Raw genomic sequence first — 444,132 nt, forward strand, 5'->3', positions numbered from 1 at the left:
GTCGTTTTGGTGCCAGGGCTTGGTGATGATATTCAAGCGATTAAAGCAGGTATCTTAGAAATTGGTGATATTTTTGCCATCAATAAAGCTGACCATGACGGTGTTGATCGTTTAAACACTGAACTGGAAATGATGATGGATTTAAACCAACAGAAAACGGCTTGGCGTCCTCCGGTGAAACGGGTTATCGCCAACCGTGGTGAAGGTATTTGTGAGTTAGCTGAATCAATCAGTGCTCATGTGGCTGGGGCCAAAGAATCGGGTGAGTTTGTGAATCGACGCACAGAGCGTACGCGCAGTGAATTACTCGCGATGCTTGATGAACAGATTGGACGCCATGTGCGTAAAAAATTATCCGATGACGGTAAGATGGATGAGCTTGTAATGAGTGTAGAAAGTCGAGAAAAAAATCCTTATGCTGTTGTGAAAGAAATCATGACAAGTGTTTTGCGATAATGAATAACGGAGGTTTACTATGTTTAATACATTAAAAGTCGATCACATCGGTATTGCTGTAAAAGATTTAGAGCAAGCTAAAAAGTTTTATACTGAAGTTCTTGGTATGACCGTTATGGGTGAAGAAACTGTAGAGCAACAAAAAGTAAAAGTATGCTTCATTCCTTGTGGTGATAGTGAAGTTGAATTATTAGAATCCACTTCCCCAGATGGCCCTATTGCTAAATTTATTGAAAAAAATGGCGAAGGCATTCAACATCTTGCATTACGTGTAGACAATATTGAGGCTGCTATTGCTGACCTTAAAGAAAAAGGTGTACGCATGATCGATGAAACTCCACGCTATGGTGCAGGCGGAGCTCAAATCGCATTTGTTCACCCTAAAGCAACAGGTGGCATTTTGCTTGAGTTATCTGAGCGTAAATAATTTTATTTCAATTTGTAAAAATTCAGATGCTAAGTGGATTTGACCAAGAATAAAAGCGTAAGGGAGTATATGTTTTTTAGCGAATTCTCCCTAGTAGTAGTGCGCTCAAGGAAAGGACTTATCTGCAATAAAGTAAACTGATTTTTTGCAACAAATTTATATAATAAATACAATTATAAATATTGCAAACTATATAGACTTCCTATATAGTGATATTTGAATGTTGTTGGAGGTGTAAAATGGCTACAGTTCAAGAAAAAATTGAAGATTTACAAGCGAGACAAGAGAAAATCATGCTAGGTGGCGGTCAAAAACGTATTGACAAACAGCATGCTACTGGCAAGTTAACTGCTCGCGAACGCGTAGAAAAATTGCTTGATGAAAATACCTTTGTTGAATTGGATCAATTTGTGACTCACCGTTGTGTTAATTTTGACATGGGGTCAGTTGAAGCTCCAGGTGAAGGTGTCGTTACTGGTTATGGTACGATTAACGGCCGTTTAGTGTATGTATTTGCCCAAGATTTCACAGTAGTAGGTGGATCTTTAGGAGAAATGCATGCAGCTAAAATCGTTAAAGTACAACAATTGGCCATGAAAATGGGCGCACCAATAATTGGTATCAACGATTCAGGTGGAGCACGTATTCAAGAAGCAGTTGATGCTTTATCTGGATACGGAAAAATATTCTACAATAACACATTAGCATCAGGTGTTATTCCACAAATTTCTGTTATCATGGGACCATGTGCAGGTGGTGCAGTTTATTCCCCAGCTTTAACTGATTTCATCTACATGGTGAAAAAGACAAGTCAAATGTTTATTACTGGCCCACAAGTTATCAAATCAGTAACTGGTGAAGAAGTAACAGCTGAAACACTTGGTGGGGCAATGACTCACAATACAACTTCAGGTGTAGCTCACTTTGTTGCAGAGAATGATGATGATTGCTTAGAGCAAATACGTTACCTCATGAGTTTCTTGCCAAGCAATAATCTTGAAGGGGCTCCAGTAGCTGAGTGTACCGATGATATCAACCGTATGGATGAATCTTTGAATACTCTCTTACCTGATAATCCTAACCAACCATATAATATGAAAGATGTTATTACTTCAATCGCAGATAATGGTGAATTCTATGAAGTACAACCATATTTTGCGCAAAATATGATTACTGGTTTTGCACGTTTCGACGGTCAATCAGTAGGTATTATTGCTAATCAACCATCCGTTATGGCAGGTTGTTTAGATGTTGATGCATCAGACAAATCAGCACGATTTATTCGTTTCTGTGATGCGTTTAACATTCCACTTCTTAACTTGGTTGACGTTCCTGGGTTCTTACCTGGTGTGAGCCAAGAGTATGGTGGTATCATTCGCCATGGTGCAAAAATGTTATATGCTTATTCAGAAGCCACTGTACCAAAAATTACTGTAATTACTCGTAAAGCTTATGGCGGATCTTATTTAGCAATGTGTTCACAAGACTTAGGTGCTGATCAGGTAATGGCTTGGCCAACATCTGAGATCGCAGTTATGGGTCCTGCTGGTGCTGCTAACATTATCTTCCGTGGCGATCCTGAAGTTGCAGCTAAAACTGAACAATATATAGCAGAATTTGCTACTCCATATAAAGCAGCTGAACGTGGTTTCGTTGACCAGGTTATTGAACCTAAACAAACCAGACCTCGTATCATTACTGCATTAAGCATGCTGGCTAGCAAGCGTGAACAAAGACCACAAAAGAAACATGGTAATATTCCGCTATAAGGAAGGTGTGGACTAGTATGAAAATAGATGCAAAAGGTATTAGCTCAGAAGTTGTAGCAGTAATTACTGCAGCCATTTATCAAATGATGGGTGGCACTAGCTTTCAAGCTGTAAAAATCAGACGCGATAGCGATGAATGGACTAACGCTGGTCGCAAAAACGCGTAAAGCGAATTCAATATAATTTATAAAATAATTTATAAAAATTTTGGAGGTTAATGAAATGAAAAAGTTTAATATTAACGTAAATGGTACTGCATATCAGGTTGAAATTGAAGAAGTTAAAGAAGTGAAAGCGGCTGCTCCTGTAGCGAAAGCTGCTCCAGCTGCTGCTCCTGCAGCACCTAAAGCTCCAGCAGCTCCTGCTGCTCCAGCACCTGCTGAAGTTGGCGCTGGTGATACTGCTGTAACTTCCCCAATGCCTGGTAAAATCATTAAAATTGTTGCTGCAGCAGGTCAAGCTGTTAAAAAAGGCGATGTCTTGATGATTCTTGAAGCTATGAAAATGCAAAACGAAATCACTGCTAATGCTGATGGTACTATCAAATCTATCAACGTTGCAGCTGATCAAGGCGTAAAAACAAATGATATTTTAGCAGTCATTAAATAAGCTAAAACTTAAAAAAAAAGTCGTGCAGTGTCTAGAAACTGCACGGCTTTTTTTTGCGCTATCAGAGCGTAATTTTAAACAAAATGAGTAGTGATTTTTATTGGATTGAAGAAATGGCGTAATCCAAGTGGGATAATAAAAAGTCATAATAGACACCACTTCCAGAATTTCAGACAAGAAAGCTTAAAGTTGGCATAGGCCAACTTTTCTGGGATATAAAATAGTTAGTTATCTTATCGAAATCTAAATTGATTGAAATAGTGAAAAAAATAACTGTTTAATAATAACAGTTATTAGGTTGTGACGTGTTGACAGAGTCTATTTAACTAGTGTAAAGTAGCAATGTATAATAATTATTTTACCTAAATGACGATAGAAAGGAGCTTATATGGACAAGCAACAGGAAGGAATCGTTCTTGAAGTGATTGGAGGCAATTTGGCAAAAGTTAAGACCAGTCGCCATAATGACTGCGAGAACTGTGGCGCTTGTCCGGGTAATTCAGCAATGGTTCTTGAGGCTTTAAATGATATTGGAGCTAAACCTGGCCAACGCGTAGCCATTGAAGTACGAGAAATTAATATGTTAAAAGCGGCTTTTATTGTATATATATTACCGCTGATTGCAGTCTTCTTTGGTGCTATAGCAGGGGGGGCAGTTGCTGAGCGATTGGGTAACGCAGTTTTATGGTGGCAGATCACAGGGGGTATGCTGGCTTTAATTTTATCGGTGATCTATATTAAATACTTTGATAATGCCGCCAGAACCGATGTCAAGATGCAACCTATTATTGTGCGCATTCTTTAAGAGTAGTAAGAGAGTAATAAGAGTACGAGAATATTTTGGTTAGTTTCAGAAGGGGTGAAATTATGGCAAAAAGCTTTCGTGGGGGGATACATCCCGACGACCGAAAAAGGTATACTGCAAGCAAACCGATTCAGGTAGCACCTGTGCCTGAAAAAGTCATTATTCCTGTTAGACAACATATTGGTGCTCCATGTTCACCAATCGTTAAGGTTGGGGATCTAGTTAAGAAAGGTCAAGTTATTGCTGAAGCACAAGCTTTCGTTTCCAGTCCGATTCATGCATCTACTTCAGGTAAAGTTGTAGAAGTTGCAGAATATCCACATCCAGTATTTGGTTCGTGTACCGCTGTCGTTATTGAGAGCGATGGACAAGATGAATGGGTAGATGGATTACCGTTAGAAAGAAATTGGAAGACTCTTGAAATTTCAGAAATTAAGGATATTATCCGTCAATCAGGTATGGTTGGCATGGGGGGAGCAACATTTCCAACTCATATAAAAATGGCACCACCGGCCGAAAAACCAATTCATACCTTTATTTTGAATGGTGCTGAATGTGAGCCTTTTCTAACAGCTGATCACCGTGTCATGCTTGAACAGTCAGAAAGAATTGTAACTGGCATGCAAATTGCAATGAAAGTATTAGCTGTCACTAAAGGATACATTGGTATTGAAGAAAATAAACCAGACGCAATTGCTGCCTTGACGAAGGCTTGTAATGGAGTTGATGGTCTTGAGGTTGTCACGTTACAAACTAAATACCCTCAGGGTGCTGAAAAAACATTAATTAGTGTGATCTGCGGTACAGATGTACCAAGCGGTGGTCTGCCCATGGATGTGGGTGTAGTTGTGCAGAATGTGGGTACAGTTGTTGCTATTGCTGATGCAGTAGAAAAAGGTATTCCGTTGATTGAACGTGTAACAACAGTTACTGGTGGTTCAGTGGCAAAACCTCAAAACTTACTGCTCAGAATTGGTACTACCTTTGCTCAGGCTGTTACATTATGTGGTGGTTTTGTGGAAAAACCTGTAAAAGTTATTATGGGCGGACCCATGATGGGAATGGCACAACGGACTCTTGATGTACCTATCATAAAAGGAACTTCAGGGATTCTTGCATTAAGTGAAACTGATGTGAATGTTGGTCCGGAACGTCCTTGTATCCGTTGTGGTCGTTGTGTTGAAGCCTGTCCGATGGGGCTTATTCCAAGCATGCTGAGTGTATTAGCCGAACGTCGTGCATATTCAGTTGCTAAGGAAGAATATGATTTATTGGATTGTGTTGAATGCGGTTCTTGCGTATATGTATGTCCAGCAAAACGCAACATTGTTCATTATGTTAAATTGTCCAAAGCTCAAAATGCAGCAATGGCGGCTAAGAAATAAGGAGGTGGCGGTATGAGCACAGAAGCAAAAATCGAAATAGAAAATTTAATGGTTTCGGCATCACCCCACATCCGGTGTGACGAATCAATTTCAAAAATTATGTGGAGTGTGAATGCAGCGCTTGCGCCTGCAGCACTTTTCTCAATTTATAATTTTGGAATGCCTGCACTTTTTACTATGGTTATTTGTATTGTTGCTGCGATGGCAACAGAATATTTGGTTTTAAAATGGCAAGATAAACCTATGGTTGTTAATGATGGCAGTGCTTTTTTAACAGGATTGCTGCTCGCGATGAATATTCCAGCTACATTGCCGTGGTATATGCCATTGGCGGGGTCAATCTTTGCTATTGCTATTGCAAAACATACTATGGGAGGATTGGGTTTTAATATTTTTAATCCAGCGCTCATTGGTCGTGCCTTTATTTTAGCTTCGTGGCCAATTGCTATGACAACTTGGCCAATTTCAAAAGATATGGTTGGCAAAGTCGATGGTTTAACGTCTGCTACGCCATTAGGTATTCTTAAACAACAAGGGTATCAAAAACTGCTTGAGCATTTTGGTGATCAAGGTGCAATGTATAAATCATTATTTTTAGGTATGCGCTCTGGTAGTATGGGAGAAACTTCCGCTATTCTTTTAATTTTAGGTGGTATCTATCTAATATATAAAGGATATATCAAATGGCAAGTACCTGTTATTATGATTGGTACAGTAGGAGTGTTGACGGCTGCATTTGGCGGAGACCCAATTCTTCATATGATGTCTGGTGGTCTTATCCTAGGCGCTTTTTATATGGCAACCGATATGGTAACCATTCCGATTACGATGAAAGGGCAAATTATCTTTGCTGTAGGGGCTGGTGCGCTGACTGTACTGATCCGCTTACAGGGAGGTTATCCTGAGGGCGTATGTTATGCAATTCTTTTAATGAACTGTGTTACGCCGTTAATCGATCGTTTGGTTAGACCTGTAAAATATGGTGCAAGGAGGTAAGGCATAATGTCACATGATGCACATGAACAAAACGATAGTATTTTTAAAGTCGGTATCAATCTTACCCTTGCTTGTTTACTTGCAAGCGCAGTCATTGCAGGAACCTATGCTTTAACGGCACCGGTAGCGGCGAAGTCTAAGATTGAACTCGATAATAAGGCCCGCAAAGAATTAGTCGCTGATGCTGAGGATTTCAAAGCCATCGACGGTAAAAAGGGTTGGTTTGCTGCTTTGAAAAATGGCAAAGTCATTGCTTATGTTGTACCGACAGAAAGTAAAGGCTATGGTGGAGCTATTGAAATGATAGCAGCCGTATCTACAGAGGGTAAGGTCATCGATTATGCAATTTTAAAGTTTAATGAAACCCCTGGTCTTGGGGATAAAGCTGATAAACCTGAATTTCGTAAGAGATTTGTTGGCAAAGAAGCCCATGATCTAGAAGTAGTAAAAGTTCCTAGTGATAAAAATATTCAAGCATTAACTGGGGCAACGATTACTTCCCGGGCGGTAACCAAAGGAATTAAGGAAGCTGCGGAAGAAGTTACTGCTTTTGTAGCTACCCAGAAGAAGTGAGGTGCTGAATATGAAAAATTTATGGGACATATTTTACAAAGGCTTATTTGATCAAAACCCCATATTCCGCCTTGCCTTGAGTTTGTGTCCGGCATTGGCGGTTACTTCCACTGTTACGAATGCATTGGCGATGGGTTTATCGGTTATGTTTGTTATTACTGCAAACAACGTAGTAGTTTCTATTTTCCGTAAAGTAGTGAATCCGAAAGTACGCGTTCCTGTATACATTACGTCGATTGCCACAATTGTTACAGTTGTTATCTTAACATTGCAAGCTTATTTTCCTCTTTTATATAAATCCTTATACCTTTATTTAAATCTTATCGTTGTATTTGCGATTATCTTGGCTCGGGCAGAGGTATTCGCAGCGAAGAATCCTATTATTCCTTCCTTTTTTGATGGGTTAGGAATGGGTGCTGGTTTCGCTGGAGCTATGGTCTTCATTGCCATCTTCCGTGAAATACTCGGTAACGGTACATTAATGGGCTATCAAGTTATGGGGGCATCATATGATCCAGCATTAATTGCAATTTTGCCACCAGGTGGATTTATTATGATTGGGCTAATGATTGCAAGCTTTAATTTGATTGGCGAATATCAAAAAAAAGCAAAGGCTACTAAGCAAGGGAGTGAGGCATAATGGAGGAATATTTAAAACTATTTGTTGCTTCGGCAATAACAAATAATTTTGTATTGACCCAATTTTTGGGGTTGTGTATTTTTTTCGGTGTATCGAAAAATCTCAACGCATCAATTGGTATGGGAATGGCTGTTACGTCGGTTATGACCCTAAGTTCACTACTTGCTTGGGCTGTATACACTTATATTTTGGTACCACTCGGGTTACAGTCTTTGATGTTAATCTCATTTGTACTGCTGATCGCTAGTTTTGTACAATTATTGGAGATGATTATTAAGAAACATGCCCCAGCGTTATATAATATGTGGGGGATCTATCTTGTTTTGATTGCCACTAACTGTATTGTATTAGCTGTACCAGTTACCAATGCGGAGCTTCATTCTGATTTTTTAACAAGTTTAGTGAGAGCGCTTGGCTCTGGAGCAGGATTTGCTTTGGCTATTATTTTAATGGCTAGCCTGCGTGAAAAACTACAATATGCGGATGTACCAAAATGCCTTGAGGGGCTAGGTATCTCCTTTATTTTGGCAGGAATGTTAGCATTATCGTTCTTTGGTTTTTCGGGAATGATCACACTATAAGAAATGATTGAAGGTGATGAAAAATGAGTATACCAATAGCAATATTGCTGGTATTGACATCTCTAGGGCTATTTTTCGGTTTTTTATTGGCTTATTCCAATAAAAAATTTGGTATTGAGGTCAATCCTCTCATCCATATTGTAGAAGATATCTTGCCCAAAGGGCAATGTGGCGCTTGTGGTTATGCTGGTTGTATGGCATATGCTGAGGCCGTTGTAACGAATGCTGATGTACCGCCTAATTTGTGTACACCAGGTAAAGATGCAGTTGCTAAACTCGTGGCTGAACTTACAGGTAAAGCTGCGGCTCCGATGGAACCACAAATTGCACAAGTGAAGTGTGCTGGTACTCATGCTAAAGCGTCCAAATCCTATGAATACAGCGGTGTTGAAGATTGTACGGCTGCCAATTTACTATTTGGTGGATCAAAGTCTTGTAAATATGGCTGCTTGGGTTTAGGCACATGTGTTAAAAATTGTCCTTTTGACGCTATGGTGATGAGTGTTGATGGTTTACCAATTATTGATCCTGATAAATGTACTGCTTGTAGCAAATGTATCAGTGTTTGTCCAAAACAGATTATCACTCTTATGCCAATTGAGGCAAAGGTAAGAGTAAATTGTAGTTCGAAAGACAAAGGACCTGTAGCGAAAAAAGCATGTACGATTGCTTGTATTGGTTGTTCCCTATGTATGCGTCAATGCCCACATGGAGCTATCAAAATGGAAAATAATCTGGCGATTGTCGATTCAAAAATTTGTGAGACAGTATGTTCAGATGCTTTGTGCCTAAGCAAATGCCCAACAAAAGCTATTCGTCCTTTCGTGACAGGGATTGTTCCTGGTACGGAAAGTAATGAAAGCGTTGTTGCAGCTTGTGCATCTTGTGCAAAATAAAAAAGACTTAGTTGCCTAATCCAAGGATTTAGTCCTCAGAGATTCTAATGATAGAAAATGGGAGTCTTAGAGGAATCTGGTCATTGGATAAAATCAAGATAGTTCTAAAAATGCAGAAGGAATTACCTTCTGCGTTTTTTTAACTATCTTATTTGCATGTTAGGGAATTATGCGGTAAAATAATCTAGACTAACGGACAAGATGGTGGAACCAGATTGATAAAGTCCCTGTACCTGAATTGATGGTTATTTGGAAAATACTATACCGCTAAAAAAGGGGTATTAGCAAGAGTTATGCAAAATACGAGACGCATGGTATTATTAGCATTATTGATCGCTATAGCGAGCGTATTGCATGTGGTAGAATCTTGGCTCCCGTTGCCTTTACCAGTACCTGGTATAAAGTTAGGGTTTGCTAATATTGTGTCCCTGATTGTGATTCGCATGTTTGGTTGGCGTGATGCGATTTATGTAGCGATTGTACGTGTTTTTTTAGCAGCCTTGTTTGGTGGTATATTTCTAGGACCTGCTTTTGCGATGAGTATGAGTGGTGCGATAGGGAGTACAGTTGCCATGGCTTTAGTATATCACTATTGGCATCCTGAGTTCTCTTTAGTGGGTATCAGTATTATTGGTGCACTCGCTCACAATGTAGTACAAATTGCAGTCGCAGCCCTATTAGTATCAAGTGTCAATTTATTATGGTATTTACCGTATCTTATATTATTTGCACTGCCTACAGGTTTAGCTACTGGAATTACGACTATTTATTTTATAGCAAAAGTTCCAAATCGGTAAGTAACTTTTAAAGAAGCAGGGGGTAGAAGTTTTGCGAGGTGTTAAAAGCAAAGGGTATGGTATGTTACTATTGTTTTTGATTACGGGTGCAGTTTTTGGTGGTATTTTAGGGGAATTTATTTCCCGTGCAGATGCTTTGGTTGACTGGGCTCCTTATTTAGTAAAAACCTTCCTTGTTTTAGATGTGCCACCAGTTAGTATCAATTTATATGTTGTAAGAGTGATGTTAGGTTTTGCGTTGCAGCCTAATTTAATCAGTATTTTGGGTATGATCGCAGCCCTTTTATTGTTCAGACGTGTTTGATTTAGATGCTTCGGAGGTGTTTCACTATGGGGATCATTTTGGCGTCAGCATCCCCTAGACGTCAAGAATTATTAAGGCAGGTTGGCTGCAATTTTACCGTTAGAATTAGTGATGTTGTTGAAGATAATCATCAAGACTTATTGCCACAGGAATTGGCTGTTTTTCATGCGAAAGCCAAAGCGGTGGACATATCCTTGAAATCGAGTGTTGATGATGTCATCATTGGCGCTGATACCATTGTGGTATTAGATGGCAAAGTATATGGAAAGCCAATAGATATAGATGATGCGCGATGTATTTTGACTCATTTATCAGGGAAAGAGCATCAAGTCATTACGGGTATTGCTGTTGTCAAGGCGGGTAAAGCTTGGACTGATTTTGTTGTTACGACTGTAAAATTTGGTAATCTTACGAGCGAGACAATTGAAAAATATCTCGCGACAGGTGAACCACTAGACAAAGCAGGAGCTTATGGAATTCAGGGAATTGGTGTACTCTTGGTTGAAGAGATTAAGGGATGTTATAATAATGTTGTAGGGTTACCCCTATATAAATTGTCTGATGTATTAATGAAAGCTGGTGTCCCTTTGTTATGAATGACAGTAAGCCGCTGATGATAAAAGAACTACCTCAAGAAGAGAGACCTCGGGAAAAAATGCTAAAGAAGGGTGCTCAAACCTTAAGTAATGCTGAATTGGTGGCTATTTTACTTCGGACAGGTAGTAAAAATGATTCTGTTTTACGACTGGCCGAACGACTGCTCAAAAAGTATGAAGAGCTGGGCATTGGTGCCCTTGCAAGTCTTGCCCCCCAGGAGCTAAGCAAAATCAACGGAATTGGTCCAGTAAAGGCAGTGACAATTGTTGCTGCACTTGAACTTGGTAAACGTCTTAATGGCTTATCGACAGTTAATAAGCCTGTGATTCGAGCACCCAAAGATGCAGTAGATTTAGTAATGGCAAGACTTCGATATGAAGTACGAGAACATTTTATGATTCTACTGTTATCGACTAAAAACCACGTCTTAGCAACTCCGACTATTTCCATTGGCAGTTTAAATGCGTCAATCGTGCATCCACGAGAATTGTTTCGAGAGGCCATTAATCATTCAGCAGCAGCAGTCATTCTTGTTCATAATCATCCAAGTGGTGATCCAACTCCGAGCCAGGACGATATTGTAATTACTAAAAAAATGATTGAAGCTGGAAAAATTTTAGAAATTCATGTACTCGATCATGTTATCATTGGCGATAATAAGTATGTTAGTCTTAAAGAAAAGGGAATAATATAATATGAAGTGGTATAAGCAATTTTTATTTGCTTAAAGAAAGGGGCTATATTTTATGAAGAATTTATTTGGATCATTTTCCCGAGATATGGGTATAGATCTTGGTACTGCCAATACCTTAGTGCATGTTAAAGGAAAAGGTATTGTACTGAGCGAACCATCTGTTGTGGCTATTCAACGTGACACTGGTGAAGTGTTAGCAGTAGGCGAAGAAGCTAAACAAATGATTGGACGTACACCTGGCAATATTGTAGCCATCAGACCTTTGAAAGATGGTGTTATTGCTGATTTTGATGTGACTCAGGCCATGCTTAAATATTTTATTCGTAAGTCGATTGATACTAAATCATTTATTAGACCACGGGTTATTGTAGGGGTACCTTCAGGAGTCACAGAAGTTGAAAAACGTGCTGTTATTGATGCTACCATCCAAGCTGGTGCGCGAGAAGCTTACCTTATTGAAGAACCTATGGCCGCTGCCATTGGTGCTGGATTACCTGTTCATGAACCAACAGGTAATATGGTTGTTGATATTGGTGGTGGTACGACTGAGGTTGCCGTTATTTCTTTGGGCGGTATTGTGACGAGCCGTTCCATTCGTGTTGGTGGCGATGAAATGGACGAGGCTATTATGCAGTATATTAAACGTACCTATAATTTGATGATTGGTGAACGTACGGCAGAAGAAATAAAAATGACAATTGGAGCAGCTATTGTTCCTAAAATAGAAGAGACTATGGATATTAGAGGTCGCGATTTAGTAAGTGGCTTACCAAAAACCTTAACGATCAAAGCGAGTGAAGTACAGCAAGCTCTTAGTGAACCGATTGCAAGTATTGTTGAAGCTGTAAAAGTGACTTTAGAGAGAACACCTCCAGAACTCGCTTCAGATATTATGGATAGGGGTATTGTTATGACTGGTGGTGGGTCATTGCTCACAGGACTCGACGCCTTATTAATGAAAGAAACAGGTATGCCTGTGCATATTTCTGAAGATGCTTTGTCATGTGTATGTATGGGTACTGGTCGTGCTCTTGATAGTATTGATTTGTTAAAACGTGTATTAATGACAACTAAAAAATTTGGTTAAATAGATTAATTGATTAGATTGCTAGAGAGGAGCTTGAAAAAGTGGGATTATTTCACAAAAAGGCGGTCATCTTATTGGTGGCTGTATTAACCGTCTTTTTGCTGGCCGGTTCACAAGCCCAAGGTAAATATAAAATTACCTTCATGGAAGAAGTTATTACCACCGTTTTGGCACCCATTCAATCTGTCTTTTCTAATGTAGGTTTTCATTTTCGCAAAATTGGTCTGTCTACAGGCGAATTGATGACTGCATATCGTGACAATCAAGCATTAAAGGCAGAAAATGAAGAAATTCGCCAAAATAATCTTAATGTAACTGAAATTATGGCGGAAAATGTTAGGTTGCGATCAATGCTTGATTATAAAAAGGTGGCCAACCAATTTGATTTGGTCACTGCTGCTGTTGTAGCGCGTGATTTAGGAACTTGGAACCATACCATTATTATTAATCGTGGTACGGCTGATGGCATTACCAAAGATATGCCAGTTGTTACACCACAAGGGCTTGTTGGCAGTGTTGTGAATGTATATAATAATGTAGCTAAAGTTCAGCTCATTCTTGATCCGCGCAGTGCAGTAGGAACTTTAGTACAGCGGCCTGAATCAAGAGTTGTTGCTATTGTCGAAGGTAGCAGTGCATCACCGCTGTCGCCACGGATGGTGAATATCGCTCGTGATGCAGATATTATCAAAAGTGACAAGCTCATTACATCTGGATTTGGTGGTATTTATCCTAAAGGGTTATTAATTGGTGAAGTCACTGATATTGTGAATGAAGAAGGCGGCTTATTAAAATATGCTTCGATTAAACCATCAGTAGACTTTGATCGACTTGAAGAGGTTTTTATCATTGTACATTCTCGTGAACCTATACCTGTTTTGCCATCAGCGGCACCAGGGGCAAATACTGTTCCTGGAAAAGTAACGACACCACCCCAAGGAGCCGCACGATGAAGACGATGATTTGGCTGAGTGTGATTATTGTAACGATTATTATACAGTCAACTGTGTTGCCGCTCATCGCGATTCAAGGTATCTATCCTGATATGTTACTTGTTGTTGTTGTATCGTATGCCTTATTGTCTGGTAAAGAAAAAGGTGTAGGGATGGGTTTTTTTGCAGGTCTTCTGCAAGATTTAGCATCTGGGAGTGCTTTTGGTACAAATACCTTATCAAAATTGGCGATTGGCTATTTTTTTGGTTTAGCTGAGCGTAAAGTCTTTAAAGAACATGTGCTACTGCCAGTTGCTACAACGGCAGTGGCAACGATCTTTAATTGTTTTTCTGTTTTTGCAATATTATCGATATTTGGGTATAAAATTGATATCATACCTTCTATAATGAATAATGTATTGCCGATAAGCCTTTATAATTTGATGATTGCTATTCCGGTGCATCATCTTATTTATCGATTGAAAAAATTTACAGTAGAATGAGATGAGTGGAGTTTGTGAAATGTTTGGAGAAGGGAGGTTGTTGTCATGCTGGCTAAAAGATTGAATAACAGACTTGAAGTGCTGTCAATCGTTATCCTATTAGTTTTTGTATCCTTAATTAGTCGATTGGGATATTTGCAGGTTGTACAAGGTAAGTATTATGGTCAGAAGGCGGATGGCAACCGGATTAGACTTGTTCCAACCATGGCACCTAGAGGTATTTTTTTTGATCGCAATGGCATTGCATTGGTTTCGAATTTACCTGGATTTACAGTATCATTATTGCCTGTTAGCGGGGAAATTCCAGACGAGGTTATTGTTAAATTAGCTGATATTTTAAAAATAAATGTTGAAGAAGTAAAGAGTAAGCTTAAGCAAAACAGCGGAAAGTTTGAACCCGTGCGTATCAAAGCTAATATTGGACCTGATATTGTAACCAAAATTGAAGAACGTCGTTCAGAATTACCTGGTGTTGTGATTGAAATCCAACCGATTCGTAGTTATGTTAATAATGAATTAGGTGCTCATTTATTTGGTTATGTAAGTGAAATTAATGATGCCCAATTAGAAAAATCAAAAGCTGATGGGTACAAAACTGGAGATATTGTTGGTAAATTTGGTTTGGAAGAAGTTTATGATCGAGAACTACGTGGAGTTGATGGTGGTGATCAAGTTGAGGTCGATGTCACTGGACGCCCTGTCAATGTTCTTGGCAAAAAGGATACATTACCTGGAAAAAATCTTGTATTGACCATTGATTATCGTCTGCAAAAAGCAGCTGAAGTCGCCATTGATGAACAATTGCAATATTTGCAAACTAAAACTGAATTTCGCAATGCAAAAGCAGCAGCAGCGATTGCTATGAATCCTAAAACTGGTGAAATTCTTGCTATGGTCAGTCGTCCAACTTTTAATCCAAATTTATTCGCTGGTGGAATCTCTAATAAAGATTGGAAAGCGATTAATGATAATCCAAATCACCCTATGGATAACAAGGCTATTTCCGGGGAATATCCGCCTGGTTCAACATTTAAAATTGTAACAGGTACAGCGGCTTTAGAACTTGGCAAAGTGACTGCCGAAGAAAAAATATTAGATACAGGTAAACATTGGATTATTGATAAAGGAAATGCTGAAGGTGAAGCGTTAGGTTGGATTAATTTCAAACAAGCCTTGTCAAAATCTGATAATGTGTATTTTTATGAAATGGGTAATCGCTTAGGTATTGATAATTTAGAGAAATATGCTCGTATGTTTGGCCTCGGAGCGGTGACTGGTATTAACTTGCCTGGAGAATCAGATGGATTAGTTGCTAATAAACGTTATAAAGAAAAAAATTATGGTGAAGATTGGTATTTGTCGGAAACCTTTGATGCTGCAATTGGCCAAGGTTTTCAATTAGCAACACCTCTGCAGATTGCAGTTATGTTGAGTGAAATTGCAAATGGCGGTCATCGCTATCGTCCTTATCTAGTCAGTAAGATTGCTGGGGCGAATGGTGAGGTCGTTAAAACTTTTGCGCCAGAAGAGGTCGGTCAAATTTCAATATCTCCAAGTACATTGACATTAGTGCGTGAATCCTTAAGAGATGTGGCTTTGGAAGGCGGAACTGGTGCTGAAACCTTTCGTGATTTTCCTGTATCAATTGCTGGTAAAACAGGTACAGCTGAGAATTCTCATGGTAGTGATCATGGATGGTTTATTGCTTATGGACCTTATGAAGATCCTCGTATCGTAGTGGTCGTTATCGTTGAACAAGGCGGATTTGGCGCAGGTTCGGCGGCACCTATTGCAAAGAAAATATTAGAAGCCGCGTTTAATATTAACCAAGCGCCTGTTGAAGCAACTAAAAAATATAAACCTAATACTGCATTATAAAAATCTATTTGATGACGAAGTATTCTTGATTAAAAGTAAGTGAGAGTGAAGCTTTTGTTTGCGTCTAAGGATGTGGTACAAGGGGAGTCTTTTGTAAGATATTTTAATTTTAATTAAAATATCTTATTTTTTTGCAGGAAAAACAAGAAAAAGAGCGAAAATTTAAGTTGCAGATACTATGCAATGTATGGTAAAATTTGGGAGATGGACATGCGACAATATGTAATGTTTAAGGGTAGCAGAAATGGATTGCAGTTAGTACTAGATGACTCAGTAGACTTTGCAGTGATCTTAGATCATTTAAAATCAAAGCTAGAGTCAGCCGTTGTTTTTTTTACAGAAGGTACAATCGTTGAAGTGGCAACGAAGGTACGTGTGTTGACTACAGACCAGCAGGAAGAGTTAACTAAGCTACTGGCGATGTATGGTTTAATTTTTCGTGAGACCCCTAGGCAAGATGAAATTGTTGAAAACAGCAATGTAGAAAGTGAAGAATTACAAATATTGACGGTTGCTAAAACGATACGTAGCGGTCAGGAAGTTATATATAATGGATCTGTCGTAATCATTGGCGATGTTAACCCAGGGGCGGAAGTGATCGCAGGCGGAGATATTATTATTCGAGGGACGTGTCGCGGTGTGGTACATGCTGGAGCGTATGGAAATACTGAAGCTACCATCACTGCTAATCGATTGTTAGCTTCACAAATTCGAATTGCAAGTTTGATCGCTAGAGCACCTGATCATTTGGATCAACCTGAATATACAGAAGTAGCACGAATTCAAGATGGTCATGTAATTATTGAAACTGTTGATATATAGGAGGGTGCACATGGGAGACGTCATTGTAATAACATCGGGTAAAGGTGGAGTTGGCAAAACGACAACCACTGCTAATTTAGGTACAGGTTTTGCTCTACTTGGTAAAAAAGTAGTATTAGTTGATGCTGACATTGGATTGCGTAATTTGGATGTAGTGATGGGACTCGAAAATCGCATTGTTTATGATTTAGTTGATGTGGTGGAAGGGAATTGTCGGTTAAAACAGGCTTTAATTCGTGATAAACGTTATGAATCGTTATATTTGTTACCGGCCGCCCAAACTCGAGATAAAAATGCAGTCAATCCAGAACAAATGAAAGTGTTATGTAAAGAACTAGCTCAAGATTTTGATCTTGTCATTATTGATTGTCCAGCTGGTATTGAGCAGGGGTTTAAAAATGCGATTGCTGGTGCTGACCAGGCAGTTATTGTGACAACACCTGAAGTATCAGCAGTTCGCGATGCTGATCGTATTATTGGTCTATTAGAATCCGAAGGGAAACACAATCCTAAGTTAGTGATTAATCGCATTCGACCTAATATGGTGAAAAAAGGCGATATGATGGATATTGATGACATTATTGAGATATTGGCAATTGATTTGTTAGGTATCATACCTGAAGATGAATATATTATTGTTTCAACTAATCGGGGTGAACCTGCAGTAGCAAATCCTATATCCGTTGCGAGTACTGCATATAAAAATATTGTAGGACGTTTACTTGGGGAAAATATTCCCCTCATGAAAATTGAGAATAATGATGGCTTTTTCGATCGATTGAAAAAAGTATTTAATTTCTAAGGAGGGGATGACCGTGTTTGAGTTAATTCAAAGAATGTTTGGCAAGGATTCCGCATGTTCAAAAGATGTGGCTAAAGAACGTCTACGCTTGGTATTGGTCCATGATCGTGTCAATACTTCACCACAGTTCATGGAAGGGCTGAAAGATGACATGATTAAAGTCATTTCCAACTACATGGATATTAATGAAAAAACCATGGAAGTCCATTTTGCGCAAACCGAGACGTCTGTCGCATTGATCGCTAATATTCCTGTTAATCACATGAAGAGAGGCAATATACCAAGAGAATAGAAATGACTGAGGGCATAGTAATTATTACTATGCCTTTTTATACTGGACGGGAAAAAGAAATGCTATTATAATAGATAAAGGGCTGTTTAAGACAGCCCCATTAGATTTTTGGTATGGGGAAGGTAAGTGTAAGTATGTTAAGCCGACGGTTATTGCGGAATTTAGATTTTGTAGCCATTGCGACGGTGAGCTTACTAATTGTGATAAGTTTAATAATGATTGGTAGTGCTACCCATGTTAATACGCCAAGTGATGAGCGATATTGGTATGTTGAACGCCAAGGGATTTTTGCTCTTATTAATATTGTAATTATATTTGTGATGTTAAATTTTGATTATAGAAGCTTAGGGAAAGCTGCTACCACCTTATATGGTGTTAATCTACTGATGCTACTGGCTGTTATGTTTATTGGGCAATCGGCCTTGGGGGCTCAGAGGTGGATACAGATTGGGCCCATCAGTTTGCAGCCATCTGAATTTTCTAAGCTGATTATGATTATTGCATTAGCCGATATGCTTGATAAGAAAAAAGGGCAACTTTATTCTTTTAGAGATTTAATTCCAATTTTTTTGTATGTTGGTATTCCTTTTCTCTTAGTCATGAAGCAACCTGATCTTGGAACTTCGTTGGTATTTTTAGCTATTTTGTTTGGTATGATTTTTGTTGCAGGCATTCGAACTAAACATTTGATGATCATTTTTGGATCTGGACTAGCTTTTTTGCCAATTTTTTGGCATTTTTTGAAGGATTATCAAAAAAAACGATTGACTGTATTTATTGATCCTAATGTTGACCCTCTAGGTTCTGGTTATCATATTATTCAATCTAAAATTGCCATTGGTTCAGGAATGTTATTTGGTAAAGGCTTATTTAGTGGAACTCAGAGTCAGCTGAATTTTCTACCAGAAAACCATACGGATTTTATTTTTGCCGTTATTGGTGAAGAGCTTGGTTTTATTGGTTCAGTATTGATTTTATTGTTATATTTTATTTTGTTGTATCGGGGAATTAAAATCGCTGGATCGGCGCGAGATAATTTTGGAACACTCCTTGCCACAGGAATTACTTCGATGTTAGCCTTTCATTTGTTAGTAAATGTGGGAATGACTGCTGGAATTATGCCAGTAACAGGCATTCCATTACCGTTTATGAGCTATGGTGTAAGTGCCCTAACAACAAATATGGTTAGTATTGGTATATTGCTAAATATCTATATGCGCAGGCAAAAAATAATGTTTTAAAAAAAGAGATGCAAAGAGGCATCTCTTTTCTTACGCTTGTGAGGTGAATATTTCTTCTATGGAATCATATATATTACTTAGTAGTATGTACGGCATGGGAGGGCAAGTGAATGGCAAAAATCGGAAATAATTGGAAAAGTAATAGATGGGGAGAACAGCGACGGGAGGAATACTCTTGGCAGGATACCGAATTTCGTCATGACTATAGTTGGTTAAAAAAAATAGTAGTCGCAGCTGTCATTTTTATTGGCGTATACTGTGCTCATATATCTGAAACAACATTAGGAACAACAATTGATGAAGCCATTCATTATACATTGTCTGCTCAAGTTGATTTAAATGAGGTAGTTGAGCAAGTCGTGAGTCATGTTCCTCCTTCCATCGATCGGTCAGTGCTTAAAAAAGTGCAAATGGTTGTATCCAAACCTGCTGATCCTCTACTTTATATGAGTAAGCCTGTAGCTGGTAAAATCATATCGCCTTTTGGTTGGCGTGTTCATCCGATATCTAAACAAGAAATGATGCATGAAGGAATTGATATTGAGGCTGTACTGGGAACAAATATAAGAGCCGCTGCAGCTGGAAAAGTAAAGGCAGTGACTGAAACTGCCCAGTATGGAAAAATGATCATTCTTGAACATGGTCAGGATGTGGATACTTTATATGGGCATTTAGGAGAAATCATAGTGAACCAAGGTGATACCATTAGCCAAGGTCAGGTTATTGGTAGAGTCGGCAAAAGTGGGATGGTGAGTGGACCGACTCTTTATTTTGAACTGAGGGAAAAGGGCAAAGCAATTGATCCAGAAACTAGGCTTAAAGGAGATTTTCCAACGGTCGAGGGGAAGTGATTTTTTGCAGGTTGGTAAAATTGCCGGTATACAAATCAAGTTGAATGGCTGGTTTATTGCAGTCATTCTTTTATTTACTGTGGCTGATATGTGTAGTAAAGTCTTGTTGGTATTTAGCGCAGTACTTTTGCATGAATTAGCTCATGCTGGAGTGGCATTATTTTTGGGTTGTAAGGTACGAGAGGTTGAATTGTTGCCCTTTGGCGGTGTGGCACGCATTGAAGGACTTGGAGCAGTGAGTTCAAAAACTGAAATGATGATTGCCGCCGCCGGGCCAGCAGCAAGTTTGGTTTTGGCGGTTCTTGCTTATCTAGGTATGATCTATACTGATACATGGGCAGATATATGGGAATTTTATGTTAAGACCAATACGATGTTGGCTCTATTTAATTTGTTGCCAGGATTACCCTTGGATGGCGGACGTATTTTAAGGGCTTGGCTTGCCTTGTATATGGATTATGGAAAAGCAACATTTTTTGTCGCAAGTATTAGTAATTGTTTGAGTCTTATTTTTCTTGGTGTTTTAGTCTATCAATATATGACGCAGAGTACGGTAAATGTGACTTTTTTAATGGCGGCTATATTTTTATATATAACAGCCAAGAGTGAAAGAAAAATAGCTAGCTTTCGGACTTTACGCATCCTTGGACAAAAAAAAGCTCAACTGATAGCCAAAGGGATTATGACGACTACTTATTTTACAGTGATGAACCGTGTCCTGCTTAAGGATGTGATCGGACTCTTTAAGCCTGATCAATATTATATACTATTAGTTGTTGATGCTGAATGTAAGCTATGCGGAACCCTCTCGGAAACAAAAATATGGGAAGAACTTCCTAATAAAGGGCTATATACTAAGGTAGAAGATTTTATCCAATAAGGAAGTTGCTTTAAGAATGCTATTTCTATAAGTAGAAGTCTTGCATTAGATTGGAATGGTATTTTGTCTTCAGATGAATCGAGTGTTTTTTACGTAATCAGAAAGTATAACACTTTCTGATTACAAGTAAGAACGACTAAGGCTTCTGCCGGCATCTGAGGACTTAGCACAAGCCAAGTCTTTTCTTATGTAAGTATAAATTTGATCGCTTTCTACCCTGCAAGTCTTTTATTATATAATAAAAGGCTTGCAGGATTTTTGATTATTGTGTAGAACCTAAGGTAGGATATCTGACTAAGTTTATGGTATTTTTGGGCAACATATATATACAAAATATATAGTATTTTAAAGCGAAAATTTGGAGGTTATTTTTATTTATGATTACTCTAGATCCTGCCATTTTAAACAGGGTTATTAAACCTGCACGGTATACAGGTAACGAACTCAATAGTGTAAAAAAAGATCATAGTACAGTTGCAGTGACAGTTGCTTTGGCGCTGCCAGATGTATATGAAGTAGGTATGTCAAACTTAGGACTCAAAATTCTTTATCAAATTCTTAATAACCGCATGGATACTGCGGCTGAGCGAGTCTATGCACCTTGGGTGGATATGGAAGCTGAAATGCGGGCTCATCAGATTCCCTTATACACTCTCGAAAGTTTAAAACCAGTCATCGAATTTGATATTGTTGGTTTTTCCTTGCAATATGAGATGAGCTATAGCAATGTCCTCAATATGTTAGACTTGGCTGGTATTCCTTTGTTGACAGCCGATCGTGATGAAAATCAGCCATTGATTGTCGGTGGTGGACCGTGTACTTTTAACGCTGAACCAGCTGCAGATTTTTTTGACTGTTTTATTTTAGGTGAAGGCGAAGAAATTGTTGAAGATATGGTTGAAGTTGTTGCTGCTTGGAAGAAATCAGGCAAGATCGATGGTAGAGTGGGTTTGCTTAAAAAACTAGCAAGTATTCAAGGGATGTATATACCATCTCTCTATGATGTGACATATCATACTGATGGTACAGTGGCACAAATCGTACCAAACTGTGGTGAAGCAAGTCCTGTTGTGACCAAAAGAGTAGTTCAAGATTTAAATAAAGTAGAATTTGCAACTAGACCCGTTCTACCTTATTTGGATATTGTCCATGATCGCATTATGTTAGAATTATTCCGCGGCTGTACGCGAGGATGCCGTTTTTGTCAGGCAGGGGTTCTTTATCGCCCTGTACGGGAGAGAACTCCTGAGACATTATTGAAAATTGCCAAAGAGTTGGTGGATAGTACTGGTTATCGGGAAATATCCTTGACTTCCCTCAGTTCAGCTGATTATTCTTGTTTACCTGAGGTTGTTCAAACTTTGATTGATGAGTTAAGAGGCCAAGAAGTGAGTATATCGTTGCCATCTCTACGTATTGATAGTTTTTCCATTGAACTGGCACAAAAATTACAACAGGTACGTAAAAGTGGACTGACATTTGCTCCGGAAGCTGGTACACAAAGATTACGTGATGTGATCAATAAAGGAGTGACTGAAAAGAACCTAGAGGATTCTGTAAGGGCTGCTTTTCAGGCTGGTTGGTCATCAGTTAAGTTATATTTTATGATGGGCTTGCCCACAGAAACGGATGAGGACGTACTGGGTATTGCTAAGTTAGCTTATCGAGTACTTGATATATACAAAGAAGTAAAAGGGCGTAGAGGTGCCAAAGTCACAATCAGCGTCGCATGTTTTGTTCCTAAACCCCACACCCCTTTTCAGTGGTTTGCCCAAGATCAAGATGCTGAATTTGAGCGTAAACAAAGGTTGTTAAAAGCACAACTTAAGGATCGAAATATTACTTTTAATTGGCATGATGCGCGTACTAGTTTCTTAGAAGGAGCTTTTGCTCGTGGTGATAGAAGACTTGGACAGGTACTACTGACAGCTTGGCAAAATGGTGCCCGATTTGATGGTTGGTCTGAGCATTTTAAATATAATACATGGATAGAAGCTTTTAAAACTGCGGAGCTTGATCCTCATTTCTATGCGACACGGGAACGTTCTTTTGATGAAGTCATGCCATGGGATCACTTATCATCAGGGGCAACAAAGGAATTTTTGTATCGAGAATATCAAACTGGAATCAAAGAAGAATTGACAGTTGATTGCCGACGAGATCAGTGCAGTGCTTGTGGTGTATGTCAAGAATTAGATGTTGAGGTCATCGATTGGGGGAAGAAGGCATAATGGCAAAGTTACGTTTAGAAATTACTAAAGGTGAAGAAATTCGTTATATTTCTCATCTTGATTATGCAAGTGCGATGGAGCGAGCCATTATACGTGCTAAGTTACCAGCAGCTTATTCTGAGGGCTTTAATCCTCATATGAAGATTGCTTTTGCTTCTGCATTGGCAGTGGGGGTCACAAGTCAGGCTGAATATATGGACCTTGACTTTAAGGAAGAAGTTGATTTAGTCGAAGGTGTGAAAAGGCTTGCAGCCAAATTGCCACCTGGTATCAGGGTGAAAAGTGCAAAATATATGCCTGCTAGCATTCCAGCTTTAATGGCTATTGTGAATCTAGCTACTTATGATGTGATTGTCCCTTTGAGTGGGACAGAGGATTATACGGCAGCTCAAGAAAGTGTTCGACGTTTCAATGAAACACAAGAGGTTTTATATATGCGTCATACGCCAAAAGGTAGAAAAGAAATTGAAATTAAACAATATATGGATAAACCAATTCAAATTTTCCATGAAGGCAAAGATATAAAATTAGTCATTCATATAAAAATTACACCAACGGGCAGCATTAAGCCAGGTGAAGTATTAGCAGCTTTGGCATCCATGTTCGATTTGGCGGTCAAGAAAGATAGTGCGTTGATTGATCGCACTGGATTATATGTTGCAACGGATAAGAGTTGTTTAACACCAATTGAGATATACGGGTAAGAATCAGATAAATTTTCTAAAATAATGAAGAAAGGAGGAGGTCTGATGGCTAAAACAATTGTGGTCAATAGTACACCGGAAGAAACTCGAATGGGCATTTTCGAAGGAAAAGAACTCATTGAAATATCAGTAGAGAGAACGAAAAGTGGGCATCATGTCGGTAATATTTATAAAGGTAAAACTAAAAATGTATTGCCAGGGATGCAAGCGGCATTTATTGATATCGGTAAAGAAAAAAATGCTTTTTTATATGTTGGTGATGAATTACAGGCCAATGCCACGCCTAAGAATGTTGATCAGACTTTAACTGTTGGTAAAGAAATTATGATTCAAATTGTAAAGGATGCCCTTGGCACAAAAGGACCAAGGGCGACTACCAATTTGACCCTGCCTGGACGGTATGTTGTGTTCATGCCTACAGTCGATTACATTGCCATATCCCGGCGTATTGCCAGTGAAGAAGAACGGACAAGGCTTAAGCAGTTGGTTGAAAAAGTTCGTCCAGCAGGTATGGGGATCATTGTGCGAACCATGGCTGAAGGTAAGAGTGAAGATGATTTGCATAAAGATATTGAATATCTTTATAATTTATGGAGTGCATTAAGTGCGCGGGCTAAAAGAGCTGCTGCTCCTATTTTGTTATATCGGGATGTGGATCTGATCATTCGTATTGTTCGTGATTATTTATCCGAAGATGTAGGAGAATTTGTTCTTGATAATCGGGAAGCATATGGACGAGTTCGTGATTTACTTCAATATACATCCCCGGAACTGATGAATAAGATCAGACTCTATGAAGGGAAAGAAGACATTTTTTCTCATTATGGACTTGAAGCTGAACTCGAGAAAGTCGGGCAGCGCTGTGTCTGGTTAAAGTGCGGTGGATATATTGTCATTGATAAAACAGAGGCGTTAACAGTCATCGATGTGAATACTGGAAAATTTGTCGGCTCAACGAAACTCGCTGATACCGTATTTCGCACTAACTTAGAAGCTGCAACTGAAATTGCACATCAACTACGATTGCGAGATATTGGCGGCATTATTATTGTTGATTTTATTGATATGGATGATGAAGAACATAAACAAGCTGTGATTGAAGCCTTAGAGGCAAATTTTAAGCGAGATCGAACAAAAACAAATGTATTGGGTTTTACGGAGCTAGGATTGGTTGAGATCACGCGTAAAAAGGCACGACAAAATCTAGAAGGTATGCTTTATAGTGAGTGCCCTTGCTGCGCGGGGCGTGGTCGAGTGCAGTCTTCTGAAACGGTAGTGATCAATATATGGCGTATGATGCGTAAAATCATGGGGGAACCTAGGCGACAAGGAAAAATGGTGATTCAGGTCCACCCCTTAGTTGCTGAAATGATGAAGAATCAAGGAGAACTCACTCGCATGGAACAAGAACTTGCTTGTTCTTTGCGCCTGGAAAGTGTCCCTGCTATGCATCCAGAAGTATTTTCTGTTTTGCATGAAAATGAATAGATAATAGTAAAAATGATTGACAAAAAAATATTCATATGATATCATCACATAATGTAGGTGTCATGCTTACGTCCCAAACCGCACGGAGAGGTCACAAAAATTCGCCCCTGGCGATACCGTATTCGGCGAGTACAATATGAGGGAGGTGTAATGTAATAATGTATGCAATTATCGAAACAGGTGGCAAACAATACCGCGTTTCTGAAGGTGAATTCATCTTCGTTGAAAAACTTGAAGCTCTTGAAGAAGAAGCAGTTCAATTTGATCGTGTATTGACTGTGGTAACCGATGGTGATGTCGTAGTTGGTAAACCTTTAGTTATTGGTGCAACAGTAACTGGTAAAGTTGTTTCCCATGGCAAAGGTAAAAAGATTTTTATTTTCAAATATAAAGCAAAATCAAATTACCGTAGACGTCAAGGTCATCGTCAGCCTTATACTAAAGTTCTTATTGAAAAGATCGAAGCATAAGCATGATAAAAATAGAGATTGTTCGGAATTTAGACCAGGATATAGTTGGGTTTAGTGTGAATGGACATGCCAATACCGCGCCTCATGGGCAAGATATTGTATGTGCAGGTATATCGGCTTTAACACAAACTGCAGTACTGGGGCTAGATCGACAGTTGAAAAAGAAAGTTCACCTTAAGATTGCCAGTGGTAATCTTAAGATGAACTTGTTAGATAACCCGGATGCATTAACGAATGCAATTCTGGAAACCATGTTAATTGGTTTAACAGAAATTGGGAAGATAAATCCCCAAAGTGTTCGTATTTTAGAACGCAGGAGGTGAAGTACGGATGTTTAATTTTAATTTACAATTATTTGCCCACAAAAAAGGGGTAGGTAGTACTCGTAATGGTCGTGATAGTGAATCGAAACGCCTTGGCGTTAAGCGTCACGCAGGCCAAGTGGTAACTGCTGGTAGCATTTTGGTTCGTCAGAGAGGTACTCATTTCCATACTGGTCAAAACGTTGGCATTGGTAGTGATGATACCCTATATGCGAAAATTGATGGACGTGTCGCTTTTGAACGCAAAGGCCGCAGAGATCGTCAAGTCAGCGTATATGCAATTGAAGAAGCTATCTAAGATAGACGCCTGCGGCTAAGTCAGCCGCAGGTATTATTTTTATCCGATTCAAAGTAGTTACTTATCAATACAAAGAGGGGTAACCTCTAATAAAAACATACAAAAGCAAGTGGTTTTATTGTATAATAATAGTCAAACTTATATGTGTGGGTCGATAAGGGAGAAGTGATTAAAAGATGGAAAATCATGAAATAGACTCGGAAAGTGTTAATTTGCTGAAAATACAACGGCATGATTTCATTAACCATTTACAGGTTATTCATGCATTGCTCCAGCTAGGACGCACTGAAAAGGCTCTTATATATATTGAAGAATTAGCGAAGGACTCACGATTGATTTCGGATACTCTTGCCAGATATGAAGAGCAGGGCAGAAATATAAAAAAAGCCTAATGATATGACTGGGTATGACAGTAACTGTTTTGAAGCGGACAAAAATTGGAGGTATTTTCTTTCAATACCTAGAGTTGTTTGTGTAAAAAAATAGATAATGGTATATATTACAGATAATAATTAATATTTTTATAGGTTGATAACCTAAAGGGGTTTTACAGATGTTTATTGACAGAGCAAGAATACACGTTGTATCCGGTAATGGCGGTAATGGTATGTCCAGTTGGCGCCGAGAAAAATTTGTTCCTAGAGGTGGCCCAAGTGGTGGAGATGGCGGACGTGGAGGCGATGTAATATTAATCGTTGATGCCAACACGAATACATTAATCGATTTTCGTTATAAACGCAAATTTGTAGCGCAAAATGGTGTAGGCGGACAAACAAAAAATATGCATGGTCATAACGCTGAGTCTACTTATATTAAAGTACCAGCTGGAACATTAGTAAAAGATGATGAAACCGGAGCGGTGATCGCTGATCTCACGAAGGTCGGTCAGCAAGCAGTGTTAGTTAAAGGTGGTCGTGGTGGTCGTGGTAATGCTCGTTTCGTAAACAGTGTGAACAGGGCACCAACTTTTTCTGAAAATGGTGCACCAGGCGCTGAACGTATCGTACGTTTAGAATTAAAGCTATTAGCAGACATTGGACTCGTTGGTTATCCCAGTGTTGGAAAGTCTAGTATTATTTCTTGCGTATCAGCAGCAAAGCCAGAAGTTGCTGCCTATCATTTCACAACATTAACACCTGTTCTTGGTGTAGTCAGTCTTGATGAAGGCCATAGCTTCGTCATTGCCGATATTCCAGGCCTCATTGAAGGAGCTCATGAAGGGGTAGGACTTGGACATGATTTCTTACGGCATATTGAACGTACAAAAATTATCCTTCATGTTCTTGATGTCTCAGGTTTAGAAGGTCGCGATCCAATTGATGATTATAATAAAATTAATAATGAACTGAAGCTATATAATGAACGGCTATCAACTCGTCCACAAATTATTGTTGCCAACAAAATGGATCTAATTGAGTCTCAGGAAAATTTACCACGCGTAGTTGAATATATGGAAAAACTAGGTCATAAAGTGTATCCAGTATCAGCAGCTACTGGTGAAGGTTTACCAGAACTTATGCAAGTCTCATCTCAATTATTGCTTGAATATGTAGAACCACCTGAAGAAACAGATGATACAATCGTTTATGAAGCTAAGCCAGAAGTTGAATTTACAATTGGTCGTGACATGGATGGTGCTTACTTAGTTCGTGGCAAGGGTATTGAAAAATTGGTTGCCATGACCAATTTTGATAATGAAGAAGGTCTACGCCGTTTTCAACAAGTATTCCGTAAACGGGGCATGGAAGATGCATTGAAAGAAAATGGTATCAAAGAAGGCGATACAGTACGTATCGGTGAAATGGAATTTGAATTTAGATTATAGAGGGGAAATAAACGAGTGGAAGAAATTACATTAACAGGGAAACAAAAAAGTTATTTACGTTCTTTAGGAAGTACCATGAATCCGATTGTACAGATTGGGAAAACAGGAGTATCAGAGCCATTACTTGATAGTGCTCAAGAAGCATTAGTCGCTCGCGAATTGATTAAAGTTAAAGTGTTACAAAATTGTGTTGAAGAACCTAAAGCTGTACTTGCGGATTTAGCAAATGCTGTCGATGCACAGCTCGTTCAGGTCATTGGCCGTAATGGTCTCTTATACAAACGCAATCGGGATCCAGAGAAAAAACATAAAATAGAGTTACCTTCTTAATAGAAAGAGGCTGTTTTAAACAGCCTCTCATCTTATAACTGGTGGTGGAGAAACATGTTTACTCGAGAGAACTTGGCCCAAGCAAAACGCGTGGTTGTCAAAGTAGGAACTAGTACACTAACGCACAGTACCGGCAAATTGAATTTGTGGCGCATAGAAAAATTGGTGCGTGAACTTGCTGATTTAGCTAATCAGGGAAAAGAAATGATCTTAGTGACCTCCGGTGCTGTTGGTGCTGGTATGGATTTTTTAGGACTAAAAGAAAGACCAAAAACCATTCCAGAAAAACAAGCAGCTGCTGCCGTGGGTCAAGGAAGACTGATGCATACTTATGAAAAGTTCTTTAGCGAACATGGACAGGTTGTAGCTCAGGTTCTCTTAACTCGAGAGGATTCAGTAAAACGTACTCGCTATACCAATTGCCGTAATACTTTATTAACATTGCTAAAAATGGGTGTTATCCCTATTATTAATGAAAATGATGCAGTGGCTATTGATGAATTAAAAATTGGTGATAATGATACATTATCAGCCATGGTAGCGAGCATTGTCGATGCAGATGTATTGATTATCCTATCTGATATTGAAGGTGTATATACTGATAATCCTCAGTCAAATCCAGAGGCAACCTTAATTGAGGAAATTAGCGACATTACACCGGAAATAGAAGCCTTAGCTGGTGGGGCAGGAACTCTGCGCGGCACAGGTGGTATGTATACAAAAATGCAGGCTGGAAAAATTGCAGTCAATTCAGGCGTATCCATGGTGATTGCCTCTGGACTACGAGATGGTGTATTGCGGGATGTACTGGCCGGGACTAATGTAGGGACTATTTTTTTATCCAAAGAAAATCGTTTGCAAGTCCGTAAACGTTGGCTGGCTTTTGGTGCTCGAACGCAAGGTGTGATTACAGTTGATAAAGGCTGTGAAAAAGCTGTATTATCAGGTGGATCAAGTGTATTATCTGCTGGAATTACAGCAGTAGAAGGGCATTTTGAGCACGGTAATACCATTAGTGTTATGACGATTGAAGGGCGAGAAATTGCTCGGGGAATTGCCAACTATAGTGGGGAAGAAGCGCGAAAAATTATGGGTGCTCATACCAATGAACTTGTCAAAATCTTAGGCTCAAAACCCTATGATGAAGTGATTCATCGTGATAATATGGTCTTATTAGTATAAAAGTTTATAAAAGTACTTTAAAGGCTTATCGATATTGAATTCCTTCAATGGAACTCAGTATCGATTTTTATTTTTTACCGCAATGATTAATCCATTTCTTCTGCTAGAGGTTCATCGGTTAATTCAAATAATGCAGCAGTAAATTCTGCGACATGTTCCTTTTCATCGTTCATGAGTGTGCAAAAATGTTCTTTTACGCGATGATCTTTAGCTTGATTCATATAGTGCTGATACTTATTTATCGCATGAAGCTCGTCTTGTATTGCTTTAGTAAGGCAACGTATGGCCGGTAAGTCTTTTTTATTAGGGGGGATTACCTGTACGTCTTGCTCTTGCTGAATATTTTGGGGACAAACCCATTTAGGTCGACTCACTTGTCTTTTCATTGTGAGGAAATCGAGATCTTCTTCCTCAAGCATTTCCGCCTGCACAGGATCGAATAGAGAGATAAGTCTCATGGTTTCTACATAATGCTGCATTTCATCTTTAACTACATTCAAGAAAACTTCATCTAAACAAGTCTCTGCTGCGCAGGTTAAATAATCTGCAATTGCTCCTCTCTCATCTGCAGCAGCATCTCTGAGGAGATATAAGTCAGGATGATTAGGGCACTCATCCATATCAAACGTACATGAAGGTGGACAGCCATAATTGTTTTTTGGTGGATAATAATTATTATTAGGCATTAGTATTCCTCCTTTATCTGATCAATGTATACTATGATATAGTAGATATAGAAGTGTATTCTTTATATTTAATAGTCAGATTTGAGAAAAAATCTAATGATTGATGCTACATTGCAAAAAGAATAATATGATTAGTTACAGTATTGAAATACCTTTCAAAGCTTATGAAATTAAACTCTTTTACTTGGATTCATAACAAAACCAGCAAATCATCTTAAAATTGATTTGCTGGTTTTGTTATGTTAATGAGGGACGTGTATGTTATTTGAAGAGATTGTTTGTTGGAGCTTTGAAGTAAAGGCACATCCATGGAGTCGACTGGTAAATTTATCATCATTTGAGCAATAGCATTGGGGAGAAATAGTTGGGTTCATATTCCAAACATCCATAGCATATTCGGTAAAAGTTCGATCTCCAGAGAACTTACCAGAATGAGCAATATTATGAACACACATGCTCAGCCATTGATTACGATTCCGGTATTGTTGATCCAATCTAAGTTGTGCATCTGCATAAGAGGCAAAATCTTTTAATACAAAGAATTGATCATTGTGGTAAAGGAACGATTCAAAAAGAGATTTAAACTCATCGGTACCTACGGGGAAAAAACCATTAATGAGTTGGTCAAGTACAGTTTTAATTCGTTCATCCTTATTGTAAACATCCCATGGATTATATCCGCCATGCTCATGTAATTCAAGTACTTCATTGGCGGTCAAACCGAAGAAAACAATATTATTATCTCCTACGACATTACGAATTTCGATATTGGCCCCATCTAGGGTACCAATGGTAATCGCTCCATTCATCATGAACTTCATATTACCTGTACCGCATGCTTCCTGACTCGCTGTAGGGATCTGCTCGCTTACATTCGTTGCAGGGATGATCAGTTCAGCCATTGTGACATTATAGTTTTCGATAAAGACAACCTTGATTTTATCTCGGATTGACTTATCCTTATTGATGACTGTAGCGAGAGTATTGATTAGCTTTATGGTTTGTTTGGCTAGGTGGTATCCAGGGGCAGCTTTGCCACCAAAAATGAAAGTACGAGGAATAATATCTAAATCTGGATTTTCTCGCAGTAGATTGTAAAGATGCATAATGTGGAAAACATTCATAGTTTGACGCTTATAACCGTGAATTCGTTTGATATGTGAATCAAAGATGGAATCAACATCAATTCTGATACCTTGGACATCTCTGATATGCTCAGCAAGCCTAGATTTGTTATATCTTTTAATCCGTGCTAATTTTTCTTGAAATACATGATCATCAGCATATTTTAATATCTTCAACAGATCACAGGGGTGGCTAATCCAACTAGATCCGATGCTCTCATTCAGTAAGCTACTGAGTCTTGGATTAATTTTTAAGAGCCAGCGACGATGAGCAACTCCATTGGTTTTGTTATTAAATCTAGTAGGATAAAATTGATGAAATTGATTCATGACCCGTGTTTTTAAAATCTCGGTATGGATTTGCGCTACACCATTTACGCTGTGGCTACCGACAATTGCTAAATTCGCCATATGGATAGTATGATCAGAAATAATTGCCATTGATCTAATTTTGTCCCAGTCTCCTGGATAGCGATTCCACAATTCATGACAAAACCGTTCATTCATTTCATTGATGATGAGATATAACCTTGGTAGGAGATTCTGTATCATATCAATTGGCCATTTTTCTAGTGCTTCAGGCAGTACTGTGTGATTGGTGTATGAAAAAATATTCACAGTTATCTTCCAAGCTTCATCCCAGCCCATTTCTTCTACATCGATTAATATACGCATCATTTCGGGAATTGCTAGAGCAGGATGGGTATCATTGATATGGATGGCAATATAATCAGCAAGATGGTCTAAGGGAAGAGCTCTTTGTTTATAGTTCTTAATAATACTTTGCAGGCTTGCTGATACAAGAAAATAATGCTGCTTTAACCTTAATACTTTACCTTCATAAGCACTGTCATCAGGATATAATACACTTGATAATGATTCCACTGTTTTTGTATATTCCATACTTGTTACGCAATCTAACATGTCGGCGGTTGAGCAAATAAAATTTTCCTCAGAAGCCTCAGCGCTCCATATCCGTAAGGTATTGATCGTGTCATTTTTATAGCCCAAAATTGGCACATCATAGGGTACAGCAAATACCGTATCATAGTTTTCATGAAGATAGCGCAATTTGTCATTTGATACAACTCGTATATTACCACCAAAATTCACGGATACGGTTTGATCCGATCTTTTAAACTCCCAAGGAAAACCTTGGTCTAACCAATTATCTGGAACTTCAACTTGATAGCCATTGACAATTTTTTGCTCAAAAAAACCATAACGATAGCGTAGAGAGCAGCCGTGCCCGGGTAAACTTTCAGCAGCCATAGAATCAAGATAACAAGCGGCCAGACGTCCAAGACCACCATTGCCAAGACCGGGATCTTCTTCTGCTTTTTCCAAAACATCGAGGCTGATGCCAAGTTCTGCGAGGGCCTCTTTGCATAGATCATAGATTCCTAAATTGAGCAAATTCATGCCTAACATACGACCAATTAAAAATTCAATAGATAAATAGTAGACTTGCTTTGACCCTTCTTGTTGGTAGTGCTGATCACTGGCAATCCACTTTTTACTTATATAATCACGGACTAAACTACTTAAAGTTCGATAACGCTCAGCATTTGATGTTTCTTCTAAACTTTTTACATGCATAGTCATTAATTTTTCAAGAAATTGATCCTTAAATAGTTCTTTGTTAAGTTTCATGAAACCCTCCTCAATTTGATCATTGATGTATGATAGATGATTAGTTTTCTCATTATTAGTATAGCTTTTAAGGTAGATCCTTATTCTAATTTTCCAGTAACCTAACGATTGCTGGATTAAAAGCATAGTCGTGAATGCTCATTAGAGAATTATTTTAGGACGGGATTTTATTATAATCGGTACTTAAAACAGATCAGAATATAAGAAGGTTAAATGATAAAAAATGCTAGTAAAATCAAGCGTTAAAGGTTATAATTAACACTACTTTATTATTCAAAATATCGAATGATTGCATTAATACAAGAGAGAGGGTTTGCTCTAGGATACACCTATAGACGCAGGCGTAAGACTTAGTCATTCTTACTTGAATTTGCAATGCGATACATTTTCTGATGACACAAATAAGTTGCTACGAGGGGAGATTTTTATATGGATTATCTGTCAGAATTGACTGCTAAAGGAAAAAGCGCTAAGCAGGCTGGGAGAAAACTTGCTACTTTATCGACCTCTATCAAAAATAAGGCACTTGTCAGTATGGCGGATGCTCTGGAACAAGAGTATGTAAGTATTCTGACCGCAAATGCGATTGATGTGGAAAATGGTAGGGTTAAAGGCTTGCCAGAGTCCATGCTTGATCGCCTAAGACTTACTGAGAGCCGAATTCAGGCTATGGCTGAGGGGCTTAGACAGATTGCTGCCTTACCTGATCCTATTGGTGAAGTGCTCAGTCAAGTGCGCCGTCCGAATGGACTGGAAATCAACAAAGTGCGTGTGCCACTTGGGGTGATTGGTATTATTTATGAGTCCAGACCGAATGTGACAGTCGATGCAACAGGTCTTTGCCTTAAAGCTGGTAATGCGGTACTGCTACGTGGTGGATCAGAAGCCATCCATTCTAATATTGCCATTATCAAAGTGATTGCAGAGGCTGCCTATGAGGCTGGTATCCCAGTTGGTGCCCTTCAATTGATCGAGACGACTGATCGCCAGGCTGTGAATGCGATGCTGAAACTGAATCAATATCTTGATGTCATCATTCCGCGGGGTGGTGCTGGGCTGATTAAAACCGTGGTTGAAAATAGCACGGTGCCAGTCATTGAAACGGGTACAGGGATTTGTCATACTTTTATTGATGAGTCGGCTGATCTTCATATGGCGCAGGAAGTTGCTTTAAACGCTAAAATTTCTAGACCTGGTACGTGTAATACCATGGAAACGCTGTTAGTACATCAAAGAATCGCGGAACAGTTTTTGCCCTCGATGTTGAGTCTGTATCAGAAAGCTGGTGTAGAGTTAAGAGGCTGCCTGGAGACTATGAAGTATCATGAAATAGTGAAACTTGCCAGTGATGAAGATTGGGCCACAGAATACTTGGACTTTATCTTGTCGGTTAAAGTGGTTGCTGATCTTGATGAAGCTCTTGATCATATTCACCAATACAGTACTCTCCATTCAGAAGCCATTATTACCAAGAATACTGATAATGCCACACGTTTTCAGCAAGAAGTTGATGCTGCTGCTGTTTATGTCAATGCTTCTACTCGCTTTACTGATGGCTTTGAATTTGGCTTTGGTGCCGAAATTGGCATCAGTACTCAAAAAATTCATGCACGTGGACCTATGGGGCTAGCTGAGCTTACTAGTATTAAATATTTAATTAATGGTAATGGGCAAATACGATAACAGAATATAAATGATAAGCCTCCTAATCAGTAGTATGCTGATTAGGAGGCTTATCTTATAGTAGCTGAGTATAGCGTAAAAAATATCTGTGTATTATCCAAATGGATAAGCTTATAGTTAAAAGTTTAGACTCTTGGATAATGGTAAAAAAAGAGATATAATGGTAAAATTACGTATAAATAAGTATATTATTTCTATTATTTCGACAGCAATAAACAATTTTTAAAATTTTCTTTATCCATATGGGAGAGAAAAGAGAACTAAAGCCATTCTTGCTTTCATATAAGAAAGTTCCCCTAAAAGGAGGTATAGTTTTTATGTTATATACAATTCGACAAATATTGTACTACTTTTTGCCCCAACAATTTTCCTATAATTTAAGGTACAATAATATGTCGGAATTTAAATCCGTAGATAAACCTCAACAGAGATTGATTTTTAAAGATTGTAAGAGGAAATTTTAAATATGAAGGGCTGGTAGATTTTATGATCACTGTCATCAAACGGGTTTTACGCCGGCTTTTAAGCCGGATATTTCATTGTTGTGAAAAGTGCGGAAAGAATGCAACAGGTGAAATTTATCTCAGGAGAGCAGGAACTTTGATTTTCAAGTCGGTTTATATTTGCCAATCTTGTCAAAAGAATTTTTGGAAATTTAACATGGAAAAAGAATGTTTGGAAGAAGGACGTAGGACTAATCGTGGTAATGATAAAATTTTATTGTTAAAAAGAAGAAAAGCCTAGTTTACTACTAATTTTATCCCATATTACCAAGGGTACTGATAATACCACACGTTTACAGTTGGAGCTAGCAAAGCTTACTAGTATTAAATACCTGATTACAGTTAATGGGCAAATCAGATAATAGAATATGAATTTAGAGCCTCTTCATTAGTCTCATACTGATGAAGAGGCTCTTTTTCCATTCTAAAATATCCTCTGAGTTTCACCAAAATCTATCCGATTACATATATTAGAATACATATTTGAGTGAAGTTTTCTTGACATGTAAAGAAATAAGTGAATATACATAAAAAGGAGTTGGCAAATTATGATTAACCAGGATGATAATTCTGGTAATCCCATCGACATCAATCAACTACAATGGGCACTGCGCCATGGGCAAAAAATTGATGGTCTGGGAAATGTAATTATATCAAATCAGCCCGTCGTGATACCCGACAATTATATAGATAAAAATATGGCGAAAAATAATATTTGTGAGGATGCTCTTTTACATAATGCAGTCTTAAAAGAACAAATTGATCAACTCGGGCAATCTCTTAATCGGGAAATTATATCCCTGAAAGGTGAATTTGCAATTGTAGCTGAAGGCACGGCTTTAGAAGAGCAGATTGATAAACTGAGACAATTGATGAATCAGGAATTTCTATCATTAAAGAGCGAATTTGGAATTGTAGCTCAGGGGACGGCTGTAGAAGAGCAGATTGATAAACTGGGTCAATTGATGAATCAGGAAATTCGATCATTAAAGAGTGAACTTGGAAGTATAGCTCAGGGAACAGCTGTAGAAGAGCAGATTAATAAACTGGGTCAATTGATGAATCAGGAAATTCGATCATTAAAGAGTGAATTTGGAAGTATAGCTCAAGGGACGGCTGTAGAAGAGCAGATTGATAAACTGGGTCAATCCATAAATCAAGAAATCGTATCACTGAAAAGTGAACTTGGAAGTATAGCTCAGGGGAAGGCTGTAGAAGAGCAGATTGATAAACTGGGTCAATTGATGAATCAAGAAATCGTATCACTGAAAAGTGAACTTGGAAGTATAGCTCAGGGGAAGGCTGTAGAAGAGCAGATTGATAAACTGGGTCAATCCCTGAATCAAGAAATCGTATCACTGAAAAGTGAACTTGGAAGTATAGCTCAGGGGACGGTTGTAGAAGAGCAGATTGATAAGCTGGACCAATCCATAAATCAAGAAATCGTATCACTGAAAAATGAACTTGGAAGTATAGCTCAGGGGACGGCTGTAGAAGAGCAGATTGATAAACTGGACCAATCCATAAATCAAGAAATCGTATCACTGAAAAATGAACTTGGAAGTATAGCTCAGGGGACGGCTGTAGAAGAGCAGATTGATAAACTGGGTCAATTGATGAATCAAGAAATCGTATCATTGAAAAATGAACTTGGAAGTATAGCTCAGGGGAAGGTTGTAGAAGAGCAGATTGATAAGCTGGACCAATCCATAAATCAAGAAATCGTATCACTGAAAAATGAACTTGGAAGTATAGCTCAGGGGACGGCTGTAGAAGAGCAGATTGATAAACTGGGTCAATTGATAAATCAAGAAATCGTATCACTGAAAAATGAACTTGGAAGTATAGCTCAGGGGACGGCTGTAGAAGAGCAGATTGATAAACTGGGTCAATTGATGAATCAAGAAATCGTATCACTGAAAAATGAACTTGGAAGTATAGCTCAGGGGACGGTTGTAGAAGAGCAGATTGATAAGTTGGACCAATCCATAAATCAAGAAATCGTATCACTGAAAAGTGAACTTGGAAGTATAGCTCAGGGGAAGGTTGTAGAAGAGCAGATTGATAAGCTGGGTCAATCCCTAAATCAAGAAATTGTATCACTGAAAAATGAACTTGGAAGTATAGCTCAGGGGACGGCTGTGGAAGAGCAGATTGATAAGCTGGGTCAATCCCTAAATCAAGAAATCGTATCACTGAAAAGTGAATTTGGAAGTATAGCTCAAGGGACGGCTGTAGAAGAGCAGATTGATAAGCTGGGTCAATCGATGAATCAGGAAATTTTATCACTGAAGAATGAACTTGGAAGTATAGCTCAGGGGACGGCTGTGGAAGAGCAGATTGATAAGCTGGGTCAATCCCTAAATCAAGAAATCGTATCACTGAAAAGTGAATTTGGAAGTATAGCTCAAGGGACGGCTGTAGAAGAGCAGATTGATAAGCTGGGTCAATTGATGAATCAGGAAATTCTATCATTGAAGAATGAATTTGGAAGTGTGGCTCAGGGGACGGCTGTGGAAGAGCAGATTGATAAGCTGGGTCAATCCCTAAATCAAGAAATCGTATCACTGAAAAGTGAATTTGGAAGTATAGCTCAAGGGACGGCTGTAGAAGAGCAGATTGATAAGCTGGGTCAATCCCTAAATCAAGAAATCGTATCACTGAAAAGTGAATTTGGAAGTATAGCTCAAGGGACGGCTGTAGAAGAGCAGATTGATAAGCTGGGGCAATTGATGAATCAGGAAATTCTATCATTGAAGAATGAATTTGGAAGTGTAGCTCAGGGGACGGCTGTAGAAGAGCAGATTGATAAGCTGGGGCAATCCCTGAATCAAGAAATCGTATCACTGAAAATTGAACTTGGAAGTATAGCTCAGGGGAAGGTTGTAGAAGAGCAGATTGATAAGCTGAGTCAATTGATGAATCAGGAAATTCTATCATTGAAGAATGAATTTGGAAGTGTAGCTCAGGGAACGGCTGTAGAAGAGCAGATTGATAAGCTGGGTCAATCTCTAAATGAAGAATTTGTATCATTGAAGAGGGGAATTGAAAGTGCTTCTGAAGACGCGGGTTTTGAAGAACAAATTAACAAGTTAGGACAATCATTGAATCAGGAAATTTTATCACTGAAGAGTGAATTTACAATGTTCGTTCAGTCTCAATTACATCAAGAAAAAGAATGTAAGATAGCAGGGAGTGAATGGAAAAATAGTTTGGAAGCACGTGAGACTAATCTGCAGGCAGATATACGGCAAATACAGCATAACATATTAGCGAAATTTGATGAGCATTTTAAGTATATAAATGAACAATTGAAGTATAACGATAACATGCTTAGGCAAGAAGTAGCTTTCTTAACATCTCAAGTGGCAGCGCTTCAGTCATTTCAAAACAGTGAAGGGAAAGTTATAATCACTGAGTGGCAGGAAAGAATGGAAGAACATCAAGGTCGGTTAAACGAAGATATGGCCTATATACAGTATGTCGTAGAAGAAATTGCAACTCGTCCACACGGTATCGAGGCTCAGCAGAGGTTACGGGAGAATTTTTTCATTCGTGAGATATCAGCTCTGAAACAAGAAATATCATCCATTCGCCAGAAATGTAAGTCCCAAGAAAAAGGATGTATCATGACAGAGACACAGCAATATAACAATAGCGTAGTCTCGCAAGAAGTAAATTTAAATAGTGAGGATCAGACACAGGTGTATAAAAAGAAAAGAAGAAGACGGCATTAAGTAAGAGGGGATAATGTTAAATGAATAAAGTGGTATTGATTACTGCTATAACTGGGCAGGATGGAGCCTATTTAGCTGAAGAATTCTATAAAAATGAGTGTGCCTTATGATACAAATAAAACCTAGGATTGAACACCAAGGTACATGTCCAGGCTGCGGCCAAGAAATCAATCCATTTAGAGTGTTATGGCAAGGGCAGCATACTTGTGGAGTTTTTAAGTGCCCTTCTTGTCAAACCTTGTTCCTTGAAGATTTTAGAATGATGTTTTCCATTGATGCACCATTTCAAGTGAATTTATTGACTGGTGATCTAATTCAGCTGTATGGTAAGACTGATTACGTGGGTTGGTTTGGCAGACCATTACGACAGTCACTGGCTAGCCCTCAAGACTATCCGAATCTTGCAATAAAGGTTGAAAAAATAAAGGATCATCAAGAGGTTGTTATTCTAAATTGCCTTGATTTTCTATATGGTCATTGCCTGATTAAATTATTGGATCTTGAATATTATTTAAATCAGCAGACATCTCTTGGTATCATTATCATTATACCTGATATTTTGCGATGGTTAGTACCCGATAGTGTAGCTGAAATATGGACAGTAAATATTCCTCTAGGAAAAATGCTCAATTTTTATCCTGAACTAGACCAGAGAATCAATAGGGAATGTGAACGGTTTGATTTGGTATATGTCAGTAAAGGCGTTCATCAACCGCCTTTTTGTAATATTACAAGATATACTAGAGCACCCCAATATAATTTTGAAAAGCAGGATTTTCGGATTACGTTTATTTGGCGCAGTGATCGGGTTTGGAGCCCCCAAAAAGTATATTTATATCATGGCATCAGTCCTGAGATAAGACTATATAGTCTTGAGCAACAACAAAAAAATATTTGCCAACTTTTTGAGCAGTTAAGAATTCATTTTCCCCATGCTATTTTTACCGTAGCGGGCTTAGGGCGGGAAACTGCTTTTCCATGTTGGATTGATGATTGCCGTGTTGAAAAGTATACTGAGGATTTGGAAAGATCGATGTGTCAGATTTATGGGGAAAGTCACTTAGTCATAGGTGTGCATGGTTCTAATATGCTGCTACCGTCAGCACATGCTGGATTGACTATTGATTTATTGCCAGATGATCGTTGGGGAAATTTAGCCGATGATATTATTTATCAGGATATACCAATAAATAAAATAGTGCATAAGTATATTCATTTACCATTGGCAATCGATATTCATTTATTAACTAAAATTGCTGCTGTGGTGATTGATAAATTATGTAAAAAATAACACTATGATTCTGTATAAATTACTCCTTACTGTGATGTCAAAGAAGGACAGCAAAGTAAGGGGTATATTTATTCAAACCCTAAGCACCCATTCCTTAATGGAAGGGTGCTTAGAAAAATTATAATTATCTTCTTAGACTTTCCGCCTATGCGAGTTGTGTGATTATAAGATGTGCTGAAACCGGTCTTGCTCCTCCCGCGAGGGGAGTGATGGTTAATGCCGGTGAATTGCCAGAGGGATTTCGTACAGTTAGTATTGAATTGATGGCTGTCGTTGTCACAAGAGCCATTCCTATTATCTGAGAAGTACCTGTTGCTCTCCCAACCACCGTAGAGGTTAGGTCAATGGCTCCTAATCCCGAATTAAGAGTTAAAATCAGTTGGCCCGCTTCGGTCACACTCACCTGAAACAATACTTGATAAGTGCCAATTGCAGATAAGCTAAATGTGCTGGGACCAGTACGGGCAATAGTAGTACCACTAGTAGGTCCATCTTGTGGAAAGCTTACGTCTGAACCGGCAGCAACTGTTGTTGCATTATTAGGAGGCATCAACGCAAAGAAATCTGCAAAGCCTAATACTCCTCCAGTAGTACCAGTAGTACCAGTAGTACCAGTAGTGCCAGTAGTGCCAGTAGTGCCAGTAGTGCCAGTAGTGCCAGTAGTGCCAGCAGTGCCAGTAGTGCCAGTAGTGCCAGTAGTGCCAGTAGTGCCAGCAGTGCCAGTAGTACCAGTAGTGCCAGTAGTGCCAGTAGTGCCAGTAGTACCAGTAGTTCCAGTAGTTCCACCAGTAGCGCCAGTAGCACCAGTAGTACCAGTAGTACCAGTAGTACCAGTAGTACCAGTAGCACCAGTAGTACCAGTAGTACCAGTAGTACCAGTAGTACCAGTAGTACCAGTAGTACCAGTAGTACCAGTAGTACCAGTAGTACCAGTAGTACCACCAGTAGCACCAGTGGTTCCAGTAGTACCAGTAGTACCAGTAGTACCACCAGTAGCGCCAGTAGCGCCAGTAGTGCCAGTAGTGCCAGTAGTACCAGTGGTACCAGTAGTACCAGTAGTACCAGTAGTGCCAGTAGTGCCAGTAGTACCAGTAGTGCCGGTAGCGCTACCAGTAGTGCCAGTAGTACCAGTAGTACCAGTAGCTCCAGTAGGACATATTGGACATACAGGTGTACATCCGCATTCAGTTAAGGATCCAAAACCGGCGGTAATGGTATTAGCTCGGTCATCCGTTTCTGTAGTCTCTAGGTTATTACCCCGCATGGTATCTATACCATCGTTGCCGATGTTGGTGCGTTTATTTTTAGTTGATTGCTCCTTGAAAGACATAAAAAATATTGACCTCCTTTTAGAAAAATAGTGCTTATGTAATATAATATGTAACATTACTAGTAGTGTACCAATATATTGGAAAATAGAGGGTCAGATATTCGTTTATTACAAATGATGATATGAGTAGAAAGGTAGCAATGTTCAGTGATTTCTCTTTTATAATTAAGTGTATCGACTAAAAAAGTAAGCACCTATTCCTTAGAATAAGGGTGCTTACAAAGGTTTTGCATAGTTTAACTTACTTATTAGGTTATATTTTCTACGGCACATTAGATCTATTTTTCAATTCAATTATGGACAAACTGCATTGTCGATTCTAAATATTGTCATTGCTGCAGATACTGAATTTTGGCCGTCAATGAGGTCGGAATCTATAGTCTTATTGCCTTTTACTTTTAATCTTAGTATGGAAGAAGTAATTGGAGCGCACACTTCGAGGATAATTGTCATAGTGGTCCCATCATTTTGGGAATAGAGTGTTTGTGGTGTCTGCTCAGTACCATTAAGCTCCAATACGAACGCACTTGTACCGTTATAATTGGTAAACGCTTGGATAAGGTAAATACCGTTCGGTATGATGATGATGTCAGTGCCTGATATTGTTATATCTGTGCTAGAACTAAGAATATTCTCCCATATAACATAGTCGTTAGGAGTTAAAGTTTGATCGGAATTGCGACGAACGTAGGCCCATGGGGAATTAGCTGAGCTTCCAGTAGTACCAGTAGTACCAGTAGTACCAGTAGTACCAGTAGTACCAGTAGTACCAGTAGTACCAGTAGTACCAGTAGTACCAGTAGTACCAGTAGTACCAGTAGTACCAGTAGTACCAGTAGTGCCAGTAGTGCCAGTAGTGCCAGTAGTACCAGTAGTACCAGTGCCAGTAGTGCCAGTAGTGCCAGTAGTACCAGTAGTACCAGTAGTGCCAGTAGTGCCAGTAGTGCCAGTAGTGCCAGTAGTGCCAGTAGTGCCAGTAGTACCAGTAGTACCAGTAGTGCCAGTAGGACATATTGGGCATACTGGTGTGCATCCGCATTCAGTTAGGGATCCAAAAGCGGCGGTAATAGTATTAGCTCGGTCATCAGTTTCTGTAGCCTCTAAGTTGTTTTCCTGGGTGGTATTTACTCCATCGTTGCCGATGTTGGTGCGCTTATTTTTAGTTGATTGCTCCTTGAAAGACATAAAAATATTGACCTCCTTTTAGAAAAATAGTGTTTATGTAATATAATATGTAAAATTACTAGTAGTGTACCAATATGTTGGAAAATAGAGGGGTAGATAGTCGTTTATTACAAATGGTGACATGAGTAGAAAGACAATAAAATTTAGTGATTTCTCTTTTATAATTAGGTAATAACACCAAAATAGTAAGCACCCATTCCTTCGAGGAAGGGTGCTTACTAGGTCTTTCATAGTCTAAGACAAGTGGATTTCATACTTTTGAAGGATTAGAGTGAATTGCTTCTACGATTTTTCCTTAAACAATTCTGGATTAAATGATATTAACACCTGCACTTGCGTAACCAGTGATAACGGTACCAACAAGACCCAGTCCCCCTGTAGTTGTTGCAGAAAATACCATTAATAGACGATCTTCTGGATCTACATCGATAGACAGTCCTGTAGTACTATCAAAACGAATCGTACCAGCTGGAGCTGCACCTGTGAAGGTTGGTAATACTACAGAAGCACCCGTAAGTGGACTAAAAGAGTTGTTAGGTGCGGTTGAAATAAATAATTGTGCTGTAACCGTTATAGTGATGGCTGCCAAAGGTGGTACTATTGGCAATACAGTCGTAAAATATGCAGTTATATCGGTAATTGTTCCCGCACGGGGAACGGAAAATGCGTAATTAAGAGATAAAACTGAATTAGGGATATTGATTATTGGACCTGGACTCACAGTAATACCAGGGATCGAACTTCCAAAGCCGACGAGGTCTACAGTATCAACTAATCCACTCGCAAGAGTAGCCAGTATAGCAGGGATACCTGATGCATATGCGATTATAGCGCCACCACCAGGTGCGCCAGTGGTTCCAGTAGTACCAGTGGTTCCAGTAGTACCAGTGGTTCCAGTAGTACCAGTGGTTCCAGTAGTACCAGTGGTTCCAGTAGTACCAGTGGTTCCAGTAGTACCAGTGGTTCCAGTAGTACCAGTGGTTCCAGTAGTGCCAGTGGTACCAGTAGTGCCAGTGGTACCAGTGGTACCAGTAGTACCAGTGGTTCCAGTAGTACCAGTAGCGCCGCCAGTTGATCCAGTAGTACCAGTAGTACCAGTAGTACCAGTAGTACCAGTAGTACCAGTAGTACCAGTAGTACCAGTAGTACCAGTAGTACCAGTGGTTCCAGTAGTACCAGTAGTACCAGTAGTACCAGTAGTACCAGTGGTTCCAGTAGTACCAGTGGTTCCAGTAGTGCCAGTGGTTCCAGTAGTGCCAGTGGTTCCAGTAGTGCCAGTAGTGCCAGTGGTTCCAGTAGAACCAGTAGTACCAGTGGTTCCAGTGGTTCCAGTAGTACCAGTAGTACCAGTAGTACCAGTAGTACCAGTGGTTCCAGTAGTACCAGTAGTACCAGTAGTGCCAGTAGCACTACCAGTAGTGCCAGTGGTACCAGTGGTACCAGTAGTACCAGTAGGACATATTGGGCATACTGGTGTGCATCCACATTCAGTTAGGGAGCCAAAACCAGCGGTAATGGTATTAGCTCGGTCATCAGTTTCTGTAGCGGCTAAGTTGTTTTCCTGGGTGGTATTTACTCCATCATTGCCTATATTGGTGCGCTTATTTTTAGTTGATTGATCCTTGAAAGACATAAAAAATATTGACCTCCTTTTAGAGAAATAGTGGTTATGGAATATAATATGTAGCATGACTATTAGTGTGACAATCGATTTAGTTGTATAAGTTTTCAAAATATCTTCGATTGTACAAAACAGCAGAATGGTCTGGGACAAAACTTGCTGCGATTTCGTTGTGTTTGTAAGAAAGCTCCTGGTTTCCTAGCCGGTTGTAGCATACACATAGTTGTAGATGAGGTATCCATGTCCAATAAGCATGATTGATCATACCTAAGCAATCCGCTGGTTTTTCAAGGTCTGTAGCCATTTTATACCAAAAAGTGGCTTGTTTCAGCTGATTTGCTTGTAAATAATAAGAACCGAGACGGCAACAGAATTCGGCGCGTGGTGTATCGTAAGTAAAGGATTTAAAAATATATTCCAAATGTTTTTCGAGATTATTTAAAACCAGAAAACTATCAGCCAGCTTACCACAAGCTGCAATATTATCCTCAATCCACCCCTGTTTAGTCTCTAAAAATTGTTGGTAAAATTTTATTGATTCTTCGTGTTTTCCATGGTCGTGTAATTCATTAGCATAATAATAAAGATCCCGAGGGGAAAAAGGTTCTCCCTTTGCCATACGTTCAGCGTAGATACAAAGATTGCGGTCGGAATCATGGCTAATGGCGCTGTGAGTAATGGCGATGTCGCTATTTATAATAAAACCACCTACTTCTAGGTATTCATGTACAGCTCCAATCCATTTAAAGTGATTGGAACGCTTTACTAAGCGGTTACGGCGCAGGCTTGCTATCACACGACCCTTTTCATCGTGAGCTACATGGTAATGCATGGTTACTGAGTCAACGGAAGGCTCAAGATTGTTTTTAAGCAGGATAAAACGTTCACGATCAGCTTCGAGTATTACGTCATCAGCATCGAGCCATAGAATATAATTCTGGGTTGCTAAATTAAATGCAAAATTACGAGCCGCGGCAAAATCATCGATCCAGGGGAAATCATAGAGTTTACTCGTATATTTCTTTACAATTTCTTTCGTGCCATCATTTGAACCAGTATCTACAATTATAATTTCATCAACAATGCCCTGCACGGAATCCAAGCAACGCCCAATCACGTCTTCTTCATTTTTCACAATCATACACAAACTGATCGTTGGAATTTTTTGCTCCATTTCAGTCACCTCATAAAAACTTATCTATAATACTATATTCAGCAAATTCAGAGGTGCTACGTAGAAAACTGAGAAAAGATATCTTTTCTCAGTTATATCTGGTGAGTTGATATAAAAAATGTGGTCATATGGGGGCTCAGTGAATAGGATAGGGAAAGATGACGATGCTATAAGATCAATCATAAAGATCCATAAAGACCGGAGGTAGTGAGTCATGACGGGAAAGCAACCTGTTAGTTTTTTTATTCCTGCTTATAATTGTGAAAAAAATCTAGAAGAGTCGGTCTTGTCTATTTTAAAGGGCAATTTCTGTGCAGGAGACGAGATTGTCATAGTAAACGATGGGTCTACAGATGGAACGGAAAGTATCATTGACGGTCTGGTAGCTGATCATCCCGTGATAAAAAAGATTAATCATTCCGTCAACAAGGGGGGAGGGGCTGCTCGTAATACGGCTATTGAAAATGCCCAGTATGACATTCTGTTTTGCTTAGATTCTGATAATATTCTAATCTGTAGTACCATCCAGAAACTGCAGGAATATATGCTGCAAACCAGCGCCCATGTAGCATCTTTTGGTGAAATATGCTTTTTCATCGGTCATAGAGCAAATATAACTCACAAATGGATTTATAAAAAAGAAACAACGCTAGATGATTGTTTAAGTACTCACATGGTTCCTGGGGCTAGTGGTAACTATCTGTTTACTAGGGAAAGCTGGCAGCGTGCAGGAGGATATCCTGAATTTGCTGGAGCGATGGACACTTGGGGCTTTGGCTTTCGCCAACTTGCCACTGGATCAAAAATGGTGTCAATGCCAGATTCTTATTATTTACACCGCTATGGACACGAATCCTATTGGGTTAGAGAATCTAAATTAGGTAAAATCTCTCAAATTAATCTGGAGATCCTAAGACCTTATTTAGATTTGATTATGGACGAAGATGTAGATTATATTCAGAGCACGGAAGGGAGGATCAACTGGTTTGATCACCTTTCTATGCGCCCTATACGGCTGAAATCAGGCTTTACAGATTAGGCGGTAAATGGATTTTTTTAGAGCCCTACACTGAAAAATTGAAGTGGAGGGCTTTATCTAGTTAATAAACTGCAAAAAAGAGAGGTAAGTGAGTTGGAACAAGATTATTTTTTTGAAACATTTCAAGAACTTAAAAATCAAGAAAAGGCAACTAAATCTAGATTTAATTTTGAATGGGATGAAAGATACCCTTGCCTACAGGATGATAGTAGTGGAACTCCCTTTGATGCTCATTATGTTTATCATACTGCATGGGCAGCTCGTGTATTAGCAAGACTCAGACCAGTAATACATCATGATATATCTTCCTACTTGTATTTTTCCACATTGGTATCTGCCTTTGTTCCTATTAAGTTCTACGATTATAGACCAGCATCCATTCAAATTTCAGGATTGACGGCTGAACATGCTGATTTATTAAAATTACCCTTTGGTAATGAGTCGATTGATTCATTATCATGTATGCATGTCATTGAACATATTGGCCTCGGTCGATATGGGGATAAATTGGATTATGACGGAGATTTAAAAGCGATAAAAGAGTTAAGCCGAGTATTAAAAAAAGGTGGGAGTTTATTATTTGTAGTTCCTGTTGGAGCGGCTAGAATCTGCTTTAATGCACATCGCATCTATTCTCCTTTTGCTATTGATGAGATATTTAAACATGATTTTAACGTTCAGGAATCGGCGTTAATAACCGATGATTCATGGAAAGGTATGATTACAAAGCCTTCTCTGCAATTGATGAGTGAACAAGAATATGGATGTGGCTGTTTTTGGTTTATCAAAAAATAATGATTTAGAGGAAAACAAGTAGATGCAAGGTAGATCAATGCCTAATTAACCTTATTTACGCACGAATGAGGTCCGATTTTCATAATATATAGGGTGATAGTAGCGGTTTATGTCAAGATAATGAAATAAGAAAAGAAAAGTCCCAAGCGTAACAAGCATAGGATAAACTCATTAAAGGACTGGGTCTACGATTAATCGAGTGGTTACTCTGATTGACGCTATATAAGCGAAAGGAGATAAATGTATGCAACATGTGGTCGGATTACTATTTAGTAAAGACCGAGCCATGCAATTAGATGCAACAATAAGATCACTTTATGTGCATTGTCAGGATGTGCAAAATATCGACTTAAAAGTGATTTGGGCACACTCTAACGCACGGAATGAACAGCAATATCAAGAATTGGTAAGTATGTATCCAGATGTTGAATTTATCAGTGAAGTGGATTTTGAGTCCCAAGTTCTAGCAAGCATAGCTAGTTATGAATATGTATTATTTTTAGTTGATGATAATTTATTTGTAAGAGATTTCTCAATAGGAAATATTATCGAAAGTCTAATCATAAATCTTGATGCTTTAGGATTTTCACTGAGACTAGGTACCAATACAAATTATTGTTATATGTTAAGAAGTGATCAAGAATTGCCAAGTTTTACGAATGTTGATCATGAATTTCTAAAATTTGATTGGACATCAGCCCAGCATGATTTTGGCTATCCCTTGGAGGTTTCTAGTTCTGTTTTTAGAGTAGTTGATATAATGGCTGTTTTGCAGCATTCTTTCTTTAATCCCAATACCTTAGAAGCCTATCTTAATGAAAATAAAATAGCCTTTTGTCAGCAGAAAAAATTTCTCCTATGTAATGCCTATTCTTGTACCTTTTGCAATCCTATAAATAAAGTGCAAACCATTTTTAATAACCGAGCCGGGGAAACATTTCATTATCCCGCTGATAATCTTAGAGAGATGTTTACACGCGGGTATCGAATTGATGTGGAAGAATACTGTGGTTTTCTACCGAATGCCTGCCACCAAGAGGTGGAATTAAAATTTAAAAAAAATGTGCAAGATGTCACTGTAGAGAGTGTGAAAATCCAAGATGCTTTACCTAAAGTCAGTGTCATTATGCCTGTATATAATGCAGAGGCTTATCTAAGCGAAGCCATCGAGAGTATCCTTGGTCAAACTTTTGTTGACTTTGAATTCATTATTATTGATGACGGTTCTACAGATGGTAGTCTGAATATCATTAAAACCTACAGCGATCCACGTATTGTAGTGGTCTGTAATGAAACCAATCTTAAGTTAATTCCTACACTCAATAAGGGGCTTAACTTAGCGAAAGGACAGTATATTGCATGTATGCATGCTGACGATATTAGCTTACCAGAACGGCTAACTCGGCAGGTGGAATTCATGGATCAAAACCCCAATATCTGTGTATGTGGGACTTGGGTAGAACTATTTGGTGACTGTGAGCAAGTTTTTTGGCGCTTTACTGCTCCTCCAGATGAAGTAAAGTGCATGTTGCTATTTGGCTGTTGTATTGCCCATCCTTCCGTGATGCTTCGAAGAACCATTGTAGAAGCAGGTCTGGGCTATTCACCTTTGTACCCACATGCAGAGGATTATGCCTTATGGGTACAGATCGCACAAAATTATGAGATTGCCAATATCCCAGAGGTCTTGCTAAAATATCGAAGATCAGAAGGTCAAGTGAGTAGTAAATATGCTGGACAGCTCATGGAAATAGCGTTAAAGATCCAACGTGAGCAGATCAATGCTCTTGGTATTGAACCGACGGAAGAAGAGTGTCTTTTACATTGGGCAGTTGGTGCGAGCCAATTTACTCCAACTATTTCCTTTGCCAATGCAGTATCAGAATGGTTTAGCAAACTAAAAGAAGGAAATTTTCGCTATCATTATTATCCTGAACCAGCTTTTAGTAATTATTTACGGATCTATTGGAGGGGGATTTGTAACAATTTAATGGACGCTTTTTAATGTTGTTTACATTGTCATTTTGTATAATTTCAGAGAAACATATATATAAAACAAACTTTTCGGTCATTTGAACCGAAAAGTTTGTTTTTTGATTATTCCTCATTTTGCCAATCAATTAGAGTTGGCTTAGGGTCAAGAATAGACTGATATTGTTCCTTGATTCCGTAACGTGCTTCAGGATCTAGTTTTTTATAACGATAAAATTTTTCTAATCGATCAGCTGGTTGCGCCCAGCCCCAATGTTTAATTCGTAGTTTACAGCTAATCCCTCGTAAATTACTAAGATTCATAGGAAATCGACCGCAATGTTGGGGAGTTTCCTGCCATACATAAGGATAATCAGCCTGGTAGCGCACCAAGAAGGGACGTTCATATTTGTGTGCCTGCCAATGAATGTCTTCTCGATATTGTACTTCACTCCACATATCATAAAGTCGAAAATAATAGACATCTGAATTGGGGTTTCGCAGTAAATGGGGCATAAGATCAACAATGTGATCCTCGAACATTTCGTCCGCATCGAGAATCAGTATCCAGTCAGGTTTCGTTTCGATTGCCAGATTCCATAATTGCTGACGCAGTACAATTTCATTATGAAAATTTGCATTTTTGTTTACTAAAATTTGGTGAGGGATTGTAGCAAGGCAGCGTTCACAGACTTCTACAGTATTATCTGTACTGGCATCATCAAGTATAACAGCTTGATGGATATAACCTGCTGCTTGAGTTAGTACTTTCTCCAAATAGCGATTTTCTTCATTGTGTACTAACATAGCCAAGGTCAAGCGGGGAAATTTACTTCTTTGATAGTCATATTGCGCTTTGTGATGAAGGAGTCCAGGAAGTTCAGACTCGCGGTACATATGGTAGGGTGGATAATAAGTGTCAGCATAAAGGTCAAACCCCAAAGCTACAGCGCGTACACAAAAATGTCGGTCTTCACCAATTAAATCTAGATTATGGATTTTTTGAAAAGTAACCCCAGATTTTAAAGCTTTGGCACTGAGTAACGTACAAGCTCCAAGACCTCCCACTGTATAGGTTCCGGGGCATTGGAGTTTGTTTAAAAAAGCATTTTGTCGCTTTGCAATTTCTTCTGTGCTTAATTCTTTTCCTGCTTCAAGTTCATAGAGACGATATTGACCTCCCACCCATACTTGAGGTAGTGGAGGCAACTCTTGTTCCCACTTGGTCCAATATACCTCAGATACAATGTCTTTACCGAGGCTGACAAGATGGATGAGAGTACTTGGATGCAGCGCCAAATCTGAGTCAACTAAAAATAGGTAGTCGAATTTTTTATGGAGGGCTAATTGAATAAAATCATCTTTATACCGGGCTACTTTCCAAACAATGTTTTCTTGCCAGTAGTGTGTTTGTTCATTACATTGATAAATGGGTGATTTTTCTGTACCTTTTAGAATTGAAACACCTAGATTCGTTTCAGCAAATTTTTGCAAATCAATACTCGGTGTATCGTGATCATCAATGAAAACAAATTCTAGAATAAGACCTGTTCGATCCAAAGATTGCAGACAAGCGAGGAATTCAACTAGGATATTAGGTTTTTGCCTAACGGGACTGGCAATCAATATACGTTTCACCGATGAACAACTCCTCCCAGAAAGTTAATGGGTCTTTCGGAGATAAATTTTTGACAAGGAACGAAATTAGCAGTAGATTTCCCATCGCCTTATAGATAAAAGTTTGTTTGGTATTATGATCGTACTCTCCAGCCAATTTGAGAAATTGGCTTTGTAAGAGCAATTCTTCCCCAGTAAGAGATAATATGAGGTATATATGAGTACGTAAGGGGTGAGGAGTTTTGATCTTTAACATCTGCAGATAGATGCGACAGTTTTCCATGGTCCCTGTAATGTCATTTACCTTCGTACGTTCGATGATCGCCAGTAGAATGGTGGCAAGTCTCAACTCAAACATGTTTGCTTTTTGTGCCTCCTCGAATAACTCCTTAGTGAATTCCCATGTGAGTTTTTCTACTAGGGGCTCCCATGACATTCGATTTGGCTCACAGCCACATACCGCTAGTATTCGCATCAGAGGATACAAATTTTTAGGATCTTCACACAACGCATCAATATAGTACTCTATTCCTTGTTTAGAAATACCGGCTAGAAAGTATGCATCTCCTAGTAAAGCGTTAAACTGACTGAGTTCTAGCAGTTCTCTACTGTTTAATTTTCCCATTTCTAATATTTGCGCCGCTTCTGAAAATCTTTTATGCTGCATAAGCCATACCCCATATAGACATGATAGATCACCGTTGTCAGGTAGGCTTTGTATTCCTTTGCAGAATGACTCTTCGGCATGAAGATCCTCAGGTATCGTCAATTTTACGAGTAGGAGTGCCGTCAATACTTGAGATACATATCCTTCATCGCCCTGTAGCAGAGTGATAGTTTTATCGAATAATAGACTGGCTTCGGGAAAGTTTTTATTTCGTAAATATTCAATGCCAAGACAATAATTCAAAAAAGGGTCCTGGGGGTTTTTTATTAACTCCTTCTTCATGAGAGTTGTATTTCGGATAAATTTATGTTTGCCTTCTACTTCTTTTCGGAGATATCCATCGTGCTTGATCGTAAATGGAGCAATCACTAATCCACTGTTTAGGTTGCGACTTTGAATACTGCCGGCAATCTGTTCATGAATGGCTCCTGCAAATTGATAGTCAGGTGTATTTTTAAATAAACGAACCACATAATCGTCCACGCTTTTATTGCCGTGATCGAGATTACTATTAATTTTTAAATAATATCCTTCTCCTGGTGAAGTGAGAAGGAAATCTAATAGTTCATTGCGAGAGGTGGAAACAAGTATCTCATCCGCATCTAAAACTAATATCCAATGTCCCTGTGCTTTGCTTATTGCATAATTACGTGCAGCAGAAAAATCATCAACCCAAGTAAAGTAAAATATCTTAGCACCATGTTCAGCAGCAATTTTCACAGTATGATCATTTGATCCCGTATCAACAACGATCATTTCATCCACAAGGTGTTCTACGCTATTGAGACAACGAGCAATGCAATGTTCTTCATTCTTAGTGATCATGCATAATGAAATTAAAATTCGATCATTCATCGATAGAAATCTCTCAGTATTGTGAAAGTATAATCTAAACTTCGCTTTACATTGTCCTCTTTTTCTTGTAGATCGCTGATTAACCGTTCGAATGTATCTTTATCATTGAAGAGAATATCTTTTATGGCCGCGAGTAATGTAGCAAAGCATTGTTGTTCTTGAAATTTTTTTGCTCGGACACGTAGACAGCGATTCTGCAAATCGAGTAGAGTTCCAATTGACTTTGGATTGGATAATGGCAACAGAGTATTATGGCATAGTTTTTTATAAATACAAAATACAGCTCGGAAGGTGTCTCGACAATCTTTCCTTCTCCAAAGCTCCCACATTCCTTGTCGTGCTTCATTAAAACGATTGATCAGCATAAAAGCGGTGATTTCATCTACTATTGTCTCTACTGTTGTTTGTATTCCATTTTGACGGATTTGTGCGATGGATTGTAATGCAAGGGCAATTTCTCCGCTATACAGTTGACATCTGGCTAATAACTCTAAGTTGGTAGTGGGATGAGAGATCGTATTGTTCAGACATTGCATACCGATATCAGGAAAACCAGCGGTCCAAAAGAGTTCAGCCATTTTTTCAGACACTTCAGGGAGTGCTAACTCATCGCGCTCTTTCAAAAAATCCAATACCTCAGCGGCAGTTTGTTGAGTCAATTTTAATAAAACTAGTTGGTAAAGTGGGTAATAATAGGTTTTATTTGCATGTAAAGCCTGTTCATAATAATGTTTGGCCTCTTTTATTAAACCAAGTTTCTCCGCGCAATAACCTAAATGGTAATAAGCGAGGTAGCTGTCGGTTCCATCTGTGTGAAAGAAAGGGAGGGGCGGGGGGCCTGAGTTAATAGCCTCTTTGAACCACTTCATCCCAACTTCGTATTCCTTCTTTAATTCAAATAGAACTCCGCCTTCAAAGAAGAGATCGCAGTAATTGGGATAATGTTGACTTTCTTCTAAGCAAAGGCAGATGGCCTCATCGAGCTTTCCAACACTTTTGTAGCAACTAATGAGATGTCGAACAGTAGGGCTACGAAAGGCTATCTGTTCTGGAGAAAACTCCTTTAAAGCCTTCTTGAAAGCATCAATTGCAAGATCAGCGCGCCGTACACCAAACCACTCAGTGCCGATATAATACAATAAATGAGGGTCAATCGGATTTTGAGTACATATTGTTTTTTTTAACATAGCAATGTTACGACCACGCCGCCGATGTCTTTCAGCAAGAGAAACGGGCGTGTGCCAAATTATAGGATGAGATGCATAACCTACCGTACTAGGATCATCGATGGATACATGTTCATGTATCACGCCTTTGAAACGGTACTGTCGTTGAAAGAGTCGCAGTACCATAAAGCGATCATATTGATGATTATTTGTAAGGGGCTTTAGTGCGCATAATGGTAGACAAAAGGCTGAGTAGGCAGAGGTGTTCAGTAATGAACGTAAATCATCAGGTTCCATATGAAGTTGTTCGTCGGCGTCCAATGATAAAATCCATTCAGATGTTGTTTGCTGGAGCGCATAGTTGCGTGCGGCAGCAAAATCATCCTTCCATTGATAGGAGTAGACGTTTTCGGTATATTGTCTGGCAACTTCCATGGTGTCATCGGATGAACCTGTATCCACAATCACGATTTCATCCACTGCGTCTTTGACACTATCTAGACAGTGGGCAAGACGACTGCCTTCGTTGCGTACAATCATTGCCAGCGAGATCCGTTGAAGTGTCATTTACTCGTAGCCTCCCCTTGTAATAGGCTAAATATGGCTATATCAGGATATTTTTGGACAGCTTCAGCTAGTAGTTCCTGTTGCATTTTCTGGTACAGACGGATTAATTTTACATAATACTGGGGTTGTCGTGGTGCGAGAGTTAATGCGCGACGATAACAAAGGCAAGATTCTTCGTACTGATTTTTTTGCTGTAAGATTTCGGCCATTGAGCACCAAGCGTCTGGACTATTGGCATGTTCTTCTAAATATAACTCAGTATACTGTTTAGCTATATCCAAATACCCATAGTCAGTAAAAATTCGAGCAAGATCTAAAGCGTTCTCTTTTTGAGATTGTTTGGCTACCTTTGCTAACAAATTTTGGGCAAGTTGTAATTCATTTAGATCAAGTGCCCGGAAAACAATGTCTTTTATAAGTGACATTCCTTCAGCTTCGAGAAAGGCTGGGGGAGAAGAGTTGCGTTTGTATAAGGAATTTTTCAAAATTGATACAACAGAACCCGTATCGGGAGATAAGCCAATTGCCAAGAACTCTTCACATAGTACGCGTACTTTTGTACGTTTTTTATCAAACCAAAAACAGAGGATTTCATTTAGTTTTGCCAAGGGATATTGAGGATGACCTTGAGGGATAGCGCCGAATAAACGAACTGCCTCCAAGATTCTTTTTTCTTGGATAAGACAGATTGCTTTGAGCATGCTGGTGTAATCATCCATGGATTCTGGTTCTATCTTTTCGAAATAGTCAAGTGCGAGAGGATAAGCTCTTTCTGTAAAATAGACTGTACCAATCAAACGTTTGGCATCTGCTGTACAGAAATCACACAATTTTTCCACTGCTTGCTTGGTATAATCAGGTTCTTTGCGAGGGTTGAGGATGTGAACAATCGCCGACAATGAAATAATGAAATTTGGATTATCTTGTAAACTAAGAATATAATATCGCAGTGCCTCCTCTTCATTGCCAAAGGCCTCTGCCAACTGGGCTAATTGATAATGAGCGCGGAATCCCCGACTGCCACTAAAAGGTGCGTAATAGGCTGGTTGCTCTGGTGTTGATAAGGCACGCTGAAACCACTCAAAGGCTCCTGCATAATTTTTTTGTTCGACGTGAATGAGTCCGCCGTAATAATGTAAGTCTGCATAATTAGGAAAAAACTGCAGTCCTAATGAAATGGCTTCTAAGGCATTGTCATATTGTTGGGCTCCATAGTGAGCCAGTGCAATATAGCGTAGTAATTTTGGGAAATAAACTGTACTCGGATCAGTATGATTGGCCGCCTTGATTAATTCTTCTGCCGCTTCAGCAAAGAGATCGCTTCGATATAATTCGATACCGTAATGATAGTGTAGTATTTGGTTGTCAGGAGACTTGTCTAATTCCTTTCTAATTATCATGAGATTCCTAGTTTTCTTATCTTTTTCCAGTATTTGCTGATTCAAATATCCGTAATGTCGAATAACGATATTTTCGGCAATTGCAAATTTTGCCTGACTATTCTTCTCCAAAATGACATCCACAACCTGTTCATGGATAGCTCCGCGGAACCGATAATCCGGCTTGTTGCGAAACATTCGAAATACCAGATCAGGAGAGGTTTCGATACTTCCTTGTGCGCCAATCAAGTTAATAATTTTTATAAAATAACCTTCGTTTTCCTCTTCGGCAGCTTGTCGTAGGGCATGCTCAGTCCCCGGTTCTAGTGCTTCATCCGCATCAAGAAAAAGGATCCAGTCGCCACTCGCTGCTTCTAGAGAAGCATTGCGGGCAGCACTGAAATCATCTTGCCATAAATGAGAAATGACAATTGCTCCTGCGCGCAACGCGACTTGCTTTGTTTGATCCGTTGACCCTGTATCAACGATGATCACTTCATCAACAGCTCCAGCAATGCTGCTTAAACAACGTGTAAGATTAAGTTCTTCATTTTTTACAATCATACACAAACTGATTTTTTTTCTCATTACACTATACCTCATTAATTTTTATTATCATTATATGCGTGGGGGATAGCCCTCGTTCAATAAGATACATATGCCTTGATCTGTAAAAAGGACTGTCATTGTTGTCACGTTCATGGGCAATCAACATAAAATAGACTAGGTATAGGAAATGTACCAAAGATATCAAACAAAAGTGGAGAAGGAGAGATTTTTTCATGCCCAATTTTAAGATTATTCAAGACGTGCCTGATCAGGCGCGAATTAAGATTTTTGGCGCAGAAAATGCTGCGTTAATTACTACCAATGGAGGATATTTGTCTGTCACCGCACCAACGGGTGGGCTGAGTATTACAGCTCCTACGAATGGTCTTCTTGTGACAGCTTCAGATTTTGGACTTAGTGTAACAGGACCTGTTAATGGTCTTGTCGTTACAGCGCCAGCATCAGGTCTTAGTGTAACAGCTCCTACAAATGGTCTTCTTGTGACGGCTTCAGATTTTGGGCTTAGTGTAACAGGACCTGTTAATGGTCTTGTCGTTACAGCGCCAGCATCAGGTCTTAGTGTAACAGCTCCTACGAATGGTCTTCTTGTGACGGCTTCAGATTTTGGACTTAGTGTAACAGGACCTGTTAATGGTCTTGTCGTTACAGCGCCAGTATCAGGTCTTAGTGTAACACCACCTACGGGTGGCTTACTGATCACTAGTACAGGGCTTTCTGTTGTTTCAGCTTTGGCGACTACTGACGTAACAGAAGCTAAGACTGGCATTACTAATACAGTCGGTACACCATCCAACACTTATCAGGTATTAGGTTTTGCAGAATATTCTTTCGGTCTAGTAAATGAATCCACTTCTGCAACCGATGCGCAAGCAACGGCTAAGTTACAGATCAGTCCCGATGGCGTAGTCTGGTTTGATAATAGCGCAGTAACCACCTTAGACCGTGGTACCTCTAATGCATTAGTATCATCGATCTTTCTTAAATATGCGCGCGTTTATTATGCAGCCGTTGATGCAGCTAGCACTGTAGATCTCACTATTTTCTTCCAAGGTCAAACATCATAATATAAGGCATAGGTGTCTATGTAGCAATAAAGAAATTACCTCCAATATAATTATTGGAGGTAATTTCTTTATATGATTGTTCATTATAAATAGACAAGGATGAGAGTGATGATTTACTTTATGCACAGGGGTGGATGTTTTCGCCAATCTGTTTTAATCACACGATTTGTATAGAAAAACGGTTGAGTGGGTTGGGTGACTGTCGTAGTTAGGATGGTGGTCACAGGGTTTGATTGTCTGCTGGTCACAGTTGCCGTATTGGTGATGATCCCCGCATGTTTTGGTTTGATGGTGATTGTAATGGTAATGGAGAGATCAGGTTCAAGTATGCCTAGGTTACAGGTTACAATCCCTGAATTTTGGTTGCAACCTGTTGAGACTGATACAAAATCAACGTCAGGTGGTAAGGTATCGGTTACTATGACATTTGTTGCTAGGTCTGGTCCATTATTAGTGACAGTAATATGATAGATAAGGTTTTGTCCTAACAGTAAGGGGTCAGGGGAGGCAGACTGGGACATGGTGAGAGTAGAAACTGCTGTAAGTTTTAGGACAAAGACATCCCAAGGACCGTTATTGTTGGCTTGTAGTGGGTTTTTTATCGGAAAGCCAGGAGGACCAGGTGGCGGATCGGATGGTGAGGTACTCCATGATGAGAAAGTAAAGCCGGTGACATAGGTATTACCATTTGAGTCTGTCGCAATGCTATGACCTTCATCGTAACTCTTACCACCAAGATAGGTGGAATAGATGAGAGCTGAACCATCAGGCTTGATTTTTGTAATGAAGGCATCATTGAAAGGGTATACACTGCTACCACCAGCTTGTATGAAGTTTTTAATGGGAAATCCGGGGGGAGAGTGAATACCAGACGAGTAGGTAGATCCTGTCACGTAAGCGTATTTGTTTGCATCGACAGTAATTCCATAACCAATATCATCGCTCGTTCCTCCAAGGTAGGTAGAATAAACGAGGGAGCTGCCATCTGTATTGACCTTGGTCACAAAGACATCAAAATCCCCGTTACTGCTAGCTTGGAAGGGATTCTTAGTAGGAAAATTCGTAGAGGAGGTATAACCAGTGATATAGGTATTACTACTGGAATCAACAGTAACACTAAGACCTGCATCGTAAATGTTGCCACCAAGATAACTGGAATAACCTAGTGAACCGTCAACGTTAAATTTGGTGATGAAGGCATCCGTGTTGCCGCCAAAGCCAGGTTGGAAACAACCGGGTGTGATGGGAAAACCATTGGGGGGCACTGACATTGTGGATCCTGTTACATAAGCGTTACCGGCTTGGTCTACGGTGATGGAAAAGCCTATATCATTTTTTGAACCGCCAAGGTAGGTTGAGTAGCCTAGAGAACCATCAGCATTAATTTTCGTTACAAAGGCATCGTTGAGAGGATAAATACTATTGTTGTCGCTTTGTATGGAGTTTTTCGTGGGGAAGCCGGGAGGATAGGCCGATGAAGATTGTGTATAACCTGTCACATAAGCGCTGCCAGCCTGGTCTACTACGATACCATAACCACCATCATCCTGCGTACCGCCAAGATAGGTGGAATAAATGAGGGCATTACCTGTAGCATTAATCTTTGTTACGAAAGCATCCCAATTGCCATTGTTGCTGACTTGTATTGGATTTTTAGTTGGAAAATCAGTAGAGCAGGTAGAACCAGTCACATAGATGTTGCTATTTATATCTACGGCAATACTCGAAGCAGTATCGGCGTTTGATCCACCGAGATATGTGGAGTAGACGAGGAGCCCGGTAGGATCTATTTTGGTGATAAATGCATTATAGGTGCCTGCATTATCAGCTTGATAGGGATTTTTAATTGGAAAACCAAGGGGATTGGTCCAAGACGACCAAGTTAGACCAGTGACATATACATTGCCAGTAGAGTCTGTGGCAATCCCATAACCTTTGTCTTCGTTTAAGCCTCCTAGGTAGGTGCTATACTCTAGGATTGGGTCAATTACCAATAATTTAGTAGAATCATAGTTACCTAACTGAAAACCGACCTGGTGTCCATTCAATGTATAATTGCCAAGCACTGAACTTCTTTGGAGGCTACTTTCTTGGTAGATGATCGGTTTACTTATGCGAATTTGCTCCTTTCCAAGGGTTAGTAAAAGGTTGCCGTAGTCATCTAAACAAATCTTATCATTTCTGGCGAAATTAAGAATAATCAGGTCAGGGTTGGCACCCGGATGTACAATGAAATCCCATTCAAGTTGCAGTTCATTAAAAGAATAGAGGATGTCGATGCCTGGATAGATATTCTGGTATTTGACTTTGGCGTAAGTGGGAATGTTAGTAAGCCACTTATCAGGAGTGTCACCCACAAAATAGTTCACCTTGCTGGGTAATTCTTCTACTCCGAAAAGTTGAGGATGTTCATTGGCGCCGCTCATTTCTAGTTGAAGTACGGCAGTGGAAGCCTGTGTATCTGCAGAAGGCTTTAGGATTATGACTGTTGCAGAAGGGGTTAATAGTAAGTTATAACCACTTGCCTGAGCCAAAAACTTGACTTCGGGGTTATTTTGTCCGCGATTAAGCTGAAAATAAATAGGCAGTAGACAATGTTTTTTTATCCTTGGTTTCATACTTCTATCCTCCTAGTCGGCACGTTTTCAAACTGTAATATTTGCTTGAATAATAGAGTGAAAATGATTAATTAGTTGTATGACCGGCCTTGTATATAAATTTGTAGCGTTGTATTCGGTGATGCTGGTTGTGTTTGGTACGCAAGACGGGCATATTTAGCGATGACATCAGGAATAAAGCTGACGAGTGTGCCGGGACTAATCGTTTTAGTGTCTGATTGAGTTTCCCAGGTTGCGCCATCAGGACTTATCTGTAAGTAAGCCATTGCAGTGCTTTCACCAATATTAACGATAAGATAAGAATAATCATATATTAAAATATTAAAGGGCAAGGTAAATTGCATAATCGGTAAAGTTGATACTGTTACTGATTGGTCTAGCGGTACAGCCCGTAACATTCTTTCATGGCTGCGAACTGGAGAATCTATCGTCAGAGATTTAATAAATTTTTGTATCATGGTTAACTACCTCCAGTATAATCTATGCAATGAGTACTATTTATGAGTTATAAGCACTATACAAAATTATTAAAGGTCTGATGAAAAAATCAAAATCAAAGATTGCACTCCATGACAGTGATCTGAATAGGCTATTTTTAGATAGATTCGTCTTAAAAAGTACTGGCCAGGGAGTGTTGTTATGAAAATTTGTATAATTGGTACTGGATATGTTGGCTTAGTAACCGGAGCATGTTTTGCTGAAATGAGTAATCTTGTCTGGTGTATAGATCATGATCAAGAAAAAATTAATCAGTTAAAATCTGGGGTAGTGCCTATTTATGAACCAGGATTAAAAGAACTAGTCGAAAAGAACAGTCAAGAAGGCCGATTGTATTTTACGACAGACATTCAAACTGGTCTTGAGCAGGCATTATTTTGTTTTATTGCTGTAGGTACGCCCCAATCTGCTGATGGTTCAGCAGATCTTTCCTATATTTTTAATGTGGCACATGAAATTGGCCAATGTATGAATGAGTATTTAATTATTGTGGTTAAATCTACAGTTCCTGTTGGTACCATCGAAAAAGTCAAAGATATAGTGAAGAGTGAGCTACAAGCTAGGGGAAAAGAGGGATTGTCATTTGATGTTGCTTCCAATCCTGAATTCCTCAAAGAAGGGACAGCAGTTGAAGATTTTATGGCTCCTGATCGTATTGTGATTGGAACTGACAATGAAGAAACGGCGCAACTGATGAAACAGTTGTATCAGACTGTCCTACATCGTCAAGATAGGATTTTGAATATGGATATTAAGTCAGCAGAAATTACCAAATATGCTGCCAATGTCATGTTAGCAACACGCATTAGTTTTATGAACGAAATTGCTAGGCTTTGTGATAAAGTTGGCGGCGATATTGATCAGATAAGAGTGGGTATTGGTACAGATGAGCGGATTGGCAATCAGTTCTTGTATGCTGGTGCTGGCTATGGCGGTTCGTGTTTCCCGAAAGATGTTAAGGAGTTCATTCATACTGGCCAGAAGAATGGTTTGGAGATGAACATCGCCGATGCAGTGCATAAGGTCAATGAACGACAGAAATTTGTTCTGGTGGATATGATTAAGAAACGCTTTGGTGAAAATCTCTTGGGTAAAAAAATTGGTATCTGGGGTTTGGCATTTAAAGCCCAAACAGATGATATGCGGGAGGCACCTTCTCTCGTGATTCTTCCTTCTCTCATACAAATGGGGGCAAGGATTATCGCTTATGATCCTGAGGCCATGGAGCAGGCGAAATTATATTTTAGAGAATACTTTTTACAGATAGAGTATGTGGACAGTATGATGGAAGCTGTCAATCAGGTTGATGCTTTAGTGCTTATTACTGAGTGGCAACAATTCAAACAGGCGGATTTTGCTGAAATAAAGCAGAGTATGAAGCAGCCTCTTATTTTTGATGGACGTAATCAATATGACCCTATGCACATGAAAAACCTTGGTTTCGAATATTATTGTATAGGGAGAAATGGCTATGGGAAATAAACGAGTGTTGGTGACTGGCGGCGCTGGATTTATCGGCTCACATTTGTGCAAAAGATTGCTGGCAGAGGGGCAGCACGTTGTTTGCTTGGATAACTATTTTACGGGATCAGAATCAAACATTAGCAGTTTACTCAGTAATCCATGCTTTGAACTTGTAAGGCATGATGTAACAGTACCATACTATTTCGAAGTGGATGAGATTTATAATTTGGCGTGTCCTGCCAGCCCCGTACATTATCAGTACGATTCAATCCATACGATAAAAACAAGTGTACTGGGAATGATCAATGCACTTGATTTAGCCTGTCATTTAAGAGCAAAAGTACTACAAGCTTCTACTTCAGAAGTGTATGGAGACCCTTTAGTTCATCCCCAGCGGGAAGACTATTGGGGAAATGTAAATCCAATCGGCATACGCAGTTGTTATGATGAGGGCAAACGTTGTGCGGAAACCTTATGCTTTGATTATTTTCGTAGACATGATGTAGATGTTAAAGTCATCCGTATCTTTAATACCTATGGTCCTAATATGCACTCTAAAGATGGGCGAGTGGTGAGCAATTTTATTGTGCAAGCATTAAAAGGAGAAGATATTACGATTTATGGTGATGGTCGACAAACAAGGTCTTTTTGTTATGTTGATGATCTAGTTGCGGGTATGATCTCTATGATGCAAACAGAGAAGGGCTTTATCGGTCCAGTTAATCTAGGCAATCCGGGGGAATTCACTATCCTTGATTTGGCAGAAAAGGTCATAGGACTGACGAGGTCAGTATCAAAGATCGTTTTTAAAACACTACCACTAGATGATCCCAAACAACGTCAGCCCAATATTTCTCGGGCAACGAGAAGATTGGGCTGGGTACCTGAAATCTGCCTAGCAGAAGGACTTGAGCGCACTATTGACTACTTTAAGAAGGTGCTAGTATGAGTGAAAATCCATTAACAACACCGATTGTATTGATCATTTTTAATCGCCCTACTGTGACTCAGCAGGTGTTTAATGAAATACGCAGAGCCAGACCTACAAAATTATTAGTGATTGCTGATGGTCCGCGGCCAGATATGAAAGATGATGTGCAAAAATGTACAGCTGTGCGTAATATTATTGATCAAGTGGATTGGGAATGCCAAGTGCTCCGAAACTATTCTGATGTAAATCTTGGGTGTAAAAGGCGAGTTGCCAGCGGATTGGATTGGGTATTTGGCATGGTGGAAGAGGCAATCATCCTGGAGGATGATTGCTTGCCACATCCCACATTTTTTCCCTTTTGTCAGGAACTATTGAAACGTTACCGCGATGATCAGCGTATAATGACCATTTCGGGTAATAATTTTCAATATGGACAAAGGCGATCATCTTATAGTTACTATTTTTCTCGGTATGCTCATGTATGGGGCTGGGCCACATGGCGACGGGCGTGGAAATATTATCAGGTTGATATGAGCCTGTGGCCAGAGGTCCGTACAGGGCAATGGTTATTTGATATTTTAGGAAGTATGCGGGCCAATATTAAGAGTGGGCAATGCCATTTTGATGTTATGGGCAGTATGAAGGCCATTGAATATTGGTACAAAATTTTTGACTATACCTATGCGGGAAAAATTGATACATGGGACTACCAATTGATTTTTGCCAGTTGGCTGCAAAATGGTCTGCATATTTTGCCTAATATTAATCTAGTGTCAAATATTGGTTTTGGTGCAGATGCCACTCATACTAAAGTGGCGGGCAAATGTACCAATATTCCTGCAGAAGCAGTAGTATTTCCATTACAGCATCCAACCTTTATGGTTCGAGATGCTGCAGCTGATGATTATACACAGGTTACCCATTACTGAACTATGAATATAACAAGGAGATGAGAAATTTGCGCATAGTTCATGTTAATCTGTTTGATGCCCTGGGAGGTGCGGCTAGCACCGCCTGGACACTGATGAATCACATGTCTAAGCAGGGGCATGATGTACATATTTTTGCTCATCGCAAAACCACTGATGATCCTCGGGTGATTCCTTTAGCATTTCCTCAGACTGGCTGGCAGAAAAAGCTGCTAATAGAAGAGTCAAAGCGAGGTTTGTTTGATGTATATTCTGCTGCTCTCTTACAGGTACTAGAACATCCCTTGTTCGAACAGGCTGACCTACTTCATCTGCACTGTATTAATGGGGGATATTTTTCTTTTTTGCTATTGCCGTTTTTGACCGCCAAACCGACAATATGGACGCTGCATGATCCTTTGGCTTTTACAGCAGGTTGTTATAATACAGATGATTGTAGTGGTTGGCAGCATGAGTGGTGCGCTCATTGTCCACTGGATAGGAAAGGAGCTCCCATTAAACCTCAAAGAGAGCTCATGCAACTTCTCAAAGCATCTATATACAAAATGGCTGATTTTATGGCTGTATGTCCTTCTCAGTGGCTGCAAAAGCAAGTCAAGTCAAGTATCTTAAAGAATCATGATATCCGGCTTATTCCCTATGGTATTGATCTTAAGCTATATAGCCCTGGGAATAAACAGGCCATTCGCACTAAGCTAGGGTTACCTGCTGATCAGCAGATTATTATGTTTGCAGCACAAGGTGGCTTTAATGATCCACGCAAAGGCGGCAAATTTTTAATTGAAGCTCTGCAAAAACTTCATGACAAGTATCCAGAACTTTTATTGCTCAATATTGGTACGGTTGATCAGTCGGTTGCGAGGCATTTGCCTGTTCAACGTATTGATCTGCCTTTTATTAATGAGAAAGAAAGATTAGCTGAGTATTATCAGGCGACTGATCTATTTATTACACCGGCTGTGTCAGAAAATCTCGGCCTTACGGCCATTGAAGCTTGTGCATGCGGTACGCCAGTTGTTGCTTTTGATGTTGGGGGTACGCCGGAAATTATTAAGCATAAGGAAACTGGATATTTAGCGACAAAAGGCGATAGTGGAGACCTTGCCCAAGGTATTGCATATTTTCTTGATGATGCAGCCATGCGCCAATCTACTGGAGAAGCAGCACGGCGAAGGGCTGTTGAAAAATTTAGCGATCAGCGTATGGTTGATGATTATACTTATTTATATGAGGAATTAAAGCGTACTAAGGGCTGGGTTATCGGTACTGATATACTGTCGATACGCCCAAAGAATATTGCCGAATTTGTAGAAAATGCTAAAATATCTGGTGGTTGGGATCATGTATGGCATGAGTTTTGGCAAGTCTATAAGACCTATTCTCCACAAGAAGCAGTGGCTAGAAATATATTTGTTGATGAGTGTTATAGCTGTTGTCTGACAATGATTGATGTGGAAAATAACAAGGATGTTTTGTGGAAGGTTATTGAAGATTGGCCTATTTATCGTTATATGCCAGCACGCTCTGGAGATTTGCCAGCAGAAGAGGCCAAGGCACTGTTTGAGTTTTCCTGTATCTTACGAAGGAAAATTCACGAGTATCTTGTGCAGACACCTTTTTCTCAAATGACAGTTTTAGAAAGCAAAGGGGAAGCATCGATCATTAATGTATGGTGGCATGTATTTTTAAATTATTTTTCAATGTTAAATTTAGAAGGCAATCGTCAAGGTCTTCAACAGGAATATGATAAAGAATTTTTTGCTAATGACTATGAGAAAAATAAGTATATTAATTTGCTCTTGGCAAGCATGTATTATCCTTTTAATGCAGAGAAGTTTGATATTGATCTTATTACGTTGTGGAATGAATCCAATATCCCTAATTGCTATAAAGTGATTCTTAGCTTTTGGCTGACGAATATACCTTACTATAGCATCGAACAAAGTCAACGTGGACGGTTGCTTAAGACTGTGGCTGATCTATGCCAGATTACAGTACCGTCTCTTTTTGTTGATTCTATGGTTAATCACGTTTCCCATAGTTTTTGGATTGCGTCCTATGCTGGTGGAAACAATGTAGCATCATTGTCAGCTTTTGGTGACTTTATTGCGGTCCATATGTCACGTATTTACCCTCAATACTCTTCCTGCACGCCGAGGCTGGGCAAGGAAGGGGATAAGGTACGCATTGGCTATATATCAGGATGTTTTTATCACCAGTCTGTTAGTTACTATATGGTGAATAGAGTCATTCATCATGATCGAGAAAAATTCGAAGTCTATGTATTTGCTTTAGGGGAACATTACGATGACATGACCACTGTATTTTCGGAAAATGCCAAGTATTTTCAGCGATTTCCCAAAGTTGATAATCTCCAGGCAATTGCCCAAAGTATTGTAGATGCTAAACTGGATATTCTGATTTATGCGGAAATTGGCATGGATCCAGCGATCTACATGTTGGCAGGTATGCAACTTGCGCCTATTCAGTGCGCTATGGTGGGGCATGGCACAACAACTGGTTTGCCGACAATACAATACTATATCAGTGGGGATTTTGAACCCTTTAATGCTCATTTTCATTATCGTGAAAAGTTGATCAGGCTGCCCAATCTAGGCGCTGCTCAATATCCTCCTCCCCTTGGCAGTTGTATGACTTCTACGCGAAGCGACTGGAAAATACCAGAAGATGCCATTCTTTTTGTTTCTTGTGCCAATGGTATCAAACATGTTCCAGAGCGAGACCGCATTTTGGTGGAGATATTAAAGAGAGTGCCTAATGCTTGCATCGCCATAAAACCATATAACTCCTATGATACTGGCCATCAAATGGACACACGAATCATAGCGGCAGCCAAGGAGGCAGGAGTTGAGAAACGTCTATTTATCGTACCACCACTCAAACATGTCGGACCTCTTTTGTCTATTGCTGATATCCAGCTTGATACCTATCCTTATGGTGGCTGGACGACGAATATGGAGGCTTTGTATATGGGGCTGCCGATTGTTACACAAGAAGGGGATATGGCACGTAGCCGTTGGGGGGCTCATATGCTAAGAGCTCTTGGAGTATATGAGGGGATTGCTAATAATGCAGAGGAATATATTGAATGGGCAGTACGGTTTGCTCGGGATAGGAAACTCAGGCACTATGTAAGAGAGAGAATCATGCGCCAAAGCAAACCGATTCTTTTTAATGGGGCGTCAGCTCAAGCTGAGTATGAAGATGTATTGCTACAAATTTTTGCGAAAAATAAGCAGTCATAAGCACATTTTCTAAGTTGTTGAATATCTTATAGTACAAATCAGGGGGAAGAAAAGCAGGCACACGAAGCTTCAGAGACGATGTAATCACTTTGTTCGATGCGTTAGTTGAACATCCTTAGTGTAATTTGCATAATAGGAGGTTGACCTTATGGAAATAGAGAAAATTTTGGGTGTAGAACAAATTGTTTACCAAGGTGAAGACAGTGAACAGAAGATTTATGTATTGCCTGATGAAGAGGCTCTAGAGCAAGTATTAGCTAAGTTACGAGAGGGTGGGTTGAGTGACACCATTCAGCTATCTTTGTCCCAAGGCAGGGCAGGGCAAGAGAGCGAGCACCATGATACTGTTCTCGATGATATAGCCGCCCGTCTCCAAACAATCACCAATTCACCGACTACTAATCCCTTAGCTCATACTATGAGCAAAGTCGAAGAATTATTGGGTGACTATTTGGCTGTTGATGGTGAACAAAAAGTGTATGTACTACCCAATGATCTTAATATTGAACAAATTTTAGATAGTGTGGCAGGCATTAGAACAGGAGAAATCACACAGAGTCAGATGTGGCGTAAAACCGATGTTACGATTGATAATAAGGAACAAAGTAAGATATTAGAAGAAATTACTACCTGCGTTCAGACGATGGATAAGAGACTACGGCGACTGGAATATTTATTAAATCAAGTAGCAGATCAAGATAAATAAGCGAGTGATGAGAATTAAGTAAAGAGCAGACCCAAAGGTCTGCTCAGTTTCATTCTTAGAAGCCGGGTGGGCAGGGAAGAGGCACACAAGGACCGATTTTGTGGGTATTATTGAAGATGTCTGGAATCGTGAAGGAAACAAAGCCTTGAGTTCTCTGAACAGCATTTAGCTCGTAAGGACGTATGCCATCGATCCACAGATTTTCATGTTTCCAAAGTTTATCAATGATCTTGCCGGTTATAACGATTTGGGTAGTACCGTTGAAAAGTTGGAAAAAAGCTCTCAGTTGGATGACTAGGCAAGAACCATCAATCTCTGCTAACGCATTTTGCAAGGCATCAAGAGAAATTGGTGTTGTGCAGTCAGGGAAGGCGAAGAATGTGTTAAAGTTTACGCCGATGGTTAAAGGGATGAGAATATTGCCGTTGTTGATTGTTGCAGCAAGAACGAGTATTTGAATTTGTACGTTTACAGATTGGCAAGAACCATCTAAGACTTCTTGGGCGCACACAACAAAAACTCTAGGTGTTACATTTGTATTAATGATTGGCAAAGTAATTCCTGATCCCAAGCGGCATGGCCCGATCGGCGGATAGTTAAAGCATTGAGTAAACTCGCAGGTATCACCGGCTACACCAATAAGACGTACTTCTTCCACACAAACATCATGGCATGTGCATGGTAGAGTGGTAGGGATACACACTCCTAAATTAGGGGAACAGGCGGCAGTTGGGATCCCTGAGCACAGAGTACATTGTCGTGTCTCCGTTGCACAAAAATCAGGGACTTCAAAATTTTGACTGTTCATTATAATAAAATCCTCCTTTAAAATTTTGGTGCTTTTGATAATGAGCAAAGGGCTATATTCTGTTGGCATATCATATTTCTATGTTCCTAATACATAGTATGTTTTTTACAGTAAGATGTGACATTACTAATAGAAAAAACGATATTTAATTGTTATGTTAACAATTAAAATCTTGTTAATTAGTGCCATATGGTAGAAAATGTTTACATAACGAAGAAATGCTGATGATTTACATGCTAATATAAGATAAGGCTTGTTGAAGCCGGAATTCAGGAGATGCAAAGATTCATAAGAACCAATATAATAAGAAATGTGAAACTGACATTAATTTTTAAAGGAGGAGTCTATTATTATAAAATCACATAAATTCCTTTTAGCAGCAGTAACTGCAGTGCTTATAGGCACCTCGACAGCACCTGCCGCAGCAGCAAATACGATAACGATTAATCAACCTAAAATTTCAACATCTACGCCTACTCAGGTATATTTTGGTTCCAAGCCAATTACCGTAAAACCAGTGACAAAACCCACCCCAACTCCAATACCGACTCCGACTCCGGTGCAAACTCCAGCACCTACCCCAACACCCACACCAGTAAGCAGCTCTAGTAATTTGCCTACGTCCCTTACGGCTATGGAACAACAAATGGTAGACTTGGTAAACCAAGAACGTGTTAATCAAGGTTTGAAACCTTTAGAGGTTGATATGCGTTTGGTGAAAGCTGCCAGATTAAAGAGTCAGGATATGATTGACAAAAATTACACGGGTCATATTTCACCCACATATGGTTCGCCTTTTGATATGTTAAAATCAATGGGCATTACCTATAAAACTGCTGGTGAAAATATTGCAGGGGCGGGTACTGTAGAACGCGCCCATACCAATCTAATGAATTCAGCTGGACACCGTGCTAATATTCTCTATACTCAGTACACTAAAATTGGTATTGGCATTATACAAGGTGGACCTTATGGTTTGATGATCACACAAATCTTTATGGGCTAATTTTAAGCGGATAAATTCATATATGATTGAATAAAAGTAAGGCAGCATCTAGAATGCTGCCTTACTTTTATTGACGTGGCTGAGAAATCCAATTGACCCCATAGTCAAAAGACCATACAATAGAAGGAGAAACCTGTTATTTTATTCAGTACATATGGAGGTGTCTTATGTCAGTTCAGACGATCGGTGCCAAAATCTATCAATATAAAAAAATACTACTTGTTTTTATTATTCTAACTGTGGCAGCTAAATTTGGAGTGTCCATGTATAATGAAAAAAATAAACCCACAATGACTGGACAACTCATTGGTGTGGAGCGCGGGGATATTGTAGCTCTAGTTTCAGCAACAGGTACGATCAAACCTGTGACTATGATTGATGTGAGTTCTAAAGTAACTGGTCTAATTAAAGAAGTGAAAGTGAATGAAAATCAGCAAGTAAAGGCCGATCAGATACTCATTTTACTTGATGACAAACATGTGAAGGCCCAAGTCTCTCAGAATCAGGCGAAGCTATCAAATGCGATGGCTAACTATCAACGCAGCTTAAAGCTCAATAGCATTGGTGCCATATCGAATCAGCAACTTGATGCAGCGCAAATGGACTATAGTGTAGCGCAAGCGGCCTATGATGATGCCATATCACAACTTGATGATACTGTAATTAAGGCACCGATTGATGGTGTGATTATTGGTAAACCAATTCCTGCAGGACAAACGGTGGCTCCAGGTATTTCAACCCCTATGGTACTCATGAGTGTCGCTGATTTATCTAAAATGCAAATTGAAGCTCAAGTTGATGAATCGGATATTGGTAAAATTATGATTGGACAAAAAACTATTTTTACAGTTGATGCCTATATGGGTAAGAGTTTCACGGGGCATGTTTCTGATATTTCACAACGGGCTAACATTCAGCAGAACGTTGTATATTATACAGTGACGATTGATGTTGATGCGCCAGAGAACCTATTAAAGCCAACCATGACAGCGAGAGTTTCGATTACGATTGGTGAAAGTAAGAATGCCATGATAGTTCCATTATCCGCAATTAAGGATAATAAAGGAACTCAATATGTACAGATGATGGTGAATAATAAGGTTGAAAAGAGAACGGTCATAACAGGACTCAATAGTGAAGATAAAGTAGAAATTTTGAGTGGATTATCAGATGGAGAACAATTTTTGATGCCGCAATCCAAAGTAACATCACAAACACCAGATGCTACGAAGGGATCTAGTACGATGCGTAGTGTACTCGGTCGCTAAAAAATGAGTGATGAGGGGAAGGACGAGGAGGTGCTCGCATGTTTTGGGAAAGTATTATCATAGCATTTGAGGGATTACGAGCGAATAAAATGCGTTCTGTCTTGACGATGCTAGGAATTATTATTGGTGTAGGGGCTGTCATTGCCATGGTGTCCATTGGAATGGGCGTACGAGAAAAAATACAGAATTCAATTGCTGGATTGGGTAGTAATTTGATTATCGTTACGCCAGGAGCTACTTCTCCATCAGGTGTTCGCCTAGCTGCTGGTTCTAGCACCACTCTGACGAATAAAGATGCCCAAGCCATTGCACGCCAAATTGCAGGAATAAGTGCTGTAGCCCCTAGTGTAAGCCGCCAGTATCAGATTGTATCCGGTAATAAAAACTGGACAACAACTGTTCAGGGAACGACACCAGAATTTTTAGATGTTCGTAGTTTTGTCGTTGAAAGTGGCAGATTTTTTAATACTCAGGATGTTGATACTCGTACCAGAGTCGTTGTCTTAGGAAAAACAACGGCAGATAATCTATTTCCTGATTTATATCCCATCGGACAAACCATTCGCATTAATAAAGCCCCCTTTATGGTGATTGGCGTTCTAGAAGGAAAGGGGCAATCAGCCGGCGGCATGGATCAGGATGATTTTGCGGCGATTCCCCTTACGACTGCCCAAGAACGAATGATGGGTATTTCCTACATACAGACAATGAACGTTCAGGCTGATAGCGCCGAAGTGATTGATCAAGTGCAAGATGATATTACGGCCCTTTTGCGATCAAGGCATAAATTGACAGGAGATGCAGCTGATAATTTTACAGTACGTAATTTAGCATCGGTCATGGCAACTGCAGAAGAGACGACTCGCTCGATTACTCTATTATTAGGAAACGTTGCAGCCATTTCTCTTCTCGTTGGTGGTATTGGCATTATGAATATTATGCTGGTATCAGTCACAGAGCGTACCCGAGAAATAGGTATTCGAAAAGCCTTAGGGGCGACTTATGCAAATATTTTATTGCAATTTCTGATTGAAGCCATTGTCATTGGTGTGACGGGAGGACTCCTTGGTATTGGAGTCGGAATTGGTACAGCTTATGTTATTTCTGCCGTTGCTGGTTGGAACACAGCGATTTCTCTGGGATCTATTTTTTTAGCTTTTGGATTTTCTGTGGCAATTGGCTTATTTTTTGGTATCTACCCTGCCCGCAAAGCAGCATTGTTAGATCCAATTGATGCGTTGCGTTATGAATAAAAAGTAAGTAGAATGTAATACAATAAGACTATCTTGAAATAAGGGGAAGACCAATGGGATATTTTTATTCATTAGTAAACTATTTAAAAACAGATAAAGGTCGACATGATTGTCTAGATTACCTTCGTGCACTTCTCATCATGTTTGCAGTCATGGCTGCAATCAGAATGCTAGCAGAAATTTTTTCCAATCGTTGATATACTAGCTAAAGAGAACACGTTTTCTTATTGGCAAATATAGTCATGTATAAAGAGTATAGATTCGCAGATAATGTGAGTAGAATCTAGTATAAGAAAGGTGATTCTCAAATGTCAAAAACTCTTTATGTAGGAAATTTACCTTGGTCAACAACGGAGAGTATTTTAACGGATACTTTTCAAAACTATGGGCATGTGCATTCGAGTCGAATTATCACAGATAAAGAAACAGGGCGTTCAAGAGGTTTTGGTTTTGTTGAAGTTGATGATGCTGATGTAGACAAAATAGTAAGTGCCATGAATAGTACAGATTTTGGCGGACGCCAGATTGTGGTCAATGAAGCTAAACCACGGGAAGAATAAGTAGCAAAAAGCCTCTTGTGAGGCTTTTTTTTTATAGCAGGAAAAATAAATAATTTGACGAATTTAAAAAAATATGGACAAATGATTTAAAATATAAGATATTGTGGTGAACAAAATGAAGTATGCAAAAATGCTTGCTGAAGTAGCGAAACGGTTGTCATCTAAGAGGTTTAGTCATTCTATTGGTGTGAGTGAAACGGCCGAATGTTTAGCGGTACGTTTTCATTGTGATACAGAAAAAGCTAAAATAGCAGGACTTTTGCATGACTTGGCTCGTGAAGTGCCTATGAATGAACTCTTGCCAAGAGCACAAGCATTTGGTATAGTGGTGAATGATATCGAACAAGCTGAACCTATATTGCTGCACCCGCTCCTTGGAGCTAAGTTGGCTCAAGCAGAGTTCGGAATTGATGATGCGGAAATTTTACAGGCTATTATTTTACATACAACTGCTGGAGAAAGTATGACAATACTTGATAAAATTATCTATTTAGCTGATGTCATTGAACCAGGACGTGGTTTCAAAGGAGTCGACTCAATTCGAGAAATGGCGCAGGTTGACCTTGATAAAGCTTTACTTGCGGCATTGGATCAGAGCATTGATTATCTTGTAAAGCGATGTGGGCTTATACACCCTGCGACGATTGCCGCCCGGAATGAAATTTTGCTAAAAAAACGTGAATGCTAGGAGGAGGGACAAGAGTGTCGAGTGTGCGCCCGCAACGACCGAAACGTCGCAAAATACGTTGGAAAAGACTAATCGTGCTGCTTGTTTTTTTACTCATTGTTTTCACATCCTTTTCGTGGGCAGCCGTATATACTTATAAAAAAGTATTTTCTACACCTGCTCTTGCTACAAAAGTAGAAAATAGTAAGCAGCCAGAGCCTGTGAGTAAATATATTAATATATTGCTACTCGGCGTTGACGATGGTGATAATGAAAATCCTGGTGCTCCTAAACGATCGGATACGATGATTGTCGCGAGTATTAATCCTGAAGATGGAAAAGTGAATCTGTTATCGATTCCAAGGGATACAAAAGTTGCAATTCCTGGACATAGCGGAACGGAAAAAATCACTCATGCATTTTTTTATGGTGGATCAAGTCTTGCAATACGTACGGTGGAAGATTTATTACAGATACCGATTCATCATTTCGTAGCAATTGACTGGCAGGCTTTTATTAAAACCATTGATGTACTTGGCGGGGTTGACTTATATGTAGAAAATAATATGAATTATGAAGATCCTTATGCCAATTTGGCTATTCATCTAACAAAAGGATATCAACACTTAGATGGGAGTCAATCAGGTCAATATGTAAGGTTTCGTAGTGATGAACTTGGTGATATAGGGCGTGTCCAACGCCAACAACGCTTTTTAAAAGCAGTGGCGGACCAAACTTTACAATTTGGCAATATCTTCAAATTGCCATCTTTTATTCGAGTATTTGATCAATATGTAAAAACTGATATCAGCGCATTTCAGATGGTTAAACTGACTAGTAAATTAAGGAAATTTAAAACGGGCGATCTATATAGTGAAATGTTGCCTGGCAATTTTGCCACTATTAATGGATTGAGTTACTGGGTGCATGACAAAGAACAAACAAAGCAATTAGTAGAACGGATGTTAATTAATGATCATCCTCAAATGAGCGGTATTATTGTACCATAGATACTAATTGATGTAAGAATCGGGTAAACTAAATAAAAAAAGTGGAAAAATAGGAGGATTTTTATGAGTGATATAACTAAAAAAATTGCAGAGAAGATTGTGGTAGCTGCCGAGGATAAAAAAGCAACAGATGTTAGAATTCTTGATGTAGAAGGAATTTCCATGGTAACAGATTCTTTTGTCATTTGCAGTGCAAATTCTGACACGCAAGTCAAGGCAATTGCCGATCATATCGAAAAAGAATTAGATCAAGATGGTATTAAAATGTTACACAAAGAAGGCTATCGCGAAGGACGTTGGGTACTCATGGACTTCGGTACATGTATTACACATATTTTTGTTCAAGAAGAACGGGAATTTTATAATTTAGAACGTCTATGGGGTAATGAACATCCAGTACATGAGGAAGATTAATGAATGGAAACAAATAATAAGTTAATTCCTGGAAGTGTTGTCACACTCAAAGTCGTAAGGTCAAGTGAATTTGGTGTGTTTTTAGATGCTGGTACAGGTAATACTAATGATGATATTTTATTACATAAACAACAACAAACTGGAGATGAGGTAGTCATTGGTGATGAAGTGACAGTTTATCTGTACCTTGATCCTAAAGGACGCCTTACTGCAAGTACTCGTCTGCCAAAAATGAAAATTGGACAAGTGGCAAGAGTAACTGTCATTAATACGACAAAGGATGGTGCATTTGTCGATATTGGTGCTGAACGTGGTGTGTTTATGCCTTTTGCAGGTATGCGCGGTAATTTAAAGCGCGGTGATAAAGTGTGGGTTAAATTATACACGGATAAATCTGGGCGGAATGCTGTGACCATGGAAGTAGAAGACGAACTTAGACGAGCTGCCGTACCAGCAGTTGATGCCAAAGTCGGAGATGTGGTAACTGGCTCGTTGTATAACTTTAACGAAGAAGGAGCTTTTCTCTTTACGACTGAGCGTTATATCGCGTTTATGCATAATAGCGAGTTCATGGTACGTCCTATGGTTGGGCAAGAAATTACTGCACGTATTACTTATGTTCGTGACGATGGGCGAATTAATGTTTCGATGCGACCGCTCAAAGAGACGGCTATTGATAGTGATGCTGAAAAAATCCTCGCACTCTTATATTCTCGCAATGGGAAGATGCCTTATGGTGATAATACGGCACCTGAGCTCATCAAGGAAAGGTTTAATATTAGCAAATCTGCTTTTAAACGAGCCTTAGGTCAATTGATGAGAACTGGATATGTAGAGCAACGCGATGGCTGGACTTATCTTTTGGAAAATAAAGAAGAATAAGGTAATCGTTAGATAGTAAAAGACTTATTGCAGAAATAATAGCAATAAGTCTTTTTGATTGGCTACAGTAATAGAAAAAAATGTTATTCAGTAAAGAAGGAATTCTTCATTTTTTAGAGAATTTAAAAAATTAATAGTTAATTGTCGATATGAGGAAAAAATGCATATAAACAGTTATAAATTGTTGTTATTGGAAGTAAATATAAAAAGCTGGAGGCGTTTCTATGAATGAGACAGCTACAGGGAAAAAAGGAATTTTATTAGAAACAGGTACCAATGAATTTGAGATTGTCGAATTTGCTGTCGGTAATGTAAATTATGGGATTAATGTAGCAAAAGTACGAGAAGTCATTAATCTCGTTCCAATTACAAAAATGCCAAACTCCCATCATTATGTTGATGGTGTATTTACATTGCGTGGACGTTTGATGCCTTTAGTTAACTTACCTAGATGCTTGGGGTCAACTGATAGTGCAACAACTGCAAATAATATTATTGTAAGTGAACTAAATAATTATTTTGTAGGATTTTTGGTGAACGAAGTATCACGTATACATAGAGTATCATGGTCCGCTATGGAGCCACCTCCTAATATTAGTAACTCCGATATGGTGGTCGGCATTATAAAAATGGCTGAAAAATTGGTTATTCTATTGGATTTTGAAAAAATTGTTGCTGAAATTAATCCTGAGATTAATATTAAATTAACAACCATCCCTCAAAGTAGTGATGATCTAAAATCAATACGAAAAACAAAAAAAATTATGATCGCCGAAGATTCTCATATGCTACGGGATTTATTGGTTGACACTCTTCATGAAGCTGGTTATCTCAATGTTATTGCTTATAATGATGGTAAAGCCGCTTGGGATGCTTTAACCATCTTAGCAAAATCACCTTCTCCGATTGAAGAAAAAGTCAGTATGTTGATTACTGATATTGAAATGCCACAAATGGATGGACATCATTTGCTGAAACTTGTTAGAGATAACAATGTGTTACAAAAGTTACCTGTTGTAATTTTTTCTTCATTAATTAACGAAGAAATGCGCCGTAAAGGTGAGACGATTGGTGCTGATGGTCAAGTATCCAAACCTGAAATTGCACAATTAATTGATTTGATTGATGAAAAAAGTTTATAGAAAAATAATGAGATCTGAATTATTTTATTGACATTATGTAATGATGTATGATATTATAATTCATGTTGGTAGTAAAAATTGTGATACACAATCTTACTGCATAACATTTAATAGTGTGGGGGTATAGCTCAGCTGGGAGAGCGCTTGCATGGCATGCAAGAGGTCATCGGTTCGATCCCGATTATCTCCACCAAGTAAATTCAAGGGTTTGCAGAGATGCAAACCCTTTTTTGTGTTAAGTTGTCCCTTATGGTTAAAAATAGTTGAAAAAGATAAATGGTAATAGATAGGAATGGATCGTCTGAATAGTAAAGGAACAGGCTAAATAATATATATAGCAAAAAGCATACTAAAACTTTATACTAAATCTAATTTAAAGCCACATAAATTTTCATATGGCATTTTTTATTTTCCCGAAAAAAAGTAACCGCTCCTCGTCAAGGTAAGCGGGAGAGATGCAGGCCAGCTAATTAAAGTCAAGCTCAAAATACTAAGGAGAGACGCAGGGACGGTGGAACTGTCTTTTAGAATTCTGTTCGGAGGTAGGGTTTAGGCACGACACAACCACCGTTCCTTGTAAGATATAGTACAGAGGGATTATTCATTTTGGGTCAGAAAAACTCCGAACAATCAGTTTTATGTATAATAGGAATGAAGGATATGAATGCCTCCGTCCCAGGGGAGATTTTTTCTATACCCATAACGCAGACAATTCATCCATTTCCAAAGCATTTACGTTTTAGCTGGTTGGGAGTATATTCCCGCTTCACGTGCAAGGCTGTGATCTTTGACGATGGAATGGATAATTCTTCGAATCTATTTCTACAGGAGGTTCGCTATATTGAATAATCGCCCGTCTGTTGGTATTGATGTCGCCAAAAATTTTTGTTTCTACGCAGCCGTCTCACCAACTTGTACCACCTTTTTAAAACCTTTTAAGGCCTTAAATACCAAGCAAGGACTCCTTTTTGCCTTGGAGCAAATAAAAAAAGTGAAAGAAGCGTTTAGTAGTTGTCCGGTCATCGTCCTAGAATCCACGGGTCACTACTCACAGCGCATCGTCCACTTTTTCTTAAAACAGGGATTGGAAGTCTACTACATCAATCCCCTCATTTCTCATTCTATCAAAAATTCAGCCGTAAGAAAAGTAAAGACCGATCAAGTTGATGCACTTGAATTGGCAAAACTACCCTTTCTACAAACTTTTCGACCTACGACTTTGCCAAAAGAGCAGATTGCTAATTTGAAGGTGCTGACGCGAACAAGATGCAATCTCATAGAACAACGAATCACTGCCACAAATCAATTTCAGACTGCAATCGAACAGGTTGCTCCTTTGTTTCCTAATGTATTAAACCCGGGTTCACTAACCGCTTTGACACTAGTAAACAAGTTTCCGTCACCTGCAGAATGGCCGAAGAAATCAAATCGAAAATTGATTATGACGATGCTTGAAACTTTGCCTCGTCGTGGTAAGCTTTATGCTCAGCAGAAATATGAGGCTTTGTTGTCTTGCGCTCAAGATGCTGAGGTCACTGGCATTTGGATTACAGTCCATTTTAGCACAATACAGCGTTACGTAAGTATTGTGCAATTTTTAAATTCAGAAATTAAAGTGCTTGATAGGCAAATTGGAGAATTGTCTTCTCAGTTACTGGAAGTTGCGTTATTAACCAGCATACCTGGTATAGGAGATACACTTGCACCGCTCCTTTTAGGAGAAATAGGCGATATCGAGCGCTTCATCAACGCTAAACAGTTAGTAGCTTTTAGTGGCATTGATCCAGCTGTTCGTCAATCTGGTAATTACGTAGGTACCAAAAACAAGGTAACCAAACGTGGATCGCCATTTATACGGCATGCGCTTTATATTGCGGCGATTACATCTGTTCGAAAAGAATCTAATGGATCGCAGGTGAATTCTGTGATTTATGATTATTACACGCGTAAAATCGAAACTAAAACTAAGAAACAGGCTTTAGGGGCAGTGATGAACAAGTTGATTCGTATCATATTTTCCGTTTTGAAAAACAAGCAACCTTTTACTTTAATTACCCCCGATCAGCAAGTAGAACTCTATCAAAAGGCTGCTTAACTTGTGAATAAGAATTGAACATTATTTCTACTTTTCTCAAGCAATGTTCGCTTAGTAGAAAGGCTTGTTTGCTATACACTTTTTTATGTCATTCTTTTTTAGTGTTTTGAGCTTGACTTTAATTAGCTGGTCTGTGTCCTATAATGTAAATAAAACTCCAATGTGGAAATAAATAACGAAGGGATGCGGTTATATGAGATATGTTCAGTGTACTTTAGGTATAAGTGAAAAAAATATTTATACTGAAGAAAGGCGGTTATTATTTAGAAGAGTACTGGTTTTAGCAAATGTATTAATATTTTTTTTTGATTTTTAATTTTATTACATTGCTGCCAGCTTATGCGGCTGAAGTTGTATTTTAAAAAGAACAATCTTATGAATTGTATGATTTCATCCGTATGTTTATGGTTGATGAAAAAGTTGATTATGTTTACTTCTTGCAAACTATTAGTGAGAAAAATGTAAATATATATTGGGATAATACATTACAGAATCCGAATAGTAAAATCTATTCATATCATAGGGGTGGCGTAGTTGGAATCTTATTAAACAATCAAGGATGGGTTCAACATAAACAAGAATGGGTTGACGGGTTATTAAAAAATACACAAACAGAGATGGGGTTAGGATCAACAGTTCATATTTGTGGTCATATATATTGGAGACCAATAATGCTAAAAATAATGATTCCAGCACCTGCCGCAATTGCAAAGTTAACAAACGCAACATATCCAGCAACACAAACACTTTTGCAGGAGTATTTTATTGGGAAAGGGTTTAGCGTTGAACATCTTTATAAAAAAGGTGATTTTTCTAGTGGCATAAATCTTTATAAATTATCACTTCAAAAAAAACTGCCTATATGGGTTCTTATTAAAACTAACCAGGGAAACCATGTAGGCAGTTCTTCAATCTCTATATTTTATAATTATGAAGATTCTATAAAGGACTTAGAAGCAGATTCTTTTTGAGAGTATCAATGTTAGTATAAGCATAAGAAAGACAACATTCTATGTAGACTTATAAAGAGCTATTTCAAAAATTGCTTGTCATAAAAAAATTATCATAGATCAGGAAGGGCAGGTTAAGACAATTCAATCTGTCCTTTCTAAGGTTCAGTTTATGAATAAATTTATGGATAGCATAGCTTGATATTTTAATGAAAGGTTGGATATTTTTTACTTCATGAAAATTTTGCACCAGAATCGGAAAGGAAGCTACCGATAAATAATTGGCAGGTTCTTTTTCTATTTCGCACCCAGTCTCCCACGCTAGGTATTTTTTTGCAGGAATATGATGAGGTTTACAGTATTCTACAATATAACATATTATTTGTAGGAGAGTGGTTGATTTGGCAATGGTTTGTAATAAGTGTGGAAAACAAATTCAGCAAGAGTATGTTGCTTGTCCTTTCTGTGGCGATAAAAAGAGTAATATATCATCGAATAACAAGATGTTAAAAATAGTGGTATTGGTGATGGCGTTGGTTGCTGTTGGGTATTTTGCATGGGATAGACTTTCAACACAAAACAAAGCAAATTCGGTTGAAGCCAAAGTTTATTGCGAAAGAATTGAATCGTTGTATAACAACAAGGATTTTAAATTAGCTTCCGAGGTCTATCAAGAAATGTTTAAAAAATATCCTAATAATAATGAAACTAAAAAAGCACAGCAACTACTTGGTAACATCGATGAACTTATAACTAAAGAAGCCACTATCAAACAAGAAATAGCAAATAAAGCAAACAAAATCAAAAACGAAGGCAAGATTACATACAATATAACTCCAAAAGACAACTCAGCATACGCTCCCGCTCCGTCTCCATCTAACAGTAGGCCAGCCGCAAGACAACATTCCGCCGGCCCCGTTGTGGCACATGATGCTTTCGTTGCAACATCTCGCGATTCTTTTGACTTATTAACCAAGTTTTCAGCTGAAAGAAACCAAGCTGCAATTGTACGAATGATTGCAAGAGGTGAAGTGTTTATAGTCAATGGAGGGACTGGAGTAAGCATTATAGATAGGGGATTTATCGTACACAGGATAGAAATCGAAGACGGTGATAAGGTTGGTCTTCGTGGATATGTTCCTGTTGAGTTTGTTATAGATTAACTTTCATATAATCAACACGTATTAGAAGTACAATATAAGGATATGCATTCAATGGGACCTCAAGTATCCACTCAGTTATAGAAACGATTATATTATGATTATTGCGTAAAGGCTTGGTGGCATAATATAAAACGACACCCCTAATTTGGGGTGCCAACCCCAAAAATCATCCGTGTAATGGTATCAATTTACTATCACAACACAGTATGTCTGTGGGAACATATTAAGAAAAAAATCGCCGTTATATCCGATACGCAGATCCTCAGTTAATCCTAAATGATGTGATTCCAATAGAATAGGGTGGATTTGCAAGGTCACGGCTCGGTGAATCATCCATCTTAGTAATTTGGTCTGACATTTACGACCATAGCCTACGTTTATATTTCCAAAAAAACTCAAAAGTAACACAAGTATGGTTATTTACCGTTATTATGGGCACTTTGATTTATTGTGCTATACGGTTTAAATATGAGATTAACCATTATCAGTAAATTATTAAAGTAATATATCATCGTCTACTTTGAGTAGGTGGTTTTTTATTGACCAATTAAGAAAAAAATGCGAAATTATGTATAGATCTGGCAGGGGTTTTACTTTGCTAAGGAGAAATTTAGTAAGGTAGAAAGAAAATTATGTTAGATTGATTCGAAAATGACATCACTTTTGATTCCATATTGATAAATCCATGATATAGGGGGAAGTTTAATGAGAAAAATCTACATAATTATTACATGCTTAATTATGGTTTTATCTGTTTCTAGCTCGCAGGCTTTTGCGAAAATAAAAAATGTCAAAGATAGTTTTACTGGAGAAAATATATATCAGTCTACCTTTGTAAATGAACATGGTTTATTGGGTACTTATCAAGAAGAAATAACACTGTACAAAGTATTAAACAAGAACGGTACTTCTGACTCTTATTATCTATCTGCTGGAATCAAATTTCTAACTGGTCCCGGGTCAGCGATTATTTCCGATACTTTAGATTTGAAAATAGGGGATCAAATATACAAATTAAACCAATCAGGGCAAAAATCACAGGGATATAATATAACTCTTGTTACGTATAATTTAAATCAAGAACATATGGCAACTTTATTGTCTACAACAGAAAAAGATAAGGTTCCTCCTTTATCAGTAAGATTTAGTGTTAATTATGGACTTGTAACATTAAATGTTAAAGAGAAAATAATTAAGGAATGGATAGACATTGCTAGAATAAAAGACATAAAATAGGTTACCAATAACTAAATGTTACAGATTCAACGATTGTTCTTGTCGGATATAAAAAATATGTTCATAGAAAACTAACGATATTGAAGTGAACCACATAAGTAAAGATAAGCCATCTTGCATGATTTATTGTAATGCCGATTAAATTTGAAGAGGTGTGAAGGTGACAGAATTAGAGAAGAAGTTCTATTTTGATATGCTTAGAATTTGCGATGTGGCTAAAAAAGAATTCGATTATGATCCAAAGATATTTCGTGGAATGGTTGCTAATAGTGGAGGAGTAGAAACAGCTAAAAAACTTCTACGACATAAAGACATACAGTATGGATTTGACGTACTCTGGAGAAAAAAACGACTCGACCTTACCATGGAAGCACATGTGATAAAAACAGAATATGTTACGCTTTTTACTGAAGATGAGATAAATGAGACAAGAAATCGGCTTATTGCTCATGAATATACTTTTTAAATGTGAAGTCATGTTGAGGTTATCTTTTTTGTAATATTTTTGTAAGCTACAGCATTGCTACATTAATTTGTTGTGCAAAAAATCAAAGGCCATAATTTAAAACATTAGGAGTAGCTGGTAGCTATTATTATGCATATGTGGTAATTTATATCGCCGTCTACATTGAGTAGGCGGTTTTTTATTTATCCAGTAAAGGAGGATTTCGTCAAGAATTGGTTTAATATGGAAATTATATCAAGTGGAGAATATACTTGTGGAGAGACAACTATAAAGTGGCTCCGCCACACCGTAATATTCATAAGTTTGAGTGCTGACATTAAAACAAACCATAAAGATCGAGGCATATTAACGGAAATGGAATGGTGTAGCAAATGTAATACTTATAAAATTGAGGATGAATGTTGTTGCAATAGTACATAAATTTGCTAATGAAAACATCTAGCATTGTGAGGGAATATGAAAGAATTAGAAGAAAAAATTTACAAGATAGTTTATCAAAATTCTATTTTGTTTTTAAGAGAATCAATTTCCCATATTACTAAAACAGAAAATAATGAGCTAGATAAACCTATAGATCGAGAAACAGCAGTACTTGCTTGTGTATTTATACAGTTATCGTTAGAACTTGCAATAAAAGCGATAATAATTAAGTTGGCAGGTTTGAAGTGTATACTGGATTCTAAACATCAAAATCTCGATAAAGATAGTCTTGCTGCCAAATTGGGAAATAACCAGTTATCAATACTAAAATACGAATCCTTGAAAAATTTTATGAAATCAAAACCTGATTGCTATTAGTTGGAGAGGAATACTGACTTGAAGAGGAGCAGGGACGGTAGAACTGTCTTTTAGAATTCTGTTCGAACATAGGGTTTGGGCAAGACGCAACCGCCGTCCCTGCGTCCGCCGTAGTCAGGCGAGATTGATGGAAATGAATTTGATAGATCGGTAGATTAAATGTTTTTACTTAGAGAAGGATCGAATAAGCTGGCTAATGAGATGCCAATAGACTGAAAAAATATAAAATAAATCTCGATCAATTCCGACGCTCCTTTAAGTCAATACTTTTAGGAGGAAGTCATCAATCCATATTGAACGGCCACCATTCTGCCCTTGGCTAGGTACGAAAACCATGTACCTAGTCAAGGGCAGAAGCATGGCCTATTTTTTTGCTAATGATAGTCTGAAGGAGGAGCAGGCAAGGACATTTCTTCCTCTCCGGCCATCCGGCAAAAAAACGCCTCCCCGCCTCTGCTCCACTCACATCCCGATCTACACGGTCGCCTATTGGCGATTAAAACTTCCTCGGATGGGTAGTAGTGATCGCTATTAGTGTACTTTTCATTATTCATTATTTGTGATATGGAAATAAATAATTAAAATACATGTATTTTATTGCTAAAACAGAAATAATAGCATATACTAATAAGAAAAGGAGGCATTAGCATGGAGACAATTGGTGTAAGAATAAAGAAATTACGAGAAGAAAGTCAGTTGGCAGCTAAAGACCTATGCCAGAGATTAGATATAAATTGTTCTACGTATAGTAAATTGGAAAATGATAAGAAATCAATTGATGTGGAAGAGTTAAGGAAACTTACTGATTTTTATCATGTGTCGGCGGATCATATTTTAGGAATTGTAAAGCCACAAGGGGATGTGGTTGCCTATATGAAAACTGATAAAAATTTAGATGGCGTAGACGTTGAAGAAATACAAAAAATATTAGCCATGATGGATCAAGCCGTAGTACTCAAAAATATGAAGATGGACATTTAGGGGGCTACTATATGCTATCGGTAAATGAGTTAGAGAAACTAGAAAAGAAGGCGCTTCATCAAAGAAAAATGAATGATCTTGGTGATACAACACCCATCGGCGAAAAAATCTTTAGTATTATTGAGAGTGTATATTCAGCCTATGTATTACTATATCCATTGCAAACAAAAAGAGTCGCAGGATTTACACGCAAGCAAGGTGATTTGCTTCAGGTTTTTGTGAATACTAGCTTTAATAATAGTTTTCAGAATTTCGCTGCCGCCCATGAACTATATCACCTCATTGATTTTAAAGAAAAAGACGAAGATAAGTTTATTGTATGTGATAATAAAGATATTGATGAAAATATGGATGAAACTTCTACGATGGTAGACGAACTGAAAGCCAACTATTTTGCCGCTGCTTTTTTGATGCCACGCAGTGTTATTGTAGAGAGATTTTCAAAAATGATAACCAGTCATTTTGCCGTCGAGGACGTTATTTTAGAAATTCTTAAAATACAATATGAATATGAGATACCCTTTAAAACCATACTCAAACGTTTGCTAGAAACTAAAATGGTTAGTCAGGCGCAATACGAAAAATTAGTCTCTTACGATACAAGAGTAGTAGAATTTTGCCGGATGCTCGATGAGACGATGTGTGCAAAAGTCAAAAATTTAGAGTGCCAAAGCCGGCGGAAATATCATACTTTGAATGTCCCTAAATTAGCTATTGATGCTTATCGGAGCAGTATCATAAGTGTAGCCAAGCTAGAGAGTATTATAGGCGATTATGATAAAACCTTAGAGGATTTTCAAGTCGTAAGACCTATCATCAAACCCATTGTATTTGACTTATCTGACTTTGGAGCAGGAGAGGTTGAGGAAGGTGCAAATGAGGATTAATGGTCCTGTTCTTTTTGATGCCAATATTCTAATTAATTTTAAAAATAACTTAAGGGTTTTATTTAGTTTTTTTGATAAAATTCTCATTCATAGAAAAGTATATGAAGAAGTAATTGATCAAGCACTAATTACAGAATTAGACTCTTTGGTAAGTGACTATCATATACAGTATGTTGAGGACAACATTCCCACTGACCCCATTAGTATGATCTTATTCGAGCAATGTGATGCAGAACTCAGAAAATCATTTAATATCAGTGATTTACAGGATCTGGGAGAATATAAAACCTTGTTGTATGCGAAGTTTAATAACATTGCAATTTTATCCTCTCAGGATACAACGGTTTGGAGATTTGTAACTCAATCAACACATTTTAAAGGTTTGGATTGTTTTACTATCCAAGATATTGCTTATTTACTGCATTTGAATGCTAAGAATAAAAAGGATAGGCAACTAGCAAAATCCATATATCAACATTTCTCACCGCAGGCACATCCTTTTAATAATTATAAAAAGTATATGGAAAATAGTAATGCTCCTTTACCAAGTTTTATTAAATATGAAAATATGCGGATCGAAAATTATGCTGAACTAATAAAGAGTTATGTTGTGTGTTATGGAGAGGTTGATCATGGTGATGCTGATGAGTGTGAAGGGGAAATATGCAAGGTGGCAAAAGATAATATCGGAACTTGCATCAACTGCTTATTTTCAAGAAGTGACAGAAATAAAATTGATTATCGGATACGAATTTGCTGCTTAGGATATACACCTGATGATGCTGAATGTATGAAAGAACGGGAAGAATTTCTTATTAGGGTTAGAAATAGGGATAATAAGGATGATATATCTTAAGGTGTAATAGCTGAGTAAAATATATGCCTATCATTTTAAATGCAATTTTATTAGGATCTATTATAAAGAAAGTATCTTTGCAGAGGGCTTCTTGGCGAGGTAGTCAAAAGATCAAATGATAAAAAAATAGCTGGGATAATTTTGCAAATTATTGATTTATAAAGGTTTATAGGTTGTTTGGAATTAGTTAATTATTGTAAAAAAGATGTCAACATCAGAATGGCATGCAAGAGGTCAACGGTTTGATTCCGATTATCTCCACACGTAAACAAAGTAGGTAATACAAGGCTCCGTAAGCCCTGTACTACCTACTTTGTTTATCTATAAATTGCTGTTTTGGGGTCAAGTATGCTTATATGGTGAGACGCAGTGACGGTGGAATTATCTTTTAGAATTCTTTAGTAAGACAATTCCACCCTCCCCCAAGTACCTGCCACATCAGGTGCTCGGAGTGCCATCCCAGCGACATTTCTTCATATTGACATAGCCATCTTTGGTAAATGTAACTCCCTCCGCTTCCAGTAACTGCCTTTGTACGTCTTTGCCCCCAAAGGCAAACCCATCAGTGAGATTGCCATTTTGGAAAACTACCCTATGGCAAGGTACTGACCCGTAATAAGGATTGCCATGCATCGCATAACCTACTGCGCGGGATGCTCGATAATTTCCCGCCATGGAGGCAACTTGCCCATAAGAAACAACTTTCCCTTCTGGGATATGGCTGACGATTTCGTAAACCTTGCTATTAAAGCCTATAAAAATCACCTTTTCTTATTCTATATTGCTATTATACATCTAAGAAATAAGCTATCAAATGAACAGAAATATGTCAAGAGACAGGCGTATTTTTCCTAAAAACGCAGGGCTTATCCCCCTGTTTTTGTAATTCTGTAGGACTGATTCGGCGGAACCGCCCCTGAGAGTCGAGTGCCAAAGCCGGCGGAAAGATCATACCTTAAATGTCCCTAAGTTGGCTCTTGATGCCTACCGAAGCAGTATTATAAGTGTAACCAAGAGAGGATTATAGGCGATTTTCAAGTCGTAAGGACTATCATAAAGCCCATTACATTTGATTGATATGCCTTTAGAGGCTTATGAACAATAAATAATTACTTTTGATAAATTGGCCTATCTTTTGAGCTTAGCGCAGCAAAAACCAGAACAATACAATATCAATGATAGAGTATTGAGCCTTCCTTCAGAAGAAGTGCTAAAGATGATGGAGGACGAAAATTGACATGAATTGTTACAGTTGTAGGTCAGCTAGGATTCCCTATTGCTCTGGTGATGTGGATATCTAAAGAGATAGAGTAATCAATCAATCTAATGCGATAGGAGTAAAGATATGCTATTATTACATGTATGAGAATGGTTTTAGAGAACTCGTTTATGCATCGTTATCATTGTGATAATCGGTATTTTTGTACATGTGATCCGTCTGCCCCAGATAAGGGGATGAGGGTGTGGCTTCTAAAAAAAGTTATGCTCGTTATAGAGAATAAATAAAATATGTTCCTTTTATCTGTAAGGAGGGATTGTAGTGACGGTAAGACGTAGTGAAATCATGAAGCAGGTGTGCAGCCATTTATATGGATTAGTAGTAGTAGATAATCAGGCGCGAATCATTTTTGTTGAAGAAAATTATGCGAAAATGAAAGGTTGGAAAATGGAGGAGATTATAGGGCGATACATCAAAGATGTAGTCCCAACAAGCCGACTTCCTGCAGTTCTCGAAACCGGAAAACCCATTCTAGGCGATATATTTTACAGTGAGGGTAAACCTTTGATTTGTAATCGGGTTCCTTTGATTAAGGATGGTGCCATTATCGGTGCCATGTCTTTCTCGGTTTTTGAAGGGGTTGACAAACTTCTATATTCTCTCGAAGAATTGCGAAGCCAACTGAGCTATTACAAAGAAAAATTAAAAAAGCATTCTGGAATAAAGTATTCTTTAGAAAATATTATCGGCTCTAGCGATGCTGTTGTTGCAATGCGGTCAACAATATTAAGAGCTGCATGTGTGAATTCTACTGTCTTGATTCAAGGCGAAACGGGTACTGGCAAGGAACTAGTCGCTCACGCTTTGCATCAGGAAAGTCGGCGATCACATTATCCCTTTATTAAGCTCAATTGTGCAGCTATTCCTCATGAACTTATCGAATCCGAATTGTTTGGTTACGATGAAGGGGCTTTTACTGGAGCTCGTCGGGTGGGTAAAAAAGGTAAATTTGAGCTAGCGGAGAAAGGTACATTATTCTTGGATGAAGTCAGTCAATTATCACTGGCTGCTCAGGCTAAATTACTTCGAGCATTACAAGAAAAAGAAATCGAGCGAGTTGGCGGAACGGGCCCGATAGCTGTTAACATCAGAATTATAGCGGCTACAAATGATGATTTGGAGGACCAGATTAAGCAAGGGACTTTCCGATCAGATTTATATTATCGGCTGAATGTCATTCCTATTAAGCTTGTGCCACTTAGAGAGAGGAAAACAGACATACTCTTGCTAGTCGAAAAGTTCATCGATAAGTATGGAGACCAGGCAGGGTTAGGAAAAGTAACGATTGCTCCTGAGGCAATGGAAATTTTTATGGAGTATGAATGGCCAGGAAATATCCGGGAACTAGAACATGCTGTTGAGAGGGCGATTAATCTCTGCAATTCTAATGTACTTGAGCCAAGTCATTTTGGATGGTTACTACCAAAGATCCAGAAACAAGGAAAATTGACTGCAGGCCGAGGAATTCAGGAGGCGAAAGCATCGATAGAAAGAGAGATTATTTTGGACGCATTGTTATCGACTCAGGGAAATAAAAAGAAGGCTGCGGAACTATTGGGGATTGCGCGTCCATTGCTTTACCAAAAAATCCGTCGTCTTGGCATTAATTAAGAGAATTCTATATCATGTTATAAAGCACAGAAAAACGAGGTAAGTATGACTTTACCCCGTTTTTCTGTGCTTTATATTTTTTTGTGCCAGGAATTATTCAATAGTATATACATTACGTTGGAACATTTACAAATGTATTTCAAATGGCAACATTGATTAGATGATATGCAATCGTTAGAGGTTTTATTATATTTCGCAAAAAATAAATTGCGACAGGACGTATGAGTCATAAAAATGTAAGTACAGAATGACAGTGTAAGTTATTAATGACAAAAACATCAATCCTCTATATGACAGGATACTTATAACAATATTCAATGATTTCAGAAAAATAGTGTAATTATATACTTACATTTTGAGTATTGCAAATTAAAACTAAAATTCAGAAAAAAGCCCGATATCTGTGGTGAAAAGTATAATGCGTACGCTTTTTTCAACGTTGGCATGTTAATTGCATATATAGTGAGATAGTTCTGATGAAAGTTCACATCGTGAACGCGAAAGTGTTGCAACCATATATCGAAATCAGAAACAAAGTTCTATTATCGAGGAGGAGTTTTCATGGCCAAGCAAAGCAAAATTATTATCACAGCAGCAATTACAGGTGCAACCCATACCCCGAGTTTAAGTCCTTATTTTCCTTCGACACCGGAACAAATCATTAAGGATGCGGTAGAGGCTCATAAGGCGGGAGCTGCAGTAGTCCACATTCATGCTAGAGATCCAAAAGATTGTAGCCCGACCCCCGACATAAACATTATGAGAAAAATCGTTACGTCTATAAAAGAGCAGTGTAATGCAGTCGTTTGTATTACTACTGGTGGAGCAGTTTGGATGTCTTCAGAACAGCGCCTTGCTCCTGCAGTAGAGTTAAAACCGGAGCTCGCTTCTTGTAATGCAGGATCCGTGAACTTTGTATTTGCTGATCTTGCTGCAAAGATAAAAAATCCAAAATTTGACTGGGAAATTCCTTATCTTCAGCATACGAATGAACTGGTTTTTACAAATACTTTTACAGGACTTGAGTATTACCTCAAAACTATGAATGAACATGGAATGCGCCCAGAATTTGAGGTATATGACGTAGGCATGGTTAATAATATTGCCTATTTTAAAGAAAAAGGATTGGTTAAGGGGCCAGTATATCTGCAATTTGTGATGGGGATATTAGGCGGTATTCCAGCAACTGTCGATAATCTTGCATATTTGGTCAAAACAGCTCGTGAACAAATTGGCGACTTTGTTTGGTCTTGTGCGGCAGCGGGAAAAGCACAATTTCCTATGGTCACTACAGCCTTGGCTATGGGTGGTAACGCACGGGTTGGATTGGAAGATAACCTGTATTTAAAACCAGGCGTGTTGGCGAAATCGAGTGCTGAACAAGTAATTCAAATTAAAGAAATCGCCGAGCGACTTGGACTAGAAATTGCTAACGCTGATGAGGCTCGAGAAATTTTGGATCTTAAGGGTATAGAACAAGTTAATTATTAATTTGGAGTGGAGGAGTGTTATTATGAGAACGGCTATTTTAGGAGCAGGAGCACTAGGGATTATCATCGGTGCTTTGATGACCAAGAACGGTAAGGAAGTTGATTTAATTGATTCTTTTAAAGAAAATGTTGATGCACTAAATGCCAATGGTGCAACGGTTACCGGTAATCTCAAACTGCATCAGTCGGTAAAGGCACTTACACCTGAAGAAATGACAGGAACTTATGATCTTATCCTTTTGTTAACTAAACAAACAGCCAACGAAACAGCATTACCTAAATTGCTGCCTTATTTACACAAAGATAGTGTCGTATGCACATTGCAAAATGGAGTTCCTGAAGATTCTGTAGCTTCGTATGTTGGAAAAGAAAGAACCATTGGTGGCGCAGTGGGATTCGGTGCTACTTGGCTTAAGCCTGGTGTGTCTGAGCTCACTTCAACCATGGAAGCTGTAGAAAAATTTGCTTTTGAAATCGGCGAAATTGATGGAGTACTGCGACCGCGGTTAGAAAAAGTAAAAGAAACTCTTAGTGCAGCTGGCGGGACAACAATTTTGACTAACCTAATGGGCATTCGCTATACCAAGTTGTTGATGAATTCTACCTTTAGTGGAATGTCCGCTGCTCTGAACGGTACTTTTAGTGATGTTCTGGTCAATCCTAAGGCTATGGTCTGCGTTGCTCATATTGCGGACGAGGTTATCAAGGTTTGTCATAGTTTGGGGTATCGTATGGTGGAGATGCAGGGAGCTGATCTAGAACAACTAGAGCTGAATAGCAAAGCAGATATTCCTGGGAAAATGGAAATCTATAAAAAAGTATGGGGACGCCACAATAACAAGGCCAGTATGCTGCAAGACTTGGAAAAAGGGAAGAAGACTGAGATTGACTATATTAATGGTGTTGTATGTCAAGCGGGTCGAAAATGCGGAATACTAACTCCCTTTAATGATATGGTAGTTAGTTTAGTTAAAGAAGCAGAGGCCAGAGATGGAGTAAATAATTTTAGTTATCTTGATCGATTCAATGATATTATCGAAAACGCAAAATAAGCTTGTTGATAAAAATTAAAATATAGGGAGGCAATTCACTGTGGAAGTATTCGGGATATTGCTCAGTCTGGTTTTGCTGATGTTCTTAGCGTATAGGGGTTTTTCTGTCATTTTATTTGCACCGATTTTTGCGCTTTTAGCAGCTGCAAGTCAAGGTTTTTCGGTGATGCCCTCATATACTGAGTTGTTCATGGCAAAGGCAGTCGTTTATGTCAAATCCTTTTTCCCTATTTTTATGCTAGGTGCTATTTTTGGAAAACTTATGGAGGGAACAGGCTTTGCCAAGGCTATAGCCTATAAGATACTGCAAATCGTAGGAAAAGAACGCGCCATCTTGGCGGTGGTCATTGCGGGTGGTGTGTTGGCCTACGGTGGAGTAAGTCTCTTCGTTATTGTATTTGTTATTTATCCCTTCGCTGCGGCATTGTTCAAAGAAGCGGGTGTCCCTAAACGATTGATACCGGGAATTATTGTACTCGGTGGATGTACTTATACCATGGATGCTCTGCCGGGCACGCCACAAATACAAAATATTATCCCGGCGAATTTTTTTGGTACCAATGTTTACGCTGCACCGTTATTAGGGATTATCGGGTCAATATTGATTTTTGCTTGCGGCATGTATTATTTTGAATGGCGTTGCAAAAAAGCGAATGAAGCAGGCGAGTTTTACGGCGAAGGTCACATTCTAGAACCAGATGAAAGTGACAATAGTACAATTCCTGACTGGAAAATAGCGATAGTACCGTTGCTTGCTGTATTGTTGATAAACTTTATTATGACTAATGTTTATCAATGGAATCCAGATATTCTGGCTCCGTTCATCAGCATGAAAATACCGCTTGTAGCTACTGCGGTTAAGAATGTTTTAGCAATTTGGTCCTTGATTATCGCTGTTGTCATTGGAATTATTTTGGCAATTGGTTTAGGTTACAGAAACTTGCCCAAGGGTGGTTTGGCAACTGCTTTAAATGCAGGAGCTATCGGATCACTGCTAGCAATTATGAACACCGCTTCTGAAGTCGGTTATGGTAATGTTATTGCATCTTTGCCTGGCTTTAGATCCATAGCTGATGCACTTTTAGGCATCCATATAGGTGGAACACCTCTAATTTCAGAAGCTGTGACCATAACAACACTAGCTGGTATTACTGGTTCTGCATCAGGAGGGATGTCCATCGCTCTTGATCTGATGGCCAAAGATTGGCTGTCCTGGGCGAATTCCATAGGCATGTCTCCTGAGGTTCTTCATCGTGTTGCATCCATGGCTTCAGGCGGGATGGACAGTATGCCACATAATGGCGCAGTGATTACTATTATTGCAGTATGTGGTCTGACTCATAAACAATCCTATGGAGATATCGGTGCAATGGTTGCTATTAAAACAATAGTCGCCTTTGTTGTTATCGCGATTCATATGGCAACAGGTATTATATAGTATCGTATGTACACTAGTATAACAGCCTTATTTGCAGGAAAGGGCGCGAATAAAATGCCCTATGCCCTTCATTACAAGGTGTGACGATTACCTTGTAATAAACATCAGAGATTTTTTGTCAGAAGAAAAGCCGGAGAGATTGAGCTTTTCTTCTGACAAAATAAAATTGGAGGCAAGGTATGTCAAAAATTACGACAATTGAACAAGCACTTGAAAAGGTGCAAGATAATATGACGATTATGATCGGTGGTTTCCTCGGAGTGGGGACACCGGAATGTTTGATAGATGCACTGGTTATCAAAGGGACGAAAAATCTCATCGCCATTGCGAATGATACGGCTATGACCGATAAAGGTATTGGTAAGCTTGTGGTTAACCATCAACTCAAGAAGGCGGTTGTTTCTCATATTGGAACTAATCCAGAAACAGGGAGGCAGATGAATGGTGGGGAGCTTGAGGTAGAACTCATTCCTCAGGGCACTTTAGCTGAGCAAATTCGTGCTGGTGGAGCTGGATTAGGTGGCATACTCACACCAACTGGGCTTGGGACGATTGTAGCCGAGGGGAAGGAAATTATAAAAGTAGACGGCAGGGAATTTCTGTTAGAAAAATCCTTAAAGGCTGATGTGGCATTGATCAAGGCCCATACTGCCGATAGAGCTGGAAATTTATTATTCAATCGCTCAACTCGTAATTTTAACCCCTTGATGGCCATGGCAGCCAAAGTGGTTATCGTTGAGGCTGAGAATATTGTAGAAATAGGCCAGATTGATCCAGATCAAGTGATAACGCCTGGGATATTTATTGATTGGATTATCCAGGGATAATGGGGGATATAAAAATGGATGCGAAAACGATTATAGCCAAACGGGTAGCTCAAGAGTTTAAGGATGGATATGTTGTGAATCTCGGCATAGGGATACCTACATTGGCAGCTGATTTCTTGCCAGCTGGTGTTAGTGTGATTCTCCAATCAGAGAATGGTTTCTTAGGACTGGTTCCTTTGGATGGTTCAGCTGATGCCGATCTGGTGAATGCTGGTGGCAAGCCGGTTTCGATTATGCCTGGCGGAGCCGTGTTTGACAGTGCCATGTCATTTGCTATTATCCGGGGCGGGCACGTGGATGTGACTGTTTTGGGGGCATTAGAAGTCGATCAGGAAGGAAATCTCGCCAACTGGATGGTGCCAGGGAAATTGGTGCCGGGTATGGGGGGCGCCATGGATTTGGTATCAGGAGCCAAGAAGGTCATCGTCTCTATGGAGCATACTGGGAGAGATGGAAAATCAAAAATTTTAAAAAAATGTACTCTTCCCTTAACTGGAAAAGGCGTTGTAAATTTTATTATTACCAACTTATGTGTATTTGAAGTAACGTCGGCAGGATTAATTCTTCTAGAGACCGCACCAGGTGTTACAGTAGATGAAGTGAGGGATAATACTGGGGCCGAATTTTTAATAGGGCCTCATGTGTGCACCATGCCAATCCTTTAAATCTTCGTCCAAATTCATCACGATAAAATAGGAGTTGAGTACACTGAGTGATGAGAGTAATGCCTCCATATTTAATAATTTTTTCCAGGTACTGCCTCTTATCAAAGAGTTAATTCGGACAGATGTTACAATGGCTGTTTGTAATCGAGAAAAGTATATATTTAGCCTGATAAATCCCAAAATTGATACGGGGGTCAAGGCTGGTATGCTCTTAAGGCCTGGTACAGCGATTGTTCGGGCAATGGAAGAAAAAAAGATTATCCAGATGCGTGGTAACAAAGAAAAATTTGGAGTTCCTTATATTGGTGCTGCAGTCCCAATCGTTGATGATGAGAAGAAGGTCATTGGAGCAGTCGCTTTCGTAGAGTCAGTAGACATACAAGATGCTGTGTGTGGAATGGCTTTGAAACTATCAGATGCAATTGCCACCATAGCAAGCACAACAGAGGAAGTTTCGGCGCAGACATTAGAAGTATCTGTGATTTGTAAGACACTAGCCCAATTATCGGAAGAATCACAGGCAAGAGTCCGAGAAACTGGTCAAGTGCTCGAAATAATAAAAAGTGTTGCGGGACAGACGAATTTACTAGGACTAAATGCTGCCATTGAAGCTGCTCGTGTAGGCCAGCATGGACGAGGATTTGCAGTAGTTGCAGAAGAAATTAGAAAACTTTCTGACAGCTCAGCTTTATCTGTGCGGAGAATAACTGAAATTATTCGAGGGGTTCAAGGTGATAGTGAGTACAATCAGCAAGAGCTGAGTCGTATCGGAGAAATGACAGCTCAAGTTGCTGAAGCTGTTAACCATGTCGCAGAAACCATGCAAGTCATTGGTACAATGGCAGTCAAACTGGATCATATCGCAGAAAGACTAAATAATAAATAAGGACGATATTTTTTTGAGGATGGTGTTTTTTTTATGAGAGAGGTAGTTATTGTTAGTGCAGTGCGTACTGCAGTTGGTAGTTTCAATGGCTCGCTATCGCCTTTTTCCGCTGTAGATCTTGGAAGTATGGTCATTAAAGAGGCTATCGTGCGCGCTGGTATCGACGAAGCAAGTATTGATGAAGTTATTTTTGGTAATGTACTTCAGGCAGGTCTAGGACAGAATCCGGCCCGTCAGGCTTCGATTAAAGCTGGTATTCCAATAGAAGTGCCGTCCTTTACAGTAAATAAAGTCTGTGGCTCAGGACTCAAAACAGTCAATCTAGCAGCAGAGGCGATTATGGCTGGCAGTGCAGAGATTATTGTTGCCGGCGGTATGGAAAGCATGACAAATGCGCCATATGTAGTAAATAGCAAAGCACGTCAAGGTCTTCGCATGGGTCATTCGACATTAACAGATGTCATGATTAAGGATGGTTTGTGGGATGCATTTAACAATTATCATATGGGGATGACCGCTGAAAATGTTGCTGAAAAATTCGGGATTACCCGTGAGATGCAAGATCAGCTAGCTATTAATTCTCAAAACAAGGCTATTAAAGCCATTGAAAGTGGCGCATTTACCAAAGAAATAGTACCAATAACCATTAAAGGCAAAAACGGTGATACCATTTTTGATACCGACGAATTTGTTAAGAGTGGGACAACGATTGAAAAAGTTTCGGCTTTGCGCACAGCATTTAAAAAAGATGGTACTGTTACTGCTGCTAATGCGTCAGGTATTAATGATGGAGCAGTTGCTTTAGTGATCATGTCTGCTGATAAAGCCAAAGAACTTGGTATTAAGCCTATGGCTCGTATTCGTTCTTTCGCTTCAGGTGGTGTTGATCCAAGTCTTATGGGAATTGGGCCTGTGCCAGCATCCTGCAAAGCGCTAAGTAAAGCGGGCTTGACGATTGATGATCTTGATTTGATTGAGGCTAATGAAGCGTTTGCTGCTCAGTTCTTAGCGGTAGGCAAAGAACTTGGCTTTGATCAAGAAAAAGTGAATGTTAATGGTGGAGCTATTGCACTTGGTCATCCTATTGGTGCAAGCGGAGCACGTATTTTAGTCACCTTGCTCTATGCTATGGAGGCAAGAGATGCGAAATTAGGATTAGCTACATTGTGTATTGGTGGCGGACAAGGGATAGCAACCATTATTGAGCGTATGTAATACTTTGAAATTAGAGATAGAGAATCTATTGACGCTCCATATGTAATCAGTTTGTATGACAATATAAGATAGATCAACTTAGCCTTGGTATTTTCATAACATTATAATTACAACGTAAAAATAATCGCTTCGCGGCATTGAAAATAAGTTTTATGTGAAGAAAAGCAGAATTATAGGGGTGATTATGTGTCCGATATGAGACTGTTTAGCGATCAGAATATAGTTTCGTATGAAGAGATTTCTTCTCCGCTAGAGATGAAAAGAGTAATCAACATGTTGGAAGCTGAAAATGCAAATTTAAAAGAGAAGCTAGAAGTGCTTATGGACATAATAGCCCCTCTGCTGAAACAGAAAAGGTAATGAGCTGGACTAAAATCACTTTGATTGAGTAGTTGTGAATGGACTCGGTGAAGATGTTGGCTTCTTGCTTGTATTTATAGTTTAATTCAATATTCGAGATATTGCTAAGCGCAGGGTACGAGGTTGAAAAATATATTTAAAATATGAGGAGACTATTATTATGCAATTTACGCTTACTGAAGATCAGAAAATGGTGCAAAAATTAGCTCGTGATTTTGCCGAAAAAAGACTAGTACCAACTGTATCTGAAAGAGATCACAAGGAAGAGTTTTCGCGCCAGTTGGCAAATGAAATGGGTGAAATGGGTTTAATGGGTATATGCTTTCCAGAAAACTATGGCGGTTCTGGTGGTGATGTTCTTAGCTATATTTTAGCTGTTGAAGAATTATCCAAAGGTGATGATGGTGTTGGTATTACATTATCGGCTACGGTATCACTGTGCGCATGGCCAATTTATGCTTATGGTACGGAAGAGCAAAAACAAAAATATCTAGTTCCCTTGGCTGAAGGTGAAAAACTAGGTGCCTTTGGACTGACTGAACCAAACGCTGGTACTGATGCAGGCGGTCAACAGACTATTGCAGTACTTGATGGTGATGATTATATTCTTAACGGTAGCAAAATTTTTATTACGAATGCTGGTGAAGCTGAAATCTATGTTGTATTTGCTATGACTGATAAATCAAAAGGCATGAAGGGCATTAGCGCATTTATCGTAGAAAAAGATATGCCAGGTTTTAGTTTTGGTAAAAAAGAACACAAAATGGGTATTCATACTTCATTAACTAATGAACTGTCATTCCAAGATGTACGTGTACCAAAAGAAAACTTACTGGGGAAATTAGGAGAAGGTTTTAAAATTGCCATGTCCACCTTGGATGGCGGTCGTATCGGTGTGGCTGCTCAGGCACTTGGTATTGCACAAGCGGCTCTTGATCATGCGATTAAATATTCAAAAGAACGAGTACAATTTGGTCAGCCTATTTGTAAAAACCAGGCGATTGCATTTATGATGGCTGATATGGCTACCAAAATTGATGCAGCTCGTTTGCTAGTCTATCGTGCGGCTTATCTGAAAGATCAAGGGCTTTCATATTCCAAGGAAGCGGCAATGGCGAAGTTGTATGCATCTGATATTGCGATGGAAGTTACTACTGATGCGGTGCAAATCTTTGGCGGCTATGGCTATAGTCGGGAATATCCAGTTGAGCGTCTGATGCGTAATGCTAAGATTACACAAATTTATGAAGGAACTAACCAAGTCCAACGTATGGTTATTTCTGGAGCTATTTTACGCTAAAAGAAGACTTGGCAGGTATGAAATTTATATTCACAAAACAGGAGGGATTAAAACAATGGAAATAGTCGTATGTATCAAGCAAGTGCCTGACACTACAGAAGTAAAAATTGACCCAGTAACAAACACATTGATTCGTCAAGGTGTTCCGAGTATTGTGAATCCTTTTGATAAAAATGCCCTAGAAGCAGCATTACAGTTAAAAGCAAAGTATGGAGCTAGAGTGACTGTTCTTTCTATGGGACCACCTCAGGCTAAGGACGCTCTAAAAGAGTGTTTGGCCATGGGTGCTGATGAAGCGATATTGATGAGCGATCGAGCTTTTGGTGGATCCGATACCTTGGCAACAAGTAATACCTTGGCAGCTGGTATTAATAAAATAGATAAAGTTGATATTATTATTTGTGGAAAACAAGCAATTGATGGGGACACTGCGCAAGTCGGACCTGAAATGGCTGAGCATTTAAATCTGACTCAGGTTACTTATGTATCTAAAATTGACAGTATCGATGGTAAGATCATACGTGTTGAACGTGAACATGAGGAAGGCTATGAAGTGGTTGATGCGCAAATGCCAGTACTATTGACTGTTGTCAAATCGATTAACGAGCCGCGCACACCGACTGTCAAAGGTTTGATGAAAGCTTCTCGCAAAGAAATTACTACATGGACAGTAAATGACATAGTTGTTGATTCTAGTGCTATTGGACTTAAAGGTTCACCAACTCAGGTGCGACGTATCTTTACGCCTGAGCGACGTATACAGGGCGAATTGATTCAAGCAGATACGGCTCGGGAAGCAGCTGCTACACTCGCTCGCAGATTAATCGAGGCAAAAATTATATAGGTATATGAGGTGAGAAAAATGGCTGTAGAAGTAAATAAAGAAGAATGTATTGGCTGTAGCGCATGCGTAAGTGCTTGTCCTTTTGGCGCTATTATCATGGATGATAGTAAGGCTGTTATTACTGATGGGTGTACAGTATGTGGGGCTTGTGTTGACACATGCCCAGTGGGCGCAATTATTCATGCAGTAGAAAAAAAAGAATGTGCTATTAATAAAGATGACTATAAAGGTGTTTGGGTCTATATTGAGCAATTTGAAGGACAAGCTCGTAATGTTGGCTATGAACTATTAAATGAAGGACGCAAACTAGCAGATGCAATGAAACAAGAGTTATCAGCTGTCCTTATTGGTGATAATGTAAATCATCTTACGAAAGAAGCAATTGCTAGAGGTGCTGACAAAGTATATTTGGTAGAAGGGGCAGAATTTAATCATTTTAGTACAGATGCATATACGATTACCCTTACAGACCTTATCAATACATATAAACCGTCAGTCATTTTGATGGGTGCAACCATTGATGGACGAGATCTGGGACCACGGGTAGCCTGTCGAGTCACTACTGGATTGACTGCTGATTGTACCAATCTTGGTATCGATGAAGAGACGGGTCTAGTAGCTTGGACTCGTCCAGCATTTGGGGGCAATATTATGGCAACGATTTTGTGCCCAGATCATCGTCCGCAGATGGGTACGATACGTCCTAATGTATTTAAACGTGCAGAACCTGATTTTACCCGTAAAGGTGAGGTTATACAGGTAGCCAGTAAAGTAAAAGTAGAAGATATTCGTACAAAGTTAATTGACATTATTAAAGTATGCACTGCATCGTGCAACTTGGAAGAGGCAAACATCATTGTTTCCGGTGGACGTGGTATGTGTAAACCTGAAAACTTTGCGTTGATTGAACAGTTGGCAAGTGTACTTGGCGGAGCTGTTGGTTCTTCGCGCGCAGCAGTTGATGCTGGTTGGATGCCGGCGTTGCATCAGGTTGGGCAGACTGGCAAGACCGTAGGACCACAAGTGTATTTTGCTTGTGGTATTTCGGGAGCCATTCAACATGTAGCTGGCATGTCATCTTCTGATATTGTTATTGCCATTAACAAAGATCCAGAGGCCAATATCTTTAAACTTGCCAATTATGGAATTGTTGGTGATGTCATGGAAGTTATCCCTGCCTTAATTGAAGAATTTAAAAAAATTAAATAGGGGGTATTATTTTATGGTACAAGATATTTCATTTGCTGACATCAAGGTCAGCGATAAAGCCAGTATGACTAAAACAGTCAGCGAGTATGATGTTTATACTTTTGCAGGTCTTACCGGCGATTTTAACCCAGTTCATGTTAATGCTGAATTTGCAAAAAACACTATGTTCAAGGAGCGGATTGCCCACGGAATGTTATCGGCAGGTTTTATTTCCAGTGTCCTCGGCACGACTCTTCCAGGAGCCAATACTATTTATCTCAAACAGGAACTAAGCTTCAAAGCTCCAGTAAAAATAGGTGATACAGTTACTGCTACCGTAGAGGTGATAGAAAAGATTGAGGAAAAACACCGTTTGATTTTACGTACAACTGTGATTAATCAGGACGGCATCTTGGTGGTGGATGGAAAAGCAACTGTTATGAAAAAATGATAGTTTGATGAGTATGCCATAGGCTTAGATATCATCAAGACATCTGCAACTTCATCAATAGTTAGCATTTTAATCATCCTCATGGCTCCTTTCTCTTATAGAAATACAAAAGAGACCTATATTCTCCATAGGTCTCTTTTGTATTTGATTTTGTCTAGTAAGTCTCAATCTCTCTCGCAATTTTCAAAAAAACTTTTTCAGTGTATAATAGTGAAAAAGTTTATAATTATTGGAGGGAAAAGATGAAAATATTATCTCTTCTAGATAAACCGGTTAGGCCACGTGAGATAATGGAAGCAATCGAGGAAGATCGAAAAACAATATCAGCTCGGCAGATGGTTGCTGGCTCTAAGAATAAAGCGTTGCGCGAGTGTTGGCAGGCAGCGGCATTCGGGATAGGTTATGAGACTTTTGCTCAACCATGTAAGATTACTGTATTAAGTGGAACACGTCCTCTTGATTTTCAACTTGTAACTGGAGATAAATGTTTGCCTTTCGAAACGGTAATGATTTTGCAAGAGGATAGAAAAATGGGAGATGAATACCGAGAGATTGAAGCAATTGTTGCAAGTGGGAAGACCTATATTAAGCATATTTCGGAAGAAGATATAAGCAACAACGAGAAGAACCTTCCGAATCGTATATGTAAAGCGATAGAAAAGAAATCTTTTAAATATGACCCAAGTGTCAACCTGTGTATTTATCTCAATATCTTTGCTCCTGCTGTAAACATTGAAGAAATAAGAGAAACCTGTAAAGGGCTTGAAAATTCATTTGAATCGATCTGGTTGTTATCTGGAAATCATATTGCTACTCTTTTTATCTCTCCGAAGAGTTCTTTAATAAAAATTGATGTTTTTGGAGAGCATGATGCTAATGCTATTCCAGAGCTTGAAGAGGAAATTAATCCGATGTGATTTGTCGCACGAAAGGTATCTTCAGTTCGATAGTAAAATAAAAAATTAAATTATCTCGAAAAAAGGTTTTTTTTAGTATAAAATGAATATAAGTGTTGGTCGTATATGGTAATATAGAATCTTGAAAGAAGATTTTGCTATCATTTCGCAACAGCTAACCAAGGGGAATTTACTGATTTTTTCATTAATTATATTTGTTATGGTGAATAAATTTAAATATAATCCATCTCTCATATTTTTGTAGTACTAAAATAAAAAAGGAGAGGAAAAAATGAAAAAAGTTAGTATGCGTATTGTATTGATTTTAAGCTTATTGTTACAACTTGGTACTTGGGATTCAATTTTGGCAAAACCACTGAAGGAGATACCAGTATCTAATGTGAAAATTGAACAATGGGTAGGACGCACCTTCACCTTTATGGCTTTGCCTACTGATCAACAAGCTGATGGCTATGAGATGTTTACGGTCAAACAAGAGTCCCAGGGATTTCAGGGAGATCGTTCCTTGCGTATTCCCTACACCGAACATGTTGGGAAAAAAGTGACAGTTAATGAAATTGTAGCTTTTCCAGCAGGTGACAACCAACAAGAATATATGGTCTATATGACGGTGCAGGGTACAGGGGAAAAATTAGTTGGTCGCAGCATGCGTAACCAATTAGAAGGACTAGTATTAACAGCTGATTTGGAGCAAGCGCGGCGACAGTTTTTAGGGAAAACCATTTATCCGAAGTTTAGGGAACTGTCAGGATTAGCTGTTTCTGATGGTATGATCGTACCAGCGTCAGTACCGATTAAAATTGGTGATCCGGTTACAGTTATAGATGTATATATAGGTAATCAATTGCAGCAACCGATTTGGTTAGTTGTTTCTGTAAAAGGGGAAAAGGCAGTCTTACCGATTGCTTATAGCTGGACGAATGCTCCCATTCAGTCTTGGGGGCAGAATGCTCGATGGCAAGACTTTTTATTCATGGAAGATCCAAGAATTAGTCTCGGTGGAACCTTGGATTTATGGAATCAGATTGAAAATGGGAATATAGAAGAAGGTATGACGAAAGAACAAGTCTATCTGAGTTGGGGTAAACCAGTTCGTACTGACGACAATGATTCAATTTGGATTTATGGTACGAATAAACTTAGTTTTCATGGTGAGATATTATACTCTATTGAGGAAATTTAAAACCATACTCAATTCTCGAATGCCAGTATAGCAGTCGTTAAAAGAAGATGGTCTGCCATTCATAGTAGATGGTAGACTACTGGATATTTGATTGCTATATACTGGTTCAATCAATGTGTAGATGATATACTTTAGGTAAATACATTTTTAGAGGTAAAAGGAGTATAGTTATATGTTTGTGAACGAAGATGAACCGTCTCTTACTGCAATTCAATGGTTCAATAAAGGGTATGATTATGATATCAAAGAAGATTATGATAATGCCATTTTCGCCTATACGAAAGCAATTGAATTAAATTCACAAGATGCAGATGCTTATACCAATCGTGGAGCTGTTTATGATACCAAAGGTGAATATGATCTAGCGATTATAGATTATACGAAAGCGATTGAGTTAAATCCACAAGATGCGGATGTTTATGCCAATCGTGGAAATGCTTATCTCAATAAAAATCAATATGATTTAGCGATTAGTGATTATGATAAAACGATTGAATTAGATCCACATGCTGTAGATGTTTATATCAACAAAGTATTTGCTTGTGAAAAATCAGGAAATTACACTGGTTCTCAGATCGAAGTAATTAAACAAAAGATACAAGAACTCGGCGATCATATCTAAGTTCTAATGCAATAGCAATAGCAAGAGCAAGAGTACGAAATCTGTACTCTTTTTCTTTTTGCAAATTCCAGATAGAATAGAGATCTGTGCTATGGTAGAATAAAAATAGCACCCAATAATATGAGTGCTGGATGCCCTATTGTCGTTTTAATACTAGATTAGCATTGACGATGATCCGATTAATGTACTCCATCGAGTTTGCATGTTGTAGGTCGCTCACGATTCTTTGTAACCTCATTGCTTTTTTATGATTGCTCATTGACTCATTGGCAAGTAATGTCTTAATCGTTTGATTTAACTCATCGTGTACCTGTTTGACTCTTAATTTCACTTTTTTGTCCATAATTTGTCCCCTTGTTTATGATCTAGAATAGTCCTTTCTCACCAAGCAATTGTTGAGCTGGTGTTGAAGGTAGTATTTAAGTATGTGTATCTATTATAGCTTATATTGTATAACCTTACTATTATTAGCTTACTTTCCTGTGAAGTATAATAGCAAGGTATATTTTCTGACGATCAATGATCCAGGAATTTACGCTATGATGGTAAATATAGTTTTATGAAGTATAATGTAATCAATAGTGAATGAGATAGTAGCTAAGGAGGTAAATGATTATGATTATAGTCAGTGCATGTTTGGCTGGAGTAGAATGCAGATATAATGGTCAAGCATTTCCTATATCAACGGTGATTGAGATGGTGAAAAAAGGGCAGGCCATTCCCTTATGTCCAGAAATACTGGGGAATTTATCAATACCACGACCTAGCGCTGAACAATGTGACGGAAAAATTTTATCAAATGATGGTCATGATGTAACGAGTGAGTATGTAACAGGAGCCAAGATTGCATTAGGCATTGCACAGCTGGTAGGGTGTAAAAAAGCTATACTAAAGTCTAAATCTCCCACTTGTGGTTGTGGAATGATTTATGATGGTACGTTTTCTGGTAAAATGATTGCAGGTGAAGGCATTTTTTCTAAAATGCTAAAAGAAGAAAATATTAAAGTTTATACTGAGAATGAAATACAGCAATGTATATGATTAAGTTCATAAAAATTGCTAAAATAGCTAAAAAATTAGACGTGGAACTGTAAAAATAATAAGCTGTATATGTGGCACAATCGGGAGGAATCATTTTGAAAAAATTTGCTTTTGTATCTGATTTTGATGGGACGTTAACCAAACGAGATTTTTATCATATTATTATTGATACTTATTTACAGGAGTGGGGAAGACCCTTTTATGAGGACTGGAAAAAAACACGAAAGATTAATGTAGAGTTTTTAAATAAAATATTTGGGGCGATGGGAAAAACTGAGGAAGAGATTTTAGCTGAAATCTGTCGTATACCTTTAGATGAGCATGCAGAGACCTTTATTGAAAAAGTGAAAAAAGCTGGCGGAGAATTCTATATCGTTAGTGCTGGTACGGCTTATTATATTGATTTATTACTTGCTCATCGGCATATTGAAGGGGTTAAAGTTATTTCTATGGCTGGCGTGTATAAAGATGGTGGGATTGAAATTATTCCAGATGAAGAAAGTCCTTATTTTTCTGAAGTATTTGGCGTGAATAAAGCTAAAATAATCGAAGATCTCAAGAAGGAATTTGAGACCGTATTTTTTGCTGGCGATAGTGAACCTGACTTAGGGGCAGCTAAAGGAGCGGACGTTGCTTTTGCGAAAAATGAACTAAAGGAACTCCTTGAGAAAGAAGAAAAAGAATTTATTGCCTTTGATAACTACAGAGAAATTGAACAGTATTTACAAGATAAAGGATGGATTTAAGGAAACAACCATCTATTTAAAGGAATCAGAAAGCATGGGGTCATCATTCATCTTTGGAGAGAATGATGACCCTATGCTTTTTGTTAATTGACAAGAAGATGCAATCTTGATAAAATTAATAAAAATAATTTTAATAAGAAAAGGAGCTATTATGGCAAAGAAAAAAAATAATTACGAGACATTGATGAATCTTATTATTGGTTTATACATACTAAAAATACTTCAGCAAGAATCTGCATATGGAAATAAGCTAGCAACGGAGATTAAGCATCGTACTCAAGGAGCCTATACCCCCAATACAAATGCCCTGTATCCACTTTTGCGAATCATGGAAGAAAAAGGATATATAGTTGGTGAATGGGATAGCCTTGTGACTCGCGGAAAACGAATTTTTACCATTACTGAGGTTGGTATTGCCCGTATACCCGCATTGGAAGTCATGTTGCAAGAGAGAATCGAAGATGTAGAAAGAAGGATGGCAATTTTGCGGACGGATTTACTTGGTCAATAATGTATGTTAATGCATGTTGCGTATTGAATAGAGAAAAACGATATTTATGTAAAAAGTCGATAATAAGAGGTGAAAATTGATGAAGGAAGTAAAGTCAAAACTAAGTAATCGCAGCATGATTATCATTGTAAGTCTACTTATAGCCATTCTCGCTGTCGGTGGAATATGGTGGTGGATTCGTTCTGGAAAGGTTGTTTCTACAGATGATGCGAGAGTGAAAGGGACGATTGTTGCCGTAGGGGCAAAGGTGTCTGGCAGAGTAGAAAAAGTTTTGGTTGATGAAGGTGATCGTGTTGAAGCTGGGCAAGCCATCGTAACATTGGAGAAAGAAGAATTTGCCGCTCAAGTTGAACAAGCCAAGGCGAATTTAGAGATGACAAAGGCTAAATTAGCAGCAGTCATGGCAGGAAATAGACACCAAGAGGTCGCGACGGCAAGTGCTTCTGCTAATCAAGCAACAGCAAATTTGAATAATGCACAAAAAAATTATGAACGTGCTGAGACTCTATATAAACAGGGTGCAATATCGATTCAGCAACTTGATGCTGCTAAAACAGCTGCAGATGTTGCTCAAGCTCAGTATACCTCTGCAAAGGAACAATATAGTTTGTCGGCAGAAGGATCTAGGCCAGAAGATGTTCAAATGGCACAAGCGCAGGTTCGGCAAGCTCAGGCAGCATTAACAAATCTTGAAATTCAACTCGCGAATGCAACTGTGAAGGCACCCATCTCTGGGGTTGTGGCCTTAAAATCTATAGAAAATGGTGAAATTGTCTCTGTCGGCCAGCAGTTATTTAGTATAACCAATCTAGCAGATGTCTGGATTAATGCCAATATAGAAGAAACGTATATTGGACGAATCAAAGTCGATCAACCAGTGGAATTTACCATAGATGCCTTCCCTGATAAGAAGTTTATTGGTCATGTCATAGAAGTTGGCTCAGCAACTGGTTCTCAGTTTGCTTTGTTGTCAACAGAAAATAGTTCCAGTAATTTTACGAAAGTTACGCAACGGTTACCAATTAAAATAAAATCTGAAGAAGCTGATCAAATTCTTAAACCAGGAATGTCTGCGATTGTAAGCATCATGACAAAGTAAATAAGAATAATTTTATCTAATTAAGTTTGTGAATCAGATTGGGAGTGCGTAATTGGTTTTTCCAAAAAAGGAAGGTAGTTACCCTATGTTTAAAAAATATGCTATTTTGTGTGCTGTTTGTTTTGGCACCATATTGAGTGCTTACGTGAGTAGTTGCGTCAATATTGCACTTCCTAATATTATGGCAGCGTTGAATTTTAATATGGATTCTGTTGTATGGGTTTCATTGGCGTATATGTTGCCTTATGGTTCAACACTTCCTTTAACCGGAAAGTTAGGAGATCAATTTGGAGCCAAAAATATCTATGTGATTGGGCTTACTATCTTTACGGCCGCCTCTTTATTTTGTGGTCTTGCCACTAATTCTGCAGGGATGCTTCTTTTTCGTATTACTCAAGGGATCGGAGCAGGGATGTTATTGCCCAATGCGATGACGATTGTTGCCGAAACATTCGAATCCCATGAACGAGGAGCAGCACTTGGGATATGGAGCGCAATGGCGGCTGCTGGGAGTGCAATGGGACCAACGGTTGGTGGATATTTAATCGAAAACTTTGATTGGCGATCAATCTTCTTTTCTGTTATACCTTTTTGTATGATCAGTATCGGTTATGCCTTTGCTGTGATACCCAAATCAAAACGTAATTCAGCGACGAAAATTGATTATTTAGGTGCCGCCCTCTTAATTACCAGTATTAGTTCATTACTCGTTGCACTGAATCAAGGGCAAAAAGAAGGATGGGATTCTCTTTACATTGTGCTGCTGTTTTACCTAACATTTGCTTCTTTTGTCTTATTTATTGCTTTTGAACTAAAAGTAGATAACCCTATGATTGAGGTTGAATTATTCCGCAGTATTAATTTTACCCTTGCCAATGTAGTCGGTTTCATTTCATTTGTAGCATTTTATGGAGGCATGTTTTTAATGCCATTTTTTCTAAAATCAATTCTTAATTACAGTTCTACCACTGCAGGGTTGATGTTGCTTCCTATGACCGCGACCATGGTTGTTTTTGCTCCGCTCGGGGGACGATTAGCTGACCGTTTTGGTTCTCGGCTTCCAACCTTCGCAGGAATTCTAATGATTTCAGGAGCTTTATATTCTTTGGATACGATTAGCCCTGATTATTCGGCTCATGATTTCTTTTTTAGGCTTACCTTATTTGGGATGGGACTTGGATTTACCATGTCACCCTTAAGTAACTGCGCCATTGGATCTCTGCCTAAAGATAAGGTTGGAGTTGGATCGGGTATATTTAATTTGGCAAAAATTATTGGTGGTAGTATTGGTGTTGTCTTTGCAGAAACATTACTGACTCGGCGAGAAATCTATCATACGGCAATATTACAAGAATATTTAAATGCTGCTGGACATTCCTCGCGAGAAATATTTCAATTGTTGAGTAGCCTTTGGGGTAAGCAAGGTATGGATGGGGCAATGCTATCTGAGGCAACTCATGGCTGGTTGACAGGGCAGGGTTTGTTGCCAGCACAATATTCCATGTTAAAAGCAATTTTGAGTCAAATGGTAGCTAAGCAATCCACAATATTGTCCTTTCAGGATGTATTCCATACCATTGCATTCTTATGTTTATGCGGTGGTGTGTTGGCGCTATTCATCCAGAAGAAAACTGTAGTTTTGAATTCTAAGCCACAGGAATAGATGAACATAGCGGGATTAGCTCAGAACATATTTTATAAAAGACAAAGAAGGCTAAAAATCTTGATTCAAGATTTTTAGCCTTCTTATAACTGTTCATTTTAGAGAGGGTCTTAGTCTACCAGTGGTGCCAGGATCTGCCCCAACGTCCGTGCCATCCGCCGTGAACAATAACAACGGGACGTTCATCACTATAGTATGATGGGCGCTCTAATGTAAATTTATAATCATTGGGATGCCAGCTGCTCTGGCCAATGTAAACATCCAGTGGACTGATTTTGTGGCCATCCATGTAAAGTTCAAATGCCATATAATCGCCATCATTAACATCAAAATCGATGCCGACACTTCTGCCATCTGTGGTAAATTGAAAATCAATCGTATCTCGATCTTTTATGTGATAATAATCGTCCCCTCGAAATAAACGATCATCAACATCTTTAAAATATCCATTAGTATGTATTTTTCCGCTAAAAACATGATTTTCGCCGATTGCTGTATTGCGCAAATGGAAACCATCATTATCGTGCCAAGCAAAAACACCAAGAATATGATGGGGGCTCAGTACGTCTGGCTCTCCTTCGTAACTTGGAGACCATGCCATGAATGCCGTTGATTGAAAGCAGAAAAAAGTGGCAAAAACGAGAAGGAAACCAAACACTTTTTTCATAAATATCCCACCTTTACTAGTTAACAATAAAAGACTATTAACTAAAAGCCTTCTTTATGAAAATTTTTATGTCCATAGTGGAAAGCATCTTTAAGAGTTTTCATGTCTTGTGAAAAAGTGGTATCACTAATACCAAGTGATTGAGCGACATCATGCCACGTATTATTAATTTTCCGCATTCCTAATAGATCGGACATTGATTTACCAGTATTTTTGGCTAATTCATTAGCAATTGCAATGTCACGTGCATGATAACCTTGTTGCATAAGTTTCAAACTGGATTGTTTTGGAATATTTAATTTGGCCTCTAGTTTACTGGAAGAAATATCTTGGTAAGTAGCCCTTGCTTTTTCTCTTGTTACTCCCAATGTCGATGCCACATCTTTCCAAGTATTATCTAAGGTTTTTGTGTTAAGTACTTTTTCTAAAGATTGGTCACTTGCCTTGGCTAAAAAAGCGGCCTTATGTAAGTCTCTAAAACTGATTCCCTGTTTTTGATATTTTAAAATCTCATCTTTAGGAATGCCAAAAGTATTAGAAATTTTTTGAGCAATTTTATCGGGATCGACCTGATGATGATGGATGGCTGGGCGATTATCTCCATCTTTAGATTCGCTTGCTGCATGAACTAGAAAAGGAGCGACAGCACCTGTAAGTATAAATGTTCCTAGGGTTAATCCAATAACATTCTTCTTGCTTAATAAACTCATAATTAAAACCTCCCATATTTATCTATGGGTTAATTATACTTGTAAATTGTGACAAAAGTATGACGAAAGGGTGACAAAATGGTGGCGTTATGGGAGCAGACGAAAATTAAAGATTTTCTTTAATTTGATTGATTAACTGTTGATATTCTTCAGCACTTAAAAGTACTTTCTCCTGTGGCATCATTTCAAAAGTACCACCCCAACTTGGACCATTTTCATACTTAGGTACAATATGATAATGTAAATGCGTCATTTTATCGGCATAAGCTCCATAGTTAATTTTATTTGGTGAAAATCCCTTATCGATTGCTGCGGCTACTCTAGCCACATCTTTCATAAATAAATTTCGTTCTTCATCTGTTAGATGGAAGATTTCGCTTTTATGTTCCTTATAAGCGATTACACATCTTCCACGATAAGTTTGTTCTTTAAATAAATATAGGATAGATGCTTCCAATTCACAAATTTTAATCATAATGTCTGTAAGTTTTTCATCTTTAGTACAGTAAAAACAATTGTTCTGGTCACTCATTGTAATTCGCTCCATTCATATCATAGTTTCATTAAGGTCTTTCTTCAGTAGCACTTAAACAACGTCATTCTTAGACTACCTTTTTCAGTATAAATGAATAATTAGTTAATTAACTTATTTAAATAATTATTCATTTATACTGAAAATCCTTTATTTTATTAAAAAAATTATGAAATATAAAAAAATCAACACTCAACACGTTAAGGAGAAAATACTGGATTTTATTATTGAAGGTGATTACAGTTGATGTCCATATTAGCCAAGGATCAATTGAAGGAGTTCAGGTTGTTTTTATCGAATAATCTCATAAAATATATGTTTACGTCGCAGGATAAAATACGCTATTTTTGATATGAGGAGATGTTTGATGCTAATGAAGAAGTTGTCTATGGGTTTTCTTAGAATTAGACGCTCCCACTGCCAACGACATGCAAAAATTCAGAGCGGCCAGAATGAAGAATTTTTTCGGACAGTTGTAACAAATACGCCAATTATTATTTATGCATTAGACTGTAATGGGATATTTACCTTATCGGAGGGGCTCGGTCTTACGAAATTAGGACTTTATCCAGGAGAAGTTGTTGGACAATCGGCTTTAATCATATACCAAGATTATCCTGAGATTATAGAGGCAATTCAGCGGGCACTTTCAGGGGAAATGATTAATTTAGAACATGTCATCAAGGAGACCTATTTTGATAATCGAATGGTTCCTATCGTTGATGAAGCGGGATGTGTCTATAGGGTGATTGGTGTTGCACTTGATATTACTGAGCGCAAACGTGCAGAAGAAGAATTAGAGCAGGCATATCAAGAACTGACTGCAACGGAAGAAAAATTACGTGAACAGTTTAAAGTTCTTAAAAAAAATAGTGATATTATCGAAGAAAAAGATAAAACTTTGTGGGCATTGTTCAATAATATGCATGATGCATTTGCTTTATATGAGAATGTTTGTGATGAGCATGGCAATTCTATTGGTTTTCGCTATTTGGCAGTTAATAAATCCTTCGAACGTATGATGGGGGTTAGCGCCAGTGAATTGGTAAAGGATACGGTTTATACAGCGTCACCAAGCATAAAGGACTATTGGTTAGATATCTATGACAAGGTGGCTCAGACAGGAATACCCCAGTCCTTTGTGTACTATAGTCCCAAATGGAAGAAATATTATTCCATGACGACCTATAGCCCTCAACCAGGACAAATTGCAGTATTGTCATTAGATGTTACTGAAGAAAGACATAATGCTGAGCTTGTTCGTCATCTTGCATATCATGATTCGCTAACAGGTTTGGCAAACCGTCTATATTTTCGGGAAAAAATTACTCAAGCGATAGATTATGCCTCACAGCATAAAGAAAATTTTACGATTATGTTCCTTGATTTAAATGATTTTAAACGAATTAATGATACGTTTGGTCATTCAGCTGGTGATGAATTTTTAAAAGTCATTGCAAATCGTTTAAAAACCTGTTTACCTGAAAACTATACAATTGCACGTATGGGCGGAGACGAGTTTACTGTGATTATTCCTGCTATTGGTAACGTTTCTTTATTATCTGCTATTGCTGAAAAAATTATTGATGCAATAAAAGAACCTTGGAGTTTTGGAGTTCATGATTTTTATATTGGAATTAGCATTGGTATGGCAGTTTATCCACGAGACGGTGATGATATTGATGCTTTATTAAAATGTGCCGATATTGCAATGTATACAGCTAAGAAGATAGAGGGGAATTCATATCATTTTTATACAGAAGAATTGCACGCGGCTATTATCGAGCGTGTTTCATTGGAAAATGCTCTTCATCAAGCAATTGAACGCAATGAATTTATTCTTCACTATCAGCCCCAGGTTGATCAATTTGGTAAGTTAATTGGAGTGGAAGCGTTAATAAGGTGGCAACATCCTACGCGGGGATTGCTGTATCCAGGAGACTTTCTTGATCTTGCTGAAGAAATTGGGATCATGATTCCAGGTGGTGAATGGGTACTACGCACTGCCTGTGCTCAAAATGCCGCATGGCAGAAAGCTGGATACCTTCCAATCACTATGGCGGTGAACGTCTCGGCAACTCAATTTCAGCATCCGAATTTCCTGGAAAATCTTAAGAAGATTTTAGCAGAAACTGAGCTGTCTCCTGAATTATTAGAAGTGGAAATCACTGAAACAATCGCAATGACGAATGTTGAAGTGACGAGCTTGATCACCAACGCTTTGCAATCGATGGGAATTCGCCAGGCTCTAGATGACTTTGGTACTGGATATTCCTCTCTTAAATATCTTAAAATTTTTAATATCGATGTCTTAAAAATTGATAAATCCTTTGTTCAAGACATTGAGTGCGATTGTGATAATGATGCCATTGTAAAAGCAATTATCGCTCTCGCTCAAAATTTGAAACTTGAAGTCATTGCAGAAGGCGTTGAAACCCAGCAACAATATAATTACCTTAAGCAACTTGGTTGCCAGAAGATGCAAGGTTATTATTTCAGTCGTCCTGTTTCTGGGGAACAAATTGAGGAGATACTGCGGGAGATGCACTAAACTCGGTGAAGAACAATTTAAATTTTAAAATAGCCAAAGAAAACTCTTTCATGGATTTGAAATGAGTTTTCTTTTTTTATGATCCTTTCATAGAAGTACAGAGTTCTAAAAAAGCATGCATCGCTGGCGTCAGCCATTTTTCATAATGGTAGATTAATTGAGTTTTTACGTTTATTTTAGGTCCAGCCCAATCGAGTTCCACAAGTTTATCTCGTTCGAGGTCATCTTTAATGGCAATTTTGGGTAAAATGGCAACGCCTAAACCGCAAATAGTGCATTGGCGTATGGCGCCGATACTGGATAATTCCATCAATACTTCAGGTTTAACTTGCCTCTCTTTAAACATAGAGAGAATTAGAGGGCGATAACCACAGCCAGGTAATGTGATGATTAAACATTCGTTGGCTAAATCGTGGGGTTTAATATTTTTCTTTTGGGCTAGAGGGTGGAGAGGACTTGCGACTACCGTCAAATCCTCATCATGCAGTGTTTGAACAGTCATTTCCTGAGCTTTTATTTTGTCGGTCAATACGAGGGCAATATCAATCTTATTAGTTTTGATTAATTCGAAAAATTGTTCACATAACAGCATTGTAGTAAGACTTTATTGATGTTACCTTGATATGAGTACAAACTGCTTATATAATAGATGATAAGAAAAATAAGAATCAATGATAGAATCAGTGCCGCCTAACAAAAATAGTCTGCTTTATGTTTAATCCAACCTATAGGCTATACATGAGGTACAGGATATATTGAAATAGAGCTAGCTGTACAGGAGGTTGATTTTGAAAAGTTTTGGAAAGCTGCAAGGGACGCACTTATTTAGTCGATTACCAGAAGCTGTTGTAACTCAATATTTTAATCACTGTCATACACGTAAGTTTAGAAAAAAAGAAGAAATCTTTCGGCAAGAAGAACATGCGGACTATATTTATATGGTGCTTCAAGGAAGGATACGCGTGTATTTACGGTATCCAAATGGCAAAGAATTTACTCTCACCATCTTGGAAGCCGGTGCTGTCTATAGCGGTCATACGCGTACTTTTGGTCAAGCTCTTGATGACGGTGAAATTGTATTTATTCCTGTGCAATCATTTCGTAAACTACTCATGGAAGTCCCTTTATTTGCGATGAGTGTGATTTCGGTGTTAGGCGATTCTTTAAAGAACTCCATAAATACAATTGAAAGCTTAGTATTTAAAGAAGTAAATAAAAGATTGTATCAGTTTCTTTATAGTTTGGCCTTCGCTAGCGGTGAAGAAAAAACGGCCACTTTTCAAGTTATTTTAGGCTTAACTCATCAACAAATTGCAACGATTGTTGGTAGTACAAGGCAGACTGTGAGTGCTTTTTTTAATAATCTTCAAAAAGAAGGAGTAATCACACTCGAAAAAGATAAGATTATCATTCGAAATTTTGATGTGATTGCGCAACGAGCAAAAGACGATACTGAGTAAATGATTATCCTTTAACTGCATAATCCAACTAAAAAAAGAAAAAGATGTCGGCTGGCTGACATCTTTTTCTTTCTTTTTCTGCTAATTTATAGATAAAGAAGAGGAGGGTATCATTATGCATCAATCAAAAAATAGCCAAGTTGTCAGTTTAGATAGCGATATGGAAATTCTCTATGAAAAAGCATGTGAAGAGGGAATTGAAACGGCTTTTTCCCGGGCCAAACAGAGTGCCGCTCGTTGTCCTTTTGGTTCAGCAGGCGTTTGTTGTCGACATTGTTTGGAAGGGCCATGTCGAATTGCACCCAATGGTAAAGGCCCGCAACGGGGAATATGTGGCGCCGATGCTGATACAATTGTGGCTCGCAATCTTTTAACGACTCTTATTGAAGGAGTGGCAGGTCATGCTGAACATGGCCGAGAGATTGCTTTGGCTCTATTAGAAGCAGCAGGAGGACATTCTGATTACCCAATTAAAGGTATTGATAAATTATATAAGGTGGCGACAGGGTTAGGCCTTGATACCAATGGAAAAACTGTCGAAGAGATTGCAAAAGCAGTAGCTCTTAAGGCATTAGAAGATTATCAAAAACAAACGGGAATCATGAATTGGTTGACTCTACATGCACAACAACAATCCATTGAGAAATGGAATGAACTTGGTATTACTCCTATTAATATTCATTTAGAGATTTCAAAGGCGGTTACTCGAACGACCATGGGGTGTGATGCTGATCCAGTCAACCTTCTTTTGGGCTGTTTGACGATGGGGCTTGTAGATGGTTATGGCGGTTTACATTTATCGACAGATCTACAAGATATTCTTTTTGGTGTACCGAAGGTTGTAAAGTCTAAATTTAAACTTGGTGTAATCAAACCAGACATGGTTAATATTGCAGTGCATGGTCATGTTCCGTTGTTATCAGAGAAAGTTGTTGAGTGGTCGCGTAAATTATCAGCAGAAGCAGAAGAAGTCGGTGCAACAGGAGTTAATGTTGTTGGTGTGTGTTGCTCTGGTAATGAAATTTTAATGCGTCATGGTGTACCAGCTGCTTCGAGTTTTTCATCGCAAGAATTGGTTATTGTGACGGGTCTACTAGAAGCTATGGTGGTTGATGTACAATGCATCATGCCGGGAGTTCAAAAGGTGGCAGAGTGTTATCATACAGAAATTATCACAACCCTACCCTATATTAAAATTGCTGGCGCCACTCATATTGATTTTCATACCCATGAGGCCGATAAAGCGGCACAAGCCATCGTTCGTAAAGCCATTGCCAATTTTAAAAAGCGAGATTTTCAAAAAACTTCAAATTTTACAGGAACAGTAGAAGCCTATGCTGGATTTTCGACAGAACAAATTGTAGAGGCGCTTGGTGCACTGAATGCCAAAGAACCACTTCAACCTTTAATCGATGCGATCGCCAGTGGTGCCATTCGTGGTGTTGCGGCAATCGTTGGCTGTACAAATCCTCGAGAATTACAAGATTTTGGAAATGTTACAGTCGCCAAAGAACTGCTTAAAAATAATGTTTTAGTCGTTGCAACAGGCTGTGCAGCTCATTCCTTGGCAAAACATAATTTAATGAACATGGAGGGTCTGGAATATTGCGGAGAGTCCTTGCGAGGTGTTTTACAGGCAGTCGGACAAGCGGCCGGTCTTCCATCCTTGCCTCCAACCTTACATATGGGGAGTTGTGTTGATAATTCACGTCCTGCGGACCTTTTGACCGCAGTGGCTAATTTCTTAGGAGTCGAAATTAAGGATTTACCTGCTGTTGGAACTTGTCCAGAAACTCATAGCCCTAAAGCCTTAGCAATTGGTACTTTTTTTCTTGCAAATGGTGTAGATGTTCATATTGGTGTTGATCCACAAGTCTCTGGTTCTAAGCTTGTTACGGACGTTCTCTGTAATGGGGTAGCTGATGAGGGTTTGAATTTAGATAAGTTATTCGGTGGAAAATTAATTTATGAACAAGATCCTGTAAAAGCAGCTGCTATCTTATTGCGACGGATTGAGGAGAAAAGATTGGCTTTAGGCCTCAGTTCAAATTTTAATCCAGAGACTAGCCTATGAGACCGAGGGGATTGAAGATTGCCATCTCTGGTAAAGGTGGTGTTGGGAAAACAACACTTGCATCCCTCCTATGCCATGTATTAGCTGCAAGAGGTAGTAAGGTATTGGCAGTTGATGCTGATCCGGATGCTAATCTTGGAATGGCCCTTGGATTTAGTTCAGAAGTTCTTGCTCAAGCAACAACCATTGCTCAAGATGAAAAACTAATCGAAGAGCGTACGGGTGCAACACCTGGTGGATTTGGGGAGTGGTTTACTCTAAATCCTCTGGTCGACGATATACCTGAAAAATATGTGGTGCAAAAGGGGAATATCGGCCTTTTGCAAATGGGTGCTAAAGGAGTAGGCGGTACAGGATGTGCTTGTCCAGAAAGTATACTGCTCAAATCACTGTTAAGTCATTTAGTGCTAGACAGAAATGAGGCTGTTATTGTTGATATGGAGGCTGGTTTAGAGCATTTAGGCCGGGGTACAGCAGAAGGTGTAGATATTTTTATTATCGTTGTTGAACCTGGGCAGCGTAGCTTTGCAACAGCCCATGCTGTAGCAAAAATGGCAAAGGATTTAAAGATCCAAAATATATATGTTGTCATTAGCAAATTTCAAGGTACAGAATTAACATCTATAACGGAGCAATTTGAAGAGTTAAGGGTCATTGGTGTTCTTCCATACAAAGTAGAAGCTGTTGTTGCTGATTTGCAAGGTAAGACTTTATTTGATTTGTGTCCGGATCTTGTGGAAGAGGCTGCCTGTATTTTAGATAAAGCAATGAATGAAATCACTACTTTAACGATAGTGTAATTTACTATCTTTCATAGAGTCCGCCAACAAGAAGAGAATCTTCTGATTGGCGGACTTCTTCTATTGTAAGATATCAAAATTTATAAAGAGGATCAGTTGCAGGTGAGATTGTTATGTTATAATCGAATTGAATCATGATCGTAGTAAGCATCCTTAGTATTTCAGGAAAATTTCATTAATTTGTGATGTAATAGAGTTGTTAATTTTTTAATAGCATTGAATTGAAATGGGGTTAAAGCAATGAAAATATTAATAGCTGAAGACGATCAAAGATTTGGGAATCTTGTTTATCAAATGCTATTACGACAGAATATGCAAGTCGATTGGGTTCATTCAGGAGATGATGCGTTAGACTTTATCAAAAATGAACTCTACGATGTGATTATTTTAGATTGGATGATGCCCAAAAAAACTGGTCTGGAAGTATGTAAAGAACTAAGGGAAGAACATTATCAGGGTGGAATACTGATGCTGACAGCAAAGGATACTGTGGATGACTTAGTCGTTGGTTTAGAAGCAGGTGCCGATGATTATATTGTTAAACCTTTTGAATTTAAAGAACTATTAGCGCGAATTCAGTCTGTAGCGAGGAGAAGCAAAGTTGCATTAAAAGAAGAATGTGTAAAAGCGGCTGATCTTGAATTGAACCGAGGGACGAAATTGGCGAAGCGAGGGACAAGAATGATACAGTTGACAGGACGCGAGTTTCAGCTTTTAGATATATTGATGCAAAATTACGGGAGAGTTCTGCCGAAAGAACTCATCCTCGATCATATATGGGGATTGGAGAGTGAAATTTCGCCTAATAATTTAGAAGCTTTTGTGCGGTTGTTACGAAAAAAAATTGACTACCCAGGCGAGGAAGAATTGATTCAAAATATTCGAGGAGTTGGGTATAAGATGGAGGCGAGAAAGATTGTCCGAAGCTCGTAAAAAACTGACGATTGTATATAGTATGGTATTCGGACTGTTCTTACTGGTGTTTACAGGAATGGCATGCTTTATTCTTGTCTGGGGCACCTATGCGGAACGAACAGAAGAAATCGAAATTTTGGCAAATGAGATTGAAAATGAGCAACTAGACTTGATTGTACAGCAATACAAAAAGAAAAATCTTACAACACCAGAAGTTGCCATCGAAGATGACTATGATATCAGTGGACAAGTTTTTTACTATATATTGGGTCCTGAAAAGCAGGTGATTAAAGTCGATCCACCTGTTCCTGTTTTGCGTGCGCCAGTTTATGAGGAAATTATGAAATGGAGCCCTGGAAAAAATACTAAAGTTGCTACCGTCACCTTGCCAACTGATGAGATGGCAACTTTGGTTTTGACCGCACATAAAGTGTATCGTGGAGAATCACTGTTGGCTACAATCTATGTCGGTAGGGATGTGACAGCCTATGCGCGTAGTCTCGTTCGCAGTATAGTGACATTAAGTGGATCAGCCTTTTTATTTTTAATTCTAGCTGCAGTGATAGGCTATTTTTTAGCAGGTAAGGTCACAATTCCAATGGAGGAATCAATTAAAAGGAAAAAACAATTTATTGCTGATGCATCTCATGAACTGCGGACTCCTTTAAGTGTACTCTTAACCTCGATCGAAGCTATTGAAATGGATAAAGATAATTTTTTATCACCTTTCTCATTGCAAATCATGAGCGATGCAAAAGATGAATTTTTTCGTTTAAAACGATTAGTCAATGACTTGTTAACATTGGCACGAGCCGATACGGGAGATGTGAAACTAAAAAAAGAAGCTTTCTCCCTCAATTTACTGAGCGAACAAGTCATACATTCTTTGAAAACTACAGCTGAACAGAAAAAAATTAGAGTCCGGTTTCAGATGAATGAATCCATCGAATTAAATGCTGACCCAGAACGTATTTATCAATTGCTTTATATCTTAATTGATAATGGTTTGAAATATAGTTTACCTAAAAGTGAAATCGTAATCCATCTTGAACGAGTGAAAAATGGAAAAAATTCCTATGTTAAAATTGTTGTGGAAGATACTGGGCCAGGTATTCCTGCAAAATTTCATGAAAAAATCTTTCAACGATTTTTCCGAATTGACGAATCAAGGTCACGGGCTATTGAAGGCTCAGGCTTAGGATTATCCATTGCTCAATGGATTGTTCATGCCCATCAAGGTGAAATTTCTGTTCATAGTGAACCGAGTAAGGGGAGTCAATTTATTGTCCTCATTCCAAGTCCTTAAATTCCTTATCACCTTCAATATTCTTTCAACAAAATTTCAGTTTGTTTTGCTATACTCAATTAGCAATAGAAATCAATTGATCAATTACGTAAAAAATCAAATAAGTTCTGTACTACATGGGTGGTGCAGGGCTTATTTCTATATTTATGATCTGTCTGGAGAATACAAAGAGGTGTAATATGGAGCAAGATGTTAGTCGGCTTTCTTCTTCAAAAAGACAAATTCGCCGTTTTAGGAAAGGGCGAGTTGCGATGCTGCTCACTATGATTATTTTTTTAGTTGCAGGAGTTACATATGCATTTTTAAGTGGACCTTCTTCTACAAATACCTTAGTAAGCACATTTCTGATGAAAGAAAAAATTAATATATTGGTTCTTGGTGTTGATGCACGTGACGATGATGTAGGTCGTTCTGATACTACTTTTGTAGTTACCATTGATACAATTGGCAAAAAAATCACCATGCTTTCTATTCCCCGGGATTCTCGTGTAAAAATCGATGGGCATGGGTGGGACAAAATTAATCATGCCTACGCGTTTGGTGGGGCAAAATTGTCTAAATCATCTGTTGAAAATTTATTGACGATACCTGTAGATTATACTGTAGTCATAAATTTTCAAGGATTTGTTCACATGATTGATGCAATTGGCGGAGTGACGATTGATGTAGATAAACGAATGTATTACTCTGATCCATATGATGATGATGGAGGATTATACATTGACCTTCGTCCTGGTATTCAAAAACTCAATGGAAAAACTGCTATGGAATATGTGCGTTACAGAGATGAAGAAGGCGATATCGGCAGAGTGAGCAGACAACAAAAGTTTTTAAAAGGCTTATTAAAGGAACTCAGTGAGCCGCAGATTATTACGAGTCTGCCTAATCTTATTAAAGAATTTGCTATAGCAGTAAAAACTGATATGCCAAGTAAAGAAATGGTGAAGTTAATCCCTATTATAAGCGAGGCGGCAAAAATAGGTTTATATACGGAATGGGTAGCTGGTACTCCATATTGGATCCACGATGTTAGTTATTGGTTGCCTGATATTAAAGAGCTTCGATATAAAGTTGCTCAAATACAAGGCCTTACTGTAGACGGACTTTATACACAAGTAACGGATCGATTAGTAAGTGAATATGCAAATTCCATACCCCGGGAAATAAAAGTGGTTGAGTCTCTGCCGGATAGTAAAAAAACTTTGAAGTTAGATAAACAAAATACAGATTCCATTAAAACAATAACAGCTGCAGTTTCTTCCTCGGATCAAGTGAAAGGGAATCAAAGTTCTGTAAATGGGAAAAATAGTGCAGATCCTATCAATATTAAAAATACCAATTATCAAAATACGGAAGTGGCCGGGGCGAATAATGAAAAAATACATAATAACATGGTAACGAGTATAAAATCCAAATAGTAAAAGTAACCATATTTTTTAACTGAGTGGGACGGTTATTTTATATCATTTAAATGAACGAAACAAAGGAGATTTTATTTTGACGATACTTCAAACACTTATTTTTGCAATTGTTCAGGGGATTACAGAACTTTTTCCTATTAGCAGTGTAGCACATGGGGTTTTAACGCCTTATTTTTTTAATTGGAATTTAGATCCAGAGTTTTTAAAAGAACATTTTCTTCCATTTTTGGTGATGTTACATTTAGGTACTGCCATAACTCTTTTACTGTATTTTGGTACAGAATGGACTAAAATTGTGATTTCCATATTTAAAAAAGATGATCGATCCAGAAAGATGATGTTTCTTATAGTGGCTGGTACGATTCCCGCTGCTGTAATTGGGATTCTCCTAGAAAAACCACTTCGTCATATGTTTAGTAATGTAAGTAGTGCTGCATTTTTCTTAATCATAAATGGGTTTATACTCTATTGGGGGGAACGATTACGAGGAGAAGGACAAGGTAAAAAAAGTATTAATGATCTCAGTTATAAGCAAGCAATGACCATAGGCTTATTTCAATCCTTAGCACTGATTCCGGGATTTTCTCGTTCAGGTGCCACAATGACGGCAGGTTTTTGGATGGGTTTAAAGCATGAAGAGTCTGCTCGGTTCTCGATGCTGCTTGCCACTCCAATCATTATTGGAGCGAGTATAATCGAAGTTCCCAAACTGATGCATACTGATATTGCTGGCTTATTCCAAATTTCATTAATTGGAGGGATTGCATCTGGTGTCGCAGCATTTTTTAGTGTCTGGACTTTAATGAAATGGTTTCACAGTAATGAAATCAACGCGATGCGTCCTTTCGCCTGGTACTGCTGGTTATTAGGCGGCGGAGTTTTGATTAGTCAATTTATTTTTAGATGATCTTATTACAGAAGAAATCTAAAAGGATGAAATAGAGATTAATTTAATTTGAAAAATAAAGATGATATGATACGAAACAGAGGAGCTGTGGATAACTCATTTATGAGTTGCCACAGCTCTTTTTTTGCAAATAAATGTTTTTGCCTTTTAGACATTTCTTAATAAAAACTAAATATATGTTTGCGATACTAGAGCAAGAAAATAGATTGTTCGACATAAAGGGAGGAAATATAAATGAGTATTACATCATCCGTTACGTCTAGTTCTTCGGTAGCGTCAACGACTTCTAGTACAACTACTTCTAACAGCTTAGATGCTGATTCATTTCTTCAATTATTGGCATCAGAACTAAAATATCAAGATCCTAGCGATCCAGTTAGTGCTACCGAGTATGTATCTCAGATGGCTCAAATCAGCTCTTTATCTCAATTATCAAGCATTTATACTTCAGTTAACAATGCTGCAGCATATAACATGATTGGTCAGGAAGCTACTTATTCTGTCACTGATTCATCAGGTTCTACAACTACAGGAAGTGGAACCGTAAATTCTGTGACGATTTCTGGTAGTAATACTTATGTTGATGTTGGAGGAACTAAAGTAAACCTTAGTTCAATTACTCAAGTGGGATCCAATAGTACAACAAGTGCGTAATTGTAGTTTATGTTAATAATTGAGTACATTATAGCTTACCTCTATAGAGAGAGGATACAGGTTATTTCTAAATAAAATAGTAGGTAAAGTGAGGAATTTTATATGATGAATGCATTTTCTTCTGGGGTATCGGGGCTTAAATCACAACAGACGAGCCTAGATGTTATTGCCAATAATATTTCTAATGTAAATACTACAGGATACAAATCACAAAGAGTCAGTTTTAGCGATCTACTTAGCCAGACGATTAGTGCTGGCACTAGCTCGACGACAAATTCAGGTGGTACTAATTCAGTACAGCTTGGATTAGGTGTCAGTGTGGGCAGTATTGATAATATTATGACCGCAGGAACAGCTGAATCGACGGGCGTCAATACAGATGTATCGATTGGTGGGGAAGGTTTCTTTGTTGTACAGGGCGGAACAAAAGGTACATATCAGTATACGCGTGCTGGTAATTTAAGTACGGATGACACTGGTAATCTTACTGTAAATGGTTATAAAGTTTGTGGTTGGGAGCAATATACGATCGATGATGACGGCAATTATGTTTATAATACTAGCTCTGCGGCAGAACCGATCAATATTTATACAGATGCTTATAATGGAAATAAAAAAGTAATTCCTGCCCAAGCAACCACGACAGCTGATTTTACAGGGACCTTAGATCCAACAAAAACAGTAGCAACAACAGCAACAGCCTTGAATGATATTGGTACGACACCTACTTCTTTTGATCAAACATCAACAATTACTGCATATGATTCTCAAGGTAACAGTTACGATGTGGATATCGATTGGAAAAAATGTAAAGTTGATTCTACAAGTAATACGACGAGTTGGTATTGGCAAGCCAGTACTTCTGATGCTGGAATAACTCCTTCAAGTGGTTATGTCTTATTTAATTCCGATGGAAAAATGGTTGATGTAGCCATTGACTCAACGACTGCAAATACCACTGGTTATAGTGATACTAATGTTAGTGTTGGTAGTGATCTATCGAGTATCATTAGTGGTACTGGTACTACGAGCAGTCCTGTTACTAGTGGTACTTATACAGTCACATCAGTAGCGAATGCATCTGGTGGCTATGATCTTACATTGACAGGTACAGGGATTAGTTCTCCAGGGATTACAGTGAATTCAACGGATGGTTCAGCAACTTTTACAGATACAAATGGAAAATCGCTATTAACTTTATCGGCATTAGCGTCCAGTAATGCATTGGCAGCAGGATCAATGAGCTTTACTGCTTATACTGATACAACAAGTGTAGCAACTATTAGTGTGAAACCAACCTCTGGTAGTACAGCGGCATTTAATGTTGATCTGAATTTTGGCAATGTAAATACGTATACGAGTAGCAGTAGTAGTGTGACTGGCACTGCTGATGGTTATAAGTCAGGAGAACTAGAAAGTATTTCGATTTCTGATGATGGTACAATTGTGGGAACTTATAGTAATGATCAAACCCAATCATTGGCAAAAATTGCGTTAGCTGTTTTTAATAATCCAGCAGGACTGGAAAAAATAGGAAGTAATCTCTATGCTACCAGTGCCAATTCTGGTAGTGCGACGATTGTTTCTGCTGGAAGTGGTGGTTCAGGCTCTTTAAGTTCTGGATCTCTAGAAATGTCAAATGTAGACTTGGCCGAAGCGTTTAGTGATATGATGGTCACACAACGAGCTTATCAAGCCAATAGCAAGGTAATTTCGACAGCTGATGAGATGATGCAGTCTTTGATTAGTATGAAAGGGTAAAATAAGATAGTAACTTAGTGTAGGATTGAATTAAAGAAATTATAGTAGGGTACTCTTATTATCCGTTGTATTTTTTGAAGGGAGGTAAACATATGGGGTCAACTTTCGGTGCATATGGTATTGCTTATTCAGGTATGTATGTGAATCAGGTCGCTCTGGCAACAACAAGTACGAATCTTGCCAATGTAGATACAACTGGAGCTTCAAGGGTTCGAGCGGTTAGCACGGATAAAAATACTGTACTTTCAACTGACACGTCTGTGGGAAGCGGCGTGAGTATAGCAAGCATTACACGAGCACGAGATCAATTACTGGACAACACGTATCGTACACAAAATGCTAAAAATAGTTATTTGTCAGTGAAAAGTGGTAATTTGGAATATAGTGATGAAATATTAAGTGAGTTTACTTCGGCTTCTACTACAGATACAACGACTACAACTTCAGGTGTACAACAGGTCATAAATGATTTTTTTAATTCTTGGCAAACATTGTCTACAGATTCAAGTACAGCGACGACGCGTCAATCTGTTATCACGGCTGGCACTACATTGATCAGTACGCTAACGGATATTGATGATCAGCTCCAACAACTTCAAGAAGACGCTGTAAATGGAGTCAAGGATGGAGTGGATAGTCTAAATGATTTGGCTAAGCAAGTTGCAGACTTAAATCAGCAAATTAGCAAAGCTGAAGTTGGTGGTAGTGAGGCGAGTTATCTACGGGATCAGCGTGACACTTTGCTTGACCAAATGTCTTCTTTAGCAGAGATTAATACTAGTGAATCCAATGGAAGTTTACAAGTCACTCTAGGTGGGGTCACATTAGTAAATGGTACAAAAACTCATGCTCTTATTGTTAAAGGAAGTGGGACAAGTATTGATCCGTTAACGGTGGAGTTTGCTGATGGAACTTGTAAAGTCAATATTAGTAGTGGAAGTATAGGTGCTTATCTAGAGGATGCAGATCAAACTGGTTACGAAACAATTGACTCAAGTAATATTCCTTATAATTTAGTGACTACAGGGACTAGTTCGATTAGCACTATGCGTCAATCTTTGAATGATCTGATTACGACTCTTGCGACTGAGCTCAATTCTGTACATAGTTCAGGAGTTGACCTTAATGGCGATTCTGGTCTAGATTTTTTTACTGTGATCGATTCCAGTCAACCGCTCAGTATTAGCAACATACAGGTTAATCCTCTGATAGTAGCTGATTCAGATAAGATAGTGACAGCATCTAGTAATGCAGATGGTGATAATACCATCGCCAATAAAATTTGGAATCTATCTACTGATACTACTTCTTATCAGTGCGATGGCTTATCTCTTGATATTACTGATTTTTACAAGGCTGTAACTTCTTGGATAGGGACTGCTGGTGACACAACGGCAAGTAGCTATACAAGCCAAACAGCTTTAGTTCAGCAAGTTGACAACCAACGCCAGGCTGTTTCGAGTATTTCTCTCGATGAGGAAATGTCAAATATGATCAAGTTTCAAAATGCCTATGCTGCCAGTGCGAAAGTGATGAGTACGATTGATAGTCTGCTTGCAGGCTTGATTGAAGATTTAGGATAAAATTTAAACAGGAGGAGAATCATATGGCTTCAACTTTTATGGGGCTTAGTATTGCCAGTCGTGGTTTATCTGCCAGCCAGACTGGGTTGGCGACGACCACGACGAATATGAGTAATATGAGTACTACAGGCTATTCACGACAAGTCCTGAATCAGACATCTGTAGGTCCAGCTGCAGTATACAGTAGCAGTTTAGTTGGTGCTGGAGCAGAAGTCATTTCTGTTGATCGAGTACGTAGTGATCGTCTTGACCAAAAGTATTGGCAGGAAAATAGTGGATCGAGTAAATGGAACGCTAAATCCACCTACTTATCACAGCTTGAAACTATTTTTGGTACTACAGATAGCAGTACGATCAGTACAGCATTAAATACATTTACAACAGATTTAGGGACATTATCGACCGACCCTACTGATACGGCAGTTAGGGCTACAGTATTAGAGGATGCCAAAAATTTCTGCTCAACACTGAATGATACTTCTACCCAACTTACTCAACTACGTAGTGACATTAATAATGAGGTTAAAACGACGGTAGAACAAATCAATTCCTATACAACGCAAATTGCAGACTTAAACCAGAAAATTGGTGTAGCAAAAGCATCTGGAGCTGCGGCAAATGAACTTGAGGATCAACAAGGGGTTTTAGTTGATAAACTTTCTGGACTCATTGGTATTAGTACAACAAAAAGCGATGATGGTATTATTGCCATTACGGTCAATGGCTCCACCTTAGTAAGTGGCAATAAAGCAAAACAGCTAGAATGTTACACTGTCACTGATACGACCAGTGCGCAATACGGGATGTACGGAATTCGTGATGCAGCGACTGGTAGAGATTTTGCTTCAGGTGATTCAGGTGCACTGAACGGATATATTCAAGTTCGGGATGGTAGTACTTCTGATAACAAAGGTATACCCTACTATAGCAGTCAATTGGATCAATTTGCACAAACATTGGCGAAGGCTTTCAATGAAGGTATTACTGTCGATACCACCAGTTATAGTGGAAACGCCGATGGCGTAGGTCTTAACGATACAACTGATATCCGTTTCTTCTCCTATGATAATCTATCATCAGCAGATTTAATGGCGAGTGGTACAGATACGGATTCGATATATAAAAATATTAAGGCTGGGAATATCACAGTATCAAAGGATATTCAAGAGGATTCTAGTAAAATTGCAACATCCTCAACTGTTGGTGAAGACAGTAACAATACAAATATTACTGACCTTATTAGCATTATTACAGATACTAATATTTTCGGAAATTCGACAGCCACAGGTTTCTACAGCTCAATCATTGCAACTGTTGGTACAGCCAGTTCCTATGCCAAAACTGAATACAGTCGTAAAGATGCCATCACAAGTTATATCGATACCAGTAGATCATCTGTATCAGCAGTCTCTAGTGATGAGGAGACAGTTAATTTGACGAAATATCAACAAGCATATGCTGCCTCAGCTTCTGTTGCTACCAAATGGAGTGAAATCTATGAAACGACCATTAATATGGTAAATGTTTAGAACGGGGGGGTCTTTGTGCGAATCACTAATAATATGACAATGGAAAGCACACTGCGAAATATTAGCAAGGCAGCAAATCGACTGGCTGCAGCTAATGAGGCTGAATCTTCTCAACAAAAAATTCAATTGGCTTCAGATGATCCAGTGGTGGCGACGAGAGCCATCACATACCGTAGTTATGTTTCCCAAATTACACAGTACCAAGATACAGCAACCGCTGCTACTGGTTGGCAGAAGACGACGGATTCAGCTTTGAGTGACTTAAATGACATTATTGCAAATGTAAAAGAGTTAGCGACTGAAGCGGCGAGTGATACTGTGAGTGATACTGATAAGGCAAGTATTAAGACTAGTATTGAAACGCTAAAGACGCAGGCTATTTCCATTATGAATACTTCTTATGCAGGGCGTTATATTTTTGGCGGCTACAGTACGAGTGAAGCACCCTATAAGGCGGTAACAACGACGATTGGAGATAGTGTCACTTTCAAAGGGGATTACTTGAGTCTTGGTGGTGTTGTCTCATCTTCAATATCAGATGCAGATATTGAAAGTTTCTATACTGCAAATGGCGGTTCTCTCTACGAAAGCACCCCTACATTAAATACGACGGCTGCCGCTGCTAAAACGGCTTCTAATACATTAGCGTCTGCTGTGACTAGCTATGGTGGTACTACGACCTTAACCGATGCGGCAGCCATTGCTAAGACTGCCTCCCAAACCGCTGCGGCGGCTTCTGCTGCTTCTCCAACTGATACGACATTAACAGCCGCGGCTGCCGCAGCTAAAACTCTTTCCGATACTTTAGCCACTGCTGTTATCGTTAATGGTGGTACGACAACGTTAACAGCCGCGGCAACAGCTGCCAAAGATATTTCCGATACGTTAGCAGCCGCTGTTATAACAGATGGTGGTACTGCGACGTTAACGGCAGCTGCAACCTCGGCTAAAACTGCTTCTGATGCAGCCGCAGCAGCTTCAGCAGCCAATCCAACTGATACGACCTTAACAACTGCGGCTGCCGTAGCTAAAACTCTTTCTGATACCTTAGCGACTGCTCTTAAAACCTATGGTGGTACCACGGATCAGAGCATTAACTACAATATCGGTTTTGACACCACAGTAACAATCAACACACAAGGGCAAAATGTGATTGGTGAAGGTGCTGGCAGTAATCTCTTTGATACCTTTTCAAAATTATTACTAGCTTTAGATGGAGATACCACCTATAAGACTGCTAACATTGATTCAACAGGTAATGTGACGGTTACCACCAATTCTTTAAGCATTACCGACTTGCTCACGGATCTAACGACAGATGCCAATCGACTACAGGTAGCCCAATCTACGTTGGGTGCTCGCATGGACAAAGTGGCGACTGTGACTGATAGTTTAGGAGATGCATATACGGCATATAAATCTCTTATGAGCGATAATGAGGATGTAGATACATCTATGGCGATCACGGAGCAAGCTAGTGCTGAGTATTGTTATGAATCAGCTCTTTCTGTTGGAGCAAAGGCCATTTCTAAAAGCTTAATCGATTATTTAGGGTAATAGATATAAAAGGAGACGAGGTAAATGTCCAGCAGTAGTAGTGTATCAACCAGTACCGTCAATGGGACGACCAGGGTTACTGGCTTATCTTCGGGTCTTGATGTTGATTCTATTGTTAAACAATCGATGACTGCCGAAAAGGCAAAAAAGCTAAATAAATTGCAACAGAAGGAACAAAAAGTAGAATGGACACAAACAGCCTATCGTGATATTACTTCTGACATTCAAACATTCAGTAATAAATACTTTAATGTAACATCATCGACTAGCTTGCTCAGCAAGAGTAATTATTTAAAAAATACTGTCGCTAGTACTGATAGTGCAGTTACGGCAACAGCTAGCAGTACTGCATCAGCGGGAAATCACACCATACAAGTGGATCAACTCGCCACAGCCGCTACTCTTAAAAGCAGTTCGAGTGTGTCGAAAGATGTACAAGGTTCAACAACTCCCAGTTACTCTAGTCTCAGTGACAAAAGTTTTATTCTGACTTTGGATGGTACAAGTAAAACGGTCACTCTTGATTCTACAGTAACGGATCTATCTTCCCTGCAAACTGCGATTAACGATGCAGTTGGATCGGGGAAAGTCACCGTTAGCGCAGACTCATCGACGGGATATTTATCCCTTACAGCTGCCGATAGCGGTGTACAGGTCATTACGATAAGTGCTCCCACTACCGGTACCAGTGCATTATCTAATTTAGGTTTTGGTACCGGTGCAGTGCTTTCTAACCGCCTAAATACATCTTCCACATTATCGACGATATCTAGTCAATTGTCGACAGCATTAACGTTCAATGATGATGGACAAGCAGAGTTAACCATTAATGGTACAACCTTAACCTTTGATAAATCAGATACATTGGCTGAAATGATATCTGAGGTTAACAAAAGTAGTGCTGGAGTGACCATGAAATATGATAATCTTACGGGGAAATTGGTGATGACGGCTAGTGCTACAGGTGCGGGCAATACCCTAGTCGTGACTGAAAGCAGTGATAGCAGCAATACAAGTAATAGTAATTTCTTAACAGCTTTATTAGATAAATCCACTGCAGGTGTAGATGCTAAGGTAACGATTGATGGACAATCTTTAACTCGTAGTTCTAACACCATTACTGTCGACGGTATCACATATAAAGCCAACCAAACAACAACCTCTGCTGCTACAGTCAGTGTAACCCAAGATACAGATGGTGTTTATGATCTGATTAAAGGTTTTGTAGATGATTATAATACATTGATTGATACGATTAATACTGAATTGACTGCAAAATATGATTCTGATTACCCGCCACTCACCGATGATCAAAAAGATGATATGACGGATGACCAAATTACCAGTTGGGAAACGAAAGCAAAAGTGGGGTTATTGCATAATGACTCCATTTTAAAAAGTTTCGTAAGCGATTTACGCACGTCTTTGATTGACTCTATTTCTGGCCAGTCTAGCACTCTTTCTAGTATTGGCATTACTACTGGTACTTATGATACAAAAGGAACACTATCTGTCGATGAAACGAAGTTAAAAGCGGCGATTGCTAGTGATCCTGAAGGAATTATGAATCTTTTTACTCAGCAGGCATCTTCTACGACTTCTTCAGGTACGTCTCTCTCTGGAACTGCGGTTGTACGTTCCTTATCATCAAAAGATTTATCGACCAGGTATAAAGAAGAAGGCATTGCTTACCGTTTTTATGATACTCTCCAAAAAAATATTTCCACGATACGAGATACAGCTGGCAATAAAGGTACACTATTAGAAAAAGCAGGCACTACAAATGATGCCTCTGATACAGATAATACTCTGACGAAAATGATTGATAAGTATACAAGTGAGATCGATGATGAAGAAACAAGGCTGGATACGGTGGAAGATAATCTATATACCAAATATAGTAAATTAGAAACGTATATCAATAAAATGAATTCACAACTTTCATCTTTATCATCATCTACTTCCAGTTAGATTATCAATAAAAGCAGAGTCAAGGAGTGAGATTGTATGGGGCAATGGGAAAAAGCAAAGTGGTACTTACATAAAAAAATAAAAGTACTTGAAAAAATTGCTGCTAATACCGAAAGCCAATACCGTTTTATTCATAAACGAGAGATGAAGGGTTTGGGGCGGGTACTAGGAGAAAGAGAGGTACTACTTGAAGAATTGTTGACTCTAAATCAAGCCTTGGTTCGCGAAGGAAATTGGCAGCATGTATCAGAACTCGCCTCTGTGATTTTAGATATTACCAAAAAGCAGCAAGAACTCTTAGAGCGTAGTCGCCAAGTCTTACAAGAAGCGATGATTGAACGAACTCGTATTGCGACAGAATTGAAAAATGGTAAAATTCATCGCAGCGTGAGAAGTCAGTATGTTAATCCTTGGACAATGATGATGTGGGGTAATCATATTAATGAAAGAGGATAAGTCGTTATTGAGTAATCATTTATATGTCATGCCTAATCATAATCTTCACAAGACGAAAGTTTTGGTATCTTACATCTAATAGATGTGCGTGCATAGGTAAAAATATGGAGGGCAGGTGCGGTGATTTGAGTATTACAAGTGTTAATAGTGGGGTAGCTCCAACGACGGTAGCAGCAGTTAAAAACGATTCAAATACAAATAATGTAAAAGAAGTAACTAACAAGCAAATCAATGAGACGACTGTTAATCAAAAACAACCCAGTGAAGATGAATTAAAAAATGTTACTGATGAATTAAACAACTTTATGCAAGCAATGAATACGGATATTAAATTTGTATTGCATAGTAAGACCAGTACTTTAATGATACAGGTTGAAGATAGCAAAACACACAAAGTTCTCAAAGAATGCCCTGCACATGAAGTGCTAGATATGGTGGCTAAATTAAGAGATTATATTGGTGCTTTTTTGGATAAAAAAGCGTAGCTAATGAATGCAAATAGAAAAGAATGAGAGGAGGAAAGAACATGAATGCTACAAATACCGCCAATGCCTATAAAAGGCAGCAGATCATGACAGCATCGCCAGAAGAATTGACATTGATGCTTTATAATGGAGCCATTCGTTTTGTTACAGAAAGTATTCTGGCTGTTGAAAAAAATGAGATCGAAAAAGCACATATTGCGAATATGCGGGCTCAAAATATAGTTCGTGAGTTTATGGTAACACTGGATATGAAACAAGAAATTTCCCAAAACTGGTTATTGATTGATGAATATATATTACATTGCTTAATTCAAGGTAATATCAAAAAAGACAAAACTCAATTGGAGTCAGCAAAAAAATTATTATTAGAATTTCGAGATACATGGTTCCAGGCTATGAAACAGGTGCGTGGCAATAAAGCAGTCGGTAAATAAAATAGTACATTTCTCACAATTTAAGAAAAATGGTTACTCCTTCGCGGCCGTAGGGAGTAACCATTATTTTATTTAAATTTTTAATAGAATGAAAGACATTTAGCTTCATTAAAAGAAGGACTATGAAAACTCGCTTGTGAGTTTCCATAGTCTTTCTTTAATTAGTTAGTATTATTGTTGTAAGAGTGATAATACTTTCTGCGGCTGCTGATTGGCTTTGGCCAACATCGCAGTAGCGGCTTGGTTAATAACACTGAGTTTTGTGTAGTTTGCCATTTCTGTCGCCATATCCGTATCACGAATATTGGATTCAGCAGACGTCAAGTTTTCACTTTCAGTATCAAGGTTGTTGATATTGCTTTCTAGACTGTTCTGGACGGCACCTAGATTAGAACGTTCGGCAGAAACCTTTTTAATGGCGGCATCAATTGTAGCAATCGCTTTAGTCGCACTAGTTGAAGAACTTAAATCAATACCTGTTGTGGAAGTAGCACCTGCAACTCCTAAACTATTGGCATCCATATCGCTGATGGAAAGATTCATTGTCTGATTTGAGTTAGCACCAACCTGGAAGGTCAGGGCATTGGAAGCATCTACACTAACAGTAGCCGTAGCAACATATGCATTGGTAGCAGCTGCGGACGCTGTAGCTACTTTAGCTAAGGCAGAATCAGAAGTATTTGCAATTGCTTTAGTTAATGCAGCAGATGCTTTAGAGACATTAGTATCAGAAGTATTAGCGATAGCCTGGTTATAGGTATCTTGAGCTGCAGTTGTTGTAGTGAGAGTAGAAGTGGCAGCATTAGCGAGGCCAGCTAAACCAGTATCTGTACTATCTGCTGCAATTGCAGTGTATAAAGCATCATTAGCACTTTTGAGAGAAGTATCAGTTGTATTAGCAATGGCAAAATTTAACTGAGCTTGAGTGCCAGTCGTAGCAAGTAAAGCAGCGGCGGCGGCTTTGACAGTGCTATCAGTCGTATTTGTAATAGCAGTAGTTAAAGCGGTATTAGCAGCTGTTACCTTTGTATCGGTAGCAGTACCAATCGCAGTCGTTAAAGCAGTTGCAGCAGCATCACTAGCAGTCGTAGCAGTTGTTAATGCTGTTTGAGCATTGACGATACCGCTATCAGTACTATTAGTAGTTGCATTAGTAATCGCAGCCGTTAATGTTGCCTTAGCTGCAGTGACATTACTATCGGAAGTAGCAGTGATCGCATCTGTCAACTTATTAGCAGCAGAAACACTTGTAGACTTAGCATTATCCAGTGTTTTTTGTGCGGCAGTGACGTTCGAATCTGTAGTAACATTAATAGCACTCGTTAAAGCGGTCGTAGTCGTAGTAACGGCTGCAGTCGCATCTGTATTCGCAGTGATGGCAGAACTAAACGCTGTAAAAGCAGTCGCGGCAGTCGCATCACCATTCGTAGTAATCGCAGTACCTAAAGCCGTTAAGTTAGCAGCACTTGGAGTGGCCGTATAAGTGTCGTAAGCAGTTTTTAACGTTGTATTACCAGCAGTTGCATCAGCGGCAGTAATTGCAGTCGTTAATGCTGTAGTTGCTGTAGTTAATGTACTCTTCGCACCAGCAGCAGCAGCAGCAGCGGTAGTCGCATTTTTATTAGCAGTGACTACTTTTGAATCAGAGCTATTTGCCAGGGCAGTATCGAGGGCTTTCTGAGCATTTGCGACAGAAGTAACAGAAGTGGTACCCAATGTAGCGAGAGCCGTATCATTACCAGTAACAGTCAGATCGAAAGCTGTTAAAGCATTACCTTTCGCTGTAGCGGCTGCGCCATTAATGGTACCTGCTGCATCTGTACCGGCAGTTGTAACACTTGTTTCAGTACTTGTACTGCTGACTGCATTAAATAAGCCTTTTAGTGTAGTGTTAGCAGCAGATAACGTAATACTAGAATCACTACCATAGGTATCACTAGTCAATTTGATGTAATTATTGGAAGAGTCACTTGTATCCAAGGTAGCAGTTACGCCAGTCGTACCTGACTGGGCATTAATTTTGTCGAGAACACCACTGATCGTGTCACCAGAGGAAATGCTGATTGTTGTGCCATTAATGGAGACATCTCCTGCATAAGCACTAGCAGAAGCCGTTGATGAGGTAATACCAGAAGTAGCTGAAGTTGTAAGACCTGTGGTTGCTTGGGTCGCAACTTTAGTGTAATTTACGGTATAGGTACCCGATGCTGTATTATTTCCAGCCACAGTCGCTAAGGTATCAATGGCCGATGAATTTGTACCTGATACAGCAGTGGAAGAACCACTATTACCATTAAGTAATTTTTTTGTATTATATTCAGTGTCATTCGAAATACGGTCGACTTCCTGGCGAAGTTGGTCTGTTTCATCTTGAATGGATGTTCTGTCATCGTCAGTCAAGGTTTCAGAAGAAGCTTCTACAGCAAGTTCTCTCATACGTTTTAAGATTGTGGTGGTTTCATCAAGAGCACCATCTGCTGTCTGAGTTAGGGATGTAGCATCCTGTGAGTTGCTGCTCGCCTGATCAAGACCTTGAATTTGACTGCGCATTTTTTCAGAGATGGCAAGTCCAGCTGAATTGTCCGCTGCACTATTGATGGAATACCCAGATGATAGTTTTTGCAGGGATGAATTCATGAGTGAAGTACTTCTGTTTAATTGATTCGTAGTGTTTAACGCGGACATGTTTGTACCAATTACCATTGACATAATTATTCCTCCTTGATTTTAGAAAAAATTTAGCTTCCGTGCACCATTTTATTTTAGACATTGTCGAAAAGAGGTCTCTCAAAATAAAAGTAAGTGACCTAAAAGAGTGTATTACTTTTATCCGAAGATGTTCTTTTTAACCTTGTCTAATATTCCTTTCGAAGAGAAATATTAAAAGTTTATTTAGTAATTGACAAAAAAACTTTATTTTTGTCAATTTTTTTAGATATTAAAAAAAAGACAATTCAAATGTTAATGATTTACAATAATGGGTGGAACAGAATTCTGACAACATTCAAGAATGAAAATAGGATTTAAAATTTAACTATGTTATATTTTATAAAAATTAAAATTCAGTTAATTATTAATAATTTATTATTAAAACTAAATAAAATATAAATAAAATTATGTCAGAATAAAAATACAGAACTGTCCAAGGATGGATAATTTTTCACAAGGCTGTGGTATCGAAGGGTGCCTTTTATGAAACTACTATTGGTAGATGATGAGAGAAAATTGGTTGAAGCACTATCACATTTGTTAAAGAAGAATGGTTTCGTGGTAGATGTTGCTATGGATGGTGAAACAGGTATTGAGATGGCCTGTACTGGGATCTATGATATTATTATTCTGGATCGAATGTTGCCCTGTTTAGATGGTCTTTCCCTTTTGAAAGAATTTCGCAAATTAGGACATCGTACTCCCGTCCTTTTTCTAACCGCCAGGGATACTCCTGAAGATCGAGCGGGAGGTTTGAATACTGGTGCTGATGATTATCTAGTTAAACCATTTTTCACGGTGGAATTAGTAGCAAGATTGCACGCTCTAGCTCGTCGGAAAAACAATGATATCGTAAATAATGTCTTAATGATTGATGATATTATTTTCGATCCCCAGCGCGGTCAAGTGACTAAAAAAGATATGGTCATTCAATTAACGTTGAAAGAATCACAACTTTTAGAACTATTGATACGCAATCAAGGACAAGTTGTTACCAAACAACGGATCATCGAAAAGGTATGGGGTTACAATTCCGATGCAGAAGAAAGTACAATCAACATATATATTCATTACTTGCGTAAAAAAATTAATATATCCAATTTAAAAACTGTACGAGGTGTTGGCTATTATTTGCAAAAAAGTAATATTTCCATCGCTGCAAACTAAAATTTTTTGAAATTAAAATATGTTATTTGAAATTGATGATCGTAAAAATGCCTGTAAGAATTCTGACGAAAATTCTTACAGGCATTTTCTATGTTAAACAGGCCGATTTCCTAGGATTTGGCGTAAACTAAATTGTTCATGAGTTCTTTTTCTTCAATATACTTGAAGTGATCTTCGTATATTTCCCCACGAATAATATTTATACATTTCGGTGCATCGATTGCCAGTCTTAAGTCTCCCTCATCGCTTTTGACGACCTTAACCATAATATCTTTCCCGATCATAACGTATTCGCCAGGTTTTCTTCCTAATACTAGCATAATACTTTTCCTCCTCGTATAAATAATACTTCCTCATTCTTATCATCTCATTCTTTTCTTTAGTTTTAGTTTAGTTTTTATTGTTATAAAGTGAAATAATAAGTTTTCTAGGGAAAGGTAGGATATTGCTGTCACATGTCGAATGCATTTAAGAGTATAAGATAGAGTTAGGAGTCGTCGTATGATCATTTTTAGTACCATTGAAAGTATTCTAAGTATTGTTTTTATTATTTTAGTAGGCTATATTCTGACAGGGAAAGGTTGGTTTGATGAGAAGGTTTCTAAAACATTCTCACGTATCATCACTAATATTGCTCTTCCATCATATATGATATGGAATTTGATGAGTACTTTTAGTCATGACTTATTATTGGATTTGGCACCAGGGTTAATCGTGCCTTTTACATCAATCATCACGAGTTATGTAGTAGGCAATGTCATTGCAAAATTATTGCACATCCAAAAAAATCGGCAAGGGACTTTCTCTTCCATGTTTTCTCTTTCCAATACTATTTTTATTGGTTTACCAGTCAATTTAGCCTTATTTGGTGAAAAAAGTATGCCTTATGTATTGTTATATTACATTGCCAACACATCATTATTTTGGACAATCGGGGCGAATGGTATTCGAGCGGATGGCGCATCGGGTCAAGGTAAAGTGAAGTTTTCTGAGGTGTTGAAAAATATTTTTTCGCCGCCTTTATTAGGATTTATTGCAGCTATTATATTTATTTTACTCGGTATACGTTTACCACACTTTATTATTGATACTTGTAAATACTTTGGGAATCTGACCACCCCCTTATCCATGTTGTTTATTGGTATTGCGATCTATGCTGTAAAATTAAAAAATATTAAATTCAGTAAGGATATGGGGATGATTCTTTTGGGGCGATTCGTAATTGCTCCTCTCATTGTTATGGCAATCACATATGCAATGCCCTTGCCGATTTTGATGAAAAAAGTGTTTATCATTCAGTCGACATTGCCTGTTATGACATTAACGGCTGTAGTTGCCAAGTCTTATCAAGCTGATGCTGAGTACGCAGCTGTGATGACGACAGTAACAACCATTGCAGCCATTATTACGATTCCAGTTTACATGTTGATTTTTCAGTATTATTTTTAAAAAGAAAATGTGAAATTATATATCGAGATGGCTCTGAGGAAAGTTTACAGCAGATCTGTCAAAGTAAAGTTAGGTTTGAATGATCGATTGATTGCGATAATTCAAACCTAACTTATTAGAAAGCAAATCTTAAAAAAATATTTGACAATTAATATGACCAGTCGTATAATAAAAACAAATTATAAGGAAATACTTGGTTTTTATTATACGATTTAATGCAGGATGGAGACACAGTCCTACTTATATAAGACGCTAACATTGTGTGACTAAACTAATCATAAAAATTAATGCAAGGAGTTGTTATTGTGAAAAAATTTCAATTTGTAAACCCGACAAAAATTATTTTTGGTAAAGGGGAGATTCAAAGCCTAGCAAAAGAGATTCCTATTGACCGTAAAGTTTTAATACTTTATGGTGGCGGCAGTATTAAAAAATCTGGATTGTTAGAAGAGATTAAAACTGTATTGAAAGATTATCAATTAGGTGAATTTGGCGGTATTGAGCCTAATCCTGCTTATGAGACGTTAATGCAGGCTGTCGAATTAATTCGAAAAGAAAATTATGATTTTTTATTGGCAGTCGGAGGTGGTTCTGTTATTGATGGGACCAAATTTATTGCGGCAGCTGTACCTTTTACCCAAGATGATCCTTGGAAAATGATTGTGGAAGGATTGCCTATTGATCAGGCATTGCCTTTTGCTGCAGTATTAACGTTACCTGCTACGGGATCGGAAATGAATAATGGTGCCGTGATCACTCGGAAATCTCTGCAGGCAAAATTACCTTTCTTTAGCCCAGTTGGCTTCCCTAAATTTTCTATACTTGACCCGGTTTATACATATACGTTGCCGGAAAAGCAGATTGGCAATGGCGTTGTTGATGCTTTTGTTCATGTGATGGAGCAATATTTAACTTATCCAGTTCAAGCAAAAGTACAGGATCGATTCTCCGAAGGACTATTACTGACTCTAGTGGAAGAAGGTCCGAAAGCTTTGGAAACTCCAGAAGACTATGATGTACGGGCTAATCTAATGTGGACGGCGACTCTTGCTTTAAATGGTCTAATTGGCAGCGGTGTACCTCAAGATTGGTCTACTCATATGGTGGGACATGAAATTACCGCTTTGTACGGTTTAGATCACGCTCAGACATTGGCCATAGTACTACCTTCTATGTTAGAAGTGATGAAGGAAGAAAAAAATGTCAAGCTTCTTCAATATGGTGAACGGATTTGGAATTTAGCTAGTGATCTGCCAGCAAGGGAAAAAAGTGCCCTAGCAATTGAAAAGACTCGTGAATTCTTTGAAGCCATGGGGGTTAAAACTCGGTTTTCTGATTATGGCTTAGGCGAGGAAGTCATTGAAAAAATTATTACTAGCTTAGAAGCACATGGAATGGTCAAACTGGGTGAAAAAGGTACAGTAACGCCTCAAATCGTTCGCCAAGTATTGACACTTAGCTTATAAAAAAAGGAGAAATTGATATGGGACACGATGTAGAGAAGAAAAATAATCATCTCGATACTTTATATCAACCAGTATCCATTGGGAATTTAACATTATCCAATCGAATTGTCATGGCTCCGATGACACGAGGATTTTCTCCGAATGGCATACCGGGCGAAGAGGTGGTAGGATATTATAGACGACGTGCAGAAAATGCAGTAGGTCTTATTATAACCGAAGGTACATTAATTAATCATCCTGCGGCAGCAGAAGGTCTAGGACGACCTAATTTCCATGGTGAAGCATCACTTAGTGGTTGGTCACATGTTGTGGAAGCTGTTCATAAAGCAGGAGGAAAGATTATTCCTCAGTTGTGGCATGTGGGCATGGCTCGCCAAATTAATGGTGAAAATCCCAATCCAGAAGCCTTGCCAATTGGTCCATCAGGGATTGATGTAGCTTCTGGGGAAAAAGTAACGGTGGGAATGACATTAGCAGAGATTGATCAGATCGTCAAAGCATTTGGACAAGCTGCAAGTGACGCTAAACGTCTAGGGTTTGATGGGCTTGAGATTCATGGTGCCCATGGATATTTAATCGATCAGTTCTTTTGGCAAAAAACAAATCAGCGTCAGGATCATTATGGTGGAGATCTCCTTGCACGTTCACAGTTTGCTGTTGAAATTGTGAAAGCTTGCCGGCAAGCTGTAGGTCCAGATTTTCCTATTGTATTTCGATACTCTCAATGGAAATTAGGGAATTATAGTGCAAAACTGGCAGAAACGCCGGAAGAACTTTCTGCATTTTTAGCACCCTTAGTTAAAGCCGGCGTCGATATTTTTCATTGCTCAACCCGTCGTTATTGGGAGCCAGAATTTGAAGGTTCACCCTTAAACTTAGCAGGATGGACTAAAAAAATAACTGGAAAACCAACGATCACTGTTGGATCCGTTGGCCTTGATAATAATTTTATTGACTTTTTTACTGAAGGGAAAGGCGCTAAAACGACAAGTCTTGCACCGCTCATGGAAAGATTGCAGAAGGAAGAATTTGATCTAGTGGCAGTGGGAAGAGCACTTCTTGCTGATCCAGCTTGGGCAACAAAAACATATGAAAATAGAACAGATGAACTCATTCCTTTTGAACTTGGTGCAGAAAAGACATTGTCTTAATCATCATTACACCAATTGGTAGAGGGTAAACGAAGAGACAGACAATGTCTGTCTCTTCTCACGTAATCAGAAAGTAGAACACTTTCTAGGGTGCCAAGTAAGAACGACTAAGGCTTCTGCCTGCGTCTGCAGACTTGGTACAAGCCAAGTCTTTTCTTATGTTTGTACAATAGAATGCCAGGAAGAAAAGAAGAGACTCAGATACGAGGTGGTAATATATGGCTAGAAAGAAAAGTGTAGATTTAGAAAAAACAAAGCAAACTTTATTGGAAGTTGGTTTGTCACTCTTTGAACAAAAAGGCTTTAATGCTACAGGAATCCAAGAAATCGCTACATTAGCTACTATTCCAAAAGGATCTTTCTATAATTATTTTTCAAGTAAAGAGGAGTTTGGCGTAGCCGTTATTCGTTATTATACAGATGTTCATATTGAAAGATGGACGAGCGTTCTAAATGAGGCAACGGAAAAAGAAGATTCCTATAAAGCTTTGAGTACGGCATTTTTGGCACTAACGGAAAAATACCGATGTTCTGAGATCAAGAAGGGCTGTCTATTAGGTAATTTGGCTGCCGAAATCAGCGAAGCTAGTGAGGAATGCCGTATGGCATTACAACAATCTGTCGGTCAATACAAAGGAATTTTAGCGGAACGTTTACTCATTGGGCAACAGGCAGGGAAAGTCAGAAAGGATTTACCAGCACAGGGGTTAGCTGATTTGATTTGGGACTGTTGGCAGGGAAGCTTATTACGAATGAAAATTGAAAACTCTGTAGAACCAGTGAGTCACAATCTAGAATTGTTATTTCATCATATCTTATTGCCTGATAGATCAAAATACTGTAAAGATTCTTTCTAAAGCTTGGCAGGATTTTACTATCTATCTATGGAATTTGTAATATTAGGTCGAATAGGAAACGATATAAACAAAATGGAGTGATGCTAGAATGGATCAGCGCGAAATATTCAACATCATGAAAAATCGATTTATGTTCATGGGGACAGTCGAAGGAACAATACCTCATGTACGACCCATGAAGCCTTATATTGATGACGAAAATAATATTTGGTTGATTAGTCATGTTGATACCAAAAAAATTAGAGAAATTGAAGATAATAGTAAGGTTGAATTGTGTACCCTTGGAGATGAAAATGAAGTGCTTCGTATTGCAGGACAATTAGAGTCAGAGGATCATTTTAGTAAAAATATACTTGATGATATAAAGACTAAAATGTTTGTGAGTATACCTCAATTGCAAGGATTTTTCCAAGGACCAGAGGATAAAAGTATTGCAATTTATCATTTAAAAGTGAGTGAAATTATTTTTCGCCATTCAGAGAATGAAGTAAAGTCAGAATTAAATTTCCATAAAGGCTAAAATGTAAAGCATGATTTGTTGAAGAAGGAGCAAATCGTGCTTTTTAAGAATTTATAATCCAATTGCGCGTACATAAAGAAAATACATAAGCTATTTTTAAGTGGGAGGTTCATATGATAAAAGGATCTGCAACCCTGGAAGGGACACTCAATTACGCACAAAAATATCCTCTACTTGTTTACCAGCCATTAGTGCCTACAGGGATTCGCATTAGTGGTGCTGGTTTTGGCTGTTACCGAGTTGATGTAAGGGTTAAAGAACATCAACAAGCATTGACTAAAGCCTTATTATCTGGCATCAATTTAATTGATACAAGTGCAAATTATGCAGATGGAGGATCAGAACGGTTGGTTGGCAAAGTTCTTTGCGATTTAATAACAGCCAATAAAATAAAGCGTGAAGAATTTGTTATCGTATCGAAGGTCGGATATCTGCAAGGAGAAAATTATAGTTTGAGCCAAGAACGTAAAAGTGAAGGACAACCATTTAAGGATCTTGTGCTATATGATAAAGGACTAGAGCATTGTATTCATCCTGAATTTTTAGCAGAACAACTGACTAGAAGCTTAGATCGTCTAGGGATTGAAACCGTAGATTGTTATCTGCTACATAATCCAGAATACTATTTGAATTGGGCCAAGCAAGCACAGGTGCCAAAGATTGATGCCAGAGCTGAGTATTTACGTCGTATTCGTATTGCTTTTCTTCACCTAGAAGAAGAAGTAGCCGCGGGGCGAATCCAATATTATGGATTGAGTTCGAATACATTTCCTCGCCCAGCATCTCATTTTGACTTTACGTCTTTAGCGGATATTTGGGATATTGCCCAATCAATTTCCCCTCAGCATCATTTTCGAGTCATCCAGTTTCCTCTTAACTTGCTTGAAACAGCAGGGGTGACAGAAAAAAACCAACCAGGAGGAAAAAGTCTAGTAGAATTTGCTGTGGATAAAGGTTTAGGAATCTTGACGAATCGACCTTTAAACGCCATTCGTGAAGAACGCCTCATTCGTCTTTCGGAGAATGTCTACCAGGGAGAGGCTAACCGCCAGGCTAATGAATTCAAATCTAAAGTCGCCATGCTGGATCCAGGGTGGATCAATATACCAGCCCTGAGCCAGTTAGCTTTACGGGCGTTACGTTCGACAGCAGGCATTACCGCGGTGCTGATGGGAATGCGCCAAGAAGTATATGTTGAAGACGTTCTTCATGAATTAAGACAACCTTGCGAAGTTGTTGAACGAAAAAAAACATGGAAACATATCAGCGAGTTATAATACAAAGAATGACCCTATTTCATATTATCAAAATGAGGTGACATTTTTTTGAAAGATCTCTTTAAAATGATTGGACAACTTTTATTATTATGGATTGTTTATTACCTTAGTACATTGGTCGTTGAAACATTTCATTTGCCAATACCAGGCAGCGTTTTAGGTATGCTTAGTTTATTTGGGTTGCTATCTGCAGGAATTATTAAAGAGAAATGGATAGCAACGGCAGCTAATCCATTACTTAAACACCTAGCCTTTTTCTTTATTCCCATTGCCGTAGGACTCATGGAATGGGGAGATTTATTGACTCAAAAAGGACATCTATTGTTTTTGCCTTTAGTTATTAGTGCCTTAGTCGCATTAATCATGACAGGTAAAACCGTTCAGCTCCTTATCAAATCTCACGATGGGAAAGAGGAGTGAAGAATGTTGTTTGAAAATACAATGATTGGTTTCACGATGATTCTGACCATAGGAGTCTACTTCATCAGTCGAAAAATCTTTTTAAAAACACAAAATGCTTTATTAAACCCAGTTTTATTGAGTACAACTGTTATTATTTTGATCTTGCATTATTCAGGCATTACATTTGATCAGTATAAGCCGGGTAAAGAGATCATGACATTTTTACTTGGTCCTGCGACTGTAGCATTGGCCTTGCCTCTTTACCTAAACCGTCAAATTCTTCGCGAATCATTAGTCCCTATCCTTGTGGGTATCATCTGCGGTGCGATATCAACATTAACGACCGCTGTATTACTAGCAAAGTTTAGTGGTCTTGATTCCATTATTGTTGCGTCTATCGCTCCAAAATCCATTACCGCTCCTATTGCGATTGAAATTGCCCTTATCACAGGCGGAGATCCTGCTATTGCTGTGGCTTTTGTAGTATTTACAGGCACATTTGGTTCGATGATTGGTGCAGGCTTTCTATCCTTATGTAAAATTAATAACCCGGTAGCGCGAGGACTCGCTATGGGAGTGACTGCCCATGGGCAAGGTACAGCCATTATATTACAAGAAGGGCAAAGACAAGGAGCGATGGCGGGAGTCGCAATGGCTCTAGCTGCTATTTCTATTTCATTTATTGCTCCATTCTATATTCCATGGCTTGTGAATTTATAATTAACAGTAGATTATCAACAATCGTGATAGACATCACAGTATCTGTGAGAACCTTGGGATATAATGATGGTAGATAATTCATTTACGGAGGGCGATACCATGGATACTGATAATCTACTTCGCCAACATCAAGAAATGTTGGATTTAGCTGCTAAAATTGGTGCATACCAAAGTCAATTAGAAATTAAAAATAATGCATCTGCGATTTCCAATCTGCTAAGTCAATTAGCTGGGAAATTAAAAATGCATTTGATGGTAGAAGACAAGTTTGTTTATCCTAAACTTGCGATGCATTCTGATACACAAATTCAAAAGACTTCTCAAAAATTCTCCAATGAAATGGGTGATTTAGGACAAGCTTTTGGAGATTATAAGACAAAATATTTAGGTGCAAGTAAAATTGCTGATAATGCTGATCTATTTATGATTGATACGAAGTCTGTTTTTGCTGCATTGACGAAAAGGATGGATCAAGAGAATCATTCCTTATATCCATTGCTGAACAAGTAAGTTTGTGTGGCTGAAGAATCAGGTTTTAGATGATTTTAACTGAAGAGTAACTCAAAAGGGCACTTAACACTGAATGTCAGTGAAGTGCCCTTTTGAGTTATTTTTTAGTTTCTGCTCAAAATTTCCTTACTATTTTTCCTTGGTACTCTTTAGTAAGATCGTTAATGTATTTCCTCGCATATACAATGACCATAGGGGCTGTCTGATACAGCATCAATAAGGAATAGGATACTAAGAAAATAAATATAAAAAAAATTTTCCAATTTATTTCTTGGAATATTTTAAAGAGTGCCATACCTTTTCCTAGTTCGAGCTGTGTGCATATAAATAAGTACAGTGTCACAAAAAGGCACATGAATAAACGGCTAAAAGTATGCTCAATATGAGTAATAATTCTCGATACTTCAACAAATTCACCTTTAGCAACCTTACGGGTTTCAGATTGACTTATAGTGAATTTTGCCATTACCATTGGCAAAACAATACCACTTACAATACAAAGCATAGTGCCAATCACTGGGTAAAGTCCCTTAGTATCTTGGAAGGATATGGATTTTGGTAATAGAATCCATACAAGACCAGTTAACATCAATGAAAATAAAAAAGTCCGTTTACGAAGATTTGTGCTGAAATTTAAAAAAAAGTTCATTCTAACATCTCCTTGATGATTCAATAAAAATATGGATGAGTAGCTTCAGCTGATATCGTGGATTGCTGTTTTTACCTTGGGTTAGGAATGAGTATTAGAGTAACAGAAATTCAACGATGTTGATGTGATATCGATCACTTTTTATAGTGATAGAATAATCTAGCTATTTGGGGGCATTAGTAGTTTTTTGTATTGCTAACGATATTAAATTTATAGTGAATATCAGATGATTTGTAAAATACTAAGGATTATAGAAGGTATTTGATAATAAATAACGAAATGAACAATAGATTGAAAATTGTAACAATTTGTCTAAGGATGGTAAATGTGAAGCGAAGAGGAGGGAGAATCGATGGCAGGTAAAATTAAGGTTATGTGTGATAAAATTATCGCACAAAGAGCGAATGGTAATCCTGTAGTGGAGAAATTGACCAAGACTAAACTCGTACTTAAAGGTATTAATCCAGAACAATTCACTGCCAGCTCGCCAGATGATCCATTGATTATAGCCAAACTTGTGCAAATTGGGAAAGATTTAGGGGTTGCTTTATAGTCGAAGATTTTATTAATGAGGAGGATAAGAATATGTCTGTAGTAACTACTTTTACTCAGGAGCAAGTCATCCAAAGGGCTGTGCAAGAAATACAATCTGAGCTAGCAGCATGTCAGCCTAAGGTTGTACTCTATTTTGCCTCATCATCTTATAATCCACAGGAAATTGCACACAATATGGAGCAAGCTTTTCCAGGGGCTACTGTATTTGGGTGTACGACTTCTGGTGAATTGATTAGTGGAAAAATGAGCAAAAATTCAATTGTAGCCATGGGCTTTACGAGTGATATAATTGGTGATATAAACATCCAGATTGTACAGAAGATCAGTACAGAAGATCATGTTCAAGAAGTATTTAAAGGTTTTGAAGATTATTATCATACTCCAGCATTAGAGCTTGATCCAGAAAAATACGTTGGGATTGTTATTTGTGATGGATTAACTAAAGCTGAAGAAAAAATCATTGATTCCATAGGCAATCTTACGAACGTGACCTTTATCGGTGGCTCAGCTGGTGATGATCTTAAGTTCGCTAGTACTTATGTTTTTGCCAATGGACAGGCTTATTCTAATGCAGCCTTATTAGCACTTTTGAAGCCAATAAGCAAATTTGATTTCATAAAGACACAAAGTTTTAATCCTACGAATAAAGCCTTAGTCGCTACAAAGGTTGACGAAGCTAATCGTGTTGTCATCGAATTTGATCATAAACCAGCAGTTGAGGCTTATGCTGAAGCAATTGGACATTCCGTAGATAGCGTAGGCAATGGTTTTATGAGTCATCCCCTTGGTTTAATGATTGATGATGAGCCTTATGTTCGTAGTCCGCAACAAGTGAATGATGGGGCGATTACTTTTTATTGTAATGTAAAAGAAGGTATGGAAATGTCTGTATTAGAATCGACAGATATTATTGCTGACACCACGGCTGTGATTGAGGAAAAGCAAGCTGAAGTAGGTTCAATTAAAGCCATAGTCAATTTTAACTGTATTCTTCGTACTCTCCAATTAGACAGTCAAGGTACTTCAGAGCAGTATGGAAAGATCTTTACACATATCCCAACGATTGGTTTTAGTACTTACGGTGAAGCGTATATCGGTCATATTAACCAAACAGCGACAATGTTAATTTTTTTCTAGTTATTAGCAATTCTGTCAGTGCTATTTGAGTCAATAGGTCATCAGTGAAGAGGTGAATGTATGATAATGGGTAGCTATCTAGTAGTAGGTATAGGAATACTTATCATTTTAACCTATTTAGTATGGAGATTTATTGGCAAAAGGACTGTTGCTTCACATGTGGGGGTAACTGATAGTGTTATGACTTTACAGGAAACCAATCAATTGAAGAACAGTTGTAGCGTCGATATCCAGCAGCGGATTCAAAGACTGATGGTCACTTCCGAACGGATCGTCGATTCAAGTGAAAATGTAGCAATCAGCTTGATGTCAATTACTGACTCTACACAAAAACTAGCTCTGGATTCAGAAGATGGTGCAGAACAATTAATGAAAGCTGTTGAAAATATGGGAACTTTGACTTCTCTCATTAAATCGGCGGAGGCACAGGCTTTATCCAGCGCTGGTGATGCTGATAGAATGCTAGAAGCCACAGAAAGCGGTTTGCTAGCAATGAACCAAGCTGTTGGCCGGATGCAGAATATCCAAAATAAGACGGCTCATGTAGAGCAGTTGTTGAATACCTTGAAAACATATTCAAATGAAATTGGATCAGTCAGTGATACGATTACGGCAATTGCTCAACAAACCAACTTACTTGCTCTGAATGCGGCGATTGAAGCAGCGCGAGCAGGTGAGGCGGGAAGAGGCTTTGCGGTAGTCGCTGACGAAGTACGAAAATTAGCCGAACAATCTAATGAACGTGCTAAAAAGGTGACATCCCTCGTAAAGCAAGTTCTTGATCAGACTGGATTTGTCATTGAGGCTTCGAATGAGAGTCGCCAAGAAGCCGAGATTGGCATGAAAGAAGTCACTGCCTCAGGACGCTCTCTTGACCACATCTACGCTAATGTACAAAGTAGTGTAGGGAGTTCCTATGACATTGTTAAAATGACGACTGAGCAAACGGCGATATCTGAACAGATGGCTGTGATTATCGATCATATCGTAGACGTCATTGGGCGTTCGGCAGTCACTTCACAAGAAGTATTGTCAGCTACTGATAATACTTCTACGGCAATTATGACGATCGCTGATAGTGTTAATGAAGTGGTACAGGTCATGGGGGAGCTTGAGCAAAGTATCAATACTGAAAATAACAATGGATAATTCATATTCTTTATCTCTAAAAAGGTTTGGGGTCGCTATTATGATAGCGACCCCAAACCTTTTTTATAATTACGTATAAAATGGCATATTCTCCATCTCTCTCTTTAGTTTACATTATATACTTTTTGACAGAAACACTAAAAGTTATTAAAATTAATATTATTAAAGTTAATATATTATGTAGAGTTTGAAAGGGTGATATTGTGTCCTTTAACCAGAATAAAGAATCAAAGACGTGGATTAGAATTGTGACTGCTTTATTGATTTTAAAAATAATAAAGAAGCAATCGACTTATGGTAATCAGATTGCGGAAGAAATTAAACGGAATACCCAGCAAACAATTCAGGCAAATCCTAATTTCTTATATCCTTTATTGAGGAAAATGGAAGAAGAGGGGTATCTTGAGGGAAACTGGGAGAATCCAAGGACGCGTAATAAAAGAATTTATACAATCACTCAAAGTGGTTGTAGTTATTTACTTGTTCTTAAGGAAGCAGTACGTGCTAAATTTTTGGAAATAGAACGAAGGCAACAAGCAATTGGCAAATTTTTATTTGATGAATAATGATAGGAGTGTAGGCTATGAGTGAACAACAAGCGCCAAATAAAAAGAAGAAGTGGATGATCGCTGCAGGTGCTTTCTTTGGTATACTTGCCATTGGCGGCGGATGGTGGTGGCTGCAATCAAGCGGTATCGTCTCGACTGATGATGCAAGTGTAAAAAATAATATTGTTAAAATTAGCGCAAAGGTCGCTGGACAAGTTGAGGAGAGCACTGTAAAAGAAGGGGATATTGTACAGGTTGGTCAAGTACTCGCCAAAATTGATAATAAAGTTTTTCAAATTCAAGTTGAGCAAGCACAGGCGAACTTAGCATCTGCTCAAGCTAAGCTAGATTCTTTGAAATCTGGAAATCGTCCGCAGCAATTAGCTCAATCGGAGGCTTCAGCAGAGCAGGCCTCAGCTAATTTGGCAAATGCTCGTAAAAATTATGAACGGATTGAAGCTTTGTTTAATACAGGCGCTATTTCTGCACAACAAAAAGATGCTGCCTTTACGGCTTTACAGGTTGCCGAATCGCAACATAAGGCCGCATACCAAGGATATAGTCTTGTTTCCGAGGGAGCAACAGTACAAGATATCCAATATGCTGAAGCACAGGTTGCCCAGGCTGCTGCTGCTTTAAAAAACGCTCAGCTACAATTAGATAATACAGTGATTGTGGCACCCATTGCTGGCGTTATTGCAAAAGAACTTGTAGATCAAGGTGAGATCATTTCTGCTGGCCAGCCACTTTTTAATATTACAAATCCCAATGATTCTTGGATTGAAGCTAATATTGAAGAATCTGCTATCGGAAAGGTTGAAGTAGGACAAAGTGTAAATTTCAAAATTGATGCCTATCCCAAAAAAGAGTTTAAAGGAGAAGTCGTGGATGTGGGAGCGGCTACTGGTTCACAGTTTTCGCTGCTTCCTTCAGATAATACATCAGGTAATTTTACTAAAGTGACGCAACGTTTATCTGTCAAAATCAAAGTGACTGATACAGGGAATGTTACTTTGAAACCCGGTATGTCTGCAGTGATTGATATTCATGTAAAGTAGGGGTGTGCTATGAATAGTGAAAGTAATAAACCCAATAAATATATGGTGCTGCTCATTGTATCTTTAGGCACGGTATTGAGTGGCTATGTCAGTAGCTCACTAGATATTGCTTTGTCTAACATTATGAATACTTTTGGCTTTACCATGGATAATGTAACATGGGTGCTGCTTGCTTATATGATCCCTTATGGAGCGACATTACCGATTATGGGCAAGTTGGGAGATCAATTTGGACGTAAGAAAATGTATATTCTCGGTTGCTCCGTATTTACGGTAGCGACCATGATGGTGGGAATGGCTTGGAGCAGTACGACAGTGGTATTGTTTCGGATCATACAAGGGATCGGTGCAGGTATGTTTTTTCCCAATGCAATGGCCTTGGTTTCTGATGCCTTTCCGCCAAGTGAGCGAGGCCAAGCTCTCGGTATGTGGGGAGCTTTTGCCGCTGCCGGCGGTGTGCTTGGTCCTATTATTGGTGGTTATATTGTAGAATATGTAAGTTGGAGGATGCTCTTTAGCAGTATCGTTCCCGTTGCCGCTATTGGCATCTTTCTTGCAATTTTTGTTTTACAAGAGTCAGAGATAAATGGCTCTGGGGAAAAGATTGATTATCTTGGTGGATTACTGTTAGTGACCAGTCTGAGTAGCTTAATTATTGCTCTTAACCAAGGTGCAAAAGAAGGATGGACCTCTTTATATATTTTAGGTTTATTTGCTGTGATGATACTTAGCATGACAACATTTATTTATGTTGAAAGTCACATTGAATACCCATTAATCAATCTTGAACTATTTAGGAATCCTACATTTACGGTTGCTAATCTTGTTGGATTTTTAACATTTATGACGTTAAATGGTGGTTTATTTTTGATACCTTTTTTCTTGCGGAATATTCTTGGTTATACTCCGATTAAAGCGGGACTTTCCTTGTTTCCACTAGTCGGATCACTGATCTTATTAGCACCCTTAGGAGGTAAGCTAGCCGATAAAGTAAATGCGAAAACTCCGACTATCATCGGAATGCTCATTCTTTCTATAGCCATGTACTCCTTCCGCACAATGACTGAGCATACGAGCTATTCATTTATTGCTCTGCGGCTTATCTTGATGGGGACAGGCCTTGCTCTAACTATGTCTCCTTTATCCAATGCTGTCATGGCAACACTCCCTAAGGATAAAACTGGAGTCGGTTCTGGTGTATATAACTTATTTAAAAATGTTGGCGGCAGTGTGGGGATTGCCATGATGGGAACGATGCTCGATCAAAGACAGTTATTTCATAAGCAAATCATATCAACTCATGTGAATACTTCATCGGAAACTGCCCAGCAGATGATAACGCAAATTCAAGGAATGTTGGTTCATAATGGAATTCCCGCTGAGCAAGCTTATGCAGTTGCCCTATCGTCCTTGAAAGGTCTTGTGACTAAGCAGGCTGCTATTATGGCTTATAGCGATGTTTTTCAGATTACAGCAGGGCTTGCGGCGTTAGGTGTTATAATGGCGATGATGTTGAAGGACAATAAAAAGGTACCTGAGGCGGCAGCTAATTGTGAAACCGTAATAAAAAGTTGTTGAGCCAAGAAATAATCATTTCTTTTCACCTATCGTGAGGATTTTAAGGAGAGTTGTGATTGTATTTACAACTCTCCTTAAAAATTAGTGGGAAAATTAATTATTTTGTCGTTTTTTAGTAGCTACTCATTGACTTTGTGATAAGAATCACAGTGTATAGTTAGACTTTGTGGTACATTTAAATCGTTAGTTGCTACGAAGGCATAGACTTATAGTAAATATAAGGAGGTTTTTCACATGGTGGATACAACAAACTTAGTAAGGCAACATCAGGAACAGTCTGATCTTATAAACAAAATCGCAGTACATAAATCGGAACAGCAAGTAAAGGATAATGCGAGTCATATTTCATTATTACTCAGCCAATTAGCTGGAAAGCTCAAAATGCATGCCATAGCAGAAGATCAGTTTCTATATCCTACTTTAATGAATCACGCAGATCCAAAGGTTAAAGCTACAGCTCAGGCATTTTATACTGAAATGGGCGGCTTAGCAAAAACATTTGAGGGTTTTAAAAATAATTTTATGACAGCAAAAACAATATCTAGTGATCCGGAAAATTTTCTTGTAGAATCAAAAAAAATTCTAAGTGCTCTTAATAACCGTATTGTAAAGGAAAATAAAGAACTTTACCCACTTTTAACTATATAGTCAATTGTTGGTGAAAAAAGTAATGTAGGGAATTCCCACGATTGATATAGGGGGTTCCCTACATTACTTTTAATTAGAAAAAGATTAAAATGAATTCAATCATAGTTTTGGAAATCAAGTATCTCATTAAGTGAAAAAAATATTTTGTTTAGGAAAGTATTTTTATTACTTAATGGAATTGATGTTGATTGAGAGGAAGATGATTAAGTTGTAGGAGAGGAGAAAAACGAATGCTAACTTATAAAATGACCATAAAAAAGTTTAATCAATATTTAGCAGACTTCAAAAAGGAGTATATTCTTTTTGCGCCAGTACTTCTTCAAGGGAAAGGAGCATTTACCAATACAAACTCTGTGAGATATCAGGAAGTTCAAAGTTTTGAAGAGATTGAATATACTCAAAAATCAGATTTTTCCATAAGGGAGATACTCACGCCTATTACCCAAACACTCTTTTATTTTAGTGAGGATAACTGGACTGAACCAAAGGTTCATGATAAAAAAGTACTATTATTTATGAGAAGTTGTGATATTCACGGGCTAAAAAGATTAGATGACATTTATCTAAAAAATGGCTGTGAAGATCCTTATTATAAAGTATTTCGTGAAAAAGTAAAAGTATGTCTTATTGAATGCCAAGAAAGTTTCGAAAACTGTTTTTGTGTCAGTATGAATACCAATGTTACGGATGAATATGACCTCTTTGTACGCCAAGAAGATGATGTTGTTTATGTTGGCATGAAGAATAGTGAACTTGCTATAATTGACGAAGAAGTGGTAGAGGTTTCGCCACGTTTTATTACAGAGAATCAAACCAAGGTATCCATTCCTGACGATTTATCAGAAGGAATGGCACAAACTGACATATGGGAAGAATATTCATCTCGCTGCATTGGCTGTGGACGATGTAGTTTTGTCTGTCCGACCTGTAGTTGCTTTTCTATGCAGGACATTTTTTATAAAGAAAATCAAAATATGGGAGAGCGAAGACGGGTATGGGCTTCCTGTATGGTCGATGGCTTTAGTGATATGGCAGGCGGTCATGCTTTTCGAAAAAAACAAGGAGAGCGTATGAGATTTAGAGTCATGCATAAGTTCCATGATTATAAAAAGCGTTTTGGTTATCACATGTGTGTCGGTTGTGGAAGATGTGATGATGCTTGTCCTGAATATATATCTATTGGGAACTGTGTGAATCGACTACATCATGTCACGGAGGAAAAGAAATAATGAGTAACGTTTATATGCCTTTTAAGTCGCGAATTATGAAAATAACTCCTCATACAGAGATTGATTATACATTTTTCATGGAATATACGGGAGATGTAAAACCAGGTCAATTTTTTGAAGTATCGATTCCCAAATATGGCGAAGCACCCATTTCTGTCAGTGAAATTGGTGAAGGGTATATCGGTCTGACCATTCGAAGAGTTGGTCTAGTGACCAATACAATTCATGAGTTACAAGAAGGCGGCGTGTTATTCTTACGAGGACCTTATGGTAATGGTTTTGATATTAACTTATACAAAGGTAAGGAAATCATTGTGGCGGCTGGTGGTACTGGTTTGGCACCAGTAAAAGGTGTTGTTGATTATTTTGCTGGACATGTTGATGAAGTGACAGCCTTTTCATTGATTGCGGGGTTCAAGTCCCCTAAGGATATTCTTTATAAAGCTGATTTTAAAAAATGGTCAGAAACAATTAAGGTCATGTTAACCGTTGATCAGTCTGATGATGAATCATATCAGGGGAATGTGGGTCTCATTACAAAATATGTACATGACATTACGATTGAAAATCCTTTGAATGTCCAGGTCATTGTTGTCGGTCCTCCGATCATGATTCGCTTTACAGTGGCAGAATTCTTAAAAAGAGGGATTATGGAAGAGAATATCTGGGTGTCATACGAAAGGAAAATGTGTTGCGGTATTGGTAAATGTGGACACTGCAAAATTGATGATACCTATATTTGTTTAGAAGGACCTGTATTTAATTATGTAAAAGCGAAGAGTCTGATCGACTAACGAAGGAGGGGCAGAATGAGCATGGATATTAATACAAAAATTTTAAAAAAGAATGCTTTTCGTATCACAAAAGAAAGAAATAAAACAGCTGTTAGAATTAGAATTCCAGGGGGAGAACTAAAGGCAAAATATCTTGAGACTATTCAATATGTGGCAGAAAATTTTGGTAATGGAACTGTTCATATCACCACTCGACAAGGTTTTGAGATCCCAGGTATTGGGATTGAGAAAATGGCAGAGGTAAATACGGTTATCCAGAATCTAATTGAAGGGCTTGACATTAATCAGACGGATTCTGGGGCAGGATATTCAGCAGCAGGGACTAGAAATATTGCAGCCTGTATTGGAAATCGGGTTTGCCAGTTTGCTAATTTTGATACCAGTGCCTTTGCTCAACGGATTGAGAAAGTAGTATTCCCTAATGATTATCATGTGAAAATTGCTCTTACAGGCTGTCCTAATGACTGTATTAAGGCCAGAATGCACGATTTTGGGATCATTGGCATGAATGAGCCTCAATATGATGCTTATCGGTGCATTGGGTGCCAAGCTTGTGTGAAAACCTGTCAAAAAAAATCAGTTGGCGCATTACGGTTTGAAAATTTCAAAGTGATCAGAGATCATCAAAAATGCATTGGTTGTGGAGAATGTGTGCTCAAGTGTCCTACGGGTGCTTGGACGAGAAGTAGGACGCCATTATATCAGCTTGTTATTATGGGAAGAACAGGCAGGAAAAACCCGAGAATTGCTCAGCTTTTTATTAAGTGGGTCAATGAAGAAAGTATTATCGGAATCATTAAAAATACTTATGACTATGTTCATGAGTATATTGACAAAGATGCGCCTGGCGGCAAAGAACATGTAGGCTACATTGTTGATCGCACTGGTTATCAGGTATTCAAAACATGGGCATTAAAAGATGTGATCTTAAACCCGGAAGCTGAAGTTGCAAACTGTATATATTGGTAGGAGTTAGATGTAACCATATTTAACGATTACTAGTTGGAATACTTATATAATATAGGGAAACTCCGCTACTCATATAGGGAGTTCCCTACATTACTTTTTATTAACAAAATATTAAAATAAATCTAACAATAAGTATTCGTATAAGAGGGGGAAAAGTCATTGTACAAATTAAAAACATGGAATCCAGAAGATCCAACTTTTTGGGAAAATGAGGGTAAAAAAATTGCTAATCGAAATTTATGGATTTCTGTCCCGGCATTATTGTTATCTTTTTCCGTATGGATGTTATGGTCGGTTGTGGCCGTTAATTTAAATAGCGCAGGGTTTACTTTTACTCCTGAACAGTTATTTAATTTAGCTGCTTTGCCTGGCTTATCTGGTGCTACTTTACGTATTTTTTATGCTTTTGTAGTGCCTATTTTTGGTGGGCGAAATTGGACAGTCATCAGTACGGCTTCATTATTAATCCCAGCTATTGGTATTGGTTATGCGGTGCAGGATACAACAACAAGTTATACTACGATGGTAATATTGGCGATATTATGTGGACTCGGTGGAGGAAATTTTGCTTCTTCTATGGGGAATATTAATTTCTTTTTTCCAAAGAGTAAGAGAGGTACAGCCCTCGGGATCAATGGAGGTCTTGGTAATCTAGGTGTTAGTGTTGTACAGTTTGTGGTGCCTTTTATTGTGACTGTAGGGGTTTTCGGTAGTATAGGAGGAGATCCTCAAGTTTTAATTAAAGATGGGGTTAGTAAAAGTATTTGGATACAAAATGCTACTTTTGTGTGGGTTATCCCCATTGTATTGACGACAATAGCTGCTTTTTTTGGTATGAACAATCTAGAGACTGCGAAAGCCTCTATTAAGGAACAGTTTGTTATTTTTAAGTGTAAACATCTGTGGATTATGAGCTTTATCTATACTGTTGCTTTTGGTTCTTTTATTGGTTATTCAGCCGTATTTCCACTCCTGATTAAATTCCAATTTCCTGGTATTGACCCCTTACAATATGCATTTCTAGGACCTTTAGTCGGTGCTCTCTCGCGTTCTGTAGGCGGATGGGCTGCTGATAAGTTTGGTGGAGCACGCGTCACCTTCTGGGATATTGTTGTTATGATTGGTGCGACTTTTGGCGTTCGTTATTTTATGGATCAGCATAATTTTATAGGTTTTTTTATGATGGCTCTACTTTTATTTGTTACGACTGGTGTAGCGAGTGGTTCAACTTTTGGTATGCTTTCGAAGATTTTCAATCCTAAGGAAGCAGCACCGGCCATTGGTTTTATTTCTGCCATTGCCGCTTATGGTGCATTCTTTGTGCCGAAAGCCTTTGGCTGGTCCATGCAGGCGACTGGTTCATCAGCGATGGCTTTATATGGATGTATTGTGACTTATTTTATTAGTATTATTGTCATTCAGTATTATTACAGTCGTAAAAATGCAGAGATGACATGTTAAATAAAGGGGGGGAAATCAATGGAGAAGAAAACTCTGCCTATATGGAAAAAACTCAATTTTTTCAAAACTAAGGAAGTGCAGCAAGCTGGCTGGAGTGAGGTCGCCCACGATGAGTGTGCTGCTGAAGCCATCTATCGTCAACGGTTCAGTCATGACAAGGTCGTCCGTACAACTCACGGCGTCAATTGTACGGGGTCCTGTAGTTGGAAGGTTTTTGTGAAAGATGGCATTATTACCTCAGAAAATCAACAGACGGATTATCCCTCAACAGGTCCTGATATGCCGGAATTTGAGCCAAGAGGTTGTCCGCGAGGTGCCAGTTTTTCTTGGTATGTGTATAGTCCTTTGAGAATTAAACATCCCTATATCCGCCGTCAGTTATTATCTTTATGGCGCGAGGCGGTGAAAAATAATCATGGTGATTTAGTAAAAGCTTGGGGCTCTATTGTCGAAGATGCTGCTAAAAGCAAACAATATAAAGAAGTGCGGGGTAAAGGTGGTCTAGTGCGCGGTGAATGGCAAGAAGTGAATCAAATCATGTCAGCCATGCTGCTCTATACGATTAGAACCTATGGACCTGATCGGATTGCTGGTTTTACACCAATTCCAGCCATGTCCATGGTTAGTTATGCTGCAGGATCTCGTTTTTTATCTCTTCTAGGCGCTCCTATGCTTAGTTTTTATGACTGGTATGCTGATTTGCCACCAGCCTCACCGCAAATTTGGGGTGAGCAGACGGATGTACCAGAGAGTAGCGATTGGTATAACGCGGGTTATATTGTCATGTGGGGCTCGAATATTCCTATGACGAGAACTCCAGATGCTCATTTTATGACGGAAGTACGCTATAAAGGCACCAAGGTAGTCGCTGTGAGTCCTGACTATGCAGAGAATGTGAAATTTGCTGACAATTGGCTGCCAGTCAATCCTGGATCAGATGCTGCGCTGGCCCAAGCAATGACCCATGTGATCTTAAAAGAATTTTATGTAGATAAACAAGAAGAATATTTTGTGAACTATGCGAAAGAGTTTACGGATATGCCTTTTTTAGTACTCATTGATAGAAATGATGATGGATATACTCCCGGCCGTTTTTTAAGGGCCAGTGACCTTGGAATGGTAGCTGCCAATGGAGAGTGGAAACCAGTGTTGTGGGATAGTGGTAAACAAGGTCCAGCCATTCCCAATGGCACCATTGGTCAACGCTGGGATGGTACGGGAAAATGGAATCTCAAAATGGAGAATGAGGCTGGTGAAGCACTGACTCCACTATTGACGCTTCTTGGTGAGGAGGATGAGCAGCTTTGTATCAGCCTTCCTGAGTTTGCCGAGGATAGTACTGGTATTGTTAAACGGGGAATCCCTGTTAAAATGATTATGAAAAATGGCAAGCTACTACGCGTGACAACGGTTTTTGATCTCATGCTCGCTCAATATGGAGTTGTACGTAAGTTGCCTGGCGATTATCCCATAAGCTATGAAGATGAACAGACCTATACACCAGGTTGGCAAGAGAAACATACCAATGTAAAAGCCGAACTCGTCATTCAAATTGCCCGAGAATTTGCTCAAAACGCTGCTGATACCAAAGGACGCTCTATGATTATAATGGGAGCAGGGATTAATCATTGGTTTAATGGAGATACCATTTACCGCGCCATCTTGAACTTAGTCATCTTAACAGGTTGTCAGGGGGTTAATGGCGGTGGCTGGGCTCATTATGTGGGACAAGAAAAGTGTCGTCCTATTGAAGGGTGGGGGACAGTGGCTTTTGCTCGTGACTGGTCTATGCCACCACGTCTCCAAAATGCAACTTCTTTCTTTTATTTTGCTACCAATCAGTGGAAATATGAAACTCACGGTATGGATACCCTAAAATCTCCAACTGCTTCGAAAAGTCGGTATCGTCACCCTGCAGACTACAACGTACTCGCTGCTCGCCTTGGTTGGATGCCTTCTTATCCTCAATTTAACGAAAATTCCCTACAGTTAAGTGCAGAGGCTGCTGAGAGTGGTGCTGAAAGCTCGGAACAAGTGATTGCTCATGTGGCCAAAAAGCTGAAAGATAAGAAAATGACTTTTGCTGTAGAAGATCCTAATCACTCTAAGAATCATCCCCGCGGCTTGTTCGTGTGGCGTTCCAATCTTATTTCTAGTTCGGGTAAGGGACATGAATATTTTCTTAAATATCTATTAGGAGCATCTCATGGTCTTCTGTCAGAGCCCAATGAGGAGATGAGACCTACGGAAGTCCAGTGGAGTGACAATCCCCCAGAAGGTAAATTAGATCTACTCGTTGATTTGGATTTTCGTATGGCGGGTACGGCTTTGTATTCCGACATTGTATTACCAGCGGCGACTTGGTATGAAAAAACCGATATCAGTAGTACAGATATGCATCCTTTTGTTCATCCTTTTAATCCAGCGATTAATCCGCCATGGGAAGCACGATCAGATTGGGATATTTTTAAAGGCCTAGCAGAAACATTTTCAGATATGGCTAAGACATATTTGCCTGAAGTACAAAAAGATATTGTAGCAGTACCTCTGATGCATGATTCACCTGGCGAAATGGCTCAGCCTTTTGGTAAGGTGCTGGATTGGCGAAAAGGAGAAGTAGAGCCAATCCCAGGCAAGACAATGCCCAATATGGTCATCGTGGAACGAGATTATAAAGAAATTTATACAAAATTTACTTCCCTTGGGCCATTGTTAGAAAAGAATCCCGTGGGTGCCCATGGTATTGCTTTTTCCGTAAAAGAGCAATATGAGGAATTGAAAAAGATAAATGGGAAAATTGAAGAACCTGGTATAGCCCAAGGACGTCCCCAAATAGCAACGGCTCGTCAAGCGGCAGAAGCTATGTTGACCTTATCCAGCGCGACCAATGGAAAGTTAGCGATGAAAGCCTGGGAAGATGCAGAAAAGAAAACAGGTATGAAGCTTAAACAAATCAGTGCTGGACGGGCTGGAGAAAAATTTACTTTTAATGATATTACAGCACAACCTCGCCAGGTGATTCCAACACCAGTCTTTACTGGTTCTAATCAGGGGGATAAGCGATATTCGCCTTTTACGACAAGTATCGATCATCGGATGCCTTTCCGTACCTTGACAGGTCGCCAACATTTCTATATTGATCATGAAATCATGATTGAGTTTGGTGAGGCTATGCCAGTTTATAAACCTACATTGTCGCCTGTTTTGTTCGCTGGCAAAGAACATAATCCGCCAGCGGAAGGTAAAGAAGTGATTCTTCGCTATCTGACTCCTCATGGTAAATGGAATATACACAGTACCTATCAAGATAATCTGCATATGCTCACTTTATTCCGCGGCGGGCCTCATGTATGGGTTAACCATCAGGATGCACTGCAAGCAGATCTGAAAGATAATGATTGGGTAGAAGTTTATAATCGTAATGGTGTCGTAGCAGCTCGCATCGTAGTAAGTCATCGTATGCCACGGGGCACTCTCTATATGTATCATGCCCAAGATCGACATATTAATGTACCTGGTTCCAAAATTACGGGTAAGCGCGGTGGTACGCATAACAGCCCTACGCGGGTACATGTTAAACCCACCCAATGTATCGGCGGTTATGCCCAACTTAGCTACGGGTTTAACTATTATGGTCCGATTGGTAATCAGCGAGATATTTACGTAGCTGTTCGCAAGTTGAAGGAGGTGTCCTGGCTTGAAGATTAAAGCACAAATCGCCATGGTCATAAATTTAGATAAGTGCATTGGCTGTCATACTTGCAGTGTGACCTGTAAAAATACTTGGACCAATCGTGAAGGTGCTGAGTATATGTGGTTTAACAATGTAGAAACCAAGCCCGGTGTAGGTTATCCCATTGAGTGGGAGAATCAGGAAAAATATAAGGGTGGCTGGGAATTAAAAAATGGTAAGTTAGAATTGAAAAACGGTGGCCGCTTGGCAAAGTTGCTCGCTAAGTTATTTCACAATCCTGATATGCCTGTCATTGATGATTATTATGAACCATGGACCTATAATTATGAAACCTTACTCAATAGCCCTACCAAAAAACATCAACCTGTAGCTCGCCCGAGATCAGTGATTACTGGAAAAAATATGGACTTAAAGTGGGGGCCAAACTGGGAAGATGATTTGGCAGGAGCGCATATTACAGGGAAAAAAGATCCTAATGTTATCAGTATGCAGGATAAAGTCAAATTTGAGTTTGAAAAAACTTTTATGGCCTATTTGCCACGAATTTGTGAACACTGTCTCAATCCTGGCTGCGTCGCATCCTGTCCCTCTGGTGCTATCTATAAGCGGGAAGATGACGGCATTGTGCTGGTTGACCAAGAGGCCTGCCGCAGTTGGCGGATGTGCATGACTGGTTGTCCCTACAAAAAAATATATTTCAACTGGCAGACTCATAAAGCGGAGAAATGTATTTTCTGCTTTCCGCGGATTGAAGCTGGTCAGCCTACTGTTTGCTCGGAAACTTGTTCCGGACGAGTTCGGTATATTGGGGTCGTACTGTATGATGCTGATAAAGTGAAAGAGGCGGCATCAACAGTCAATGAGAAGGAGTTATATCAAGCTCAACTTAATGTATTTTTAGATCCGACAGATCCAGAAGTAATTGCTAAAGCACGTCAAGATGGTATTAGTGAAGATTGGCTAGATTATGCAAAAAGATCACCCATCTATGACTTAGTCGTGCGTTATGGTGTGGCGCTCCCCCTTCATCCTGAATTTCGCACCATGCCGATGGTCTGGTATATTCCCCCACTTAGCCCCATTGTCAGCGTTGCCAAAGGGCAAGGTGTTAGCCAAAATCTATTCCCGCTCCTTGAAGATATGCGTATTCCTATGGAGTATTTGGCAAATATCTTAACGGCGGGAGATACGAAAGCTGTCAAATCGGCTCTCGGCAAGTTACTAACCATGCGTTCTTATATGCGTTCCTTGCAAATTAATAAAGCGATTGACCAAAAGGAGTTAAAGGATGCGGGCCTTACAGAAACATCGGTGAAGGCGATGTATCGTCTGCTCGCCATTGCCAAATATGAGGATCGTTTTGTCATTCCTACATCCCATCAGGAACAGTATGTAAATGTGTATAAAGAGCAAGGTAACTGTGGTTATTGTCTTCCTCAGAGACCTTCGTCTTGTGGTGATGGAGGTGATGATTGTGGTACCTCTTGATAAAAAAAACTTCACATTATTATCTTCCCTATTTGCCTATCCTGCCCATCCTTGGCTTGATATTGACGAGTTACGCCAACTTGTGAATGAATCTAAGTATTTGCTTATTCGAGATCATGTACAGGTTTTTTTAGACTCTATAAAAGAGCGGTCTTTAGAACAGTTAGCAGAACAATATGTCATGACCTTTGATTTTAGCGAGAATAGTAACCTAGATCTTACTTCTCTGCTTTGCCCCGATGATCGAAAGCGGGGTCTAGTGCTCGCAAATCTGAAAAGTATTTATCACCAAGCTCAGCTTGATGTGGATTCTAATGAACTGCCAGATTATCTGCCTATGGTCCTTGAATTTTTATCCGTGGCAGATTTGGACTCAAGTAAAGAAGTCTTAAGTATAGTGGGGCCTGGTATGGAAAAGCTATGGGAACAGCTAAAAAACATTGCCAGTCCTTATGCTGGACTACTTGAAGCTTGTTTAGTATCCACGACATCTATGAGGTGTTCACAAATACCTGCTACTGGAGGTGTATCATGAATTTTGGCGAACAATTTTTATGGGTCATTTACCCTTATGTAGCGCTCACTATTTTTATCGTGGGACACATTTATCGCTACAATACAGATCAGTTAGGTTGGACAGCCAGATCCAGTGAACTTTTAGAAAAAAAGAGCTTACAATGGGGGAGCCTATTATTTCATGGGGGTATTTTGGCTGTTGTTGGTGGTCATGTATCTGGGCTTTTGATTCCAAAAGCTTGGTTTGAGGCCATTGGGGTTACGGAACATATGTATCACATGGCTGCCGTTTATGGCGGGGGACCAGCAGGATTACTCACCTTAGCAGGTATCTTGATTTTGACCCTGAGACGTTTTGGTAATGATCGGGTATATGCGGCAAGTAGTTTGGCTGATTTTGTCGTTGTGGTTTTAGTCTTGGCAGAAGTCATACTCGGGCTAGCAAGTACGGCAACTAATGTGTTTGGTTCTACTGGTTTTGATTATCGGGCGACCATTGCACCTTGGTTTAGAGGGTTATTATTCTTGCAGCCTGATGCTCATTTTATGCATAGTGTGCCGCTATTCTTCAAAATGCATGTGTTGATGGGGTTTGCTATTTTTGCAGTATGGCCTTTCACACGTCTAGTCCATGTTTGGAGTATGCCTATTGAGTATATCAATAGACCCTATATTCACTATGTTAGCCGTAAGGTAAAAGGTAAATCAATTCATTAATTAATGGAGGGACAATTTCTGATTTATTTCGAGATTGTCCTTCTTTCTATCATTCCTTTTTCTTTACTTTAGAGCAGCACCTATGCTAAATTGAAAATAAAGAAGACTAACATTCAGGTGGAATTTTCATTCCAATTGAATCTTAGTCACCCTTGTTTAGAGACTTAGCCGCTTTTAACTCTTATTAAAAAATAGGAGTCTGATAGGGACTTGGTCATCGGATAAATTTAGATCGTTAGGGAGAAATTTTATGGATAAAATGCAATCGGTAATCAATCAATGCCTAGAAGAGCTACGGCTGCAAACGGGTGCTGATTTTTCGGCTTTTGCTTGTCAAGAGCCAAATGAAGCAATCATTCGCTGGAAATATGCGGCAGGTAATCGTAATGAACGTTTTCGACGTATTGTACTACGCCCTGGTAAAGGCATTGCTGGCAAAGTATTACTGTCAGGAAGGCTCATGATATTAGAAAATTACGAACCAAAACAACATGATGATCCGCGAGAATATCCGATTTTATATGCGGAAGAATTAAAGTCAGCCTTAGGAGTCCCTGTTATTATTCAGGACCGAGTCAAAGGCGTAGTACTCATTGGTTACCGCAGTGGTTGTATCATTGAGGAAGAAGTCCTTACTTTCACTAAACAAGTAGCAGAAAAAGTAGCAATTTTGCTAAATCCTTAAAAGATGAAGTAGAGAATGAGGATAATAGGAGAATATCAGGATGAGAGAAAAGACACTGACTTCTTTATCAGAAGTGATTTTTCAAGACCTGTCAGAGGGAGAAAAACAAGAGTATCATAGCTTTCAAAAAGTAATGACAAGCTACATTCTGCAGGCGCAAGAAGAAGAACGAAAGCGAGTATCAAGAGAGCTGCATGACGGGGTAGGGCAAACGATTTACAGCATGATTGTTGGACTTAATATGATTGAACAACTTCCTTTAAGCGATGACCTTCGTGAGCACTTTATCCTTGTGAAAGAAATGGCAACTCAAGCCTTAAACGAAGTTCGTCATATTGCAGTTGAACTGAGACCTTGTTCACTTGATGATTGGGGAATATTACCGGCACTTCGTTCTTTTATCAAACAGTTTGAGCAGACTTATGGTATTGTAACAGTACTTCGCGCTACTGGCGAAGAGCGCCGCTATTCGTCCAAAATTGAAACTACTCTCTATCGCATTTGCCAAGAGGCCATGATTAATGCCGCTAAATATGCAAATATTGATCAGTTATCAGTAGAGTTTTATGAGCAGAATCAACAGTTACATTTGGTTGTAGCAGATCAAGGGCGTGGTTTTGATTTGCAAAACATTGAAATAAAAGGGACTGGACTCGGGCTGTATGGAATGAGGGAAAGAGCAACCCTCATTCGTGGTACCTTGCTTATTCATTCTGTCCCTGGTCATGGTACAAAGATCAAGGTCTGCATTCCGTTAGAGGATGAGGTGGATAACACATGATTACTATTCTCATTGCTGATGATCATGCTGTGGTTCGCTCAGGACTTGCGATGTTGATCAATTCACAACAAGATATGGAAGTCGTAGGTGTGGCCGCAGATGGGCGGGAAGCAGTAGAACTGGCTGTGAAACTGCTTCCCGAGGTCGTGGTCATGGATTTGCGGATGCCTCCTGGCGAAAATGGCTTGGTGGCAACGGCTCGTTTACAGGAACTAGCGCCACAAATTAATGTACTGATTTTAACGATGCATGATGATGAAGAATATTTGTTTCAAGCCTTAAAAGTGGGTGCCACTGGGTATATTTTAAAAAATGCCCCTGATTTTGATTTAATTAAAGCTATCCGTACTGTAAATCAGGGTGAACCCTATTTATATCCTTCCGCAACGAAGTCTTTGATCGGTGATTTTTTGCGTCGCAAAAATAAGAGTGCTGAATTTGAATCTCTTGCTTTATTAACAGAAAGAGAGCAACAAACCTTACGATTAGTAGCCATGGGTTATGGAAACAAAGAGATTGCCGAGAAACTATGCCTTTCAGTTAAGACCGTTGAGTCTTATAAATCTAAAATTATGGAAAAATTACAGCTGAAAACAAGGCCAGAACTGGTGCGATATGCAATGAAGAAAGGGCTGCTGGATTTAGAAGGATAAAATCTGTCTGCAAGAAAAAATGATATTATTCTAAGAGTATACCTATAAATTTGACGAATGAAGAGGATATGTTACAATAAAATTAGATCTATAATAAACATAATCAAGTTTTTTCTAAAATTTATAATGAGGTGATCGAATAATGGAAGTTTTAAATATCCAAGCAGTTATTGACATTCTTAATCAGTTAGCAAATAGCTCTCCACTAGATGATGAAATGATCGATGAAGCAATTGACGCACTGGAGAGTATGAAGAGTGCTATTGATGTTGAAGATGATGAATTCATCGATAAAATTGATGAAATGCAAGATTATCTTCAATATTTACTAACTGGCGAAGAATCTTCACTAGAAGAAGTGCAGGAAGAATTATCTAATATGATGAATGTGTTACGAAATTACTTAAAATAATCGTGAATTTCTTAGATGTTTCCTTGATGCTCTGTGACTTTATTTTTAGTTTCTTTACTTATATAAAGGGCTTTATCAACCAACACGAGTAGTTCATCGATGGAATCAGCATTTTCAGGATAGTTTACAATGCCAATACTAACCGTGCAACCTCGTAATCTTTTTTCGGATTTTCGGCGTATTTCTTCGGCAAAGGTTATCATATTTTCAGGAGAAACATTGCGTAAAATAATTGAAAATTCGTCTCCGCCAAATCGAAATACAGATCGACTTCCTACTACAGATATTGCAATTTGAGTAAATTCTTTTAAGACGTCATCTCCTATTAAATGCCCCTGCGTATCATTTAATTGTTTAAAATTATCAAGATCTAATAGCATTAATCCTAGAGAGTGCAATGTGTAAGTTTGGATTTCTTTATTCAGCAGTTCTAAGATGTTGTCAAAAGCTCTGCGGTTATACGCTCCAGTCAATCCATCAATGTCGGCGGCTCCTTTTAATGTAAGATGAACTTCTTCAAGTTGATGGATGGTATCATTATATACCTGAATCATTTCATGGAATTCAGCGGTATAACGATGTAAAGGAATTTTTTTGTACTTTCCATCTTTTATTGAACTGAATGCTTTAATAACGCTGTCAAGAGGTCTTGTAGAGCGTTGTACAGCCGATGCGCCAATCATAATCACTAAAATAACTGTCAAAATTGTAATGATTAAGATTTGATAAAGCATCATGCTACGAAATTCTGTGATTGCAGAAGCTGGAGTATGTATAGAAAGAAGCCAGTTCAATTCGTGAACATTTCGATAACCAACATAATATTCATGCCCTAAAAAATTTTTCATGATAAATGCGCCCATCAAATCGTCAGAAGAATCAGCGGTTTCATCTTTCTGTCCAATCTGATTTTTGTCAGGATGATAAACGATGGTTCCATGTCTATCGCTAATTTGTATGAAGCCGTCACGTCCAAAAGATTGATCACCAAACAAGGATGATAGATTATTTTCATGTAACCAGACGCTTCCAACAACCACCCCTGAAACTTCATTATTTTCTATAATGGGGGTTGCGATAGCGACAACTTGACGACCGCGGGTGCTTATAAAGACATCACTGATATAAGTTTCGCCTTGTATGGCGTGCTGAAAATATTCCCTTTGTGATAAATTCATTGAAGAATTGATCTCAGCTCCGCTACCGAGCAGAATATTTCCTTCTAAATCAAGTATGAAGATAGCGTTAATTTCAGGAATGATTGCATTTGTTTTATCAAGAATCTCTTGATTTGCTCTAAGGCTAGGATCATTTGCAATTTTTTTTACTAAATGTTCGATATTTTTAACATAGGCAGAGAGAGAGAGACCTAAATTATCTGCAGCTTTTTCATTAATCGTTAATAACAAAGAATCTGTTGTTGAACGAAAAAAACGGTCAAAGGCAACAAACTGAATTGTGCTACTAATAATAATCAATATACTAAGTAAAAGTGTAAATTTAAATAAAAAACGCATTTGAGTCACTCAACTTTCGACAATTAGTATCACTAAAGACTATTTTCTGCTTAATCATATAATCTCCTCCTATTGAAGAAGAGATATTTATACTCGATAAGAAAAAGACGAATCATAAAATAAATTTCAGAGAGTGAGGGTAATATATGCCTATAAAAGATGGGTTAGAGCAAATTGAGGGAATAATTCGTAGTCTTAAACATAGTCAGCGTGAGGAAAGGTTATCACTACATGGGACAATTCTTACAATCCTTAGTCAGATTGATAAAGTTGAGCAAGAAAACCCTGTTCCTAATTACAAAATCTATAAAAATGATTTGTTAACAAGTGTTGAATTTTTATGTGAGTTAGATGGTGGTGATCCACAAGAAGGCGAACATATTGGACGGTCATTATTAGCGGTACGTAAGATGGCATCCTATAGTTGCTTTAACGTCAATCATCATTATATTTGATCTAAAAGTATCCTTAAAGTTTGACATATTCCCGCCATCTCTGGTACTATTGATGTGTAGCATTGTAGTAGAATCCTAGGTCTTATGGTAGGATGGCAATTTGAGTAAAGTGAGCACTCCTAGATTCGGGGGTGCTTTTATTAATTTTGCCATGGAGAAAGTGTAGAAAGGTAGGAAGGAAAAATGAGTATTCAATTTTGGATTATTATTTTGTACATTTGTGTTTTATTTGGAATTAGTATTTATGTAAAACGTCGTACGGAAAGCAGTAGCGGTTTTTTATTTGCAGGACGTAAGTTGAGCACTACCTTAGTAGCAGCTAATATTGCAGGTACGGCCATTGGAGCAGCGGCTACGATTGGAGTTGCCGAAAATGCTTTTCAATCGGGTATTGCGGCAGGATGGTATAATGTGGCCTGGGCTGCTGGAGCCGTTTTAATGGCAATGGTAGCAGCTGGTAAATATCGTGAAATGAATTGCACGACGATACCAGAATTATTTGAACGTTACTACGACCGCAAAGGGCGGGCCATTGCTGTAATCGGTATGATCACCATTCAATTGGTTATTACATCTCTTCAGTATCTGGCAGGTGGAGCCATATTATCATCCTTGTTGCCAGAGATCTTCTCTTTTCAAGGGGGAATGGTGACAAGTGCGATTGTGTTTATTGGTACTACGATTCTTGGAGGCTTATGGTCTTCAGGTTTGTCAAATATTTTGAGTGTCAGTTTAATTTATATTGGAGTTTTGATTAGTACAGTTACCATTGTCAATGATCAAGGTGGTATCAGTGCTATCGCAGCTTCTTTGCCGCCTACAGTCGATTGGTTTGGACCTGTTGGTGGACTGGGGCTCGCTACGATTATCGGTTGGATTGTTGTGATGATGACTCAGGCTATTACGGCCCAAGGGCCAGTACAGGTTGCTTGTGCCGCCATTGATGCTAAAACAGCACGTAAAGGTTTCCTATGGGGTGCGCTCTTAATGCTGCCGATTGGTTTTTTGTGTGCCATTATGGGGGTTGCTGCCCGGGCTGCACATCCGACAATGAAGGCGACCATGGCTCTTCCTCAAATGATTATGGGACTCGATCCGGTTATATCGGGATTAACGTTAGCTGCACTTTGGGCAGCAGATGTTTCGACGGCTTGTCATATTTTGCTGGGGGCAGGAACTTTATTTTCCCAGGATATCTATAAAAGGTTTATTAATCCAACGATGAGTGATAAACGATATACTCTTGTCAATCGTTATGCCGTTCTAGGTCTAGGGATTGGGACTTTATGGCTTGCTTTTAATGCTGCAGGGATTGTTAAGACGATGCTAATTGGTCTAAGTCTAACGACTGCTTTTACCTTAGTATTTTTATTTACTATGTTTGCACCTACTCTTTGTCGACGTAATTCAGCTTTTTATACCACACTTGCTGGTATGGTGGCCTTGTTGGTATGGCAGGTATTCCCTGGGGTTCAGATTTTTGCTCATCCAATTTATATGGAATGGATTGTATGTTTAATCACCTTCTTTGTTGTTGCCATTGTTGATAAAGAAAAGATTACAGTTGTTGATAAACAGGAGGCTATGCAAAGTGGAGTTTACGAGTGTTGATGTAGGCAGGGCTGCCTTGTCTATGGCGATTAGTGAGGATCGACAGGAAGAGCAGGATATTCGTAAAAAATTAAGTGCTCGCGGTATTTACGCTACGGCAGTCGACTTTGGTGGTGAATATATCATTTCTGTGAAAAAAATTATTGAAAGAGCTGTTGTGGCTGCTCAGCGTCAAGGATTAGTCAGCGCTAATCATATTGGCGAAGGAGCGGTGGCAGGTGCTACTCATGCGGCATTAGAGCAAATTACACCGAAAGCCGTTGGGCTTAATGTTGGTGGAAAAATCGGGCTGGCGCGTTATGGTGAACATCTTTGTGTTGCCATTTATTTTGGGGTGGGTGTACTCAATCTCAATGAAGTTGCCATTGGTTTGGCCCATCGATCATTGCCGGCAGAATAATCGATCATGAACGATGGTCTGCAGTCTCTTGCAATAAGAGATTTCAGGCCATCTTTTTACGTAATCAGAAAATATAACACTTTATCTTCTTATCATTCATCGTGCAAAGAATGATACACTCTGTAAGGACAACTTGTTTATTGGATAAATGAAATAACGCAAATAAGTGAGTTTAACAGAGAAATCTTAAGAAATATAATTTAAAGTCGTATAAATGTACTAATTTAATGCTTTTAAATTTTAGTGTACTAAAGTATAATAGTATTTGCGAGTTTAAACTATATTTGAGTGGAGGATTTACATATGAAGAGAATCGTTTCATTAGTATTGTTACTTATGATGGTTGGTATGGTTCTAACAGGCTGTGGTAGCAGTGCTACAAAAGCACCTGTACAGAAAAAAATCGTGATAGGGCTAGATGATAGTTTCCCACCAATGGGTTTTCGTGATGAAAAGAATAACATTGTTGGTTTTGACATTGATATGGCTCGGGAAGCTAGTAAAAGATTAGGGATGGAAGTTGAGTTTAAACCGATTGATTGGGGCAGTAAAGAAGCTGAGCTTAATGGTAAACGAATTGATGCCTTATGGAACGGAATGAATATTACGGAAAAGCGCAAAGAAAATATGCTGTTTAGCGAACCTTATATGGATGGTAAACAATTAATTTTCCTTCCTAAAGGATCCACAATTAAAAGTCTTGATGATCTAAAAGGAAAAATCATTGGTCTTCAAAGTGCGAGTACGGCCGATGAAATCATTGAAGCAAATGCAGAGATGAAAGCTTCTTTTAAAGAAGTTAGAAAATATGGGGATTGTATTGCAGCATTTATGGATCTTAAAACAGGTCGTGTTGATGCAGTGATAACAGATGAAATTTTTGGCCGTTATTATATATCCAAAAATCCAGATACTTTTATCGTATTGGATAAAGTTGTTGGTGAGGTTGGTATATTAGGGATAGGTTTCCGTAAAGATGATAAAGAACTTCGTGATAAAGTGCAAAAGGCTCTTGATGAAATGAAAAAAGATGGAACATCAGGTAAAATTTCCAAACAATGGTTTGGCGCAGATATAATTAAGTAGTAGATAGAGGCTGATGGTGATTTGCCATCAGCCTCTCAATTTCCTAGATTAGTATGATAAAATTGACTTTATGCCCGAAGGCAAAAAAAGAGGTGAAAATCAATGGAGAAAATAATCCCAATGCTTGCTCCCATGTTAGAGGGGGCTAATGTAACTCTACAAATGTTTTTTATTACGTTGCTACTTTCATTACCATTAGGCTTGTTGCTGGCTTTGGCGCGTATGTCAAAATATAAACCTTTAAGTTTTTTAGTTGAAACATATATATGGCTTATGCGCGGAACGCCTCTTATGCTTCAGCTCTTATTCGTATATTATGCACTGCCCTTAATCCCTTATATTGGTATTACTTTATCAGATTCTTCAGCAGCCATTGTTGCTTTTGTTTGTAATTATGCAGCTTATTTTGCAGAAATTTTCCGTGGTGGAATTCAGTCCATTGAACGAGGACAATATGAAGCAAGTAAGGTTTTGGGTATGACCTATGTACAGACAATGCGACGAATCATCCTTCCTCAGATGATCAAGCGAGTCTTGCCGCCGATCAGTAATGAAACGATTACATTAGTAAAAGATACATCACTCATCTATGTTTTAGCAATGAATGATTTACTCAGAACGGCACGTACTATTGTACAACGAGAATTTGATATGACACCTTTTTTCATTGCTGCTGTTTTTTATTTAGGGATGACACTGGTGCTGACATGGATGTTTAACAAACTTGAACAACGTTATGCGGCATATGATGAGTAGGAGTGAATGTTTATGAATATGATACGTTTAAAAAATATCCACAAAAGCTTTAATCACCTTGAAGTACTAAAAGGTATTAGCCTTGAAGTAGCTCAAGGTGAAGTGGTAGCCATCATCGGTCCTTCAGGTTCAGGTAAAAGTACCTTGCTGCGCTGCTTAAATCGCCTTGAGACCATTGATCGAGGAACCATCTATATTGAAGATGAAGTCTTAGCGAGTGAAGGGGCAGATGGACGAAGTCAATATGTTCATGAAAACAAAGCGCGGGAAATTTGTTGTAAGATGGGGATGGTATTTCAACAATTTAATCTATTCCCTCATATGACAGTGATTGATAACATTATTGAAGCACCCATCATGGTCAAAGGGATTAAGAAGGACGTTATTATTCCTGAAGCGGAAGAGTTACTTCGCAAAGTTGGTTTATTTGAGAAAAGGAATAGTTATCCATCAAGATTATCTGGAGGACAGCAGCAACGGGTTGCTATTGCCCGTGCTCTAGCTATGAAGCCTGATATTATGTTATTTGATGAGCCCACGTCAGCTCTTGATCCTGAATTAACAGGAGAAGTGCTAAAAGCCATGCGTCAACTTGCTCAAGAACATATGACAATGATTGTCGTCACTCATGAGATGGCCTTTGCTCGTGAAGTAGCCCAGCGTGTTATTTTTATGGATAATGGCGATATCGTTGAAGAGGGGCCGCCAGAACAAATTTTTACTCAGCCAACGCAGACGCGTACTCAAGCTTTTTTGAAGAGTATGTTATAAAGAATTGCCTCTTAGGATATTTCCTAAGGGGCAATTTTCCATATTCGTAAAAGGATTTTTACAATCTGTATAGAAAATGAAAGAGATTAAAGAAAATAATGATAAAGGATTAAGGAAAGGACGTAATGATGAAAATAGTGAACCGTGAGTTTATTGAAGGGTTATGGCAGATTGCCAAAGGTTATTGGAATTCAGAAGAAAAATGGCGAGCAAGACTGCTTCTTGGTGTCATTGTAAGTTTGAATTTAAGCCATGTTTACATATTAGTTTTGCTCAATGAATGGAATAATACATTTTATAATACGTTACAAAATTATGACAAAGATGGTTTTGTAAGTGCCCTTGGGACTTTTTCCATACTCGCTACTTTTTATATTATTGTAGCTGTTTATGAGCTGTATATGCAGCAATTACTTGAAATTAAATGGCGCCGTTGGCTTACGAAGGAGTATTTGCAAAATTGGTTGCATAAACGATCTTATTATCAAATGCAACTACTAAATCATAGTGCTGATAATCCTGATCAGCGAATTAGTGAAGATTTGAAGTTATTTGTAAACTTATCCTTACGTCTTTCTCTTGGTCTTTTAAAGGCTACTGTTACTCTATGCTCTTTTGTAGTTATATTATGGAATCTTTCTGGTGCTTTGTCGCTGCCATTTGGGGATCATGAAATATCCATTCCAGGTTATATGGTTTGGGTTGCCATTTTATATTCTGCTATTGGTACGTGGTTGACTACTAAAATTGGACAACCTCTTGTTGGGCTTAATTTTACACAACAACGTTATGAAGCAGATTTTCGTTTTAGTCTTATGCGCCTACGGGAAAATAGTGAAAGTGTTGCTCTTTATGGTGGTGAACAACAAGAACAAGTTCATTTATTGACACGCTTTCATATGGTGGTTCATAATTTTAAAGAACTCATGTTAAGGCAAAAGAAGTTGACATGGTTTACATCTGGATATTCACAAATTGCCATTATTTTTCCACTTTTAGTTGCGGCACCACGTTATTTTAGCAATCAAATTCCTTTGGGTGGTTTGATTCAGACTTCATCAGCTTTTGGCCGTGTACAAGATGCATTGTCTTTTTTTGTAGATAGTTACTCTTTGTTCGCTGAATGGCAGGCTGTCATTAATCGTTTGGTCGGTTTTAGAAACAGTATGAAGGCTGCTCAGAACATTTCAAATCAAGAATCCATTAGAGTCACTTATCGTCCTGAAACATCCGTTGCTGTATTACAATTAGAAATGGCTCTGCCTAATGGTCAACAGCTACTAGACAATTTGAATTTAACAATTAATCCGGGAGATTCATTATTAATTATGGGACCATCTGGTTGTGGAAAAAGTACTCTTATGCGGACTCTAGCTGGTATTTGGCCTTTTGGACAAGGGAGTATCACTCTTCCAGAAGGAGAAAGTTTGTTGTTTTTACCACAAAAATCCTATTTGCCCCTTGGTACCTTACGGGAATCTGTACTATATCCCTATAAAGCAGATTTTACAACGGATGAGAATATTCGTAGAGTGATGAAATTGTGTAAGTTAGATGACTTTGTCAATAAATTGGATGATACCGAGGATTGGTCGCATATTCTTTCTTTGGGTGAACAACAAAAAATAGCATTTGTCAGGGCAATCCTCCAAGAACCCAATTGGTTATTTCTTGATGAGGCAACTTCAGCGATTGACGAATCTACAGAGGCTGAATTATATAAACTAGTACAAACCCATCTTAAGAAAACAGCAATGATTAGTGTTGGTCATCGACATACCTTGATTAATTATCATAAACGGAAATTGGTCATTAATAGCATAGGGAATTGGTCTCTTAATTAATAAATACCCCACTCGATTGAGTGGGGTATTCGCCATTGACTATGGGTTTTCCCATAATTCCATGTCATTTAATTTTTGTATCATAGAAAGCGCTTCATGATCAATTGCCTTATGGTTGCAATCAACGAGATTACCAGGACCTTCACTACCAACCGGTGACAAAAAAAGTTTGTTACTCGATGAATACCAAAGCCAATTCCACTCCAGTGGTTCTTCTTCGAAATGTAGTTGTGCAAGGATATTGGGTTGCACAACTTCTCTACAGTTTAGTAATGATGTGGGACTGAAAAAGTCAAGAACATGGATTGTTTTTGTTTCTGTATTGGCCTTAATTAATAAGTGTAAGCGACCGCAATCGTACTCATAAGGAGTCTGGATAAAGTTTAGTTTTTTGATCATGGTAGTACCCCTCCTCAATATATCCTTATTTTCAATTATATACTAGCATGAAGGGAAAAAGTTGTCAGATTATATAAAAATAATATGCAATCATTTTAGTGTTAGAAATGAAAAGAATTAAATGAAATCAATTATCATTGGTGATTATTGACAATGATAAGGAGCAGAGTTATACTATTAATGGCAAAAGTAGAAAAATGTAAACAGAAGACATCTTATGCCTAAAAATAGAATTTTTATATAATTCAATAATTAGCAATGACGCTACAAAATAAGAAATGAAAAATCATTTCTTATTTTGTAGCGTTTTTAATTGGTAAAAATAAATAAGTTTAAATTAATGTAAGGAGAGGATAAGATGTCATTTTGGTTAGTAACAGGAAAAGCGTATCGCAAGTTAATTCATGCCGTAGAGGAAATTTCAACAGGTAAATTAGGAAGTGCATTTAACGCCAAGGATTATCCTAATCATTTGCAGCCATTAGTCACCCATATTAACAAATTAGTTGAAATGTTACGCAAATTTACTCGAGATACTCAAGTGAGTTCTAGTAAAGTCTTTGCAGCTGTAACACAGGTAACAGGTGCAATTTGGAATGCGACACAACTAGCGCAAGAAATTCAGCATGAAGCCAATGAAGCAAGGCGTTTAGCTCTCTCATTAAATGAGTCATCACAATATGCTAATCAACAAATTCATCAAGTCATGGAATCTTCAAAAACCATAAAAGTTCTTGCTGAAGGAATTCATCAAGATGGTATTGAAAGTAAAAAAGCAGCTGAGCAAGGATGTTATTTTGTCTCACAAGTTGCTAAATCTATGGAAGATATTTGTAAATCTTCTGCAGATATTCAAGGACGTATTGATGCTCTTACACAAGTGGCAAAGGAAATTGATAGCTTTCTCTCAACGATTAGCGCAATTTCAGATCAAACAAATCTACTAGCATTGAATGCCAGTATTGAAGCAGCTAGGGCTGGAGAGCATGGTAGGGGTTTTTCCGTAGTTGCCCAAGAAATTCAAAAATTGTCGGATGCAAGTCAGCTTGCCGCAAGTTCGGCTTTTGGCCTTCTTGCCCAAATTGATACGGGCATTACAACCACTGCACAAGCAGCGGCTGATGGCGCAAAGCTGGTGCAACAAGGTTCAAAAGCGACAGCTGAGGCCGATGTTATGTTGAAAAGAATTTTATCTTCTAGTGCACATGTAGAAACTCAGTTATCAGAAGTCAGTGCTGCTAGACAGGTCCAGCTTGAAGCAACAGAACATGCAGCGGCATTTTTGGAAAAAATGGCAATCATGTGTGGAAAAACCTTAGAGCATGCAGATGGAGTTGTCAATCGATTGGATCAACAAAGTATCCATTTAACAGAGACAGAACAGATGGGGCAGATATTAAGTGGAGTTGCTGATTATTTAGTAGAGACAACGCAAAGTCTTACTATTTTTTCAGTAGATGATGTTTTAAAAGAGCAATTGGATGTAAGTGTTAGTGAGTTAAAAGTAGAATTGGCCCAGTTGGCTGAAGAACCTCAGATCAGCAGTCTATTAGCGACGGATCATCATACAATATTATCTAAGTTTTTACATTCTCATTCCCATTTAGAGGCCGTGTGGACGAATCAAGTTGATGGTAGATTTATTATTTCATTACCACCAGCTGGTATTGCCAATGCTAGTTCTCGTGAGTGGTTTCAAGAAAGTCTTGCCGGGAAAGTTTATGTGTCGTCAATCTATGTTTCAGCTATTTCAGGTCAGTCATGTTTGACGGTTTCTGTGCCAATTTATGATAAAGAAAGCGTAATAATTGGTGTTTTAGGTGTAGATTTAAAATTGGCAATATCATAATTAAATTCTAAAAACTAGGATATAAACCTACGAAAAATGTATTCCAATAAAAGGAATTTTGCGTTTTGTGGCGAAGAATAAAGAGGGGATAGGAAGTATATGGGATTCGTTATGAAGAACAGTACTTGTAATTTTTAACGAAAGGAGGCATAAGAGAGTAAAAGGCTAAGGATGGGAAAAAAAGGGAGGAAAAAAATGGACGCGTTCATTGCTTCGTTACCGTTATTAGTTTTCTTAATCGGTCTGCCAGTATTGATGCAACCAGCAGTTCGAGTTGCACCCGTTGCTTGGCTATTGACTATAATCTTAGCAATTTTCTATTATGGTTTTCCAGCTCAGGTTACTCTTTTGGCAGCTCTGCAAGGGGCTATCACTGGTATTTTCCCAATCATGTATATTCCTTTTGGTGCTATTGTTGTTTATAATGTATTAAAAACAACAGGTTGGATGAACAAAATGCAGAATGCTATGTCGTCATTAACTTGTGACCGTCGGGCGCAGGCATTACTCATTGGTTTTGGTTTTAGTGCTTTCTTGGAAGGAATTTGTGGTTTTGGTGCACCAGTGGCGATTCCTGCCAGTATTTTAGTTGGCCTCGGTTATGATCCAATTATGGCAGCTCTGGTTTGCTTAATTGCAAATACAGGTCCCGTTCCTTTTGGATCGCTGGCAATTCCTACGGATACTCTCGCCTTAACAACTCAATTAGATTTTATGAAGTTGTCACAAATGACTGGGCGGCTCATGGCACCTTTAGCATTTATTATGTCTTTTGCAACGGTTTTCATTATGTCTGGCATCAAAGGTATGACAGGTATCATGCCGGCCATTCTGATTACGGGTATTAGCTTTTCTATCGTCGAGTTTGCTGTGAGTAATATCCTTGGTGCCACTTTGGCAAGTATCTTAGGAGCACTTGTATGTTTAGGATGTCTTTCTGTATATTTATATAATTTGAAAGTCGATGAATATTGGATATTCCCCAATGAAAAAAATCCTGGTGTTTGCAACACTAAAAATATTAATTTTCAAGAATTAGCAATGTCGTGGTTACCGTATATCCTTTTGACATTACTCGTCATTGCTGTGAATCTGCCATCAACTAGACCTATTTTTGCTGGTAAAGTTCCTGGGTCTGAGTGGATGCTCATTAAGTCTTATATCTATAATCCAAATAAAATCTATGCTTTTACTTGGCTGCAAAGTCCGGGAACATTGATGCTCATTGCCGGTTTAATCTCTTTTAAATTCATGAAGATTCCGTTTAGTGAGTACACTAAACAATTTAGTATTACTTTTAAACAAATGCTACCAGCTTTTATTACAGTAGCTTGTATTTTATCCATTTCTGAAGTCATGAATATGGCATTACCCATTGTTGATGCCAAAACAAAAATGGCAGTTTGGGTAAGTGGCAGTGGAGCTGCTCAACCATCAATGATTGCGATGATGGCTAAAAGTTTGGTAGCAACTGTCGATCAACAATTTATGCCTTTCCTTAGCCCATTAATTGGTGCCTTAGGCGTATTTATTACTGGTAGTAATACATCGGCTAATGCATTATTTGGTAATTTACAAGCATTGACTGCACAAGGATTGGGATTATCTGATATTTTGATGGCTTCTGCTGGGAGTGCTGGTGCTTCCGCTGGTAAAATGATTTCACCCCAAAGTATCGTAATTGCCGCGACTGCTGTCGGTCTGCTTGGCAAAGAGGGTTTAATTATGCGCAGAACCATTAAATATGCTCTTCCCTATGTCATCTTCCTTGGTTTTATGGTCTGGCTATATAGTTTTGTATTCCCTGGATTGATTCCTTAAGTTAAGAGTAAAATATCAGTACAGCAACGATCTTTTAGATCAATGCTGTACTATTTTTTTACAGAATAAAGGTGTTTTTTTCCCCACTCTTGCTCTAAGTAAAAGAAGTAAGGCTTGTCGTAAGCCAAGTCTTTTCTGATATGGGACAGGATTTTGACTTAAGTTTATCGAAATAAAGAAAAAAATAGATAGGTGGGTGGAAAATGAATCAATATAAAGTCGTAATGACTGGTCGGCTTATGACTCCTGCTCTGGAACGTATTCAAGAAACTTGTGAAGTAAAACTGTGGGAAAAAGCGGAATCAATTCCCCATGAGACTCTAGTTGACTGGCTTAAAGATGCTGAAGGTCTTGTAGTGACTGGTGATATTCAAGTTAATGAGGAACTTTTACAATATGCTCCTAAGCTCAAGGTAATTGCTCAGTCAGCGGTTGGCTATGATAATGTGGATACTGAAGCGTGTACGCGCCATGGCATATTATTTGGTAATACGCCAGGTGTACTTGTTGAGACCACTGCCGATTTAGCTTTTTCTCTGTTGTTATGTGCAGCACGACGAATTCATGAAGGGTGGAATTTTGTACGTGAAGGATCTTGGAACCGCGGTTCAAAGATCTCACTCGGAATTGATCTTGCAGGGAAAACTCTTGGTATCGTGGGCATGGGACAAATTGGAGTTGCAGTTGCCAAGAGAGCTAAGGTTTTTGGCATGAATGTCATCTATTACAATCGTAATCGTCGCTTGGATGATCATGAGACAGGTGCAACTTACCAGTCTTTTGATGCAGTACTTGCACAGGCTGATTGTATGATTGTATTGACGCCTCTGTCCAAAGAGACGAGAGGATTATTTGGAGCGTCCCAGTTTGCGCAAATGAAACGGACAGCTTATTTTGTTAATATGTCACGTGGTCCAGTGGTAGATACAAATGCATTATTTGATGCATTACAAACTGGGAAAATCGCCTATGCAGCTCTTGATGTCACTGATCCTGAACCTTTACCTGGTGATCATCCATTATTAACACTTTCTAATATTTTAATTACGCCTCATATTGGGTCGGCGACGCAAGAAACACGTACGGCTATGTCTCAACTGACCGCTGATAATTTGCTTGCAGGGCTAAATGATAAACCACTCCCAGCTTGTGTAAATGCCAAATAAAAATAGAAAAATGTTAAAATGATCTAAAAATACACCTTGTCAATACCTGATAGGGTGTATTTTGCGTAAATATAAGTAATTTAGCAGGAGTTTAGCAATTGCTCGCGAAGTATATTCTTTTCTCGATATAAATATGATGGAACAAAGAATAGGGGTATTCATGTGAAAGTTGTAGTTGCGGGTCTATTGATGAAAGATGGACAATGTTTAATTGCTAAGCGTAGAACTGGAGATGCATTGGCTAATTTATGGGAATTTCCAGGTGGGAAAATCGAAATTGGCGAAACACCTGAAGAGTGCTTACGGCGCGAAATGCTTGAAGAACTTCAAATTGATGTAGAAGTTGGACAGTTTTTTGCTGAAAGTAGTTATGAATATGAGTTCGGCAGAATTCAACTCTTCGTATATTGGGTGTCTTGGAATGGTGATACTTTATCTTCGACTGTACATGATGAAATTGCATGGGTTGATCCACAAACAATCCTTAACTATAAATTCGTACCAGCCGATATTCCAATTGTTGAAAAACTAATCTGTTGTAAAGAAAAATTTTAATGATCATAATGAGTGGAGGAACTTTATGCCTGACCTAACTAACAAAACATTTGAAATTGCCAATTCGTATATCTCACTTGCAGATCTTTATGTGGCGGCAAAAAAATTAGAAAGTGTTATCAAAAAAACAGAACTTATCGAAAGCCCATTTTTTAGTCATGAATGTGGAAATCGTGTATTTATCAAACCTGAGAATCTTCAAGTAACAGGTGCTTTTAAAATTCGTGGTGCATTTAACAAACTCAGTAAACTCAGTGAAGAAGAAAAAAGTCGGGGCGTTATTGCCGCTTCTGCGGGAAATCATGCGCAAGGAATTGGCTATGCTGCCCAGCTTCTTGGTATAAAGGCTACACTCGTTATGCCAGCTGCTACGCCGATTATAAAAGTCGAAGCCACAAAGAATTATGGTGTCGATGTGGTTTTATATGGCGATAGTTATGATGAAGCTTATAAAAAGGCCAGAGAACTTGAAACTGAGAACCAGTATGTTTTTGTTCATCCATTTGACGATTTGGATGTCATTATGGGACAAGGCACAGTAGCCTTAGAAATTATAAATGAATTAGATGATGTTGATGAAATTTTAGTTCCTATCGGTGGCGGTGGTTTAATTAGTGGTATGGCTTTTGCTATTAAAATGCTAAAACCAGAAATAAAAATAATTGGTGTCGAACCTGAAGGAGCTTGTTGTATTAAAGAATCTCTTATTCAAGACAGGGTGATTGAACTTGAGAAAGTGGATACAATGGCAGATGGTACAGCTGTTAAAAAACCAGGTGATTTAACATTTGAACTGATTAGAGAGTTTGTAGATGAAGTGGTTACTGTATCTGAATTTGAGATCTTAGAAGCTATTTTACTCTTAATGGAGAAACATAAACTTATTGTTGAAGGGGCAGGGGCTTTATCTTTAGCAGGTCTGAAAAAATTAAAGTCAAAAGATAAAAAGGTAGTTTGTTTAGTCAGTGGCGGAAATATTGATATCTCTACCATATCGGCTATTATTAATCGTGCTTTAGTATCGAGAGGGCGACTCTTTTGCTTTACAGTGAATTTACCTGATAAACCAGGTGAATTGCTTCATGTTGCGAATATTCTCTCCGAGTTAAAGGCAAATGTGATCAAATTAGATCACAATCAATCCAAAGTGATGGATCGGTTTAAACAAGTTCAATTGGAAGTTACTGTTGAAACCAATGGTAATGATCATGTTGACGAAATTGTTGCTGAATTTCAAAAAAATGGAATTGACATTCAAAAAGTATATTAACAAAGCAAGGTTACTCAATGGTGCAAACACGACCATAATTGAAGATTTAGGTTAATGAAAGATGAGATACCCCTCGTTTACGAAATCGTAAATGGGGGGTATCTCTTTTTCGAATTTCTTTATTACGTTTTGAGGGCACGCCATTGTCTAATTGTGTCAAGAGACAATCGATCATGATTTTATTCATAAAAAAAATACGATAAGCCATACTAAAACATACAGGAGGTAACAGATGAACAGTGCAGAACTTAGTGCTATTTTACTAGCTCCCTTATCCCTTAGTTATGCCGTTATAATCATCTTACTGGGATTATACTCATTAACTTTTAATGTTAATGATGCCAAAAATAAAAATCATCCCTGCGCGGAAAAGACGGCTCGCATAGGTGGATGGTTGTATATGATAGTCGGCTTAGCAATGATGATACAACAAATACTTAGTGAGTAATGACTGGTCGGCGAATTTGAATCTTAACGTCGACATTCAATTGAGCCATTGGAAAAACCTCTTCATCCCAACGGTCTTGTACGTTTTTCCAATAGTCAGGATGCTGGCGATGGACTAAATCTCCTAGTTCAGTGACATCGGCTTTTAACTGTTGTTGTTTGCTGAAAGCGGCCTTGATACTGCGCGTTACCTCAGCAGCGATTTCTTTTTCTACAGCCTTCGTAAAGACAGGATCGACCGCATCTTGTTCATGGACCATGTTTTCGCCCAAATTGCCAATCAATATGACTTTGACAGTAAATAAAATTTGATCATCTTGTACAGAGGTATCAATATTCATTTTTTTTTCATATATTTCAAATGCGACTGTATGCTGAGGGTCAGCTGGATTAGGTGCAACAACAATGCCTTGTTTCAAGGTTTGGCGCAAAATTTTGCCGCCTAAAATTTCTAATTCATTCATCTCTCCAACCATTTTATGGTCTTTATTAAAAATAGCTCCTTTTAATAGCCGAACTTCTTTATCTTCAGTAACAATGATCGGTACAATGAAAGAATGATTTGATCGTAAGGCTTGGGCAATTTGCCCTAGTTCTGCTTTACCAGCAAAATAAGGTGCTTTATCCGTATTTGCTGTCAGTTTACCAATAAAGGTACTGTTTACTTCTTCTACTTGTAGTTTAGCTTTTAAGATATCTTCAGCTCGTCCAGGAGTAACAAAAACTCTTGTTAAGCGTCGCATTTCTGCATCACGCAAGAAAAAATCAAGTATATCACCAACACCTTCTCTTGCTACAGCTTCGCTGAAAACCAAGATTTGAATATCTTCAAAAAATGGACTAAAATAGGTTTTTGTGCTAATCATGCGAGTGATGGCAAACATAGATTCGCCTTCACCAGACCAAATGAGATGATTTTGCCCTTTATTTACTTCTTTACTTGCTTCTTGCTTGTTAAATTTGGGCATTTCAATCGTAAGTTTATATTTTCGTTGCCCTGCTGCCTGGGGCGTTTTATCGAGATCATAAAGTCCCTTAGGTCCTGACGATACAACATGGTCTATGCCTACTCCTAAGACATAACCGCGATTTTCAATTTCTTTGCGATCCCAGCAACCTGCTATAAGCAAAGTTAACGTGAACAGTATGCCAATTAATAGCGTTTTCCAGCATTTTCTTAGCATGACATTTTTCTCTTGGATTTTAACCATGCCAGGACGAGTAGCAAGGGGGTTACCCCTAATCCCCAAAATATTCCAGCGTAATTTACCCATTGGGTAATCACTTGAATTGCGTAGGCATTGGGTGGTATATAAACAAGATAGTAGATGAAAGGTAGTAACAGCACCACTATGCAACGACTACTCTCTAGTTTAAACATTTGGCCAATACCGAAAGAAATAAAATAGATCCAGTTGATGAGGGAGGTAAAGGCGATAACAACCCAAATTGTCATTAAATAGCCATCCAGTCGTTCGATAAAAGTATCAGGTATTTCAATGAAACGATAAGCCATCATTGTGGGAATAATTGTATTAGCTGTTTCATTTGATCCTAATATCCCTTGAACAATGAGTGTCATTATAACATAGATGAATGTAGCCATACCGATACCATACATCCCCCACTTTAATATGGTTTTTTTAGGAGTGATAAATGGATAGAGGAAACCGATGAACATTTCGGGTCCAGTGTAAGTAAGCCAAGTCGATATCGTTCCTTGTAAAACTGGTGTAATTCCCTCCGCCAGTATTGGTTGATAATATTTTGCTTCAATGGATAAAACACCTAATAAAACAATTGTCAAGAATATTCCATATTCTTGTACAAAGAGAAATTGCTGTAAACGTAGAAGGGGAGCAAGACCATATTGTACGGCATACATCCCTAGTCCGAGAAGGAAAATATCAATAACCTGGGGTGGTGTAAGATCAAGTAAGTAGACTTTGACAGCAATGGTGAAAGTTCGCAAATATAATGCAATAATAACCATCATTAGTATGATCATTAGGCCATTTAAGATAAAACCTGGAATACGGCCAAGTAGCAGAACATGATAGTCCATAACGGTGACATTAGGAAAATATGCAGATAATTGGAGGGCAACCCAGAATGCCAAAAATATCAAAATACTACCTAATAACATTGGCATCCACATATCTTCTTTGGCAATGCGGGCAAGGTCACTCGGAAGTGTGAGTAAGCTAGATCCAAACATACAATTAACTGCAATGATGAAAAACTGTGATGGTGAAATCATGGTATTGTGGTTCATCATAATATGTTATCATTCCTTATCAGTGTTTTGCCGTACGCTGTCTTCTGTTTCTAAATAGGCAGGGCGCCTATCCATTGTTTTAGGGGGTACTATAATTGATGTAGCCTTTAAATCGCGGAGAGCAGCAAAGTTTCGTGGCGCCATGGGTGCTAAATAAGGCTCACCTAAACTTTCTAAATTAGCAAGGTGAATAGCAATTGCGAGTAGTCCGATCATCACACCAAATAGACCAAAACTTGCGCCCATCATCATGAGCATAAAGCGTAGTAAACGCAGGGGGAGTCCCATGTTGTGATGAACGATGGTAAAAGAAGCGATGGCCGTAAAGGAAGTTACAATAACGATAGGAGGGCTGACGAGTCCTGCTCGAACTGATGCATCGCCAATGACTAGACCACCAACGATACTGACTGCAGAACCAACGGTTTTTGGGAGTCGGATCCCTGCTTCTTGCATGATTTCTAACACAATGACCATAATTAATGTTTCGATAAAAACGGGAAAGGGTAAGCTTTCCCGATTAGTACTAATGATGAGTGCTAATGGCGTAGGTAAAAATGCAGGATGAAAAGAAGTCACTGCAACATAAAATGCTGGAAAGGATAATCCTAAGAAGGCAGCAATGTATCTAGAAATTCGTGTTAGTGTGCCGATCTGCCATTTTTGAAAGAAGTCATCACCTGCTTGAAAAAAATCAGAAAAGGCGGCAGGAAGAATCAGGCAATAAGGTGTGCCGTCGATAATCACACCAACCTTTCCCATTAACAAGGCAGTCGTAAACTTATCAGGTCGCTCTGTAGTTAATATAGTAGGAAAAGGTGAATGGGGATGATCTTCAAGCAAACCTTTCAGCCCAGATATAGTCGGATCATCAACGTTTAGATTCTTAAGACGTTGTTCTACTTCATGAACTAATTTCATATTGACAATGCCACGAAAGTATACAATTGCTACATCTGTTTCACTTCGCTGGCCAACAGTGACTCGTTTCACTACAAGATTAGGATTTTTAATTCGCCTTCGGACAAGGGTAACATTGGTTCGTAATTCTTCTGTGAATCCATCGCGAGGACCGCTGATATCGCTTTCTGTTTGGGGATCAGAAACAGGACGGGAGTCAAGCTTGCGTGTGGCAATAATGAGTACAGTACTCAAACCATCTACAAATAAAGCTGTATCACCGGATAATACCCGCTTAGTCGCTGCTTTCATCTCATGCGTTGCCATGACCGAAGCCGCAGTTACTAGAGTATTTTTTAAATATTCATAGGTAGGTTCTTGTATTGGATTTGATAAACCCGTAATAGGCGGCATCGTCAATTTTGCCATAATGTGACCGTTGATAATAGCTTGATCAGTCATACTTTCTACAAATACAATGACGGCCCTGCGCTGCAGTGACATGATGAATAATTCTCTAATATGAATATCATTACTATCTGCGAAGATTTCTTCTAGATGGGCAACGTTCGTATCCAAACAGGTATCAATTTGATAAATTTCAGGATTAACAGAACGTTCTTTAAGGGAGCGTGTGATGGCTTCCATATCACTTTCTACTTGGCGAGCATGAGCAATTGTCGATGTAAGTTCGCGCAATTTAGCAGCGGTGTCATCATCGGGGCAATTTAAATTAGAATGATTATTTTTTTTCATCACGAGTCCCCCCAAATGTTTTTCTCATTATGGGTTTTCATCCATGACTTTATTTTATAAACTTGAGACTGATAGAGTTTCTTATGCCACATCAGCGCCACAGCTAAAGGATAGTAATCCGAATCAATTATTGCAGCTATATCTTTTGTTGATTGCCAAAATTTTTTCAACTAGCCATCTGAAGAAGATACCAAGTAATACGTAAATTGGAAAAGAATAGTAATACTGCCAACATAGCATTTTATACATACCTAAATAGTCGAGGGCTGGTTCAGCAATAAAAGAAAAGAGTAATGCCATTATAGTCAGCGCCTTTAGATAGGAATTCCACGAACGAAAATATTGGTAAATTAACATATAGGTTACTGGCAGTACTGCGTAGTTTATAGGAAGTAATTGAGGGTAAACGGGCAGTAATTTAAAAGGATAATGCCACAGAATTAAATCCGTTCCGAGATCATCCATCCAAGAGGCGGTCGCAAGCATAAACATACCTAGCAAGACAATCTCTGTAAGACGTTTTTTATCTATAATGCAAAACCATAAAATCCAAGGAATAATGAGCAATGCAACCAGTAGCCACCATTGCCAGGTAAACAAAGTATCCGTACGCCACTGCTGCATTCTCATGTCTGTGAAAACAGACTGTATTTGAACTAATTTGAGAGCTGATTCGGGAAAATTTAACATAAGTTATACCTACTCCTCACTTCAGAGTATTTTAGTTGTCGGCTAATTTTTTCTGCCAATACCGATAGCCAAATGGTTGAATAAAACTGTTTCCACAATCTCTACTTCATTTGGCTTACAATTTATGATAAGCACGACCTCGGTATTATAACAAAATTTCTTTTGTAAGCTTTTTTTATAAAGTACATATTTTATAACTAATCCCAAGCTCATTCCGCCAATGAAACTCAAAAGTCCCCATATAATCGGACCCCATTTCCACATAAAACCCCACATAACGCCAAGCGTCATAAAAATAGTCGCTAGAATAGTGGGTAAGTCAAACATGCTCTGGCCATCGGCTTGGTGGAGTGTGTCGAAGAGTCTTCTTTCTTTCGCTATCTTATTTAATGGTATTGCGCATATCCGATTTTCTTCGATACCTTTTTGTGCCAGATCCGTGATCGCAAGTTCGAGGAAATTCGAATGCTCAAATGATGCAACGACATGCATAACGAAGGTTACCTCCTATATAGGCATTTTAAAGTCTGAGCCTTGATATTCCCTGACCAAATAAGCAGCCTGCTCCATATCAAAGAGTCGATTGTATTCAATCGTATTAACATAAACATCATATATTGCAAAGCCCATTATTGAAGGCAAATACATAAACCATTCCAGATTTAAGACTGCTTTTGTCTGCTCAAAATCACCTAAAGCCGTGTACTGAATGCCCTGAAGAAGATGGGACATATATGTTATCCCTATCCACCCAATTAATATAAAAAAAGCTGTAGGTATCCTATGGCAGTAGAGATGACCAAGGCCTGGAGTAAGAATAGTCCACGCTACGCTAATCCAGGGAATGCGCTTGTCTAATGGGTTGATTTCAAAAAAAGACATGCTCGTAGCTTCAATCGGAGAATCATTCCGATCAGCCAAGATGGAAAGTTTATTTAGATCAACCGACAAGCGATAACTTGAGAAAATACAAAAACCCCAAACTGGAGCATAGAAGAGTAGCCAGCGATTATTTACAATCTCTTTTGCCATTTCGAAGCGACCTGTAAAGCTATATACAATAGCAGTGTTGAGACTTGACTGGGTATTAATTAATATTTCCCATGAAAACAATAAAAAACCGATTATATAATTTCCTAGACTGATATGTCCAAACCCTGGGAATGCGGCTGACCACCAGGCAATCACAAAGGGGTTTCTCAGATGCAAAAAATTAGTAGCGATTGAGGAGGCAACTGCCTTAGGTCGACGTTGTTTGGGGGATTGCAGAGTACTATTCGTCATTTTACCGACTCCGATCTGAGTGTTTTTATCCAAGTTTGTTTTAGCTTTTATAGGAATGATCATACTAAATGACCAGGTTGGATGCTTTGTATGCGATGATATTTAAAGATAGGGATTAAAGTGTTAGGGGATTGTTCTTATAGTATTGACCAATTTAGTAAAAGCATACACAAGGCTGTAGTAAAAAGCTCTCTGCTTGCAAGAAGTAGAGAGCCTTTTATTATAAAAATGGATTTAGATCTCATAATATTCTTTTAGATAATCAGTAAAAGCTTGGACTGCTGATAATTCTAAAGAAGAATTGCGATACAGCATCCATGTTCTTCGCAAAACTGATGTACCATCTCGCCAACATAATTCTTGGGTATAGAGAGAGTCGTGTTCTTTTAAACCAATTAATGGTAAAATGGCCCAACCGAGACCGTGAAGAACCATTTGGCGACAAGTGTCCATACTGTCCACTTCCATCGTAGTTTTAGGAGGGCAAGAAAATCTTTCCCGCCACCAATCTTCAAGCATTACCCGTAATGAAGAATCAGTTCCATAGCTAATTTGCGGATGATGGGGTAGATCTGAAAAGGGAATAGCACGAGGCGAGACAAGGCAGATTGGTTCTTCCAGAAGGAGATGCTTTTCTTCTGGCCAAAAATAATCTCCCCGTAGGATTGCTACAGCAACGTCTTCCTTTTGTAACATTTTATTAACTTGCGAACTTAAACCGGTTTTTAAAGAAATATCCACATTAGGATAGTGTTCAAGGAAGCCCTTTAAGATAGGGGGGAGCTGATAATGGGCGAAAATAGCTGAGGTTCCTAACCGTAAGGTTCCTTGTACTTGATTTTTCATATTTTGAACTCGCTCTTTGGCGAGTGAGAGTTGTGTTAACATACTCAGTGCATAGTCGAGCAAATGTTCACCCTGATGAGTGAAAACAATACCAGTGGTATTACGTAATACGATTTTGGCACCAAATTCTGTTTCTAAGTTTTTTAATCGATAACTAAGGGCTGGCTGAGACATGTAAAGTCGTTCAGCGGCTTTGGTAATATTTTTTTCTTCAGAGATAGTCTTTAAAATGAGCCAATCTTTATCATCCATTAGAATCTCCTTTTATACTCTGTTGATAAAATTTTTTTATTGAGTTAGATAAAAAACGAATATTATATTTATTAGTTATATTATAGTACACTATTCTTACAATTTAAATAATATTTTGAATATTATTAATAGGGGGAATTCATTATATGGGAAAAAATATATTCGAAAAAATTATTGGAAACCATTTATTGTCAGGTGTCATGGAGGTTGGCAGTGAAGTGGGGATACGCATCGACCAAACCCTGACTCAGGATGCCTTAGGTACCATGGCTTATTTGCAATTTGAAGCCATGGATGTTCCTGTAGTGAAAACCAAGTCAGTATCTTATATTGATCATAATACATTACAAGACGGGTTTGAAAATGCTGATGATCATCGATATTTACAAACTGTAGCAGATAAACATGGAATTCGGTATTCGAAAGCTGGTAACGGTATATGTCATCAGGTACATTTAGAACGTTTTAGTCGCCCAGGAGATACTCTTATCGGATCGGATAGTCATACACCTACATGTGGCGCAGTTGGTATGTCAGCGATGGGGGTTGGCGGCATGGATGTTGCCGTAGCTATGGCGGGAGGACCTTTTTACTTTACTTATCCTAAAGTAGTTCGTATCAATTTAGAAGGTAAGTTAGGGCCTTGGTGTGCAGCCAAAGATATTATTCTTGAAATATTGAAAATTCTAACAACAAAAGGGAATGTAGGTACAGTGATTGAGTATGGCGGCTCGGGACTCGCTTATTTGACAGTCCCAGAACGTGCCACGATTACAAATATGGGAGCAGAGCTTGGAGTCACAACTTCCATATTCCCTAGTGATGAAATGACACAAGCCTTCTTCAAAGCTCAAGGAAGGCTAGGAGATTGGCAAGAGTTAAAACCCGATGAAGATGCTCACTATGATAAAGTTATGGAAATTGATTTAGGGGCGATTGTACCTAATGTTGCCTGTCCCCATTCACCAGATAATGTAAAGACCATTAAAGAAATAGAAGGAATGGAAGTACAGCAAGTTTTAGTAGGAAGTTGCACCAATTCCTCTTATCGGGATTTAATGATGGTTGCAGCCATGATCAAAGGTAAAAAAGTTCACCCTAAAGTGAGTATGGGAGTGGCTCCAGGCAGTAAACAAGTATTGGCTATGATTGCTAAAAATGGTGCATTAGGAGAGCTGATTGCTGCGGGAGTGCGTATTTTAGAGTCTACATGCGGTTTTTGTGTGGGCTGCGGTCAAGCCCCTCAGACTAAAGGGGTATCCCTTAGAAGTAATAACCGGAATTTTGAAGGTCGGAGCGGTACTAAAGATGGCCTGGTATACCTAGTAAGTCCTGAAACATGTGTGGCAGCAGCTCTTACTGGAAAAGTTACCGATCCACGAGATTTAGGCTTGGAATATCCCAATATTGTATTGCCTGAATTATATGAGATTGATGATAGTATGGTTATTTTACCTTCTTGTGACGATTCTGTAGAAGTATTCCGTGGACCTAATATTGGTGCTCCGCCGAAAAATACTCCTATGCCGGAAAAATTAACAGCTAAAGTGGCGATCAAAGTCGAAGATAAAATCACCACAGATCATATTATGCCAGCAGGTCCATTTTTGAAATATCGTTCTAATGTTCCTAAATATTCGGGTTATGTATTTTATCATATTAATCCTGATTTTGCTTCTAAATGTGAGAATAACAAAGCAGAAGGTTTAGCTTCCGTAATTGTAGCTGGCCTGAGTTATGGACAAGGATCATCTCGGGAACATGCTGCTTTATGTCCTATGTACTTGGGCGTTAGGGTGCTATTAGCCAAAAGTGTAGAGCGTATTCATGGAGCTAATTTAACGAATTTTGGTATTCTGCAACTTACTTTTGCCGATGATGCTGATTATGAAAGGATTGAGGATGGGGATGAACTCACAGTTGATAACATCCATCAGGCGATAACGCAGGATATAATTATTGTGCGCAATGTAACTAAGGGATATGAGTTTCCAACAACATGTACTTTGACATCACGCCAACGAGAGATTGTATTATGTGGTGGGTTATTAAATTTCACTAGTAAGTAAGGTATGTAAAAGATAGAGTAGGGTAGTAAATGCTGATTTTGGTATATTTACTACCCTATTTATAAAAGGAGAATGGAATAATAGTATGAGAGAATATGTAAAAATTCCAGCCGTATATATGCGTGGCGGTACAAGTAAAGGCGCCTACCTAATGGTTGAAGATTTGCCTGCAGATCCAGTCAGTAGGGATAAGGTCATTCTTACTATCTATGGTAGTCCTGATGCTCGGCAAATCAACGGGATCGGTGGGGCTGATCCCCTTACTAGTAAAGTGGCCCTCATTGCACGATCTAATCGGGAAAATATCGATGTAGAATATACTTTTGGTTATGTAGGAATTAAAGATGCAGTGGTAGATTATGAAGGAAACTGTGGAAATATGTCCTCTGGCGTAGGTCCTTTTGCCATCCAGCAGGGGCTAGTGGCCATAACTGAACCGATTACTAAGGTGCGGATTTATAATACAAACACCAAAAAAGTAATTGAGGCTGAAATTCCAGTAAAAGATGGTGAAGTGATTACGGAAGGTGATTATGCCATTGACGGAGTTCCAGGCACTGGTGCAAAAATAGTGTTAAACTTCTTAAATTCTGGTGGTTCTAAAACTGGTAAGCTATTGCCTACAGGTAATGTAGTTGATGAGATTGTTCTTAGGGATGGTAAAAAAGTACGGGTAAGCCTAGTGGATGCGGCCAATCCATCGGTGTTTGTTAAAGCAACAGATATTGGTCTTAGTGGGGTGGAGCTACCGAAAGATACGGAGACTAATCCAGAAATATTAGAAATGATGGAAGATATCCGTACAACTGCGGCTGTTATGATGGGATTATCTCCTAGTAAAGATGCTGTAGGCCCTGCTGTCCCTAAAGTCGCTTTCGTATCAGCTCCCCAAGAGTATATTACCATCAATGGTATTACAGTCAATGCGATTGATATTGATTTGGTGGCTAGAACAAAGGCCCTAGGAGTTATGCACAAGGCTTATGCTGTTACGGGTGGTATCTGTGTATCGACAGCAGCCTTGATTGAAGGCACTGTTGTTAATGAACTTGTTAGTGAACAAGCTAAGGCTAGTGGTACTGTTCGATTAGGTCATCCTTCAGGTATCTTGGATTTTGAAATTAATCTTGAAAAGAACGAGGAATCTTGGCATCTTGATAAAGCAGGAGTAAGCCGTACAGCAAAACCTATTATGGATGGTCACGTATATGTTTCTCGTAAAGTTTTTGGATGAAAAATAACACATTGTATGGACGTGGTGTGTAATCTCACATTCATACAATGTGTTAAAGTGATATGTTATAAAAATTCTAGTAAATTTAGGAGGTATCAAAAATGTCAGAAAATACAAAAAAGACACCTTATAAAACAATACACGTTTTGATTGGGTTAGCATTAATGGCAGCTGTTATATTGATGCCACAGATCGCAGGTCTCTCAACAGCTGGTCAAAGAATACTCGGTGTACTTGCTTTTGCGGTATACGTCTGGGTGACAGAATCTATGCCTTATCCCGTCAGTGCCATTGCGATTTGTTTTTCGATGATTATGTGTCTAGGCTTATCGCCCGCAGTTGGTACGACAGGTAAGCTACTTGGAACAACAAAAGCGATACCCTTAGCTATGTCTGGTTTTGTTAATTCGGGTTGGATATTGGTCGCTGCAGGTATGTTTTTGGCTGAAGCAGTCCGCTTTACTGGCTTAGATCGACGGATCGCTCTTAATATATTGAAAGTTGTAGGGACTGAGCCTAAGAGAATCATCGGGGGAATTATGATTGCCGCTTATATTCTAGCTTTTATCATTCCTTCTATTGCAGCGCGAGCAGCAGCCTTGATTCCAATTTCTATGGGACTCATAACGGCTTTTAATGTTGATCTACGCAGTGTTTTTGCTCGACAACTCATGTTAGTCACTGGAATTATAGCACCGATAACTGCACTTATGGTTCTGACTGCCGGAGCGCCTAATCCCTATACAGTTGGTCTTTTGAGCAGTCAATTAAATCATACTGTTACTTGGAGCCAATGGTTGATTTATGCTGGACCTTTTTCCATTGCTCTAGGACTGATTGCATACGTTTTAGTTATCACTATGAACAAATTTGAAACACTTCCTGGGGGACCTGCTCTTATCGAAAAATATATGAAAGAGATTGGGGCCATGACTTCTAAGGAAAAACGAATTGGTATCATCTTTTTAATTACGATCATTTTTTGGGGAACAGAACATTGGCATCATATTGATGCGAATACGATTACTGTATTTGCCACCTTGCTTCTCTTCTTGACGCGGGTCGCTACTTGGAAAGAAATGAGTGACAGAGTGCAATGGGGTACGTTGGTGTTATTTGGTATTGGTATATCGATCGGTGAAGTATTATTAAAAACTGGTGCGGCGACTTGGGGTGCCCAAGCGACTTTGGGTAGTTTAGGACTTCAGAGCATGAGCGCACCGATGATGTTGGCTGTTATTGCAGTACCGCTTATTATCATTCGTTTGGCTTTCTCGAGTATTGTAGCATTAGGGGCTCTCGTTGTACCGACCATATTAGGATTGCTGGTTAGTTTTAATGATCCCAGTATATCTGTATGGAGTATCACTTTAATATCTTCATTTCTTGTATATTTTTCCTTCCTTCTTCCCGTTAATACACCTGCTACATTATTAACATATGCGACAGATACCTATGAACTCAAAGATATGCTTCGCCTAGGTATTCCACTCACAATTCTAGGTTTATTAGTGTATGTTTTATTTACTCACACGTACTGGCATTGGATTGGCTTGCTCTAAAAAATCAGCATAAAGATCGCATTCAAAACTTCGTATAATGGGGGAATTGTGAATGAATATTTTGGATCAAGTATTAAAGGCCAATCGAACATTTGTTGAACAATTGCCAAATGAGTATGTAGAGTATCATAATTGTCCCAAGAATAGCAAATATCCAAATCGGCATTTGGCGATTTTTACTTGTATGGATACTCGATTGGTCAATTTTCTAGAAGTGGCTATGGGGATCAAACGTGGTGAAGCTAAAGTCATTAAGAATGCGGGAAATACGATTACTGGTCCTTTTGAGGCTACGATTCGAAGCTTATTAGTAGGAATTTTTGAATTGGATATTAAGGAAATTCTCGTCATTGGACATTTGGATTGTGGCGTCGCCAAGACAACAGGTCAAAGTCTGATTCAAAAAATGCTAGCTAGAGGAATTTCAGCAGATGCTATCAAAATGGTGAAAAAAGATCTAGAGGAGTGGATCGACAATTTTCATAATCCAGAAGAAAATATCATAGAAACTGTATCCCAAATTCGCAATAATCCATTGATTCCTCAAGATGTACCTGTCCATGGTTTAATCTTAGATCCCCATACAGGTGAGTTAAAATTGTTAGTTGATGGGTATCAGTATTATGTTGAATCAATTTTTTCAGTAAGTTAAGCCCTTTTATATAGAGATACGTGCTTTAAGCATATGTCTCTTATAATGCTGTGATTGATAGAATATCTTAAGTTAACGGTACAGTTAAAAGGAGAAAATGTGATAAACTTTTGCTGGAGTCGATTCTATTCTTATTCTAGGCGGGTTAATTTTTAGGACTGTGGTGATTTTACAAAGTTAAATGATAAGAAGGCTAAAAAATATTATTGGTCATTAAGAAATTCTGCAAAGTAAATATATTTTGCAGGATTTTGTATTTTAATATCAAAATTAGTAATATGGTATATTCATACAGGACATCAGATCAAGGAAAATGCTATATAGGGGGGAGTCAAAATGAATTTTAGACGATCCAGTATACGCAGTCGACTATTACTGATGGTATTACCTTTGGTGATCCTTTCATTGGGAACAGTAGTTGGGCTCAGTTATTATTATTCCAGCCAATTTTTATCAAAGAGTATTGATGAGACCGCAGTTTCGATTGGTGCCGATTATTCGAACCAGATTAGAGGCGTCATTAATGAAAGAGTGATTGAATTAGAAGGTTTGGCTAGCAATCAGGTAATGCATAGCAGTCATGATCAGGCACAAGTCGTTAAAAGTTTAAATGATACGTATAAAAGAACTGGTAATTTTGATAATATAAATGCACTGTTTCCCGATGGTTCAGGTGTACGATTTAATGGAACTACAACAAATGTAGCTGATCGTGATTACGTGAAAATGGTTGTGAGTACCAAGAAATTGTATATATCAGAACCTGGCCTTACAAGAGGTACTGGAAAAATAGGTCTAATTATTGCGGTCCCAGTGTTAGAAGATAACAATCTTGTCAAAATCATCACAGGAAATATTTCTTTGCAACGGGTGAATGATTTAATTAAAGAAGTTAAATTTAAGGATAATGGGTATGCCGTTTTGATTGATGACTCGGGCATGATACTTGCAGATGCAAGAAGGCCAGAATTAAATGGAAAGTTCAATGTCGTGACAAAAAAACTTGACCCAGAGCTCCAAATGCAGAAAGTGGAATTTGATGATCATTATAACAAACTTTTTGCAGAGGCTAAAACAGGCAAACGGGTGTCTGGATCTTATGTTGATCTGGATAGGACTGAAAATATTGGAATTTTTACACCGGTTAAACTTCCTGGAGGACAACAATGGATTATGGTTGTTTCTGCGCCAAAGACAGAGGTAACGCGAGAGGTGGCAGTGCTGTCGAAAATTATGCTTTGGGTTGTTTTTCTGTGCATCATACTAACAACGATTGTAATCACATATGTTAGTCATAAATTTGCCAGTCCCATTGTTCTTATGAGGGATGAAGCGTTATTACTAGCACAGGGGGATCTTACGCAGCGACAAGTTAATATTGATTCGAATGATGAAATTGGGCAATTGGCCCATGCCTTTCGGGAAATGGCAGAAAATCTACGTCATTTAGTCGTACAAGTACAGTTGCAAGCTGATACTATCGCAGCATCTAGTGAACAATTAACTGCGAGCGCGCAGCAATCTGCTCAGGCCGAAAATCAGGTAGCAGCCTCGATCACAGAAATCGCTCAAGGGACAGAGCGACAGTCTGTTTCTATCACGAGTATGGCGGCTGTGGCTGAGGAAATAGCCGCAAGCATTGGAGAAATAGCAAATACAGGTAAGATCATTGGTGAAACCGCTAACCTATCTATGAAAGAAACAGAACGTGGATACCGTGCCATTGACCAGGCAATGGCACAAATGAAACAAATTAATCAAGGTTCAGAGTCTGTTGGGCGCGTCATTGGTGAACTGGCTAAAGGGTCACAAGAAATTAGTGAAATTGTAAGCTTAATTGCTTCGATTGCAGGGCAAACCAATCTTCTTGCGCTAAATGCAGCCATTGAGGCCGCACGGGCAGGTGAGCAAGGGAGAGGTTTTGCAGTTGTTGCAGATGAAGTGCGAAAGCTGGCAGAGGGATCTAACCAAGCTGCAAAACAAATTGCTGAATTAATCAAAAAAAATGAAATTGACATGAATGAGACTATTATGGCGACTCGTACTAACAATGAGGCTGTTAATGCTGGTATTAACGTAGTTGGCATAGCAGGTCAGGTTTTTAAAGAAATCTCAAGTTCAGTCACCAACTTGTCAGATCAAATTTCCGAGATATCAGATTCGATTGATCAAATCGCAGTAGGAAGTCAAGGATTAGCTGATACGATACATATCGTTAATATGGAAAGCAAGACCAATGCAGTGGAAGCTCTCACTATTTCCGCTGCCAGCGAAGAACAATTGGCTTCGATAGAGGAAATTGCTTCTGCCAGTCAAGTGTTGGCAAAGATATCTTGCGAATTACAACATGTAATCGTTAATTTTAAAGTATAGGGATAGATTTTTAGCTTGAGTCCTCCTTATATTCACTAATGAAATAAGGAATCGCCAGCACGGAGTTTGTTTCCCAATGCTGGCGATTTCTTATTTCAATTTTTTATTTAAAGAAATACCATATAAATAGGGAGTGCAAGAAGGGCAAAGACGGTGGTAATGCTTACGAGTACGGCTGCATATTCAGTATCGGCTTCGTAGACCTTGGCAAGGATGGTTGTTTGGGTCATAGCGGGTAAAGCCGCTTGAATGACAAACACTTTTTTCATCAGTTCTGGAATGGGAAAAAAGGATGCAACAATTAATATTGCAATGGGTGAAATAATAAAGCGTCCGATCAAGACGGCGATGACGTCTTTGTCGAATTTGATTGTATTGAGTTTTACGCCAAACATGGCGATACCAATAAAGAGCAGGGATAGGGGCGTTGTTAGATTTCCTAAATATTTGCAAGTGTTCATGATGAAAGGCGGTAAAGGAATCTCTAAAAGAATCAATATGACTGCGAAGGTAAAACCTATAAATGGTGGTGAAAATACTCTTTTGATGGTATTCATACTGATCAATTTGGAAGGGGCTGTCTTTCCGTCTAAACTAATAGAGTAGTTTCCGATTGTCCAAAATAAAAAAGCGTTGGCAAGGAAATAGACAAGTACATAAGGAATACTGCTTTCTCCAAATAGAGCGAGATTTACGGGAACCCCAACAAAGAGTGAACTAGAACAGAAAAAAGCTGATCGAAAAGTACCTTTTCGATTGGATGGGAGCGAAAGAATCGTTGATAGAATGAAAGCAATCACGAAACTGATGAGCATGGCGAGGAGAGGTACGACGATTCCAGAAAATAACGGAACAAAACTCTCTTTGTTAAAGGTGCTGAGCAAATTCCAAACCATATAAGTTGGCAAAGAGATATACGTTACTAATCTAGGAAGTAGTTTTGAATTTTCTGGTGTAAACCAGCCTTTACCAGTTAGGATATATCCTAATGAGACCATGATGATAATGCTCATTAGACCTTCAACTGCATGTAAAAATACCATAATTATCCTCCTTTATCGATTGCTCATGATAAAAAGCTAGGATGCTTTTCCTTATACTTTGTATCTTAGTATAACAAGAGATATAATATATAGAAAATACGGAATTTGTTATTGACGCATATGAAAAAAATATAGCAAAAGGATACATGGCTTGATGGACATAAAACAGCTTGGGTATTTTCTAGCGATTGCTGAAGAGGGGCAAATTACAAAAGCGGCTAAACGGTTACATATGGCTCAACCTCCACTGAGTCAACAGCTTAAATCATTAGAAGAAGAACTAAATGTGAAATTGGTAGAACGTGAGAATAGGGGGATTGTATTAACGGAAGCAGGGCATTTGCTTCATAAACGAGCAGTTCATATTTTGGAACTGATGCAAACAACTACAAAAGAATTGAAAGAATTGGATGAAGGATATGCTGGCACATTATCGATTGGTGCAGTTGCATCTGCAGGCACGACTTTTTTGCCTTTTAGAATTGTTAACTTTCACAAACAATATCCTCAGATTAATTTTCAATTTTGGGAAGGTGATACCAACAGAATTTTAGAGTTATTGAATACTAGAATTATTGAAATCGGTATTGTGAGAGCCGTTTTTGATTCGGAAATTTATCATTCCGTAAGTTTACCCAACGAACCTATGGTTGTTGCTATGGATAGAAAATGGAACTGTGGAAGTGGAAATGATCAAGAGATTCATTTAAAAAAGCTTGAAGATAAGCCTTTATTGTTACATCGGAGTAATGAAAGTATGATTATGGAGTGTTGTCAAAAAAATGGTTTTCAAGCGCGCATTTTGTGCCGAGGCGATGATGTTAGATCTCTGCTCGTATGGGCAGATGCAGGACTAGGTATAGCAATTGTACCAAAATCTGCTGTTGGTCTTGTACCGAGTAACAATTTATTGTATAAAGACATCATTGAATCTTCAATAGAAATAAGAAAATCGATTATTTGGCTGAAAAATCACTATTTGTCAGCACCGACTAGAAATTTTTTAGAAATGATACTTTCAGATTTATCTTAAAAGGGTTTACAAGAAAGAGTGATCTTAATAAAAAAGCTGCTTAGTATCGAGTTTAAAAAACGATACTAAGCAGCTTTTTCATTGTTAGTGTTTTTATATAATAAAACAAATTAACGAAATTCATTAAGTACAAAATTCTTGAATTTTTGAGCGGCGGGGGATAAATATTTTCCCTTAGTTGAGGCTAGTCCAATGATGCGTTGACATGTTGGCGTGGAGATGGGTAAAAAAGAAATATTCGTTTTATCTAGACCAAAAACATGGGGGATTAAAGCAATACCGAGTTTGGCTTCGACAAGACCTGCTACAGTCATAATTTCTTCACCTTCGAAGGTTATAAACGGGTCAAGGCCTTCCTCCTTAAAGAGTTGATCTGCCAAAATCCGTAGCCCGTAATCTTTCTTAAAGGTAACAACGGGTTCGTCTTTAATTTCATCGAGAGTAATGGAAGCTCGTTTGGCCAGACGATGACCCGTTGGGACGATGACAAATAGTTCTTCAGCAAAAAGAGGTTCCCATTCGATATTTTCGTTTGTTGTGACGGGAGCGCAAAGGCATAAATCGATTTCACCAGCATTTAATTGCTCTAAAAGGAAATTAGTTGCATTCTGAAATAATTTAAATTGTATGTTTGGGTTAGCAGCTCGAAACTTGCTGAGTAAACCGGGTACAAGGTTTGACCCTAGGGAGTGCAAAAAAGACAAGGAGACACTGCCCCAGTCTGGGTGTAGGAGATCTAGGATCATTTGTTTACCGTCGACAATTTCTTGCATAGCTCGTTCTACATGTTCTAGAAAGAGTTGACCGTACGGATTAAGAATAATATTTTTCCCGCGGCGATCAAATAAAAGAAAACCTAATTCTTCCTCGAGCTTCGCGATGGAACGGCTGAGTGCTGGTTGAGAAATTGATAGTAAATCCGCTGCATGAGTCACATGTTGCGTCTGGGCAACGATTTTAAAATATTCAAGTTGTTGCCATTCCATTGACTTAACCACCTTTTCGTAAAAAAGATATAGTAAATGAATTTTATTTCTAGGGGACTTGCTTATGGCATAAATCATAACGTTAGAAGTCTCAATTGTCAATTTTTAAAAGATAATGATTGATATTCGTTGTAAAACTTTACTTAAAAGAAAGTATCTTTTTATATAATCATAAAACATTAATTATATAAAAATGATGCATTGGACATATAAAAGGAATAGGTTTAATATGAAACGCATAAGATCTTATTTGCAAGAAGGAGTGGAGGATAGTATGGTAGACTATATACAAAAAGGGAGTGCGCGCTATTGGCGAGGTATATCTGCATTGTTTTTGGGTAGCTTTGTTACTTTTGCTTTGCTGTATTGCACTCAACCTCTGATCCCGACCTTTGTGGAGGAATTCAAATTGACTCCCTCCTATGCTAGTTTGTCCATTTCTCTTACGACTGGCTTTTTAGCAGTCTTTATGCTCATCATGTCTTGGTTTGCTGATGAACGAGGGCGGAAAGTGATCATGGCTATTTCTCTGCTCGGTTCCGCAACTCTAGTTGTGATTCAGGCTTTTACTGATCATTTTGCAGTCTTGCTTGTATTGCGAGCTTTACAAGGAATTATGTTGGCTGGCTTTCCAGCTATCGCTATGGCTTATATAAATGAAGAGTTTGATCCAGCAGTTACAGGACTTGTGATGGGAATTTACGTGAGCGGTAATTCCATTGGTGGCTTGGCTGGACGCATTATCGTGAGTACATTAACTGACTTTTTTTCTTGGCACATCGCATTGGGGGGGATTGGTCTAATTTGCGTATTGGTGAGTATCTGGTTTTGGTTTAGTTTACCTGAATCCCAGCATTTTTCACCGCAAAAACGCTTAATGAAAGACATGATTCCTGTTTTATCGAAGAATTTACATCATACCTCTTTATTGTCACTCAACATGATCGGCTTTGTGATTATGGGGGCATTTGTTACAACTTATAATTACATTGGTTATGTTTTGATGGCATCTCCTTATTATTTGAGCCAGACCGTTGTAGGATGCATTTTTATTATTTATTTGGTTGGAACATTTAGTTCTACTTATATGGGAAGACTGGCAGATCATATGGGGAGTGCAAAAACATTGTGCTTAGGAATTGGGATTATGATAGTTGGTTGTCTCATTACTTTAGAGAGTAGTCTATATGGGAAAATAATTGGTGTAGCTATTTTAACCTTTGGTTTTTTTGGCAGTCATTCAGTGACTAGCAGTTGGGTAGGGAAATGTGCAGTTTCACATAAAGCTCAAGCATCTTCCTTGTATCTTCTTTTTTATTATCTTGGGGCTAGTGTACTTGGTGCATTAGGAGGAAAGTTTCTGGCTTGGTACGCTTGGAATGGAGTGGTATTCTTACTTGCCCCTTCCCTTGCTTTAGCTTTACTCCTTGCTGTGATTCTTTTCATTAAAGAAGAACGTTATAAAGTTTGCATAGGGAATGAAAGTTGATTTTTGATTGTATTATCCTCTGATTAAGGTTTGAAATACCTTTTTATGGGAATAATTACCCTTAATTGGGGGTAATGCAATGACGAGATTTTTTATAAGTCTATGGATTATGGTTGTCCTTTTATTTTCTATCCATACGGCAGTATACGCAAACTGGGGCTGGGAAAGTACTGATGATCCCCTTCCTTATTATCATCAAGAATGGGGAAAATGGTATCAATATGAGGATTCTAAAGTCTTTATGGTTCAAATTGGTGATAAAACATATAAATATATTTTTGATTGTAATGAAAAGTTCATTAGCGGTTGGATGACGTATATGACGATGCGTTTACCATAAGTAAAAAATAAAGGCGACTAAGAAGCAGAGGAATTTTAGTCATCTTTATTCAGAGTCTTAGTCATGGATAAAATCCTGGATGGTAGCAATGCCTTGCAGGATTTTTGCATTTTAATGGTAAATATAATCATATAGTGTATTTTGTTTTTTACGATGAGAGTTAAAAGTCAAAGGAAAATCCTTTAATCGAAATTTTGGAGGTGCGTCGATGTCAATTCATCTATTAGCAGGTAAAAAAGCTCCTAAGTCCATTTTGGTTAATATTCCTCGCTTGATTAGCGCTTATTATGTAAATCGTCCTGATGTGAGTGAACCAACACAGAAAGTTGCCTTTGGTACTTCTGGTCATCGTGGTAATTCTTTGAAGTATAGCTTTAATGAAGATCATATTCATGCGATTACCCAAGGAATTTGTGATTATCGTAAAGGGCAAGGCATCACTGGACCATTGTTCATTGGATTTGATACCCATGCTCTATCTGAGCCAGCGTTTATCTCGGCCCTGGAAGTGCTAGCGGCCAATGGGGTGGAAACTATGATGGCCAAGGATATGAATTATACACCAACGCCAGCCATATCTCATGCTATTTTGAACTATAATAGGGGAAAAAAAGAGGGCTTAGCTGATGGTATTGTCATCACACCTTCACACAATCCGCCAGATAATGGTGGTATTAAGTACAACCCACCTAACGGCGGTCCAGCAGATACTGATATTACCAAGTGGGTTGCGGATAAGGCTAATGAACTATTGAAAAATGGCAATCAAGCAGTGAAACGTATTCCTTATGAAAAGGCATTGAAAGTTGCCAATGTACACGAATTTGATTTTGTCACACCTTACGTGAATGATTTGCACAACATTATTGATATGGACGTTATTAAAGCTGCTGGGCTTAAAATTGGTGCAGATGCTTTAGGTGGTGCAGGTCTTGGTTATTGGATGCCGATCGCAGAAAAATACGGTCTAACGATTGAAATGTTAAATGGGCATCCAGACCCAACTTTTAGTTTTATGAATGTAGATGGTGACGGGAAAATACGAATGGATTGTTCATCCCCATACGCCATGGCTGGACTTATTGAACTAAAAGATAAATACGATCTCGCCTTTGGCAATGACGCAGACTTTGACCGTCATGGGATTGTGACTCCCAGTGTTGGACTTATGAATCCTAATCATTATTTATCCGTTGCTATTTCTTATCTATTCCAAGATCGCACAGGTTGGCGTGCAGATGCTGCCATTGGTAAAACCTTAGTCAGTTCATCTATGATTGATCGTGTAGCGGTGAGCCTTGGAAAACGGTTAGCTGAGGTACCAGTCGGTTTTAAATGGTTTGTTGATGGGTTGGTCAACGGGTCCTTTGGATTTGGCGGTGAAGAAAGCGCTGGTGCTTCTTTCTTGAAGAAAGATGGTACTGTTTGGACGACGGATAAAGATGGTATGATCCTTTGTCTACTCGCTGCAGAAATTACGGCGAAGACGGGAAAAGATCCTGGTCAGCATTATCAAGAGTTAACAGAAAAATTTGGTGCACCTGTATATGCTCGCGTGGATGCAGTTGCCAATTTGGCGCAAAAAGCAGTCTTATCAAAACTTTCCCCAGAGCAAGTAACAGCGGATATTCTTGCTGGTGAAACCATTACAGCTAAGTTGACGAAAGCACCAAGTAATCAGGCAGAGATTGGTGGTTTAAAGGTGTGTACTGAAAATGGTTGGTTCGCTGCTCGTCCTTCCGGCACAGAAGATGTATACAAAATCTACGCAGAAAGCTTCAAAGGGATTGATCATTTAGAACAAATTCAAGAAGAGGCGAAAAAAATCGTCAATGATACTTTTAAGGTTGCTGGCGTATAAGGAAAATCATTTAGTAGGGAGGAATAAGGTTTGCTGCGAAAAAAGATAATGTTTAATGGGTTAGTCATGACCATTGTTGTGATTGCTTTATCCCTATTTTTTTCATCGACCCATCCTTCTATCTTGCCAATAGGGAGGACTGTTGCAGCTGCTGAGCATATTACATTGACTTGGTCAGGGGACCCTCAGACAACTCAAACCATTACTTGGAAAACTGGATTGTCTGATGTCGCTGAGCAGGTTCAATATGCTGAAGAGATAAAGGGGCAAGCTTTTCCTCAAAATTTAAAATCTGCTATTTCTAGGACAGAGGAGTTAGTCACAAATTGGGGGCCTATGAATATTCACTCTGTGACTCTGGCAGACCTTAAGCCGGGTACTTCCTATCTCTATCGTATACAGGAAGGAAGCGAATGGAGTGAGTTTCATCGATTTACGACTGCACCGACTCAGGTAAATCATTTCAAATTTCTGGTTTTCGGTGATTCTCAAAGTAGTCATTATAATGTTTGGCAAACAACTCTTCATAAAGCATATCAAGCTAACTCTGAAGCCGTTTTTTTTACCAATATAGGAGATTTGGTCGATGTTGGGCAAGATTATGCTCAATGGAAAGCATGGTTCGATGGCGCCCAAGGGGTTGTTGAGACGATTCCTGTTATGCCTGTGACTGGGAACCATGAAACCTATACGCCAGAGCGGCGGTTTTCTATGCCGATTTTATTTACAGCTCAGTTAAAATTGCCATTGAATGGTCCGGATGGACTTAAAGGGCAAGCTTATTCTTTTGATTATGGAGATGTCCATTTTGCGATGCTTGATAGCCAAGAGGGAGAAGAAAAAAGTTTTGTCCCTGACATGCTGGAACGGCAAAGAGAATGGTTGGAAGATGATTTAGCAAAAACTCATAAGAAATGGAAAATTGTTTGTTTTCATCGTTCTCCTTATAATAATAAGGCTAAGCAGGATAACCCTAATATTCGGGTCGCTTTTGTACCTATTCTTGATAAATATCATGCTGATGTAGTTTTTACTGGTCATGACCATGTGTATGCCCATACATATCCTCTCTATCATGATGGAGATGTTGGCAGCTTTGCTAAAGGTACAGTATATGTTGCTACTGGTCGGAGCGGGACAAAAACTTACTCCGATTCAATAGCAAAGGAATGGAATGAATTTTTTTATAATCCTTTGGATGAACCTAACTATCTTACTGTTGAAATACAGGGAGATGTTTTAACCGTGAAAGCTTTTAAACAAAGTGGTATTTTGATTGACGAGTGGGGAATTGATAAAAAGCCTGAAAGTCGATAAATAGAAAAAAGCTCCTCTGCCATAAAGGCAGGGGAGCTTTTTGTAGAATTAACGGTTGTTGCTGAAACAGTCTCTGCAATAAACAGGACGGTCGCCGCTTGGACGGAAAGGAACTTGAGTGCTTACGCCGCAAGCTGCACAAGTTGCATCATGCATTTCACGTTGTTGGTAGTTGCTGTTACCGCCACGACCGCCACCGTTTCTTTGTTTGTTAGCTGCTCTGCATTGAGGGCAACGACCTGGTTCGTTGGTGAACCCTTTTTCAGCGAAGAAATCTTGCTCTGAAGCTGAGAATACGAATTGGTCGCCACAATCGCGGCAAGTTAAAGTTTTGTCTTGGTTCATGTATATAGCCTCCTTGAATGTATATTACCCAAATAGTAAACGGAGAATACTCACTTCATCTATTTAAGAACTATTAAAGTATACGATTAATTGGTTCAGAAGTAAAGTAAAATTATGCTTTTTTAAAAATAAAAGATTTTAAGCGTGAAATTTGACTCTATTCATAAGAAAAAGCACTGTTAAAAACAGTGCTTTTTTATATCAGATTAACGGTTGTTGCTGAAACAATCTCTGCAATAAACAGGACGGTCGCCGCTTGGACGGAAAGGAACTTGAGTGCTTACGCCACAAGCTGCACACGTTGCGTCATGCATTTCGCGTTGTTGGTAGTTGTTGTTACGACCACCACCGTTATTTTGTTTGTGAATTGCTCTGCATTGAGGGCAACGGCCTGGTTCATTGGTGAACCCTTTTTCAGCGTAGAAATCTTGTTCTGAAGCTGAAAATACGAATTGATCTGCGCAATCGCGGCATGTTAAAGTTTTGTCTTGACTCATGTTAAATAGCCTCCTCGAATCTGTTACTAAAATAGTCAATGGTATACAAGTAGTAAACACAATAAATCTATTTTAGGACATTTAAAGTATATAATAAAACAATATAAATGTAAAGGGTTTTAAGATCCGAAAACAAATTAATTTTACTGAGCAACAATATAGAGTTCTTTTGCAGTTACTCGTAAAAACAATTCAGTCTTTTCTAAGATTTTTTTACTGTAAAAGAGGAAATTTATCTTGAATATTGAAGTGGTTAACATTAAATACTAAATTTAATGAAGACATTCAAACTGAAGTTTATCCGATGGCTAAGTTCTTGGATAAGGGAGACTCAGATTTAGAGGAGATTCATAATGCCAGCAAGAAAAACATATTTAATTTTTGACTCAAATATTGGAAAAAACAAGCCGGAAAATATTATTAATGCAACTGCGACATGTCCATTCTGTCATCGTGAGGAATTGACAGATATTCTGGCAAGTGACGGATCCATCTTGTTAATAAAAAATAAATATCCCGTTTTAATCAATGCCTTTCAAACTGTTCTAATTGAAACAGATGATTGTAATTCCGACTTATCTCTTTATAGTAAGGATCATCTATATAAAGTAATTGGATTTGGTGTAAAGAAATGGCAAGAAATGATACGCAGCGGTGACTTTTCTTCTGTTCTTTTTTATAAAAATTATGGTCCTTATTCAGGTGGTACAATTAGGCATCCTCATATGCAAATCGTTGGCTTAAAAGATATCGATTATACAGATAATATAACGATTGAAAGTTTGCAGGGGTTCATTATTCACGAAAAAGATGGGGTTGAGTTAAATTTAGCTCAAGAACCTAAAAATGGTTTTTTTGAATTTAATGTGCGACTCGGTAGTTTAGAGTACGTAAATCAAATGGCTGATTATATACAAATTGTAATTCATTATTTATTAAATCATTTTCATAAAAATTGCAAAAGTTATAACTTGTTTTTTTATCAAATTAATGATGAAATTTCTGTTAAAATTATGCCAAGATTTGTTACATCTCCCTTGCTTATCGGCTATTCCATACCGCAGATATCCAATCGGGCAACGGAAGTGGTAACCGAGATACAACATCTATACTTTTCTTAATTTAGATAGCAGGGAATACGCTTTTGTCGAAGAATGAAGATAATACGAGAATAAATGGAGGTGTCTTATGAATTTTTATAATTGGGATGAAAAATTTTCTGTTGGTATTCGAGATTTTGACGAACATCATAAAGAACTTATTGATTTACTCAATGAAGTGTACAAAAAAGTATTCCAATGCGAGGATATTGATGAAGAGCGAATTTTGACGCAAAAAACACTAAGTAACTTATTAGAATATACAAAATATCATTTTACAGCTGAAGAAGCATTAATGAAAGAATTGGATTATCCAGAATATGAAGAACATAAAGGGAAACATGATTATTATATAAATGAAATTGATAATATCGTTCAGGACCACAAAAAAGGCGGCGTTGCCCTGTCTTTTACAGTATTTATGATGCTAAAAGAGTGGATTATGGTACATATTTTAGTTGAAGATAAACAGTATAGTCAGTTCTTTAAGGAAAATGGAATACAATAGATAAAAGTTCCTCGTCAAGAGGAACTTTTTAGGTAGAGTCAACAAGGTATTTTCATCGTTCTTCCATAAGAATGCATATAGGAAGCTGTCGGAAGTTTATTGTGATCAAAGATAATAGTGGCATGGTGGAGAAATTGTTTATTTAGAATATAACGTAAGTCATAAATGTTTACAGAGAGGGTATTAAAATGTTCGCGCTCTTCAAAATAAATAAATGGTGTAAAACTGGTAAAAAAATCTCCTAGAGGCGTTTTTCTCGCTTCTAGTGTAATTTTAGAGAGCTTTTTTTGTTTGGGAAGATTCGCATTAATTTCTAGCACTGGGTAGAGTACGCCCAATTGTCCTACAAGGTAGCAATGTTCAGTTTCCAAGACAAAATCCCAAAAAAGGATACGTTTTAAGGAAGGCATTACAGATAGTTGTATTATTTTTTGATGATCAAACAAATTTTTCAGTTGCTTTTTTGCTTTTTTGCGTAATATAATTCTGAGAGCAAGGTAGGCAATGATGACAAAAAAAGTACTAAATGAGAGTTCGAACATGGTAATGTTGAGAGAATATAGACTTGTCATTAGTACTAATAAAATAGGATCAACTACATTTAATAAATATAAACTTTTGCGCTCTTTGCGAAATGGCCACAAAATGGCTGCGCCATGGGTATTGAAGTAATCAATCATGATATGAGATAAACCACCAGCAAAGGCCCACCCCAATAGGGATAATAGATGAGTCTGTGGCATGAAAAAATGCAGAAGTATACCGATGAGAAGGGACCATATCGCAAGTCCAGGGAGAGAATGGGAAAAGGATCGATGTTGTTTGATGTAAGAAAAATTGCCCTTGATTTGCGTAATAATATCAAAATCAGGTGCTTGTGCTCCAAGAATAGTTGCTAAATAGATAGGGTCATTTAAAGATAGTTGGTGACCCGATAAACCAGCAACGGCAATGCCGATCAGTGCATGTGACAAGGAATCCATCAGTACACCTCCCTTACTATTAAGTTTACATAAAATTATATCATAGACAGGGAGGAGGTAGTACTGGTAATTAGTGCGAGTTTGGTTTTCATAAAAAAAGAGGTGCCCTTATTACCTAAGGTCACCTCAAAATGGTTAACTTATTTCTCTTTCTTTTAGGGTTGTCGCATGTTTTTTATTTAAAAATAGTAAATAGTATAAGTAAACTCCAGCTAATGCAGGAATACCAGTATATAAGACAATACGTTGTGATTCGTCAAAATATAAACTAATAATCACACCTAAATTGAGTACGAGTGCCAATATGGGGACAAGGGGATAAAATGGAGTACGAAAGGTAAGTTGTTCTAACTTTCCACCAAGGCGAATAAATTCTTTGCGGAAGTTCAGTTGGCACCAGGCGATGATGACCCAGATTAAACAACCTGTCAGACCAGTACTCGACATAAGCCAGAGATATACAGTATCAGCGGCGTATTCACTCGTCAATAAGGACATACATGCTAAGAGCACAGTGATTAAGACACCATATACGGGTACACCGCGGGAGTTCACCTTACCCAGTATGCTAGGAGCAAGGCCTTCTTTAGACATGGACCAGAGAAGACGTGAGCAAGCATATAAAGCTGAACTGCCTGAAGATAGGGCAGAGGTCATTACAACAAAAAACATGATATCTTTTGCTAATGGCAGACCAAGCATACCAAAGACATGAGCAAAAGGACTTTCTAAAACGCTGGCTTCATTGAAGGGAATGATGGCAGCCAGTACGACCATTGCGAGGACATAAAAGAAGATAATGCGAAAAGCGATACCCTTAATGACCCTAGGAACGTTTTTACCTGGGTTTTCACATTCACCGGCAGCAATGCCGACAAGTTCAGCTCCTTGGAAGGAGTAGACGACTGCGATCATAGTGAGGAAAACTGCTTCAAAGCCATTGGGAAAAAGACCGGAGCTCGTATGGAAATTTGAAAAAGCCATAGGTACAGCATTGTCAGAAAAGCCGAAGATTAAGCCACAACCGGCCACGATAAAGGCGAGAATTGCAGTGACTTTGATACTGGCAAACCAGAATTCAGCCTCTCCATAGGCTTTTACTGAAATGATATTTAGTAAGGCAAGTATTGTAGCAAAAAAACCACACCAGATCCAAATCGCAATCTGGGGAAACCAGTTATTCATGATAATGCCTGCAGCCGTAAAGTCAGCGGCTATACAAATCGCCCAGTTAATCCAATATAACCAACCTGTCGTAAAACCAGCACCAGGGGAGATAAATCGCGAGGCATAGCTCTGGAATGAACCCGATACAGGCATCGCAGCTGTTAATTCACCAAGACACAATAATACTAAATACATAATAAAGCCACCAACGAGATAAGCAAGGACGGCACCGAGAGGACCTGCTTGACTGATGGTTTGCCCTGAGCCGACAAATAATCCAGTACCAATTGTACCCCCAATGGAAATCATCATAAGGTGACGTGATTTCATATCACGTTTCAATCCTTCTTTTTGCGGACATAATTCATCTAAATTTAATGTTGATTTTGACATAAAAGCCTCCTGATTTAATAAAATAAAAAAATGGTTGTGAACTATCTCACAACCAACAAATTTACATAAATATATAAATCCCCGCTTGTATGAGATAGCTCTTCACCTGAAAATGGGAATCTTCAGGTGACAGACTTGTACTTATTCAATACAAATCCAGCAAAAAAAACCAGGTTGGTTATTTTTACTTCGGCGAAGATTCCTTTTTGTATAGTTCATCGTAACCAGCTCACTATACATACTCATAATATCCGCACCTCTATGCATCACAGCCTATTTAATTGATCTTTAGTTTAATAGAAATACTGTTATCTGTCAATATTTCTATTGAATTAAAGGTCTTTTCTCAGGAGATTCTGAAAAGAAAAGCTTACTATAACGTTATATTTTTTATGGAGGATCTAAATGGAAAATGAATATCAAAGATTAGACGCTAAATTTGCCCAGTCCTTAGTGGACATTGTTGCTGCAGAACTAAATAAAAATGTAAATATTCTTGATGATCGTGGAGTCATTATTGCATCTTTTAGCCGAGATCGCATTGGGCAGGTACATGAAGCCGGTGCGAGGATGCTCAAGGCTGAGATGATTAAAGAATTTTATGTTAGCGAAGAAGATGAATTGCACTTACGTGGTATCCGTAATGGATTTAATGTACCGATTATGTTTGAAAATAAGTGCGTGGGTGTCATTGGCGTTACGGGTGACTTAAAAACGGCGGAACCTTATGCACGACTTGCAGCACGTTTTGTGGAGGCGAATTTACAGTCCAATGCAAGACAAGAAAAATTAGTTGGTGCATTAAAGGAAAAAGAAGAACTTCAATCTATATTTCTAAATAAAATAATTCGTGTTCAAGAAGAAGAACGTAAAAAAATCTCCCGAGAACTACATGATGAAACGAGTCAATCCTTAACATCCATTATTGTTGGTTTGCGTATCCTTGCAGAACAGGTGCAAAATAGTGGGGAACGAGAAAAAATATTACAAATGCGAGATCTTGCTTTGACGACATTAGAGGCTGTTCATGATATGGCAGTACAACTTCGTCCTGTGTTATTAGATGACTTAGGATTGGTAGCAGCAGCACAAAAATACATTGCGAACTATTCAAAGCAATATAAAATTTTAATGAATATTGAGTTTAATATTCTATCTCGTGAGCGATTTGCGACTGAAGTTGAGATTGCATTATATCGAATCTTGCAGGAGGCATTAACCAATATTGTCAAGCATGCTGGGGCGACACAAGTCTGGGTCTCTTTGTATAAAAAACAAAATAAACTGATTCTAATTATTAATGACAATGGTGTGGGATTTAATCTTGATTTATTTAAAAGTACTCATAGTCGTACTTCTTTAGGCATATATGGAATGGGTGAACGTGTATCGCTAGTGGATGGAACCTTTGAAATCAAATCAGAAATTGGTCAGGGAACGAAAATTTTTGTAGAGATTCCCTTATGAAAAGAAAAAAACTGTAGGCACAATTCATGCCTACAGTTTTTTTCTTTTTTATTTTTGGCTACCAGCTTGGTAGGATCGATCTAAGACTTGGATAACATGTAAGGTTTCTTTGTCCATGTTATTTTGTACTAAACCATCCATAATATGCATACGGCAAGTACCACAGCTTGTGGCAACAATGTCAGCTTTTGTGGAGCCAATATCTGCGACTTTACGGTCATTGACTTGGCGAGAAAGTTCATAATAAGACATACTGAAGGAGCCGCCTGATCCACAGCAACGATCAGGTTTAGACATTTCGACAAAATTTAAACCAGGAATGGATTTTAAAATTTCCCGCGGTTGTTTAGTAATTTTGATACCACGAACCATATGACATGGATCGTGCATCGTGACAGTTGCATTCACTGGACCAAGTTTTGTTTTGTCGAATTTAACAACATCGACTAAAAACTCGCTGATTTCATAAGTCTTTTTAGATATTTTTTCTGCTAATGTTTTCATTTTAGGATCATCTTTGAACATATGAAGATATTCAATTTTGAAAGCTTCTGTACAAGAACCGCAAGATGCAATAATATAGTCAAAATTATAGCGATCAAAGGTTTCAAGATTGTGTTTTGCAAATAGTTTAGCAGAATCTACATCGCCGGAATAGAATACAGGTGTACCGCAGCAATGTTGCATGCTTGGCATAACAACTTCAATATTATTAGCTTTAAGAACGTTAATTGTAGCTTGACCAACATCTGTGTACATATAGTTGATTGTACAGCCAGTGAAAAAACCGACTCTCATTTTGGGGTTATCAACTTTAATGACTTCAGGATATTGACTTCTGAGAGGGTTTGCAGACATAGGAGCTGTGACCCTTTTTACATCCATACCAGGCATTGGGAAACGGGCAATAGTCCCCATTTTACCAGGTAATTTTTTAAAGGATAATGGTGCAAAGAGACCTGCCATACGCAACGAAAAATCGAATAACTGTCTGTTTTTTAGTAACGCAAAGACTTTTTTCTTAATAGGACCGAGTCCGCGAGCTTTTACGACTGCTTGACGTCCACGTACAATCAATTCATCAGCAGGTACGCCGCATGGACAGTTTGTTGCACAGGCTTTACAGGATAAACACATGGACATGGCTTTTTCAAAGTTTGTGGAAATTGGGATTGTTCCACTGAGAACGCCTTCCATAAGGGAAAGCTTACCGCGAGCTACTGCATTTTCTCTGCCTAATTCTTTATATACTGGGCAATGGGCCATACAATTACCGCATTTCATGCAATTAGCAAGGGCATCTTGGATATCGGTTAATAGTGCTTTATCGTGGTCATTAATATCCTTTACATTAATTTCATCACTCATACTAACACTCTCCTACTAACTTACCAGGATTTAAGATCAAGTTAGGATCAAGTGTACGTTTAATTGATCTCATTACGTTCATGGAAGTAGGACCATGTTGATTTTCCATCCAAGGAAGTTTACCAAGGCCGATTCCGTGCTCACCACTTAATGTACCGCCAAGTTCAATCGCTGTTTTGAACATTTCGTCCATTGCAAGGTATACGCGTTTCATTTCGACTGCATCTCTAATATCGCAAACAATTGTAGGATGCATGTTGCCATCACCAGCATGACCAAATGTTCCGATTGTAACGTTATGTTTTTTGGAAATTTCGCTCACTGAACGTAAGAAGTTAGGTACTTTATTACGAGGAACTGTAGCATCTTCTACATAAGTTGTAGGACGAAGTTTAGCTAAAGCTGGCAATGCGGCACGACGAGCGGCCCAAAGTTTATCACGTTCTGCATCGTTTTTAGCAATTTGTACAGTTGCAGCATTATTTGATTTGAGAACTGTCATTACTTTAGCAGCTTCTTGTTCAACAACAGTAGGATTACCATCAACTTCAATAAGAAGTATTGCTTGGGCATCTAATGGAAGACCGATTTTCATGTAATCTTCTACAGTACGAATTGTAGCGTTATCCATAATTTCTAAGGTAGCAGGAATAATTTTAGCAGCAATGATCCCGGAAACTGCTTTACCAGCATCATCTAGGTCATTAAAGATTGCCATCATAGCTTTTTTTGCTTCTGGTGCAGGCACAAGTTTAGCAATGATTTTAGTAATGACACATAATGTACCTTCAGAGCCAGTAAATAATTTAGTCATATCATAACCGGAAACATCTTTTACGTTTTTACCACCCGTATTCATGATATCGCCGTTAGCTAATACAACTTCTAAACCCATAATATAATGTTTAGAAACACCATATTTTAGACCGCGTAGACCACCAGCATTTTCAGCTACTGTGCCGCCTAAAGTTGCTGTTGCGACTGTACCAGGATCTGGAGGATAGATAAGACCTGATGCAGCGACTGCTGTATTTAAATCAGCAACAATAACGCCTGGTCCTGCCACGGCTACAAGGTTTTCTAAATCGATTTCCATAATTTTATTGAAACGAGTCATTAACAGTACAATGCCGCCCTTTGTCGGAACACAGCCTGCACTCAAGTTAGTACCAGAACCCCGAGTATAAACAGGTATTTTATTGCTATTTGCAAGTTTTAAAATTTGTGAAACTTCATTGGTATCTCCAGGCAAAACTACGGCATCTGGCATGTGACCATGACCAGGGGTTGCATCATAGGAATAAGAATACAAATCTTCAGTACTCGTCATAACATTTGCCTCGCCGACAATTTTCTTTAGAGCGTCAATATGGTTCTGTTGCATTTTTATAGACTCCTTCACTTTTAAAATTGGAATTTCATGGTAAGTGCAAAAAAGAACAATCTTTTCCATAGTTCTAGCAGATATAAAAATAATTACTATCTGTATTTTCACTTAAATGAAGATAGATGTAAATCAGGTATATGCAGTAAAATAGTGTAAGACTAGATCCTACAAATTTGTAGGATCTAGTCTTACACTATTTTCATAACTATAAGGCAATTAAATTGTATTGAATCGCATAATTAACTAAATCGGATTTTTTGTGAATATTGAGTTTGTGCATAATGCGAGAACGATAGGTGTCGATGGTTTTAGGACTAAGAGATAACATGTTAGCAATCTCACTATTGGTATGACCATGAGCTAAGAAACGTAATACTTCACGCTCGCGTGTACTTAATATTTGATATGGACTTTGATGATCAAGGGCATCAGTGCTAGTATAAAGAATGCTATTGAGTAATGATTGGGAAAGAGTCTCATTCAAATATTTTTTACCCGTATGAATTTTAATAATACACTCCATAAGTTCGGTGTCAGCTGATTTTTTTAGAACATAGCTGTTAGCACCTGATCGCATGACTTCGGTGATGTATTCTTCGTCATCATACATGGTTAAGACCAAAATTGGACAAGTTAGGCCCCGAGAACGGATTTCTTTAATGCAGTCGATACCATTCATATCTGGCATAGACAAATCAAGCAATAAAACATTCGGTTTGAGAGTTTCGACCATTTCGATAGCCTGAAAACCATTTTCTGCTTCGCCAATCACTTCAAATTGGGGAGAACTGTTAAGAAGAGATTTTAGTCCAGAACGTAACACGGCATGGTCATCGGCGATAACAATACGAATTTTAGTGATAAAAAAAACCCCTTTCATATAGTAACAGAAATTTACTCTATAACTGTAACATATTTAAAATGTAGAGTAAAATAGTAATGATAAAAGAGCTAAGTTATAAATATTTTGAAATTTTTCAGACAATTACTAATTTTTAGACAGGATTAGTCAAAACTTTTATAGAATAAAAATAAATAGATTAATTTTGTGATGGCGAGTGAGGTGGTTGGATCATGATTGCAAGGGATTTGTATGATTTAATGTTGCTATTATTTAGTATGGGGGCGGTATCTGTTTTTTTTACGAGTAACCACGCTAAACTTACAAATTATATTGCACATAGTCTGGCGCTAATGGGCTCTGCCTTAGCGACACTATGTGCAATTTTTGTTTTTGTGCAAGGCCAGTTCACTGTCATTTTTCCCATAGTGTTACCATTTGGTTCTATAGGAGGAACGGTTGATTGTTTGTCGGCCTTTTTTTTGCTTATTGTTGGGGTCGTAGGTATAGGGACAAGTATTTATGCTTATGGATATAGCCAGGAATATGATCAGTGTCGTCTGCCGCTCATGGCAGGTCTGTATAATGCTTTTTTATTAGCAATGGTATTAGTGCTGACTGTAAATCACGTGGTAGCCTTTATTATGGCATGGGAAGTCATGAGTGTAGCCTCGTTCTTTCTAGTCAATCATGAATACGAGAAAAAGGTCAATACTCGGTCAGCCTATATTTATATTGTCATGACTCATATTGGGACGATTTTTATTATAACTGGATTTTTATTGTTAGCAGTTGGAGCGAATAGTATGGACTTTAGCCAACTGAAAGGAAGTTTAGTGAGTGAAACCCTACGAAATGTTATTTTTGTATGTGTGCTCATTGGTTTTGGTACTAAGGCCGGAATGGTTCCTTTACATATTTGGCTGCCAAGGGCTCATCCTGCTGCACCGAGCCACATTTCGGCTCTTATGTCTGCTGTCATGCTCAAAACAGCGATTTACGGTATGTGTCGATTTTTTTTAGATTTTTTAGGAGTGGGGCCAGTATGGTGGGGGATTATGATCTTATTATTTGCCATTATTACGGCTGTGATTGGAGTCCTATATGCTTTTATCGAACATGATAGTAAACGGTTATTAGCCTACAGCAGTGTAGAGAATATTGGTATTATATTATTAGGTATTGGTGCGGGGATGGTGTTTATGAGCACTCAACAACCTATATTAGCTGGTATAGCCTTTGCTGCCGCTTTATATCATGCTTTTAATCATGCCATCTTCAAGTCATTATTATTCATGGTTACTGGGGCTGTAATGCAAGCAACTCATACTAAGGATATTGAGAAACTTGGTGGCTTGATTAAAAAGATGCCTTACACAGCTGTATTTTGCCTGATTAGCTCTCTTGCCATTGGGGCATTGCCCCCTCTTAATGGATTTGTTAGTGAGTGGCTAACCTTTCAGTCTTTATTATTTTTGCCCCAAGGATTGATTGGTATGACTGGTAAAATAGTTAGTGCATTATTAATTGCTTTCTTAGGATTAACAGGAGCCTTAGCAGCAGCGTGTTTTGTAAATGCTTTTGGTATGACGTTCTTGGCTAAGCCACGCAGTAAGAAGGCTGAGCAGGCTTTTGAGGTCGCACCGTCGATGTTAGTTGCCATGGGATTATTCGCTGTAATTTGTGTAGTGTTAGGTCTATGGCCTAAAGGGATGTTGACAATACTAGGGCAGGTTTTCATGAAGTATCCTGAAATTTCTGCGCTGGATTTAATAAATCATGACTGGTATCAGATTACCTTTATTGCGGGAACCAATCGAGGAGAATTTTCAACCATTACCTTGCTATTGGCTTTAGTGGGTGGTTTTATATTATCTATCATTTTGTATTCGATATTTGGTAGGGGAAGAGTTGAGACTGGTGAAACATGGACATGCGGTATTGTACCAAATTATCATATGGAATATACAGCCACAGGATTTTCCAAATCGATACGCATGGTATTTAAAAAAATTATTCATTCTCATGATGAAACTTTGGTTGATGGCAATGATCATAAATATCATGGACGTAAGTTGTTTTATCATGTACATATCCGCTATCTTTTTGTTTCTGTAGTCTATCGCCCTATTAATGAACTGATTATTAAAATGGCCAGATTTATGAAAAGGATACAGACTGGTAGTGTGCAATTGTATGTGGGATATATTATGGTTGTTACAGTCCTTGTTTTGATATGGAGTACAGGGTGGTGAATGAGTGATGGAACTATTATTAAGTAGCATTCAAGCAGTAGGAATGGTATTAGTAGCGCCGTTGGTCTCAGGAGTTATAAAAACAACAAAGGCAAAGTTGCAAAATAGACAAGGCCCTAGCTTATTTCAAGTGTATTTTGATTTCATAAAGTTATTATCGAAAGATAGTGTTCTATCTCCGACGGCTTCGTGGATCTTTAACGCTGCCCCATATATTTATTTTATGAGTAATGTCGCTGTAGCTGCATTAGTACCTGTGATTTCTTTTGGGAATCCAGGGAGTGGTGATGCCTTTTTATTAATTTATTTATGGGCTCTTGGACGATTTTTTTTGGTACTGGGCTCATTAGATGCGGGCAGTGCTTTTGGTGGTATGGGCGGGGCTAGAGAAATGTTTATTGCTATCTTGGTTGAGCCAGCCATGTTATTATCCTTGCTGACTGTTGCCTTTAAAGCCAAAACGACAAGTTTGGGATTAATGGTTTTGGCTGTGGCTGATAGTCCTTTTTCCCTAGCGTATGTTTTTGCAGCCATTGCCTTTTTTATGGTATTAATTGCAGAGACAGGACGTATTCCTGTAGATAATCCAGATACTCATTTAGAATTAACCATGATTCATGAAGGAATGATCTTAGAGTATTCCGGACGTCGATTGGCTTTGATTTTTTTTGCATCAGCAACTAAACAATTAAGTATGATTTTCCTATTTGTAGTATTTTTTTTACCAGGAAATCCTCTAGAAAGTTATTATTTTGGTTGGATGCTTGTGAAAGTTTTTTTTATAGCCATACTGATTGCTTTTACTGAAATAAGTACGAATAAAATGCGGTTGTTTAAGGTGCCAAATTTTTTAGCCATATCTTGTTTGTTATCATTATTAGCACTCGTAGCTTATTAAGAATTGCCATGCTAAGGAGGAGCAAAGATGAATATTCTTACAATCTTACTCTTATTTACAGCGTTATTATTGACTCGTGTATCAAGGCTTAGTACAGCTGTTAATTTAATATTAGCACAGTCTTTTATGGTAGCTTTGGCTTGTGCTGCAGTTGGGATTGAAACAGGTGCAGTTCATATGTATATTGGAGCTGCATTAACTGCTGTTGTAAAAGTCGGATTAATTCCTTATGGCTTAATGAATATTGTTGATAATTTGCAACATGAAAGTGAAGATCATCCAATTTTAAATATGAATTATTCAGCTGCTGCAGCCTGCATTGCAATTGTGTTAGCGTACAGCCTGATTGACAAAGCTTTACCTGGGGCTGGTAGTCGTGATGCTTTGGCTACCGCTGTTGCCATGACTCTCATTGGTCTGCTTTTGATTATGACGCGTAGGCAAGCTGTGATGCAAATTGTGGGGTTGATTACTATGGAAAATGGGATTTATTTGGTCGGATTGTCAGTCACAAAGGGATTACCTTTAATTATTGAACTTGGAGTTTTCTTTGACGTTTTGGTAGCGGTAGTCGTGCTAGGTATTTTAACATATCGACTGAAATTATCAGGTATATCAACAGATACTAGTATGTTAAAAAAATTAAAGGGATGATAGTGTGGGAGAACTGCTATTAATAGTCCTGTTTTTGCCGATTGTAACGGGTTTTGTATCTTTATTTCAGAGGACAACAACTGGAATACGCTGGATTAATTTGATCGGCTGCCTAGTAACAAGTTTAGTTTTAGGTATTGTTATATATCAAATTACAGTGGCAGGAGCGTTTCAATATAAAATGCTATATGTAGATCAATTAAGTGGGATACTGCTCATGATCGTTGCAGTATTAACATTAACCTCAACGTTGTTTTCTATTCCCTACATGGAAAAAGAATTGGTCCATGGCCATATTACATTTAAAATGTTGTGTCGGTATTATGGTTTATTTAATTTATTTGTTTTTACCATGATGAGTGTACTCCTTGTGGAAAATCTGGGTTTACTGTGGGTCGCAGTGGAAGCGACGACCTTAGCATCGGCCCTATTAGTTGCATTTTATTTTAATCATTCGGCTTTAGAAGCTGCTTGGAAATATGTGATGGTGTGTACAGTTGGGATTTGCCTTGCATTACTTGGGACTATTTTATTGTATTATGCTCAGGTTAATGTGGCTGGTGGGGAGTTACAAGCTTTAAGTTGGTTGGAGCTTAAAAAAATAGGCGCTCAACTTGATCCAGCCATTGCAAAATTAGCATTTATTTTCATTTTAATTGGCTATGGGACAAAAGCTGGTTTAGCACCTATGCATACCTGGTTACCAGATGCCCATAGTCAAGCACCATCACCAGTGAGTGGTTTGTTATCTGGGGCACTACTGAGTTGTGCTGTATATGCTGTGATGCGAAATTTAATTATAGTGCAGGCTGTTGTTAATCGTGAATTCCTATACTATTTATTGATCGGTTTTGGTGTATTTTCCATTGTCATCGCGATTCCGTTTATCTTAGTACAACATGATATCAAAAGATTGTTAGCTTATTCGAGTGTCGAACATATGGGAATTATTATACTGGGAATTGGTATTGGTGTTCCTCAGGCAGTCTATGGTGCATTATTACATATGATCAATCATGCCATTGCTAAATCTGCTTTGTTTTATATGGCAGGTACGATCATTCAAGAATACCAGACTAAACATATTGCGCGAATTCGTGGGTTAGTGAAAGCCATGCCCCTCATCGGCGCTTTGTTTATTATGACCATACTTGCTATTACTGGCACACCACCTTTTGGCATATTTATTAGTAAATTAATTGTAATCAAAGGAGCTTTTGAAAGTGGGTGGGTAGTATTGGGAGTCCTGGTTCTATTCTTACTTGCAGGAATTTTCGCGGGTATGATGTATTATTGCCTATCAATGTCTTTTGGTGCTAAACCCAAATCAAGAGCAGCTACGGTCTCGATTGACAAGCTGGCCTATGTGGCAATGGTCATTTCTGTAGGACTTGTTGCCGTAACAGGAGTCTATATACCAACATGGTTAAATGAGATGCTATTGATCGCAACATCTATTCTAGTGGGAGGATAATCATGTGGAATATCAAGAAGTTGCTATCTGTGATTTAGTCAAACAAGCAAAAGAAATATACTGTGGAGGCAAATATGAGCTGACCGCCATGTTTGCCAATGATGAACGTGCTATGAATCATTGCTTTGCTATTTATTGTATTTTTGCAGGGGAACATACTTTTAAAGGGCTTAAAAGTATGATAAATCCTCAGGATGGTTTAGAATTTCCTTCTTTGACGCCGCTTTTTCAAGTTGCAGCTTGGTATGAACGGGAAATTCATGATTTATTTGGTCTCGTGCCCATTGGACATCCTGATTTACGTCGTCTCGTACTTCATGAAAATTGGCCAATAGGTTTATATCCTTTGCGTAAGGATTTCTCAGTCAATAAGGTACCAGAGGCAAATGTTCCTTATCCCATGATAAGTGTACAAGGGGAAGGAATCTTTGAAGTGCCTGTTGGTCCTATTCATGCTGGTATTATTGAACCAGGGCACTTTCGGTTTAGCCAGTCTGGTGAACAGATGATTCATTTGGATGCAAAATTGTTTTTTACTCATAGAGGTATTGAAAAAGGAGTTGAAGGTTTATCGCTGGAACTCGGATTGTATCAAGCTGAGCGTATTTGTGGTGCATGTAGCGTCTCACATACACTATCTTATGTCCAGGCTATTGAAACAATAGCGCACGTTGAAGTCCCACAGCGTGCTCAATACATAAGATGTCTGGTTGCAGAGATGGAACGTTTATACAATCATATTGGGGATATTGGTAATTTGTGTGCGGGCTTAGGATTTTCTGTAGGTATTAGTCAAGGGGCTCGTCTTAAAGAATTAGTCATGCGTTTAAATGAAACGATCACTGGTAATCGTTTTTTGCGAGGAATGGTCATTCTAGGTGGGGTTAATTTTGATATTTCTATAGATATTTCCCGGGAAATTCAAAAACAGTTAGACTTGTTAGGGAATGAGTTTGTAGAACTGATGGGACTGCTGCATAATAATAGTGTTTTTCTTGATCGAGTGAAGGGAACCGGTATACTTACAAGGCAGGCAGCCCTTGATTTAGGGGTTGTAGGTGTGGCGGCTCGCTCTTCAGGAGTTGATATTGATTTGCGTCGTGATCATCCTTATTCGATTTATCAAAAATTGAATTTTTCAGTACCAGTACATGCAAGTGGAGATGTAGCGGCTCGATTATGGGTTAGAGCTGATGAAGTAGAGTATTCAATGGAAATGATTAGACAAATTATTGAAAATATGCCAAAGGAGCGAGGAGTACTTGCAGTGGATATTCCTAAAATAAAACCTTATAGTAGCGGTTTGGGCTGGAGCGAATCGGCGCGGGGGAGCAATGTTCATTGGCTTATGGTAGGAGAGAATCATACAATTTATCGTTATTTTGTACGCTCAGCATCCTATCATAACTGGCCTGCTGTTACAGCTGCCGTTCCTGGGAATATTATTCCTGATTTTCCTTTGATTAATAAGAGTTTTGAACTGTGTTATGCATGTCTTGATCGCTAAGGGGGCAGTGTAGATCATGATCAATATCTTTAAAAAAATCATTTCCACAGGTAAGGTAACTGAAAAGTATGATGATGGGCAAGTACCGACTCGTTTTCGAGGGGAAGTCGTTATTGAAGATCAGGATTGTATAGAGTGTCAAGCTTGTACCAAAGTTTGTCCGACAAAAGCTATCTTTATTGTAAATGACTCACTACATATGAATCATAATGCCTGTATTTTTTGTGGACGATGTGTAGAGCAGTGTGAAAAGAAACAAATTAAACATACGGATCATTATAAGTTAGCTACATTATCGGGTAGTTTAGGTGATGAAGCAGGTCATTTATTAAAAAAGAAAATCTGGTCTATATTAAGGCGTTCCCTTCATATCCGGCATGTTGATGTTGGGTCATGTAATGCCTGTGATTTTGAAATGAACGCTTTAAGTAATCCGATTTATGATGTGCAACAATATGGCATTGATTTTGTAGCTTCACCACGGCATGCTGATTTGCTAATGGTTACGGGGGTGGTGACTCGAAATTTAACCCAAGCCTTGTTAATGACATATGAGGCTGTGCCGACTCCTAAGATTGTGATAGCAGTTGGTGCATGTGCTGCGAGTGGTCAAGTTTTTAGTCAGAGTTATGCTCTTCGAGGAGCAGTGGATGAGGTGGTGCCAGTTGATGTTTATGTGCCTGGTTGCCCACCTAGACCTCAAGCTTTACTCTATGGACTATTATTGGCAATGAATAAATTTTGAAGGAATTTTCTTCTTTTTAACGAAAATAATAGTAATCTATATATGAGGCATTAATGAAGGTGAAAGATTAATTTTTTACTTGTCAAAATGTTTAATGCAATGTGTATACTTAAAAAGAATTGTAGGAGGTTATTGATATGAAAACTGTTATTAGTACAAATGGGGCACCTCAAGCGATTGGACCTTATTCTCAGGCTATCAAAGCCAATGGCTTTTTATTTGTTTCTGGTCAAATTCCACTAGATCCTGTAAGTGGTCAAATTGTTTACGGTGGAGTTGAGTTACAAACCTATCAAGTTCTTAATAATTTGAAAGCCATTTTAGCCCATGAAGGTTTAACTTGTGATCATGTCGTGAAAACAAGTGTATTTTTAAAAGATCTGGAAGATTTTGAAACTGTTAATAAAGTCTATGCTCAATACTTTACAACTGAACAGCCAGCTCGTGCTTGTGTACAGGTTGCTAGATTGCCGCGGGATGTAAGTGTAGAAATTGAAGTCATTGCAGTTTATGAGAAATAGGCGTTACATCTAAAATCATTAAGCCGCAAAACCCATTGGTTTTGCGGCTTAATGACTCTAAGTAGAGCTGTGGTTGATATTGACAATTTAGGTAGATAGTATAGAATAGAAAGATGATAATGGTTATCGTTAACGGAAGTGAGTTAAAGGGGACAGATATAGATGCTTATAGCACCTTTTACAGTAGATGATTTACATGAAGTTGTTGATGCGCTGGCAGCTGCAGTGGACGCAAAGGATAGTTATACCTGTGGACATTCTGAACGAGTCGCTGAAATATCCTTGGCCATTGCAAAAGAGCTGAATTTGTCAGATGAAGAACAATATCTGATTCATATTGGTGCCCATTTGCATGATGTAGGAAAGATCGGAATACCAGATGCTGTTATCAGTAAACCAGGGCGGTTAACAAATGAAGAGTTTAAGCTGATAAAAGACCATCCTATCATTGGTTATCATATTGTTAGTAAAGTTAAAATCTTACAGAGTGTATCGCTCATTGTCCGTCACCATCATGAACGCATTGATGGGGGGGGATATCCTGACGGTTTGCGAGGAGAGGATATCCCATTAGGAGCACGTATTGTTGCTGTGGCAGATGCTTTCGATGCCATGACGACGAACCGTACGTATAAGGTGAGTATGTCGATCAGTGATGCATTGCAAGAGTTAACACGTTGTAGTGATACCCAATTTGACCGGCAAATCGTTGAAGTTTTCGTTCGAATGATGAAAAGAGATAAATTATCTTTTTTTCAGACTGCTTGATTGCTTTTTTACTGGTTCTATGGGCTTTTTGCGTAGACCACACCAAATAAATAAAATGATGCCCAAAATGATGACTGTGAGACTTGTCAATTGGGCTGATTTTAATCCTAAGAATAGAGTGCCATAGTCGCCACGTAAGTATTCTAGAAAGAAACGCGCCACGGAATATAAAACGGCGTACAAAATTAAAACCTGGCCTTTGGCATGATTTGTTGTACGAAACATGAGTAAGAGGACAAAGATAATAATATCAATTTGTCCTTCCCAAATTTCAGCAGGCCAGAGCGGTTGATTACCATACACTTGGTACGCTAAGGTTGTCGCTGGATAGATGATACCAAAAGGGCCACCAGTTGGATTGCCGAAGGCATCACCATTGAGTAGATTGGCCATACGACCAATGGATTGTCCAATAATAATGGCAGGAGCAACAATGTCAGCAAAGGCCCAAGTGTCAATATGATGACGTTTAGTATAGATACATCCTGCAATGATACCAAATAATATACCACCTTGGATGGCCATTCCTCCTTGCCAGACAAAAGGGATTTCTAATAAGTGATGTTGATAATAACCCCAGTCAAAGAAAAAAACGTCCCATAAGCGTGCGCCGACAATTCCTGCCAAACCACCAACAATTCCTATATCAGGCACATGTTGATGCCAACGACCATCTTGTTTTGCTAAAAAATAAGCTGTGCCTGTTGCTAAAATAATACTCAGGCTGAGTATTAAACCATAAGCCCTAATCGGAAAATCACCGATAAAAAAGAGATATTGGTGCATAGAGTCCTCCTCGTGATATTAGAATACTAAGTTATAGTATAACAAAATATGGCTATTTAATAAATATAAAATAGATTGCAAAGTTTTTTAATAAAAGGAATTAAGAGCGTGCTTGGCGAAGGATGAACTAGTTTTCCATGCAGTCAGAAGGGGATGATTATATCAATAGAAGAAATATAATCTTTGCAGTTTTTCTTATTATGTTAGCTTCAGGTTACTATTGGTATTCTCATTTTGATGGGAATACTAATAAGACGTCAGCGAGTCCTGGGATTGGTGTCAGGGTAGGACAAAATTTAGCTCCTTTTAATCTGGATAGTTTGACGGGTTCAGAAGTCACAGTCGGACAATCTGGAAAAATCATAGTGATCAATTTTTGGGCAACTTGGTGTCCGCCTTGTCAAGAAGAAATGCCTGATCTCGAAGTTTTCGCTCAAAGAAATCGACAAAAAATTGATTTTTATGCTGTGAATTTGCATGAATCTGAGGGAAAAATCAAAAGTTTTATGAATGCAAATCACTATACAATGCCAGTATTGCTTGATAAAGATGGAGCAGTTGCAAAAAACTTTCAAGTCACTGCCATTCCCACGACAATTATCATTAATAAACATGGTATGATCAAATATCGTAAATCAGGTGCCATGACAATCAATGAATTAGAAGGCATAATCAATAGTTTATAAAATGGTGGTGTGATGTATAAAATTTTATAGTCGGGAGGAAGGTAAGATGTCACATACGATAAGTTCTGAACGATATCAACACATGAAATATAATCGGTGTGGAAGCAGCGGTTTGAAAATCTCGGCAATTTCCCTAGGGCTTTGGCATAATTTTGGTGGTGTGAATAATTATGAAAATGGACGTGCGCTTGTTCGGCGTGCTTTTGATTTGGGAATTACTCATTTTGATTTGGCTAATAATTATGGACCACCGCCAGGATCAGCAGAAGAAACTTTTGGGAAAATATTACATGGTGATTTTCAGAAGTATCGGGATGAAATGATCATCTCAACAAAAGCAGGGTATACCATGTGGCCAGGACCTTATGGTGATCATGGATCGAAGAAATACCTTGTCGCAAGTCTTGATCAAAGCTTGAAACGGATGGGGCTGAATTATGTAGATATTTTTTATCACCATCGCCCTGATCCTAATACGCCTTTAGAAGAGACCATGATGACTCTTGATCTGTTAGTACGTCAAGGAAAAGCCCTATATGTAGGCCTTTCAAATTATCGCCCAGATCAAGCTAAACAAGCTTTTGCTATATTAAAGGCACTCGGTACGCCTTGCCTCATACATCAACCACGATATTCCATGTTAGATCGATGGGTTGAGGATGGATTGCTAGATGTTTTAAAAGAGAATGGAGTAGGTTGTATTGCTTTTTCTCCTTTGGGGAAAGGAATATTGACTGAACGATATTTGAATGGTATACCTGAAGATTCACGTGCCGCTAGTCAAAGTACTTTCTTAAAGTCTGATGATATTACTGATGAATTAATGATGAAAGTCAGAATGTTGAATGATCTTGCAAAAAAACGGGGTCAGAATCTCGCTCAGATGGCATTAGGCTGGGTGTTGCGCGATGAACGAGTTACCTCTGTCTTAATTGGGGCCAGTAAAGTTAGCCAAATTGATGACTGCGTAAGAGCGTTAGATCACCTTGATTTTGAACAGGAAGAACTGGCACTTATTGATGAAATATTAAAATAAACTTTGCATATGGCATATGCCATACGCAAAGTCAAATCAAAGTCTCAATTATCCTTACTTATGATCCAGAATGTGATACATTTTCTGATTTTTTAAAAAATAATTCAATAAATTTTAAAATTCATTGAATTCAGAAAGGTTTTTTGTAATTTATACCGAATACTTAGTTAAACACTAAATAAAGTATTCGGTTTTTTTGTAAAAATTATGCAATATGAGTTAACAGACTCTTTCGTTGATTCATTGTTAAAACATTAGATAGGAGGATAAAAATGGCTGAACTCCGATGGAATCCTTTGCTACAAACATGGACAATGGTTGCATCAAATCGGCAAGATCGACCACAATTACCTAAAGATTGGTGTCCTTTTTGCCCAGGTTCTGGAAAAGTACCTGATCAATATGATGTACATACTTATGATAATGATTTCCCGGCATTAACACCGATGCCCGAAAAATCTGATAGTCCTCAAAGTGGATTGTATAAAATTGCACCCAATTATGGTAAATGTGAGGTCGTTTTATATTCTCCTAATCACCACAGTACGTTACCGAGTTTATCTGTTGATCATATTCATAAATTAATATCTCTCTTAGCTGAGCGATATCAAATATTATCTCAAGATCCTAAAGTCAAATATATTTTTCAATTTGAAAATAGAGGAGAAGAAGTGGGGGTTACGATGCCCCATCCTCATGGTCAAATTTATGCTTATCCTTTTTTGCCACAAAAAATCCAAGTTGAACTTGATAGCTGCCGACAACATTATCAAGATCAGGGAAGGTGCTTGATTTGCGATATGAATCAAGAGGAAATGCAAAGCAAGCAACGCATCATTGCTGAAAATCAAAGCTTCCTAGCGTACATTCCATTCTTTACAGATTATCCTTATGGCGTATTTATTGTAAGTAAAAATCACAAAGGCAATATTACTGAATTTGATGAACAAGAAAGACGGGATTTAGCATTGATGCTTAAAAATATTACAGGTGCTTTTGATCAGTTGTTTGACAAACTATTTCCGTATATGATGTGTTTCCATCAAACACCAGTCAACAGTGATGATTATCAAGATGCCGATGACTATTATCATTTCCATATTGAATTTTATACACCCCTTAGAGAAGCCAATAAAATAAAGTATTATGCTTCATCAGAAATGGGAGCATGGGCGGCCTGCAATCCTCTGGCTGTGGAACAAACTGCTGAAATGCTGCGCCGGGCTTATGTAAAAGTGGTGAATATGCAGGAGGAATCTACATGATGGAGATCGATCAACTAAAAAATGCATTCGAGGAAGAATTTGGTGTTAGTGACCAACCTATGCAGTGCTTTTTTGCTCCTGGTCGTGTTAACTTGATTGGTGAACATATTGACTATAATGGTGGCGTTGTATTTCCTGCAGCTCTATCACTCGGTGTTTATGGTATCTTGCGCTTTCGTTCAGATCAAGTGGTTCACTTGAAATCTATGAATACTCCACTTAAAGTGAGTGTGGACCTAAAGACACCTATACTCTATGAGGGGAAAGATGGGTGGGGTAATTATCCGAAGGGGGTTATCAAATTTTTATTAGATTATGGTCATTCCATAAGAGGTTGTGAAATTTTATTTTCAGGCAATCTTCCCGATGGCGCTGGGCTTTCTTCTTCCGCTGCGATTTTAGTTTTGACCGCATATATGCTGCGCTATGCAAATGGTGATCATACGATTGATTGTGTAAAATTAGCTAGATTTTGTCAGAAAGTAGAAAATGAGTTTACAAAAGTGAATTGTGGTATTATGGATCAGTTTGCCGTGGCTATGGGGCGTGAAGAGTGCGCTATACTCCTTGATTGTCAAAATCTAAGCTACAAATACATTCCATTTGTTCTTGGTGAGTATCGTTTAGTGATTATGAATACGAATAAAAAACGGGAATTAGCAGACTCGAAATATAATCAGCGTCGAGGAGAATGTGAAGAGGCCTTGGAGCTTATACGAAAGCATCGCTCAGTAGACAATCTTTGCCAGGCATTGTTGACAGACGTTGAAGCATACATTGAAGATTCAGTTCTGCAGCGTAGGGCTCAGCATGTTATATCAGAGAATCATCGTGTTTTATTAGCAACTGAGTTGTTAGCACAGGGAGATCTAATAGGATTTGGTCATTTGATGACACAGTCACATTTATCTCTAAAAAATGATTATGAGGTGACAGGATTAGAGCTCGATACGATTGTTGATTGTGCTCTTGAGTCAGCGGGATGTATTGGTGCACGTATGACTGGCGCAGGATTTGGTGGTTGTGCAATTGCTCTTGTTAAAATGGAAAAGATCGAAGAATTTAAGCGCACGGTATATCAAGGATACAATGAAATTACAGGTTTAACACCAGATTTTTATGTAGCGAGCATTGCTGATGGTGTAAAACTGATAACGTGATAGTTTAGTGACATAAGGTAGGAGATGAAATGGAAAATGTGATTACACATACTTTTAAACAGGCAAACGGTAGTAATGATGAACAGATTGTGAATGTCATTCGGCGTCAAGGCTTGATATCGAGAGCCGATATTGCAAAGCTGACAGGATTGACTCCTCCTACGGTGACGAATATCACGTCAAAACTGCTTGATTTAGGGATAATTTTAGAAGATAGCATTGGAGAGTCTAGTGGGGGGCGACGTCCTTTATTACTGAAGGTTAATCCCAAAATTGCTCAGATTATTATTATCCATATTCGGTCTGAAAAGATGATTGGCTATTTGGTTGATTCTAGCTTTCAGATCCACTATAAAGAAAATAAAAAAATCAAAGGCATGACAAAAGAAGAAGTTATTGAGCTGATGTTACTAATGATTGCTCATTGTAAGGAATCAGCTACTGCCATTGTGCCAGCAATTGGGGTTGTTGTAAGAGGACCTGTTAAAATTAAAGAAGGTATTTCAGTATTTGCACCGAATATAGGATGGAAAAATATACCGATTAGAAGGATTATTGAAGAAAAAACAGGTATTCCAACTTTTGTTGAAAATGATGCCAAAGCCTTGATCAATGGTGAGTATTACTATGGATCGGTGAAAGATGCTGATAGTATGATCTTATTAAAAGTAAGCCATGGTATTGGATCAGGCATTATGTTTAATGGAAAAATGTATCGTGGTATCAACGGTAGTGCGGGGGAAGTTGGTCATACGACTATCGATATTTCAGGGCCCGTGTGCAGTTGTGGCAATTATGGCTGTATGGAAGCCTTGGCATCTGAAAATGCCCTGGTTGATATGGTAGTAAAATCAATAAAAGAAGGCCAAAAATCTTTAGTTTGCGATCTCGTTAATGGCGAACTCACTCTCGTTACTCCTAATATTATTTATCAGGCTGCAACTGAAGGTGATGAAGTTGCTATTCGTATCTTAGGTCAGGTAGCCCGTTATCTAGGCATAGGTATTGCCAATTTAGTGAATATTTTCAATCCGAAAATAGTTGTAATTGGCGGCGGAATTGTTAAAGCCCGTCAATTTATTGAAGATATAGTCAGACAGACTGTCGGCGATCGATCTTTTGAAAGCTGCAGCAGTGTCTTAGAAATCCGTTTTTCCGACTTAGCTACCGAGAATACAATGAAAGGTGTAGCTGATATGGTATTTGCTGAAATTACGCAATCTGTATGGCTTGGATCTAGGTAGCATGCACAATGGTGGCAATGTTATAAAGCAGAAGTCATTTTAGGTAAGGAGAACTGTTTTGTAGCATAAAATATTCCACAAAAATATTTTAGGAGGGTTATCTGTGAAAAAGAACTGGAAAGCGCTCATGATGTCAACCTTATTAGCTGGTGTACTACTGACTGGATGTTCGAGCAATGCACCTGCAACTGATGCAAGTAAAGGTGGAAAAGATTTAATTGGTGTAGCCATTTATAAGTTTGATGATACTTTTATGAGTGGTGTACGTAGTGCAATCTCCAAGGCTGCAGAAGGTAAAGCTCAATTAGAAATCGTTGATAGCCAAAACTCACAGCCAACTCAAAATGACAAAGTTGATTTGTTCATTAACAAAAAAGCAAAAGCTCTTGCGATTAATCCTGTTGATCGTAATGCTGCTGGTGTTATTATTGACAAAGCCAAAAAAGCTAATATTCCTGTTGTATTTTTGAATCGTGAACCTTTAACTGAAGATATGAAAAAGTGGGATAAAGTATATTATGTTGGCGCAAAAGCTGAACAATCTGGAATCATGGAAGGGCAATTGGTCGTAGATTATTTCAAAGCTCATCCAACCAAAGATGGCGTGATTCACTATGTAATGCTTAAAGGTGAACCAGGTCACCAAGATGCTGAAATGCGTACTAAATTTGCAATTAAAACAATTGAAGAAGCAGGTCTAAAAATTGAAAAAGTTGCTGAAGATACTGCTATGTGGGATCGTGTAAAAGGCCAAGAAAAAATGGCAGCCTTCTTAGCTGCTAATGAAGGTAAAATTGATGTTGTACTTGCTAATAATGATGATATGGCTCTAGGCGCTATTGAAGCATTAAAAGCTAAAGGTTATTTCAAAGATGGCAAATATATGCCTGTAGTTGGTGTTGATGCTACAGCTCCTGCATTAAAAGCATTAGAAGAAGGTACATTGTATGGTACAGTTTTAAATGATGCAAATAACCAAGGTAAAGCAACTTTCAGCCTTGCAAGCGTACTTGCTAAAGGTGAAAATCCTACTAAAGAAAATACTGGTTATGTTATCACTGATGGTAAATATGTATGGATTGACTACAAAAAGATTACGAAAGAAAACATTAACGACGCTAAATAATGTTTAGCAGAATCAGAAAATAAAAAATTTTCTTGATTCCAAACAAGGAAAATAAGGCTTACAGTAAGTTCAGTTTTCCTTGAAGTAAGTGGATTAGATTGTTCTTTAAAAATGGCAAGGGCCAATGTATTGAGCGTTGTACCCTTGCCATTATTATTCTATACAATGTAAAAAAAGCCTTGGAGAGAAAGAGAGGCGCTATTATGGTGGACACTGCATTTTTATTGGAAATGAACAATATTTCGAAAGAATTTCCTGGCGTCAAAGCCCTTGATGATGTGACATTGAAAGTACGGCCTGGCACTGTTCATGCCCTGATGGGAGAAAATGGTGCAGGCAAATCAACTCTTATGAAATGTCTTTTTGGGATTTATAAACAAGATGTTGGTGAAATATTTTTGAATGGTCAAAAACTAGAAATTCATAATTCTAAAGATGCCCTTAATTATGGGATATCCATGATCCATCAAGAACTTCATCCCATTCCTCATCGTGATGTAATGGAAAATATTTGGTTAGGACGTTTTCCGATGAAAGGGTTTGGACCTTTTCAATTCGTAGATCATAATAAAATGTATACGGAAACTGAGGCTTTGTTTAAGCAACTTGAAATTGACATCAATCCAAGCGCGCTAGTTAAAACCTTATCTGTATCCAAGATTCAAACAATTGAAATCGCAAAAGCTGTGTCTTTTAATGCAAAAATAATCGTTATGGATGAACCGACATCATCATTGACAGGAACAGAAGTAGAACAATTATTTAAAATTATCCGAGACTTAAGGCAACGAGGCGTTTCAATTATCTACATATCCCACAAAATGGAAGAAATTCTCCAAATATCAGATGATGTTACAATTATGCGTGATGGTAAGTATATTGGCACCTGGAATGCCTCAGAAATGACAACGGATCTCATTATTTCTAAAATGGTTGGACGTGATCTGACAAATCGTTTCCCTGATCGGACTCACGTACCTGGTGATGTGGTACTGAGAGTTGAAAATTTGACATCAACAAATCCGCGCTCTTTTAAAAATGTGACTTTTGACCTTAAAAAAGGGGAAGTATTAGGCATTGGTGGCCTTGTTGGTGCGCAGCGGACTGAACTCGTTGAAGCAATTTTTGGTCTGCGTGCAGTGGAAAAAGGGAAATTTATTATGAATGGTCAAGAGGTCAGCATTAAATCACCAGCTGATGCTAAAAAACATAAAATTGCCTTACTGACAGAAGAACGACGTGTTACAGGAATCTTCCCTGTGCTTCCGATTACAGAGAACACGGCAATTGCTAACCTTGATGCTTACCAAACTTCTTATTTCTTACTTGATGAAGAGAAGATGAAAAAAGATGCAACAAAAAGTGCTGAAAAACTCAGAGTCAAAATGCCTTCAGTCAATGAGTTAATCAAAAATCTATCAGGAGGAAATCAACAAAAAGTCTTGATAGGACGCTGGCTTTTGACTGACCCAGAGATCTTGCTCCTTGATGAACCAACACGAGGGATTGATGTTGGGGCAAAGTATGAAATTTATACCATTATTCTTGAACTTGCTAAACAAGGAAAAAGTATCATTATGATTTCTTCTGAAATGCCTGAAATTTTAGGAATGTCAGACCGAATTATGGTGATGTGTGAGGGTCGATTAACAGGAATTCTTAATCGAGACGAGGCTACTGAACAAGAAATCATGCGTCATGCAACCCTATATATGGACTAAACGAAGGAGGTAACATCCCATGGAATTTAATATGAAAAAAATGAATGAATTTGCTTTGCAGTATGCAATTTATGGCGTCTTGCTTGTTTTAATTGTTGCAATCGCCATATATAATTCTAACTTTTTATCGATCAATACTTTACGTGATATACTGATGCAGTCTTCCACACGGGTTATTATTGCTCTTGGTGCTGGTTTTGTACTCATTACCGCAGGGGTTGACCTTTCGGCAGGACGTGTCGTTGGTTTGGCAGCCGTATTATCGGCCTCTATGCTCCAAGTTGCTGATTATTCACGTCGGTTCTTTCCTGATTTACCTGATATGCCAATATGGATACCGATTCTGATTGCAGTAGCCGGTGGATTACTTGTTGGCTTAATCAATGGATGGATTGTTGCTAAGTTTAGTGTACCGCCTTTCATTGCGACATTAGGTACTTATGTTATGGTATATGGTGTAAATTCTATTTATTTTGATATGAAACCAAATGAATCTCAACCAATCGGTGGCTTGAGGATGGATTTTACTGAGATTGGTTCCGGATCGATCGGAACGGGCCCTTACTCAATTCCTTATATTGTTATTATTGCTTTAGTTGTATCGTTTATTGTATGGGTTATTTTTAATAAAACTAAACTAGGGAAAAATATGTATGCCATTGGTGGCAACATGAATGCTGCGACTGTTTCAGGGATTAATGTTGGCCTTAATATTATCATGATCTATGCAATTGCTGGAGCTCTTTATGGTTTCGCTGGAGTTCTAGAAGCTGCAAGAACAGGTGGTGCCACGAATAATTACGGTAATATGTATGAACTTGATGCTATCGCCGCTTGTGTTGTTGGTGGTGTATCAACAACTGGTGGTATCGGTACAGTACCTGGCATTTTAGTTGGGGTCGTAATTTTTACGGTTATCAATTATGGTCTGACTTTTGTTGGTATGAACCCATATTGGCAATTGATCATCAAAGGCTTAATTATTGTTGCGGCTGTTGCTGTCGATATTCGAAAATATATTGCGAAAAAATAAAAAATTGAATTAGTATAGAAAAAAATATATAAAACAAGCATATTTTAGATAATATATTCTTATCTAAAATATGCTTGTTTTTATATTTAAAATATCTGATTTCATTAAAGGAGTTTTTGGATTACTGTAGTGCAGAGAAATTTCAATTATTGGGATGAACTGTTATACTATAAATATGTAGGAATGTGTCAGCGTAAGAATTTCTTCGAATTTCGCCAGAGGAGGATCGTAACATGGCAGAAGATAGAGTGATAAAATTAACAGCCGATTTTTTTAAAACATTAGGCCATCCAGTGCGCATTAAAATACTTCATTGTTTGGAGCATGGTGAACTTTGTGTCTGTGACTTACTTGAAGAAATTGGTATTGAACAGTCTAATTTGTCTCAACATTTGAGTATGATGAAAAAACAGGGAATTATCGATTCGCGGAAAGAAGGACAGAAAGTCATTTACCGAATTGTATATACATCTGTGATGGACGTGATTTGTGCTGCAGAGAAAACATTGAGTCAGCAAATTGGACAGAGTCAAAGTATATTGAAGTTTTTCAAGTAGTGGAAAAACCTTCAATTTGAAAAAATAACGATTGAGAGCGAGTCTTTTTTGTTATATTATCATGAATTTTTAATTATTAACATGGCTTTAAAAGTTACAGTATAATTTTGGTAACAACTTATAGACTATGGCGTTCGCCGTTACTCCCGTGAAAGCGGTAAAGACTCCTACCATAAAGCTGGTAGGAGTCTTTTGCTATGGGAATAAACCGCCTGCGAGATGAAAATTTAGCGAGTACAGCTACTGGCGATTACTTGTTACTTTATTAATCGTCGGTGGGATTAGTTTAATTTTTTATGTAAGGAATATGTCACGAGTAAAAAATACAAGCGAACCAATGGTGGGTGTGGGCATATAATAAAATAATCGAGACTAGAGGAGTGATTATAGTGTCTGAAACATAGTATCCAATTATAAAATTGGAGAAATGTTCAGGGGCGGTAGGTCTGAGCTGCTATTGACACAAGGTAGTTATTAATATATTATCATATTATAAAAATGTAATATAATAAGGAGGTGCTGAATTTGTTTCAAACTTTTGCAGATTATATGACTTATGAAATTTTTAAGCTTGAGCCTGGAACTGGGCTTGCTGGTGCAGTAGATTTTTTTATTTATGATACTCTAAAAATATTTTTTATGTTAATCGTGATTATATTTTTTGTATCGATCATTAGGACTTATTTTTCACCTGAACGTACCAAACAACTCTTAAGTCATAAAAGAGAATTTTGGGGTAATATTATGGCGGCCTTACTAGGAGTCGTTACGCCTTTTTGTTCTTGTTCGGCAGTACCAGTGTTTATTGGCTTTGTGGAAGCAGGTGTACCACTTGGGGTAACCTTTTCCTTTTTGATTTCCTCTCCTATGGTGAATGAAGTGGCTCTAGTATTATTATGGGGAATGTTTGGTTGGAAGGTGGCAGCTATCTATATCACGACTGGGCTCGTGGTTGCGATTGCCTCAGGATATATCATTGGTAAACTTAAACTTGAACATCTTGTAGAAGAATATGTCTATCAGATGAAAGTTGGACAAAGTGAGATTGTTGAAATGAACATCTCGCAAAAAATACACTATGCCATTGATTATACTAAAGAGATCTTGAGTAAAGTCTGGCCATATGTTGTTGTTGCCATTGCGATCGGTGGCGGGATTCATGGATATGCTCCCGAAGATTTTTTGGTGGCTTATGCGGGGAAGGATAACTTTTTTGCGGTGCCAATTGCTGTACTTTTAGGGGTTCCTTTGTATTCGAATGCGGCTGGTATTATTCCTATCGTATATGTCCTAATGGAAAAAGGAATGAGTATGGGAACGGTGCTCGCATTTATGATGGCTGTTACAGCTTTAAGTTTTCCTGAAATGATTATACTGCGCAACGTACTTAAACCTAAATTAATTGCAACATTTATTGGTATTGTATCTGTTGCAATTATTGGTACCGGTTATCTATTTAATGCTATTTTGTAAATAAGATACAATAAAATTGTAGGAGCGATGATGATGAAAATTGAAATTTTAGGTATGGGTTGTAAAAAATGTAGTGATTTGATGGAAGGAGCAAAAAAGGCAGCAGCCGAGTTAAATGTTGAGGCAGAATTTGTAAAAGTAGAAGATATCAAAAAAATAATGTCTTATGGTGTAATGACGACTCCAGCATTAGTAGTGGATGGTGTGGTTAAGGTAAGTGGGAAAATACCTAGTGTAGAAGAAATTAAAGCTCTATTAAGATAAATGTATGAAAATCCCTCTACGATTGCTATACAAATCCAGTAAAGATTCACTAGAAAAGAGGCGGAATATACCTCTTTTCTATGTATATCTGACGAAAGTATAGGAAAATTCATTTAAAATTGTGAATTGAGGAAAGAAATAATGCACTTATTTCCTTGTTGAAATATATACTGGAATTATCTCTACAAAGAAGAAGAACGTGAATTCTTGATAACTTGATAAAATGGAATGAATCAGAAAAACTTAGTTTTTTTCTTATATTGACAGGTTCTAAAAAGTAAAATATGATTATAATTGAATATGGTAATGTTATAATTCTGAAAACCCAACTAAACTGATTATAGACTAATTTTTATAGTGATTGATCGCAAGGGAATAAAAATAATTAAGTCTAATACAGATACTAAAAACCCATAGGGATGAAACTAGAGTTAGCACTATAGGCGCTGAGTCAAGGGTAAGATAAAAAGTTTGTTCTAGATTATATATGCGTATATTCGAGTGCGAGCATATGCATCATAATATAATAAATATAAGGGGAGATAAAAAAATGAGTAAAATTGAAATTTTTGATCCAGCAATGTGTTGTTCAACAGGAATTTGTGGACCTGGTATTGACCCAGAACTGCTAAGGGTAGCTACGACGATCAATACTCTTACTAAAAAAGGTGTCTCGGTGATTCGCTATGGTCTTTCAGGCGAACCACAAGCTTTTGTCGATAATAAAATAGTAAATGAGTATTTGATGAAAGAAGATGTAGAAATTTTACCCCTTACACTCGTCGATGGGCAAGTCGTGAAAACCAAGGCATATCCTACAGATGATGAATTTGCTAAATGGGCAGGTTTATCAAAAGAGGAAATTGCGACAGTGCCTGCACCGAGCAAAGGTGATTGTTGTTGTGAAGGTGGATGTTGTTAATTTTTAAATCGGAGGCGTTATATGTATAAAGTCTTTAATCCTGACAATATAAATTTGACTAAGTATTTGTTTTTCACAGGGAAAGGTGGGGTTGGTAAGACTTCTACTGCTTGTGCGACAGCCATTACCTTAGCTGATCAAGGCAAAAAAGTATTTCTTGTTAGCACTGATCCAGCTTCGAACTTGCAAGATGTATTTGGTATAGAACTGACTAGTAAAGGTACTCTCATTGAGGAAGTTCCCAATCTTGTGGTGGCGAATCTCAATCCAGAAGAAGCGGCGAAAGAATATAAAGAATCGGTGATTGCGCCTTATCGGGGTAAACTTCCGCCAAGTGTTTTGCGCAATATGGAAGAACAGCTTTCAGGTTCATGTACCGTAGAAATTGCTGCCTTTAATGAGTTTTCTAACTTTATCACTGATGAAAAAATGCAAGCCGAATATGACCATATTCTATTTGATACAGCACCAACGGGTCATACCTTGCGGATGTTGCAATTACCATCCGCGTGGAGTAACTTCATTAGTGACAGTACCCATGGCGCATCTTGCTTGGGTCAATTATCAGGTCTTGAAAGTAAGAAAGAAGTATATAAAAATGCTGTTAGCACTTTAGCTGATGGTAATTTGACAACTCTCGCTTTAATATCTAGACCGGAATATTCCCCGTTACAAGAAGCTGAGCGAGCTTCCAATGAATTAAAGGAACTTGGGGTTAATAATCAGCTATTAGTGATCAATGGTGTACTCCAATTAGATATCGAAAATGATGAAATAGCAAATACATTGTATGGTAAGCAACAAAGTGCCATGCAGAATATACCTCAATCTCTGCAGGGTATTCAAACCTACATCATTCCCTTACGTGCTTATAATGTAACAGGAATTAAAAATATAAGGCTGTTATTAAAAGAAAATTATTTAGAAACTCAAGACTATAAGCTTGCGAAAGCTCAGCTACCCAAGGTGAAATCCTTAATAGAGGATCTTTATGCATCTAAGAAAAAAGTTATTTTCACTATGGGAAAAGGTGGCGTCGGAAAAACTACCTTAGCAGCGGCGATTGCGATTGGTCTTGCCGCAAAAGGTGTAAAAGTTCATTTAACAACCACTGATCCAGCAGATCATCTGAAGTTTGTCGTGGAAGAGGGCCATGGTATTACCTTAAGTAAGATCGATGAGAAGGAAGAACTTCTTAACTATTCAGAAACTGTTCTGGCAAAGGCAAGAGAAACCATGGGTGAAGAAGATATCGCCTATGTGGAAGAAGATCTTCGTTCTCCTTGTACACAGGAAATCGCTGTATTCCGTGCATTTGCTGAGATTGTAGATAAGGCGGATAATGAGATTGTCGTGATCGATACAGCGCCGACAGGCCATACTTTATTGCTACTAGATGCCACACAAAGTTATCATAAAGAAATACAACGCTCTCAGGGAGATATTCCAGAATCAGTGAAGAAGTTATTGCCAAGATTACGGGATGAAAAGGAAACAGAAGTCGTTATTGTCACACTTCCTGAAGCGACTCCTGTATATGAAGCCATGCGATTGCGTGAAGATTTAATAAGAGCAGGAATTAATAATAAATGGTGGGTTATTAATTCGAGTTTACTTATGACAAATACCCAAAGTCCATTATTAAAAGCGAAATCTTTAGGCGAAATTCAATGGATCAATAAAGTAGATGAAATTTCCGAAGGCAATTTTGCAGTGATACCATGGAAAGGTGAAGAAATAAAAGGCGAAAAATTAGTAGAATTAATTCAGTAGAGAAATATCGTGCTTTAACCATTGCTTTCAATTCATAGAAAATATATAATATAGGTAATAGCATAATTCGCATTTTGGAGGAGTCTGTCACTGACAGGCTTCTTTTTGCATTTTTGGAGGAGCCTAAGGAAAAGAAGGGGTTGAAGTTAAGTAATTAAGAAAAAAATGCAATGAATTGATAAGTTATGATTATAATAACGATAAAAAGGAGCGTTACTATGGAAAAATCACTCATTGCGGTCATTGTTTTTTTATTGGCCTATGCATTAATTATCTCAGAAAAGATCCATCGCACTGTTACGGCTTTAGCTGGCGCTGTGCTGTTAATTTTATTTCAAGTCATTAGCCAAGAAACAGCTTTTCATCATATTGATTTTAATACGATTGGTCTGTTAATTGGGATGATGATTATGGTTTCAATTGTCAGTCAAACGGGCTTATTTAATTATTTGGCAATTATGGCAGCTAAAAAAGTAAATGCTGATCCTGTTAAATTACTTGTTTCTCTTGGTGTTTTAACTGCTATCGCGTCAGCGCTGTTAGACAATGTAACAACAGTACTTCTCATGACTCCAGTTATTTTCAGTATTACAGCTCAATTAAAAGTGAATCCAATTCCTTATCTGATTACAGAAATTCTTGCGTCAAATATTGGAGGTACGGCAACTTTGATTGGCGATCCGCCCAATATTATGATTGGTAGTGCCGTCAAAGAATTAACTTTTTCAGCATTTGCCAATAATTTAGCCTTAATTTCATTTTTCATTTTGGCGAGTACCTTATCAATCTTAGTGGTCATTTATCGTAAACGTCTAAAAACTACGGATGAACTTAAGTTTAAAGTGATGGCACTGGATGAAAGAAAACAACTTCAAGACATTCCTTTATTAAAAAAATCCTTATTTGTCCTTGCGCTTACGATTGGTGCCTTTTGTTTTCATCAAGTTCTTCATTTGGAGTCAGCTACAGTTGCCCTTTCAGGAGCAGTCTTATTGCTCGTCATGACCTATGCAAAATCTGAGCATGAATTAGAGCGGATTTTTCACAAAATTGAATGGTTGACGATCTTCTTCTTTGTAGGATTATTTGTACTGGTCTCTGGATTGGTGGAGACAGGTATCATTTCTATACTTGCCCAGGATCTAATGAAATTAACAGAAGGTAATTCTGTGGCGACTGCTATGCTCATTTTGTGGTTAAGTGCGATTGCTTCGGCTTTTGTAGACAATATTCCCTTCGTAGCCACCATGATCCCTTTGATCAAAGAAATGGGTACGATGGGAGTTGCTAATCTCGAACCTCTTTGGTGGAGTTTGGCATTAGGGGCTTGTTTGGGTGGAAATGGGACATTAATTGGAGCCAGTGCGAATGTCATTGTCATTGGACTGGCCGCTCAAGAAGGTCATTCAATTTCATTTGGTAGCTATTTTAAAGTAGCATTTCCTTTAATGTTATTATCCATTGTGATTTCTAGTATATATGTTTATATCCGATATTTGATTTAACTAACGTTATTATTTTAGTGTCGTACTTTGCTGTGTTAAATTTTAAAATGGTACTATGATTAAAGATGTAGTACAATAGAAAAATGTACTGTAAGTAATAGTATTGATGCTCAATATTCTTTTTGCTAGGATGATCGTTTTATGAGTCGCAATGTGGTTTGGCATTGGTACTGTAGTGATCAGTTTATATAGACAAGGAGATATAACTATGATAACTAGACGTCAATTTCTAAAAGGGTGTGCTGGTGTTGCCGCAACGATATCGGGTATATCTCTTTTTACGGAATACAAGGAAATCAATCAATTTATAAAAAGTATACCCATATTGTTATATCATCGTGTAGGATCAGAACCTGATGACTTAACAATTAGTGTTAAACATTTTGAACAAGACATGGAACTTTTATCTTATGGAGGATATAATGCATTATCCCTTGAACAAGTGAAACAACATTTGCAAGGGAATTCTTCATCACTTCCAAGCAAACCGATTGTCATCACTTTTGATGATGGTTACTTGGACAATTATATAAATGCTTTTCCTATTCTTCAAAAGTATTCTATGGTGGCTAGCTTTTATATCATTACAGGGATGGTTGGAAATAATGATCGATTAACAATCCCCCAAATCCGTGAAATGCAGGCTGTAGGCATGGATTTTGGATCTCATACGATCACACATCGATCACTTGGAGAATTAGTCCCTAAAGATGTAGCAACAGAACTAAATCAATCAAAGTCTGACTTGGAACAAATCATAGGAAAATCAGTTGACTTTATATCATATCCTTGTGGAAGCTATAAATCTGAAACACTTCAAATTGCTCGTGAGGCTGGGTATCTTGGAGGATTTTCAGTGCAAAGTGGTTTTGCAGAGTTTTCTAACCCGCTGACAATCAGACGAATCCCGATATTTCATCATGATCGTTCTATTGCTTATGTGATGGCGAAAAAAGGATTTCTTCCCCGTATATTTGGTTAAGAACGATTAAAGTGACAATGTAAATACGACTTATTGATCGATTGCTAACGGAAAATAATAAATTTTGTACATTGAATGGACCCCTTGTATTGGACTTAAAAAAAGTTCTAATACAAGGGGTTCAATTTTATTCGAGCACTTGTTTAAATTTCTTTTTTATTATACATACTATGTAATGGTGAATGCTTTCGTACAGGGAGATCTTTTTTAGCTCTCTAGTATTTCAACTCCAGAAGGCAAAGCAAAACATAGTTTATGTTTATAATTAAATTTTAAAATAAGATTGACAATTATTTATTTTGATATTATTATTAAATAAGTTATTAAAAGATAATTATTATTAGTTAATAGAAACATTTATCTTTAAAATCTGCTTGAGATGATTAAAAGATAAAAAATAAAACGATAAGGAGGATTCTTAATATGACCACAAAAACTAGTGAGGTAAATGTTCCAGATTGTAGTACAGCAGGTAAAGGTTTCGCCCGTACAGAAAATAGTGATATTGCTTCAGAAAGTTGCGGTTTACCACCAAGAGGATTTGCCACGACTGACTTTGGTAATCGAGATGAAGTTGCAAAACAAGATGATAGTGTAGTCGATTGCAGTACTGCAGGTATGGGATTCGCTCGCACAGACAGAACTAAAATCGCCCCAGAGAATTGCGCCTTCCCAACTAGAGGATTTGCCACAACTGATTTCGGTAAAGGAAAATAAGTTTCGGAGTGATAAGTATTCATGTGAGTGTATACTCCTAGGAGTTTTATTTTTATTATGATCGTTCTTTCAAAAAAATGCTCACTGCAATATTTATAGTATTAATGATATGAAATACAATAGGCGCATCTAAAATGACTTGTCGTTATTTTAGATGCGCCTATTGTATTTATTTTACTTCACCATATTTCTAAATGTTGTTGTGCGATCAGTGATACTAAGGCCACCATGATCCAGCAACATAAGCCGAGCAGTATGGGTTTCATGCCATGGTGAATCAGTTGCTTAAGATGGGTGTTAAGACCAATGGCAGTGAGTGCCATGATGATGAAAAACTTTCCGCCTTCAGCAAGGATTTTACAAAGTGAGGGAGGTAGAATTTCTATTGTACTGAGAATAGAAGTCATTAAAAATCCTAAAATAAACCATGGGAATATTTTAAATAGGTTGTAGTCAATATGAGAAGCATTTTTTCTTGCAGTAAAAAGAGCAAGGGTTATAGTGACGGGAACGATCATAAGGGCGCGAGTTAATTTAACGATGGTGGCAAAATTTCCTGCTTCATGACTGTAAGAATACCCTGCAGCCACAACCGAGGAAGTATCATTGATGGCTGTTCCTGCCCACATGCCAAACCCCATATCGCTCATGCCAAGTAGATGTCCTGTAAAAGGGAAGATAAATACAGCAGCGATATTGAATAAAAATATAGTAGATATGGAATAAGCAACATCTTTATCACTGGCGGATATAACAGGCGCTGTAGCTGCAATTGCCGAACCACCACAGATTGCCGTGCCCACACCAATCAAAATACTTGTATGTTCAGGTAATTTTAAATAACGACCAACAAGCCAAGCTGTTAAAAATGCAGCACTGAGTGTAAAGATCATGATATAGAGAGATTGACTGCCGACCTCAAAAACCTTTACTAAATTCATTTCAAAACCAAGTAAAATAATCGAAAGTTGTAGTATTTTTTTGGCCGTGAATTGAATTCCTGCATCATAATGTATCGGCCTTTTCCACAATGCAATCATCATGCCGAAGAGAATTCCAAAGACTGGGCCTCCAATTAAAGGTAGGAATGTTCCGAGCCACCAAGCTGGAATGGCAATGAGTGTAACAATGGAAATGCCTGGTAGTCGATTCCTAAGAGTGTTATTGCCGGTCATATGTATCTCTCCTTTCTTTAATGTAATCATAACATTTGAAAAAATATATGTAAAATATTATAATGTAATCAAAAAGATAGGTAATTGCCTATAGTAGAAAGGAGAATATATGACCTTACGACATTTGATGATTTTTTTATGTGTTTGTGATGAAGGAAATATGACGGCTGCTGGGGCAAAGCTTTACATTGCTCAGCCCTCTGTCAGTCAGGCAATCAGAGAATTGGAAGAACACTATCAGATCAAACTATTTGAGAGATTAGGGCGGAAGTTGTTTATTACCCTTGCTGGTCAAAAACTAATGACTTATGCTAGACATATTGTGCATCTGAGTCAAGAAGCAGAGGATGCTATGGGAGAAATGCAGCATAATGGAGTTATTCGGGTTGGTGCAAGTGTGACTGTTGGGACTTGTATCTTACATGAGATTATTATAGCATTTAATAAGAAAAATCCTCATGTAAAAATAATTTCATCAGTTTATAATACAAAAATAATCGAAAACATGTTGTTGTTAGATGAATTAGATATTGGTTTGGTCGAAGGTAAAATTCACTCTTCGGGTATAGAAAGCCAATCTTTTATGGATGATGAACTGATGCTTGTGACTACTCCATCTCATCCTTTAGCCAAAAAGAATAAAGTAGTACATACAGACATTGATCATATGGAGTTCATTGTTAGGGAAGAAGGTAGTGGGACTCGTGAATTATTTGAGTCAGTGATGGCAAGTAGGAATTTACAGTGGCAAGTTGCTGGAGTTTATAACAATGCTGAGACCATTAAGAATTTTATTGCATCGGGGCTGGGAGTTTCAGTGATGTCAAGATTAGCAGTGGAGAAAGAGGTAAAGAGAAAGGAATTGGCGATTGTAGAAATCGAGGGCGTGTATTTTAAAAGACAATTTAGTCTGATTCATCATAAAAATAAATTTATCTTGCCTGTATTAGAGAAGTTTATCCAAGTGTGTTTAGAGCACTCGTAGCAGAGTAAAACCGCTTAAAAACTCAGTGTTTTAAGCGGCTTTACTCTGTATTTTTATTAGATAAATAGGTTGACGTTAGAATCTTCTGCTTCACTGAGATAGTAGCCGACGCCACCTACTTTGACGCCATCGAGGAGTTCTTCTTGTTTTAGACCCATGACATCTAGGGACATTTGGCAAGCGACAATCTGGATACCTGCATCCATAGCGGATTGAATCAGCTCTTCTAAAGAGGAGACGTTTTTATTCTTCATGACCATTCGCATCATTTGAGTACCCATACCTAGCATATTCATATTGGACAGCTTCAGCGCTTTGCTACCCCGCGGCATCATAAAGCCAAACATTTTATCCATAAATCCTTTATGGATGGGAATGTGTTCTGGTTTACGCAGAATATTTAGTCCCCAAAAGGTGAAGAATAAGGTAACTTTTTTACCCATAGCAGCGGCGCCATTTGCAATGATGAAGGCAGCCATGGCCTTGTCGAGATCGCCACTAAAAACAACAATGGTCTTATTGTCCTTGGCTGGAGCAAGGGTTTGCACGGGAGTTAGGTCAACCAGAGGAAGGCCGCCTTTTTTGATGAGAGCGGTAATTACACCTTTGGTCTTGCTTACCTCTAATAGGTGGTTATGAGTCCGTAAGCACCAAGCTTTCACATCTTCTGTAAAACCTGGATCAGAAGCAGTTACTTTTAGAATTTCATCCGTCTTCATTTCATCCATGGCCGATTTTAATTTCATCAGTGGCCCAGGACAAGACAATCCGCAAGCATCAAGGCTGCGAGTCACAGAAGTGGACGATGGGGTGGAGGCGGTTACTTTTTCAGTGGTGATTGTTTTTTTTCCCCTAGGCAAGAGGGGAGTAGCTGATTTAAAGCCGCCTGTCATATTTTTTACCTTAAAACCATTTTGACCTAGGATGCAAGAGGCAAGATAACCTTGTAGACCCATTTTGCAGTAAGCTAGGATGAGCTTATCCTTATCTAGTTCAGAGAGGCGTTGCCGCAATGTATCCAAAGGAATATTGATAGCTCCAGGTAGAGATGCGTTAGCAAATTCTAGGGGAGAGCGAACATCGAGCAGGATGGTCTCTTTAGGATCATAGTCTTTTAGGGATTCGTAGGTAAAGACTTCTGTGCGGTTGGCTAAAATATTTTCGGCGGCAAAACCTAGCATATTGACAGGATCTTTGGCTGAGGAATAAGGGGGAGCGTAGGCGAGTTCTAATTCAGTAAGGTCATAGACCGTTCCGCCGAGACGCATGGTTGTTGCAATGACGTCAATGCTTTTGGCAATACCTTCTACGCCGATTCCTTGGGCGCCAAGGATATGCCCTTCCTCATTGAAAAGGAGCTTTAAGGAAAATTGTAAGGCGCCAGGGTAGTAAGTGGCGTGGGAGAAGGGATGAACGTAGACGACTTGATAAGGAATACTTAGACGTTTTAAATTTCTCTCGTTATTGCCAGTAGTGGCACCCGTTAAGGAAAAGACTTTAATGATAGAGGTTCCTTGGGTTCCTTTAAAGGCGGAAGGGATACCGCAAATGTTATCAGCAACAATGCGTCCTTGCTTATTGGCGGGTCCCGCCAGAGGAATCGCGGCCCCTTGTCCGTTAACGAAATCTTTTACTTCGATGGCATCGCCTACGGCATAGATGCCGGGAATGGATGTTTCCATGTGGTCGCTGACCAGAATATGTCCGCGAGTACCGAGCTTTATGCCACTTCCTTTTATGAAACCAGTATCGGGAGCAACGCCAATGGCTAAGATGACAAGATCGGCAGTTAAGGTAGTTCCGCTTGCGAGTAGAACATCAAGAGTAGTGCCCTTTTCATGAAAAGATTTTACGCTGTCATTAAGGAGTAGGTGAATGCCGCTTTCTTCTAGTTCTGTTTCTAGCATAGCTACCATATCAGAATCGAAGGGGGCTAAGATATGAGGAGCCGCTTCGACCAAGGTGACTTCCATTCCTCGTTCTTTTAAGTTTTCTGCCATTTCGACGCCGATATAGCCGCCACCGATGACCACAGCACGTTGAATATTTTCTAGATTAACTTGTTCTTTGATGCTGTCCGTATCGGAAATGTTACGCAGGGTGAAAATTTTCTTGCTGTCAATGCCAGGAATGGGTGGTTTCAGAGGTTTGGCTCCAGGAGAAAGAATGAGTGCATCATAGGATTCTTCATAGCTCCCTTTAGTCTTACTATGGATTGTAACCTTTTTACTTTCAGGATGAAGTGCCATGACTTCACTATTGATTCGTACGTCGATATTGAAACGATCCTGCATTCCCTTAGGTGTTTGAACGATTAACTTTTCTCGTTCCTGAATCGTTTCACCGATATAATAAGGAAGACCGCAATTAGCAAAGGAAATGTGATCATCCCGTTCGAATAAGATGATTTCTGCGTGTTCATCTAGACGTCTCAGACGGGCAGCAGCAGAGGCACCGCCAGCTACACCACCCACAATGATTACTTTTTTACTCATGATAATACCTCCCTATTTTTTTAAGGAATATGATACTTTGGCCGTTGTTCTTTGTTTGGATCAGTTTTCAGTGGACTCGGCGAATAAAACCTTGACTAGCTGGACGACTCGTTGATCACAAATTTTATAATTAATTTCCAGGCCATTTCGTACGCCGATAATAATATTAGCTGATTTTAATTTTTGTAAATGTTGGGATACGGTGGATTGAGGCATCGCAAGACAATGTTGCATATGGGTGACGTTACACTCGCCTTTTTCAATCAGGCCTTTGACGATGCAAAGTCGAACTGGGTGGGCGAGAGTCTTAAGAATTTCGGCTAGTTCCGTATATTTTTGTAAATTGAGTTCCACGATTTTTTCACCTCGATAAATCTATATATTCGTATATTACGATATAATAATATAATTAAAATATAAGAATGTCAATAAAAAAATCTTCTTTGTCAAGTTGGCAAATTTTCAAGATACAATGCAAGATGGTAATATTGTTAAAATTTGTTCAGAAACATTTTAAAGGCTCGGCAATACCAGCTTGGTAATGTATAATAATCATAAAGTATTTTTAAAAAGGGAGTTTATTATGAAATTTGAAACGAAAGCCATTCATCTTGGCCATGAAGTTGATCCACTCACTGGAGCAATTGCAGCGCCATTGCACTTATCAACGACCTTTGAACGGGAAGCAGATGGAAGCTATCCCCGTGGTCATATTTATAGTCGCTTAAGTAATCCGAATCGAGATGCCTTAGAACGAAGTTTAGCGGGACTAGAAAATGGTGAGGGTGCGATTGCCTTTGCTTCAGGATTAGCAGCGATTACAAATGTATTTCAAGCATTATTGCCAGGTGATCATGTGATTGCTTCTCAAGATTTGTATCATGGAACAACACATATCCTGCAAGATATCTTTGAGCCATGGGGGCTAGAAGTTAGCTTTATTGATGTTACAGATACTTCTCAGTTAGAAGGGGCTATTCAGCCTAATACAAAGATGATATTCTTAGAAACACCTTCCAACCCACTGCTGAAAATCACAGATATTGCTGCAGTGGCAGACATTGCCCACAAAGCGGGAGCCCTTTGTGTTTGTGATAATACCTGGGCAACGCCTCTTTTACAAAGACCTCTAGACCTTGGTGCTGATATTGTTGTTCATTCAACAACCAAATATTTTGGCGGACACAGTGATGTACTGGGTGGGGCTACTATTTCTAAAGTTAAAGATGCTTTTTTTGATCGCATGCGTATGTTGCAACAGATTGGCGGAGCTGTTCCAGCCCCCTTTGATTGTTGGCTTGTATTACGAGGTATTCAGACCTTAAGTTGTCGTATGAAAAATCAATCAGAAAGTGCGTTTGCCATTGCTAAGTTTTTGCAAAAGCATCCTCATGTGGAGAAGGTATATTATCCTGGACTTGTAGATCATCCTGGACATGATATTGTGCTGAAGCAAATGAGCCAATTTGGCGGTATGTTATCATTCCAAATTAAAGGAAATAAGGAAGAAGCCTTAGCGTTTACTGGAAGACTAAAAATTATTCGTCGAGCAACTAGTTTGGGTGGTGTGGAGAGTTTAATTGAGCATCGCGCTTCGATTGAAGGACCGAATAGTAAAACACCTGATAATTTATTGCGCTTTTCCGTAGGTCTAGAAAATTTAGATGATTTATTGACTGATTTAGATACTGCCCTGACTCATAAATAAAAGAAAAGACAGAGATTGCTTTTGCGATCTCTGTCTTTTTTCTATTAATTATGTCCCATATGCTGCATATTCATAGGTGCATTGGGCATCCAGCCCATGATGGTTGGATCAACCATTCCGAAGACCATTGCTACATGAGCGACGACTAAAAAGATAATAATAAAGATGAAGTGAAGTTTCATTTTTTCATCATCAGATTTTTCTTTTCCGATTACGCCAAGTTCCAAGAGGGCGATACCAAAGAGGGGAATGACACCGCTCAGATAAGAACCAACGGCCAGTATATCTGCCATTCCGCGCCATTTGATGACTGGCACAACTGTTAACATTAAGTTCAGGAAGACCCCAAGGAAATAAAATCCTAATACGATTCCCAGTCGTTTATTCCATATTCGCCAGCTTCCGGCATGAGAACCGCGTAAATATACGGTGAAAAACTCCGTTGCTACAAGGGCTTCTGCTAAGGCAACAGGTATCACCATGTAAATAATTAAATTCCAAGGTTGATTGACCATTAATAATTCCATGTAATGAGTCATATTCACAATAAAACACCATCCTTTAAAAGATTTTCTTTAGTAAGTATACCGTTTAATTGTGAAGAAGTTGTGAAGAAGTGATGAATTTTTTATGCTTTTTAATAAAACATTCCTTGTTTTTAGGATTGTATTCGATTAAGATATTCAATAGTAACTTGATTAATATTGAATATGAAAAGGGTGACGATATGTTACATCAGTTCTCTAGAACAGAATTACTCATCGGAGAAGATGGGTTAGAAAAATTAAAACAAAGTAAAGTAGCTATTTTTGGCATTGGTGGTGTGGGATCTTATGCCGTGGAAGGTTTAGTTCGGGCTGGTGTAGGTAAGGTCGTACTCATTGACGATGATTGTGTTTGTCTTACGAATATCAATCGTCAATTAATTGCGACTCGTAAAACTGTGGGAAAACCGAAGGTCGATGTGATGAAAGAACGTATCTTGGAGATTAATCCTGAAGCTGAGGTAACGACTTTCCAGAAGTTTTATATGCCAGATACTGCTGAGGAATTAATTTTGGACGACTATGATTATATAATTGATGCCATTGATACGGTAACAGGGAAAATTGATTTGGTAGTCAAAGGTAAGGAAAGAAATATTCCAGTCATTAGTTGCATGGGGGCGGGTAATAAATTAGACCCAACTAAATTTGAAGTCGCCGATATCTCTAAGACATCAGTATGTCCTTTAGCGAAAGTGATGCGTAAAGAACTAAAAAAACGCGGTATTAAAGGATTGAAAGTGGTCTATTCGAAAGAAATTCCCCTCTCTCCAGAAGAGACCGAAGGGTCCAGTTGTGCAACATCCTGCATCTGTCCATCGGGCACCACGCGAAAATGTACGACTCGCCGTCAAATTCCAGGTAGTGTATCTTTCGTACCATCCGTTGCGGGCTTGATTATTGCGGGCGAAGTCATTAAAGATATTATTGCTGGTAAAAAGTAATTTTATAACTTGACAATAGAATGCTGATATGATAAATTCAAAATATAGTTTTTGATTACAGATTCTATTTGTAATTAAAATATTGTATATAATGTACAATATAATAAAAGAATTTATTTTAGTTGGTCAGATAAACTGAAGGCTGAAAATGTTTTATACATTTTTCGGCCTTTTTTTGTTTGCTAATAAATGGTAATGATAAATTGGAGGAATGAAAATGAGTAAGGAAAAAGAATTAAATCATTTAAGTTGTACAGATTGTAGTATTTATAATTGCAAAACTAGGAGTAAAACATTTCCTGGTTTCTGCTTAACGACAAAAGATAATGAAGGACATTCGATTGCAAATGATATTGAAGAAATCAAAGATTATTTACAAGGTGATGAACAGGATGCGATCGTAGCGAGAGCATCAGCTCAAGTCGAGGGATTGTTTTATGGGAAGCTAACTAGAGTCGAAGAAATTATTGAATTTGCGCATCGGATTGGTGCGAAAAAAATTGGTATTGCTACTTGTGCTGGTTTAATTGAAGAAGCTAAAATCTTTGCAGAGATTTTAAAAGCGAAAGGTTTACAATCCTACAGTGCAATTTGCAAAGTTGGCTCGGTGGATAAGGTGGAAATTGGAATATTAGAAGAACACAAAATTAGACCAGGTACTCATGAAGCCATGTGCAATCCCATATTACAAGCGCGGATATTGAATTACCAAAAAACAGACTTAAACGTAGTGGTTGGACTATGTGTTGGGCATGATTCTTTGTTTACAAAATACTCAGCTGCACTGGTGACTACCCTGGTTACCAAAGATCGAGTGACAGGACATAATCCAGTGGCTGCCTTGTATACTGCACATTCTTATTATAATCGTTTACGGCAACAAAAAGATTAAATGATAATGGGGGATATATTATGAAAAAAGCAAAAATAATGACCATCGGATTACTCTTATTGAGTATGATCTTGCTTTTAGCAGGTTGCCAATCATCTACAGTAGCTGATTCGTCAAAAAATGGCGGTAAAAGTGTAAAAAAAATAATTATAGGTACAGGGAGTGAATATAAACCCTATTGCTTCTTAGATGAGAAAAATAATTTAACAGGATTTGAAATTGAAGTTTTGAAGAAGGTCAATGAAAGGCTTCCTCAATATGAATTCGAATTTAAAAATTTTGATTTTAATGCAATTCTCATCAGTCTTGAGACGGGGAAAATAGATTTAGCAGCCCATCAATTTGAAGTCAATGCCGATCGAAAGAGTAAATATCTCTTTGGTGATGAAGGTGTGACTCTCTATGATCTTAAACTTGTTGTAAAAGACAGTGATAATAAGATTAATTCACTTGATGATCTTGCTGCGATTGGTGGTACTGTAGAAGTTGGTAAAGCTTCGTCCAATAAAACTGCCGTAGTCGACCGTTGGAATAAAGAACATGATAATAAATTAAAATTGATCCTTGAAGCGTCAGATACGACCATCACTCTGCAAAATATTGACTCAGGAAAGACAGATGCTTTTGTCAATATTCAAAGAAATGTCGATGCGTATAAAGCAACCTATGGTGCAAAAATTAAAACTGTAGGAGAACCCATCAGTCGTTCGAATTCCTACTATTTGTATCGTAAAAATGATGATACTGGTGCACAACTGAAAAAAGATGTAGATGCCGTATTAAAGACTCTGAAAGAAGATGGCACGCTTACCGAACTTTCGAAAAAATGGCTTGGCGGTGACTATATTCCTAAAAAATAAACAAGGGGTGGGTTTAGGGTGGAAAATATATTTCTATTGAGTTTATTTATGGATAGTTTTCCAAAACTACTATCCCGCCTGCACATAACGTTATACATTGTAGCCATTGCTCTCATATTGGGGATGTTATTAGGAACTTATATCGCGGTCGTACGTTTGTATAAAATACCTATATTATCACAATTGGCTGCCGCTTACGTCTCATTTGTAAGAGGGATTCCCATATTAGTTCTGCTATATATCGTGTATATTGGATTGCCCTTAGTCGTTGGTTTTTTTGGTCCTAATATTAATCGGTGGGATACTCTTATTTTCGTTATGCTAGCGTATGTTGTAAATACATCGGCCTTTTTATCGGAAATCATTCGATCCGCTGTTGCTGGCGTTGATATTGGCCAGACAGAAGCTGCGTATTCTGTGGGGATGACGCGTTGGCAAACCTTCAGACGAATTATTGCCCCTCAAGGGATACAGATTGCTATGCCAGCCCTAGGAAATACAATTGTATCTCTGCTTAAGGATACATCCTTAGCCTATACTTTAGGGGTCATTGATCTCGTTGGTGTTATCAAAGCCATTAGTAGCCATACCTATCGTTCTCTTGAAGCATATGCAGCAGCGGCCATTATTTTCTTTGTTTTGAGTTCTATACTAGAACAGAGTTTTAAATGGATTGAAAAGAAAATAGGTATAAGGAAACAAAATACGATGATTGGCAGGTGAGACCATGGGTTTTCAATTTGATCTTGCATTTTTGGTTTATGAACTGGGAGTGGGGATAAAATATATCCCCATTGTTCTTTTGTTGTCAATCGTACCGCTGATTATAGGGCTATTTTTTGGCACTGGGATTGGAATTATCAGGTTGTTTAAAGTGCGGGTGCTTGCACAGGTGTTGACGGTCATCGTAGTTTTTTTACGAGGAGTACCTCTATTGTTACAACTGACCATACTCTATCTAACGGTCACTTTGAGTTTTGATTCCTTTGCCCAATCTGTTGGTCTTACGATGACATCCAAGGATATTTCCTATACTTTGGTCGCTGTAATTGGTTTATCAATAAATGCCACTGTATATCTCTCTGAGGTTGTGAGGACAGCGCTGCAATCTGTTAATAGTGGTCAGTATGAAGCTGCTTATTCTGTTGGGATGACCTCTTGGCAAATGCTACAAAGAATTGTCATTCCCCAAGCTATGCCTGTAGCCATACCTTTAATCGGTAGCCAGTTTATTAGTCTTATTAAAGGATCAGCCATTGCTTCTTTGATTTCTGTCGTTGAATTGGTTAATGCCACACTCTTTGAGGCGAGTGGAAATTATAAATTTCTTGAAGCTTATCTAGCTTCGGCCATTATTTATTGGGCGCTGTGTATTTGTGTAGAATGGTTGGTCATATTTTTGCAGAATCGAATTGGAGTATATAGTAAGGGCGGGGTCGTATGATTGCAGTGAAAGGATTACAAAAAACATTTGGTACACAGCAAGTTTTAAAGGGGATTGACCTGACAGTAGAGAAAGGTGAAGTGATTGTACTTTTAGGTCCGAGTGGTTCTGGCAAAACAACTTTTTTGCGATGCCTAAATTTTTTAGAACGCCCTGATGAGGGCGAAATTACAATTGGAAATACTCATGTTGATTGTAAACATGTGACTAAAAATGAAATACTTAAAATCAGAAGAAATACAGCCATGGTTTTTCAATTGTATAATCTTTTTAAAAATAAAACAGCGCTTGAAAATGTAATGGAAGGGCTGGTCATTGCCAGGAATATGGCAAAGGCAGAGGCTGAGAAGATAAGTCGAGAACTTCTTGACAAAGTGGGACTTTTAAATAAGTATGATGCATATCCCAGCCAATTATCAGGTGGACAGCAACAACGTGTTGGCATCGCAAGAGCCCTAGCTTTGAATCCAGAAGTCATTCTTTTTGATGAACCGACTTCTGCCTTAGATCCTGAACTTGTTGGTGAAGTACTTAGTGTCATGAAAAAAGTAGCCAAGGAAGGCCTAACGATGATTGTTGTTACCCATGAAATTTCTTTTGCGCGCGATATTGCTAGTCGAGTCATCTTTATTGATGGTGGAGTCATTGTAGAACAAGGTACACCTAAAGAAGTTCTATCTCATCCTAAAGAAGAACGAACAAAGCAATTTTTAAAAAGAATTTTACCTGAATCAGATTATTCAATATAAAAATAAGTGAGGATATTGTAAGATGACAAGAAATAATGGAATTTCTGACTTTGATCAAATTATATCTCGTCAAACTACGGGGAGTGTGAAATGGGATGCCTTAGGTAAGATATTTGGCAGTGAAGACTTATTGCCTCTTTGGGTTGCTGATATGGATTTCCCGTCACCTGAAGCTGTAATTGCCAAATTAAATCAGCGTGCGAGTCACCCCATATATGGGTATAATACGCAAGAAGCATCTCTCTATCAGTCAATCATTGATTGGGTTAAACGTCGCCATGGCTGGGAGATTGAAAAAGACTGGATTTTAGTCGCTCCAGGGGTTGTACCATCAATTGTTTTGTCAATCCTAGCTCTCTCTGAGCCCGGTGATGGTGTAATCATTCAGCCTCCCGTATATCCGCCTTTTTTTGCCTCGATTAAAGATAATGATCGTCAAGTCATTGAAAATCCCCTTATTAATAAAGGGGGGCACTATGAAATTGACTTTGAAGATTTGGAAAAAAAGCTTTCAAACCCTAGTAATAAGTTATTCTTATTGTGCAGTCCTCATAATCCCGTTGGACGTGTGTGGACGAAAGAAGAACTAAAGAAAATTTATGAACTATGCCAAAAATATGAAGTTGATGTTTTATCCGATGAGATACACAATGATTTAGTATTTCAAGGACACCGCCATACTGTATTTGCTTCCCTTGGCACGCCAGTTTGCAAACAAAGTGTGACTTTTATGGCTGCTAGCAAAACTTTTAATGTTGCAGGACTCAACTTTGCCTTTATGATTGTTCCGTGCAAGCGTAGGCGCGGACTGATTCAGGGGTGGATGAATCGATTGCATTTGAATCGCAATAATCTTTTTGGCGTCCTTGCCACTGAAACTGCTTACCAAGAAGGTGAGCAGTGGCTAGATTCCTTGCTTTCCTATCTTGAAAAAAATGCAGATTTTTTAGTTGAATTTGTTCAAACAAGATTACCTCATATCAAAGTGACTAAACCGGAAGGAACTTATTTGGCATGGCTTGATTTTCGCGCATATTTTACAGATGCAAAAGAATTAGAAGATTTTCTTGTGCATACAGCTAAAGTCGGTTTGAATCCAGGCAAAAATTTTGGCAGCCAAGGTGAGGGGTTTGCTCGAATTAATCTTGGGACGCAGCGCAGTGTGTTGCTGGAGGCATTAGAACGAATCGAAAAAGCATTACGAACAAAAAGTAGTACTAATGATTGACATGGATAAAAAAGGATGATATAGTTATATAAAATTACACATTTAAAGCTGATCAGAGAACTGAAGGCTGAAGAATTTTTTCGTATTTATGCGAAAAAGATCTTCGGCCTTTTTATGTTTCTAAAAAAATGGTCATCGTGTATGTTGCTTCTGGTGGTATGATTAAATAAATTATTGGAGGAGATATTATTATGGCTTTACCTGAAAATTTACGATTTGCGACTTTATCAGTTCATGGAGGGCAAGAACCTGATCCGACGACAGGATCTCGGGCTGTACCGATTTATCAAACCACATCCTATAATTTCCGCGATAGTGAACATGGTGCTAATCTTTTTTCTCTCAAAGAATCAGGAAATATCTATACTCGTATTATGAATCCTACCACTGATGTATTTGAAAAACGGATTGCCAAATTGGAAGGTGGCGTTGGAGCCCTCGCTTTTGCTTCAGGGCATGCAGCTATTAATGCGGCGATTCTTAATATTGCTGGTGCTGGGGATGAAATTGTTAGCTCAGCTAGTTTGTATGGCGGTACATATAATATGTTTAGTTATACCTTGCCCCGTCTGGGTATAAACGTAAAACTTGTTGATCCTAGTGATCCAGAAAATTTTCGACTTGCCATTACTGAAAAAACGAAAGCAATCTATGCTGAAACAATTGGTAATCCAAAGATTGATATTCTTGATATTGAAAAAGTGGCTAACATAGCTCATGAGCATGGCATACCGTTGATCATTGATAATACTTTAGCCAGTCCATATTTGGTTCGTCCGATTGAGTTTGGTGCAGATATTGTTGTACATTCTGCCACTAAATTTATTGGCGGGCATGGCACCTCTATGGGCGGCGTGGTTATAGACGGTGGGAAATTTGATTGGGCAAATGGTAAATTCCCTTCTCTAACGGAACCAGATCCTAGCTATAATGGTTTAGTTTATACGGAAGCTTTAGGAGCATTAGCCTATATTATACGTCTTCGTATTCAAGTTTTACGAGATTTTGGAGCGACAGTCAGTCCTTTTAACAGCTTCTTATTTTTACAAGGATTAGAAACTTTGCATCTAAGAATGGCTCGTCATAGTGAAAATGGCTTGGCCGTTGCTGAATATTTATCCACTCACGAACAAGTTAGCTGGGTTAGTTATCCTGGTCTCAAAGGGAATGAAAGTTATGAACTAGGACAAAAATACTTACCGAAAGGGGCAGGCGCTATCTTGACCTTTGGTATTAAAGGTGGCTTGGAAGCCGGTAAAAAGTTCATTGATTCCTTAAAACTATTTTCAATTCTTGCTAATGTGGGAGATTCAAAATCCCTTGTGATTCATCCTGCTAGTACGACTCATTCTCAGCTCACTTCTGAGCAACGAGCAGCTGCTGGGGCTCCTGATGATATGATTCGTTTATCCGTCGGAATTGAGGACGTGGCAGATGTCATTGAAGATCTTGCGCAGGCCTTAGCAAGTGTTAAGTAAAAAGTCTGTTTTTCATGAAAGTGGTTTATTACACTGATGTAGTAAAAGGCTAAGAATAATACTCTTAGCCTTTCCCTTTTCTTCACAACGGATAGATAGGGGGAAAGAACGTGATTCAACCAAGAAAGAAGGAAATGTATGATGAGTAACTTAGAGGAAATAAAGCAGCAGATTGTTGAATACGCCAAAGGGATGGGAGCTAGTTTGGTTGGCTTTGCACCCCTAGAAAGATGGAAAGAATCGAATGAAGTACATCCGAGTTATCATCCAGATGGAATATGGTCTGAGGCTAAAACCGTCATCGTTTTAGGAGTTCCCATCTTGCTTCCGATTTTAGAGACTACACCTTCAATCAATTATGTAGAACAATATGATACATCGAATGTCATGCTTGACCAAATTGCGTATCGTTTAGCAATCTATTTAAATGATCTAGGCCATGCATCGATTTTTTTACCTCGTGATGGTTATGGAAATATTGAAATCTTAATTGATAAACCAGTAGCAGCCTTTAGCCATGTATATGCGGGAAAGTATGCAGGTTTAGGCACAATCGGCTACAATAATACCTTATTAAATGAAAAATATGGCCCTCGTGTGCGGTATGTTTCAGTTTTTACTGATCTTAGTTTACCTGGGGATTCCTTAGTGGAAAAAGAACTTTGTAATGGATGCCGTGTATGTCAAAAACTTTGTCCGTCTAGGGCTTTTACAACTCGTGATAACGAAGTTGTTGCCAAAATGGATAAAGTGGCTTGCGCTCGTTATCATGCAGATCTTAAACATGAAAATCGCTATCCCTGTGGTATTTGCATTAAAGTCTGTCATGTTGGCAAAGATCGTCAACTATATAAAAGTAACAATATCAAACTTTACTTAGAGGAAAAAGAAGCCATTCAGAAAAATCCAGACGATCCTCGATATCGAGGATGGGTTCATTGCCGAACTCATGGTTCAAAAGGCGATCGGAAATTTTAGTTTGCAAAGAAAAATCTAGGGGGTGAAAGTTGTGGGGGACTTATCTGTCGAAGGTGCTAATATTATTGTAAAAAACGTTAATAAAAATTTTAAGACAAAAAACAAAGAAGTGAATGCCTTACAAAATGTAAATTTGCATATTCAAAAGGGCGAAATTATTAGTATTATTGGTTCTAGCGGTTGTGGTAAAAGTACCTTGCTTCGTATTATTGCTGGCCTAGATGTAGAATATGATGGCGATGTGCAACTCAATGGACAAAGAATTGTCGGTCCAGGAATCGACAGAGGTATCGTATTTCAAGAACATCGATTATTTCCTTGGCTTACAGTCGAAGAAAATATAGCTTTTGGTTTGCAAAGTGTACCTGTAGCCGATGCAAAACAGACGATAAAAGAACATATTGAACTGGTAGGTTTGCAAGGTTTTGAAAAATCATACCCTCATCAATTATCTGGTGGGATGGCTCAAAGGGCATCGATCGCTAGGGCTTTAGTGAATCGTCCACAAGTATTGATCTTAGATGAACCTTTCGGTGCATTGGATGCATTAACAAAAATGCAGATGCAGCAAGAAGTTTTGCGGATTTGGGAAGTTGAAAAGATGACAATGATTTTGGTAACTCACGATATTGACGAAGCTGTATTTTTAGGTGATCGAGTTATCGTAATGTCTGGAGGGCCAGGGCGAATCAAAAAAAATATCCCTGTAGAATTACCTAGACCTAGGGATCGCAATAGTTACGAATTTAGTCAATTTCGTAAGATTGTCTATCAGGAGTTTTTTGCGGAGCAGCAACAGCAACCCTTTGCATATGTGATTTAATTGAAAAAGAGAAAGAGGTAATGGATATGTTTAAAACGATACGATCATTGGGAAAAAGAGTAATACCAGCGGCATTTTTATTAATCTTAACGGTGCTCTTGCTAACAGGTTGCGGCAGTGCAACGACTAAAGACAAAACAGCGTCAATTAAACTTGATTATGCATATTATAATCCGTTGAGTTTAGTGTTAAAAGAAAAAGGCTGGCTCGAAGAGGAATTTGCTAAAGATGGAGTTAAGGTTGAATGGGTTCAGAGTTTAGGTAGTAATAAATCATTGGAGTTACTCAATGGAAGTAGTGTAGATTTTGGCTCGACGGCTGGTGCTGCGGCTTTAATTGGTAAAGCGAATGGTAACCCCATTAAGTCTGTATATGTATATTCTAAACCAGAATGGACTGCCCTCGTGACAAGACCTGATTCTGGAATTAAAACTGTCGCCGATTTAAAAGGAAAAAAAGTAGCAGTGACGCGAGGAACTGATCCTCACATTTTTCTGCTACGGGTATTAGAACAAAATGGTTTAACGGATAAAGATATTCAACTCGTTGCCTTGCAACATCCCGATGGTAAAAATGCGCTGGAAAAAGGTGATGTGGATGCATGGTCTGGGCTCGATCCATTAATGGCCCAAGAAGAAGTAGAAAAAAATGGTCAGTTATTTTTCCGCGATGCGAATCTAAATACTTATGGAGTTTTAAATGTGCGTGAAGCCTTTGCGCAAAAAAATCCTCAATATGTGGAAAAAGTATTACGTGGTTACGAGAAAGCACGCAAGTGGGCTCTTGCAAATCCAGCAGAGTACCAAAAGATCGTAGAGAAAGAAGCAAAATTGAGTGAAGCAGTTGCTGCCAAGGTCTTAGGTCGAACAGATTTGAGTAATTCAGTCATTGGTGAAGAACAAAAAACAGCCATAATTGCAGCTGGTAATATACTGTTGAAAAACGGTATTGTCAGTCAGGGGACTGACATAGGAAAAGTAGTCAGTGATTTAATTGATTCTCAGTATATTAATAAAATCTCGAAGGAGTAGGTGAATCGAATGGTGGAAAATTCGGAGCAAGCTACCCGCCAAGGGAACATTCATTCATTAACTACTAAAGGGAAAACAACCGGATTTTTGCAACCAGTCCCAGAAATTCGCCTAGGATGGTTATTAGGATGGATTGTACCATTCATTAGTTTAATCACGTGGGAATTGTTGTCTAGAAATGGTGTAGTACCGACTAATTTATTGCCAGCGCCATCCGTTGTGCTGAAGGCAATCTATGATTTAGCAGTGCGTGGAGAACTCGTCAATCATATTACGATTACTCTTTTTCGTGTGGTCGTCGGTTTTGCGATTGGCACTGTCATTTCAACTATATTAGGGGCAGTGACTGGTTATTCTTCTCGATACCGGCGTTTATTAGATCCCACATTACAGGCGTTACGTAATATTCCTTCCATGGCGTGGGTACCCTTGTTTTTATTATGGATGGGTATTTATGAAACTTCAAAAATCACATTAATTGCTGTCGGTGTATTATTTCCAGTCTATCTCAATTTGATGAGTGGAATTCAAACTGTAGATCGTAAACTCCTTGAAGTTGGTAAAGTATTTGGACTCAGTTCTTTTCAGATGATTAAACAAATTATTATACCAGCTACCTTGCCGGCATACATTATTGGGCTGCGCAGTGGTCTGAGTTTGGGCTGGATGTTTGTTGTCGCAGCAGAAATTATGGGAGCTAGTCAAGGCATCGGTTTTTTAATGATTGATGGGCAAATGACTGGTCGGCCAGCTATTATCTTAGGTAGTGTTATTTTATTTGCGATTTTTGGTAAACTGACAGATATGGCGCTAGCTTATATAGGTAGTTATGTTATTCGGTGGCAAAAAATATAAATAGTTAACCAATGTGCTGGTCAGTAAAGACTGAAGGCTAAAGAAGGCGAATGCCATTTCTTTAGCCTTCAGTTTTTTGATTTTATAAAAAAGAGGAGATTGTTTAAGATGTTAAGTTCTAAAGAACGATTACTCACAGTGCTAAAGGGAGAAAAAGTCGATCGTCCACCAGTGATATGTACGGGCGGAATGATGAATGCGGCTACCGTTGAGATTATGGATAAGACTGGTCATACTCTGCCAGAAGCTCATAGTGACTCACAGTTAATGGCTGATCTTGCTGCTGATATCTATGAACAAACTGGGTTTGAGAATATTGGAATTCCCTTTTGTATGACAGTTGAAGCCGAAATTTTGGGGAGCGAAGTCACTTATGGAACGTTAGCGTGTGAACCCAAAATTACTAAAGAAGTTTTTGCGACAGCGAGTGACGTTACTATACGAGATATTGATGATATGTTAGGTAGTGGACGGGTTGGGACAGTGGTGGAAGCTGTAGGGATACTCGCCAAACGCTATCCTAATGTACCTATTATCGGTAATTTGACAGGGCCTATTAGTACCGCAGCGTCTTTAGTCGATCCAGTATCTTTGCTCAAAGAATTGCGCAGAAAACCCGAAGATTGCCATAAGGTATTAGAGTATGTGACGCAACTATTAATTGCTTTTGCTAAGAAAATGATTGCAAATGGTGCTACGGTTATTGCCATTAGTGATCCGACTGCTACGGGTGAGATATTAGGACCTAAGAACTTTCGAGATTTTGCTCTTCCTTATATTAATCGTATTGCTGATGCAGTACATGAAGAAAATGTTCCCATATTGCTACATATTTGCGGCAATATGAACGCTGTACGTTCTCTTATAGCGGAAATAAGAAGTGATGCGATCAGCACGGATGCCATTGTTAATTTGCGAGAACTCAAAAACCATATTCCGAAACTTACGACGATGGGGAATGTGAGCACCTATCTATTGGAATTTGGAACAAGTGCAAACGTAGGGAATCAGGTTCGACGTTTGGTGAAAGATGGAGTGAATATTATTTCTCCTGCCTGCGGATTAAGTACATCAACTTCACTAAAACTGATAAGGACTATGACGGATGCCGTTAAGGAGGGGTAAAGGCGATGGGGAAAATCACATTTCATTATGCAAAACAGACGACGAGTATTGACGTTTATGCAGATGAAACTCTTTTGTCAGCTGCAAAACGAGCGGGACTTATGATTGACTCACCTTGCAATGGCAATGGAACATGCGGTAAGTGTAAGGTAAAGGTGTCGGTTCCTGGTAAACCGCAAGAGATCGTGCTAGCTTGCAACACGGATGTTCAGAATGATGCAGTGGTAGAAATTATTGAATGCCAAGATAATGGAAATCTTCAAATCAAGCATGATGGTTTGGCATCAACTGTAGAAATCGACGCTAGAATTCATAAGGAATATAGTAGAGAGAGGGATGTAACTCGTGTTTATCGCAATGGGCAATTGATTGTTGAAGAACGCGGTAATACAGAGAGAGAAAGTTATGGTTTGGCAATTGATATTGGCACAACAACATTGGTTGTTGCTCTTGTTAACTTATTAACTGGTCAAGAACTTGCTACAGTAGGAGCACTTAATCCTCAAAGTCGGTTGGCGCAAGATGTATTATCCCGAGTTCGATATGCTTCAAAGGAAGAAGGTTTATTGGAAATGAATCAACTTTTGATTGAAGAACTCAATCAGATGATTGGGCAAATAACGACAGACGCTCAGATTTCTTCTGAGCGTATCTATGAACTAGTATTCAGCGGTAATACTTGCATGCTGCATTTAGCGACAAATACCAATCCAGTCACCCTTGGAAAGTATCCATACACTCCTATTGTCAGAGGTGGAAATTCCTTGTCAGCAAAGGAACTGGGATTTTATCTTGCAGACGGTGCACAAGTGTATTTGCCGCCGATTATTTCTGCCTATGTAGGAGGCGATATTACATCTGGGATTCTTGTTGCACGTTTGGCTGAAAGAGAGGGAACTAGCTTATTTATCGATATTGGAACGAATGGAGAAATTGTATTAGCAACCAATGGAAAATTAGTTGCTACGTCAACTGCTGCTGGACCGGCTTTTGAAGGAATGAATATTTCTTTTGGTATGCGGGCTGCTCCAGGTGCGGTCGAAGGATTTGAGCTAACTTCAGAGGGGCAAAGTATCGTCAAAACGATTGCAGATCAAGTGCCTGTTGGGATATGCGGTAGCGGTCTACTCGATATTGTAGCTGCTATGGTAAAGAAAAAGATAATTAGTAAAAATGGGAAATTTAATAAAGAGATTACTGAACCATTTAGTCCTTTCGTAACAGAGATCAATGGAAAAAAAGTTTTTAATGTTGCAGAAGGAGTATTCTTATCTCAACCTGATATAAGGCAGGTACAATTAGCCAAAGGTGCCATCCGTGGTGGAATCGAAGCTCTTCTTGCCTATCAGGGGTTAGTCGGTGCACAGGTAGATAGAGTACTCATTGCTGGATCTTTTGGTTATCACCTTAATCCGGAAAGTTTGATCGAAATTGGCTTGCTACCTGAGGCGTTTAGAGGCAAAATAGAATTTTTGGGTAATACTTCGAAGAGTGGTGGTCAAGAACTACTTATCAATAAAACCTCACGACTAGAAATTAAACAAATTGTTGAGGAGATTGCCGTATTAGAATTAGCAACGATTGATAACTTTGATCGATTGTTTGTTAAATATTTAGAGTTTACCATGGCAAGCTAATAAATCAAAAACAGGAGGAGATTTTATGAATCGACGTAATGTTGTTTTAGAAACAATTAGTGGTAAAAAAAATAGAAAATTGAATGACTATCCTTTTTCAAAAGCTTTATTATCAGGTGGAACATGGGCTTTTCATCAGGAGGGATTAACTCTGCGGGCAGGACTTGATGTGCCCGAAGAAGCAGCACGAACGATTGTAGAAATAAATGAAAAAGTAGAATCAGATATTGTCTGGCCAGGGTCAGGTTATCATAATTTACTTGTTGAAGCATTGGGAGGGAGTATAAAATTTCGTCCGCAAGGAAATATTGATGTAATAGCACCATTGCTGAGCTGCGCTAAAGATCTTGATAAGATTGAGATTGATTCTTTAGATAAAAATATATGGATTTCTGCCGTGCGACAAATGGTTGAAACGGCCAATGAACTCGTAGGTAAAGAATATTTGGTTGGGACGTCAAGTTGGGGACCCTTTACTTTAGCTGGACAATTTTTGGGTGTTGAAAAACTAATGATCGGTTTATATAAGGATAAAGCAAGTATTCATGCTTTAATGGAGTTTTCTAGTGAAGTATGCTTTCAATATTTGGCACCTGCAGTAGCAAGAGGGGCATCCATCTTATCGATTGCTGAACCCACAGCTTCAGGTGATCTTATATCATTAGGGCATTTTGAAGAATTTGTTGCTCCCTATTTGGCTAAAGTCAATGAACGTTTGAAACAATTAGGTACGGTTATGACTCTTCATATTTGTGGAAATATTACAGATCGATTGCCTGTGATTCCTCATTTGGGGGTTGATTTATTATCGGTTGATTATAAAGTGAGCCTTGAATATGCTAAAAAAATTTTGGATAATAAAGTTGCCCTTGCTGGAAATGTAAATCCTATGATACTAAGAGATGGTTCGATTGAAGAGATTGTGTCAGCAGTGAGGCATTGTCTCGCGGAAGGTGGAAACAATGGGAAATTTATATTAATGCCTGGGTGTGACATCCCTCCGAGTGTGCCACTAGAAAATATACAAAGATTTCTTAGTGTGGAATTTGAAAAAAATAATTAATGATTCATCTGAAAATAAATTGACATTTATATAATTGTATGTTATAGTTGTATAAAATAATTTAAGTCTTAATTTAGCTGATCACAAAAAAGTGAAGGCTAAAGTTTTTCATAGTAAATGAAATTCTTTAGGCCTTTTTTTATTTTTCGAAAGCTGACTGGATAACCAGAGGCTGGTTTTTTCGCACATGCGAAATACCAGCCTCTTTTTTTTACTATATTTTTTATTGCAAAGGAGGTGAGAGTATGTCAGTTATGCTTGTTGGCGCAGATCATTTGGGTGGCATTGAAAAAAACTTGCAGATGATGGGAATTAGTTCGATTGATCACATAACTGGCAGAAATGTTGGCGATCGAAAAAAATTTAAATTTCCATTATCTACAGCTTTAATTGTTGTTTTCATTGATTATATCAATCATACAACAGCTAAAAATATAAAAAACATGGCTAAATCTCAAGGCGTACCACTCATTTTTGCTAATCGCTCATGGAGTTCGTTGCAAGATAAACTAGTTGCCTTTAATTTAAGGGAATTGGGATAAGCAAAAAGAGATTGTTTGATGAATGGAAAGCACTTGAAATGAGTGCGTGGAGGGAAATGGATGAGTAATTTTGAACTAAAAGAGCCGCCACGGCGGGAACATCGTTTAAATGCTTGTATTGCTTCAGGTGGTACTTTGGCTGATATGACCAATCGAAAAATGAAATGTTGTGTTCAGGATGGGGAAAGAAGTTTTTCTCAGAATAGTATCTGCTTATTGTTACCTGCACTCGGTATGATGAATAGTATTCCCAATAGTGTTGTTTTGATGCACGGCGCTGTTGGGTGTGGTTCATCCGCTCATGGTGGTAATGCAGGAGTGCGTTCTGGTAATACTCACCGCTGGGGTGCGGTGAAAGATGGCACGTGGCTATCGACAGCTCTTGATGAGCGAGATGTGATTTGTGGCGGTGAAGAGAAACTAGAAGATGCCATTCGTGAGGTTGATCGTCGTTATAAGCCACTTATTATCTTTGTTGTCGCTGGTTGCGTTCCTGGGATTATTGGTGATGATGTTGATGGGGTAGCTGAACGTTTGCAATCTGAAGTTGCGGCAAAACTTCTTCCCGTTCATTGTGAAGGGTTTAAGACCAAGATATGGGCGACAGCTTATGATGCAGTGTATCATGCCCTAGGGCGGGTTATGCTGCAAGAACCCCCCGAAAATATTGCCCTTGAGAGATCTAAAAAACCAACAGTAAATTTAATGAATGTATCTTCTATGGGGCGTGTTGATGAAGTAGAACTAGAACGATTACTGACAGCTTTGGGGCTGGATGTTAATATTTTTCCTGTATTTACAAAACCAGAAAAAATGTATTCTATGACCCATGCTGATCTCTCAATTAGTACGTGTCCTACTCATGATGATTATATGCTTACTTATTTAAAAGAGAAATACAATATTCCTTACATTATTAAACATATGCCGATTGGGATTGAGAATACCAGTGAGTGGCTACGCGGTGTCGCTGAATTTTTTGGTTTAACAAGGGAAGTCGAAGAATTTATTAAGATTGAAGAAGCCGAATTGAAAAAAGCCTTAGAAGAATTTAAGCCCTTATTTAGTGGTAAAAAAGTATTTGTAAGTGCTGGAGAATTTAGGGCTCTTTCCACGGCGATTCTGCTTGCAGAACTTGGTTTTGAGGTCGTAGCGGTCCGTTCTTATCATCACGATGAATTTGCAGATTCAGAATACGAGAAACTTGCCAAAATCACGGAAAAAGATTTTGCACTCAATATTGCCAACTGCCAACCTTTTGAGGAAGCAAATTTGATCAAGCGAGTTAAACCGGACATCTTTCTTGGGCATATGAATGGCAATGCTACTGCTGCAAAACTTGGTGTAGCAACCACTGTTATTTATAATGTTGGTCTCCAGTTTGTTGGTTATCAAGGGGTGTATCAATTGGCTCGTCGTTTACATCGCCAATTAACGAATCCTAATTTTAACCAAAATATGAGTAAGTGGGTTAATTTGCCTTATTCTCAAGAATGGTATGAGCAAGATCCCTTTACTTACATCAAAAAAGGGGAGGACCAAGGCAATGAGTAATTTTATTGAGCGACCGCGCTTTACCTGTGCATTAGGTGGAGCGATGGCGACAGTGACTGCTTTGCCTAAAGCAGTGCCTATCTTGCATGCCCCATCAGGATGTGCAGGTAATAATGCATGGACACAAGCAGGAGGGTGCGGTCTACAGGTAGGAGGCTATTGTGGTGGACTTAGTATACCAGGCTCTAATATCCAAGAAAAAGAAGTTGTTTTTGGTGGTACGGATCGATTAGAAGAACAAATCAATAATACCCTAAAAGTCATGGGCGGGGATTTATATGTTGTTCTGACTAGTTGTGTTACGGATATTATTGGTGATGATGTGGCTTCTGTTGTTCGGCCACTACGGGATCAAGGGATCGATATCATTCATGCTGAGACTGGTGGATTTAAGGGGAATTCCTATTTGGGATATGAATTAGTATTAGAAAGTCTGTTAGGGACATATATCTCTAAGGGCGAGACCCAAAAAGGGCATGTGAATGTGTGGGGGATTCCACCTTATTTTGATGTTTTTTGGCGCGGTAATCTAGAAGGGATTAGAAGTCTACTAGAAAAGTTAGGTCTTACAGTCAACACCTTCTTTACCATTGATGATAGTCTTGAAGGCATTCGCCAAGCCGGTTCTGCCGAATTAAATATTGTTATTTCTGACGTTGTAGGGAAGAAAGCAGCTGAAATGAGTCGTGACGTACATGGAATTCCTTATTTGACGAGCATTTTGCCTGTTGGTCCTTCGGCGAGTGATGAATTTTTGCGTGCTGTTGGAACTGCGCTCAGTCTTGACCCAATATTTGTGGAAGAAGTTATTACTCGGGAAAATCAACGCTACTACCGACTTCTTGAACCCATTACAGATTGTTTTAATGACATGGATTTGCAACGTTATGCAGCCGTGATTGGTGATTCTAATTACGCAGTATCCATAGCACGTTTTCTCTCTGATGATCTAGGTTGGTTACCTGAAACGATCGCGATTACTGATGTGCTGGATGAGGAAGAACAAGCAAGTGTCTTGTCGAAGTTGACTCATTTTGCATTAGGTTCAACTGCAAGTATCATTTTCAATGGTGACAGCACAGAAATAGCAAGGCAAGTTAAAGAACATTGGGCTAGACAACAAGAGAAAGGTAACAAATACAATAATCCTTTAACTCCAGCCTTTGTCGTTGGCAGTTCATTGGATCGTCCATTGGCTGCAGATTTGGGTGCAGCTCATCTTAGCATAAGTTTCCCTGTAGCGAATCGGGCAGTGATTGATCGAGGCTATACAGGGTATCGTGGTGGTTTACGTCTGATTGAAGATTTGATTAGTACGATTATTATAAATCGATAATCATGATAATAAGGATAAGTGAGTATCGCTGATCAGGAATAAACTGAAGGCAAAGGAGTTCTGAAAGGAGCAGTCTTTGCCTTTTCATATATCTTTGCATATATAAGGAGGATTCTTATGGTGGAATTTCTTGTAAACAATCGAAATGCTGTGACAGAATTAAATCGGGGAGGGGCTAACGTGGGAAAAATGAGTCAAATAAAACCGTTGCCGTCTCAGGTATTCGACATTATAGAATGTTTCTTATATACGGTACAATATGGGCAACTGATTTTAGTCATACAAGATGGAATTGTTGTCAAAATAGAAAAAATAGAAAAATTCGTAATATCTTCAAAAAATAGAGATGCAAAATGCCTAAAAGTGGATAAATCTTTAAAGAAACATCCGCTACAAACAAAAATTTTAACTGAATTACAGAGTATACGCTATGGACAATTAGTCATTCGTCTTGATAATGGGCAAGTTGAGCAAATTGAAAAAACCGAAAAGAGACGTATTAACGAACTTGAAGGATTGTATGGGGATGGTATATAATCTATTTTATAATAAAAACAACAAGCAAAATTTTGCTTGTTGTTTTTATTATGTCTTATAGAACTGGATAATTATTTGGAACTATACAGCGACTTCGATTGGAGCGCTTACGAGTCTTCGTGCGAGCTTTACAGCATCCGCAGCGTTGATCGCATAGCCATCTGCACCTATTTTGTCAGCGAAACTCTGGGAAATCGGTCCACCGCCAATGATTACTTTATATTGGTCTTTTATATTTTCTTTCTTCAAAAGCTGTACAACTTCGCTCATTCCATCCATGGTTGTAGTCATCAGTGTTGCTAATGCAATAATATCTGCATTGACTTCTTTTGCCTTGTCGATGAATTGTTGAGGTGGAATATCTCTGCCTAGATCGAAAATTTCAAATCCTGAAGTCTCAAGCATTATTTTTACTAAGTTTTTTCCGATATCGTGGGTATCGCCTTCCACAACGCCAATTATGACTTTATGTTTTACGCCATGATCATCTACTTTGATGTGGGGTTTTAAGACATCAAGACCAGCATACATTGCATCTGAGCATAAAAGTAACTCGGGGATAAAATATTCTTCTTCCTCAAATAATTTTCCCGCTTGTTCCATACCATGAGAAAGACCTTGATCAATGGCGTTATAAGCATCAATTTCTTGTGCAACAATTTCATTTGAAAGTATGATAACCTCATCCTCATCCATTTGAACAACAGCATCGGATAGTTTCTGGAAAATTTCGTTATGATTAATTGACATATAAAGACCCCCTTATTTATTTAATGTAATGTAATCAACTCCTAAGAAGGCATTGATTATTTCCAAGCAACAAAATCTTTATTTTGTTGCTTGGAAATAAACTTGTCATTCTTAATTCCTCATATCGCAAATGCCGAATAATTCTTCCTCGATGGTTTCAAAGGGGGCAATATGAATAAAATGATCTTCGTCCCATGGACCATTGACGATTTTTTGGAGATAGGCATCATTGCCTTGTGTAGTATGATAACTTAAATTTAGTAATTCGGCGATTTCTTTAGATTGCTGTATTGTAACGTCTTCCACGGTACAAGCAGTGTGGATAAACAATACTTTTTTATAACTATCATACATTCGGTCAAGGATTCGAAAGGCTTTTTTTTCTCCATACATTTTGAAAACTCGCTGGTGTTCGGAAAGAATATTTTTTTCCGAAATCATCCATCCACAGGACAAATAAAAGGTTCCTTTTTCTTCATTAACGAAATTTTCATACCTTCTTTTTGAACCAAGGAGGATGGGAAGGCAATCGTGAACTCTAGGGATAATTACAGCGCATTCCGATGCTTTTAGATTCTTAGCTGCTCCTCCGCAAAGACCAAAGGCGAGAATAACCTTTGAATACCCTAAGCAAAGGTCTAAGACATCTTGTAATTCCTTGTGTAATTTCTGGGGATATAGGTGAAGCTTCATGGGAATGAATTCATATTCAACTTGATGATTGGGATTTATTGCGAGTAATTCTTCTTTCATTACTTCACAAGCGATGATTTTAACAGTCATGAACCTCTACCTCCATATTTTATAAAAAATAAAAAAGACTAAGTATCACTTTGCAGTGATAACTTAGTCTCCGTTTTCTTCGGCCAACTAAAGAGTATGATATGTAGTTCGCGATTAATCTTTAGATTTAGATAATCTATATACAATTAAAATACTATATTTAAGTTGTATTGTCAATTGTTTAAATCTTAAAAAGAACAATATATTTTAAACCGATATGTTCTATTGACAAAATAATAAAGTTGAATATAAAATAAAATCAAAAGGTTGAAAATGTCAATGATGACTGGCCGTAAAAGGAGGTCAAATTCTTTCTGCAACGAAAGGGTTTGTTCTCCTTTATTTTTAACTTCAGCAGTACGAAAAATAAGGAGAATTACGTTATATGCTTAAAATACCTCATCCTGATACGCAAATTTCTTCCCTTTTACACTGTAAATCTTACGTATATTTCTGGTTCGCACGTGTCTTGACAACTCTCGCGTATCAAATGCTCGCTGTTGCTGTCGGTTGGCAAGTTTATGAACTAACCGATAGTCCTTTCTATTTAGGAATGGTCGGTCTTGCTCAATTCCTACCAATGTTTTTGCTAACTCTTGTTGTAGGGCATGTAGCTGACCGCTTTGATCGTCAAAAAATTATTTGCATTTGCCAAATTACAGAGGGAATTGGCGTGGCCTTGTTAGCGATTGGAAGTTATGCTGGTTTTCTTACTAAAGAAAGTATCATTATCACTGTATTCTTGATTGGAGCTGCCAGGGCTTTTGAAGGACCGACAATGCAAGCTTTTATGCCAGGGTTGGTGTCAGCTAAGATTTTTCCCCAAGCCTTAGCATCGGTTAGTTCGGCAAATCAGACTGCAAATATTATAGGCCCAGCACTTGGTGGACTGCTTTACGCTGCAGGCTCTATCTATGTTTATTGTGCAATCAGTGTACTTTTTCTGGGTGCTAGTTTTCTTATTTCTAGGATTAGCATTGAACATGAAATCAGGAAGGTTCATCCTGTTAATCTACGAGAATTATTCGCTGGAATTATCTTTATTCGCCGCAAACCGACGATACTTGGTGCTATATCCTTAGATCTCTTTGCCGTTTTATTAGGAGGAGCAACAGCTCTATTGCCTATTTACGCTAAAGATGTACTTTTTATTGGACCAGAAGGAGTAGGAATTTTACGCTCGGCACCGGCTGTGGGAGCCTTATTAATGTCGGGATTTTTAGCTCACTATCCTCTTCAACGTAAGGTTGGTCGAACTATGTTTAAAGCTGTATTTGTATTTGGGCTGGCGACTATTGTCTTTGCTTTATCGACATCTTTTCTTTTATCTCTCGGTTCATTAGTTGTTCTTGGTGCTGCTGATGTCATCAGCGTTGTCATTCGTTCATCCCTAGTGCAGTTGCAGACGCCAGATGAAATGCGAGGGAGAGTGAGTGCGGTTAACTCCATGTTTATTGGTACTTCAAATCAATTGGGAGAATTTGAGTCTGGTTTAACGGCAGCATTTTTTGGTACAGTACCTGCCTTACTCATTGGTGGAATTGGCACTGTGATGGTTGTAATCATATGGATGAAACTGTTTCCTGAACTTGTTCAAGCTGATCGGATTGCATCATGATACATGATGATTGTTAGTTGTATTCTAGTAAGTAAAGGCCAAGAAACATTCTAAAAGAATTTTTCTTGGCCTTTTGTTTAGAACGGATCTATAAAGGGTCTTCCACAGGTTCAACAATTGTTGATACCACTGCGAGACAAAGGAAGGAGCCAAGGGCTAAGGCCATGAAGACAACGTCCCAGTTGAATTTATCCAAGATCATTCCTACAAGTAGTGGAGCACCGACTCCGCCGAGTTGACCACCAGTATTTACGACGCTAAAAGCTACTGGATAGGTTTCTTTATTTGTTCGTCCCATGGGATAAACCATGAATGCTGAGTAGCCCAAGGCGAGTAAAATACCAGTGGCGAATAGCAATAAAGCTAATAGATAAGGTTCTGCTGGTGCATTGATTAAAGAGTACATCATGATAGTTGTTGAAAAAGCCGTCACTAGCATCATTGGTTTGCGGCGTTTATTTAAAAATTTATCAGAAATCCAACCACCAATAAAATTTCCAATTACTGTGCCAGCAAAAGGTGCTGAAGAAACAAAAGCAGTATTCATAATTGCGAATTTCTTTACCGTTACTAAATAAGTGGGCAGCCAAGACATCAGTACACTCACAATCCCGACCATAAAGAAATATCCAATTGCAGCACCAAAAATGTCCCATGATTTAAATACTTGGGTAGAACTTACCAAGGGATCAATTTTTTTTGCACGGACAATTTTATCTAACCACCAAAGTTTATATTCTCGTTTTATTTCTGGATCTTTTTTTACTATTTCTAGGGCTGTTTTATCTGCAATGTATTCGGCTTCGGTTGCTGAAACAAATTTACTTGCAGAGGGTTTGTTATTGACTAAGAAAAACCAAGTCATGGATAATAATAAGCCTGGAACCATGAAAAAGTAAAAAATTTCTCGCCAACCCCAGACTGAAATAATCCAGGCGCACAATGGGGGGACAATGAGTGGGCCGACTTTCGATCCTGCAAGGAAAATACCAGAAGCCGTTCCTTGTTCCTTGGCTGGAAACCAGTTGTTAATAGTAGTTGTGCAGGCAATGGCAACAGGTGCTTCTGTCGCTCCGATTGTTAAACGAAGTACCTTTAGGCCGAATACAGAACTAACTGTTCCGAGCATTCCAGTAAATAAAGAAGTAAAAAGCATGCCGATTGTAAACATGATTCTTACACCGAATTTTTTAACGAGGAATCCTGATGGAATCTGCATTGTTGCATAGCCAGCAAAAAATAAACTGATGAGGGCTCCAGCTTCCGTATTTGTCATTGTCATTTCTTTTCGAATATATGGCAATGCAAAACCGATATTTGCTCGGTCGGCATTCGCGACAGTGTAGAGGATAAACAAAATCCCCATTACGACCCAACGATAGTTAGTCATTTTCATTAAAACTACTTATCCTCCATTTTAGAATTCATACTTTGATTAAACTAGGAAATGAAAACCTTACAATAGTTACATAATTACACCTAAAACATATAATTCCTGCAAAGGAAGTTCTTGTTTTTTTGTAGGAATTATTTAAATTTAAATTTTATAAAGAAAATATCAGTACAAAATTAAAGGAAAATACTGATTTTATACTGAATTATGGAATTTGTAATGAATCATATTTTAAATTTATATATAAAAATTTAAAATATGATTCATTACAATATTACACTAAGATTAAAGAAGTTATTGAAGTTGCATCTAATTGTTTTCTTTCTAAAGGACTTTTCAAACGGTAAAGTTTATGTAGCTGGATCTTGACAAAATCTTATAATCAAGGATATGATATACCTAATAAAAGCATTAAGCTGATCAGTAGTGTTGACTGAAGGCAAAGAAAGATTCCTGATAAGGGGATTGGTCTTTGTCTTTTTTTATTTCTAAAAAATAGTAATACAGAAAAGGAAGTGTGTAGTATGTCTAAAGTTGCTGTTGCGAGTACTGATGGAGTAGACATTAATGAACATTTTGGTAGAGCGGAAGAATTCTGGATTTATGAAAAAAATGAAGAAGGAGCTTATCAATTTCTTGAACGCAGAAAAAACAATCTGGAAGAAAGTGGTGATCATCGTGTTGCTACAGTCCAGTTGCTTACTGATGTTGAAGTTGTGCTAGTCAACAAAATTGGTCCAGGAGCTGAAAAAGAATTGCGGCGCGAAGGGATCATTGCTTTAAGCATATCTGGTTCCATTGAGAGAGCGCTCATTGCTTATGCCAAACGAGGAAAATTTATTAAAAATAATGCACTATTGGGTGGAGTAAAAGGTTGCCAACCATCTAATGGCCATGGTGGTTGTGGATGCTCTAATGGGTGTAAATGAGTAAGAAATAAAGGCCGAGTTTCTTTTAATGAAACTCGACCCTTTAATTTCGTAATCAAAGAATAGTTGTAGGATCAATTTTACTTTATGTCGAATGTTAGATTATTGTTATAGTAGTAAACAGAAAGGAAAGAAAAAAATGATTCATTATAAGCCGATTGGCATCGTTCATTCTCCGTTTAAAGAGGCAAAAGGGACACCTATCCAATCTGTTGCAGCCCAGGAAATTTTGGGTAGTATCGAAGTAACTCCAGAGTATATTGAAGGTCTAAAAGATATTGAAGGGTTTTCACATCTTATTTTACTGTATCACTTCCATTTGGTAAAAGAGTCTTCTTTAGTGGTAAAACCTTTTCTAGATAATGAACTACATGGAGTTTTTGCCACGCGGTCTCCAGGTCGGCCTAACTCCATTGGAATATCAATAGTACGTCTGATTAAGGTGGAAGGGAATACGCTGTACATTAAAGATGTAGATACAATCGATGGAACTCCCCTACTCGATATAAAACCTTATGTACCAGAATTTGATAGTAGAGAAACTGAAAAGATTGGATGGTTTCAAAAAAACATACATAAACTTTCCTCTACAAAAGATGATGGGAGATTTATAAAATGAGTGATCGGTGGTCATGGATATGAAAATCAAACAAATATTTCGTTCATACAAGGATGAAAAAAAAGAAAGTTAATGAAGTGATATTAAATAATTTTAAGAAACTGTGCGATCAATTTCCAGAAATAAATATTATTGTTAGAACACCAGTCATTCTAGATTTTAATGACTCAAATGAGGCGATTACTGCAATTGCTAATTATGTAAAAGATAAGCCCAATGTACGTTATGAAATTTTACCTTATCATCGATTAGGACAACCGAAATATGAGTACCTTGTTAGAAAGTATAGTTTAGAGGGAGTCAAGTTGGATGGGGAAAAAGACTTACGGAAAATCATAGAATACTAGGGCTCTGCTTTTGGCAGTCACCCTAGTAACGGGGAAGAACGGATCCGTAATTATAGAATGTCCACAATTTGCATAATTTATACCTTGCTACAAATTTATTCGACGAGTTAGTCATAAAATAGAGAAAAATAAGAATTAATCAGATGTAGGTGATTAAGATCATATTTTACCAGTACTAGGCTTTTATACAGGAGGAATTGCTGGGGGAACACATACGGATCAATTTAAGATTGTTGATGAAGAGGAATCGTATATCACCGCGGCTAAAATTTTTGCTCTCTCAGTTTATAAATTGTTAAAAGATAATGCCGCTCGTGCCCAAGAAATAAGTAGACAATATAAGGTGGTTTACATGAAAGAACAATATATTAATTTTATGGAAAGTTTAATATTATATGGTTTCTAAAAGAAATAGTTGCAAAATACAACTAATTAATGGTAATATACTACTAGGAGGTGTATTGTATGAACTTTCCTAATCCTAGTCAACGACTCAGAGAAACGATACGGTTGTTAATCCGAAAGCTTGGTGTGTTAGAACGGAGCGAAGCAATTTGTTGTGGTATTACTTTAACTCAATGCCATACAATTGTTGAAATAGGTAGAAAAAAGCAAATCTCCGTTAATGAACTAGCGGAATTACTCAATCTTGATAAAAGTACAATCAGTAGAACTGTAGAACAATTAGTGACTCATGACATGATCGTGCGGGAACCTGATCCGAATGATCGGCGCTATGTCACTTTGCAGCTTACAAGTAAAGGTGAGCAATTATTTGGCGATATTGAGGAACGAATGCAAGCCTATTTTACAGAAATATTAGAAATCATACCAGAAGAAAAAAGGGAACAAGTGATAGACAGTTTACAGATTTTTTCAGAAGCACTACATAATAAACGATGTTGCTAAATGAATTAAAAGGATAATCTTCGTTTAAAAATAGTAAGGGAGATATGATGATGACATCAGATATTCGGGAAGATGTGAGAAAAAAATATGCCCAGGCTATTACTAATAAATTAAATTGCTGCGGTAATGAGGCATCTGATAATCCAGTAACAGGAAATTTATATGAAAAAAATAAGAGCGAAGGGTTGCCTGATTGTACTCAAGCAGAGCAGGAAGAGCTAGGTGGAGCATTAATTAGTGCGTTTATCCGGGCTAAAAAACCTAAAGAAAGTTTGACTGAGGGGCAAGACTATCGCATTCGCAATGCTCAAGAGGAAGATTTACTTCTTATCCATCAGCTATTGACGGATAATGGATTGACTACAGAGGGAGTGAAGGAGCATTTACATGATTTTCTAGTAGCTGACGATCAAGGGATTATTGGAGTGATTGGCCTTGAATTTTCAGATACTGCAGTCATGCTCAGATCCTTGGCAGTAGATAAAAAAATACGCAAACGAGGCATCGCGTCAGCTTTAGTAGATCACGCTTTAAATATTGGGCGGGCAAAAGGGAGCGTAAGCGCCTACCTATTGACAACTACAGCCGATCAATTTGCAGCTCGTTGGGGTTTTAATAATATTGAACGATCAGAAATACCAGAGATTCTTCTACAAAGCTCAGCGCTCAATCATTTTTGTCCAGATAGTAGTATATGCATGAAATTATCCTTTTGAAGGCTATCACTTTATCTATGATATTTATTTTTCCAAAAGCAGAATATGAGATTAAAAGGCTCACCAAACAGTATCACTGCTTGGTGAGCCTTTTGCCGAGAAAACTTTGTATTGAATTTTAAAAGTAAGGTTTCTTAGTTGCTTCTTATTTAATGATTGTTACAGTATTCTCTTTTCGTGGAGCGGCTACTGGTATTGAACCGGCATTATAACCGAAGGCACCGGAGCCGATAATGATATGGTCTTCGGGAATGTTTAATACTTTATTTAATTCTTTACCTTCTTTTGAATCAAATAGGCTACGTAAGGAATGAATCCAAACAGAACCAATGTTAAGGGCATGTGCTGCGAGGAAGAAATTACCTAATGCCAAAGCGCCGTCCTGGTGTGGAGCAATTGATTTTTCGACAGCAGAAACAATAATTAATGTTGGTGCATGATAGAATGGGCTGAAGTTTTTGATTTTAGCTCTTTCTACATATGTGTCAATGCCAGAGTTTAAAAAGATTTCTTTTATGATCTCATTGATTTTACCAAGGATTTCTTTGTTTTGTACGACAGTAAAATGCCAAGGTTGTTCATTTCTGGCACTTGGAGCAAATTGTCCTGCTTCGATGATCGTGTTTAATTCACTTTCTGTGATTTGCTCTGGTTTATAGCTGCGGATGCTTCTACGCGTTACTAAGTCTTTTAACGTTTCCCCCATGTTGTTTTCCCCCTAATATTTTGTACTGATTCTATCTGATGACCAAGTACTCTAAAATTCCATCTGAATCAAGTCTTATTTATTGTTAATCATTAGCCTTACATCTATTCCCCCTTTCAAATAAAGAAAAGACTAATTTTTTGGCCCATGTGAAAGGGCAAAAAATTAGTCTCTATAACTTCATATAGTCAACTAAATATCCATTTTAAATTACTTATTGTTATAGTTAATAATAGAGTAATTGGTAAAACAATTCAAGTGTTATTTTGATGAAATCAAATGATATTCACTACACCTATATTATCTACACTAAATTAGAATTGTATTGACAAAAGTTGTAATCTATTATAGACTCAAAATAATAAGTACAAGACTGACTAGTCAAATAACTAGAGGCTGTATCCCGTAACTGGGATGCAGCCTTTGAATTTTAATGATATGAAACATGTAAGAATTTAATAAAGGAGATGTAAGAGATGAAGCGTTATCTTATATAACAGGCTGATTTGAAAATATTACTTGAGGTTCAGCACATGTATGGGATTAGCGCGTAATTAGAATATGAAAAATAAATATTTATATATATCTGATCTTGATGGCACACTACTAAATGGTCATAAACAAATTAGTGAATTTACCAAGCAAACACTAAATTCTTTAATTGATAAAGGAATTGATTTTTCTGTTGCTACAGCCAGAAGCGCAGCTTCAGCAGTGAAGATCTTGTCAGATCTACAGCTGAAAATACCAATAATTTTACTGAATGGGGTAGGTATTTATGATGTTTTAGATCATCGATACCTAAAAATTGAAAAGATAGAGACAAATACTGCATATGGTATTTTAGATGTTTTAGAAAAATATAATAGCACTGGTTTTATGTATAATATTGTAAATGGTAAATTAAATACATATTATGAATGCTTAGCGACTCCTTATTTACAAGAATATCATGATGAACGCGTTATAAAATATGGTAAAAAATTCAAACATGTTAGCAGCCTGACCGATGTTATCATGGCGGGGGAAGTCATTTATTTTACTTTAATGGGTGAACAACAATATTTAGAAATGCTGATCGATGATTTGAAAAAACTGCCGGCGATTGATGTGATGTTGTCTAGTGATGTTTATCGAGAAAATTTATGGTATTTAGAAATACACAGCACTAATGCATCTAAGTATAATGCGGTAAAATACCTTCGTGATCATTATGGATATGATAAAATAATAGGTTTTGGTGATAATTTTAATGATATTCCTCTGTATAAAGCTTGTGATGAGTTTTTTGCGGTACAAAATGCAATCGGTGAATTAAAAGACATTGCGACTGGTGTCATTGGTGACAATCATTCAGATGGTGTCGCAAAGTTCATTGCCGCACGAGAAAGCTTAACGAGGTTGTATTGATGACGTATCGAGTATTTCTTTTTTATGAGAGAATTGGTCTTTTTAAAAATGCAAAATGTTGCGTAATTATAAGTAGTTAAAGTGTTATCCATTTTCTACGTAATCAAAAAGTATAACACCTTCTAAGGATGTAAGTAAGGGCAATTAAAATTTTGGTCTGAACTGAGGACTAAAGTCAAGTATTCTTTATCCTATACCAATACTGATAGATTTCTTTATAGCCGAGACTAGTATATAGCTTGATAGCAGGTGTGTTCTTTTGTAATACCTGCAAATATGATTGTTTAGCACCAGCCTTGGCTCCGAGTTTTAGAATATTGGCAATTAGTTTTTTCCCATATCCTTGATTTCTGTATGCATCGTCAATGACGATATCATATAGACCTATGTATTCATCCTGCAATACGCCCAGGCCACAGCCAATGGTTTTAGAATCCAATTTTAAAGATACGATGTATTTATGAGGAATTATATTTTCTAGCATGTATTGTAACACTAATTTGTTATGTTCAGCAATATGGTTGAACTGGCAAAAAAACGTTAACCATTCTTCGGTAATGGTGCTACTGTAGGTTATGTTTTCGTCGATTGTCTGATTACTTTGATTGAGTATTAATCCTAGTACACTGGCAGGGGAGGCAATCTGGTAACCACGTTCTTCTAACAATGAATCTAAGCTATTAGGAATGGAAGCAGATGTTATTTTAAAAATGGTTTCAAGATTTTTTTCTGAATAGAGCTGCTCACAGTGCTGTATTTTTAAAGATAAATCTTGTATTGAAGAATAGATAGGATTTACGCAATTGGCTCTTTTGGTATAACCTTTGCCAAAACGTAATACCCATCCATCATAGAGCATGGTCTGGAGTGCAGGCAGTGCATTTAGTGAATATTCCTCAAGGGTTCTTATCATCCTTAAACTCTCCTTTATATATCTATGAATCATTAGTAATAAATTTTGTGTTGTTATCTATTGTATAAGAATGACTATACTTCTGCAATCAGATCGTATATAGTTACAATTGATGTTTATCGTTCTATGCTATAAGGAGATATAAATAACGTTGATTGTTGATTAGTCACAAACTAGAAATTGTCTTATTGATTGACGATTGGTTATTATCAAAAGTCTTGAAAATAAAATAAAGGGAAGTCATTATAGATGGCATTTTGGATGGTGACCAAGTCTTCATCTTGACATTTTTATAAGTGGGGGATATGATAAGGAAATACGGGAATAAAATTCTAAACTTAATAAAGTAGCATTATTGAGCTGATCAGTAATTGTGCTGAAGGCCGGGCAAATCTAATTTGCACCGGCCTTCTTTTTTATTATGTTAAAGGAATCTGGCACTACGCCCCCAAGAAATAGTAAGAAAATCTAAAGTTTTCGAAAATACATTGAGTATAGAGGAGGAATTGTCATGCCTATTAATTTAAATGTGACTTCAGCAGGCACGAGAGAAAATCGATTAGGGTCAATTACAGGGTACACAGGTGATCTACATGATTTGGTTCACCAAAGTAAATGCGGAACGGTAAAAGAAAGAGAACGATGTTTTAGTCAGTCTAGCTCTTGTGATGCAGGTTGCGCATTGAGCCAGCTTGCCTATATTAGAGATGTTGCAATCATTAATCATGCTCCTTCAGGCTGCACGGCAATGGCTTCACCAACAACAGTGACTCACACTCAACTTGCAGTCAAGAGAGGTTTAGAGTACAATACTGTTTTTTTAGGGACAGATATGGATGAAACGGATACAATTTTTGGTGCAACGAGTGGTCTGCGAGAAATTATCATCGAGACTTATAAAAGATATAAACCCAATGCAATTTTTGTAGGAACATCATGTGTATCGGGCATTATCGGCGAAGATGTGGACAGTGTTATTGCCGAGCTGGTAGAGGAAATTCCCATACCAATCGTTCCAGTTCACTGCGAAGGATTCAAATCAAGAGTATGGGCATCAGGTTTTGATGCAGCAGACCATGCCATCCTTACAGGGATTGTAAAACCACCGCAAAACAAGAATTCTGTGATCAATTTTAAGAACTTTAATGAAAGTGCAAGACAAGAGATTATTGATATTTTTGCTCGTTTTGGTGTAGAACCTTTTTTCCTATATTCAAATTCAACAGTCGAAGAACTTACCCATTTATCAGAATCTCTAGCGACCGTATCCATATGTGGTACTTTAGGTACTTATTTGGGTAATGGGCTAGAAGAAAAATATGGAGTTCCTTATATTAGGACAATTAATCCACTGGGAATTGTTGGTTTTGAAACATGGCTCAGAGAAATTGGTCATGTGATTCATAAAGAAGCAGAAGTGGAAGCGTATATCGAGGAAGAAAGAGCAAAATATTTACCCAAAATTGAAGAAATCAAAAAAGAACTCAAGGGACTTCGTGCAGTACTTGGTATGGGATCCAGTTATGCCTTCCAAGTCACTCGCGTTTTGCAAGAACTTGGTATTGAAGTGGTATGGGTAGCTTCATGGCATTATGATGCCAAATATGACAATGGTGAGATTCCACCTTTTATTGAACAGTTAGCAAAAGACAGTCCTTATAATTTTAAGGTGAGTGTGAGTGATCAACAAAACTTTGAAATTCTTAATATCTTACATAAATATAAACCAGATATTTATATAGCGCGGCATCCGGGTACAACTGTTTGGGCAATCAAACAAGGAATTGCAGCTTTTTTCCTTGCTGATGAATACAAAACCTTTGGTTATCGGGGAACTTTGGATTTTGCCTATACCATTCTTGATACCATTCGTAATCGCAGTTTTGAAAAAAATCTTGCAGCGAGAATTAGTCTTCCTTATTCTGATTGGTGGTATCAACAAGATAGTGGATCATTATTAAAAGAGGAGACAAAATAAATGCCAAAAATATTAGATCAACCCAGATACAAATGCGCTCTTGCCGCCATGCAAACTGTTCATGCCATTAGTAAAGCCTTACCAATATTACATTCAGGTCCTGGGTGTGCTGATAAACTTTCAGCAACGCAAGGTGGTTCAGGTCATTTTGCGCCACGAATTTTTCCCTGCACCAATATTAATGAAAAAGATGTAGTGTTTGGTGGAGAAGAACGTTTAAAGGAAACAGTTGAGAATGCCATCAAAATAATAAATGCTGATTTATATGTTGTATTAAGTAGTTGTTCCTCTGAAATCATCGGAGATGATATGGAAGAAGTCGTCAGATCCTTTCGAAATGCTGAAAAACCCGTCGTTTTTGCATCGACTGCTGGATTTAAAGGGAATAATTTTCAAGGACATGAATGGGTTATTGAAGCAATTATTGAACAATACTTAAAACCTACAGATAAAAAAACAAAAGGTCTTGTTAATATATGGGCTGGTATTCCTCAACATGATCCTTTTTGGTATGGAAATTTATTTGAATTAGAAAATCTCATTGCTCAGCTTGGTCTAATCCCCAATACTATTTTTGGCTATGATCGAGGTATTAAAAATATTGATAAAATACCTGAGGCTGAATTTAATCTTCTTGTATCTCCATGGGTAGGACTCCGGAATGTAAAATTATTAGAAGAAAAATTTGGTACTCCTTATATTCACCTTCCTACTCTCCCTATTGGAGCTTTTGAAACTGGTAAATTTTTACGAGCTGTGGCTGAATTTGCTGGTATCGATAAAGAAACAGTGGAAGGGATTATTACTGAACAGGAGAAAAAGTATTATTATTTTATTGAACGATTTGCCGATGTATTTCTTGAAACACGTGTCATGTCAAAACGATTTGTCGTGATTTCCGATGCGCAATACTCCTTAGCCATCACCAAGTTTTTGGTAAATGATGTTGGTTTATTTCCTTCCAAACAGTATATTACGGACAATACACCTGAAGAATATCAGGAAAGTATTCAAGGATATTTTAAGGAATTAAATTATGATATAAAAGCAGAGGTTGGTTTTATATCCGATGGACATTTGATACAGGATGAAATTAAGGAGAGTTATTTTAGTGGTTATCCTTTAATCATTGGTAGTTCATGGGACAAAAAATTAGCACAGCAAACCCAAGCACATTATTTATCTGTTTCATGGCCCCTTAATGAGAGACTTGTCATCAATAGCTCTTATGTGGGTTATGGTGGTGGGCTTAAACTGTTGGAAGATATCTATTCTGTAGTTTTGACTCGATTTAATTAATCATTCTAATACAAAATCACAATGTTGTTGATTTTTTTTCTAACTTGATGTATAGTAGTGAATACAATATATAAGGCAAATGTTTTCGCTGATCAGCAAACACTGAAGGCAAAGAAAGGCTTCGTTACGAAGTCTGTCTTTGCCTTTTTTATGTTGTCTTTTAGTATACTAACAAGTCAAATCATATAATGAGGAGGATATCATATGAAAGAAATTCTAAAAAAACTAAATAACTGGTTACCTGTATTATCAGCAATTTTGGCAATCGTTGTCGAAGTTGTCCTTGTTAATGCAAGCAAGCATACACCAACAAAACAGCCTTATTTCATTTATTTATTGGCAACTATTCTTATCATTTTTACAATCATTGCTTTAGCCGCTCATTTTAATAAAAAGGCAAAAGACTGGATCATAGAAAATGCCTTGTTTGTGGGCGTAGCTATTTTATTTTTAAATTTACTCAATATCGCCACCAAAAAATTGGCCCTTTTTCCAGTCATCTACTTCCCATCCCTAGATAAAATACTGGGAATTATTGTAGAAGAACGGGAATTTCTTGCCTTGTGCCTTGCCTCTTCGGGAAAACTGTTGTTTACAGGATATTTTTTTGGTGCCATTGCTGGGTTTGCGACAGGTATCGGTGTAGGCTTTAGTAAATCAGCAAGTTATTGGATTAATCCGCTCATTCGTATTTTGGGTCCGATTCCTGCTACAGCGTGGATTCCGTTAGTATTAATCAGTTTTCCGACTACATTTACAGCCAGTGCTTTTCTAATCGCTCTTGCTGTATGGTTTCCAACAACGGTTATGACCAGTAGTGGGATTTTAAATGTGGAAAATGCCTATTTTGAAGTATCAAGTACACTCGGAGCAGGAAAGTATTATCAAATTTTTAAAGTAGGCGTTCCTGCCGCTATGCCTCATATGTTTATTGGTCTTTTTAATGGTACTTGCGCATCCTTTATTACTTTGATGACTGCAGAAATGTTAGGAGTTAAAAATGGTATCGGTTGGTACATTAACTGGCAAAAAGAAATGATGTCTTATGCCAATGTATATGCAGGACTTATCATCATCGCCGTTACTTTTTTTATTCTCATTACCCTCTTATTTAAAGTACGGGATTATGTGCTAGTCTGGCAGAAGGGAGTTATAAAATGGTAGGGGAAATCAAAGTTGAGCAAGTTACCAAACGTTTTAGGCAGATGGATGGAGAAGATATTATTGCCCTTAATGGTGTTGATCTTAAGATTCATGGTGGAGAATTTATATCCCTCATTGGACCTTCTGGTTGCGGAAAATCCACACTGCTTCGCTTAATTGCTGGCCTAAATGGTGCGGATGAGGGGAAGCTGTACATTGATGATAAAGAGATTCATCAGCCATCACATGAAAGGGGGTTGGTATTTCAAAATCCTATGCTTTTCCCTTGGCTAAGTGTCCATGATAATGTGGCCTTTGCCTTAAGGGCTCGTGGCATCTATAAAGAAAATAAGGGAGAGGTTGATAAATTTATTGAATTAGTAGGATTATCTGCTTTCCACAAATCCTATCCGCATCAACTGTCTGGTGGTATGGCACAGCGGGCATCCCTTGCCAGAGCCCTCGTCAATCATCCCAAAGTTCTCTTATTAGATGAACCTCTCGGTGCTCTGGATGCCTTCACGCGTATGAACCTGCAGGATGAATTGATCCGCATTTGGAAGGAAAGAGCCACGACCATGATCATGGTCACACATGATGTGGATGAAGCCATTTATTTGTCAGATCGAATTATCGTTATGACACCACGGCCTGCAAAAATTGAAGCCCAAATTGAAGTCAAACTTTCCAGACCAAGAGCTCGCAGTAATTCTGAATTTCTTAAACTGCGCACGCAAATTCTAGAAATATTAAATTATGCTGGTCATGAAGAAGAACCAAGTTATTATTTATAAGGGGATGATATGATGAAAAAGAAAATGATCATGTTGATAGGAGTGCTACTTTGTTCATTATTATTGACTGCATGCGGGCAAACAACAACAGCGCCGGCAACTACAGCAGCTAAACCAGATGATTATGTAGTGAAAATCGGTTATAGTGGAAGTTTATGCGAAGCGCCTATACACGTGGCTGCTGCCAAGGGATTTTTTGAACAAGAAGGTTTGAAAGTTGATCTCATTAAATTAGCACCAGGAACGGCTTTTGAAGCCGTTACAGCAGGAAAAACAGATGCAGGATTTGGCTTATTGGCAAGCCTAATTCAGCCCCTATCCAATGGTTTACCGATTAAAATTACGACAGGTTTGCATACTGGTTGTGACAAAGTACTAGTTCCTAATGATTCTGCGATAAAAACACTAAAAGATCTAAAAGGTAAACGTGTCGGTGTTCCTAGTATGAGTAGTAGTCCAATTATTTTCGCTAAACGTGCTCTTGCTGATGCAGGTGTAGGAGTGAGTGAAAAAAACATGGAAGTAGAATTTATTGTATTTAGTGCAAGTGATCTGCCGATTGCACTAAAAAATGGAGCAGTCGATGCTTTAGCCATGAATGACCCGACGGCAGCCGTTGCCCAAAAAGAGTTTAATTTGCACACTTTAGTTGATTCAGCAGTGACTGAACCTTATAATAAACAATACTGCTGCTCAGCCTATGTGAGTGATAATTTAGCAAGCAGTAACCCTGAAGCAGCTGCCAAATTTACCCGTGCTGTACAAAAAGCAAGTGCTTGGATACAAAAAAATCAAGATGAAACAGCAAAACTTCAAGTTGATAACAAATGGGTAGCAGGAGACGCTGCATTTAACGCCGCAGTACTAAAAACTTACAACTATATTCCTTCTGTTAAAGGTGCTTATGATGCTTTTGGTGTGACAGCCAAGCAATTACAAGACGTAGGTATGTTAGATAAGAGTATAGATGTTGAAGCATTGCAGAAAAAGAGTTTCATATTTTTGAAGGGTGTAGAAGATACTGTTAAGTAGCCTGTAAGTTCTCCACAGAAAAAACAAAAAATATTGACGATATTTTTAACTAATGGTATACTCTAATCAATTACAGCTGATCAGAGAACTGAAGGCTAAGAATTCCGAGGGGATTCTTAGCCTTTTTTTATTTTTACAATTTTTAGTATTACATATTAAGGAAGGAATGGAATATATGGAATTTTTAGTAGCTAAAGTTGAAAAACAATCAAGTGTAGAATCAGTTCCCTGGTATTATCATAATGCGCTGCAAGCTGGATTAAAGCCTTACTGGGCTATCGGCGGTTTTATTTTATCGTGGATTGCTTTTTTTGGAATCATACATTTTGTACCAGTCACAAAAGAATTTAGTTTTTCCGCTAAAGCTGTTTTGGCAATTACAAGTTGGGTTATGATTATTTGGATATCAGATGCTTTGCCCAAAAGCATTTCTGGACTTATGATACCAGTTTTGCTAGTGGTAAGTGGTGCCTTACCAAAAACAGAAGAAGCTTTCAGTGGTTTTACTAGTAATGAAGCTTTTTTGTGTCTGGGTGCTTTTATCCTCGCTGGTGTGATGCAAGTGACAGGGGTAGATAAAAGAATTGCAATTTCTATTCTGGTAAGAGTCAAACCGAAAGTCCCTAACCTACTAGCTGGTTTGTTTACCGCTCATGTGGTCAGTGCACTGCTTGTTCCTGCTACGGTGGCACGCGCGGGGATGTATTTGCCTATTGTAAAAGGTATCAATCGGTTAATGGGCGATACTCCAGAAGAAAAACGCTCACGTAAAGCGTTGGCTATGGCTGGGATTGGATTCGGTGCAATCTTTGCCGCTCCCCTTTTCTTAACAGGGCATATGCCAAATGTGATTATGATGAGTCTTTTAAATAACAAATCCAATGCAGGGATTACCTGGGGCAGCTGGTTATGGCTTCATTGGCCCATGCTTGGGATGTTTCCTCTTATGTGGTGGTGGATTATAAAACATTTTGATTTGAAAAATGTCAATGTTTCCAGTAGTTCTAAAAATATCCAAGAACAACATAAAAAACTCGGTCCAATCAATAAAGTCGAGATTACAGTCATTAGCTGTTTTCTAATTGCGGTTGCATTATGGGCTACTGGTAGCTATCACAAAATTCCTACGGGTATAGTAACCCTGATTGCCGTTTCTTTGGTTTTTATTCCTGGGCTATTGCCTTTGTCCTGGAAAAATGTTCAACATAATACGATTTGGGGTACTTGGTTGTTGTTGGCCGGAGCATTATGTTTAGTTACGGCATTCGGAAAAACTGGGTTGGATAAATTCATGGCGGAAAGAATGGTAGAGATTGTACCTGCATGGGGATGGTTAGGGATAGTGGTATTTGTTGCTATCTTAGTACAAATTCTCCGGTTAGGGATTATCAGTAATGTGGGAGCTGTTACGTTGATGGCACCGATTATATACGCTATGGCACCGTTACTTAAACTAAATTCCGTCGCATTTACTTTAGCTATACTGAATGTGGATACGTATGCTATGATTATACCTATGGAAGTTACCGCCTGCTTAGTGGCATATGCTTCAGAAGAATTTACATTTACCGAATTTATGAAAACAGGAGCACCATTAACCTTATTAGCGATTATTTATATTGCATTAATAATGGTTCCTTGGTGGGCATTTTGTGGTTTTCCCCTTTGGCAGGCGTGGTAATTATATATCATTATAAAGTGAGGAGGTCATAGTATGGGTGTGCAAATACCAAATACTTTACACGATATCGGAGAAGTTTATATAGAAACAGATCTTTTGATTATTGGTGGCGGGAATGCAGGATGTTTTGCTGCAATTGAAGCAAAACAAACAAACTCGAACCTAAAAGTGACTATTATGGAAAAAGCTCATATTGATCGTAGTGGATGTTTGGCTGGTGGAATGGATGCCATTAATACCTATCTAAAAAAGGGACGAACAATAGAGGAATTTGTCCGGTGGAGTCGCTCTCAAGCGGGAGGAATCATTAGGGAAGATTTGAGTATAACGATGGCTGAATTACTCAATAAGCCTATTGAAGACTGGGAAAAATGGGGTATGCCGATTAAATATGATGAAGATGGCGACGAGTATAAAGCTCGTGGCAAATGGGATATAACCATATCTGGATCTGAAATGAAACCAATTTTGGCTGAAAAGACAAGAGAAAGTGGTTGTGAAATTATCAATCGGGTAGTTGCTACTAATTACATTGTCCAGGAAGGAAAAGTTGTTGGTGCTTACGGATTAGGAATCAGAGATGGAAAATTTTATATCATTAAAGCTAAGGCTACAATTATTGCGACTGGCGGAGCCGCTGGACTATATAAACCTTATCAGGGGGATGGTCAAGATAGCCATCATCAGTTGTGGTATTGTCCTTATAATGTAGGGTCTGGCTATGCTATGGGTATTCGCCAAGGAGCAGAAATGACTACTTTTGAGATGCGATGGTGTGCAACTCGAACTAAAGATTTTAACGGACCTATCGATACCATTTCATTGGGGTATAAAACGCCCATGATTAATGGCAAAGGAGAAAAAATTCTCGAAGAACGTTATGCTCATCTTGGTGGTGACGCTGCTCCACGTTTTATTCGTGCTAATGTCCCAATGGAAGAGTGGCGAGAAGGGAGAGGGCCTTGTTTTGTTGATACCACAGTTATGACACCTGAGCAAGTGAGAGAAATGAAGTATGACTATCTCAATGAGCGCCCAACTTTCGTCCTATTTCTTGCTAGTCAGGCACAGGACATCAGAAAAGAACCGATTGAAATATATGGCTCTGATCCTTATATTGTTGGTGGTCATACTGCTAGTGGCTATTGGATTGATGTCAAAAGAGCCACAACTTTGCCAGGACTTTATGCTTGTGGCGATGTGGCTGGCGGAGCACCCAATAAATTTGTCGGTGGTTGTGCTGCGGAAGGTATTATTGCTGCTAGAGCTGCTGCTGAATTTTGCAGTCAGCATGCTGAAGAATCTAGCATTTCGAAAGAAAAAATCGCAGCAGAAAAAGCTAGGGTTTTCGCACCAGCCCTGCGATTTCAAGATGTTGGCGATGGCGTAAAACCTGGAGAAATGGAAGAACGGTTACAACGACTAATGGATGAATATGCTGGTGGTGTGCATCAATTCTTTCGGATGAATAAAGAGGGATTGCAATATGCCCTTCGTCATATCGCACGTCTAAAAGATCAAACTAAATATTTAATTAGCAGTGACTTACATCAGTTAATGGCAGCCCACGAAATTATTGATCGATTGGATGTTGCCGACGTACTCGTTCATCACCTTCTGTTTAGAGAAGAAACGCGTTGGCCGGGTTGGCAGACACGCACAGATTTTCCAGAAAAAAATGATGAGGCATTTGATTGTTTTGTTAATTCTCGCTATCATGCAGACACAGGAAAAGTGGAGATTTTTACTAAACCCTATGAACAAATTATACCTGGAGATAGGCTAAAGCCATAAAAATTTAAGCAGAGGTGAAAAAAATGCCCCCTATCATAAAAACGCCAAAGTGCACTGGGTGTGGAGCCTGTGAGAATATTTGCCCTGGTGACTTAATGGTAGTAGAAGAGGGAAAAGCCCTTTGTCGATCACGACGTGATTGTTGGGACTGTATGTCTTGTGTAAAAGTATGTCCAGCGCAAGCTTTAGAGATACGTATTCCGTATCAGCTTGGTTATTATCCGGCTAAACTTGTTCCCGAAATGCAGGGGAAAGAGATTATCTGGACTGTAACTGATTTGGATGGAAAAGAAGAGAAATTTACGGTAAAAGTTCGTAATTAGGGAAGAATACATTGAAACATACAATAATATGTAAGAACATTTGAATTAGAGTTAAGTAACTGACTGGTTAATCATTAAGAACAAAAACTCATTCATGGATTACTGGTTATGGAAGTGAAACGATTGTTCACATTCAAGGTGGACAGTGATATTGAGATTTAAGATTGCATAAAATACATACAAGTGAAAACCAAGTAAGAGACAGATTTTTTTCATGGAAAAAATCTGTCTCTTTGACATAATCGGAGTCTTTATAATCATGCTAAATTTGGTACAATTACCCGTTTTGTAACGTGAAGACTTCATCGGCCCGAGCTCCTAAGCTGGAGAAAATTTCTATATCCCCCAAACACTATTTTATGTAAAATTTATACATAATTATGAATGTATAATATCATCGTAAGGATATCCAGTTATATAGGGTTAAGCATCCATAAAACCATATTCCATCATAATTTCTTCTAGTCTATCTTGTGTCATTGGCTTAGGAATGACAAATAATTTATTCGTATCGATGGCTTTAGCTAGTGCACGATACTCATCAGCTTGACCTGATTCAGGATCAAAATCCACCACTGTTTTTTTGTTGATTTCTGCACGTTGCACTAAATTGTCGCGAGGTACAAAGTAGAGTAATTGGGAACCAATTTCCTCTGCAAATGCTTTTAAAAGTTCATATTCTTTATCGACTTTACGGCTATTACAAATAATACCGCCTAACCTTACTTTACCGTTAGCAGCATATTTTTGAATACCTTTTGCAATATTATTGGCAGCATAAAGGGCCATTAATTCACCAGAGGCGACAATGTAAATTTCTTCTGCTTTACCTTCACGAATTGGCATGGCAAAGCCACCACAAACAACATCACCCAGTACATCATAAAAAACATAATCAAGATCTGGGGTATAAGCACCTAAAGATTCTAGCATATTAATTGAAGTAATGATACCACGACCTGCACAACCTACACCAGGTTCTGGGCCACCAGATTCAACGCATAAAGTACCAAGATAACCAGGCTTTAGAATATCATCTAAATCAATGTCATCTCCTTCATCCCGTAAGGTATCCAGTACTGTTTTTTGGCACAATCCATGTAGGAGTAAGCGAGTTGAATCGGCTTTAGGATCGCATCCAACAACCATGATTTTTTTACCGGCTTCAGCGAGTGCACCGACTGTATTTTGTGTAGTGGTTGATTTACCAATACCACCTTTGCCGTATATTGCAATTTGTCTCATAATTAAAATCTCCTCCTTGTAAATTTAAATGTTTTTCAATCATTGTGATGGAGTGATTGAAGCCATGGAAAAACAAAAAAAGGCCTATGCAGATATAGATATCTACATGGCCTTCAGTTTAACGACTGACCAGCACTAACAAATAAATTGTTGATCATGATTAAATTATTATTTTTCCTAGACAAAACAATATCATTATCTATAAATCGTGTCAAGTAGGAAAAAGTAAAAAATAAGAATTGACACTCTTTGATTTTAATGATAGTATCTACCTATAAAATTACATATAGCCACCGAGTATTCCTTAAATGTGAATACAGGGGGAACTGGTCAGCTGATAAACTGAAGGTTAAAGAATAAAAATTCTTTGACCTTTTTTTGTTTGCCCAAGAATGTTAGACTTTGCTACATTGTGAAAAATTCATTAAAAATAAAGAAGGGGTTGAATCGTATGTCAATTAATCTTAATACACCAGAAGCGCAAATCAGAGAAAATCGCTTATCATCCATCACTGGATATAAAGGTTCTATAAAAGATCTGGCAACGCAAGCTGGTGGATGCTCTCTAAAAAGTGGAGAACGAGGTTTTACTCAGACAACTGCTTGCAGCTTAGGTTGCGCGCAAGGTCAATTAGTATTGGTTAAAGATGCTGCGGTCGTTGGTCATAGTGCCATTGGTTGTGGATCAGATACGATACAAGCTAATATTAACAATCGTAGAGGACAGTTTTCTAGAGAATGGGAACACACTAATATTAACTATATTAATACCAATATGACAGAAGAAGCGACAGTTTTTGGTGGTGCTGCCAAACTTCGTGAGGGGATCAGAGAAGCGTATCGTCGTTTTAATCCTAAAGCTATATTTGTGACAACATCCTGCGTATCTGGGATTATTGGAGAAGATGTGACTGGAATATTGGAAGGATTAGCAGAAGAAATACCTGTTCCATTAGTTCCTGTTCACTGCGAAGGTTTTCGGTCCAAATTGTGGGCATCAGGATTTGACGCTGCTTTTCACGCGATTTTAACTTATATTGTTAAACCCGCAGAGAAAAAGGATCCTAATCTAGTCAATATTATTAATTTTTCAGGCATTGGTAGAAAAGAGGTTATCCGATTGCTGGGTCGTTTAGGCTTAGTTCCCCAGTTTCTCGTTCAGTTCACTACTGTGGCGCAACTAGAAAAAATATCTGAAGCGGCGGCAACGCTCAGTTTCTGCGGAACTTTGGGAAGTTATCTAGCTAGCGGTCTAGAGGAACATTTTGGTGTTCCATATATAAAATCCTTGCAACCACACGGAATTGCTGGGGTAAACAGCTGGCTAAGAGAATTAGGTAAAGTACTGGGGAGAGAAGAAGATGTCGAAAAACTTATCGCGGAAGAAACGGCTGCAGTCGCTCCAGAGCTTGCTGAATTACGGGAAAAGCTTCAAGGTAAGCGAGTCGTCATCGGTATGGGACCTAGTTTTGCACAAAATTACGCTAGAGTTTTGCAAGAACTCGCCGTTGAAGTGGCATGGACAGCAAGCTGGCACTTTGACCAACGTCACGATTACGGTGAAGTTCCAGCTGCAGTTTTAGATTTAGCTGAGAAGAAAAAGGATATTCCTGCTTGCGTCAGTGAGCTTCAAGTCCATGAAATAAACAATTTATTGACAAAATTAAAACCTGATCTTTTTGTTTGCCGACATCCAGGTATGGCAATTTGGTCTGCTAAATTAGGAATACCTACTATTTTTATTAATGATGAATATCAATCCTTTGGTTATAATGGTCTGATTAGTTTTGGCAATCGTGTTGCTGATACCCTAGCCAATCCGACTTTTGTGAACTATCTTGCGAGTAAAATTAAATTACCGTATACAAACTGGTGGTTAGAACAAGATGCGTTTAAATTTTTGGGTGAAGCACCTCAGAAAAAACAAAAATTGACTAAGGCGGTGGTGTAGTGGCTAAAGTGGCAAAGGCTCCGAAAACGGTTAAAGTAATTGAGCAAGTTAGATATTCTTGTGCTCTCGCGGCTCTACATTCTGTTTTAGCTATTGATCGAGCAGTACCTATTCTTCACGCTGGACCTGGTTGTGGTCAGCGGTTATCCACTGCAATGAGTATCACGAATGGATACCAAGGTACTGGTTATGCAGGTGGTCATGCCATGCCATGCACCAATAGTACAGAAACAGAAGTTGTATTTGGTGGAGAAAAAAAATTAAAAGAGTTAATTACTCATAGTCTAGAGGTTATAGATGCTGATCTCTATGTAGTTTTGACTGGGTGTACAGCTGATATTGTTGGTGATGACTCTGCAGAAGTGGCCAGAAAGTTTCAGCAACAAGGCAAACCTGTAGTTTGTGCACAAACAGGAGGCTTTAGCGGTAATAATTTTGTTGGGCATGAATTAATATTAGGTGCCATCATCGATCAATACTTACAGCCAGCAGAAGAAATAGAATCTGGTTTGGTCAATATTTTTTCCGTAGTCCCTTACTACGATGCTTTCTGGACTGGTAATCTTCAGGAAATCGGAAGTTTACTAGCGGCAATCGGTTTAAAAGCTAATATTATTTTTGGACCTGGTGGTGGAGTCGATGCATTGAAAAAAGTACCTAAAGCCCAGTTTAACCTACTAGTATCACCCTGGGTTGGTTTGACTAATGTTAAACAATTGGAAGAAAAATTTGGGACTCCTTATTTACATTATCCAGTTCTACCAATTGGTCCTACTGAGACAAGTAAATTTCTCAGAACGGTTGGAGAATATGCAGGATTGCCAGCCGAGCAGGTGGAAAATTCCATTAAAGAGTTAGAAAAACCTTATGATTATTATATTGAGAGATCGGCAGATTACTTATTGCAAGCACGGGTTGGACTCCCTAGCCGCTTTATCACAGTTTCGGATAGCTTTTATGCTTTAGGGATTTCAAAATTCTTAGTCAATGATCTTGGCTTCTTGCCAGGGACTCAGTTTATCATTGATAATCTACCTACAAGGCATCAGGCAAATATAGAAGAAGAGTTTAAGAAGCTAAGTCCAACGATTTCAGCTCCAGTTGTATATACCAATGATAGTGGAATCATACGAGATACTCTCCGCGAAACTAAGTTTCGTGGTAAGCCTTTAATTCTAGGCAGTGCTTGGGATCAAATGATAGCAAAAGAACTGGGGGGGTATCACTTAAGTATCTCCTACCCTGTTGCTGATCGATTTGTATTAAATAGTACTTATATCGGTTATAATGGAGCCCTGCGTTTGGCAGAAGATATTTTTTCTATACTAGTGAGTTCAAACTACTAATTAAAACTGTCGGAGGAATCTTATGATTAGATAAAAACCAGATAGGGATACATGTTGACAGTCCGTTGGTGTAAGTGTATAATTTAAAAAAATTGAAAAAGTAGTTACTTTGCTGGCTGGTCGAGAACTAGAGGCTATATTCCATTACTTGATGGAGCATAGTCTCTTTATTTTTTTACCTACAATATGGTTACTTTTTAGATGTAGTTGGTTATCGGTTAGAAAAGGTAAAGGAAGGCGGAATCATGATTACAATTCAGGATCTAACTAAAGATTATATTACGCCGCATGCTAAGATCCGTGCCCTAAATAATATTAATTTGGAAGTTGAAAAAGGAGATATTTTTGGTATTATCGGTTTTAGTGGAGCTGGTAAATCAACCTTAATTCGATGCCTAAATCGTCTTGAAGAACCTGACTCTGGTAAGATCATCATTGCAGGACAAGATATTACAGCCATGAATAAGCAACATTTAAAGTTGGCTAGAAGAAAAATAGGTATGATTTTTCAGCAGTTTAATTTACTTGATGCAAAAAATGTTTTTGAAAATGTTGCTTTTCCATTGAAGGTTTCCGGATATCCTAAAAATCAAATAAAACATCGGGTGGAAGAAATTCTTGATTTAGTTGGTTTGGCAGATAAAGCAAAATCTTACCCTCTGCAACTCAGCGGAGGACAAAAACAAAGGGTTGGTATTGCAAGAGCACTTTCTAACAAACCAGATGTACTGCTTAGTGATGAAGCGACGTCTGCTCTTGATCCCCAAACAACCTATTCCATCCTGGAACTTCTAAAGGATATTAATGCAAAGTTAGGCTTAACAATTGTTCTGATTACTCATGAACTAGATGTGCTAAAACATATTTGCAATAATATGGCTGTAATTGAGCAAGGAAAAATTGTAGAAAAAGGATCAGTTGAAAAATTCTTTTCAAATCCTGAGAGTGATACGGCAAAACGATTTATTAGTATTCTGCAAGGCTTTCAAGCAAAACGTATTTATACGGAAGGTGGTGGAATTTGAACGACGATGTATTAGAGTTGCTGCTTACTGGCCTTGGTGAAACAGTTTACATGGTAACCCTCTCTACATTGATTGCTTTCGCGATTGGATTACCACTAGGCATTATATTGGTAGCTACAGAAAAAGGCAATGTATTGGAAGCACCTAAAATTAATAAAGTTTTGGGGACGTTTATCAATGTCGTACGTTCTTTTCCTACGATTATTCTCATTGTTGTCTTACTGCCTTTAGCCCGCTTTATTGTAGGAACGACCTTGGGGGCCACGGCGGCAGTTGTACCTTTATCCATTGGAGCTGCACCATTCATTGCAAGGATTATTGAAAACTGCCTTAAAGAAGTGAACTTTGGTAAGATTGAAGCAGCAACGGCTATTGGTGCCAACCCCTTAACGATTATTACGAGAGTCCTGATTCCAGAAGCTTTGCCTTCTCTCATTCGAGGGTTGACGATTGCGGTGGTGGGGATTATTGGTATGACAGCCGTTGCGGGGGCGATTGGAGCAGGAGGTTTAGGTAGTCTTGCCATACGGTTTGGGTATATGAGATATCGGGATGATATTATGATTGCGACGGTCATCACCTTGATTCTTTTAGTGCAAGGTATACAATTTGGTGGAGATTACTTAGCTAACTATATCAATAGGAAAAGGTATAAGTTTGATTAAAAAGTCAATTATTTTGGAAAGGGTGATTTAGATGGTTAAAAAAGGAATTCTATTTAAAATGTCTATGGCAGTTCTCAGTAGCATCATGATCGCTAGTTTATTTACAGGCTGCTCATCTGCTAAAAAAGAAAGCGCACCACCAGCTGCGGCGAAATCAGAAGTAACAGTTAAAGTAGGAGCGGCAGTAGTACCCCATGCTGAAATTTTGAACTTTATAAAACCAAAATTGAAGGCAGAAGGAATCAATCTTGAGGTGGTTGTACTTGATGACGAGGCCCAATTAAATCCAGCATTGCAAACAAAAGCAATTGATGCAAATTATTTTCAACATGTTTCTTATTATGAATCAGTCGCCAAAGAAAAAGGTTATAATTTTGTTGTAGCTGCTAAAGTGCATGTAGAACCTATTGGTTTTTACTCGCAAAAAATAAAAAGTAAAGATGAATTAAAAGAAGGTGCTACCATTGCTATTCCTAACAATCCTTCGAATGAGTACCGATCTTTAGTGTTATTACAAGCACAGGGATTGATTAAGATAAAAGAAGGGATTGCTAACTTTGCTGCGACTCCTAGAGACATTGTAGATAATCCGAAAAAATTGAAATTTGTTGAAGTTGACTCTGCGCAGTTGACCCGAGCCTTACCTGATGTTGATGGTGCAATTATCAATACGAATTTTATTCTTGAAGCCAAAATAGATCCTAAAACTGCTATATTTAGAGAAGATGCAAATTCACCTTATGCAAATGATTTATATGTAAGAAAAGGTGAAGAAAGTCGGCCAGAACTTAAGAAGATCGGAGAAGTTTTAACGTCTCCAGATGTGAAAAAATTCATCCAAGATAAGTATGGAGTAGCTGTAGTTCCTGCGTTCTAAGAGTGTATAGAGTCTTTTGATTGACCGGTAAAACGGAGATCATGCACAAGTTGTGTATGATCTCCGTTTTTTACGTAATCTGCAAGTATAATACTTTCTCAATTACAAGTAAGAACGACTAAGAGTTTTGTCTACGTTTGAGGACTTGGCACAGGTCAGGCCTTTTCTTAATAGCAATTGAAATGGAGGTAACGAGATGAGTATCAATTTACATAGTCCAGCGGTTGAACTAAGGGAATCAAGACTAAAGACGATAACGGGGTATAATGGTGATGCTGCTCACTTGTTGAGCAATACTGATACCCCAAATCGGGAACGTACCTTTACCCAATGTGGTTCATGTAGCGCCGATCAAGTAATGAACCTACTTACACAGATTCAAGATGCGGCCGTTGTGGAACATGGTCCGGCAGGATGTGCTGGTGATATTCCCGTGCGTAATGGCGTTTTCCGTAAAGGTAATAGAGGTATGGGGTATCCAGTGCACAATGTCCAATATATTAACACCAATTTGAATGAACAGGATACGATTTATGGCGGTGAAGCCAAACTTGAAGCGGCTATTAGAGAAGCCAAACTTCGGTTTGACCCTAAAGCCATTTTTGTTACAACGACTTGCGTATCGGCTATCATTGGCGACGATGTTCCTGGTATCTGCGATGCTTTGGAAGAGGAACTAGAAATTCCTGTTATTGCTACTGTCTGTGAAGGATTTCGTACTAATATTTGGGCAACGGGATTTGACTCAGCCAATCATAGCATCCTACGTAGAATTGTTAAACCAGCTAAAGAGAAGAAGCCAGATTTGATTAATGTGATTAGCTTTGAGCATAAGTTTTTGTATGAAAGCGTTTTTAACCAACTTGGGCTAAGAACGAACCATATTGTGCCTCTTTCAACCATTAAGCAGCTTGAACGTATCTCAGAAGCTGCCGCAACAGTGCAGTATTGCGAAAGTTTGGGGGGCTATCTTGCTGCTGGGCTTGAAGAACATTTCGGTGTGCCAGAGGTTAAGGCTCCTGCACCTTTTGGTCTAAAAGCGTCCGATGAATTACTGCGCGAGATTGGACGAATCTTTCATAAAGAAGAAGAGGTTGAAAAAGTCATCATTTCTGAAAGGGCAAAGATTGCTGATGAACTTGAAAGACTAAGAAGTAAGCTGACAGGCAAAACCGTATATATTGCTGCAGGTGGTCCACTGGCCTATAATATTATTGCACTTGTAAAAGACCTTGGTATGGAAGTTTTGGGAACCAGCATTTGGCATCATGATCAGAAATCTGATAATGATCATGAAAAACTCAATTTCTTAAAGTTTGATGTTGAAAATTATGGGAATTTCCCTCTGGGTGTTTGCAATAAGCAGGCTTTTGAAGTGACAAATGCGATTCATAAATATAAACCAGATATTGCAATCACGCGGCATATTTCAACCGTCTGGGCAGCTAAGCTTGGTATTCCTTCCATGTTTGCTGGAAATAATCCAACTGAAATGCTATATGATGGTTTGATTCGTTTTGGCCAGGCCATTGATGATGTGATCTCTAATCCTGCCTATATTAAAAATGTAGCAAAACATAGTAAACTACCATATAAAAGTTGGTGGTTTAAACAGGATACTTATTCTTTTTTAGGGGGAGACCAAAATGTCTGATCTATTACAAGGACCACGTCACGGTTGCACACTAGGTGCTTTGCAGACCGTTGCTGCCATCGAAAGAGCAATTCCTATTTTACATGCAGGACCGGGGTGTGGTTCTAAACTTCACAGAGGGTTATCCATTGCTGGAGGTCATCAGGGTGTAGGGTATGCAGGCGGCGATGCCATCCCTTGTACCAACATGATTGAAAAAGATGTAGTATTTGGTGGTACGGACAAACTACGAAATGTAATTGATGGAACGCTCAAAATCATGGATGGAGATTTCTTCGTTGTGTTGACGGGTTGTACCTCCGATATCATTGGTGATGATGTGGCAAGTGTGGTGAAGGAATTTAAAGATAAGGGAGTACCTATTGTTTTTGCAGAAACGGCTGGCTTCAAGGGGGATGCTTATAAAGGGCATGAACTAGTATTAGAAGCTATTATTGAACAATATTTACAACCTGTTGATAAAAAAGAAAAAGGGCTTGTGAATGTCTTTGCAAGTGTTCCACGCCATGATCCCTTTTGGGAAGGAGATTTGAACGAATTAAAAAATTTGCTTGCAGGAATCGGTCTTAAGGCGAATATATTGTTCGGTTACAACAGTGGTGGTATCAATGCCTTGGATGCCATTCCAGCGGCGGAATTTAATTTGGTTGTTTCTCCTTATATTGGGCTTAAGACAGCAGAACGATTAAAAGAAAAATTTCAAACTCCTTACCTTCACTATCCGGTACTACCTATTGGTGGTATAGAAACGTCTAAATTTCTAAGAACTGTCGCTGAGTTTGCAGGGACAACATCTGAGAAAATAGAAGCTTTTATTTTGGAAAAAGAAGATGAATTTTATCATTATATAGTGCGTGCCGCGGATGTATTAACAGAGTACCAGCTCAACCAACCTAAACGTTTCTACAATATTAATGATGCTTCTTATGCTCTTGCCTTTAGTAAGTTTCTCGTGAATGAACTTGGATATTTCCCAATTCACCAGTTTATTAATGAGGATGTACCTGAAGAATATCAAGAAATTATAGCAAATTATTTTACAGAAATCGCTCCAGACATTTCTTCAGAAGTAACTTTTGTCCAAGATAGTGGGACTATTTATGATAAGATACGAAGTATCAAAACTGCAACGACTCCTCTTCTTCTTGCCAGCTCATGGGAGGTTGATATTTCCAAGGAAATATCTGCTCTGCATCTGAGTGTAGGTTTGCCTATTATTGATCGTTTAATTTTGCACCATACTTATGTAGGATATAAAGGTGGACTTAATCTTGTAGAAGATATTTATTCTAGATTGTTTGCTAAGCATCGGGATTAGTAGAATTTTTATAAAGAATAATCAAGAAAAAATTAAAGTGGATATGCATTCATGCAGATAAATAGAGTAAGGGTTCTAAGGAAAAACTTTAGAACCCTTACTCTATAATGATATGGTAACTATATAGCCTCATGATAGTTGTAAATCACTGATGTACTAAAAAAATGATATCATATAATATTAGTCTTCGATGTGTAAATGTCCCCACTTGCACATTTCTTCTAAAATAGGCATAAGAGATTGCCCTTTCGGAGATAAAGAATATTCTACTTTTGGTGGAATTTGATGATATTCTTTGCGAATAATAATATGATTCCCTTCTAACTCTTTTAATTGATTACTAAGCATTTTATGTGTAATGTTATTTATACTATGTTTTAGTTCGCCGTAGCGCATGATATTACGTTTTGATAGCCAAAACATAATAGACATTTTCCACTTTCCTCCGATCATCGATAGAGTATACTCAAATGGGGCAGAATAAACTTCATCATGTTCATTCGTCATTTATTGCTCTCCTTTTGGATAGTATCATACAAAAAAGTGCATACTGTTATTTTATAAGTATAGGTATTATAATTCATATATAAGAAATTTGTAAAGTAAAATATATTGAAGAATATATAAATTCTTTAGTAGAGAGATAAACGAAAACACATCATTGGCATTTACATTTAAACAGATCAATGATATGATTTATTTGCAAAGTACATATAATTTTATATAAGCTGGCTGTGAAAAAAACAGAGGCTTCGAGTAAATGTTGATTTACTCGGAGTCTCTTTATTTTTTGCGGAATCAAAAAATAGGAATTTTCTTGATTCCAAGTAAAGGCAACTAAGGTTGGTGAAAGTCAAATTTTCTTCATTAACTAGGGAGGTAAGTATGAGTAAGATCAATTTGAATGCTTCAGAGGTTCAAACGCGAGAATCACGTCTAGGTTCCATTACAGGGTTCGTAGGTACTGCCGGAGAGTTAGTGGGATGTTGTCGTGCAGGTACTTTAAAAGAGAGTGAACGAAGTTTTAGTCAATGTATGGGGTGCAGTTCTGGCAATGCTTTTTGTCAGCTATCTATGATACAAGATGCTGCTGTTGTCAATCATGCGCCAGTAGGGTGTGCAGGGGACTTTTTTACCTTTAACTTTGTATATCGAGTGGGTCAAATGGAAAGAAACCTACCGCCAGCGATTGGGCGTTATTTTAATACGAATATTGAAGAACAAGATACTATTTTTGGGGCGACACAAAAACTGGCAAGTACCATTCGTACTGTTTATGAAAGAGTAAAGCCTAATGCCATCTTTATTACAACATCGTGTGCTTCTGGAATTATTGGTGATGATGTGGAGGGAGTTGCTGATGATTTGGCCAAAGAACTTGGCATTCCTGTCATTTCATGTTTTTGTGAGGGCTTTAAATCGAAAATTTGGACGACAGGTTTTGATGCAGCTTATCATTCCATTGTTCGAAAACTAGTAAAACCACCAGAGAAAAAGTCGAATAAAGTTAATATCGTTAATTTTTGGGGTAGTCGTATTTTTGATGAACTACTCAATCCTCTAGGATATGAAGCTGATTATATCATCCCCTTTTCAACTACAGCTCAACTAGCTCATATTTCGGAAGCTGTAGCGACCATTCAAATTTGTCCAACTCTTGGCACTTATATTGGTGCTGCCCTAGAACAAGTTTATGGTGTACCAGAAATCAAATCTCCCCCTGCCTATGGAATAGCAGGGACAGATCAATGGCTGAGAGAACTGGGGAAGGTTCTCGATCGGGAAGAAGAGATTGAAAGTTTGATTGTCAAAGAACATGAACGGGTACTACCTAACTTACAAGAGTATCGGGAAAAACTTCAAGGAAAAAAAGCCTATCTAACAGCAGGGGCTGCTCATGGTCATGCCTTAATTGCCCTACTAAAAGAACTGGGAATGGAAGTGCAAGGTGCTGCTATTTTTCATCATGATCCGATTTATGATAATGGTACAACAGCTTCTGATGCTTTGGCTCATGCAGTCAATACCTATGGTGATGTTCCTAATTACAATGTTTGTAATAAACAAGCCTATGAACTTGTTAATGTACTGAATAAGGTAAAACCAGATATTATGATAGCAAGACACGGTGGTATGACCCTCTGGGGGGCAAAACTAGGCATTCCTACATTGCTCGTTGGGGATGAACAGTTAAGTTTTGGTTATCAAGGTATTCTAAATTATGCAGAAAGAATTCTAGAAACACTTGATAATAAAGAATTTGTACTTAATTTGGCAAAACATAGTACGATGCCTTATACCAAATGGTGGCTGGATCAAGATCCATTTTCTTTTTTAAGGAGTGACCTAAATGTCAAAGTTTATTGAACAACCTCGCTATTCTTGCGCCCTAGGTGCACAACAGTCAGTCATTGCGATCAAAAGATCTGTTCCTATTTTGCACTCAGGACCAGGTTGCGGTGACAAAATCAATAGACTCTTAGGACAAGGTGAAGGGTATGCAGGTGGAAATACAGTACCTTGTACCAATGCAAGTGAATCAGAGATTGTATTTGGTGGCGAAGCTAAACTAGAAACAGTGATTGAAGGAGCTTTTAAGGTCATTGACGCTGATCTTTATGTAGTATTGACGGGGTGTACCTCCGATATTATTGGCGATGACATTGCTCAAGTGACCAGTACTTATCAAGAGCAAGATAAACCCATTGTATATGTGGAAACAGGTGGTTTTAAAAGTAATAATTATGTCAGTCATGAAACTGTAGTCAAAGGAATCATTGATCAATATGTGGATAAGTTTAAAATAGGAACGAATAAAATCAAAGGATTGGTTAATGTATTTGCCAGTATTCCATATCAAGATTCATTCTGGAATGGGAATTTAGAAGAAATAAAAAGGATTTTAGAAGGAATTGGCCTTACTGTCAATATTTTATTTGGCACTGAATCGGGTGGAGTTGAAGAGTGGAAAACCATTCCTCAGGCGCAGTTTAATATTGTGATTGGTGCTTGGGCGGGGCTTGGCATTGCTCGGCATTTAGAAAGTAAATATGGGACTCCATATATTCACTTTCCATATTTCCCAATCGGTGGTTTGGAGACAACAAAATTTCTTCGGCAGGTAGCTGACTTTGGTGCTCTTAAGGTAGAGATCGTAGATGTTTTCATTAAGAAAGAAGAAGAAAAATTCTATATGCATATTGAACGAATGGCTGACTTTATGTTGGAATTTAGATATGGGCTACCGCGTAGATTTTATACTCTATTAGATGCGTCTTATGCTATTGGCTTTTCAAAATACTTGCTCAATGAGCTTGGGATTATTCCGACGAAACAATTCATTATTGATGATACACCTCTAGAATTTCAAGAGGCTATTGAAGAAGAGTTCAAAAATATTTCTCCTTTCCGTTCAGCTGAAGTTAGTTTTAACGTTGATGCTGGTGCTATTCAAGACGAAATACGAAATGATGGCTCTAAAAATAGAGCTTTAATTATCGGAAGTGCTTGGGAACGAGATCTAGCCAAGGATATTGGAGCTGATCTACTCATTGTCAGCGTTCCTGTTGCCTATCGGCTTATTTTGAATTGTGGGTATGTTGGTTATAATGGTGGGCTTAGAGTAATTGAGGATATCTATGGTAAGTCCCTTGATACCTATCGATAATCAAATAAAGTCAATAAAAAAATATGGTTGGCTAGTAGATAAACTAGAGACCAGTCTTATATCTTGAATAGAGGATTAGGACTGGTCTCTTTTTTTGTAAAATGAATTTACTAGATAAAGAATGAGGAGTGAATTTAAAATGAGTGAACAAGAAGAAAGAAAACATGGATTTGACATATTAGCGCTACATGCAGGGCATAATTATAATTTTATTGACACAATAGGTTAATTAATGATATTATCACAAATATAATTTGATAGATAAGCTGATTGGAATAACCAAAGGCTGCGTCATTTCTGAAAACAGGAATTGTCGCGGCCTTTTTCTGTTCCAATGTAAGGAAAAATACGAGGAGGATGGAGTTGTTTTATAATGTATGTAATGTATTTGACAAAAATTCGAAGAGATATTAGTATAAAACCCATATGGTAGATTTTGATTTTATAAAAACACACAATCAATGATCCTGTTAAGCCAATTTTTCAAGACCAGACGTATTTTCACAAACAGTAAATAAATAGTTATGAAAGAGGTAATCGAACATGATCCTTATTACGGAAGATATTTTAAATAGTGTTGAAGAGTTTAAAAATAAGTTGCAACAATATCATGAAGGAAAATTTGAAAACTTGAAATCTTTTAGTTCTATTATGGGGATTTATAAAGAAGGCCCGCAAGATACCTATATGGTAAGACCAAGAATTGCTGGTGGAGTCACAAATCTGCAACAATTGGAAGGAATCAGTACAATTGCTAAAAAATATGGGATTAAGATACGTTTTACAACAAGGCAGGACGTTCAATTTCATTCAGTAAAAGTCCAAGAGTTAGGCAATGTGCTCGATGATCTAGTGAAATGTGGTTTAATTACAAGAGGTGCTGGCGGAGATGGTGTAAGAAATGTTGCCTGTTCACCTCTTTCGGGAGTTGCCCAGGATGAGATTTTTGATGTGACTCCCTATGTTAAGGAAGTTACAAATTTTATGATGAAAGATCCGGCTAATCTTAAGCTGCCAAGAAAATATAAAATTGCTTTTTCCAATAGTGCAGAAGATACAGCCAATGCCACTCTAGCTGATATTGGATTTATTGCAAAAATAGTGAATGGTAAAAGAGGTTTTGAAGTATATGGGGGCGGCGGACTTGGCGGTAATGCTAGATTAGCCTTAAAACTTGAGGATTTTATAGAAGATACAGAAGCCTTGTACTATGCAGAAGCAATGAAACTAGTTTTCGCCAAAGAAGGGGATCGAACCAATCGGCATAAAGCTAGATTAAGATATGTTGTCCAGAGATTAGGGGAAGAAGAATTTGTTAAAGTATTTAGACATGAACTTGAAGAGGTCAGAAACTCTGGGCAAGACTTAACCATTCGTATTGATAATGCTGGTGAAAACTTACAAAGTGCTGTTCAAGAGAACCAATCTCCATGGGATGAGAAATATAAAAACGTAGTAGTCCCGCAAAAACAGGTAGGATCTTATTCCTTATACATCCATCCTAAAAACGCGACGATTAGTACTTCCCATTTAGATAAGGTATTGGCCTTTTTAGGGAAATTAGATTATGAAATATCCATCCGATTGACGTTAACCCAAGGATTTTTTGTCAGAGATTTAAAAGAAAAAGATGTACAATCTTTACTCGAAATAGCAGCTGAGTTTTCCTCTCTCTTTAACATTGAAAATTCTGTTGCCTGTGCAGGTCCGACAATTTGTAATTTTGGTATTAATAATTCTCAAGAGTTATTATTTAAAATTCTGGAGTCTTTCGCGAATGAATCCGATGAAATAAGAGCTGCATTACCGCGAACTCTTATTTCAGGTTGTCCTAATTCTTGTTCGCAACATCAAAAAGGGCTAATTGGATTGACTGGGAGAAAAAGTCGCACGGAAAATGGCATGATTCCCACATATTCCATTTCCTTTAATGGAAAAGTCGGTCCTGGTGTAGCAAGATTTGGCGATGTTTATGGCAATATTCCTGCAGACAAAATACCTAATCTCTTTTTGGAGTTAGCTAACTTGAAAGTTAATTCAGGATATGCATGTTTTACTGAATTTACAAAAGCTAAAGAAACAGATATAAAAGAACTAGTTGCTAATTACTCTTTGTAAAAAGACTTTTCCAATGGTCATGTAAGGGCAGAATATAAACGCAAATTAACTAAAGAAAAGCTCCCAGTCAATTTTATTGACTGGGAGCTTTTCTTTAGTTAATTTGCTCATGATGATAAAATTTAAATGAGTAAGGCTCCCCTTTCTTTATAACGAGCGATTAAAAACTCAGATTCTACATTTGTAATTCCGTCAATTTCTTGCAGTTCTTGGATATAGCGATTTGCATGTTCTTGATCATCAAATAAGGCATGAACATGTAAATGAGGTTGACCACTCATTTGATAAATGTTTGTTATTTCTTCCGTATTTGCTAATTGTTGAGCAATAAGGTTTATTTTGGACCATTCTACGTTGATATTAAAATATATAGAGAGTAATTTACCAGCTTTTAGAGGATTGACTACAATTGTAAAGCGATCAATAATGCCATGCTCAACAAGTTGATGAATGCGCTCTCGCACAGCGGCGCGAGTCAAATTCACAAGACGTCCAAGTTCGGCGTTACTTAGACGTCCGTTTTCCGATAAGTATTTTAGAATTTCCCGATCGATTTCATCTAAATTTTTAAATTGCATGGGAATAAACCACCTTTTAGTTTTTTACAAAGTAAATTAATGAATAAAAATATTGATCGAATGTATAATTAGTATTATACTATGTATAGATGAAAAAATCTTTGTATTTATTCTTAAAGTATACATGGTCATGAGGGATAAATAAACCTAGGAAATTCTTTTTACGAAAGAGAAGAGATCATTTTTGGATTCTGAGTAAAAGCAAAGAGAATAAAACGACTATTTTAATGATTGGAGTGAAAAAGATGACTATTGTGGCAATCAAAATACTATTTATTTCAATTTCAGCAGGTGTCCTTGGTTCGATCTTAGGCCTTGGCGGAGGAATTATTGTTACCCCGGCTTTAACATTATTGTTTGGGGTCGATATTCAGCATGCAATTGGAGCAAGTCTTATTTCTGTTATTGCAACTTCAAGCGGTGCAGCCGTTGCTTATATTCGAGATGGAATTACAAATATTAGGGTCGGGATGTTTTTGGAGATTGCAACGACAATTGGTGCAGTGACAGGGGCTTTGATTGGGGGGCTTATCTCGCCAAATTTATTGTATATTATTTTTGGTTTATTGTTATTGTATTCTGCCCTTGCCATGCTAAAAAAAACAAAACAAGAATTACCTGGAGAAGTACCTATGCACAGTGTGGCAAGTAAGTTAAAACTGCAAGGAGAATATTATGACAAAGCCCTAGATAAACAAGTTCCTTACAATGTAGATAACGTTTATAGTGGTTTTAGCGTCATGTATGGTGCAGGCGTCATATCTGGGCTTCTTGGAATTGGAAGCGGCAGTTTTAAAGTCATGGCCATGGATGTTTTTATGAAACTTCCACTCAAAGTATCTAGCGCAACCAGCAATTTTATGATGGGCGTTACAGGTGCGGCGAGCGCTGGCATCTACTTATTTAGAGGTGATATTAACCCTTTAATATCGGCTCCTGTTGCTCTTGGTGTATTGATCGGGGCTACCATTGGTGCTAGAATTATGCAGCGATTAAAAAGTAAAACAATTCGCAAGTTGTTTATACCAGTTCTAATGTATGCAGCAATTCAAATGATGGCACAAGGATTGGGGGTTAAATTCTAATGAAAACACTGAATGAAGCTGAAATATTTGTGAGTCAATCCTTAAGAGTCGGCGTCTTAGTAAGCGCTGTCGTGATTTTGGCTGGTCTTATTCTGTTTTTGAGTAGTGGGCAAAGCGGTTATCCAGGAGAAACTTACCCAACAACGTTAAAGGATATTCTGGCAGGAACTTGGAGCTTAAAACCTTTTGCCATGATACTATCTGGCCTGGTGTTATTAATCCTGACTCCTGTTATGCGTGTTGGAGTTTCTATTTTAGTTTTTTTAAAAGAAAAAGACTGGTTATACGTATGGATATCATCTGCCGTTTTTTTAATCCTTGTGTGTAGCTTTTTATTTGGCAAATAATAAGATATGATGGACTTAATCAGCTGTTAATAAAATTTTCCAAGTACATCAAAAAGAGGAGGTTCACTAATATGCAGATTGAATGGAAAGGACATTCTAGTTTTGTATTACATAGTGACAATGGTCAGACGGTGTTAACAGATCCCTTTAATGAACAAGTTGGTTTACCAGTGCCGAATGTTGATGTAAATGTGGTGACTGTCAGTCATCAGCATGGTGATCATAATGCTACTGGTCTCTTACCAGGGACGCCAATTGTTGTGGATGGTATTGGTCAACACACTGTCGCTGGGATAGGCATCCATGGAATTGCTGCCTATCATGATGCGGAGCAAGGAGCCCTGCGAGGGAAAAATACGATTTTTGTGATCACTGTTGACGAAATGAATGTTTGTCATTTGGGAGATTTAGGACATCCATTGACTCCAGAGCAAGTCGCAGAGATTGGTAAGGTTGATATACTCCTTGTGCCTGTAGGTGGTTTTTATACCATTGATGCTCAGCAGGCATATGACATTGTACAGCAGCTGCAACCAAAGATTATTATACCAATGCACTATAAATTAGATGAGCGACTCGTGTATCCCATTGCACCCGTTGATGGATTCCTTAGTTTTTATCAAGAAGTAAAAACTAAGGACGTGTTAAAAATAACAAAAACATCTCTACCTAAAGAATCTCAGGTTATCTTATTGGAACTAAAGTAAAAATAAGGATCCTCTCATTAAAGTGAAGCTTCAATGAGAGGATCCTTATTTCTAGCTTATTATTTTACATGCTTGACTAGTTCTACGGCTATGCCAATATATTTTTGTGGTGTTAAAGCGAGCAACCGAACTTTATCTGCTTCTGGTACGTCTACGCTGGCAATAAAAGCTTTAATTTCTTCTTCGCCAATGGCTTTGCCTCGGGTGATTTCTTTTAATTTATCATAAGGGTTAGTATGCCCATGTTTACGCATCACTGTTTGCACAGCTTCGGACAACACTTCCCAAGCGCCAGTTAAGTGATTATCAATAGCCTGATTGTTAATTGATGTTTTGCCAAAACCTTTTAAAGCATAAACCAGTGCCAAATGAGAATAACCAATCGCCGAACCAATATTGCGTTGAGCAGAAGAGTCACTTAAGTCTCTTTGCAAGCGAGAGATCGGAAGTTTATTAGCTAGATGATCCAGCAAGGCATTACTTAGCCCTAGGTTTGCTTCTGAATTTTCAAAGTCAATTGGATTGACTTTGTGTGGCATAGTAGATGAACCAACTTCACCTTTTACAGTACGTTGTTTGAAGTAACCGAGGGAGATATAGAGCCACATATCTCGGTCAAAGTCGAGGACGATGTTATTAAAGCGGTTGATAGCATGGAAACATTCGGCCACATAATCATGGGATTCGATTTGAGTTGTTAGGGGATTATAAGTCAAACCTAAGCCTTCCACAAAGGTCTTGCCAACCAATTCCCAATCAACTTCAGGATAAGCAATTTGGTGAGCGTTGAAATTTCCCACAGCACCATTAAATTTTCCTAAGTATTCAAGAGAACGGATTTGTTTTAATTGGCGATTCCAGCGATAGGCAAATACTGCAAGCTCTTTTCCCATCGTAGTTGGAGAAGCTGGTTGTCCATGGGTGTGAGCTAACATTGAAACATCTTTCAAGGAGTCAGCTCTATCGATTACTTCATTAACTAACTTTTCTGCAGCTGGTAACCAAACATCATTAACTCCATGTTTTAGCATTAATGCATAGGACAAATTGTTAATGTCTTCAGAGGTACAAGAAAAGTGAATAAACTCAAGAACGTCAGACAGGGAGCTTGCGCCAAGTGTATCTCTTAAAAAGTATTCCACAGCTTTTACATCATGGTTAGTGACTTTCTCAATTCCTTTGATTTTTAAAGCAACTTCCTCATCAAAGTTACTTACAATAGCTCGCAAAAATTGGATTTCATCAGTTGTAAAGGTTCTGACTTCACTAAATGACGGATTAGCCGCCATTGCAATTAACCACTCAATTTCTACGTGGGTACGATATTTTAGCAATGCCCATTCAGAAAAAAAGTCGCCTAATGGTTTTGTAACAGATTCATAGCGTCCGTCAAGTGGAGTTAATGATTTAATACTCATAAATACCCTCTTTATTATATAAAATTTTGTAATACCCCAATAATAAGTGAAATCATATGGGATGTCAAATTGATCCACTCTATAGGATTTCAATCATTCTAAATTCTATTTTACCATCATAATCAAGTGGTTTCTAGAGGGATTTCCATCAACTTGATCAAAAATCGTCATTGTAGGACTTTTTTCTTTTTAATTTATTGGTAAGATTAGAAAGAGTTTAGTAAAAGAATCAGCAAAATTGACATTTGTATAAAACAATGGTATCATTTATTAAAATTTAATAAAAAGAATTTGTATAAGCTGACTATAAAAAAATAGAGGCTTCGAATAAATATATTTATTCGGAGTCTCTTTATTTATTGTTAGGAAGTTTAATAAGAAGAAGGAGTGATTTGTATGAAAATTGTTGGTTTAGTTGGCAGTCCGCGTAAAGAGGGGAATACCGATACACTGTTACAAAAAGCCTTAGAAGGCGCGAAATCTCAAGGTGCTGAGACGACGATTCTCTACTTAAATGAACTGAATATTCGTGGCTGTCAGGCTTGCTATGCTTGTAAAAAAACAGGTCACTGTGTTGTGGACGATGACATGAAAAAGGTATACGAGACTATAAATGAATCCGATGGCATAATCCTTGGTTCTCCGGTTTATTTCGGACGTTTGACAGCCCAGACTGCTCTATTCATGGATCGCTTATATGCCTATTTAAAACCTGACTTTACCAATAGCCTGGCTGCAGGCAAAAAAATTACCCTAGTCTTTACCCAAAATCAACCTGATGCCAATCTTTATGCTGGTCTTGTCAATTCAACAGCCCAGGTATTGACGCGTATTGGATTTGAAACTGGACCAAAACCGCTAGTGGGTACTGGACTTGGTCCCGTTGGTGCAGCCTTAGAAAAAGAAGAATATCTACAGTCTGCTTTTGCTCTTGGTAAGGAACTGGTAAATCGCTAATAGCCTTTATTATTCATCAACTTTCTAATTCTGTAAAAAAAGATTGACAGCAAGTAGTTTCAAGTTTATAATTTATAAATACAATAAATTTATCAATAAAATAATATTGAAAACTTGTTGACTGGAAAAACCAGAGGCAGAATTTTTTCATTTTGAAAAGATTCTGCCTTTTTATTTCAAACAGTAAGGGGTGGGAAAGATGAAAATAACGAAAGAATTGAGTATTAGTGAAGTCGTTGAAAGCTATCCACAGACAGTGGGGATATTTCGCAATTATGGTATGGGATGTTTTGGTTGTTCGGCTGCCCGCTTTGAAAATATTGAGCAAGGAGCAGCAGCTCATGGCATTGATGTTGATGCATTGATTGCTGATCTTAACAGTATTGTGTAAATGAATTTGATTCTTGCATTTACTATGTTTTTAAAGTTAATGAAAAATTATACTCTAATAAAGTAATACAGCTGATTGGACAAAAATCCGAAGGCTAGAATGATCGTTCTACAAGAACATCACTCTAGCTTTTTTTGTTTTTAAAAAAGAGTAGGAGGAGTAAAAAATGAGTAAAAAAATTAAACAAATTGCGATTTATGGAAAAGGGGGAATCGGTAAATCTACTACTACCTCTAATATTAGTGCGGCCTTATCCACAATGGGTTATAAAGTCATGCAGTTTGGTTGCGATCCGAAAGCCGATTCTACGAATACCTTGCGTGATGGTACTTATATCCCTACTGTGTTAGATACATTGCGGGAAAAAAATAAAGTAAATGCCCAAGATGTCATTTTTCAAGGTTTCAATGGCGTGTATTGCGTAGAAGCTGGTGGCCCAGCTCCAGGCGTTGGTTGCGCTGGCAGAGGCATCATTACTGCTGTTCAACTGTTAAAACAATTAAATGTATATGAAGAATTAGACTTAGATGTAATTATCTATGATGTTTTAGGAGACGTAGTGTGTGGTGGTTTTGCTGTCCCAATTCGTGAAGGCATTGCAGAACATGTATTTACTGTATCATCTGCTGATTTCATGGCTGTTTATGCCGCTAATAATTTGTTTAAAGGTATTCAAAAATACTCCAATTCCGGTGGTGCCCTTTTAGGTGGTTTGATTGCCAATTCCATTAATGCTCCTTACTCAAGAGATATCATTGATGATTTTGTTGCGAAAACCAAGACTCGTGTTGTGGAATATGTTCCACGCTCCGTCACAGTAACCCAAGCTGAACTACAAGGAAAAACAACAATTGAAGCTGCGCCAAATTCTGAACAAGCAAAGGTATACCGAAGTCTTGCGAAAAAAGTAATCGAGACGACAGAATCAAAAGTTCCTGCGCCACTAGAAATCAGTGAATTACGTGCATGGGCTGCAACCTGGGCTGATCACTTATTAGCAATGGAAACAGGTGAAGTACGCGGCAAAGCGTCAGGGATTTAATAAAAAACAAGCTGATCATATAAAAATGAAGGCTGCAGAAATTTGATTATTTCTGTATCCTTCATTCTTTTTACAGAAAGGAGAGCTGAAAAATGGGCAACCCTTGCTCTGGTAATGTAAGTAATGCTACATTAGAGAAGACCAAAAAACATCCTTGTTATTCAGCCGATGCACACAATAAATATGCACGCATGCATTTACCGGTGGCACCTGGTTGTAATGTACAGTGTAATTATTGTAATCGCAAATTTGATTGTGTCAATGAAAGTAGACCTGGTGTCACTAGCGAGGTATTAACACCGGATTTGGCCGCAGAAAAATTTGCCTGGGTTAAAAGTAAAATAAAAGAGCTTACTGTAATTGGTATTGCAGGTCCTGGTGATGCACTAGGAAACTGGGAATCGACCAAGGCGACAATTGAAAAAATACGAGAACTCGATAAAGATGTTACATTTTGTTTGTCAACTAACGGTTTAATGCTACCAGACTATGCTGAGCAAATTGTGGCACTTGGTGTTCATCATGTGACAGTGACCATGAATGCATTAGATCCAGAAATCAGCGCTAAAATTTATAAGTTTGTTTCTTATAAAGGGAAAAATTATGCAGGCATCGAAGGAGCGGAAATTCTTTTAAAAAATCAATTGGCGGGCATTGAATACTTAACGTCACATGGCGTGCTAGTGAAAATAAACATTGTAATGATCAAAGGCATCAATGACCACCATATTCCGGATGTGGTTAAGAAAGTAAAAGACCTAGGTGTTTTTGTTACAAATATTATGCCATTAATCCCAGCTCCAGGTAGTGCCTTTGAGGACTTCCCGCAAACAAGTATGAAAGAGATCAATGATCTTAGAAACATTTGTCAACTTGAAATAGAGCAAATGCGGCATTGTCAGCAATGTCGAGCTGATGCCATTGGACTCTTAGGAGAAGATCGTTCACAGGAATTTCGGATGTGCAATCGTCCATCACTCGAATCAACTCTTCCAAAGCTTACGGAAAAGCAATATAAAATTGCTGTTACATCGAAATATGGTAAACTTGTTGATCAACATTTTGGGCATGCTACAAAGTTTTTAATTTACCAAGGTGATGGTACAAATTTTGAAAAAATCGAAAATCGTTTGGTAAATAAATTTTGCGCTGGTGTAGAAGAATGTGATTCCGATGAAGGAAAAAGAGATATGGTGATTGATGCTTTACAAGGGTGTGACGCGGTTTTGACAATGCGAATTGGTCAATATGCTAAAGATAAGTTACAAGAAAAAGAAATTTACAGTGTAACCCATTGTGACACAATAGAAAATGGCTTACAGTATGCGGTAAGTCAGTTGTCAATCTTAAATAATAGAAAACAAAAGAGACAACAAGAAATGTAGCTATATGAAAAAACGCAGAAGTTACCTCAGTTAAGGTAATCTCTGCGTTTATTATCTTTAAATGAACTTATTTTAAATTTTTCTCAACATTAGCTTTGATGGCTTATATACCAGAAGTCGCCAATACTGCGCTCAATCGTTCTCTATTTTATACAAATTTGTTTATCGACTAAGGATTAAACGGCTCCTCTAAAGCCAACATCATGAGCTTGAGGCTTGGTACAGGCATTAGCGCAACCGCTGATGGCAAATGCTGGTACATCGTGACGTAAATAGAGAAATTCAGATCATTTGTTGGCACAGCTAGAGTTAGAGATTGACACAATAAATACAAAATGTTAGTATTGTTTTTAAAGATGGAGTTGTTTTTTTCCTTTTGGAAAGAGTAGATCACTATCTCCCATACCGTAAATCCCTAGCTAACTGATCAGTAAACTGAAGGTTGGAGTAATCGTGATGATTGCTTCAGCCTGTTTTTTTTTATAAAGATTTAATAAAAATGATAAAAAAAAGGAGATTAACATGGCTAATAAAACAAAAATTTCTTTTCGAACCCAATGTATTCATACAGGTAATGGTATTGATAAAGAAACAGGTGCGATCAGACGTCCTCTTACAATGGCAAATAGCTATCGGCTTCCTGAAGATTCATCAACTCTTGACTGGAGTGATCCTAATCAATTGGTTTATACGCGAAATACGTCAGCAAACCAAACCTATCTTCAAGAGAAATTGGCAGCTCTTGAAGGAGGAGAAGATTGCGTTGTATTGAGTACGGGTGTTGCTGCTCTGGCAGGGGTGTTTTTTACTTTTTTAGATAAAGATTCTCATATTATTTGTTCCAATGTGTCTTATGTGGCTGTTTATCGGTTGCTTAACGAATATTTCCCTGATAAATATGGCGTGGAAACCACTCTGATTGATACTGGGAATTTGGATGATATAAAGAAAGCATTACGGCCCAATACAAAAATTATTCATATTGAAACTCCTGGTAATCCTACGACTCGAATCAGCGATATTGCTGAAATAGGGAAAATCGCTCAATCTATTGGCGCATTACTCACAGTAGATAGTACCTTCGCCTCGCCTTTTTTGCAGAAACCTCTTGAACTGGGAGCCGATCTTATCATTCACAGCTTAACCAAATATATTAATGGTCATGGAGATGCGATGGGAGGAGCTGTCATTGGTCGAAAAGAATTGATTGATCAAATAAAACGTCAAGCAATGGTGAATTTAGGAGGAGCGATCAGCCCTTTTAATGCATGGCTCATCATGCGTGGCGTTGTAACCCTTCCTTTACGTATGAAACAACATAGTGAGAGTGCTATGAAAGTCGCTCAATTCCTCGAAGGGCATCCATCGGTGGATTTTGTTGCTTATCCTGGTCTTGAAAGTCATCCTCAACATGAAATTGCCAAAAAACAAATGAGTATGTATTCGGGTGTTCTGTCATTTGGACTAAAAGGCGACGTAGATACCCATAATCAATTTGTGAATTCTCTTGAACTGATTGTTCCTGCCGTTTCCATTGGTCATGATGAAAGTCTTATTGTTTATACTGGTCCTAACGACGAACGAAATCATTTTTATCCTGATGAATTCAAAAATGGTCATCTTCGATTTAGTATAGGGTTAGAAGAAGCGGATGATATTATTGCTGACCTAAAACAGGCACTTGAAAGATGTGGATTATAATTCAAGAATAGATAAAAGCGCTATTGACAAAGTAGCCAATAGATAATAGAATAAACCCATCATTTTACAGAAAAGTATATGATATAATAGATGATTAGAGAAACTAAAGGCTAAGAACATTCTTTGAGAATCTTCTTAGTCTTTTTTTTTTTTTTTGAGCTGTTTTTATATAAAATAAAATCAAGAGAGTTGAGAAAGATGACGACTATAGCATTGCAAGAAGAAAGGATCATACGAACATCAGGTTCTCATAACTGCGGTGGGCGCTGCATTATTAAAGCCCATGTAAAAGAAGGACGTATTGTCCGTATTACCAGTGATGATGAACGTCCAGATACAGAAGGGCAGCCGCAATTGCGTGGCTGTCTTCGTTGTCGCGCCTATCGAAGTTATTTATATCATAAAGATCGGCTAACGTATCCCATGAAACGTGTTGGTAAACGCGGCGAAGGTATCTTTGAACGCATTTCCTGGGCTGAAGCGTTAGATAGCATTGCAGATCATACCAAAAGAATTATGGGGAAATATGGCCCAGAGGCTATTTATCTTCAATATGCGACAGGCAATGCTGGAAAAACATCGGAAGAAGTTTGGATGAAAAGATTATTGGCGTTATATGGAGGTTATTTGGATTACTATGGCACATATAGCTCGGCCTGCACGAATGCAGCAACTCCATATACTTATGGAACGGTCAATACGGGCAACAGCCGTGAAGATTGGGTAAATTCTAAGCTCATTATTCTGATGGGTTTCAATCCAGCGGCAACGATTCATGGTACCAATACGGCTTATTATCTAAAAAAAGCGAAGGCAGCAGGGGCAAAAATCATTTGTATTGATCCATTGTATTCAGATACTGCGGCAGCACTGGCTGATCAGTGGATACCCATTAGGCCTACGACGGATAGCGCTCTCTTAGATGCCATGGCTTACGTCATGATTACAGAAAATCTTCAGGACCAACAATTCTTAGATACCTATTGTCTTGGCTTCGATGAAGGACATATGCCAGCAGGCATTCCGAAGGGGAATTCCTACAAAAGTTATATCCTTGGTACAGGTATGGATTTGATCCCTAAAACCCCAATTTGGGCAGAACAATTAACAGGTATCTCTAGAGATGTTATTATTCAATTGGCTAGAGAATATGCTCTAACTAAGCCCGGTGCGCTCATTCAGGGTTTCGGCCCTCAGCGCCATGCTTATGGAGAACAACCACCCCGTAGCGGGGCTGCTCTCGCGGCCATGACAGGAAATATTGGTATAAAAGGTGGCTGGGCTTCTGGTTGTGGCTCCCCATGTCGCAAACAATATATAGGTTCGATCCCCGTTCCTAATCCTTGTAAAGCGGCGATTTCCATGTACATGTGGCCGCTGGCCATTCAAAATGGGATGCAGCTAGGCAAAAAAGAAGGCGTACGTGGTGTCGATAAATTGTCTGCTAATATTAAATTGATCTTTAATATGGGCGGGAATTGTCTTATTAATCAACATTCTGATACAAATGGAACAGCAAAACTTCTCGCTGATGACAGTCTCGCTGAATTCATTGTGGTCAGTGATCATTTTCTGACAGCGAGTGCAAAGTTTGCCGATATTTTATTACCAGCGGATAATTTTATGGAACGGGAAGATATTGTGGCACCATGGTCTCATGGTGATTATGTATTGTTTATGAATAAGGCCGTTGAGACCGTTGATGAATGTCGAAATGGATATGATTGGATAGGAGATCTAGCTGAAAAACTAGGACTCAAAGATGAATTTACCCAAGGAAAAACCTTAGATGATTGGCTGCGTTTTATTGTTGATGAAACACGCAAAGAAAATCCTGGTTTCCCTGCCTATGAAGAATTTAAAGAAAAAGGCGTATATGATTGGGAATATGAAGAACCGGCCATTGCCTTTAAAGAACAAATTGAAGATCCGAAGGGACATCCTTTCTCAACGCCTTCGGGGAAAATTGAATTTTTTTCAGCGCGTTTATGGGAATTAAATCAACCGGATGTTGTTCCAGCAATTCCTAAATATATTTCTGCTTGGGAAGGGCCAGAAGATCCTCTATATGGTCAGTATCCTCTCCAATGTATTGGCCATCATATCAAGCGGCGTGTCCATTCCATGTTTGATAATAATGACTGGATGGAAGATGCAGAAAAACAGGAACTTTGGATCAGTGGATATGATGCAGAAAAACGTGGTATAAAAAATGGTGAAGAGGTCTTGGTCTACAATGTTCGAGGTAAAGTGATATTGCCTGCTAAGGTTACTCCTCGTATTATGCCAGGGGTTGTTTCAGTACCTCAGGGAGGTTGGTGGTCGCCAGATAAAGAGGGGATTGACCGACGTGGTTGCATTAATACACTGACAAAGTATCAACCTACCCCCCTGGCTTTTGCAAATCCCCAGCATACGAATCTGGTTGAAGTGATTAAATTAGATAAGCAGGAGGTAGGGGTATGAGTCGGCAGATGGCATTTTATGTTGAACAAAAACATTGTACAGGCTGTAACACGTGCCAAATTGCCTGTAAAGATAAAAATAATTTATCCCGTGGGGAAAGGTTTCGCCAAGTCCATGCCTATGAAGGTGGTAGTTTTACAGTAGAAAATAAGGTTATCGAACATAACATCTATGCCTATTGGGTCTCGGTTAGCTGTAATCACTGCATAAATCCTCATTGTGTTACCGTATGTCCAAGTGGCGCCATTGATAAACGTGCAGAAGATGGACTGGTACTGATAGATTCAGAACGTTGTACTGGTTGTCGCCGGTGCTTGGCAGCCTGTCCTTACCAAGCCCCCCAGTTTGATGTAACCACTTGTAAGATGAAAAAGTGTGATTTTTGCCAGGATCTCTTAAAAGAAGGAAAAGTACCAGTTTGTATTTCAGCTTGTCCGATGCGTGTACTTGGGTATGGTGAACTCAAGGAATTACAAAAAAAATATGGTTATGCTAACTGGGTGAAGGGACTACCAGATACAACGGAACTTAAACCTGCATGGGTGCTAACCCCTCATCGGGATGCAATTGATTTAAGAAAAGACTAAGGCTTGTGGCAAGTCCCCAGACGCAGGCGCAAGCGTTAGTTTTTCTTACTTGTAATCGAGAAAGTGCTATACTTTTGATTAGGCAAAGTAGGCGACGCTATTCCTTTCGTTTGGGAAAATCTGATTTGTCAATTGAATGAATATATGGTTAGATAGTAGATATAGTTTATGCGAAGGAGGTAATCATATTAAATTAATAAAGCAAACTCAGCCTCTTGCATACAAAGAACATGCGTATGATGAAATAAAACAAGGCATTGTATCTCACTTAATACCAGAGGGGAGTTTACTATCGGAACGAGTATTAAGCGAACAGTTCGGGATTAGTCGAACTCCTTTACGTGAAGCAATTCAGCGATTAGAACTAGAAGGTTGGGTAACGTCTTTGCCGCGCAAGGGAATTATTGTTAAGAGTATTAACTTGCAAGATGTGAAAGAAGTGATGCAAATTCGTAAGGCGAATGAACTACTAGTAATTGAATTGTTAATTGGCAACATTACCAATGAACAAATTAAACAGATTCGTCAACAATTTATTCCTTCAAAAATTCTTGATGAAAAGACAATCCTTCCCTTTGCCGACGGAGATAAATTTCATATTCAACTTGCTAAGCATTGCGGTAATCAGAGGCTCTTGCAGCTCTTAAAAAATCTAAGCTCTCAAATGCAATGGTTCGGTTATTGGGCTTTGCAAGTTGATGGCAGAGCCAAAGAAGTGATTCACGAGCATGCCTTAATTCTCGATGCAATTAAAGGGAAAAAAATCAAAAAAGCTCAACGTTATGCCATTGAGCATTTAGAGCATACTGAAGCTGCTTTGTTGGAAGGATTAAAGATACGTGATCGTTCATCGAAATAAAGTAAGATCGAGACCATCCTTTACATGAGGGTGGTCTTTATTTTGGTTAAAAACCTTCAGAATAAGAGGGACGATTGCAAGAAATAATATTGACAAGCCTTACAAGGTATAATAATATAAATATATACCCTAGGGGGGTATAGTAGCTAAGAGGTGATTGTATGTTAACGGATAAAGAAAAAAGTGAACTAAGATTACGTTTAAAAAAGATTATTGGTCAAGCCAATGGTATTGATAAAATGCTTGATGAAGGACGTTATTGTGTTGATATTGTTCAGCAGATTTTAGCAGCACGAGCTGCTCTTAATAAAGTGGCACTGATGATCTTAGAGAGTCATGCTAAAAGTTGTGTAGTGAATGCCATTAAAGAAAATCGTGCAGATGAAAGTATTGATGAACTACTCAATGTACTAAAACAATTTAATAAATAACTATATAACGCACTAATAAAAGACTATTGATCTTGTTAGTGCGCTATCGATAGAAAAGGATGTGATCAGAATGACGACAGATCAGGTAAGTAATAATCTAAGTTCTGCGAATTTGAAGATTGGTGGTATGTCTTGCGTTGCTTGTGCAAATCGAATTGAAAAAGGTTTAGGAAAATTGGTGGGTGTGGATAAAGCAGTCGTGAATTTTGCTGCTGAAAAAGCGACCATCACTTATGATGGGAAGCAAGTTAGCTTACAAGATCTTGTGACAAAAGTAGAAACCCTTGGTTTTGAGGTCGTTAAAGATAAAGCTGAGTTTAAGATTACGGGGATGAGCTGTGTTGCTTGCGCTAACCGCGTGGAAAAGGGGTTAAGTAAATTATCTGGCATATATAGTGCTACGGTTAATTTTGCCGCTGAAAAGGCGACCGTCGAATATAATAGCAGTGAAGTGACTGCAGAACAGATGAAAATAAAAGTCGAAAAGTTAGGTTTTTCTGCTCATGATATTAAGGATGCTGAAGATGTTGACCGTGAGAAAGAAGTGAGAGAAAACGAAGTGGGCAAACAACGATTTCGCCTCTTGTTATCGGCGGCCCTCTCGATTCCCTTATTAGGGGCTATGGTCATGCACTCTCTGGGGATAATGGGAACCATTGGTCATAGCTTAAATAATCCTTATCTTCAATTCATACTGGCAACACCTGTACAATTTGTAGCTGGGCGACAGTTTTATCGTGGTGCTTATACAGCCCTGCGAAATGGAAGTTCTAATATGGATGTATTAGTTGCTCTAGGAACATCAGCTGCCTATTTTTATAGTGTAGTGAACATCATTCTTGGTATTCCAGACTTGTATTTTGAAACCTCAGCTATTTTAATTACTCTCATTATTTTGGGAAAACTCCTGGAAGCAAGAGCGAAAGGACAAACCTCTGAAGCCATAAAATCTCTTATGGGTCTACAGGCGAAAACCGCTCGTGTAATTCGAGATGGTAAAGAAGTGGATATTGAGATTGAAAAAGTACGAGTCGGAGAAATTATTATTGTGCGTCCTGGTGAAAAAGTTCCTGTGGATGGAGTCATTATCGAAGGTACATCGGCAGTTGATGAGTCCATGCTGACTGGTGAAAGTATCCCTGTGGACAAAAAAATAGATGATGAAGTTGTTGGTGCAACCATCAATAAATTTGGAGCCTTTACATTCAAAGCCACTAAAGTCGGTAAAGATACGGCTCTTTCCCAAATCTTGCGGATTGTAGAGGAAGCACAAGGATCGAAAGCTCCGATACAGCGTTTTGCCGATATCGTCTCAGGTTATTTTGTGCCGACGATCATTCTATTGGCAGTGTTGACCTTTTTAGTATGGTATTTTATAATTGATCTAGGAAATTTATCCAGAGCTCTCATTAACTTTACGGCTGTATTGGTTATTGCTTGCCCTTGCGCATTAGGATTGGCAACACCTACGTCGATTATGGTCGGAACGGGTAAAGGAGCAGAACATGGTATTCTCATTAAAGGGGCTGAGCACCTAGAGAATGCTCATCGATTGACGGCTATTGTCTTGGATAAAACTGGTACGATTACCAAAGGTAAACCTGATGTAACGGATATTATTTCTGTATCGAATTTGACTGAAAGTGAACTCCTTTCTCTTGCAGTCAGAGCTGAAAAGAAATCGGAGCATCCTCTGGCAGAAGCTATTGTGAAATTTGGTCAGAATCAAGGTGTAACAATGACGGATCCTGATGAATTTACAGCAATTCCAGGCTATGGAGTCGAAGCTATGCTTGATGGTACAAAGGTATTGGTTGGTACTCGTAAGTTAATGGGTGACAATCATATTGCGATCGATAGAGTTATTTCCCAAGTCGAGGGATTGGAGAAACAGGGTAAAACTGTTATGCTTATGGCAATTGACCGCCAAATGGTGGGATTATTGGCTGTAGCTGATACCATAAAAGAACATTCGGCAGAGGCTGTGCTAGAGCTTCAACAATTAGGTCTTGAAGTCTGGATGATGACAGGTGACAATGAACGGGCCGCTCAGGCCATTGCTAAACAAATTGGTATTACGCAGGTTATGGCTGAAGTACTACCAAAAGATAAAGCCGAAAAAGTAAAGTCACTCAAAAGCGAAGGTAAGGTCGTAGGGATGGTCGGTGATGGGATTAACGATGCTCCGGCATTAACCATTGCTGATGTAGGGTTTGCGATTGGTACAGGTACAGATGTTGCTATTGAAGCCGCTGATATTACTCTCATGGGGGGAGACCTCCGAGGTATTGTAGCCGCTATAAAACTCAGTAAAGCAACTATGAATAATATCAAACAAAATTTATTCTGGGCGCTGATTTATAATTGTTTAGGCGTGCCAATCGCTGCTGCAGGCTTTCTATCACCAGTGATTGCGGGAACGGCTATGGCTTTTAGCTCTGTTTCTGTCGTCATGAATGCTCTTAGGCTCAAAGGTTTTAAGATTAATCAATAAAGGAGATTTGTTTATTTATGAAAATTGATGTTGCGGTATTACCTAGCAGCGTAAATGGGGTTGATCTTTCTAATACGGTTTGTATCGTACTCGATATATTTCGAGCGACGACATCGATCGTGACGTCTCTTGCCAATGGATGTGCTGCCATGATTCCAGTTTTGTCGACTGAGGATGCTAGTACGATGGCTAGTCAAATGGGAGCTGTCTTATTTGCAGGTGAACGACAATCGATCAAGATTGATGGTTATCATTTTGGAAATTCACCTTTCGAATTTTCTGAGGACAAGGTGAAGGATCAGAAGATTGTGATGACTACGACCAATGGAACCATTGCCATTAAGGCAACTGACGGGGCATATCGGACCTTGATCGGCTCTTTTTTAAATGCTAAAGCTGTTTCTCGGCAAGCAAAAAAAGATGGAAAAGATATTTTAATTGTATGTGCTGGAACAGATGGTTTATTTTCACTAGAAGATGCTCTTTGCGCAGGCTTATTAGTTCAATTGTTAACTGAAGACGGAGAAATATTCCTTACTGACTCAGCTTATGGTGCTTTACTCATGTATAATGAAGCCAAAGACAACCTAGTTGAGACTGGCGTTAAGAGTCGTAATGGCAAACGATTATACGATCTGAATCGTATGGATGATGTTGAGTATTGTTTTCAAACAGACATCTTGGACATCGTACCAGAGTATGTAGAAGGAAAAATTGTATTAAATAATTAGATAAATAAAAGGGCAAAAGTTAGAGAGTAATGAAGAGGTTTCTCTAACTTTTGCCCTTTATTGTCACTGTCTTTTAATGTTGAACTTGGTATATTTGCCGATTTTGCAAAGTAAAGACTTCATCGGTACGTGCAGCTAAAACTGGATCATGAGTAATAATTACGACGCTGGTGCCCCTATCCCGCGCTTCTAGCAAACAATCGGCAACACTTTTCGCTAAGGCTGGATCGAGGTCATTGGTTGGCTCATCAGCTAGCAAGATGGGAGGATTTAATAGTAGTGCTCTCGCTAGAGAAACTCTGCGTAATTGACCTAAACTAAGCTCTCCAGGCTTATGATTGAGACGGTGATCTAAATTAAAGTGAGTTAATAGTTCGATGGCTCTCTTTTCCAGATTTTTATCTTTCTGAGTTAACCAAGCAGGTACCATTACGTTTTCTAGAGCAGTGAGAGAACTGATCAAACGAGCTCTTTGAAAAACAAAGCCAAAATAGTTCCCCCGTATTTTGGCTTGTTCTTGCTGGCTTAAAGAACTTATGTCAAGATTATCAATGAATATTTTCCCAGAAGTCGTATTTTGCAGTAATCCCATGATGGATAAAAGGGTGGTTTTTCCACCACCTGAATCGCCAACAATGGCTACGGCTGTTCCTTTTTTGACAGTAAGAGATAGATTTGATAAGATGCTATCCTTGCCATAATTTTTACTAATATTTTGTAATTCAATTAGGTTGCTCATAGTTTTTTTCCTCCACATTAATCAAATTCACCACGTGTCATAACCGTGCTTGGATCGACTTGGCTACCACGGTAAGCAGGTAGCCAGGCGGCCAATGCTCCCAAGCTAGAAAAAATTCCGATTAGCAGGAGGGATGTGATAGCGAAAAAAGACCAGGCTGGGTCAACAAAGGGAAAGGATTGGTAGGACACCAGTAATAGCAAACTCGCCTTATAGAATCCGCCGCCTAATAAAAGCCCAATAAAGGAACCCGTCAAAGCGACGATCGCTGCTTCACCCACAATAATGGAAGCAATATCTTTACCAGAAGCACCAAGGGCCAGGTAGAGTCCCCATTCTGCCTGACGATCAACAGTTAAGGTGTAAAAGCGTGCAAATAATTGGAATAAAGATAAGACTACGACGAGTAGACCAATACCGCCCAGTAAGTAAAGTAGAATAGTAAATTGATCATTAATACGTTTTTTGATATCCGATGCGACAATCACCTGTACGTAATCAACTTCTTTGATCTTTGTTACGATATCCGTCACATTGGCTGATTCATCGAGTTGTACTAAGATTGTGGAAATCAGCTCAGAAGGTGACCCTTGTTTATTCCAAATTGGTTTAAACTGAGGATTTTTGCCAACAACGCGGCGCGCTTCGGACATGCTAACAAGAAGGGAATAATCTAGGGTTGTGCCAGTTTCTTCTGCAACAGCTACAATATCGTACCAAGTTCCTAGGACCATAATTTTATTTTGTGTCCAAGTCGGTACTTTTGATCCAAGAATGATCTCGTTATCTTTAAGTTCGGTCTTTTGAATTTTCTTTAGCCACGGTGCAACGATCCAATCAGTCGTTGGATCATAACCGATCATACGATTATTTGTTCCAATATCATGGCAGTCTGCTGTTAAACTGTTGGTATAAAACTGGGGTGTTGCTCGGCGAACGCCAGGAATAGAACGTATGGCATCAAAATCTTTTTTGTTCATATAGGTGTTAGCTGCCGCTCCGCCAAATAATACAAGACTAGGTTCGAGTGTTGCACCACCAGGAATGATAACAAGATCAGCTCCCATACGCTGTTTGGAAATTTCCATGCCAGATGAGACACCGTTATAAAGGGCCGATACGCATAAGACAATGGCTACCCCAATGGCAATGGAAAAGAGGATAGCAAAGCTTTGTAATTTGCGGTGCATAAGACTTTTCCAGATTAAAAATGTCATGTAACCTCCCCCGATTCTGTCTTGCGAGTGATTAATAGAATAAAAAGCCCTATGAGAGCAAGTATACTGCCGCCAATTGTGACAAAGAAGGTAGTTTTAAGGCAAGCTCCATTTTCGCAGATACCTATCGCCCATGATTGTGGTAAAATAATCACTATAATTCCAAGCAAGAAAATAATAAAACTAGCGAGTGATCGAGCCTCAACGGTATGCAGAACTAAGAGGCTGGAGGAAAGGATTACAGCAAGTAATGTAATGATAAATTCAGCTTGGTATGCATAATGGCATAACATAGGATGACCATCATTTGTATGTCCTACGCAAATGGGTATATATTTGGGTAAAATTAAAAGTAAAACGCTAATCATCAGAGCAATCCATGATAAAATTTTATAATAATTCATAATATTAACTGCTCCTTTCTTGCTTGTTATCCACATTATTTAAAAAAAGTGAAGAGTTCCCATGCTTGTGGATTGTGCTTGGATCAATTGGTCTTAAAGGAACTCTGTTTAGTCCGTTATATAAAATACCAATTCCTATAGAAAATAGCAGGAAGGCTAAAATTAAAAAACGATTAAAATTCATTTTTTTCACTCCTTTAAAAGTTATTTTAATTACTCTCTTTATCTTCATCGCAACATTTATCTTTTTTGTGTGTTGCATTAGAGTTGTTCTTATTCTGAATCGATTCTTGTTCGTTAGTCGCCCAATTCTGTACATGTTCTATTTCTTGACTGATGTGTTCTTTCCCATCATGAGCCTCTGCAACAAGTCCAGTCCATAAGATTGAAAAGGATAAGATTCCTACCAAAGCTAGTATTCTAACCACTTATGCCACCTCCTTATATAATCTAAAAACAAAAAAACCGAGTTTATCCCATAGGATAGACTCGGCCTTTAGTTTTTCTAACCAGCCAGCGCTTAGTTGTAAGCACATCACTATTTTAATGTTTGATACAGATCATAACATCTAGCGTTAGAATTGTAAATAGATTTTTTACATGATTATTTAATAATAAGTTATTATAGTACTTTTAGTTAAAAAAATAGTACTTTAGTACAGTAGACAGTGAGGTAAATAAATCTATAATTAATGTTATATTGATTAGTTTGATTATACATTTGGTAAAATACTTTATAGAATTGAAATCGTTCAGGCTGATTAGAAAGACTAAAGGCCAGATTTATCCTAGAGGATAAATCTGGCCTTTTTTCGTCATCAGAAAGTATAATACTTTCTTGATGACAAGTAAGAGCAACTAAGACTTTGGTCTGCGCTAAAACTTACCCGAAGTCAAGTTTTCTTTAGGTCAAAGAGGAGGTGGATCAATGGGCCTATGTAAGAGAACTATAATAAAGAAACCATATGTCAAAACTTTTGGAATCTCGTTAATCATTCATAGTGTTCTACTTGGCCTTGTGGTAATGCGAGGGTATATGATTGAGCCTATTTCCTATGCCACGCCTATTGAGGTAGAATTTATACCAACTAGTCTGCCCAATATAGAGCAGACATTGACGGATTTGAATCCTCAGACTGTGGATTCCACAACAGTCAAAAATCAGTCCCGATCAGTTAATTCTGAACAGCAGTTACAAAATCAAGTTTTGTCTAAGGAAGATGCGCAGCTAAGGCAGAGTTCAGTGTCTAACATTCAAGTAAGGGATACGACAGTTGTGCAAGGAGATGATGGAATAACAACAGCTCCTACAGTAAGTGCAGTCAACGGTAATGGTGATAATCATGATATGGATAAGAAGGCTGAAGGGCAAGTCGCAAAATCAATAGTAGGAACTAAGGCGAGTCATATTTCTGGTTTGCGACCAGCATATCCCTATGAGGCTCGGCGTGCTGGCTGGGAAGGGACAGTCGTAATTCGTATTTTAGTTGGTACAGATGGATCGCCATCAGCGGTAACAGTACGTACAAGTAGTGGCTATAGTGTACTTGATGATGCGGCAGCGCAAGGTGTAAAAAGTTGGCGTTTTTCTCCAGCACGTCAAAGCGATAAGCCAGTTGAGAGTTACTACGACGTGCGTGTTAAATTTGATCTTGCTGATGATTAATTATTCTTTTGAAGATCGTTAAGTTGGTATATAAGTAAAAATAAGATTAGAAGGAGTGTAAATCATCATGTTAGATGCACTGATAAAAGGTGGATGGGTCATGTTACCATTGGTAGTTTGCTCACTAACAGCTGTTGCTGTTAGCATTGAAAAGTTATTATTCTTAAGAAGGATCAGCATATCAGATCATGCAGATAAAGTTGTGACATTTGTTATGAAAGAACAGCTTAATGAAGCACTTACTATTTCCCAGGGGACGCAATCACCATTATTACATGTTTTATCAGCTGGCATTGCCCAACGATGCAATTCTTCCAAAGCAATGGAAGCGGCAGCGATTGTTGAGGTAGACAACATGAAAAGAGGGTTGCCAATTCTTGATACGATTATTACTCTTTCTCCACTGTTAGGGCTACTGGGAACGATTATTGGTATGATCAGTTCTTTTCAAGTGATGTCTGTCGCTGGAATGGGTCAGCCCCATGCAGTCACTGGCGGAATTGCCGAGGCATTAATCGCAACGGCAACTGGAATTATCGTGGCGATAGTGACCCTGATCCCTTATAACTACTTCCTTGCACGTATCGAGAGAGAGACAACTAAGATCGAACACTATGCAACACGACTGGAAATGGCACTTGATACACCGTTCTATAGGAGTGATAAGCATGAAGATATCAAGAAGTTTGCCTAAGAAAGTCCGCATTGAAATTATTCCGATGATTGATACTATGTTTTTTTTATTACTATTTTTTATGGTCGCCACATTAACCATGACAAACCAAAATAATTTGCCAGTGAATCTTCCTCATGGAACTGGCGTAAAGAGTCAAACACCTCAAGTATTGACAGTGACCTTGACCAAAGATGATCAACTTTTTTATGAGAAAGAATCATCATCACCAACAACTGTCGTAGAGCGTCTTACTGAACAATACAAACAAAACAAGGAAACCTCAGTGATTATCAATGCCGATCGTCGCGTAGAGCATGGGCGAGTCATTGAATTAATGGAGGCTATTCGGCAAAGTGGTATCGTCAAAATTGGGATAGCAGTCAATCCCAATTAAAGTGAAAAATGGTCTTATTAATCTCAATGATTAATAAGACCATTTTTATAGGCAAATGCAATGAGTTGCATACGATTTTCTAGATGGAGTTTAGCCATAATATTGCGTAAATGATTTTTGACTGTACTCTCGCTGATAAAAAGTGCTTTTCCAATGTCTTTATTGCTCAGTCCTAAGCTCACGGACTGTAATACTTCTTTTTCACGGTCAGATAAGGTGTTGCTAGGAGAGATATCTATCTTTGGAATCGAAAATTCCTGCAATATCTTAGAAGCCAAATCACGGGAAATAGGCGCCTCTCCCTGGACAATACTAATAATATAATCGATCCAATAGCCTGTTTCCATATTTTTTAATAAATAACCCTGAGCACCTTTTTTAATCGCTTCAAAAAAATCTTGAGCATCATCAGAGACACTGAGGATAATAATCTTTACATAGGGCATTTCTTCTTTTATCAGACCCGTTGCTTCTAAACCACTGCCACCAGGCATGCGAATGTCCATTAAAATCAGATCCGGCATTAATTCTTTAGCTTTTTCAAAGGCTTCTTGGCCAGTGGTCGCTTCGCCGACTATTTCAAAAATGGGATTAGTTGATAAGATGCTTGCAATGCCCTTGCGTGACAAGAGATGATCATCTACGATCAATACCTTAATTAACATATCTGTATTTACTCCTCTATTTTAATTTAAGCTGATGACTACTGTCGTTCCTTCGCCAGGAGAACTCTTTAAGTCAAGTGTAGCGCCAATTATACGCACATCATTCTTTAAATTTTTAAGACCGAAAGAGGTTTTCTTTATTAATACTTTTTCCACATCAAAACCCTTACCATTATCAGTGACTGCCATGGAACATTGATGAGTATCTTCTAGTAAGCTAACATTTACTTGTGTGGCTGCAGCATGTTTACGAATATTGAGCAGGAGTTCTTGTAAAATACGAAGCAATTTACTTTTAACTTGGTTATCAAATTTAGAGCTAATGTTACCTTTAATACGCAAATTCACTACAATATCGTGTTTTTTTTGGAATTGGTCAAGATGTTCTTGCACTTTACTGATCAAGTTGATATTCTCTTCAGTGACTTTCTGTAATGCAAAAATATGTTGCCGAATATCTGCATCCGTCAGTTTGATTGCTTCGTGTAGTTCTTGTACTGCAGCCATTGGTTCACGCTTTTGCGTTAGTGCTGTTTCGATTTCTAATACTTTCACATTCATAAAAAATAAGGCTTGGGAAACGCTATCGTGAATTTCCCGGGCAATACGATCTCGTTCTTGTAAAACAGCTGTATCTTCTTTCTCTTTTTGCAATTTGTCATAAAGATTTTCTAACATGGCAAAAATACCGTGGAAATAAAATAGAAATAAGATTCCAGCCACGACAGCGACCAGCAAATTTCCCCAGTCCATGGATATGTAATGTAAAAATTCATGGCGTACAAATTCAAATATACCAATGAATAGAGCGGGGAATAATGCAGAGAGCCACTTCATTTTTGTAATGTTCATAAAAACACCTCTAATAAAATAGTAGCAGTTGTCGGTTATTCTAATTTGAATTTTATGTTAATTCTACGATGAACAAATAGATAATAAGTAAGACACATAACCTACTTACATCCAGCCTACTAAGTCCTATTACAGTTCGACTGGCATTCAAACAAGATGTCTGACTTTAAAAGTTACACCGGCTTGCTTAGCAATCTCTCTACATGCCTCGATATCTTCTTTAGGCATAACATCCACTACGGATAATACTACCGTAGGGATATATTTCTTACATTTATTGGCAAAATCTAATAAAGCATCAAAAGATTTTTCTCCATAATTAGATTGGCAGATTGCTTGATAGGTTGCACCATCTTTTGCATTTAGACTAATTGAGATACCATCGATCCAGTTTGCTAGTAATGGAGTAATATCCTTTCCGTAAATCAGGTTGGCATGACCATTTGTGTTGATACGAATAGGAATCGTATATTTTTCTTTTAGTTTTTTACATATATCGATGATATCATAAATACGCATTGTTGGTTCCCCATAACCACAAAATACAAATTCCTGATAGTGAGTAATCTCTCTTTGGGTGATGTCTTCAATAATCTCCTCAACGGTAGGCTCTTTTTCAAGCCAAAGATCTATTTCACTTCCAACACCGTTCGGATTGTTTCTAACACAAAAAGAGCAACTATTGGTACAACGGTTAGTAATATTCAGATACAATGAATTCCCTAATTCGTAACTAATTGTCATTGTTAGATTCATTCCCTCACAATTTATTTAATAAAAAAAGGCAAAAAAGATTCTTTTTAAGAATCTTTTTTGCCTTCAGTACATTATACTGATCAGTCAAATCAATCTATTTGATTATAATAATTATATTTCATTAATTTTATTTGTCAATATACTAAGTCGTGGTGAAGTGTCTTTATAAAAGTCATTTGTTAGCAATTCTGCGGTCAGAAGAACGAAGAAAAGTGGACTTTTTCGCTCGAAAAAGCATTACGCTTTAAGTAAATGGCTTTTATCTAAAGCTATTGACAGAATAGAAAGGGTCATGTATTCTATAAAACATAGGAAGTGCTTTATCTCATTTTATGGGATGAATCGTTGATATTGCATCTGGAAAACGAATATAGTATCGATTTTTAAATTAACTGGCTTTTAAAAAAAAGAGGTTAAACTACATTTTTGTAGTTTAACCTCTTTTTTCGTAATCAGAGAGTATGACGCTTTCTGGGGTTACAAGCAAGGCAACTAAGGCTTGGTGCAAGCCAAGTTTTCTTTGAGATATATGGAAAAATAATATATCTCTTTAGCTGGAAAACATCAGCTTCCTTGGTGATGATGACTTATTGTTAAATATTATTCTGTTGGAGGTTATCAAATGACGACATTTATCGAACGTCCGAAGTTTACCTGCGCTCTTGGTGGTGCCATTGTTACCTTGTCTTCCATCCATAGGACTGTTCCCATTGTTCATTCTTCTGGAGGGTGTGCGCAGGCATTATCCAATACATATAACACGGCAGGTGGCTATAAGGGCACTGGTTATTGTGGTGGGACGATGATACCCACTTCAAGTATTGTTGAAAAAGATATTGTTTTTGGGGGGGAAGATCGGCTAGAAGAGCAGATCGGCAGTACCATCAACGCTTTAGATGCTGACCTTTATTTTGTGGTGACTGGGTGCCAGGTTGAAATTATTGGTGATGATGCCGTGGGTGTGACCAATCGTTTTAAAAATGGCAAAGAATCTGTGCTTGTCGCTAATACGCCAGGCTTTTTAGGTAACAGCTATAAAGGGTATGATGTAGTACTTAGCACGATTGTTGCTGATCTTATTGAAAAGAAAGAAACAAAAGATAGAAAAACAGTAAATATTCTAGGGATTGTACCTGGGCAAGATGTTTTCTTTCGAGGAAATATTCGAGGGATTAAACATTTATTAAACCAACTCGGTATAAAAGTCAATAGTTTCTTTGGTGACGGCGAAACGGTAGAAAAGATAAAACAATATGGGGATGCTGCACTTACCATCGTCTTTTCAGATCACTATGGAATTGATACTGCAAAAGTTTTTAAAGAAAAGCACAATATTCCTTATATTACAGCGGATCTTCCTATCGGTGAAACAACAACAAATGCATTGTTGTATAAAGTGGGTGAGGAACTTGGTATTGGTCCAGAAGCAATTGCTACACTGATTGCTGACGAGAAAACCTATTACTATAGTTACCTAGAACGAATTTTGGATATCTACAGTGATATTGACCTTCAACGATATGCCATTGTTTCAACCGATGCGAATTATGCCTTTTCATTAATCAGCTTTCTAGCTGATGATCTGGGCTGGGTTCCACATCTTGCTGTGATTAATGACACCATTGATGAGGAAAGCAAAGAACAATATGCACTTAAATTTAAGCAATTAAGTTCAGAAACGAAACCAAAAGTAATATTTGAAGAACATGCTGGACAACTTTTGAAGCACATTAGACAAAGTTGGCCTGATAATAATAATGAAAAATATTATGATTCCCTTAGCCCTGCTTTCTTAATTGGTAGCAGTCTTGAGGGGAGTACGGCAGTGAAAATTGGTGCAACCTTCCTGCCTGTTGCGTTCCCAATTACGAATAGAGTGGTGCTAGACAAAGGTTACACTGGATACAGGGGTGCTCTATCCCTCGCAGAAGATATTTTTTCAGTACTAGTAAGTAATCGATAATATGAGGAGGAGTAACAATGTCTAAATTGACGCAAGGTCTTACCTATAATTATCTAGGAGCTGAAGAACCACCTACGAGAGAAGAACGGATCGAGGCTTGTAATGCTTTTGGCGGTTCTTGTAATAGTTTGAAAATTGGCATGGGGCAAGGGTGCACCAAACATAATAGTAGAAAATTTGCTCAGGGCGGTGGCTGCCAATTGAATTTGGCTTTAGGTATTGTTAGTAGTTTTCAAAATGTAGTTATTATCATTCATGGTCCTCTTGGTTGCGCCTCAACAAATCTAGGGGTGGCTGGATTTAGAAAAACAGCAAGTGCATTAAAATTAAAACCAAGTACTGATAATATTTGGATACATACAAATTTGGGTGAAAATGATGTTATTTCAGGTGGTATTGAAAAATTGCGTGCAGCAGTATTATATGCGGAAAAAGAATACCGTCCAGATGCCATTATCATTGGTAATACTTGCGTACCTGGTATTATAGGCGATGATATTGATAGTTTACTCGATGAACTAGGACGGCAGCTTGCAGCTAAAATAGTACCTGTCCATTGTGAAGGGTTTAAGAGCAAATTTGTTGCTACGGGTTATGATTCTGCTTATCATGGAGTATTAAGAAAATTAATTGAACCAGCTGCAAAATATGATAGCGTTCTTCCTAATGACGTTAAAGCTGAAAAAGGGAAGAATCCTGATAATAAGATTGTCAATCTTTTAAATGTGGGTTCTAACAGTCAAGGGGATGAAGTGGAATTGAAAAGACTTCTTACAGCCCTAGGGCTAGAGGTACGTGTTCTACCACTACATGCTAGTATAGAAGATATTTCGCGTATCGGTGAAGCGGCACTCAATGTTAGTATTTGTGCAACTCACGATGATTACCTTGTTGGTCATCTGAAAGAACGTTTTGGTACAGAATATATGATGGATACTTTGCCGATTGGGATTAAAAATACCAATCAATGGTTGCGCCAGATTGCAGAATTTTTCCACTTAGAAACGGAAGTGGAAAAATTGATTACACTCGAGACTGAGCAACTTGAAAAAGCTCTTGCACCTTTTAAAGAACAATTGAAAGGAAAAAGCATATATGTAGGTGGCGGTGAAGCTCGTATTTTTACAACGGCAGAGTTTTATCAAACCTCATTAGGTATGAATGTTATTGGGCTCAAACCACATAATTTTGACCGTTTTGCCATTCCTATGATTGATGATATTAATGATCAGGAGGCTGTCGTTCATGTGGCACCAGGGCAACCGGCCGAAGAATTAGTTCTGCTTAAAAAATTAAAACCAGACATTTACGTTGGTCATGGCGGGGCAAATGCTTGGATTAACAAACTAGGTATTCCGGCGATTCCTCTATATGGACAGTCGATCAATTATATCGGGTATTCTGGTGCATTTGAGTTAGCCAGAAAAGCGGTAAAGATACTCAAGAATACTTCTTTTTCCCAAAAAATATCATCAAATCTTGCTTTACCATTTAAACCAGTATGGTATGAGACCGATCCTTTTGAAAACATCAAAGAAGCACCACAGAATTAAGAATATAAATGAAAGATTAAAGGAGGAAAAAGAATGGCTGTTATCGTGGATAATCTGACAGAACTGATAGGTAATACCCCATTGCTGCGACCGAATTCCTTTTCAAAACTTGCCCGAGTGAAAAGTGATCTATTGTTAAAGCTTGAATATTTTAATCCACTAGGTAGTGTAAAAGATAGAATTGGTCATGCAATGATTATAGACGCTGAAAAAAAAGGTTTGCTTATGAAGGGAACAGTGATTATTGAACCGACTAGCGGCAATACAGGAGTCGCTCTTGCTTTTGTTGCTGCTGCGAAAGGTTATAAAATTGTGCTTACTATGCCAGATACCATGAGTATAGAGCGCCAATCGTTGCTAAAAGCTCTCGGTGCCGAACTTGTGCTTACGCCAGGCGCTAATGGGATGAAAGGGGCAATTCGCAAGGCTGAAGAACTTTCTGCACAGATTCCAAACTCTATCATATTGCAACAGTTTAATAATCCTGCCAACCCAGCAATCCATCGTGAAACGACAGCGGAGGAAATCTGGAGTGATACAAATGGCAAAGTTGATATTTTTGTCGCAGGTGTGGGTACAGGAGGAACAATTACAGGGGTTGGGGAAGTGCTTAAAGCAAAAAATCCAAACATCAAGATTATTGCCGTTGAGCCAAATAATTCTGCTGTATTGTCAGGCGACAACCCTGGTCCACATAAGATTCAAGGCATCGGTGCTGGTTTTGTGCCAAAGGTCTTTAAACGCCAAGTAATTGATGAGATCTTTAAAGTAACGGATGAAGAGGCCATTGATACTTCACGAGTCCTTGCCAGAGAAGAAGGTCTGCTTGTGGGGATTTCTTCTGGTGCAGCTACTTTTGCAGCTGCTCATATTGCTAGGCGTCCAGAGAATGTAGGTAAAACCATTGTTGTATTGCTTCCTGATACAGGTGAAAGATATCTATCCACAGTTTTGTTTAAAAGTCCGACAGATGAAGGAAGTAAATACTGGTTTTAATAGTTAAACATGGAAATAAACCGTAAAAAGCGTGGGCTTTTTACGGTTTATTTAAGATTAGTACGATGGTATAAGTTCCCTTGATACCAGGATGATAGATGGGATTTGATACTGGGCAAGGAGGCATTTGATATTGAGAAACCTAGTTCTCCGCGGCTTATGGATCATGATTTTTGTCCTTATCTTGATGGGAATTCCAAGTGTGTTACTTTTTTCAGATGTATCCTTTGGTACCGCGGATCCACATCAGATCATTTTATCATCTCGCGATGATCCGCGAACAACCCAGACCATAACATGGAGAATGGATTTTGATGCTGACAGAGGGCAATTACAGCATGTGGAGCATAATGAGAAAAAGCCTTTTCCCTATGACGTTCGAACCGTCACTGCAAAAGTAGAAAAAATATCGACACATACTGAAAATCTAAGCATACATTCGGTGACGTTGCAGAGGCTAAAACCTGGAACTCGTTATCATTACCGAGTAGGATATGGGAATGTATGGAGTGAATGGTATAGTTTTACTACTGCGGATGGGAACTTATAAAAGTGTGAAATATATTGAAAAGAAAATAGTAATGTGGGATCATTGAAGAAAATAAATAAAGCTTGCATTTTTCTTTTCTTTGAGTATAATGAAAACAAAAACATATTTGCCCTTTGGCTGGTTAGATGAGAACTAAAGGCTAAAGAGATATTTCTTGTACAAGAGATATCTCTTTAGCCTTTAGTTTTTTATCTTTAGAAGGAGGTTTTAATTGGCTACAATGGTAAGTTAGAAAAAAGTATTCCCCAATGCTAAATTAAGTTATGAAAAAAGGAGAGTTTTTTATGGCGAATGCAAAGGCAATTAAAAAGATTTTAGCAGGTATTGTTGGTTTGGCAGTCGTAGGTGCCATTGCTTACGGTGCTAATGTTGGGAATCAGCAAGCAGCGGCTGGGCAAAATGGAAAAGCGAAGTCTGAGGATGGTTTGTTTCCGATTCGTACCGTATCACAGACCGCTTGCGGCTCTACACCTTGGATTGTAACTGATCAATTGGGATTTTTTAAAGAAGAGGGGCTCAAAATAGTATACACTGGAGATACCCAGCCAAATCAAATCGTTCCATCCATTCTGAATGGTAACAATGATGTTAGCAGTGCTCATCCTAATTCTTTGGCGGTTGCCATCGCTGGTGGCGCTAAGATAAAAGGAGTTGTTGAAGCTGGGATCGACCCTGCGCCAGATCAGGATCCTAAGCTGCGTCATATGAATTGGTATATCAATCCTAATGTTACACCGGGTATTAAATCCTTTGCTGATTTAAACAAATTACCAGGGCAGGTAAAATTTTCTCTTATTACCACTAACCAATGTTCAGATTTCTTAGCGAATAATATTGCGGATCATAACCAATTTCCAAGACAAAAAATTGAGTGGGTAACTATGCCTGACGTACAGGCAGTACAGGCTTTAAAACAAGGATTGGTAGGCGTAAGTGGCGTGCATCCTCCTTTTTATAAATCAATGGAAGAAGCGGGTATGGTGAAAATTGCTGATAGCTTAGATGCTGGTTTGGGTGTAGGTGGCGGTATCGGGTATTATTATTTTACTATCGACTTTATTGAAAAAAATCCGGAAATTGTAAAAAAATTCGCTAGGGCTATTATAAAAGGTCAAAAATGGGCTAATGATCACCCCGAAGAAGCTCGCAAGATGACAGAAGACTGGATTAAAGTACCCGTTAATGCTACTCACTATTATGCAACAGGTACTGAAATTACTCCAGAACTCGTTCGCCCATGGATTGAGGATTTAGAAAATGCAGGTGTAATTCCTAAAGGAAAAGTTAAGCCTGAAGATCTTCTTTATATTGCTCCTAAATAATAAGACTAGATCATTATTGCAGAAATCATGATCATGTATAATAAATCCAATTAATGAAAATGTGGGCAATAATAAATTTAAAATAAAAAATGTATGTGTTCTTATGCTGATTAGTAAAGAGCTAAAGGCTGATAAAGTGTTTCTTCTGTGAAGAAATTTTTTTCAGCCTTTTATTTTTTAAAGAAGAGCATAAGTAAACAATAATGTATACAACAAGCTGGTCAGCGATAGAAACTGAAGGCTGCGGATATCGTGGTTTTCAGTTTCTTTCTATTGAAGGAGGTGATTGTTATGGTTTGTATTTATCCAAGCAGCAAGCCGTGCACCGTGAAACATGGTTTACATTATGTTGAATTTCCATTACCAGAAAAAAATTGGTATATAAGGAGGAAAACGTTATGAATGCTTATTTGAATGATACAAAAGAATGGCTTATTGATTTTTCGGGAATTATTACTTTTTTTGTTTTGTGGGAATTGTTACCAAGGATTGGTGTTATTGATGCACAATTCATTCCACCTTTATCAGTCGTGATTGGTGCACTATGGACGCTTGCAACTGTGGGAGGCGGACTCTTTATCCATGTTGCTGCAAGTCTACAAAGAATTTTTATTGGGTTGGGCATGGCAATTGGTATTGGAATTCCATTAGGTTTTTTATTAGGAGGCGTTTTTCCAGCCTTATCTCGGCAATTACGACCATTGCTGCGGATATTGGGGCAGATTAATGGATTCTCTTTATTTCCAATTTTTATTCTGTTTTTTGGTATCGGTGAAGGAGCAAAAGTCAGTATTATTTTTTGGTCCAGCATTTGGCCACTACTCTTTACCACCATCGCTGGTATTAAACAACTCGATCCTCTTTATGTTAAAAGTGCCCGTTCCATGGGGGCTAGTCGCTTTACCATCTTTACAGAAGTGATTCTACCAGGAGCGGCACCAGTTATTTTTACTGGTATCCGCACTGGTGCAACACATGCGTTTTTGATGCTGATGGCTGCTGAAGTCATTGGTGCTAGTGCAGGTCTTGGGTGGCTTATTCATAATTCGGCTGTGAATAATATCATACCTCGCCTGTTTGCGGGCGTAATATCCATTGCGGTACTCGGAGCGTTACTAACCTATGCGATTGATTTTTTAGAAGAAAATCTTTTGGAGTGGAAGCCAACTGCTAACAAAAAAAATAGTTAGTATCTGTAATATGCCATAAATATCATAAAGAAGAGGGGGAAACAAATGTGGAAGCCACAGGGGAAACCAATATAAAAGAGACATTAGAAAAATCAACGGAAAAGACAATAGAGAAAACACCAGAGAAAAGTAAAATAAGAGGTAACAATATAGTTAAAAACATTACTGGATTGTTATATGATGGTATCTCGATTATCCTATTTTTAATTCTTTGGGAAATAGCTCCTAGAGCAGGTTGGGTTCCTCAGACATTCATTTCACCGCCCTCAGTTGTATTGATTACTCTATGGGATTTAATTACTAGTGGGGTGTTGATCAAACATATTGAAGTTAGTATGCTTAGAGCATTATTAGGCTTTTTCCTTGCTATCGTGGTGGGCATTCCTTTGGGATTTTTTTTAGGAGGCTGGTTCCACCTTTTTGAACGCATTGTGACTCCAGTACTCCGATTACTAGCTGAGGTTAATCCATTCTCTTTATTTCCAGTATTTATTTTATTATTTGGTATTGGTGAAATATCTAAAATCACTATGATTTTCTGGGTTTGCTTATGGCCAATTTTACTCAATACCATAACGGGTGTTAAAAATGTCGATGAACTACTCATCAAGTCAGCTCGTTCGATGGGGATAAGTGGCAAAGAAATGTTTTATAAAGTAGTGTTACCTGCTGCATCTCCCGGTATATTCCATGGTGTGAAAACCAGTTGTGCCACAGCTTTTTTTATGTTGATTGCTGCTGAGATGATTGGTGCTAGTAGCGGTCTAGGATGGCTCGTATTTAATGCCCAAAATAACTATCAGATTCCTAAGCTATTTGCGACAACAGTGACCATATCAGCGATTGGTCTTAGCTTAAATTATCTATTTACCAAATTAGAGCATAAACTAGTCGGTTGGAAAGAAAGTACATCTGAGTATTAGAGTAAGGGATAAAGGCGAAATAATAGTAGACCTGGATTGAATACAATCCAGGTAAGATAGTAAGAATAGACATTATTATTGCATTGGTAAATTAGTGGTCGTTTTGGTTATCAATTTACTTCAAATAAAGCAGGTACAGGTATTAGTACTATAGACAGAAACAGTAATGCAGTTGGAACTGCTAGTTCTGATGGTGCTACCTATTTTGACCGGGCTGAGTTTAAATTCAAAAAAAATAACCTAACGGCTGCTATTGGTCGTTCTACTTGATTTTTAGGTCAAGGACTATTATATGATTATGCTTTTGCTAAAAATGCTCATCTTAATATAAAGGCTGGGATCATCATTGTGATGAATCCCAGCCTTTATATTATTATTAAAAAGAGTAGCTTGTTTTAAGCCAGATTGTACGCCCTGGTTCATTGACTCTAAAAGAAGTCGGAATACCAAGAGTGGCTATGGGTTCGCCTTTGCGACTGAGAAATTCTGCATAATTTTTATTGAAGATATTGTCGACACCAGCAGCCACGATAATGTGTTTGTTTGGTTTATATGCAATGTTAGTAGAAAGAATGCCAAAACCACCTGGAGCATTAGCAAGGTCTTTTGCAGTGGGAGTGCCACTACCAACATCATAATGAGTCTGTTTTTGTACGCCACGCCACAAAAGGCCAGCTTCTATTTTTTCTTTATTGTATTTTAACCCCAAGGTTCCTTCAAGGGCTGGTATTTGTGCTAAAGCTTTATGGCTCGTATCATTGGTACCGCGTGTATACGAAAGAGAAGCCGTTGTTGTCCAGTTCTTATCCAGTGCATAAGAAATTTCTCCTTCGCCGCCATACAATGTTGCGTCAATGTTGCTTCCTATGTTGCTGTTTCCATTTGTTGTAAATAAAATAAAATCCTTAATATTAGAATAAAATAGGGAGGTGTTAGCTTTTACTTTGCCATTATTATAGAGAAAACCTGTATCTAATTGTGTGTTTTTTTCTGGTTTAAGAAAAAAATTACCTGTACCAGAATGTCTTTCCCAATAATCAGCTGGTCTTTCAGCGTGACCAATGCCGACATAGGAAGTAAGTGGAGCTTTGGCAGCGTCGTGTTCATAGCGGAGGAAAGCGCCATAAGTCCGATTGGTATCCGTATCTGTTGTATTTTTCACATTAAGATGGTCAAGGCGAAGACCGCTGAGTAAACGGTTATTTTGATCCACACTACGCTTGAAGTCACCAAAGATGCCATAATTAGTAAATGTTAAATCTGGTGTACGTGGTCTGGAGTCATAGGACACTGAACTCATTCCCATACGACCAGTGTGCTCATTTTTCTGGTAATCAACTCCAACAGTTGCTTGTATTTTAGGATTTAACGCTAAGTCTGCAGTTAAGCGACCGCCAGTTATTACGCGATCAACGTCCATCCACATGGCCATCATAGAGGTATTGGGGCGTAGTGAAAAATTATCCATTACATGATCAACATAATTATGGTAGGCTTTAAATTGAATTTTACTCACTAAAGGTGAAATGTTTTCTTTCTCAAATTTTAAGCTATAGTCTTGTTGATCAAACTTTGCTCCATCCATAGTACGACCAGCATAAGCCGCTTGAGCGGTGCTAGTATCAACAGCAAATTCGTAGAGTGTATTACGATTTGGTGTCCAGCCTGCAATCGCTGATAAACTTTGACGCGTATAGAAAGAATGTATTTTATTTCCTGATCCGTCTATATAATCATCGGCATGAGACCTAGTCTTTATAATGCGTACATAACCTGTAGTATCCCCGGCCGTCACATCTAATAATTCATCATTGCGACCAGCGCTACCGACTAAGAGGCTGCTGTTGACTCGTACCTCTGGCTTGAAAAAAGGAGTCGTTTCTCTTTCAAATAGTATAGTGCCTGCTACGTTGCCACCGCCATAGCGAACACTTTCAGGACCTTTTAAAATTTTAATTTTACTGAATGATTCAGGAAAAGCATAAGACGTTGTCGGATCCATTCTACTTGGGCAACCACCTAGTAATGAAGTTCCATCAAGTAGGACATTGAGCCGTGTTCCATTAAGTCCTCGAAATACAGGATCGCTGCCAGTACCACCTTGGCGTATAACAGAAAAGCCAGGAATGTTTTTCAAATATCCACCACCATCAGCTGCTGGTACTGGCTGCCGCGGTGCTTTGGGGTTGGTCTCGACGACTAAAGGATCAATTATAGAAGGGGCAGTGACAACCACTTCTTCAAAGGTAGAAATAACATCCTTTTCAGGATTTTCCTCAGTAGCGGCAAAGGCTGTTGAAGTGACTGCTGTTGTAGATGCTAGGAAAAGTAAGAAAGAACAAAAAAATGCATGTGATTTATTCATATGTAATCCATCCTTTTATGTTATTTATAGGTCTGGACCTATATGGTTTTAAATATCTCCTTTCCTTGTAAAATTCTTTTCTATTCCTGTTAAAAAAACTGTAGGCATTATCGTGCTAGCTTGGTAGTCTAAGAAGCAGAAAAATAAAAAGACTGGGAAGTGGTGATTACCACTTTCCAGCCTTTAGTTTTTCTAATCAGCAAGAATAGTTATCTATAATTATAAACTTAATTTTCTCACTGTCTATTGTCCTAAAGTACTATTAATAGCAAACAAATAAAATAAAGTGCCATGGATACGCGAGTAAATTTTAGATTGAAAAGACATATTGACAAAATTATAAAATCGAGTATAATGTAAAGAAAGTAATATATGTATTATAAGTTTGAGCTGATCAGAATAACTGAAGGCTAAAGTAGTGTCCGTACGGATGTGCTTTAGCCTTTTATTTATTTATCCATCCATGTAGTAACTGATCGTTATACAATACCTGAAGGCTACAAAAATGGAAATCGACAAATCAATAGTCAGTTTGGCTGATCAGTACTGCATACTGAAGGCAAAGATGGATCCGAGTTGAAGGATCAATCTTTGCCTTTTTACTTTTTATTTGTAAAAAATAAAAATTTGTGGTGTAAGTGAGGAGAAGAGCGTGGTTGCTAAAGCTTTTCGTGATGAAATGAAACCTAAAGAACGAATGGAGGCAGTGTTAACTGGAAAGCCTTTCGATCGAGTGCCGTGTAGTGTTCAGGTGAGCAACCAAGCAGGAAAGTTAGCTGGAATTCATCACTGGCAATGCTATTATTCAGCAGAAAATATAGCTAAAACTCAATTTGCAGCCCATCGTATATTTGGTGTGGAATCTGTGGGAACAGGTCCTGGTTTACCTGGTATTGCCGAAGCAGTAGGATCTACGGTTTTCTATCCCAAAGAAGAAAATACACCCTATATTGCAAATCATGCACTCAACGCACATGAGGATTTTGAAAAACTAGAAATTCCTGACCCTTGGAGTAAAGGACGTCTCCCTATCCATTTAAAAGCTCTAGAACTTATGGTGGAAAAGATGGGTGATGATGTTCCTGTGGTGACCAATCTGGCAGGACCTTTTACGACAGCAGCTAATATTCGAGGAACAGAAGCGTTTCTTCGCGATCTGTATCATCATCCTGAATTTGTTCATCGTTTACTTAAATTTTCTGTCGACAGTACTCTTGCTTATGTAAAAGAAGCTGCAAAATTAGGAGTTCGTTTTAGCGTTGCTGATCCTACGGCGTCGGCAACTCTGATAGGACCTAAGCAGTTTGAAGAATTTGCTTTTCCTTATTTACGTGACTTGATCCAATCGATTAAAAGATTAAGTTCTGGTGCTCCTTCGTTGCACATTTGTGGCAATACAAAAAAAATGTGGAATTTAATGGCCGATACGGGGGCCGGTGTTCTTAGTCTAGATGATACCATTGACTTGGCAGATGCCAAACAAGAAGTGGGGCATCGAGTAGCACTACTCGGTAATGTCAAACCCACAGCGTCTATGTATCTAGGGACACCTGATGATGTCATCCGTGATGCAAAAGAATGCCTGGCCAGAGCCTATGATAATCCGAAAGGCTATATTTTGGCTTTGGGGTGTGGCCTTCCTATGTGCGCTCCTGCTGAAAATATTCATGCCATGTTTCAAGCCGCTAAAGAATTTGGGAAATACCCATTTGATGCTGAAGAATTCAATTAATAGTACACGGAGGAAAAGATATGAGTAAATTTATAGAGAGACCGCGCTATTTATGCACACTTGGAGGCGCAATCGCAACGTTAAAAGTCTTGCCGCGAGTTATACCCATTATCCATGCGGCAGCCGGTTGTGGTGGTAACATTGCTAATGCTTTACATGGTGCTGCTGGCTATTTGGGCAGTGGTTATTGTGCGGGTCTTGCGCTACCAAGTTCTAATATTTATGAAAAAGATATTGTATTTGGCGGAGAAGAACGATTAACTGAGCAAATTGCTACAACACTTGAAGTTGTGGATGGTGATTTGTATTTTGTGGTCACTGGCTGCATGGTTGATATTATTGGAGATGATGCAGTAGCGGTAGCGAATCGATTTCGTCAAAATGGTAAGCCAGTCTTAGGAGCTGAGACAGGTGGCTTTAAAGGCAATTCTTATAAAGGGTACGATATTGTTCTTAACAAATTATTTATTGATTTTGTTGAAAAAAATCCAGTGAAGGAAAAAAATATTGTTAATTTATTTGGCATTGTCCCTATTCAGGATGTATTTTGGAAGGGAAATTTGAATATATTAAAAGCACTTCTTGAAAAAATTGGTTATCAGGTCAATACCTTTTTTGGCGAAGGTGAAACCCTTGATAATCTTAAATATGCTGGTTCTGCTCGTTTAAATATCCTTGTATCGGATGTATATGGAATTGAACCTGCACAAAAATTCGAAGAAATTCATGGAGTTCCTTATGTGGTTGCACCGTTGCCTATCGGTTCCGCTGGTACTGAACAATTTTTGCGTATTGTAGGCGAAGCCTTAGAAACTGAAAAAGACCTTCTTGAACAAGTGATTGCAGAGGAAAAAGCCCGCTACTATAGCTATATAGAACGCTTAGCTGATGTGTATAATGATTTGGATTTCCAGCGCTATAGTGTCGTGGTGGGAGATGTCAATTACGCTCCAGCCCTTGCCAGGTTTTTGGCGGATGATTTGGGATGGTTACCAGAACTCGTAGTGATTACGGATATTCTTACAGAAGAAGAACAGCAATTGGTAGAAGGGAGATTTGATGGTTTTACGTCTGGCATTCGTCCGAAGGTCGTTTTTGACACCGATACGTCGAATGTGAGTAAACACTTTAGTGCTTCTTGGCCACGAAATAATAACGATCGATATTTCGATAGTTTTAGCCCCGCATTTGTCCTCGGAAGTAGTCTGGATCGAGAATTTGCAGTATCCATCGGTGCACCACACTTAGCAGTATCTTATCCCATATCTAATAGAGCGATACTAGATAGAGCTTATGTTGGATATCGGGGAGCATTAACATTAGTGGAAGATATTTTTGGATTATTAGTAGGAAGCAGATAGGAGAGAAGTTGACATGGATTATATAAAAGATAAAGCGCCTCCAGTGCGTGAAGATCGTTTAAGAGCTTGTAATGCATACGGGGGATCATGTGATAATTTGGTGGATCAATCCAAAAAAGGTTGCCTAAATGGGATTAAACGGAGCTTTTCTCAAACGCAAGGTTGTCAGTTAAATTTGAGTCTAGCCATTTTAAACACTATTCGTGATGCAGTAGTGATTGTTCATGGACCTCTTGGTTGCGGTGGAGCTAGTTTGTCTGTTGCTGGCGTTAATAAAAATTTCCAGCAATTGCGAGATAGCAGCGCCCGAGGATTGATATGGGTAAATACTAACATGGGCGAGTCAGAAGTTATTAATGGTGGTGAAAATAATTTACGAGAAGCCATTTTATATGCTGAGAAAGAATTTCGCCCTGGTGCCATTATCATTGTAAATAGTTGTGTACCAGCCATTATTGGTGATGATATTGATAGTGTGATTGAACGAGTGCGAGGTGAAGTAGAGGCTAAAATTGTACCTGTCCATTGCGAAGGTTTCAAGACCAAAATCATGGCCAGTGCTTATGATGCCGTCTATCATGGAATCCTCAGGAATCTGATACCAGATTTAGATGAAAAAGCAGTAGCTAAGCACGAAAATAAAAATGAATTTGAAGAATTAAAAGAAAAATATCGGATTAGTCGTACGGTAAATGTGCTTAATGTTTCATCGATGAGTCGAGTTGACGAGTATGAATTGGTAAGACTGCTAAAAGCGCTGGATTTAAATTTAAACATATTGCCATGTTATGCACATCCTGAAGATTTTCTCAAGGCCACTGAGGCAGCACTCAATGTGAGTATTTGTGCGACTCATGACGATTATTTCGTAGAGCATTTAAAAACTAAATATAATATTCCTTTTATCCTTCGTACCATTCCAATCGGTGTTAAATATACAAACCGTTGGATTGAGGACATTGCCAAATTCTTTGGTCTTGAAGAAGAGGCTCAGCGATTTATTGAACAAGAAACAAAATTGCTCGAAGAAGCATTGGCACCATATCGCGCATTGTTTAAGGGAAAAAGAGTTGTAATTGGTGGTGGCGAAATTCGTGTTGTTGCGAATGCTGAACTTCTGACTTACCTTGGATTCAAAGTCGTGGGTATGCGTGCTTATCATTATGATCAGTTTGCCGATGAAATGCTCGAAGAGGTCGCAGAAAGTGATAAGGTTCCATTTAATGTAGCCACTGGACAGCCATTTGAACAGGCCAACTTGCTTGCCAATTTGCAACCAGACCTGTATGTCGGTCATGTCAACAACAATGGCTGGGCAGGAAAACAGGGGATTCCTGTTTTACCAATCTTCCACCAAAGTAATATTTTCCTCGGTTATACAGGGGTATTTGAATTTGCCCGGCGTTTAGCCAGAGTGCTGCGAAATCCTTCATTTAATCGCAATCTGGGCGAAAATACGAAACTTCCTTACTTTGAAAACTGGTATGAAAAGGATGCTTTTTCTTACATTGATGAAGGAAATAATTAGTATGAAGGGATAATGAAAAATAAGAGGAGTGAATTTTATGTCAAGAATCGCCAACAATATTACGGAATTAATTGGTAGTACCCCATTACTTAAAATCAACAAAGTTTCTTACGGAGTAAAAGCTGAAGTTGTTGTTAAATTGGAATCGTTTAATCCTGGTGGCAGTATTAAAGATCGAATTGGTTTTAGTATGATCAAGGATGCTGAAGAAAAAGGATTGATAAAAGACGGTACGGTCATTATTGAACCGACGAGCGGTAATACGGGGATTGCTTTAGCATTTATCGCTGCTGCAAAAGGCTATCGATTGATTTTGACAATGCCTGATACCATGAGCGTAGAACGGCGTAACTTATTGAAAGCCTATGGCGCAGAATTAGTACTTAGTCCAGGTGCTGAAGGGATGAAAGGAGCAATCCGCAAAGCGGAAGAGCTCGCAGCGCAAACTCCTAATTCTTTTATTCCTCAGCAATTTAATAATCCAGCCAATCCAGAGATTCATCGTGCAATTACTGCTGAAGAAATATGGAAAGATACAGATGGTAGAGTTGACATTATCGTGGCTGGTGTGGGGACTGGTGGTACCATTACGGGTGTAGGCGAGGTGCTCAAAAAACATAATTCAGCTATTCAAATCATTGCTGTAGAGCCTTTTGAATCTCCTGTTCTTTCCGGAGGTCAGCCAGGTCCACACAAAATTCAGGGCATTGGCGCAGGATTTGTACCAAACGTATTAAATCTTCCTATTGTCGATGAAATTTATAAAGTAAAAAATGAGGAAGCTTTAGAGACAGCACGGCGCCTGGCAAAGGAAGAAGGTATTTTGGTGGGGATTTCTTCGGGGGCTGCAGCATTTGCGGCATTGCAGATTGCGAAACGCCAAGAAAATGAAGGGAAATTAATTGTAGCAGTATTGCCAGATACAGGGGAGAGATATCTTAGTACGGTGCTTTTTCAAGACAATTAAATTTCCTTAAAATAGTTCAATAGAAATCATAACTTGTCTGACTAAGAAACTAGAGGTCAAGTTCCCCAAAGAGGGAACTTGACCTTTTTACATTATTATTTATGAAGGAGCTGAGTCATATGTCAACGAAACAAAAATCACCTAAAATTATTGCACGTAATATCAATCGCATCTATCATATCAAAAACAATTCAGATGGGAAAATGACGGAGTTTCAAGCGATTAAAGAGTTGGATCTCATTGTAAATAAAGGGGAGTTTTTAGCCATTGTCGGACCAAGTGGTTGTGGAAAATCAACTTTTCTCGATATGATTGCTGGCCTTGCGAAACCGAGTTCAGGTGAAATATTTATTGATGACAAACTCATCACAGGACCGGCTTTAGATCGAGGTATTGTACTACAAGGGTACGCACTTTTTCCATGGCGAACCATTAGAAAAAATGTGGAGTTTGGTCTAGAAGTGAAGAAAATTCCAAAAAACCAGAGGGTTGAAATTAGTCAAAAATTTCTTGAATTGGTTGGATTAGAGAAGTTTGCAGATCGCTATCCTCATGAACTTTCTGGAGGGATGAAACAGCGCGTAGCGATTGCTAGGGCACTTGCTTATGATCCTGAAGTCTTATTGATGGATGAACCTTTTGCAGCAGTGGATGCCCAGACGCGAGAAACATTGCAAGAAGAACTACTGCGGATTTGGGAAAAAACAAAAAAAACAATTGTATTCGTTACCCATGGCATTGATGAAGCCGTATTTTTAGCCGATCGAGTAGCAGTGATGTCAACTAATCCTGGTAGCATTAAAGAGATTATTGACATCAACCTGCCACGTCCTCGCGATGGTATTCGTTCATCTGCTGAATTTGGCTGGTATCGGCATAAAATTTGGGAACTTTTGCAAAATGAACCAACCACTGCGGACAAAAAACTTCCAGATATCGATGTAGCGGAATCTATATCCACATCAGCAGCTTTATAGGAGAAAAATTATGATTGTTACTAAAAATAATCTAACTCGTATCATTCCTTTGCCTTCTGTATTGCAAGGGAAACAATTACGAGAAAACATGCATATGCTCGATGTAAAAGTAGAGCTAGCTAAAGAAATTGATGCTTTGGAAATTTGGGCGAAAATTGCTCCAGGACAAAGGATTGCAGTGGCAGTTGCCAATCAGGGTACAAACAATCTAGTTGAAATGGTTAAATTACTAATCATTAGGCTAAGATCAGCGGGTGCTAAGCCTTTTATCGTACCTGCAATCGATAATGGGAGAGGACTTTCAGCTGATGAACAAAGAGATGTTTTGAAAAAGATAGGAATTACCGAGAAAGAGATTGGAGCTCCTATCTATTCTACAATGGAAACAATTTTGATTGGTGAGTCACCAAAAGGAATACCTGTATTTATTGATCGCTATGCCTATGAGGCTGATGGAATTATCGTTTTGAATCGCACTAAATTCCATGGCGGATTTTCTAGTGATTACAAGAGTGGACTAAGGAGACGGATAACCATCGGTTTAGGTAAACAAAGTAGCGTTTCTATGTGCCGTTCTTATGGTTCAACCCATATTTCAGAAAATATTGCTGAAGTTGCAAGATTTATAATTCAAGCAACCACTTTTTTGTTTGGTATTGCCGTCATTGAAAATCCATATCATGAGATAACACATATTAAACTGGTAACAAGTCAGGGATTATAGTAAAAAAATATTGATTAGAATGATCATGAAGTAATCTTATTTGACAAATTCATAATTGTGATGTACCATATATTTAATACATGGGAATAATAGAAACATTAGTTGATTGGAATAACCAAAGACTAAGAGTATTTGCAATACTTTTAGTCTTGTTTTTTTTGTAATTTAGTACCCCAAAGAAATAAAAATAATTTTTTCAAACAAAGATTAGCTTAAAAAACAGGACTAAGAGCAAAAAAATTAGAGTGAGGGATTTAAATGTATGTAACTCATTTAGAATGTCCAAAATGTAATATTCAATATGATCATAATCAACTTGTTCAATTGTGTACTGCTTGTGGTGCGCCCTTATTGGTACGATACAATCTTGCTGAGATTAAAAGAAAATTGAAAAAAGAAGATTTAGTTGGTCGTAGGGAAAATTTATGGCGATATCGAGAATTACTGCCTCTTTCAAATCCAGAAGAAGTCATTTCTCTTGGTGAGGTAATGACGCCTTTGCTTCATCTTAAGAAACTCGGAAAAAAACTAGGGTTATCTGATCTTTATTTGAAAGATGAAGGAATGAATCCAGGTGGTACCTTTAAATCTCGAGGGGCTGCCGTTGGAGTTTCAAGAGCCAAAGAACTTGGCGTAAAAAAACTAGGCATGCCGACAAATGGAAATGCTGGCGCAGCATGGGCTATTTATGCAGCCAAAGCCGGTATTGAAGCGAATATTATTATGCCAATTGATGCGCCGATGATTACTCGTAATGAGTGTGCAATTGCAGGGGCTCAATTGTATTTGGTAAACGGATTAATCAGCGATGCTGGTAAAATAGTAGCCGGTGCCGTTGATAAATATGGATGGATGGATGCATCGACCCTTAAAGAACCTTATCGGATTGAAGGTAAGAAGACTATGGGGCTTGAAATTGCTGAACAATTTAATTGGGAAGTTCCAGATGTCATTTTATATCCTACTGGCGGCGGCGTAGGTTTAATTGGTATTTATAAAGCTTTGTTAGAACTACGTGAAATTGGTTGGATTGGCGATAAAATGCCGCGTTTAGTTGCTGTGCAGGCTACAGGTTGTGCTCCAATTGTAAAAGCTTGGCAAGAAAATGCAAAAGCATCGGATTTCTGGTCTGATGCTACGACAGTCGCCTTTGGTATCACAGTTCCAAAAGCGCTCGGAGATTTCCTCGTATTAGACGCTCTTTATCAGACTAGTGGGTGCGCAATCGCGATATCTGATGAGAAAATTCTCAGCAATCAAGCCGAATTGGCAAGCCAAGAAGGACTCTTTATTTGTCCAGAAGGTGCAGCTAATTTAGCAGCTGTTAAAGAGTTAGTGAAGTCGGGTTGGATCCAAGAGAATGAGAAAATAGTTATGCTGAATACTGGTAGTGGACTAAAATATCCAGATACGGTTAAAGTGAGTGTACCTACTTTACAACCTGGTGATAGTTTATAAAAGATCCTCTTGACACGGAATTTATTATATTGTATCCTTTTAATAAATACATAACATAGCTGGTCAGAAACACTGAAGGCTAAAGTTTCCTCTTAGGGGATACTTTGGCCTTTTTTATTTATTTATGATTGGTTATCAATTTGAGATTAGAACAAATCAAATAATAGAAAGTAGGAGGTGAATTCATGAATCTTAATTGGGAATTTATTATCAGTAATATACCCTTATATCAAAAAGCAGCTTGGCTTACTTTGAAACTTGCTGCGGGAGGAATTGTAGTATCATTGATCCTAGGGCTTTTATGTAGCGCTATATTATATTATCGGGTAAGGGGAATTGAAAAACTTGTACGGGTGTACATCGAAGTTTCTCGTAATACACCTTTGTTGATCCAATTATTCTTTTTGTACTATGGTTTTACTAAATTCGGTCTGACGATGAGTGAAAATACTTGTGCTATTCTTGGTATATCATTTCTGGGTGGAAGCTATATGGCAGAAGCATTCCGTGGTGGCATCGAATCAGTCAGCAAAATACAAATTGAATCTGGCCTTAGTATCGGGCTAACGAAAATTCAGCTTTTTAGATATATTATTTTACCACAAGCATTTTCGGTTACAATACCTGCAGTGGGTGCTAATTGTATTTTTTTGTTAAAAGAAACATCCATCGTAGGAGCGATCGCGATACCCGATCTCATGAATTTAACACAAGATTTAATCGGGATGTACTACCAAACTGTTGAGTCTTTATTCATGCTGGTTACGGCTTATTTGATGATGATTTTACCCTTATCTCTATGCCTGAACTGGTTGGAAAGGAAGGTGCGATATGCAGAATTTGGGAATTAATATCCTTTTTGAAGGAATTAACTTAGAGCGGTTATTTGGTGGCTTACTGATGACAGCTGGTATTGCTTTTCTTTCTATTGTGATTGGATCGGTACTGGGGATCTTATTAGGCCTACTTACAACATCGAAGTCAAAGATCATACGTTATCTCTATCGGATTTATTTAGAATTTTTTCGAATCATTCCCATTCTTGTTTGGTTATTTATTGTTTATTTTGGGGTTACAAGAATTTTTGATATTCATATTAGTGGTGAAGTGGTTGCCGTTGTTGTATTCAGTCTCTGGGGGGCTGCGGAAATGGGCGATATTGTACGAGGGGCATTAGAATCTTTGCCACGACATCAAATCGAATCAGCCAAAGCTCTTGGTCTTAATTTTTGGGGTATCTATCGGTATATTTTGTTACCACAAGCCATTCGGCGTATGCTACCTGGAGGCATTAATTTAGCAACAAGAATGGTAAAAACCACATCCCTAGTTGTTATGATCGGTGTGATTGATGTAGTAAAAGTCGGACAACAAATCATTGAACGGTCAACTTTGAAGACTCCGACGGCTTCTTTTTGGATTTATGGTTTTATTTTTATCCTGTATTTCATGATTTGTTATCCGTTATCAAAATGGTCAAAAAAACTAGAAATGAAATGGGAACGTTAGGGGAGAGGTTATGGCTAATAAAGAAAATAATCAAGTGCTGCTTGAAGTAAAAAACTTATATAAGGAATATGATGGAAAAATTGCCTTAGATCAGATTGATCTGAGCATTCATCAAGGAGAGGTAGTCGTTATTCTCGGTCCATCTGGTTGTGGTAAAAGTACTTTTCTACGTTGCCTTAATGGCCTTGAAGAAATTCAAGGCGGTGATATTACTTTTCATGGTCATAGCCTCACACAAAAGGATGTAGAATGGCAACACATTCGTCAAAAAATCGGTATGGTTTTTCAAAACTATGACTTGTTTCCTCATATGACAGTGATTGAAAATATTTTGTTAGGTCCTGAAAAAGTCCAACATAGAGACAGAGATGAAGTCATGAAACAAGCCGAACAATTACTTGACCGCGTAGGCTTACTGGATCGTAAAGATGCGTATCCACGCCAGCTCTCAGGAGGACAGAAGCAACGGATTGCGATTGTGAGAGCTTTGTGCATGAATCCAGAAATTATGCTTTTTGATGAAGTAACAGCAGCTCTTGACCCTGAAATGGTACGCGAGGTTCTCGATGTCATACTAGGCCTTGCCAAACAAGGAATGACCATGGTAATTGTTACTCACGAAATGGGATTTGCCCGATCTGTTGCCGATCGGATCGTATTTGTTGATTTTGGGAAAGTCTGTGAAATTGCCGGTCCAGAAGAATTTTTCACAACGCCCAAAACCGAACGTGCCCGGCAATTTTTAAATATATTTCAATATTAATTAAAAAAAAGGAGAGTTTTACATGAAAAATTTAAAGAAAATAGTAGCAGTTGCATTGAGTGCCATGGCACTAGTTGGAGTATTAGCAGGTTGCGGTTCAACAACGACTACAAAAACACCTGATACCAAAACGGAGCAGACAGTTGCCAAGGGGAGCATTGAAGACATCAAAAAACGTGGGGTAATCAGAATCGGTGTATTTGGTGATAAACCTCCATTTGGTTTTGTGGATGCAAATGGCAAAAATCAAGGATTTGATGTTTATATTGCCAAACGATTTGCGAAAGATCTTCTTGGTGATGAATCCAAGATTGAGTATGTATTAGCTGAACCAGCGAGCAGAGTGGAATTCCTTGAGGCTAATAAGGTGGATCTTATTTTAGCAAACTTCACGGTTACTGAAGACAGAAAGAAAAAAGTTGATTTTGCGAATCCGTACATGAAAGTTGCTCTTGGTGTCGTGTCACCATCTGGTGAGCAGATTACTTCTGTCGATCAACTAAAAGGTAAAAAACTGATTGTGGTTAAAGGCACCACTGCTGAAACTTATTTCACCAAAAATCATCCAGATGTAGAATTATTAAAATTTGATCAAATTACACAATCCTTTGAGGCTTTGAAAGATAAACGTGGCGTTGCTTTGTCTAATGATAATACTTTACTATTTGCGTGGGCAAAGGAGAATGCAGGCTTTAATGTAGGTGTTTCAACATTAGGTAGTCTTGATACCATCGCGCCTGCTGTTAAAAAAGGTAATGCAGAACTCCTAAACTGGATTAACACAGAATTAGAAACTCTTGGTAAAGAAAATTTTGTTCACAAAGCTTATGATGCAACCTTAAAACCTGTGTATGGAGAAACTCTTAACCCAGAAGATATTGTTATCGAAGGTGGAAAATTAAAATAAGCTGATTTGGGAATCTAGAGGCTGTGAAGGGAACTCAACTTCACAGCCTTCGTTATTATAAGACTTTACTCTCTGCTGAGCCTTGATTAAAATCAAGTTTTCTTTATAAACAGATTTATTAATAAGCATTGACACCGATAAAGCATCATGTTATTATCAATAATAAAATTAATAGCATACTACTCTTATCCAGAGAGGTCGAGGGAATGGCCCGATGACACCCGGCAACCAGTGCAATTGCACAGAGGTGCTAATTCCAGCAGGAGCTTTCCTGTAAGATGAGAGAAAGGCGATTGTAGATGAATCCCCTTTCTTCGGAAAGGGGATATTTTTGGAATCAGAAAGTATAACACTTTCTCGATTACAAGCAAGGGCAACTAAGGCTTGGTGCAAGCCAAGTTTTCTTTGAGAATAATGACTGTAGAGGTGTTTATATGTTACCAAAAGAGAATAAAACAGTACTAAAATCAAAAAAAAATGCTGTTAGTCCTTGTGCCATGGATCAGATTATGACCATCTTGAACAATACGTTTCATGGAAATGTTGCTTTAATTTATCAAGATTCGCGTTTAGTGCAAATCGAAAGAAATGAAAAAATTAGGCCAGCGGAATTAAATGGAAAAAGTTGCGAACTACCGCAAGGGTTAAAAGAAAATTGTGATATTCCAGGGGTGAGGGCGAGAATTTTAGAAGCTTTTGAAAATATGGAATATGGGCAAGTTGTGATTGTAATTAAAGAAGGTCGGATCATTCAAATTGATCGTACGGAAAAACAGCGGTTTGCTGCCTTGGTGGGCCTCTATGGTGATGGTATATAAACGAAGAACAAGCTGATCAGTCAACTGAAGGCTAGTAATATAGATCAACAAAAAATGGAGGGTGTTATAATGGCATTACCAGAAAATTTGCGGTTTGAATCATTAGCTGTGCATGGAGGGCAAGAGCCAGATCCAACTACAGGATCAAGAGCAGTGCCTATTTATCAAACGACAGCTTATAATTTTAGGGATAGTGAACATGCGGCCAATTTATTTGAGCTAAAAGAAAGTGGCAATATTTATACCCGTCTTATGAATCCAACGACAGACGTACTAGAAAAAAGGATCGCAGCTTTAGAAGGTGGAGTAGGCGCTTTGGCTTTTGCCTCAGGACATGCAGCCATCAGTGCAGCGATTTTCAATATTGCCCAAGCGGGAGATGAAATTGTTAGTTCCTCTACTTTGTATGGTGGAACTTATAATATGTTTGCTTATAACCTGCCTCGCCTAGGAATTAAAGTGCATTTTGTTGATCCCAGTGATCCTGTTAATTTTGAAAAAGCCATTACGCCGAATACTAAGGCTTTGTATGCAGAAACCATTGGTAATCCTAAAATTGATGTCCTTGATATTGAAAAGGTGGCTGCAATTGCTCATAAGCATGGTATTCCTCTCATTGTTGATAGTACCTTTGCAACTCCTTATCTCTGTCGCCCAATCGACTTTGGTGCTGATATTGTCATTCACTCAGCGACGAAATTTATCGGTGGACATGGAACTTCAATGGGCGGGCTGGTCATTGATAGTGGAAAATTCGACTGGAATAATGGCAAATTCCCACTGCTCAGTGAACCAGATCCTAGTTATCATGGCTTAAAATATACAGAGGCTCTTGGACCTTTAGCTTATATCATTCGTCTGAGAGTACAAATTTTACGCGACTTAGGTGCTTGTTTAAGTCCTTTCAATAGTTTTGCATTTCTGCAAGGGCTAGAAACTCTTCATCTTCGTATGCAGCGTCATGCTGAAAACGCCTTGGCTGTTGCTCAATATCTTGAAAAACATGAACAGGTCAGTTGGGTCAGTTATCCAAGTCTGGCGAGCCATGCTGATTATGAAAAAGCACAAAAATATTTGCCAAAAGGCGCAGGTTCTATTTTTACCTTTGGTATTAAAGGCGGATTGGAAGCTGGTCGGAAATTAATCAATTCATTGAATTTATTTTCCTTGCTTGCAAACGTAGGGGATGCCAAGTCCTTGGTCATCCATCCCGCAAGTACGACTCATTCTCAACTTACTGCTGAGCAACGGGCTAGTGCTGGGGCACCAGATGATATGGTTCGATTGTCCATTGGGATTGAAGATGTCCGGGATATCATTGAAGATTTAGCGCAAGCATTAGAGGCCAGTAAATCTGTATAAAAATTTTAATATCATTTAGCTGATCATAATAAATGAAGGCTAAGGTGCCTCCTATTTGTGGGGGTTCCTTAGCCTTTCCTATATTTAATGAAGATGCAGTTACAAAAGCGAGGGACGCTTTGAAATAAAGATAAAGGGGATTAAGTCATGGGAGAAAATAAGGAGAAAATCAAAGAGCTTCATGAGTTATTGAGTGGATTTGGTAGTGTAGTAGTAGCCTTCTCAGGTGGTGTGGATAGTAGTTTTTTGGCAGCAGCAGCACTCCGTGCTGTGGGAGAAAAAGCAGTCGCTGTGACTGCTTTTTCAGAAACCTTGGCTGAAAGTGAAAAAGATGAAGCCATTTTACTTGCGAAAGAAATTGGTATTAAGCATATCCTTTTAAACATTAGTGAATTAAATAGTCCTGATTTTGTAGAGAATACAACGAGTCGTTGTTATCATTGCAAAAAAGAACGTTTTTCAGTGTTAGCCACTTGGGCCAAAGAACATGGGTATAACTGGATTCTTGAAGGATCAAATGCGGATGACTTATCCGATTATCGCCCAGGAATCAAAGCTGTCGAAGAACTTGAAAAAGTTCGAAGTCCTTTGCTTGAAGTGGGTCTTACTAAGGGGGAAATTCGGGAGATCTCAAAAGAATGGAATTTGCCGACCTGGGATAAATTAAGCGCAGCTTGCTTATCTTCTCGTGTAGCCTATGGTATTCCTGTGACTGCCGAGAGGCTTAAGCAAATTGAGATGGCCGAAGAATTGGTAAAAAGGTTTTGTTCAGGACAAGTTAGGGTTAGGCATCATGGCAATATTGCAAGGATTGAGGTGGCGCCAGAAAACATTGAACGGCTTGCTGCTCCTGAAATTGCCAATATACTTGAGGAAGGGCTGAAAGAAATCGGTTTCACTTACGTAACTCTCGATTTAGCGGGTTACCGCATGGGAAGTATGAATGCCAATATATAGTATTTTTTCATTTAGATTGACAGATGAAAATACTGGTGATATACTAAAAAAAATCAATATCGAGAGCTGATTGGAAAAACCAAAGGCCGAAGATGTCTCCTTTATAGGGGGCGTCCGAGGCCTTTTTTATTTTTTAATCACTCACAGTAAATAAGGAGATGATTTAATGGCAGGTACAACACAAGCAACACTTCCTTGGTATCAAAGAGAAGATACATGGGCAATTATCATTGCTTTGGGACTTGTATTCGGGATTACGATTGCATTTTTTGGTGGAGCGATCGGAGTATTTAAGTCAATGGCAGTTGGTATTCCTGGATGGTCGAATGATGTAAGTAAAGTGACTGAAGGGCTTAGTAAAAATATTTCTGGACTTTTTATATTATATGGATTTTTTTTAGTTGCTTTTTCAATTGGCGCCCGTGTGATGGGGTATAATGTAAAACATTTTATTGCAGGTTTTACCGCATTATATATGATATCAATCATTGTTTCTATTTTGGGTTCTAATAAATTTGTCAAAGATTGGCAGCTAGAGACACCAGTACTTGCTTTGCTCGTCGGTCTGCTCATTGGGAATGCTGTGACTTTACCCAAGTGGTTTCAAGCAGGCTTAAAAACTGAATACTACGTAAAAACGGGTATTGTTCTTATGGGAGCGACCTTACCCTTTACAATTATTATGCAAGCAGGTCCCTTAGCAATCTTGCAAGCGACAATTGTGTCTGTGAGCACTTTTGGGGTGATTTATTTTACGGCAACTCGTTTATTCGGTATGGACCAACGTTTTGCTGCTTGCTTAGGAGCGGGTGGGTCCATCTGCGGTGTATCGGCTGCGATTGCAATTGGTGGTGCATGCCGTGCCAAAAAGGAACATGTTTCAGTAGCCATTTCCATGGTAATTGTATGGGCTGTTGTAATGATTTTTGTACTTCCTTTGTGGGCTAAGCAATTGGGTATGGCTGCTGGTCCTGCGGGAGCCTGGATTGGTACGTCGGAGTTTGCAGATGCCGCTGGTTTTGCGGCTGCGGAGGCTATGGGGGATGAAAGAGCTGTTAAAACCTTTACACTAATGAAAATTGTTGGTCGTGATATGTTTGTCGGCATATGGGCCATTATGGTTGCTTTTTTATCAGTGACAGTGTGGGAAAATAAAAATTCTGCTACCGCTGAGCGTATTGATAAAGGGGAAATTTGGCGCCGCTTTCCCAAATTTATCATTGGTTTTTTTGCAGCATCCATCTTTATTACTGTGCTGCTTGCGATGATAGAACCTAAAACTGCATCGACTTTTTCAAAAGAGGCGTTAGGTTACATCAAGACTTTGCGTGGTTGGGCATTTACGTGGACTTTTTTAAGCATTGGATTTACGACTCGTTTTCGTGAGTTAACTTCTTTCGGCTGGAAGCCGCTAGTCGCCTTTGCAATTGGTGTATTGATTAATGTTCCTCTTGGTTATTGGTTATCAAACGTATTATTTGTAAATTATTGGATGAATATCTAATGATTTAAACTTCATGAAACTAAAAAAATGACTAAAAGATTAGATTGCCACGGCATTAAAGGAGAAATCATGGAAAAATCAATGGTAGATCATATGACTCGTATTATTCTAAAACCAGTGGAAGAACCTGTATTTTTTGGTCATTTTCCTAAGAATCATGAGGTTGATGCCCGATCTGTAAGGGATTTTGGTCTTCAATTACAACATAAAGCAGAACGGGTTGCTTTAATGATGGAATTGCTTGCGGTAAAGGGATTTGCTTTTAGTTTTCATAAAAATGCTATTTTTGCTGATTCATCAGTGATGGAAGCTCAAGAAGCAAAGGAATACCTACTTGAGAATGGATTCCATGATCAAGAATTTCAAATCTTTCTAGAATATGGACGAAAATGGGGAATTATGTAAAGAAGTCTGTCTTCCATCGGTTTTTTTACCGATGGGAGACAGACTTCTATCATACAGGTTATTATAACAAGGAAAGATCGAAAGGTGTTTCTTGGTAAACATAGTAATTCAGCCAATTAGAAAAAAGCAGGTTGGCTGCACTACGCCAAAGAACAACTGGTGGTTGTGTCGGGTCATCATTGGGATAATAATTTTGTGGGATTTGAACTGAGAGGCCTTGGGCAAGATCACGGTCATATTCAGCTTTGAGGGAGAGAGGATCATACTCCGAATGACCTGCGATGAAAAATTGTCGGCCTTTTAGATCGGCAGCGGCATAAACACCAGAGACCTCAGATTCAGAAAGAATGTGTAGTTCTGGAATCTTCTCAATATCTTCTCTTTTAAATTCAGTATGCCTAGAATGAGGAACGTGGAAGATATCATCAAAACCACGGAATAATTTGATCGGTTGTGTACAGCTTTTTTGGTGAGGAAAAACTCCAAATATTTTTTGAGCAAGGTCATACTTTGGAATGCCATAATGATAGTAGAGTCCAGCTTGAGAAGCCCAACAAATGTGGAGAGTCGAATATACGTGGGTTTTACTCCATTCCATGATTTTGCACAATTCATCCCAATAGGCAACTTCCTCAAAAGGAAGCTGTTCGACAGGTGCACCTGTAATGATCATACCGTCATAGTTACGATCCTTTACATCGTCGAATGTTTCATAAAATTTAATGAGATGTTCTTGAGAGGTATTTGTAGGTGAATAGGTAGCCGTATACATGAAGTCGACTTCTACTTGTAAAGGTGAGTTACCTAGCAGACGAAGAAGTTGTGTTTCAGTTGTGATTTTGATTGGCATTAGATTTAAAATTAATATTCTAAGAGGACGTATATCTTGTGTATAAGCCCGGTTTTCATGAATGACAAAGATGTTTTCGCTTTCAAGGATATTAGTAGCCGGTAAGTTATTGGGAATTTTGATTGGCATGTTGTATTCCTCCATTTTTTCTTTGTATGTAAAAGAGCCCCTTTCCGAGGAAAGGGGCTCTTTAAACCGCACATTCCTCTCATCTTTCAGGATTACTCCTGCTGGAATTAGCACCGTTGCATTGCTGCCGGCTGCCGGGTGTCATAGGGCCAGTCCCTCGACCTCTCTAGATAAGAGTTTATTATTTATTTTTTTATTATAATATCATAAGCAATCAGTAAAGTCAAAGTGAAATTCAATTGATGGATTATAATTTCATTAAGGATTAATTTTCAAGCAATTTAAGTCCTAGATCGTTGACCGTTTGTATATCTTTATCAGCACCGCGTCCTTGTGTTGTTAGATAGTTGCCAATCAGCATACCGTTGATACCAGATAAAAAACCTAAAGGAACGAGTTCGCCTAGATTGCGTTCTCTGCCGCCAGCATAACGAAGAATTTTGGTTGGCAGAATCAAACGGAAAATGGCAAAAGTTTGTAAAATTTCCATAGGATTTAGTTTTTCTTGATTTTCCAGCGCTGTGCCTTTAACTGGGTTTAAGACGTTAATGGGAATTGAGTCTACGTTTAATTCTTTAAGGGTGAAGGCCAGTTCAATGCGTTGACGCCATGTTTCGCCCATACCGATAATTCCACCGGAACACACTTCAATATCAGCGGCTTTTACACGTTTGATTGTATCAATACGTTCTTGATAGGTGTGGCTTGTACAGATTTCTTTAAAATAACTTTCACTTGTTTCTAAGTTATGATGATAGCGAGTAATACCTGCTTCTTTTAAAGCACTTACATGGTCTTCTTGGAGTGTTCCAAGTGAACAACAACGTTGCAGGGAGGTTTCAGTGCCAATTCGTTCAATTGCAGCGGTGATTTTTGCGAAATCTCGATCGCCTTCCATACCACAGCCAGATGTTACGACGCAGAAACGGTAAGCATGATCGGCTTCGGCTTTTTGCGCAGCTTTGATAATATCATCTTCATTCATGAGAGGATATACATCCACATCCACATCGTGATGGACAGATTGGGCACAAAACTTACAGTTTTCAGAGCAGCCGCCTGAACGAGCATTGAGAATTTGGCATGTATCAACATAAGAACCTGTAAATTTCTCGCGAATTTTATTGGCTACGCCTAGCAGCATTGGAATATCTGCTTCCTCAATTGTTGTTAAAGCCATTGCCTCATCAAAAGTAATGTCATTGCCATTTAATATTTTTTTGCCTAATGAAAAAATTAAATCATAGTTTGTCATGGTAATTCCTCCTCTTATTAGTTAGTCTTTTAAAATTTGGCTGGGACTAAGCCTGCATCTTGTACCATTTGAAAATCTGCTGCAGAATCGCGACCGCTGAAGGTTAGATAATTGCCAATAATAAGTCCATTTGCTCCTGAAAGCATAAGTTGACCTTGCATATCTCGTAGGTTTAGCTCACGGCCGCCAGCGGGGCGGATGATTTTATTAGGTAAAATAAAACGAAAAATAGCAAAGGATTTGATAATATCTAAAGGTGTTGGAGGAGTGACATCCTCAAAGGCAGTTCCTTTAATTGGATTAAGAATATTGATTGGAATAGAAGTTGCATCTAGTTCTCGCAAAGAAAAAGCTAAATCAACACGATCTTGCCAAGATTCACCCATACCAATAATTCCACCAGTACAAAGTTCCATACCAGCTGTTTTCGCAGCTTGAATCGTTGCTAAACGTTCTTCATAAGAGTGAGTTGTGCATACAAAAGGATAGAAATTTTTGCTCGTTTCTAAATTATGAGCGTATCGTTTGATGCCGCTAGCTGCTAATGCATGCGCTTGGGCAAGGGTCAAGGTACCAAGGTTAGCGCAAACTTTTAGATCTGTTTTATCCATAATCGATTCGATTGCTGTAATAATATTTTGAAAATCTGGATCATGATCCATTCCTTTACCACTCGTGACAATACTGATCCGTTTAGCCCCTTCTTGCTGGGCTTTTTGAGCAGAGTGGGTAATTTCTGCAGTGCTCCGTAAGTCATAAACTGGGGCATCGGTAGAGTGATAGACAGATTGGGAGCAAAATTTACAGTCTTCTGAACACATACCAGAGCGTGCGCTCACCAATCCACACATGTCAACCTCATTACCAGTAAACTTCTGGCGAATTTTATTCGCAAAAGCCGCAAGTAGGGGAATATCATCAGTCATTACTGTTGTTAGCTCAAGGGAATCTTCATAACTAATTTGATTGCCTTGTAATATGTATTCTCCAAGGGCAATAATGCCACGATAATCCATGTCTAGCCTCCTTGTATTTACCATATAAAACGTTGTTGAGTTAGAGATGGTAAATTTAATGTTAACTAATTAAAAATAAATGGTTAACGATTTGAATAAATGTATTTTACTACTTTTTTCAAAGATTGTAAAATACATTTTTCAATCTTTAAATTTAATCTTCTGGTAAGGATAACATGAAGTATCTTAACTGAGTAAGTTTATCAATTACAAAGAAAGACTTGGTGCACTTCATCAATGCATCAAGTCTTTCTTTCAGATGGTACGGCTGATTTTAAACGGGTTTAAAAGGATTAAATGAAAATAGGCGACCATTTGGCGTCGAATATAATACTTTTTGTTTTCTCTTTTTGGTGATTGGTGTATGAAGTGAATAATTAAGTAATAATTCGTGAGATAGCTCAGGATAAGGTGTACCATCAAGTTTTTTTACTTGGTCTTTTTTGATCCATTCTTCGATATCGGCAAATGTGAATTCAGTTGGTAATCGTTCAATATCAACCGCTAATTTCATATCTTCAATGAGAGCAGCATCACACATTTTAATTGGTTCAGCATTTTTAGTTTCAGTTCTTTCCATTAGGTCATAGTCCCCCTTTAAAATTCCTAGCTTCATAATAAGTGATACATTTCTTAATAACTGATTCGAATGTCGCCATCTTTAAATATTTCAATATCAGTATAGCTATCCATGATCTTCAGAGCTGTTTTTTTGTCTACCGTATTCAGATCAGCAGATCCATCAATGATATCATGATAATGATCAAAAATTCCTGGGTTATTAATTGCCATATACGAATGCACGCCATCCTTATAACCGGCAGGTGCTAGTTTGATACCATGTTTTCGTAACCATAAGACTGTCTCATCATGACTGCGAGTGCTTTTGGTCAAATGAGTGATAAGATGGCGATCGGTGCCAACATGACCAATTCGAAAGTGGTCTAGACATTCTTGACAAATGCCTTTGTTACCTACTAGAGGTATTGCTACGGCTTTGTCCTCATAGCAATAAAAACATGTACCATTCTGGCTGCGACGCCACTTGTAAATGTCTTCATATGTTTTTTTCTTGCGAAACTGCATGAAGTGATTCTCCCTATATTGTTTAATGATATGACACTAGTATACCTATTTTGTATGGTCTTGTACACTTTTTGCGACTGAGTATCCATTAAATTTTTAAAAATATAAATTTAGACGTTCAATTATGTTGAGTTAAGAGGTCATCCAAAGAAAATGTGGTAAACGGTACATACTAATAATAAGTATATTGAAAAAATAGTTGAGTTAATAAGTGAATTTCAGTATGATAGATAAGATGAAGATTAAAATCATAGTTAAGGAGTTGGCGATTTTTGTTAATACCATGGGAAATATTATGTGAAGATAATGAAGAAACCCAGAATTTATTAGAAAAAATAGTGGAGGTCGCAGCCGCTGATCCTCTTATATTTGATGCCGTAGTGCGAGGGATATTACATCAAAATCCATATATTCGAATACAAGCTGCTGAGATGGCAGAAAGAGTCACCCAAGTTAGACCGTTGTTTTTAACGCCTTATAAAAGGTTATTATTGAAAGAATTAGCTTTCATTGAAGAAATGGAAGTACGCCAGCAAGTTGCTTTGTTGTACGGACGGGTATTTTGGGATGAATGGGATTTGAAGCAAGTTGTTGTTTTGCTGGGAGAATGGATTGAAAAAAAACAAGCTGAGCAGATTGTGAACAATTCACTAGAGTCGTTACATACGCTCGCCATGCAGAAAGAATGGATTAGCCCTATTTACTTTCAACATTTGAAAAATGCCAGAGAAGAAACAAAATTGCCATTTCACGATCTTACAATTCCTGAATGATCGTTGTTGGAGGTTATTAATGAAAAATAGAGTGATGACTAGAAGTTGTTTATTAGCCATCTTAATTTTGGCATGGGGACTTTCTATTGTTTTGGCAGCAGGAGAGTTAAAAGCCACAGAGGTTCCTAAGCAGCTATTGAAAACAGATGTTTTTGTTGATCTCACCATTATGGGAGACCCGATTGCCACGAGGGAGCAGTGTGTTGATTATCTCTTTCGGCGCAATCCTTTTCCCCTGATTAATACGACACCGAAGGAATTGGTTGATTATTATTATGTAGAGGGCGGGCGCGAGGGGATTCGTCCTGACGTGGCTTTTGCCCAGGCATTACATGAGACTGGAAACTTTCGCTATGGTGGCGATGTAATCAGTCTGCAGAATAACTATTGTGGTTTAGGGACTACTGGTCAAGGGGTAAAGGGTGCTTGGTTTTCCTCACCTGAAATTGGTGTGCGCGCACAAATTCAGCATCTTTTAGCATATACAACGACTCGTCCCCCTTCATTGCCAATTGTTGATCCGCGCTATGAGTTAGTAAAGCGGTCAGAGAAGTTTGGACAATCCTATACATGGACAGATCTAAATGGTAAATGGGCAGTACCAGGGAAGACCTATGGGCAGATGATTTTAAAAATACATGAAAAAATTCTAACTGGGCAGTAAATGCCTTTGGAAAGAAATAAACGACTAGTATTATATGAAATGATTGAAAAAACTGATCTTGATTTCATTTGAGATCAGTTTTTTTGCATTCATTTCCTCTAATAATGTTATAATGATGAAAGAAAATATAACTATGTGGAGGCTATCAAATGTATTCTAGAATCTTATCATTATTGTTTATGATCATGTGTATTGGGGGCGGAATTGTTTCGGCGGCTCAGCCAGCGCCTCAGATAGAGGCGGAAGCTGCAGTGTTAATGGTTTCTAATACAAGAGAGGTTTTATTTGATAAAAAACCTTATGATATTATGTATCCAGCAAGTACAACTAAGATCATGACATTGATTACGGCTCTTGAAAAGGGAGATCCTAATAGCATTGTGACTGTAAGCCCTAAAGCTGCAACCTGTGAAGGGTCAAGCCTTGAACTAAAAGCTGGTGAACGATTGACATTGCACGATGCAATGTATGGAATGATGCTTGTCTCAGGTAATGATTCTGCAGAAGCCATTGCTGAAAGTGTCGGAGGTTCCATTCCTTCATTTGCCAAAATGATGACTGATAAAGCAGAAAAAATTGGCGCACTGCAGACACATTTTTCTAATCCTCATGGATTGCCAGATCCTTTCAACCATTTTACGACGGCCTATGACTTAGCCCTTATAACGGCCTATGGAATGGAAAACAAAGAGTTTGCAAACATTGTATCGACACGCGAATATGATGTAAATTTTTTGAATGGCAAGAAGACTCATGTTAAAAATACCAATAAATTTTTAAAAAGTTATGCTGGTGCCAACGGTGTGAAGACCGGTTATACAGATGCTGCAGGAGATTGTCTAGTAGCCGCTGCAAAACGAGATGGAGTACAATTAATTGCTGTCATCTTAAACGATGATGAGCGTTGGGATGATGCTGCCAAACTTCTAGACTATGGGTTTGCTCAAATTGCTCAGTCAAAGATCAAAAAATAAGTTAAAAATATCAACTAGGGAGCAAAAAAAGAAAATTTTGGTATATGTTTTTACGATAAGAACTGATAAAATTAAAATATAATACTAACGAAGGGGGATCAACGTGCAACATCAATATAAACAAGAAAAACAAATGCAAATGAATGACAAGCCATTAATTAAAAGTGATAATAAAATGTATCGTGTTCAGAACCCTATACGTAGCCAACTATCATTGACTGTATTTTTTCTGTTTAAATCCTATATTTCTAGTAGTGTGACGAAAACAACAAAAGCTCACCCAAGAATTAACATTATTTTTGATAGGATCGGCGGATCTTGGTGGAAGCCCGAATACCTTATCATAGTTGGCGGAAAGACAAAGAAGGATGTTCAGGCTGCTGCCGAAATGTTACAAAAGAATTTAAATGGTGGAAGAACAAAAAACTAGTGAAATCTAAAGTAAGTCTCTATAAAATCAGTAAAACCGCAGGTTTAATCACCTGTGGTTCTTTTTACATTCGATTAAATTCTATAGTCTAGTCTATACACTAAGAAACTATGACGAGGATCATTATCATATAGATAAGGTAATTTTATTTCATTCAAAAGTACAAAAGGGGTATTGTTTTCTAGAAAGTATATATAATCATAGGATGGATAAAACAATATAATATCGACTGTTCTTTCATAGTCTTCTACAGAAAGCAAAATATTTCCGATCACCTTTATAAATATTTGTATCGAAAAAGGGTTAAAGAAGTAGAATTTATTATCTGAGGGATTTATATGATATTCTTCTGCAAAGCAATTTAAGAAATCTATTTTAGTTATTTTCTTTTTATGTTTCTTTAAATAATCTCTTTTATTATCAATCGCTTGTTTATAGAAAAAGGTATTCATTTCTATACCTGTAACCGTGGAGTCAAAAAAGTGATTTATGTAAAAGTTAAGCCTTCCTTTGCCACAGCCGAAGTCAACGATATGATCTTCTGCTGTAAAATGATATTGCTTAGATAATATTTCTAATACAGAGTAGGAGGTTGGTTCATATCTGTTATAGTGAAATGATTCATTAAATATTTTTTGTTCTCCTGAGGTTTTTATATTCAATAGTTTTTCATAATATTGTTCTTTCATTATAGTTCCTCTCTAGCTTTAAATTTTATGTAAGTTTAACTAACTATGTTAAAGTATATAACTATAAAATACATAGAGCAAATAAGGCTGATTTTATGTAAGCTAAAATGAAAAATGAAAAAATTTAAGTAAATAGATAAAGGGTGTCCCATAATAGGAAGAAAGATCCTACTATGGGACACCCTTGGTGTTATTTTAATCGTTAACTATTTCTAATATATCCGTGACATTATCAGAATCCATCGCACAAATAACATATTTATCTTTATACTTAGCAATATCTTCACGTACTGGTAAAACTACAGTTCTTCTACTGCCATCCATAAAAGCTATATTAACGATTGTTTGATTTCCTTTAGTTACAACATCAGCGACTTTGCCTGTATTGATTCTTGAATCACCTATTGTTTGATTGCCTTCGTTTATAGAATTAGTTTCTGTCATCAAAACACCTCCTTTGATCATAGTATCTCCATTAAATAGTTTCAAATGAGGTGAAGAAAAAAGAGATTTTGTTATTTAATGATAAATGCCCCTAACAGCAGGAATCAATTGACAGAAAGAAGATCTTCTGATAGCATAGAAAAAATAATTGGTGTAAGATATTGTCGTGATTTTATTGTTGCATGAAAGAGAGAAGAATATGACTGAAGTTTTATTAAAGGCAATGGCTTTTGTATCTATTATTATATTGGGTTACACCTTAAAAAGAATAGGCTTTTTTATGCCTAATGATTATAAGATGATCTCAAAAATCGTGATGAACCTTACGCTGCCGGCAGCAGTGATTACTGGTTTTGCAAATTTTCAAATGGATATTTCCCTTATCTATGTTGTTTTACTTGGACTCCTATGTAATGTATTTATGGTATCACTAGGTTTTTGGGCCGGAGCTAAGAATGACGATAATAAAGCTTTTTATATGCTGAATTTTTCAGGGTATAATATCGGCTGCTTTACCTTGCCTTTTGTTCAGAATTTCCTTGGTCCCTTTGGTGTAGTAGCCACCTGTATGTTTGATTCAGGAAATTCCATTATGTGTACAGGAGGTACGTATGCAGCGGCTGCCAGTGTAGTTGGGGTTGGAGAAAAAGGCCATGCTGGTATGCGATTAATCAAAACCTTATTTTCTTCAGTTCCGTTTACTACCTATATAGCAATGCTGTTGCTATCGCTACTTGGGATTCACTTTCCTGTAGCAGTGAACAGCCTAATTTCCATCATTGCTGGCGCTAATAGTTTTTTAGCTATGCTCATGATTGGTATGATGATTGAGATTGATTTAGAGCCAAAGCACCTTAAGCAAGCAGCGTTTATATTGTCAGTTCGATATTTATTAGCGTCAATTTTTGCTGTGATCTTTTATTTTTATACACCATTTTCCCTAGAAGTCAGGCAAGTATTAGTACTTGTTATTTTTGCTCCTATTTCAGCCCTTGTTCCTGTTTTTACAGAGAAATGCAAAGGCAATACAGCATTATCAAGTTTTACGAATTCAATATCAATCTTACTGAGCATTACTATCATGACAATTCTATTGGTCGTTATGAAGGTTGGGTAAACTCAAAAAGAAACATCTGCAAAGATTCTAGCATGAATCTTTGCAGATATTTTTTTATTCACTAATATAGGGTATGCGACTGCCGAGATAAATTTGAGCCATTTTTTCTTGGCAGGAAAAAAGATGAATAATGTCGAAAAAGAGGATTACTTTAAAATAATGGAGATGACTGCCATGAACATAGCACAAAGCCTTCAAGCTAGATTTGCCATATTATTTGCCGCATTGATTATCTTACTCACAGTGATTATTAGTTTAACTATTGGGTGGCAGTCTAGTGATAATATGAAGGCGGAAATCGGTAATTCTTTAGGGGAAACAGCGTACCAAATGGCAGATCGGTTAGATCAATATATGTGGGCACGTGTTGGGGAAATTACTGTATTGAGTCAAATCGAGACTATCGAGACTTTAAACAGGCCTGACAATGTGGCTAATATCGAAACCTTACTCAATGGTTTAAAAAAGAGTATTCCATCTTTCTCCTGGATTGGTCTGACAGACATCAATGGAAAAGTATTGGCTGGAACTGATGGGATATTGGTGGGAGCCGATGCGTCTCAGCGGCCTGCTTATCGAGAAGGTATTAAAGGTCAATTTGTAGGTGATGTCCATGATGCAATACTGCTGGCAAAACTATTGCCTAACCCTAGCGGAGAACCGATGAAGTTTGTCGATATTAGTACACCTGTTTTGGGCTCAGATGGAGAAACTGTAGGTGTGCTTTCTGCGCATCTTAGTTGGGAATGGGTTTCGGAAATTAGCAAATCAATTATGGAACCTTTGAAGAACCGTAAACAGATTGATGTTTTTATCATAAGTTACAATGATAGTACAATCCTTCTTGGCCCCAAAGAGATGATTGGTCAAAAATTGCCTCTTGATAGCATTGCTCTTGCTAAGCAAGGTGAAAACAGTTGGAAGATTGAAAAATGGCCAGACGGCAAGGAATATCTTACGGGCTATGCCTTGGGTAGAGGATATTCTAATTATAAGGGGCTTGGCTGGAGCGTACTAGTGCGGCAACCAGTTGACATCGCCTTTGCGTCCATTGTGAAACTGCAATTTTCTATTTTGATGATTGGTGGTGCTTTCTCAATTATATTTGCCTTGGTAGGATGGTTCATGGCTAATGCAATCACTAAGCCACTGAGGGAAATCGCAAAGGCTGCTGATAAACTTCGCTTTGGAGGGACGGTAGCTATTCCAGAACATAAAGGAATTAAAGAAATTGAAATCTTAGCATCATCTTTAATGGAGTTGACTGACAGTTTATCCAATACCGAAGATAAACTTGGTAAGATGGAAGTAATAGCAAATAGCGATCGCCTAACTGAGTTGCCGAACAGAGTCGGTCTTGATAAGTTTCTCACCATAGCGACTGCTACGGCAAAAAGGCGAAATTTAGAACTTGTTTTTCTCTACCTAGATTTGGATGGATTTAAGACTATCAATGATACTATGGGGCATCATGCAGGAGATCTGTTGCTTAAAGAGGTAGCTGTGAGGTTAAAAACAATTGTTCGTAAAGAAGAAATTGCCGCCCGCCTTGGTGGTGATGAATTCTTGATTGTACTATATGCTGAGCCGACCAAATCTTTTGAAATAGCTACTAATATAGGGCAAAGAGTGATCAATGCGCTAAATATACCTTATATCATTGAAGGTGGTACTGCTAAAGTGGGTTGCAGTGTTGGTGGTGCAATTTGGCCTTATGAAAACCAAGAAGTAAAAGAAGTGATTAATCAGGCTGATGAGGCACTATATAAGGCTAAAAAAGCAGGTAAAAATAGGGTTGCTTTCTCAGCAGATCAATTAATATCAACCGCTATATCGTGATCACAAAAATAGTAACCGGCCTCACTTCATTGTTGAGGCCGGTTACTATTTATATCGTTTTCATCCACTCTTCAAATTTCTCTACTAACTCATCTCTCGTGACATCCACTTCACTACCACGCCATTCTTGGCCTGTATCGCTATCAAACCAGGAATCTTTTGTGCTGAAATTGCCTGAGGGGTAAAGTTTTTCTTGTATGGCATAGCGCATACCATCAAGCATACTGTGTTTGATGGTTTTCCGGGATACACGGTGGCCCGCTTTTTCTGTTGATTTCACTTCAAGACCATTTTCCCCAGCCGTGATGGCGACGTGTGATATGATTTTACCTTGGCTTTGTGCTATGGATATGGCCTGTCTGGCGGCAGTAGCAGCTTGTTCGCGACCGATGGTATCATCTGAGACGGTAATTCTGACATTGCCAATGATTAACTTATACATAGTAATCGTACACCTCCCACACAACATGATATGCGGTATTTTTAAAAGTAGAACTAAAAAAGTCAGTGAGAAGGCGAGTTGACTTCCTATATCGGGTGGGATATAATATTGTTTGAAATCCTAAGATTCAGAGTAGTAGGCGAATGGGCGGGGTACAGAAAATTGGCGGTTGATGCGAGCCAATCCTAAGCAACGTTGAACTCACTGAGGAGGAGCAGCTATGAGATCATAGTAGCTGCCGCGTCATTAGCGTTATGAATGATTGAGAGGATGGCATTTGTGCTATCAATCAGGGTGGTATCGCGGGTTTAACTCGTCCCTGGCTAATAAGCCAAGGGGCGTTTTTTGATTGAATAAATGGGAGGTTTTTTTATGAATGAACGGTACAATGCTCAAGATATTGAAGCAAAATGGCAAAAGAGCTGGGCGGAAAGTGGTGCTTTTAAGACCGAACTAAACCGTCAACGTCCGGAATATTATGTGCTAGAGATGTTCCCTTATCCATCAGGTAATTTACATATGGGACATGTCCGGAACTACTCTATTGGCGATGTAATTGCTCGATTTAAAACTATGCAAGGTTATAACGTACTTCATCCGATGGGATGGGATTCCTTTGGTATGCCTGCAGAGAATGCTGCGATTAAGCATGGAGTTCACCCTGCAGAATGGACATGGGAAAATATTGCGAATATGCGTCGCCAACAGCAAGAGCTAGGCTTATCTTATGATTGGAATCGAGAAGTGGCTACATGTCATCCAGACTATTACCGCTGGACTCAATGGTTATTCTTGTTATTTGTAGAACGGGGACTAGCCTATAAGAAAAAAGCAGCAGTGAATTGGTGTAATGATTGCAATACTGTACTTGCCAATGAACAGGTTATTGATGGCTGTTGCTGGCGTTGTGACTCAGTTGTGATTAAAAAAGAACTGGAGCAATGGTTTTTCAAGATTACGGATTATGCCGATCGTTTGCTGAGTGATTTGAGTGAGCTAAAAGGTTGGCCTGAACGAGTTAAGACGATGCAAGAAAATTGGATTGGTCGCAGTGAAGGAGCGGAGTTTAGTTTTGCTGTGCCTGAGCTTAATGAAAAAATTTCTGTATATACAACTCGTCATGATACTTCTTTTGGGGTAAGCTACGTGGTCCTTGCTCCTGAACATGCTATGGTAGAAAAATTGATTGCAGGAAAAGAAAATGCACAGGAAGTGCGCCAATTTGTTGAAAGTGTGCGCAATATGAGTGAAATAAGCCGTACTTCCAGCGAATTCGAAAAAGAAGGTATCTTTACTGGTTCTTACGCAATCAATCCTTTTACTGGCGAACAAGTGCCAATCTGGGTTGCAAATTATGTATTAGTCGAGTATGGAACTGGTGCAGTCATGGGCGTTCCAGCTCATGATGAGCGGGACTGGGTTTTTGCTAGCAAATATAACTTGCCAAAAAAATTAGTTATTCAGCCTGTTGGAGAAGAATGGACCATTGAAGGTATGGAAGGTGCTTATGGCGGACCTGGCATTATGGTTAATTCAGGTCAATTTAGTGGCATGGATAATGAACTCGGTAAAGTTGCAGTAGCGAAATGGTTGGAAAAAGAGGGACATGGTAAGCGACATATCAATTATCGTCTCAGAGATTGGTTAGTGTCTCGTCAGCGTTATTGGGGCGCACCAATTCCTATGATTAATTGTGCGCATTGTGGTACTGTACCTGTTCCAAAAGAACAATTACCAGTATTGCTCCCTGAAAATGTGAATTTCACAGCAGGAGCCGTTTCTCCTCTTGCGAAAGTAGAAGAGTTTGTCAATTGTACATGCCCTAAGTGTGGCGCAGAGGCGAAACGTGAAACCGACACCATGGATACCTTTATTTGTTCATCTTGGTATTACATGCGTTATACTGATCCGACTAATAAATTAGCTCCTTTTGAGTCATCAAAAGCTGATTATTGGGCACCAGTCGATCAATATATTGGCGGTATTGAGCATGCTATTTTACATCTGCTCTATTCAAGATTCTTTACCAAGGTTCTTAAAGATGCAGGCTTAGTGAATGTGAATGAACCATTTAAAAACTTGCTTACCCAAGGCATGGTGATTAAAGATGGGGCGAAAATGTCAAAATCTAAGGGCAATGTCGTATCACCTGAAGAGATTATTAATAAGTATGGTGCTGATACAGCTCGTTTATTTATTTTATTTGCAGCTCCGCCTGAACGAGATTTAGAATGGAATGATCAAGGGGTAGAAGGATCTTATCGCTTTTTAGGGCGTTTGTGGCGTATTGTTGATCATTACGCAGCTACTATGGCAACTGAAGACTGGAAATGCGATAATAGTACTTTGACGAAAGTTGAACGTGAACTACGACGTGCCTTACATGTTACAATCAAGAAAGTAACAGAAGACATTGGTGGGCGTCACAACTTTAATACAGCAATCAGTTCAATTATGGAACTTGTGAATGCTATGTACGCAGTGAAAGAAGAGAGTTCATCCTTAAATCCAGGGCTTGTGCGAGAAGTAGTTTCTAGTTTACTACGTTTGTTAGCACCTTTTGCACCTCATATTAGTGAGGAATTATGGAGTGAAACGATTGGACAAGATAGTGTGCATAAAAAAACTTGGCCTGTATTTGAAATCGCAGCCATTCAATTAGAAGAAATTGAAATTGTTGTACAAATTAATGGCAAAGTACGAGAAAAAATTGTTGTTGCTGTAGGCCTGAGTGCTCGAGAATTAGAAAAAATAGCTCTTGCACAAGAAAAAGTACAAGTTCTGATTGAAGGTAAACAAGTGGTCAAAGTCATTTGTGTACCGCAAAAATTAGTTAATATTGTAATTCGTTAATAGGCACTAAGGTATTTTTTACTGGTAGTTCTTATAAACGATAAGAAAAAACCGATCTTTTAAAAAGATCGGTTTTTTGTTTACAAAAAAAGGAATACTAAGATCAATAGGAGTCGATAGAAAATATGAGGTGATACAGTGGGGGAGAATGGTAAAAAAGTAGTTTTTATTATTACTTTAGCCATATTGATTGTTGCAGGTAGTTTTTATAGTTTTTGGCAAAAACATTCGGTAAATGACAGTGTGTCAACGGGTGAAGTACTTGCTAAAGAGAATAAAAATAATGAAGTCAAAACAAGTGAGATGGTTGTATATATCAGTGGGGCCATTAATAAGCCAGGTGTATTTAAGCTGCCCAGTCATGCTAGAGTCGCTGAACTGATTACCTTGGCTGGTGGTCTTACCCCTGAGGCTGACCTGAGCAAAATTAACCTAGCCCAACTTGTGAAGGATGGTATGCATATCCATGTGGCAGCCAAAACTGTAGTACAGGGAGGGGGCAATGTATCTGGGAGTAGTGGAAAAACAAAAAGCGGTGAGAAGATTAATATTAATACTGCTGATAAAACTGAATTAGATCAATTGCCAGGAGTAGGGCCAGCCTTAGCTGAACGTATTATTGAATATCGGCAAAAGAATGGTAGCTTTAATACGATAGAAGAATTTAAGAAAGTTCCAGGAATAGGATCTAGTAAGTTTGAAGCACTGAAAGACAAAATTATTCTATAGAAGGTTGTGACATGTGGACAATATCATTCCAATCATTACATCAACCTTTGTTTTTGGTATTTGGTTTGGAAGTTATTTTAACGGGCTATTGCCGCTAATCTATGTGAGCAGTGTCCTTTTAGTCATCTTTATTGTATGGCAGGTCTACAGACGTAGACCTTTTATTTGGGCTCTAGGAGGATTGTTTTTTGTTATTGGGATGTTACGCTTTATTCAGGATGATGCTCTCCCTTTGACTGATATTAGCCGTTATGCTGAGCAGATCGTAAGCGTAGATGGGATCATCAATGAAATTCCTACACTAAAAGTACTTGAAGAGGACAAGAATCAAGTTCGTTACCTTCTTCTTATTAAGAGCGGTAACGTCGGAGACGGGAAAAAGAGAATGGTTACAGGGATACTTCCTGTAACTGTGAGGCAATCGAATACCATGCCGATTGCCCTTCAAGGAGATGAAATTCAGGTAACTGGTGAGGTTGTTTTATTACATGGTTATAACAATCCTGCTCAATATGATAGCGTAGCTGCAGCAAAGCGGCAAGGTATTCGCAGCCGTATGTCCATTGAAGGGCATAGTGTAAAGATTTTATCTAAAAATAATAGTGCATCATGGAAATATACTTTGGCAATCTGGCGAGATCGAATGATTAAAAGCATGCAAAAAGTAATGCCCGAATCTCATGCAGCCATTTTAGCAGGGATGTTATTTGGTGGTTATGGTGGAATTCCTCATGATATTGTTGCAGATTTTGCGACAACAGGGATTGTCCATATTTTGTCTGTGTCGGGATCTCATATTGCTTTAGTAGTTGGAGTTGTTACAGCTATCGGTACATCAGTGGTTAGAAGATTTACCTTACCCATGATCCTCATACCTTTAGTGGCCGCTACAATTGTGACTTTTTACGCCGTACTTTGTGGTTTAACGCCACCAGTGTTACGTTCGCTCATTATGGGGCTGATTGCCTTACTTGCAGTTTGTTTTGAACGAGAAAACGATGCTAAAAATTCCTTGCTGCTATCAGCACTTGGTATGATTGTTTATGAGCCAACCTTGATTTTTGATTTGAGTTTTCAATTGTCGTTTGCCTCTACGGCAGGCTTAGTTTTTTTGAATGGGAAACTGGTCAAGATGATGGCAAGTTTGCCACTTGGACTGGCTAAAGCGCTTGCCGTAACAATTGCAGCTCAATTGGGGGTATTACCTTTTATTGCCTGGTATTTCAATAGTTTCTCCTTGAGTTCTTTTGTAGCCAACTTGCTGATTGTTCCTCTCATTGAAGGGATTGTCATACTTGGGCTATTCGGTGCTGTAGCAGGTTTGATGATGGGAATACTTGGGAATATCATCATGGTTATTTGTAGTTTACTGATTAATGTTGTCATTCAATGTTCTGCATGGCTAGCGGCTGTGCCGGGTGCAAAGGTCTATATACCACCCATTGGGATTAGTGGAGGTCTGGTCTATTATGCATTGTTAGCTTGGGTGTATGGGTATAAACCGAAAAATATGGTATCATTAACAGAGTTAATTCAAAAATGGCCGAGGCAAAGTGCTATATTTGCTTTTGTCGTGGTTATTTTGATCATCGTAGACAAAATTTATCCAAGACCCATGTACGTACATTTTATTGATGTCGGGCAAGGGGATGCCACGTTAATTACAACGCCTCATGGACGAACTATTTTAGTTGATACAGGCGGAGTTGTAGGTAATACAAATGATTTTGATATTGGGGACCGTGTTGTCGTACCTTATTTGAAACATTATGGTGTGCTTGCTATTGATTATCTATTTTTAACTCATGGGCATCAGGATCATGCGGGCGGGGCAGCGGCCGTTGCTAGAGAGTTGACTGTAAGAAATAGTATGCTAGCACGAGAAACTCATACACAGCCAGTGCGTAATTTAATCAATGAAGGAAAAAAACAAGGAAGTACCTTTATTGCAGTATATGAAGGGCAAAGAATTGATCTTGATGGTGTTGTGATTCGCGTCATTCATGCCGCTAATAGCATGCATATAGGGCAGAATAATGAAGTTTCAAGTGTAATCCAAATCTGTTATGGGAAACAAAGCTTTTTGTTGACAGGGGATCTTGAAGGGCAAGGGGAAGAAGATATTCTTGCCAGTGGCAAAAATATTAAAAGTACAGTACTTAAAGTCGGGCATCATGGCTCAAAAACATCTTCGACGATTGATTTTGTGAAAGCTGTAGCACCTGAGTATGCAGTAATCTCAGTGGGGAAGAATAACCGTTTTGGTCATCCACATCGAGATACGATTCAACGTTTTTTTGTGCAAAAGAGCCAGGTTTATCGTACAGATCAACAAGGTGCAATTGTATTTAAGACAGATGGGGAAAAAATAGAAGTAAATACATTTATTCATGACTAAGATTCAGGAGGAATTGAAACTCCATCTGAATTAAGTTTTCTTTTATTAAATGACTTCTGAGAGTGAGGGTAATGATGAGTTATATTGCGGTTTTAGAGCAAATAAAAAAGGGACAAATTAAATCAATCTATCTGCTACATGGTGAAGAAGTCTATTTTATGCGGCAAATTGAACAAGCTGTTATTAAGGCTGTTCTTGCGCCTGATGAAATGGAAATGAATCTTGTCATGTTAGAGCGTGAGCCGTCTGTCAATGAACTAAGGAGTTTGATTGAGACGGTACCCTTCATGGGTGGCAAAAATGTCATTGTTGTGCGCGGCACGTCCTTATTTCGTCCAAAGAAAAAAGGAAGTGCCGAAGAGGATGAGGTTGTAGATAAAGGGGATGATCACCTACTTGAGCTCATTACTAATATTCCTGACTATGCTCATGTTATTCTCTCAACAACGGATAAGGTAGATAAACGTCGTAAGTTATATAAAATGGTTGAAAAATATGGTGCAGTCGTCGAGATGGCTCATTTGAAAGTCAAAGACGTACGTGGTTGGCTAATTGCCAAGCTAGCGGAACTCAATAAAAAAATGACCAACGATGGAATTGAATATTTTCTAGGAATTGTTAGTATGATGTCCAAGATATCATTGGGATTTTTACATAATGAATTAGAAAAAATTGCACTTTATACAGGTGAAAAATCCACTATTACTCAGCAGGATTTAATCGAAATTATGTCTGCGATCCCAGAAATATCAATTTTTTCGATGATTGATGCTGTCAGTCAAAAACAAGTCGGTAAAGCCTTAGAATTGATTGGCGAGCAGATGCAAGCAGGGGAGCATCCTCTTAAATTAATCTCATTGCTGGCTAGGCAGGTGCGTATGATGTGGCAAGCCAAGGAAATGTCGACGAGTGGATATAGCAGTCGTGATATTGCTGAAAGACTTGGTGTAGTGCCTTTTATCGGAGAAAAAATGATCAAACAGAGCCGGATCTTTACGACTGGAATATTAAAGCAAACAATGGTAGCTTTAGCAGCTGCTGATCATCATTTGAAATCTGGTAAAGCCAATTCTATGGTGTTAGAAGAAATTATTATTGGAATGTGCAGATAAAAATAAAGAACTTCTGTCAACTTATATTTTGGCAGAAGTTTTTTATTTGTCTTGGATTGTTTAGCATGATTGTAAGGCGGTTGTACCAACTTTCGTAATAACTGCATACTATGTATTAAGATTTAGTAAAAGAGAGGGAAGGCTATGAGTAAAAAAGACTACAACAATAGCTTTATGAGTTTTGGAGATGACTGTGATAATACAGAATATTATCAAGAGTGTCTTTGTGAAGAAGAAATAAATTTAAGAGATTATATGCGTTTACTTTGGACGCAACATGTATATTGGACGAGAATGACAATTATAAGTATGATAAACGATTTGCCTGATGAAGAAACTACTACTAAACGACTCCTTCGTAATGCCAAAGATTTTGAAAGGGCATTTAGGCCTTTTTATAATTCTAAATTGGCTAATCAATTTGGTAGTTTGATAACAGACCATCTAGTTATTGCTGCTGAACTTGTAAAAGCCGCTAAAGCTGGCAATAAGAATGCGACGGCAAATGCAGAGAAACGATGGTATGCCAATGCAGATGAAATTGTATCTTTTTTAGCTCATATTAACTCTTTTTGGTCAGAGGGAGATATGAGACAAATGTGGTACAACCATTTGGCATTAACCAAATCAGAAGCCGTCGCGATCCTTACTGGAAATTATGCTAAAAGCATTTCGATCTTTGATCAGATTGAAGAACTGGCATTAAGGATGGCAGATGAGTTTGCTGATGGCATTATAAAACAGTTCCCACCAAGAACCGAGTAGTATTTTTGTTTAAGATTAGTCAAGTGGGAGAAAGTTTGTATCATTGATTAGAGTAATAAATAAAGAACTTCTGTCAAATTATAGTTTGGCAGAAGTTCTTTATTTGTCTTCGATTTTTTTATAATTAGCAATGGTTAATTTTTTTCTGTTAAATAGTAAAGTAATGCTGCAACTGGCATACTAAGTCCTAAAAGAGAAGCAAGCATCCAGCCACCATAGGCATATGACCAGCCGCCTAGGGCCGATCCGATAGCTCCACCAATAAAGAAGACTGCCATGAATACTCCATTTACGCGTCCACGTATTTCACTTCCTAATGAATAAATTGCACGCTGACCGAGAACGAGATTACCGGATACAGCCATATCCAAGGTGATACCTGCAACGACTAGCATCGCTAAAGAAATTGTTGAATTATCTTGAATGAGATGAGTAAGTAAAAAAGATAGAGCAGCGATTACGATTGCGAGTCCAGTCAATCTTCGTGTCCAGCCCTTATCGGCTAATCTTCCCGCAATGGGAGCCGCTACGGCACCAGCTACACCAGCCAATGCAAAAAGTGCAATCCCTTGCTGTGATAAATGAAAATAACTGGTTAACCATAAGGGAACTACTGTCCAAAACAGACTAAAAGCACCGAATAAACAAGCTTGATAGAAGGCGCGGCGACGTAAAATAGCTTTGGTCTTAAAAAGTAACCACAAAGAACTAATCAGTTGGCCATAATTCATGGTAGGCGAAGGTTTACGCTCGGGGAGAACAAGGGACAACAGTAAAGTCATTGCAGCGGTAATGAAAGCAGAAAGATAGAAGACGGCCTGCCATCCCCAAATATCAGTAACGAAGCTGGCTATAGGGCGGGCAAGCATAATTCCAAGCAGCAATCCGCTCATCACATTTCCAACCACTTTTCCCCGTTGATCTTCCGTTGTTAAATAAGTTGCATATGGCACCAATATTTGAGCTGCTACTGAACCTAGTCCGATAAACATTGCTGCTACAAGAAAAAATAAGGCATTATGTGCTAGGGGCGCTGCTACTAATGCACAAATAACGATTGTTAATGCTGATATCACTAATCGTCGATTTTCAATGAGATCGCTAAGTGGAACAATAAATAATAGTCCAAGAACATAGCCAATTTGAGTCAGTGTTACAATTAACCCTGCTGACGCTGGAGAAAGATTGGTATCTGCACTGATGAGGCCAATCAAAGGTTGAGCATAATAAAGATTGGCAACGATAACTCCGCATGAGGCTGCTAACAGGAGTGTAATCCAATTTGGTACTGTATTGGTTTTCGATTGTACATGATTCATAATGAGATCCCTTCCTTACTATATTTTTTGCTGTGTTACTATAATTGTAACATTTGAAAACTGGACGTTTAGTATTTCTAATAATGCTATTATAAACTGAACGTTTAGTATTGTAAAGAAAAAATTTCTTTTCTTGAGAAAAAATATTTAGTATACTGTACGTATAGTTTTATTGATAATACTCTTACATAATATGACAAAGGAAGTGTCTCCTTGGAAAAGAAAAAAGGACGTCCCCGTAATGTTGAAACCGAAAAAGCGATTCTTGCTGCTTCATATGATTTATTGCTCGAGAATGGTTTTGGAACTGTAACCGTTGAGAAAATTGCAGAACGAGCCAAGGTTAGTAAAGCCACAATTTATAAATGGTGGCCAAACAAAGCTGCTGTTGTAATGGACGGCTTTCTATCTGCTGCTATGGCGAGACTTCCGGTACCGGATACAGGATCTGCTATTAATGATATCGTGATTCAAGCTAGTAATTTAGCTAGATTTTTAACTAGCCGAGAAGGTAAAGTGATCAATGAGTTAATTGCAGAAGGACAATTTGATTTGAAGTTGGCTGAAGAATATCGATCAAGATATTTTAATCCCAGACGACTTGATTCACGGCTCATTTTAGAGCGTGGGGTTCAGCGAGGAGAATTGAAGAAAGACTTGGATATTGAACTGAGCATGGACTTGATTTATGGACCATTGTTTTATCGATTATTAGTAACCGGTGAAACGTTAGATGAATCTGTTATAACAAATTTAATAAAGTATGCTTTTGAGGGGATTAAGGCAAAGTAAGAATAGCAAGCAGCAATTCTTTTATTCTTTGGTAAGGCTTATAAAAAAGTAGTAAGAAGATGATTTCTATAATGGAGTCATCTTTTTTTGAAGTTCTAGTAGGAGCTTTTTATAAAGCAAAAGGATGAAATCTAAGTAGTAACTCAATCATTCATTTGAAAAATGATCTGCTTAGTCAAGGAAGTTAGCGCTTTATCCAATTGACAAATGGATCATCAGTGTATACTATTGAATAATAGTTAACTAGTTAACTATATAAAGAAAAGAAGGTGAAAAATATGGAAAGCTCAGAATTATTATTGCATCAACTTTTTCAAACTGTTCGTATTATTTCCAAAGGCTTAAATAAAAATTTAGAGTCTCATGGAATCTACAGCTCTGAGTGGTCAATCATTACGACACTACATGAAAAAGGCTCAATGCCCCAAGGAGCGTTAGCAAACTACTTAAATATTGAACCACCTGCAGTATCTAAAAGTTTAGTCAAATTGGAACAAAAAGGGCTAATTATGAGAATTCCGGGTGATGATAAAAGAGAAAAAAAAGTTACTTTGACAGAAAAAGCCGTGGATCAATATATGATATGGGGAGAAATAGTAGGTCATCATAGAAAGGCTATTTTAACTAATTTGTCGGAGGACAAACAAAAAGAAATTACGATGTTGCTAAGAGGGATTTTTCAAAATGCTCAGCAATATGAGAAAGTTTAAAATATGAGTACATAAATTCTAGGCATGAGAAAACGGTAATTTAAGTGGAGGGTCGTATGATGGAAATAAAAAAAGTCGAAAGTAGTGAGACCACAACATTGTGGTCGAGAAATTTTTTGCTGCTCTTATTTGGGAATTTTTTTGTATATCAGGGAATTTTAATGCTGATTCCAACTTTTCCACTCTATATTAAACAAATCGGCGGGAACGATTTACAGGCGAGTCTTCCTTTTGCCGTTGTTTCAATTTCTGCGCTTATTGTTCGTTCGATTAGCGGTAACGCAGCAGATACTTTGGGGCGGAGGCCTTTACTTATAGCAGGTATGTGCATCCTTATTATTTTTAATTGTTCTTATTTTGTAGTTTCAGGAATTAGCATAATTTTGATGTTGCGTTTTTGTCAGGGAATCGGTTGGGGGATGACATCAACGGTGCTTGCAACGATTATGTCCGATATTGTCTCTGCTAAACGCCGAGGGGAAGGCACGGGATATTTTGCATTATCCATTATTCTTGGAACATCTTTTGCAACTGTCTTAGGAATTGAGGCTATGAAGCGTTATAATTTTGATGTCATTCTGCTGATTTCTACAATTCTAGTTGGTTTTGGGATGTTGTTAACACAAGGCATATCAATTACCTCTGTAAAAAAAGTGTATAAACCTAATGCTGCTAAACAAGGGATTAGTTGGAGTGACTTGTTTGAAAAAAGTGCATTGTTACCTGCTTTTTTGTGCTTTTTACATTCAATTACCTTCGGTGGGATTATGAGCTTCATCATGCTATTTGGACAGGAAACAGGTATTGAAAATGTAGGGATCTATTTTATTGGACATGTTTCAATGATTTTAATTAGCCGTCCTTTTGCGGGGAAATTATTTGATCGCAAGGGACATGCCTTCGTAATCGTACCAGGAGTATTGTTTATGATCGTTGGCCTCTTTATGTTATCCTATGCAACTTCGATCTATTCGTTAGTGGCAGCTTCATTATGCTATGGATTAGGATATGGAGCAGCTCATCCTTCATTGCAAGCATGGGCAATTCAACGAGCACCTGCAGAACGTAAGGGAGCTGCCAATGGGACATTCTTATCTTCTTTAGATTTAGGATATGCAATTGGTGCTGTGTTATTAGGCTTAATTGCCACGCATACAAATTACGCCACTATGTATCGAATTTCTATTTTGTTTTTGCTAGGGTTTGCAGTCATTTATGGATATCACCTCATAAAAAGTAAACAAGACGTTACTAATGAAAATAAATATGATGAAAATTTTGCATGATCAATACGCTATTAACTAAAAAACCCCTGTTCATTTAATGAACAGGGGTTTCAGTCTTAATTACTTAGCTAAGGCATTAAGTTTAAGGGCCAAGCGGGATTTTTTGCGAGCTGCGGAATTTTTATGAACAACGCCTTTAGCGGCTGCTTTGTCAATCGTTCTGCTAGCTTTCACCAAAAGAGCTTGAGCCTCATCAGAGTTGCCAGCAGCTACTGACTCAACTACTTTACGAGAAACAGTTTTGATGGTTGATTTCACCGCAAAGTTTCTAGCACGTCGCTCAGCATCAGTTTTTACGCTACGTTCAGATGATTTAATGTTTGGCAAGTGATTCACCTCCTTAAAGAGCATGTTACCTACAGTATTCTAGCATGTGATGATGGAAAATGCAAGTAACATTTAACAAATTTATACCTCATTTGAGGAACTTTTTAATTTATTGCAAGATCTCCTTTTTTTATTCATGGAATGCAGTCAGAATCCATTGTATAGCTAAAGTATCTTCAGGTTAAAATAATGTTGATTTTAACCTGAAGGAGTGAGAAATATGAAAGATTTTACTTGGACGCCACGGACTGATTTAGCTCTCGAAGCAAGGGAAATGCTTAGCCGAAAAGTTCGTGAAGATATTCCGGGCGTTGTTGTAGAGACGGTTGAAGAGGAAGATGTTGTGATCACTACCGTGAATATTACGAATGCTGAGGCTGAGCGGATTATGGGGAAGGGGCAGGGGAAATATGTTACCATTGAAGCCCAAGGACTCAGGGATAAAAATACACCGTTACAAGAAAAAATAATGAAAAAATTAGCTGAAGAATTAGTTGGAATGGTTGAGTTAGCAAAAAATGCTACAGTATTAATTATTGGTCTTGGGAATCGGAATGTGACACCTGATGCCCTTGGACCACGGGCTGTAGAGAAAATAGTGGTGACACGTCATCTGCAAGATATGTTATCACCTGAACTTAAAGGGGGTGTGAGGTCAGTTTGTGCCATTGCACCGGGTGTCTTGGGGATTACTGGTATGGAAACGGTAGAAATCGTGCAAGGTATTGTAAGTAAAGTAAAACCTGATTTAGTTATTGCGATTGATGCTTTAGCTGCTGCTTCCAGCCGAAGGGTATTAACGACTGTCCAATTGGCGAATACGGGGATTAGCCCTGGCTCGGGTGTAGGCAATAAGAGATTTGGCTTAACAGCACAATCCCTAGGTGCACCTGTCATTGCAATTGGTGTACCGACGGTTGTTCATGCTTCTACGATTGCGATTGATACCATTGATACACTACAAGAACATGCTCCCTTTGCCCGCTATTTCAAAAGCATGGAGCATCTTTCAGATAATGATCGCAAGATGATTGTAAGTCAAGTGTTGCCAGAGGTTCTTGGTGATCTCATGGTAACACCTAAAGAAGTTGATCGCTTTATTGAAGATATCGGAGTTTTGATTGCGGGGGGGATAAACCAAGCCATTCATCCTCATATTGATTATGAAAATATTTATAATTATTTACATTAGCCGTATAAGAGGTTCGAAGGCATATCCTTTTCTTTCTGGGCATATACATTGTATGTAAACAGAAATCATGACAACCTATGTTTGATGGAATCATCAGCTAGGTGTCCACAGGAGGAAAGGATGTTAACAAGGCGTGTGCGGCATCAGGCGAAAAAGATAAAATTAGTGAAAAAGATAGTCTTTAGTCTTATCATTTTCTTGTTCATATATAGTGTGATATGGAGATACGGCGGCTTATCGGAGGAAGTACTACCAGTAAGTGCTAATGGGAGTTTGCAGCCAGAGCAATATACAGTGCTGCAACTTCCAAAATGGCGAGATGTATTATTTTCAGGTATTCCTAGATTGATTGGTTCTGCAGGGACAACGATCGTTGGCATGGAGAAAAAAGAAAATCAAACACAACAATTTTTGCGCGATACAATGTTATTTTTGACTAATATTGATATTAAAGATATACGCTCTTTATTACAGGCTGAAATTCCAGTTTTAGTTGGTGTCAAACCAGTCATCCAAACTGTAAGTGCCATGAATTTCCCTAATTTTCCTAAGTTTGAAATGGTGCAAAATACACCAAAGGATAAGCCTTTGGTCGGTCTTTATTATACACATACAGCGGAGTCTTTTGTTCCTAACACGGGTGCGACTCATCGACCTGGTGGACAACGGGGTGATATCGTAAATGTAGGAGAAGCATTGGCTAAAAGATTAGGAACCTATGATATTGCTGTCGTGCAAGATACTACAATTCATGACTATCCAAGTTTTATGAAAGCCTATGGCGCATCAGAAGTCACTGTGAAAAAAATGCTGGCAGAGAACCCATCTCTTCAGATGATTTTTGATATTCATCGTGATGCTGAAAAACGAGAAAACTATATAGCGACAGTGAATGGTGTGCAGGTTGCCAGAATGATGATTGTTGTTACGACAGGACAACAAGGATTGGTTCAGCCACACTGGCAACAAAATCATGCCTTTGCAAAGCTGATTGATGCTAAAATGAATCAGCGTTATCCTGGAGTTTCACGTGGTATTCGTATGGATGATTGGCGGTATAACCAACATCTTCATCCGCGAGCTTTATTAATTGAGGTTGGATGTCAGGAAAACACAAAAGAAGAAGCAGAACGGGGTATTGAGTTATTGGGAGATATTGTGGCTGAAATTATTGCAGAGAACAAGCAATAAGGTAAAAGATGAAAACTCATACTCTTGTGTAAAAGAATTTCAACTGTAAGAGGTGATAATGTGTTTTCTATATTAGATTATCGGGATAGTATGATTATTTTTCGTGGTTTATTGATTTTGACGGTCTTTATATTAATCGGGGTAGGGGTGGCGGAAAGGCAACTCAATGGTTTGACACAGCGACAAGAAAATGTACTGGCTTTTTCTATTGCCTATGACCCAAGTGGCATTTATACAATTTATATTAGCGGGTCTGCTTATCAACTAAGTGCTTTATATCCAGTAGGCGAAATTATAAATAATGATCGTAATGTCACGCTAAAAACAACTCAGCATCGTATTGTCATACCCAAATATATAGAACTGGATTGCAGGAAAGAACTCATGTTACTCGAATTATATATAAAGCAAATTCAAGAAAAAATAAATGTTTATGATAAGGCATTTAGGTAATGCTTGCAGGTGTCTGGTAGCAGGTGATATAATCAATACCAGTAATTATTTGTCTATAGTTTAGAGGGGAGGCTTTTATGAAAACCAGTAATATCCGCAATTTTTCTATAATTGCTCATATAGATCATGGAAAGTCTACGCTTGCTGATCGGTTGATTGAGTATACAGGTACTCTCTCGTCTCGGGAAATGGAAGCTCAGGTTTTGGATCATATGGATCTTGAACGGGAGCGTGGAATCACGATCAAAGCTCAGTCAGTACGATTGTCATATACAGCTAAAGATGGGGAAACCTATATGCTGAATTTGATTGATACGCCAGGACACGTTGACTTTACCTATGAAGTATCACGCAGTTTGGCAGCCTGTGAAGGTGCGCTTTTGATTGTTGATGCCGCTCAAGGGATTGAAGCACAAACTTTAGCCAATGTGTATTTGGCATTGGATAATGATTTAGAAATTATTACAGTCATCAACAAAATCGATTTGCCAAGTGCCGATCCAGATCGTGTTAAGCAAGAGGTTGAAGATGTCATCGGTCTCGATACTTCTGAGGCGGTGCTCACAAGTGCCAAAACAGGTATTGGCATTGAAGAAGTATTAGAAGCCATTGTGAAGAAAATTCCACCACCGAAGGGTACCGTTGATGAACCACTGTGCGCTCTGATTTTTGATTCTCATTTTGATGCCTATAAAGGTGTTATTGCTTATGTTCGGGTGATGAACGGCACAATTAGACCAGGTATGAAAATGAAAATGATGGCTACCAATAAAACCGTTGAAGTCACTGAAGTCGGTGTTTTTAAACCTAACATGGCCAATGTAAGTGAACTTGGTCCAGGTCACGTTGGTTTTGTCGCTGGTAGTATTAAAAATGTAAAAGATGTAAGAGTTGGCGATACCATTACAGACGCTGATAAACCTGTAGCACAGGCTTTGTCTGGTTATCGTAAGGTCACGCCTATGGTATATTGCGGCTTGTACCCAGTGGATACTTCTGATTATGATATTTTACGAGATGCTTTAGAAAAGTTAAAATTGAATGATGCATCCTTAGTATTTGAACCTGAGACATCCATCGCTTTAGGTTTTGGTTTTCGGTGTGGTTTCTTAGGACTTTTACATATGGAAGTTGTTCAAGAACGATTGGAACGAGAATACAATCTTTCACTCATTACAACAGCACCGAGTGTTATTTATAAAGTCTTTAAAACGGATGGCGAAATTTTTGAAATTGAGAATCCGTCGAAATTGCCGACGCCTCAAGAAATTGAACACATTGAAGAGCCTTATGTCAAAGCAATGGTCATTGTGCCCAATGATTATGTTGGCGTGGTTATGGAGCTGTCCCAAGAAAAACGTGGCGAATTTAAGGATATGAAGTATCTAGATACAACGAGGGTCATGATTACTTATCATTTACCATTAAGTGAAATTATTTATGATTATTTTGACCGATTGAAATCTGCTAGTCGTGGTTATGCATCGTTAGATTATGAACTCATTGGCTATCGGGCATCTCAATTGGTGAAACTTGATATTTTGTTAAATAGTGAAATTGTCGATGCCTTATCCATTATTGTACATCGAGAAAAAGCGACTTATCGTGGACGATTGCTCGTAGAAAAACTAAAAGGCATTATCCCGCGTCAAATGTTTGAAATTCCCATTCAAGCAGCCATTGGTAATAAGGTTATTGCCCGCGAAAGTGTACGAGCTATGCGAAAAGATGTATTAGCAAAATGTTACGGTGGGGATATTAGCCGAAAACGTAAATTGCTTGAAAAGCAAAAAGAGGGTAAAAAACGCATGAAACAAGTTGGTAGCGTAGAAGTTCCTCAAGAAGCCTTTATGGCCATATTAAAGATTGATTAAAGGTGATGAATGATGAAGATTGGTTTATATATTCATATTCCCTTTTGTCAGCAAAAGTGTTTATATTGTGATTTTCCGTCCCATGCCAATCTGACTCACTTATATCAGCCTTATGTTGCCGCCTTATGCCAGGAGATTTCTGGCATAGGCGGCGTTTTATCAGGTGATATTGTTGATAGCATCTATATTGGCGGTGGGACACCTACTGTTTTATCAGCAAAATCTTTAGGACAAATCTTGCAACATGTTCATACACATTTTTCTGTTGCTAAAACTGCTGAATTTAGCATTGAGGCCAACCCAGGTACAATCGATAAAGAAAAGTTATTGGTATTGCAGGCTGGTGGTGTAAACCGTATTAGTTTTGGGGTACAAACTTTTTCTGATCCATTATTATCGTCCATTGGGCGTATTCATTCGGCTGCTCAGGCAATTGAAAGCGTTAAAATGGCTCAACAAGTAGGTTTTAGCAATATTAACGTTGATCTAATGTATGGATTGCCTGGACAAACGATTCAGCAACTTGAGGATAGCATTCTTAAAGCCGCGGAACTTAATGTGACTCATATTTCAGCTTATGGACTGAAGGTTGAAGATGGGACTCCTTTTGCCACCTTGCAAGATGAAGGGACACTGATGCTGCCTGACGAAGATGAAGATGATGCCATGTATGAATTGACGACTCAGCTGCTGCCCCAAAAGGGGTTCAGAAGGTATGAAATATCTAATTTTGCAAAAAATGGTTATAAGTGTACTCATAACTTGAAATATTGGCAGTATCAGCCTTATATAGGGGTAGGGGCTGCCGCTCATTCTTTTTTCAAAAAAGAGCGGCTGGCGAATCAGTCGGATGTTCTTTCTTATATCGAAACGATTGCAAGTGGTCAGTTGCCGATCAAGGTTCGTGAAGTGCCTGAAATAAGGATTGCTATGGCTGAGTATGTATTCTTGGCCCTGCGGACTGTGACAGGTTTGTCTGTGGAAAATTTTAATCAATATTTTAGCGATGATTTTTTTGGACAATATAGTCATGTGATCAAAACATTAATTGAGAAAAAACTTATTATCGCAACTGAAAAAGAGATCTATTTGACACCAATTGGCATGAAATATGGCAATATTGTATTTGGCGCATTTTTACCAGAATAAATTATGTGATTAGATCTTGACATTCGGGCGCAAGAGTGGTATTTTTTTAGTAGGCGTTAGCACTCTCTATGAGAGAGTGCTAACAATAGGAGGTGGAATTTGCATGATGGATAAGCGAAAACGCAATATTCTTCAAGCTATTGTTGATGATTATATTTCCACCGCTGAGCCTATTGGTTCTCGGACGATTGCACGTAAGCATGCTCTGGGAGTAAGTCCAGCAACCATTCGTAATGAAATGGCTGATCTTGAACTATTAGGCTATATTGAACAGCTTCACACATCATCAGGACGAATTCCTTCTGCTAAGGGTTATCGATTTTATGTAGATTCCTTATTAGAACCAACGCGAATATCTGATAAAGAAATTGCGTTGATTAAGAATTGGTATCAGGTTAAGACTCGTCATGTTAGCGAAGTTTTTCAAGAAACAGCTAAAATTTTATCAAATATGACCAATAATATTTCCTTGGTTGTTGCGCCGCAAGTATCTCAATGTGTTTTTAAGTATCTGCAATTTCTGCCTTTTGATGAATGTCGGGCACTAATCGTTGTTGTGACTGACACAGGTTTTGTTGAAAATAAGATCATCAATATACCAGAAGGCACTACTTTTAAAGATTTGGGACATATTGCTGAATGTATCAACAAACGTTTAACTGGGTTGTCTTTTGATAAAATTACAACTGCCGTGCTAAAAGAAATACAAAAAGACATCGTGATTGATGCTGAGTTATTCGAGACTGCAATGGAAATATTAAAGCAAGCTTTGGTTGTAGAAAAAAATGAACGCTTGTACCTTGGTGGCACGACTCAATTACTCAGTCAGCCTGAATTTAAAAATATCGATAAAGTAAAAACTTTTCTTGGTATGTTGGAAGAAGAACAATTGTTATGCGATATTTTGCAAAAACAAGATAATGATGGTGTCATTGTAACCATTGGTGGTGAAAATCAATATAGCGGTATACAAGACTGTAGTATGGTGCAGGCTACTTATCGCATGGGTGGTCAAGTAGTTGGGACAGTAGCCGTTTTAGGACCCACTCGCATGGATTATGGTAAAGTAATGTCCGTATTGGAATTTATGCATCAACATTTGGGAGAAGTACTCAAAAAATATAAAGTCTAGAGTTAGGTATTCCTAACTCTAATATACATATAATAAAGCTATAAATTTGGGGGTAGCCACAGATGAAACTGAAACAAGGTGGTAGTGGTTCGGAGGCTGATGAAAGCCTGGCGGCATTAATGACAAATGCCAATGCAGTCAGAGCCATCACAGCGGCTGTTGAAGGGACAATTGGTCCTAAAGGGCTTGATACCATGTTAGTCGATTCTGCCGGTGAAGTGATTATTACCAATGATGGTGTGACGATTTTAGAAAAAATGGAAGTCAATCATCCTGCCGCTAATATGTTAATTAATATCGCGAGAGCTCAGCAAGCTGCTGTGGGCGATGGAACAACAACAGCGACAATTATGGCGGGCGGCCTAGTCAGTGAAGGTGTTAATCAAGTTCTGCGAGGTGTCCCTATCGCTCGTGTGATTGAAGGCGTCAAGTATGGTATCGCTTGTGCATTAGAACAGATCAAAGAACATGCGCGTGGGATCAAAGATGTCAGCGATCCTATTTTACATCGTATTGCCATGATTGCTGGCCGTGAGTATGAAGATATTGCTGATCTTGTTGTCAATGCTGCTCGTTTAATCGGTTTTGAAAAATTGTGCGAACAAAATTTTAAGCTATCTGATATTATCATGGCAGAAGAAGGCGCCGATAATGAAGTTTTTATGGGTGTGATTATTGACAAAAAGCGCATGAATCAAGAAATGCCGCTATTTGCTAGCGACGCTAAAGTTCTCATTATTGATGATGCTCTTGAGCCTGAAACAATTGAGGATGAAGCCTTAAGTACAGAAGCAGGATTCAATCTTTATCGAGAGTTGCAATATGAATTTAAGGATAACATCTGTAAGATCCTTGAACTTGGTGTTAACGTAGTATTAGTAGATCGAGGCGTTCACGCAATGGCAGAAGAAATACTGACAGATGCAGGTGTTATGGTCATTCAACGTATACCTGCTGAAGATTTACGTCGGGCTGCTGAACATGTGGGAGCGCGCATGATCAAACGTACTGGACTTAAAAAAGAATTGAATGAGATTCATAAATATTTAGGTACCGCAAAGACTGTCTATGAGGATGAAAATTTAGAACATATTCGCATTTTGGGTGGAGCTGGTAAGCCAATGGCTACAATTTTAGTCGGTGCTGCCACAGCAGAAGTCGTTGGCGAACGTCAACGGATTGCAAAAGATGCAGCTTCAAGTGTTCAGGCTGCTGTTAAAAGTGGCTATGTACCTGGTGGTGGTTCCATTGAAATTGCGATCAGTCGTCAAGTTGAAAGTTTGCGTGGAAATGTCAAAGGGATGTCAGCTTATGGCGTGGATTGTGTAACTCATGCTCTAAGGCGTCCGTTGTCCCAAATTGTTGAAAATGCAGGCTATAATCCTTTAGAAAAAGTCGAAGAAGTTGTGGCGGCCCATGGTAGTCAGGGCGTAGATTCCTTAGGTATTGATTGTGATACTGGTGAAATCGTTGATATGCTAACACTAGGTGTGGTTGATCCTGTGAATGTAAAGCTACACGCAGTAAAAGCAGCTGGTGAAGTCGCTATCGCTATTTTACGGATTGATACAATTATCAAAATGAAAGTTGAAAGCGGGAATAACGCTAAGACGGGGGTCAACAAACTAAGTGGGTTGACACAATTTTAAAATATGGAGTGATAGATTTGACCAAATCAACAGAGAAAGAAACAAGTAATGTGGAAGTTGATTCCATGAATGAAGCCGTAGAAGAAGCTGTAGAAAAAACTTTTGAAATTTTAGATGGGGATGATGTTGTTAAGCTGCAAGCTGAGCTTGTTGTTCAGCAACGTTTAGTTGAAGAGCATAACGATCGCTATAAGCGTCTACAGGCAGATTTTGAAAATCTTAGACGAAGAACTCGTCAAGAAAAAGAAGATTTATCTATGGTTGTTGCACAAAATATTCTTTTAGATTTACTTCCAGTTGTTGATAATTTTGAAAGAGCTTTAGGCAGTGCTGGAACCCAAGATGCGGCAAAAGTATTGATGGGTGTAGAAATGATTCATCGACAGTTTATCCAAGCTTTAGAAAAGTGTGGTTTAACGACTGTGGAAGCTCTTGGACAACTTTTTGACCCACAAAAACATGAAGCTGTTATGAGAGTAGAAGATGAAACTCAAGCTGATGGAACTGTGGTTGAAGAACTTCAAAAAGGCTATGCTGTACGCGGTAAAGTCATACGTCCAAGTATGGTAAAAGTTGTAGGAAATTAAACAAGTCGTTCTTAACTGGAATCAACAAGTAAAATGCGATGTGATTCCGTAAGATATAGGTTATACAGAGCTTATTTTAGGGTATAAAATTTTATATATTTCGAGGAGGAATAAACAATGTCAAAAGTAATTGGTATAGATCTTGGAACAACAAATTCATGCGTAGCAGTCATGGAAGGTGGCGAACCAGTCGTTATTGCGAATGCAGAAGGTGCTAGAATTACCCCTTCCGTCGTAGGTTTTTCAAAAACTGATGAACGTTTAGTTGGACAATTAGCTAAACGTCAAGCTGTATCCAATCCTGACCGTACAATTAGTTCCATCAAACGCTACATGGGTACAGACCATACAGTAGCAATTGATGACAAAAAATATACACCACAAGAAATTTCTGCTATGATTTTACAAAAACTTAAAGCCGATGCAGAAGCTTATTTGGGCCAAAAAGTAACAAGAGCCGTTATCACTGTACCTGCATATTATAATGACAGCCAACGTCAAGCGACTAAAGATGCTGGAACCATTGCAGGTCTTGAAGTACTTAGAATTATCAATGAGCCAACTGCAGCAGCCCTTGCTTATGGTATTGATAAAGGCAATGATCATACTATACTTGTATTTGACTTAGGTGGCGGTACCTTCGACGTATCTATTTTAGAATTAGGTGAAGGCGTATTTGAAGTAAAAGCTACAAATGGTAATAACCGTTTAGGTGGCGATGACTTTGATGAGCGCATTATGAAATGGTTTATTTCTGAGTTCAAAAAAGAAAATGGTATTGATTTGTCCAAAGATCGTATGGCTGAACAACGTTTACGTGAAGCAGCTGAAAAAGCAAAAATTGAATTATCTGGCGTAATGACAACAAATGTTAACTTGCCATTTATTACAGCTGATCAAACTGGTCCTAAACATTTAGATCTTAACTTAACAAGAGCTAAATTTGATGAATTAACTGCTGATTTAGTTGAATCAACGATGGGACCAACTCGTCAAGCAATGAGCGATGCTGGCTTATCACCTAAAGATATTGAAAAAGTAATCTTAGTCGGCGGATCAACTCGTATTCCTGCTGTACAAGAAGCGATTAAAAAATTCTTAGGTAAAGAACCTCACCGTGGTGTAAATCCTGATGAATGTGTAGCTGTAGGTGCTGCTATCCAAGCTGGTGTACTTGTTGGTGAAGTAAAAGACGTATTGTTACTTGATGTAACTCCTCTATCCTTAGGGATCGAAACATTAGGTGGCGTATATACTAAAATCATTGAACGTAATACGACAATTCCTACATCCAAGAGCCAAACGTTCTCAACTGCAGCTGATAACCAACCTTCCGTTGACATCCATGTTCTACAAGGTGAACGGGAAATGGCTGCTTACAACAAAACATTGGGTCGTTTCGAACTAAAAGATATTCCTCCAGCACAACGTGGTGTTCCACGCATTGAAGTTTCCTTTGATATTGATGCCAATGGTATCGTTCATGTATCTGCTAAAGATTTGGGAACTGGTAAAGAACAAAACATTACCATTACCTCTTCAGGTGGCATGAGTAAAGAAGATATTGAACGTATGGTTCAAGAAGCAGAAGCTCACGCAGCAGAAGATAAAGCACGTAAAGACGAAGTTGAAACTCGCAATAATGCTGATTCTTTAGTATATCAAGCTGAAAAAGCGATTAAAGATGCAGGCGATAAAGCTGATAAAGATTTAGTTGCAAAAGTACAAAGCGCTGCCGATCAATTGAAAGAAAGCCTTAAAGGCACTGACAATGAAAAAATCAAAGCAGATACTGAAGAGTTGACTAAACCATTATATGAAATGACAGCTGCTATGTATAAAGAAGAGCAAGAAGCTGCTCAAGGACAAGAAGGAACTCAAGAAGCTCCTAATGGTGAAAAAATTGTTGATGCTGAGTATAAAGTCGTCGATGACGAAAAAAAATAAGTCTTAGTCGGTAAAATGAATTAACATATGTTTGGCAGGGAGGTTTTAATTCCCTGCCAAATACTATATAATTGATAGCTGAGGTTGTTTAACCGCCAAAACACTCTATCACTCTTGTGATACTGTGTGTTTTTGTGGTTCAACTGTTTTTCTGTTTAGAAATATAAAGTGTTTAGGATGGTGTAATGTGAGTAAGCGTGACTATTATGAAGTATTGGGCGTTAATAAGAATGCGTCTGATGATGAAGTGAAAAAAGCATTTCGTAAAATGGCTCGTAAGTACCATCCAGACGTAAACCGCGATAATCCAGAGGCTGAAGCGAAATTTAAAGAAGTCAATGAAGCCTATGAAATTTTATCCAATCCTGATCGGCGTGGACAGTATGACCAAATGGGACATGCAGCCTTTGATGGCAGTGGCGGCGCTGGTGGTTTTGGTGGATTCGGCGGTGGCGGCGGCGGTGGTTTTAATGATATATTCGACATGTTCTTTGGCGGGCAGGCAGGTTTTGGCGGTCGTCAAGCGGGTCCTGAAAAAGGTTCTGACCTACGTCATGACATGGAGATTAGCTTTGAAGAAGCCGCTTTTGGGGTGGAAAGAGAGATACCAGTCGGTAGAACTGAGGATTGTAAAACATGCAGTGGCTCAGGTGCGGCGGCTGGAACTCATGCTGAAACTTGTAGTCAGTGTAAAGGAACAGGACAAATACAAGTGGCTCAAAATACGCCTTTTGGCCGGATGATTAATACACGGACATGTGATCGTTGTCATGGTGAAGGCAAGATTATCAAAACGCCATGTAAAGATTGTCGTGGAAAAGGTACAACCCGCGTAAGTCGTAAAATAAAAGTTAAAATTCCTGCGGGGGTAGATAATGGTTCAAGATTGAGAGTCACTCATGAAGGTGAAGCTGGTATGCGCGGAGGCCCTCCAGGAGATTTGTATGTTTATATTTTTGTAAAAGCGCATAAACTATTTACACGTGAAGGTAATGAGGTCATTTGTGAAGTACCAATTAGTTTTGTGCAGGCAACTCTTGGTGATGAAATTGATGTTCCTACACTTGATGGTAAAGTACAGCTTAAGATTGCAGAAGGTACACAATCAGGCACTGTTTTCCGTATCAAGGGTAAGGGTATTCCTCATCTCAGAGGTAATGGACGTGGTGATCAGCATGTGAGAGTCAAAGTTCTTACGCCACAAAAATTAACTGATAAACAACGTGATCTTTTGCAGGAATTTGCAAAGGCAAGTGGCGAAAATGTCAATCCTGAACAAAAGAATTTCTTCAAAAAAGTGAAAGATATTTTTGGAGGGGCGTAAGAGTAGGAATTTAAACACTAAGATTACAAGGGCGGTTTAGAATTGACCGCTCTTTGTGTCTTTAAAGAAATCAGAAAATCTAACATTTTCTTGATTTCAAGCAAGGGTAACTAAGGCTTGGTGGAAGTCGAGTTTTCTTTGAATAAAAATAGGGGGCGATTGGTATGAAATGGGCTGAAATTAGTATTCAGACTACGCATGAGGCTGCTGATATGGTGGCCAATATTTTTCATGACTTAGGTTCAAGTGGTGTGGTCATCGAAGATCCTGAGCTTGTTAATTCATACCTTAGATCTGGACGATGGGATTACTCAGATATTCCCGAAGAAGTCAATACTGAAATTGTAGTTGTAAAGGCATATTTACCTGCCGATGAACATCTTGATGAAAAGTTAGGTCAATTTGAGGAAGAAATTCAACAACTTGTTTCCTATGGCGTTGATAAAGGTTCAGGGATAACGGAATGTCGTGAAGTGATGGAAGAAGACTGGGCATCATCGTGGAAAGAGTTTTTCCATCCAATCAAAGTCGGACAACGGATTGTGATTAAACCTTCTTGGGAAGAATATGTGGCAACGGATGAAGATCTGGTAATTGAACTTGATCCAGGTATGGCTTTTGGTACGGGAACACATCACACCACCGCTATGTGTTGCCGAATCTTAGAAGATGTAGTAGAACCAGGTCATGTGATTTTTGATGTTGGTACAGGCTCGGGAATTTTATCAATTGCGGCTGCTAAGCTTGGTGCTGGTCGTGTACAAGCAGTTGATTTAGATCGCGTTGCAGTGCGTGTTGCCAATGAAAATGTAGGGATCAACAAAGTTGAGGATATAGTTCAGGTAGCTCATGGCGATTTATTGACAGGTTTCTCAGGAAAAGCCGATATTGTGATTGCTAATATTATTGCTGATGTTGTGATTATACTTCTTGCTGATATTCCTGCACGCTTAAAAGATGATGGTATTTTTATTGCTAGTGGTATTATTACTGAACGTTTGAGTGATGTGACGTCAGCCATGTTGGCACAAAATCTCATTATTGACAAAGTGGTTGAAGAAGGCGGATGGGTTGCGATTGTGGCTCGCATGGGGGGCAACTGATTTGCGCCGATTTTTTATTGAGACTCCGTTAGTTGCTGAAATGTCGATTCAAGGTTCAGATGCTCATCATATGAGTCGAGTGCTCAGATTGCAAGTAGGCGATCAGGTCATTGCTGTATCACCAGATGGTAGTGCAGGAGTAAGCAAAATTAAAAGTATTGGGACTGATGAAGTCATTCTTGTTTTACAGGAAATTCTTCGTGAAGATAAAGAAGCACCAATTCATGTTGATTTGGTACAAGGATTGCCTAAAAGCGATAAAATGGATTATATTGTACAAAAAGCAGTGGAACTTGGGGTAAGAAAAATTTATCCTATGGAGGCTGAACACTCAGTTGTTCAATATGATCAAGCTAAAAAGAGTAAGAGGCAGGAACGGTGGCAAAAGATTGCTGTTGAAGCCGCAAAGCAATGTGGTCGTGGAGTTATACCAACAGTTGAGCCTGTTACAAGTTTGGCGAATATAGTAACAAAAGTTGATGCTGACACCCTTGTGATCATGTTATATGAAGGGCAGGCCGCCCAAGGGATTAAAGAAGTGTTAACTAGGAATAAAGCGACTCATTATCTGCTCATTGTCGGACCTGAAGGAGGGTTCAGTGCTAAAGAAGTTGCTCTCTGTCAAGATCATGGTGTTTCGATTGTAACACTCGGACCACGCATTCTACGTACAGAGACAGCTGCTTTAGCTGGAGTATCAATTGTAATGTATGAATCTGGCGATTTGGGGGGTTGATTGTGCCGCGAGTTGCATTTACTACGCTAGGGTGTAAGGTAAACCAATTTGAAACAGAGGTTATGGAAGGTCTATTTAAACAGCGTGGTTATGAAATCACTTCTTTTGATCAAGTTGCTGATGTATATGTGATCAATACTTGTTCAGTGACTCATTTGGGTGAACGTAAGTCACGTCAGCTTATTAGACGAGGGATTAGGCTCAATCCAGAAGCCATTGTGGCTGTATCTGGATGTTATGCGCAAGTATCACCTGAAGAGATTGAAGCCATTGAAGGCGTAAATGTCATTGTAGGGACTCAAGATCGTCATCGGATTGTTGAGCTTGTTGAAGAAGTGGGACAGTCAAAAGGCATCATGAATATTGTGACCAATATTATGAATGCTGATCATTTTGAAGATATTCCTTTATTTGATACACCAGGACGAACAAGAGCGTTTTTAAAAATACAAGAAGGTTGTACAAATTTTTGTACTTATTGTATTATTCCTTATGCGCGAGGTCCTCTTCGGTCGCGCCCTCTCGAAAGTATAAGAAGAGAAACTGAAAAACTAATTGCAGCAGGATTTAAGGAAATAGTATTAACAGGAATTCACCTTGGTGCTTATGGACGTGACTTAGAAGGCACGATTACCTTGGTAGATGCCGTCAAGGCTGTGTTAAGTGCTGAAGGGCTTGTACAGTTGCGCCTAGGCTCTCTAGAGTCCATTGAAATCTCAGATGAATTGATTGAGATGATCAAACAAGATGAGCGGCTCTGTCCGCATTTACATTTGCCTTTGCAAGCTGGCGATAATCAGGTATTGCGCATGATGAACAGGCATTATACGTTGGCAGAGTATCGAGAGCTGATACATAGTATTCAAGAAAAGATTAAAGATATTGGAATATCCACAGATATTATTGTAGGATTTCCTGGGGAAACCTTGGAAATGTTCGAAAATGCTCTGGGGTTTGTTGAAAGTATGGATTTTTCACGGATGCATATCTTCCCTTACTCTCGTCGCAGTGGCACTCCTGCCGCAAAATATGTTGATCAAGTACCTGAGGATGAAAAAAAACGTCGCGTGCAAATGATGCAAGAATTGGCTGAAAAAAAAGCCGTTGAATTTCAAAAGAAATTTATTACTCGTCAGTTGACCGTGCTATTTGAGCCTGAGCATGATGGTCTAGTTGAGGGCTTAACAGGTAATTATATTAGAGTTTATGCAAATGCAAAGGATGTTGTACAAGGTAAACTTTATAATGTTCGCATGGAAAAATTATATCGTGATGGTTTGTGGGGTACTATAATCGATAAAGACGACTTGATTCAGACGGAGTGTTAACTCCAGCTGAATCTTAGTCGCCCTTATCCAAAGAATTGTTTATTGGGTTAAATTTTCCTGCAAAAAAGATTTTTCATTGCAGGAAATCTGTAAAAAAAACCGAATAAATTGTGATATAAACTTATAATATTATTCAGACGATTAGTACAAAGTAAAATTTGAAGGGAGGTGTTGTAGTATGCCGCAGGAATGTATATTTTGTAAGATTTCGGCCAAAGAAATACCAGTACCAGTTATATATGAGGATGAGTATATCATTGCTTTTCCTGATATTAAGCCAGCTGCGCCAGTCCATGTTTTAGTAATTCCCAAAAAACATATTGCCAATCTCCTGGAACTAACGTCTGATGATATAATGCTTATGGGCCATGTTTTATCTACCATTCCTAAGATTGCCACGAAGCTCGGTTTAGCTGAAGATGGCTTTCGATTGGTAGTAAATACAAAAGATAATGGTGGACAAACGGTTCATCATTTACATTGGCATATTTTGGGTGGAAGATTTATGACTTGGCCGCCAGGTTAATATTGACAATGTATATCTTGGTCGTGTATAATCTTTAGGTGTATGTAAACGAAATACATTTCCCCGTAACGGTCCGAGTGGAGGGAGGGATATCAGATGTCAGAAGTTAAAGTAGGAAAAAACGAAACAATTGATAGTGCACTCCGCAGATTTAAGCGTACTTGTCAAAAAGCCGGCACCCTTGCTGAAATAAGAAAGCGCGAACATTATGAAAAACCGAGCGTAAAACGCAAGAAAAAATCCGAAGCAGCACGTAAGCGCAAGTTTTAATTAAGGATTTTTCACGTTTCGGAGGTATTTATATGTCTCTTAAGGAAAAATTGACAGAAGATATGAAGCAGGCTATGCGGGATAAGGAAAGCGGTAAGTTACGCCTTTCTGTCATCCGTATGGTACGCGCTAACATAAAAAATGTCGAGATTGATCGTAAGCAAGAGCTTTCTAATGATGAAGTTTTAGACGTGTTGGCAAAAGAAGTAAAAATGCGTCGAGATGCAGTGGAAGAGTTCAATAAAGGTAATCGACCTGATTTGGTTGAAAGTCTTGAACAAGAAATTGTTATTTTGATGAATTATTTACCTGAGCAGTTAAACGAAGCTGAAGTTCGCACTTTAGTTGAGAGTGCTGTGGCGGAAACGCAAGCGGTCAGCCCTAAAGAAATGGGCAAAGTAATGGCTGTTCTTATGCCAAAGGTCAAGGGACGTGCTGATGGCAAACTCGTGAATACTATCGTACGAGAAATGCTAAATCAATGACTAAATCCGGTACTTATTTTTTAATAAGTACCGGATTTTAATTTTTTCCTCACTTATCATCATATAAGTGAGTTTTTTTAATAATCTGTAGTATAATGAAATTAACTGGAATTTAAGTTAGTTTTTGTATAAAGATAGACCATCGAGTATAAAATGGGAGTGATGACTATGCGTCACATCATAGCAGTGTTTATTTTGTGTATTATGATGAGTGGGGGAATAAGCGAGAAGATCGTCTTTGCCAACCCCCAGCCAGTGATTGTCATTCATATTAAAGGTGAGATTGATGGTGGGCAAGCTGCCTTAGTAAAACGTGCAATGGTTGATGCAGAAAGTAAACAAGCTAAGGCTATTCTTGTGGAAATGGATACTTTTGGTGGACTTGTTGATTCGGCTGTTCAGATTCGGGATATGATCAGTCAAACGCCAATCGAGACCATTTGTTACATCAAAAATCGTGCCTGGTCAGCGGGTGCTTTGATTGCCATTGCTCATCAACATATTGCGATTGCACCAGGAGGAAGTATTGGTGCAGCAGAGCCTATACCGACGACAGAAAAAACCATTGCTGCAGTGAAAGCAGAGTTTTCGGCAACGGCCAATCAAAAAGGACGTAATGTTAAAGTCGCAGAGGCCATGGTTGATAAGACTCTCGGATTTCCTGGATATGCACAGCCAGGACAAATCTTAGCCTTGGCTGATTATCAAGCCATTCAAGTTGGTTATGCTGATTTATCAGCCGCTGATCGTAGTGATGTGCTTAAGTATTATGGTTTAGCAGATTATGAGATACTCGACTATCAGCTTGGTACACAAGAAAAATTAGCAGGATGGCTTACGGATTCAACAGTAAAATCTTTATTATTATCCGTAATATTTTTAGCAATTTTTGCTGAAATTAAAACAGCGGGTATGGGAGTTGCGGCGGTTATTGGTTTGTTCGCTGCTTTGTTATTTTTCGGTAGTCAGTGGTTGACGGGTGTGGCAGGTTGGCTTGAGTTGATGTTGTTTATCAGTGGAATTTTTCTTATCCTAGTTGAATTGTATGTTCCTGGTTTTGGATTTTGGGGTATCAGTGGGATTGGTTGCATTGCGCTGAGTTTATTTCTAACCTTGGGTGGAAATATGGCCGCTGTGACCATGTTATCTTTTAGTTTGGTTATAGCAATCATTGCTTTTCTTGCCATACTAAAATTTTTGCCATCAAGTCGATTGTGGACAAAAATAATTCTGAATGAAGTGGAAACAGTGCAGGCTGGTTTTACAAGCAGTCATGATTATAGTTCATATCTTGATCGGGAAGGTATTGTAGTCAGTTTATTACGACCAGCGGGTGTGATTGAGATTGATGGAGTGCATCTTGACGTTGTATCAGAAGGTCAGTATATTGAACCAGGTATGAAGGTAAAGGTGGTGAGTGTGAACGGAAGTCGAATTCTTGTCCGTCGTGTATAAATAGAATTGAGGAGGGTTATCGTTATGCTTGGAATCATTGGACCTATATTCTTTATGTTATTATTTATTATAGGAATTAGCGTGTTTTTGCATTTTGTTCCATTAGGGTTGTGGATTTCGGCCATTGCTGCTGGAGTGCGTGTTGGTATTGTGACTTTAGTAGGTATGAGGCTTAGACGTGTGCCCCCTGCCAAAATTGTATTACCTTTGATCAAGGCCAATAAAGCAGGGCTCGATGTGACAGTTAATCAACTAGAAGCTCATTACTTGGCTGGTGGTAATGTAGATCGCGTGGTAGATGCTTTGATTGCCGCTCATAGGGCCGAAATTCCTTTGCCTTTCCAACGAGCTGCTGCTATTGATTTAGCCGGTCGTGATGTGCTTGAGGCTGTCCAGATGAGTGTTAATCCTAAAGTGATTGAAACGCCAATTGTTGCTGCTGTAGCTAAAAATGGGATTGAACTTAAAGTAAAAGCGAGAGTCACGGTGCGAGCTAATATTGATCGCTTGGTCGGTGGTGCTGGTGAAGCGACAGTCTTAGCTAGGGTTGGTGAAGGTATTATCACGACAGTTGGTTCTTCTGTTGATCACAAAGATGTACTCGCTAATCCTGACCATATTTCAAAAACAGTACTCGCAAAAGGACTTGATGCAGGAACGGCATTTGAAATTTTGTCGATTGACATTGCTGATATTGACGTTGGGCGTAATATTGGTGCAGAACTTATGACTGACCAAGCGGAAGCTGAAAAACGCATTGCTCAAGCCAAAGCTGAAGAACGTCGAGCTATGGCAGTTGCTAATGAACAGGAGATGAAAGCATATACCCAGGAAATGCAGGCTAAAGTCGTTGAAGCGCAAGCAGAGGTGCCGCATGCTCTCTCCATTGCTTTGCGAGAAGGTCGCATTGGAGTAATGGATTATTATAATATGAATAATATTACGGCCGATACTCAAATGCGGGAAACCATTAGCAAATCCGGACCGGCAGTGGCAAATCCATCAACTGAATCCAAAGAACCGCGGCGATAGGTGATATGATGGATACATTACTTACTTTGCTAATCATGGGGATATTGTATGTAGTACCTAGAATATGGAAAACATATCTTGAAAAAATAAATAAAAATCAAGAAGTACCTGTCTCTGGTTTACCTGCAGTTAGCAACGGATCTTCCCAAGAAGAAAAAATATCAAAACCTGCGATCCATATTTCTGAGTTGCCATTAGCTGCAACTTCTAAAGGGATACAAAATATTTCGAATCAAGAGGGCGAAAAGTCAGCATGGCATGGCAAAGTTGATCATAACATGCTTGTAAATGGTGTGATTTTTGCTGAGATTCTGCAACCTCCTCGAGCATATAGACCTTTCATAAAACGATAAAATAGATATAAAAATAACAGGGAAAATAATCCCTGTTATTTTTATATCTATTTCGTACATGATAATGAATAATAGCGTCTATGCAAAAACGCCCATTTGCGTTATACAAAATAAGTGTAATACCTTTAAAGGGGGCAGATTTATGGATGCAGAATATAAGGGTCGATTAACATATGCAAAGGGTACGTCGGTAGAGTTCGTTGTAGGTCCGAATCAAGATGTTGATTTTGGTGATATTTTAGTTGTTGAGGGAAAGAATAATGATAAGTTTTATATTAGAGCATATGATTTTAAAGTAAAATCTCGTTGGTCTGGCCTGAATGGTGTTGGTTATTTGATGAGTAAACTTGATGAAAATGGTCAGGTGGAAAATCAGGAAGATCTAGATTTTTATTTAGGTGGAAATCATACTGTAAAAATTGGTATGGCTGAGCAGCTTTGTTATGCAGATGATAGTGGACAATTATTGAATCCTAAGACTTGTCCGGATTTTTTCTGTCAAGTTCGAACATTAAGCCCTCAAGATACAAGTTTGCTCAATGAAATGAAAGGTGATTTGGAAATTGGATTTTTGAAAAGCGGACGTGGTGTGTTAAATTTGCCTATAGGTATTTATGGTCATCAAGCCATCACGGAGCATATTGGAGTATTTGGTACGACGGGGTCCGGGAAAAGTAATTTGATAAAAGTATTGGCTAGTTCGGTGATTGACAATAAAAATTATGGATTATTGATCTTCGATGTGCATAATGAGTATTTTAAAGATTTATCATCTCATCCTATGGCTAAAGATCGTTTGGCTGTTTATCATACGGATAGCCAGAATTATGGTAAAAAAATTGCACTTAACTTTGCAGAAGTTGATGCTGATGATATTACAGCGTGCGCAACCTTTACTGAACCACAACTGGATGCGATTTATAAGCTTTCAGCGATATGGAAAGAAGATTGGATGAAATATGTACTGCAATATGAGGTTGCGGATATTATTGGGGAATTGGCTCATTGTACAGGAGAAAAATTCCACTCGCGAACCATTAGCAAAATCAAAAGTATTTGCTGGAATTTGGTGCAAGAACTTAATATTGATGAAGATGAGCAACAGGTGATACAGGAAATGCTTGCAGAACTCGAACAAGGTAAAGTCGTCCTTGTTGAACTTAAAAACATTTCACCTGTTGGCGAACAAGCTTTATCCACCTTGTTATCCAAAAAATTATTAAAACATTATGCAAGCAAGACTGAATATGAACGTAGCCAAGTTAAATCTGTTCTCACTGTCCTCGAAGAAGCCCACCGTTTCTTAGGGAAAAAGGAACAAAGCAGCAATAATGTATTTGCGCGTTTGGTCAGTGAAGCGCGAAAATTTAATTTAGGAATGTGTATTGTTGATCAGCAGCCACGTCTGCTCGCGGATAATGTTTTATCACAGCTCAATACGTTATTTATTTTAGGGCTAGCTTCTAAGGCGGATCGCACCAAATTAGAAGCCATGTGCCGCAAAGATATTTTAAGTCAACGTAATGAAATAAAAAACTTGGAATGTGGTGAAATGATTGTTGCAACAAATTATATGCGTTTCGCAGCGCCGGTAAAAGTCCATAAATTTGAAAATTTCTTAGCGCAGCGATCAATTGATCAGGGAGGATTTGTGCCCGTTGTATAAAAGTGTAGGAGTCATCCTACACTTTATTTTTTTGCATAAAATAAAGCGTAGGATCATACATTTTATATGGAGGGGGGAGTACTGTGCATAAAAATAAACAATGGCAAAGACTGGCAGGAATGCTTGAGATTCCCCAAGATATTGTGTTAGACTTACCGCGCATAACCATGCTTGGTAATAAACAATTGTTAATTGAAAATCATAAAGGTATTATTGAGTACACTCCTTCATTACTACGTATTAAATTAAATCAAGGTGAATTGATGATTAGTGGAAAAAATTTAATGCTTGGTAATTTGCAGCTTGAACAAATTTTGGTTGAGGGTACGGTGGGGGAAATTAAGTATGACATTTAAGTTGTTTAATTATATAACTGGTACGATTACTCTTAAGGTCAGTGGTGCCATGCCGGAAAAATTTATAAACTTATGCATGACTCATCAAAAAAGGTTACTGAGTATTAGTAAACACGATGAAGATTTTATTGTTTCTATGGGTTTATCCGATTTTTTTAGTATACGTCCACTTGTTCGTAAAAGCCAAAATCATGTGCAAGTCATTGGTTATGCAGGTTTACCTTTTCTTATCAGAAAAATTAAGAAGAGAAAAATGCTGGTTGCTGGTGGAATTGTTTTTTTGATGTTGCTGAATTTATTAATGTCATATATTTGGTTTGTTGATATTGTAGGTATAAAATCTATATCAGCTCAACAGATTAAGGATGTTTTATATGAGCAGGGATTAAAGCCAGGCATGTTAAAAGAGAAGATCAATTCGAAAAAAATTGAAAATCAAATAGTACGGAGTATTCCTGAGGTTGCATGGGTGAATATTGGGTTTACGGGTACACGTGCTGTTGTAGAAATTGTGGAAAAAACCTTGCCTAAAGCCTTAGATAAAGCACCGGCTGATATTGTTGCTGCAAAAGATGGAATTATTACTGAGGTCATTGCCTTAGCTGGAGAAAGTGTAGTGAAAAAAGGTGATACAGTTAAGAAAGGTGATTTATTGATCAAAGGGGTAGCATATGATGGGAAAACAATGACTCCAAATCATGTGAATACTGACCCTCAATTAATTAGAGCAAATGGCATTGTAAGGGCGAGGGTTTGGTATGAAGGTTATGGTGAGACAGAACTCATACAATTAAGTCATGAACGTACAGGGCAACAGTATATCGGTGTAAAAATACGTGTAGGAGATCGTACCATTGTTTTAAAAGAGGTTGCAGTTAGTCCGGATCAGCTTTTTGAAATTGAGGAGGTTAATAAAAAGCTTTTATCGTGGAGGAATACTGACATTGTTGTCGAATCTATCATAAGTACTTATTATGAAGTTGATGAAAAAACGATTCATCTCAGTGTAGAAGAAGCACGTGAGCAAGGGAAAAGTAAAGCACTAGCAGAAATTCAAGCACTTATTCCTGAAACAGCATATGTATTACTAAGGACGGTTGAGGTACTAAAAACACCAGAAACTAACTTGGTACGCGTCAAAGTTAATGTAGAAACAGCTGAAGATATAGGGCAGTTTATGAATGTACAGTGATATAATGAATCGATGATAGCTAAATTATATTGCTTTTGGAATAGGACGAGTGGTAATGGGGAACACTTATCCTACTTAAGTATGGTAGTGTTTTCCTTTTAATTTAATCTGTATGCATTATGGTTGTGTTTTTTCAGAATGCTGCTAAGTGGAGTTGAAGTTATGGTATCATTAAATAATAAATTGCAAGACTTTTTTGTTCAACCGACAAATGTATATGCTAGAACGATTGCGCGGCGAATTATATTAAGTTTGGCGTTTTTTTTCTTGTTGATGATTATTTTGTCAACGGACTTTATTGCTGATAAAGTATCTTTTGAAGTCGGACAAGTAAGTGATCGGGACGTTATATCGCCGAGAACTGTTGTTTATGTAAATGCTGCTAAGACTAAGAATCTAGAAATGGAGGTCTTAGCGAGTGTCGCCAATGTATATGATATTGATGTTGCCATCACAACAAGGGCTGAAGAATCAATAGGATCTATCTTTAAAACAGTAGGAATGGTAGTCGGCGATAAGACTTTAAATTCTTCTGAAGAAAAGATGGAAAAAATGCAAAAGTTATTGACAATATCTTTACCAAATTCATTGATGACTCATCTGATTGCCCTTGATGAAAAGTCTATTGCGATTGCTGAAGAACAGACTAAAATGATTTTGCGTAAATACTTTCAAAGAGGTATTCGTGATGATGATTTAGCAATCACTAAAAAGAATATTGTACTTGAGACGGAAGAGTTAGGATTAGATAATAATACGGAATCTGTAGTCGCAGGAATCACGCAAGTCCTGTTGCGTCCCAATTTCATATTAAATATGCGTGAAACCGAAAAACGCAAACAATCAGCGATTGCTAACCTTGAACCTGTACGAGAAACAGTAAAAAAAGGACAAATTATGGTCAGACGTGGTGATATTGTAAGTGCTGAGCAAATTCATGGAATGGAAGAAATTGGACTATCAAGAGGACATGGTAGTGAAATTCGCATCTTTGGACTTGCTATTTTTGTCTTACTGATCATGTTAATTATTTTAGGATATATGTATAAATTTGCTCATGCGATATACCAAGATGATTTAAAAGTCGTACTCTTAGGGTTAATTATCTTGATGGCATTAGTGCTAGGGAAAGCGGCCCATTATTATTCTGACTTTATTGCTCCTGTTGCCGTTGGTGCTTTACTCGCTACAATCCTAATTGATGCACGAATTGGATTTTTAGTGAGTATTGTGTTATCCTTATTATTTGGTATTATCGCGGATTATAATTTGCGTGCTGTATCGACAGTTCTAGTTGGCAGCATGATTGGGATCTATAGTGTATCTAAAATGGCTCATGGTTATAGCTTAACGCGAACAGGTCTATGCATTGCAGTAATTAATTTTTTGGTGATTGGTTCAACTGGTTTCATTGAACAGTTAAATGGTTCTCAAATTTTTAGACAAGGGATGATGGGAGTGTTTAGTGGTATTGGAGCTGCTGTCATTACCACTGGTATCTTGCCATATCTGGAAAATATCTTCAATATTACTACTCCCCTGAAATTGCTTGATTTAGCCCAACCTAATCACCCTTTGCTCCAGCGCTTACTTCTTGATGCTCCAGGTACCTATCACCATAGTGTAATGGTTGGAAACTTAGCAGAAACTGCGGCAGATCATATTGGTGCTGATCCTGTTACAGTCAGAGTGGGTGCTTATTATCATGATATTGGAAAAATAAAACGACCATGTTTTTTTGTGGAAAATCAGGTAGGGAATGAAAATCCTCATGATAAGATAGCACCTTCGTTAAGTACTCTCATTGTTACGTCTCATATTAAAGATGGAGTAGATTTGTGTAATGATTATAAATTGCCACAGGTGATCATTGATATTGTCCAACAACATCATGGTACGATGTTAGTGTCGTATTTTTATAAACAGGCGACAGAAAATGAGCATGGTGAATGTATTATTGAAGCGGATTTTCGTTATGAAGGTCCTAGACCGAGAAGTAAAGAAGCCGCTCTTATTATGTTAGCAGATGCCTGTGAGGCAGCGGTACGATCGATTAACAAACCGAATGCCAATCGCATTGAAGCTACAGTACGCAAACTCATACGAGAACGATTACATGATGGTCAACTTGATGAATGTAACTTAACACTGAAAGATTTGAATATCATTGGTGATGTCTTTATCAGAGTTCTTTCTAGCATGTTTCATAAGCGTATTGAATATCCAGATGCAGTGAAGGAACTAGAGAGGAGAAAAAATAAGAATGGAAATAGCATTAAACAACCTACAGGAAAAGACGGTAATTACATTGTCAATGGAACAAATAGTGATGTCGGTGTTGCAAAAAACTGCTGAAGTTTATGATATCGAAGCTCATACTGAAGTAAGTGTAGTCTTGGCAAATGATGAATATATCCATGCTTTGAACCTTGAATATCGAGGCAAAGATTGTTCAACCGATGTCTTATCTTTTGCATTAAATGAAGGGGATGAGCCTGAAGTCCTTGATGGGCCTGAAGAGGTTTTATTAGGTGACATCATCATTTCGGTGGAGACTGCAACCCGTCAAGCTGAAGAATATGGACATAGTTTGGAACGTGAATTGGCTTATTTGACAGTGCATGGTATACTGCATCTATTAGGATATGATCATATGACAGAAGAAGAAAAAACAGAAATGCGACAAGAAGAAGAACATGTTTTATCTCTTTTGGGCATTCATCGTGTATAATGAAGAGGAAACAAAGTCTTTCACAAGCATTTAAGAATGCTTTTTCTGGTATCGTATATTGTCTTTTACATGAACGCAATATGAAAATCCACATGGCAGCAGCTTTCTTTGCAGGAGGATTGGCTTGGTGGCTGCAACTTGATGATGATAAAATCTTAGTCTTATTAGTAACAATATCCAGCGTACTTGTTGCTGAGATGGTCAATACTGTTGTGGAAAAGGTAGTTGATATGGTGTCGCCAGAAGTACATCCTCTGGCGAAAATTGCGAAAGATGTAGCAGCTGGAGCTGTGTTGATTACAGCCATTATTTCCTTGATTGTTGGTTATATTTTATTTTGGAAAAAAATATGGACCTAAGGAGAAAAAAGTGATGGAAGAAATCATTGTGGCGGCGCAGGCAGTAAGGGAAAATGCTTATGTGCCCTATTCCAATTTCAAAGTTGGGGCTGCGGTACTCGCTAAAAATGGGAAAATATATACGGGCTGTAATGTGGAAAATGCTTCCTATGGTTTGTGTAATTGTGCCGAACGTACAGCTATTTTTAAGGCTGTATCTGAGGGGGAAACTGATTTAGTTGCAATTGCGATTATCGCTGATACAGTTAAACCTGTAGCGCCTTGTGGAGCTTGTAGGCAAGTTATGGCTGAATTTCGTATACAAAAGATCATGATGTGCAATTTGCACGGTGAGCAAAGAATTGCTACACTTGAAGAATTATTACCCTATTCATTTGAGAAAAAACATTTGTCAGGAGAGATTTAATAATGGTAGTGAATGCAGAACATAAATCCGGATTTGTTTCGGTAATTGGTAGACCTAATGTGGGAAAATCAACCTTAATTAATAGTTTAGTTGGACAAAAAGTAGTGATTATGTCTGATAAGCCGCAAACCACTAGGAATAAAATTATGTGTGTACTTACCTTGGATGATGCACAAATTTTATTTATCGATACACCTGGAATACATAAGCCTAAGCATAAACTTGGTGAGTATATGCTAAAAGCCGCAGAAAATACTTTGCGTGAAGTAGAAGTTATCTTTTTTGTTGTAGATGCTACTGAAGAGTTTGGCGGTGGGGAAAAGTATATTTTAGAATTATTAGCTTCGGTTAAAACCCCTGTCATACTTGTTGTCAATAAGATCGATAAGATCGAAAAAACTAAGCTGCTTCCTATTATAGAAAAATATTCAGCACTTTATAACTTTGCTGGCGTTGTACCTATTTCTGCAATTGAACATACAAATTTGGACAATCTAGTACTTGAGGTCAAAAAATATTTAGAACCAGGTCCACAGTATTATCCAGAAGATATGGTCACTGATCAGCCTGAGCGTTTAGTTATCACAGAATTAATTCGGGAAAAAGTACTTCACTCTACTCGTGATGAAGTACCTCATTCAATTGCTGTGGATATTGAAGAAATTTTAACGCGTCCCAATGATACAGTGTATGTAAGGGCTGTCATTTATGTTGAACGGGAATCACAAAAAGGCATCGTGATTGGTGCAAAAGGTCAACTATTAAAAGATATTGGCCGTTTAGCGCGTATTGATATTGAAAACTTATTAGGTTCGAAGATTTTTCTTGATTTGTGGGTAAAAGTGAAAAAAGATTGGCGTAACAAGGAAGGTAGTTTGCGTGGTTTTGGTTACGATTGATATAGATTTTTTTTTAGGCTATCGCTTGGCGATAGCCATTCTTTATTGACGGTCATGCGTTAAGATGGTATGATTTGTAAAGAAGAGTAAAAGAATGTTTTGCCACTTTTGGGTTTCATATTATTATGTTGACAGGTTAATAATATGAATAGAGAAGCGATGAAAGAATGTGATTTTTGTATAGTGAATTAGAGGTTCATTTGGTATAGATAATGGTGATAAGGGCTTAAAAATGATTTTTGTAACAGATTGGGGGAGAGATGCGCTATCGAGTCGTCGTTGTTTAGTTTAATAAAATTGTTAGGAGCTTTTTTACTCGTATTATTAAATGGATTTTTTGTCGTGGCAGAATTTTCCTTGGTGAAAATCCGAAAAACTCGTTTGGAAGAGTTGGTACACCAAGGCAATAATAACGCTAGATTAGCCTTAAAGATTGTTTCTTCATTAGATACTTATTTAAGTGCGATTCAGTTGGGGATTACCTTATCCTCACTTGCTTTAGGGTGGATTGGTGAACCAGCAGTTTCTTCGATTATAGAGCCAATATTAATCAAGTATGTTTCCTCATCGGAGTTAATGCTTCACACCGTTAGCATTGCAATCAGTTTTACGTTCATTACCCTTTTACATGTTGTAGTTGGCGAATTAATTCCTAAGTCTTTTGCTATTCAAAGAACAGAGCGTATGGTATTGTTGGCAGCTTGGCCTTTATATATTTTCCATAAGATTGGTTATCCTGTGATCATGTTATTTGATTATACCGCTTGGTTCTTTTTAAAACTTCTCGGTGTAAAACCTGCAAATGAAGCAGATTTGGCTCATTCAGAAGAAGAGTTAAGGATGATTGTCAGTGCCAGCCATCGTGGTGGGGTATTAAACCAAATGGAAAGTGATCTAATTGATAATGTATTTGATTTTGCCGATCGATTAGCCCGTGAGGTCATGGTGCCACGTCAAGATATTATTTGTTTATTTGTTGATGATTCTTATGAAGAAAATTTGAAAGTTGTGCGCGAAACTCATCATACTCGTTATCCTTTATGCGTAGAAGATAAAGATCACATTATTGGTATGATCCACTTACGTGATTTGATGGATCTTGAATTAGATAATGCTGAGAAAAAAGATATTACGACCATTATGCGAGAAATGTTAGTTGTTCCTGAGGGAATGTCGGTGGCTAAACTTTTGCAATTGATGCGGCGTAAACGAATGCATTTAGCGGTCGTAGTTGATGAGTATGGTGGTACTGCAGGACTTGTCGCAATGGAAGATATTATTGAAGAAATAGTCGGTGATATCCAAGATGAACATGATGATATTGTTCAGGCGGAAATTCAACGTTTAGCTGATGGAACCTATGAATTTGATGGTCGAGTACTTTTTGATGATGTTGCTGGATTGTTAAATATCCATTTTGACGATCATGAAGAAGATACTATTGGTGGTTATATATTTGGAGTGCTTGGGCGACGACCTGAAATTGGTGATGAAGTCAATATTGGTGAGTATGTTTTCTCTGTGTTACAAGTCAATGGTTTTCGTGTAGTACGGGTTAAAGCGATGCCTCTTCCAGCTGAAGAAGAGAGCGATGCTTAATCATAAATAAGACTTGGTTATCGAGTAAATGACGCAAACGTTGTTACAAAGGTCAAGCTGGAAAAAATATGTGCGAAGGGATGATGTCAAGTGATGTTGCGGGATTTAATGTGGAAAGTTTTCCAGAGTACCGGACAGATTGAGGCATATTTGATGTATCGCTCATGCACTGAATGTAATGACCAACCTGAAACGTCACCAGAGAGGAATCGGATGATAACACCTCTAATGTAAGATTTGAAAAACTCGATTAAGTATGGTATGTTGAGGGAAGTATGGCACAATATCAAGCTGAAGCGATCTTAGTAGCAGTACGCGATTGGGGCGATGCTGATAAGATTGTAACTTTATTTTCGCGAGAACATGGAAAAATAATTGCTTTTGCCAATGGTGCTCGTCGCCCCAAAAGTCCTTTGGCTGGTGGTATGCAACTGTTTACACACCTTGAAGTGATGTTATTACCTGGGAAAAATTCCGATTCGGTTAAACAATGCGAAGTCAAACATGCTTTTAGACAATTACAGGAAGATTTTAATTGTATGGCGTATGGTGCATTTATTGCGGAACTAACAGCAGAACTTTGTCCAGAACGCCAACCAGACCCTCATATATTTGATTTATTGCTCACTGTATTTCATGTGTTGACAGTGCGCAATCCACGCATTGTGGCACTCGCTTATGCGTGGCAGTTGTTATCTATTACAGGTTACTCTCCAGAGTTTGACCGATGTACCTTGTGTGGACAAGAAATCAATTTTCCTGCCTATTTTAGTTTTAACAATGGTGGTTATGTTTGTAGTCAATGCGAACATGACGGACTTTCGGAAATTAACGATAAGGTGCATCAATTTACCCATTGCTTATTAACTCTTGATTGGCATAATCCAGGGGGATTCTCAGTAAATCCTACAGTTTTAGTCCAAACTGAAAAATTGTTATTGGGTTATTTAATGCAATGTCTGGACAGACCTCTTAAGTCGATGAATTTTATCAAACAAGTTGCTTCTATCATGTAAAGATGATCCTAAGGTTTAACGCTAGAATAATAAGGGTTATTTATGGAAATAATAAAAGAAAACCTTATGGGAGGGTATTTATTATGGAAGATATTACTTTAGAGAAAATTGACATTGTCCGTGAACGTACAGGTTTTTCTTATCGTGAAGCAAAAGAAGCATTAGAAAAGAGCAATGGTAATGTTCTTGAAGCTTTAATTGACTTTGATGATAATAAGAAAGATTCAAAGTGGACTGAAGAATTTTCTGTGCGCTCTGGAGAAGTCGTTGATAAAGTCAAAGGGCTTATTTATGAAGGCAATGTAAATAAAATTAGCGTAAAGAGTGAAGGACGTACTCTTGTTGAAATTCCTGTCACCTTTGGTGCAATTGGGGCGATGGTCTTACCACATCTGGCAGTCCTTGGAGTACTTGTTGCAATGTTTAAACGTTGCACGATTGAAGTGGTACGTAATGACGGTAGCAAAGTTGAAACTGAAGTATCAAATAACGAAAACGCTGCTGAAGAAGATGGACGAGACCATCGTAAAGATGGTGGAATCTAGTTTTTGACATTGACAAATAAAGACAACTTTGTTATGATTTTAACTAAATTACGGCAATGCGGGAAAAAACACCTAACTGCAATAAGGCTGTTATGGATATCGAGAGAGGTATTTTATAACTGACTGTTCAGCGAGCTAAGGAAAGTGTGAGCTTAGCAATTAGATAGGTGAATGGCCTTCCCAAGCTGCGAGAGGAAATCTTACTGATGAATTCTTCTGATTCTATGGTAAGCTAGTAAAACTCGCTATAAGTTAAGGTGGGTCATTTTGGGTGGCCAATCAGGGTGGAACCGCGGGATTAACCTCTCGTCCCTGTAACGATATGTTACTGTGGACAAGGGGTTTTTATTTTATTTTTTAGGAGGCGTACTACAATTGACTTTTCAAGACATTATTTTAACACTCCAGAATTTCTGGGCTAAACAAAACTGCATTTTAATGCAACCATATGACGTAGAAAAAGGTGCAGGTACCATGAATCCAGCTACGTTCTTACGAGCTCTTGGACCTGAGCCTTGGAATGTAGCTTATGTTGAACCATCACGTCGTCCAGCAGATGGACGGTATGGTGAAAATCCTAACCGGTTATTGCAACATCATCAATATCAAGTGATTATGAAACCATCACCAGCAAATATTCAAGAATTATATTTGGAAAGCCTGGTTTGCTTAGGGATTGATCCAGCTAAACATGATATTCGTTTTGTTGAAGATAATTGGGAATCACCAACTCTTGGCGCTTGGGGACTTGGTTGGGAAGTTTGGCTTGATGGTATGGAGATCACTCAATTTACTTATTTTCAACAAGTAGGCGGTATTGATGTTAAGCCAGTATCTGTGGAAATAACCTATGGGTTAGAACGATTAGCCATGTATATACAGAGTAAAGAAAATGTATATGAGTTGGAATGGGTAGCTGGCATCACCTATGGGGATGTTTTTCATCGTAATGAAGTAGAGCAATCACATTATAATTTTGAGATTGCTGATACAGCATTATTATTTCAACTCTTTGATATGTACGAAAAAGAAGCAATTCGAGTGATTGATGCAGGTTATGTGCTTCCAGCTTATGACTATGTTCTCAAATGTTCTCATACTTTCAATTTGCTTGATGCCCGTGGTGCAATCAGCGTAAGTGAACGGACTGGTTTTATTGGTCGTGTACGTAATATGGCAAGAGCATGTGCACAAAGTTATCTGGCACGGCGTGAACAACTAGGATTTCCGCTGCTTAAGGAGGGCAACTAATTATGGCAAAAGATTTGTTATTGGAAATTGGAACGGAAGAGATTCCAGCAAGATTTATGTCAGGGGCATTAGAACAACTGAAACATGTTGCTACGACAAAATTAACTGAGCTGAGAATTGGTTATAAGGAAATTCAGGTACTTGGGACGCCTCGTCGTTTAGTGTTGGTTGTGCGTGATATGGCTGAAGAACAGACTGATATGCATAGTGAGAATAAAGGACCTTCTATTAAGATTGCCTTTGATGCAGATGGTAACCCGACGAAAGCTGCCCAAGGTTTTGCTAGAGGGCAAGGTGTTGAGGCAACGGCTCTTGTTGTAAAAGATGGATATGTATATGCTATGGTGCAAGAAGAGGGAAAACCAGTAGCTGGATTATTAGCAGAGATGTTAACAAACCTAATCGATAGTTTAAATTTTCCTAAAAATATGCGCTGGGCTCATTTAGAGCGGCGTTTTGTAAGACCAATACGTTGGTTAGTCGCTTTGTTTGGTAACGAAGTCATTCCTTTCACTGTAGCAGAAGTTGAGACGGGTAATAAAACGCGGGGACACCGTTTTTTAAGTAAAGGCGAATTTACAGTTCAGTCCGTTGAGGATTATTTCTCTACATTGCCTGACCAGTATGTTATGGTTGATCAGGAGGTTCGACGCCAAGTCATTCGTGAGCAGGTAGAAAAAATTGCGATTGAACAAGGTGGTACAGCAACTATTGATGAAGATCTATTAGAAGAAGTGGTTTATCTTGTAGAGTATCCTACTGCATTGTATGGAACCTTCGAAGAAAAGTATTTATCACTGCCGCCTGAGGCTGTCATTACACCTATGCGTGAACATCAACGTTATTTCCCAGTTTTTTCTCCAGAAGGAAAATTGCTGCCTGTATTTATTACTGTACGTAATGGAGGGGCTGAGCATCTTGATGTTGTTCGTCATGGTAATGAAAGAGTATTAAAAGCACGTTTGGCTGATGCTCGTTTTTTCTATGAAGAAGATAAAAAGATTAAATTGATTGATCGCTTAGATAAATTAAAAACGATTGTCTTCCAAGATGGACTAGGCACTTTACATGATAAAACATTGCGTATTGAGAAACTGGCTGTGGGCATTGCAGCAGAACTTAATCTTGCAGATGAGCTAACAAGTGTAATTCGTCGCAGTGCAATTCTCGCTAAAACTGATCTTGTTACAGGTATGGTCTGTGAATTTACAGAATTACAGGGTACCATGGGCCGTGAATATGCGTTACTCAATGGTGAACAGCCAGCAGTAGCTGAGGCGATTTTTGAACATTATTTGCCACGATTTGCTGGAGATATTTTACCTAAAAGTTCCGTTGGACAAGTGATTAGTATCGCAGATAAATTGGATAATATTGTATCAACCTTTAGTCGAGGTCTCATTCCGACAGGATCACAAGATCCTTATGCTCTACGGCGCCAGGCTCTGGGTATTGTCAATATCCTCGTTGATGGCAAACATCATATCTCTTTATCAACGATGTTGCTAAAAACAATGGAATTATTGAATTTTAGTGATAGTGCACAACAAGAGAAATTACAAAAAGAGATACAAGACTTTTTCCGCCTAAGGGTTAAAAATATTTTAGCGGACGAAAAGATTCGATATGATATTATTGATGCTGTTATGGCAGTAGGGATTGATGATATCTATGATACTTGGCTCAGAGCGAAGGCGATGGAATTAGAGGGCACTGGAGCTGAAATGCAAAAGGCTATTCAAGCTTTTACTCGCGCAAGTAATCTTATGAAGCATGCGACCACTGATGCGATTGATGAAAACCTATTTGTAGTCAACGCAGAACATGCTTTATATAAGGGGTATCAAGTAGCACGGCAAGACATTGAAAAGATGCTAGTCACTAAAGATTACCCTGGAGTGTTAAAGGCTATGATTGGGATGGCTACACCAATTGATACATTTTTTAGCGAAGTGATGGTCATGGCTGAGGATATTGGAGTACGTAATAATCGTTTAGCTTTATTGAAGGCCATTACTCATCTGACTGCGAACATAGCAGATCTAAGTAAACTTGTCGCATTTTAATGCGTAGGTAGTTGTTAATCAAGCACATGGTCATCTATGTGCTTGATTGGTATATAAGAAAAAAGGGGGGGACATCATGACTAAATCAACCATAATTTATGCGCTATCTGATTCGATTGGGGAGACTGCAGAAATGATCGCTCGTGCTACGGCTAGCCAATTTGAAGCTGACTCTTTTGAGATCGTTCGCATCCCCTATATCAAAACTGCTGAGCAAATTGAAAAGATTATCGAGGAAGCAACTCATCGTAAAAGTGTGATTTGTCACACTCTTGTAAATGTTGAATTGCGAGAAGCTTTATTTCTTCAGGCAGAGCGTTCGGGTATTTCAGCGATTGACGTCATGGGACCGATGATTCATGCCTTGCAAAATGTATCTGGACTCGTTCCTAGACTCAAGCCTGGTCTTATTCATAAATTGGATGAAGACTATTTTAAACGGGTCGAAGCCGTAGAGTTTGCTGTGAAATATGATGATGGGAAAAATCCATGGGGATTATTAAAGGCTGATGTTGTACTTGTTGGGGTTTCTCGGACTTCAAAAACGCCTTTAAGCATGTACTTAGCCCATAAAAAAATAAAAGTCGCCAATGTTCCCATGGTGCCAGAAGTAGCACCGCCAGAACAATTATTTAAGGTTCCGACTGAACGAATTATTGGCTTAATTATTGATCCGGAAAAATTAAATGGTATTCGTGCAGAGCGGCTTACTTCGATGGGGCTCGATCCTGATTCTTGTTATGCTGACGTTCAGCGTATTACGCAAGAGGTGGAGTATGCAAAGAGTATTATGGAGCAACTGAAATGTCCGATTATCGATGTATCAAATAAAGCGATCGAAGAGACTGCCAATCGGATCATGGATATTATCTGTAATAATCCAGCTGCTGATCAAGGTTTTTGTGAAATGCATGTTCAATAAAATATAAAAATAAACCCTCTGTTGTAAAAACGGAGGGTTTATTTGTTAAAAAAATGTATTTGTTTCTATATTATATTTGATACTATCAGCAGTAAATGTATTATCATTTTGTGTAACTTTTACATTGCCGCTAAATACTGCATTTTTATCTCGCCAACTATAATCTACGCGATCAGCGGTGACTGTTGTATTTGTACGAGAAAAATTAATGTTGCCTTCGATCGTGGCACGTTCGCTAGAGCCATAGACATAAACTTTATCACCTGTGAAGTAAATGTCATCTTGAGTGACCGTGATGCCGCCTGTTCCCCATACTTCGAGTGAAGCAAGACTCACTTTTGCTTGACCAGCAGTAATAATACGGTTTTTTACTTCAATGTAGACATTGCCATCGAGCATATAGAGTCCTGTATTAATATCAAGATATTGTTGATCAGCTTTGATAATGGGTTTGGCAGCCATGGCGGTTGCTGTGAACAATACGATGACTAATAATGTCATAGTTAAAATTTTAGCTTTCATAAAAACCTCCTTCTATTGATAAAATAAGAAAATATCTTCTTACATTATATCATGTTTAATGGAAATAATAAATTTCACCCTGTAGCAAATTCACTGTATAATATTGTATAATTAAGAAAGAGGGAGGCGATTTTGTGAATATTCGTGAACGTATTGAAGAGCAAGAGTATAAAATCCTATCATCATTTGCAAGTAAGAGCCGTGAAGCCGTTCGTGATAAAGAAGAGGATAGTTGTGAATTTCGTACAGCCTTTCAACGTGACCGAGACCGAATTATTCATAGTAAAGCTTTCAGACGTCTGAAACATAAAACCCAAGTCTACATATCTCCTGGCGATCATTATCGTATGCGTATGACTCATAGTTTAGAAGTGGCGCAAATATCAAGGACAATTGCAAGAGCGTTATTGTTAAATGAAGATCTAACAGAAGCCATTGCCTTAGGTCATGATGTGGGGCATACTCCTTTTGGTCATGTTGGTGAATATGCCTTGCGTGAAATTATTGGTCATTACAATCATAATGAGCAGAGTTTAAGGGTCGTAGAATATATTGAAAGGGGCGGTAAAGGACTTAACTTAAGTCTCGAAGTAAAAGATGGAATTTTAAATCATACAGGTGAAAATAAAGCATTGACGTTAGAAGGCAATGTAGTACGTATTGGTGATCGGATTGCATATTTGTGTCATGATTATGATGATGGAATTCGGGCTGGTATGATTAAGGTTAATGATTTACCGGAAAAAGTCTCTAAAGTCTTAGGGGTAAATCCTTCTCATATGATTACGGTCATGGTTGGCGATCTGATTAAGACATCTGAGGGGCATAGTGAAATCAAAATGTCTCCAAAAGTAAAAAAATCAATGGAAGAATTTAGAGAATTTATGTTTGAAAAAATTTATCATTCAGTGGCTCTTGAAGGAGATCGCAAAAAAGCTCAGTATATTATTCGAAAGCTATATGAGTACTTCAGAATTCACCCTGAACGGTTACCACAAGAATACCTAGAGCGTGAAGAGCAATGGGGGCTAGAGATGACAATTATTGATTATATTGCTGGATTAACAGATATGTATGCCGTTAATTTATTTGAAAAATTATTTATACCTTCTAAGTGGGGTTCCTTATAATAAATGCTGTAGTCATGTTATTCACAATAGAGATAATTCTATATTCTTTACTTCAGCAACATATAGAATTTGAAAAAGTAATCATAAATTAGATTACTTTTCTTTTTTTTTGAGAATTTTTTGTATAAAAGAATAGAATAATAAAAGAAAGTCTAGTTTTAAACGATTAGAATCGAATAATATAAGTATTGTCAAGATAAAAATAGAGGATAATTATAATTTATATTGAATACTGTTACTATAAAAGTTATTTGCTAGATATTATAAAAAATAATATCTATAATCGAATCCTTACATTATAGCAGGATTATGGAACTTTATGTAGAAATAAGTCACGAATCGAATTTAGATTTTCTTTTAATAATATTGGGTATGATAAAATTAATAGAAAATGCAGCAGAACGCGAAATCATGAAAATAAGCTAATTTCTGGCCAACCATTAGGTGCAGGCTGAAGTCTTATCCTTCAATATGAAGTGCGTCGAAAGAAGACACGCAGAAAAAGCGATGCAGATGGGTTAAAGGTGATAGCATGAAGGATGCAGTTTATGATGAATTTATTGATAGATTGCGCTCAGAATGTGATATTGTAAGCATTCTATCAGATTATGTACCTTTGAAAAAGAAAGGTAAAAATTATTGGGGTTGTTGTCCATTTCATCATGAGAATACTCCATCATTTTCTGTAACGACTGAAAAAGGTTTTTATTATTGTTTTGGCTGCCAAAGTGGAGGCAATGTATTTAATTTTCTGATGAAAATTGAAAATATTAGCTTTTTTGATGCTGTGAAAATGTTGGCGCAAAAAATGAATATTCCAGTGCCGCAAAAAGAAAGAACGGCACAGGAATTGACTAGGGAGCGGGAAATAACCAAACTCTATCGTGTAAACGAAATGGCGAGGGACTTTTTTTATGCTTGTTTGACGAAAACTGCGTATGGTAAAACCGCTCAGGAATACTTACAAGGTCGTGGTATTACAATCGAAATGATTGAAAGCTTTAAGATTGGTTTTGCTCCACCCGCTTGGGATAAATTAGTGCAAGCATTTTTGGGGCGGGGTGTGGAACAGGATCTTTTACTGAAAGCTGGATTGGCAGTACAACGAAACTCTAGTGAGGGAGTTTATGATCGGTTTCGGAATCGAATTATGTTTCCGATTAGCGATGTGCGGGGGAGGATCGTTGGTTTTGGTGGGCGGGTCATGGATGAAAGTCAGCCCAAATATTTAAACTCTCCAGAGACTCTTGTTTTTAACAAAAGACATATTCTGTTTGGTTTTGATACTGCGCATAAGTTTATTAAAGAATGTGGACAGGCTATCGTAGTAGAAGGTTATATGGATGTCATTACAGCTCATGCTTTTGGAATAAAAAATGTAGTCGCTTCTCTAGGTACAGCATTTTCTCCAGAGCAAGGAAATTTGATGCTCCGCCTCAGTCGTGACCATGCAATTGAAATATTATTTGCCTATGACAGCGATTCTGCAGGTCAAAATGCTACTTCACGGGCTTTATCAATTTTGCGTAATATGGGGGCTAATGTCCGAGTTGTTTTAATTCCTGATGGAAAAGATCCTGATGCATTTATCCGCAAGCATGGAGCAGAAGCCTTTAAAGTACTCATTAAAGATGCCGTAGATTTCTTAGAATATCAAATAAAACAAGCTTTTGATACGACGGATCATAGTAATCTTGAAGGTAAGGTTGCAGTTGTATCAAAAATAGTGCCTGTTTTAGGAGCGGCTAATAATGCTGTAGAGGTGAATGCCCATATTGCTCGTATATCACAAGCGTTATCCATTGATGAAAGTGCAATACGTAGTGAAGTGCGAAAATTTTTATTTCAAAATAAAAAGGATAAAAATGTAAAAGTGGGAAAGAATATATCCAATATAATCGTTGCGCGTACCCCGTCAGTTGCCACTGAACAGGCTGAAAGACATATCATTCGATTAATGTGTGAAGATCGATCATTGATATCACATATTCAAACCAATCTTCCTGTTGAAGAAATACAGGGAGAGCAACGACGAGAAATCATTGAATTGATATTTAATGAGTATAATATGGGGAAGAATATTGTCGATAATGCTTGGACAATGTCCCTTAGTGAAGCCGCCAATGCAGAGTTATCTCTCATCATGCTGATTGATATACAATATAATGACATTGTAAAAATGGTTGATGATTGTATTAAAAGTATGAGATTGACAAAATTAAAAGGCCTATATGAACAACATCGCTTGCGAGCTGATGAATTACAGCGTATGGGTGACGATCGCTTTTTGCAGGAATTAGCAGAAAGTCAGCGAATAAATAATGAAATTAACAAACTGCATTATTTATAAATGAAAAATAAACTAAGCCTTGATTGGGAGACCAATAGAGGAGGGGAGTAAAATGACAGAAAAGAAGAATATACCCAGTGAACATGTAACGAAATTGGTGAATAAAGGTAAAAAACACGGTGGTGTTTTAACCTATGGTGAGATCATGGATACTCTCCAAAGTGAAGATTTATCTCCTGATGAAATTGATGATATGTATGAAGTATTTTCAAGCAAAGGGATTGAAATAGTAGATGAACTTCCCGATGATGCTGAGCGGGCTGAAGAGCCTGAAGTATTAGAAAAAGAAGAAATTACTGCAGATGAAGTCGATATCGATTTAAGCATTCCTGATGGTATTAGTATTGATGATCCTGTTCGTATGTATCTGAAGGAAATTGGTAGAGTTCCATTATTGACTGGTGATGAAGAGATAAAACTTGCTCAGCGTATGGAACAAGGGGATGAAGAAGCAAAACGACGTTTAGCTGAAGCTAATTTACGTTTAGTTGTTAGTATCGCAAAACGTTATGTTGGGCGTGGGATGTTATTTTTAGACTTGATTCAAGAAGGTAACTTAGGTTTGATCAAAGCTGTTGAAAAATTTGATTATAACAAAGGTTATAAATTCAGTACCTATGCGACATGGTGGATTCGTCAAGCGATTACACGTGCGATTGCTGACCAAGCGCGAACCATTCGAATTCCGGTGCATATGGTAGAGACGATTAATAAATTGATTCGTGTATCAAGGCAGCTGCTTCAAGAGCTTGGACGTGAACCACAACCTGAAGAAATTGGTAAGGAAATGGATATTAGTGTTGAGCGAGTACGTGAAATTATGAAAATCGCTCAAGAGCCAGTATCTTTAGAGACTCCAATCGGTGAAGAAGAAGATTCTCATTTGGGAGATTTCATTGAAGATCAGGATGCACCTGCTCCAGCCGAAGCTGCTTCTTTTATGTTATTAAAAGAGCAGTTGGAAGAGGTATTGGATACGCTGACTCCTCGCGAGGAAAAAGTTCTCAGACTTAGATTTGGACTTGATGATGGACGAGCGCGTACGTTAGAAGAAGTTGGACAACATTTTGGTGTTACCCGAGAACGGATTCGCCAAATTGAAGCGAAGGCTCTTAGAAAATTAAGACATCCTAGCCGTAGTAAGAAATTAAAAGACTTTTTAGAATAACTTTGGTATTTGATAAAAACAGTAGCAGGTTTTTACAGCAGGAAATAAGGGATGGTTTCATATTATTATAAGAAGAAGCTTAAGTAGCGCAATAGGGTGTTGATAAAGCGGAATCAGCATAGATTAGTAAAATAATATATTTTTGATTCTGTGAAAAAAAGTTATTGACATAACATTGCTGTTATATTATAATAATCAATGTTGGTGAAATTCCTGGATAGCTCAGTTGGTAGAGCAATCGGCTGTTAACCGATCGGTCGTAGGTTCGAGTCCTACTCCAGGAGCCATTTTCATTACGAGGGCCTATAGCTCAGCGGTAGAGCAGCCGGCTCATAACCGGCTGGTCCCTGGTTCGATCCCAGGTGGGCCCACCATTTAAATTAAGACATATGGCCCGTTGGTCAAGCGGTCAAGACACCGCCCTTTCACGGCGGTATCGGGGGTTCGATTCCCCCACGGGTCACCATCTCGGGCGATTAGCTCAGCCGGGAGAGCGCCTGCCTTACAAGCAGGATGTCGGCGGTTCGATCCCGTCATCGCCCACCACATGATATCGAGATGCAAAGCATATGCTTTGCATTTTTTAGTTTAGGTAAGTTAATCATATGAAGTGAGGTGAGGGAAAATGAAACTTGGTGAACGATTGGCAGCGCTAGGAGCTTTTGTGCCTCAAGGGGCACGTTTGGCTGATATTGGCACAGATCATGGATATTTACCAATTGAGCTAATACAGAAAAAAATTGCTATTTCTGCTGTTGCAGGTGATATTCATAAAGGACCTTATCAAGCAGCGAAAGACAATATAGAGAGTTTAGGATTGGAAGAAAAGATTTCTGTGCGCTTTGGTAATGGATTAGCAGTGCTTTCTCCTGGTGAAGTTGATACAGTCGTCATTGCTGGTATGGGTGGTAGTACGATTATTGAGATCTTAAAAAGTCAACCTGAAGTAACATCTTCTGTTACACGTCTTATTTTACAACCGATGATCGCAGCAGTGGCCGTACGCTCTTGGTTAACTGCGAACAAATGGTGCATTGTGGATGAAGCCTTGGTGCAAGACGAGGGGCGATTGTATGAAATTATTGTAGCGGAGCAAGGGGTTTCCCCTGAATTTGAATCGATTATGTATGATATTGGTATGATATTATGGAAGAAGAAACCAAAGCTACTAGGGTTACACCTTGATCACTTAATTGCCCAAACTGAGCGGGTGTTACGCGAAATGGCAAATAGTGACAGTGCACAACAAAGTTCCAAATTTGATGAGTATACCAAGAGATTGGAACAATTGGAGGCTAAGAGACAATGTCTGTAAAATGTCAGGTTATAATGGATGCTGTGGAGCGATTGGCGCCAAGATATCTGGCTGAAAGTTGGGATAATGTAGGCTTACTATTAGGTAGCCCTGCCCAAAAAATTTCTAAGATATTAGTCACTTTGGATGTGACTCAATCCGTTGCCGATCAGGCTATTGAAGATGGTATTGATTTGATTATTACTCATCACCCAGTTATCTTCAAAGCGTTTAAAAACATTCGTACTGATTTACCGCAGGGACAACTTTTAGCAAGTTTATTAAAAGCAGATATTGCAGTATATGCTACTCATACCAATCTTGATAGTGCAATTGGTGGTGTGAATGATATTTTGGCAGAAAGATTCCAGCTACAGGATGCCAAGCCTCTTGCAGTGAGTTATACAGAAAAACTGTATAAGTTAATTGTGTTTATACCAAAAACTCATTTAGAGATTGTGCGCAAGGCTATGACGGAAGCTGGAGCTGGACATCTTGGAAACTATAGTCACTGTACATTTACAACACCTGGTACGGGAACGTTTATGCCTTTAGAGCAGGCAAAGCCTTTTATTGGACAATCAAGTACGCTGGAATTTGTCGAAGAAGTTCGCCTAGAAACAATTGTAACGGAGAAAAACAGTCGACGAATTATCAAGGAAATGCTGAAAGCTCATCCTTATGAAGAGGTAGCTTACGATTTAATTCTCCTTACTAATTCTGGCGATACCCTGGGGTTAGGACGTATCGGCAAATTGGCAACGCCTATGTTGCTGCATCAGTTTGTTGTTTGCGTTAAAAATTCATTAGGTATCGAGTATGCGAGTGTAGCCGGATCTAAAGAAAAGATGATCAAAAAAGTGGCAGTGTGTGGGGGAAGCGGTGCTAGTTTAATACATAAAGCGGCTTTTGCTGGTGCTGATGTACTTGTTACGGGTGATGTAAAATATCATGAAGCGCAAGATGCATTAGCTGCTGGTATTGCAGTAATTGATGCTGGACATTTTGCAACAGAGCAACCCGTAGTCTCTCATGTGGCTGAATATCTCATGGCATGTGGGAAACGGGATAAATGGGGCGTGGATATTGCTGTTGATTCTGTCAATCAAGATGTATTAGTCGTCTATTGATAAAAATTTTAGCATGTGGGAAATATTACAAAATGCATCTATATTGACGATGATTGTTTTCTGTGATAAAATATTAATCTAGCTAATTAAATAATCTTTATAAGTGCTGTGAGTAGGAAAGATGATCGCGGATGCCCATAAAGCATACGAGGAAAGTCCGAGCTCCATAGGGCAGGGTGCTGGATAACGTCCAGCGAGGGCGACCTCAGGGAAAGTGCCATAGAAATGTAAACCGCCGGTTATGCCGGTAAGGATGGAACGGTGCGGTAAGAGCGCACCAGCAGTCAGGTGACTGGCTGGCTAGGTAAACCCCACCTGGAGCAAGACCAAATAGGGAAGGGATGAAGCTGCCCGCTGAACCTTCCGGGTTGCGTCGCTAGAGCTGTCAGGTAACTGCCAGACTAGATAGATGATCATCACCACGTAAGTGGAACAAAACTCGGCTTATTGATAACTCACAACCTAATAAGAAAGATTGACACGTAGTGCTCGATGAGAGAACTACGTGTTTTGCATTTCGGAATCAGAATGTATAACAATTTCTTGATTCCAAGTAAGAACGACTAAGACTTCTTTATAAATTTAATACCGGACTTAAATGAAAGAAAAAAACTAATTAATAATTATATTATAGTAATTATAATTATTAATTGTTGACTTTTCTATGGTATTTTTCTACAATATAGATATACTCATCTTTGTATAAGGAGATAAGTATTGAGCAGACTAAAAGTAAAATTGAAATAATGGAGGCTACATAATGAGTGTATTAAATATTAGTAATGCAAGTGATTTCAATGATAAAGTGCTAAAAAGTGATAAACCAGTTCTTGTTGATTTTTGGGCACCTTGGTGTGGTCCTTGCAAAATGGTTGCTCCTGAACTTGAGGCTGTAGCTGAAGAATATGAAGATAAAGCGATTGTTGCTAAAATAAATGTTGATGAACAACAGCAACTAGCTAGTCAATATGATGTTATGAGTATTCCAACGTTATTGATTCTCAAAGATGGGAAAGAAGTAAATCGTCTTGTTGGATATCGTCCTCGCAAAGATTTAATGGACGCTATTGATAAAATGATATAATAAAAAAAGACTTGGCTTAGCCAAGTCTTTTTTACAAGTAATAGAAGATTTATTTACTTTGTTTTAAATCAAATTGTCGATTTTATTTAGAATGAATATTGTATATTTTTATAAAATTTATATTGTATAAAGAACGTTAATTTGCGATAATAGAACGCAAGGAAGAACAGAATTGTCGAAATTTAAGCAGATTTGACAGAGTTGTTTAAATGGTTTCAATTCCCGATTCTTGTCTGAGAAAATACACATCCTTTGGTAGTAGCAGTTTTTATAATGAAATCAATAGAATCATAGTATTGATGCAACATGGAGGGACTTATAGATGATTATTTCGTGGAATACTACGCAGGAATGTAATATTAATTGCATTCATTGTTATCGTGATGCAGGGACTAAACAAAATAATGAATTAAGTACAGCAGAAGGCAAAAAATTGCTTGATGAAATGGGACGTGCTGGTTTTAAAATTATTATTCTAAGTGGTGGCGAACCACTGATGCGGAAAGATATTTATGAACTTATTGCCTATGCAAAAAGTATTGGTTTAAGACCCGTACTTGGTACAAATGGTATTTTAATTACTGAAGAAGTGGCGGTAAAGCTAAAAGCTGCAGGCCTTGGTGCAGCAGGGATTAGTCTTGACAGTGTTGATAAAAAAGTTCATGATAAATTTAGACAATCAGAAGGAGCTTGGGATAAGACTATTGCTGCTATGGCTGCTTGCCGAAAAGCAGGACTTCCTTTCCAAGTTCATACGACCATAACAAATTGGAATGAAAAAGAAGTTACACAAATTACTGATTTAGCAGTGGAAAAAGGCGCTATGGCTCATCACATTTTCTTCTTGGTACCAACAGGCAGAGGAAAAGATATTGAAGATACTACCTTAAAAACTGAAGAATATGAGGCTGTGCTTACCCGTATTTTAGAAAAGCAAAAAGAAGTATCCATTGAACTTAAGCCGACTTGTGCTCCTCAATTTATGCGAATCGCCAAAGAACGCAATATCCCTATGCGCTTTACTCGAGGTTGTTTAGCAGGTACTGGCTATTGCGTAATTTTACCAAATGGTAATGTACAAGCATGTCCATATTTACCTATCAAAATAGGTAATGTACGTGAGACTGATTTTGATATCATTTGGCGTGACAGTGAGATGTTTAATAAACTCCGTCATGAACCGTTAAAAGGTGGTTGTGGTACCTGTGGATATGATGGCATTTGTGGTGGCTGTCGTGCCCGTGCTTATTACTATTATGATGGTGACTATATGGCAGAGGAACCATGGTGTGACCGTGGAGTAAGAGAAATAAAAAAATAAAATCTCTTTGGTGGTAACACTTGACATAAGCAAGAAGGTTTTAAACGTGGGAGGAGGCCAATTATGCAAAAAAATGATTCCTTGTGGGACTTATTCCAACAAAAGAATTTGAGTAGACGTAATTTCCTGAAAACATGTGTAACCATTACTGGTATTTTAGGGTTATCGCCAATGATGATTCCTGAAGTGGTATCGGCTGCTGAAAAGAAAACGTTAGTGCCATTAATTTGGTTACATGGTCATGAGTGTACAGGGTGTGATGAGGCTTTCATTCGTTCCCAGACCCCGCTTGCATCAGATGTAATTTTAAATATGATTTCTTTGGAATACATGGATGTATTAGCGGCTGCTGCCGGTGAACCTTTAGAGCATCACTTACAAGAAACGATGAAAAAATATAACGGCAAGTATATTTTGGCAGTGGAAGGTGCCGTTCCTCTTCATGACGATGGGACCTCCTGTATGGTTGGTGGTAAACCTTTTGTGCAGAACTTGAAGGAAGTGGCAAAAGGTGCTGCTGCTATCATTGAAGTCGGTTCTTGTGCAGCTTGGGGAGGAATTCAAGCTGCTAAACCGAATCCCACTAAATCTGTCTCTGTTAGTGATGTCGTGAGTGGAAAGACAATTATTAAAGTTCCTGGGTGCCCACCGATCCCTGAAGTTATTACGGGTGTGATTATGCATTACACTCTATTTGGCCAACTTCCGCCTCTTGATAGTAAAGGTCGTCCAAAACAATTTTTTGGCAATCGAATTCATGATACTTGTTATCGTAGACCGTTTTTTGATTCGGGAATGTTCGTAGAAAAATTTGATGATGCTGGCAGTAAAGCTGGTTGGTGTTTATATAAAGTTGGTTGTCGTGGTCCTGAAGCTTATAATTCTTGTGGTAATATGCGTTGGTGGAATGGACTTTCCTACCCTATTCAATCGGGAGCTCCTTGCGTAGGGTGTGCTTCGAATAATTTCTGGGATAATGATCCTTTTTATGAACGTATGCCGAATATTCCTGTGGCAAATGTCATTGCAAATGCTGATAAAGTCGGTATTGTTACAGCAGGTGCATTAACTGCAGGCGTACTGATCCATGGAGCTCTTTCTGCTGTTCAGCATTCAAGACTTCATGGGGATAAACCAGATGGAGATAAATCAGAGACAGAAAAAAAAGAATAGACTAGGTAAGGGGGACATCTGATGAAACGTGTTGTTGTTGATCCTGTGAACCGTATTGAAGGACATTTACGATTAGAAGTTGTTGTCGATGAAGCCACTGGCAAAGTGCAAGATGCATTATCGAGTGGGACAGCTTGGCGTGGTATAGAACTTATTTTAAAAGGTCGGGATCCGCGAGATGCGTGGGTTTTTGCTCAACGTATTTGTGGTGTATGTACAACTGTTCATGCCTTAGGCTGTTTGCGCGCCGTAGAAGATGCTCTTGGAATTGAAATACCTAAAAACGCCAACTATATTCGCAATATCATTGCTGCCACGCAAATGGTTCACGATCATATTGTGCATTTTTATCATTTACATGCATTAGATTGGATTAGCCCAGTAGCGGCTCTAAAAGCTGATCCTGCAGCAACGGCTGCTCTACAAAATACAGTACTGGAAAAATACAATATGGATTTAAAAGGTCCTGTTGAATTTGATTCTGACGCATACCCAAAAGAATATCCTAAAGCGACAACAGCTTATTATAAAGCCATACAAGAAAAAATTAAAAAAATCGTGGATAGTGGACAGCTTGGGATTTTTTCTGCTCAATGGTGGGATCATCCTGATTATAATCTGCTTCCGCCTGAAGTTCATTTGATGGCCGTTTCTCACTATTTGAATATGCTTGATAAACAACGTGAAATTGTTGTCTCTCATGTTGTATTTGGTGGTAAGAATCCTCATCCGCATTATGTAGTCGGTGGTATGCCTTGCTCTATTTCCATGAATGATATGAATGCGCCGATTAATAGTGAGCGATTAGCCGCTGTTGATGCATCGATCAATCTAGCCATTACCCTCGCCAGTTCTTTCTATGTACCTGATGTATTAGCAATCGGTGAACTTTATGTCAAGCAAGGTTACGTTGATGGCGGTGGCCTCGCAAAAGAGAGAGTACTTGGTTTTGGTGATTATCCTGAAGATAAATATACAGGAACTTCTAATGGAGATTTCCATAAAAATTTATTGCTACGTTCTGATGGAATTGTCGAGAACTTTGCTCAAGGCGTTGATAAAGCCGTATATCATACTTTTGTAGCCAACGATCTTACTGATCCTGAAGTTTTTACTGAAGGTGTTGAACATTCTTGGTATAATTATCCTGAAAAAGATAAGGATTTACATCCTTGGAATGGTGTGACCAAGCCTGAATTTACTGGGCCGAAAGAGGGAACCAAGACTGATTGGAAATTCCTTGATGAAAATGGTAAATATTCTTGGATTAAAACTCCGAAATGGCGTGGGAAAATGGCTGAAGTTGGTCCATTGTCTCGGTACATTATTGTATATACTAAAGTGAAGCAAGGACTCATAAAAGAGCCAACTTGGGTTGAAAAAATGATGGTTGATCAGATTGATGCTGTTTCTAAGCTGCTCAATTTGTCGCCAGAAAAATGGATGTTATCGACTGTTGGTCGTACGGCAGTGCGCGGGTTGGAAGCTCAGGTTATGGCCTATATCGCTAAATATTATTTTGATAAACTCGTCAATAATATTAAAAGTGGTGATACTGCAGTTGCTAATATGGAAAAGTGGGAACAAACTACTTGGCCTAAAGAAGCGAAAGGTGTAGGTCTTCATGAAGCACCACGTGGTGGGCTGAGCCATTGGGTTGTAATTAAAGATGGTAAAATTGAAAACTACCAGGCTGTTGTGCCATCTACTTGGAATGCCTGCCCTCGCGATAGCAAATCAGGTTATGGTCCTTATGAAGCAAGCATGATGGATACTAAGGTCAAAATTGCTGATAAACCTCTAGAAATTTTAAAAGTCATTCATTCCTTTGATCCTTGTTTGGCTTGTGCTACTCATTTATATGATGCCTCAGGTCGCCAGCTGGCGGTCGTACACAGTGATCCGTATTTGAATGTTTAGCGAATCGTAAGCTAGGTAAAGGGGGAGATGAAATGAAAGTTCGTTCAGTTACTGTTTATTATGTCTTTACCATCTGGACGAGAATTTTCCATTGGTTGATGGCAGGTACAATTGGTGTATTATTTGTGACCGGTATCTATATTGGTAATCCCTTTTTTATTGGTACACAAGGTGTTGAACCTACTTTTGCAATAAGCAATTGGGCATCGATGTCAACTATTCGTTTAATCCATTTTGGATCTGCCTATATACTCATGGCGTCTTTTATTTTTCGGATCTATGGTTTTATCATCCATAAAGGCGATCGGATGCTGCCGAAACCTTGGACCAAATTATTTTGGACAGGTATGCTTGACATGGGTTTACATTATGGGTTTATGCGTTCTGCCCATCGCCCTTATTTGAGAAATTCAATGGCGCGTGCTGGTTATGGCGGAGTATATGGTATGATCTTTTTAGAAGCCTTTACGGGATTTGCCATGTATGGACAGGTGAATCCAAATAGTGGGCTGGCTAAAATATTTGGCTTTGCTAATCATTTATTTGTTGATGAATATATCGTTCACATGATTCATCATTATGTAGCATGGATGATTATATTATTTGTGATTATTCATGTATATATGGCGACAAGAGCTGATATGAGTGAAAAATATGGTGAAATTTCTGCCATGTTTTCAGGAGTTAAATTTTATGACCGCGAACCTGATGATATAGAGGATCTTAAATAATGGAAAAAATTACTGTATTGGGTGTAGGTAATATTTTGATGCAGGATGAGGGATTTGGTGTGAGAGTTGTGGAACAACTTCTCCACCAATATCACTTCCCAGAACATGTCCAAGTGCTAGATGGTGGTACACTTGGCATGGAATTATTGCGATTTTTACTTGGAACTGACAAATTGATTTTAGTAGATGCTGTGTCAGGAGGATTACCTCCAGGGTCTCTTTACCGCTTTAGTCATGATGAAGTGAAAGCTTATTTTAAAGAAAAAGTCTCTATGCATGAACTTGGGATTCAGGATGTATTAGGGGTTATGGAAGTATTAGAGAAACCTGCTAAAGAAATCAGAATACTTGGTGTAGAACCTTTAACTATTGATATTGGCCTAACTATGACACCGATTGTCGCTGAAGCTGTGGAACCTGTAATCCAGCAGTTAATCACAATACTTCAAGAATGGCAAGTAGAGGTAGTAGAAAAATGATAAGTGAAGAAATCCAATTATCACCGAGTGCGCAGGCTGTATTATTCGAAATCAATGAAAGGTTACAACTTTTCATCGATAGTGGCCAGACATGGAGTATTTTTACGAATAAAATGTCTTTGACCCCTGAAGATCGTCAAGGTATTCGCGATTTTCTAGGACGAGGCAGCGTAACGATTCATTTAACAGATAGTGCTGAGCCAGCTGAATGGATGGAAAGCGGTACGCCAGGAGTTTGGTATGGTGTTTTTTATGATCAGACTCAAAATCCAATTCTTGAAACCATTGAAATTGGAAGTTTTCCTCAAGTTCCAGGGGCACAAATTGAAGATGTTGAAATAGGTATAGAAATACTTAAAAAACGTTTGATGAATAATAAAGAATGATTTTTTGCATACTAGTGTTGAACTAAAGGAGGTATGCAAAAATGTTGTCAGGCGTAAAATGTACTGTTTCAAATTGCAAGTTCTGGAAAAGCGGAGAACACTGTGATGCCTCAGAAATTGAAGTAAATGTAGATGGCGGTGGGAAAGCCGCTCGTCAAAGTGAGCAAACTAACTGTAGGACTTTTTATCAAAAATAACATAGCGTACTAAGTATAAAACCCGGTGTAAACCGGGTTTTATACTTAGTACGCTATGGATGGGAATAAAAACCTTAAAAAACTTGATTAAAATGATGATTGATAAAGGATATTGTATTATGAATAACGAAATATGTAATATTAAAATTATAGCTTGAGAGGATGATCATTTTGGTACGTGGAGTTAGAGGCGCGACATCAGTAGAGAATAATCAACCAGCAGAAATATTAGAACGTGTAGAAGAACTTTTAGTGACGATGGTAGAAGCAAATAAAATAAACATTGAAGATATAGCAACAGTAACATTTAGTTCGACTGCCGACCTGAATTCGGCATTTCCTGCAATTGCCGCTCGAAACTTAGGTTGGATTGAGGTGNAAATATTAGAACGTGTAGAAGAACTTTTAGTGACGATGGTAGAAGCAAATAAAATAAACATTGAAGATATAGCAACAGTAACATTTAGTTCGACTGCCGACCTGAATTCGGCATTTCCTGCAATTGCCGCTCGAAACTTAGGTTGGATTGAGGTGCCACTCTTTGGTACCCAGGAAATTGACTGTCCTACGGCATTGCCGCGTTGTATTCGTGTACTTATATTATTAAATACAGATTTACCGCAAAGTGCCATTAAGCATATTTATTTAAGGGAAGCAGTTGTGCTGCGTCCTGATGTAAAAAAATAGTTTTACTGTCTATGAGGAGAAAATCATGCAATTAGTATCAATCGTCGTACCTGTTTTTAATGAAGAAGATAATATTGAAGTATTTTATCAAGAAGTTTGTAAACATATGGATCCCCTAGATTATCACTTTGAACTGCTGTTTGTTGATGATGGTTCAAGTGATGCTACCCCTTTGCTCTTAGAACGTCTAGCCCAGCAAGACGGACGAGTGCGCGGACTTATTATGGCGCGTAATTATGGACATCAATTAGCACTAACGTGTGGCCTTGATCATGCCAATGGTGATGCTGTCATTACCATGGATGGGGATATGCAACATCCACCTGAAATGTTACCTTTACTACTTAAAAAATGGAAAGAAGGTTTCGAAGTTGTACAAACGATCAGAGTGAGTACAGCGGGAGTTTCTTGGTTTAAAAACTTTACTTCTGGGATATTCTATAAATTAATCAACTGGATGTCTAAAGTACGTATTCAAGAAGGAGGTTCTGATTTTCGCTTATTGGATAAAGCTGTTGTCGAAAGTTTTCGACGTTTTAAGGAACGAGCACGGTTTATACGCGGTATGATTGGTGCAATTGGTTATCGCCAAGTATTAGTGGAATTCACAGCTCCTAAACGTTATGCAGGAACTTCGAAATTCTCCCTAAAAAAAATGATCCATTTTGCACTTGATGGTATTACAGCATATTCCCAATTGCCCTTACGTTTTGCTTTTTATATTGGCTTATTATTTGCGTTTATTAGCTTTATTCTGACCATGCATGTTGTTTATATTAAAATGTTTACGCCAGAAGCAGTGCCAGGTTGGGCGACTATTTCAGCGAGTATTTTACTGTTAGGCGGAGTACAGTTACTTGGGCTGGGGATTATTGGTGAATATGTCGGTCGGATTTTTGAAGAGGTAAAACAACGTCCTTTATATCTATTACGGGTCGAATTCAAAAAAGATCAAAAAGATTAAAAAGTAGTATTTGAAAAAAAAAGAAATATTTAAGCAGGAATTTTTAGAAGTAAAGCGAAAGAAAGATAAGTAAGCGCATTTTTTATAAAACCTAATCCACGCGCAGGACCGGGGGAACCAAAGTTTTGGGGTGAAACTTTTAGAGAATTTAATAAGTTGCCTAAAAGTAGGGTATCTCAACCCTAACCCGTCAGCTAACCTCGGAGGTTATTGAGAGGGGTTATCGTGTGAGGAAGTTTTTTCGAGTTGTAGTATTCTCCTTATTTCTCGCCAGTGCAGGTACATTAACCTGCGCAGAAGCCGCTTTTCATCAAGGTGATCAGGGACAAGATATCGCAAGTATTCAAGCGCAGCTTAATGCACTTGGGTATAATGTTGGTAGTGTTGATGGTGATTTTGGCGAAGCGACAGCAATTGCAGTTGGAAAATTCCAAAGAGATCGAGGTCTTGAAAACGATGGTGTGATTGGTACTGATACTTATCGGGCGATTATGGGTAGAGAAATACCTGTAAGTCGTGATGGCTCAAGTAGCTTAGTACGAAGAGTTGTACAATCTTCATTACGTTATCAAGGTGTACCCTATGTGTTTGGTGGCGGATCACCAAGTGGGTTTGATTGTTCTGGTTTTACCCGTTATGTATTTGCCCAGGCTGGAATTTATTTACCAAGAAGTGCTGATGAACAGTATGAAGTTGGACAATATGTGTCTTATAGTCGCTTGCAGCCTGGAGATCTAGTGTATTTCACTACATATGAGGCCGGAGCTTCCCATGTTGGTATTTACCTAGGAAATGGTCAATTTATTAGTGCTACTTCCAGTCGTGGTATCGCAATTGCGCGTATGGATAGTGGATACTGGGGAGACCGTTATTTAGGGGCACGTCGGGTTCTATAATGTTGTTTTAACGGAGGCAAGCTACGCCTCCCTACTTTTTTTCAGAATCAGAAACTATCATATTTTTTGATTTCACGCAAGAAAAACTAAGTTTTTCTTAAATTACTGTAAACAGCTAGGCTTCACCAGTTCGATGATCAGGTGATAAGCCTAGTTTTTATGATATTATTTTGGATATACTATAGTAGTACGTGGGTAAGATCGCGCAAAAAATTAGAACGATGCGGAAAATTATGATTGGATTCCATAAATGAATAGAGGAATACTAGAGTAATGAGTATTGATTATAAATTAGGCACCAACAGAGTTGCCTCTATTAAGCTCGGAGGCTTATATGTTTAAATTATATTGGCAAAAATTTATCCTGCCATATTGGCCGTTAGTTCTTGTTGCATTGGTATGTTTTATTATTTCCAGTGTAGCTGGGCTGTCGGCTCCTTTAATTATAAAGTTTTTGATCGATAATGCTCTCGTGCATGGTGATACGGAGCATTTACATCTGATTATTATTAGTATTATTGGCTTATATTTGTTGCGCGGAATATTTTCATACATTCATGGGAAGACAATTGCAAAAGCTGGTAATAAGATGGTGGCTCAAATGCGCGAAAATATGTTTGAGCGATTGCAAAAGTTAGATTATGGGTATTTTATCAATACTTCGACTGGTGAAATTATTTCTCTTTTCACCAATGATTTGGCGCTCATTCAGCAGGCTGTATCCTTGGCAGTTCCTGATTTGTTGGTAGAATCACTCAATTTGTTGGCAATTATTTCGATTATGATTTATTTTGATTGGCAATTGTCTTTAGTTACCTTCGCCACATTGCCCTTTATTATACTCGCAATTAGCTTTTTTAATAAAAAAATTGCTAATTTGGGAATGGTTGTAGAGCATACGTTAGCGACGGTCACATCGATTTTACATCAATCCTTATTATCAATGATGGTCGTACAAAGTTATGTAAGGGAAGATTATGAATGCGCAAAATTTAATTGCAGTATGCGGCGTGCTGCAAGTGATTTTATTAAAGTTCAACGTTTTAAGGCTTTATTAATTGCTTTAGTCGAATTTTTAGCATCCATTGGTTTAACTGCAATTATTTGGTATGGCGGGCGACAAGTTATTCACGATAATCTAACGATTGGTGGCATGTTTGCTTTTTTAATTTACATTATTAATATACCAACACCCATACGAAGAATTAGCGAAGCCATTTCAAGTATGAAACTAGGAATTGTTGCTTGGCAGAGGATCAATAATCTAAGGCAACAAGTCAATACTGTGATTGATGGAACCGATGAAATGAGTCGTGTAAAAGGTAAAGTTGAATTTAGAAATGTAAATTTTGAATATCTTCCAGAGTTAGGAACTTTGCGAGAAATTAATATTGTGGCCGAACCTGGTGATATTGTAGCCATTGTTGGTCCGAGTGGTGCTGGGAAATCGTCATTTGCAAATTTACTGCTACGCTTTTATGATCCTATTTCCGGCCATATTTATATGGATGAAACTGATATTCGAACTTTAAAAATGAGTGCTTTGCGCAAACAAATTGGTTTCATTCAGCAACAACCCATTTTGTTTAACTTAAGTATTTTAGAAAATATTCGATATGGACGCCCTACAGCTAGTTTGGCTGAAGTGCAAGAAGCTGCTCGGTTGGCCAATGCTCATGACTTTATTATGAAGATCGCTGGCGGCTATGATTACGTAGTGAGTGAATTAGGAAGTAATTTATCTGGGGGACAACGGCAACGTATTGCAATTGCCCGGGCAATTATTATGAATCCACCAATCTTGTTATTGGATGAACCGACAGCCGCCCTTGATGCGGAAGCTGAACAGCAAGTGATGGAGTCAATACGTAAAGTAAGTAGGCAGCGCACTACATTTTTGATTACTCATCGATTATCGACTTTAATGGAACAAGATCAAGTGATCTATCTTGTTAATGGACGCATTATAGAAAGAGGAACACATGGTGACCTTATCAAACAAGGTGGGCAATATGCCAAAGCAGTATTTAGTGAACAAATGGAAGTATAAGCTTCGGGTGGTATTGAGTACCACCCGAAAGATGGATGGTCTTATTTTTTTACTTTAGTAATAAGAATATTATTAAAGCGTGGGATGAGTTATTATGTAGTAAAGGGAAGTATGAAATATGATCTATGAGGTAATGACTAAACTAAAAGAAGAGGGATACCGCATTACGCCGCAGCGCCGCATTATTGTTGAAAAAATTGTGCAGACTGCAGAATTATTGACGGTAGCTGAAATTTGGAAATTAGTACGCGATGAGTATAATGATATTGGGCTCGATACCATTTATCGAAACATTAATATCTTAACAGAAATTGGTGTGCTCACACCGATCATGGGCACAGGTAATGATAGCACTCGCTATGAAGTGACTTACACAAATCATCATCACCATGTTGTTTGTATCAAGTGTGGAAAAGCTGTTTGTATTGATTATTGCCCAATTAATCAAGAATTTATTGCTATGTTGCGGATGCAGGGTTATGAATTGATTCGCCATAATGTAGAATTACTAGGTTTATGTACTGAGTGTAAAACTCTGTGAGGAGAGACGAAAATGTTTGATGTGACTCTATCTGATATTAATTTTGCTTATGATCACAATGTGGTTTTAAAAGATATCTCAATGACCATTACTAAAGGTGATTTTGTAGCTGTGGTTGGGCCGAATGGCGCAGGAAAAAGTACGATGTTAAAGGTTATGGCTGGGCTTATCAAACCATCATGTGGTCATGTACGTATTGGAGATAAAGATATTTCCATGGCACGTGTACAAGGATTGATTGGTTATGTTCCTCAAAATTATGGAAAAAATGTACTAGGTTTTCCTGCGACAGTAACTGAAGTTGTGTCTTTAGGTTTAACCTTAGGTGCTTCGGCTGGACCGAGGCAAAATCACCAAGCTGCAAAGCATATCATTAATCACATGCTTGAGTTGGTTGGTGCTGATGCGTTGCGTGATCGTCGTATTGGCGAACTCTCAGGTGGGCAACAGCAAAGAGTAATGGTTGCCATGGCTCTTGCTTCAAATCCTGAACTCTTGTTATTGGATGAACCAACAAGTGGTATTGATTATGAAGCCAGTGCGCGAATCTATGATTTGCTTGGCACGTTAAATAAAAATTTAGGAATTACGGTTGTGATGGTATCCCATGATATTGATAAAGCGATCAGTTCTGCTAATAAGGTCGCTTGTATTAATAAAGGATTATGCTTTTATGGTAGTACCAAGGAATTTGATGCAACTCATGCCCAAGCAAGGCATTTGTGGTACTATACAGGGTGATGAGGTGATAATATGGAAATTTTTCAATATGATTTTATGCAAAGGGCATTTTTGGCAGGGATTATAACAGCGATTGTATGTCCTGTTATTGGTAGTTTTGTAGTCGTGCGTCGTCAGTCTCTCATTGGTGATGGTCTAGGACATATTGCTTTTGCTGGAGTAACAGGTGGCTATATGCTAGGGATATATCCTGTGTTTGGTGCGTTTATTTTGACGATGATCGGTGCGATTGGTATTGAACTTGTTCGGCGAAGACATGCGGAATTTGCAGATATGGGATTAGCCATATTCTTTTATTCAGGTATTTCTATGGCAATTATTTTCAGTACTATTACGCGAATGCCGAGTGCAGGGCTGTTAAGCTTCTTATTTGGCAGTATTATTACAGTTTCAGTAACGGATATTTCCGTTATCGCTGGTTGTGGTGCCGTTGTATTAACTATTGTTTATCTATTATTTGATAAACTTATGCTCATTGCTCTTGATGAAGACATTGCAAATGTAGCAGGCATTAATACATCGATGATTAATATGGTGTTTAGTATGCTAACGGCTGCTGTTGTGGTGGTTGGAATGACAGTGGTGGGGGTTTTATTAGTCAGTGCTCTTATGATTGTACCTGTCGCAACAGCTCATTTATTACGACTTGGTTTTAAGGCTACTATGGGATGGGCGATTGCTTTTTCCGTATTAGCGGTCACGATTGGTTTGACTTCATCTTTTTATCTAGATATTGCTCCCGGTGGAACGATTGTAATGACTGCAGTTCTCCTATATGTCACAATTGTCCTTGGCAGAGAAGGTCTGGGCATAGTAATGAGAGGCAAGCAATCATCTTCTCTTGTCAGGGATCAGAAAAATAATTAAATTAGCATATTGACGTATAATGGGTAATATTGCTAATGATGAGAGAATATTAAATAGTGTATGTATGATAGCCACCTGTCCAGCGAAATCTGCTGTGATATAGGTGGCTGTTGTTGTAAGTAGACTCGTCAGAGGTAAAAAAAATGCAACACCGATGATATTTAATAAAACATGGGAGAGGGCAATACGTTTAGCGGCTAAGGTGCCTGCTGCACCTACGATGATAGAGGACAAACATGATCCAATATTATTGCCATACACAATATAACTAGCAGTGGTTAAGTCGATCATGCCATCGCTCGCTAGCGCCATAAGTACACCGGTTGCTGCACTGCTTGACTGAAAGAGTAAGGTAATGATGATGCCAGCCATGATCCCATACAATGGGTTTTCTTTTCCGGCGATTAGATAATCATTGAGATTACTCATTTCCGATAAATTACTGAGTGCATCGGATAAAATCGTAATTCCTAAAAAGATACTAAGTAATCCTGCTATGGCCATGGCAATCCAACGGATTTTTTTGAGTGTTAAACTGATTCCAAGTGTGATCGCTAATAAGGGAAGAAATAACTCGCTCGGCATGGTGATCGTCATTAATTGAACCGTAGAACAGGTGCCGATATTCGCACCCAAAATAATACCAAGTGCTTCATAAAAAGATAAATAATTAGCACTGACCAAACCGATGGTGAGCAGTGATACCGCAGTGCTGCTTTGCATCATGGCGGCAGCTAATGTACCTAATAAGACGCCACGCCATGGCTTTTTTGTTAATTGGGTCAGTGCTTTTTTTAGTTTAGTTAATAATAATTTTTGCAGACCAAAACGCATGAGAGCAATTCCACCCAATAATAACAGGATGCCTGTTGCACTAAGAATAATCATTTCATACATTCTATTACCTCCATCTTTGATTAGGCAGTATAATGTATGATGAAAAAATTCATTATAGTTATATTTATTTTGCAAAAAAAACTCTTTGTCTGCTCTAGACAAAGAGTTTTTTGTTGGAAGCAAGGTCATCATATTTTTGCTTAGAATCGTTGAAATAACTTTTGAATGTGAAACATATACATCAGTGAGTAAAGTCTGTTTTGCAAAGAGGAGATGAATAGATGGGAGCAGAGATATCTAAAAAACTAATGATTAATGTTCATGATAGTTGTGCACAAAGCAAAATGTATCATCACATTATCAATTTGCTTGAACAGCAACAAGAGTTATACAATCGAAAAATTATTTTGTTATGTATTGGCTCGGATCGCTATATTGGTGATGCACTTGGTCCTCTTGTTGGTTCATACTTAGAAGAACATACAAACTGTCTTATTCATGGTAGTCTTGATCATCCTGTTCATGCTGGTAATTTAATTGAAGTTATTGAGGGGATTTATCAGCAGAAAGAACGACCGATTGTGATTGCGATTGATGCATGTTTGGGTAATCATAATGAAATTGGAAATATCGAAATATGGGAAGGAGGTTTAGAAGCTGGTATTGCTGTTGGTACTCGGCTGCCATGTGTAGGTGATATTTCCATCATTGGTGTTGTGAATGGAAGTGGACGCATTGGATATTTGGACTTACAAAGTACGCCTTTGTCAATTGTTATGAAACTAAGTCGTTTGATTGGTGGAGCGCTGCGAGATGCGATGAATGTCATACATATTCATCATGTGGTCTAGAGTTAGAGTTTTTATGATTCAGGAAATAATTTATCCCATAGCATATAGATGCATATCAGTGCTGATGCAAATAGTATTCCTAAATCGCCAATTGATTTTTCCATAAATATCACCATCCTTATGTGATTATATGATATGTTTTGGTGAGGTGCAAGATTAAGTGTTTAGTCTTGACGCAAAATGTACAAACTATATCGATGAATTAAAGAAATATCCATATCTCATTTGAGAAGTTTACATCTAAAATAGAATATCTAAAGAAATTTTTACATTTTTAAAAGATATACAAAAATTAACAGGCACAACAAAGGCGATTATCCCATACAATGAAGGAAGTGATATGGCGGGGGTGAATGTTTTGGTATCTCTTCTGGTGGCAGTGGCAGGCTCTATTATGAGTGGGCTTGCGCTTTTAGTGTCTTATATAACTAATAATACTTTTCCCTTACCTCTTCCTGAAAAAGAAGAACAATTTTATCTGGAGAGGTTGAAAAATGGTGATGTAAATGCTAAAAATGTTTTAGTTGAACGGAATCTGCGATTAGTAGCTCATATTGTTAAAAAATTTGATAATACTGGTGAAGACATTGATGATCTTATTTCGATTGGTACGATTGGACTAATCAAAGCCATCAATACTTTTGATATTGCTAAAAAAATTCGTCTAGCAACCTATGCAGCGAGGTGCATTGAAAATGAAATATTAATGCACCTTCGCAGCACTCGGCGAACTCGTGCTGAAGTGAGTCTATATGATCCGATTGGCGTAGACAAAGAAGGGAATGAGTTTCTATCATTAGTATATCTGTATTGATGGATAGCTATATAAGTTGCCATACTGGGATACGACCGAAAATAAGAAAAAAATATAGCACTATTTAGCATACTCCCATTCATGATTACGAATTTTATAGATGCTATTTATTTATAAAAAATTGGACATACTATAAGAAGGAGGCGATGTAATAATGTTTTGGTTCTTATTAATCGGCTTAGTTTCCGGTTGGCTGGCTGGCATGATTTCTCGTGGTGGAGGATTTGGACTATGGGGGGATCTGGCAACAGGCGTTGTGGGATCTTTTATTGGTGCATATGTATTTAACCTTATAGGGCTTTCCGCATATGGTACAATCGGATCGATTATTTCAAGTACTGTAGGAGCCTTGATCCTTTTATGGGTAATACGTATGTTTAACGTAGCGCCTGCTGCAGCTAAAAAGAAATAAATGTTCCATTTAATCGTCTGCCTTTTCTAAAGGTAGACGATTTTTTCGTAATCTGAAAATATACACTTTCTCGATTACAAGTAAGGGCAGCTAAGACTTTGGTCTGTGCTGAGGCTTGACCGAAGTCAAATTTTCTTTATACTGCGGTAGGCGAGGATAAAGTACCAGGGTAAAGTTATTTCCTTGTTGGTATTTTTCTTTTCTATAAGTAGCATATTTTAAAATCGTCTTTAGCATGTTGTTTTTTATAGCTGGATCAGTAAGGGCTGAATAGATAGTTAGTATTTCCTTAATTTTAGGAATTATTTTTTGTTGTACTTTTTTTGATGGGAATTGATGAGATAAGATGTACTCGGTTTCATTAATTTTCATTGCTGTTTTTTCGATGCGCTCTGCTAAGGTTTTAAAACGTTCTAGATATGTTTGACTATCATAAATTTTTTTTTCGAGAAAATCGTGTAAGCGATCTTTTTGCTGATTGAGTTCTTTTAACTCCTTTTTTAGATTTTGAAGGACTCTTTCTTTTACAATCAACATTGTATCCTTGTCGTCGGGGAGAGGGTAGATATCCCATTGGGCTTTGTATTGGTTGAGCCACTTTTTTAAACCATCTATGAGTTCTTCTTCAACGAATTCAAATCGGCTGCTTTTATTTGGGCAAAGCTTACGAGGACAGATTAAATGAGGAAATTGCTGATGTGTATAAGTTCGATACACCATTGATGATCCACAGAGATCACATTTGATCATACCAGCTAATGGATTGGCTATGCTGTGAATCAATTGATAAGGTGGATGGTATTTTGTCGCTAACATATCTTGTACCTTTTGAAATTCCTCTATAGTTACATAGGCTTCGTGGGTATCGTAAACCCACAATTGTTCAGCACGAGGGCGGGAGCGAACCATTGTGCCAACACCAGGAGTTGTTGATTTTTTCTGTTCTTTCTTTTTCCATGTAGTAATTCCGGCATATACTGGATTTTTTAACATGGAGAGGACGGAAGAGGCTGCCCATTTTTTTCCGGTATAAGAAAGGAAACCTAATCCATTGAGTTCATTGGCGATTTTGTTTGTGCCGTAACTTTCTAGGTAAAGCTTCCAAATCAGGGCAGCTGCCTCCCTTTGCTCTGGATGTTTCACTAGAAAACGTTTCCCGTTACTTGTTTTAATTAAATAACCATAGGGTGGAGAAGTGCCTAGATAATTGCCATCTTCAATTGAACGCAGTCGGCCATTTTGAAGGCGGCGCGTAATGATTTTTAATTCTTTGCGAGCCATAAAAGCTTCAAATTCCGTATATTCTTCATCAAACTCATCGTTCAAATCATATATCTTGCGCGGTGTTACGATTTTAGTATGGGATTTTTTAAACATTTCGATGATAAGACCTTGTTCCTGCATATTGCCGCGTCCAAGGCGGTCGATATCCATGCACCAAACGGACTTCCACTTGCCATCTTCTACTTCTTTGAGGACGTTTAGCATTTCTGGACGATGGATTAAACTTTCGCCGGAAACAATTTCTTCAAAAATTTTTGTTATTGTGGTGCCGTATTCTTTAGTCAGTTTTAATAAAGCTTTTTTATGTTTTGTTAATGTTTCGCCTTCGCCCCTGGATTCAGCTTCTTGATCTTCTCTTGATTTACGTAGGTAAAAACAGGCTGGTTCTAAGTCTTGTGGAGTGTAGTGATGATTCAAGTTGTCACCTTCCCCCATGTGCTTTTAGTCGAAATTTAAATTTATCGCTACTGTTTATTTATATGTTTCAGCTTTCTAATCCATGTTTATTCAAGGGTCGTCCATGTGGATTGCTCACATATACTAAAGTGAGGTGATGATGTGGAACCCAAATACAATGCTACTTATTATTCAAAAACCGGAAAGTCTGTTGTTCATGTAGTCGCACCCGCTTTGGTGACAACGGAAGAATTGGAAAAACAAATTCGAGAGTTTCATTATGCTGGATGGAAAGCGTGGAATTCATTGTCACTAGAGGAATGCTTAAGGATGAATGAGGAAAGCTGATAGGACTAGTGATGCGGCAAGTTTAGTGACTTTTTTTGCAGGAATTGATTATCTTTTGACGAAGTCTTGTAAGAAAATAGAGGAGGCGATTGATATGGCTGGAGCTCCACTTATTTGGGTCAATAGTGATAAGAGTGAACAAATTGCGTATTTTAATAATGAATATGTTTTAATAACAATCACGGATATGAAAAAAATATCTCTTGGTGAAACAGTGGAAGGCGCCAAGGAAAAATTAAAAGAGATTGGCAGATGTGATATTGCTAAACAGTTAGAACGAGATGAAATTTGAGCATTAAGTAAAATCTGTAGAAGAAATAATGGGCGGGAAAATACTAAGTTATGTGTATGATCTTTAACTTTTTTAAATTTTAAAGGATTAATATCGATTTTTGTCGAAGTATACGTAAAATGATATGAGGAAGTGTTAAAATATGTGTACTTCGTGTGATGAAACGTACAGAATATTTTCTGTTGAAATTGTTACGAAAGAGCCTGTCGATACTAATATGGAATTATTCAAAGAAATCGCGAGTCGATTATTTGTAAATAAAATAATATCCAATATTAATATTGGGAATAATAAAGCTTATCATAGTAATGATAAACAAATATTTGGGTTTGAGCTTCATTTGGGAAATGCAAAGAACCCAGCCACTGTAGATCTTACTAATGTTAAAAAGGCACTTGAAGGTCTTCTTGATCAATTTGAAGATTATTCTGAAATGCAAATTAAACTTAATTAAAAATAGTATTATTATTTAAACCATCGATCTTTGGATTGATGGTTTCTTTATTTTTCGGTAAATAGGGCAAAAGACCTAAAAAATTAAGACGTTAGCAGGTGTAAAAAAATCTTATTTATTGCGATAATAGTAGTAAGAAGTTTCGATTCATTTTTAATGTATTGTCCTAGGAATCAGGCGTAGATCAGTTTTTTTATAGGTATGATCTATATTGTAAATTTCAGAAAGGAGATGATGTTATGATTATTATTGATTCTTGGTTATCAGACTTATTTCATATTGTTTTAACTGTTGGATTTTTAATATATTCATATCGTCTTAGTCAAGTTTTGAATGACTAAAAATGTAGAAATTATTTTCAAGTAATCCCCCGTTCATAGATTGAATGGGGGATTTTTATTATTTATTGGCATACAGGTAAAGTCATGAGGTTAATGAAATTAATCTCATCGATGTTCTTGGCACGGCTCCTGATATTGTAGCTGAGGCAGTAGAAAATCAATGTGAGAACGAACGATTGAGCCAACAACTCAATCGATTAAGTGGTAGAGAAAAATGGGTATTAGAAATGAGATTTGGTATGCCTGATGGTGATCGTAAGACGCAACGAGATGTTGCGAAGTTATTAGGAATCTCTCGTTCGTATGTATCAAGAATAGAAAAAAAAGCTATTTCTAAATTGGGTAATCATTTGTCAGCAGAAGATCATTAGTAGTATCCCGCAAGAAGTATGTTACGTAATCCGAAAGTATAACACTCTCTAGGGCTTCAAGTAAGAACGACTAAGGCTTCTGCCTGCATCTGCGGACTTGGCATAAGCCTTAGTCGTTCTTATATTTTACAAAACCTTCTTAAACTGAGGAAAACTTGATACAAGTTAAGTTTTCTTTACTCTTTGAATATTTCTCTATGATATATAATAAGTTGACAAATTTAGTTGAACTATGTTAATATAAGAAAGTTGCCAACGACAGTGACGAAAAAACAAAGAAAATGTTGACACACTGTGAAAAATGTGTTAAACTAATAAACAGTTAAGGCAAACAAAAAAATGAATATTCAAAAAATATTCAGGTGTTCTTTGAAAACTAAACAATGTAAGTAAAGTTAAAATAAGCCAGGTGTGCCGTACTCGTTTTGAGTACACACACGTCGGGTCACGCAAGTGATACTGACACAAGTAAGTTTTTTAAAGAGCCATCAAGGTTCTTCAAATAAAGTTTTTGTATATTATGTGAGGCTGATTGATAAGGATGTTCGACTGCTAACGCATCGAACAAAGCGATCATATCAATGCTGAAG

420 protein-coding genes, 5 tRNA genes, 1 other RNA gene, 1 pseudogene, 4 riboswitches and 1 other annotated feature are annotated in these 444,132 nt (G+C 38.3%); of the genes and pseudogenes, 351 read left to right on the forward strand and 76 right to left on the reverse strand.

All coding sequences use genetic code 11. The features are described 5' to 3' along the window. The 36 genes and pseudogenes from ACAN52_RS04880 to proB form a co-directional block, all read left to right on the forward strand. Positions 1 to 456 (forward strand): annotated as a pseudogene (locus tag ACAN52_RS04880) (methylmalonyl Co-A mutase-associated GTPase MeaB); the annotation flags it as partial. Positions 457 to 475: 19 nt separating this feature from the next. Then, positions 476 to 883, forward strand: a complete 408-nt coding sequence (gene mce, locus ACAN52_RS04885) for a methylmalonyl-CoA epimerase (protein WP_378953104.1) — start codon at positions 476 to 478, stop codon at positions 881 to 883. Positions 884 to 1,122: 239 nt separating this feature from the next. Next, entirely contained in the window at positions 1,123 to 2,652 is a 1,530-nt protein-coding gene (locus ACAN52_RS04890; protein ID WP_378953106.1) for an acyl-CoA carboxylase subunit beta, read from the forward strand. A gap of 17 nt (positions 2,653 to 2,669) precedes the next feature. Next, positions 2,670 to 2,819: a hypothetical protein gene (locus ACAN52_RS04895; protein ID WP_378953108.1), complete on the forward strand. Its 150-nt coding sequence runs from the start codon at positions 2,670 to 2,672 to the stop codon at positions 2,817 to 2,819. Between the two features lie 55 nt (positions 2,820 to 2,874). After that, complete coding sequence (locus ACAN52_RS04900) at positions 2,875 to 3,261, forward strand: biotin/lipoyl-containing protein (RefSeq protein ID WP_378953110.1); 387 nt, start codon at positions 2,875 to 2,877, stop codon at positions 3,259 to 3,261. A gap of 388 nt (positions 3,262 to 3,649) precedes the next feature. Further along, the gene (locus ACAN52_RS04905; protein WP_378953112.1) at positions 3,650 to 4,066 is read left to right on the forward strand and encodes a SoxR reducing system RseC family protein; all 417 of its coding nucleotides are present in this window, start codon (positions 3,650 to 3,652) and stop codon (positions 4,064 to 4,066) included. A gap of 62 nt (positions 4,067 to 4,128) precedes the next feature. Beyond that, positions 4,129 to 5,451 carry an electron transport complex subunit RsxC gene (gene rsxC / locus ACAN52_RS04910; protein ID WP_378953114.1) on the forward strand — a complete coding sequence of 441 codons (1,323 nt, stop codon included), beginning with the start codon at positions 4,129 to 4,131 and terminating at the stop codon, positions 5,449 to 5,451. 12 nt (positions 5,452 to 5,463) lie between these two features. Further along, the gene (locus ACAN52_RS04915; RefSeq protein ID WP_378953116.1) at positions 5,464 to 6,447 is read left to right on the forward strand and encodes an RnfABCDGE type electron transport complex subunit D; all 984 of its coding nucleotides are present in this window, start codon (positions 5,464 to 5,466) and stop codon (positions 6,445 to 6,447) included. A 6-nt stretch (positions 6,448 to 6,453) separates the two neighbouring features. Then, positions 6,454 to 7,020, forward strand: a complete 567-nt coding sequence (locus tag ACAN52_RS04920) for an RnfABCDGE type electron transport complex subunit G (protein WP_378953118.1) — start codon at positions 6,454 to 6,456, stop codon at positions 7,018 to 7,020. A 10-nt stretch (positions 7,021 to 7,030) separates the two neighbouring features. Further along, positions 7,031 to 7,660: an electron transport complex subunit RsxE gene (gene rsxE / locus ACAN52_RS04925; RefSeq protein ID WP_378953120.1), complete on the forward strand. Its 630-nt coding sequence runs from the start codon at positions 7,031 to 7,033 to the stop codon at positions 7,658 to 7,660. Beyond that, positions 7,660 to 8,241 (forward strand): electron transport complex protein RnfA, encoded by a 582-nt coding sequence (locus tag ACAN52_RS04930; protein ID WP_378953122.1) that lies wholly within the window; start codon positions 7,660 to 7,662, stop codon positions 8,239 to 8,241. The genes rsxE and ACAN52_RS04930 overlap by 1 nt, the downstream gene beginning before the upstream one ends. A 23-nt stretch (positions 8,242 to 8,264) precedes the next feature. Further along, entirely contained in the window at positions 8,265 to 9,137 is an 873-nt protein-coding gene (gene rnfB / locus ACAN52_RS04935; protein ID WP_378953124.1) for an RnfABCDGE type electron transport complex subunit B, read from the forward strand. 293 nt (positions 9,138 to 9,430) lie between these two features. Beyond that, positions 9,431 to 9,934, forward strand: a complete 504-nt coding sequence (locus ACAN52_RS04940) for a Gx transporter family protein (protein WP_378953126.1) — start codon at positions 9,431 to 9,433, stop codon at positions 9,932 to 9,934. Positions 9,935 to 9,965: 31 nt separating this feature from the next. Further along, on the forward strand, positions 9,966 to 10,238 hold the full coding sequence (locus ACAN52_RS04945; protein ID WP_378953128.1) for a DUF4321 domain-containing protein: 273 nt from the start codon (positions 9,966 to 9,968) through the stop codon (positions 10,236 to 10,238). A 26-nt stretch (positions 10,239 to 10,264) separates the two neighbouring features. Beyond that, positions 10,265 to 10,834 (forward strand): Maf family protein, encoded by a 570-nt coding sequence (locus ACAN52_RS04950; RefSeq protein ID WP_378953130.1) that lies wholly within the window; start codon positions 10,265 to 10,267, stop codon positions 10,832 to 10,834. Next, on the forward strand, positions 10,831 to 11,529 hold the full coding sequence (gene radC, locus ACAN52_RS04955) for a DNA repair protein RadC (RefSeq protein WP_378953132.1): 699 nt from the start codon (positions 10,831 to 10,833) through the stop codon (positions 11,527 to 11,529). Before ACAN52_RS04950 ends, radC begins: the two co-directional genes overlap by 4 nt. A gap of 52 nt (positions 11,530 to 11,581) precedes the next feature. Beyond that, positions 11,582 to 12,616 (forward strand): rod shape-determining protein, encoded by a 1,035-nt coding sequence (locus tag ACAN52_RS04960; protein ID WP_378953134.1) that lies wholly within the window; start codon positions 11,582 to 11,584, stop codon positions 12,614 to 12,616. A 41-nt stretch (positions 12,617 to 12,657) separates the two neighbouring features. Next, on the forward strand, positions 12,658 to 13,569 hold the full coding sequence (gene mreC, locus ACAN52_RS04965; protein WP_378953136.1) for a rod shape-determining protein MreC: 912 nt from the start codon (positions 12,658 to 12,660) through the stop codon (positions 13,567 to 13,569). After that, the gene (mreD, locus tag ACAN52_RS04970; protein WP_378953138.1) at positions 13,566 to 14,051 is read left to right on the forward strand and encodes a rod shape-determining protein MreD; all 486 of its coding nucleotides are present in this window, start codon (positions 13,566 to 13,568) and stop codon (positions 14,049 to 14,051) included. Before mreC ends, mreD begins: the two co-directional genes overlap by 4 nt. A gap of 45 nt (positions 14,052 to 14,096) precedes the next feature. Beyond that, positions 14,097 to 15,929 carry a penicillin-binding protein 2 gene (gene mrdA / locus ACAN52_RS04975; RefSeq protein WP_378953140.1) on the forward strand — a complete coding sequence of 611 codons (1,833 nt, stop codon included), beginning with the start codon at positions 14,097 to 14,099 and terminating at the stop codon, positions 15,927 to 15,929. A 210-nt stretch (positions 15,930 to 16,139) separates the two neighbouring features. Beyond that, entirely contained in the window at positions 16,140 to 16,751 is a 612-nt protein-coding gene (gene minC / locus ACAN52_RS04980; protein WP_378953142.1) for a septum site-determining protein MinC, read from the forward strand. A 10-nt stretch (positions 16,752 to 16,761) separates the two neighbouring features. Then, entirely contained in the window at positions 16,762 to 17,553 is a 792-nt protein-coding gene (gene minD, locus ACAN52_RS04985; protein ID WP_378953144.1) for a septum site-determining protein MinD, read from the forward strand. Between the two features lie 13 nt (positions 17,554 to 17,566). Next, positions 17,567 to 17,845: a cell division topological specificity factor MinE gene (minE, locus tag ACAN52_RS04990; RefSeq protein ID WP_378953847.1), complete on the forward strand. Its 279-nt coding sequence runs from the start codon at positions 17,567 to 17,569 to the stop codon at positions 17,843 to 17,845. A 134-nt stretch (positions 17,846 to 17,979) separates the two neighbouring features. After that, positions 17,980 to 19,086 (forward strand): rod shape-determining protein RodA, encoded by a 1,107-nt coding sequence (gene rodA / locus ACAN52_RS04995; protein ID WP_378953146.1) that lies wholly within the window; start codon positions 17,980 to 17,982, stop codon positions 19,084 to 19,086. Between the two features lie 110 nt (positions 19,087 to 19,196). Next, positions 19,197 to 19,937, forward strand: a complete 741-nt coding sequence (locus tag ACAN52_RS05000) for a M23 family metallopeptidase (protein WP_378953148.1) — start codon at positions 19,197 to 19,199, stop codon at positions 19,935 to 19,937. A 4-nt stretch (positions 19,938 to 19,941) separates the two neighbouring features. Further along, positions 19,942 to 20,817 (forward strand): M50 family metallopeptidase, encoded by an 876-nt coding sequence (locus ACAN52_RS05005; protein ID WP_378953150.1) that lies wholly within the window; start codon positions 19,942 to 19,944, stop codon positions 20,815 to 20,817. A gap of 377 nt (positions 20,818 to 21,194) precedes the next feature. Next, positions 21,195 to 23,048 (forward strand): TIGR03960 family B12-binding radical SAM protein, encoded by a 1,854-nt coding sequence (locus ACAN52_RS05010; RefSeq protein WP_378953152.1) that lies wholly within the window; start codon positions 21,195 to 21,197, stop codon positions 23,046 to 23,048. Continuing rightward, positions 23,048 to 23,752, forward strand: coding sequence for a TIGR03936 family radical SAM-associated protein (locus ACAN52_RS05015; protein ID WP_378953154.1), 705 nt, complete (start codon positions 23,048 to 23,050; stop codon positions 23,750 to 23,752). The genes ACAN52_RS05010 and ACAN52_RS05015 overlap by 1 nt, the downstream gene beginning before the upstream one ends. Before the next feature lie 45 nt (positions 23,753 to 23,797). Beyond that, positions 23,798 to 25,240, forward strand: coding sequence for a ribonuclease E/G (locus tag ACAN52_RS05020; RefSeq protein ID WP_378953156.1), 1,443 nt, complete (start codon positions 23,798 to 23,800; stop codon positions 25,238 to 25,240). Positions 25,241 to 25,398: 158 nt separating this feature from the next. Then, positions 25,399 to 25,710: a 50S ribosomal protein L21 gene (gene rplU, locus ACAN52_RS05025; RefSeq protein WP_378953158.1), complete on the forward strand. Its 312-nt coding sequence runs from the start codon at positions 25,399 to 25,401 to the stop codon at positions 25,708 to 25,710. 2 nt (positions 25,711 to 25,712) lie between these two features. Further along, positions 25,713 to 26,033, forward strand: a complete 321-nt coding sequence (locus tag ACAN52_RS05030) for a ribosomal-processing cysteine protease Prp (protein ID WP_378953159.1) — start codon at positions 25,713 to 25,715, stop codon at positions 26,031 to 26,033. 7 nt (positions 26,034 to 26,040) lie between these two features. Continuing rightward, entirely contained in the window at positions 26,041 to 26,331 is a 291-nt protein-coding gene (gene rpmA / locus ACAN52_RS05035) for a 50S ribosomal protein L27 (RefSeq protein ID WP_378953161.1), read from the forward strand. 176 nt (positions 26,332 to 26,507) lie between these two features. Beyond that, positions 26,508 to 26,723, forward strand: coding sequence for a Spo0B domain-containing protein (locus ACAN52_RS05040; protein WP_378953163.1), 216 nt, complete (start codon positions 26,508 to 26,510; stop codon positions 26,721 to 26,723). A 161-nt stretch (positions 26,724 to 26,884) separates the two neighbouring features. Next, positions 26,885 to 28,156 carry a GTPase ObgE gene (gene obgE, locus ACAN52_RS05045; protein ID WP_378953165.1) on the forward strand — a complete coding sequence of 424 codons (1,272 nt, stop codon included), beginning with the start codon at positions 26,885 to 26,887 and terminating at the stop codon, positions 28,154 to 28,156. A gap of 15 nt (positions 28,157 to 28,171) precedes the next feature. Beyond that, the gene (gene yhbY / locus ACAN52_RS05050; RefSeq protein ID WP_378953167.1) at positions 28,172 to 28,486 is read left to right on the forward strand and encodes a ribosome assembly RNA-binding protein YhbY; all 315 of its coding nucleotides are present in this window, start codon (positions 28,172 to 28,174) and stop codon (positions 28,484 to 28,486) included. A gap of 54 nt (positions 28,487 to 28,540) precedes the next feature. After that, positions 28,541 to 29,668: a glutamate 5-kinase gene (gene proB / locus ACAN52_RS05055; RefSeq protein ID WP_378953169.1), complete on the forward strand. Its 1,128-nt coding sequence runs from the start codon at positions 28,541 to 28,543 to the stop codon at positions 29,666 to 29,668. An 86-nt stretch (positions 29,669 to 29,754) separates the two neighbouring features. Here the strand turns inward: proB and ACAN52_RS05060 are convergent, their stop codons facing one another. Beyond that, complete coding sequence (locus ACAN52_RS05060; RefSeq protein ID WP_378953171.1) at positions 29,755 to 30,354, reverse strand: hypothetical protein; 600 nt, start codon at positions 30,352 to 30,354, stop codon at positions 29,755 to 29,757. 242 nt (positions 30,355 to 30,596) lie between these two features. Continuing rightward, entirely contained in the window at positions 30,597 to 33,131 is a 2,535-nt protein-coding gene (locus ACAN52_RS05065; protein WP_378953172.1) for a glycogen/starch/alpha-glucan phosphorylase, read from the reverse strand. A 429-nt stretch (positions 33,132 to 33,560) separates the two neighbouring features. Here ACAN52_RS05065 and ACAN52_RS05070 point away from each other — a divergent pair, with 429 nt between their 5' ends. The 3 genes from ACAN52_RS05070 (at position 33,561) to ACAN52_RS05080 (ending at position 40,345) form a co-directional block, all read left to right on the forward strand. Beyond that, a complete protein-coding gene (locus ACAN52_RS05070) occupies positions 33,561 to 34,814 on the forward strand; it encodes a glutamate-5-semialdehyde dehydrogenase (protein ID WP_378953174.1) in 1,254 nt (417 codons plus the stop codon). 1,051 nt (positions 34,815 to 35,865) lie between these two features. Beyond that, positions 35,866 to 39,054 carry a hypothetical protein gene (locus tag ACAN52_RS05075; protein ID WP_378953176.1) on the forward strand — a complete coding sequence of 1,063 codons (3,189 nt, stop codon included), beginning with the start codon at positions 35,866 to 35,868 and terminating at the stop codon, positions 39,052 to 39,054. A gap of 106 nt (positions 39,055 to 39,160) precedes the next feature. After that, the gene (locus ACAN52_RS05080) at positions 39,161 to 40,345 is read left to right on the forward strand and encodes a hypothetical protein (protein WP_378953178.1); all 1,185 of its coding nucleotides are present in this window, start codon (positions 39,161 to 39,163) and stop codon (positions 40,343 to 40,345) included. A gap of 145 nt (positions 40,346 to 40,490) precedes the next feature. On the opposite strand, the gene ACAN52_RS05085 is transcribed toward ACAN52_RS05080, so the two are convergent. The 4 genes from ACAN52_RS05085 to ACAN52_RS05100 all read right to left on the reverse strand — a co-directional run bounded on the left by ACAN52_RS05085 (position 40,491) and on the right by ACAN52_RS05100 (position 45,655). Next, positions 40,491 to 41,675, reverse strand: coding sequence for a hypothetical protein (locus ACAN52_RS05085; protein ID WP_378953180.1), 1,185 nt, complete (start codon positions 41,673 to 41,675; stop codon positions 40,491 to 40,493). Between the two features lie 294 nt (positions 41,676 to 41,969). Next, complete coding sequence (locus ACAN52_RS05090; protein ID WP_378953182.1) at positions 41,970 to 42,860, reverse strand: hypothetical protein; 891 nt, start codon at positions 42,858 to 42,860, stop codon at positions 41,970 to 41,972. 310 nt (positions 42,861 to 43,170) lie between these two features. Then, entirely contained in the window at positions 43,171 to 44,493 is a 1,323-nt protein-coding gene (locus ACAN52_RS05095; RefSeq protein WP_378953184.1) for an exosporium glycoprotein BclB-related protein, read from the reverse strand. Between the two features lie 79 nt (positions 44,494 to 44,572). Next, positions 44,573 to 45,655, reverse strand: coding sequence for a glycosyltransferase (locus tag ACAN52_RS05100; RefSeq protein WP_378953186.1), 1,083 nt, complete (start codon positions 45,653 to 45,655; stop codon positions 44,573 to 44,575). 214 nt (positions 45,656 to 45,869) lie between these two features. On the opposite strand from ACAN52_RS05100, the gene ACAN52_RS05105 reads away from it, so the two are divergent. From ACAN52_RS05105 to ACAN52_RS05115, 3 genes are all read left to right on the forward strand, one after another. Beyond that, positions 45,870 to 46,694: a glycosyltransferase family 2 protein gene (locus ACAN52_RS05105; protein WP_378953188.1), complete on the forward strand. Its 825-nt coding sequence runs from the start codon at positions 45,870 to 45,872 to the stop codon at positions 46,692 to 46,694. 93 nt (positions 46,695 to 46,787) lie between these two features. Continuing rightward, positions 46,788 to 47,489, forward strand: coding sequence for a DUF268 domain-containing protein (locus ACAN52_RS05110; protein WP_378953190.1), 702 nt, complete (start codon positions 46,788 to 46,790; stop codon positions 47,487 to 47,489). A 244-nt stretch (positions 47,490 to 47,733) separates the two neighbouring features. Beyond that, the gene (locus ACAN52_RS05115) at positions 47,734 to 49,494 is read left to right on the forward strand and encodes a glycosyltransferase family 2 protein (RefSeq protein ID WP_378953192.1); all 1,761 of its coding nucleotides are present in this window, start codon (positions 47,734 to 47,736) and stop codon (positions 49,492 to 49,494) included. Positions 49,495 to 49,586: 92 nt separating this feature from the next. Here the strand turns inward: ACAN52_RS05115 and ACAN52_RS05120 are convergent, their stop codons facing one another. From ACAN52_RS05120 to ACAN52_RS05135, 4 genes are read right to left on the reverse strand one after another with little or no spacing between them, the layout of a single operon-like run. Continuing rightward, positions 49,587 to 51,098, reverse strand: coding sequence for a glycosyltransferase (locus ACAN52_RS05120; RefSeq protein WP_378953194.1), 1,512 nt, complete (start codon positions 51,096 to 51,098; stop codon positions 49,587 to 49,589). Further along, positions 51,067 to 52,599 carry a glycosyltransferase gene (locus tag ACAN52_RS05125; protein ID WP_378953196.1) on the reverse strand — a complete coding sequence of 511 codons (1,533 nt, stop codon included), beginning with the start codon at positions 52,597 to 52,599 and terminating at the stop codon, positions 51,067 to 51,069. The genes ACAN52_RS05120 and ACAN52_RS05125 overlap by 32 nt, the downstream gene beginning before the upstream one ends. Then, positions 52,596 to 54,332: a glycosyltransferase gene (locus ACAN52_RS05130; RefSeq protein WP_378953198.1), complete on the reverse strand. Its 1,737-nt coding sequence runs from the start codon at positions 54,330 to 54,332 to the stop codon at positions 52,596 to 52,598. Before ACAN52_RS05130 ends, ACAN52_RS05125 begins: the two co-directional genes overlap by 4 nt. After that, a complete protein-coding gene (locus ACAN52_RS05135; protein ID WP_378953200.1) occupies positions 54,329 to 56,299 on the reverse strand; it encodes a glycosyltransferase in 1,971 nt (656 codons plus the stop codon). Before ACAN52_RS05135 ends, ACAN52_RS05130 begins: the two co-directional genes overlap by 4 nt. 194 nt (positions 56,300 to 56,493) lie before the next feature. Here ACAN52_RS05135 and ACAN52_RS05140 point away from each other — a divergent pair, with 194 nt between their 5' ends. Next, positions 56,494 to 57,345 carry a DUF6385 domain-containing protein gene (locus ACAN52_RS05140; RefSeq protein ID WP_378953202.1) on the forward strand — a complete coding sequence of 284 codons (852 nt, stop codon included), beginning with the start codon at positions 56,494 to 56,496 and terminating at the stop codon, positions 57,343 to 57,345. A 113-nt stretch (positions 57,346 to 57,458) separates the two neighbouring features. Here the strand turns inward: ACAN52_RS05140 and ACAN52_RS05145 are convergent, their stop codons facing one another. Beyond that, positions 57,459 to 59,963, reverse strand: a complete 2,505-nt coding sequence (locus tag ACAN52_RS05145; protein ID WP_378953204.1) for an SBBP repeat-containing protein — start codon at positions 59,961 to 59,963, stop codon at positions 57,459 to 57,461. Between the two features lie 71 nt (positions 59,964 to 60,034). Continuing rightward, positions 60,035 to 60,421 carry a DUF6385 domain-containing protein gene (locus ACAN52_RS05150; RefSeq protein WP_378953206.1) on the reverse strand — a complete coding sequence of 129 codons (387 nt, stop codon included), beginning with the start codon at positions 60,419 to 60,421 and terminating at the stop codon, positions 60,035 to 60,037. 181 nt (positions 60,422 to 60,602) lie between these two features. On the opposite strand from ACAN52_RS05150, the gene ACAN52_RS05155 reads away from it, so the two are divergent. From ACAN52_RS05155 to ACAN52_RS05175, 5 genes are all read left to right on the forward strand, one after another. After that, positions 60,603 to 61,943: a UDP-glucose dehydrogenase family protein gene (locus ACAN52_RS05155; protein ID WP_378953208.1), complete on the forward strand. Its 1,341-nt coding sequence runs from the start codon at positions 60,603 to 60,605 to the stop codon at positions 61,941 to 61,943. Then, a complete protein-coding gene (locus ACAN52_RS05160) occupies positions 61,933 to 62,874 on the forward strand; it encodes a UDP-glucuronic acid decarboxylase family protein (protein ID WP_378953210.1) in 942 nt (313 codons plus the stop codon). Before ACAN52_RS05155 ends, ACAN52_RS05160 begins: the two co-directional genes overlap by 11 nt. Further along, positions 62,871 to 63,785 (forward strand): glycosyltransferase family 2 protein, encoded by a 915-nt coding sequence (locus ACAN52_RS05165; protein WP_378953212.1) that lies wholly within the window; start codon positions 62,871 to 62,873, stop codon positions 63,783 to 63,785. Before ACAN52_RS05160 ends, ACAN52_RS05165 begins: the two co-directional genes overlap by 4 nt. A gap of 20 nt (positions 63,786 to 63,805) precedes the next feature. Further along, positions 63,806 to 67,051: a glycosyltransferase gene (locus tag ACAN52_RS05170; protein ID WP_378953214.1), complete on the forward strand. Its 3,246-nt coding sequence runs from the start codon at positions 63,806 to 63,808 to the stop codon at positions 67,049 to 67,051. 148 nt (positions 67,052 to 67,199) lie between these two features. Next, positions 67,200 to 67,757, forward strand: coding sequence for a hypothetical protein (locus ACAN52_RS05175; RefSeq protein ID WP_378953216.1), 558 nt, complete (start codon positions 67,200 to 67,202; stop codon positions 67,755 to 67,757). A 55-nt stretch (positions 67,758 to 67,812) separates the two neighbouring features. Here ACAN52_RS05175 and ACAN52_RS05180 read toward each other — a convergent pair whose 3' ends face one another. Beyond that, positions 67,813 to 68,565, reverse strand: coding sequence for a hypothetical protein (locus ACAN52_RS05180; RefSeq protein ID WP_378953218.1), 753 nt, complete (start codon positions 68,563 to 68,565; stop codon positions 67,813 to 67,815). 391 nt (positions 68,566 to 68,956) lie between these two features. Here ACAN52_RS05180 and ACAN52_RS05185 point away from each other — a divergent pair, with 391 nt between their 5' ends. The 20 genes from ACAN52_RS05185 to ACAN52_RS05280 all read left to right on the forward strand — a co-directional run bounded on the left by ACAN52_RS05185 (position 68,957) and on the right by ACAN52_RS05280 (position 86,199). Next, the gene (locus ACAN52_RS05185; RefSeq protein ID WP_378953220.1) at positions 68,957 to 69,571 is read left to right on the forward strand and encodes a CAP domain-containing protein; all 615 of its coding nucleotides are present in this window, start codon (positions 68,957 to 68,959) and stop codon (positions 69,569 to 69,571) included. A 167-nt stretch (positions 69,572 to 69,738) separates the two neighbouring features. After that, positions 69,739 to 70,839: an efflux RND transporter periplasmic adaptor subunit gene (locus ACAN52_RS05190; RefSeq protein ID WP_378953222.1), complete on the forward strand. Its 1,101-nt coding sequence runs from the start codon at positions 69,739 to 69,741 to the stop codon at positions 70,837 to 70,839. 38 nt (positions 70,840 to 70,877) lie between these two features. Beyond that, positions 70,878 to 72,092: an ABC transporter permease gene (locus ACAN52_RS05195; RefSeq protein WP_378953224.1), complete on the forward strand. Its 1,215-nt coding sequence runs from the start codon at positions 70,878 to 70,880 to the stop codon at positions 72,090 to 72,092. Between the two features lie 53 nt (positions 72,093 to 72,145). Next, on the forward strand, positions 72,146 to 72,289 hold the full coding sequence (locus ACAN52_RS05200) for a hypothetical protein (protein ID WP_378953226.1): 144 nt from the start codon (positions 72,146 to 72,148) through the stop codon (positions 72,287 to 72,289). Between the two features lie 111 nt (positions 72,290 to 72,400). Beyond that, positions 72,401 to 72,652: an RNA recognition motif domain-containing protein gene (locus ACAN52_RS05205; RefSeq protein ID WP_378953228.1), complete on the forward strand. Its 252-nt coding sequence runs from the start codon at positions 72,401 to 72,403 to the stop codon at positions 72,650 to 72,652. 115 nt (positions 72,653 to 72,767) lie between these two features. After that, the gene (gene yqeK / locus ACAN52_RS05210; protein ID WP_378953229.1) at positions 72,768 to 73,340 is read left to right on the forward strand and encodes a bis(5'-nucleosyl)-tetraphosphatase (symmetrical) YqeK; all 573 of its coding nucleotides are present in this window, start codon (positions 72,768 to 72,770) and stop codon (positions 73,338 to 73,340) included. Between the two features lie 14 nt (positions 73,341 to 73,354). Next, on the forward strand, positions 73,355 to 74,329 hold the full coding sequence (locus tag ACAN52_RS05215; protein WP_378953231.1) for an LCP family protein: 975 nt from the start codon (positions 73,355 to 73,357) through the stop codon (positions 74,327 to 74,329). Positions 74,330 to 74,392: 63 nt separating this feature from the next. Then, positions 74,393 to 74,743 carry a ribosome silencing factor gene (rsfS, locus tag ACAN52_RS05220; protein ID WP_378953233.1) on the forward strand — a complete coding sequence of 117 codons (351 nt, stop codon included), beginning with the start codon at positions 74,393 to 74,395 and terminating at the stop codon, positions 74,741 to 74,743. 3 nt (positions 74,744 to 74,746) lie between these two features. Then, positions 74,747 to 75,625: a S1 RNA-binding domain-containing protein gene (locus ACAN52_RS05225; protein WP_378953235.1), complete on the forward strand. Its 879-nt coding sequence runs from the start codon at positions 74,747 to 74,749 to the stop codon at positions 75,623 to 75,625. 224 nt (positions 75,626 to 75,849) lie between these two features. Beyond that, positions 75,850 to 76,767: a chemotaxis protein gene (locus ACAN52_RS05230; RefSeq protein ID WP_378953237.1), complete on the forward strand. Its 918-nt coding sequence runs from the start codon at positions 75,850 to 75,852 to the stop codon at positions 76,765 to 76,767. A 117-nt stretch (positions 76,768 to 76,884) separates the two neighbouring features. After that, positions 76,885 to 76,960 (forward strand) — tRNA-Ala (locus ACAN52_RS05235). A gap of 648 nt (positions 76,961 to 77,608) precedes the next feature. Beyond that, positions 77,609 to 78,862: an IS110 family transposase gene (locus ACAN52_RS05240; protein ID WP_378953239.1), complete on the forward strand. Its 1,254-nt coding sequence runs from the start codon at positions 77,609 to 77,611 to the stop codon at positions 78,860 to 78,862. Positions 78,863 to 79,260: 398 nt separating this feature from the next. Beyond that, entirely contained in the window at positions 79,261 to 79,833 is a 573-nt protein-coding gene (locus ACAN52_RS05245; RefSeq protein ID WP_378953241.1) for a hypothetical protein, read from the forward strand. Positions 79,834 to 80,213: 380 nt separating this feature from the next. After that, the gene (locus ACAN52_RS05250) at positions 80,214 to 80,975 is read left to right on the forward strand and encodes a tol-pal system YbgF family protein (RefSeq protein WP_378953243.1); all 762 of its coding nucleotides are present in this window, start codon (positions 80,214 to 80,216) and stop codon (positions 80,973 to 80,975) included. Between the two features lie 705 nt (positions 80,976 to 81,680). Continuing rightward, the gene (locus ACAN52_RS05255; RefSeq protein WP_378953245.1) at positions 81,681 to 82,211 is read left to right on the forward strand and encodes a hypothetical protein; all 531 of its coding nucleotides are present in this window, start codon (positions 81,681 to 81,683) and stop codon (positions 82,209 to 82,211) included. Positions 82,212 to 82,371: 160 nt separating this feature from the next. Next, on the forward strand, positions 82,372 to 82,677 hold the full coding sequence (locus tag ACAN52_RS05260) for a hypothetical protein (protein ID WP_378953247.1): 306 nt from the start codon (positions 82,372 to 82,374) through the stop codon (positions 82,675 to 82,677). 456 nt (positions 82,678 to 83,133) lie between these two features. Further along, positions 83,134 to 83,475: a hypothetical protein gene (locus ACAN52_RS05265; RefSeq protein WP_378953249.1), complete on the forward strand. Its 342-nt coding sequence runs from the start codon at positions 83,134 to 83,136 to the stop codon at positions 83,473 to 83,475. A 648-nt stretch (positions 83,476 to 84,123) separates the two neighbouring features. Beyond that, entirely contained in the window at positions 84,124 to 84,456 is a 333-nt protein-coding gene (locus ACAN52_RS05270) for a helix-turn-helix domain-containing protein (RefSeq protein WP_378953251.1), read from the forward strand. Positions 84,457 to 84,467: 11 nt separating this feature from the next. Further along, complete coding sequence (locus ACAN52_RS05275; RefSeq protein WP_378953253.1) at positions 84,468 to 85,343, forward strand: ImmA/IrrE family metallo-endopeptidase; 876 nt, start codon at positions 84,468 to 84,470, stop codon at positions 85,341 to 85,343. Next, positions 85,333 to 86,199: a hypothetical protein gene (locus ACAN52_RS05280; RefSeq protein ID WP_378953255.1), complete on the forward strand. Its 867-nt coding sequence runs from the start codon at positions 85,333 to 85,335 to the stop codon at positions 86,197 to 86,199. The genes ACAN52_RS05275 and ACAN52_RS05280 overlap by 11 nt, the downstream gene beginning before the upstream one ends. Positions 86,200 to 86,637: 438 nt before the next feature. Here ACAN52_RS05280 and ACAN52_RS05285 read toward each other — a convergent pair whose 3' ends face one another. Next, positions 86,638 to 86,964 (reverse strand): MGMT family protein, encoded by a 327-nt coding sequence (locus tag ACAN52_RS05285; protein ID WP_378953256.1) that lies wholly within the window; start codon positions 86,962 to 86,964, stop codon positions 86,638 to 86,640. A 775-nt stretch (positions 86,965 to 87,739) separates the two neighbouring features. Here ACAN52_RS05285 and ACAN52_RS05290 point away from each other — a divergent pair. The 16 genes from ACAN52_RS05290 (at position 87,740) to ACAN52_RS05365 (ending at position 103,527) form a co-directional block, all read left to right on the forward strand. Continuing rightward, the gene (locus tag ACAN52_RS05290; protein WP_378953258.1) at positions 87,740 to 89,089 is read left to right on the forward strand and encodes a sigma-54 interaction domain-containing protein; all 1,350 of its coding nucleotides are present in this window, start codon (positions 87,740 to 87,742) and stop codon (positions 89,087 to 89,089) included. Positions 89,090 to 89,650: 561 nt separating this feature from the next. Next, positions 89,651 to 90,580 carry a 3-keto-5-aminohexanoate cleavage protein gene (locus ACAN52_RS05295; protein WP_378953260.1) on the forward strand — a complete coding sequence of 310 codons (930 nt, stop codon included), beginning with the start codon at positions 89,651 to 89,653 and terminating at the stop codon, positions 90,578 to 90,580. 22 nt (positions 90,581 to 90,602) lie between these two features. After that, positions 90,603 to 91,631: a ketopantoate reductase family protein gene (locus tag ACAN52_RS05300; protein WP_378953262.1), complete on the forward strand. Its 1,029-nt coding sequence runs from the start codon at positions 90,603 to 90,605 to the stop codon at positions 91,629 to 91,631. A 40-nt stretch (positions 91,632 to 91,671) separates the two neighbouring features. Then, complete coding sequence (locus ACAN52_RS05305) at positions 91,672 to 93,069, forward strand: GntP family permease (protein WP_378953264.1); 1,398 nt, start codon at positions 91,672 to 91,674, stop codon at positions 93,067 to 93,069. Positions 93,070 to 93,248: 179 nt separating this feature from the next. Then, positions 93,249 to 93,896 (forward strand): CoA transferase subunit A, encoded by a 648-nt coding sequence (locus tag ACAN52_RS05310; RefSeq protein ID WP_378953266.1) that lies wholly within the window; start codon positions 93,249 to 93,251, stop codon positions 93,894 to 93,896. 14 nt (positions 93,897 to 93,910) lie between these two features. Then, on the forward strand, positions 93,911 to 94,561 hold the full coding sequence (locus tag ACAN52_RS05315; RefSeq protein WP_378953268.1) for a 3-oxoacid CoA-transferase subunit B: 651 nt from the start codon (positions 93,911 to 93,913) through the stop codon (positions 94,559 to 94,561). Positions 94,562 to 94,766: 205 nt separating this feature from the next. Next, positions 94,767 to 95,447: a methyl-accepting chemotaxis protein gene (locus tag ACAN52_RS05320; RefSeq protein WP_378953270.1), complete on the forward strand. Its 681-nt coding sequence runs from the start codon at positions 94,767 to 94,769 to the stop codon at positions 95,445 to 95,447. Between the two features lie 33 nt (positions 95,448 to 95,480). Further along, positions 95,481 to 96,662, forward strand: a complete 1,182-nt coding sequence (locus ACAN52_RS05325) for an acetyl-CoA C-acetyltransferase (RefSeq protein WP_378953272.1) — start codon at positions 95,481 to 95,483, stop codon at positions 96,660 to 96,662. 186 nt (positions 96,663 to 96,848) lie between these two features. Next, positions 96,849 to 97,022: a hypothetical protein gene (locus ACAN52_RS05330; RefSeq protein ID WP_378953274.1), complete on the forward strand. Its 174-nt coding sequence runs from the start codon at positions 96,849 to 96,851 to the stop codon at positions 97,020 to 97,022. A 160-nt stretch (positions 97,023 to 97,182) separates the two neighbouring features. Then, the gene (locus ACAN52_RS05335) at positions 97,183 to 98,322 is read left to right on the forward strand and encodes an acyl-CoA dehydrogenase (RefSeq protein ID WP_378953276.1); all 1,140 of its coding nucleotides are present in this window, start codon (positions 97,183 to 97,185) and stop codon (positions 98,320 to 98,322) included. Between the two features lie 55 nt (positions 98,323 to 98,377). Then, positions 98,378 to 99,166, forward strand: a complete 789-nt coding sequence (locus ACAN52_RS05340; protein WP_378953278.1) for an electron transfer flavoprotein subunit beta/FixA family protein — start codon at positions 98,378 to 98,380, stop codon at positions 99,164 to 99,166. Positions 99,167 to 99,184: 18 nt separating this feature from the next. Beyond that, positions 99,185 to 100,375 (forward strand): FAD-binding protein, encoded by a 1,191-nt coding sequence (locus ACAN52_RS05345; protein WP_378953280.1) that lies wholly within the window; start codon positions 99,185 to 99,187, stop codon positions 100,373 to 100,375. 13 nt (positions 100,376 to 100,388) lie between these two features. Continuing rightward, a complete protein-coding gene (locus tag ACAN52_RS05350; RefSeq protein WP_378953282.1) occupies positions 100,389 to 100,805 on the forward strand; it encodes a MaoC family dehydratase in 417 nt (138 codons plus the stop codon). 242 nt (positions 100,806 to 101,047) lie between these two features. Beyond that, on the forward strand, positions 101,048 to 101,722 hold the full coding sequence (locus ACAN52_RS05355; RefSeq protein WP_378953284.1) for a hypothetical protein: 675 nt from the start codon (positions 101,048 to 101,050) through the stop codon (positions 101,720 to 101,722). A gap of 271 nt (positions 101,723 to 101,993) precedes the next feature. Further along, positions 101,994 to 102,905 carry a hypothetical protein gene (locus ACAN52_RS05360; RefSeq protein ID WP_378953285.1) on the forward strand — a complete coding sequence of 304 codons (912 nt, stop codon included), beginning with the start codon at positions 101,994 to 101,996 and terminating at the stop codon, positions 102,903 to 102,905. 172 nt (positions 102,906 to 103,077) lie between these two features. Next, on the forward strand, positions 103,078 to 103,527 hold the full coding sequence (locus ACAN52_RS05365) for a tetratricopeptide repeat protein (protein WP_378953287.1): 450 nt from the start codon (positions 103,078 to 103,080) through the stop codon (positions 103,525 to 103,527). Between the two features lie 136 nt (positions 103,528 to 103,663). Here ACAN52_RS05365 and ACAN52_RS05370 read toward each other — a convergent pair whose 3' ends face one another. Beyond that, entirely contained in the window at positions 103,664 to 103,870 is a 207-nt protein-coding gene (locus tag ACAN52_RS05370) for a hypothetical protein (RefSeq protein ID WP_378953289.1), read from the reverse strand. A gap of 272 nt (positions 103,871 to 104,142) precedes the next feature. Between ACAN52_RS05370 and ACAN52_RS05375 the strand changes: the two genes are divergently transcribed. The 5 genes from ACAN52_RS05375 to ACAN52_RS05395 all read left to right on the forward strand — a co-directional run bounded on the left by ACAN52_RS05375 (position 104,143) and on the right by ACAN52_RS05395 (position 108,587). Next, positions 104,143 to 104,568, forward strand: coding sequence for a DUF523 domain-containing protein (locus ACAN52_RS05375; protein ID WP_378953291.1), 426 nt, complete (start codon positions 104,143 to 104,145; stop codon positions 104,566 to 104,568). 95 nt (positions 104,569 to 104,663) lie between these two features. After that, positions 104,664 to 105,314, forward strand: a complete 651-nt coding sequence (locus ACAN52_RS05380; RefSeq protein ID WP_378953293.1) for an MtnX-like HAD-IB family phosphatase — start codon at positions 104,664 to 104,666, stop codon at positions 105,312 to 105,314. A gap of 151 nt (positions 105,315 to 105,465) precedes the next feature. Then, positions 105,466 to 105,825 carry a PadR family transcriptional regulator gene (locus tag ACAN52_RS05385; protein WP_378953295.1) on the forward strand — a complete coding sequence of 120 codons (360 nt, stop codon included), beginning with the start codon at positions 105,466 to 105,468 and terminating at the stop codon, positions 105,823 to 105,825. A gap of 79 nt (positions 105,826 to 105,904) precedes the next feature. Further along, a complete protein-coding gene (locus ACAN52_RS05390; RefSeq protein WP_378953297.1) occupies positions 105,905 to 106,924 on the forward strand; it encodes an HlyD family secretion protein in 1,020 nt (339 codons plus the stop codon). Between the two features lie 85 nt (positions 106,925 to 107,009). Next, entirely contained in the window at positions 107,010 to 108,587 is a 1,578-nt protein-coding gene (locus ACAN52_RS05395; protein WP_378953299.1) for a DHA2 family efflux MFS transporter permease subunit, read from the forward strand. A 115-nt stretch (positions 108,588 to 108,702) separates the two neighbouring features. Here ACAN52_RS05395 and ACAN52_RS05400 read toward each other — a convergent pair whose 3' ends face one another. From ACAN52_RS05400 to ACAN52_RS05410, 3 genes are all read right to left on the reverse strand, one after another. Continuing rightward, the gene (locus ACAN52_RS05400) at positions 108,703 to 109,254 is read right to left on the reverse strand and encodes a hypothetical protein (RefSeq protein ID WP_378953301.1); all 552 of its coding nucleotides are present in this window, start codon (positions 109,252 to 109,254) and stop codon (positions 108,703 to 108,705) included. A gap of 41 nt (positions 109,255 to 109,295) precedes the next feature. Then, positions 109,296 to 109,964, reverse strand: coding sequence for a hypothetical protein (locus ACAN52_RS05405; protein ID WP_378953303.1), 669 nt, complete (start codon positions 109,962 to 109,964; stop codon positions 109,296 to 109,298). 106 nt (positions 109,965 to 110,070) lie between these two features. Beyond that, positions 110,071 to 110,496, reverse strand: a complete 426-nt coding sequence (locus ACAN52_RS05410) for an HIT family protein (RefSeq protein WP_378953305.1) — start codon at positions 110,494 to 110,496, stop codon at positions 110,071 to 110,073. 367 nt (positions 110,497 to 110,863) lie between these two features. Between ACAN52_RS05410 and ACAN52_RS05415 the strand changes: the two genes are divergently transcribed. Further along, a complete protein-coding gene (locus ACAN52_RS05415) occupies positions 110,864 to 113,047 on the forward strand; it encodes an EAL domain-containing protein (protein ID WP_378953307.1) in 2,184 nt (727 codons plus the stop codon). A gap of 76 nt (positions 113,048 to 113,123) precedes the next feature. On the opposite strand, the gene ACAN52_RS05420 is transcribed toward ACAN52_RS05415, so the two are convergent. Further along, positions 113,124 to 113,639 (reverse strand): LysR family transcriptional regulator substrate-binding protein, encoded by a 516-nt coding sequence (locus tag ACAN52_RS05420; RefSeq protein ID WP_378953309.1) that lies wholly within the window; start codon positions 113,637 to 113,639, stop codon positions 113,124 to 113,126. A gap of 196 nt (positions 113,640 to 113,835) precedes the next feature. Here ACAN52_RS05420 and ACAN52_RS05425 point away from each other — a divergent pair, with 196 nt between their 5' ends. The 16 genes from ACAN52_RS05425 (at position 113,836) to fliS (ending at position 132,360) form a co-directional block, all read left to right on the forward strand. Beyond that, positions 113,836 to 114,507: a Crp/Fnr family transcriptional regulator gene (locus ACAN52_RS05425; protein WP_378953310.1), complete on the forward strand. Its 672-nt coding sequence runs from the start codon at positions 113,836 to 113,838 to the stop codon at positions 114,505 to 114,507. A 115-nt stretch (positions 114,508 to 114,622) separates the two neighbouring features. Continuing rightward, complete coding sequence (gene cooS / locus ACAN52_RS05430) at positions 114,623 to 116,581, forward strand: anaerobic carbon-monoxide dehydrogenase catalytic subunit (RefSeq protein WP_378953312.1); 1,959 nt, start codon at positions 114,623 to 114,625, stop codon at positions 116,579 to 116,581. After that, positions 116,578 to 117,381: an AAA family ATPase gene (locus ACAN52_RS05435; RefSeq protein WP_378953314.1), complete on the forward strand. Its 804-nt coding sequence runs from the start codon at positions 116,578 to 116,580 to the stop codon at positions 117,379 to 117,381. The genes cooS and ACAN52_RS05435 overlap by 4 nt, the downstream gene beginning before the upstream one ends. 240 nt (positions 117,382 to 117,621) lie before the next feature. Further along, on the forward strand, positions 117,622 to 118,314 hold the full coding sequence (locus ACAN52_RS05440; RefSeq protein WP_378953316.1) for a response regulator transcription factor: 693 nt from the start codon (positions 117,622 to 117,624) through the stop codon (positions 118,312 to 118,314). Continuing rightward, entirely contained in the window at positions 118,298 to 119,602 is a 1,305-nt protein-coding gene (locus ACAN52_RS05445) for a sensor histidine kinase (RefSeq protein ID WP_378953318.1), read from the forward strand. Before ACAN52_RS05440 ends, ACAN52_RS05445 begins: the two co-directional genes overlap by 17 nt. A 179-nt stretch (positions 119,603 to 119,781) precedes the next feature. Next, positions 119,782 to 121,020, forward strand: coding sequence for an LCP family protein (locus ACAN52_RS05450; protein WP_378953320.1), 1,239 nt, complete (start codon positions 119,782 to 119,784; stop codon positions 121,018 to 121,020). Positions 121,021 to 121,099: 79 nt separating this feature from the next. Continuing rightward, on the forward strand, positions 121,100 to 121,930 hold the full coding sequence (locus tag ACAN52_RS05455; protein WP_378953322.1) for an undecaprenyl-diphosphate phosphatase: 831 nt from the start codon (positions 121,100 to 121,102) through the stop codon (positions 121,928 to 121,930). A gap of 234 nt (positions 121,931 to 122,164) precedes the next feature. Then, a complete protein-coding gene (locus ACAN52_RS05460; protein ID WP_378953324.1) occupies positions 122,165 to 122,584 on the forward strand; it encodes a flagellar hook capping FlgD N-terminal domain-containing protein in 420 nt (139 codons plus the stop codon). 102 nt (positions 122,585 to 122,686) lie between these two features. Next, positions 122,687 to 124,345, forward strand: a complete 1,659-nt coding sequence (locus tag ACAN52_RS05465) for a flagellar hook protein FlgE (RefSeq protein WP_378953326.1) — start codon at positions 122,687 to 122,689, stop codon at positions 124,343 to 124,345. Between the two features lie 92 nt (positions 124,346 to 124,437). Then, positions 124,438 to 125,928: a flagellar hook-associated protein FlgK gene (flgK, locus tag ACAN52_RS05470; RefSeq protein WP_378953328.1), complete on the forward strand. Its 1,491-nt coding sequence runs from the start codon at positions 124,438 to 124,440 to the stop codon at positions 125,926 to 125,928. A gap of 23 nt (positions 125,929 to 125,951) precedes the next feature. Next, the gene (gene flgK, locus ACAN52_RS05475; RefSeq protein WP_378953330.1) at positions 125,952 to 127,457 is read left to right on the forward strand and encodes a flagellar hook-associated protein FlgK; all 1,506 of its coding nucleotides are present in this window, start codon (positions 125,952 to 125,954) and stop codon (positions 127,455 to 127,457) included. 15 nt (positions 127,458 to 127,472) lie between these two features. Beyond that, complete coding sequence (flgL, locus tag ACAN52_RS05480; protein ID WP_378953332.1) at positions 127,473 to 129,014, forward strand: flagellar hook-associated protein FlgL; 1,542 nt, start codon at positions 127,473 to 127,475, stop codon at positions 129,012 to 129,014. Positions 129,015 to 129,038: 24 nt separating this feature from the next. After that, positions 129,039 to 130,985, forward strand: a complete 1,947-nt coding sequence (gene fliD / locus ACAN52_RS05485; protein ID WP_378953334.1) for a flagellar filament capping protein FliD — start codon at positions 129,039 to 129,041, stop codon at positions 130,983 to 130,985. 36 nt (positions 130,986 to 131,021) lie between these two features. Continuing rightward, on the forward strand, positions 131,022 to 131,441 hold the full coding sequence (locus ACAN52_RS05490) for a hypothetical protein (RefSeq protein ID WP_378953336.1): 420 nt from the start codon (positions 131,022 to 131,024) through the stop codon (positions 131,439 to 131,441). 125 nt (positions 131,442 to 131,566) lie between these two features. Beyond that, complete coding sequence (locus ACAN52_RS05495; protein WP_378953338.1) at positions 131,567 to 131,926, forward strand: flagellar protein FlaG; 360 nt, start codon at positions 131,567 to 131,569, stop codon at positions 131,924 to 131,926. Positions 131,927 to 131,967: 41 nt separating this feature from the next. Next, the gene (fliS, locus tag ACAN52_RS05500) at positions 131,968 to 132,360 is read left to right on the forward strand and encodes a flagellar export chaperone FliS (RefSeq protein WP_378953340.1); all 393 of its coding nucleotides are present in this window, start codon (positions 131,968 to 131,970) and stop codon (positions 132,358 to 132,360) included. Between the two features lie 171 nt (positions 132,361 to 132,531). Here the strand turns inward: fliS and ACAN52_RS05505 are convergent, their stop codons facing one another. Beyond that, a complete protein-coding gene (locus tag ACAN52_RS05505) occupies positions 132,532 to 135,069 on the reverse strand; it encodes a flagellin (RefSeq protein ID WP_378953342.1) in 2,538 nt (845 codons plus the stop codon). A 483-nt stretch (positions 135,070 to 135,552) separates the two neighbouring features. Between ACAN52_RS05505 and ACAN52_RS05510 the strand changes: the two genes are divergently transcribed. Next, on the forward strand, positions 135,553 to 136,236 hold the full coding sequence (locus ACAN52_RS05510) for a response regulator transcription factor (RefSeq protein ID WP_378953344.1): 684 nt from the start codon (positions 135,553 to 135,555) through the stop codon (positions 136,234 to 136,236). Between the two features lie 110 nt (positions 136,237 to 136,346). On the opposite strand, the gene ACAN52_RS05515 is transcribed toward ACAN52_RS05510, so the two are convergent. After that, positions 136,347 to 136,556 (reverse strand): carbon storage regulator, encoded by a 210-nt coding sequence (locus tag ACAN52_RS05515; protein WP_378953346.1) that lies wholly within the window; start codon positions 136,554 to 136,556, stop codon positions 136,347 to 136,349. 181 nt (positions 136,557 to 136,737) lie between these two features. On the opposite strand from ACAN52_RS05515, the gene ACAN52_RS05520 reads away from it, so the two are divergent. From ACAN52_RS05520 to ACAN52_RS05560, 9 genes are all read left to right on the forward strand, one after another. Beyond that, positions 136,738 to 137,685, forward strand: coding sequence for an AEC family transporter (locus ACAN52_RS05520; protein WP_378953348.1), 948 nt, complete (start codon positions 136,738 to 136,740; stop codon positions 137,683 to 137,685). Between the two features lie 305 nt (positions 137,686 to 137,990). Continuing rightward, a complete protein-coding gene (locus ACAN52_RS05525) occupies positions 137,991 to 139,151 on the forward strand; it encodes an iron-containing alcohol dehydrogenase (RefSeq protein ID WP_378953350.1) in 1,161 nt (386 codons plus the stop codon). Between the two features lie 17 nt (positions 139,152 to 139,168). After that, on the forward strand, positions 139,169 to 140,302 hold the full coding sequence (locus ACAN52_RS05530) for an NADH:flavin oxidoreductase (RefSeq protein WP_378953351.1): 1,134 nt from the start codon (positions 139,169 to 139,171) through the stop codon (positions 140,300 to 140,302). A 218-nt stretch (positions 140,303 to 140,520) separates the two neighbouring features. Further along, positions 140,521 to 141,159 carry a TetR family transcriptional regulator C-terminal domain-containing protein gene (locus ACAN52_RS05535; protein WP_378953352.1) on the forward strand — a complete coding sequence of 213 codons (639 nt, stop codon included), beginning with the start codon at positions 140,521 to 140,523 and terminating at the stop codon, positions 141,157 to 141,159. 88 nt (positions 141,160 to 141,247) lie between these two features. After that, positions 141,248 to 141,679: a pyridoxamine 5'-phosphate oxidase family protein gene (locus ACAN52_RS05540; protein ID WP_378953354.1), complete on the forward strand. Its 432-nt coding sequence runs from the start codon at positions 141,248 to 141,250 to the stop codon at positions 141,677 to 141,679. A gap of 113 nt (positions 141,680 to 141,792) precedes the next feature. Continuing rightward, positions 141,793 to 142,956 carry an aldo/keto reductase gene (locus ACAN52_RS05545; protein ID WP_378953356.1) on the forward strand — a complete coding sequence of 388 codons (1,164 nt, stop codon included), beginning with the start codon at positions 141,793 to 141,795 and terminating at the stop codon, positions 142,954 to 142,956. A gap of 48 nt (positions 142,957 to 143,004) precedes the next feature. Beyond that, positions 143,005 to 143,376, forward strand: coding sequence for a CidA/LrgA family protein (locus tag ACAN52_RS05550; protein WP_378953357.1), 372 nt, complete (start codon positions 143,005 to 143,007; stop codon positions 143,374 to 143,376). A gap of 3 nt (positions 143,377 to 143,379) precedes the next feature. Further along, positions 143,380 to 144,078 carry an LrgB family protein gene (locus ACAN52_RS05555; RefSeq protein ID WP_378953359.1) on the forward strand — a complete coding sequence of 233 codons (699 nt, stop codon included), beginning with the start codon at positions 143,380 to 143,382 and terminating at the stop codon, positions 144,076 to 144,078. A 99-nt stretch (positions 144,079 to 144,177) separates the two neighbouring features. Further along, the gene (locus ACAN52_RS05560; RefSeq protein ID WP_378953361.1) at positions 144,178 to 144,588 is read left to right on the forward strand and encodes a hemerythrin domain-containing protein; all 411 of its coding nucleotides are present in this window, start codon (positions 144,178 to 144,180) and stop codon (positions 144,586 to 144,588) included. 115 nt (positions 144,589 to 144,703) lie between these two features. On the opposite strand, the gene ACAN52_RS05565 is transcribed toward ACAN52_RS05560, so the two are convergent. After that, entirely contained in the window at positions 144,704 to 145,237 is a 534-nt protein-coding gene (locus ACAN52_RS05565) for a hypothetical protein (RefSeq protein ID WP_378953363.1), read from the reverse strand. A gap of 352 nt (positions 145,238 to 145,589) precedes the next feature. Between ACAN52_RS05565 and ACAN52_RS05570 the strand changes: the two genes are divergently transcribed. The 19 genes from ACAN52_RS05570 to ACAN52_RS05660 all read left to right on the forward strand — a co-directional run bounded on the left by ACAN52_RS05570 (position 145,590) and on the right by ACAN52_RS05660 (position 165,309). Then, positions 145,590 to 145,790 (forward strand): hypothetical protein, encoded by a 201-nt coding sequence (locus ACAN52_RS05570; RefSeq protein WP_378953365.1) that lies wholly within the window; start codon positions 145,590 to 145,592, stop codon positions 145,788 to 145,790. A gap of 32 nt (positions 145,791 to 145,822) precedes the next feature. Further along, positions 145,823 to 146,929, forward strand: coding sequence for an FIST signal transduction protein (locus ACAN52_RS05575; RefSeq protein ID WP_378953367.1), 1,107 nt, complete (start codon positions 145,823 to 145,825; stop codon positions 146,927 to 146,929). A 60-nt stretch (positions 146,930 to 146,989) separates the two neighbouring features. Beyond that, on the forward strand, positions 146,990 to 148,078 hold the full coding sequence (locus tag ACAN52_RS05580; protein WP_378953368.1) for a methyl-accepting chemotaxis protein: 1,089 nt from the start codon (positions 146,990 to 146,992) through the stop codon (positions 148,076 to 148,078). Between the two features lie 203 nt (positions 148,079 to 148,281). After that, positions 148,282 to 148,644 (forward strand): PadR family transcriptional regulator, encoded by a 363-nt coding sequence (locus ACAN52_RS05585; protein ID WP_378953370.1) that lies wholly within the window; start codon positions 148,282 to 148,284, stop codon positions 148,642 to 148,644. A 17-nt stretch (positions 148,645 to 148,661) separates the two neighbouring features. Beyond that, complete coding sequence (locus tag ACAN52_RS05590) at positions 148,662 to 149,684, forward strand: HlyD family secretion protein (protein WP_378953372.1); 1,023 nt, start codon at positions 148,662 to 148,664, stop codon at positions 149,682 to 149,684. Between the two features lie 9 nt (positions 149,685 to 149,693). Further along, complete coding sequence (locus ACAN52_RS05595) at positions 149,694 to 151,262, forward strand: DHA2 family efflux MFS transporter permease subunit (RefSeq protein ID WP_378953374.1); 1,569 nt, start codon at positions 149,694 to 149,696, stop codon at positions 151,260 to 151,262. Between the two features lie 234 nt (positions 151,263 to 151,496). Beyond that, entirely contained in the window at positions 151,497 to 151,910 is a 414-nt protein-coding gene (locus tag ACAN52_RS05600; protein WP_378953376.1) for a hemerythrin domain-containing protein, read from the forward strand. A 230-nt stretch (positions 151,911 to 152,140) separates the two neighbouring features. Beyond that, positions 152,141 to 153,139, forward strand: coding sequence for an anaerobic sulfite reductase subunit AsrA (gene asrA / locus ACAN52_RS05605; RefSeq protein WP_378953378.1), 999 nt, complete (start codon positions 152,141 to 152,143; stop codon positions 153,137 to 153,139). After that, positions 153,139 to 153,933: an anaerobic sulfite reductase subunit AsrB gene (gene asrB, locus ACAN52_RS05610; protein ID WP_378953380.1), complete on the forward strand. Its 795-nt coding sequence runs from the start codon at positions 153,139 to 153,141 to the stop codon at positions 153,931 to 153,933. Before asrA ends, asrB begins: the two co-directional genes overlap by 1 nt. A gap of 15 nt (positions 153,934 to 153,948) precedes the next feature. Then, complete coding sequence (asrC, locus tag ACAN52_RS05615) at positions 153,949 to 154,902, forward strand: sulfite reductase subunit C (protein WP_378953382.1); 954 nt, start codon at positions 153,949 to 153,951, stop codon at positions 154,900 to 154,902. 159 nt (positions 154,903 to 155,061) lie between these two features. Continuing rightward, positions 155,062 to 156,363, forward strand: coding sequence for an MFS transporter (locus ACAN52_RS05620; RefSeq protein ID WP_378953384.1), 1,302 nt, complete (start codon positions 155,062 to 155,064; stop codon positions 156,361 to 156,363). 18 nt (positions 156,364 to 156,381) lie between these two features. After that, on the forward strand, positions 156,382 to 160,071 hold the full coding sequence (locus ACAN52_RS05625) for a nitrate reductase subunit alpha (RefSeq protein ID WP_378953386.1): 3,690 nt from the start codon (positions 156,382 to 156,384) through the stop codon (positions 160,069 to 160,071). Then, complete coding sequence (gene narH / locus ACAN52_RS05630; RefSeq protein ID WP_378953388.1) at positions 160,061 to 161,545, forward strand: nitrate reductase subunit beta; 1,485 nt, start codon at positions 160,061 to 160,063, stop codon at positions 161,543 to 161,545. Before ACAN52_RS05625 ends, narH begins: the two co-directional genes overlap by 11 nt. Then, positions 161,532 to 162,080, forward strand: coding sequence for a nitrate reductase molybdenum cofactor assembly chaperone (gene narJ, locus ACAN52_RS05635; RefSeq protein ID WP_378953390.1), 549 nt, complete (start codon positions 161,532 to 161,534; stop codon positions 162,078 to 162,080). Before narH ends, narJ begins: the two co-directional genes overlap by 14 nt. Continuing rightward, on the forward strand, positions 162,077 to 162,778 hold the full coding sequence (gene narI / locus ACAN52_RS05640) for a respiratory nitrate reductase subunit gamma (RefSeq protein ID WP_378953392.1): 702 nt from the start codon (positions 162,077 to 162,079) through the stop codon (positions 162,776 to 162,778). Before narJ ends, narI begins: the two co-directional genes overlap by 4 nt. A 250-nt stretch (positions 162,779 to 163,028) precedes the next feature. Beyond that, positions 163,029 to 163,463, forward strand: coding sequence for a GAF domain-containing protein (locus tag ACAN52_RS05645; RefSeq protein ID WP_378953394.1), 435 nt, complete (start codon positions 163,029 to 163,031; stop codon positions 163,461 to 163,463). A gap of 40 nt (positions 163,464 to 163,503) precedes the next feature. Further along, positions 163,504 to 164,244: a sensor histidine kinase gene (locus ACAN52_RS05650; RefSeq protein ID WP_378953396.1), complete on the forward strand. Its 741-nt coding sequence runs from the start codon at positions 163,504 to 163,506 to the stop codon at positions 164,242 to 164,244. Continuing rightward, positions 164,241 to 164,897: a response regulator gene (locus tag ACAN52_RS05655; RefSeq protein ID WP_378953398.1), complete on the forward strand. Its 657-nt coding sequence runs from the start codon at positions 164,241 to 164,243 to the stop codon at positions 164,895 to 164,897. The genes ACAN52_RS05650 and ACAN52_RS05655 overlap by 4 nt, the downstream gene beginning before the upstream one ends. Before the next feature lie 142 nt (positions 164,898 to 165,039). Beyond that, positions 165,040 to 165,309, forward strand: coding sequence for a hypothetical protein (locus ACAN52_RS05660; RefSeq protein ID WP_378953400.1), 270 nt, complete (start codon positions 165,040 to 165,042; stop codon positions 165,307 to 165,309). An 11-nt stretch (positions 165,310 to 165,320) separates the two neighbouring features. Here the strand turns inward: ACAN52_RS05660 and ACAN52_RS05665 are convergent, their stop codons facing one another. Continuing rightward, positions 165,321 to 166,826, reverse strand: coding sequence for a diguanylate cyclase (locus ACAN52_RS05665; RefSeq protein WP_378953402.1), 1,506 nt, complete (start codon positions 166,824 to 166,826; stop codon positions 165,321 to 165,323). Between the two features lie 146 nt (positions 166,827 to 166,972). On the opposite strand from ACAN52_RS05665, the gene ACAN52_RS05670 reads away from it, so the two are divergent. From ACAN52_RS05670 to ACAN52_RS05700, 7 genes are all read left to right on the forward strand, one after another. Further along, positions 166,973 to 167,281, forward strand: a complete 309-nt coding sequence (locus ACAN52_RS05670; protein ID WP_378953404.1) for a hypothetical protein — start codon at positions 166,973 to 166,975, stop codon at positions 167,279 to 167,281. Between the two features lie 183 nt (positions 167,282 to 167,464). Further along, positions 167,465 to 168,892, forward strand: coding sequence for a sodium:solute symporter family protein (locus tag ACAN52_RS05675; protein ID WP_378953406.1), 1,428 nt, complete (start codon positions 167,465 to 167,467; stop codon positions 168,890 to 168,892). Further along, on the forward strand, positions 168,873 to 169,292 hold the full coding sequence (locus tag ACAN52_RS05680) for a HutP family protein (protein ID WP_378953408.1): 420 nt from the start codon (positions 168,873 to 168,875) through the stop codon (positions 169,290 to 169,292). The genes ACAN52_RS05675 and ACAN52_RS05680 overlap by 20 nt, the downstream gene beginning before the upstream one ends. Before the next feature lie 303 nt (positions 169,293 to 169,595). Beyond that, positions 169,596 to 170,378, forward strand: coding sequence for an amino acid ABC transporter substrate-binding protein (locus ACAN52_RS05685; RefSeq protein WP_378953410.1), 783 nt, complete (start codon positions 169,596 to 169,598; stop codon positions 170,376 to 170,378). A gap of 102 nt (positions 170,379 to 170,480) precedes the next feature. Continuing rightward, positions 170,481 to 171,134 carry an amino acid ABC transporter permease gene (locus ACAN52_RS05690; RefSeq protein WP_378953412.1) on the forward strand — a complete coding sequence of 218 codons (654 nt, stop codon included), beginning with the start codon at positions 170,481 to 170,483 and terminating at the stop codon, positions 171,132 to 171,134. 12 nt (positions 171,135 to 171,146) lie between these two features. After that, positions 171,147 to 171,905: an amino acid ABC transporter ATP-binding protein gene (locus ACAN52_RS05695; protein WP_378953414.1), complete on the forward strand. Its 759-nt coding sequence runs from the start codon at positions 171,147 to 171,149 to the stop codon at positions 171,903 to 171,905. Between the two features lie 125 nt (positions 171,906 to 172,030). Then, a complete protein-coding gene (locus ACAN52_RS05700; RefSeq protein ID WP_378953416.1) occupies positions 172,031 to 173,749 on the forward strand; it encodes an ABC transporter ATP-binding protein/permease in 1,719 nt (572 codons plus the stop codon). A 39-nt stretch (positions 173,750 to 173,788) separates the two neighbouring features. Here the strand turns inward: ACAN52_RS05700 and ACAN52_RS05705 are convergent, their stop codons facing one another. Further along, a complete protein-coding gene (locus tag ACAN52_RS05705; protein ID WP_378953418.1) occupies positions 173,789 to 174,148 on the reverse strand; it encodes a hypothetical protein in 360 nt (119 codons plus the stop codon). 358 nt (positions 174,149 to 174,506) lie between these two features. On the opposite strand from ACAN52_RS05705, the gene ACAN52_RS05710 reads away from it, so the two are divergent. The 6 genes from ACAN52_RS05710 to ACAN52_RS05735 all read left to right on the forward strand — a co-directional run bounded on the left by ACAN52_RS05710 (position 174,507) and on the right by ACAN52_RS05735 (position 181,257). Continuing rightward, positions 174,507 to 175,997, forward strand: a complete 1,491-nt coding sequence (locus tag ACAN52_RS05710; protein ID WP_378953420.1) for a methyl-accepting chemotaxis protein — start codon at positions 174,507 to 174,509, stop codon at positions 175,995 to 175,997. A gap of 195 nt (positions 175,998 to 176,192) precedes the next feature. Continuing rightward, positions 176,193 to 177,818 carry an L-lactate permease gene (locus ACAN52_RS05715; RefSeq protein WP_378953422.1) on the forward strand — a complete coding sequence of 542 codons (1,626 nt, stop codon included), beginning with the start codon at positions 176,193 to 176,195 and terminating at the stop codon, positions 177,816 to 177,818. Positions 177,819 to 178,021: 203 nt separating this feature from the next. Then, entirely contained in the window at positions 178,022 to 178,984 is a 963-nt protein-coding gene (locus ACAN52_RS05720) for a 2-hydroxyacid dehydrogenase (RefSeq protein ID WP_378953424.1), read from the forward strand. A gap of 162 nt (positions 178,985 to 179,146) precedes the next feature. Next, positions 179,147 to 179,539, forward strand: coding sequence for a (deoxy)nucleoside triphosphate pyrophosphohydrolase (locus tag ACAN52_RS05725; RefSeq protein WP_378953426.1), 393 nt, complete (start codon positions 179,147 to 179,149; stop codon positions 179,537 to 179,539). A 25-nt stretch (positions 179,540 to 179,564) separates the two neighbouring features. After that, entirely contained in the window at positions 179,565 to 180,809 is a 1,245-nt protein-coding gene (gene ilvA, locus ACAN52_RS05730; protein WP_378953428.1) for a threonine ammonia-lyase, read from the forward strand. A 232-nt stretch (positions 180,810 to 181,041) separates the two neighbouring features. Beyond that, on the forward strand, positions 181,042 to 181,257 hold the full coding sequence (locus tag ACAN52_RS05735) for a CLC_0170 family protein (protein WP_378953430.1): 216 nt from the start codon (positions 181,042 to 181,044) through the stop codon (positions 181,255 to 181,257). On the opposite strand, the gene ACAN52_RS05740 is transcribed toward ACAN52_RS05735, so the two are convergent. The 7 genes from ACAN52_RS05740 to ACAN52_RS05770 all read right to left on the reverse strand — a co-directional run bounded on the left by ACAN52_RS05740 (position 181,247) and on the right by ACAN52_RS05770 (position 188,262). Then, positions 181,247 to 182,530, reverse strand: coding sequence for a Ger(x)C family spore germination protein (locus ACAN52_RS05740; protein ID WP_378953432.1), 1,284 nt, complete (start codon positions 182,528 to 182,530; stop codon positions 181,247 to 181,249). The genes ACAN52_RS05735 and ACAN52_RS05740 overlap by 11 nt on opposite strands. Continuing rightward, positions 182,434 to 183,534, reverse strand: coding sequence for an endospore germination permease (locus ACAN52_RS05745; protein ID WP_378953434.1), 1,101 nt, complete (start codon positions 183,532 to 183,534; stop codon positions 182,434 to 182,436). Before ACAN52_RS05745 ends, ACAN52_RS05740 begins: the two co-directional genes overlap by 97 nt. 9 nt (positions 183,535 to 183,543) lie before the next feature. Then, positions 183,544 to 185,190, reverse strand: a complete 1,647-nt coding sequence (locus tag ACAN52_RS05750) for a spore germination protein (RefSeq protein WP_378953436.1) — start codon at positions 185,188 to 185,190, stop codon at positions 183,544 to 183,546. 123 nt (positions 185,191 to 185,313) lie between these two features. Then, positions 185,314 to 185,880 (reverse strand): CBO0543 family protein, encoded by a 567-nt coding sequence (locus ACAN52_RS05755; RefSeq protein ID WP_378953438.1) that lies wholly within the window; start codon positions 185,878 to 185,880, stop codon positions 185,314 to 185,316. A 42-nt stretch (positions 185,881 to 185,922) separates the two neighbouring features. Then, complete coding sequence (locus tag ACAN52_RS05760) at positions 185,923 to 186,372, reverse strand: hypothetical protein (RefSeq protein ID WP_378953440.1); 450 nt, start codon at positions 186,370 to 186,372, stop codon at positions 185,923 to 185,925. A gap of 15 nt (positions 186,373 to 186,387) precedes the next feature. After that, complete coding sequence (locus ACAN52_RS05765) at positions 186,388 to 187,164, reverse strand: hypothetical protein (protein WP_378953442.1); 777 nt, start codon at positions 187,162 to 187,164, stop codon at positions 186,388 to 186,390. 234 nt (positions 187,165 to 187,398) lie between these two features. Then, entirely contained in the window at positions 187,399 to 188,262 is an 864-nt protein-coding gene (locus ACAN52_RS05770) for a LysR family transcriptional regulator (protein ID WP_378953444.1), read from the reverse strand. 146 nt (positions 188,263 to 188,408) lie between these two features. On the opposite strand from ACAN52_RS05770, the gene ACAN52_RS05775 reads away from it, so the two are divergent. From ACAN52_RS05775 to ACAN52_RS05795, 5 genes are all read left to right on the forward strand, one after another. After that, a complete protein-coding gene (locus tag ACAN52_RS05775) occupies positions 188,409 to 190,331 on the forward strand; it encodes an aconitate hydratase (RefSeq protein WP_378953446.1) in 1,923 nt (640 codons plus the stop codon). A gap of 85 nt (positions 190,332 to 190,416) precedes the next feature. Beyond that, positions 190,417 to 191,565 (forward strand): 2-methylaconitate cis-trans isomerase PrpF family protein, encoded by a 1,149-nt coding sequence (locus ACAN52_RS05780; RefSeq protein WP_378953448.1) that lies wholly within the window; start codon positions 190,417 to 190,419, stop codon positions 191,563 to 191,565. A gap of 101 nt (positions 191,566 to 191,666) precedes the next feature. Further along, positions 191,667 to 193,127 (forward strand): SLC13 family permease, encoded by a 1,461-nt coding sequence (locus tag ACAN52_RS05785; RefSeq protein WP_378953450.1) that lies wholly within the window; start codon positions 191,667 to 191,669, stop codon positions 193,125 to 193,127. A 52-nt stretch (positions 193,128 to 193,179) separates the two neighbouring features. Beyond that, entirely contained in the window at positions 193,180 to 193,779 is a 600-nt protein-coding gene (locus tag ACAN52_RS05790) for a beta-class carbonic anhydrase (RefSeq protein ID WP_378953452.1), read from the forward strand. A 336-nt stretch (positions 193,780 to 194,115) separates the two neighbouring features. Beyond that, positions 194,116 to 196,152 (forward strand): methyl-accepting chemotaxis protein, encoded by a 2,037-nt coding sequence (locus ACAN52_RS05795; RefSeq protein ID WP_378953454.1) that lies wholly within the window; start codon positions 194,116 to 194,118, stop codon positions 196,150 to 196,152. A gap of 107 nt (positions 196,153 to 196,259) precedes the next feature. Here the strand turns inward: ACAN52_RS05795 and ACAN52_RS05800 are convergent, their stop codons facing one another. Then, on the reverse strand, positions 196,260 to 197,195 hold the full coding sequence (locus tag ACAN52_RS05800) for an AEC family transporter (protein WP_378953456.1): 936 nt from the start codon (positions 197,193 to 197,195) through the stop codon (positions 196,260 to 196,262). Positions 197,196 to 197,349: 154 nt separating this feature from the next. On the opposite strand from ACAN52_RS05800, the gene ACAN52_RS05805 reads away from it, so the two are divergent. Continuing rightward, complete coding sequence (locus ACAN52_RS05805) at positions 197,350 to 198,228, forward strand: LysR family transcriptional regulator (protein WP_378953458.1); 879 nt, start codon at positions 197,350 to 197,352, stop codon at positions 198,226 to 198,228. A 110-nt stretch (positions 198,229 to 198,338) separates the two neighbouring features. Here ACAN52_RS05805 and ACAN52_RS05810 read toward each other — a convergent pair whose 3' ends face one another. Then, complete coding sequence (locus ACAN52_RS05810) at positions 198,339 to 199,214, reverse strand: LysR family transcriptional regulator (RefSeq protein WP_378953460.1); 876 nt, start codon at positions 199,212 to 199,214, stop codon at positions 198,339 to 198,341. Between the two features lie 274 nt (positions 199,215 to 199,488). Here ACAN52_RS05810 and ACAN52_RS05815 point away from each other — a divergent pair, with 274 nt between their 5' ends. The 4 genes from ACAN52_RS05815 (at position 199,489) to ACAN52_RS05830 (ending at position 204,221) form a co-directional block, all read left to right on the forward strand. Then, positions 199,489 to 200,703: an MFS transporter gene (locus tag ACAN52_RS05815; RefSeq protein WP_378953462.1), complete on the forward strand. Its 1,215-nt coding sequence runs from the start codon at positions 199,489 to 199,491 to the stop codon at positions 200,701 to 200,703. 79 nt (positions 200,704 to 200,782) lie between these two features. Beyond that, positions 200,783 to 201,043 carry a hypothetical protein gene (locus ACAN52_RS05820; protein ID WP_378953464.1) on the forward strand — a complete coding sequence of 87 codons (261 nt, stop codon included), beginning with the start codon at positions 200,783 to 200,785 and terminating at the stop codon, positions 201,041 to 201,043. Positions 201,044 to 201,251: 208 nt separating this feature from the next. Continuing rightward, entirely contained in the window at positions 201,252 to 202,904 is a 1,653-nt protein-coding gene (gene pgm, locus ACAN52_RS05825; protein ID WP_378953466.1) for a phosphoglucomutase (alpha-D-glucose-1,6-bisphosphate-dependent), read from the forward strand. Between the two features lie 30 nt (positions 202,905 to 202,934). Continuing rightward, positions 202,935 to 204,221 (forward strand): metallophosphoesterase, encoded by a 1,287-nt coding sequence (locus ACAN52_RS05830; protein WP_378953468.1) that lies wholly within the window; start codon positions 202,935 to 202,937, stop codon positions 204,219 to 204,221. Between the two features lie 48 nt (positions 204,222 to 204,269). Here ACAN52_RS05830 and ACAN52_RS05835 read toward each other — a convergent pair whose 3' ends face one another. Together ACAN52_RS05835 and ACAN52_RS05840 are read right to left on the reverse strand one after the other, a co-directional pair. Beyond that, on the reverse strand, positions 204,270 to 204,566 hold the full coding sequence (locus ACAN52_RS05835; protein ID WP_378953470.1) for a zinc-ribbon domain containing protein: 297 nt from the start codon (positions 204,564 to 204,566) through the stop codon (positions 204,270 to 204,272). Between the two features lie 206 nt (positions 204,567 to 204,772). Further along, entirely contained in the window at positions 204,773 to 205,063 is a 291-nt protein-coding gene (locus tag ACAN52_RS05840; protein ID WP_378953848.1) for a zinc-ribbon domain containing protein, read from the reverse strand. Positions 205,064 to 205,416: 353 nt separating this feature from the next. Here ACAN52_RS05840 and ACAN52_RS05845 point away from each other — a divergent pair, with 353 nt between their 5' ends. Together ACAN52_RS05845 and ACAN52_RS05850 are read left to right on the forward strand one after the other, a co-directional pair. Next, positions 205,417 to 206,184 carry a DUF4931 domain-containing protein gene (locus ACAN52_RS05845; protein ID WP_378953472.1) on the forward strand — a complete coding sequence of 256 codons (768 nt, stop codon included), beginning with the start codon at positions 205,417 to 205,419 and terminating at the stop codon, positions 206,182 to 206,184. 67 nt (positions 206,185 to 206,251) lie between these two features. Beyond that, positions 206,252 to 206,671 (forward strand): bacteriohemerythrin, encoded by a 420-nt coding sequence (locus ACAN52_RS05850; RefSeq protein WP_378953474.1) that lies wholly within the window; start codon positions 206,252 to 206,254, stop codon positions 206,669 to 206,671. 38 nt (positions 206,672 to 206,709) lie between these two features. Here the strand turns inward: ACAN52_RS05850 and ACAN52_RS05855 are convergent, their stop codons facing one another. Then, a complete protein-coding gene (locus tag ACAN52_RS05855) occupies positions 206,710 to 207,654 on the reverse strand; it encodes a metal-dependent hydrolase (RefSeq protein WP_378953476.1) in 945 nt (314 codons plus the stop codon). Between the two features lie 135 nt (positions 207,655 to 207,789). Continuing rightward, complete coding sequence (locus tag ACAN52_RS05860; protein ID WP_378953478.1) at positions 207,790 to 209,214, reverse strand: amino acid permease; 1,425 nt, start codon at positions 209,212 to 209,214, stop codon at positions 207,790 to 207,792. An 87-nt stretch (positions 209,215 to 209,301) separates the two neighbouring features. Next, positions 209,302 to 209,484: riboswitch (Lysine riboswitch) on the reverse strand. Between the two features lie 135 nt (positions 209,485 to 209,619). On the opposite strand from ACAN52_RS05860, the gene ACAN52_RS05865 reads away from it, so the two are divergent. Then, complete coding sequence (locus tag ACAN52_RS05865) at positions 209,620 to 210,681, forward strand: sugar diacid recognition domain-containing protein (RefSeq protein ID WP_378953480.1); 1,062 nt, start codon at positions 209,620 to 209,622, stop codon at positions 210,679 to 210,681. Positions 210,682 to 210,729: 48 nt separating this feature from the next. On the opposite strand, the gene ACAN52_RS05870 is transcribed toward ACAN52_RS05865, so the two are convergent. The 3 genes from ACAN52_RS05870 to ACAN52_RS05880 all read right to left on the reverse strand — a co-directional run bounded on the left by ACAN52_RS05870 (position 210,730) and on the right by ACAN52_RS05880 (position 214,316). Then, a complete protein-coding gene (locus ACAN52_RS05870) occupies positions 210,730 to 212,049 on the reverse strand; it encodes a (Fe-S)-binding protein (protein WP_378953482.1) in 1,320 nt (439 codons plus the stop codon). A 1-nt stretch (position 212,050) separates the two neighbouring features. Then, positions 212,051 to 213,433: an FAD-binding oxidoreductase gene (locus tag ACAN52_RS05875; RefSeq protein ID WP_378953484.1), complete on the reverse strand. Its 1,383-nt coding sequence runs from the start codon at positions 213,431 to 213,433 to the stop codon at positions 212,051 to 212,053. A gap of 208 nt (positions 213,434 to 213,641) precedes the next feature. Further along, positions 213,642 to 214,316, reverse strand: coding sequence for a response regulator (locus tag ACAN52_RS05880; RefSeq protein ID WP_378953486.1), 675 nt, complete (start codon positions 214,314 to 214,316; stop codon positions 213,642 to 213,644). Between the two features lie 194 nt (positions 214,317 to 214,510). Between ACAN52_RS05880 and ACAN52_RS05885 the strand changes: the two genes are divergently transcribed. The 8 genes from ACAN52_RS05885 to ACAN52_RS05920 all read left to right on the forward strand — a co-directional run bounded on the left by ACAN52_RS05885 (position 214,511) and on the right by ACAN52_RS05920 (position 223,099). Then, positions 214,511 to 216,532 (forward strand): proton-conducting transporter membrane subunit, encoded by a 2,022-nt coding sequence (locus ACAN52_RS05885; RefSeq protein ID WP_378953488.1) that lies wholly within the window; start codon positions 214,511 to 214,513, stop codon positions 216,530 to 216,532. Between the two features lie 7 nt (positions 216,533 to 216,539). Beyond that, the gene (locus tag ACAN52_RS05890; RefSeq protein ID WP_378953850.1) at positions 216,540 to 217,430 is read left to right on the forward strand and encodes a respiratory chain complex I subunit 1 family protein; all 891 of its coding nucleotides are present in this window, start codon (positions 216,540 to 216,542) and stop codon (positions 217,428 to 217,430) included. Between the two features lie 27 nt (positions 217,431 to 217,457). Then, a complete protein-coding gene (locus ACAN52_RS05895) occupies positions 217,458 to 218,084 on the forward strand; it encodes a hydrogenase (protein ID WP_378953490.1) in 627 nt (208 codons plus the stop codon). Positions 218,085 to 218,088: 4 nt separating this feature from the next. After that, on the forward strand, positions 218,089 to 219,558 hold the full coding sequence (locus ACAN52_RS05900) for a hydrogenase 4 subunit F (RefSeq protein WP_378953492.1): 1,470 nt from the start codon (positions 218,089 to 218,091) through the stop codon (positions 219,556 to 219,558). 4 nt (positions 219,559 to 219,562) lie between these two features. Then, the gene (locus ACAN52_RS05905; protein ID WP_378953494.1) at positions 219,563 to 221,065 is read left to right on the forward strand and encodes an NADH-quinone oxidoreductase subunit C; all 1,503 of its coding nucleotides are present in this window, start codon (positions 219,563 to 219,565) and stop codon (positions 221,063 to 221,065) included. A gap of 16 nt (positions 221,066 to 221,081) precedes the next feature. After that, positions 221,082 to 221,810 (forward strand): NADH-quinone oxidoreductase subunit NuoB, encoded by a 729-nt coding sequence (gene nuoB, locus ACAN52_RS05910; RefSeq protein WP_378953496.1) that lies wholly within the window; start codon positions 221,082 to 221,084, stop codon positions 221,808 to 221,810. A 137-nt stretch (positions 221,811 to 221,947) separates the two neighbouring features. Next, on the forward strand, positions 221,948 to 222,331 hold the full coding sequence (locus tag ACAN52_RS05915) for a RidA family protein (protein WP_378953498.1): 384 nt from the start codon (positions 221,948 to 221,950) through the stop codon (positions 222,329 to 222,331). 162 nt (positions 222,332 to 222,493) lie between these two features. Next, positions 222,494 to 223,099, forward strand: a complete 606-nt coding sequence (locus ACAN52_RS05920) for an HD-GYP domain-containing protein (protein ID WP_378953500.1) — start codon at positions 222,494 to 222,496, stop codon at positions 223,097 to 223,099. Here the strand turns inward: ACAN52_RS05920 and lgt are convergent. Then, on the reverse strand, positions 223,076 to 223,885 hold the full coding sequence (gene lgt / locus ACAN52_RS05925; RefSeq protein WP_378953502.1) for a prolipoprotein diacylglyceryl transferase: 810 nt from the start codon (positions 223,883 to 223,885) through the stop codon (positions 223,076 to 223,078). The two genes, ACAN52_RS05920 and lgt, sit on opposite strands and share 24 nt — an antisense overlap. A 137-nt stretch (positions 223,886 to 224,022) precedes the next feature. On the opposite strand from lgt, the gene ACAN52_RS05930 reads away from it, so the two are divergent. The 16 genes from ACAN52_RS05930 (at position 224,023) to ACAN52_RS06005 (ending at position 241,349) form a co-directional block, all read left to right on the forward strand. Beyond that, positions 224,023 to 224,571 carry a TlpA family protein disulfide reductase gene (locus tag ACAN52_RS05930; protein ID WP_378953504.1) on the forward strand — a complete coding sequence of 183 codons (549 nt, stop codon included), beginning with the start codon at positions 224,023 to 224,025 and terminating at the stop codon, positions 224,569 to 224,571. A 46-nt stretch (positions 224,572 to 224,617) separates the two neighbouring features. Next, positions 224,618 to 225,607 carry an L-glyceraldehyde 3-phosphate reductase gene (gene mgrA, locus ACAN52_RS05935; RefSeq protein ID WP_378953506.1) on the forward strand — a complete coding sequence of 330 codons (990 nt, stop codon included), beginning with the start codon at positions 224,618 to 224,620 and terminating at the stop codon, positions 225,605 to 225,607. 272 nt (positions 225,608 to 225,879) lie between these two features. Then, positions 225,880 to 226,872, forward strand: coding sequence for a galactose-1-phosphate uridylyltransferase (gene galT, locus ACAN52_RS05940; protein WP_378953508.1), 993 nt, complete (start codon positions 225,880 to 225,882; stop codon positions 226,870 to 226,872). Next, positions 226,869 to 228,032: a galactokinase gene (locus tag ACAN52_RS05945; RefSeq protein WP_378953510.1), complete on the forward strand. Its 1,164-nt coding sequence runs from the start codon at positions 226,869 to 226,871 to the stop codon at positions 228,030 to 228,032. The genes galT and ACAN52_RS05945 overlap by 4 nt, the downstream gene beginning before the upstream one ends. 29 nt (positions 228,033 to 228,061) lie before the next feature. Beyond that, complete coding sequence (locus ACAN52_RS05950; protein WP_378953512.1) at positions 228,062 to 229,276, forward strand: ROK family protein; 1,215 nt, start codon at positions 228,062 to 228,064, stop codon at positions 229,274 to 229,276. Positions 229,277 to 229,379: 103 nt separating this feature from the next. After that, positions 229,380 to 230,402: a galactose ABC transporter substrate-binding protein gene (locus ACAN52_RS05955; RefSeq protein ID WP_378953514.1), complete on the forward strand. Its 1,023-nt coding sequence runs from the start codon at positions 229,380 to 229,382 to the stop codon at positions 230,400 to 230,402. Between the two features lie 203 nt (positions 230,403 to 230,605). After that, on the forward strand, positions 230,606 to 232,123 hold the full coding sequence (locus ACAN52_RS05960) for a sugar ABC transporter ATP-binding protein (RefSeq protein WP_378953515.1): 1,518 nt from the start codon (positions 230,606 to 230,608) through the stop codon (positions 232,121 to 232,123). A 19-nt stretch (positions 232,124 to 232,142) separates the two neighbouring features. Next, positions 232,143 to 233,156: a galactose/methyl galactoside ABC transporter permease MglC gene (gene mglC / locus ACAN52_RS05965; RefSeq protein ID WP_378953517.1), complete on the forward strand. Its 1,014-nt coding sequence runs from the start codon at positions 232,143 to 232,145 to the stop codon at positions 233,154 to 233,156. Positions 233,157 to 233,389: 233 nt separating this feature from the next. After that, positions 233,390 to 233,713 carry an ArsR/SmtB family transcription factor gene (locus tag ACAN52_RS05970; protein WP_378953519.1) on the forward strand — a complete coding sequence of 108 codons (324 nt, stop codon included), beginning with the start codon at positions 233,390 to 233,392 and terminating at the stop codon, positions 233,711 to 233,713. Positions 233,714 to 234,229: 516 nt separating this feature from the next. Next, complete coding sequence (locus ACAN52_RS05975) at positions 234,230 to 235,186, forward strand: permease (protein ID WP_378953521.1); 957 nt, start codon at positions 234,230 to 234,232, stop codon at positions 235,184 to 235,186. 33 nt (positions 235,187 to 235,219) lie between these two features. Continuing rightward, entirely contained in the window at positions 235,220 to 235,450 is a 231-nt protein-coding gene (locus ACAN52_RS05980) for a thioredoxin family protein (RefSeq protein WP_378953523.1), read from the forward strand. Between the two features lie 550 nt (positions 235,451 to 236,000). Continuing rightward, positions 236,001 to 236,372: an arsenite efflux transporter metallochaperone ArsD gene (arsD, locus tag ACAN52_RS05985; protein WP_378953525.1), complete on the forward strand. Its 372-nt coding sequence runs from the start codon at positions 236,001 to 236,003 to the stop codon at positions 236,370 to 236,372. A gap of 21 nt (positions 236,373 to 236,393) precedes the next feature. Beyond that, positions 236,394 to 238,145, forward strand: a complete 1,752-nt coding sequence (gene arsA, locus ACAN52_RS05990) for an arsenical pump-driving ATPase (protein ID WP_378953527.1) — start codon at positions 236,394 to 236,396, stop codon at positions 238,143 to 238,145. A gap of 218 nt (positions 238,146 to 238,363) precedes the next feature. Continuing rightward, complete coding sequence (locus tag ACAN52_RS05995) at positions 238,364 to 239,650, forward strand: SLC13 family permease (RefSeq protein ID WP_378953529.1); 1,287 nt, start codon at positions 238,364 to 238,366, stop codon at positions 239,648 to 239,650. Positions 239,651 to 239,858: 208 nt separating this feature from the next. Beyond that, on the forward strand, positions 239,859 to 240,632 hold the full coding sequence (locus ACAN52_RS06000) for a polysaccharide deacetylase family protein (protein WP_378953531.1): 774 nt from the start codon (positions 239,859 to 239,861) through the stop codon (positions 240,630 to 240,632). 423 nt (positions 240,633 to 241,055) lie between these two features. Then, on the forward strand, positions 241,056 to 241,349 hold the full coding sequence (locus ACAN52_RS06005) for a hypothetical protein (RefSeq protein ID WP_378953533.1): 294 nt from the start codon (positions 241,056 to 241,058) through the stop codon (positions 241,347 to 241,349). Between the two features lie 179 nt (positions 241,350 to 241,528). Here ACAN52_RS06005 and ACAN52_RS06010 read toward each other — a convergent pair whose 3' ends face one another. Further along, entirely contained in the window at positions 241,529 to 242,524 is a 996-nt protein-coding gene (locus ACAN52_RS06010) for a YeiH family protein (RefSeq protein WP_378953535.1), read from the reverse strand. 109 nt (positions 242,525 to 242,633) lie between these two features. On the opposite strand from ACAN52_RS06010, the gene ACAN52_RS06015 reads away from it, so the two are divergent. After that, positions 242,634 to 243,509: a LysR family transcriptional regulator gene (locus ACAN52_RS06015; protein WP_378953537.1), complete on the forward strand. Its 876-nt coding sequence runs from the start codon at positions 242,634 to 242,636 to the stop codon at positions 243,507 to 243,509. 56 nt (positions 243,510 to 243,565) lie between these two features. Here the strand turns inward: ACAN52_RS06015 and ACAN52_RS06020 are convergent, their stop codons facing one another. Together ACAN52_RS06020 and ACAN52_RS06025 are read right to left on the reverse strand one after the other, a co-directional pair. Continuing rightward, complete coding sequence (locus tag ACAN52_RS06020) at positions 243,566 to 246,004, reverse strand: CoA-disulfide reductase (protein WP_378953539.1); 2,439 nt, start codon at positions 246,002 to 246,004, stop codon at positions 243,566 to 243,568. A gap of 60 nt (positions 246,005 to 246,064) precedes the next feature. Further along, on the reverse strand, positions 246,065 to 246,358 hold the full coding sequence (locus tag ACAN52_RS06025) for an ArsR/SmtB family transcription factor (RefSeq protein ID WP_378953541.1): 294 nt from the start codon (positions 246,356 to 246,358) through the stop codon (positions 246,065 to 246,067). A gap of 229 nt (positions 246,359 to 246,587) precedes the next feature. Here ACAN52_RS06025 and ACAN52_RS06030 point away from each other — a divergent pair, with 229 nt between their 5' ends. After that, entirely contained in the window at positions 246,588 to 247,712 is a 1,125-nt protein-coding gene (locus ACAN52_RS06030; protein ID WP_378953543.1) for a trans-sulfuration enzyme family protein, read from the forward strand. A 44-nt stretch (positions 247,713 to 247,756) separates the two neighbouring features. Here the strand turns inward: ACAN52_RS06030 and ACAN52_RS06035 are convergent, their stop codons facing one another. Continuing rightward, positions 247,757 to 248,257, reverse strand: a complete 501-nt coding sequence (locus ACAN52_RS06035) for a DUF6803 family protein (RefSeq protein WP_378953545.1) — start codon at positions 248,255 to 248,257, stop codon at positions 247,757 to 247,759. Between the two features lie 182 nt (positions 248,258 to 248,439). Here ACAN52_RS06035 and ACAN52_RS06040 point away from each other — a divergent pair, with 182 nt between their 5' ends. The 19 genes from ACAN52_RS06040 to ACAN52_RS06130 all read left to right on the forward strand — a co-directional run bounded on the left by ACAN52_RS06040 (position 248,440) and on the right by ACAN52_RS06130 (position 267,333). Beyond that, positions 248,440 to 249,201: a ThiF family adenylyltransferase gene (locus ACAN52_RS06040; RefSeq protein ID WP_378953547.1), complete on the forward strand. Its 762-nt coding sequence runs from the start codon at positions 248,440 to 248,442 to the stop codon at positions 249,199 to 249,201. Positions 249,202 to 249,418: 217 nt separating this feature from the next. Beyond that, on the forward strand, positions 249,419 to 250,093 hold the full coding sequence (locus tag ACAN52_RS06045; protein WP_378953549.1) for a DUF1847 domain-containing protein: 675 nt from the start codon (positions 249,419 to 249,421) through the stop codon (positions 250,091 to 250,093). Positions 250,094 to 250,113: 20 nt separating this feature from the next. Beyond that, positions 250,114 to 250,953, forward strand: coding sequence for a transporter substrate-binding domain-containing protein (locus ACAN52_RS06050; RefSeq protein ID WP_378953551.1), 840 nt, complete (start codon positions 250,114 to 250,116; stop codon positions 250,951 to 250,953). A gap of 18 nt (positions 250,954 to 250,971) precedes the next feature. Next, positions 250,972 to 251,676: an amino acid ABC transporter permease gene (locus ACAN52_RS06055; protein WP_378953553.1), complete on the forward strand. Its 705-nt coding sequence runs from the start codon at positions 250,972 to 250,974 to the stop codon at positions 251,674 to 251,676. A gap of 4 nt (positions 251,677 to 251,680) precedes the next feature. Further along, positions 251,681 to 252,397 (forward strand): amino acid ABC transporter permease, encoded by a 717-nt coding sequence (locus tag ACAN52_RS06060; protein WP_378953555.1) that lies wholly within the window; start codon positions 251,681 to 251,683, stop codon positions 252,395 to 252,397. Then, a complete protein-coding gene (locus ACAN52_RS06065; RefSeq protein WP_378953557.1) occupies positions 252,394 to 253,146 on the forward strand; it encodes an amino acid ABC transporter ATP-binding protein in 753 nt (250 codons plus the stop codon). The genes ACAN52_RS06060 and ACAN52_RS06065 overlap by 4 nt, the downstream gene beginning before the upstream one ends. A 22-nt stretch (positions 253,147 to 253,168) precedes the next feature. Continuing rightward, positions 253,169 to 254,374 (forward strand): MalY/PatB family protein, encoded by a 1,206-nt coding sequence (locus ACAN52_RS06070; RefSeq protein WP_378953559.1) that lies wholly within the window; start codon positions 253,169 to 253,171, stop codon positions 254,372 to 254,374. Between the two features lie 191 nt (positions 254,375 to 254,565). Further along, entirely contained in the window at positions 254,566 to 255,852 is a 1,287-nt protein-coding gene (locus tag ACAN52_RS06075) for a homocysteine synthase (RefSeq protein ID WP_378953561.1), read from the forward strand. Positions 255,853 to 255,990: 138 nt separating this feature from the next. Continuing rightward, on the forward strand, positions 255,991 to 256,830 hold the full coding sequence (locus ACAN52_RS06080) for an epoxyqueuosine reductase (protein WP_378953563.1): 840 nt from the start codon (positions 255,991 to 255,993) through the stop codon (positions 256,828 to 256,830). 31 nt (positions 256,831 to 256,861) lie between these two features. Beyond that, positions 256,862 to 257,653, forward strand: a complete 792-nt coding sequence (locus tag ACAN52_RS06085; RefSeq protein WP_378953565.1) for an ABC transporter ATP-binding protein — start codon at positions 256,862 to 256,864, stop codon at positions 257,651 to 257,653. Between the two features lie 26 nt (positions 257,654 to 257,679). After that, complete coding sequence (locus ACAN52_RS06090) at positions 257,680 to 258,684, forward strand: aliphatic sulfonate ABC transporter substrate-binding protein (RefSeq protein ID WP_378953566.1); 1,005 nt, start codon at positions 257,680 to 257,682, stop codon at positions 258,682 to 258,684. A 9-nt stretch (positions 258,685 to 258,693) separates the two neighbouring features. After that, entirely contained in the window at positions 258,694 to 259,539 is an 846-nt protein-coding gene (locus ACAN52_RS06095; protein WP_378953567.1) for an ABC transporter permease, read from the forward strand. A 108-nt stretch (positions 259,540 to 259,647) separates the two neighbouring features. After that, the gene (locus tag ACAN52_RS06100; RefSeq protein WP_378953568.1) at positions 259,648 to 260,664 is read left to right on the forward strand and encodes an MtaA/CmuA family methyltransferase; all 1,017 of its coding nucleotides are present in this window, start codon (positions 259,648 to 259,650) and stop codon (positions 260,662 to 260,664) included. A 5-nt stretch (positions 260,665 to 260,669) separates the two neighbouring features. Beyond that, positions 260,670 to 262,301 carry an ASKHA domain-containing protein gene (locus ACAN52_RS06105; protein ID WP_378953569.1) on the forward strand — a complete coding sequence of 544 codons (1,632 nt, stop codon included), beginning with the start codon at positions 260,670 to 260,672 and terminating at the stop codon, positions 262,299 to 262,301. Between the two features lie 25 nt (positions 262,302 to 262,326). Further along, on the forward strand, positions 262,327 to 263,364 hold the full coding sequence (locus tag ACAN52_RS06110; RefSeq protein WP_378953570.1) for a uroporphyrinogen decarboxylase family protein: 1,038 nt from the start codon (positions 262,327 to 262,329) through the stop codon (positions 263,362 to 263,364). Between the two features lie 245 nt (positions 263,365 to 263,609). Continuing rightward, positions 263,610 to 263,906: a DUF2325 domain-containing protein gene (locus ACAN52_RS06115; RefSeq protein WP_378953571.1), complete on the forward strand. Its 297-nt coding sequence runs from the start codon at positions 263,610 to 263,612 to the stop codon at positions 263,904 to 263,906. A gap of 60 nt (positions 263,907 to 263,966) precedes the next feature. Beyond that, positions 263,967 to 265,460 carry a nitrogenase component 1 gene (locus ACAN52_RS06120; RefSeq protein ID WP_378953572.1) on the forward strand — a complete coding sequence of 498 codons (1,494 nt, stop codon included), beginning with the start codon at positions 263,967 to 263,969 and terminating at the stop codon, positions 265,458 to 265,460. Then, the gene (locus tag ACAN52_RS06125) at positions 265,453 to 266,796 is read left to right on the forward strand and encodes a nitrogenase component 1 (protein ID WP_378953573.1); all 1,344 of its coding nucleotides are present in this window, start codon (positions 265,453 to 265,455) and stop codon (positions 266,794 to 266,796) included. The genes ACAN52_RS06120 and ACAN52_RS06125 overlap by 8 nt, the downstream gene beginning before the upstream one ends. A gap of 117 nt (positions 266,797 to 266,913) precedes the next feature. Then, the gene (locus ACAN52_RS06130) at positions 266,914 to 267,333 is read left to right on the forward strand and encodes a DUF2292 domain-containing protein (protein ID WP_378953574.1); all 420 of its coding nucleotides are present in this window, start codon (positions 266,914 to 266,916) and stop codon (positions 267,331 to 267,333) included. Between the two features lie 81 nt (positions 267,334 to 267,414). On the opposite strand, the gene ACAN52_RS06135 is transcribed toward ACAN52_RS06130, so the two are convergent. Next, the gene (locus ACAN52_RS06135) at positions 267,415 to 268,083 is read right to left on the reverse strand and encodes a corrinoid protein (protein ID WP_378953575.1); all 669 of its coding nucleotides are present in this window, start codon (positions 268,081 to 268,083) and stop codon (positions 267,415 to 267,417) included. 111 nt (positions 268,084 to 268,194) lie between these two features. Then, complete coding sequence (locus ACAN52_RS06140; protein WP_378953576.1) at positions 268,195 to 268,866, reverse strand: DUF1638 domain-containing protein; 672 nt, start codon at positions 268,864 to 268,866, stop codon at positions 268,195 to 268,197. A gap of 385 nt (positions 268,867 to 269,251) precedes the next feature. On the opposite strand from ACAN52_RS06140, the gene ACAN52_RS06145 reads away from it, so the two are divergent. Further along, the gene (locus tag ACAN52_RS06145; protein ID WP_378953578.1) at positions 269,252 to 270,484 is read left to right on the forward strand and encodes an MFS transporter; all 1,233 of its coding nucleotides are present in this window, start codon (positions 269,252 to 269,254) and stop codon (positions 270,482 to 270,484) included. Positions 270,485 to 270,572: 88 nt separating this feature from the next. Here the strand turns inward: ACAN52_RS06145 and ACAN52_RS06150 are convergent, their stop codons facing one another. Beyond that, a complete protein-coding gene (locus tag ACAN52_RS06150; RefSeq protein WP_378953580.1) occupies positions 270,573 to 271,880 on the reverse strand; it encodes an MFS transporter in 1,308 nt (435 codons plus the stop codon). 521 nt (positions 271,881 to 272,401) lie between these two features. Here ACAN52_RS06150 and ACAN52_RS06155 point away from each other — a divergent pair. From ACAN52_RS06155 to ACAN52_RS06175, 5 genes are all read left to right on the forward strand, one after another. Beyond that, positions 272,402 to 272,806: a NifB/NifX family molybdenum-iron cluster-binding protein gene (locus ACAN52_RS06155; RefSeq protein WP_378953582.1), complete on the forward strand. Its 405-nt coding sequence runs from the start codon at positions 272,402 to 272,404 to the stop codon at positions 272,804 to 272,806. 139 nt (positions 272,807 to 272,945) lie between these two features. Then, positions 272,946 to 273,425 carry a tRNA (N6-threonylcarbamoyladenosine(37)-N6)-methyltransferase TrmO gene (gene tsaA, locus ACAN52_RS06160; RefSeq protein ID WP_378953584.1) on the forward strand — a complete coding sequence of 160 codons (480 nt, stop codon included), beginning with the start codon at positions 272,946 to 272,948 and terminating at the stop codon, positions 273,423 to 273,425. A gap of 53 nt (positions 273,426 to 273,478) precedes the next feature. After that, positions 273,479 to 273,772, forward strand: coding sequence for a hypothetical protein (locus ACAN52_RS06165; RefSeq protein ID WP_378953586.1), 294 nt, complete (start codon positions 273,479 to 273,481; stop codon positions 273,770 to 273,772). A gap of 465 nt (positions 273,773 to 274,237) precedes the next feature. Continuing rightward, positions 274,238 to 274,681 (forward strand): MarR family winged helix-turn-helix transcriptional regulator, encoded by a 444-nt coding sequence (locus ACAN52_RS06170; RefSeq protein WP_378953588.1) that lies wholly within the window; start codon positions 274,238 to 274,240, stop codon positions 274,679 to 274,681. Positions 274,682 to 274,725: 44 nt separating this feature from the next. Then, positions 274,726 to 275,397: a GNAT family N-acetyltransferase gene (locus tag ACAN52_RS06175; protein ID WP_378953590.1), complete on the forward strand. Its 672-nt coding sequence runs from the start codon at positions 274,726 to 274,728 to the stop codon at positions 275,395 to 275,397. A 145-nt stretch (positions 275,398 to 275,542) separates the two neighbouring features. Here ACAN52_RS06175 and ACAN52_RS06180 read toward each other — a convergent pair whose 3' ends face one another. Next, on the reverse strand, positions 275,543 to 276,103 hold the full coding sequence (locus ACAN52_RS06180) for a nitroreductase (protein WP_378953592.1): 561 nt from the start codon (positions 276,101 to 276,103) through the stop codon (positions 275,543 to 275,545). 561 nt (positions 276,104 to 276,664) lie between these two features. Between ACAN52_RS06180 and ACAN52_RS06185 the strand changes: the two genes are divergently transcribed. Beyond that, positions 276,665 to 277,513, forward strand: coding sequence for a Cof-type HAD-IIB family hydrolase (locus ACAN52_RS06185; protein WP_378953594.1), 849 nt, complete (start codon positions 276,665 to 276,667; stop codon positions 277,511 to 277,513). 175 nt (positions 277,514 to 277,688) lie between these two features. Here the strand turns inward: ACAN52_RS06185 and ACAN52_RS06190 are convergent, their stop codons facing one another. Then, complete coding sequence (locus ACAN52_RS06190) at positions 277,689 to 278,426, reverse strand: GNAT family N-acetyltransferase (protein ID WP_378953596.1); 738 nt, start codon at positions 278,424 to 278,426, stop codon at positions 277,689 to 277,691. Positions 278,427 to 278,937: 511 nt separating this feature from the next. On the opposite strand from ACAN52_RS06190, the gene ACAN52_RS06195 reads away from it, so the two are divergent. The 8 genes from ACAN52_RS06195 to ACAN52_RS06230 all read left to right on the forward strand — a co-directional run bounded on the left by ACAN52_RS06195 (position 278,938) and on the right by ACAN52_RS06230 (position 288,470). Then, the gene (locus tag ACAN52_RS06195) at positions 278,938 to 280,404 is read left to right on the forward strand and encodes a nitrogenase component 1 (protein ID WP_378953598.1); all 1,467 of its coding nucleotides are present in this window, start codon (positions 278,938 to 278,940) and stop codon (positions 280,402 to 280,404) included. Further along, complete coding sequence (locus ACAN52_RS06200; RefSeq protein ID WP_378953600.1) at positions 280,405 to 281,703, forward strand: nitrogenase component 1; 1,299 nt, start codon at positions 280,405 to 280,407, stop codon at positions 281,701 to 281,703. A 204-nt stretch (positions 281,704 to 281,907) separates the two neighbouring features. Further along, entirely contained in the window at positions 281,908 to 282,867 is a 960-nt protein-coding gene (locus ACAN52_RS06205; protein WP_378953602.1) for an ABC transporter permease, read from the forward strand. Continuing rightward, positions 282,861 to 283,640 (forward strand): ABC transporter ATP-binding protein, encoded by a 780-nt coding sequence (locus ACAN52_RS06210; RefSeq protein WP_378953603.1) that lies wholly within the window; start codon positions 282,861 to 282,863, stop codon positions 283,638 to 283,640. The genes ACAN52_RS06205 and ACAN52_RS06210 overlap by 7 nt, the downstream gene beginning before the upstream one ends. 9 nt (positions 283,641 to 283,649) lie before the next feature. Then, on the forward strand, positions 283,650 to 284,672 hold the full coding sequence (locus ACAN52_RS06215) for an ABC transporter substrate-binding protein (protein WP_378953605.1): 1,023 nt from the start codon (positions 283,650 to 283,652) through the stop codon (positions 284,670 to 284,672). A gap of 175 nt (positions 284,673 to 284,847) precedes the next feature. Continuing rightward, on the forward strand, positions 284,848 to 286,353 hold the full coding sequence (locus ACAN52_RS06220) for an SLC13 family permease (RefSeq protein ID WP_378953607.1): 1,506 nt from the start codon (positions 284,848 to 284,850) through the stop codon (positions 286,351 to 286,353). A gap of 33 nt (positions 286,354 to 286,386) precedes the next feature. Next, on the forward strand, positions 286,387 to 288,147 hold the full coding sequence (locus ACAN52_RS06225; RefSeq protein ID WP_378953609.1) for an adenylyl-sulfate reductase subunit alpha: 1,761 nt from the start codon (positions 286,387 to 286,389) through the stop codon (positions 288,145 to 288,147). 23 nt (positions 288,148 to 288,170) lie between these two features. Further along, positions 288,171 to 288,470 (forward strand): 4Fe-4S binding protein, encoded by a 300-nt coding sequence (locus tag ACAN52_RS06230; RefSeq protein ID WP_378953611.1) that lies wholly within the window; start codon positions 288,171 to 288,173, stop codon positions 288,468 to 288,470. A gap of 423 nt (positions 288,471 to 288,893) precedes the next feature. Here the strand turns inward: ACAN52_RS06230 and nifH (ACAN52_RS06235) are convergent, their stop codons facing one another. After that, on the reverse strand, positions 288,894 to 289,715 hold the full coding sequence (gene nifH, locus ACAN52_RS06235; protein WP_378953613.1) for a nitrogenase iron protein: 822 nt from the start codon (positions 289,713 to 289,715) through the stop codon (positions 288,894 to 288,896). A gap of 451 nt (positions 289,716 to 290,166) precedes the next feature. Here nifH (ACAN52_RS06235) and ACAN52_RS06240 point away from each other — a divergent pair, with 451 nt between their 5' ends. The 7 genes from ACAN52_RS06240 to ACAN52_RS06270 all read left to right on the forward strand — a co-directional run bounded on the left by ACAN52_RS06240 (position 290,167) and on the right by ACAN52_RS06270 (position 298,551). Next, the gene (locus ACAN52_RS06240; protein ID WP_378953615.1) at positions 290,167 to 291,666 is read left to right on the forward strand and encodes a nitrogenase component 1; all 1,500 of its coding nucleotides are present in this window, start codon (positions 290,167 to 290,169) and stop codon (positions 291,664 to 291,666) included. A gap of 8 nt (positions 291,667 to 291,674) precedes the next feature. Next, positions 291,675 to 293,012: a nitrogenase component 1 gene (locus ACAN52_RS06245; protein WP_378953852.1), complete on the forward strand. Its 1,338-nt coding sequence runs from the start codon at positions 291,675 to 291,677 to the stop codon at positions 293,010 to 293,012. A 245-nt stretch (positions 293,013 to 293,257) separates the two neighbouring features. Beyond that, a complete protein-coding gene (locus ACAN52_RS06250; protein WP_378953617.1) occupies positions 293,258 to 294,037 on the forward strand; it encodes a methionine ABC transporter ATP-binding protein in 780 nt (259 codons plus the stop codon). Continuing rightward, positions 294,034 to 294,702 (forward strand): methionine ABC transporter permease, encoded by a 669-nt coding sequence (locus tag ACAN52_RS06255; protein WP_378953619.1) that lies wholly within the window; start codon positions 294,034 to 294,036, stop codon positions 294,700 to 294,702. Before ACAN52_RS06250 ends, ACAN52_RS06255 begins: the two co-directional genes overlap by 4 nt. A gap of 31 nt (positions 294,703 to 294,733) precedes the next feature. Then, positions 294,734 to 295,579: a MetQ/NlpA family ABC transporter substrate-binding protein gene (locus tag ACAN52_RS06260; protein ID WP_378953621.1), complete on the forward strand. Its 846-nt coding sequence runs from the start codon at positions 294,734 to 294,736 to the stop codon at positions 295,577 to 295,579. Positions 295,580 to 295,775: 196 nt separating this feature from the next. Then, positions 295,776 to 297,233, forward strand: a complete 1,458-nt coding sequence (locus ACAN52_RS06265; protein WP_378953623.1) for a nitrogenase component 1 — start codon at positions 295,776 to 295,778, stop codon at positions 297,231 to 297,233. Then, on the forward strand, positions 297,226 to 298,551 hold the full coding sequence (locus ACAN52_RS06270; RefSeq protein WP_378953625.1) for a nitrogenase component 1: 1,326 nt from the start codon (positions 297,226 to 297,228) through the stop codon (positions 298,549 to 298,551). Before ACAN52_RS06265 ends, ACAN52_RS06270 begins: the two co-directional genes overlap by 8 nt. A gap of 180 nt (positions 298,552 to 298,731) precedes the next feature. Here ACAN52_RS06270 and ACAN52_RS06275 read toward each other — a convergent pair whose 3' ends face one another. Then, positions 298,732 to 299,058 (reverse strand): winged helix-turn-helix transcriptional regulator, encoded by a 327-nt coding sequence (locus ACAN52_RS06275; protein WP_378953627.1) that lies wholly within the window; start codon positions 299,056 to 299,058, stop codon positions 298,732 to 298,734. Between the two features lie 378 nt (positions 299,059 to 299,436). Here ACAN52_RS06275 and ACAN52_RS06280 point away from each other — a divergent pair, with 378 nt between their 5' ends. From ACAN52_RS06280 to ACAN52_RS06290, 3 genes are all read left to right on the forward strand, one after another. Then, on the forward strand, positions 299,437 to 300,918 hold the full coding sequence (locus ACAN52_RS06280) for a nitrogenase component 1 (protein WP_378953629.1): 1,482 nt from the start codon (positions 299,437 to 299,439) through the stop codon (positions 300,916 to 300,918). After that, positions 300,902 to 302,218 carry a nitrogenase component 1 gene (locus tag ACAN52_RS06285; RefSeq protein WP_378953631.1) on the forward strand — a complete coding sequence of 439 codons (1,317 nt, stop codon included), beginning with the start codon at positions 300,902 to 300,904 and terminating at the stop codon, positions 302,216 to 302,218. The genes ACAN52_RS06280 and ACAN52_RS06285 overlap by 17 nt, the downstream gene beginning before the upstream one ends. Before the next feature lie 543 nt (positions 302,219 to 302,761). Then, on the forward strand, positions 302,762 to 304,336 hold the full coding sequence (locus tag ACAN52_RS06290; RefSeq protein WP_378953632.1) for a nitrite/sulfite reductase: 1,575 nt from the start codon (positions 302,762 to 302,764) through the stop codon (positions 304,334 to 304,336). A 122-nt stretch (positions 304,337 to 304,458) separates the two neighbouring features. Here ACAN52_RS06290 and ACAN52_RS06295 read toward each other — a convergent pair whose 3' ends face one another. Continuing rightward, positions 304,459 to 304,914 (reverse strand): Lrp/AsnC family transcriptional regulator, encoded by a 456-nt coding sequence (locus tag ACAN52_RS06295; RefSeq protein WP_378953634.1) that lies wholly within the window; start codon positions 304,912 to 304,914, stop codon positions 304,459 to 304,461. Between the two features lie 245 nt (positions 304,915 to 305,159). On the opposite strand from ACAN52_RS06295, the gene ACAN52_RS06300 reads away from it, so the two are divergent. From ACAN52_RS06300 to ACAN52_RS06310, 3 genes are all read left to right on the forward strand, one after another. Continuing rightward, a complete protein-coding gene (locus ACAN52_RS06300) occupies positions 305,160 to 305,999 on the forward strand; it encodes a sulfite exporter TauE/SafE family protein (RefSeq protein ID WP_378953636.1) in 840 nt (279 codons plus the stop codon). Next, positions 305,999 to 306,346, forward strand: coding sequence for a DUF1634 domain-containing protein (locus ACAN52_RS06305; RefSeq protein ID WP_378953638.1), 348 nt, complete (start codon positions 305,999 to 306,001; stop codon positions 306,344 to 306,346). The genes ACAN52_RS06300 and ACAN52_RS06305 overlap by 1 nt, the downstream gene beginning before the upstream one ends. Positions 306,347 to 306,417: 71 nt before the next feature. Then, positions 306,418 to 307,053 (forward strand): MBL fold metallo-hydrolase, encoded by a 636-nt coding sequence (locus ACAN52_RS06310; RefSeq protein WP_378953640.1) that lies wholly within the window; start codon positions 306,418 to 306,420, stop codon positions 307,051 to 307,053. A gap of 59 nt (positions 307,054 to 307,112) precedes the next feature. Here the strand turns inward: ACAN52_RS06310 and purB are convergent, their stop codons facing one another. After that, positions 307,113 to 308,471, reverse strand: coding sequence for an adenylosuccinate lyase (gene purB, locus ACAN52_RS06315; RefSeq protein WP_378953641.1), 1,359 nt, complete (start codon positions 308,469 to 308,471; stop codon positions 307,113 to 307,115). Between the two features lie 396 nt (positions 308,472 to 308,867). On the opposite strand from purB, the gene ACAN52_RS06320 reads away from it, so the two are divergent. The 11 genes from ACAN52_RS06320 to ACAN52_RS06370 all read left to right on the forward strand — a co-directional run bounded on the left by ACAN52_RS06320 (position 308,868) and on the right by ACAN52_RS06370 (position 321,515). After that, positions 308,868 to 309,428, forward strand: a complete 561-nt coding sequence (locus ACAN52_RS06320; RefSeq protein ID WP_378953643.1) for a flavodoxin family protein — start codon at positions 308,868 to 308,870, stop codon at positions 309,426 to 309,428. Positions 309,429 to 309,627: 199 nt separating this feature from the next. Next, the gene (locus tag ACAN52_RS06325) at positions 309,628 to 309,819 is read left to right on the forward strand and encodes a DUF1858 domain-containing protein (RefSeq protein ID WP_378953645.1); all 192 of its coding nucleotides are present in this window, start codon (positions 309,628 to 309,630) and stop codon (positions 309,817 to 309,819) included. Between the two features lie 166 nt (positions 309,820 to 309,985). Then, positions 309,986 to 310,861, forward strand: coding sequence for a nitrogenase iron protein (gene nifH / locus ACAN52_RS06330; RefSeq protein WP_378953647.1), 876 nt, complete (start codon positions 309,986 to 309,988; stop codon positions 310,859 to 310,861). A gap of 92 nt (positions 310,862 to 310,953) precedes the next feature. Then, positions 310,954 to 312,246: a nitrogenase cofactor biosynthesis protein NifB gene (nifB, locus tag ACAN52_RS06335; RefSeq protein ID WP_378953648.1), complete on the forward strand. Its 1,293-nt coding sequence runs from the start codon at positions 310,954 to 310,956 to the stop codon at positions 312,244 to 312,246. Positions 312,247 to 312,768: 522 nt separating this feature from the next. After that, a complete protein-coding gene (locus ACAN52_RS06340) occupies positions 312,769 to 313,947 on the forward strand; it encodes a trans-sulfuration enzyme family protein (protein ID WP_378953650.1) in 1,179 nt (392 codons plus the stop codon). A 198-nt stretch (positions 313,948 to 314,145) separates the two neighbouring features. After that, on the forward strand, positions 314,146 to 316,413 hold the full coding sequence (locus ACAN52_RS06345) for a DMSO/selenate family reductase complex A subunit (RefSeq protein ID WP_378953651.1): 2,268 nt from the start codon (positions 314,146 to 314,148) through the stop codon (positions 316,411 to 316,413). Then, complete coding sequence (locus tag ACAN52_RS06350) at positions 316,410 to 317,000, forward strand: DMSO/selenate family reductase complex B subunit (protein ID WP_378953652.1); 591 nt, start codon at positions 316,410 to 316,412, stop codon at positions 316,998 to 317,000. The genes ACAN52_RS06345 and ACAN52_RS06350 overlap by 4 nt, the downstream gene beginning before the upstream one ends. A 136-nt stretch (positions 317,001 to 317,136) precedes the next feature. Beyond that, positions 317,137 to 317,859 (forward strand): GntR family transcriptional regulator, encoded by a 723-nt coding sequence (locus ACAN52_RS06355; RefSeq protein ID WP_378953654.1) that lies wholly within the window; start codon positions 317,137 to 317,139, stop codon positions 317,857 to 317,859. A gap of 161 nt (positions 317,860 to 318,020) precedes the next feature. After that, positions 318,021 to 318,290 carry a metal-sensitive transcriptional regulator gene (locus ACAN52_RS06360; RefSeq protein WP_378953655.1) on the forward strand — a complete coding sequence of 90 codons (270 nt, stop codon included), beginning with the start codon at positions 318,021 to 318,023 and terminating at the stop codon, positions 318,288 to 318,290. A gap of 70 nt (positions 318,291 to 318,360) precedes the next feature. Next, on the forward strand, positions 318,361 to 320,784 hold the full coding sequence (locus tag ACAN52_RS06365) for a heavy metal translocating P-type ATPase (RefSeq protein WP_378953657.1): 2,424 nt from the start codon (positions 318,361 to 318,363) through the stop codon (positions 320,782 to 320,784). A 17-nt stretch (positions 320,785 to 320,801) separates the two neighbouring features. Then, positions 320,802 to 321,515, forward strand: a complete 714-nt coding sequence (locus ACAN52_RS06370; RefSeq protein WP_378953658.1) for a 2-phosphosulfolactate phosphatase — start codon at positions 320,802 to 320,804, stop codon at positions 321,513 to 321,515. Between the two features lie 73 nt (positions 321,516 to 321,588). Here the strand turns inward: ACAN52_RS06370 and ACAN52_RS06375 are convergent, their stop codons facing one another. From ACAN52_RS06375 to ACAN52_RS06395, 5 genes are read right to left on the reverse strand one after another with little or no spacing between them, the layout of a single operon-like run. Further along, on the reverse strand, positions 321,589 to 322,254 hold the full coding sequence (locus ACAN52_RS06375) for an ABC transporter ATP-binding protein (protein ID WP_378953660.1): 666 nt from the start codon (positions 322,252 to 322,254) through the stop codon (positions 321,589 to 321,591). A 17-nt stretch (positions 322,255 to 322,271) separates the two neighbouring features. Further along, entirely contained in the window at positions 322,272 to 323,471 is a 1,200-nt protein-coding gene (locus ACAN52_RS06380; protein WP_378953661.1) for an ABC transporter permease, read from the reverse strand. After that, positions 323,468 to 323,875, reverse strand: a complete 408-nt coding sequence (locus ACAN52_RS06385; RefSeq protein ID WP_378953663.1) for a DUF4418 family protein — start codon at positions 323,873 to 323,875, stop codon at positions 323,468 to 323,470. The genes ACAN52_RS06380 and ACAN52_RS06385 overlap by 4 nt, the downstream gene beginning before the upstream one ends. 4 nt (positions 323,876 to 323,879) lie before the next feature. Continuing rightward, positions 323,880 to 324,059: a hypothetical protein gene (locus tag ACAN52_RS06390; protein ID WP_378953664.1), complete on the reverse strand. Its 180-nt coding sequence runs from the start codon at positions 324,057 to 324,059 to the stop codon at positions 323,880 to 323,882. Between the two features lie 25 nt (positions 324,060 to 324,084). Beyond that, positions 324,085 to 324,303: a hypothetical protein gene (locus tag ACAN52_RS06395; RefSeq protein WP_378953666.1), complete on the reverse strand. Its 219-nt coding sequence runs from the start codon at positions 324,301 to 324,303 to the stop codon at positions 324,085 to 324,087. A 500-nt stretch (positions 324,304 to 324,803) separates the two neighbouring features. Between ACAN52_RS06395 and ACAN52_RS06400 the strand changes: the two genes are divergently transcribed. From ACAN52_RS06400 to ACAN52_RS06410, 3 genes are all read left to right on the forward strand, one after another. Beyond that, entirely contained in the window at positions 324,804 to 325,541 is a 738-nt protein-coding gene (locus ACAN52_RS06400) for an energy transducer TonB (protein ID WP_378953667.1), read from the forward strand. Positions 325,542 to 325,608: 67 nt separating this feature from the next. After that, on the forward strand, positions 325,609 to 326,235 hold the full coding sequence (locus tag ACAN52_RS06405; protein ID WP_378953669.1) for a MotA/TolQ/ExbB proton channel family protein: 627 nt from the start codon (positions 325,609 to 325,611) through the stop codon (positions 326,233 to 326,235). Beyond that, the gene (locus ACAN52_RS06410) at positions 326,210 to 326,611 is read left to right on the forward strand and encodes an ExbD/TolR family protein (RefSeq protein ID WP_378953670.1); all 402 of its coding nucleotides are present in this window, start codon (positions 326,210 to 326,212) and stop codon (positions 326,609 to 326,611) included. Before ACAN52_RS06405 ends, ACAN52_RS06410 begins: the two co-directional genes overlap by 26 nt. Positions 326,612 to 326,634: 23 nt before the next feature. Here ACAN52_RS06410 and ACAN52_RS06415 read toward each other — a convergent pair whose 3' ends face one another. The 3 genes from ACAN52_RS06415 to ACAN52_RS06425 form a co-directional block, all read right to left on the reverse strand. Continuing rightward, positions 326,635 to 327,276 carry a response regulator gene (locus ACAN52_RS06415; RefSeq protein ID WP_378953671.1) on the reverse strand — a complete coding sequence of 214 codons (642 nt, stop codon included), beginning with the start codon at positions 327,274 to 327,276 and terminating at the stop codon, positions 326,635 to 326,637. A 21-nt stretch (positions 327,277 to 327,297) separates the two neighbouring features. Continuing rightward, entirely contained in the window at positions 327,298 to 328,128 is an 831-nt protein-coding gene (locus ACAN52_RS06420) for a sensor histidine kinase (RefSeq protein WP_378953672.1), read from the reverse strand. 147 nt (positions 328,129 to 328,275) lie between these two features. After that, a complete protein-coding gene (locus tag ACAN52_RS06425; RefSeq protein WP_378953674.1) occupies positions 328,276 to 328,884 on the reverse strand; it encodes a TIGR04100 family radical SAM protein in 609 nt (202 codons plus the stop codon). Positions 328,885 to 329,506: 622 nt separating this feature from the next. Here ACAN52_RS06425 and ACAN52_RS06430 point away from each other — a divergent pair. From ACAN52_RS06430 to ACAN52_RS06460, 7 genes are all read left to right on the forward strand, one after another. Beyond that, the gene (locus ACAN52_RS06430) at positions 329,507 to 330,847 is read left to right on the forward strand and encodes a nitrogenase component 1 (protein ID WP_378953675.1); all 1,341 of its coding nucleotides are present in this window, start codon (positions 329,507 to 329,509) and stop codon (positions 330,845 to 330,847) included. A 17-nt stretch (positions 330,848 to 330,864) separates the two neighbouring features. Further along, positions 330,865 to 332,400, forward strand: coding sequence for a nitrogenase component 1 (locus ACAN52_RS06435; RefSeq protein ID WP_378953677.1), 1,536 nt, complete (start codon positions 330,865 to 330,867; stop codon positions 332,398 to 332,400). A 33-nt stretch (positions 332,401 to 332,433) separates the two neighbouring features. Further along, entirely contained in the window at positions 332,434 to 333,396 is a 963-nt protein-coding gene (gene cysK / locus ACAN52_RS06440; protein WP_378953678.1) for a cysteine synthase A, read from the forward strand. A gap of 133 nt (positions 333,397 to 333,529) precedes the next feature. Continuing rightward, entirely contained in the window at positions 333,530 to 333,946 is a 417-nt protein-coding gene (locus tag ACAN52_RS06445; RefSeq protein WP_378953679.1) for a fibronectin type III domain-containing protein, read from the forward strand. Positions 333,947 to 334,230: 284 nt separating this feature from the next. Continuing rightward, complete coding sequence (locus ACAN52_RS06450; protein WP_378953681.1) at positions 334,231 to 335,268, forward strand: ABC transporter substrate-binding protein; 1,038 nt, start codon at positions 334,231 to 334,233, stop codon at positions 335,266 to 335,268. 398 nt (positions 335,269 to 335,666) lie between these two features. Further along, positions 335,667 to 336,458 carry an ABC transporter permease gene (locus tag ACAN52_RS06455; RefSeq protein WP_378953682.1) on the forward strand — a complete coding sequence of 264 codons (792 nt, stop codon included), beginning with the start codon at positions 335,667 to 335,669 and terminating at the stop codon, positions 336,456 to 336,458. A 47-nt stretch (positions 336,459 to 336,505) separates the two neighbouring features. Continuing rightward, positions 336,506 to 337,381 (forward strand): ABC transporter permease, encoded by an 876-nt coding sequence (locus ACAN52_RS06460; protein ID WP_378953684.1) that lies wholly within the window; start codon positions 336,506 to 336,508, stop codon positions 337,379 to 337,381. Positions 337,382 to 337,757: 376 nt separating this feature from the next. On the opposite strand, the gene ACAN52_RS06465 is transcribed toward ACAN52_RS06460, so the two are convergent. Further along, positions 337,758 to 339,746 (reverse strand): TonB-dependent copper receptor, encoded by a 1,989-nt coding sequence (locus tag ACAN52_RS06465; protein WP_378953686.1) that lies wholly within the window; start codon positions 339,744 to 339,746, stop codon positions 337,758 to 337,760. A 652-nt stretch (positions 339,747 to 340,398) separates the two neighbouring features. Here ACAN52_RS06465 and ACAN52_RS06470 point away from each other — a divergent pair. The 16 genes from ACAN52_RS06470 (at position 340,399) to ACAN52_RS06545 (ending at position 356,718) form a co-directional block, all read left to right on the forward strand. Then, positions 340,399 to 341,478, forward strand: coding sequence for a uroporphyrinogen decarboxylase family protein (locus ACAN52_RS06470; RefSeq protein WP_378953687.1), 1,080 nt, complete (start codon positions 340,399 to 340,401; stop codon positions 341,476 to 341,478). A gap of 20 nt (positions 341,479 to 341,498) precedes the next feature. Next, positions 341,499 to 342,839, forward strand: coding sequence for a nitrogenase component 1 (locus ACAN52_RS06475; RefSeq protein WP_378953689.1), 1,341 nt, complete (start codon positions 341,499 to 341,501; stop codon positions 342,837 to 342,839). A 13-nt stretch (positions 342,840 to 342,852) separates the two neighbouring features. Continuing rightward, positions 342,853 to 344,367, forward strand: coding sequence for a nitrogenase component 1 (locus ACAN52_RS06480; protein WP_378953691.1), 1,515 nt, complete (start codon positions 342,853 to 342,855; stop codon positions 344,365 to 344,367). Positions 344,368 to 344,404: 37 nt separating this feature from the next. Continuing rightward, positions 344,405 to 345,334 (forward strand): cysteine synthase A, encoded by a 930-nt coding sequence (gene cysK / locus ACAN52_RS06485; protein WP_378953693.1) that lies wholly within the window; start codon positions 344,405 to 344,407, stop codon positions 345,332 to 345,334. 119 nt (positions 345,335 to 345,453) lie between these two features. Next, positions 345,454 to 346,311 carry an ABC transporter ATP-binding protein gene (locus tag ACAN52_RS06490; RefSeq protein WP_378953694.1) on the forward strand — a complete coding sequence of 286 codons (858 nt, stop codon included), beginning with the start codon at positions 345,454 to 345,456 and terminating at the stop codon, positions 346,309 to 346,311. 10 nt (positions 346,312 to 346,321) lie between these two features. Further along, entirely contained in the window at positions 346,322 to 347,035 is a 714-nt protein-coding gene (locus tag ACAN52_RS06495) for a lactate racemase domain-containing protein (RefSeq protein WP_378953696.1), read from the forward strand. Between the two features lie 258 nt (positions 347,036 to 347,293). Continuing rightward, positions 347,294 to 348,493: a threonine synthase gene (locus tag ACAN52_RS06500; RefSeq protein WP_378953697.1), complete on the forward strand. Its 1,200-nt coding sequence runs from the start codon at positions 347,294 to 347,296 to the stop codon at positions 348,491 to 348,493. 185 nt (positions 348,494 to 348,678) lie between these two features. Further along, positions 348,679 to 349,344 carry an amino acid ABC transporter permease gene (locus ACAN52_RS06505; protein WP_378953699.1) on the forward strand — a complete coding sequence of 222 codons (666 nt, stop codon included), beginning with the start codon at positions 348,679 to 348,681 and terminating at the stop codon, positions 349,342 to 349,344. Continuing rightward, entirely contained in the window at positions 349,325 to 350,002 is a 678-nt protein-coding gene (locus ACAN52_RS06510; protein ID WP_378953701.1) for an amino acid ABC transporter permease, read from the forward strand. The genes ACAN52_RS06505 and ACAN52_RS06510 overlap by 20 nt, the downstream gene beginning before the upstream one ends. Before the next feature lie 10 nt (positions 350,003 to 350,012). Beyond that, the gene (locus ACAN52_RS06515; protein ID WP_378953702.1) at positions 350,013 to 350,765 is read left to right on the forward strand and encodes an amino acid ABC transporter ATP-binding protein; all 753 of its coding nucleotides are present in this window, start codon (positions 350,013 to 350,015) and stop codon (positions 350,763 to 350,765) included. Positions 350,766 to 350,787: 22 nt separating this feature from the next. Further along, on the forward strand, positions 350,788 to 351,672 hold the full coding sequence (locus tag ACAN52_RS06520; protein WP_378953704.1) for a cysteine ABC transporter substrate-binding protein: 885 nt from the start codon (positions 350,788 to 350,790) through the stop codon (positions 351,670 to 351,672). A gap of 182 nt (positions 351,673 to 351,854) precedes the next feature. After that, positions 351,855 to 351,957: riboswitch (SAM riboswitch) on the forward strand. A 149-nt stretch (positions 351,958 to 352,106) separates the two neighbouring features. Then, complete coding sequence (locus tag ACAN52_RS06525; RefSeq protein ID WP_378953705.1) at positions 352,107 to 352,490, forward strand: DUF2292 domain-containing protein; 384 nt, start codon at positions 352,107 to 352,109, stop codon at positions 352,488 to 352,490. Between the two features lie 69 nt (positions 352,491 to 352,559). Next, on the forward strand, positions 352,560 to 353,852 hold the full coding sequence (locus ACAN52_RS06530) for a homocysteine synthase (RefSeq protein WP_378953707.1): 1,293 nt from the start codon (positions 352,560 to 352,562) through the stop codon (positions 353,850 to 353,852). A gap of 147 nt (positions 353,853 to 353,999) precedes the next feature. Beyond that, positions 354,000 to 354,809 carry an ATP-dependent sacrificial sulfur transferase LarE gene (gene larE, locus ACAN52_RS06535; protein ID WP_378953708.1) on the forward strand — a complete coding sequence of 270 codons (810 nt, stop codon included), beginning with the start codon at positions 354,000 to 354,002 and terminating at the stop codon, positions 354,807 to 354,809. A 166-nt stretch (positions 354,810 to 354,975) separates the two neighbouring features. Beyond that, entirely contained in the window at positions 354,976 to 356,313 is a 1,338-nt protein-coding gene (locus tag ACAN52_RS06540) for a YeiH family protein (protein ID WP_378953710.1), read from the forward strand. A gap of 69 nt (positions 356,314 to 356,382) precedes the next feature. Further along, positions 356,383 to 356,718, forward strand: coding sequence for a hypothetical protein (locus tag ACAN52_RS06545; RefSeq protein ID WP_378953711.1), 336 nt, complete (start codon positions 356,383 to 356,385; stop codon positions 356,716 to 356,718). Between the two features lie 61 nt (positions 356,719 to 356,779). On the opposite strand, the gene metA is transcribed toward ACAN52_RS06545, so the two are convergent. The 5 genes from metA to ACAN52_RS06570 form a co-directional block, all read right to left on the reverse strand. Beyond that, on the reverse strand, positions 356,780 to 357,697 hold the full coding sequence (gene metA / locus ACAN52_RS06550) for a homoserine O-succinyltransferase (RefSeq protein WP_378953713.1): 918 nt from the start codon (positions 357,695 to 357,697) through the stop codon (positions 356,780 to 356,782). Between the two features lie 76 nt (positions 357,698 to 357,773). Continuing rightward, positions 357,774 to 357,874: riboswitch (SAM riboswitch) on the reverse strand. An 88-nt stretch (positions 357,875 to 357,962) separates the two neighbouring features. Then, the gene (gene bioB, locus ACAN52_RS06555; RefSeq protein WP_378953714.1) at positions 357,963 to 358,952 is read right to left on the reverse strand and encodes a biotin synthase BioB; all 990 of its coding nucleotides are present in this window, start codon (positions 358,950 to 358,952) and stop codon (positions 357,963 to 357,965) included. 29 nt (positions 358,953 to 358,981) lie between these two features. After that, complete coding sequence (bioB, locus tag ACAN52_RS06560; protein WP_378953716.1) at positions 358,982 to 359,968, reverse strand: biotin synthase BioB; 987 nt, start codon at positions 359,966 to 359,968, stop codon at positions 358,982 to 358,984. A gap of 274 nt (positions 359,969 to 360,242) precedes the next feature. Then, positions 360,243 to 360,548, reverse strand: coding sequence for a hypothetical protein (locus ACAN52_RS06565; RefSeq protein ID WP_378953717.1), 306 nt, complete (start codon positions 360,546 to 360,548; stop codon positions 360,243 to 360,245). Between the two features lie 53 nt (positions 360,549 to 360,601). Further along, the gene (locus tag ACAN52_RS06570) at positions 360,602 to 361,054 is read right to left on the reverse strand and encodes a hypothetical protein (protein WP_378953719.1); all 453 of its coding nucleotides are present in this window, start codon (positions 361,052 to 361,054) and stop codon (positions 360,602 to 360,604) included. Positions 361,055 to 361,326: 272 nt separating this feature from the next. On the opposite strand from ACAN52_RS06570, the gene ACAN52_RS06575 reads away from it, so the two are divergent. The 4 genes from ACAN52_RS06575 to ACAN52_RS06590 all read left to right on the forward strand — a co-directional run bounded on the left by ACAN52_RS06575 (position 361,327) and on the right by ACAN52_RS06590 (position 363,895). After that, positions 361,327 to 361,827, forward strand: coding sequence for a hypothetical protein (locus ACAN52_RS06575; protein ID WP_378953720.1), 501 nt, complete (start codon positions 361,327 to 361,329; stop codon positions 361,825 to 361,827). A gap of 19 nt (positions 361,828 to 361,846) precedes the next feature. After that, positions 361,847 to 362,491, forward strand: a complete 645-nt coding sequence (locus ACAN52_RS06580; RefSeq protein ID WP_378953722.1) for a glucosaminidase domain-containing protein — start codon at positions 361,847 to 361,849, stop codon at positions 362,489 to 362,491. A gap of 149 nt (positions 362,492 to 362,640) precedes the next feature. Beyond that, entirely contained in the window at positions 362,641 to 363,465 is an 825-nt protein-coding gene (locus ACAN52_RS06585; RefSeq protein WP_378953723.1) for a D-alanyl-D-alanine carboxypeptidase family protein, read from the forward strand. Between the two features lie 103 nt (positions 363,466 to 363,568). Next, a complete protein-coding gene (locus tag ACAN52_RS06590; protein ID WP_378953725.1) occupies positions 363,569 to 363,895 on the forward strand; it encodes a hypothetical protein in 327 nt (108 codons plus the stop codon). A 74-nt stretch (positions 363,896 to 363,969) separates the two neighbouring features. On the opposite strand, the gene ACAN52_RS06595 is transcribed toward ACAN52_RS06590, so the two are convergent. Both ACAN52_RS06595 and ACAN52_RS06600 read right to left on the reverse strand, forming a co-directional pair. Next, a complete protein-coding gene (locus ACAN52_RS06595; RefSeq protein WP_378953726.1) occupies positions 363,970 to 364,584 on the reverse strand; it encodes a hypothetical protein in 615 nt (204 codons plus the stop codon). Between the two features lie 195 nt (positions 364,585 to 364,779). Next, the gene (locus tag ACAN52_RS06600) at positions 364,780 to 365,028 is read right to left on the reverse strand and encodes a hypothetical protein (protein ID WP_378953728.1); all 249 of its coding nucleotides are present in this window, start codon (positions 365,026 to 365,028) and stop codon (positions 364,780 to 364,782) included. 199 nt (positions 365,029 to 365,227) lie between these two features. Here ACAN52_RS06600 and ACAN52_RS06605 point away from each other — a divergent pair, with 199 nt between their 5' ends. Both ACAN52_RS06605 and ACAN52_RS06610 read left to right on the forward strand, forming a co-directional pair. Continuing rightward, the gene (locus tag ACAN52_RS06605) at positions 365,228 to 366,145 is read left to right on the forward strand and encodes an AEC family transporter (protein ID WP_378953729.1); all 918 of its coding nucleotides are present in this window, start codon (positions 365,228 to 365,230) and stop codon (positions 366,143 to 366,145) included. Between the two features lie 123 nt (positions 366,146 to 366,268). Beyond that, positions 366,269 to 367,984 carry a sensor domain-containing diguanylate cyclase gene (locus tag ACAN52_RS06610; RefSeq protein WP_378953731.1) on the forward strand — a complete coding sequence of 572 codons (1,716 nt, stop codon included), beginning with the start codon at positions 366,269 to 366,271 and terminating at the stop codon, positions 367,982 to 367,984. 49 nt (positions 367,985 to 368,033) lie between these two features. Here ACAN52_RS06610 and ACAN52_RS06615 read toward each other — a convergent pair whose 3' ends face one another. Further along, positions 368,034 to 368,453, reverse strand: a complete 420-nt coding sequence (locus ACAN52_RS06615; protein WP_378953733.1) for a hypothetical protein — start codon at positions 368,451 to 368,453, stop codon at positions 368,034 to 368,036. Positions 368,454 to 368,539: 86 nt separating this feature from the next. Continuing rightward, positions 368,540 to 368,750 (forward strand) — a binding site (T-box leader). A 48-nt stretch (positions 368,751 to 368,798) separates the two neighbouring features. Between ACAN52_RS06615 and leuS the strand changes: the two genes are divergently transcribed. From leuS to ACAN52_RS06640, 5 genes are all read left to right on the forward strand, one after another. Further along, on the forward strand, positions 368,799 to 371,279 hold the full coding sequence (gene leuS / locus ACAN52_RS06620; RefSeq protein WP_378953734.1) for a leucine--tRNA ligase: 2,481 nt from the start codon (positions 368,799 to 368,801) through the stop codon (positions 371,277 to 371,279). Between the two features lie 138 nt (positions 371,280 to 371,417). Beyond that, complete coding sequence (locus ACAN52_RS06625; RefSeq protein WP_378953736.1) at positions 371,418 to 372,008, forward strand: helix-hairpin-helix domain-containing protein; 591 nt, start codon at positions 371,418 to 371,420, stop codon at positions 372,006 to 372,008. Between the two features lie 13 nt (positions 372,009 to 372,021). Beyond that, positions 372,022 to 374,406, forward strand: coding sequence for a DNA internalization-related competence protein ComEC/Rec2 (locus tag ACAN52_RS06630; RefSeq protein ID WP_378953737.1), 2,385 nt, complete (start codon positions 372,022 to 372,024; stop codon positions 374,404 to 374,406). A 71-nt stretch (positions 374,407 to 374,477) separates the two neighbouring features. Next, on the forward strand, positions 374,478 to 375,518 hold the full coding sequence (gene holA / locus ACAN52_RS06635) for a DNA polymerase III subunit delta (RefSeq protein WP_378953739.1): 1,041 nt from the start codon (positions 374,478 to 374,480) through the stop codon (positions 375,516 to 375,518). 144 nt (positions 375,519 to 375,662) lie between these two features. Then, positions 375,663 to 376,283: a hypothetical protein gene (locus ACAN52_RS06640; protein WP_378953740.1), complete on the forward strand. Its 621-nt coding sequence runs from the start codon at positions 375,663 to 375,665 to the stop codon at positions 376,281 to 376,283. Positions 376,284 to 376,417: 134 nt separating this feature from the next. On the opposite strand, the gene ACAN52_RS06645 is transcribed toward ACAN52_RS06640, so the two are convergent. Continuing rightward, on the reverse strand, positions 376,418 to 377,602 hold the full coding sequence (locus ACAN52_RS06645; protein WP_378953742.1) for an MFS transporter: 1,185 nt from the start codon (positions 377,600 to 377,602) through the stop codon (positions 376,418 to 376,420). Positions 377,603 to 377,815: 213 nt separating this feature from the next. On the opposite strand from ACAN52_RS06645, the gene ACAN52_RS06650 reads away from it, so the two are divergent. The 3 genes from ACAN52_RS06650 to ACAN52_RS06660 all read left to right on the forward strand — a co-directional run bounded on the left by ACAN52_RS06650 (position 377,816) and on the right by ACAN52_RS06660 (position 380,390). Next, the gene (locus ACAN52_RS06650; RefSeq protein WP_378953743.1) at positions 377,816 to 378,394 is read left to right on the forward strand and encodes a TetR/AcrR family transcriptional regulator; all 579 of its coding nucleotides are present in this window, start codon (positions 377,816 to 377,818) and stop codon (positions 378,392 to 378,394) included. Between the two features lie 278 nt (positions 378,395 to 378,672). After that, positions 378,673 to 379,104, forward strand: a complete 432-nt coding sequence (locus tag ACAN52_RS06655; protein WP_378953745.1) for a MarR family winged helix-turn-helix transcriptional regulator — start codon at positions 378,673 to 378,675, stop codon at positions 379,102 to 379,104. 56 nt (positions 379,105 to 379,160) lie between these two features. Beyond that, entirely contained in the window at positions 379,161 to 380,390 is a 1,230-nt protein-coding gene (locus ACAN52_RS06660; protein WP_378953746.1) for an MFS transporter, read from the forward strand. A gap of 60 nt (positions 380,391 to 380,450) precedes the next feature. On the opposite strand, the gene rpsT is transcribed toward ACAN52_RS06660, so the two are convergent. Beyond that, positions 380,451 to 380,717, reverse strand: coding sequence for a 30S ribosomal protein S20 (gene rpsT / locus ACAN52_RS06665; RefSeq protein WP_378953748.1), 267 nt, complete (start codon positions 380,715 to 380,717; stop codon positions 380,451 to 380,453). 220 nt (positions 380,718 to 380,937) lie between these two features. On the opposite strand from rpsT, the gene gpr reads away from it, so the two are divergent. From gpr to ACAN52_RS06835, 34 genes are all read left to right on the forward strand, one after another. Further along, positions 380,938 to 381,909 (forward strand): GPR endopeptidase, encoded by a 972-nt coding sequence (gpr, locus tag ACAN52_RS06670; RefSeq protein WP_378953749.1) that lies wholly within the window; start codon positions 380,938 to 380,940, stop codon positions 381,907 to 381,909. A gap of 120 nt (positions 381,910 to 382,029) precedes the next feature. Continuing rightward, on the forward strand, positions 382,030 to 383,100 hold the full coding sequence (gene spoIIP, locus ACAN52_RS06675) for a stage II sporulation protein P (protein ID WP_378953751.1): 1,071 nt from the start codon (positions 382,030 to 382,032) through the stop codon (positions 383,098 to 383,100). A 60-nt stretch (positions 383,101 to 383,160) separates the two neighbouring features. Beyond that, a complete protein-coding gene (locus ACAN52_RS06680) occupies positions 383,161 to 383,553 on the forward strand; it encodes a hypothetical protein (protein WP_378953753.1) in 393 nt (130 codons plus the stop codon). A 77-nt stretch (positions 383,554 to 383,630) separates the two neighbouring features. Continuing rightward, positions 383,631 to 385,427, forward strand: a complete 1,797-nt coding sequence (lepA, locus tag ACAN52_RS06685; RefSeq protein WP_378953754.1) for a translation elongation factor 4 — start codon at positions 383,631 to 383,633, stop codon at positions 385,425 to 385,427. A 9-nt stretch (positions 385,428 to 385,436) separates the two neighbouring features. Then, positions 385,437 to 386,576 (forward strand): radical SAM family heme chaperone HemW, encoded by a 1,140-nt coding sequence (gene hemW / locus ACAN52_RS06690; protein ID WP_378953756.1) that lies wholly within the window; start codon positions 385,437 to 385,439, stop codon positions 386,574 to 386,576. 103 nt (positions 386,577 to 386,679) lie between these two features. Further along, on the forward strand, positions 386,680 to 387,708 hold the full coding sequence (gene hrcA, locus ACAN52_RS06695) for a heat-inducible transcriptional repressor HrcA (protein ID WP_378953757.1): 1,029 nt from the start codon (positions 386,680 to 386,682) through the stop codon (positions 387,706 to 387,708). 62 nt (positions 387,709 to 387,770) lie between these two features. Next, complete coding sequence (locus ACAN52_RS06700; protein WP_378953760.1) at positions 387,771 to 389,357, forward strand: TCP-1/cpn60 chaperonin family protein; 1,587 nt, start codon at positions 387,771 to 387,773, stop codon at positions 389,355 to 389,357. Between the two features lie 17 nt (positions 389,358 to 389,374). Next, a complete protein-coding gene (gene grpE / locus ACAN52_RS06705) occupies positions 389,375 to 389,944 on the forward strand; it encodes a nucleotide exchange factor GrpE (RefSeq protein ID WP_378953761.1) in 570 nt (189 codons plus the stop codon). 117 nt (positions 389,945 to 390,061) lie between these two features. Beyond that, positions 390,062 to 391,891, forward strand: a complete 1,830-nt coding sequence (gene dnaK / locus ACAN52_RS06710) for a molecular chaperone DnaK (RefSeq protein WP_378953763.1) — start codon at positions 390,062 to 390,064, stop codon at positions 391,889 to 391,891. Positions 391,892 to 392,078: 187 nt separating this feature from the next. Further along, positions 392,079 to 393,215: a molecular chaperone DnaJ gene (gene dnaJ, locus ACAN52_RS06715; protein WP_378953764.1), complete on the forward strand. Its 1,137-nt coding sequence runs from the start codon at positions 392,079 to 392,081 to the stop codon at positions 393,213 to 393,215. Positions 393,216 to 393,379: 164 nt separating this feature from the next. Beyond that, positions 393,380 to 394,318 carry a 50S ribosomal protein L11 methyltransferase gene (gene prmA / locus ACAN52_RS06720; RefSeq protein WP_378953766.1) on the forward strand — a complete coding sequence of 313 codons (939 nt, stop codon included), beginning with the start codon at positions 393,380 to 393,382 and terminating at the stop codon, positions 394,316 to 394,318. Position 394,319: 1 nt separating this feature from the next. After that, complete coding sequence (locus tag ACAN52_RS06725; protein WP_378953767.1) at positions 394,320 to 395,054, forward strand: 16S rRNA (uracil(1498)-N(3))-methyltransferase; 735 nt, start codon at positions 394,320 to 394,322, stop codon at positions 395,052 to 395,054. Positions 395,055 to 395,056: 2 nt separating this feature from the next. Beyond that, positions 395,057 to 396,382: a tRNA (N(6)-L-threonylcarbamoyladenosine(37)-C(2))-methylthiotransferase MtaB gene (gene mtaB, locus ACAN52_RS06730; protein ID WP_378953769.1), complete on the forward strand. Its 1,326-nt coding sequence runs from the start codon at positions 395,057 to 395,059 to the stop codon at positions 396,380 to 396,382. 178 nt (positions 396,383 to 396,560) lie between these two features. Then, entirely contained in the window at positions 396,561 to 396,908 is a 348-nt protein-coding gene (locus ACAN52_RS06735; protein WP_378953770.1) for a histidine triad nucleotide-binding protein, read from the forward strand. Positions 396,909 to 397,004: 96 nt separating this feature from the next. Continuing rightward, a complete protein-coding gene (rpsU, locus tag ACAN52_RS06740; protein ID WP_007936555.1) occupies positions 397,005 to 397,178 on the forward strand; it encodes a 30S ribosomal protein S21 in 174 nt (57 codons plus the stop codon). Positions 397,179 to 397,210: 32 nt separating this feature from the next. Then, positions 397,211 to 397,663, forward strand: coding sequence for a GatB/YqeY domain-containing protein (locus ACAN52_RS06745; protein WP_378953772.1), 453 nt, complete (start codon positions 397,211 to 397,213; stop codon positions 397,661 to 397,663). 168 nt (positions 397,664 to 397,831) lie between these two features. Next, the gene (locus tag ACAN52_RS06750) at positions 397,832 to 399,118 is read left to right on the forward strand and encodes a nodulation protein NfeD (protein WP_378953773.1); all 1,287 of its coding nucleotides are present in this window, start codon (positions 397,832 to 397,834) and stop codon (positions 399,116 to 399,118) included. Between the two features lie 24 nt (positions 399,119 to 399,142). Further along, on the forward strand, positions 399,143 to 400,150 hold the full coding sequence (floA, locus tag ACAN52_RS06755) for a flotillin-like protein FloA (protein ID WP_378953775.1): 1,008 nt from the start codon (positions 399,143 to 399,145) through the stop codon (positions 400,148 to 400,150). Positions 400,151 to 400,155: 5 nt separating this feature from the next. Continuing rightward, positions 400,156 to 400,503 (forward strand): hypothetical protein, encoded by a 348-nt coding sequence (locus ACAN52_RS06760; RefSeq protein ID WP_378953776.1) that lies wholly within the window; start codon positions 400,156 to 400,158, stop codon positions 400,501 to 400,503. Positions 400,504 to 400,645: 142 nt separating this feature from the next. After that, positions 400,646 to 402,169: an ATP-binding protein gene (locus ACAN52_RS06765; RefSeq protein WP_378953778.1), complete on the forward strand. Its 1,524-nt coding sequence runs from the start codon at positions 400,646 to 400,648 to the stop codon at positions 402,167 to 402,169. A gap of 83 nt (positions 402,170 to 402,252) precedes the next feature. Further along, positions 402,253 to 402,525: a sporulation protein YqfC gene (yqfC, locus tag ACAN52_RS06770; RefSeq protein ID WP_378953779.1), complete on the forward strand. Its 273-nt coding sequence runs from the start codon at positions 402,253 to 402,255 to the stop codon at positions 402,523 to 402,525. Beyond that, positions 402,515 to 403,717 (forward strand): sporulation protein YqfD, encoded by a 1,203-nt coding sequence (gene yqfD / locus ACAN52_RS06775; protein WP_378953781.1) that lies wholly within the window; start codon positions 402,515 to 402,517, stop codon positions 403,715 to 403,717. Before yqfC ends, yqfD begins: the two co-directional genes overlap by 11 nt. 162 nt (positions 403,718 to 403,879) lie before the next feature. Beyond that, positions 403,880 to 406,072 (forward strand): HD family phosphohydrolase, encoded by a 2,193-nt coding sequence (locus ACAN52_RS06780; RefSeq protein ID WP_378953784.1) that lies wholly within the window; start codon positions 403,880 to 403,882, stop codon positions 406,070 to 406,072. After that, the gene (gene ybeY, locus ACAN52_RS06785) at positions 405,981 to 406,448 is read left to right on the forward strand and encodes an rRNA maturation RNase YbeY (protein WP_378953785.1); all 468 of its coding nucleotides are present in this window, start codon (positions 405,981 to 405,983) and stop codon (positions 406,446 to 406,448) included. The genes ACAN52_RS06780 and ybeY overlap by 92 nt, the downstream gene beginning before the upstream one ends. Continuing rightward, entirely contained in the window at positions 406,448 to 406,807 is a 360-nt protein-coding gene (locus ACAN52_RS06790; protein ID WP_378953787.1) for a diacylglycerol kinase family protein, read from the forward strand. Before ybeY ends, ACAN52_RS06790 begins: the two co-directional genes overlap by 1 nt. Before the next feature lie 13 nt (positions 406,808 to 406,820). After that, positions 406,821 to 407,213, forward strand: a complete 393-nt coding sequence (locus ACAN52_RS06795; protein ID WP_378953789.1) for a cytidine deaminase — start codon at positions 406,821 to 406,823, stop codon at positions 407,211 to 407,213. A 2-nt stretch (positions 407,214 to 407,215) separates the two neighbouring features. After that, positions 407,216 to 408,112, forward strand: a complete 897-nt coding sequence (gene era / locus ACAN52_RS06800; RefSeq protein ID WP_378953791.1) for a GTPase Era — start codon at positions 407,216 to 407,218, stop codon at positions 408,110 to 408,112. 279 nt (positions 408,113 to 408,391) lie between these two features. Further along, on the forward strand, positions 408,392 to 409,711 hold the full coding sequence (locus tag ACAN52_RS06805; protein ID WP_378953792.1) for a hemolysin family protein: 1,320 nt from the start codon (positions 408,392 to 408,394) through the stop codon (positions 409,709 to 409,711). Positions 409,712 to 409,819: 108 nt separating this feature from the next. Further along, a complete protein-coding gene (locus ACAN52_RS06810; RefSeq protein ID WP_378953853.1) occupies positions 409,820 to 409,945 on the forward strand; it encodes a YqzL family protein in 126 nt (41 codons plus the stop codon). A gap of 41 nt (positions 409,946 to 409,986) precedes the next feature. Next, positions 409,987 to 410,727 (forward strand): DNA repair protein RecO, encoded by a 741-nt coding sequence (gene recO / locus ACAN52_RS06815; RefSeq protein ID WP_378953794.1) that lies wholly within the window; start codon positions 409,987 to 409,989, stop codon positions 410,725 to 410,727. An 83-nt stretch (positions 410,728 to 410,810) separates the two neighbouring features. Further along, complete coding sequence (locus tag ACAN52_RS06820) at positions 410,811 to 411,272, forward strand: DUF4342 domain-containing protein (protein ID WP_378953796.1); 462 nt, start codon at positions 410,811 to 410,813, stop codon at positions 411,270 to 411,272. 375 nt (positions 411,273 to 411,647) lie between these two features. Next, complete coding sequence (gene glyQ / locus ACAN52_RS06825; protein WP_378953798.1) at positions 411,648 to 412,523, forward strand: glycine--tRNA ligase subunit alpha; 876 nt, start codon at positions 411,648 to 411,650, stop codon at positions 412,521 to 412,523. Between the two features lie 2 nt (positions 412,524 to 412,525). Continuing rightward, positions 412,526 to 414,589, forward strand: a complete 2,064-nt coding sequence (glyS, locus tag ACAN52_RS06830) for a glycine--tRNA ligase subunit beta (protein ID WP_378953799.1) — start codon at positions 412,526 to 412,528, stop codon at positions 414,587 to 414,589. A 76-nt stretch (positions 414,590 to 414,665) separates the two neighbouring features. After that, positions 414,666 to 415,511, forward strand: a complete 846-nt coding sequence (locus ACAN52_RS06835; protein ID WP_378953801.1) for a pyruvate, water dikinase regulatory protein — start codon at positions 414,666 to 414,668, stop codon at positions 415,509 to 415,511. A 45-nt stretch (positions 415,512 to 415,556) separates the two neighbouring features. On the opposite strand, the gene ACAN52_RS06840 is transcribed toward ACAN52_RS06835, so the two are convergent. Beyond that, the gene (locus ACAN52_RS06840; RefSeq protein WP_378953803.1) at positions 415,557 to 416,033 is read right to left on the reverse strand and encodes an LptA/OstA family protein; all 477 of its coding nucleotides are present in this window, start codon (positions 416,031 to 416,033) and stop codon (positions 415,557 to 415,559) included. A 134-nt stretch (positions 416,034 to 416,167) separates the two neighbouring features. Between ACAN52_RS06840 and ACAN52_RS06845 the strand changes: the two genes are divergently transcribed. The 25 genes from ACAN52_RS06845 to ACAN52_RS06965 all read left to right on the forward strand — a co-directional run bounded on the left by ACAN52_RS06845 (position 416,168) and on the right by ACAN52_RS06965 (position 437,142). Beyond that, the gene (locus ACAN52_RS06845; RefSeq protein WP_378953805.1) at positions 416,168 to 417,163 is read left to right on the forward strand and encodes a deoxyguanosinetriphosphate triphosphohydrolase; all 996 of its coding nucleotides are present in this window, start codon (positions 416,168 to 416,170) and stop codon (positions 417,161 to 417,163) included. A gap of 532 nt (positions 417,164 to 417,695) precedes the next feature. Continuing rightward, a complete protein-coding gene (dnaG, locus tag ACAN52_RS06850; protein ID WP_378953808.1) occupies positions 417,696 to 419,513 on the forward strand; it encodes a DNA primase in 1,818 nt (605 codons plus the stop codon). A 52-nt stretch (positions 419,514 to 419,565) separates the two neighbouring features. Beyond that, positions 419,566 to 420,681 (forward strand): RNA polymerase sigma factor RpoD, encoded by a 1,116-nt coding sequence (rpoD, locus tag ACAN52_RS06855; protein ID WP_378953809.1) that lies wholly within the window; start codon positions 419,566 to 419,568, stop codon positions 420,679 to 420,681. A gap of 211 nt (positions 420,682 to 420,892) precedes the next feature. Further along, positions 420,893 to 420,968, forward strand: a tRNA-Asn gene (locus tag ACAN52_RS06860). A gap of 12 nt (positions 420,969 to 420,980) precedes the next feature. Then, a tRNA-Ile gene (locus ACAN52_RS06865) sits at positions 420,981 to 421,055 on the forward strand. Between the two features lie 17 nt (positions 421,056 to 421,072). Then, positions 421,073 to 421,147, forward strand: a tRNA-Glu gene (locus tag ACAN52_RS06870). Positions 421,148 to 421,151: 4 nt separating this feature from the next. Beyond that, a tRNA-Val gene (locus ACAN52_RS06875) sits at positions 421,152 to 421,227 on the forward strand. A 79-nt stretch (positions 421,228 to 421,306) separates the two neighbouring features. Further along, the gene (locus ACAN52_RS06880; protein ID WP_378953811.1) at positions 421,307 to 421,996 is read left to right on the forward strand and encodes a tRNA (adenine(22)-N(1))-methyltransferase; all 690 of its coding nucleotides are present in this window, start codon (positions 421,307 to 421,309) and stop codon (positions 421,994 to 421,996) included. Then, positions 421,987 to 423,105, forward strand: a complete 1,119-nt coding sequence (locus tag ACAN52_RS06885) for a Nif3-like dinuclear metal center hexameric protein (protein ID WP_378953812.1) — start codon at positions 421,987 to 421,989, stop codon at positions 423,103 to 423,105. The genes ACAN52_RS06880 and ACAN52_RS06885 overlap by 10 nt, the downstream gene beginning before the upstream one ends. A 109-nt stretch (positions 423,106 to 423,214) precedes the next feature. Next, an RNA gene (gene rnpB / locus ACAN52_RS06890) (RNase P RNA component class A) lies at positions 423,215 to 423,567 on the forward strand. A 298-nt stretch (positions 423,568 to 423,865) separates the two neighbouring features. Then, positions 423,866 to 424,189, forward strand: a complete 324-nt coding sequence (trxA, locus tag ACAN52_RS06895) for a thioredoxin (RefSeq protein WP_378953814.1) — start codon at positions 423,866 to 423,868, stop codon at positions 424,187 to 424,189. Between the two features lie 322 nt (positions 424,190 to 424,511). After that, on the forward strand, positions 424,512 to 425,510 hold the full coding sequence (gene nirJ2, locus ACAN52_RS06900; RefSeq protein ID WP_378953815.1) for a putative heme d1 biosynthesis radical SAM protein NirJ2: 999 nt from the start codon (positions 424,512 to 424,514) through the stop codon (positions 425,508 to 425,510). A gap of 63 nt (positions 425,511 to 425,573) precedes the next feature. Beyond that, positions 425,574 to 426,683 carry a hydrogenase small subunit gene (locus tag ACAN52_RS06905; RefSeq protein WP_378953817.1) on the forward strand — a complete coding sequence of 370 codons (1,110 nt, stop codon included), beginning with the start codon at positions 425,574 to 425,576 and terminating at the stop codon, positions 426,681 to 426,683. Between the two features lie 21 nt (positions 426,684 to 426,704). Next, on the forward strand, positions 426,705 to 428,603 hold the full coding sequence (locus tag ACAN52_RS06910; protein ID WP_378953818.1) for a nickel-dependent hydrogenase large subunit: 1,899 nt from the start codon (positions 426,705 to 426,707) through the stop codon (positions 428,601 to 428,603). A 32-nt stretch (positions 428,604 to 428,635) separates the two neighbouring features. Next, positions 428,636 to 429,334, forward strand: a complete 699-nt coding sequence (gene cybH / locus ACAN52_RS06915) for a Ni/Fe-hydrogenase, b-type cytochrome subunit (RefSeq protein ID WP_378953820.1) — start codon at positions 428,636 to 428,638, stop codon at positions 429,332 to 429,334. Further along, positions 429,334 to 429,813 carry a HyaD/HybD family hydrogenase maturation endopeptidase gene (locus ACAN52_RS06920; protein WP_378953821.1) on the forward strand — a complete coding sequence of 160 codons (480 nt, stop codon included), beginning with the start codon at positions 429,334 to 429,336 and terminating at the stop codon, positions 429,811 to 429,813. Before cybH ends, ACAN52_RS06920 begins: the two co-directional genes overlap by 1 nt. Then, the gene (locus tag ACAN52_RS06925; RefSeq protein ID WP_378953823.1) at positions 429,810 to 430,199 is read left to right on the forward strand and encodes a hydrogenase expression/formation C-terminal domain-containing protein; all 390 of its coding nucleotides are present in this window, start codon (positions 429,810 to 429,812) and stop codon (positions 430,197 to 430,199) included. Before ACAN52_RS06920 ends, ACAN52_RS06925 begins: the two co-directional genes overlap by 4 nt. A 41-nt stretch (positions 430,200 to 430,240) precedes the next feature. Next, the gene (locus tag ACAN52_RS06930; RefSeq protein WP_378953824.1) at positions 430,241 to 430,396 is read left to right on the forward strand and encodes a DUF1540 domain-containing protein; all 156 of its coding nucleotides are present in this window, start codon (positions 430,241 to 430,243) and stop codon (positions 430,394 to 430,396) included. A gap of 171 nt (positions 430,397 to 430,567) precedes the next feature. Beyond that, complete coding sequence (gene aroH, locus ACAN52_RS06935; RefSeq protein ID WP_378953826.1) at positions 430,568 to 431,083, forward strand: chorismate mutase; 516 nt, start codon at positions 430,568 to 430,570, stop codon at positions 431,081 to 431,083. Positions 431,084 to 431,108: 25 nt separating this feature from the next. Then, positions 431,109 to 432,047 carry a glycosyltransferase family 2 protein gene (locus tag ACAN52_RS06940; RefSeq protein WP_378953827.1) on the forward strand — a complete coding sequence of 313 codons (939 nt, stop codon included), beginning with the start codon at positions 431,109 to 431,111 and terminating at the stop codon, positions 432,045 to 432,047. A gap of 78 nt (positions 432,048 to 432,125) precedes the next feature. Then, positions 432,126 to 432,271, forward strand: a riboswitch (cyclic di-AMP (ydaO/yuaA leader). Positions 432,272 to 432,274: 3 nt separating this feature from the next. Further along, on the forward strand, positions 432,275 to 432,943 hold the full coding sequence (locus ACAN52_RS06945) for an NlpC/P60 family protein (RefSeq protein WP_378953829.1): 669 nt from the start codon (positions 432,275 to 432,277) through the stop codon (positions 432,941 to 432,943). 334 nt (positions 432,944 to 433,277) lie between these two features. After that, positions 433,278 to 434,993 (forward strand): ABC transporter ATP-binding protein, encoded by a 1,716-nt coding sequence (locus tag ACAN52_RS06950; RefSeq protein WP_378953831.1) that lies wholly within the window; start codon positions 433,278 to 433,280, stop codon positions 434,991 to 434,993. A gap of 118 nt (positions 434,994 to 435,111) precedes the next feature. Continuing rightward, a complete protein-coding gene (locus ACAN52_RS06955; protein WP_378953833.1) occupies positions 435,112 to 435,534 on the forward strand; it encodes a Fur family transcriptional regulator in 423 nt (140 codons plus the stop codon). A gap of 12 nt (positions 435,535 to 435,546) precedes the next feature. Then, positions 435,547 to 436,275, forward strand: coding sequence for a metal ABC transporter ATP-binding protein (locus ACAN52_RS06960; RefSeq protein ID WP_378953834.1), 729 nt, complete (start codon positions 435,547 to 435,549; stop codon positions 436,273 to 436,275). Positions 436,276 to 436,287: 12 nt separating this feature from the next. Continuing rightward, entirely contained in the window at positions 436,288 to 437,142 is an 855-nt protein-coding gene (locus ACAN52_RS06965) for a metal ABC transporter permease (protein WP_378953836.1), read from the forward strand. On the opposite strand, the gene ACAN52_RS06970 is transcribed toward ACAN52_RS06965, so the two are convergent. Beyond that, positions 437,107 to 438,039 carry a Na/Pi cotransporter family protein gene (locus tag ACAN52_RS06970; protein ID WP_378953837.1) on the reverse strand — a complete coding sequence of 311 codons (933 nt, stop codon included), beginning with the start codon at positions 438,037 to 438,039 and terminating at the stop codon, positions 437,107 to 437,109. The two genes, ACAN52_RS06965 and ACAN52_RS06970, sit on opposite strands and share 36 nt — an antisense overlap. Positions 438,040 to 438,260: 221 nt before the next feature. Here ACAN52_RS06970 and yyaC point away from each other — a divergent pair, with 221 nt between their 5' ends. The 3 genes from yyaC (at position 438,261) to ACAN52_RS06985 (ending at position 440,056) form a co-directional block, all read left to right on the forward strand. Next, positions 438,261 to 438,830: a spore protease YyaC gene (yyaC, locus tag ACAN52_RS06975; RefSeq protein ID WP_378953839.1), complete on the forward strand. Its 570-nt coding sequence runs from the start codon at positions 438,261 to 438,263 to the stop codon at positions 438,828 to 438,830. 340 nt (positions 438,831 to 439,170) lie between these two features. Then, a complete protein-coding gene (locus ACAN52_RS06980; protein ID WP_378953840.1) occupies positions 439,171 to 439,644 on the forward strand; it encodes a sigma-70 family RNA polymerase sigma factor in 474 nt (157 codons plus the stop codon). A gap of 154 nt (positions 439,645 to 439,798) precedes the next feature. After that, positions 439,799 to 440,056 carry a GlsB/YeaQ/YmgE family stress response membrane protein gene (locus ACAN52_RS06985; RefSeq protein WP_378953841.1) on the forward strand — a complete coding sequence of 86 codons (258 nt, stop codon included), beginning with the start codon at positions 439,799 to 439,801 and terminating at the stop codon, positions 440,054 to 440,056. Between the two features lie 90 nt (positions 440,057 to 440,146). Here ACAN52_RS06985 and ACAN52_RS06990 read toward each other — a convergent pair whose 3' ends face one another. Continuing rightward, positions 440,147 to 441,757 carry a recombinase family protein gene (locus ACAN52_RS06990; protein ID WP_378953843.1) on the reverse strand — a complete coding sequence of 537 codons (1,611 nt, stop codon included), beginning with the start codon at positions 441,755 to 441,757 and terminating at the stop codon, positions 440,147 to 440,149. Between the two features lie 141 nt (positions 441,758 to 441,898). On the opposite strand from ACAN52_RS06990, the gene ACAN52_RS06995 reads away from it, so the two are divergent. The 4 genes from ACAN52_RS06995 to ACAN52_RS07010 all read left to right on the forward strand — a co-directional run bounded on the left by ACAN52_RS06995 (position 441,899) and on the right by ACAN52_RS07010 (position 443,542). After that, positions 441,899 to 442,084, forward strand: a complete 186-nt coding sequence (locus tag ACAN52_RS06995) for a hypothetical protein (RefSeq protein WP_378953844.1) — start codon at positions 441,899 to 441,901, stop codon at positions 442,082 to 442,084. Continuing rightward, complete coding sequence (locus ACAN52_RS07000) at positions 442,071 to 442,376, forward strand: hypothetical protein (protein WP_378953845.1); 306 nt, start codon at positions 442,071 to 442,073, stop codon at positions 442,374 to 442,376. Before ACAN52_RS06995 ends, ACAN52_RS07000 begins: the two co-directional genes overlap by 14 nt. 142 nt (positions 442,377 to 442,518) lie before the next feature. Beyond that, positions 442,519 to 442,830 carry a hypothetical protein gene (locus ACAN52_RS07005; RefSeq protein WP_378953846.1) on the forward strand — a complete coding sequence of 104 codons (312 nt, stop codon included), beginning with the start codon at positions 442,519 to 442,521 and terminating at the stop codon, positions 442,828 to 442,830. Between the two features lie 475 nt (positions 442,831 to 443,305). Beyond that, positions 443,306 to 443,542, forward strand: a complete 237-nt coding sequence (locus ACAN52_RS07010) for a sigma-70 family RNA polymerase sigma factor (protein ID WP_378953854.1) — start codon at positions 443,306 to 443,308, stop codon at positions 443,540 to 443,542. The last annotated feature ends 590 nt before the right edge of the window (positions 443,543 to 444,132 follow it).

This window comes from Pelosinus sp. sgz500959, from assembly GCF_042610375.1.
Lineage (GTDB): Bacteria > Bacillota > Negativicutes > DSM-13327 > DSM-13327 > CTSoil-075.

Bases quoted from the DNA above. Each gene is read 5' to 3' on its own strand.
- ACAN52_RS05225 (WP_378953235.1), top strand. From the start codon at position 74,747: ATGGAAACAAATAATAAGTTAATTCCTGGAAGTGTTGTCACACTCAAA.
- ACAN52_RS04960 (WP_378953134.1), top strand. From the start codon at position 11,582: ATGAAGAATTTATTTGGATCATTTTCCCGAGATATGGGTATAGATCTT.
- ACAN52_RS06115 (WP_378953571.1), top strand. From the start codon at position 263,610: ATGTCAGTTATGCTTGTTGGCGCAGATCATTTGGGTGGCATTGAAAAA.
- ACAN52_RS05875 (WP_378953484.1), bottom strand. From the start codon at position 213,433: ATGCAACAGAACCATATTGACGCTCTAAAGAAAATTGTCGGCGAGGCA.
- ACAN52_RS04950 (WP_378953130.1), top strand. From the start codon at position 10,265: ATGGGGATCATTTTGGCGTCAGCATCCCCTAGACGTCAAGAATTATTA.
- ACAN52_RS06905 (WP_378953817.1), top strand. From the start codon at position 425,574: ATGCAAAAAAATGATTCCTTGTGGGACTTATTCCAACAAAAGAATTTG.
- era (WP_378953791.1), top strand. From the start codon at position 407,216: ATGGTAGTGAATGCAGAACATAAATCCGGATTTGTTTCGGTAATTGGT.
- ACAN52_RS06360 (WP_378953655.1), top strand. From the start codon at position 318,021: ATGTTAACGGATAAAGAAAAAAGTGAACTAAGATTACGTTTAAAAAAG.
- ACAN52_RS05300 (WP_378953262.1), top strand. From the start codon at position 90,603: ATGAGAACGGCTATTTTAGGAGCAGGAGCACTAGGGATTATCATCGGT.
- glyS (WP_378953799.1), top strand. From the start codon at position 412,526: ATGGCAAAAGATTTGTTATTGGAAATTGGAACGGAAGAGATTCCAGCA.
- ACAN52_RS06950 (WP_378953831.1), top strand. From the start codon at position 433,278: ATGTTTAAATTATATTGGCAAAAATTTATCCTGCCATATTGGCCGTTA.
- ACAN52_RS05660 (WP_378953400.1), top strand. From the start codon at position 165,040: ATGGAAGTTTTAAATATCCAAGCAGTTATTGACATTCTTAATCAGTTA.
- ACAN52_RS07000 (WP_378953845.1), top strand. From the start codon at position 442,071: ATGAGGAAAGCTGATAGGACTAGTGATGCGGCAAGTTTAGTGACTTTT.
- ACAN52_RS06170 (WP_378953588.1), top strand. From the start codon at position 274,238: ATGAACTTTCCTAATCCTAGTCAACGACTCAGAGAAACGATACGGTTG.
- ACAN52_RS06780 (WP_378953784.1), top strand. From the start codon at position 403,880: ATGGTATCATTAAATAATAAATTGCAAGACTTTTTTGTTCAACCGACA.
- ACAN52_RS05385 (WP_378953295.1), top strand. From the start codon at position 105,466: ATGGCAAAGAAAAAAAATAATTACGAGACATTGATGAATCTTATTATT.
- ACAN52_RS05320 (WP_378953270.1), top strand. From the start codon at position 94,767: ATGCTCTTAAGGCCTGGTACAGCGATTGTTCGGGCAATGGAAGAAAAA.
- ACAN52_RS06955 (WP_378953833.1), top strand. From the start codon at position 435,112: ATGATCTATGAGGTAATGACTAAACTAAAAGAAGAGGGATACCGCATT.
- lepA (WP_378953754.1), top strand. From the start codon at position 383,631: ATGAAAACCAGTAATATCCGCAATTTTTCTATAATTGCTCATATAGAT.
- ACAN52_RS05115 (WP_378953192.1), top strand. From the start codon at position 47,734: ATGCAACATGTGGTCGGATTACTATTTAGTAAAGACCGAGCCATGCAA.
- ACAN52_RS05165 (WP_378953212.1), top strand. From the start codon at position 62,871: ATGAGTGAAAATCCATTAACAACACCGATTGTATTGATCATTTTTAAT.
- ACAN52_RS06125 (WP_378953573.1), top strand. From the start codon at position 265,453: ATGAGTAATTTTATTGAGCGACCGCGCTTTACCTGTGCATTAGGTGGA.
- ACAN52_RS05000 (WP_378953148.1), top strand. From the start codon at position 19,197: ATGGCAAAAATCGGAAATAATTGGAAAAGTAATAGATGGGGAGAACAG.
- nifB (WP_378953648.1), top strand. From the start codon at position 310,954: ATGGGCAACCCTTGCTCTGGTAATGTAAGTAATGCTACATTAGAGAAG.
- leuS (WP_378953734.1), top strand. From the start codon at position 368,799: ATGAATGAACGGTACAATGCTCAAGATATTGAAGCAAAATGGCAAAAG.
- ACAN52_RS06595 (WP_378953726.1), bottom strand. From the start codon at position 364,584: ATGAAAGAACAATATTATGAAAAACTATTGAATATAAAAACCTCAGGA.
- ACAN52_RS05360 (WP_378953285.1), top strand. From the start codon at position 101,994: ATGAAAAAAGTTAGTATGCGTATTGTATTGATTTTAAGCTTATTGTTA.
- rpsU (WP_007936555.1), top strand. From the start codon at position 397,005: ATGTCAGAAGTTAAAGTAGGAAAAAACGAAACAATTGATAGTGCACTC.
- ACAN52_RS06980 (WP_378953840.1), top strand. From the start codon at position 439,171: ATGGCGGGGGTGAATGTTTTGGTATCTCTTCTGGTGGCAGTGGCAGGC.
- larE (WP_378953708.1), top strand. From the start codon at position 354,000: ATGGGAGAAAATAAGGAGAAAATCAAAGAGCTTCATGAGTTATTGAGT.
- ACAN52_RS06135 (WP_378953575.1), bottom strand. From the start codon at position 268,083: ATGTCAATTAATCATAACGAAATTTTCCAGAAACTATCCGATGCTGTT.
- ACAN52_RS06405 (WP_378953669.1), top strand. From the start codon at position 325,609: ATGTTAGATGCACTGATAAAAGGTGGATGGGTCATGTTACCATTGGTA.
- ACAN52_RS06200 (WP_378953600.1), top strand. From the start codon at position 280,405: ATGCCAAAAATATTAGATCAACCCAGATACAAATGCGCTCTTGCCGCC.
- ACAN52_RS05435 (WP_378953314.1), top strand. From the start codon at position 116,578: ATGAGACCGAGGGGATTGAAGATTGCCATCTCTGGTAAAGGTGGTGTT.
- ACAN52_RS06215 (WP_378953605.1), top strand. From the start codon at position 283,650: ATGATGAAAAAGAAAATGATCATGTTGATAGGAGTGCTACTTTGTTCA.
- ACAN52_RS05850 (WP_378953474.1), top strand. From the start codon at position 206,252: ATGAATTTTTATAATTGGGATGAAAAATTTTCTGTTGGTATTCGAGAT.
- rsxC (WP_378953114.1), top strand. From the start codon at position 4,129: ATGGCAAAAAGCTTTCGTGGGGGGATACATCCCGACGACCGAAAAAGG.
- fliD (WP_378953334.1), top strand. From the start codon at position 129,039: ATGTCCAGCAGTAGTAGTGTATCAACCAGTACCGTCAATGGGACGACC.
- ACAN52_RS05410 (WP_378953305.1), bottom strand. From the start codon at position 110,496: ATGAGTGACCAGAACAATTGTTTTTACTGTACTAAAGATGAAAAACTT.
- ACAN52_RS06970 (WP_378953837.1), bottom strand. From the start codon at position 438,039: ATGTATGAAATGATTATTCTTAGTGCAACAGGCATCCTGTTATTATTG.
- yqeK (WP_378953229.1), top strand. From the start codon at position 72,768: ATGAAGTATGCAAAAATGCTTGCTGAAGTAGCGAAACGGTTGTCATCT.
- ACAN52_RS06425 (WP_378953674.1), bottom strand. From the start codon at position 328,884: ATGAATCTAACAATGACAATTAGTTACGAATTAGGGAATTCATTGTAT.
- ACAN52_RS06030 (WP_378953543.1), top strand. From the start codon at position 246,588: ATGAAATTTGAAACGAAAGCCATTCATCTTGGCCATGAAGTTGATCCA.
- ACAN52_RS06820 (WP_378953796.1), top strand. From the start codon at position 410,811: ATGGAAGATATTACTTTAGAGAAAATTGACATTGTCCGTGAACGTACA.
- arsA (WP_378953527.1), top strand. From the start codon at position 236,394: ATGTATAAAGTCTTTAATCCTGACAATATAAATTTGACTAAGTATTTG.
- ACAN52_RS06565 (WP_378953717.1), bottom strand. From the start codon at position 360,548: ATGGAAAGAACTGAAACTAAAAATGCTGAACCAATTAAAATGTGTGAT.
- ACAN52_RS05575 (WP_378953367.1), top strand. From the start codon at position 145,823: ATGTCTGTAGTAACTACTTTTACTCAGGAGCAAGTCATCCAAAGGGCT.
- ACAN52_RS06190 (WP_378953596.1), bottom strand. From the start codon at position 278,426: ATGATAAGAACCCTTGAGGAATATTCACTAAATGCACTGCCTGCACTC.
- ACAN52_RS06345 (WP_378953651.1), top strand. From the start codon at position 314,146: ATGACGACTATAGCATTGCAAGAAGAAAGGATCATACGAACATCAGGT.
- ACAN52_RS06615 (WP_378953733.1), bottom strand. From the start codon at position 368,453: ATGTTGTGTGGGAGGTGTACGATTACTATGTATAAGTTAATCATTGGC.
- ACAN52_RS06910 (WP_378953818.1), top strand. From the start codon at position 426,705: ATGAAACGTGTTGTTGTTGATCCTGTGAACCGTATTGAAGGACATTTA.
- ACAN52_RS05890 (WP_378953850.1), top strand. From the start codon at position 216,540: ATGGAACTATTATTAAGTAGCATTCAAGCAGTAGGAATGGTATTAGTA.
- ACAN52_RS05715 (WP_378953422.1), top strand. From the start codon at position 176,193: ATGGACGCGTTCATTGCTTCGTTACCGTTATTAGTTTTCTTAATCGGT.
- fliS (WP_378953340.1), top strand. From the start codon at position 131,968: ATGAATGCTACAAATACCGCCAATGCCTATAAAAGGCAGCAGATCATG.
- ACAN52_RS06230 (WP_378953611.1), top strand. From the start codon at position 288,171: ATGCCCCCTATCATAAAAACGCCAAAGTGCACTGGGTGTGGAGCCTGT.
- ACAN52_RS05865 (WP_378953480.1), top strand. From the start codon at position 209,620: ATGGAAAATGAATATCAAAGATTAGACGCTAAATTTGCCCAGTCCTTA.
- ACAN52_RS05675 (WP_378953406.1), top strand. From the start codon at position 167,465: ATGAGTATTCAATTTTGGATTATTATTTTGTACATTTGTGTTTTATTT.
- cooS (WP_378953312.1), top strand. From the start codon at position 114,623: ATGCATCAATCAAAAAATAGCCAAGTTGTCAGTTTAGATAGCGATATG.
- ACAN52_RS05340 (WP_378953278.1), top strand. From the start codon at position 98,378: ATGGAAATAGTCGTATGTATCAAGCAAGTGCCTGACACTACAGAAGTA.
- ACAN52_RS06240 (WP_378953615.1), top strand. From the start codon at position 290,167: ATGTCAATTAATCTTAATACACCAGAAGCGCAAATCAGAGAAAATCGC.
- ACAN52_RS05995 (WP_378953529.1), top strand. From the start codon at position 238,364: ATGGAAAAATCACTCATTGCGGTCATTGTTTTTTTATTGGCCTATGCA.
- rplU (WP_378953158.1), top strand. From the start codon at position 25,399: ATGTATGCAATTATCGAAACAGGTGGCAAACAATACCGCGTTTCTGAA.
- ACAN52_RS06305 (WP_378953638.1), top strand. From the start codon at position 305,999: ATGAAAACACTGAATGAAGCTGAAATATTTGTGAGTCAATCCTTAAGA.
- ACAN52_RS05540 (WP_378953354.1), top strand. From the start codon at position 141,248: ATGGATCAGCGCGAAATATTCAACATCATGAAAAATCGATTTATGTTC.
- ACAN52_RS05075 (WP_378953176.1), top strand. From the start codon at position 35,866: ATGATTAACCAGGATGATAATTCTGGTAATCCCATCGACATCAATCAA.
- ACAN52_RS05125 (WP_378953196.1), bottom strand. From the start codon at position 52,599: ATGAATGATCGAATTTTAATTTCATTATGCATGATCACTAAGAATGAA.
- ACAN52_RS06930 (WP_378953824.1), top strand. From the start codon at position 430,241: ATGTTGTCAGGCGTAAAATGTACTGTTTCAAATTGCAAGTTCTGGAAA.
- ACAN52_RS05835 (WP_378953470.1), bottom strand. From the start codon at position 204,566: ATGAACCAAGACAAAACTTTAACTTGCCGCGATTGTGGCGACCAATTC.
- ACAN52_RS06510 (WP_378953701.1), top strand. From the start codon at position 349,325: ATGCAGAATTTGGGAATTAATATCCTTTTTGAAGGAATTAACTTAGAG.
- ACAN52_RS05335 (WP_378953276.1), top strand. From the start codon at position 97,183: ATGCAATTTACGCTTACTGAAGATCAGAAAATGGTGCAAAAATTAGCT.
- ACAN52_RS05805 (WP_378953458.1), top strand. From the start codon at position 197,350: ATGGACATAAAACAGCTTGGGTATTTTCTAGCGATTGCTGAAGAGGGG.
- ACAN52_RS05020 (WP_378953156.1), top strand. From the start codon at position 23,798: ATGGCTAAAACAATTGTGGTCAATAGTACACCGGAAGAAACTCGAATG.
- ACAN52_RS06195 (WP_378953598.1), top strand. From the start codon at position 278,938: ATGCCTATTAATTTAAATGTGACTTCAGCAGGCACGAGAGAAAATCGA.
- ACAN52_RS06430 (WP_378953675.1), top strand. From the start codon at position 329,507: ATGACGACATTTATCGAACGTCCGAAGTTTACCTGCGCTCTTGGTGGT.
- ACAN52_RS06070 (WP_378953559.1), top strand. From the start codon at position 253,169: ATGACAAGAAATAATGGAATTTCTGACTTTGATCAAATTATATCTCGT.
- ACAN52_RS05980 (WP_378953523.1), top strand. From the start codon at position 235,220: ATGAAAATTGAAATTTTAGGTATGGGTTGTAAAAAATGTAGTGATTTG.
- ACAN52_RS05765 (WP_378953442.1), bottom strand. From the start codon at position 187,164: ATGACGAATAGTACTCTGCAATCCCCCAAACAACGTCGACCTAAGGCA.
- ACAN52_RS06925 (WP_378953823.1), top strand. From the start codon at position 429,810: ATGATAAGTGAAGAAATCCAATTATCACCGAGTGCGCAGGCTGTATTA.
- ACAN52_RS05545 (WP_378953356.1), top strand. From the start codon at position 141,793: ATGATAAAAGGATCTGCAACCCTGGAAGGGACACTCAATTACGCACAA.
- ACAN52_RS05920 (WP_378953500.1), top strand. From the start codon at position 222,494: ATGCTTATAGCACCTTTTACAGTAGATGATTTACATGAAGTTGTTGAT.
- ACAN52_RS06090 (WP_378953566.1), top strand. From the start codon at position 257,680: ATGTTTAAAACGATACGATCATTGGGAAAAAGAGTAATACCAGCGGCA.
- hrcA (WP_378953757.1), top strand. From the start codon at position 386,680: ATGATGGATAAGCGAAAACGCAATATTCTTCAAGCTATTGTTGATGAT.
- ACAN52_RS04905 (WP_378953112.1), top strand. From the start codon at position 3,650: ATGGACAAGCAACAGGAAGGAATCGTTCTTGAAGTGATTGGAGGCAAT.
- ACAN52_RS05565 (WP_378953363.1), bottom strand. From the start codon at position 145,237: ATGAACTTTTTTTTAAATTTCAGCACAAATCTTCGTAAACGGACTTTT.
- cybH (WP_378953820.1), top strand. From the start codon at position 428,636: ATGAAAGTTCGTTCAGTTACTGTTTATTATGTCTTTACCATCTGGACG.
- ACAN52_RS06350 (WP_378953652.1), top strand. From the start codon at position 316,410: ATGAGTCGGCAGATGGCATTTTATGTTGAACAAAAACATTGTACAGGC.
- ACAN52_RS06810 (WP_378953853.1), top strand. From the start codon at position 409,820: ATGTGGAAAGTTTTCCAGAGTACCGGACAGATTGAGGCATATTTGATG.
- ACAN52_RS06920 (WP_378953821.1), top strand. From the start codon at position 429,334: ATGGAAAAAATTACTGTATTGGGTGTAGGTAATATTTTGATGCAGGAT.
- ACAN52_RS05345 (WP_378953280.1), top strand. From the start codon at position 99,185: ATGGCTGTAGAAGTAAATAAAGAAGAATGTATTGGCTGTAGCGCATGC.
- ACAN52_RS06500 (WP_378953697.1), top strand. From the start codon at position 347,294: ATGTATGTAACTCATTTAGAATGTCCAAAATGTAATATTCAATATGAT.
- ACAN52_RS05950 (WP_378953512.1), top strand. From the start codon at position 228,062: ATGGAAAATGTGATTACACATACTTTTAAACAGGCAAACGGTAGTAAT.
- ACAN52_RS05780 (WP_378953448.1), top strand. From the start codon at position 190,417: ATGAGAGAATATGTAAAAATTCCAGCCGTATATATGCGTGGCGGTACA.
- ACAN52_RS06655 (WP_378953745.1), top strand. From the start codon at position 378,673: ATGGAAAGCTCAGAATTATTATTGCATCAACTTTTTCAAACTGTTCGT.
- ACAN52_RS06175 (WP_378953590.1), top strand. From the start codon at position 274,726: ATGATGATGACATCAGATATTCGGGAAGATGTGAGAAAAAAATATGCC.
- ACAN52_RS06145 (WP_378953578.1), top strand. From the start codon at position 269,252: ATGCTTAAAATACCTCATCCTGATACGCAAATTTCTTCCCTTTTACAC.
- rpoD (WP_378953809.1), top strand. From the start codon at position 419,566: ATGACAGAAAAGAAGAATATACCCAGTGAACATGTAACGAAATTGGTG.
- ACAN52_RS05515 (WP_378953346.1), bottom strand. From the start codon at position 136,556: ATGCTAGTATTAGGAAGAAAACCTGGCGAATACGTTATGATCGGGAAA.
- nuoB (WP_378953496.1), top strand. From the start codon at position 221,082: ATGATCAATATCTTTAAAAAAATCATTTCCACAGGTAAGGTAACTGAA.
- dnaG (WP_378953808.1), top strand. From the start codon at position 417,696: ATGAAGGATGCAGTTTATGATGAATTTATTGATAGATTGCGCTCAGAA.
- ACAN52_RS05755 (WP_378953438.1), bottom strand. From the start codon at position 185,880: ATGTTAAATTTTCCCGAATCAGCTCTCAAATTAGTTCAAATACAGTCT.
- ACAN52_RS05145 (WP_378953204.1), bottom strand. From the start codon at position 59,963: ATGAAACCAAGGATAAAAAAACATTGTCTACTGCCTATTTATTTTCAG.
- ACAN52_RS06150 (WP_378953580.1), bottom strand. From the start codon at position 271,880: ATGAAAATGACTAACTATCGTTGGGTCGTAATGGGGATTTTGTTTATC.
- ACAN52_RS06540 (WP_378953710.1), top strand. From the start codon at position 354,976: ATGGCAGGTACAACACAAGCAACACTTCCTTGGTATCAAAGAGAAGAT.
- ACAN52_RS05690 (WP_378953412.1), top strand. From the start codon at position 170,481: ATGGAGAAAATAATCCCAATGCTTGCTCCCATGTTAGAGGGGGCTAAT.
- ACAN52_RS06110 (WP_378953570.1), top strand. From the start codon at position 262,327: ATGAATCGACGTAATGTTGTTTTAGAAACAATTAGTGGTAAAAAAAAT.
- ACAN52_RS05030 (WP_378953159.1), top strand. From the start codon at position 25,713: ATGATAAAAATAGAGATTGTTCGGAATTTAGACCAGGATATAGTTGGG.
- ACAN52_RS06985 (WP_378953841.1), top strand. From the start codon at position 439,799: ATGTTTTGGTTCTTATTAATCGGCTTAGTTTCCGGTTGGCTGGCTGGC.
- ACAN52_RS06605 (WP_378953729.1), top strand. From the start codon at position 365,228: ATGACTGAAGTTTTATTAAAGGCAATGGCTTTTGTATCTATTATTATA.
- ACAN52_RS05060 (WP_378953171.1), bottom strand. From the start codon at position 30,354: ATGCCTAATAATAATTATTATCCACCAAAAAACAATTATGGCTGTCCA.
- ACAN52_RS06400 (WP_378953667.1), top strand. From the start codon at position 324,804: ATGGGCCTATGTAAGAGAACTATAATAAAGAAACCATATGTCAAAACT.
- ACAN52_RS06225 (WP_378953609.1), top strand. From the start codon at position 286,387: ATGGGTGTGCAAATACCAAATACTTTACACGATATCGGAGAAGTTTAT.
- ACAN52_RS06275 (WP_378953627.1), bottom strand. From the start codon at position 299,058: ATGACGAATGAACATGATGAAGTTTATTCTGCCCCATTTGAGTATACT.
- flgK (WP_378953330.1), top strand. From the start codon at position 125,952: ATGGCTTCAACTTTTATGGGGCTTAGTATTGCCAGTCGTGGTTTATCT.
- ACAN52_RS05810 (WP_378953460.1), bottom strand. From the start codon at position 199,214: ATGGAATGGCAACAACTTGAATATTTTAAAATCGTTGCCCAGACGCAA.
- ACAN52_RS05355 (WP_378953284.1), top strand. From the start codon at position 101,048: ATGAAAATATTATCTCTTCTAGATAAACCGGTTAGGCCACGTGAGATA.
- ACAN52_RS06210 (WP_378953603.1), top strand. From the start codon at position 282,861: ATGGTAGGGGAAATCAAAGTTGAGCAAGTTACCAAACGTTTTAGGCAG.
- ACAN52_RS04940 (WP_378953126.1), top strand. From the start codon at position 9,431: ATGCAAAATACGAGACGCATGGTATTATTAGCATTATTGATCGCTATA.
- ACAN52_RS05970 (WP_378953519.1), top strand. From the start codon at position 233,390: ATGGCAGAAGATAGAGTGATAAAATTAACAGCCGATTTTTTTAAAACA.
- minC (WP_378953142.1), top strand. From the start codon at position 16,140: ATGCGACAATATGTAATGTTTAAGGGTAGCAGAAATGGATTGCAGTTA.
- ACAN52_RS06515 (WP_378953702.1), top strand. From the start codon at position 350,013: ATGGCTAATAAAGAAAATAATCAAGTGCTGCTTGAAGTAAAAAACTTA.
- ACAN52_RS06300 (WP_378953636.1), top strand. From the start codon at position 305,160: ATGACTATTGTGGCAATCAAAATACTATTTATTTCAATTTCAGCAGGT.
- floA (WP_378953775.1), top strand. From the start codon at position 399,143: ATGCTTGGAATCATTGGACCTATATTCTTTATGTTATTATTTATTATA.
- ACAN52_RS06410 (WP_378953670.1), top strand. From the start codon at position 326,210: ATGAAGATATCAAGAAGTTTGCCTAAGAAAGTCCGCATTGAAATTATT.
- rpmA (WP_378953161.1), top strand. From the start codon at position 26,041: ATGTTTAATTTTAATTTACAATTATTTGCCCACAAAAAAGGGGTAGGT.
- ACAN52_RS05760 (WP_378953440.1), bottom strand. From the start codon at position 186,372: ATGCATGTCGTTGCATCATTTGAGCATTCGAATTTCCTCGAACTTGCG.
- nifH (WP_378953613.1), bottom strand. From the start codon at position 289,715: ATGAGACAAATTGCAATATACGGCAAAGGTGGTATTGGTAAATCAACC.
- ACAN52_RS05130 (WP_378953198.1), bottom strand. From the start codon at position 54,332: ATGACACTTCAACGGATCTCGCTGGCAATGATTGTACGCAACGAAGGC.
- lgt (WP_378953502.1), bottom strand. From the start codon at position 223,885: ATGCACCAATATCTCTTTTTTATCGGTGATTTTCCGATTAGGGCTTAT.
- ACAN52_RS05885 (WP_378953488.1), top strand. From the start codon at position 214,511: ATGATTGCAAGGGATTTGTATGATTTAATGTTGCTATTATTTAGTATG.
- ACAN52_RS06840 (WP_378953803.1), bottom strand. From the start codon at position 416,033: ATGAAAGCTAAAATTTTAACTATGACATTATTAGTCATCGTATTGTTC.
- ACAN52_RS05275 (WP_378953253.1), top strand. From the start codon at position 84,468: ATGCTATCGGTAAATGAGTTAGAGAAACTAGAAAAGAAGGCGCTTCAT.
- ACAN52_RS06835 (WP_378953801.1), top strand. From the start codon at position 414,666: ATGACTAAATCAACCATAATTTATGCGCTATCTGATTCGATTGGGGAG.
- ACAN52_RS06050 (WP_378953551.1), top strand. From the start codon at position 250,114: ATGAAAAAAGCAAAAATAATGACCATCGGATTACTCTTATTGAGTATG.
- pgm (WP_378953466.1), top strand. From the start codon at position 201,252: ATGTCAATTCATCTATTAGCAGGTAAAAAAGCTCCTAAGTCCATTTTG.
- ACAN52_RS05535 (WP_378953352.1), top strand. From the start codon at position 140,521: ATGGCTAGAAAGAAAAGTGTAGATTTAGAAAAAACAAAGCAAACTTTA.
- obgE (WP_378953165.1), top strand. From the start codon at position 26,885: ATGTTTATTGACAGAGCAAGAATACACGTTGTATCCGGTAATGGCGGT.
- ACAN52_RS05650 (WP_378953396.1), top strand. From the start codon at position 163,504: ATGAGAGAAAAGACACTGACTTCTTTATCAGAAGTGATTTTTCAAGAC.
- ACAN52_RS05590 (WP_378953372.1), top strand. From the start codon at position 148,662: ATGAGTGAACAACAAGCGCCAAATAAAAAGAAGAAGTGGATGATCGCT.
- ACAN52_RS06280 (WP_378953629.1), top strand. From the start codon at position 299,437: ATGAGTAAGATCAATTTGAATGCTTCAGAGGTTCAAACGCGAGAATCA.
- ACAN52_RS06285 (WP_378953631.1), top strand. From the start codon at position 300,902: ATGTCAAAGTTTATTGAACAACCTCGCTATTCTTGCGCCCTAGGTGCA.
- ACAN52_RS05155 (WP_378953208.1), top strand. From the start codon at position 60,603: ATGAAAATTTGTATAATTGGTACTGGATATGTTGGCTTAGTAACCGGA.
- ilvA (WP_378953428.1), top strand. From the start codon at position 179,565: ATGCCTGACCTAACTAACAAAACATTTGAAATTGCCAATTCGTATATC.
- ACAN52_RS06750 (WP_378953773.1), top strand. From the start codon at position 397,832: ATGCGTCACATCATAGCAGTGTTTATTTTGTGTATTATGATGAGTGGG.
- dnaK (WP_378953763.1), top strand. From the start codon at position 390,062: ATGTCAAAAGTAATTGGTATAGATCTTGGAACAACAAATTCATGCGTA.
- ACAN52_RS06220 (WP_378953607.1), top strand. From the start codon at position 284,848: ATGGAATTTTTAGTAGCTAAAGTTGAAAAACAATCAAGTGTAGAATCA.
- ACAN52_RS05790 (WP_378953452.1), top strand. From the start codon at position 193,180: ATGAATATTTTGGATCAAGTATTAAAGGCCAATCGAACATTTGTTGAA.
- ACAN52_RS06075 (WP_378953561.1), top strand. From the start codon at position 254,566: ATGGCTTTACCTGAAAATTTACGATTTGCGACTTTATCAGTTCATGGA.
- ACAN52_RS06310 (WP_378953640.1), top strand. From the start codon at position 306,418: ATGCAGATTGAATGGAAAGGACATTCTAGTTTTGTATTACATAGTGAC.
- ACAN52_RS05205 (WP_378953228.1), top strand. From the start codon at position 72,401: ATGTCAAAAACTCTTTATGTAGGAAATTTACCTTGGTCAACAACGGAG.
- ACAN52_RS06505 (WP_378953699.1), top strand. From the start codon at position 348,679: ATGAATCTTAATTGGGAATTTATTATCAGTAATATACCCTTATATCAA.
- ACAN52_RS05460 (WP_378953324.1), top strand. From the start codon at position 122,165: ATGAGTATTACATCATCCGTTACGTCTAGTTCTTCGGTAGCGTCAACG.
- arsD (WP_378953525.1), top strand. From the start codon at position 236,001: ATGAGTAAAATTGAAATTTTTGATCCAGCAATGTGTTGTTCAACAGGA.
- ACAN52_RS06450 (WP_378953681.1), top strand. From the start codon at position 334,231: ATGGCGAATGCAAAGGCAATTAAAAAGATTTTAGCAGGTATTGTTGGT.
- ACAN52_RS05880 (WP_378953486.1), bottom strand. From the start codon at position 214,316: ATGAAAGGGGTTTTTTTTATCACTAAAATTCGTATTGTTATCGCCGAT.
- ACAN52_RS05860 (WP_378953478.1), bottom strand. From the start codon at position 209,214: ATGTCAAAATCAACATTAAATTTAGATGAATTATGTCCGCAAAAAGAA.
- ACAN52_RS06370 (WP_378953658.1), top strand. From the start codon at position 320,802: ATGAAAATTGATGTTGCGGTATTACCTAGCAGCGTAAATGGGGTTGAT.
- ACAN52_RS06260 (WP_378953621.1), top strand. From the start codon at position 294,734: ATGGTTAAAAAAGGAATTCTATTTAAAATGTCTATGGCAGTTCTCAGT.
- ACAN52_RS05775 (WP_378953446.1), top strand. From the start codon at position 188,409: ATGGGAAAAAATATATTCGAAAAAATTATTGGAAACCATTTATTGTCA.
- ACAN52_RS05625 (WP_378953386.1), top strand. From the start codon at position 156,382: ATGGAGAAGAAAACTCTGCCTATATGGAAAAAACTCAATTTTTTCAAA.
- ACAN52_RS05105 (WP_378953188.1), top strand. From the start codon at position 45,870: ATGACGGGAAAGCAACCTGTTAGTTTTTTTATTCCTGCTTATAATTGT.
- yyaC (WP_378953839.1), top strand. From the start codon at position 438,261: ATGGGAGCAGAGATATCTAAAAAACTAATGATTAATGTTCATGATAGT.
- ACAN52_RS06640 (WP_378953740.1), top strand. From the start codon at position 375,663: ATGAGTAAAAAAGACTACAACAATAGCTTTATGAGTTTTGGAGATGAC.
- ACAN52_RS05100 (WP_378953186.1), bottom strand. From the start codon at position 45,655: ATGGAGCAAAAAATTCCAACGATCAGTTTGTGTATGATTGTGAAAAAT.
- ACAN52_RS06120 (WP_378953572.1), top strand. From the start codon at position 263,967: ATGAGTAATTTTGAACTAAAAGAGCCGCCACGGCGGGAACATCGTTTA.
- ACAN52_RS06960 (WP_378953834.1), top strand. From the start codon at position 435,547: ATGTTTGATGTGACTCTATCTGATATTAATTTTGCTTATGATCACAAT.
- ACAN52_RS05655 (WP_378953398.1), top strand. From the start codon at position 164,241: ATGATTACTATTCTCATTGCTGATGATCATGCTGTGGTTCGCTCAGGA.
- ACAN52_RS05600 (WP_378953376.1), top strand. From the start codon at position 151,497: ATGGTGGATACAACAAACTTAGTAAGGCAACATCAGGAACAGTCTGAT.
- ACAN52_RS05915 (WP_378953498.1), top strand. From the start codon at position 221,948: ATGAAAACTGTTATTAGTACAAATGGGGCACCTCAAGCGATTGGACCT.
- trxA (WP_378953814.1), top strand. From the start codon at position 423,866: ATGAGTGTATTAAATATTAGTAATGCAAGTGATTTCAATGATAAAGTG.
- ACAN52_RS05960 (WP_378953515.1), top strand. From the start codon at position 230,606: ATGGTGGACACTGCATTTTTATTGGAAATGAACAATATTTCGAAAGAA.
- ACAN52_RS06320 (WP_378953643.1), top strand. From the start codon at position 308,868: ATGAAAATTGTTGGTTTAGTTGGCAGTCCGCGTAAAGAGGGGAATACC.
- ACAN52_RS05820 (WP_378953464.1), top strand. From the start codon at position 200,783: ATGACGAGATTTTTTATAAGTCTATGGATTATGGTTGTCCTTTTATTT.
- asrA (WP_378953378.1), top strand. From the start codon at position 152,141: ATGCTAACTTATAAAATGACCATAAAAAAGTTTAATCAATATTTAGCA.
- ACAN52_RS05365 (WP_378953287.1), top strand. From the start codon at position 103,078: ATGTTTGTGAACGAAGATGAACCGTCTCTTACTGCAATTCAATGGTTC.
- ACAN52_RS06095 (WP_378953567.1), top strand. From the start codon at position 258,694: ATGGTGGAAAATTCGGAGCAAGCTACCCGCCAAGGGAACATTCATTCA.
- ACAN52_RS06140 (WP_378953576.1), bottom strand. From the start codon at position 268,866: ATGACTGTTAAAATCATCGCTTGTGAAGTAATGAAAGAAGAATTACTC.
- ACAN52_RS05090 (WP_378953182.1), bottom strand. From the start codon at position 42,860: ATGTCTTTCAAGGAGCAATCAACTAAAAATAAGCGCACCAACATCGGC.
- ACAN52_RS05450 (WP_378953320.1), top strand. From the start codon at position 119,782: ATGGAGCAAGATGTTAGTCGGCTTTCTTCTTCAAAAAGACAAATTCGC.
- ACAN52_RS05580 (WP_378953368.1), top strand. From the start codon at position 146,990: ATGATAATGGGTAGCTATCTAGTAGTAGGTATAGGAATACTTATCATT.
- ACAN52_RS06295 (WP_378953634.1), bottom strand. From the start codon at position 304,914: ATGCAATTTAAAAATTTAGATGAAATCGATCGGGAAATTCTAAAATAC.
- ACAN52_RS05325 (WP_378953272.1), top strand. From the start codon at position 95,481: ATGAGAGAGGTAGTTATTGTTAGTGCAGTGCGTACTGCAGTTGGTAGT.
- ACAN52_RS06340 (WP_378953650.1), top strand. From the start codon at position 312,769: ATGGCTAATAAAACAAAAATTTCTTTTCGAACCCAATGTATTCATACA.
- nirJ2 (WP_378953815.1), top strand. From the start codon at position 424,512: ATGATTATTTCGTGGAATACTACGCAGGAATGTAATATTAATTGCATT.
- spoIIP (WP_378953751.1), top strand. From the start codon at position 382,030: ATGTTAACAAGGCGTGTGCGGCATCAGGCGAAAAAGATAAAATTAGTG.
- ACAN52_RS05315 (WP_378953268.1), top strand. From the start codon at position 93,911: ATGGATGCGAAAACGATTATAGCCAAACGGGTAGCTCAAGAGTTTAAG.
- ACAN52_RS05065 (WP_378953172.1), bottom strand. From the start codon at position 33,131: ATGAAACTTAACAAAGAACTATTTAAGGATCAATTTCTTGAAAAATTA.
- rodA (WP_378953146.1), top strand. From the start codon at position 17,980: ATGTTAAGCCGACGGTTATTGCGGAATTTAGATTTTGTAGCCATTGCG.
- tsaA (WP_378953584.1), top strand. From the start codon at position 272,946: ATGATTCATTATAAGCCGATTGGCATCGTTCATTCTCCGTTTAAAGAG.
- ACAN52_RS05695 (WP_378953414.1), top strand. From the start codon at position 171,147: ATGAATATGATACGTTTAAAAAATATCCACAAAAGCTTTAATCACCTT.
- holA (WP_378953739.1), top strand. From the start codon at position 374,478: ATGATGAGTTATATTGCGGTTTTAGAGCAAATAAAAAAGGGACAAATT.
- ACAN52_RS05150 (WP_378953206.1), bottom strand. From the start codon at position 60,421: ATGATACAAAAATTTATTAAATCTCTGACGATAGATTCTCCAGTTCGC.
- proB (WP_378953169.1), top strand. From the start codon at position 28,541: ATGTTTACTCGAGAGAACTTGGCCCAAGCAAAACGCGTGGTTGTCAAA.
- asrC (WP_378953382.1), top strand. From the start codon at position 153,949: ATGAGCATGGATATTAATACAAAAATTTTAAAAAAGAATGCTTTTCGT.
- ACAN52_RS06645 (WP_378953742.1), bottom strand. From the start codon at position 377,602: ATGAATCATGTACAATCGAAAACCAATACAGTACCAAATTGGATTACA.
- ACAN52_RS05665 (WP_378953402.1), bottom strand. From the start codon at position 166,826: ATGCGTTTTTTATTTAAATTTACACTTTTACTTAGTATATTGATTATT.
- ACAN52_RS05180 (WP_378953218.1), bottom strand. From the start codon at position 68,565: ATGAACAGTCAAAATTTTGAAGTCCCTGATTTTTGTGCAACGGAGACA.
- ACAN52_RS05685 (WP_378953410.1), top strand. From the start codon at position 169,596: ATGAAGAGAATCGTTTCATTAGTATTGTTACTTATGATGGTTGGTATG.
- ACAN52_RS05530 (WP_378953351.1), top strand. From the start codon at position 139,169: ATGGGACACGATGTAGAGAAGAAAAATAATCATCTCGATACTTTATAT.
- metA (WP_378953713.1), bottom strand. From the start codon at position 357,697: ATGCCAATCAAAATTCCCAATAACTTACCGGCTACTAATATCCTTGAA.
- bioB (WP_378953716.1), bottom strand. From the start codon at position 359,968: ATGGATTATCGTGGCATTATTGCCCTTGGAGAATACATATTACAAGGC.
- ACAN52_RS05270 (WP_378953251.1), top strand. From the start codon at position 84,124: ATGGAGACAATTGGTGTAAGAATAAAGAAATTACGAGAAGAAAGTCAG.
- cysK (WP_378953678.1), top strand. From the start codon at position 332,434: ATGGCTGTTATCGTGGATAATCTGACAGAACTGATAGGTAATACCCCA.
- ACAN52_RS05170 (WP_378953214.1), top strand. From the start codon at position 63,806: ATGAGAAATTTGCGCATAGTTCATGTTAATCTGTTTGATGCCCTGGGA.
- ACAN52_RS06455 (WP_378953682.1), top strand. From the start codon at position 335,667: ATGAATGCTTATTTGAATGATACAAAAGAATGGCTTATTGATTTTTCG.
- gpr (WP_378953749.1), top strand. From the start codon at position 380,938: ATGAAAGATTTTACTTGGACGCCACGGACTGATTTAGCTCTCGAAGCA.
- mgrA (WP_378953506.1), top strand. From the start codon at position 224,618: ATGTCACATACGATAAGTTCTGAACGATATCAACACATGAAATATAAT.
- ACAN52_RS06795 (WP_378953789.1), top strand. From the start codon at position 406,821: ATGGAAGAAATCATTGTGGCGGCGCAGGCAGTAAGGGAAAATGCTTAT.
- radC (WP_378953132.1), top strand. From the start codon at position 10,831: ATGAATGACAGTAAGCCGCTGATGATAAAAGAACTACCTCAAGAAGAG.
- galT (WP_378953508.1), top strand. From the start codon at position 225,880: ATGGCTGAACTCCGATGGAATCCTTTGCTACAAACATGGACAATGGTT.
- ACAN52_RS06180 (WP_378953592.1), bottom strand. From the start codon at position 276,103: ATGGGGGAAACGTTAAAAGACTTAGTAACGCGTAGAAGCATCCGCAGC.
- ACAN52_RS05440 (WP_378953316.1), top strand. From the start codon at position 117,622: ATGAAAATATTAATAGCTGAAGACGATCAAAGATTTGGGAATCTTGTT.
- ACAN52_RS06365 (WP_378953657.1), top strand. From the start codon at position 318,361: ATGACGACAGATCAGGTAAGTAATAATCTAAGTTCTGCGAATTTGAAG.
- ACAN52_RS06700 (WP_378953760.1), top strand. From the start codon at position 387,771: ATGAAACTGAAACAAGGTGGTAGTGGTTCGGAGGCTGATGAAAGCCTG.
- ACAN52_RS05400 (WP_378953301.1), bottom strand. From the start codon at position 109,254: ATGAAAAAAGTGTTTGGTTTCCTTCTCGTTTTTGCCACTTTTTTCTGC.
- ACAN52_RS06265 (WP_378953623.1), top strand. From the start codon at position 295,776: ATGAGTATCAATTTACATAGTCCAGCGGTTGAACTAAGGGAATCAAGA.
- ACAN52_RS05740 (WP_378953432.1), bottom strand. From the start codon at position 182,530: ATGGGTAAATTACGCTGGAATATTTTGGGGATTAGGGGTAACCCCCTT.
- ACAN52_RS06660 (WP_378953746.1), top strand. From the start codon at position 379,161: ATGATGGAAATAAAAAAAGTCGAAAGTAGTGAGACCACAACATTGTGG.
- ACAN52_RS04895 (WP_378953108.1), top strand. From the start codon at position 2,670: ATGAAAATAGATGCAAAAGGTATTAGCTCAGAAGTTGTAGCAGTAATT.
- ACAN52_RS06325 (WP_378953645.1), top strand. From the start codon at position 309,628: ATGAAAATAACGAAAGAATTGAGTATTAGTGAAGTCGTTGAAAGCTAT.
- yqfD (WP_378953781.1), top strand. From the start codon at position 402,515: ATGACATTTAAGTTGTTTAATTATATAACTGGTACGATTACTCTTAAG.
- ACAN52_RS05745 (WP_378953434.1), bottom strand. From the start codon at position 183,534: ATGATGAACCACAATACCATGATTTCACCATCACAGTTTTTCATCATT.
- ACAN52_RS05785 (WP_378953450.1), top strand. From the start codon at position 191,667: ATGTCAGAAAATACAAAAAAGACACCTTATAAAACAATACACGTTTTG.
- ACAN52_RS06610 (WP_378953731.1), top strand. From the start codon at position 366,269: ATGAATAATGTCGAAAAAGAGGATTACTTTAAAATAATGGAGATGACT.
- ACAN52_RS06390 (WP_378953664.1), bottom strand. From the start codon at position 324,059: ATGAATTTTAATCGTTTTTTAATTTTAGCCTTCCTGCTATTTTCTATA.
- ACAN52_RS06355 (WP_378953654.1), top strand. From the start codon at position 317,137: ATGAATATATGGTTAGATAGTAGATATAGTTTATGCGAAGGAGGTAAT.
- ACAN52_RS05420 (WP_378953309.1), bottom strand. From the start codon at position 113,639: ATGCTGTTATGTGAACAATTTTTCGAATTAATCAAAACTAATAAGATT.
- ACAN52_RS04890 (WP_378953106.1), top strand. From the start codon at position 1,123: ATGGCTACAGTTCAAGAAAAAATTGAAGATTTACAAGCGAGACAAGAG.
- ACAN52_RS06880 (WP_378953811.1), top strand. From the start codon at position 421,307: ATGAAACTTGGTGAACGATTGGCAGCGCTAGGAGCTTTTGTGCCTCAA.
- ACAN52_RS05190 (WP_378953222.1), top strand. From the start codon at position 69,739: ATGTCAGTTCAGACGATCGGTGCCAAAATCTATCAATATAAAAAAATA.
- ACAN52_RS06290 (WP_378953632.1), top strand. From the start codon at position 302,762: ATGATCCTTATTACGGAAGATATTTTAAATAGTGTTGAAGAGTTTAAA.
- ACAN52_RS05840 (WP_378953848.1), bottom strand. From the start codon at position 205,063: ATGAGTCAAGACAAAACTTTAACATGCCGCGATTGCGCAGATCAATTC.
- nifH (WP_378953647.1), top strand. From the start codon at position 309,986: ATGAGTAAAAAAATTAAACAAATTGCGATTTATGGAAAAGGGGGAATC.
- ACAN52_RS05370 (WP_378953289.1), bottom strand. From the start codon at position 103,870: ATGGACAAAAAAGTGAAATTAAGAGTCAAACAGGTACACGATGAGTTA.
- ACAN52_RS05350 (WP_378953282.1), top strand. From the start codon at position 100,389: ATGGTACAAGATATTTCATTTGCTGACATCAAGGTCAGCGATAAAGCC.
- ACAN52_RS06000 (WP_378953531.1), top strand. From the start codon at position 239,859: ATGATAACTAGACGTCAATTTCTAAAAGGGTGTGCTGGTGTTGCCGCA.
- ACAN52_RS06060 (WP_378953555.1), top strand. From the start codon at position 251,681: ATGGGTTTTCAATTTGATCTTGCATTTTTGGTTTATGAACTGGGAGTG.
- ACAN52_RS05735 (WP_378953430.1), top strand. From the start codon at position 181,042: ATGAACAGTGCAGAACTTAGTGCTATTTTACTAGCTCCCTTATCCCTT.
- ACAN52_RS05255 (WP_378953245.1), top strand. From the start codon at position 81,681: ATGAGAAAAATCTACATAATTATTACATGCTTAATTATGGTTTTATCT.
- ACAN52_RS06270 (WP_378953625.1), top strand. From the start codon at position 297,226: ATGTCTGATCTATTACAAGGACCACGTCACGGTTGCACACTAGGTGCT.
- ACAN52_RS05870 (WP_378953482.1), bottom strand. From the start codon at position 212,049: ATGAGTGATGAAATTAATGTAAAGGATATTAATGACCACGATAAAGCA.
- ACAN52_RS06520 (WP_378953704.1), top strand. From the start codon at position 350,788: ATGAAAAATTTAAAGAAAATAGTAGCAGTTGCATTGAGTGCCATGGCA.
- mreD (WP_378953138.1), top strand. From the start codon at position 13,566: ATGAAGACGATGATTTGGCTGAGTGTGATTATTGTAACGATTATTATA.
- rnfB (WP_378953124.1), top strand. From the start codon at position 8,265: ATGAGTATACCAATAGCAATATTGCTGGTATTGACATCTCTAGGGCTA.
- ACAN52_RS06545 (WP_378953711.1), top strand. From the start codon at position 356,383: ATGGAAAAATCAATGGTAGATCATATGACTCGTATTATTCTAAAACCA.
- ACAN52_RS06570 (WP_378953719.1), bottom strand. From the start codon at position 361,054: ATGCAGTTTCGCAAGAAAAAAACATATGAAGACATTTACAAGTGGCGT.
- ACAN52_RS06015 (WP_378953537.1), top strand. From the start codon at position 242,634: ATGACCTTACGACATTTGATGATTTTTTTATGTGTTTGTGATGAAGGA.
- ACAN52_RS06530 (WP_378953707.1), top strand. From the start codon at position 352,560: ATGGCATTACCAGAAAATTTGCGGTTTGAATCATTAGCTGTGCATGGA.
- ACAN52_RS05395 (WP_378953299.1), top strand. From the start codon at position 107,010: ATGTTTAAAAAATATGCTATTTTGTGTGCTGTTTGTTTTGGCACCATA.
- ACAN52_RS05375 (WP_378953291.1), top strand. From the start codon at position 104,143: ATGATTATAGTCAGTGCATGTTTGGCTGGAGTAGAATGCAGATATAAT.
- ACAN52_RS05490 (WP_378953336.1), top strand. From the start codon at position 131,022: ATGGGGCAATGGGAAAAAGCAAAGTGGTACTTACATAAAAAAATAAAA.
- ACAN52_RS05085 (WP_378953180.1), bottom strand. From the start codon at position 41,675: ATGTCTTTCAAGGAGCAATCAACTAAAAATAAACGCACCAACATCGGC.
- ACAN52_RS05720 (WP_378953424.1), top strand. From the start codon at position 178,022: ATGAATCAATATAAAGTCGTAATGACTGGTCGGCTTATGACTCCTGCT.
- ACAN52_RS06040 (WP_378953547.1), top strand. From the start codon at position 248,440: ATGTTACATCAGTTCTCTAGAACAGAATTACTCATCGGAGAAGATGGG.
- ACAN52_RS05295 (WP_378953260.1), top strand. From the start codon at position 89,651: ATGGCCAAGCAAAGCAAAATTATTATCACAGCAGCAATTACAGGTGCA.
- ACAN52_RS06155 (WP_378953582.1), top strand. From the start codon at position 272,402: ATGTCTAAAGTTGCTGTTGCGAGTACTGATGGAGTAGACATTAATGAA.
- ACAN52_RS06580 (WP_378953722.1), top strand. From the start codon at position 361,847: ATGAAAAATAGAGTGATGACTAGAAGTTGTTTATTAGCCATCTTAATT.
- flgK (WP_378953328.1), top strand. From the start codon at position 124,438: ATGGGGTCAACTTTCGGTGCATATGGTATTGCTTATTCAGGTATGTAT.
- ACAN52_RS06010 (WP_378953535.1), bottom strand. From the start codon at position 242,524: ATGACCGGCAATAACACTCTTAGGAATCGACTACCAGGCATTTCCATT.
- ACAN52_RS05080 (WP_378953178.1), top strand. From the start codon at position 39,161: ATGATACAAATAAAACCTAGGATTGAACACCAAGGTACATGTCCAGGC.
- ACAN52_RS05230 (WP_378953237.1), top strand. From the start codon at position 75,850: ATGAATGAGACAGCTACAGGGAAAAAAGGAATTTTATTAGAAACAGGT.
- rsxE (WP_378953120.1), top strand. From the start codon at position 7,031: ATGAAAAATTTATGGGACATATTTTACAAAGGCTTATTTGATCAAAAC.
- ACAN52_RS06465 (WP_378953686.1), bottom strand. From the start codon at position 339,746: ATGAATAAATCACATGCATTTTTTTGTTCTTTCTTACTTTTCCTAGCA.
- ACAN52_RS06205 (WP_378953602.1), top strand. From the start codon at position 281,908: ATGAAAGAAATTCTAAAAAAACTAAATAACTGGTTACCTGTATTATCA.
- ACAN52_RS05070 (WP_378953174.1), top strand. From the start codon at position 33,561: ATGGATTATCTGTCAGAATTGACTGCTAAAGGAAAAAGCGCTAAGCAG.
- ACAN52_RS06105 (WP_378953569.1), top strand. From the start codon at position 260,670: ATGGGGAAAATCACATTTCATTATGCAAAACAGACGACGAGTATTGAC.
- ACAN52_RS04920 (WP_378953118.1), top strand. From the start codon at position 6,454: ATGTCACATGATGCACATGAACAAAACGATAGTATTTTTAAAGTCGGT.
- ACAN52_RS05415 (WP_378953307.1), top strand. From the start codon at position 110,864: ATGCTAATGAAGAAGTTGTCTATGGGTTTTCTTAGAATTAGACGCTCC.
- ACAN52_RS05200 (WP_378953226.1), top strand. From the start codon at position 72,146: ATGGGATATTTTTATTCATTAGTAAACTATTTAAAAACAGATAAAGGT.
- ACAN52_RS05895 (WP_378953490.1), top strand. From the start codon at position 217,458: ATGAATATTCTTACAATCTTACTCTTATTTACAGCGTTATTATTGACT.
- ACAN52_RS05800 (WP_378953456.1), bottom strand. From the start codon at position 197,195: ATGGTATTTTTACATGCAGTTGAAGGTCTAATGAGCATTATCATCATG.
- purB (WP_378953641.1), bottom strand. From the start codon at position 308,471: ATGAGTATTAAATCATTAACTCCACTTGACGGACGCTATGAATCTGTT.
- cysK (WP_378953693.1), top strand. From the start codon at position 344,405: ATGTCAAGAATCGCCAACAATATTACGGAATTAATTGGTAGTACCCCA.
- ACAN52_RS05855 (WP_378953476.1), bottom strand. From the start codon at position 207,654: ATGGATTCCTTGTCACATGCACTGATCGGCATTGCCGTTGCTGGTTTA.
- ACAN52_RS05040 (WP_378953163.1), top strand. From the start codon at position 26,508: ATGGAAAATCATGAAATAGACTCGGAAAGTGTTAATTTGCTGAAAATA.
- ACAN52_RS05265 (WP_378953249.1), top strand. From the start codon at position 83,134: ATGAAAGAATTAGAAGAAAAAATTTACAAGATAGTTTATCAAAATTCT.
- ACAN52_RS05015 (WP_378953154.1), top strand. From the start codon at position 23,048: ATGGCAAAGTTACGTTTAGAAATTACTAAAGGTGAAGAAATTCGTTAT.
- mce (WP_378953104.1), top strand. From the start codon at position 476: ATGTTTAATACATTAAAAGTCGATCACATCGGTATTGCTGTAAAAGAT.
- ACAN52_RS05505 (WP_378953342.1), bottom strand. From the start codon at position 135,069: ATGTCAATGGTAATTGGTACAAACATGTCCGCGTTAAACACTACGAAT.
- mrdA (WP_378953140.1), top strand. From the start codon at position 14,097: ATGCTGGCTAAAAGATTGAATAACAGACTTGAAGTGCTGTCAATCGTT.
- ACAN52_RS05595 (WP_378953374.1), top strand. From the start codon at position 149,694: ATGAATAGTGAAAGTAATAAACCCAATAAATATATGGTGCTGCTCATT.
- rsfS (WP_378953233.1), top strand. From the start codon at position 74,393: ATGAGTGATATAACTAAAAAAATTGCAGAGAAGATTGTGGTAGCTGCC.
- asrB (WP_378953380.1), top strand. From the start codon at position 153,139: ATGAGTAACGTTTATATGCCTTTTAAGTCGCGAATTATGAAAATAACT.
- ACAN52_RS05710 (WP_378953420.1), top strand. From the start codon at position 174,507: ATGTCATTTTGGTTAGTAACAGGAAAAGCGTATCGCAAGTTAATTCAT.
- hemW (WP_378953756.1), top strand. From the start codon at position 385,437: ATGATGAAGATTGGTTTATATATTCATATTCCCTTTTGTCAGCAAAAG.
- ACAN52_RS05195 (WP_378953224.1), top strand. From the start codon at position 70,878: ATGTTTTGGGAAAGTATTATCATAGCATTTGAGGGATTACGAGCGAAT.
- narI (WP_378953392.1), top strand. From the start codon at position 162,077: ATGAATTTTGGCGAACAATTTTTATGGGTCATTTACCCTTATGTAGCG.
- ACAN52_RS06420 (WP_378953672.1), bottom strand. From the start codon at position 328,128: ATGAACATTACAAAAATGAAGTGGCTCTCTGCATTATTCCCCGCTCTA.
- ACAN52_RS05280 (WP_378953255.1), top strand. From the start codon at position 85,333: ATGAGGATTAATGGTCCTGTTCTTTTTGATGCCAATATTCTAATTAAT.
- ACAN52_RS05465 (WP_378953326.1), top strand. From the start codon at position 122,687: ATGATGAATGCATTTTCTTCTGGGGTATCGGGGCTTAAATCACAACAG.
- mglC (WP_378953517.1), top strand. From the start codon at position 232,143: ATGGAATTTAATATGAAAAAAATGAATGAATTTGCTTTGCAGTATGCA.
- ACAN52_RS06045 (WP_378953549.1), top strand. From the start codon at position 249,419: ATGAGTAAGGAAAAAGAATTAAATCATTTAAGTTGTACAGATTGTAGT.
- ACAN52_RS06965 (WP_378953836.1), top strand. From the start codon at position 436,288: ATGGAAATTTTTCAATATGATTTTATGCAAAGGGCATTTTTGGCAGGG.
- ACAN52_RS06585 (WP_378953723.1), top strand. From the start codon at position 362,641: ATGTATTCTAGAATCTTATCATTATTGTTTATGATCATGTGTATTGGG.
- ACAN52_RS06490 (WP_378953694.1), top strand. From the start codon at position 345,454: ATGTCAACGAAACAAAAATCACCTAAAATTATTGCACGTAATATCAAT.
- ACAN52_RS06885 (WP_378953812.1), top strand. From the start codon at position 421,987: ATGTCTGTAAAATGTCAGGTTATAATGGATGCTGTGGAGCGATTGGCG.
- ACAN52_RS05945 (WP_378953510.1), top strand. From the start codon at position 226,869: ATGATGGAGATCGATCAACTAAAAAATGCATTCGAGGAAGAATTTGGT.
- ACAN52_RS05555 (WP_378953359.1), top strand. From the start codon at position 143,380: ATGTTGTTTGAAAATACAATGATTGGTTTCACGATGATTCTGACCATA.
- ACAN52_RS06600 (WP_378953728.1), bottom strand. From the start codon at position 365,028: ATGACAGAAACTAATTCTATAAACGAAGGCAATCAAACAATAGGTGAT.
- ACAN52_RS04900 (WP_378953110.1), top strand. From the start codon at position 2,875: ATGAAAAAGTTTAATATTAACGTAAATGGTACTGCATATCAGGTTGAA.
- ACAN52_RS06185 (WP_378953594.1), top strand. From the start codon at position 276,665: ATGAAAAATAAATATTTATATATATCTGATCTTGATGGCACACTACTA.
- ACAN52_RS06475 (WP_378953689.1), top strand. From the start codon at position 341,499: ATGAGTAAATTTATAGAGAGACCGCGCTATTTATGCACACTTGGAGGC.
- ACAN52_RS06080 (WP_378953563.1), top strand. From the start codon at position 255,991: ATGATGAGTAACTTAGAGGAAATAAAGCAGCAGATTGTTGAATACGCC.
- ACAN52_RS04915 (WP_378953116.1), top strand. From the start codon at position 5,464: ATGAGCACAGAAGCAAAAATCGAAATAGAAAATTTAATGGTTTCGGCA.
- ACAN52_RS05160 (WP_378953210.1), top strand. From the start codon at position 61,933: ATGGGAAATAAACGAGTGTTGGTGACTGGCGGCGCTGGATTTATCGGC.
- ACAN52_RS06760 (WP_378953776.1), top strand. From the start codon at position 400,156: ATGATGGATACATTACTTACTTTGCTAATCATGGGGATATTGTATGTA.
- ACAN52_RS06790 (WP_378953787.1), top strand. From the start codon at position 406,448: ATGAAGAGGAAACAAAGTCTTTCACAAGCATTTAAGAATGCTTTTTCT.
- ACAN52_RS05560 (WP_378953361.1), top strand. From the start codon at position 144,178: ATGGATACTGATAATCTACTTCGCCAACATCAAGAAATGTTGGATTTA.
- minD (WP_378953144.1), top strand. From the start codon at position 16,762: ATGGGAGACGTCATTGTAATAACATCGGGTAAAGGTGGAGTTGGCAAA.
- prmA (WP_378953766.1), top strand. From the start codon at position 393,380: ATGAAATGGGCTGAAATTAGTATTCAGACTACGCATGAGGCTGCTGAT.
- ACAN52_RS06525 (WP_378953705.1), top strand. From the start codon at position 352,107: ATGTTACCAAAAGAGAATAAAACAGTACTAAAATCAAAAAAAAATGCT.
- ACAN52_RS06005 (WP_378953533.1), top strand. From the start codon at position 241,056: ATGACCACAAAAACTAGTGAGGTAAATGTTCCAGATTGTAGTACAGCA.
- ACAN52_RS05010 (WP_378953152.1), top strand. From the start codon at position 21,195: ATGATTACTCTAGATCCTGCCATTTTAAACAGGGTTATTAAACCTGCA.
- ACAN52_RS06250 (WP_378953617.1), top strand. From the start codon at position 293,258: ATGATTACAATTCAGGATCTAACTAAAGATTATATTACGCCGCATGCT.
- ACAN52_RS05705 (WP_378953418.1), bottom strand. From the start codon at position 174,148: ATGATCAAAAAACTAAACTTTATCCAGACTCCTTATGAGTACGATTGC.
- ACAN52_RS05135 (WP_378953200.1), bottom strand. From the start codon at position 56,299: ATGAGAAAAAAAATCAGTTTGTGTATGATTGTAAAAAATGAAGAACTT.
- ACAN52_RS05700 (WP_378953416.1), top strand. From the start codon at position 172,031: ATGATGAAAATAGTGAACCGTGAGTTTATTGAAGGGTTATGGCAGATT.
- ACAN52_RS06380 (WP_378953661.1), bottom strand. From the start codon at position 323,471: ATGACATTTTTAATCTGGAAAAGTCTTATGCACCGCAAATTACAAAGC.
- ACAN52_RS05175 (WP_378953216.1), top strand. From the start codon at position 67,200: ATGGAAATAGAGAAAATTTTGGGTGTAGAACAAATTGTTTACCAAGGT.
- ACAN52_RS05095 (WP_378953184.1), bottom strand. From the start codon at position 44,493: ATGTCTTTCAAGGATCAATCAACTAAAAATAAGCGCACCAATATAGGC.
- ACAN52_RS07005 (WP_378953846.1), top strand. From the start codon at position 442,519: ATGTGTACTTCGTGTGATGAAACGTACAGAATATTTTCTGTTGAAATT.
- ACAN52_RS05310 (WP_378953266.1), top strand. From the start codon at position 93,249: ATGTCAAAAATTACGACAATTGAACAAGCACTTGAAAAGGTGCAAGAT.
- ACAN52_RS05845 (WP_378953472.1), top strand. From the start codon at position 205,417: ATGCCAGCAAGAAAAACATATTTAATTTTTGACTCAAATATTGGAAAA.
- ACAN52_RS05520 (WP_378953348.1), top strand. From the start codon at position 136,738: ATGATCATTTTTAGTACCATTGAAAGTATTCTAAGTATTGTTTTTATT.
- ACAN52_RS06940 (WP_378953827.1), top strand. From the start codon at position 431,109: ATGCAATTAGTATCAATCGTCGTACCTGTTTTTAATGAAGAAGATAAT.
- ACAN52_RS06415 (WP_378953671.1), bottom strand. From the start codon at position 327,276: ATGTTAATTAAGGTATTGATCGTAGATGATCATCTCTTGTCACGCAAG.
- ACAN52_RS06165 (WP_378953586.1), top strand. From the start codon at position 273,479: ATGAAAAAAAAGAAAGTTAATGAAGTGATATTAAATAATTTTAAGAAA.
- ACAN52_RS05390 (WP_378953297.1), top strand. From the start codon at position 105,905: ATGAAGGAAGTAAAGTCAAAACTAAGTAATCGCAGCATGATTATCATT.
- ACAN52_RS05930 (WP_378953504.1), top strand. From the start codon at position 224,023: ATGCAGTCAGAAGGGGATGATTATATCAATAGAAGAAATATAATCTTT.
- bioB (WP_378953714.1), bottom strand. From the start codon at position 358,952: ATGACAAACTATGATTTAATTTTTTCATTAGGCAAAAAAATATTAAAT.
- ybeY (WP_378953785.1), top strand. From the start codon at position 405,981: ATGGAAATAGCATTAAACAACCTACAGGAAAAGACGGTAATTACATTG.
- ACAN52_RS05405 (WP_378953303.1), bottom strand. From the start codon at position 109,964: ATGAGTTTATTAAGCAAGAAGAATGTTATTGGATTAACCCTAGGAACA.
- ACAN52_RS06745 (WP_378953772.1), top strand. From the start codon at position 397,211: ATGTCTCTTAAGGAAAAATTGACAGAAGATATGAAGCAGGCTATGCGG.
- recO (WP_378953794.1), top strand. From the start codon at position 409,987: ATGGCACAATATCAAGCTGAAGCGATCTTAGTAGCAGTACGCGATTGG.
- ACAN52_RS05510 (WP_378953344.1), top strand. From the start codon at position 135,553: ATGAAACTACTATTGGTAGATGATGAGAGAAAATTGGTTGAAGCACTA.
- ACAN52_RS05645 (WP_378953394.1), top strand. From the start codon at position 163,029: ATGGATAAAATGCAATCGGTAATCAATCAATGCCTAGAAGAGCTACGG.
- ACAN52_RS06435 (WP_378953677.1), top strand. From the start codon at position 330,865: ATGTCTAAATTGACGCAAGGTCTTACCTATAATTATCTAGGAGCTGAA.
- ACAN52_RS06385 (WP_378953663.1), bottom strand. From the start codon at position 323,875: ATGAATTATTATAAAATTTTATCATGGATTGCTCTGATGATTAGCGTT.
- ACAN52_RS06130 (WP_378953574.1), top strand. From the start codon at position 266,914: ATGGTGGAATTTCTTGTAAACAATCGAAATGCTGTGACAGAATTAAAT.
- ACAN52_RS05670 (WP_378953404.1), top strand. From the start codon at position 166,973: ATGCCTATAAAAGATGGGTTAGAGCAAATTGAGGGAATAATTCGTAGT.
- ACAN52_RS06480 (WP_378953691.1), top strand. From the start codon at position 342,853: ATGGATTATATAAAAGATAAAGCGCCTCCAGTGCGTGAAGATCGTTTA.
- ACAN52_RS06020 (WP_378953539.1), bottom strand. From the start codon at position 246,004: ATGAGTAAAAAAGTAATCATTGTGGGTGGTGTAGCTGGCGGTGCCTCT.
- ACAN52_RS06375 (WP_378953660.1), bottom strand. From the start codon at position 322,254: ATGAGCAACCTAATTGAATTACAAAATATTAGTAAAAATTATGGCAAG.
- ACAN52_RS05770 (WP_378953444.1), bottom strand. From the start codon at position 188,262: ATGGATGATAAAGATTGGCTCATTTTAAAGACTATCTCTGAAGAAAAA.
- ACAN52_RS06100 (WP_378953568.1), top strand. From the start codon at position 259,648: ATGTTAAGTTCTAAAGAACGATTACTCACAGTGCTAAAGGGAGAAAAA.
- ACAN52_RS06495 (WP_378953696.1), top strand. From the start codon at position 346,322: ATGATTGTTACTAAAAATAATCTAACTCGTATCATTCCTTTGCCTTCT.
- ACAN52_RS06735 (WP_378953770.1), top strand. From the start codon at position 396,561: ATGCCGCAGGAATGTATATTTTGTAAGATTTCGGCCAAAGAAATACCA.
- ACAN52_RS05140 (WP_378953202.1), top strand. From the start codon at position 56,494: ATGCCCAATTTTAAGATTATTCAAGACGTGCCTGATCAGGCGCGAATT.
- ACAN52_RS05570 (WP_378953365.1), top strand. From the start codon at position 145,590: ATGGCAGGTAAAATTAAGGTTATGTGTGATAAAATTATCGCACAAAGA.
- ACAN52_RS06765 (WP_378953778.1), top strand. From the start codon at position 400,646: ATGGATGCAGAATATAAGGGTCGATTAACATATGCAAAGGGTACGTCG.
- ACAN52_RS06065 (WP_378953557.1), top strand. From the start codon at position 252,394: ATGATTGCAGTGAAAGGATTACAAAAAACATTTGGTACACAGCAAGTT.
- ACAN52_RS05245 (WP_378953241.1), top strand. From the start codon at position 79,261: ATGTTTATGGTTGATGAAAAAGTTGATTATGTTTACTTCTTGCAAACT.
- ACAN52_RS05795 (WP_378953454.1), top strand. From the start codon at position 194,116: ATGAATTTTAGACGATCCAGTATACGCAGTCGACTATTACTGATGGTA.
- ACAN52_RS04930 (WP_378953122.1), top strand. From the start codon at position 7,660: ATGGAGGAATATTTAAAACTATTTGTTGCTTCGGCAATAACAAATAAT.
- ACAN52_RS05750 (WP_378953436.1), bottom strand. From the start codon at position 185,190: ATGAAAAAAAATAATCATTCTAATTTAAATTGCCCCGATGATGACACC.
- ACAN52_RS05815 (WP_378953462.1), top strand. From the start codon at position 199,489: ATGGTAGACTATATACAAAAAGGGAGTGCGCGCTATTGGCGAGGTATA.